This window comes from Amycolatopsis pretoriensis, assembly GCF_900107925.1.
Taxonomy (GTDB): Bacteria; Actinomycetota; Actinomycetes; order Mycobacteriales; family Pseudonocardiaceae; genus Amycolatopsis; species Amycolatopsis pretoriensis.
The window spans coordinates 224897-680696 of sequence record NZ_FNUJ01000002.1 but is presented as its reverse complement, the minus strand read 5'-3'; the positions used below and the strand labels follow the sequence as shown (position 1 = coordinate 680696).

The window sequence follows — 455800 nt, the reverse complement described above, 5'->3', positions numbered from 1 at the left end:
GAACGACCCACGTGATCGAGGTCGCCGGCGAGGTCGACGCGGCCACGGCACCCGAACTGGGGCGGGCGGCCGGACCCGAGTTCGTGGATCCGGCGGTCGCGGGGCTCGTCGTCGACCTGACCGGAGTCGGGTTCATCGATTCCGCCGGGTTGACCATGCTCGCCCGCCTGCACAGCCGGACGCGGGAACGCGGCGCCGCCTTCACGGTCGTGGCCGCCACGCACGCGGTCAAGCGCGCCCTGCGCATCACCGGGCTGGACGAGCTCTTCACCGTCGCGTCCGAACTCGACGGGGACCTGCGCCCCGAATGAGCCGATGACTCCAGCAACCGACCGATCGGAGGCGCGTTGAATCCCGGCAACGGCGGCTCACCGCTGTCCTTCGACCTGCACGGCACGGACTCCACGCACCTCGCCGCCATCCGCGGGTGGGCCGCCGGGATCCTCGGCGACCTCGGTGCCCCGCACCGCGAAGACGTGTTGCTCGTGCTGACCGAGATCGCGCAGAACGCCTACCAGCACGGCGGCGGCGCGCGCACGTTGCTGCTGACGCGCCTGGCGGCGCCGTGCGAGGTGCGGATCGACGTGGAGGACAACTCCGTCGTCCCACCCCGGATGCGAACGCCCGAACCGACCACGTTCGGCGGCCGCGGCCTGTTCCTCGTGGACACCCTTTCCGCCGCTTGGGGTTCGCGGGACGACCTGCCCGCCAACAGCAAGACGGTGTGGGCGCGGGTCCGGTGCGACCTCGAGCACCAGGAGCCGTGCCGCCGGCCCTGAGCCCGGCCGGTGGTGATCCCTACTGCGGGAGGTCGCCGGTGTTGGCGAACTCGAGGCGTTTGGCGACCGAAACGGCTTGGTCGGCGAAGCGTTCGTAGAAGCGGGTGGTCAACGCGGCGGTGACGGCGGCTCGCTGGTCGTGTTCCCAGTTCCGGCCGGTGATGTCGGCGAGGAGGTCGGCGTGCAGGGTGTCGACGGCCTCGTCGGCTTGGCGGAGTTCGTGGAAGCCGTCGGTTCCGGTCCGGATCTGGGTGGCGACCCGTTCGGCGATTTCGGCGTCCAGCCGGCCCATCCGCTCGAACGTTGGCGCGATTCCGGCCGGGACGGCGGGGGCGGGGTGGGCGAAGCGGGCAGTGTCGGCGATGTGCGCGGCCAGGTCCCCCATGCGTTCGATCTTCTCGGCGCAGTAGACGACGGCGAGGACCCGGCGCAGGTCACCGGCCACGGGCGCCTGCAAGGCCAGCAGGGCGTAGGCGTCTTCTTCACACTGAGCCCGCTGCGCGTCGAGGTCGTCGTCGGCGGCGATGACCTGCTGGGCGAGCACGAGATCGGCGTCGATCAGGGCACTGGTGGCATCCCGGACGGCGACGGCGGCCGCGTCGCACATGTCGGCGAGCCGGGTGGTGAGGCGGTGCAGATCGTCCTGGAAACCTTCGCGCATAGCCGGTCATCTTAACGGGGACGCGCTTTTGCTCCCGCGGCCGATTCCCTTTCGAAGCCACCGAAGTCTTCCTGTCGACCGGATGGCTCTGCGGAGCGGCTGTCCGAGAAGGAGACGGTAGCCGTGAGCGTTCCCACCACCATGCGCGCCCTGCAGCAGACCTCCCTGGGCGGGCCACAAGACCTGCGGTTGATCACCGACGCGCCGGTGCCGGTCCCCGGCCGGGGCGAGGTGCTGGTCCGGGTCGCCGCCGCGGGGGTCAACTTCGCCGACCTCTCCCGGGCCTGGGGCACGTTCCGGGACGGTCCGCGGCCACCGTACGTGGCCGGGTTCGAAGCGGCGGGCGAGGTCGTGGCGGTGGGGGAGGCGGTGACCGGCCCGCGACCGGGGACGCGCGTCGTCGGCGTGGGGGACGGGGCTTTCGCCGAGTACGTGGTCCTGCCCGCCGCGGCGGCGCTGCCGGTGCCGGCCGGCTGGAGCGCGGAGCAGGCGCTGGGCCTCGTCGTGAACTGGCCGGCCGCGCTCGCCGCGCTCAAGCCGCTCGGCCGGGTCACGGCCGGCGACACCGTGGTGGTCCACGCCGCCGCGGGCGCTACCGGCCAGGCCGCCGTGACCCTGGCCAAGCACTACGGCGCGACCGTCGTCGGGACCGCCTCGGCGGGCAAGCACGAGACCGTGCGCGCGCGGGGAGCCGACCACGTCCTGGACTCCCGTGCGGACGACCTCGCCGCCGAACTCCGGCGCCTGACCGGCGGCGCCGACCTGGTGCTGGAGTCGGCGGGTGGCGGCACCTTCGCCGCGAGCCTGGCCGCGGCCAAGCCGGTCACCGGCCGGGTCGTCGTCTACGGCCTGGCGGGCGGCGAAGCCGCGCTCACCAACTGGGAGCTGGTCTACCGGTACCCGGTGCAGGTCATCGGCCTCAACCTCGGCACGCTGATCCGGGCCGCGCCGGGGATCTTCGGCGAGGTCGCGGGCGAGCTGGCCGCTCTCGTCGCCGCCGGGGTGGTCCGCCCCGCCGACCCCGTCATCCACGACCTGGCCGAGGGCCCGGAGGTCCTCGCGGACCTGGCCGGCCGGGCGACCGTCGGCAAGCTGGCGTTGCGGCCCCGCTGACCTGCGGTTCGATTCCTTTCCCGCGGGCAGCCGGTCGTACCGGGCGACAATGTCGACCGGCCGGGACGAGGAGCGACACATGGTGAACGGGCAGGCTGCGGAGGCGACCGCACGGGAGACGGCGGACCGCGACCGGTTCGCCGCCGAGACCGGCGGATTCCGCCGTGAGCTGCTGGCGCACTGCTACCGCATGGCCGGCTCGGCGCACGACGCCGAAGACCTGGTGCAGGAGACCTACCTCCGGGCGTGGCGGGCCTACGCCGGCTTCGAGGGCCGTTCGTCGATCCGTTCGTGGCTGTATGCGATCGCCACCAACGTCTGCCTGACCGCGTTGCAGCCGCGCCGGAACCGGGTGCTGCCCTCGGGGCTGACCGGTCCCCACGACGAACCGGATCGGCCGCCGGCCCAGGTCGCGCCGGGTGAGGTGTCCTGGCTGGAACCGTTGCCGGACCGCTGGGTGGCCGATCCGGCGGCGGTCGTGGTGGCGCGTGAGTCCCTCCGGCTGGCGCTCGTCGTCAGCTTGCAGCACCTGCCGGCGCGGCAGCGCGCGATCCTGATCCTGCGGGAGGTGCTGGCGTTCACCGCACCCGAAACGGCACGGATCCTCGGCACCACCACGGCGGCGGTGAAGAGCGGCCTGCAGCGCGCGCGGGCCCGGCTGGACGACCTCGAGGCACCGCCCGAGGACCTGCTCGAACCGGCCGACCAGCGGGCGCGGGCGTTGCTCGAGGGCTACATCGCCGCGTTCGAACGCTCCGACGCCGGTCTGCTGGAACGGGTGCTGCGCACGGACGCCACGTTGGAGGCGACGCCGTTCCGGCAGTGGTATTCCGGCCGGGTGAACTGCCTCCACGTGCTGGCGGCCTTCGTGCTGGGCGCACCGGGCGACTGGCGGATGACCGCGACGACCGCCAACGACCAGCCGGCGGCCGCCGTGTACCACCGGGACACCGGCGGCACCTACCGCGCGCACGGCATCGTGGTGCTGACCGCGACGGCCACCGGTGTCTCCCGCGTGGTCGAGTTCCACGACCCGGCGCTGGTCTCGACGTTCGGCTTCCCGGAGGTGTTGGCGGCTCGGTGATCCGGCTGACCACGACCGTCTCCGGCGCCCGGGTGCTCACCGGGCGCGGCAGGTCCTGAGGTAGCTGAGGAACGAGGACTGCAGGCCGGTCACGTGCGTTTCGCGCAGGACCGCGCTGGTGACGGCTCCGCCGCGGGCGGTCAGGCGGTGCAGGACCGTGGCCGCGTTCTTCGTGAGGTTCTGGTACACGGCCAGGTCTCCGAGGAGCTCTTGATCGTTGATGGTCAGGTGGAGCTTGGCGGCCGGCAGGTCGTCGCCGATTTCCTCGAGCCGCTTGAAGACCTGGCTGTCTTCGCCGACGACACCGGGGCTGCCCGCTCCGATGCTCTCGAAGAGCGTGGTGCCGCTGAGCCAGGTGTAGAGGCTGAAGAGCCCGCCGTAGGAGTAGCCGAAGAGGCCGTGACCGCTCGCGGCGGTGCCGTAGTCCCGTTCGATCCGCGGGTGCAGTTCCGTGGTGAGGAAGCTCAGGAACGCGTCGGCGTGGGTTTCCTTCAGTTCGGCGAGGTAGGCGTCGGCTTCCTCGCGGGTCATCGCGCCCGTTCGGATTCCCGTCTCCACCGCGTCGACGAACTCCGGGGCGATGGGCTCGCCGGGCGGCACCAGGTCCCGGTTGCGCAGCCGCGCCCAGTGCTGCGCGTCCTCGCCCGCGTAGCCGACGCTGACCTGGATGTACGGCCGGATCTGCTGCATCGGGTCTTTCTGGGTGACGATCAGCGGAGCCGTCATGCCCACGGCCCAGTTGCCGTCGAGCACGTACACGGCAGGCGCCTGCGTCGTGGCGGGGTCGTAGCCCGGTGGCGTGGTGACCCAGACGCCGTAGTCGTGTCCGCCGGCGGAGCGCAGCTCGAAGTAGTCGGTGTCGGCGAGGCAGCCCTGCCACATGGTGCTCATCGGAGGTCCTTCACGATTCGGCCGGCCGGGGTCGCCAGACTCTTTTCCAATGGATAAACTGTGGGCGTGATCCTGTCAAGCGCGGAACGCACCGGCGACGCACGCGAACGTCTCCTGGCCCACCTCCTCGACGCCTTCGGCGATGGCCTTCCTTCGCCGGAGGTGTCGCTGCGTGAGATCGCCGCCCGGGCCGAGACCAGCCACGCCCTCTTGCGCTACCACTTCGGGTCGCTCCCGGGCGTCTTGGCGGCCATGCTCAAGGCACAGCGAGCTCGTGACAACGCGGCACTGCTCAAGGCCGCCCGGCAGGGCACGTTCGACGACCTCGTCGTGGCGATCTGGCGGGCCTACACGAGCCCGGGGCAGCTGTCGCGGGTCCGCGGCTTCTTCCACGTCGTAGGACTGGCCGCGTACCGGCCGGAGGACTTCCGCGAGTTCATCGACTCGCTAGGCGACCTGACCGAGGTGCTGGCCTCGCTCGCGGAACGCGAAGGGCTCGGTACCGCGGAAGCGAAAACCTTGGCCACCGTCACCATCGCCGCGCTACGCGGCTTGCTCTTGCAGGAGGTTCTTGCTCCGACAGCCGACTCGGCGGACGCGGTCGCCTTGATCCTGCGCATGAGCCGTTCCACGGACACGCCCGGGGCGCTGAGCGGATAGCCGCCGTACCGACCAGTTTCCGGCCCCCGCCGTGTCCATCCCTTCGACCGGGACCACGGAAGACAAGGAGCCGCCATGCGAAGGAGCGGAGACAGCGAAGCCCCGGCCGGGAGCTCGCTGACGGCGCGGGCGCGCGACGGCGACGGCGAGGCGTTCCGGCAGCTCGTCGAGCCGCACCGGCGCGAACTGCAAGTGCACTGCTACCGCATCCTCGGCTCGGTCCAGGACGCCGAGGACGTCCTGCAGGAGACGCTGCTCGCGGCGTGGCGCGGCATCGGTGGCTACGAAGAGCGCGCGTCGGTCCGGACGTGGCTCTACCGGATCGCGACCAACCGCTGTCTCAACGTCCTGCGAGCCGGTGCGCGCCGGGCACCCGGCCGAGTGGCCTACCGGCCGGAGGTCTCGTTGCCCGAGCCGACGCACCGCCGAGCGGAACCCAGCTGGCTCGAGCCCTACCCCGACGCGCTGCTCGAGGAGATCGCCACCCGGGTGCCGGGGCCCGAGGCGCGGTACGAGCTGCGGGAGTCGGTGTCGCTGGCTTTCCTGACCGCCCTGCAGGAGCTGCCGCCGCGGCAACGGGTGGTCTTGGTGCTGCGAGACGTGCTGGGCTTCCGCGCGGCCGAAGCCGCGAAGATCCTCGAAACCAGCGAAAACGCGGTGAACGGCACCTTGAAACGAGCTCGCGCCACCCTCGCGCGTGCATTGCCCGGTGCCGGCCGGGAAAGCGCGCCGCTGCCGAAGTCGCCGGCCGAACGCCGGGTCGTGGCCGAGTTCGGCCGCGCGTTCGAAGCCGGCGACGTGGACGCCATCGTGGCGCTGCTGACCGAGGACGCGTCGCTGACCATGCCCCCGCTGCCGCTGGAGTACCACGGCCCGGCGGCGGTCCGGACGCTCCTGAGCACCGCCGCGATGAGTGGCGGCCGACAGCACGTGCTGATCCCGACCCGGGCCAACGGCCAGCCCGCGTTCGGTTGCTACATCCGGGATCCGCGGACGCCGATCCTGCACGCGCACGGCGTGCTGGTGCTGACCCTCGCCGGCCCGCGGATCACCGGTATCACCCGCTTCGTCGACAACGCGCTGCTGACGGTCTTCGGGCTTCCGCGGTCCCTCCGCGACTGATCTCCCCATGTTAGGAGCTGGAAAAATGCTGCTCGAAAACAAGAACGCCGTCGTCCACGGGGCCGGCGGAGCCGTCGGTGCCGCGGTCGCGCGGGCCTTCGCCGCGGAGGGCGCGCGCGTGTTCCTCGCCGGGCGCACCGGCTCGGCGCTGGAGGCGGTGGCCGGAAAGATCCGGGCCGCGGGCGGCGTCGCCGAGGTTGCCACGCTCGACGCGCTGGACGAAGACGCCGTCGAAGCCCACGCCGACGCGGTCAGCCGGACCGCCGGGTCGCTGGACGTCTCCTTCACCGCGGTCAGCCTGCCGCAGACCGGGATCCAGGGCTCCCGGCTCGTCGACCTGCCGCCCGCGGGGTTCGACCTGCCCATCGCCACCTATACGCGGGCGAACTTCCTCACCACCCGGGCCGCCGCGCGGCGCATGACAGCGCAGGGCTCGGGCGTGATCCTGACGATCACGGCCAGCCCGTCGCGCACGGCCGTGCCGCTGATGGGCGGCATGGCCCCGGCCTGGGCGGCGGTGGAAGCGCTTTCCCGCGGTCTCGCCGCCGAGGCCGGTCCGCACGGCGTCCGGGTGGTGTGCCTGAACGCGGCGGGCATGGCGGACACCCCGCAGATCGCGGAGGTGTACGGCCTGCACGCCGACGCCCGCGGCATCAGCCGGGACGCGTTCCAGGCCCGGATGGCGGATCTCACGCTGCGCAAGCAGTTGCCGACCGTCGCGGAGATCGCCGACGTGGCCACGTTCGTCGCGTCGGACCGGGCGCGGGGGATGACCGGGGCGATCGCCAACCTCACCGGCGGCCTGATCGCCGACTGAGCCGCCTTCGACGTCGGTGAAAAACTCAACGCTGCGCGCCGACGGGCTGACACCGCCGACGTCAGAAGATCGCCTGGGGGTTCACCGGCACGCCGGTGGCCCCGCGCAGCCGGGGCGGTGCGATGGAAAGCAGGAACGCGTACCGGCCGAGCTCCGCGCAGACCTCCGCCAGTTCCTCGACTTCGGCGCCGTCGATGAGCGGCATGCCGAGGCGGGCCAGCCCGATCATGTGCAGTGGCAGCGGGACCTGCGGGTCGACCGATGGGTGCGCGTCACCGATGTCGCCGGCGTAGACGGAGATGTCGCGTTGCCGCATCCAGGCGACGGCGTCGACGGTCATGCCGGGCATGGGGTTCGCCGGGTCGCGGGAGAAGTTCCAGCCGCCGCGCACCACCAAGGCGTCTCCGGGCTCGAGGCGGTGCCCGCTGCGTTGTTCCGCGGCGTCGAGGTCGGCGCCGGTGACCGGGTACGCCGGCGGCAGCCGGTCCCCGGGAGCGAGATCGAGCAGGACGCCCCGGGTGAGCACGCCGTCGGCGAAGGCGGTCGTCGACCCGTGCCGCACGCCGGTCGGGGTGACGGCTTCGGCCAGGGGGCGCCCGGGGTAGACGTGCCCGTCGACCGGGATGTGCACGAGCGCGTCCAGGTGGGTCAGCCCGGGGTTGTGCGGGGTGACGACCAGGACCTCGGCCAGGCCCATCGGCGGGGTACCGGTGTAGAGCATGGCCTGCTGCACCGGCGGGGACGGCGGGCCGGGTGGGGCGAACGGCCCGCCCATCATCGACGCCGGTTCGATGGGCTTGGCCAGCGACACGCACCGCCCGGTACGGGCCTCCGCCAGAGCCCGCGCGCAGGTCTCGTCGGTGATCAGGTTCAGGGTGCCGCGCTCGTCGTCGGGACCCCACCGGCCCCAGTTGCCGAGGCGGTCGACGGTGTCGGTCACGATGTCTCCTGTTCTGTCCGCGTGGGCAGCCCGGTCAGGGCGGCGCGCAGACTGGTGCTTCCGGTGCCTCGCGCGCTGAGGTAGCCGTCGGGACGGACGAGGATCCACTGCCCCTCGGTCAGGGCCAGCGTGTCCTGGACCCGCCCGTCGGGGTCCCACACGCCCTGGTCCGGCCGGCACCGGCTGATCGTGATCGTCTCCACCCACGCCGGCAGCGCCCGGCCGGCCGGGTGGGTGCCGCCGGCGAGGACGAGCAGGTGCCAGGCCGGGGTCCTGAGCAACGCGCGCAGTGCGGTCCACCCGGGTGATTGCGCATCGGCCGCGGAGATCTCGGTGAGTCGCCGGCCGGGCCGGGGACCCTCCTCCGGCTCCTGGCCGGGCACCGTGAGCGGGCTGTCGGGGTAGGCGATGCCCAACCCCGACATGCTCCGGATGAGCTGGCGCATGAAGCCGTGATCGGAGTCCCGGGTGTCCGCGGCGCCGGTGTCGACCATGGCCGTGTTCATGACCTCGCCGGTGGAGGCGAGCAGCGCCTGGCCGATGGGAACGCGCTCGGCGTCGTAGGTGTCGAGCAGCACGGGATCGGCGTGACCGCGGACGACCATGGCCAGCTTCCACGCCAGGTTGTACGCGTCCTGGATGCCGGTGTTGAGGCCTTGCCCGGACGCGGGGGAGTGGACGTGGGCGGCGTCGCCGGAGACGAAGCACCGCCCGAAGTGCATGGCGGGTACCGCGCGCTGCTGGATGGTGAACTTCGACGCCCAGCTCGAGTGCTCCACGACGGTGTCGCGCCCCAGGGCCTGGGACAGCTTGGTGCCGAACTGCCGGGCGATCCGCTCGGGGTGGTCGGGCTCTCCTTCGCCGGTGGTGTCCAGCAGCCGCCACTTGCGGGAGTCCGGGAACGGGAACATCATCAGCGCGCCGCCGGCCGGGAACAGCCAGTGCACACCGTCGCGGTCCAGGTCGGTGTGCACGATCGCGTCGGCGATCAGCCAGGTGTGGGCGGCTTCCCCGGCCAGGGGCAGCTCCAGGGCTTTGCGGACGGTCGAGTGCCCGCCGTCGCAGCCCCACAGGTAGCGGGCGCGCACCGTCTCCTGCCCGTCGCCGCGGCGCACCGTCGCCGTGACGACGTCTTCGTCTTGCTCGAACGATTCCAGCGCGGTGTTCCACTCCACCTCGACCCCGGCCGAGCCGGCGTGCCCGCGCAGCACGCGCTCGGTGATCACCTGATCGACGTTGAACATGTACGGGAACCGGGTCGTCAGGTCGCCGAAGTCGAAGTCGACCCGGCTCGCGCGGCCGGCCTGGTGACGGACGAACGCGTTGACCCTCGTGCCGTGCGGGGCGATGTCGCCGAGGATCCCGAGCTGGTCGTAGATCTCCAGGCTGCGGGCGTGGGTGCCGAGCGCGCGGCTGGTCGTGGCCGGACCGGGCGCGGCGTCCACCACGCGCACCGGGACACCCCACCGGGCCAGCTGCAGCGCCGCCGTGAGTCCGACCGGGCCCGCTCCCGCGACGAGGACGTCCACGTCATAGCCTGTCATGCCCTTGTCCCCCACCTGTGTCACCTACCCTGACACTGGGAGCGTATCCCACGAGCAGAAGGAGCGCGAGCAATGAGCCGGGAAAGTCGCGACGAGGTGGACCTGCCCCTGCTCGCCCTCCTCCAGCGCGGTGTCCGGTGGTTCTCCGAGGAGCTGGTGGAGCGCCTGGCCGCCGCGGGCGTCGCCCCCATCACCCCGGCGCACGCGGCCGTGCTCGCGCACCTGGACCCGGGCGCCCCGGTGAACGTCGCCGAGCTCGCCCGCCGGGCCGGGGTCACCCGCCAGACCATGCACCGCGCGGTCACCCAGCTCGTCGACGAAGGCCTGCTGACCAGTGCGCCGGGGCCGGGGTTCCCGCGCAGCACCCTCATCGGGCTCACGCCCGCGGGGTGCCGGCGTCGTGACGTCGCGTCGGGAATCCTCCGTGACCTGGAACAGGAACTCGAGAGCCGGCTGGGCCCCGGGAAGCTCACCGGGTTGCGCGACAGCCTCACGCGAGCGTGGCCGCGGTGAGAACTACCGCCGGAACCAGCGCCGTCGCTTCGGTGGGTTTTCCGCGGGATCGGTGGGCTGTAGTCCCAGTCTTCCGGTCAGGAAGAAGGTCCCGCTCACGACGTTGCCGCGTGCGGGTGGCTGCTCGAGGTCGGTGGCGGCGATCGCGACCTCGAGTTCGATCGCGGCGATGGTGCGGACCCGGATCCGGTGGAATGCCGTACCGGTCACGGTGTTCACGGGAGTCTCGACGTCGATGACCTCGCCGGCGAACAGCGCGTGGGCTGAAGGAGTCCAGTCCGGCGAGGGTTCTGCGAGCGCGAAGGTGCCGGAGGGGATGAAGTGGTCGGCGCCGAACTTCGGCTTGTCGTCGTCTTGAGAGGCGAAGTACGCCTCGGCGTCGGCGTGCACGGTGACGTCTTCGGCCAGCGCCGCCAGTACCAGGGATCCGCTTTCGAGCCGCCCGCCGTGGTGGGCGAGGACCGCTCGGTCTTCCAGTTCCACGGCGACGGGGCAGATCAGCTGCCGGTCGACGTCGTCGAGGAGGTCGAGCATCGCGGTTTCGTCGTCGACGAGACGGACGTCGCGCACCGGTATCGCGGGAGTCGTGCCGGCCAGGCTCGGCAGGAGGAACTCGATCTCGCCGTTGCGGACCTGCGCGACCAGCCGGGCGCCGGAGGGATCGGTCCAGATGTGCTCGCTCGTCTTCGCCGAGATCTGCCGCGCGGTGCCCGCGCTGATCAAGGAGACCACTCGCTCCCCGAACTCGTGCTGGCTGGTGACGCCGATCCCGATTGCCTCGAAGTGGCTGGCCACGATCACTCCCCCTGTTTCACCGTCCACTGGAGACTAGTGCCAGACGGGACCAAGGTCATCCCGGTTTACGGCGGTGGCTCGGCCCGCCCGACGGGACGACAGCGGGGCGCCACCGATCAGCGGCGACCGAAGCGGCGATCGCCTCGTCAACCACCCAGCGCGACGTGGAAGATCCTTTCGTTGCTGTTGTCGGGGATGCTGTCCTTGTCGCCGTTGTTGGTCGTGGTCAGCCACAGGCCGCCGTCGGGGGCGGGTTCCACCGTGCGCAGGCGTCCGTACGTGCCGTTGAAGTACGCCTGGACGTCGGTCAGGTCGCTGCCGCTGATCACCTCCCGGTACATCCGCGTTCCGCGTTCGCAGGCGACGTAGAGCACGTCGCGGACGATGGCGATGCCGGAACAGGAGCCGTCGGCTGTCGAGTACGTCCGCTTCGGGGCGATGAAACCCGCGGTGCCGCACGTCCCGGACGTGCCTTCGCACGCCGGCCAGCCGTAGTTGCCGCCCTTGGTGATCAGGTTGGTCTCGTCCATCACGGCGTTGCCGAACTCCTGCTCCCACAACCGGCCCTGGGAGTCGAACGCCAGCCCCTGCGGGTTGCGGTGGCCGTAGCTCCACACCGCGTTGCCGAACGGGTTGTCCGACGGCACGCTGCCGTCCGGGTTCAGGCGCAGGATCTTGCCGTTGAGACTGGCCTTGTTCTGCGCGTTGTCACCGTTCTGGGCGTCGCCGGTGCTCGCGTACAGCTTGCCGTCGGGGCCGAAGCGCAGCCGGCCGCCGTTGTGGAACTTGTTGCGCAGCAAGCCGGTGAGCAGGACCTGCTCGGTGCCGAGCTGCTCGTTCTCCAGCTTGATCCGCACGATCCGGTTGTCGGTCGGCGAGGTGTGCATGACGTACAGCCAGTGGTCACTGGAGAACCCGGCCGAGATGGCAAGGCCCAGCAGTCCGCCTTCGCCGTCGGTGTTGTCCACCCCGGGAACCGTGCCCACCGACGTCTTCGTGCCGGTGGCCGGGTTCAGGTGGACGATGTCGTGGGCGTCGCGCCGGCTGTAGAGGATCGTGCCGTCCGGCAGGGTCACCAGGCCCCACGGGATGTCGGTGTCGGTGGCGATCTGCGTCACCGCGCACACGGAGTCGCCGCAGGCCGCGCCGGTGGTCACGGTCGTGGCGGCGCTGGGCGGCGACACGTTCGCCTGCGCGTCCCGCGCGACGACGTAGTACGAGTAGGTGGTGTTCGGGGCCAGCCCGCTGTCGACGAAGGTGGTCGCGGGCGGCGCGGTGGCCGTCCCGGTGACCGCGCCGACCTTGGCGCCACCGCGGTAGACGTCGTAGGCGCGGACGCCGATGTTGTCCGTGGCCGCGGCCCAGTTCAGGGTCACCGTGGTGCCGGACGCGCGGCCGGTCAGGTTCGCCGGCGCGCTCGGCGCCTGCGTGTCCGGCTGGCACTGCGGCGGCGTGACCGGCACCGTCGCACTGGCCTGCGAGACGTTGCCCGCCGCGTCCCGCGCGTTTACGTACAACCCCCAGGTCACGCCCCCGACCACGGTCAGGCTGGTCGACAGCGTGTTCACCGACTTCATCAGCTGACCGTCGTGGTAGACGTCGTAGAACGCGACGCCCACGTTGTCGATGGCGGCGTCCCACGAGAACGTCACGGCGTCGCAGACCAGGTCGGTCACCCGGGGGTTGCCCGGCACGCTCGGCGGCTGGGTGTCGCCGAGGGCGGTCCGCCACTTCTGGTTGGCGCCGCCGTTGCACGTGTACAAGCCGACCAGGGTGCTGTTCGCGGTGCCCGCCCCGGTGACGTCTAGGCAGAGTCCCGACTGCACGCCGGTGATGGTGCCGTCGGCGTTGATCCGCCACTTCTGGTTGGCGCCGCCGTTGCACGGGTAGATCTGCGCGTCGGCCGGGGAAGACGTGCTCGCGCCGGCGACGTCGAGGCACATCGCGCCGTCGTACACCCGCAGCTCGCCGGCCGCCGTGAACGTCCACGCCTGGTTGGCCTGCCCGACGCAGTCGTAGATGTTGACGCGCGTCTTCGCCGCGGTGCTGTTGCCGACGACGTCCAGGCACCGCCCGGAAGCCACGCCGACCACGGTCGAACCGGTGGCGGCGGTCGCCGCCGCGGGCGTGACGAGCGCGGCGGCGGCGAGCACCGCGGTCAGGACGGCGAGGCGCAGTCGCCGGCGGACGTTGGAGGAGGGCATGCTCCTATTTCGTCGCCTGGCGACCGGTACGTCAAGACTTGTCCGGTTGCTTGTCCGCCCCGTGAGCGGCTCCCGTTGTACGGTGTGTCATATATCAGATCGGATCTTGGGGAGGCCCGGTGGAACTCACCCGACGGCACGCGCTCGCGATCGGTGCGGCCGGGTTCGCCGCCGCGGGACTGCCGGCGGCCGCTTCGGCGGCCGGAGCTCCGCCGGTGACCGAGACGATGCTGCTCACCGGCGCCGACGCCGACCACACCGTCGACTGGGACTTCCGGGTCACGGCCGGCCGCCGCGCGGGGGAGTGGGCCACGATCCCGACGCCGTCCAACTGGGAGTGCCACGGGTTCGGCAGCTACCACTACGGCGGGGATCTCGTCCCGGCGGAGAAGGGCGACTACCGGCATTCGTTCACGCCACCGGCGTCCTGGGCCGGCCGCCGGATCTTCCTGGTGTTCGAGGCCGCCATGACCGACGCCGACGTGCGGGTCAACGGCGTCTCGGCCGGACCGGTGCACCAGGGCGGCTTCTACCGCTTCCGCCACGACGTGACGGCGTTGCTGCGCCTCGGCGAGCCGAACCTGCTCGAAGTGACCGTCAGCAAGGAATCGGCCGACAACTCCGTGAACGACGCCGAGCGCCGCGGCGACTTCTGGAACTTCGGCGGGATCTTCCGGCCGGTGTCGCTGGTGGCGTACCCGGCCGCCCGGATCGACCGCGTCGCGATCGACGCCCGCGCCGACGGGACTTTCGCCGCTCAGGTCACGCTCGCGGGCGTGACCGCGGCGGCCCGGCTGACCGCGCAGCTGCGCCGCCTCGACGGCACGGCCGTCGGCGGGACCTTTTCGGTCGCCGTGGCGAGCGGCGCGACCGGCGCGACGCTGACGACCACCGCGGCTCAGCCTCCTTTGTGGACGGCCGAGACGCCGAACCTCCACCAGGTCGAGCTGGCGCTCGCGAGTTCCGGTGGCGTTTCGTGGCACAGCACTGTCGAGCGTTTCGGTTTCCGCACGGTCGAAGTCCGGACCGGTGACGGCGTCTACGTCAACGGGAAGCGGATCGTCCTCAAAGGAGCGAACCGGCACACGTTCTGGCCGACGCTCGGCCGGGCGTCGAGCCCGCGGCTCGCCCGGCTGGACATCGGGCTGATGAAGGACATGAACATGAACGCCGTCCGGATGTCGCACTACCCGCCGGACGCGTACTTCCTCGACCTCTGCGACGAGCTCGGGCTCTACGTCCTGGACGAGCTGACCGGCTGGCAGCGCCGGTACGACGAAGGTGTCGGCGCCCCGCTGGTCAAGGCCCTGGTGGAGCGCGATGTCAACCACCCGTCGATCCTGTTCTGGGACAACGGGAACGAGGGCGGCTGGAACACCGCGCTGGACGACGACTTCGGGCAGTACGACCCGCAGCGGCGGGCGGTGCTGCACCCGTGGACGACGTTCAGCGGCGTCGACACGAGTCACTACCAGACCTACAGCAGCACCGCGAGCAAGGTCGCGGGCACCACGATCTTCATGCCCACCGAGTTCCTGCACGGGCTCTACGACGGCGGCGCCGGGGCCGGGCTGAACGACTACTGGAAGCTGATGGGCGGTTCGCAGCGGTCGGCGGGCGGGTTCATCTGGGCGCTGGTCGACGAAAGCGTCGCGCGCGACGGGGTCCTCGACACCCACGGCAGCCGGGCGCCGGACGGGATCCTCGGGCCGTACCGGGAGAAGGAAGGCAGCTTCTTCACGATCAAGGACATCTGGTCGCCGGTCCAGCCGGCCAACCCCGCTTACTACGACTCGGTTTTCCCGGCGTCGTTCGACAAGACCGTGAAACTCCTCAACCGGTACGACTTCACGAACCTGCGGACGTGCCGGTTCAGCTGGCAGCTGCTGGCGTTCCCGTTACCCGGTGGGAAGACCGAGGTGCTGTCCCAGGGCCAGGCCGGCGCACCGGACATCGCCCCGGGAGCCACCGGCGCGGTCACGCTCGGCCTGCCCGCCGACTGGACAGCGGCCGACGCGTTGCGGCTGAGCGTGACCGACCCGGCCGGCCGGGAGATCGCCGGGTGGACGTGGCGCATCCGCAAGGCCCCGGACTTCGCCGCGCGCCTGGTGAAGCCGGCGACCACGGGCAGCGTCACCGCGACCGAGACGGCCACCGAGGTGGTGCTCGTCGCCGGCGCCACGCGGGTCACGATCGCCAAAGCCGACGGCCGGCTGACCGGCGTGCGCCGGGGCAGTACGCCGGTGTCGCTGGCCAACGGCCCGGCGCCGGCCGGCGGCGCGGCGACGCTCACCGCGTTCAGCCACTTCCGCGACGGCACCGGCTGGGTGGTGCAGTGCGACTACAGCGGCGACCTGACGTCCGTGCGCTGGCGCCTGGACGCGAACGGCTGGCTGCGGCTGGAGTACCGCTACCACGCGACCGGCGACCACGACCACCTCGGCGTGAACTTCGACTACCCGGAGGGACGCGTCCGGGGTCTGACGTGGCTGGGGGACGGGCCGTACCGCGTGTACAAGAACCGGCTGCGCGGGGTGACGCCCGACGTCTGGACCAAGCCGTACAACGACACGGCGACCGGGGCGAGCGGGTTCGCGTACCCGGAGTTCAAGGGCTACCACGCGCGAACCTGCTGGGCGGTGCTGGAAACAACCGAGGGCGCGGTCACGGTGGTGGCGGCGGAGGAGGGTTTGTTCTTGAGGTTGTTCACCCCGGCGGTGGGACCGGACCCGCAGAACGCGGTGGTCACCTACCCGGGCGGCAACATCTCGCTGCTGGACGGCATCGCGCCGATCGGCAACAAGTTCCACGGAGTCGCGTCGCTGGGCCCGGAGAGCCGCCCGAACACCGCGACGGGGGACTACCACCGCACGGTGTATTTCCGTTTCGACGGGTGAGCTCAGCTGTCGGCGACGAGCGCGGCGGCCTCGGGGCTGTGGAGCCACTCCGCATAACTCGGCCCGAGGATGGTCGCGCCCGGCCCCGGCAGGAGGCCGTCTTCGGCGATGCCCGTCACCGTGTGCCGGTCGGCGCGCAACTCCAGCCGCAGGTCGAAGTGGTCGACGAACGCCCGGGCCAGGTCGAGCACTTCGGCCGGCTCCGGGCCCGCGATATCCGGTGTACGGCCCTGCGCGGGACCCTCGGCGACCTCGACGAGCGCCGCGGCAACCGTTGTCGCGGCCACCGTCTGCACGCGCAGGTCGAACACCGTCGCGTGGTCGTCCTCGCGGGTCCGGCCCACCAGCTGACCCGGGAACTCGTGGAAATGCGTCGCCCGCACGATTGTGGCCGGGACTTGCCCCGCGCTCGCCGCGCGCTCGTGGTCCACCTTGGCGCGGAAATAGCCGAAGCCCGTGTCGTCGATGCCCACGACCGACAGCGTCACGATGTGCCGCACCCCCCGCTCGGCGCCGACGCGCTGCAGGGTGGTCGCGGCACTGGTGAAGAACCGCCGGGCCGATTCTTCGTCCAGGGACGTGGAATTGCTGACGTCGACCACGACGTCGACACCCTCCAGCGCGGCTCTCAACCCGGTTTCGTCCGCGAGGCCGGCCAGCGGCACCACCGTGTGGCCGCGGGCACGAGCCGCCTCGGTGACGTGCGGGCCGGCCAGCTCGTCCGCTCCCGCCACGGCGATGCGCACATTCTCCCCCTGATCCCAGGCTGCCCGACCGACGTTAGACAGCGACACCGGACGGCGCAACCGCCGCCGGCGCTGCGGGAGCGCGGCCGGTCGTGCACCATGGGAACGAGACCGTCTGGGGGGACACATGGAACGCCTGCTCGACCTCTTCGCGGCCCGGGTCGCCGAGACCCCTAATGCCACCGCTCTCGTCTACGCGGGCGAGCGCCTGTCCTTCGCGCAGCTCGATCGCGAGGCCAACCGGGTCGCCCAGTACGTCGCCGGGCGGGGCCTGGGGCCCGAAGACCTGGTGGGTTTGCGGATGGACCGCGGGTTCGAGATGGCGGTCGGCGCGCTCGGCGTCCTCAAGTCGGGTGCGGCCTGCCTGCCGCTCGATCCCGTGTACCCCTCCGACCTCGTGGCGTGGATGGGCGAAGACGCCGGCGTCTCGCTCGTGCTCACCAACACGACGGAGATCACCGGCGACGTGCAGCTCGGCGACGCCGTGGCCGGACAACCCGGCCACGCCCCGGACGTCGAGCTCCGGCCCGAAAACCTCGCCTACGTCATGTACACCTCGGGCTCGTCGGGGAAACCCAAGCCGGTGAGCGTCGAGCACCGCCACCTCGCGCACGTCTTCGCGGCGTGGGACGAGCTGTTCCGGCTGCGCGCGGAACCGCTGACCTTCGTCACCGTCATCGGGATCGGGGTCGACCTCTTCTTCGCCGACCTGCTGCGCTCGGTGTTCGCGGGCGGGACGATGATCATCGCGACCCGTGAGGCCGTGGCCCGGCCGTCCGAACTGCTCGCCGAGTTCCGCCGTCACGGCGGCGACGCGACCGAACTCGTCCCCGCCCAGGCGAAAGCCCTCGGCCGCGCGGGGGAGCTGCCCGTCATGCGGCTGATGTCGGTCGGCTCGGAGGGGTGGCCCGCGGCCGACTTCCGCGAGCTCGCCGGGCGGCTGCGGCCGGGCTCGGTGGTGCTCAACGCCTACGGCCTCACCGAAACCACCGTGGACTCCCTCCTGCTGCGCCCGGACGTCGACGTGCTCGGGGACACCGCGATCGTGCCGCTCGGCTCGCCGATACCCCGCGTCCACGCCTACGTTCTCGACGACCGGCTCCGACCCGTCGAGCCGGGTGGGATCGGCGAGCTCTACATCGGCGGCGCGGGCGTGACCCGCGGGTACCGCGACCGGCCCGCGCTGACCGCGTCGCTGTTCGTCGCCGACCCGTTCGTCGCGGGGGCGCGGATGTACCGCACCGGCGACGTCGTGCGGACCCGCGCCGACGGCAACCTCGACTATCTCGGCCGCAGCAGCGACCAGATGGTGGAACTGGGCACGATCGAGGACGCGCTGCTGCGGGAGCCGGGAGTCGTCCGCGCCGCCGCCGCGCTGCGCGACGATCGGGTCATCGGCTACGTCGTGGGCCCCGCCGACACGGGCCACCTGCGGTCCGCGCTCGCCGGGCGGTTGCCCGCGCACCTGGTTCCGCATCGGGTGCTCGTCCTCGACCGGATGCCGTTGCTGCCCAACGGGAAGCTGAACCGCCGCGCGCTGCCCGCACCCGAGGGGTGACGCCGCTCAGTGCGTCTCCGGCTCCGAGCCGATCCGGTAGGACACCGGCTGCCCGTCCGCGTCGCGCACCGGAACCGGTCGGCCCTCGGCGTCCACGATCTTGCCGTCGACGACCTGGTCACCGTTCTCCAGCCGGGAAAGCACCTTCAGGTCGGAGTAGTCGATCACCCGGGTCGCCGTCGCGAACACCGACGGCTCACTGCCCGCCTTGCCCGGTTTCAGGTGGTTGAACACCAGGTTCAGCACGACGGCCAGGAGCGCGGCGGCGCTGATCCCCGAGTGGAAGATCGTGCCGACCCACGCGGGGAACTCGTCGTAGAAGCCCGGCACCGCGATCGGGACCATGCCCAGGCCGACGGAAGCCGCGACGATCACCAGGTTGAGGTTGCCGTTGTAGTCCACTTTGGACAGCGTCTTGATGCCGGACGCCGCGACCGTGCCGAACAGCACGAGACCGGCGCCGCCGAGGACCGGGTACGGGATGGCCGCGACCACCCGGCCCAGCACCGGGAGCATGCCGAGGACCACCAGGACCCCGCCGCCGGCGGTCACCACGAACCGGCTCCGGACCCCGGTGATCGCGACGAGGCCGACGTTCTGGGCGAAGGCGCTCTGGATGAAGCCGTTGAAGATCGGCGCGATCGCCGAGGACGCCATGTCGGCCCGCAGGCCGTCGCCGATCCGGCGCTTGCCGACCCGCGTGTCGACGATCTCGCCCACCGCGAGGATGTCGGCCGTGGTCTCGGTGAGGGTCACCAGGATGACGATGAACATCGACACGATCGCGGCGACGTCGAACGTCGGCGCGCCGAAGCCGAACGGGGTCGGCACCGCGAAGATCGGACCGTTCCCCACCTGCGAGAAGTCGGCCTTGCCGAGCACCGCGGCCAGCACGGTGCCCACCACGATCGACAGCAGGATCGAGAGCCGGGAAATCGCCGGCACGGCGACCTTGCTCAGCAGCAGCACGATCGCCAGCGTCAGCGCGGCCAGCCCGATGTTCGAGACCGAGCCGAAGCCGGCGGCCTTCGCGTCGTTGCCCATCGCCCACTTGGCCGCGACCGGCATCAGGCTGAGCCCGATCACCGTGATCACCGTCCCGGTGACGACCGGCGGGAAGTACTTCACGAGCCGGGAGAACAGCGGCGTGATGAGCAGGCCGAGCACCGCCGACGCGATCACCGAGCCGAACACGGCCGGGAGCCCGCCGTCGGCCACGATCGCGGTCATCGTCGCCACGCCGGCGAAGGAGGTGCCCTGCACCAGCGGCAGCTTGGAGCCGAAGAAGGGCACGCCGTAGGACTGCAGGATGGTCGCCAGCCCGCCGATGAACAGGCACGACGCCACGAGCAGGCCGATTTCCGCAGGTGAGACGCCCGCGGCGCCCCCGATGATCAGCGGCGGCGCGATGATCCCGCCGTACATCGTCAAGACGTGCTGGACGCCGTAGGCGAGGCTCTTGCCGATCCCGAGCCGTTCGTCCTCGGGCCTGCTCGCCGCGTCACCCTTCGCCATCGAACCTCCCGCAGTTTCGTTCTGCGGAGGTTAACTTCCACATAGCAGAACAAGCAACAGTCGGGGCCGATGTATTCAGCCGCCGTGCGGCGGCTCCACGGTCCACGGCAGCGCCACGTCGAGGCCGGCGGCGAGGGTGACGATCGCGTCGAGGACGGTCACCACCTCCTTGCGCGGCTCGGAGCGGGTGGTGCGGTGGCGGGCGACGAGGGTGCGCGTCCCGAGGCCGGGCAGGGACACCGCCTTCACGCCGTCGGGCACGGCTTCGCGCACCGCGAGCGCGGGCACGAGCGCGATGCCCAGGCCGCCCGCGACCATCGACAGCGCGACGTTGTAGTCGTAGTAGCTGTGCCCGGGCGCGGGCGTCCCGCCGCGGGTGCGTTCGGTGGCCGCGTGGGCCGCGGTCTCGGAGTCGACGCCGAGCCAGGTGTGGTGCTCCAGGTCGGCCGTGCTCACCGGATCCGCCATCCCCGTGGGCAGGACGACCAGCCAGGGCTCTTCGAGCACCGGGACGTCCCGGGTGCCGCGTGCCGGTTTCCCCTGGCTCGCCGGGCTTTCCGCTTCGAGGATGAGCAGGTCGACCGCCCCCGACCGCAGGGATTGCAGCGCCTTCCTGGTTTCCATCTCGCGGATCACCACCTCCAGCGCGGGGAACTGCTCCCGCAGCTGGCGCAGCAGCGGGATCAGCAGCGTCCGGATGACCGACTGGAAGGCGGCGATGACGACCGTGCCGGTGACGTCTTCGGCGAGCGCCGCAAGGGCTTTGCGCGCGTCGATCAGCTCGGCCTCGATGTGTTCGGCGGCTTCGGCGAGCACCCGCCCGGCGGGGGTCAGGACGGCGCCGGTGGGCTGGCGGTCCAGCACCGCCACGCCGATCGTCTCCTCGAGGCGGGCGATCTGCTGGGACACCGCCGACGGCGTCAGGTGCAAGAGGTCGCCGGCGGCGAGCACGCCACCGGCGCGGTGCACGGCAAGCAGGACGGCGAGCCGGCGCGGATCGATCTGCATTCAGCAGAGCTTAACCCCCGGAGCAGATAACTTCGATTGCGCTGCACCCCCGGCGCCGGTCACGATGGCGGCATGGAGGAAATGATGTCCCTGGCCGCCGCCGCGGCCGGGTGGGTGGGCGCGCTGGGCACCGCGGCGGCGTACGGCCTGGTTTCGCGCCGCGTGATCGAGCCGGACTCGGCCCTGTTCCAGACGCTCAACCTGTCGGGCGCCGCCCTGCTGGGTGTTTCGGCCGCCGCCAACGGCGCGTGGCCCGCCGTCGCGGCGAACTTCGTGTGGGTCCTGATCAGCGTCATGGCGTTGTTCAGCGCCCGCGGCGTCCTGGACGCGGTGCGCAGGCGCCTGCGCGGCCCCCGGACGGGCGCGGTGGGGGAGCCCGCGACCGAGCCGGTCGGCTGACCTCGGCGGGCCGGCGTCACAGGAGGAGGCGAAACCGCCCTTCATCCCGGAAGGGCGCACGCGATGACGATCGTCATCGAGTACCCGCCGGGCGGCGACGTCATCCACTACCAGGACGGCAACAACCGGGCCAAGGGGTGGTCGAGGAGGTAACCCGCGCCCGACGGTGTCCGCCGCCGGCTCAGCCCGCGGCGGGCACCGCCTTGTTCTTCCCGGGGTTGACCAGCCACAGCACTTGGTCGATCCCCTCGGCGGTGGCGCTGACCGTGAGCAGGCCGTACGCGGAGCCGTTCTGCCGCAGCACCGCGGCGGTCCGCCCGTTGGCCTGCACCCAGGCCACGTCGATGTCGTCCCAGAACCAGGCCGAGATCGCCAGCAGGAACTTCGCCACCCGGCCGGCCCCGACGACCGGCCGGCGGGCGACGCCCTTGCGGCCGTTGCCGTCGGAGATGCTGGTCACGTCCGGGGTGAAGAGCCGCTCCAGCTCGGCCATGTCGCCGGTCCGCGCGGCGGTGAGGAACGTGGTGAGCAGCTCCCGTTGCTCGGCCGCGGGCACCGACGCGTGCCGTTCGCTCGTCAGGTGCTTGCGCGCCCGGCTGACGAGCTGGCGCACCGCGGCTTCGGTCGCCGACAGGATGCCGGCGATTTCGGTGTAGGTGTAGTCGAAGGCTTCCCGCAGCACGTAGGCGGCGCGTTCGGCGGCGGTGAGCTTCTCCATCAGCAGCAGGGTCGCGAATTCCAGCGCTTCACCGCGTTCGGCACCCAGGTACGGGTCCGCGCCGGTGTCGACCGGCTCGGGCAGCCACGGCCCGACGTAGGTCTCCCGCCGTTTCCGCGCCGACTGGAGGACGTTGATGGCCAGCCGGGTGGTCGTCGTCGCCAGGAACGCCTCCGGACTGACCACAGTGGACCGGTCGTAGGCCTGCCAGCGCAGCCAGACGTCCTGCACCAGGTCCTCGGCCTCGGTGGCGCTGCCGAGCATCCGGTAGGCGATCCCGAACAGGCGCGGCCGCACCCGGGTGAACGCGGCGGTGGCCGCGTCGAGGTCGTCCACTTCGGAATCCGGCACCCCACGCCCCTCGTCGTCCGACGATCTCCCGCCACTCTACGAGATCGGCACCGGGAGACGCGGGTGCCGCGCTTCTCGGGCGGCACCCGCGTCCCCGCGACGGCGTCAGGAAAGCCCGGCCACCTCCGCGTCCGTCAACGCCGTGCCGGCCACGCTGACGTCGTCGACCGCGCCGCTCCAGAAGTCGACGTTGCGGCCGTCGTACTTGGCGCGCCCGACCGTGAACGCGCCCGTGCTGAGCAGCGCCGGTCCGGCCGGGGCCGTCGCGACCTTCACGCCGTCCACGTAGAGCCGGATCTCGTTGCCGGCCCGCACGCCCGTGAGCTGGTACCAGCGGCCGAGCTCCGGCACGACCTCGTACCGGGCCCGGTTGCCGCCGGGCGTGCTGAACGCGAACGCGCCCTGGCCGTACTGCAGGTAGAACGGGCTTTCCCGGTCCCGGCCGTCCTGGCTCACCGCCGTCGCGTAGTTGCCGGGCAGCTGGTCGAGCCGGACCTTCGCGGACACCGTGTAGTCACCGGTCGTGTCGACGACCGGGCCGTAGGTGTCGGCGGAGCCGCCGGTGAACTGCAGCGCGCCGTCCTTGAAGGCCGCACCGGCCGGGGTGAGCGTCAGCGGGTTCTTGCCGCCGCTCGCGTCCTTCGCGGTCGTTCCTCCGCGCTCGTCGAGGTTCCACGAGCCCTTGCCCGCGTACGGGTACGGCTTGCCGGCGTCGGCACCGGCTTCGATCACGCGCCGGTTGATCTCGCGGACCGGACCGGGGTCGACCTTGATCCGCTTGCGGTCGTAGGTCCAGAGCCCGTTCAGCTCGCCTTCCAGGTCGGTGACCTGCGTGTAGACCGACGCCGACAGCTCGGCCCGCGCCTGCCCGAGGTAGAACGTGCGGGTGTTGTCGACGTACTTCGCCGTCAGCGCCGCCTTGTCCTGCACGCCGCTGTAGATCGCGATCGGCGCACCCGGCCACTGGTGACCGGGCGTGCGCAGCGTGAAGCCGCCGTGCTCGCCGTCCATCGCGACGCGCTTGCCGTCGGAGGCCGCCGGGTCGGTGTTGTTGTAGTCGTGGTGGTCGATGACGTCACCCGCGCCCGAGTCACCCTTGGAGGCACAGCAGTTCACCCCGCTGTGGGCGTTGACGATCCGGCTCGGGTCGGCGGCCTTGACCTGGTCGGTGATCCGGCCGGTCGCGGCCTTGTCCCACTCGCCCCAGCCCTCGTTGAACACGATCCAGGCGTAGACGGACGGGTAGTTCTGCAGCTGGTGCATCTCTTCCAGGCCCTGGCTGAGCCACGCCTGCTGCGCCCCGGCGTTGTTGCCGTCGTCGAGGGACACGAAGTCCTGCCACACCAGCAGTCCCAGCTGGTCCGCGTGGTAGTACCAGCGGGCCGGCTCGACCTTGATGTGCTTGCGGACCGCGTTGAAGCCGAGGTCCTTCTGCGCCTTCAGGTCGAAGACGAGGGCGTCGTCGCTCGGCGCGGTGTTCAGGCCGTCCGGGTAGAAGCCCTGGTCCAGCTGCATCAGCGAAAAGAACGGCTTGCCGTTGAGCGTCAGCTTCGGGACGCCGTTGACATTGGTGATGCCGGTGGACCGCATGCCGAAGTAGCTCTTGACCTTGTCGCCGCCCAGCCTGATCTCCAGCTGGTACAGGTACGGGTCGTCCGGCGTCCACAGGTGCGGGTTCGGCACCGCCAGCTTCAGGTTCGCGTTCGCCGGTCCGGAGACCGTGCCGACCTGCCGGCCGCGCGCGTCCTTGGCGACCGCCGTGACGGTGGCGTTGCCCGCGGACTTGACGGTGAGCGCCAGCGAATTGGTGGTGAGGTCCGGCGTCGTCTTGATCTCGTCGATGCCCTTGTCGGCCACCGGTTCCAGCCACACCGTCTGCCAGATGCCCGACGACGGCGTGTAGAAGATCCCGCCGGGGTTGGGGGACTGCTTGCCCTTGGGCTGGTACGGGCCGGTCGTGTCGGTGACCGCGACGACGATCTCCTGCTCGTCGCCGCGCTTGAGCGCGTCGGTGATGTCGGCGTCGAACGCCGTGTAGCCGCCGGTGTGCTCCGCGACGAGCTTGCCGTTCACCCACACCTTGGCCTGGTAGTCGACCGCGCCGAAGTTGAGCTTGAGGCGCTGCCCGCCGCCGATCTTCCAGTCACGCGGGACGCTGACCGTGCGGCGGTAGAACATGTGGTCCTCGTGCCGTTCGAGCCCGGAGAGCTGCGACTCGATCGGGTAGGGCACGATCACCTTCTCGGGCAGCCGCTTGCCGAACGTCGGCTGCTGGCCGTCCTTGGCGGCCGCGAACTCCCACGGGCCGTTGAGGTTGACCCACTTCTCGCGCTCGAGCTGCGGCCGCGGGTACTCCGGCAACGGGTGGCGCGTGTCGACGTTCTCGCCCCACGGCGTCCGGAGGCGTTCGGTCGAAGCGTTCGCGACGAGGCGCCCGGCCTTGCCGACCTTCGTGCCGTCCACCGCGAGCGCGCCCGCGCCGTCGTAGTAGAGCGTGATCCGCTGGCCCTTCAGGACTTCTTCGGCCAGCCGGATCGTCGCCCGGGTGCGGGACGTCGCGATGGACGCGATCGGCATCGGCGTCGCGTCGACCTCGATGCGCAGGTGGTCCTGCAGGTCGTTCGTCCCCGAGACCCGGCCGCCGAAGTCGGCCGTGAGCGTGCGGCCGTCCCGGGACACGTCCGCCGTGCGCGGCACGACCGCGAAGTCGGCGGGTGGTGTGAACGCCGAAAGCGGCACGATCTGCTTCGCGATGGTGGCGCTCGACCAGCGCAGGAACATGTTCGCGCCGCCGGTGTCCTGGAACATCTCCAGCTTGAAGTCGTACTGCTTGCCGGCGGTCAGCGTGACGGGGGCGCTGGTCTGCTCCTTGTCCCAGTCGCCGACCCAGTGGTCGATCACCGGCGCGCCGTCGAGGAACAGCCGGAACCCGTTGTCACCGATGGCGTAGAAGGTGTAGTCGCCGGTCTGCGGCACGGCGAGCCGCCCGCTCCACCGGGCGGTCGTGTCCTCGGTGCGCCCGGCGACCAGTCCGAAGACCGAGGTCAGGTCCGCGTGGTCGACCTCCCCGTCGAGCGCGGTACCGGCCAGGTTCGCGAAGTCGTGCGCGCCGGGAGCCGACGGGGTGAAGTACTCGGCCTTCAGGCCGTGCACGGCCTCGGCGGCACCTGCGGGCGGCGTTCCCGACGCCACGCCCAGCCCCACCAGCAGGGCGAGGAGGACGGAAGCGGCTCTTCTCATCGGCGGTACCCTTCATTTTTACAACGTTGTAAAACACGTTCTGGGGGATCCAAGCAGATAATTCGGACATGCAAGTACCGCCGAAAGTGGGTATCTACCGGACAAGGCTTGTCATCGGGCGGGGTGCACATGACGCATACGGCCCCTTACTTTTCGTAGCAGATTCCCGGTTGCCGGCAGCCGTACGGGACCCGTTCACTGCCTGCCACGCTGCCCGAAAGGGCACCCGACGCCCCGGCCGCCTGGTGGAGACTGGGGTGGTGCTCGACGAAGGCGACCGCCGGTGCAGCACGAGCAACGCTCCGCCGCGCTGAGGTGCGCGTCCAAGCAGGGGCCGGCCGAACGCCGGGCCCGGACGCCGCACACCGTGCTGCCCTCGCGGCCGCTCGTGCTCGGTTCGGCCGCGGTCGTCGGGCTGCAGCGGTCCGTGGGGAACGCGGTCGTGTCCCGGATGATCAGCGGGCCACCGGCCGACCTGCAGCGTGCGTGCGGGCCGGGGTGTACCGACTGTTCGTCCTGTGTGGAGGAAGCCGAACAGCGCGACGAAGACAAGCCGTCCGCGCAGCGCGTACCGGAGCTCCAGCGCGACGATGAAGCGTCGGAAGGGGATCCTTCGCTGGTCGCGAAGCTCGAGCGCGAGATCGAGGCGGTGACGCGGAACGCCGAGCAGGACGGCGACCTCGGCTTGCGGGCCAACGCCAACCGCGCTTCGCTGTTGCTGCGGTTTCGGGCGCACCCGAGGTTCGAGACGCAGGCGCAGGTCGACGAATTCATCGACCGGGCGCGTCAGCTGGCCAGAACCGAAATGGACACGCTCACCGCGCTGGGGCCCGCCGGCGCCGAACTGGCCATGGCGACGACGCCGAAGGGCTTTCCGCTCACCTGGTCGGGCCGGGTCCACGCCGCGCTCACCCTCGGCATCGAGCCGGCCGCCGTCGTCGCCGAGCTGCAGCCGAAGCTCGCGGCACTCATCGCCCAGGCGAACGAGCTGCCGCCACGGCTGGTGGACAAGGGACTCCCGGTTCCGCTGGCGGAACTGGCCGGGTTGAGCCGCTTCGCGCTGCGCCTGGCGCACACCCAGCTGCCCGCGGGCGACGCCGTCGGCGACTTCGCCCGCGCCACGGCCCGCTGGGCGCAGATGCGGTTCTACGGGAACTTCGCCCTCACGTGGGAAGGCGTTGTGAACCAGGTGGCCGAGGCGGTCGCCGATGGCACGTACGTCCCGAAGTTCCACGAGTACCAGGACTTCGTCCAGAACAAGCAGCGGATCCTCCGTGACCTGCCGGCGCGGTCCGCCGAGCGGCTCGCGATGTCGGAGGCCGAGCTGCTGGCCATCCAGACCGAGTCGCTGGGACTGGCGGACGCGGCGCTGGTCGCCGGCATGGGCGGCGGCCTGTCGGGGCTGCTCGGCATTCTCAGCGGCTGGTCGCAGGGCTCGGACCAGTTCGACACGGCGTTGGCCGCCACGGACGCGCGGATCGGCGGAGCGGGCGACGGCGAGCGGGTCGCGATGGCGTTCCGCTGGTTGCTGGCCGCCGGGTACGCGGGCGGCGCGCTGGGTGAGGTCCTGGACGGGCTGATCGCGAACGGCCCGGAGATCCTCAAGGAACTCGCCGTCATCGTCGTGCTGCAGATGATTCCGTTCGTCGATGTCGCGGTAGACGTCTACCTGATGGTGAAGCTCGGTGCGGACGTGCTGAGCCAGCTCGTCGAGCTGGGCGACGCGTTCCGCGACGTGCTGGCCGCGCGCACCGCCGTCGCGATGCAGCACGCGGCCGGCCGGATGGCCAGGGTGCTCGCCGCGGGTGGGTCCCAGATCCTCCTCCAGCTGACCACGATGGGGGTGGCGAGAGGCGTCCGCGCGCTGCGCGTCCGCGCGGAGCGGATCCGGGCCGCCAACCGCGCGTTGAGCGAGGAACAGGCCATGCGGCAAGCGATGCGCGAAGCTCCCAAGGCCGAGCGGGCGCCGCTGGAGGCGACGCTGAGCCCGTGGGAGCAGTCCCTCAACGAAGAGACGCAGACGCTGCTCCGGGAGCGCCCCGATCTGCGCCGTCAGTTCCGGGAGATGGATCCGCGGGTGCGCGACGTCCTGACCCGGTGCGCGAGTCCGTGTATCCCGACGACGGCCACGACTGCGCAGGTGCAAACCATCCAGACCCTGCTCGGACGGCTGCGCAACCTCGGCGCCACCGACGAGCTGCTGCTTAAGGAGCACTTCCACGCCGGGCGGGCCGACCTCGACACCGCGATCTCGCGGGTGTCCGGGGCCAGTAACGCGGCTCACCTGCGCAAGCTGCTTCGCGACTCGGCGGTCGCCCGGTCCGAAGTGCCCAAGGTGCTCGCTCCGCTGACCGACGTCCCGGGGCACGGTTTCCCGGGCCGGTGGGGCGATCCGGCGTCACCCTCCTACGGGCACTCCTATCGCGAACACGGTGCCCACCTCGACAGCAACGACTTCCGGAACCGGGCCATGAGCGTGCGCAAGAGCGGCCGCCGGGTACCGGACGGCCAGTTCTACGACAACGCCCTGATCGTCGAAGCGGAGCGGCGCGCACCGGTGGCTCCCGGCGCCCACGACGTCGAAATGTTCCGCCCGGTGGGCCGGGTCTTCCAGCCGGACGGCAGCGTGGTCAGCGACGTGCAACGCGTCCGGGTCGTGCGCTTGGCCGACGGGTCGGTCGAGTCCAGCTTCCCGATACCGTGATCCCGATGGTGCCGTTCTCGATCACCGCCGGCTGGGAGCGACGTGGGACGCCACGCGCGTACAACGAAGACGACGTCGCGCTGTGGAGCGAAGAAATGCGCGCGCTGTTCCGGTTCGTGGCGGAGTACGAAGGGCCGCTGACACTCCACTTCGGTGACCTCGTGATCCGGCTCGACCTGGACGACCTTCCGTATCCCTACCCGCACTTGGACGAGGTGTTCACCGCGCTGGGCGTCGAGGGAGGGGAAGCCGACCTGTACTTCGCCGCGCAGGGCACGGAACTCCGCCTGGCGCTGCGCCGAACGGGAGACACCGTGACGGTCCGGTTCCATCCCGGCCACACCGCGCCGGCCGAATTCGCCCCGTTGGCCGGCCGGGTGGAGACCGTCGACCTCGGCAGTTTCATCAGCGCCTGGAACGACCTTCGCGTCCGAGTACGTGCCGCGGCGAAGCGCTGAGGTCTCAGCGGGCCGCGAGCACCCGGCGCACCTCATCCGCTCCCAGCACCACAGGGGAGCGCAACGACCCCACCTCGTCGATCTCGATCTCGACCACGTCTCCCGGCCGCAGCCCCTGGTCCAGTCCCGGCACCACGGACGTGCCCGTCGAAAGGACCGCGCCGTCGGGGAAGTCGTTGTCCCGCCACAGGTACTCGACCAGCCCCGCCGGTTCGCGGTTCAGCTGTGCGGTACTGGCCTCGCCGGCGAACACCTCCCCGCCGTCGCGCAGGATGCGCATGCGGAGGCCGAGGGACAGCGGATCCGGTACCTCCCACGCCGGCCGCACACGTGCCGAGATCGCGCACGATCCCGTGTAGATCTTGGCCTGCGGGAGGTACAACGGGTTCTCGCCTTCGATGCTGCGGGAGCTCACGTCGTCGACCACCACGTACCCGGCGATCTCCCCGGTGCCGGTCAACAGCAGGCCGAGTTCCGGCTCCGGCACGTTGTTGGCGGAATCGGCGCGGACGGCGATCGGCTCGTCGTCGGTGACCACGCGCCACGCCGGTGACTTGAAGAACAGCTCCGGCCGCTCCGCGCGGTACACCCGCGCGTACACGTCCTCGTCGGCGCTCTCCTCGCGGCGGGCCTCCTCCGACCGCAGGTACGTCACCCCCGCGGCCCACACCTCCATCCGCCCGTCCAGCGGCGGCAGCAGGCGTGTCCCCGTCGTGGACACCGGGTCCCCGGCAGCCTCGGCCAGCTCGCGGATCTCCGCCACCGGCCGGCGCAGCAGGTCGCTCATCGACGCCACCGGGAGCGGCCGCAGGCGCTCCTCGGCGAGCAGGCCGACCCGGACGGTGCCGGTTCCGTCCGCGAAACGCACCAGGTGACTCAACCCCGACCTCCTCGTTCCGTGTCGAACCTACGGAGTGCCGAGCGCGGCGGTCAACGCACGTTCCCGATAACGTGCCCGGCATGCCCATCAAACTCGAGAACGTCGGCATCGCCGTCCGCGACCTCGAAGCGACGATCGCTTTCTTCACCGACCTGGGTCTCACGGTCATCGGCCGCGACACGGTCAGCGGTGAGTGGACCGAAACCGCCGTCGGCCTGGATGGCAACCACGCCAAGATCGCCATGCTCCAGACGCCGGACGGGAACGGCCGCCTCGAGCTCTTCGAGTACATCCACCCCGAGGCGATCGAGTCGGAGCCCACCCGCCCCAACGCGATCGGCATGCACCGCGTCGCCTTTTCCGTCGACGACCTCGACAAGGCGCTCGAGATCGCCGCGAAGCACGGCTGCCACCCGCTTCGCGGGGTGGCGAACTACGAGGACATCTACCGGCTCACGTACGTCCGGGGTCCCAGCGGCATCATCGTGATGCTCGCCGAGGAGCTCTAGGCGATCTTGCGGCGGTGGACGGCGGCCCGCCGAACTCGGACGTGTCGGTCGCGCTGGTGGTCGTCAGATCTTGCGGTAGCGGCTCTCGAGCAACGCGAACGCGCCGAAGACGGCGATGCCGGCCGCCAGTGTCAGCAGCAGTGCTTGCCCGTACGGCTGGAGCGCGAGCGTCTTGAGCGCGGGGTCCAGGCCGCCGGCCTTGGCGGGGTCGTAGTCGACCGCGGCGACGATGAACATCGCACCCACCGTGCCGTAGGTGACCGCCATGGCGCACCAGCCCACCTGGCCCAAGCGCTCCGTCGACCGCCGCAGAGTGCGGGACGTGCCGTCGAAGTCGAGGTCGTGGACGAACTTCTTCCGGACTCCGCGGTAGCCGAGGAACGCCGCGACCGCGATGACGATGCCGCCGGCCGCGATCACCGCGGCGGGTCCCCAGGGCTCGGCCAGGACCGTGGCCACCACCGACCCCGCCTTGCCGGAACCGCCGGTCGCGATCTTGCCGGCGCTGTAGGCGACGAGTCCGTACAGGACGACCTCGACCCCGCTGGTCGCGCGGCGCACCCACCGCCGGCGCGGTGCGGCGTGCCGGTGGCCCGTGATCGCCTCGGTGAGCTGCCACAGCGCGAGCAGCCCGGTGCCGGCGGCGATCAGCCAGAGCAGCCACGCTCCGCCACCGGCGGCGACGATCTGCAAGGCGCCGGCCTTGTCGGCCTTCTCGTTGTCACCGAGGGCCACCTGCGCCGCCAGCCACGCGACGACCAGGTGCACGGCGGCGTAGCAAGTCAGGCCGATCCGGGCGATCAGGGCGAAACCTCTGAAGTCGGGCACGGGAGGATCCTGAACCATTCCGGCCCGCTTGACCAGACACCGCCGCGACTTCGCCGACCGCCGGCGGGGGCGCGCCGGCGGGGGGTTCGAGCGTCGGGGGAGCACCGGTCGACGGCTGGACCGACTGTCGCTGGACGGTGACGCTCTCGCGACCATCGGGAGTGCCGCCCGACCGGGTGTGGTCCGCGGGCGCCCGGGGCAGTCGTGGACCGGCTTTCCCGAGCGAACTCCATGGCTGCCAGAGAACCCGTCGGCACCCGTCACAGCGCTGATCCGGCCCTTGCGGGCGACCGCCGCTAGGGGTGTTCCCGATTCCCGCCGGCACCTACCGTGGATCCGGAAAATCACGCCGCCGGAACACTGTGGGGAATTCATGCGCCCAGCCACGACGCGCACCATCGACGTCAAAGAATTCGCCGATATCAAGCACACCGTCGCAATTCGGTCACAGGCCCGCAAGAGCGTTCTCGCCGATCCGCTGTACGCGACTCCGTTGCCGCGTGAGGTTTGCCTGCAGCTGACCTACCGCTGCAACCTGCGGTGCAGTCACTGCTACCAGTGGAGCGAACAGGGCTTCTTCCGGGACTTCAGCCCGCAGCGGCAGAAGACGGAACTCGGGGTGGAGATCGTCGAAAACCTGCTGCGCACCACCGCGGAGACCCGGTCGAAACTGTTCCTCTGGGGCGGTGAACCGCTGATGCACACGCGGTTCCGGGAAATCACCGACCTGCTCGTCCGGTATCCGCGGACGGTGACCATGTGTACGAACGGCCTGTTGTTCAAGCGCCACCTCGACGATCTTCTGCGCATCGGGGAAAACCTCAACCTGCTCGTCAGCCTGGACGGGCTCGGCGCGGAGCACGAGGCGTTGCGCGGCAAGGGCACTTTCCGGCGGACGGAGGAGAACATCCGGCGGATGCTCGATCTGAAACGAGCCGGCGAATTCGGCGGTGAAGTGTCGCTCAACTGCATGATTTCGCACCAGAGCGTCGGCCGGATGACCGAATTCATGGAATGGGCCGAAGAGCTCGGCGTCAACACGGTCTACTTCCAGTTCCCGTGGTACATCAGCCCCGAGGTCGCCGCGGCGATGGACCGGGTCTACGCCGAGTCGTTCGCCTGGCTGCGGCCCGAAACCGGGACGAAGAAGCCGACCTGGCACTCCTACACCTACCGGCTGCCGGAGGAGTGCCTGCCGGTGCTCCGGGAGTCCATGCGGCAGCTCGCGAGCCGGACGTGGCGGGTCCGCGTCCGCTACCAGCCGCAGCTCGCCGACGACGAGGTCGACGACTTCATCCGCGGCACCTCACGCCCGGCGCAGCGGCGCAGCCGGTGCCTCGCGGTGTCCAACCGGCTGGAGGTGCACGCCGACGGCAGCGTCAGCTCCTGCAAGTTCTTCCCCGAGTTCGTGGTGGGCAACCTCTACGACACCGAGCTCGGCGAACTGTGGCAGAGCCCGGCGTTCCGGGAGGTCCGGCGGGTCCTGTCCGCCACCGGGATGATGCCCGTCTGCTCGAAGTGCATCCTCCTCTACCTGAACGGGGTGTGAGCCGTGTCCGATGTGGAGTTCCGGATCAAGCACGTGCTGGCCGGAGTGCTGGAGAACGGGATGTCGGCCGCCGAGATCGGCTCCGCCGCCGACCTCGTCGAGGAGTACGGCCTCGACTCGTTGCAGATGATCGCGTTCCTGCTCGGCATCGAAGACGAATTCGGCCTCGAGCTGGACTACGAAAACCTGGAACTGGACCACCTGCGCGCGGTCCGGCAGTTCGCCGCCTACCTCGAACCGCTGATGGCGGTGACGTCGAGTTGACCGCCGGGCGGATCGCGCGGCTCGGCACCTTCGACGCCGAGCGGTGGTGGCGTCCGGCCGGCCTCGCCGAGCTCCCGGCCGCCGGTCGCGACCACGCCGCCGTCGACGCCATGGACGAGCTGGTGGCGGCGTTCTGCGCACCGGGCGACCTGCTCGTCACCCGGCGGCCGGTCGCCGCGGCGGTGCGGGAAAGCCTGGCGGGCTGCGGGATCGAGTTCGACCACTGTCCGCTCCCCGGAGCGCCGGCCGTCCCGCTGGAGCGGCTCGTGCCGGCCGACCCGCGGGCGCTCGCCCGGGTCGGCGCCTGCGCGGGCCTGGACCCCTACGCGGTCCTCGACGACACGGTCCGGCTCGCCGCCCGGTGCGGGTGGGCCGGTTCGCTCCCCGCCGCGGACGTCGTCGCCGAGGTCAACTCCAAGTCGTGGTCGAACGAGCTGGTGCGGCGGCTCGGCCTGCCCGGCGCCGGCCGGGTCGTGCGGTCCGCCGACGAGCTGGCGGCCGCCGTCGCCGCTGTCCCGGGGGTGGCGGTCGTCAAGGACCCGTTCGGGGTGTCCGGCCGGGCGATGCTGGAGGTGCGCACGGAGGGGGTGCTCCGGGCGGTCCTGCGGACGGTGCGGGCGCAGGTCGCCCGCGGCCGCCGGGTGGAGTTCGTCGTGCAGCCGAAGTTCGCCAAGCTGCGCGACCTCTCCGGGCACGTCCTGATCGAGCCGGGCGGCCGGTGGCGGCCGCTGGGCGTGCGGGTGATGACGAACCGCGGGTTCCGCCACCTCGGATCCGCCCCCGCCGAGCCGGCGTTGGTGACGTCGTTGCGCGCGCGAGGCTACTTCGACGTGCTGGGCACGGTCGCGGAAGCCTTGGCGCGGGCGGGGTACTGGGGTCCGGTGGGGGTGGACTCGATGCTCCTGCGCGACGGGAGCCTGGTGCCCGTGCTCGAGATCAACGCCCGGCGGTCGCTGGGACTGCTCGCGCTGACCCTCGACCGGCGGACGCGCGAGCACGGCCTGCGGTGCCACCTGTGGGAGGTGACGGTGACGGCGGCACCCGGCACGCGCATCGCCGCGCTGGCAGGGGCCCTCCGACGCGAGGGGCTCCTCTACCAGGGCGGCGCCCGCCCGGGAGTCGCCCTGGTGAGCGGCAGCGGTCTCGCGGCTCCCGGCGGGCGGGTGCACTGCGCGCTGATGTGCGTCCCCGGGGACGTCACGGCGATGCGGCGACGGCTGCTCGGCGCGGTGATCGCCGCCGGCCTGAGACCGCACGGAGCAGCCGATGCCGCGTGACGCCGGCCTGCGCGACCACGTCCTGAAGGCGGCCGGGGTGGCACCCGCGGCGGTGGAGTCCTGGACGCGCCTGGGCACCGCCACCTTCAACACCGCCTACCGGGTCCGGCTGACCGGCGGCGCGGGACTGGTCGTCAAGGTCGCGCCCGAGCCCGGCGCACCGGCGCTGACCTACGAACACGACCTGCTCCGGGCCGAGGCCCTGTTCTACCGGGCGGTCGGCCACGCGGCCCCGGTGCCCCGGGTGGTGGCGGCCGACTTCTCGCGGCGGGCGCTCGGCCGGGACTTCCTGGTGCTGAGCGAACTTCCCGGCGAAAGCTGGCACGACCGGCCACCCGGCGCGAGTGACGGGCTGCGGCACCAGCTGGGTGGCATCGTGGCGCGGCTGCACCGGTGCACCGGGTCGCGGTTCGGCTACCCGCGGGGCGAACCGGCCGGGAGCTGGCGAGCCGCGTTCCCGGCCATGGTGGAGTCCGTGCTCGGTGACGCGGAGCGGTTCGGCGTCGCCCTGCCGCGCCCGGCCGGCCGGTTCCGCGACGTGCTCGCCGAGCACGCCGGCGTACTCGACCAGGTGACCACGCCGGTGCTCGTCCACTTCGACCTGTGGCCGGGCAACATCCTTATCCGGGCCGGGCGGATCACCGGGATCATCGACGCCGAACGCGCCTTCTGGGGCGACCCGCTGGCCGACCTGGCCTCGCTGACCCTGTTCGGCGACCTCGATGACGCCTTCCGCGCGGGATACCGAGCGGCTGGCGGCGTCGTGCCCGCCGACGACGCCGCGACCGCGCGGATCGCCATGTACCGCTGCTACCTCTACCTGATCATGCTCGTCGAGATGGTCCCGCGCGGGCACGTCGGCCGCGAGCACCGGGCGATGACCCTGCTCGTCGGCCGGCACCTGCTCCGGGCCCTGGCGGCCCTCGAACGAAGGACGACGTCATGATCGAGATCCTCACCTCGGGCGTGGCCCTCGGGGTGCACGTCCCGGGGCTGCTGCTCGCCGATCGATTGCGGGAGAAGGGATGCCGGGCCGAGGTCAACGTGATCGAACGGCTGCTGCCGGCCGCCAAGCGCGCCACGGCCGCGGACATGAAGTGGGCGTTCCACCGCGACTTCCGGCTGGCCAAGACCGGGCACCGGATCGCCACCGACCCCGCCGAGGTCGCCGACGACGGCGCCGTGCGGGAGCTGATGGCGAAGTGGGCGGCGGACGGCGTCCGGACGTTCGTCGTCTGGTCGGGGTTCTGGCTGCCGATCGTGCGCCGCTATCTGTCCACACAGGACGCTTCGGTGCGGGTCGTCGTCTGCCACATCGATTCGCAGGCCTCGCCGTCGTTCCGGAAGGCCGGCGCCGCGGACGTGCCCGCCGAGCACGTGTTCATGATCGACGCCGCGCGGCGGTCGGTGCCGTGCAGCGTCCCGGTCAGTCCGCTGCCGCCGGTCGCCTGGGCGGACCGTGAACGGCTGTACGCGCACGGCGGCGGCTGGGGCATGGGCACCTACCGGGAGCCGGTCGACGACCTGGCCGCGCACGGGTTCGAGCTCGACGTCCTCGCCTACGAAGCCGGCGACGTCGCCGGCCGGCCCGGCGCGCGGTACTTCATGATGGACCCGGCCTGGCACCCGTGGCACGACGACGGGTACCCGCCGTTCGGCGAGGTCCGCCGGGACGGCACCGTCCGGTACACCCGTGGGGTGGGCTGCCCGGGCTCCTTCGAGCTGACCAGGTCCGCGATGGCGATGGTGAGCAAGCCCGGCGGCGGCACGCTGCTCGACTCGCTGTGGGCGGCCACCCCGGTCGTGCTGCTGGAGCCGCTGGGCGCGGCCGAACGCGCGAACGCCGGGCTGTGGCAGGAGCTGGGGTTCGGCGTGCCGTACGAGGACTGGCGGGCGACCGGGTACTCACCCGGCGTCCTGGAAGCGTTGCACCGCAACCTGGTGCGGGCCCTGCCGGATGTCCCGGACTATTCGTCGGTATTGGCGGCCGCGTGATGCCGGGGGAGGCGATCTGGCCGGCGTCGAACTTCCAGCGCTGGGTGATGGCCGCCGCGCGGGACCGGCCGTGGCTGGCGGGGCCGTGGTTCACGATGAACGCCGAGGTCCTGCTCAGCGGGCCGGTCGACCGCCGCGTGCTCGGCACGGCGCTGGCCGAGCTGCTGCGCCGGCACGAGGTGCTGCGCACCAGGGTGGTCGACGACGACGCCGGACCGCTGCAGGTGGTGTCGGGGAAGGCGGTCGCCGTCGTCGAGGACACCGACGGCGACGAATCACTGCACGTGCCGGTGGACAGCGCGTCGCCGCTGGTGGTCCGGGTGGCGCGGCGGGGGCCGCGGGAGCACGTGTTGTTCCTGCACCTGCACCACATGATCGCCGACCCGGAGACCGTGTGGGGCGTGCTGACCGAGCTGGGTGCGCTGTACTCGGCGTATTCGGGCGGTGGCGCGCCGCCGGCCGCGCCGGGCGCCCAGTACGGGCAGTACGCGGCCTTCGAGGAGGACCGACGCCGGTCGGGCCGGCAGGCGGCGCGGCAGTGGTGGGCCGACACCGTCGGCGACCACGGTTTCGTCCGCGCGCACGGCGGCCGTGCGCCGTACGCCTACCGGGACGTGCTGCTGGAGCCCGACGAGCTCGCGACGGCCCACCGGCTGGCGAAGACGCACCGCGCCACCATCCTGACCACCTTGTTCGCCGCGCTGGCCTGCGCGGTGCGGCCGCGGTTCGGCGCCGGCCGGGTCATGTTCACGACGGTGTTCGGCCAGCGGGACCGCCCGGAGTGGCGGCGGGTGCTCGGACCGTGCATCGTGCCCGCTTTCGTGCCGCTGCCGGCACCGCCGGAGCGGTTGGACGCCGAGTACGCGCGGGCCGTCCGCGACACGGTGCTCGGCTGCCGGCGGCACTGCCGGCCCGAGCCGCATTCCGGTGCGGTGCCGGCAGGTCCGGTGCCGTTCTTCGAGTACGTCCCGGACCGCTGGCCGACGGCGGTCCGCTTCGGCGCGGCGACCGGCCGGGTGGTGAACGCGGCGGGCCCGAAGGACTTCGGCGGGGCCCGCGGGTTCGCCGTCCGCGCCCGGGTGGACCACCGCGGCGCGTTGACCGCCCACGTCAGCGGCGACGTCTGGAGCGACGTCGTCGCCCGGGAAGTCCTGGGTGGACTGGCGGCCCAGATCCGCCGCCGAGTAACGGAAGTCGATTTCCGACGTCTGACTACCAGGTGACGGGCAGGCTCGTGACCCCGCGCAGCAAGCCACCTCGGCGCCATTCGAGGTGGTCCGCGGGGATCGCGAGGCGCAGGCCCGGCAGGCGGTGGACGAGCGTCGAGAGCAGGACGCGCAGTTCCAGCCGGGCCAGTGGTGCGCCGAGGCAGTGGTGCACGCCGAAGCCGAACGCGACGTGGTGGTTGACCGCGCGGCCGAAGTCCAGGTGCCCGGCCGAAGCGAACACGGATTCGTCGCGGTTGGCCGAGTCCAGCTGGACCAGCACCGCGTCGCCGGCCCGGATCGGCTGACCGCCGATCTCGAGGTCCTCCTTCGCGATCCGCGCGAGGTCGGCGACCGTCGCGAGCGGCACGAACCGCAGCAGCTCCTCGACCGCCGAAGGAATCAGCTCGGGCCGGGCGACGAGCGCCGTCCACCGTGCGCGGTCGGACAGCAGTTCCACCAGGAAGCTGCCGGTCAGGTTCGCGGTGGTTTCGTGGCCGCCGGCCAGCAGTGCCACGCCCAGCATGAGCAGTTCGTTGTCCGTCAGGCGGTCGTCCTCGTCGCGGGCGGCGACGAGCGCGGTCAGCAGGTCGTCCGCGGGCTCGGCCCGGCGCTGCGCGATCAACGTGGTCAGCGCGGCGGCCAGCCTTCCGCGTGCTTCCGTGACGTCCGCGGGTGTCACGGTCCCGCCGGACGCGACCAGCGTTTCGGTGCACTCGCGCACCATCCGGCGCTGCTCGGGCGGCACGCCGAGCAGCTCGCTGATCACCTGCACGGGCAGCTCCCACGTCACCGCCGCGGCGAAGTCCACGGGCGGGCTGACGCCGTCGAGGAGCGTGTCGGCGATTTCCCGGACCCGGGGCCGCAGCAGCTCCACGCGGCGGACGGTGAACGCCTTGGCCACCAGCGCCCGGATCCGGTTGTGCTCGGGTGGGTCCATCGCCAGCAGGTTGCCGGCCGGTTCGAAGCCGGGCCGCCCGCGCGGCACGTCCGCCCCGGCCGCGGCGGCGCGCGAGAACCGCGGGTCGGACAGCACGAACCGCGTCTGCTCGTAGCGCGTCACCAGCCAGGCGTCGCCGCCGTAGGGCATCGTGACGCGCACCGGCGCTGCGGATTCGCGCAGCTCGGCGAACCGCGGGTGGAGCCGAAGCGCTTCGACGTCCCCGAAGGGGTAGGGAGCGGGCTGGACCTCCATCGCCCCATCGTGGGGCACGCTCGCGCCGTCGCGTACCGCCCAACGGTGGCCGGGCAAAACCCGTGGCGGGCGTGGTCGGATGCTGCGATCATCGCGTGGTCTCCTCAACAGGCGTCGCCGGGGCGCCCGAGGTCCGTGTGACCGAACCGGTGGGAGTAAGAGGGGATGCGGGAGGCAGTCCCACGCGTGGCGCGCGTTCGGCGTCCTGAGCAGTCCCCACCGGGCCCGGCTCCACCGTTGTTCCGGCCCGGCCGCAGGTGCTATACCGGCAGCTGCCCGGTGTCGCGACGACGCGACGCCACGAGCGAGCGGAGCGTCCGGTGGCAAACCGTGCTTTCGTCGTGGCCGCCCTGACCGCACCGGTTCTCCTGCTGGGGACCGCGACCGCCGTGGCCGGCACGCCACCCGGGCGGCAGCTGACGATCGAGACGGTGTCCAACCCGCGACCGGCGCTCGTCAGCGGGGGACAGGTCCTGGTCAAGGTCGCCGCCCCACCCCGGACGCGGGTCTACGTCCGCGCCAACGGCCACGACGTCACGGCCGGTTTCCACGCCCAGCCGGACGGCAGCCTGCTCGGCCTGGTCACCGGCCTGCGCGACGGCGCCAACGACCTGAGCGCCCGGACGAGCGGGCCCGGCCGGGACCGGCGGGCGGACCTGCGCGTCACCAACCACCCGATCACCGGGCCCGTGTTCTCCGGCGCGCAGCAGCGCCCGTTCTACTGCGAGACCCAGGCGTTCGGCCTGCCGCCGGCGACCCAGCCGCTCTGCAGCGCGCCGACCCAGGTGAGCTACCAGTACAAGACCACCGCCGGGGCGTTCGCGCCCCTGGCGGACCCGGCGACCCGGCCCGCGGACCTCGCGACGGCCACCGTCGGCGGGCACGCGGTGCCGTACGTGGTCCGCGTCGAGCGCGGCACGATCGACCGTGCCGTCTACGAGATCGCGGCGCTCTACGACGGGACGCCGTCGCCCGTCACGCCGGAGGCCGGCTGGAACGGGGAGCTGGTCTACACCTTCGGCGGCGGCTGCAACGCGGGCTACCACCAGGGCGGCTCGACCGGCGGGGTCGTCAACGACCTGTTCCTGGCCCAGGGCTACGCGGTCGCGTCGTCGAGCCTGAACGTGCTGGACAACAACTGCAGCCCGATCATCTCCGCCGAGGCGGCGATGATGGTCAAGGAACACTTCGTCGAGACCTACGGCCCGGTCGCCCACACCATCGGCTGGGGTGGCTCGGGCGGCGCGATCCAGCAGTACGACATCGCGGAGAACTACCCCGGCATCGTCGACGGCATCATCCCCGGCGTCTCGTTCCCGGACCCCCTGAGCACGGGCGGCCCGGTTTCGGACTGCCGCTTGCTGGAGCGGTACTTCGCCGGGCCGGGCGCGTCGTTCACCGCGGCGCAGAAGCAGGCCGTCGCGGGCTTCGCCAGCTACGACACGTGCGTCTCCTGGGACAAGACCTTCGCCAGCCGCGCGACGGCGACCGGCAGCTGCAACGCGGCCATCCCGGTCGCGGCGCGGTGGGACCCGGTCACGAACCCGCGCGGGGTGAAGTGCAACTCGAACGAGCAGCTGGTCAACCAGCTCGGCCGGGACCCGAAGACCGGGTTCGTGCGCAGCCCCCTGGACACGACCGGCGTGCAGTACGGCTTGGCCGCGCTGAAGGCGGGCACGATCACCGCGGCCCAGTTCGCCGACCTCAACGCGACCATCGGCGGCCTCGACTACACCGGAACGCCCGTGCCGCAGCGGATCGCGGCCGACCCGAAGGCGCTCGACGCGGTGTACGCCGAGGACATCGTGAACTCCGCGTCGCAGGGCTTGCGCGAGACGCCGATCATCGACCAGCGGACCGATCTCGACCTCGCCGGGTTCGGCAACGACATCCACACCACCGAGTGGTCTTATGTTCTGCGGCAACGGCTTCTGCGGGCCAACGGCACGGCGGGCAACCAGGTGATCATCGAAAACCACCCCACCGCGGGCGAAGCGGCCGCCGCCGGCGTTTACGAGCTGGACGCCATGGACCGCTGGCTCACCGCGATCGACGCCGACGGTTCCCACCGGAGCCACCAGCAGAAGGTGCTGGCGAACCGCCCGCGCGACCTCGGCGACGGGTGCTACCTGTCCCCGGCGGCGCGGATCACGGAGAAGCTGACGTACCCGGCGAGCGGCCAGTGCGGCGCGCAGTACCCGGTGGCGGCCAACACGCGGATGGTCGCGGGGGAGAGCTTGGCCCTGGACGTGCTGAAGTGCCGGCTCAAGCCGCTGGACTTCCGGGACTACCCGGTGGCTTTCACGGCGACGGACCGGCAACGGCTGCGCGAGACGTTCCCCGGTGGCGTGTGCGACTACAGCCGGCCGGGTGTGGGGCAACGTGCGCCGATCGGGACGTGGCTGAGCTACGGCGACGAACGGACCGGCACGACCCCGCCGACGAAACCGCGGTGACGCAAAGGGTTCCGCGCCCGGCGGCCGCCGAGCGCGGGTTCGACGTCCGCTGAGCAGCCGAGCGCAGCGGAAACCGACCCGGCCGGCAACCCCGACCGCGCCCTCCGCCGCACCGGCTCTAGCCCAACCGCGGCCGCTTCGCCGGCGGACCCGTGGGCGAAGCCGGCGGCGTGTGCACCGGCGGCAAGCCCGACCCCGGCCGTTCGGTGGTCGGCGCGTGCGGGATCGGCGTGCCGTCGGGCAGGACGCCCTGGGAGCCCGGCGGCAACCCATTCGGCGCCTGGGGGTAGGACGACCACGGACCGCCCGTGTAGTTCGGCGCCGCCGGGTTCGTGTACGTCGAGCTCGAACCGCGGTCGGGGCGCGGGGGGATGTACTTGTCCTCGTGGGAGCCCGTGCCCGACGAGCTCTTCGAGTACTCCACCTGACCGTAGCTGGACGGCTGCCGGTTGTAGTGCTTGTTGGCGTCGATGGGCAGCTTGTGCCCGGTCTCGTTGAAGTAGGTGCCCGCCGACTTGTTGTGCCCCATGATGGCGTTCTTCTTGGGGACGATCTGGTCCGGCGTGCCGTCCTGTTTCAGGGTCTGGAACTTGCCCTTCGTCTTCATCCACTGGTTCTTCTGCTCGTTGGTGAGACCCGCCGGCATCTCGTGCTTGTTGGTCAGGGCGTTCTCGAACATCGGCCGGATGTTCGAGTGCGTCCAGTCGGGGTTGGCCATCCCGGCCGCGGGCCGGTTCTTCTTGCCCTTGTTCGGCCCCGCCGGCGCCGACTCCTTGTACCAGTTGCCGCCCGGGGACTGGCTGTACTTGCCCCCACCCGGCGACTGCATGATCGGGTTGTTGCCGATGTTCGTGTCGAGCGTCAGCTTGGGCTTGCCGCAGGACTGCGGGGCGAGGCCCAGCGGGTCGATCTGCCCGAACGGGTTGCCCACGTAGGCGTACGGGTTCGGGCCCGGCTCCAGGCCGAGCGGGTCGGGGCTCAGGTAGCGCGCGGTCACCGGGTCGTAGTAGCGCTGGGCGTTGTAGTGCAACCCGGTCTCGGCGTCGAAGTACTGCCCGGGGAACCGCAGCGGCGTCGCCGAAGGACCACCCACTCCGAACGCGCTCGTGCGCGCGCACCAGGTGATCCGGCCGTGGTCGTCGACCAGCTCCGCGGGACTGCCCACGAGGTCGGCGACGATGGCGTCGAACCGGGTGTCCACCCACGCCTGGCCCGGCCGGGCCACCCGGCCGCGCTGCGCGAGCGGGCGGTAGTCGCCGGGCTCGTAGTCCCACACCGTGGCCTGGACGCCGTCGGGCGTGTGCCGGGCCTCCTCGACCAGCAGCTGCCCGTCCCAGGTGAACTCGACGCGTTCGAGCGCGGTCCGGCCGTCGGCGGCCAGGTGCTCCTTGGCGACCCGGCGGCCCAGCGCGTCGTAGGTGTAGCGCCAGGTGCTGCCGTCGGGGACCGCGGCCGCGACGAGCCGGTCGTCGCCGTCCCAGGTGAACCGCCAGGCCAGCTTGGCGCCGCCGGGCATCGTGCGTTCCCGGAGCACGACCCGCCCGCGCCGGTCGTGCCCGTAACGCGTCCCGCCGGCGGCGGTGACCAGCGGGCCGACGAACGTCCGGCGGCCCGCCAGGTCCGGCTCGGCCGTGGGCCACGACGCGTCCGTGACGTTCCCGGCTTCGTCGTAGCGGTAGGACTCCGGTCCGTGCGGCGAACGCACTTCGGTGATCCGGCCGAGCGGGTCGAGGGTGAACTCGCGCGGGCCGCTCGCCTGGTCGAGCAGCGAGACCAGCTCGCCGTCGGCCCGGTAGCGGTAGGACCGCTGCTGGCGGGTGGCCTTCGCGCCGTCGGTGATCACCTGGGACGCCAGCAGCGAGTTCGGGGTCCACGTCTGCGTCAGGGTGGCGCCGGTGCCGAGGGTGCGGCGCACCTCGCGGCCCGCGGCGTCGTGGGTGAACCGCAGTTCCCGGCCGGCGAGCCGGGCCGCCGCCGGCAGCCCGGCGGGGTCGTACTCCCACGCGCTTTCCGCGCCGGACGGGGTGAGCCGGCTGACCCGGCGGCCCTCGGCGTCGTAGGCGGAGCGCACCGTGCGGCCGTTGACCGTCTCGGCGAGGACGCGGCCCACCGCGTCGCGCTCGTAGCTGATCCGCGTGGTGCCGTCGTCGGCCGACATCAGCTGCCCGGTGGCGCTGACCTCGAAGCGCGTGGTGCGGTTCCCGTCGTTCTGCTCGACCAGGTGGCCGGCCAGGTCGTAGCGGAACGTCGTGCGCTGCCCGTCCGGGCGGACGCGTTCGACGAGCTGTCCGGCCGCGTCGTAGCCGAGAGTCGTCACGCCGCCGGCGAAGTCGGTTTCGCGGACCACGTTCCCGGTCGCGTCCCGTTCGTAGCGCCACACCCGGCCCTGCTGGTTGGTCACCGTCGCGATCCGCAGCTCGCCGTCGTAGGTGACCGAGATCCGGTCGCCGGTCGCGAGGATCTGCGCCGTGACCTGGTCGAAGCCGCCGTATTCGTACCGGGTGACGCCGCCGGACGCACCGGTGTGCACCCGGTCGTTGCCCTCGCCGTCGAGCACCCACCGGTTCTCGTTGCCGTCGGCGTCCTGGTGCCGGACGAGGTTCCCGTCGACGGAGTAGGCGACGCGCTCCACCCCGCCGGCGGCGTCGGCGATCGCGACGATCCGCCCGAACTCGTCGCGTTCGTACCGGGTGACGACGCCGCGCTGGTCGGTCACCTCGACCGGCAGGCCGGCCGCGTCGTTGACGACGGTGGCCGTGGCCCCGGTCGCGTCCGTGACCGCGACGACGACACCCCGCTCGTCGTGCTGGTACCTGGTGATCGCGCCGTCCGGGGCCACGACCGTGACGAGGTTGCCGCGCTCGTCGAACTCGTTGCGCGTCGCGACGCCGGGGGCGTCGTGCCGCACCAGCGAGCGCCCGTCCGCGGCGCGCTCCCAGGTGCGTTCGGCGCCGTCCGGGCGGATCTGGGCGAGGAGGTTGCCGAGCTCGTCGTAGCGGTAGCGCGTGGTGCGCCCCAGCGGGTCGGTCGAGCTCAGCAGGTTGTCGCGGGCGTCCCACTCCGAGAGCGTCACCCGCCCGAGCGGGTCGACCTCGCGGACCACCTGGCCGGCTTCGTTGTAGTGGAACTCGGAGGTGTGACCGAGTGCGTCGGTGGTCCGGGTGACGCGGTTGTCCGGGTCGTACTCGAGCACGCAGTCCAGGAAGCCGCCCGAGCCTTCGGTGCGGACGACGCGGCCGGCGTGGTCGTAGTGGTAGCGGAACCATTCGTCGTTGCGGTCGGTCCAGCCCACGATGCGCCCCGCGCGGTCGTAGGTGTAGGTCATCGGCTGCCCCGACGGATTCGTGACCGTGACGAGGTTCCGGCGGTCGTACCCGTAGCGCACCAACTCGACTTCGCCGTCGCCGGTGACCGCGAACAGCGCGGTGATCAGCCCGCCGACGGTTTCGAAGCGGACGCGGTGCCCGGCGGTGTGCCGGATCTCCAGCGGCCGGCCGTCTTCGGCGCGCACGATTTCGAAGGCGTTGTCGTTGCGGTCGGTCACCGAGGTGAGCAACGCCCGGCCCGCGCCCGGCGCGAAGTAGAGCAGCCGGCCCAGCTCCTGGTCGTCGACGAGGTAGCCGCCGTCCGGCGCGCGCTTCAACGGGCGCAGCGGGCCGCTCTCGGCGACGACCCAGTCGTCCGTGCCCGGCCTCGGGTAGCGCAGCAGGGTGCCGTCTTCGGCGGCGAAGCTGACGCCGAGCTCGTCGGCCTCGATCCGCTGGTCCACAGTGGACACCCAGCTGCCGCCGAGGAAGAGCCCGGCCCGGTAACCGGAGAAGTGTGTCCGCCGGAACACCAGGGGGAGCACGCCGAGAAGACTGGCGTCGACCTCTTCCATCACCATCTGCCCGGTCGAGACGGCGACCGGGTCGGTCACGCAGACCTCGTTGCCGAGCGAGCGGTTGTTCTCGCCCTGGCCGCGGATCCCCTGCGGCTTGGTGTCGTCGGGGTTGCCCCGCGACCCGTTGCCGCCCCGACCCGAGTTGTCCGGGCCCTTGTTGGGCGCGCCGGCGGGGCCGGTGGAGTCGCCGTTGCCCGGCGAGCCGTTGCCCTTGTCTCCGGTGCTGCCGGGAGGATCGTTCTTGTGGCCGTTCGGGGAACCCCCGCTGTGGTCCCCGGTGGTGCTGGTGGAGTCGCCGCCCTTGCCCTTGGGCCCGTCGAGGCCCTTGGGGCTGCCGTTGATGTCGGCGTGCTTCGGCGTCGGAGCGGCCTTGCCCGGCTTGATGTTCTTCAGCGCCTTCGCCGCATCGCCGAACAGGTCACCGGCGCGCTTCAGCAGCGGGATCAGCGCTTTGAGCGCCGTGACCAAGCGCTTCATCAGATCCGCGAGCTTCGACGCGGTCTTCGCCACGGCCCCGACCACCTGCGGGACGACCCAGGTCAGGCCGATGCCGAGGGTGAACACCACCTGCAGCGCCCAGGAAATCAGGTGACCGACGAGTTCGGCGATGATGTCGCGCACCAGGGCGCGGACCGCCGCGACGACCTCGCCCGCGGTCTTCACCCCGCTCGACGCGCCTTCGCAGCCCTTCTGCGCGGTTTCCAGCAGCGTGACGGTGTCCTGCGCGCGCTGGCGGTAGGTGTCCCCGGCGTTCCCCGTCCACGACGTGGTGTCCGCTTTGACCATCCCGGTCAGGTCTTCCCCGACGCTGCCCAGCTCTTTGGCGACGTTCGTCCAGGTCTCCGACTGCGCGGCGATCTCGTCGGCGTTGCCGGTGAGCGCGTTGAGGGCTTCCTTCAGCGGGCCGACGTGCTCGATCAGCCACCCGACCCCGGCGGCGAGGATGGCACCGAACGGGTCCATGGCCATCGACAACGCGTCGAGCGCGGTCCCCACCGCGCCCATCGCCACGGACGCCCAGTCGCCGCTTTCGATCGCCGACTTCAGGTCCGCCGCCGACTCCAGCAACGACACACCCGAGTAGGCCGTCGTCGAATCCTTCACCGGCGCAACCAGCGGATTACTCACCGCGCGGGGCCCCCTGCCGCAGAGTTCACGAACACGTCGTCGAAGTGACCGACACTAGCGAACCGCACGTCCGCCCGTGGCAACCTTGCCCCAACGGGCAACAAGGAGGGACCACAGATGCAACCGCCGATCGGGTCGACCGGAAGACGGCGGCCGCCGGACGGGGCAGGATGGCGGGCATGACGTTGCCTGCGCTCCCCGAGGAGTCCTTCCGCCGCGTGCTCTGCGTCGTCGCGCACCCGGACGACATGGAGTACGGCACGTCCGCGGCCGTCGCCCGGTGGACCGCGCGCGGCATCGAGGTCGGCTACCTGCTGCTCACCCGCGGCGAGGCCGGCATGCCGAACCCGCCCGAGGAGACGGCCCGGCTGCGGGTCGCCGAGCAGCGGGCCGCCTGCGACGCCGTCGGCGTCGCGCACCTGACCGTGCTCGAGCACCCGGACGGGGTGCTCGTCCACGGCCTGGACCTGCGGCGGGACATCTGCCGGGAGATCCGCCGCTTCAAGCCCGACGTCGTGTTCGGCAGCGCGTTCGAGGTCGAGACGCCCTACGGCTTCGACCAGGCCGACCACCGCGCGGCCGGGCTCGCGACGCTCGACGCCATCCGCGACGCCGGCAACCGGTGGGTGTTCCCGGAGCAGGTCGACGACGAGGGTCTCGAGCCGCACTCCGCGCGCTGGTACCTCACCTCGGGCATGACCGACGCGACCCACGGCGTCGACGTCACCGGTGAGCCGCTGCGCCGCGGGGTCGCCTCGCTCGAAGCGCACGCCGCGTACCTGGCCGCGCTGCCGGACCACCCCGCTCCCGCGGAGTTCATCCCGCAGTTCGCCGCGATGAGCGGCAAGGCCATGGGTGTCGAGCACGCGGTCCTGTTCCGCGCCCACGACCTGCAGGCGCCGCCGGAGATCTGACGAACGAAGCCGGGGTCAGCTGACCGGGATGATGTAGAGCGGGTATTGGCGGTCGACCACGCAGAGCGCGTTGGTGGCCCACATCGCCAGTGAACTGCCCACGCACCGCACGCCCGGGGTGGGTTCCGCCTGCGCGGAAGCCGGCCCGGTCGCCCCGAGGAGGACTCCGGTCGTCAAAGCCAAGGCGCCGAGGGTGGCGGTGATGCGTCGCATGGCGGTTCTCCTGTCGTGGAGGCGGATCTTGCCGTCCGGGGGTTGCCCCGTGATCGGCGCCGGCGAACGGATCCGCGGCCCATGGCACCGGCTCGGGTGACACCCACTGGAGCCCCACCAGCCACCGTCGGCGCCCGCTGCGCCCCTCCTCGCCTGGTCGATCGACGCTTCGGACCACGCCCCGGTCGAGATCGTTTCGCTCGCCGGGGCGCCGGAGGACCCGGCGCGGAAGCCGCGTGAGCGGCGACATCTCCGCCGGCGATCACGCGCATTGCGGCCGGCCGGGGCAGCTGCGCAGGAATCGCACCACCGGCGCTTCCGGGATGACCTGGTCCACGCCCGGCAACCCCCGCGGCCACTCGATCGACACGGCCACCGACGAGGAGTTGTTGCGGTAGTTCGTCTCCGCCAGCGTCCGGTCGCTGTTCACGGTGTTGACCAGGTCGTACTTCCCCGCCGGCACGCGGGTGATGTCCAGCCACTGGAAGTCGACGTCGAGCTTGTAGTCGTCGCCGGAGCCGACCGAAATGCCCTCGAGCACGTCGAGCGCCGCCGGTTCGTGGTGGCGGCAGTTGTTGGCGCGCAGGCGTTCCGCGAGCTCGGCGTCGGCGCCGCTCGCGCCCGGCACGTGGGCGAGGCCGCCCGCGTCGGCCACGGGGTAGCGGTCGCCGAGGCAGAAGCCGTTCTTCCGGTCGGTGACGATCGTGCGGCCCTGCGGGGAAACCAGCGCGAAGTTCTCGAAGTTCATCAGGTGCCAGTGCTGGTGGGCGAGCGCGGGTTCGTAGTAGGTGTACCCGCGGGTGGCGCGTTGCGCGGCACCGTAGTCACCGGGGATCGAGCCGTCGCCGCCGTTGCGCAATGCCTGGCGCACCGTCATCTTCTCCTGCTTGGCGTTGTCCCGGCGCCCGTACAGCAGCAGTGGCCCGTCACCGACGTTCTCCTCGGAACTGGTGAAGCGCAGCCGGACGGCCTTCGCGACACCGGCCGGGACGCAGCGGCCGTTGGGGGCCGCGGGGTCGATCACCGGGCAGACGTCCCAGGCCCCGCAGAGCGCGAGGTCGGCCGAGTAGCCGCCGGTGCACCCCGGCGGGACCTGACGGAGGTCGGGGAGCAGGAGATCGGGGGCCGCGTCGGCGCGCGGTGCGGACGCCGGGGTCACGGCGAGGATCGCCGCCAGTACCAGAGCCGCGTACTTCTTGGACATCGGGGTTCACGCTCCTCGGGGTCGTGGCTCGCCCGCGTCACACGATGGGCTGAGCCGGGTCGCTTGTGGACGGCGAATCAGTAGCGTGCGGGCGAACCGTCGCCGGAGAAAAGGAAACGCATGCCGACCACCGCCGATTTCCGGGCCACCGCCGAGAGTTCTCCCGAGGTGGTCCTCGCGGCCGTCGGGGGCGCGACCCTGGTCTGCGGGACCCGCCCCGAACTCATCAAGCTGGCGCCGCTGATGCGCCTGTTCGGCGACGAGTGCTCGATCGTCTACACGGGACAGCACTACGACGGGCCGCTCTACTCCCGCATCCGGGCGGACCTCCCGCCGTCGGACCGATTCCTCGAGCTCGGGGTCGGCGGCGGCCGCCGCGGTGACCAGCTGGGCCGGACGATCAGCGCGGTCGACGAAGTCCTCGCCACCCACCCGGGCCGGGTCGTGCTCGTGCAGGGCGACACGACGTCCGCACTCGCCGGCGCGCTGGCGGCCAACGCGCACGGCCTCCCGCTGGTGCACGTCGAAGCCGGGCTGCGCAGCCACGACCGGGCGATGCCGGAAGAGCACAACCGGGTCCTGATCGACCACCTGGCCGACCTCTGCTGCGCGCCGACCGAGCTCAACCGGAGCAACCTGCTCGCCGAAAACGTGCCCGCGGAACGAATCGCCGTCACCGGCAACACCGTCGTGGAGGCGCTGGAAACCGCGCTGCCGCCGGCCGGGGACCGCGCGGACGTCCTCGCCGCGCACGGGCTGACGCGCGACCGGTACGTGCTGGCCACCGTCCACCGGCCGGAGAACGTCGACGACCGGGCGCGGCTGGCGGTCGTCCTCGGCGAGCTGGGCCGGCTGCCGGTCCCCGTCGTGTTCCCGCTGCACCCCCGCACGGCCAAGAGCATCGACCGGTTCGGGCTGCGCGGGCTGCTGGCGCCGCTCGTCGTGCTGGAACCCCAGGCGTACCCGGCGTTCCTCGCGCTCGCCGCGGAAGCCGCCGTGCTCGTCTCCGATTCCGGGGGTATCCAAGAAGAAGCGAGTGTCCTCAAGCGACCGGTGGTCGTCGTGCGGCGCAGCACCGAGCGGCCCGAGATCGCGGGGACGTTCGGCGTGCGCGTCCCCGCCGGGCCGCGGATCGGCGAGGAAACCGCGCGGTGGCTGGACGACGTGGCCGGCCACCGCGAGCGGCTCCGGTGCCTGCCGTCGCCCTACGGTGACGGGTCGGCCTCGGCGCGGATCGTGGCCGCGCTCGGCTCGGCGCTCGTTCACCGGGCCGGTTCCGCGATCGCGGGCTGATCGCGGCCGGCCGGGATCCGGTCGGTGACGTCGTTCGCGAGCGCGACGCTCGAGTTCCAGCTCGTCACTTCCGGGTAGACGTGCGCGGTCGTGGCCAGGAGCAGGTTCGTGTCCTCGACCGCCACTGCGGGCCGCTGGGAAAGGTAACCCAGCGGGTACACCGGTTCCACGAACGGCGCCTTGAACACCCGCACCCGCGCGATGTCGTCCGGCCCGAGCTCCGGGTACAGCCCCCGGAGCTGGGCCGCCCACCGCGCGGCGATCGCGGCGTCGTCGTCGAGGTACAGCTGCGAGTCGCGGTCGGTGTAGCGCATGACGTAGACGAGGTGGTGGCCGCCGTTGGCTTCGGTCCCGGCGAGCTCGGACATCGCGACGACGCCGTCGAACTCGGTGCCCGAGTGCAGCACCGGCGTCCAGTAGTGCTCGGTGATCGCCCGGCGCAGGAAGAACACGCCGGTCACGACACCCTGGTAGGGCAGGTCGGTGCGGGGGAGCCGGGCGACGAGGGCTTCGTCGGAAATGCGCCGCAGCAGGGGAAGCGGCAAGGTCGACACGACATGGTCCGCGCCGAGCACCTCGCCACCGGTCAGGGTGAGGATCGCGCTGTCACCGGCGCTGTGCAGCCGCCGGACCGGAGCCGACGTCCGCACGGTGCCCCCGGCCCGCTCGATCGACGCCCGCAGCGCGTCGATGACCGTCTTGTAGCCGCCCGCCGGGTAGCCGCGGGTGGCGACGTTGCGCTCCCGGCCGAGCCGCTGCCACAGGTACAGCGCGGGCACGTCGCCGAAGGCCGCGCCGAACTTCGAGCCGAACATCGGCGCGAAGAGCCGTTCCCACACGACGTCGCCGTAGAGCCCGCGCAGCCAGTCCTCGGTGCGCAGGTGGTCGAGGTCGCGTCCCCGGCCCAACCGCCGCAGCAGCAGCGAAACCACGCCGAAGCGCACCCGGTCGTGCGGGCGCAGCGCGGAGAACCGCAGCAGGTCGAGCGCGGAGTTGAACGGGTGCCGGCGCCCGTCGACGACCATGCCCATCGTGGTTTCCCGCCACCCGACCGAGTCCCGCAGGCCCAGTTCGCCGAGCAGGCCGAGCAGGGCGTCGTCGGTGGGCATGACGCAGTGGTAGAACCGCTCCACCCAGTGGTCGTCGTGGCGGAAGAAGGTCCCGAGGCCGCCGAGCTGGTCGCCGGCTTCGAGCAGGGTGACCCGCACGCCGCGGTGGGCGAGGCGGTGGGCGGCGGCGAGGCCGCAGATGCCGCCGCCGATCACGGCGACGTGCGGGGCGGTGGTCGAGTCGGACACCGGTGGCATCACAGCTTCCGGAAGGGCGCCGGGCTCAGCCGGTCGCGCGCGAGGAGTTTCAGGTACTGCGCCATGGTGCGGCGCAGCTTCAGTTTGCTCGGCCCCCGCTTCCGGTCGTACTGCAGGGCCAGCGGGACCTCGGTGATCACCGGACGGCAGTGGCGGAGCTTGAGCAGCAGTTCCACCATGCAGGCGAACCCCTGCTCCTCGATGAGCCGCTCGCCCCAGTGCGCGGACGCCCGCCTCAGCAGGGAAACGCGGTAGGCCCGGTAGCCGCTGGTGAAGTCGCGGACACCGTCGACGTCGAGCGCCCGGTGGAACAGCTTCGCCGCGCCGCGCGAAAGCAGCCGGCGCCCGAGCGGGGCGGTCCGGTCGTCGCCGCCGGGCACGAACCGCGAGCAGATCGCGACGTCCGCCCCGCCGGCGATTTCCGCCTGCAGCGCGCGGATCAGCACCGGGTCGTGCGTGTCGTCGGCGTCCATCACGACGACGGAGTCGTCGGGCCCGGCTTCCTCCAGCGCCGCCCGGAGACCCGAGAGCACCGCCCGGCCGAGCCCGAGGTTCACCGCGTGGCGCACGACCCGCACGTCGAGCCCGGCGCACCCGGCCTCGGCCACCGCCGCCGTGGCGTCGGCGGACCCGTCGTCGACGACCCAGACGGTGATCCGCTCGGTCCGCGCCACTTCGGCGAGCCGCCGCAGCAGGGGCGGCAACGACGCTTCTTCGTTGAACGCGGGCAGCACGACGTGTGCCCGCCCGCCGCTCGCCGGCGCGGCGGGTTCCGGATCCGCCAGCGTGGCCAGAGTTGATTCTTCGCGCACCACGTTCCTTTGTTCGATCGGGTTGTCACTCGACCGGCATCGCTCTCCGAGCGGTCGACGGGACGTATTCGGCTATGTTGTTGGGTTTCTTTAGTGGCCTGAAAAGTCCCCCGAAAGGATGGGCGTCATCGGAACTACTCGCTGTTTCCTCCGGTCACCGGTTCGGGTTTTCCTCGTTGCCCGAACGGGTGGGAAATCGTGAAGGAAGACGATGAAATGGCCGTCCCCGACAACCGTTTCGACCGAGGCAGACACCAGTGACTGAACTGAGAGACGCGATCTTCACCGAAGCGCTGCCGCTGCAGCGCCGCGTCCGGCCGCGCGGCGGGCCGAACAAGCGAGCGCGATCTCGCCCATTGCTGACGCGGGTCAACGCGGTGGCGTCGCTGCTGATCGCCGTCGACGTCGCCGCCTGGACCACCGCGGTGCTGCGGACCGGACCGGGCCCGGTGGGCGCGGCGGTGACCGGCGTCGCGCTGCTGTTCGCCCGGACGGCCGGGCGGGTCCACCGCCGCCGCCTGTGGCTTTCGTGGCTGCAGGACCTCCCGCGCTCGGTCACCGCCACCGCGCTGGCGTTCGCGCTCGTCACCGGGGCCGGGCTGGTGTCCGGGATGGACGGTGCGAGCACCGCGCGGCTGCAGGAGGTCGTCCTGGTGTTCGCGGTGCTCGGCGAAGCGTCGCGGCCGCTGGTCTTCGCCTTCGGCCGATGGGGGCGCCGCCGGCTGCGCCGGTGCGACCGCGCCGTCGTCGTCGGCTCCGGCCGGATCGGCGCCGAACTGGTCCGCACCATGCTCGAACACCCCGAGTTCGGGCTGCTGCCGGTCGGTCTCGCGGCCTCCGGGCCGGCGCCGGCCGGGCTCCCGGTGGAGCCGATCGACGACGACCTCGCCGAGGCCCTCACGCGGCTGCGCGCGGGCACCGTGGTCCTCGCACCCGCCGGCGACGGCGAGGGTGACGGCGGGATCGTCGACGCCGCCATCAGCGCCCACCGGCTCGGCTGCGTGACGCTGGTGCTGCCGCACCTGTTCGAGCTCTGCGCCGACGGACCGGGCGTCGACCGGCTCCGCAGCTACCCGCTGGTGTGGCTGGGCGGCGCGCCGACCCGGCGGCCCGGCTGGTGGGTCAAGCGCGTCGTCGAGACGGCGCTGGCCGCGGTCGCGCTCGTGGTCCTCTCGCCGGTGATCGCGTGCTGCGCGCTGGCCGTCGCGATCGAGAGCGGCTTCCCGGTCTTCTTCCGGCAGGTGCGCGTCGGCATGGACGGGCGCACCTTCCTGCTGTACAAGCTGCGCAGCGTCCGGCAGTCCGATGTGGACGATTCCCAGGTACGCTGGTCCGTGGTGGGCGACAGCCGGGTCGGGCCGGTCGGCCGGCTCCTGCGCCGGACGTCGCTGGACGAGCTGCCGCAGCTGTGGAACGTCGTGCGCGGCGACATGGCGCTGGTCGGCCCGCGCCCGGAGCGGCCGGTGTTCGTGCACGAGTTCTCCACCGTGCACGACCTCTACTGGGCGCGGCACCGGGTGCCGACCGGGCTGACCGGCCTGGCCCAGGTGCACGGCCTGCGCGGGGACACCTCCATCGCGGACCGGGCGCGCTACGACAACTACTACATCGCGAACTGGTCGCTGTGGCTGGACGTGAAGATCGTCATCCTGACCGTGGGAGAGCTCCTGTGCCGAAGGCAACGCTGATGCGCCGTTTCCGGGCCGCTGCGGCCCTGCTGGTCCTGGTGGCGGGCAGCCTCTCCGGCTGCTCGACTAGCTCGGCGCAGGAGACGTCGGTGCCGCCGCCGAAGCCGCTGGCGCCGTGCGCGTGGTGGTACGGGATCGGGCAGCCGCCGACGGCGAAGGAGATCGAGCTGGCGGCCAAGCGGTACCAGGTCGTCGTGCTCAACGCCGACCAGGGCGCGGCCATGCGCCGGCTGCACGAGCTCAACCCGCGGGTGAAGGTGCTGGTGTACAAGGACTTGTCCAGCACCCGCAACTACCCGGGCGCGGTCGACGGCGGCCGGGACGCGGCGTTCCTGCCCAGCGGCATCGGGTACGTGGCCGCGCAGGACGCCCACCCGGGCTGGTTCGCGGTGGACGACCGCGGCCGCCGCATCGAGTGGCAGGGCTATCCGAAGCACTGGCAGATGACGGTCTGGGACCCGGCCTACCAGCAGGCGTGGACGGACGCGGTCGTCGCGGAGACGACCAAAGAGGGCTGGGACGGGGTGCTGGCGGACAACGACTTCAACTCGCTGAGCCACTATTCGCCCGCGGTGCTCGCGGGCACGGCGAACGTGGCCGAGACCGACCGCAAGCTCCGCGACGGCCTCGACGCGTTCCTGTCCAAAGTGGGCGACGCCTTCACCAAGGCGGGAAAATTGCTGGTGCCCAACGTGTCCGAGACGCACCTGGTGCCCGGACGGTGGACCGCGCACTCGCGGTTCGGCGGCGCGATGGAGGAGAACTTCGGCTTCCGCGAGGACGGCGGCACCGGCGGCCTGCTGACCTTCCGCGGCAACGAGTTCCAGGAACTGCGGGCGCAGGCGGCGCTGGGGGAGTCTTTGCTGCTGCTGGTGACGCGGACGAGGAACGCGCAGCAGGAGCGGGCGGGGTACGCGAGCGCGGCGCTCCTGGCCGGCCCCCGCACGTGCTGGACCCGCGCGACGACCGACGACTACCGCGACCCGGAGTGGTCGGCGTTGCAGGACAGCAGGCTGGGCGAGGCGGTGGACGCGGCGGGCCGCCTGCCGAACGGCGTCTGGACGCGCACGTTCACCAACGGGTGGGTCGCGGTGAACACGACCGCGGCGACGCAGACGGTGACCCCGCCGGAGGGATTGGCCGAGCCGGGTTCGCCGTCGGCGGCGGTCGCGGAGCCGCCGGAGCCGGTGTCACTGGAGGCCGCGGACGGGCTGGTGCTGGTTCGGCCGCCGAAGCCCGCCCGGGCTGTCGGGTGTGCGGGGGCGGGTTCGGGGCCGTTGGTGGTGGCTTGCCGGTAGGGGTTGTCGGTCACGACCGGTCGCTCGCGGGGAGCCGGGCCGAGATCGGCCCGGCAGGCCGCGCGCCGCCGACAGCCGCGCGGCCCGCGCCGAAGCCCGTCCGGGCCACCGGGGCGATTCGAGGCCCCCGGCGGCCGGCCGGGCGAGTCATGCCCGGCCGGCCGCCGGCGTCCTCGCCCGAACCAGCCGCTCGTACAGCGCAAGATGCCGTCGCGCACAGGCATCCGGGTGGTAGAGCCGCTGAGCCCGCTCGGCCAACCGCCGCCCGATCCGGCCCGGGTCCGGCTCCGCGAACAGCGCCCGCAGCCCGCCGGCGAGCGCCTCGACATCACCCGGCGGCACCAGGAACGACTCGTCACCCACCATTTCGGGCACCCCACCCACCGCCGTCGCCAGCACGGGCTTCCCGGCCGCCATCGCCTCGGCCACCACGAGCGGCTGCTGCTCCATCGACGACGGCAGCACGAGCGCGTCCGCGGTGGCCAGCAGCGCCGGGACGTCCGGGCGGAAACCGAGGAACGTCACCCGCCCGGCGAGCGCCCGCGCGGCCCGCTCCGCCTCGGCGCGCTGCGGGCCGTCACCGATGACCGTCAACCGGGCGTCCGGCGGCAGCACCCCCGGGCGGCCCAGTGCGGCCAGCAGGTCGAGGATCCCCTTGCGGTCCACCAGGAGCCCGGCGAAGACGAGGTGCCGCACCGGCCCGCGCGGCGGATCGGGCAGAGCCGGCTCGACGCAGTTGCCGACCGGCACGACCCGCGTCGCGGGCACCTTCAGCCGCCGGCGCAGGAACTCGCCCATCGCTTCGGCCGGCACGATCGTCCGGTCGAGCAGCCGCGCGACGACCGCGTCGGCCGTGAGCACGGTCCGCGTGTACGCGGACGGCCCGGCCGCGCGGCGGTCGCCGCGGAACCACGGCTCGGCGACGTCGTCGGGCACCCCGTGGTAGGTCTGCACCCGCGCAAGGCCGCGCAGCCCGGCGATCACCAGTCCGGCGCGCCGGTCCTGGGCGTGCACGACGTCGGGGCGCCACGCCCGGATCACGGCCCGCGCGCGGTTCGCCGCACCGAAGTCTTCCTTGCCGGCGACCTGCAAACCGTGGTGCAGGCCGTCGATCAGGCCGGCGCCGCGTGCGGGTTCGGGCCCGAAGACGCGCACCTCGGCGCCGCCTCGGGCGAGCGTGGCGGCCAGCCGGACGGTGACGTCGACGGGTCCGCCGCGGTCCTGGGTGAGCAGGTACGCGATCCGGGTCACGAGGCACGCTCCGATGCGGTGAGTTTTTCCACGAGGACGGCGATCTGGTCGGTCATGCGGCCGCGGTCGAAGGACAGCTCCACCCGCCGGCGTCCGCGATTCCCCTCGCGGGCCGCCGAAGCCGGGTCGGCGAGCCGGGCCGCGACCGCGTCGGCGAGGCCGGCGAGGTCACCCGGCGGCAGCACCGCGCCCGCATCGGCCACGCTCTGGCGGACACCGCCGACGTCGAACGCCACCACCGGCCGCGCGCACGCCATCGCTTCCAGGGGCACCAGTGCCATGCCTTCCGCGCGGGAGGGGAGGACCACCACGTCCGCGGCGGTGTACCAGGCCGCGGGGTCGTCCGTGTGCCCTTCCCAGCGCACCGACGAACCCGGGTAGCGCGCCCGCCACGAGGCGCCCATCGGCCCGTCGCCGGCGAGGACGAGGTGCGCGTCCGGGACGCGCCGCAGCACCTCGGGCCACGCCGCCAGCAACTGGTCCTGGCCCTTCAGCTCGGCGAGCCGTCCGACGCAGACCGCCAGCGGAACGTCCTCCGGCACGCCGAGCCGCCGCCGCGCCGCGGACTTGCCGCCGGGGAAGAACCGGGTCGTGTCGACGCCGTTGCAGACCACCTCCGCCGGGGCCGTCACCCCGGCGGACCGGCCGGCGGCGAGTTCGTCGTCGCTCACACAGACGACGAGGTCGGTCCACCGCGAGGCGAACCGCTCCCACACCGTCGTCGCCGGCCGCAACGAGCCGTTCGCGGTCTCGAAGGACCACAGGTGCGGCTGGAAGACCGTCGGACGGGCGCCCCGCGAAGCCAGCCGTCCCGCCAAGCCGGCCTTCGAACTGTGCAGGTGCACGACGTCCGGCGACAGCTCGTTCAGGAGCCGGCGAAGCCGGACCGTCTCGGTGAGCGTCGAAGGACCGGGGGAGCGGCTCGCGGCCCACCCGCGGACGTCGACGCCGAGTTCCCGGGCGCGCGCGGGCAACCAGCCGGACGGCGGGCAGACCACGGTCACCGCCCAGCCCCGATCCCGTTGCGCCACCGCGAGTTCCAGCACGACCGCGGCCACCCCGGCCGTCACCGGCTGGGAAACGTGCACGACCTTCACCGGAGGCGCAGTTCCGCGACGGCTTCGCGCTGCAACAGGAGCGTCGCACCGACGTACCCGGCGACGAAGACGGCGGCCTGGGTGACGGCACCCAACCAGGTGGCCGCGTAAGGGAACACGAGCGCGGGTACCACCCCGGCGACGCAGGCGAGCAGGACGCGCAGGCCCATCCCGGCCGGCCGCGACCGCACGCCGACGCCCGCCAGCACGCGCCAGGCGAGCGGCACCACGAGCCACGCGGCGGCGAGCTGGACCGCGGCGACGGCTTCGATCCCGGCGTGGGCGAACAGCACGAGCCCGGTGGCGAGCAGCACGAGGTGCGTCGTCTCGAGGGCCAGGTACCGCCGGACGTGCCCGGTCGCTTTCACCGCCTGGTACCAGATCTGCAGGAGGCAGATGCCCAGTCCGTAGCCGGACAGCAGTACGAGCGGGCCCGCCGCGTCCGCCCAGCGGGCGCCCAGCAGCACGACGCGGTCGGCGAGGACGGCGAGCCCGGCGTACAGCCCGCCGGTGACCACGAGCACCGCGCGCGTGAACCGGACGACGGCCGGGGTCAGCGACCGGCCATCGCGGCGCAACCGCGTGAACACCGGGAACGCGACGGCGCCGAGCACGACCGCCACCATGATGTAGGGCACCCACGCGAGCCGGTAGGCCAGCGAGTAGACACCGACCGCGGCCGGCCCGAGGCTGTGGCCGACCGCCAGGTAGTCGAGGTTGACCAGCAACGCGCCCACGACGGCGGCCGGGCCGACCACCGCCACCCAGCGCAGGGCTTCGGCGGCCGCGCCGGTGTCCCAGCACGGCCGGACCCCGCCGCGCACCAGCACGCCCAGCAGCGGCTGCGCGACCGCCGTGGCCAGCAGGCCGAGGACCAGCGAGACCGGACCGGCGCCGCAGAGCGCGAGCACCACCGTCAGCACGGCGCCGAGCACCGCACCGCCGCCGTCGGGCAGGAGCCGGCGGCGGAAGTCCAGCTCCCGGTGCATCAGGCCCAGCTGGACACCGCCCGCGGCCGAGAACGGCAGGCCGAGCGCGGCCAGCCGGACGAGCCCGGCGGCGTCCGGGGTGCCGAGCAGGACGGTGAGCGGGCCGGCGGCGGCCACCAGCCCGGCGGCCAGCACCAGCCCGGCGCCGACGCTCAGCGTCAGCACGGTGCCCGCCATCCGGCGCGGGTCCCGCGCGGTGCGGCCGATGACGTCGTAGACGCCGATCGACTGCACCACCTGGCCGAGGTTGACCAGCGCGACGGCCAGGGCCACGGCGCCGAGCTGGCCTTCGGTCAGCAGGGCGGCCAGCACCAGCGTCACGAGCATCTGGCTGCTCTTGCTGACGAGGTTGACCGCGCCGAGCCACAGCGATCCCCGGACCGCACGGGTCCCGAGCGTCATCCGGCCACCACCGGCCGGGCGGCCCGGATCCGCGTCGACCGCAGGACCAGCAGGCACCACGCGACGACGACCGCAACCCCGTCCACCGTGACCGCCGCCCGGGGCCCGAACGCCGAGACCACGGCGGAGTCCACTGTGTACAGATGGGCGAACGGGACGGCCAGCGCCACCACGGCGGCGGCCACCAGTCTTTCGCGCCACCAGCAGAGCGTCACCAGCGCGGGCACGGCCAGCAGCACGTCGCCGGGCTGGTGCACCACGCAGACCACGACGGCCAGGCACGTCAGCAGGTCGGCGACCGGGGTCTCGCCGTCCCGGTCGAGCCGCCGGACCAGCCAGACGCTCGTCGCCAGCACCACGGCCAGCACCACCAGCTCGATGCCGGAAGGCGCCCAGCCGGTGACGCGGAACAGGACGGCGGCGACGTCGATCCGTTGTGCCGTCGGGGAATCCACCGCGCCGTAGTCGGTGGCGCGGGCGTGGGTGAGGTTCGCGGCGACGACGTCGAGGAACGGGCCGAACCCGCCGCCACGCACCACCAGCAGCGCCACGACCGGCAGGCTCGCGGCGGCCGCGATGGCGGTGCCCGTCAGCGCCACCCGCCGCGACCCGCGGGCGAACAGCAGGACGGCCAGCGGGAACCCGTACTGCGGCTTCAGCCACGCGAGCGCCAGCGCGACCGCGGCCCAGCCCGGCCGGTCGCGCCGGGCCAGCAGCGCGCCCGCCGCGCCGAGCGCGATCAGCGGGTTGACCTGGCCGACGTAGAGCTGAGCCTTCCCGACCTGGCTGGTCACCAGCAGCGCCGCGACGACGGCCGTGGTGACCGCGAAGGGCGCGAACCGCCGGACCGCGTGGGCCGCCAGCGCCGCGAGCGCGACGAGCAGCAGCAGCGAGCACACCGAGAACGCGATCGCGCCGGCCCGGTAGCCCAGCAGCGCGAACGGCGCGTGCAGCAGCAGGTGGTAGGGCTGGTAGAGGTTGAAGTCCTGGCGCACCGGCCACCGCGTGAACATCGCGGCGGGATCGTAGGGGTTGCCACCGGCGAGGAACTCCCGGATCGGGAAGTAGAGCGCGTCGCGGAAGTCCTGGAGCCGTTCTTCGGGCCGGTTGGCCCAGGTCGGCAGCGGGACCTGCCACGACGGCGCGAGCGCGTGCCAGGCGCTCACCCCGCCGACGAGGACGGCCACGGCGAACACCACGCGCTGCCGCGGGGTCATGCCAGGACCACCGCCACGAGCACGGCGCCGGTGGGCAGCACGCCGACGGCGGCGGTGAGCTCGTCCTGACGGCGCCCGGCGGTCACCGCGACCACGGACACGCCGTCGTCGTCGCCTTCCGGCAGGCCGGCCGCCAGCTTCGCCGCGGTCTCGGCGAGGTCCGGCCGCACCGGCAGCACCCGGACCGGACGGCCGCCCGCTTCACCGAGCACGGCCAGCCGGTCGGCCACCGCGGGGTCGTCGGCGCGCAGGACCGCGACCGGGCGGTGGATCCCCGCGGCGGCCAGCGCCCGGCGCACCGGTCCCGGCCCGCCGCCCGGGGTCAGCCGGCGGACCGCCGCGGTCGCGAGCCCGGCCGCGACCGCGGCGACCAGCGCCAGCCCGAGCACCAGCGCGGTGTCCGGCGCGACCGCGACGACCTCGGGCCGCGGGTCGAGCGTCCGCAGCTTTCCGGCCGGGGCCAGCAGATCCGCGTCGATCATCGCCTTGCCCAGCGCGGTGGCCGCGGCACCGGCCTGCTCCGCCGAGGCCGCCCGCACCGACAGGCGAGCGAGCCCGGACGCCGGGACCAGCTCGACGGACACGTGCTCGCCGAGCTCGTCCGGGGCGTAGCCGGACACCGGCGCGGCCGCCCGCAGCACCGATGGGCTGCGAGCCAGCTCGACCAGGGCGGGCAAGGTGAGTGAGACGACTTCGCCGTACTGGGCGGTGTCGCCGGCGGGGGTGGCCAGCAGGCTGACGCGGCCTTGGTATTCGTCGCCGCGGGCCAGCCCGACGACGAGCACGAGCGCCCCGGTCAGCAGCGCGACGGCCACGCTGAGCGCGGCGGTGCGGGACACCAGTTCCTTCACCGGACACCTCGGAGCAGTTCGTCGTAGGACTTCAGCAAGGGATGCGGGTCGTAGTCCCGCTGGACGGTCCGCAGCCCCGCGGCGGCCGCGGACTCGCGCACGGGCTCGTCGAACAGCAGCGTGGTCAGGGCGGCGGCCGTCGCCGCCGGGTCGCCCGGTGGCACCACCGACCCGCCGCCGTCCGCCAGGACGTCGCCGACCCCGCCGACGTCCGTCGCGACCACCGGACGCCCCGCCGCCAGGGACTCCAGCACCGCCAGCGGCAGGCCTTCCCAGTCGCTGGTGAGGACCGTGACGTCGGCGGCGGCGAGCAGGTCGGCGACGTCGGTGCGGGTGCCGAGGAACTCGACCCGGCGTCCCAGCGCTTCCGCGCGGCGTTCCAGCTCGGCGCGCAGGCTGCCGTCGCCGGCCAGCCACAGCACCGCGTCGCCGTCGACCGCCGCCCACGCGTCGAGGAGGACGTCGTGGCGCTTCTGCGGCTCCAGCCGGGCGAGGCAGAGCGCGACCGGCGTCCCCGCCGGGACCCCGAGCGACGCGCGCACCTCGGCGCGGCCGAACACCGGCGGCCGCGCGAACACGGCGTTGCGGATCACCGCCGGCCGGGGAAGACCGGCACCGGCGAGCTGGTCGGCGGTCGCGGGGGAGACCGCGACGACGTGGCGGGACGTGCGCCGCAGGATGCGGACGGCGGGCGGGACGTCGGCGTCGGCGACGCCGTGGAAGACGGTCACCACCGGGCGCCGGGTGGCGAGCCGGGCGACCAGGCTCGCGCCGACGTTGTGCGCGAGCACGACGTCGGGCCGGAACCGCGTCACCGCGCGGCGGACCGCCCACGCCGCCTTCAGCACGCCCGCCTTGCTCCGGCGGGCGAGCGGGACGGGGAACGTGGGTATGCCGGCCGCCGCGAGTTCGCGGGCGCGGAAGCCGCCGCCACTGGCGACCGCGGACTCCCAGCCGTACTCCCCGCCGTGGGCGGCCATCCCGGCCACGAGCGTCTCCGCCCCGCCGGCGCCCAGCTCACTGATGACGTGCAGCACCCGCATCGGCGCCTCCCTCTCCTTCTCGGCGAAGCCGGGTCTCGGCCGCGACGGCGAGCGCGGCCAGCGACCACAGCGGCAGGTAGTACTGCTCGGACAGGAACGTCGAGGTGACCAGCACCGCGAGCAGGGACGCCTGGATGGCCACCGCCTCGGTCCGCCGCGGGCCCGGACCAGCGCGCCGGACGGTCCGTTCGCTCGCCACCGCGGCGACGCCGATCACCCCGGCGAACAGCGCGAACCCGGGCAGGCCGAGCTCGGCGGCGACTTCGAGGTACATGTCGTGCGCCACCGGGGTCTGCTCGTCGATCTCCGCGTTGTGCGACTCGGCGGCGTACTGCTCGCGGAAGCCGCCCGGGCCCACCCCGAGCACCGGGTGCGCGGTCACCATCCGCGCCGCCGCCTGCCAGCGCAGCTCCCGGGTGTCCACATTGGACGCGGCGATGAAGCTCTTCTCCTGCACCGCCCGGGCCAGGTGCGGACCGGCGGCCAGCAGCGTTGCGACGCCGAGCACGGCGACCGCGGCGGCCGTCGCGGCGACGAGCCGCCACGGCAGCACCCGCCGGGCGAGCAGCCAGCCGGCCGCGGCGGCCAGGCCGAGCGCGCCGCCGCGCGAGAACGTCGCCGCGGCTCCCGCCACCAGGACCACGCCCGCGATCGCCGTCGCGACGGTCCGGGCGCGGGTCGCCACGAGCAGGGGGACGGCCGCGACGAGGAAGTACGCGAGGTCGTTGGGATCCGGCTGCGGACCGCTCGCCCGGGCCTGGCCGTCGGCGACCAGGCTGTAGAGGGCCCCGGCCCCGGCGACGGTGGCCCCCGCGGCGGCGGCCAGCAGCAGCCACCGGATCGGCACCTCCCGGCCCGCGACGTCCGCGAGCACGACGGTGACCACCAGGAACGGCAGCCACCGCACGGTGTACTCCGCGGTGAACGGCCCGGCGGAGTGCCACGCCGCCGTCGCGGCCAGCACCACGGCGAGCAGCGCCAGCACGGCGTGCAGCGGCGTCGGCCGGGGCCACGTGCGCTGCCCGATGCGCTTGGCCAGCCAGGCCACCGTCAGCAGCGCCGGGGCGAGCTTGCCGAGCTGGCCCTGTACGGCCGTCAGGTAGCCCTCGACCGGCGCCAGCGCGACGGTGGCGCAGGCGAGCACCGGCAGCAGCGCCGGCGCCCGGGTCGCGGGCCGGGTGAGCGCGAACGCGGTCATCTCCCGCCGTCCAGCCGCGTGACCGGCCGGGTGCGCCGCACGTCGGACCGCCGGACGTACTCGCCGGTGCCGACGACGTCGAAGTACTCGCGCAACGCGGCGAGCACCCAGTCCAGCCACGCCACCTTCCGCGTGCCGGGGGCCGCCATGCCGGGGAAGAACTCCATCCCGGGTGCCTCGGCGCCGCCGAGGACGTCGGTGGGGTGCAGCAGGAGGGAGGGCGCGACGCCGCGGGCGCGGCAGAGCCGCAGCGCCGTCCGGAAGTACGCGCGCGCCAGCCGGGGCGAAGCCTCGTGCAGCTGGAGCAGGTACGAGCCGTGGATCGGGGTGCGCAGCAGCGGCATCGTCGTCACCGGGAGTTCCACGAGCGCGCTGCTCCCGCACGTCCGCCAGCGGTAGGCGTGCACCGGCGCCAGGACGCGGGAGAAGCCGCCGAACAGCTCGCCGAGGCCCTCGCCGCCGGCGCCCGCGCGCACGGTCCGGTTGTGGTAGGCCCGGGCCAGTGGGCCGATCCAGGTCGGCAACGTGCTGGCGTCGTAGGCGTAACCGCGTTCGGCGAGCAGTTCGACCAGGTCCCGCGTGACGCTGTAGCCGGGCCCGCGGAAGCCGGTCGGCCGCGGCACGCCGGCGGCGGTGATCGCCTCCTCGGTCCGGCTCAGCTCCTCTTCGAGCCGGTCGCGGGAGTACCGGTGCAGCCAGGGTTCGTGGCCGAACGAGTGGTTCGCGACCTCGTGCCCCGCGGCGGCGATCGCGGCGACCGCCTTGGCGCCGTCTTCGCGGACCGCGTCGGCGCCGACCACGAAGAACGTGAGCCGCCGGCCGTCGAGGACCTCGAGCAGCCGGGGCACCGCGGTGTCCAGGTAGCTCGGGTGGTCCCGCCAGGCGGGGTCGCCGTGGGTCTTGAGGTAGGCCCAGAGGTTGTCCAGGTCGACCGACACGCTGGCGAGGGGCCGCGTGCTCACGCGGCCTCCCGGACGACGGCGGTGGCGGTCCGCGACCGCGCGCCGAGCAGCAGCACGCCGGACACGACGACGGCGAGGCCCGCGGCGGCCCACGGCCCCTGCCCGTCGGCGACGCGGTCGCCGAGGACGGTGAGACCGGCGACCGAAGCGAGCACGATCGTGGTGGCGTCCGCCGTCGCCACGACGGCGGGGGCCCGGCCGCGCTGGAGGGCCACCGCCATCGACGCCTGGCCGAGCACGGCGGCGACCACCATCAGCCACGTCAGCGGCTTGCCCGGCAGCGCGGCCAGGTCGAGGTGGGCCAGCGTGCGGCTCGCGACCGCCACGACGGCGAACGCGACGCCGGAGAGCACCGCGGCGGGCAGGAACGTGCCCGCCCGGCGGGCGAAGACCATGCCCAGCCCGATCCCGAGCACCACGACGGCCAGCGCGGCCACGCCCGCCGCCGGGAGGTCGGTGGCGACGGAGGCGGACGACGAGCCGGCGAGGACGACGAGCCCGGCCGCCAGCAGCACCAGGGTCAGCGCTTCCCCCGCGCGGATCTCCCACCCGAGCACGGCCACGCCGAACACGGTGGCCAGGCCGATCGCCGACGACGAAGCCGTCTGGACGAGGTACAGCGGCAGCGACGCCCGGGCGGCGAACGCGAGCGCGAAACCGCCGGCCTGACCGGCGAACCCCAGGAGGTACACCGGGTCGGTGGTCAGCCGGGCCAGCAGGCCCAGCCCGGCTCCGCCCCGGTCGCCGGCCCGCCGGGCGGCGACGCTCTGCGCGACGATGCCCACGGCGTAGAGCACCGCGGACGCGGCGAGCACTGCGTAATCCATCGTGGGCAATCCTTCGGTCGGGGGTGACGCGAAGCCTAGGAAAGCGCCGGCGTTTCCCGTTCGGAGGACCGAATTGGCGTTCGGGTTACGGAATGGAGTGCGATCGGCTTCCGGAGTTACCCGGAAGCGTGATGCACCAGGAGTTTTCCGCCGCGAGGGCACGGTGCGTGACGGATTTCCGGGAAATCGTCGAGGAGAACCGGGTTCCGTCTCCGGGGCGCGGGGGTTCGCGGTCCGGAACGTGCACCTTTTCGGGTTAGGGGTGCGGCGGTCGGTCGTTCGCGCGTGTCACACGATCGGAGGTCGGGCTGGACACGATCGTCCGCGTCTCACTCGGGCGTTTCGGCGGTGGCCGTCAAGGCCGCGCGACCGAGGGTGTGGCCCGCCATCGTGAAGCCGAGAACGGCCGGCGTGGCGTCGGCGGGAACACCGATCGAATCCGGGCCACGCGGGCGTCGTTGGGCGACGGGAACGCGCCGTCGGGCAGACCGGCCCCGGTGTCGTGGACGATGACGGCGTAGCTCCTGGTGCCGTCCGGCGCGCCGCTCCAGGACAGCTACGGGAGCGGTCCCGGCCGCCTTTCCGTCGAGCGCGGCGACGTCGACTGGGAAGCCCGCGTCCGCGCGGAGCCGTACGCGCCGGGCGAGGGCGAGTACTACAGCGCCGCGTGGTCCGAAGCGCACCGGGCCTTCCACCGCACCCTGCTGGAAGGGCACCTCACGCTGACCGCGGGGCCTGGAGGGGGCGGGCGCAAGACCGCGCCGGCGGTGCGGGCGGTCGTCGAGACGGTGCGGGGTCGGCTGGCCGGGCTGGGTGCTTCGGCCGGGCGTGGCCGTCCGGCTTGAGGTGTGCGCGTCGGAGACCGGATGCGCCGGCCGCGCGGGCCCTTCGACCGGGCGCCGCGCCCGTCCGAGGCGTTCTGGCGTGTCCGGCCCCGGCTGCTCCGACCGGGGGTACGGCCGTGTCAGACTGCCTGGCGATGCACACCCCAGCCGATCTCGCCGACCTGCTCGAATGCGAACACCGCAGCGTCCTGAACCAGGCGTCGGCCGCGGGCCTGCCGGGTGCGCCGCGGCCCGTCGCCGACCCCGCCGCCGGCCGGCGTGGGCGGGCCGCCGCCCAAGCCATGCTCGCCCGGCTGCGCGGCGAAGGCCACGACGTCTTCGAGATCGACACCACCGACCGCGTCGCCGCCGCCGAGACCACCGCGGCGGCCCTGTGGTCGGGCGCGGCGGTGATCCACCGGGCCGTCCTCCACGACGAGGACTTCTCGGGTGTGGCGGACTTCCTGATCCAGGACGGCGAAGGCCGCTACGAGGTCTACGACGCGGAACCGGCCCGGCAGGCGAAACCCGCCGCGGTGGTCCGGCTGGTCGCGTTCGCGGACGCGCTGCGCCGGGCCGGCTGGCCGACCGGCCCGCACGTGCACCTGCGCCTGGGCGACGGCGCCACCCGGAGCCTGCGCGTCGAGGACTTCCGGCCCCTGGTGGACCGGCTGGGTGCCCGGCTGCGCGGCCGCGAGCCGATGCTGCCGACGCCGTTGTGGGCCGACGAGCGTCCGGCCTGCGCCGGCTGCGGGTACGCGCGGCACTGCGCGTCGGCCCGCGAAGCCGACCGCGACCTGCTGCTCGTCGCCGGAATGCGCGGCGACCAGCGTCGCAAGCTGACCGCCGCCGGGCTGGGTTCCATCGACGCGCTCGCGGCGGCGACACCGGGCGACCGGCCGCGGGACCTGTCCGCCACCGCGTTCACGACCCTGCGCGCGCAGGCCGCGCTGCAGGTGCGGCAGGACGCCACCGGCGAGGTCAGCTACGAGGTCGTCGACCCCGATGCCCTCGCGGCACTGCCGGAGCCCGCCGAGGGTGACGTCTTCGCCGATCTCGCGGGCGATCCGCACGCGCTGGCGGGCGAAGGGCTGGAGTTCCTCTTCGGGGCCCTCACCCCGGGCGGCGAGCAGCGGTTCACCCCGTTCTGGGCGCACAGCCGCGCCCAGGAGAAGCGCGCCTTCGAGGAGTTCGTCGACTTCGCCGCCGCGCGGGTCGCCGAGCACCCCGGCTCGCACGTCTACCACTACGGGCCGTACGAGGTCACCGCGATCAAGCGGCTCGCCGCCGTGCACGGGACGCGCGAAGAGACCGTCGACCAGCTGCTGCGCGGGGGCGCGGTGGTCGACCTGCACACCGTGGTGCGCAAAGCTTTGCGCGTTTCGCAGCGGGCCTACGGGCTCCGGCAGCTCGAGCCGCTCTACCGGCCCGGCACGCGCGAAGGTGATGCGAAGACCGCGTTGTCGGACGTCGAGGCGTACGAGGAGTACCTCCTGCTCGCCCGGTCGGCCGAGCCGGGTCGCGCGGACGAGTTCCTGCGCGGTATCGCCGGCGACAGCGAAGAGGACTGCGTCTCGGCGCTGCGGTTGTTCGAGTTCCTGCACCAGGTCCGCACGGACTCCGGCATCGAGCTGGTGACGTCGCCGGAGGAGTCGCCCGAGGACGCGCTGCTGCGCGCGGCGGAGGAGGACGTCGCCGCCGAGCGCCGCGCCGAACGCGCCGCGCGGCTGGCCGCGCTGGTCGACCCGCTGCTCGACGGGCTGCCGGACGACCCGGCCGAGTTCACCGGCGACGAGCGGGCCCGCGCGCTGCTGGCGGCGGCCGTCGGCTACCACCGCCGGGAGACCAACCCCGCGTGGTGGGAGTACTTCCGCCAGCTCGCCGCGCCGCTCGGCGACCTCGAGGTCGACACGTCGTGCACCGTGCCGGTGGCCCTCGAAGCGGGGGAGTGGGTCCCGCCGGCCGGGCGCGTCCGCACCGCGAAGCGGACCCTCGTCATGGCGTGCGACCCGGACCGGCCGCACCCGTTCGCGCCCGGTGACGAGGTGCGGCTGCGCTACGACGGGAGCACCCGCGACGCCAAGGTTTCGGCCGCGTCGGCGGTGGAGCTGACGCTGGAGGAGAGCTGCCCGCCGGATGCCACCACCGCCGACCGGCCGTCCGCGGTGCTGCCGGGCAGCCCGGTGCGGCCCTCGCCCAAGGACGAGGCGGTCGCCGACCTCGCGCAGCTGGTCGTCGACGCGCTTCCGGTGCTGCCGCGCCACCCCGGCGTCGACCTGCTCCGGCGGACCCCGCCGCGACTGCGGGGCGGCGCCTTGCCCGGGCCGGGCCCGGATCTGGTCGCCACCGTGATCGAGGCGGTCGAGGCCCTCGACGGCTCGACGCTCGCGGTGCAGGGCCCGCCGGGCGCGGGCAAGACGTTCCTGGCGGGGAAGCTGATCGCGCGGCTCGTGCGGGCCGGGCGCACCGTCGCCGTCACGTCGACGAGCCACAAGGCCGTGGAGAACGTGTTGAGCGCGGCGAAGAAGAGCGCGCCGGAGCTGCCGTGCGCCAAGCGCGCGAAGCGGACCCCGGACCCGGAAGCGCCGTGGGAGCAGCCGAAGAGCAACCCCGCGCTGGTGAAGTGGCGGGCCGAGCACGACACCGGGCACCTCGTCGGCGGCACGGCGTGGACGTTCGCCAACGCGGCGATCCGCGACGAGCCGTTCGACCTGCTGATCATCGACGAGGCGGGCCAGTTCGCCCTGGCCGACGCGCTGGCGGTGTCGATGTGCGCGAAGAACGTGGTGCTGCTGGGCGATCCGCAGCAGCTTCCGCAGGTGGTGCAGGGGACGCACCCGGCGGGCGCGGAGGCGTCGGCGCTGGGCCACCTGATCGGCTCGGCCGACATCATGCCGGCGGAGCTGGGTTACTTCCTCGACGAGACGCGCCGCATGCACCCGGCGGTGTGCGAACCGGTGTCGAAGCTGTCCTACGCGGGCCGCCTGCGCGCCCACCCGTCGGCCGCCTCGCGGGAGCTCGAGGACGTCCCCGCCGGGCTGTACCTCGCCGAAGTCGACCACCACGGCAACACGACCCGTTCGGTGGAGGAAGCCGCGGCGGTCGTCGACGTCGTGGCGGAGCTGGTCGGTCGCACGTGGACGGACCACGGCCCGGCCCGTCCGCTGGTGGACACGGACATCGTCGTGGTGGCGCCCTACAACCTGCAGGCCCGAACGGTGACGCGGGCGCTCTCGGACGCCGGTTTCCCGGGTGTACGCGTCGGCACGGTGGATCGCTTCCAGGGCCAGGAGGCCCCGGTGGTGATCACGACGATGACGTCGTCCTCGGCGGTCGACCTGCCCCGCGGGTTGGACTTCTTGTTGTCCCGCAACCGGTTGAACGTGGCTTTGTCGCGGGCGCAGGTGGTGGCGGTCCTGGTGTGCTCGGCCAAGCTGGTGGAGGCGGACATCCGCACGGTCGACCAGATGCGGCTGGTGGCGGGCATGATCGGCTTGCTGGGCGAAGCCCGCCCCTGGCCGCCGGTCACGGCCACAGCAACGGGAACGCCTTGACCAGCGCCCAGACGATCAACGCGAGCCAGCCGGCGATCCAGACGAAGCCGGGGACGTGGGTCTTCGCCGCAAGGCTGGCGGCATCGTCGATGGCGGACACTTCGCCGTTCCAGCGGGCGGCGAAGAGGTGGGCGACACCGGAGAGCTCGCTGGTGAGCAGGAGCCACGTCTCGAGGTAGGCGATCGTCGTCCGCGTCCACGGCGGAGCCCAGGCCAGCGCCGCGAAGGCGACCAGCCCGATGCCGGCGACGATGGCGAAGGTGAGCAGGTCGGCGGACAGGAACAGCAGCAGGCCGGCGGCGACCACGGTGAGGGTCAGCACGGCGGCGACGTGCCCGCGCTGCAGCTGCACGGCCGCCCCGAGCCCGGCGAGCGACGGCATCGCGTACCCGGCCGCCGAGGTGAGGATCGAGGACAACCGCGACGGGTACCAGGTCCACGTCACGCCGGACTCCGGGCTGGAGATCCCGAGCCGGTACACCCCGCCGCCGGTCAGCACGCTCATCAGTGCGTGGCCGCCTTCGTGCACGAAGGTCCCGAGCACGTTGAACCGGGTCAGCAGCCGGCCCTGCCCGGTCAGCAGCGCGGAGACCGAAGCCAGCGCCACGACGACGGCGGCCAGCCCGGTCACGGCGACCAGCCACCAGCCGGGCGCGGGGGCGGTCGCGTTCACGATCTCGTCGAGCTTCGCGCGCTTCACCCGTCAAGCTCAGCAGCCGGCCGGCGGGTGCGGAACCGCCGGCCCGACGTTGTCCCGAAGCTGTCAGGCCCGCACCGGCCGAGCCCGCAGTGCACGGACCACCGAACGCCCCACCATCCCACCGGCGTCCCACGGCGACGGCGTCCCCGCTGGTCCGCCCGGGTGGGATCGTCCCGGCATCCCGAATCGGGCCGCAACCGGTGATCGGCGGAGGCGGGCGCTGCCAACCTCCTCGCCATGCAAAGATTCGCTCTGGCCCTCGCGGTGCTGCTCGTGGTTCCCGCCGCCGCGGCGACCGCGTCCGCGGCCGAACCGGCCGTCGAAGCCGTCGAAGCCGTCGCCGTCTGCGGGCACACCACCGCCCAGCCAACCCTGGCCCAAGGGGCGACCGGTGCCCCGGTCGCCGAAGCCCAGTGCGAACTGAACCTCGCGACCAAGGCGAGCCGGTACTCGCCCATCGGTGCCGACGGCGAGTTCGGCCCGGCGACCGACGCCCGCGTGCGCGTCTTCCAGAAGTGCGCCGCCTTGAGCGTCGACGGCCAGATCGGGCCGAACACCTGGGCCGCGCTGAACTCGTGGGCCGCGCGGCCGCGCAAGTGCGCCACCCAGGGCACCGCCGGCACCGCGCAGAGCGTGGTGTGCGGCCACTCCACCGCCCGCCCGACCCTGCAGAGCGGCTCGACCGGCACCGACGTCAAGGAACTCCAGTGCCGGCTGAACCTCGCCATGGAGCCGGGGCACTACCCGCCGCTGACGATCGACGGCCAGTTCGGGGACGGCACCCGCACCCGCGTCATCCAGTTCCAGCACTGCGTCAACGCCAGTGCCGACGGCGTCGCCGGGCCCACCACCTGGGCGAAGGTCGCCGACTGGTCCAGCCGCAACACCTACTGCGTGCCGCCGAAGCCCGCCGGGCACCCGATCGACGGCGTCGACACCGCGAAGTACCAGCACCCCGGGGGCGCGCCGATCAACTGGGGCGCGGTGAAGGCGTCCGGCGTCGAGTTCGCGACCGTCAAGGCGACCCGCGGCCTGAACGTCACCGACGACTACCTGGCCACTGACCTGCCCGCCGCGCGCAACGCCGGCTTGGCCGTCGGGCCGTACCACTTCTACACGGGCACGGCGGCCGGTACCGGCGGTGCGCAGGCCGACCGGTTCATCGCCGCGGTGAAGGCCACCGGGTACACCGGCAAGCGCGCCGGTGACCTGCCGCCCGTGTTCGACCTGGAGTGGAAGGACGACGGCTCCGGCGGCTGCCCGCCGTACGTCACCGTCGCCGACGTCAAGGCGTGGCTGGACAAGGTCCAGACGGCGTTCGGCCGCACCCCGATCATCTACACCCAGAAGTCGTTCCTGGACGCCTGCCTCGGCGGCACCACGGCGCTGTCGGGGTATCCGATGCAGCTCGCCGACTACCGCCAGTCCGTCACGCAGCCGGCGCTGCCCGCCGGGTCGAAGACCTGGCTGATGTGGCAGTACACCGACGCGGCCATCCCCGACGGCATCCCCGCGCCGGCCACCGGCGACGTCTTCAACGGCACCCAGGCCGACCTCGACCAGCTCGCCAACCGCTGAAATCCCCGTCAGGAAAGGACGAGAATGACCCTCCCCCTCAGCCGCCGCACGGTGCTCCGCGGCGCGGTGGTGCTCGGCGCGACCGCGGCGGTCAGCCCGCTGCTGCTGGCCGGCACCGCCCAGGCGTACCCCTGGTCCCGCACGCTCACGCAGGGCGCCACCGGCGCCGACGTCACCGAACTCCAGATCCGCGTCGCGGGCTGGGCGGCCGACTCGCCCAGCCACAGCCGGGTCTCGATCGACGGCGAATTCGGCCCCGGCACCGCGGCGGCGGTCCGCAGATTCCAGGCGGCCTACGGCCTCGGCGCGGACGGCCAGGTCGGCCCGGCCACCCAGTCCGCCCTCAACGCGCTGGAGCAGAGCGACGGGTCCACCGCGCACTTCAACTTCAGCGAGTTCACCGACCGGGTGAGCGGCACCTTCAACGGCGGCAAGGTCAGCGCGGCCACCGCCAAGGAGAACGCCCGCCGCTGCATGTACAAGCTCGAAGCGGTGCGCAAGAAGCTCGGGAACAAGCCGATCACGGTGAACTCCGGGTTCCGCAGCATCGCGCACAACGCCGAGATCGGCGGCGCCAGCGACAGCATGCACATGTACGGCACCGCCGCCGACCTGGACGTGCCGGGCGTGGCCAACAAGACCGTCTACCAGAAGGCCGAGACCAGCGGGTTCTCCGGCCTGGAGACGTACAACACCGACCACCAGCACGTGGACAGCCGGGCCGACCTCGGCCGCGCGTGGTGGTGGGAGAACGGCACAGTCTGATCCGGCGACTGGGGGTCTGACGCCGGAAACCCCGCTGCTGCCACCGCGGGGTTTCCGGCGTCAGCGTGCCGCGAAGCCCGCGCCCTCCAGGCCTCTCCCAGGGGCCGCCCCTCGCGGAGGGCGCGGGCTTCGCCCTTGTCCGGGCTCAGTGCGGTTGCGGGGTCTGCAGCGCCGCCGAGCAGGACGGCCAGTCGTGGAAGTCGCGGCGCACGCTCCACAGGCGGTGCGCCGCCTCGATGTTCCAGCCCGGGTCGAACGCCTGCCGCGGCGTGCCGCCGAGGTCCAGCAGGCGGGCGTCGGAGATCTGGAAGATCCCCCAGTTGCGGCTGCCGTTCGTGTTCGGCAGCACCCACAGCGGGTCGAGGAACGAAGCACAACGGGCGATCGCGACGGCGGTGTCCGGCGTCTCGGTGAACACGGCTCGCACCCGCTGTTCCACCATCGCCGGCGACCAGCCGGCCAGGCTGGTCCGGTGGTCGTAGAGCGCGTTCTTGGTCGCGTCGTCGACCACACCGCGCGCGGGCAGGCCGGCCAGCACCTGGAACGCGGTGACCCGGCGCAGGGTCTCCGGGCCGAACGAGCCGTCGACCGAGAGCCGGCCCTGGGCCGAGACCAGCAGGTTCTGCACCTCGGTGACGCACTCGTCGTGCTGGCCCATGCTCACCGGCGGCTGGCAGCCCGGGGAGAACAGCACCCGGTCGGCGTACCGGCCCGGGGGTGCGCCCGACCCGTCGGCGGTCACCCAGAACAGGCCGCCCGCGAGGAGGACGACGGCCGCGATGGCCACGGCCGCGTACCACCGCCGGCGCCGCGGTGCGGGGGCCTCGACGCGCTCGGCCGGCACCTCCTCGACCCGGCCGGCGTCGGCCAGGGCCCACAGCTGGTGCAGTTCGCGCAGTTCCTCGGCGGACGCGCCGCAGACCTTGGCGAAGGAGTGGACGACGCGGTAGTCGGCGGGGACGCTCTTGCCCGAGCAGTACCGGTGCAGGCTGGAACCACTGGCGCCGGCGAGCCGGCCGAGCCGCTCGTAGCCCTGGCCGCTGCGGTCCTTCAACATGCGCAGGTAGGCGGCGAACTTGTCCGTGTGCACGGTCACGGTGACGGGAACCACCTCGCTCGGGGCAGCGGATGACGGACGGAAGTTAACACCGTCGTGTCGCGGACCGGGCGGAAATTGGCGGATTGGGCCACTTGGCGGACCGGGGGAATGACCCGGCCACAACCGGTACGCGGGGCGAGAACGCTCCAGTCCGGTCAAAGGTTGCCGTACCGGTCCAGCGGAATGTTCCGCCCTCCCCGGACACGGCGGCCGGTCCTAGATTTCCCCTACAACCCAAAAGGGGGAACGAAACCATGCCCATCGGCAGATTCACGCGGTCAGCGTCCGTGCTGGCCGCGGGACTTCTCCTGACCGGGATGGCCGGCGCGCCCGCGTCGGCCGCTTCCGGTCCGAACCTCAAGGTCACCGCCGTCGCCCAGCAGGGGCACTGGCTCCTGGGCGAGTACGTCGGGCTCGACGTGACCGTGAGCAACATCGGGGACTCCGTCGTCTCCGGCGCCTTCGGGACCGCCTACTCGGAGTCCGGGACGGCCTTCTGGGTCGACCAGCACCAGTGGGGCGACCTCGACGACAGCGGCACCGGCGCGACCATCGCGCAGGGGGAGACCCGGACCCTCCACCTCACCGGGCAGCTCGGGTCGACGTACTACGGCGACTCGGTCGTGCACGTCGAGGTGTACGGCGCGGGCGACACCGACTACAGCGACAACGTCCAGCGGGTCACCGTGCCGCTCGCGACGGGCACCGAGCGGGTCGCCGGCGTGCTGTACGGGGACACCAACGGGGACGGCAAGCCGTCGCCCGGCGAAGCCCTGGCCGGGGCCCGGGTGCGCTTCTTCGGCGTCGGCACGACGCTGGAGATGTACACCACCACCGACGCGACCGGCCACTTCGCCTACGACGGCCTCCCGCTGAGCCGGATCGCCTACCTCAGCTTCGACCGGCTGCCCGGCGGCTGGATCGGCCCGGACCTTCCGGACCTGCGGCTGGACGGCCGGGGCGCCTACACGGCGCTGGAGGTCGCGGCCACCCGTCCGCTGTCCGACGTGCTGCACGAGACGCTCACGCTGGACAAGGCGAGCTACGCCGCCGGCGACACCGGCAAGGCGACGGTCACGCTCACCAACTCCGGCACCAAGCCGCTGACCGGCCTGTTCCTCAACTGCGACGCGGGCGGCTTCGGCTCCGAGCTGACCGTGACCGACGACCAGTGGGGCGCGTTCGGCTACCAGCGCAAGGAAGGCACGCTGGCCGCGGGCCAGCGGATCGTGCTGACGGCGACCGGCAAGGTACCCGACAAGGCGGCCTACACCGGCGTCACCGGGCTCGACTGCTCCGCCCAGGACGGCCACACCGGCGGCGCGCCGTACGTTTCGGCCACCGCCAAGGTGCCCGGCAAGGTGGCCGACTCCCGCGGTCAGGTCTGGCTCGACAAGGACGGCGACAACGCGCCGGACGCCGGCGAGGGCATGGCGTACCGGAACCTGGTGCTGCTCGAGAACGGCGCCATCCGCGCGTACGCCCGGACCGACACAGGCGGCTACGCGACGTTCAAGGGCGTGCCGGTCGGCAACTACGAGCTGCGGGTGCTCGGCCCGTGGAAGGCGGCGGTCCCGGACGGTGGCGCGCTGAACGTCTCCGCGCCGCCGTACGGTGGCGGCGAGTGGCTCGTGCAGTTCGTCGCGAACTGAGCGCCGGGGTGTCCCGGACGGTGCGAGCCGCCCGGGACACCGCCGCGCGGCAGCCCGGGTTCGGTGGGAAGCTCGGAGCGGGAACCGAAGTCCGAGGAGCCGCCCGTGGATGCCGCCGAACAGGCCATTGTGGACACCGTCCGCGACTTCGTCGACCGTGACGTCCGGCCGGTCGTGCGCGAACTCGAACACGCGAACACCTACCCCGAAGAGCTCATCGAGCAGATGAAGCGGCTCGGCGTCTACGGCTTGGCCATTCCCGAGCCCTACGGCGATGTGCGGGTTTCCACCGAGTGCTACGCGCTGGTGACCGAGGAACTCGCGCGCGGCTGGATGAGCCTCGCCGGCGCGATGGGCGGCCACACAGTCGTCGCGAAACTGATCCTGACCTTCGGCACCGAGGAGCAGAAGCAGCGGTACCTGCCGCGCCTGGCGACCGGCGAGCTGCGCGCGACCATGGCGTTGACCGAGCCCGGCGGCGGGTCGGACCTGCAGGCCCTGCGCACGACCGCGCGCAAGGAGGGCGGCGGGTACGTCGTCGACGGCACCAAGACGTGGATCAGCAACGCCCGCCGGTCCGGCCTGATCGCGCTGCTGTGCAAGACCGACCCGGACGCCCGGCCCGCGCACCGCGGCATCAGCATCCTGCTGGTGGAGAAGGGGCCCGGGTTCACCGTCTCCAAGGACCTGCCCAAGCTCGGTTACAAGGGCGTCGAGAGCTGCGAGATCACCTTCGACGACTGCCACGTGCCGGCGGCGGCGCTGCTCGGCGGAATCGAGGGCGAGGGGTTCGCGCAGATGATGCGGGGACTGGAGATCGGCCGCATCCAGGTCGCCGCGCGCGCCACCGGGGTCGCGCGCGCCGCGTTCGACGACGCCCTGAAGTACGCCCAGCAGCGCGAGTCGTTCGGCAAGCCGATCTGGCGGCACCAGGCGGTCGGCAACCACCTCGCGACGATGGCGACCAAGCTGACCGCCGCCCGCCAGCTGCTGCTGCACGCCGCGCGCCGGTACGACTCGGGGGAGCGCGCCGACCTCGAAGCCGGGATGGCGAAGCTGTTCTGCTCGGAGACGGCGATGGAGGTCGCGCTCGCCGCGATCCGCGTCCACGGCGGGTACGGCTACTCCACCGAGTTCGACGTCGAGCGGTACTTCCGGGACGCACCGCTGATGATCGTCGGGGAAGGGACCAACGAGATCCAGCAGAACGTCATCGTCGGCCAGCTCGTCGCCCGCGGTGGCCTCGGATGAACCTCCGGGACGCGGTCGCCGGCTGGCGGCCCGCCGCCGTCGAGACGTCCGAGGTGATCGGCGACTGGCCGGCGAAAGCGTTTTCGGCGCTGCTCGACCTGCCCGCGCCGGCCGGGCCGCTGCCGCCGCTGTGGCACTGGTTCCACTTCCTCGAGCCGACCCCGCAGGCCGCGCTCGGCGACGACGGCCACCCGGCGGAAGGGCGGTTCCTGCCGCCGGTCCCGGATCGGCGGCGGATGATCGCCGGGGGCCGGCTGGCCGTCCACGCGCCGATCTTCACCGGTGACCGGATCGACCGCCGCAGCGAACTGGCCGAGGTCGTCGTGAAAGAGGGCCGGAGCGGGGAAATGGCGTTCGTGACCGTCCGCCACGACTACCGGCGGGGCGGCGAGCTGCTGCTCACCGAGCACCAGGACGTCGTCTACCGCTCCCAGCCCGCCGGGCAGCGACGGCAGCTCGCCGAGCCGGCGCCGGCCGCGGAACCGCCGCACGAGTGGAAGATCAGCACGCCGACCGGGCCCCAGCTGCTGTTCCGGTTCAGCGCGCTGACCTACAACACCCACCGCATCCACTACGACCAGCCGTACGTGACCGGTGTCGAGGGCTATCCCGGGCTCGTCGTGCACGGTCCGCTGCTCGCCTTGCTGCTGCTGGAGATCCCGCGCCGGCACGGTGACCGGCCGGTGACGTCGTTCGAGTACCGGTTGTCCAGCCCGGTGTTCGCCGGCGCGACGGTGCTGACCCACGGGCGGCCCGAGGGCGGCGGGTTCGCGCTGTCCGGGATGGTCGAGGGCGGCGCGACGGCGATCACCGGCACCGCGCGTTAACGTCGCCGGCGGGCCATCCACTGCCAGACGTGCGTGCCGCGGTCGCTCGGGTCGTTGCGGGCCACGTAGATCCACGACCAGTGGCCGGGGAACTGGTGGCCGTTCCGGACGACGTGGTCGTAGAGCGTCAAGGTGGACCGCGGGATGAGGTCGTGCGCGTGGACGGAGTTGGCCCGCGGGTCCACCGTGTCGTCGTCCGCGGAGGCGACCAGCCAGGTCGGCGTGCGGATCGCGGTCAGCTCGGCGTCGGGGATCAGCGGTGGGTCACCGGCTTTCCGGCCCGCGACGACGCCGCAGATCGGGACGGACGCCGCGAAGGTGCCCGGGTAGACCGTGGTCATCTTCAGGCTCATGTAACCGCCGTTGCTGCAGCCGACGACGTGGATCCGGTCCGGATCGACGGCCCGGGTGCGGACGACGTCCCGGACGATTTCCCGGATGAGCGGGGCGAACCGGGGGCCGTCGTCCATCCAGGCGGCCGTGCACTGCGGGGCGACGACGTAGGCGCCGCCGAAGATCTTCTGCGCTTCCGGCGTGGCGAAGCCGAGTGCGCCGCGGTTGGCGCGCAACGTGGTTTCGTTGTCGTAGTAGCCGTCGGGCAGGGACGCGCCTTCGCCGCCGCCGTGCAGCCAGACGATCAACGGACGGCGGCCGCGTCCCGTCGCGGGGGAGTAGAGGCGGTACTTCACGCCGGACTGCGAGACGTGGTAGGTGAAGGCGTCGACCTCGGGGTTGGCGAGCCGGCCCTGGGTGAACCGGGTCAGGGTGACCGGGCCTCGCGGTCCTCGGAGCGGGGCGGTTTGCGTGATGGTGTAGACCAGGTTCAGGCGGACGTTGCGGCCCTTGCCGTTGATGTAGCCGAGGGTGCCACCGCCGGTCTGGCCTTCGCCGTGGCTCAGTTCGAGCACGATGTTCCCGCGCCGGTCGAGCCGCGCGGCCGTGACGGGCCGGTCGAGGTCGTAGCCGATGTCCTGCCCGCCGGTGTCGATCGGGCTGGTGGCCTGGGCGTGCACGCTGAACGTGGTGGTGGTCAGGCTCGCCGGGTCGATCGGCCCGAGGCGGGCGGTGCCGAGGGTGAGCGAGGTGATCTGTTCGCCACCGTCGAGGGTTTCGGCGTCGAGGGTGAAGCCGACGCCCCGGGCTGCGGCGGCGCGGGCGACGCCCGGCAGCGCGAGGCCGGCGGCGGCGCCCGCCCCGGTGACCAGAACACTGCGGCGGCTGAACGCGGTGACCATGCGAACTCCTTTGTCCGTAGGCGGAGCAGGGTGGAGCGGTGCCGGTCAGGGCACGTGAGTCTATCGCGGGGAAAGCGATTTCTCGACGCGCCGACGGTTCCGGAAGAGGCTCACGCAAGTGTCGAGCGGGATCCGCGATGGGGGAATCCCGTAGGCTGCCGGCCGTGACGACGTCCGCGGTCTTGGTCGTGCTCGGCGGGCTGCCGGGCACCGGCAAGACCACGATCGCCCGGCCGCTGGCCCGCTCCCTCGGGGCGGCGTACCTGCGGATCGACACGATCGAGCAGGCCCTGGTGGCCTCCGGCGAGCTGGCCGCGCCACCACGGGCCGCCGGGTACCTCGCCGGCTACGCGCTGACCCGCGACCAGCTCGCCAACGGCGTCGACGTCGTCGCCGAGTGCGTGAACCCCTTGCGGCTCACCAGGAACGCGTGGCAGGCGGTCGGCTCCCGGGTGCTCGAAGTGGAGCTGGTCTGCTCCGATCCGCGCGAACACCGCGCCCGGGTGGAAGGGCGGGTGGCCGACATCCCCGGCTTGACGCTGCCGACGTGGCGGGACGTCGTCGAGCGGGAGTACGAGCCGTGGGATCGCGACCACCTCATCGTCGACACCGCGGTGGCGACCGCGGCCGAGTGCGTCGACCTGATTCTGCGGCGCCTCAAAGAAAACTGACCCCCTCAGTCCAACGCGGCCACCTTCCGCAGCAGCACCGAGCGTTCCCGCTGGTTGGCGCACAGCCGGGCCGCCAGCTCCAGCTCGGCCCGCGCCTCCGGCAACCGGCCGAGCCGGGTCAACAGCTCACCCCGGACCGTCGGGACCAGGTGCGATCCCGGCAACCGGTCGGTCGCCACCAGCTCGTCCACGAGCGCCAAGCCCTCCTCCGGGCCCGACGCCATCGACACCGCGACCGCCCGGTTCAGCTCCACCACCGGCGACGGCGCGACCCGCCCCAATGCCTCGTACAGCACCACGATCCGGTCCCAGTCGGTCGCCTCGACCGACGCTGCCGACGCGTGTGTCGCCGCGATCGCCGCCTGCAAGCCGTACGGGCCCAGGCCGCGGGCCGAGGCCTTCGCCAGCTCCGCCAGCCCGCGGCGGATCGCCGAGAAGTCCCACCTGCGCCGGTCCTGGTCCGCCAGCAGGACCGGTACCCCTTCCGCGTCCGTGCGGGCCGGGAAGCGCGCGGCCGTCAGCTCGCACAACGCGAGCAGGCCGTGCACCTCCGGCTCGTCCGGCAGCAGCGCCGCCAACGTGCGGGCCAGCCGGATCGCCTCGTACGCGACGTCCGGGCGCAGCAGCTCCTCGCCCGACGTCGCCGTCGAACCCTCGGTGAAGATCACGTACACCACGCTGAGCACGCCGCCGAGCCGCTCCCGGCGCTCGGCCGGCGGCGGCAGCTCGAACGGCACCCCCGCGGCCGCGATCGTCTTCTTGCCGCGGGTGATGCGGGCCTGCACGGTCGGCACCGGGACCAGGAACGCGCGGGCGATCTCCTCGCTGGTCAGGCCGCCGACCACGCGCAAGGTCAGCGCCACCCGGGCTTCGGGGGAGAGCACCGGGTGGCAGCTGATGAACATCAGCGCGAGGACGTCGTCGTCGATCCGGTCGGGGTCGACCGCCTCGTCCGTTTCCGGGTCGGCCGCCAGCAGGGCGTACCGGTCCCGCAGGGCCGCCCGGCGGCGGATCGCGTCGATCGCGCGCCGCCGGGCGGTGGCCCGCAACCAGCCGGCCGGGTTGGCCGGCGGGTCGAGCGGCCACGACACCAGCGCCTCGGCGACCGCCTCCTGGGCGGCGTCCTCGGCCAGCCCGAAGTCGCCGGTGAACCGGGTCAGCGCGGCGACGATCCGCGCCGACTCGATCCGCCAGACGGCCTCGACGTCGGCCGGGCCCATCAGTTCCGGCCGTCGGGGGTTTCGTCGCTGCCCGGCACCCGCCGGACCTCGACTTTGGCCCCGGGCGCCGCCGGCACCCGCTTTGCCCACTCGACCGCCTCCTGCTTCGAGGCGACGTCGATCAGGAAGAAGCCGCCGAACAGCTCCTTGGTCTCGCCGTACGGCCCGTCGGTGACCACGGGGGTGTCACCGCTGAAGTCGACGACGACACCCTGGGCGGGGTCGTCCAGCCCTTCGGCCGCGACGTAGACGCCGGCCTTGAACAGGTCCTCGATGAACTGGCGGCTGGTGGCCATCATCTCGTCGATGTTCGCCATCATGGCGGCGTTCGACTCGTCGGTGCCCCGCATGATCAGCATGTACTGCGACATCGCGCTTCTCCTCGTCCGCGGGGCCGCCTCTCGGCCCTCGCCCCCTCTTGTCGAACGGGCGGCCCGCGGATCAACACGGCCCCGGAAAAACTTTCCGGCGCCCGGTCCGGGAGGAGGATCGTATAGCCGCGAGGAGAAGCCGGCACCGGGTCATCTCCCGGCTTGCGGTCCGATCATCGAGTTCACGTCGATCGGCTTCGGGATGGCGCCGAGCTGCAGCAACAGGTCCGGCACCCGCTGCAGGCGCCGCGCGTCCAGGATCGAGCCGTAGCCGGGCAGGGTGAGCAGCTTCGCGGTGTCCTCGTCGATCTTGGCGAACCGCACCAGCAGCGGCTCGACCTTGGCGCGGTCGATCAGGGCCTCGTGGGTGGCCTTCTGCATCGCGCGCTGGAACGCGGCCAGCGTCTTCGGGTTCTCCCGGACCCACTTCCGCGTCGCTCCGTAACCGGTCAGGGGGAAGTCCTGGGTCGCGCCGGTGTTGATGTCGATCACCGGAATCGCGCCGGCGGTCTTGGCGGCCTGGGTGATGTACGGTTCCGGCAGGTAGGCGGCGTCGGCCTCGCCCTGCTGCAGCGCGGCGGCGATGTTCGGCAGCGGGATCAGCACCCATTTGACCTTGCCGAAATCGACGTTGTGGTCCTGCATCACCGAGCGGGTGAGCAGATCGGAAGCGGTGTTCTTGGCGGTGATGGCGATCTTCCGGCCGGCCAGGTCGTTGATTGTTTTCACCGGCGAATTCGGCACCGTGACGATCGCATTGCTCTTGGCGTTGACCGACGTCGCGTCGGCGACCAGCTGCATGTCGGCGGCGCCGGTGCCGGTCGCGGTGAAGAACGGCGGGTAGGTCGAGAACGCGATGTCGGCCTCGCCCGAGATCGCCTTCGTCAGCGAGGCCTGGCCGCTGGCGGCGATGACGGAGTCGACGGAGAGGCCCTCCGCCTGGAAGAAGCCCTCGTCCTGGGCCAGCCAGAACGGCCCGAGGTCGGTGGTGGGCAAGATCGAGACCTTCAGCGTCGTCTTTTCCAGTTCACTGCCCGCCGCGGCGTTCGGGTCGGCCGAACCCAGTGCACCGCAGCCGGTGAGCATCGTGGCGGCCGCGAGGGCGAGCACGGTGTGGCGAGCACGAGCCCGGCCACTGCTCCTGACGATTCCAAACAAGGCCTGCTCCTCGAAGGAGGGTGAGTTGATGTACCGAATCCAGGGGATTCGTGTGAAATATTCCCCGGCGTCAGGCAGGTCACTGTAGGAGCCGTGACATCACTTGACAACGCGGGATGCGGGCAAGAACGGGATTTCACCAGAATGGCGGCACCAATTCTTGATCGACGATCTTGTTTTTGCGACCGGGTGCTGCCCGGATACTACGAATCAATGCGGCGGAAAGACGAAGGGGCCGCTGAATTCCCGGGCGGAGGGCTGCCGGACGCGGGAATCCGGCGATTTCCGGATCGGCCATTCGGCAGCCGCCGCGGCCGGCTCCCGATTGCGGACAGTGACATCGGCGCGGCCGGCCAGGTCCGTTCGGTGATCTTCGGTGGCGACGTCAATCGGCCGCTCGCCGTTTACCGGCGGAGTGCGGAAAACGTGGCCCGGGGACGTCGTTCGACGCGGAAAACAACAGGTCGGCGGCGCCTGGCGACGGCGAAACCCGGCGTGTTCACTTTTCGGAAACCGGCCGCCGCGCACCGGCGCCGGTGCGGGTGTTCGGCGGCGTCGTGATATTCGCGAGCGCGCGCGGGGAAAGATCGTGCGACGGAGTGTGGTCGCGTCGAAATCTTCGAATGGTGAGCGCGGCCGAGCCGGCTCGGCCGCGGCTGATAAACCACGGAGCTGGTGTCCGGTCGGCGGATCTACGCTCGATCGTCGGGGGAAACGCCGTTTTGCCTGGGTTCCTGCGGATTTTACGCGGTTTGCCGCCGAGGGCGTACACTGCGCAGGAACCCGGGACGCCCACTGTGAGAATGGTCGACGACGCATCATTCCCCGACGGCGCTCCGGCGGTTGGTGATCCCTTGCCGCCGAGCTGGGAGAATCACGCTCGGATCACGACTCGGGGAATTTCCCGAAATCGATGTTTAGCGGCGCGGAACCCCTGGTGATCGGGGTTGCCCCGATATACCTCTTGTTGGGGAACAACTTTTACTTCTATTATTCCGGTGTGCGGCCGCTCACGGACGGTACCGAACTGCTGGTCGGCCGGGACGGTGAGCTGTCCTGGCTGGTCGGCTGGATCCGTGATGTCGCCGCGGGTCGCGGCCACGCCGTGCTGGTGGACGGCGAGCCGGGCATCGGCAAGTCCGCGCTGGTGCGGGCCGCCTGCGCCGCCGCCGCGGCCGCGGAGTGCCAGGTGTTCTGGGGAGCCGGTGACGAGCTCGGGCAGGCCCTGCCGCTGCTCCCGCTCCTCGACGCGCTGGAGATCACCCCGGGCTCGCGGGATCCCCGGCGGGAAGCCATCTCCAAGCTGCTGCGGGGCGGCGCCGTCGCGGGCCAGGGGACCGATCTCGCGGCCGCCGCTTCCGAACAGCTGATCGCGCTGGTGGACGAGCTCTGCGAGGACCGCCCGGCCGTGCTGGTCGTCGACGAGCTGCAGTGGGCCGACCGCACGACGGTCGCGGTGTGGAGCCGGCTCGCCCGGTCGGTCCGGCAGCTCCCGCTGCTGCTGATCGGCGTGCTGCGCCCGGTGCCGCGCCGCGACGACCTGCGGTCGCTCTTCCGGCTCGTCGGGGCCGCCGAACGGCTGCGGCTGGGCCGGCTGGCCGACCCGGCGGTGCTCGAGCTGGTGGCCGCCCTGGCCGGCGGCAAACCGGGCGAGGAACTGGCGCAGCTGGCCGACGGCGCCGCCGGGAACCCGTTGTACCTCACCGAACTCGTCGACGCGCTGAGCCGCAGCTCGTGCCTGGCGGTCGACACCGCGGGCGTCGTCGAACTGACCGGCGCGGCCACCCCGGACTCGCTGCCGGAGGCGATCGCCGACCGGCTGGGGTTCCTCCCGGAGCAGGCGCAGGGCGTGCTGCGCGCGGCGGCGCTGCTCGGCGTCGGCTTCTCGGTCGCGGACCTGGTGACGGTGACCGACACCCCGCTCGCCGAGCTGCTGCCCGCCCTCGACGAGGCCCGTGCCGCCGGGGTGCTGGTGGCGGCGGGCGACGACCTCGCGTTCCGGCACCCGCTGATCCGCGAGGCGCTCTACGACGAGATGCCGACGGCGGTCCGGGTCGCCTGGCACCAGGCCGCCGCGTGGGCGCTGGCCGAGGCGAGCGCGCCGGTCGAGCGGGTCGCGCGCCAGCTGCTGCCCATGGTGTCCACCACCGACAGCCGCGTACCGGTGCCCGCCTGGGCCGTGCGGTGGCTGCTGAAGGTGGCCACGCTGCTCATCGGCCAGGCACCCGTGGTCGCCGTCGCGCTGCTGCGCCGGGCGGTGCGGGACGCCCCGCTCGACGACGCCGTGACCGGCGCGCTGGCCTGCCGGCTCGCCGACGCCTACTACCGCGTCGACAACATCGCCCAGGCCGAGCGGATCGCCAGCCGCGCCCTGGACCGCGTCCGCGACCCCGACGTGCGCGTCGACCTGCACACGACGGTCGTCCAGTGCCGCGGCTCGACCGGCCGCGCCGCCGAGTCCCTCGACGCGCTCGACGAAGCGCTGACGCAGCCGGGGCTGGAGCCCCGGCACCGGGCGAAGCTGCTGGTGCTGATCGCGCGGACGCACCGCGACCTCGGGGACGTGGCGACCGCGGGCGAGGTGGCCACGGCCGCGCTGGTGGAGCTCGGCCCGGCCGAAGACCGCTGGGCGACCGGGTGGGCGCTGCACCTGCTGAGCCTGGCCGCGATGTCGCGGGGTGACTGGGACGGCGCGCTGCCGCTGTTCGAACGCGCGATGGCGATCGTGCGCGGCGATCCCGCGCTGATCGACCTCACCCTGCTGCTGCGCATCAACCAGTCGGTCACGCTGGGGGCGCTCGACCGCCTCACCGAAGCGCTCGCCGCCGCCGCGCAGGCGCGCGAGCTGGCCGACCGCACCGGCAGCGCCGTGCGGCTGGCCCAGGCCCAGGGCACGATCGGGCAGGTCCTGCTGGGGGCCGGCCGGTGGGACGACGCGCTGACCGAGGTCGACGTCGTCCCGGACGACCGCAAGGAGCCGGCCGTGGCGTGCGGCGACCACGGGGTCGCGGCGATCATCCACTTCCACCGCGGGGAGACGGCCGACGCCCACCGCCGCCTCGACCTCGCGGCGCTGCACGCGGAACGCCTCGGCGACCGGGTCGTGGACCCGCTGGCGCGGGCCCGTGGCCTCGCGTTCGAGCACGCGGGCGCGCCGGACCGGGCGCTGGCCGTGCTGACCGCCGCGATGACCGGTGAAGACGTGAGCCAGGAACTGCTGGCCGAGGCCGCCCGGCTCGCCGCGGCGGCCGGGGACAAGCAGATCGTGGTGGAGATCGAAGCCCGGGTGAGCGCGCTCGCGGCCGAGTCGCCGATCCCGCACCGCAGCGCCCTGGCGTTGTACTGCCGGGGCTTGCTGGAGCAGGACGGCACGATGCTGCTGCGAGCCGCCGACGGCTACCGCGACGCGGGCCGGCCGCTGTCCCGGGCGAGGGCCCTGGAAGCGGCCGCGGTCGCCTTCGCCCAGGACCGGGACGACGACCGCGGATCGGCTCGGACCGCGTTCACCCACGCGACCGACGTCTACGCGGAGCTGGAAGCGCAGTGGGACGTGGCGCGGCTGAGGGCGATGTTCCGGGCGTTCGGCATCCGGCGCGGCCCGACGGTGAAGCACCGCCAGGCCACGCACGGCTGGGACAGCCTCACCCCGACCGAAGGCCGGATCGCCGCGCTGGTGGTCGAAGGCATGTCGAACCCGCAGATCGCGGCGCGGCTGTACCTGTCCCCGCGGACGGTCGGCACGCACGTGTCGCACATCCTGACCAAGCTGGGCGTGCACTCGCGCATCGACATCGCCCGGGAAGCGGCCCGGCACCAGTCCTAGCCGGGCCGACGGGCGGTTCCGGCGAGGCGGGTCCGGCCGGCCGGCGGCGGCGGGGCCGGGCTTTGCCGGGTACCGGTGGCGGCTTGCCGCGCCCCGACGGGAAGCCCGTGCTCACACCCCCACCTCCGGCGCGTTGCCCTTGGTCTGCACCGCGAGGGTGCGCGCCACCCGCGTCTTGGCGGTCCGGCGCAGGGCGAGGGTGCGCACCACCCGCGTCGTGACGGTCCGGCGCGTGACGGCGAGGTGCCCGCTCACGACCTGGCCCAGCAGGATCGCCAGGACCAGCACCAGCGGGGTCTGCCAGGTCCCGGTGCGCGTGTGCAGCCAGCCGCACAGCAGCACGCCGAAGCCGGCGATGACGTACCCCACGCCTTGGACCACGGCGGACAGCGAGAGCGAGCTGCCCTTGCTGCGCAACGAGATGGTCGTCAGCGCGAAGGCGAGCGACCCCATGCCCGCGCCGGTCGCCACGGCCCACAGCCAGGGTGCCGCCGCCGGAGCGAGGAGCAGTCCCGTCACGCCGATGACGTTGGGGGTGGCCAGGACGACGACGAGCAGGGTTTGGTTGCGCCACTTGCGGGTCCAGCCCGGGACCAGCAGCATCATCGGCAGTCCCATGGCCATCGACACCGCGAGGCACGTTCCCGCGGTCGTCGGCGCGACCCCGGCGTCCCGCAGGATGCCGGGGAGCCAGCCCATGACCAGGAACGTCACCGTCGAGATGAGTCCGAAGTGGATGGTCAGCGCGCCGGCCGGCGTCGTCCCGGTGGCTCGCTGGGGAGCCACGAGCGACTCGTCGGGGGTGCGTTGCCACAGCTGCATGGCCAGCAGCGCCACGATCGCCCACAGACCGAGGGCGTACCGCCACGAGGACGACATGACGACGGCCGGCGTGACGAGCGCGCCGGCCGTGCTGCCCAGTCCGAGCCCGAAGGTGAAGGCGGCGGATCCCTTGGCCAGCAGTGGCAGCATGGTGCCGAGCACGGCGATGGACAGGCACGCCAGCGCCGTCCCGACCAACAGCTGTGCCGAACCCCCGAGGACCCGGCCGGCCAGCGAAAGCACCAGCCCGGCGAGACCGACGGAGACGGTCCGGTGGGTCCCCACGCGGCTGCACAGCCACGGCGTCGCCCAGCCGCCCAGTCCGATGGCCCACAGGGGCAACGCGACGAGTACCGCGGCGACGAGGTTCCCGGCGACGGAGATGTCCGGCAGTGCCGCACCCAGGCTCGTCACGGCGGGCCGCAGGTTGATGGCCAGAAGGAAGATCACCACGGTGGAGGCGGTGGTGGTAGCACGAGACATCGCTCCTCCTCGGATTCGAGGTCGGAGCGGCGGGCCCCGTGGACCAATGCTTCACTTCGGGGCCCGGATCAGACATCCGTCACCTGACGGATGGGCGGAAGGATCGTTGCGTCTCAACGGTTCTACGTCTTTCCGCCGGAACTGCGAATGGGCGTGCATCGGCACGGACGGACCGCCGCGCCGTCACGCTGGGGAGCCATCGCGCCGGTGAGCGCGCCGGCGTCGGCCATCCGGGTGAGGGTGGACCGCCCGAGTGGCCTCAGTGGGTCAGCCGGTCGATTACCAGCGCGAGCGGCGGCCAGGCGGCTCGTCCCCGCCGGGTGCACGCGAACGCCCGCTGCCGGACGGCCGGATCGGCCAGCGGCACCAGGGCGACGCCGGGGTGGGTCGGCCGCCCCGTGGGGAGCAGGCCGACGCCGCGGCCGGAGGCGGTGATGAGGTCTTCGACGAGGTCGAGGCTGTCCGCGCGGTGGGTGACCCGGGGCGTGAACCCGGCCAGGGACGCGAGCGTGCGGACGACGTCCTCGTCGGCGGTGTTGCGGGAGTTGCCGATCCAGTCGTGGTCGCGGAAGGCGTCGAACACGGCGAGGGTTCCCTCGCCGCGCACCCGGCGCGCGTCGGCCGCGGGGACGCCGAGACCCCACGTGCTCGTCCACAGTGGACTCATGGCGAGCGCAGGATCCGTCGTGGCGGGCGCGAGGTCGTAGTCGTAGACCAGCGCGAGGTCGAGGTCGTCCGCCAGCAGTGCGGCCAGGGCTTCGGCGGGCTCGTACTCGCTGACGTGCACCTGGACGCCGGGGTGGTGGCGGGCGAGGTGGGCCACGGCGGGCAGCACCGAGCGCCGGACCGCGGTGGCGAACCCGGCGACGCGGACGGTGCCCGCCGGTTCGGCGTGCGGGTCGAGGTCGGCGTGCGCGGCCTCGACGGCGGCCAGGATCGTCACGGCGTGGTCGGCCAGCCGTCGCCCGGCCGGGGTCAGGCGCACGCGGCGGCCGTCGGGTTCGAGCAGCGGCGTGCCGACCTCCCGGGTCAGCACGGCGATCTGCTGGGAGACCGTGGACGTCGTGGTGCCGAGCACATCCGCCACGGCCCGCATCGCCCCGTGCCGCGACAGCTCCAGCAGGTACCGCAGCCGGCGCGTGTCCATGCGGCTGATTGTCCACGAATCCCGAATGGACTGTCCAGTATCGGCAAGTGGACGCGAACGGTGTCCGGGGTATTTCCTGGACGGCGTGCTCCCCGTGACCCGATCCGGCGCGACCCTCGCGGTCGCGGCCATGCTGTGCGTCCAGCTCGGTCTGGCCGTGTCCGTCGGCTTGTTCGACCGCGTCGGCCCCGAAGGAGCCGCGTGGCTGCGGCTCGCGTGGGCCGGCGTGCTGCTCGTGGTGGTGGTGCGGCCGCGGCCGTCGTCGTTCCGCCGGGCGGCGTTCGCGGCCTGCGTGGCGCTGGGCGTGGTGACGGCGGGGATGACGATGCTGTTCATGGAGGCGGTGGCGCGGCTGCCCCTGGGCACGGCGAGCGCGCTGGAGTTCCTCGGGCCGCTGACGGTGGCGATCACCCGCGGCCACGGCGGCCGGAAGCGGTGGCCGGTGCTGGCGGCGATCGGCGTGGTGCTGCTGACCCAGCCGTGGCGCGGCGGCGCGGACCTGGCGGGAGTGGGGTTCGCCCTGGCGGCGGCGGTGTGCTGGGCCGGCTACATCCTGCTGACGCAGCGGGTCGGCGACGAGGTGGCGGGCGTGCGCGGGCTGGCGGTGTCGATGCCGGTGGCCGGCATCGTGGCGACGCTGGTGTACGGGCCTTCGGTGCTCGGGCACCTGACTTGGCAGCTCTTGCTGATCGGGCTGGGGCTGGCGGTGCTGCTGCCGGTGGTGCCGTTCAGCTTGGAGATGCTCGCCCTGCGCCGGTTGACGACGTCGGCGTTCGGGACGCTGATGAGCCTGGAGCCGGCGATCGCGCTGGTGATCGGGCTGGTGGTGCTGCACCAGGTGCCGGACGTGGCCGCGGTGGCCGGGGTGGCGTTCGTCGTGGTGGCGGGGGTGGGTGCCGAACGGACTGGTGCCCGGGAGCCGGTCGCGGCAGGTCCTTAACCGCCTGCCACCTCGGCCGCCGTCAGTACCCGGTTCCACACCACGACACCGTCGACACTGCCGGGCCAGAAATCACTCTGCCGACCCCCTGACACCGCCCGCCCGATCGCGAGCGGACCGGGCGCCGCGTCCCCCGTGGCCTGGGTCCACGTCTTGGCCTGCGCCACACCGTCGACGTACAGCACATACGTCCCCGCGTCGGCGTCGTGCACGCCCACCAAGTGGTACCACCGGCCCACCTCCGGAGCCGCGTCCGACAACGCGCGCCCCGAACTCGTCGAGAACGCCAACCGGTTGTCCGCCGCCGAATACTGCAGGTAGAACCCGCTGCTCGGATCCCCGTCCTGGCTGACCGCCGTCGCCCACGACCCCGTGCGGTCCAGCCGGACCCACGCACTGACCGAATAGTTGCCGGTGGTGTCCAGGACAGGCCCGCTCGTCTGCGCGTACTGGCCCGAACCGTCGAACCGCACCGCCGTGCCGGTCACCCCGGGCACCCACGAACCGGTCAGCGTGGCGTCGTGCGACCCGGCGGTGTCGTGGGCGATCGTGCCGCTGCCCTCGTCGAACTGCCATGCGCCAACCGGATCGTGCCGGCCCGCCGCATGGGCAACCTGGACGTTCCGGCGCTGGTGCGTGGCCGAAGGACCGCCGGGACCCTGGTAGGACGCGGTCGCCGTCAACGTCGCCGCGCTGCCCGGCTCGACGTCCGCCGGGGGCGTCAGCGTGTACCGCCACGTCCGCGACGCGCCAGGCGGAATCGCAGCGGCCGACGTCCCGATCGGCACCACCGACCACCCGGCGGGCACGGCGACATCCACCCGCGGTGAGACGAGCGGGCTCCGCGTCGTGTTCCGCACCGTCACGGTCACCGGCGTGCTCCCCTTGACCGTCCCGGCTCCGACGTCGATCCGCGCGTCCGGGCTCGACGGCGTCCACGACTCGAACTCCGTGACCCCGACGAACGCGCCCGGCGGGTTGGTGAACACGAGCCGGACCTTGCTCGTCGTCACGCTCGGGAACGTGATGCGGTTGACGCCGTTGCCCACCGGCGTCACCGGTGCGCGGACCTGGCCGGGAACCTCCTGCCACGCCGAGCCCGTCCAGTACTGCAGGCTGTACGCCGCGGCCGGCTTGACCCCGCCGCCGTCGTCGTAACCGTGCCAGCGGATGTCGGAAACCCGGGTGGGAGCACCGAAATCGACGCCGTAGAAGTCGTTCGCGTTCGGCGACGAATAGTTGGTCCAGCGCGTGTTCTCCGGCACCTCGGCGTACCAGACCTTGCCGTCCAGGGCGTTCCACGCATTGTCGTAAGACCACGTGTACGACGTGATCGGCCGGGGATAGCCGGTGCGCAACGGATTAGCGGCGTCGTTCACCAGGTCGTCGGACCGCGGGAGCACCGTGGCGCCGACGTCGATCGTGGTGTTCCGCAGCGTCGCCGAACGCTGGACGAGCCGCCCGTCGACGTAGAGCCGCATCCCGGCGCCCTGTCCGTAGTGCCGGCCGTCGCGGTCCCACAGCACCGTCACGTTATGCCCGTGGTACGGCACGTTCTCAGCGGCGAAGTGGTCCCATGTGGACGGTGTCAGCGGCCGGACGTCCAGGGTGGTCCCGGCTTTCGGGCGCAGCCCCAGCAGCCCGGACAGCACGAGATCGGTGTAGGTCGAGTGGTTGTAGTCCTCACTGTGGTTCTGCCCGTCGTAGATCCACGCGTCCCGGTCCGGGTCGTGCGCCTCGGCGACGTACGGCTTGCCGTTCTTGGTCTGGGTGCGGGCGTACGTGGCCAGTGCCGCCGCGTAGTCCTCTTTGGACACAGTGGTCGAAGCCGGGTGGTCGGCCAGGAGGTTCGCCATGCCGGTCAACGTCTGCGAAGTGGCGAACGGCCAGCTCGGCCCGTCCCAGCGGCAGCAGCCGCCGGCGTCCTTCATGAAGAACGGGCTGCGACGCTCCGCCGTGGTCGGGCCGTAGGCGCTCGCGAACCCGTTCGGGTCCAGCAGCTGGGACCACGCCGCGCTGTCGGCGGGCTGCGCCGCGCCGAACATCCACGGGACGAACCCGATCTGCTCGCGGCTGCCGGACAGCCGGTGGTCCGGGTTGTCGTCGCGGGCCATCGCGTAGTAGAAGCCGCGAGCCGGGTCCCACAGCCACTTCTGCAGCGCGGCCTTCAGTCCGGCGGCGCGCTGCGCGTATTCGGCGGCGAGCCGGTGGTCGCCGGCGGAGTCCGCGATGTGGCTGATCGCGACGGCGTCGCCGTACTGGTAGGAGTTCAGCGTCGGGCGGTACCCGGCACCGCCGTGGTACGGCTCGGGCGACTCGTAGGAGGACGCGGAGAACTCCATGGCGTCCCAGACCGGCACCGACCAGTAGAGGCCCAGCTCGGCGTTGAACTGCTTGTCCCAGCCGCGGTACTGGCGCACGAGGGCGGGCAGCAGTTCGCGCAGGGGCGCGAAGTCGCCGGTCACCTGGGCCTGGCCGTAGGCGGACGTGGCCAGCCAGACGCTGTACTCGTGCGCCCAGTCGGTGGTGTCGGCGTTGACGTCGTCGGTGGCCGGCTTCGGCCCGGCGCCGGGACCGGTGAGCCAGAACCGCAGGTAGTCCTGGGCGTAGCCGGGGTCGCGCAGCCAGCGCCCTTCGGTCAGCTGGTGCCCGGCGGCGGCGTTGATCGCCTGGTAGGGCGCGGCGTACCCGCAGCAGTCGAGGAACTCCGTGGAGATCCAGCCGTTCGCGGTGTCGGTGTAGCGCAGGTGCTCCTTCCAGACGCGCCACCGGTAGTAGTAGACGCTCTGCATCGTGGCGTCCGGCAGGTCGACGAACGGGATGTTGGCTTCGTACCAGGCGGGATCGGCGTAGCCGGCGTCGATCATCTACGGCGTCGCCGGCGCCGTCGACGCGCTGACGTTCTACCCCGCCGGCAAGGTCATGGACCGCCACGGCCGGCGCTGGGTCGCCGTGCCCTCGACCCTCGTGCTCGGCACGGCCTTCCTCGTCATGCCGCTCACCGACGGCGCGGTCCTGCTGACGGTCGCGGCCATGGTGATGGGCTTCGGCAACGGCATCGGCTCGGGCATCGTGATGACGCTCGGTGCCGACGTGTCGCCGGCGGTGGGCCGGCCGACGCACCTCGGGATCTGGAACGAGCTCGCGGACATCGGCACCGGCGTGGGCCCGCTGGTCCTCTCGGCGGTGACCGCGCTGGCGGGTCTCGGCGCGGGGATCGTGGCCAGCGGCTTGGTCGGTTTCCTGGCGGCGGGGGCGTTGTGGCGGTGGATCCCGCGCCCCGGCCGGTCCCGGGCGTGACGCTCCCGGGACCGGGGGACCGGTCCCGGGAGCGCCCGGCCCTCAGGCGCCGGGCCGGTTGCCGGTCGGGATCGTGATGGGCGTGGTCGTCGGCGAGGAAACCTTGTTCAGGAACAGCATCGCGATCGCGCGGATGAACTGGTCGAACAGGTAGAACCCGGCCGGCGCGATCGGCAGCAGCCCCTCGCGGAACGCGATGTAGGCCGGCCACCCGGTGCGGACCAGCGCGGCCGCCGCGTAGTCGCGGGGCAGACCGAGCCAGTCGCCGACCGCGTCGCTCAGCACGTACCGCACGAACTCGTTGAGGAACCCGCGCGTGACGCCCAGGTCGATCTGCGCGGTCAGCCCGAGCAGGTCCTGGGCCAGCTCCTTGCCCTCGGTCGTCGGGGAGAGCAGCGGGGTCAGCACCCGCGTCGACTGCGCGTCCGCCTCCGCCCACGTCTTGGGGATGAACTCGTCCCGCACGCCGAGCAGGTGGATGGCGACCTGCCACTGGTGCAGGAAGGCCTCTTCGTCCGCGGCCGACATCGGGACGCGCCATTCGAGCAGCTTCCGGTGGACGTAGGTGCCGAGGCTGTGGAAGGTCACCAGGATGTCGCCGTTGCTGATCGGGATCTGCTCGTCGGCGACCGCCCGCCAGTGCGGCGACTGCGGCAGCAGGTGGCGCACGGCGGCGTGCACCAGCCGCGTCTTGTTGGCCGTGACCACGAACTGGCCCGAAGGCTGGAACGCGTTGAGGTCGCTCAGGTCGTAGCCGAAGGTGAACGTCTTGGCCGCGCGGTCCTGCATGTTGGCCCCGCCCGCGGACCAGTAGACCGACTTGGCCTCCCGCGGGATGACCGTGCTCATGATCCCGCTGCCGAGGCCGTAGAGCATGAACAGGTAGGTGTCCTTGCGCCGGTTGAAGTCCGCGGCGCGGCGCAGCTTGACCGGGTCGGCCCAGGAGGGCAGCCGGTTGTTCTGCTGCAGGTACGCCGCGAGATCGGTGGGCAGGCCGGTGGGCAGCGGGTCGCCGTTGTTCACCCACGGCCGCAGCGCGGTGTTGACGGCGGGCACCCCGCCGGTGTCGAGGACGCCCGCCATCAGGCGGTCGACCTCGTCGTCCCAGACCCACCACGGGTCGGTGCCCGCAGCGGCCTGAGCGCCGGTCGAAGCCCAGGCCGGGACGACGCCGGCCGCGCTCGCCAAGCCCAGCGCGACGCCGAGCGAAAGGACGTTCCTCCTGCTGAGATTGCTCATTAACTTACCTAGCTTCCTTGGTAGGCATCCGCCGCGTCGAGCCGGGACTCGGCGGGGCGGATCACTCATGAGCCGCGCACGTCTGTAGGAGAGATTCTCCATTAACATAGCGAGCCGTGTCGCCGGTCGGCAAGAGCGTGCGCAGGGCGTTCGGGGCCCGTCGTGGTTGACTGGCACGCATGGCTCCGTTCGCGCGCACCCCCGCCCGGAAGCCGCGGTGACCGCCGAGCCGGCCGCGGCCGTCCGGCCGCGCAACCGCAAGCAGCTCATCGTCGAAGCGGGGGCCACCGTCTTCAGCGAGCGCGGCTACCACGCGGCGTCCATGGAAGAGATCGCGGCCGGGGTCGGGATCACCGCGGCGGCGCTGTACCGGCACTTCCCGAACAAGTACGCGTTGTTCGCCGAATGCGCGAACGTCATGGCCGACCGGCTCGTCGCGGCGCTCGACGAGGTGCCGCCGGACGCGGCGACGGCGGACGTGCTCGCCGCGGTCACCCGGGTCACCGTCGCCCACCGGGCGGCCGGTGGCGTGTACCGGTGGGAGGCCCGCTACCTCGACCGCGACGACCGCCGGCTGCTGAAGGGCAAGTTCGCCCACGTCGTCGGGCGGGTGGCGGACGTGGTGCGGCGCGAGTACCCGCGGCCCGGCGAGCACCTGCGTGCCGTGGCGGCCCTGGGGGCGATCGGGTCGATCACCATGCACCACAACTCGATCGGCCGGCGGCGGGTCGAGGACCTGCTGCAGGCGTCCGCGCTGCGCGTGGTCGCGACCGACGGCTCGGCGGGGAGGGTCGCCGGCGTCGTCGAACTACCCGCCCGGCCGGTGCCGCGCACCCGGCGCTCGGAGATCCTCGCGGCCGCGATCCCGCTGTTCGAGCGGGACGGGTTCGCCGCCGTCACCAACGGCATGCTCGCCGAGGCGGTGGGGCTGGTGCCGTCCGGGCTCTACCGGTACTTCCCGGGCAAGGCCGACATCCTCGCCGCGGCGTGCCTGCAGGCCGCGGACCTGCTCGCCCAAGCGGTCGAACACAACCTGCGCGGGGCGACCGACCCGCTGGCCGCGCTGACCGCGACCTACGTGGCCTACAGCTTCGAACACAGCGCGCTCAACAGCGTGGCGAACGCCGAGGTCGTCGGCTTGCCCGCCGGCCTGCGCCGCCCGCTGGTCGCCGCGCAGCGCGAGCACATCGCGGTGTGGGAGGAGCACCTGCGCCAGGCCCGGCCGGACCTCGACGCGCGCCAGGCCCGGGTGCTGGTCCACGCCGGCTTCGGCGTGGTCGTCGAAGCCGGGCGCTACCTGCACTGGCAGGACAGCCCCGAGCACCGGGCGGCCGTCGCGGCGCTGCTCATGAGTGCCTTGGGCCGCTGACCTCAGCGGTTGCGCCAGACCGGCCGCCGCTTCTGGGCGAAGGCCGTGATGCCCTCGATCGTGTCCTCGCTGACGAGGAGGTCGTCGAACGCCGGGGACGGGTGCTCGACCGCGTCGACGGGGTCCGGGATGCCCTGCGTCTCGGCCATGATCCGCAGTGAGGCCCGGACCGCGGTGGGGGAGCCGTCGAGGATCCGCGCGGCCAGTTCGCGGGCGCCTTCGAGGGCCTTCCCGGCTTCGGTGACGCGGTTGACCAGCCCGTAGGCCAGCGCCTCCGCCGCGTCGAGCCGGCGTCCGGCGAGGATCATCTCGGTGGCGACCGCGGGCGGGACCGTGCGGGGGAGGCGGACCAGGCCACCGGCCCCGGCGACCAGGCCGACCTTCACCTCCGGCAGGCCGAACCGGGCCGTCGCATCCGCGACGACGAGGTGGCAGGCCAGGGCGATCTCGCAGCCGCCACCCAGGGCGTAGCCGTTGACCGCCGCGATCACCGGCTTGTCCATGTCGCGACGGCTGGTGAGGCCGGCGAAGCCGTTCTTGGGCACCCACAACGGTTTTCCGGACGCGGAGTGCACGAGGTCGTTGCCGGCCGAAAAGGACTTCCCGCCCGCGCCGGTGAGGATCGCGACCCACAGGTCCGGGTCGGCGAAGTAGGCGTCGAAGACCTCGTCGAGCTCCTCGTTGGCCGCGGGGTGCAGGCTGTTGCGGGACTCCGGGCGGTTGATCGTGACTTCCAGGAGGTGGCCGTCGCGGCGGACGAGGACGTGCTCGTAGTTCTCGCGCAGCACCTTCGGCCGCGGCGGGAACAGCTCCGCCATCCGGGCCGCGGTGGTGGTGACCCGGTTGCCGAACCCGAAGGACCGCACGAACACCCGGCGCCCGATGGGTTCCCCGGTGGACAGCAGGTCGAGCGCGTCGGTGTCGCCGTCGTGGGTCAGGGCGATGAAGCGGCGGTCGTCGGCTTCGAGCCGGCCGATGACGATGCCGGTGCGGTCGCCGCCCCGGCCGTGCTTCACGGTGTAGGTCTCGACGGTGGCCCAGCCGTCGGCTCGCCGGGCCTCCGGCTGGGCCTGCCAGGAGTCGATTTCCGCTTGCAGCGCGGCGCTGTCGCCGGCGCGCCACGCGACCGGTGTCGTCGAGTAGACGGCGGCGGAGTACTTGCTCATCAGGCCGCCGTTGGCGCCGACGAACCCGAACGTGCCGGGCTCGGCGCGCAGGCGACGGACGGTCTCGGCGATGGCGTGCATCGAGTAGTTGTTGCCCGCCCCGCCGAAGAACGGCAGCCCGCCGGTGACGGTGAGGTCGCGCAGGTCGCCGAGCCCTTCGCGCACCGTGAAGACGGCCACCGGGAAGCAGCTGTAGAGGTCCACTGTGGACAGATCGGCGGCCTCGATGCCGGCGACGTCGAGGGCGTGCCGGGCCGCCATGACCGACGCGGGGCCGGTGCTGAGGTCCGCGCGCTCCATGAGATCGCGTTCGCGCAGGTCCGCGTGCCCGTGCAGGAAAACCCGCTTCCCGTGGGGAATCCCGAGCCGGTCGGCGGCCGCGACGGACATGACGACGACCGCGGCACCCTGGTTCACCTTTTCCCGCGCGACCAGGTAGCGGGTGTAGGGATCGGCGATCGGCCGGTTCGCCTCGGACGGCGTCGCGAGTTCTTCGGCGGTGCGTTCGACGGGTGCGGCGGCGTAGGGGTTCTCTGCGGCGATCTTGCTGAACGGCGCGAGCAGTTCGCCCATCGCGGCGGCGTACTCCTCGCGCGACAGCCCGAGGCGGGCCCGCCGGGCGTTCTCGAACAGCGCGTACTGGCTCGGGGCGTCGGCGAGTCCGTGCATGACCTGGTGGCGGGAGGCGAGTCCTTTGAGGCCGTAGCCGCGGTCTTCGAGGGTGCCCTCGACGTGCTCGGTGAAGTCGGGTTTGCCGGCGGTCCCGGCCAGGTGCTGGACGGTGGAGATGGCTTCGGAACCGAAGGCCAGCGCGACTTCCACCTCGCCCGCGGCGATGGCGGCGGCGAACTCGGTGACGAGGTGCTGCGGGCTCTGCCCACCGGCGACGTCGAGGATCGCCCGGGCCGGCGCCGCCCCGACGCGCGCGGCGACCGAGCGGGGGTAGTTGTCCGACCGGCCCAGCGGCGCGGAGGCGACCGGGGTGGAGTTCTCGAACTGGCGGATGCCGCCGACGGTATCGACGGCGGCGGCGACGGTGGCCGGGTCGGCACCGGTGTCGGCCAGCGCGGCCCGGACGGCTTCGGCCGCGAGGTCCACCGCGGACAGCCGTCGATAGCCGGGATCGTCGAGCCGTTCGGCGAACTGTCCGGCACCGACGAGGACCGGAGTGCGCGGGTCGAGGTCGCTCACGGGGTGCTCCGGGTGACTCGCGCGGGGGTCGCCCCATAGCCCGGCCACCCAAGACGGCCCTGTCCGGCCAGATACTCGATGTGTGCGACGGTCTCGGCCACCGCCGACAGCCGCATGAACCCGATCTCCGCCCACGGCCGCGACCACGTCAGCCGCGTCGCGATCTCCCACGGCGTCGGCTGCCCGAGCCCGGTCACCACGTCGACGATCTCCGCGCACCGCTGCTCGTGGTGCTCGCGCAACAGCTCACTCCGCGCGGCGAGACCGCGGAACCGGTACTCATGCGCCGGCAACGCGTCGTGGTCGTCGAACGTCGCCGTCTGCTCCAACGACCGGAGGAACTGCCCCAACGGCGGCTCCGCGGCCCCCGGCCACGAACCGATCGCCGGGGTGATCCGGGGCAGGACGTGGTCGCCGGTCAGCAGCAGCTGCGCGTCCGGCTCCTGCAGGCACAGGTGCCCCGGGGTGTGCCCCGGCGTCCACACCGCCCGCAACCGGCGCCCGCGCATCGGGACGAGGTCGCCGTCCTCCAGCAGGACGTCCGGTTCGGGGAGCTCGGCGGCCGGCCGCGGGGCGGCGTCGAGCGCGCCGAGCAGGTCCGCGATCTCCGCATCCGGCGCGCCGCAGCCGCGCAGCCACGTCGTGATCTCGGTGCGGGTGTCGCCGTGCTCGTCGCGGCGGCGCTGGGGGAGCGTGGCGCGTTCGGCCGGGTGCATGCCGATCCACGCGCCGGACTCCGCGCGCAGCCGGGCGGACAGGCCGTGGTGATCGGGGTGGACGTGGGTCGTCACGATCCCGGCCACGTCGGTCGTCGACGCGCCGGCGGTGGCGAGGCCGTCGAGCAGGGCCGTCCAGCCCTCGTCGGTGTCCCAGCCGGGGTCGACGACGACCAGGCCGTCATCGGCCGGGACGAGGTAGGACAGCGTGTAGCGCAGCGGGTTGTCCGGGATCGGCACCGGCACCGACCACAGCCCGCCCGGCAGTTTCTCGACCGGCGGCCGCCGCCGCGCCCGCCACGCCGCCTGCTGCTCGGTGCCGAGCACCTCGATTCCCGGCATGTGTGCACCTTCCCCGCGAGATACTGAACAAGGTGCGTCCAGTAATGCCCCCACTCTATAGTGGTCGGATTCCGTGCGGCAATGACCCCGATCACGGGGCGAGGTGAGGCGCATGACGGGCGAGGCCGGACGGCCCCGCGACCCCGAGGTCGACCGGCGGGTGCTGAGCGCGGCCGCGGAGGTCTTCGGCGAAGACGGCTGGGGCCGGTTCACGGTCGACTCCGTGGCCCGGCGCGCCGGGGTCGGCAAGGCGTCGATCTACCTGCGCTGGCCGAACAAGAAGGAGCTGCTGGCCAGCTGCCTCGAAGCGCGGATCACCCCGGTCGCCGACATCGACACCGGCTCGGTGCGCGAGGACCTGGTCCGCCTCGCCGAGCAGATGCTGACGGCGTTCTTCGGCGAGTCGGGCCGCGCGACGACGAGGCTGCTGCTGGAGGCCGACCGCATCCCCGGCGTGGCGGAGCGGGTGGCCCAGCTGCGCCAGGCCCAGGTGCTGGCGGCCCGTGCGATCGTCCGGCGCGGCATCGCCCGCGGCGAGCTGCACGGCGGAACGAGCGTGACGCTCCTGCTGGACGCGATCGTGGGTGGCTGCCTCAACCACGCGCTGGCCGCGCCGGCCCACCTGCGGCCCCAGGTGGCGGCGGGGTTGACGGACTACGCCGGCGAGCTGGTCGACTTCGTCCTCGGCGCGGTGACCGCCGGTTAGCCGTAGACCTCGAACCGGGCCAGCTGACCGGCCGGCCACCCGGTGTTGCCGGTGCAGGTCACGCGCAGGAACCGCCGGGCACCACCGGGAACGGCGATCGTGACGCTGTTGCCCCGCGCCGGATCGAACACGTACCCCGTCGCCGGGACCAGGGTGTCGAACGTGGTGCCGTCGGCCGATCCGGACACGGCCAGGGTCTGCGTCCGGGTGCCCCACGCGCTCGACGGCGGGACCGCGAGCACGATCCGCGTCACCGCGGCCGCCGAGCCGAGGTCGGCCTGCAGCCACTGGGGGAACGCGTTGTTCGCGCTTTCCCAGTAGGTGTCCGGGTTTCCGTCGACCGCGTTGCCCGCGCCGTAGTTCTGCGTGTGGCTGCTTTCGCTCGTGCCGCGGCCGCGCGCGAGGTCGGTCGAGCCACCGGTGGTGAGCGTGGGCCGGGTCGGGCGGACCGCCGTCAGCGGGATTTCGCCCTTGAGCATGCGGCCGCCGTCGGCGGTCAGCCGCAGGTAGTAGTCCGACGAACAGGCCGTCCCGTCTTCGTCGAGCGCGAGCAGTCCGGAGCCGACCGGGGTCATCGACGCGTTCTCGGCCGTCTTCGCGATCTGGTTGCCTTCGCCGTACTCGTCGAACATCGAGATGTAGATGCCCGCGACGCCGGCGCGCACCACGTTGTAGAACTGGCGCCACATGAAGTCGCCGTGGGCGCGCTGCCGCCCGGAGACGTCGCCGGGCAGGACGCACGGCTGGTAGTCGATGCCGTGGGCGGCGCAGTCGGCCTGGTCGGGCACGGTCAGGTTCTGGTACGCCCAGTCCGAGCCCGCCGCGTCGCCGATCGCACCGACCATCCACGGCGAGATCATGTGGAACGAGCGGTAGACGTCCCCGAAGCCGGGCCGCGACCCGCCGTCGCTCGTGCGCCATTCCCGCGGCACCCCGCCGATCACGTAGCAACCCTGCGCTTTGAACCAGTTCACGACGTCGAGGCAGGTCCCGGCGTCCCACGGGTGGTTGCCGTCGTTGTACCCGAAGCCCCAGATGCAGACGACCGGCTTGCCGTTCTGACGCGCGTACGCCGGCGACGCGGTGTGCGCGGACATCTTGGCCGCCCAGTCGGCCTTCATCTCCGTCTGCATGGCGGCCCAGCCGGTGGCGTCGTACATGATGTAGAACTTCCGCCCCTGCGCCTCGGCGGCGGCGCGGACCTTGGCCGCCATCGCGTCACGCGTGGGCCCTTCGCTGCTGTTGGGGTTGAAGCGCTGCAGCGCGGCCGTGTCGCAGCCGTTCTCCCGCATCCACCGGAAGTGCGTGTCGACGGTCTGCTGGTCGTAGGACGAGAAAAGCGTTGCCGCCTGGCCGTTCCCGAGGTTGCCGTAGGCCGTGGGGTAGGTGCGCGCGTACTCGCGCTGGTCCGGCCAGGCCTTGATGACGTTGTTGCCCGGCGACGGCGTCCGGCCCCAGTCCTGGCTCCAGTGCCACCAGCCGCCGATCGGCGCGCCGTCACCGGCGCAGGCGAACCAGCCCTGGTAGCCCACGGTGATCTTGCCGACGACGTCCCCGGGCGGACTGGCCGCGGCGGCACCCGGCGCACCGATGGCGCCGAGCGCGCCCAAGGCCGCGGCCGAACCGAGGAAAACCCTGCGCGAGATCGCCATGCCAGTTCCTCTCGCCACGCTGCTCGAGTCCGTGACCGGACTGTAGGCGGCGCGACAGGAACTGGCAATAGTCGAACCGATTGCGGAAATTTTCGTACCGATGCCCGCAAGAAATGACGTCAGTCGACGTCCATCTGGTTCGCCAGGCCTTCCTGCTGACGTGCCCACAGCGGATCGTGGTGGGCCTTGAACTTCGCCGCCGCGTCCGAGATCTGCGCGTCCGTCGGGTCCGGCATGTTCTTGATCTGCGGCGGGTCGAGCTCGCCGCGCTCGAGCTTGGCCCAGTCCTCGGCCGTCGGGTTCTTGTAGAAGCCGCCGTAGCCCGGCCACTCGCCCGTGCGCGCGCCGTCGCGGGCGCCGTGCATCTCGGCCGCGTCCCACTTGTCGATCGGCTTCGTGGTCACCGTGCCGTGGTCCGCCGTGTGCCCGCCGGCCGGAACCGCCTGGCCCGCCTGCGGGTTGTACCGCATGCCCTCGCCGCTCGAGCGCATGTCGTCGATCATCTTGTGGTACGAGTCGTCCGCGATGGCCATCCGCTTCTGCTCGTCCTCCCAGGCCTTGCGGTCCGGGTGGTTCGGGTCGTTCTTGACGGCGTCGCGCCGGTCCTGCTCCGCCTTCGCCGCGTCCGCCTTGTCCTTGTCGTACAGCGGGTGGTCTTCGTGGTGGACGTGGTTCTTGTCGTTGCCGTGGTAGACCTGGTCGGAGAAGGTGTCGTTGCCCGTCTTGCCGAAACCCTGCTGGTGGCCGTAGCCGAGCTGGTTGAGCTGGACCGCCGTGCTCGGGTCGTTGCCCTCGATGGCGCTGCGCTGGGCGTGCCGGTACGAACCGAGGCGGTCGTCGTACTTGAGGTTCGCGTCCGGCGAGGTGTTCGGATCGTTGCGGACGTCGCCCTTGGTGAACCCGGACTCGTGGTTCGCGCCGCCCTTGCCCGTGCCGGGGTGGTAGCGGTGGTTGGCGTGGTCCTCGTAGTAGGCGTACGCGTTGTTCTCCAGCGGCTTGTTGTCCTTGTCCTTCCGCAAGCCCTTCGCGCCGCCGTTGTCGCTCAGGATGTCGTACCCGGCGGCGTGCTCGTTCTGGTGCGTCTTGTCCCCGTCGATCTTGTAGTCGTACTTCTCGTTCAGGCGCTTGCGCTCGGCGTTCCGGTCGCCGTAGGTGCTTTCCGGGTACTTGCGGTTGCTCGTCGACGGTCCGTCGTTCCCGCGGGCGTAGGGGTGGGCCTGGGCCCGGGCGGCCGCCGCCGCGCACGGCGTGGTCCGCTGCGGGCCCAGCCCGAGCGGGTCGGTCATGGCCGTCGGGTTGTCCACATAGGACATCGAGTCCGGCGCCGGGGTCAGGCCCAGCGGGTCGTGCGAAAGGAATCGCCCGGTCTCGGGGTCGTAGAAGCGGTGGCGGTTGTAGTGCAGCCCGGTCTCCGGGTCGTGGTACTGGCCGGGGAACCGCAGCGGGGTGCTCGCCGTGCCGCCGGCCGAGACGGCCGGGCCCCACAGCGCCGTGTGCAGGTGGCCGGCCAGCGCACCGGTGTCGTCGACCAGCTCCGCGGGCGCGCCGACGAGGTCGGCCACGATGGCGTGGAACCGGTCCCCGCCGGCACCGAGGACGCGCTCGGTCTGGGTGAGCGGAAGCGGCGAGCCGGGCGCGTACTCCCACACCGTCGCGACCGGCGGCCGGCCCGGTCCACTGTGGACCTGCTCGGCCGGGACCTGGCCGTCCCAGGCGAACTCGACCTGCTCGGCCACGGCGCCGCTGCCGTCGAGGCGCTGCTTGGCGATCCGGCGGCCGAACGGGTCGTAGCGGTACCGCCACGTCGTGCCGTCCGGCGTGCGCACGCCGGTCAGCCGGTTTTCCGCGCTCCACTCGTAGGTCCACCGCTGCCCGTGGCGTTCGCGGGCGACGACCCGGCCTTCGCCGTCGTGGCTGTAGCGCGTCGGGCCGGCCGAGGTGAGCAGGGTGCCGGTGTAGGATCGGGGCCCGCCGGCCTGCGGCCCGCCGGACCAGCCCGCCCCGGTGACGGCGCCGCTCGCGTCGTACTCGTAGTCCTCCTGCCAGCGGGGACCGCGCACGCTGCGGACCCGGCCACGGGGGTCGACGTCGAGGGTGCGCTGCCCGGAGATCAGGTCGGTCACCCCGGCGAGGTAGCCGTCGGGCAGGTAGCCGTACTCGCGCCGCTGCAGCGTGTCCGGGCCGCGCAGCACCGTCTGCGCGGACAGCTGCCCGGTGGGTGTCCAGTCCTGCCGCAGCTGCGCCACCGGCCCGGTGCGGGTGACCAGTTCGCGCACGGTTTCCCGGCCCGCGGCGTTGTACCCGAACCGCAGCGTGCGCCCGGCGGTCGTCAGCGCGACCGGGCGTGCGACGGCGTCGTAGCCGACGACCGACTCCGCACCCGAGGGCGTCCGGCGGGCCACGCGGCGGCCGAGGGCGTCGTAGCGGTAGGCCACGGTCCGGCCGTTGATCGACTCCGCCAGCACGCGGCCGAGCGCGTCGTAGGTGTACCGGACCTCGCTGTGCGCGTTGGCCGCCGACACCATCCGGCCGGCCTCGTCGTAGGTGAACACGGCGACCTCGTCGGCGCTGCTTCGCCGCACGACCCGGCCGACCGCGTCGCGTTCGAGGGTGATGGTCTGGCCGGCGCCGTTGGTGCGCGACACGAGCCGGCCGGCGGCGTCGTAGCCGTAGCGCAGGACGCGGCCGTTGTAGTCGGTTTCCCCGACCTTCCGGCCCGCGGCGTCGTACTCGTAGCGCCACACCAGGCCGCGCTCGTTGGTGACCGAGGTGAGCCGCAGTTCGGTGTCGTAGCCGTACTTCAGCGTGCCGCCGTCCGCGTCGCGCTCGCTGACCGGCAGGTCGAACTGGGCGTACTCGATGCGGGTGACGCCGCCGCGCGGGTCCGTCCGCTCCTCGAAGCTGCCCCGCGCCGTCGCCGCGAACCGCTCGACCGCGCCGTCGGCGTCACGCCGCTGCACGAGCTGGCCGGCGGCGTCGCTGACGAACGTCGTGGTGTGGCCCAGCGGGTCGGTCTCGCTGGTCGTGTTGCCGAGCGCGTCGTAGCCGTAGCGCCACACGGCACCGTCCGGCGCCGTGACGAGCAGGGGGAGCCCGGCGGCGTTGGCCTGGATCCGGGTGACCCCGCCGAGGGCGTCGGTCACCGAATCCACGGTGCCGGTGAAGGGGTCGTAGGTGTACGAAGTCGCGGCGCCGGTCGGGTCGACGGTCCGGGCCAGGCTGCCGTCGGCGTCGTACTCGTAGCGCCACACGGCGCCGTCCGGCCCGGTCACCGCGACCGGCCGGTGCCGGTCGTCGTGGCCGACGACCAGCCGGCTGCCGTCGGGCCGCGTCACGGCGGTCGGGTTGCCGGCCTCGTCGTAGTCCCAGCGCGTGACGTTGCCGAGCTCGTCGGTCTCGGCGACCACGCGCCCGAAGCGGTCCCGCTCGGCGCTCGTGGTGTTCCCGAGCGGGTCGGTCTGCCCGATCACGCGCAGCCGCTCGTCGAGCCGGTAGCGGGTGACGGCGCCGAGCGAGTCGGTGACGGTCGTGACGCCCGGCTCGAAGGCGAGCGTCGTGTCCAGGTAGCCGTCGGTGCCCTGGGCGCGCACGCAGCGGCCCTGGCTGTCGTAGCCGTAGCGGTACCAGCGGCCGTTGACGTCTTCCCAACGCGTCAGCCGGCCGTCGGCGTCGTAGGTGAACTCCTGCGGGGTGCCCACGGCGTCGACGACCCGGACGAGCCGGCGCGCGGCGTCGTAGGTGTACTCGGCCAGCGGAACCGGCGAACCCGCCGCGCGCACCGCCGTGACCAGGCCGCCGGCGCTGTCGATCTCGACGCGGTAGCCGCCGGAGTGCTCGACCGCCACCGGCACGCCGTCGCGGTAGCGGAAGACGATCCGGTTTCGCGTCCCGTCCACGATCGCGCGCAGCGGCAGCGTGGTGTCGCCGGCACGGCCGGCGAAGTAGCGCATGCGGTCGGACTGCGGGTCGCCGACGACGAACCCGTGCCGGACCCGCCGCAGCGCCAGGTACGGGCCGCTGTCCGGGACGACCGCCTCCACGCCGGCCGGGACCGGGAAGCGCAGCAGGGTGCCGTCGGCCAGCGCCAGGTGCAGCCCGTCCGGCTCGACCTCGAGGCGCTCGTCCAGCGTCGAGGCCCAGGTGGGGCCGAACAGCCGGCCCGCCCGGTAGGACGACAGGTGCGTGCGCTCGACCACCAGCGGCAGGGCGCCGGGCAGCGAAACGTCTTCCTGCACGAGCATCACGGCCCCGGTCGCAACGTCGATCGGGTCGCCGCAGTCGGTCTTGTCCTTCGTCTGCGTGGTGTGCTCGTCCGGCTTCGGGTTGTTGTCCTTGATCCGCCCGCCGTCGCCCTTGGGGTCGCCCTTCGGGGTGCTCGACGGCGTGGTGTCCGCGCCCTTGGCAGCCGGCGGCGGCGTCGGGTCCGGGCTCTTGGGCGTCTCGTCGGGGCCCTTCGACGCGGGGGGCGGGTCGCTCTTCGGCGGGGGCGGGGTGTGGTCGCCGGACGGCGTCGTCGAGTCGCCCTTGGCTCCCGACGGCGTCGTGTTCCCGTCGCCGCCCTTCGGCGTGGGCGGCGGGTCGGTCTTCGGCGGGGGAGCGTCCGGCCCGCCCTTGCCCTTCGGCCCGTCCAGGCCCTTCGGGTTGCCGTTGATGTCGGCGTGCTTCGGCGCCGGGCCGGCTTTGCCCGGTTTGATGTTCTTCAGCGCCTTGGCGGCGTCGGAGAACAGGTCGCCGGCGCGCTTGAGCAGCGGGATGAGCGCCTGCAGGGCTTTGACGAGCCGCTTGGTCAGGTCGGCGATCTTCGACGCCGTCTTCGCCACGGCGTTGATGACCTGGGGGACGACCCACGTCAGCCCGATGCCGAGGGTGAACACGACCTGCAGCGCCCAGCTGATCAGGTGACCGACGAGCTCGGCGATGATGTCCCGGACGAGCGCCCGGACCGCGGCGACGACCTCACCGGCGGTCTTGACGCCGCTGGAGGCGCCTTCGCAGCCCTTTTGCGCGGTTTCCAGCAGGGTGACCGTGTCCTGGGCGCGCTGCCGGTAGGTGTCGCCGGCGTTGCCCGTCCACGACGCCGTGTCGGCCTTGACCATGCCGGTCAGGTCTTCGCCGACGCTGCCGAGTTCGGTGGCGACGTTCTTCCAGGTCTCGGACTGGGCGGCGATTTCGTCGGCGTTGCCGGTCAGCGCGTTGAGGGCCTCCTTGAGCGGGCCGACGTGTTCGATCAGCCAGCCGACACCGGCGGCGAGGATCGCGCCGAACGGGTCCATCGCCATGGAAAGGGCGTCGAGGGCGGTACCGACGGCGCCGAGCGCGACCGACGCCCAGTCACCGCTTTCGATCGCCGACTTCAGGTCGTTCGCCGACTCCAGCAGCGAAATGCCGGAATACGCCTTCGTCGAATCCTGCGTCTGCGCGATCAACGGGTTGCTCACTTACGGCCCTTCTCCTCCACCGGCCTGGCGGCCTTCAGTGAAGTTAACAAGTGGTGGCGGCCAGAAGACCAAGAACCCCTCCGAATGCCCGTTGAACCAGCCGATCGTGCCCGCGTTGCGGGGACCGGTGTTCACACCTGTGAATCGGCCGGCCGTTGCTGTCCGAAGTGGACATTCGGTCGTGGGTGGCGCCCGTCACACCGCCGCGGTGTCACAGGGTTCGCGCACCCGGTGTCTCGATGTCGTTCACCTGCCACGACACGAGTGAGGACGAAGCCATGGAACCCCGCATCGACCTGTTCACCACCGAGACCGGCGCCCGGCTCGGCAAGCGGTTCGCGAACCTCGGCCAGGTGGTCTCCCGGTCGCCGCTGCCGCAGGCCACCCAGGAGCTGGTGAGCCTGCGGGCCAGCCAGATCAACGGGTGCGGCTGGTGCATCGACATGCACACCAAGGAAGCCGCGGCCGCCGGCGAGACCGCCGTCCGGTTGCACCTCGTCGCCGCCTGGCGGGAGGCGACCGTGTTCACCGACGCCGAGCGGGCCGCGCTCGCGCTGGCCGAGGAGGGCACCCGGCTCGCGGACCACCACGACGGCGTCTCCGACGCGACCTGGGCCCGGGTGCGCGAGCACTACGACGACGAACAGGTCGCCGCCCTCGTCGCGCTGGTCGCCCTGATCAACGCCGCCAACCGGCTCGCCGTCATCGTGCACCAGCGAGGCGGTTCCTACGAAGCCGGGATGTTCGAGGCGGCGCTCGGCTGACGGCGCAGCAGGCCGGCGAGGACGGCGCCGAGCACGACCACCGGGGTGATCGCCAGGAAGGCCCCGCCGAGCGTGTGTGCGACGTCCTCGCCGAGCAGGCTGCCGAACACCGCCACCCCGAACGCCGCGCCGATCGAGCGGGCGAAGGTGACCACCGCGCTCGCCGCGCCGATGTCGGTCGCGGGCACCGCGTTCTGCGCCGCCGTCAGCGCCACCATCGGGACCATGCCGATGCCGACGCCGGCGACCAGGAAGTACGCGACCAGGGCGAGCTGGGCCGTCCCCGGGGCCAGGGTGCTCAGCAGCAGGAGCCCGGCGACGTTCAGCGCCATGCCGGTCACCAGGACCACCCGCAGGCGCGCGGGGTTCGCGACCCAGCGGCCGGCCAGCGACTGGCTGACGACCAGCCCGATCACCAGCGGCAGCATGTGCACGCCGGACAGCGTCGCCGACACCCCGTCGGCGACCTGCAGGAACGTCGGCAGGTAGACGAGCACGCTGAACATCGCGACGTTGGCGATGAACCCGACGAGCGAGGCGATGACGACCGTGCGCGAGGCGAACATCGACAGCGGCAGCACCGGCGCGGCGGCCCGGCGTTCGACCGGGATCACCAGCAGGGCCAGCACGACGGCCGCGGCCGCGAGCCCGAGGGTGCCCGGGGACGTCCAGCCCCAGCGCGGCCCGAACGAGGTGATCAGGACCAGTGCGGTGGCCGCGCCGGCCAGCAGCAGCGCACCGGGGTAGTCGATGCGCGCGGCCGGCCTGCGGACCGGGGCCGGCAGGGCGCGCGCCGCGAGGATGACCGCGACCAGCCCGACGGGCACGTTGACCAGGAACGCCCACCGCCACGACAGGTGGTCGGTGAACAGGCCGCCGAGCAGTGGCCCGGCGATGCTGGCGACGCCGTACACCGAGCCGAACCGGCCCTGGTACCGCCCGCGTTCGGCGGGTTCGACGATGTCACCGACCAGGGCGAACGTCAGGACGATCATCCCGCCGCCGGCCAGGCCCTGGACGGCACGGGCGGCGATCAGCTGGGGGAGGTCCTGGGCGAGCCCGCAGAGCGCGGACGCGACCAGGAACGCGGTGGTGGCGACGAGGTATAGGCGCTTGCGCCCGAGCATGTCGCCGAGCTTGCCCCACAGCGGGGTGGCGGCGGTCGAGGCGAGCAGATAGGACGCGGTGATCCAGGCGATGTCGCGGAACCCGCCGAGGTCGGCGGCGATCTTCGGCAGCGCCGTGGAAACGATGGTCTGGTCCAGCGCGGCCAGCAGGACGGCGAGGATCAGCGCCGTCATCGCCAGGCGCACCGCGGGTCTCGCGGGGGTGTCGAGGGTCATCGGTCGTTCGCTTCCGGGATCGTGATGGTCTGGTATTCGGTGTAGGTGCCGAGGCCGACGGCGCCGTATTCGCGGCCGAGGCCGCTGGCCTTGAAGCCGCCGAACGGGCCGTCGAAGCCGATCGGCGCGCCGTTGACGGTGACGGTGCCGGTCCGCACGCGGCGGGCGACGGCCAGCGCGTGCGCCGGGTCCGCCGACCACACGCCGCCGGAGAGGCCGTACTCGGAGTCGTTGGCGATGCGGACGGCGTCGTCCTCGTCGTCGTAGGCGATGACGACCAGGACCGGGCCGAAGATCTCCTCCTGGGCGATGCGCATCCCGTTGTCGACGTCGGCGAACAGCGTCGGCGTGACGTAGTTGCCCTTTTCCAGTCCCACCGGGACTTCCGGGCCGCCGGTGACGAGCCGCGCGCCCTCGGAAACGCCGATGCGGATGTAGTCGAGGACGCGCTCCTGCTGGTCGCGGCGGATCATCGGGCCGATGAAGGTCGCGTCGTCGGCCGGGTCACCGACGCCGAGGGACTCGATCAGCGCCTTCAGCCCGGCGACGACCTCCTCGTAGCGGCTGCGCGGCGCCAGGATCCGGGTCTGGGCGATGCACGACTCGGCGTTGTTGAGCAGGGAGCCGAACTTGAGGCCCTGGACCGCCGCGGCGACGTCGGCGTCGGGCAGGATGATCGCGGCGGACTTGCCGCCCAGTTCGAGGCTGACCCGCTTGAGCTGTTCCCCGGCCAGCGACGCGATGCGGCGCCCGGCGCGGGTCGAGCCGGTGAAGGCGATCTTGTCCACGCCCGGGTGCTTGACGAGGTACTCGCTCGTCTCGCGGTCCGCCGGCAGGACGCTGATGACGCCCTCGGGCAGCCCGGTCTCCACCAGCAGGTCGGCGAGCAGGCTCATGCTCAGCGTGTTCTCGGGCGAGACCTTGAGGACGACGGTGTTGCCGGCGAGCAGCGCGGGAATGATCTTGGCCAGGGCCGAGGAGAACGGCGAGTTCCACGGGATGATCGCGGCGACCACGCCGATCGCCTCCCGGCGCACGACCGACCGGAACGGCAGGGCCGGGTCCGACGGCTCGAGGGTCTTCTCCCAGTCGAACTCTTCGGCCGCCTTGAGGTAGGCGTTGGCCTGCCGGCCGAGGCCGGGCTGCCCGGCCTGGGTGAACCACAGCGCAGAGCCGTTCTCCGCGGAGATGAGCGCGGCGATCTCGTCCGCGCGCTTCTCGCGCAGGGCGGCGAGCCGGCGGAGCACGGCGATCCGTTCCGCGGGTGTGGTGTGCGGCCACGGGCCTTCGTCGAAGGCCTGCCGGGCCGCCTCGACCGCGCGGTCGACGTCGGCGGGCAGCGCCTGCGCGGCGCGCCCGATGACCGCGTTGTCGTGCGGGGAAACGATGTCCAGCGGTTCGGCGCTGCTCGGGCTGGTCCACGCGCCGCCGATGAAGAGCTGGTTCCGGGTGATCACTGGGTGCCTCCTGGTCTGTCTCGATCTGCCACATGAATGTAGCACTTATGGCTAGTAAGGCGCGCACTTGTGAGGCGGTGCACAGCGGCGCGAAGCTTGACTTACACGCACTGCGTCGCGTGACGCTCGCGATCTCGGCGAGCAGGGTGGGCAGAGAACGACCGTGTTGTGCTTCGGGGCGAGGTCGGGAATTTTGGTTCGGCGGTAAGGGTTTCGCGAGGTCTCCGGCTGGACTGTCCACTTCGGACTAGGCCCGACCTCCGCCGAGGCTGCCGGCGTTGTTCCGCGGCAGTTGTCGCCCCGGCTCACCCGCCCGGCGCGCCCCGCATCGCCTGCCCGGGCCCGCCCGTCGCGCCTCTCAACCGCCGCACTCGCGAGGCACTTTCCTGTCTCCGCCGTCACACCAAGTCGCACTTAATGCCACTTCATGCTCCAATTGGCACATCGATGAGTCACTTACACAGGAGCAAGCGATGAGCAAGACCTGGTTGATCACCGGAGCATCCCGAGGCTTCGGCCGCAGCCTCACCGAAGCGGTCCTGGCGGCCGGCGACTCCGTCCTCGCCACCGCACGCCAACCCGGCCAGTTAACCGACCTCACAGCCCGCTACGGCGACCGCATCCGCCCCTTCGCCCTCGACGTCACCGACGCCAACGCGGCCGCGACCGCCGTCAAAGAAGCCATCGACACCTTCGGCCGCCTCGACGTGGTCGTCAACAACGCCGGCTACGCCAACAGCGCGCCCATCGAAGAGATGGCCGAGGACGACTTCCGCGCGCAGATCGAGACCAACCTCTTCGGGGTCGTGAACGTCACGCGGGCCGCGCTGCCGGTCTTCCGGGTGCAGCGGTCCGGTACCTTCGTGCAGTTCTCCTCGATCGGCGGCCGCGTCGGCGGCACCCCCGGGATGGGTGCCTACCAGACCGCGAAGTTCGCCGTGGAAGGCTTTTCCGAGGTGCTCGCGAGCGAGACGGCTCCCTTCGGCGTGAAGGTGATCATCGTCGAGCCCGGGGCGTTCCGGACCGACTGGCAGGGCTCCTCCATGACCCGGCACACCGTCGGCGCCGACTACGAGACGACCGTCGGCGCCATCCACCGCTACCGGGACGAGCACGACGGCAACCAGCCGGGCGACCCGGCCCGCGGCGCGAAGGTCGTCGTCGATGTCGTCGGCGAGGTCGACCCGCCCCGGCGGCTCATTCTCGGTGGTGACGCCGTCGTCGCCGCGTTGAAGGCCGGCGAGGAGCGGGCCGCCGAGACCGAGCGGTGGGCCGAGGCGAGCCGCGCGGCCGACTTCCCGGTCGGGGACCGCGGGTAGGTTGAGACCGTGAGAGCCGATGCCGCGCGCAATCTCGAACTGCTGCTGACGACGGGCGCCCGCATGCTCGCCGACGACCCGGCCACGAGCATCGCGGCGATCGCGGCCGAGGCCGGGGTGGACCGCCGGACCGTCTACCGCCGGTTCACCGGGCGCGAGGAACTGCTGACGGCGGTGTACCAGGCCCGGCTCGACGCGATCGAGGCGGCGATCGAGGCGGCCCGCCTCCGCGAAGCGCCGGTGCCGGTGGCCCTGCACCGCTACGTCGAGGAGATCGTCGGGGTCAACCGCAAGTGGCCGACCGAGGTCAGCCGCATGCGCTCGGACCCGGAGATCTGGGCCCGGCGCCTGCGCGCGATCGACGAGGTCGACACCTTCCTCCAGCGCGCCACCGACGAAGGCTTCCTCCGGTCCGGGCTGCCGGATCGCTGGCCGGGCAACGTGCTCGGCCAGCTGGTGCACCTGTCCACAAAGGACCTGCCCGGCTTGAGCGACGCGCAGGCGGCCGACGTCATCGTCGACACGTTCCTGCGAGCCTTCGGCGCGAAGTGACGCCCTAAGCTCCCCACTCGGCGAAAACGGCCTCACCGTCCGCGCCCGGCCGGGGCGGCGGAGCCGGGTGTCCCGTGGCCGTGCGGGAAAAGCGCGGTGCCGGGGCCGCCTGCTCGACGCCGTCGACCTCGATGATCGTCTCGCGCGCCGCGAGGTGCGGGTGGGCCGCGACCTCCTCGGGGGCCAGCACCGGCGTCACGCACGCGTCCGTGCCGGCGAACACTTCGGCCCACTCGTCCCGCGTTCGGGTGAGGAAGACCTCGGCGAACCGGGCACGCAGACGCGGCCAGCCGGTGCGGTCGCGCTGCTCGGGGAGGGTCGCGGGATCGACGTCCAGGCCGTCGAGGAGCGCGCGGTAGAACTGCGGCTCGATCGCCCCGACCGCGACCCAGCGGCCGTCCCGGCAGACGTAGGTGTCGTAGAACGGGGCGCCGCCGTCGAGGAGGTTCGCGCCGCGCTCGCCCGACCAGGTGCCCTGACCCCGCATCGTCCACAGCATCTGCAGGAGCACGCTGGTGCCGTCGACCATCGCCGCGTCGACGACCTGACCCTCGCCGGACCGCTCGCGTTCCCACAGGGCCGCGAGGACGCCGGTGACGAGGAACATCGAGCCGCCGCCGAAGTCGCCGACCAGGTTCAGCGGCGGGACCGGGCGCTCGCCGGCGCGGCCGATCGCGTGCAGCGCGCCGGTGAGCCCGATGTAGTTGATGTCGTGGCCGGCGCGCGCGGCCAGCGGGCCGTCCTGGCCCCAGCCGGTCATCCGCCCGTAGACGAGCCGCGGGTTCAGCTCCCGGCACGCGTCCGGGCCGACGCCGAGGCGTTCGGCGACGCCCGGCCTGAAGCCTTCGAGCAGCACGTCGGCCCGCGCGATCAGCCGCCGCACCAGGTCCGATCCTTCGGGGGACTTGAGGTCCGCCGCCACGGACCGCCGGCCGCGCAGCAGGTGGTCGGGCTTGCCGCCGGTCAGGTCGAGGGTGCCCAGGGGACGTTCGACGCGCACGACGTCGGCGCCGAGGTCGGCGAGGATCATGGCCGCGTGCGGGCCGGGCCCGATGCCGGCCAGCTCGACGACGCGCAGCCCGGCGAGGGGTCCTGTCATGGTTCGTCCTCCGTCAGCGGAACTTCGGCGGCCGCTTGCCCGGGAAGGCCGCGACTCCTTCGCGGCCGTCCGGACCGGCGGCCCGGGCCCGGATGGACACGCTCTCACGCCGCGGCGCGGCTTCCGCCGCGGGGATGGCCGTCTCGCGCGGCAGGTGTTTGGTCGCCACCTGGGCGACCGGCCCGAGCCGGTGCGCTTCCTCGGCGGTGACGACGGGGTTCAGGCGGTGTCCTCGGGCGCGCGTCGTCGGACCGGGTCCGGCGCACGGCCAGCCGGAGCTCGTTCACAGTGGACTGGTCGAGCGGGTTGCCGCGCGGGTGCCCCGATCGTACGGTCGAGCCGACCATCCGATCGGCGTTGTTCAGGAGTTTCCCGTGGTGGCTTACGACCTTCCCGCCCCCTCCGCGCGTGCCCGCGAGCTCCACGAACGGATGCTCGCGTTCGTGCGCGACCAGGTGCTGCCGGCCGAAGCCGAGTACCTGGCGCACCGCCGCGCCGCGGGCCCGGACGACCACGTCGTCCCGCCGGTCGTCGAGCGGCTGAAGACGGCGGCGAAGGCCGAAGAGCTGTGGAACCTCTTCCTGCCGGCCGAATCGGGGCTGACACAGCTGGAGTACGCGCCGATCGCGGAGCTGTCGGGCTGGAGCCTCGACCTGGCGCCCGAGGCCATCAACGGGCAGGCGCCCGACACCGGGAACATGGAGCTGCTGCACCTGCTCGGCAGCGAGGACCAGCGGCGGGAGTGGCTCGCGCCGCTGCTGGCGGGGGAGATCCGGTCGGCGTTCGCGATGACCGAGCCGGACGTCGCCAGCAGCGACGCCACGAACATCGCCACGCGGATCGTGCGCGACGGCGACACGTACGTCATCACCGGCCGGAAGTGGTGGACGAGCGGGGCGATGGACCCGCGGTGCGCGTTCTTCATCGTGATGGGCAAGACCGACCCCGAGGCGGCGACGCACCGGCAGCAGACCATGGTGCTGGTGCCGCGCGACACGCCGGGCGTGACGGTCGTGCGCGACCTGCCGGTGTTCGGCCACCACGACCAGCACGGCCACGCCGAGGTCCGCTTCGACGACGTCCGCGTGCCGGTGGAGAACGTGATCGGCGAGGAGGGCGGCGGGTTCGCGGCCGCGCAGGCCCGGCTCGGCCCGGGCCGCATCCACCACTGCATGCGCGCTTTGGGGGCCGCCGAACGCGCGTTGGCGCTCCTCGTGGCCCGGGCGCGCGACCGGGTGGCGTTCGGCGGGCCGCTGGCCGACCAGGGGGTGGTGCAGCAGCAGATCGCCGAGTCCCGGCTGGAGATCGAGCAGGCGCGGATGCTCTGCCAGCGGGCGAGTCACGTGATCGACATCGCGGGCAACAAGGCGGCCCGCGACCTGGTGGCGATGGCGAAGGTGGCGGTGCCCCGCGCGGCGACCCGGGTGATCGACCGGGCGATCCAGGTCCACGGCGGCGCGGGTGTCACGGACGTGACGCCGCTGGCGGCGATGTACGCGTGGCACCGCGCGATGCGGCTGTTCGACGGCCCGGACGAGGTGCACCTGCGGTCCATCGCGAAAGCCGAGCTGCGGCGGGAGCCGGTGCTGCCGCCGGCCTGACCTCGCGGCACGTCACGCGACTTGGCGGATCGGCAGGACCAGAACCGCACCGAGCAGCCCCGCGACCGCACCGAAGACGAACAGCGCCGCGAAGTTCTGCGGGGCCTCCGGCGTCGCGCCCAGCGCCAGGATCGCCGGGGCGACCGCGGGCACCAAGGAGCTGGGCAGGGTGTTCGCGATGTTCATCAGGCCCAGGTCCTTGGCCGGGTTCGCCGGGTCGGGCACGAGCTGGGTGACGAGCGCGATGTCCACGCTCAGGTACACGCCCTGGCCGAGCCCGACGACGCCGACCGCGGTCAGGAACGCCGGGAACGAGTGGGCGAACGCCGCCATGACCAGGCCGGCCGCGAAGATCAGCGCCGCGGCCACCACGAACGGCTTGCGGCGGCGGACGCGGTCGGACAGCTTGCCCGCGATCGGGGCGAAGACCACCGCCGCCGCCGTCAGGACCAAAGTGGACAGGAACACCGCGCTCGCCACCTCGGCCGGCGGGAAGTGCAGGACCAGGATGAGGTAGAACGTCTGGTACGCCTGGATCGCCGCGACGCCGAGGAACACCAGCAACCGGCTCGCCCACGCCCACGCGAAATCGGGACGGCGGCGGGGGTTCACCCAGAACGTCCGGGCCAGCTCGCGCGCGTCGAACGGGGGACGTTCCGTGATCGGCGCGTCCCGGAGGAACGCGAACAACGCGAGCGTGCCGGCGATCGCCGCGGCGGCGGGCAGGAGGATCATCGCGGCCAGGTGCGGGGCGACCAGCTGGGCGCCGAACAGGCCGAGGACGGCACCCAGCGGCAGGCTCAGCCCGAGCACCGCGGACGCCGGCCCGCGCCGGTGCGGCGGAACCTGGTCGGCGAGCACCGCCGTGCACGCGACCGTCACCGAGCTGAACCCGGTGAACGTCGCGACCGCGGCCAGCGTCAGCACCGGCGTGCTTCCGGCCACGAGCATGATGACCGCGCCGACGGCGAACAGTGCCGCGCCCAGCAGGAGGAACGGGCGGCGCCGGCCCAGGCGGCTCGTCGTGCGGTCGCTGAGCCGGCCGAGCAGGGGGAAGGCGATGAGCGAGGCCAGCGCGCCGACGCCGGTGACCACCGAGACCGTGGTCGTCGCGCGGGCGGCGTCCAGTTCGGTGGCCTTGAGGGACAACGTCAGCACGGCGGGGACCAGGTTCGCCATCGCGGCGCCGACCGCCGCGAGGCCGAGGAACAGCAGGAAGCCCCGGCGGGGGACGGCCGGACCGGGTCTGGCCGGGGTGGTTTCGACGGAAGCACTCATCGTTGGGCACCTTTCGCCACGGTTGCCCGGAAGGATGACCAGCGGCTTCGGGTACGGTCACCGGTTGTGCCAACCAATGGAAAGCGTGGCCGCCGCCCGGCGCACGGCGAGCCGGTCGTCGACCGCGCGCTGGCGCTGCTGGCCGCGTTCGACGCCGACCACCGCACGCTCTCGCTGGCGGAGCTGAGCCGCCGCTGCGAGATGCCGCCGAGCTCGGCGCTGCGGCTGGCGAACCGCCTGCGCGAGTGGGGCGCGCTCGAGCGCGACGACGCCGGGCGCTTCTGCGTCGGCCTGCGCCTGCTGGAGGTCGCGACGCTCGCCCCGCGCGGGCACGGGCTGCGGCAGGTGGCGCTGCCGTTCATGAACGACCTCGCCGAGGTCACCCACCAGCACGTCCAGCTGGCGGTCCGCGACGGCATGCAGGCACTGCTGGTCGAGCGGCTGTCCGGGCACCAGGCGGCACCGGTGGACTACCGCACCGGCGGGCGGCTGCCGCTGCACTCGACCGGCGTCGGCCTGGCGCTGCTGGCGTTCGCGCCGCGGGAGGTGCAGGAAGAGCTGCTGGCCAAGCCGGTGTACAGCGAGCCGGACAACCGGTTGATCCCGGCGGACAAGCTGCGCCGGACACTGGCCGAGGTGCGGAGGGAGCGGCTGGCGATCTTCCGCCGCCAGGACGAGACGGTGGCGATCGTGTCGGTGGCGGCGCCGATCTTCGGGCGCGGTGAGGTGCTGGCGGGGGTGCTGGGGGTGCTGGTGCCGAAGCGGGTGGCGCAGCCGAGGCATTTGGGGCTGGCGGTGCAGACGGCGGCGCGGGGCATCTCGCGGGAGTTGGGCGCGTGGTGAGGCGCTGGGCTTCGGGTGGGGCAGGTTGCGGGAGTTGGGCGCGTGGTGAGGCGCTGGGCTTCGGGTGGGGCAGGTTGCGGGAGTTGGGCGCGCGGTGTGGCGTTGGCCTTCGGGTGGGGCAGGTTGCGGGAGCTGGGGCTCGCGTTGTGGCGCCGGCCTCGGCCCGGGCTGCTCGCCGCGGAGCCGGGCACGCGATGAAGTACCCGTAGCCGCACCACTTGCCATTCAATGGCACCTCGATGGGCTCCACCCGAACCGGTCGGCATGCTCGGCCGCATGTTCCCCTACCAGGACCCGGCGCGACCGGTCGGCGACCGCGTCCGCGACCTCCTCGGCCGGATGACCGTGCCGGAGAAGGCCGGGCTGCTCTTCCACGCCCCCGTCGCCGTCCGCCCCGATGGTGGGTTCGTCGAAGACCCGGCCGGCCCCCTGCCCACCGCGCCGACGACGGAAGTCCTGCGGGACAAAAACCTCCGCTGCCTCTCACTGATGGCGCCGGTGTCGGCCGGCCCGTTGTCCCGCTGGCACAACGAAATCCAGCGGCTCGCGGCCCACAGCCGGCTGGGCATCCCGGTGCTCGTCTCGTCGGATCCGCGGCACTCGGCGAACGACAACCCGCTCACGTCGGTAGCGTCCGGCGGCTGCTCGCGCTGGCCCGAACCGCTCGGCTTCGGCGCGCTCGCCGACGAACACGCCGTGCGGGCCTTCGCCGAAACCGTTCGCGCCGAGTACGCGGCGGTCGGGATCCGGCTGGCGCTGCACCCGATGGCCGACCTCGCGACCGAACCACGCTGGTGTCGCACCTCGGGCACCTTCGGCGCCGACCCGGACGTCGTCGCCCGGCTGGCCGCCGCGTACGTGGAAGGCCTGCAGGGCAACGAACTCGGCCCGGACTCGGTCGCGGCGATGGTCAAGCACTGGCCGGGCGCCGGTCCGCAGGCCGGCGGCGAGGACGCGCACTTCGCGTCCGGCAAGGACCAGGTCTACCCCGACGGGCGCTACGACGAGCACCGGGCCGTCTTCCGCCCGGCACTGGCAGCCGGCGCGGCCGCGGTGATGCCGTACTACGGCCGCCCGGTCGACGTACCCGGCCTCGCCGGGGTCGGGTTCGCCTTCGACCGCGAGGTGATCGCCGGCCAGCTGCGCCGCGACGAGGGCTTCGACGGCCTGGTCTGCACCGACTTCGGGCTGCTCACCGACGTGACGCTGCCGGACGGCTCGGTCTGGCCCGCCCGCGCGTGGGGCGCGGAAGACCTCGACGTCGCCGGGCGCGTGCTCCGGCTGCTCGACGCGGGCGTCGACCAGTTCGGCGGCGAGTGGTGCCCGGACGTCCTCGTCGGCCTCGTCGAGGCGGGCAGCGTGCCCGAGACGCGGCTCGACGAGTCCGCCGGGCGCGTCCTGGCGCTGATGTTCCGGCTGGGACTGTTCGAGAATCCGTACGTCGACGAGACGCACGCGGTCGCCACCGTCGGCCGGCCCGACTTCACCGCCGCCGGAGCCGACGCGCAACGCCGGTCGATGGTCCTGCTCTCCGGCTCCCTGCCGCTGCACCGCGGAATACGGTTGTACGTCGAGGGAATCGACCCCGCGGTCGCCGCCCGCTACACGTCCATTGTGGACTCTCCGGCCGAAGCTGATGCCGCGGTCGTGCGGATCGACGCACCGTACGAACCGAGGCCCCGGCTCCCGGAGGCGTTCTTCCACCAGGGGCGGCTCGACCTGCCCCGGGAGGCGAGCGATCGTCTGCGCGCGCTCATGACCACCGTCCCGACGGTCGTCGACGTCTTCCTGGACCGGGCGGCCGTCGTGCCCGAACTCGCCGAGCACGCCGCCGCGTTGCTGGCCGACTTCGGCGCGGCCGACGACGCCGTCCTCGACGTCGTTTTCGGTCACGCGAAAGCCGAGGGCCGGTTGCCGATCGAGCTGCCGTCGTCCATGGCGGCCGTCGAAGCCCACCCGGAGGACCGGCCGGGCGGCACCGCGGACCCGCTGTTCCCGCTCGGGCACGTCAGCGGGTCAGTGCGGCCCGCAGGAACTTGACGGAGGTGGCGACGACGGCCGCCGGATCGGCGCCGATCCAGCGGTGCCGGGCGCCGGGGACCAGGTGCAGCTCCACCGGCGCGCCCGCGTCGCGCAGGGCGCCGGCGAGCCGGACGCTCTGCGACGCGGGCACCAGGTCGTCGTCCGAACCGTGCATCAGCAGGACCGGCGGCGCGCCGGCGTGGGCGTGCGTCACCGGACTCGCCGCCCGCGCGAGGTCCGGTACCGAATCCGGCGGTGCCCCCAGCAGCGACGTCTCGCGCGAGACGTCGCCGGTCAGGCCGAGCAGGTCGGTCGGCGGGAACCACGCCACCACGGCGTCCACTGTGGACCCGGTGAGCGCGGCCAGCAGGCCGAGGTGCGCGCCGGCCGACTCGCCCCAGACGAAGACGGGCTTGCCGTCGCGGACGGACTCGATCGCCGCCCGGACGTCGTCCAGCGGCGCGGGAAAGGTCGCCTCGCCGCTGAGCCGGTAGTCGGCCGCGGCGACCCGGAACCCGTGCGCCACCAGCTCGTCGGTCAGGTGCTCGAAGCCCGGCAACGAATGAAGCCGGGAGCCGCGCCGCCAGCCGCCGCCGTGCAGGTACACGATCGTCGCGACCGGGTCGTCCGGTCCGGACAGTTCCAGTTCCAGCGGCCGGAACCCCGGCACCTCGCGGTAGATCACGTGGCCGCCTTGTGGAACCGCCCGCCCTGCATGATCACTTCGAGGTTGGCCGGGTCCTGCAGCAGCGTGACGTCCGCGGTCGGATCGCCGCGGACGACGAGGACGTCCGCGAAGTAGCCCTCGGTGAGCAGCCCGACCGGCAGGTTCATCACCTGTCCACCGTGGAACGTCGTGGCGCGCAACGCTTCGGCGGGGGAGTAGCCGAAGAGCCGGACGAACAGCTCCAGGTCCCGCGCGTTGCGTCCGATGGGGTTGTTCGGGAACCCGTAGTCGCCGCCGGGCAGTACCCGCAGGCCGCGCTTGCGCAGCTCCGGGTACAGCTGTTCCATCGCGGCCAGTGACCTCACCGAGCCGGTCTTCTCCGCGTCGATGCCGAACTCCGCGCCCTCGTGGACGTTGGCCCACATGATGCCGACGGCGGGGGACAGGAAGATCGAATCCTTGTGCTGCTCCAGCAGATCGATGGCTTCGGGGTCGGCGTAGGAGCAGTGGTAGATCGAGCGGAATCCGGCCCGCACGGCCAGTTTGATCGACTCGGGTGACTGGGCGTGGCAGTTGAGCCAGACGCCGGACTCGCGTGCCTGCTCGCCGGCCGCGTTCGCCTCTTCCGCGCTGTACTGGGTGACCATCGAGCCGCCTTCGAAGAAGACGTCGTCGTTGCTCATCAGCAGTTTCACGCTGTCGAAGCCGAGTTCGGCCTGCTCCCGCACGAACGCGCGCACGGCGTCCGGGCCGGTTTCCTGCGGGGCCGGGCCGTCCGGGCCCAGCCGCACCGGGTTGTTGTCCCGTTCGAACGACGCCGCCCGCAGCCGGGGCCCGGCGGCCAGTCCGGCGGCGATGCGGTCGCGCAGCCGGACTTCGGTGGGCACCGGTGTCAACGACCCCGCGGAGTAGGCGCTGGTGAAGCCGTGGTCGAGGAGGATCCGGGCGTTGCGCTCGGCGAGCGCGAGGTGCTCGTCCGGGCTCGGCAGGTGGTGGAAGAAGCTCACGTCGACCGGCGGGTTGAACGACGGGTCGAGGTGCCCGACCGCCGAGGGGAACGTCAGGTGGCAGTGCGACTCGACCAGCCCGGGCATGACCGTCGCGCCGCGGCAGTCGACCACCCGGTCGTCCGGCGCGGGCTCGATGCCGGTGCCCACGTGCTCGATCCGGTCGCCGCGGACGACGACGTCGGCGGGGACCGCCGGGGAGCCGCTGCCGTCGAAGACGCGGCCGCCGGTGAAGACCACTCGGGCGGCCATCACGCCCCCAGCATGGTGTAGCCGCCGTCGGCGACCAGGAACCCGCCGGTGATGTGCCCGGCGTCCTCGGTGGCAAGGAACAGCGCCGCCCCGGCCAGTTCTTCGGGCTTCGGGATGCGGCCCATCGGCGTCGCGTCCCGCAGCTTCTCCGCGCGGCCGCTCCGCCAGTCCTCGCGGCCGAGCGTGGCTTCGGTCTCGATGAACCCGGGCGCGAACACGTTCACCCGCACGGTGGGGGCGAAGGCGTGCGCGTAGGACTTGGTCAGGCCGATGATCCCGGCCTTCGCCGCCGCGTACTGCGGGGCGCGGGCGCTGCCGCGCGCGACGACGGTCGAGCCGATGTTCACGATCGCGCCGCCGCCCTGGGTCAGCATCCGGTCGCCGAACTCGTGCGTGCACAGGAGCGTGCCCTTGATGTCGACGGCCAGGACGTGGTCGACGGACTCCTCGGTGAGGTCCCGCCACGACATCTGGTCGCGGGCGACGTCGCCGACGTTGTTGATCGCCACGTCGACCCGGCCGAAGTGGCTCCACGCCTCGTCGGCCAGCCGCCGGATCTGCGCGTGCTCGGAGATGTCCGCCTGGACGAGGAACGCCTTGCGCCCCAGCTCTTCCACGCGGGCCGCGGTGCGCTCGGCGCCGGCGCGCGAGCCGCGGTAGTGCACGGCGACGTCGGCGCCCTCGCGGGCGGCGCGCACGGCGATCTCGGCACCGAACCCGGTGCCGGCGCCGGTGACGAGGACGGTCTTGCCGGTGAAACGCACGAAGGACTCCTTCAGACGAGGGTGCGGCCGCCGTCGGCGTACAGGACGTGTCCCGTGACGAAGGCGGCTTGGTCGGAACAGAGGAACAGGATCGGGCCGGTCAGGTCTTCGGGCGTGCCGAGCCGGCCGGCCGGGACGAGCGCGGTGAGGCCGTCGCGCACACCGGGTCTCTCGAGGTGGTCGCGGGTCAGGCCGGTTTCGGTGTAGCCGGGCGCGACGGCGTTGACCGTGACGCCGGACGCGGCCCACTCGCGGGCCATCACCCGGCAGAGCTGGTCGACGGCGCCCTTGCTGGCCGCGTAGGGCGCGTGGTGCGGGTGGGCGAGCAGGCCGGACACCGAGGACAGGTAGACGATCCGGCCGTACCCGCGGGTGACCATCAGCTCGCCCGCGGCCCGGCCGGTCCAGAACGCGCTGTCGGCGTTGACCGAGAGGATCCGGCGCCAGACGTCGTCGGGCGTGTCGAGGACCGGGCGCCGGTCGTTGACGCCGACCGCGTGGACGAAGATGTCGAGCCGGCCCAGCAGTTCGTCGGCGCGGGTGACGCAGTCCCGGGCGCCGCCGGCGTCGGTGAGGTCGGCTTCGAGGGTGCGCAGGCCCAGGTCGGCGAGCCGCCGGGGGTCGCGGTCGGCGACGACCACGTCGGCCCCGGCGTCGGCGAGCGCGCGGGCGGCCGCGGCGCCGATCCCGCCCGCGCCCGCGACCAGCGCGCCCTTGCCCCGAAGACCCAGCCAGTCCACTCCCGCTCCCTGCTCCCGATGTGACGGCGACGCTAAGCGCCGCTGTCGCCGACCGGGAACGGACGTTCCATTCAATGGCAGACCGGCGCTCGTCCTGGTGGGGCACTGCTGGGATCGGGGACATGACGAGACTGCCGCGGCTGACTCCGGCTTCCCTGACCGACGACCAGCGCGAGCTCTACGACGCCATCGCCGGCGGACCCCGCGCGGGCGGCCCGTTCCCCCTCACCGACGCCGAGGGGGCGCTGACCGGGCCGTTCAACGCGATGCTGTTCGCCCCGCCGGCCGGGCAAGCCCTGCAACGGCTCGGTGCGGCCGTCCGGTACGAGACCGCGCTGGGCGACCGGGTGCGGGAGCTGGCGATCCTGGCCGTCGCGGCGCACTGGGACTGCGCGTTCGAGCGGTACGCGCACGAGCCCGCCGCGCGCGCCGTCGGCGTCACGGATGCCCAGCTCGCGGCGGGGACGCTGCCGGACGACCTCTCCGCCGTCGAAGCGGCGGCCCTGCGGTTCGTGGACGCACTGCTGGAGGGTGATGTCGACGACGTGACCTACGCCGAGACCGTGCCAACCATTGGCAACCGCGTGGCCGTCGAGCTGACCACGCTGGTGGGCTACTACGCGACGCTGGCGCTGCAGCTGCGCGTCTTCCGAGTCACCGTCCCCGTGGAGCAGCCGTGAAGCTCGTGACCTTCGACGACGGCCTGGTCGGCCGTCTCGCCGACGACCTCGTCCTGGAACTCGACACCGCGTCGGCGCGCGAGTTCTTCGAACGCGGCGGGAGCGTGCCCGAGACCGGGCGCCGCTTCCGGGCGTCCGAGGTGCGCCTGCGCGCCCCGATCGTGCCGAAGAAGTTCTTCCACACGGCGGGGAACTTCCGGGAGCACCACGACGACCTCGCCCGCGTCAACTGGTCGCACCCGGTGAACAAGGGCATCGTGTTCTTCCAGAACGTCGACGCGATCATCGGCCCCGGCGACCCGGTCGTGTACCCGGCGCACCTGACGAACGAGCTGGACTACGAGCTCGAAATGGCCGTCGTGATCGGGAAGCCGGGCAAGTTCTTCGGCGCCGAACAGGCGGCCGAGCACATCGCCGGGTACCTGATCTTCAACGACATCACCGCCCGCGACATCCAGCGCCGCGAGATGGAGTCGGGGGTGTTCTCGTTCTCGAAGGCGATCGACACGTTCTGCCCGATCGGCCCGTACATCGTCACCGCGGACGAGGTCGGCGACCCGCACGACCTGGACATGGAGCTGCGGGTGAACGGCCAGGTGCGGCAGAAGTCGAACACCGCGAAGATGTCCGTGACGATCCCGGAGCTGGTCGCGTACCACTCGCCGCAGGTCTACAGCGCGGGCGACCTGATCACGACCGGCACGGTGGCCGGCGTCGCGGCGAGCACCGACGACCCGTTCGCGCACTACCTGAAGCCCGGGGACGTGGTCGAGGCCGAGATCGAGAAGCTCGGGGTGCTGCGCAACCGGGTCGTCTCGTGGGAAGACGCGTACGGCGCGCCGTGGGCGGAGTGATGCGGCTGGCCAACCTCGACGGCCGCGCCGCGTTGATCTTCGGCGACCGCGCGTTGGACGTCTTCGAGGCGGGTGGTTTCGGCCCTGATCCGATGGACGTCCTGGCGGACTGGCCGGCGTTCTCGGCGTGGGCGCGGTCGGTGACCCCGGCGGGCAGCCCGTACGACCCGGCGCTGGTGGGGCCGCCGGTGCCGCGGCCCCGGCAGGTCTTCGCGGTGGCGCTCAACTACCCGCCGCACGCGGCCGAAGCCGGGTACGAGCCGCCCGCGGACCCGTTGGTGTTCACCAAGTTCCCGACGTGCATCGCGGGTCCGGACGAGACGGTCGAGCTGCCGGGCGACCGCGTCGACTGGGAAGCCGAACTGGTGGCGGTGATCGGCCGCGGCGGCCACCGGATTCGCTCGGAGCAGGCGCTTTCGCACGTCGCGGGGTACACGGTCGGACAGGACTTGTCGGAGCGGCGGGTCCAGGCGCTGGGGAAGCCGCCGCAGTTCTCGCTGGCGAAGTCGTTCCCGGGGTTCGGCCCGACCGGCCCGCACCTGGTCAGCGAGCTCGCCGCGGACGCCGAGATTTCGTGCCTGCTGGGGGACGAGGTGGTCCAGAAGGCGTCGATCGCGGACATGATCTTCGGAGTCCCGGAGCTGGTGGCGCGGTTGTCGGCGGTGTGCCCGCTTCTGCCGGGTGACTTGATCTTCACGGGCACGCCGGCGGGGGTGGGCAACCGCCGGACGCCCCCGCGGTACTTGACCGCGGACGACGTGCTGACCACCCGCATCGACGGCCTCGGGGAGCTGCGGACCCGCTTCCGCTGACGCGTGGCTACCCCGCGGTCACGCCCAACGTGCCCCGGACGTACCGCACGTCGGCCATCCGCAAGGCGTCCTGCTCGAGCGGCGGCAGGCCGTACTCCGCCAACAGCTCCCGAACCGTCCGCCCCGCGACCTCCCAGCCGAGTCCCACCAAGTACGGCGCGGCCTCGTTGCGCTCGCCGAAGTAGCGCAGCTTGGCCATGTCCGGGTCGAAGTTCGCCGACCGGAAGAGTTCCGAAATGCGGTTCAAGCTCTGCTTCGTCCGGTCCTCCTCACCCGGGCGCGGGGTGGGCCGGCTCTCGGTGGCCACCCGGCTGCCCGGCGCGCTCAGCTCGGTGATCGTGTCCAGCAACCGGTCCTGCGCCTCCGGCGGCAGGTAACCCAGCAGTCCCTCCGCACTCCACGCCGTCGGCCGCGCCGGGTCGAACCCCGCCGCGCGCAGGGACGTCGGCCAGTCGTCGCGCAGGTCGGCCGCCACCACGCGCCTTTCCGCGGTCGGCTCGGCGCCGAGCCCGGCCAGCGTGCGCGTCTTGAACTCGACGACCTCGGGCCGGTCCAGCTCGTACACCACCGTCCCGGCCGGCCAGCGCAACCGGTACGCGCGGGAATCCAGCCCCGAAGCCAAGATCACCACCTGCGCGAGGCCGGCGTCGAGGAAGAACCCGTCGTAGAACCGGGTGCGCACCGCGGCGCCGTCGATCGCGGCCCGTCCGACCAGCTCGCCGGGTGGCTCGTCGCCCGTCGCCAGCCGGGTGAGCAGATCGATGCCGACCGCGCGGACGAGCGGTTCGGCGAACGGGTCGGCGAGGAGTGCGTCGCGGGTCGCGATCGCCCGGGTCATCGCGGCCAGGGTCGCGGTCGCGCCGACACTGGACGCCAGGTCCCACGTGTCGCCGTCACGGCGAGGGGAAGTCATGGTGCGATCATGCCCCGGATCCACCCCCGGCTCTCTCGGAGGACATCGATGACCACACCGGCTCGCGACGCGCTCGTAGCGGTGGCCACCCTGCTGGCCCCGGACGTCCCGGAGGTCGCCACCCGCGCGGCCGCCGCCCACGACGACCCGGACGCCTACGTCTCCGAGCACGCCGACCGGCTCGACAACCGCGGCATCGACGAGCCCTTCCCCTTGCTCGCCTGGATCGCGCTCGTGGACTCCCTGGACGACCACGGCCTGCTGGCCGAGGTCGACTGGAAGGAAGCCCCCGGCGAGATCGCCGGTCAGCTGCGCGTGTTGCGGTCCGCACCGGCGGCGGACGAGCTGTGGACGTCGCTGGCGGCAAGCGAACTGCCGACGTACGAGTTCCTCGAGACGGCGGGGGAGCGCTTGCTCGGCACGGGAACCGCGCTCGCCGTCCTCGACATCGAGTCCGACTGCTACCCGCTCGTGCTGCTCCCGGCCGCCCGCGCGGACGAGCTCGTGACGTCCGCCAAGACGGCGGGGTTCGCGGCCGAGGTGTTCGGGCGCTAGCCCGGTGGAGGGCGCGACCCCCAACGACGCGCCCGCCACCGGGTCGCCCCGGCATTCCCCCTCTTTCGCCGTGCCCCTAGGGTTCCCGACGCCGTCCTCGTTTCGTCCTCGCGCCGGCATCCGGGGTGCGACCTGCGCGTTTCGGGGCCGAGGCGGGCGGTGCCGGCCTTGCGGGACAAGGGGGATGCGATGAGGTTCCGGGTGCTCGGGACGCTGGAAGTGCGCGTGTCCGGGGAACGGGTCACCCTGGCGAGCCCGCGCCAGCAGCGCGCGCTCGCCGCGCTGCTGCTCAGCCCGAACTCCGTCGTCCCGGTGGAGCGCCTGATCGACGCGCTCTGGGAGGACGAGCCGCCCGCGACCGCCGTGAAGCAGGTGCGCAACTGCGTTTCCGCGCTGCGGGCCCGGCTCGGCGAGGACGGCGCGGCGATCGTCACCGACGGCCCCGGGTACCGCCTGCAGGCCGACGCCGACGACCTCGACTCCCTCCGCTTCCGCCGGCACGTCGCCGCCGCGCGCGGGCTGGCCGGGCAGGCGAAATTCGCCGACGCCGTCGACGAAATCGGGGCGGCGCTCGCGTTGTGGCGCGGCCCGGCGCTCGACGGGCTGCGGACGACGACGCTGGCCGGCCGGGCCGCGGTGCTCGACGAGCAGCGTGCCGACGCCGTGGAGCTCTGCGCCGAATGGCGGCTGCGGCTCGGCGAAACGGGCGAGGTCGTCCGCGAGCTGACCGAGTTCTGCGGCGAGCACCCGATGCGCGAGCTGTCCCACCTGCTCCTGATGCGCGCGCTCGCGAAGGAGGGGCGGTACGCCGAAGCGTCGACGTTGTTCCACGGCCTGCGCCGGCGGCTGGCCGACGAGCTCGGCGTCGACCCGAATCCCGAGCTGCGGCGGCTGCACGAGCAGATTCTCACCGAAGCCACCGCCGATGAACCCGAACCGGCGCCGGAACACCATTCCTTCGACCGGGCGGTCACCGAGCTGGCCGAAGCCGTCACGTGGCAGTGGCGCGCGGAAGCCGAGCTGCGGTCGCTGCACCGGCCGCAGCCGATCGTCCTGCGCTGGTCGGCCCGGCGCGGAAACCCGCGCGGCGAGCTCGACGACATCGCGGAGACCTTCACGGCGTTGCCCGTGCCGCAGCTGGTCGTCCTCGGCGAACCCGGCTCCGGGAAGTCGGTGCTCGCCCTGATGCTGACGCTGGACCTGCTGCGTGCCCGCGCGGCGGGCGGTCCCGTGCCGGTCCTGCTTTCGCTGGCGTCCTGGGATCCGCGCCGCGACCACTTGGACCGGTGGCTCGCGACCCGGCTCGCCGACGACCACCCGGCCCTGCTCAACACGCGCGAGTACGGGCGCGACGCCCCCACCCGGCTCGTCCTCGGCGGGCACGTCCTCCCGGTGCTCGACGGCCTCGACGAGATGCCGGCCGACCTGCGCGTCGCGGCGCTCGACGCCTTGGACCAGACCATGGGCGCGGGCCGCGCGCTGGTGCTGACGTGCCGCTCCGCCGAGTACGACCAGGTCGTGCGCGAGGCCGGCGCGGTGCTGGGCGCGGCCACGGTCGTGCGGCTCGAACCGGTCGCCCGGCAGGAGGCGATCACGTACCTGTCCGCGCGGGACGGCCGGGACCGCTGGGGCCCGGTGGCCGAGCGGCTGCGCCGCGAGCCGGACGCGGCCCTGGCCCGGGTGCTGCGGACGCCGTTGATGGTCGACCTCGCGCGGATCGGCTACGGCCGGCCCGGCGCGGATCCCGCGGAGCTGCTCGGCGCTTCGGACGTCGAGGCGCTCGAAGGGCAGCTGCTCGATTCGTTCGTCCCCAACGCCTACGCGCAGGTGCCGCAGCCGCCGGGCCGGAACCCGCAGACGAGCCCGTCCGGGCGGTACACCGCGGCGCAGGCGACGCGCTGGCTGGGTTTCCTGGCGCGGCACCTCGAACGGACGCGCAGCCGCGACCTGGCGTGGTGGCAGCTGTACCGGGCGGTGCCGGCGTGGACCCGGTCCGGGCTGGCCGGCGTGCTGGTCGCGGTGTTCTTCGTCGTCACCGGCTGGGTCGACGACGGTCCGGCGCTGGCCGCGATCTACGGCGTCTCGTTCGGGGGCGCCGCGTACCTGACGCACCGCTTCGGACGCGCGCCCGAGCCGTTGCGCACCGAGGTGCGGTTCGCCGGAGCCGCCCGGAAGTTCGCCGGCCGGTTCGCGATCGGGGCCGTCGTGGGGGTGCTGCTCGGCCTGGGCTGGTCGCTGGCCACCGGGCTGGTCGTGTTCCTGGCGCTGGTGTTCGGCCTGGTGTTCGCGGTGCACGTGTGGCTCGCCAAGCCGGTCGACGCCAGCCGCGTGTCGAGCCCGCGGACGATCCTGCGCAACGAGCGCACCGGCGCGATCGCGTTGTCGGTGTCCTTCCTGGTGTCGCTGGGGTTGTTCGACGGGATGGCGTTCGCGTTCACCGCGAACACGCGGTTCCTGCCGGTGCTGGACGGCCGGTACGACCTGGCGCTGGCCGTCGCCGGCGGGCTGGCGGGCGCGTCGTTCGGCTGGTTCATGGCCCGCGGCGTCGCGGCGGTGAGCTACGGCCTGGCGGGCGCGATCGCGGGTGGCCAGGTGTTCCCGCCCGCGACGAACCCGGTGCTGCCGTTCGTGGCCGGCGTGTGCTTCGGTACGGGCATCGGCCTGGCGGTGCTGGTGACGCGGGCGTGGGGCAACTACTTCGTCCACCACGTCTGGCTCGCGGCGACCGGCAGGGTGCCGTGGCGCCTGATGCACTTCCTCGACGACGCCCACCGCCGCGGCGTGCTCCGCCAGGCGGGCGGGGTGTACCAGTTCCGCCACGCCCGCGTCCAGGAGCGGCTGGCCGAGGCCGACCAGGAGGAGAAGCCATGACCGGCGAGGAAATCGTGCTGGGCCCGCTGCCGAAGGGGATCACGCCGGCGGGGGAGGGCAAGGTGTGGAACGTGCTCGGCCACCGGTACTCCCTGAAGGCGGCGAGCGAGTCGAGCTTCGCGTTCGAGACGTACGACCCACCGGGCACCGGTGTCCCGCCGCACGTGCACCCGACCCAGGACGAGCACATCCACGTCCTCGAAGGCGTGTTCACCCTTTACCTCGACGGCCAGTGGGAGACCGCGGGGCCGGGGGACACCGTGCGGATGCCGAAGGGCCTCCCGCACGCCTACTACAACCGCGGCGAGGGCATCACGCGCGGCTTGTTCTGGGTGAGCCCGGCCGGGCGGCTGGCGCAGCTGTTCGACCGGCTGCACGACCTCACGGACCCGGCCGAGGTGGTCCGGCTGTCGGCCTTGCACGACGTCGAGTTCCTGCCGCCGGGTGCGGTGGAGGGCGCTTGAGGGGTCAGCTCTCGTGGGGGACCAGGGTCGCCGCGGCGTCGACGAACGCCTCGGCCGCAACGTCTGTGGACAAGCGCCACTTTCACGTGAAAGTGGCGCTTGTCCACAGAAGGTCAGAGGGTGCCGGCCGATCAGCCGTCGTGAGGGACTAGGGTCGCCGCGGCTTCGACGAACGCCTCGATCGACCGTGAGCGCCGCGAGGCCAGCCAGGCCAGGCGCACGGTGTTCGGTGCGTTGTCGGGCAGGTGTTCCGCCACGCGCGGGTCCGGGAGCGGCTGGCCGCGGCGAGTGCGGGTCGGTCAGCTCTCGTGGGGGATCAGGGTCGCCGCGGCTTCGACGAACGCCTCGATCGACCCTGAGCGCCGCGAGGCGAGCCACGCCAAGCACACCCGGTTCGGCGCGATGTCCGCCACCGGGACGGCCACCACGTCCGGCCGGGTGTAGAACGCCGCCGTCGACGCGGGGATGATGCTGATCCCCGCCTCGGCCGCCACCAGCTCCAGCTTCTCCTCGACGCTGTGGATCGGCGGGACCTCGGCCCGCTCGGCGCCGCGCAGCTCGACGGCGATGTCCCGCCACTCGGGGACGGCGTCGGGGTCCTGCAGCAGGTGCTCGTCGGCGAGTTCGGTGACCGACACGGATTCCTTGCCCGCCAGGCGGTGCCCGGCCGGCACGGTGACGACGCGCGGTTCCTCGAACAGCGGCCGGACGGTCAGCCCGCGCCGGTCGAACGGCAGCCGCACGACGCCGACGTCCACCCGGCCGTCGTGCAGGACCTCGACCTGGTCGTGCCAGCTGGTGCGCAGCAGCCGGACGGTGAGGTCCGGCTCCCGCCGGGCCAGCACCCGCACCGCCGGGGTGACGACGATGCCCGGCATGAAACCGACGGTGAGCACGGGCTTGGCCGCCGCGGCGAGCCGCCGTCGGACCGCGTCGGCGGCGGAGAGCAGGCCGCGGGCGTCGTCGAGGAGCTGTTCGCCCGCCGGGGTCAGGACCGTGCCGCGGCGGTCCCGGAGGAACAGGACGGTCTTCAGCTCGTCTTCGAGGGCCCGGATCTGGCGGGAGAGGGCGGGCTGGGCGATGTGCAGCCGCGCGGCGGCGCGCCCGAAGTGCAGCTCTTCGGCCACGGCGACGAAGTACCGCAGCTTTCGCAGGTCGAGATCCACGCCGGCGTGCCACCTCCTGTCTCGCTCCGATCATCGCAGGTCCTCGGTGATGCCGCGCGGGCATCACTGCGCGCGCAACGGGTCTTGGACGCGCCCGACCGCCGCGGGACACGCTGGAAAGCGCAGACACCGCAACGAAAGGACAGCGATGAAGGTCTTCCTCACCGGTGGCTCCGGTTACATCGGCCGCGCGACGATCGCCGAACTCGTCCGGCTCGGGCACACCGTCGAGGCGCTCGCGCGCAGCGACCGCGCCGAGCGGACCGTGGCCGCCGCCGGGGCGACGGCCGTCCGGGGCGGCCTGGCCGACCTCGACGTGCTCAACCACGCCGCCGCCCGCGCGCAAGCCGTGATCCACCTGGCCCAGGCCACCAGCGGCGAAGAGGACCTCGCCGCGGCCACCGCCCTGCAGGACGGCGTCGGCGGCGGCACCTATGTGCACACCGGCGGCAGCTGGGTCTACGGCGACACCGACGGCGTCCAGGACGAGACGGCCGCCTGGAACCCGCCGCCCGTCGTGGCCTGGCGCAAGGCCGTCGAAGACGCCGTGCTGGCCCGCGCCGAGAGCGGTGGACGGCCGGTCGTCGTCCAGCCCGGCCTCCTCTACGGCGGCGACAACCGCCTGATCGACGTCTTCTTCGTCCAGCCGGGCAAGGAAAGCGGCGCGATCCCGTACCTCGGCGACGGCGCCAACCACTGGGCCCTGATCCACCTCGACGACCTGGCCCGGCTCTACGCGGCCGCGCTGTCGGCGCCGGCCGGCTCGGTCTACCTCGGCGTCGGCGGCGTCGACCCGACGGCCAAGGACGTCGCCGAGGCGTGCGCCCGCGCCGCGGGACTGGCCGGCAAGACCGTCTCCATCACGCTGGACGAGGCCCGCGAGCGGATGGGCCCGATCGCCGACGCCTTCGCCCTCGACCAGCAGTTGACGTCGGCCAAGGCGCGGCGCGAGCTGGGCTGGACCCCGGAGCACCTCGATCCGCTGAGTGACCTGGCGGGAGGGGCCTGAGTCTACTGTGGAGTGTTGCGCGCGTACTCGGTCAACGCGCTGCGGTTCTCCAAATTGGACTTCGCCATCAGGCTCGCCACGTGCTTTTCCACCGTGCGCGGGGAAATGTGCAGCCGCCGGGCGATGTCCTTGTTGCCCATGTTGTCGGCCAGCAGCTGCAGCACCTCGTACTCGCGGACCGTCACGCCCGCCGAGCGCAGCTCCGCCGGGAGGCGGTCCGAGCCCGTGCGGCGCTGGCCGACCGGGGCGCCGATCTTGCGCAGCAGCCCGCGGCACGCGCTCGCCACCGCGCTCACCTCGGCCTGGTGGAAGAACTCCTCGGCCTCCTTGAGCCACGTCACCGGGTTGCCCCAGCCGTCGGCCGCGGCGGACTCGGCCACCATGCGCAGTCCCAGGTGGCGGCTCACCGGGAACGGGGCCGCCGTCTCGATCGCCGCGGCCACGGCCTGATCGGCGAGGTCCACCGATCCCGCGCGGCCGTGGCGGACCGCGTCGCCCAGCAGCACGAACTGGCGGTTCCAGCGCATGCCGCTCACGGCCGCCGGGGGCCGGTCCGGCGGCGGTGTGCCGTCGAGTGCCTCCACCAGCAGCCGCAGGCCGTGCTGGCCCGCAAGGTGGAAGCGGCTCGGCTGACGCTCTTCCAACGCCAGCACCTGCGCCAGCTCGCGGCGGGCGCGTTCGGCGTCCTCCTCCAGCAGGGAACAGAACACCTGGGCCAGCCCGACGCTCAGCACGAGCTCCTGCGCCGTCGCGCCGCCTTCGGCGCGGAATTCCTCGAGCGCGCGCTCCATCCGCGGCCGGTCAGCCTGGTGCGCGGCCACCATCGCGCGCGTCATGTGCGTGTACTGCAGCAGCGCGACCAGCCGGAGCCGGCCGAGCACCGCGAGGTTCTCGTCCAGGATGCGGTCGGCCTGCGCGAAGTCGCTCCGCATCACCGCGTGCACCGCGAGGCTCGCGTCGACCGCGCAGGTCAGCGTGATCGCGCCGGTGCGCTGGGCCTCCGCGCGGGCCAGGTCGAACGTCCGGATGTCGCCCTCGGCGAGCATCCGGTGCCCGCCGAGGCGGACCAGCACCTGGGTGCGCAGGTGCGTCAGCTGGTGGCGCTCGGCCAGCCGCCGCGCCAGCTGCAGGCACCGCTCGGCCTCGGCCAGGTCCGACTCCAGCGCCACCATGCCGAGCACCTGCAGCGCCTGGCACGACACGAACGGCACGCCGGCGCGTTCGGCGACCTCCCACGCCTGCTCGGCCAGCTTCCGGGCCCGCTCGGTGTGCGCCGGGCCGGGGATGTCGAGCCACAGCGTCGCTTCGACGGCGTCGAGACCCGCCTTCTGCTCTTCGGTCATCTCGCCGCCGAGGGGGGCGCGGGCCTGCTCGATCTGGTTGAGGCACTCGTCGTGGCGGCCGCCGATGTAGGCCGCCCACGCCAGCTGGATGTGCAGGTCGACGGCCCGTTCGAGCCGGCCGATCTCGGCGAACCGGGCGGAGAACTCGACGGCCCGGTCGAACTGCCCGGTCTGGCCGAGCGCGTGCAGCAGGGACTCCAGGGCGTCCGCCCGGTCGTCGGGACTCGCCGTGGCCAGCAGTTCGACGGCGCGGGTCAGCATCGTCACCGCCGTGTCGGCCGCGCCGCCGTCGAGCGCGCGCCGGCCGGCCTCGGCGAACAGCCGCCCGGCGCCGGGGTGGTCCATCGCCGTCAGCCGCAGCGCCGCGGCCAGCGCGCACAGCTCGCCGGGCAGGCCGGGGTGCAGCTGCTCGACGGCGTCGGCGGCCCGGCGCGCGAGGTTCGCCTTCGTCGACGGCACCAGCCGGGCCAGCAGCGCCTCGGCGGTCAGCGGGTGGCGGAAGGCGTACCAGCCGGGCGTGGTCTCGTCGGTGGTGACCAGGTGCGCGGCGACGCTCGCGCTGATGTGGTTGTGCAGCATGCGGTCGTCCATGTCGGTCACCGCCTGCACGACCGACAGCGGGAATCGCCGGCCGAGCACGGCGGCGACCGACAGCAGCGTCTCGCCGTCTTCGCCGAGCGCGTCGACGCGGGCGGCGATGCTGCTGATCAGCGCCTCCGGCACGCGGGCCTGCAGCTCGCCGACGACCTGCCAGCCGCCCGGCCCGCCGACGAGCAGGCCGTCGCCGAGCATGCCGTGCAGCAGCTCCTCGACGACGAACGGCACGCCCTCGCTGTTCTGCCACAACAGGTTCGCGACGGCGGCGGGTACCGAGGCCGGCTCGGTTTCCAGGCAGGCGGCCGCGAACTCACGGGTGCGTTCGGCGTCCAGCCGGGACAGTTCGAAGGTGTGGCTGGACGAGCGTTGCGCCGCGGCCGAGGCCAGCCGCAGCGCCTCGCCCGGTTCGCCGCGCAGGGTGCCGATCAGCATCACGCGGCTGGACGCGAGGTTGTCCACTAGGTACTCGACGATGAACAGCGTCTCCGCGTCGGCGTTGTGGAGGTCCTCCAGCACGATCAGGCAGCCGCCGTCGCGCCCGGCGACCGACAGCAGCCGGAACACCGCTTCGGCCAGGACCAGGAGGTTGCCGTTGTCGTGTGGACGGTCGCCGCGGTACCAGTCGGGCACGAGCCGCGCGAGCACCGGCACGAGCGGGTCGAGTTCGGGCGCGGCGGGCGGCAGGCCGCCGCGGAAGTGCGACAACAGGGCTTCGGCGAGGGGACGGAACGGCACCATCGGGCCGATCGAGCTGGCTCGTCCGCGTAGCACCGGGAGCCCGGTCGCCAACGCCCGCGAGGCGACGTCGGCGGCGAGCCGGGACTTCCCGATCCCGCCTTCACCGACAAGGAAGAAGGCCCCACCGTGGTCGGTGCGGGCCTTCTCCAGAGCCTGGGACAGCGCGCCGAGCTCCCTGTCGCGCCCGATCAGGCGCGTCGATCGGATGCCCATCGCGGTCACTATAACCGGACTGGCCACCTCCGGACGTAGGTCGAATTACCGACGCCGGGATGTCTCACTGTTCGGTGAAACCGCCCGTGACGACCGTGATGTCCATCGTGGTCAGGGAGTTCTGGCTGACCCGCGCCGCCCGGCCGGACAGAGCGTGGTTGCGGGCGCCCGTGCGGGCCGACGTCGGGAGGGTCAAGTCGCCGATCGGGTTGTCCGTGCCGGCGAAGTCGTGCTCGGTCATGCTGGTGGCTCCACTCTCGGTAGTGCTGGGTCGGGCAGGGTTATTCGGCGAAACCGATGCTGACGGTGAAGACGGGCGTGATGTCGAGGGTGTCGGCGCCGTGGTGGCTCAGCCGCGCGGTCCGGCCGGCGAGAGCGCGGTTGCGGGCGCCGGTCCGGGTCGGCGCCGGGAGGGTGGGGTCGCCGACGGGGTTGTCCGTGCCGGTGAAGTCGTGCTCGCTCATGGCGTGTTCTCCGCTTTCGGTCGCGATCGGGGGAGGGGGAGGGGACGTCAGAGGGCGAAGGTGCCGTTGGTGACCACGGTGGGGCCACCGAGCGTGTCGAGGGTCGACCCGGAGACCCGGGGCCGGGTGCCGGCCAGCGCCTGGTTGCGGGCGCCGGCGCGGTTCGCGCGGGGGAGCACCAGGGCACCGATGGTGGCTTCGACGGTCTCGGCGGTGGTTTCGCGCATCGTTTCGTTCTCTCCTCGGGTGGGGACTGATCAGCGGGTCGGGGGTTGCAAGAGCAGGGCGGACGGGACGCGCCGGCCGAAGCCGAGGCGCAGCAGGCCGTAGCCGATGCCGGCCAGGCCGGTCAGCAGGCCGGGGGAGGCGACGCCGTCGGGCGTGCCGCAGCGGGCGCCGTCCTGTTCGACGGCGGTGAGCAGCTGCCCGGTGCGGGTGGCGACCGCGGCAGCGGCACCCTCGTGGCCGGCTTCGGCGAGGAAGCCGAGGACGTCGGTGATGCCGGTTTCGCCGTGGCACAGGCTCAGGTCGCGCAGCGGGTCCTGGCCGGCCAGCGCCGCGACCTGCTCGTCGAGGCCCAGCACGGCGGGGTCGCCGGAGTAGGCGAGCACCTGGCCGGCCAGGCCGGAGCACCAGCCGTGCCCGGTCGCGGTCTTCGCCGGCGGCAGGGTCGCGGTTTCGCGCGGGTAGCCGGCCAGGGCCCAGTCGACGCCGGCCGCGCCGTGCGCGAACCCGGGGTCGGCGAGGTCGGGGTCGATCGAGCGGACGGCGAGCTCGGCCGCGTAGGCGTCGGCCAGCAGGGTGGCGGTGGCGAGGCCGGTCTGGGTGGCGACCGAGCGCAGCGCGACGAGCCCGCCGGCCAGCCCGGTGGTGTAGCGCGGGGACGTCTCGGGCGTCGGGGCCGGCATCACGGCAACGGTGCGGGCACTCAGGTCCAGCAGGTCGGGCCGGTCGAGCAGCCGCGAAAGCCGCGCCGCCGCGTAGGCGACGCCGCCGAGACCGAGCAGCCCGCCGGGACCGGCCGCCGCGGCCAGGTCCGGGTCGGCCTCCAGCGCGGAGACGAGCCCGGGCAGCCCGGAAAGCGCCTTCCCGGCCAGTTCGCGGTAGCGGTCGATGCCGGTCAGCTCGGCCAGCTGGGCCAGGAACAGCGCGACCCCGGTGTAGCCCTCGCCGAGCCCGGCGCCCATCGGCAGCACGGTCCAGTACTTCTCGTCGACGAGCTCCAGCCCGACCCAGTTGACGCGCCCGCCGCCGGAGGCCGCGCGGGCGACGATCGCGTCGGCGATGCCGCAGGCGGCCGAGAGCAGGTGCGCCGGTTCGGGGCTCTTGCTCGGCAGGACGGGGTCGGTGACCCCGGTGCCGGTGTGGGTCTCGGCGGCGGGCCGGGTGGCCAGCGCGGCGGAGATCAGCCACTCCTGGTCCCGGCGGTCGATCGTGGTCATCCCGGCGACCTTCGCGCGGACCGTCTCCAGCGGCGGTTCGGCCAGCAGCCCGGGCAGCTGGGTGCCTTCGGCGTCCCAGAGGTCCGTGCTGCCGGGCCGGCCGGTGAACATCGGGACGTCGCCCGCCCACAGGTCGGTCAGCTCGGCGGCGACCAGCCCGCGGCGGACGTCGTCGGTGCTGTCGTCGTGCAGCAGCCCGAAAGCGTCGTCGCGCGCGGCCGCGTCGGCCAGCAGCGACGGGTGCGTGGTCTCGTCGAGCAGCCGCGTGTAGAAGCTGGTCGGGCGGACCAGGACGCGGATCCCGGCGTCGGCGCAGCGGTCGAGCAGCGACCCGAACTCGGCCGCGCCGGCGGCGATGGCGTCGTACCCGGCGCGGAACCCGGCCAGCAGCGCGGCGCCGTGCTCGGCCGGTTCGACGTCGACGCCGCCGAGGGTGGGCCGGTTGACGCCGGTGCCGACACCGCCGGGCACCCGGGTCAGCCGCATCCGGTCGGTGCCGGCGTCGAGCCAGTCGACGCGGGTGAGCGCCGGGGCCGCCGCGCGGCCGCCGCCGAGGCCGGAGATGTCGACCGCGCCGTGCTCGCCGACGATCATCTGCGGCAGCAGCATGGTCCGGTGCACCGACCGGGCGAGCAGCTCGGCCGCGGGGTCGACGTCGCTCGCGTCGGCGGGCAGCACCGGCTGGAAGAGCGTCTCGATGTCGATCAGGACGGGCTGGTCGCCGGCGGCGATGATGTTCTCGAAGTGCACGTCGGTGCCGTCGAGGGCGTGCAGCAGGGCGAGCAGCACACCCTGGCGGCGGTAGAACCGGTCGACCTCGGTGAGGTCGGCGCACGGCCGGTGCTCGACGAACCGCAGCCAGCCGTAGCCGGGGCGCACCAGGACGTCGACCGTGCTCAGCTCGAGGCCGGGCACGCGCGGGTTGAGCCACTCGACCAGGCCGGTGAACGCCGCGTGCAGATCGAGCGGGCGCGGCTTGTAGATCACCCGCGCGCCGCCGGCGAACCGCAGCTCCCGGACCGAGCGGCCGCGCTGGTGCGCGTCGCCGGTGCCGCCGCTGATCTCCACCAGCGGGCCGGGCTCCGGACCGGTGAACGCGGTGAGCGCGGCGCGGTCGGCGTCGAAGCGGCCGAGCAGCTCGGTGACGGCCGCGATCGCGTACAGCGACGCCTGCGCGGCGAGCCGGGCGAGCACGGGGTAGCGGTGCAGCAGCTCGGTGAGCCCGGCCGGGGTGCCGGTCCGCCGCACGAAGTCGGCGAACCGCTCTTCCGCGCTGTCTCCGGCCAGGATCCCCGCGCGCCGGGCCCGCCCCAGCTCGAGCACCAGGCTGCGGGCGGCGAGCCCGGCGAGCTGGTGGCCCAGCCGCGTCGCGCACCCGTCGGCGACCGCGGCGGCGTCGACGGCGGGCGAAGCCGCTGCGGCGCCGGCGATCGCGGCGCGGGCCGCGTCGGTGAAGGGACGGAACACCGCGGCGAAGGCGGTGCGCCAGTGCGAGCTTTCACGTGAAAGCTCCAAGTCGGCACTTTCCCGTGAAAGTGCCGCTTCCGCGAAGTCGACCCACGCGGGACGGGCGCCGCCGGGGCGGCGTTCCTGCGTGGTCAGCGCCGCCGCCCACCAGGTGGGCGGGAGCGTCGTGGTCGCCGGGTTCGGCTGCGGGGGAATCACGGGTTCGAGCATGCCAGCGGGTGACGTGGGTTACATGGGGGTGCTACGCCCGCATTCCGGCGCGGCATGGGGGCTTTCTAGGGGTTCATGGGGGCATCGCCGGGGAAACGCCTGGTCGCGGACTGGGTGGTTGCGCCGTTCGGACGTGGCGGTTGGTCCACTCGGCGGGCGGGCCCGGCCGGGGTTGACGAGGGTGCGGGCACCGCCGATCCCCCGTGCGGGGCACCCCGCCCCCACCTGACTCCGCGGTCGCGCGCGCGACCGCGTCACCCGCGCGCGAGGCGGACCGGGGGCCGGGTGCGGCGCCGGAATGCGGGTCCGTCGCACCCATGTGCGCGGGCCGTCCGCCGATGACGATTCGTCGTGAGAAGTTCGCGGCTCGCCCCGCGGACGTTCCCCGAACGCACAGGGAGCGACGCACGATGACCACGTTCCAGATCGAGCAGACCCCCGACGGGCCCGGCGTGGCCGCCGGGTCCCCGCTCAAGTTCGTCCTGTCCAGCGTCCAGTCCGACTCGCACATGTGGAACCTCGTCGCCCTCCAGCTGATCATGGAGGAGATGGGCCACGAGGTCGTCAACCTCGGCGCCTGCGTGCCGGTGGAGCGGCTGCTCGCCGCCTGCCGGGACGAGCGCCCCGACTGCCTGGTGATCAGCACCATCAACGGCCACGGCCACGTCGACGGCGCCCGGGTGATCTCCGCCCTGCGCGCCGACCCCGCGCTGGCCGGCCTGCCCGCCGTCATCGGCGGCAAGCTGGGCGTGCGGGGCGACGCCGACGCCGAGCTGGAGACCGAGCTGCTGGCCCTGGGCTACGACGCGGTCTTCCACGTCGGCGCCGGCGACTCCGGCCAGGCGATCGAGTCGTTCCGCGAGTTCGTCGCCGCGAACGTCCGGACCTTGCGGTGACCGCTGCCCGGTCGGTGTTCAGCAGCTTCGTGGCCGAGCACCGGCGCCGCCGGACGCTGGTCGTGCAGCCGCGGATGGGGTTCTCCGACCCCGTCGTGATGCGCCGCGGGCTGCGCGCGGTGGCCGCGGCCGGCGTGCCGGCCGTGGGCACCGTGACCCTGGACAGCTACACCCGCACCGGGCAGCACGACCTCGCCGCCATGTCGATCGCCTCGGGCGTCCCGCTCAACGGCTACCCGCTGGTGGCCCTCGGTCCGGCCGCCACCGCCGAGCTGGTGGCGGGCCTGCCCGGCTTTCCCGTCCAGGTGCGGCACGGTTCGGCCCAGCCGGAAGACATCTTCGCCGCGATGCTCGAAGCCGGGCTCGACGCCTCCGAGGGCGGGCCGGTGTCCTACTGCCTGCCCTACAGCAGCGTCCCGCTGCGGACGGCGGCGAAGTCGTGGTCGCGGTCGGCGTCGCTGCTCGCCGGCCAGACCGTCGACTGCCACCTCGAGAGCTTCGGCGGCTGCATGCTCGGGCAGCTGTGCCCACCGGGGCTGCTGGTCGCGCTGTCGGTGCTGGAGTGCCTGTTCTTCGCCGAACACGGCGTGCGCAGCGTGTCGGCCAGCTACGCGCAGCAGACCAGCCCGGAGCAGGACGCCGAAGCGCTGTGGGCGATGCGGCGGCTGTGCGCCGAAGAGCTGGCGGGCGTGGACCACCACGTCGTGCTCTACACCTACATGGGCCTGTTCCCGGAGTCCGCGGCCGGGGCGCGGGAACTGGTCGCCGAGAGCGTCCGGCTGGCCGTGCGCACCGGCACCGAGCGGCTGATCGTCAAGACCACCGCGGAGGCGCACCGGATCCCGACCGTCGAGGAGAACGTCGAGGCGCTGCGGCTGGCGCACACGACGGCGCTGGACCAGCCGCCGCCGGTTTCGCCGCCGCCGGGGGACACCGAGGTGTACCTGCAGGCCCGGCTGCTCGTCGACGAGGTGCGCTCGCTCGCGCCGACGCTCGCCGAGGCGCTGCCGGCGGCGTTCGAGCGCGGCCTGCTCGACGTCCCGTACTGCCTGCACCCCGACAACGGCGGCGAAACCCGGTGCGTGCTCGACGACGACGGCCGCCTGCAGTGGTGGCACACCGGGCGGATGCCGCTGCCCGCCGCGCTCGGCGGCCGCCGCGGCCACGACCGGGTCACCGCGACCCGGCTGCTCGCCGACCTGTCCTACCACCGCCGAAGGCTCGACCCGGTCCTGTCCTGATCCGCACCGACCAGCTTGGGAGTGAGAACGCCATGGAGTACACCGATCCGCCGGACCCGCGTACGCACCTGACCTCGGAGACCACGCGGCACGTGCTGGGCCTGCAGCACCGCATGCTCGCCGAGGCGCGCGCGTTCCTCGCCGCCCGCGGCTTCACCGAGCTGCTGCCCCCGGTGATCGGCCCGGTCACCGACCCCGGCGGCCGCGGCGCGAAGCAGGTCGACGTCGACTTCTACGGCCACCGGTACAAGCTGATGACCAGCGCGATCCTGTACAAGCAGGCGTCGCTGCTGGGATTCTCGAAGATCTTCTACGTCGCGCCGAACGTGCGGCTGGAACCCTTGGAGACGGCGAACACGAGCCGGCACCTGGCCGAGTTCCACCAGCTCGACGTCGAGGTCGCCGGCGCGTCCCGCGACGACGTGCTCGACCTGCTGCAGGACCTGGTCGCGCACGTGGTCCGCCGGGTCGTCGAGGACGCGGGCGACGTGCTGGAGGCGCTCGGCCGCGACTCGGGCGCGTTCGCCGACCTGCTCGGCGGGGCGTTCGGCCGGCTGTCGCACGCCACCGCCGTCGAGACGCTGCGCGAGCTCGGGCACCCGCAGAGCGCGGACGCCGAGATCGACTGGGCGGGCGAGGCGATCCTGTCGGAGAAGCACGCGCGGCCGTTCTTCCTGGTCGACTACCCGAAGGGCTCGCGCGGGTTCTACGACCGGGAAAGCGTTTCCACGCCGGGTGTTCTGCGCAACTTCGACCTGATCGCCCCCGAGGGGTACGGCGAGCTGTGCAGCGGCAGCGAGCGCGAGCACGACTACGGCCGGATCGTCACGCGGATGCGCGAGACGGGGGAGAACCCGGCGAAGTACGCGTGGTACCTGGACCTGGTCCGCACGGGCATCCCCGCCAGCGCCGGGTTCGGGCTGGGCGTCCAGCGGTTCACGCGGTACGTGGCCGGGCTGGACGCGGTGTGGCAGGCGACGGCGTTCCCGAAGCTGCCGGGGGTGGTCTCGCCGTGACCGCGTTGCAGGCTTCGGGCTTCCCCGCCGATCTCGTCCGGGAGCGCGCTTTGCATGGCGCTTCGGCGGTGTTCCCGCCCGCTTCTTCCTATGGGACTTCCTTGTTCGGCGGGTCTCCGGTCGACTCCGCGGATCTGCTGGAGCAGGCGCGGCTGGTGCCGCCGGTGTTCGTGCCGCGGCGGCTGGAGAAGCTGATCGAGCTGGGCCGGGAACCGTTGTACGGCGACGTTGCGCTGTCGACGTCGATCGGCGGGTTTTCCTCGGCTCTGCCGCTGTACCTGTCGGCGTTCGGATCGACGCAGGTGGCGGGCCGCGGGCTCGGCGCGGCGGCGTCGGCTCAGGCCGCGCGGCTCGGCATCCCGATGGTGATCGGCGAGAACGTCGTCCCGATGCACGGCCACGGCCGCGTGGACGGCGCGTCGGCGGGGACGCTCCTGGAGCGCCTGCGGGCGTACGCGGACGCGGCGCCCGACGGGCTCGGCGGCGTGGTCGTCCAGCAGAGCACGGAGGACGCGGACGCCGAGGTGTGGAACCTGGTGTATTCGGACCCGTCGGCGTTGCCGCTGCTGGAGTCCGGACGGCTGGCGTTCGAGCTGAAGGTCGGCCAGGGCGCGAAGCCGGGGCTCGGTGGGATGACGCTGGTTTCTCCTGCCGACGCCGCTTCGCTTTCGGATTTGTACACAGTGGACGCTTCGCTGGGTGCGCGGGTGCTGCGGAGCAGTTCGCCGGGAACGTTCACCGACGAGATCCTCCGGCAGCAGATCCGCTTGATGCGCAACAACTTCCCGCGCGCCGGGGTGTGGGTGAAGCTCCCACCCGGGCGTGACGTCGGTGTCGCGGCTTCGGTGGCTTGGTCGGCCGGTGCTTCGGCGGTCACCGTGGACGGTGCCGAGGGCGGGTCGGGCTGGGCGCCGTTGTCGTTCGGTTCGGTCGGGCTGCCGTTGGCGGAGTGCTTGTCCCGCATCGGAACCCCGGCCGGCTGCCTGCTGGCATCGGGCCGGATGTGGGAGGGGACGCGGGTCGCGAAGGTGCTGGCACTGGGGGCGCGTGCGGCGGGCTTGGGCCGGGCGGCGTTGCTGGCGGTGGACACGGACCCTTCGGACGGGCTGGTCCGGTTCGTGGAGGCGCTGGCGTTGGAGTTGCGGCTGTTGCTGAGCGCGCTGGGCCAGTACCGCGCGGACGCGCTCACCCCGGACGACGTGTGGTTCCCGGGCCGCGCGGAGCAGGTCCGCGAGCAGGTGCTGTCATGACGGCCGGTCCGAAGGTCGCGAATGACTCATTCGGGTCTTCAGAAGTCCCGAATGAGTCATTCGCGACGCTCGACACGACGGCGGCCGGTAAGGGGCTTCCCGCTCCCTTCCTCGGGCTCGTCCTCGCCATGGGCCTCTCCTCCTTCGGGGATGCCGTCTGGCTGATCGCTCTCTCCGTCACCCTCGTCGGCACCGCCGGTCCGACCCTCGCCGGTCTCGTCCTTGCCCTCGGGTCGCTGCCCAAGGTCCTCACCCTCCTCGTCGGCGGCGCCGTCGCCGATCGGGCCGGGCCGCGGCGGGTCCTCGTCACCACCGATCTCATCCGGGCCGGGGCCATGCTCGCCGGGGCCGCCGGGGTCCTGCTCGTCGGCCCCGAACTGCCCCTGCTCACCGCCCTCATCGTCGTCATGGCCGTGGCCAGTGCCTTCTTCATCCCGGCCTCCGACGCCCTCCGGCCGAACCTCCTGCCGCCCGAACACCTCGTGCGCGGCAACGCCGTCTACCTCGCCGCCGTGCGAGGTGGCCAAGCTGCCGGGGGCGCTCTGGGAAGCTGGCTGGCCGGGCTCGGCGGGCTCGTCACCGTCGCCGTCGTCAACGGGGTCAGCTTCGGCATCTCCGCCATCGCCGCCGGCAATACCAAGACCCTCACCAGCAAAGAACCCCGGCAGCGCGTCAAACTCCGGGAACTGGGCAGGGAAATAGCGGAAGGCGCCCGGTACGTCGCGCAACGGCCCGCCCTGCGGACCGCCATGATCGTCACCGGCCTGCTCGAACTCAGCGGTGCCGGCCCGATCAACCTCGGCCTGGTCCTGCTGGGCGGTACGGCCGGCGCCGGCTGGCTGCTCACCGCCATGACGCTCGGCGCGTCCCTCGCCTTCGTCGTCTCCGTCAAGTGGCCGCCGCGCGAAAAGGCCGGGCGGCTCGCGACGGCGGGGCTCGCCGCGCAGGTCGGCTGCCTCGCCCTGCTCGCCACCGGGAACCTCGTCGTCGGCATCGCCGCCTTCTTCACCCTCGGCCTCGTCGCCGGGCTCACCGCGCTCGTGCTCGTGAGCCTCGCCCAGCGGTGGTCGACGAAAGAGATGCGCGGCCGCGTGATGTCGATCCTCGCCCTCTTCACCCTCGCCGCCACCCCGATCGGCAACCTGCTGATCGGCGTGCTGGTCGAGACGCTCGGTGTCCCGCTCACCATGTTCGCCCACGCCGCGGTCGCGCTCGTCGCGCTCGCCCTGCTCGTCGCCACCCCGGCACTCGGCCGGGCCGCACTCACAGAGGAGAAGCAGTCATGACCAACCCCTTCGAAGACGAGAACGGCACCTTCCTGGTCCTGGTCAACGCCGAGAACCAGCACTCGCTCTGGCCGTCCACCGTGGACGTCCCGGCCGGCTGGACGAAGGTCCACGGCGAGGACACCCGCGCCGCGTGCCTGGAGTACGTCGAGCAGAACTGGACCGACCTGCGCCCGGCGAGCCTCATCGCCGCGATGCGCTGACCCTTCCCCGCCGGCAGTGAACGAACTGGAGCTGATCACCGTGAACCACGACGCCCGGCAGCTGCTGGCGGCCTGGAACGACACCACCACCGACGTCCCGGAGGCGGGCCGCACGCTCACCCGGCTGCTCGCCGAGCAGGCGGCCCGCACCCCGGACGCGACGGCGCTGGTGTTCGAAGGCGAGTCCCTGACCTACCGCGAACTCCACCGGCGGGCCGACGGGCTCGCGAATCTCCTGGTCGAGCGGGGCGTGGGCCCCGGTGTCCTCACCGGCGTCTGTGCCGACCGCAGCCTTGAACTGGTGATCGCCCTGCTGGGGGTGCTCAAGGCCGGCGGCGCCTACGTCCCGCTCGACCCGGACTACCCGGCCGACCGGCTGGCCTACATGGTCGCCGACAGCGCCGCGCCGGTCGTCCTCACCCAGACCCACCTCGCCGGCAGAATCGACGCCGAGACCATCCTCCTCGACGCCGTGGACTTCGCTGCCCGCCCGGCCCCGGAACCAACGACGTCCACCAAGGACCTCGCGTACGCCATCTACACCTCCGGCTCCACCGGCCGCCCCAAGGGTGTCCTGGTCCCGCACGAGGGCGTCGTCAACCGTCTCATGTGGACACAGGCGGAATACGGCCTCACCGCCGGCGACCGCGTCCTGCAGAAGACGCCGTCCAGTTTCGACGTCTCCGTCTGGGAGTTCTTCTGGCCGCTGCTGACCGGCGCCACGCTCGTCGTCGCCCGCCCCGGCGGGCACCGCGATCCGGCTTACCTGGCCGAGCTCATCCGCGCCGAGCGGATCACGACCGTCCACTTCGTCCCGTCGATGCTGCAGGCGTTCCTGCTCGACCCCGCCGCCGCGACCTGCACCGGCCTCCGCCGCGTCCTGTGCAGCGGCGAAGCCCTGCCCGCCGAGCTGCAGGCCAGGTTCTTCGCCACGCTTCCCGGCGTCGAACTGCACAACCTGTACGGCCCCACGGAAGCCTCGGTCGACGTCACGTACTGGGCGTGCCGGCCCGAGGAGACGTCCGTCCCCATCGGACGTCCGGTGTGGAACACCCGCACCTATGTCCTCGACGCCGAGTTGAAGCCGGTCGCACCGGGTGTCGCCGGCGAGCTGTACCTCGCCGGGATCCAGCTGGCCCGCGGCTACCACGGCCGGCCCGGCCTGACGTCCGAGCGGTTCGTGGCGAGCCCGTTCGCGCCGGGGGAGCGGATGTACCGCACCGGTGACCTCGCCCGCTGGTCCGACGAAGGAGCCCTGCACTACCTCGGCCGCACCGACCACCAGGTCAAGATCCGCGGCCTGCGCGTCGAGCTCGGTGAGATCGAGGCCGTCCTCGACCGCCAGCCCGGCGTCGGCGGCTCCTGCGTCCTGGCCCGTGAGGACCGCGAAGGCGACCAGCGCCTGGTCGGTTACGTCGTCCCGGACGGCGCCGCACCCGACGTCGACGCCCTGCGTGCGGCTCTGGCCGAAAACCTGCCGGAGTACATGGTCCCGGCCGCGTTCGTCGTGCTGGAAGACCTGCCGCTGACCCCGAGCGGCAAGCTCGACCGCAAGGCCCTCCCCGCACCGGACTGGTCCGCCGCCCGCACCGGTCGCGCCCCACGCACCCCGCGTGAGGCCGCGTTGTGCGAGCTGTTCTCCGAAATCCTCGGTGTCGACGGCGTCGGCATCGACGACGGCTTCCTCGCCCTCGGCGGCCACTCCCTCCTGGCCGCCAAGCTCGTCTCCCGGATCCGCGCGACGCTCGGCGTCGAGGCCGGCATCGGCGACGTCTTCCGCGCGCCGACCCCGGCCGGCCTGGCCGAACTGCTCGAAGACGCGCCCGCGGCCCGCCCGGCCCTGACCCCGCGCCGCCGTCCCGAGCCGATGCCGCTGTCGTTCGCGCAGCGCCGGCTGTGGTTCCTCGACCAGGCCGACACCCGGAACGCGAGCTACCACGTCCCGCAGGCCGTCCGCCTCGACGGCCCGATCGACGCCGACGTGCTGCGGCTGGCCGTCGGGGACGTCGTGGCCCGCCACGAAGCCCTCCGCACGATCTTCACCCGCGACGGCGACGAGCCGGTCCAGCACATCCTGTCTTCCGGCGAAGTCCCACTGGTGATCAAATGGTCCACTGAGGACACCTTGGCCACCGACCTGACCGCGGCCACCGAGGCCGGCTTCGACCTCGCCCGTGACCTGCCGATCCGCGCGACGCTGTTCACCCTGCCCGGCGACACCGCCGTGCTGCTGCTGGTCGTGCACCACATCGCGAGCGACGGCTGGTCCTTCGCCCCGCTCCTGCGCGACCTGTCCACCGCCTACACCGCCCGCGTCACCGGCAACCCTCCGAAGTGGACGCCCCTGCCGGTCCAGTACGCGGACTACACGCTGTGGCAACAGGAACTCCCCGTCGAGCGCGACCTCGCGTACTGGCGGGACGCCCTGGCCGGGCTGCCCGAAGAACTGCCGCTGCCCGCCGACCGCCCGCGCCCGGCGGTCGCGAGCCACCGCGGCGGTGTCGTGCCGATGGACGTCCCCGCCGACGTCCACCGCAAGCTGGCCGACCTCGCCGCGGCCGAAGGCGCGACGCTGTTCATGGTCCTGCAGGCCGCGTTCGCCGCCCTGCTCACCCGCCTCGGCGCGGGCGACGACGTCCCGGTCGGCTCGCCGGTCGCCGGCCGCACGGACGCCGCCCTCGACGACCTCGTCGGGTTCTTCGTCAACACCGTCGTACTGCGCTCGGCCACCGGCGGCGATCCGACGTTCCGCGAGCTCCTGGACCGCGCCCGCGAGACGTGCCTGGCCGCGTTCGAGCACTCCGAGGTGCCGTTCGAGCGGGTCGTCGAGGACCTCAATCCGGCTCGCTCGCTCGGCCGGCACCCGCTGTTCCAGGTGCTGCTCGTCCTGCAGAACAACCTCGCCGCCGAACTGAACCTCGACGGCGTCCGCGCCACCGGCGAACGCGTCGACATCGGCTACGCGAAGTTCGACCTGGCCGCGATCTTCGAGGAGCGCGACGGCGAGCTGACCGGCCTGCTGGAGTTCGCGAGCGACCTGTTCGACCGCGCCACCGCCGCCACGCTGGCCGGCCGCCTCCTGCGTGTCCTGGCCGCCGTCGCCGCGAACCCGGACACCCGCATCGGCGACCTCGACCTCCTCGACCCGGCCGAGCGGCACCAGGCCGAGACGGGCGGCATGCTCGCGCCCGCCGCCCCGGCCGTCACGCTGCACGAAGTCATCGAGGGCCACGCCCGGCGCACGCCGGACCGCACCGCGCTGCTGTTCGAGGACCAGGTCGTCACCTACGCCGAGCTGGACACCCGCGCCAACGGCGTCGCCGCGCTGCTGACCGGCGTCGAGCCCGGCCGGATCATCGCGATCTGCCTCGACCGCGGCCCGGACCTGGTCACCGCGATCCTCGGCGTGCTCAAGGCCGGGTGCGGGTACACACTCCTGGACCCGTCGTTCCCCGCCGAACGCCGGCAGCTGCTGGCCGAGCAGGTCGACGCGCCCATCGTGCTCGACGACCTGTCTTTCGCGAAGCCCACGTCGGCGGCCCCGCGACGCACGGTGTCCCCGGCCGGGCCCGCCTGCGTCATGTTCACCTCCGGCTCCACGGGCACGCCCAAGGGCGTCGTCGCGTCGCACGAAGCCGTCGCGACCACGATCCTCGGCCAGGGCTACGGCGGCGACGTCTGGCTGCAGACCGCGCCGGTCTCCTGGGACGCCTTCGCGTTCGAGCTGTTCGGCGCCCTGCTCACCGGTGCCGCCTGCGTCCTGCAGCCCGGGCCGAAGCCCGAGCCCGCGCTCATCGCCGACCTTGTCGAGCGGCACGGCGTCACGACGATGTTCGTCTCCGCCAGCCTGCTCAACTTCCTCCTCGACGAGTACCCGGTCGTCTTCACGCGGGTCGGCAACGTCTACACCGGCGGCGAGGTCGCCTCGGTCACGCACCTGGCCAAGGCCTTGGACAGCTTCCCGGACGTGACGTTCACCAACGCCTACGGCCCGGTCGAGAACATGATCTTCGTCAGCTCGCACCGCGTCACACGAGCCGACCTCGGCGCGCCCATCCCGATCGGCGTGCCGCTGAACGGCAAGCGCGCGTACGTTCTGGATGAGCGGCTGCGGCCGGTCGCCCCCGGCGTCGTCGGCGAGCTGTACGCCGCGGGCGGCGGCATCGCGGACGGCTACGTCGGCCGCCCCGGCTTGACCGCCGAGCGGTTCGTCGCCTCGCCGTTCGCGGCGGGGGAGCGGATGTACCGCACCGGCGACCTGGTGCGCCGCCGCGCCGACGGCGTCCTCGAGTACGTCGGCCGCGCCGATGACCAGGTCAAGATCCGCGGGTTCCGCGTCGAACCGGGCGAAGTCCGGACCGCGCTGGGCACCCACCCGGCGGTCACCGAGTCCGCGGTCGTCGTCCGCGAAGACCGGCCGGGTCAGAAGCTCCTGGTCGCCTACGTCGTCGGCGAGCCCGCCGACTTCCGGGCGTATCTCGCCGAACGGCTGCCGGAACACCTGGTGCCGAGCGCGTTCGTCCGGCTCGACGCGCTTCCGTTGACCCCCAACGGCAAGCTCGACCACCGGGCCCTGCCCGTGCCCGAGCGCACCAGCACGACCCGCGCGCCGCGCACCCCGCGTGAAGAAGTCCTCTGTGGACTCTTCGCCGACGTCCTCGGTGTCGAGACGGTCGGCGTCGAAGACGGGTTCTTCGCCCTCGGCGGGCACTCGCTGCTCGCCGCCCGGCTCGTCGCCCGCATCGGTTCGGTGCTGGGGGCCCGGATCGGCGTCGCCGACGTCTTCCGCGCGCCGACCGTCGCCGGCCTGGCCGCCGTCCTGGACAGCGCCCGGGCCGCCCGGCCCGCCGTCGTGGCCCGGCCGCGCCCGGACGTCCTGCCGCTGTCGTCGGCGCAGCGCAGCCTGTGGTTCGTCGAGCAGCTCGACCGGGCCGGCGCGACCTACAACGTGCCGCGCGCGTTGCGGCTGACCGGCACCCTCGACGTCACGGCGCTGCGCCAAGCGTTCGCCGACGTGATCGAGCGCCACGAGGCCCTGCGGACGGTGTTCCCGGACACCGACGGCGTGCCGCGCCAGGAGGTCCGGCCGCTCACCGAGCTGCCGTGGACCGAAGAAGCAGTGGACGTCGCCGAGTTCGCCGCGCGCGAGTTCGACCTGGCCACCGACCTGCCGATCCGCGCGGCGCTGCGGCGCGAGGGCGACGACCATGTCCTCGTGATCGTCACCCACCACATCGCCAGCGACGGCTGGTCCTTCGCCCCGCTGCTGCGTGACCTGTCGACGGCCTACGCCGCCCGCGTCACCGGTGAGACTCCGAAGTGGACTCCGCTGCCGGTCCAGTACGCGGACTACGCGCTGTGGCAACAGGAGCTGACCGACGACTCCCTCGGCTACTGGGCCGAAGCGCTCGCCGGGCTGCCCGACGAGATCAGCCTGCCCTTCGACCACCCGCGCCCGCCGGTCGCGAGCCACCGCGGCGCCACGCTGCCGGTGCGCCTCGACGCGGACCTGCACGCGCGGCTGCTCGACCTCGCCCGCGGTGAGCACGCGACACTGTTCATGGTGCTGCAGGCCGGGTTCGCCGCGTTGCTCTCGCGCCTCGGCGCCGGGGACGACGTCGCCGTCGGCACCCCCTCGGCCGGCCGTCCCGACGCCGCACTCGACGACCTCGTCGGCTTCTTCGTCACGACGCTCGTCCTGCGCACGGACCTCAGCGGCGACCCCACCTTCACCGAGCTCGTGCGGCGGGTCCGCGAGACCGCGCTGACCGCGTTCGACCACGCCGACGTCCCGTTCGAGCGGGTCGTCGAACAGCTCAACCCGGCGCGCTCGACCGCGCGGCACCCGCTGTTCCAGGTCATGCTGGCGCTGCAGAACAACGTCGCGACCAACCTGACCCTGCCCGGCCTGGCCGCGGCGGACGTGCCGGTGACGACCGAGACGGCCAAGTTCGACCTCACCCTCAACCTGGAGGAGAACACCGGCGCCGACGGCCGGCCGGCCGGCATCGGCGGGTACCTGGAGTACGCGACCGACCTTCTGGACGACGGCACCGCGGCCGACCTCGCAGACCGGTTCGTCCGGCTGCTCGAGGCCGCCGTCGACGCGCCCGGAACCGCCTTGTCCACAGTGGACCTGTTGTCGGACGGTGAGCGCACCGCGATCGACTCAGCCAACCGCGAGACGGCGCGGTCGCTGCCGGACACGTCGGTCATCGAGCTGTTCGAGGCCCGGGCCGCGGCCACGCCGGACGCTCCGGCGCTGGAGTTCGGCGCGACGACGCTGACCTACGCCGAGCTGAACACCCGGGCCAACCGGCTCGCCCACCACCTGGCCGCCCGCGGTGCCGGGCCCGAGCGGTACGTCGCCCTGGCGCTGCCGCGCGACGAGCAGCTGATCGTCGCGATGCTCGCCGTGCTCAAGACCGGCGCCGGCTACCTCGCGCTCGACCTGGAGTACCCGGCCGACCGCCTGGCGATGATGCTGGAGGACGCCGACCCGGCCCTGGTGCTCCACAGCGACGACCTCGTCTTCGCCGACGAGACCGGCAACCTCGACCACACCGCGTCGCCGGACAGCCCGGCGTACGTGATCTTCACGTCCGGCTCGACCGGCCGCCCCAAGGGTGTCGTCGTCCCTCGGCGGCCGCTGCTGAACTTCCTCCTCGACATGGTGGACCGGTTCGGGATGACCGCCGGCGACCGGCTCCTCGCGGTCACGACCGTCGGCTTCGACATCGCCGGCCTGGAGATCTTCGCCCCCCTGCTCGCCGGGGCCACGGTCGTGCTCGCGAGCCGCGAGGACGTGCGCGACACGCGCGCCCTGGCCGCGCTCGCCGAGGACGTCACGCTCCTGCAGGCCACGCCGAGCCTGTTCCACGCCCTGCTGGCCGAGCCCGTCGACCTCTCGGACGTGCACGTCCTGGTCGGCGGCGAAGCCCTGCCCGACGACCTCGCCGTCGCGCTGCGAGCGCGGGCCGCGTCGGTCACCAACATGTACGGCCCGACCGAGACGACGATCTGGTCGACGACCGCTCGCGTCGGCGAAGGCTCGCCGACCATCGGCACGGCGATCGCGAACACGCAGGTCCACGTGCTCGACCGCGCGCTGCGGCCGGTGCCGCCGGGGGTCCCGGGTGAGCTGTACCTCGCGGGCGACGGCGTCGTGCGCGGCTACCTCGGCCGGCCCGACCTGACCGCGGACCGGTTCGTCGCCTCGCCGTTCGCGGCCGGGGAGCGGATGTACCGCACGGGCGACCTGGTCGCCCGCCGCCGCGACGGCGAGATCCGGTTCCTCGGCCGCGTCGACCACCAGGTCAAGATCCGCGGCTTCCGCATCGAGCTGGGCGAGATCGAGACCGTGCTGGCCGCGCACCCGGCCGTGGCGCTGCGCGCGGTCGTCGTCCGCGAGGACCGGCCCGGCGACAAGCGCCTGGTCGCCTACGTCGTGCCCAGCGAGCCGGTCGACGTCGAAGAGCTGCGCCGCCACCTCGCGGCCGCGCTGCCGGGGTACATGGTCCCGTCGGCGTTCGTGTTGCTCGACGAGCTGCCGCGGACCCCGAACGGCAAGCTCGACCGCAAGGCCCTGCCCGCCCCGGCCCTGGAGAGCGGCGCCGGCCGGGTGCCGCGCACCGCGCGTGAGCACGCGCTGTGCGAGCTGTTCGCCGAGGTCCTCGGGGTGCCCGAGGTCGGTATCGACGACGGCTTCTTCGACCTGGGCGGGCACTCGTTGCTGGCCACCCGGCTGGCCGGGCGGATCCGCGCGGTGCTCGGCCTCGACGTCACCGTGCGGGCGCTGTTCGCGACCCCGACGGTCGCCGGGCTCAGTGAGAGCCTCGGGGACGCCGTCGCGGCGCGCCCGGCCGTCACGCGGCGCCCGCGGCCGGACCGCCTGCCCTTGGCGCCCGGTCAGGAGCGGCTGTGGTTCCTGGCCCGGATGGATAATGAGGACACCGCGTACCACATGCCGATCGCGTTGCGGCTGCGCGGCGACGTCGACGCTTCCGCGCTGGCGGCCGCACTGTCCGATGTGGCCGGTCGCCACGAAGCCCTGCGCACGTACTACGCCGAGGACGAGTCCGGGCCGTACCAGGTGATCCTGGACTCCTTCGAGGTCCCGTTCGAGATCGGCACCGGCTCGGTCGCCGAGGCCGCGCGGACGCCGTTCGACCTGGCCGCCGCCCCGCCCGTGCGGTCGTGGCTGTTCGGCGAGGGGAACGAGCACGTCCTGCTCGTGCTGACCCACCACATCGCCGGGGACGGCTGGTCGATCCCGGTCCTGCTGAGCGACCTGGCCGACGCGTACGCCGCCCGGCTCGACGGCCACGCTCCCGAGTGGACACCGTTGCCGGTCCAGTACGCGGATTACACGCTGTGGCAACGGGAACTCGACAGCGACGTCGCCTACTGGGCGGAGGCCCTCGCCGGCCTGCCCGAGGAACTGGCGCTGCCTTACGACCGCGTCCGGCCCGCCACCGCGGACCACGCCGGCGGGTCCGCGGCCGTCGAGATCCCGGCCGAGCTGCACACCCGGCTCCTCGAACTGGCGGCCGGGCAGCGCGCGACCCTCTTCATGGTCCTGCAGGCCGCGCTCGCGACGCTGCTGGCGCGGTTCGGCGCCGGCGACGACGTCCCGATCGGCACCCCGGTCGCCGGGCGGCCCGACCCGGTCCTCGACGACCTCGTCGGCTTCTTCGTCAACACCGTCGTCCTGCGCACCGACGTCAGCGGCGCCCCGGCGTTCACCGAGCTGCTGGACCGCGTCCGCGAAGCCGACCTGAGCGCGTTCGAGCACGACGACGTCCCGTTCGAGCGCCTGGTCGAGGAGCTGAACCCGGCGCGGTCGGCCGCGCGGCACCCGCTGTTCCAGGTTATGCTCGTGCTGCAGCAGGACAATCCGCCCATCGCACTGTCCGGAGTGGACACCGAGCCGTACGAGGTGGCCCGCGCGGTCGCCAAGTTCGACCTCACCGCCGCGCTGGAGGAGCGCGCCGACGGTGGCGGGATCACCGGTGCCTTCGAGTACGCCACGGCGCTGTTCGACGCCGCCACCGCCGAGCGGCTGGCGACGGCGTTCGTCCGGCTGCTGGCGCAGATCGCCGACGCACCCACGACGTCGGTCGCGGCCTTCGACGTCCTCACCACGGCCGAACGTGACCTGGTCCTCGAGGCGGGCCACGCGCTTTCCCTCGCGCCGACGCCGCGGGACTGCCTGCACACGATCGTCGAGCGGCAGGACCCCGACGCCGTCGCGATCCTGTTCGAGGGCGAGTCGCTGACCTACGGCGAGCTGAACGCCCGGGCCAACGAGGTCGCCCACCACCTCATCGCCGACGGCGTCCGGCGCGGCGAAGTGGTCGGTGTCCTGATGGAGCGCGGCTTCGACTTCGCGATCGCGGTGCTCGGCGTGCTCAAGTCCGGTGCCGCCTACACCCTCCTGGACCCGAGCTACCCGGCCGAGCGCCTGGCCGCGGTCACCGAGCAGGCGGGCGTCCAGCGGGTGCTGAAGTCCCTGCCGAGCCACCCCGACCGCACGAACCCCGGCGTCGAGCTGACCCCGGCCGACCTGGCGTGCGTCATGTTCACCTCCGGCTCGACCGGCGTTCCCAAGGGCGTCGCGACGTCGCACCGCGGGGTCGTCGCGACCATGGGCCAGGGCTACGCGACCTTCGACGCCGGCCAGGTGTGGCTGCAGTGCGCGCCGGTCTCGTGGGACGGCTTCGCGCTCCAGCTGTTCGGCGCCCTGCTCTACGGCGGCCGGACGGTCCTGCAGCCCGGCCAGAACCCCGAGCCGGAGCGGATCGCCGCGCTGGTCGTCGAACACGGCGTCACCGTGCTGCACGCGTCGGCCAGCCTGTTCAACTACCTCCTCGACCAGGAACCGCGGGTCTTCACCGTGCTGCGCCGGGCGATGACCGGCGGCGAGCCGGCGTCCGTCGAGCACGTCACCAAGGCGCTGCGCGAGTACCCGGACGTCCGGCTGATCAACGGATACGGCCCGGCCGAGAGCATGGGTTACACGACGTTCCACCTGATCACCGCCGCGGACCTCGGCGGCACGGCCATCCCGATCGGCCGGCCCGTGGCGAGCAAGTGCGCGTACGTCCTCGACGCGCACCTCGCGCTGGTGGCACCCGGTGTCACGGGCGAGCTGTACCTCGCGGGCCACGGGCTCGCCGACGGCTACCGCGGCCTGCCCGCCGCGACGGCCGAGCGGTTCGTGGCGTCGCCGTTCGCCCCGGGGGAGCGGATGTACCGCACCGGCGACCTCGTCCGCTGGCGTGCCGACGGCGTCCTCGAGTACGTCGGCCGCGCCGACGACCAGGTCAAGGTCCGCGGCTTCCGCGTCGAGCCCGGCGAGGTGCGGGCGGTGCTGGCGCGCCACGACGGTGTCGAGCAGGCGGCGGTCGTCGTCCGCGACGGCCGGCTGATCGGCTACGTCGTCGGCTCGGCCGAGCCCACGGCGCTGCGCACCTACCTGGCCGACCGGCTGCCGGACTACCTCGTGCCGTCGGCGATCGTGCCGCTGCCCGAGCTGCCCCGGACCGCGAACGGCAAGCTCGACCGCCGCGCGCTGCCCGCGCCGGACTTCGCGGCGGCGTCCCGGCGGCGGCCGCGGACCGTCACCGAGAACGTCCTGTGTGGACTGTTCGCCGAAGTGCTCGGCCTGCCCGAGGTGGGTTTGGACGACGGGTTCTTCGAGCTGGGCGGGCATTCGCTGCTGGCCGCCCGGCTGATCGGCCGCGTCCGCGCGGTGCTCGGCGTCGAGCTGGGCATCCGGGACCTGTTCCGCACGCCGGCTGTCGCCGGGCTCGCCGAGGTGCTCGGCGACGCGGCCCCGGCGCGGCCGCCGGTGACCCGCCGGGAGCGGCCGGACCGGCTGCCGCTGTCGTTCGCGCAGCAGCGGCTGTGGTTCGTCGACCAGGCCGAGGAGGCGAACGCGGGCTACGACGTTCCGCGAGCCCTCCGCCTCCGCGGCGCCCTCGACGTGGCCGCGCTGCAAGCGGCGCTGGCCGACGTCGTCGGACGGCACGAGTCGCTGCGGACGGTGTTCCCGTCCCGCGAAGGCGAGCCGTGGCAGGAGATCCTGACCGCTTTCGAGGTGCCGTGGACCGTGACGGAGTCCACTGAGGACGCACTGCCCGACGTCCTCGCGGAGGCCGCCGCGCACGTCTTCGACCTGCGTGCCGAGCTGCCGATCCGGGCGCACCTGGTCTCGGTGGCCGCCGACGACCACGTGCTGCTGCTGGTGCTGCACCACATCGCGTCCGACGGCTGGTCCGCCGCGCCGCTGTGGCGCGACCTGGCCACCGCCTACGCGGCCCGCCTCGACGGGCACGCGCCGGACTGGACGCCGTTGCCGGTGCAGTACGCGGACTACACGCTGTGGCAGCGTGAAGTCCTCGACGAGCCGGAGCTCGCCGGCCAGCTGGCCTTCTGGCGCGACACCCTCGCCGGCGCACCCGAGGAGCTGGCGCTGCCCGCCGCCCGGGTCCGCCCGGCCGTCGCGAGCCACCGCGGTGGCTCGGTGGAGTTCGCGCTCGGCGCGGACGTCCACAAGGGACTGAACGACCTGGCCCGGGGGAGCGGCGCGACGCTGTTCATGACGCTGCAAGCCGGGTTCGCGGCCCTGCTGTCCCGGCTCGGCGCCGGGGACGACGTGCCGCTGGGCACCGCGGTCGCGGGCCGCGGCGACACCGCGTTGGACGACCTCGCCGGGTTCTTCGTCAACACCCTGGTCCTGCGCACCGACGTGTCCGGGCAGCCGACGTTCCGGCAGCTCCTGACCCGCGTCCGGGACGCCGGGCTGGCCGCGCTGGCGCACGCCGACGTCCCGTTCGAGCGGGTCGTCGAGGAACTGAACCCCGCGCGCTCGGCGGCCCGGCATCCGCTGTTCCAGGTGATGCTGGTGCTGCAGAACAACGCGACCGCGCAGGTCAGCCTGCCCGGGCTGGTCACCGAGGGGGTCACGGTCCGCCGGGACGTCGCCAAGTTCGACCTCACCGCGGGCATCGAGGAGAACCACGCCGCCGACGGCACGCCGGCCGGGCTGACCGGCCGGCTGGAGTACGCGACCGACCTGTTCGACGCTCGGACCGCGGAGTCGATCGCGGCCCGGTTCGCCCGGTTCCTGACCGCGGCCGTCGCCACGCCGGATGTGTCCGTTGTAGACCTGGACGTCCTCGGTGCCGGCGAGCGAGCCGAATTGCGGGCTTTCGGCTCGACCCGGATGACTGCGCCGGCCCTGCGGCTGCACGAGCTGGTCGAGCGGCAGGCGGCCTGGGCGCCGGACGCCGCCGCGCTGATCTTCGAGGGCTCGACGCTCACCTACGGGCAGCTCGACACCGAGGCCAACCGGCTCGCCCGGCACCTGGTGGCGGAGGGGGTCCGGCCCGGCGACCTCGTCGGTGTCCACATCGGACGCTCGCCGCGGCTGGCCGTCGCGCTGCTCGCCGTCCTCAAGGCCGGCGCCGCGTACACCGTGCTCGACACGGACTTCCCGGCCGACCGGCTGGTCGCGGCGCTCCGGCGGACGTCGGCCGCGGTCGTCCTCACCGACGGGCGCACGTTGCCGTGGCGGCGGATCGACGTCGTCGAAGACGCGGCCGCGATCGCCGTCCGCGACGGCGGTGTCCTCGGCCTGCCCGGCAGCCCGGACGACCTCGCCGTCGTCATGTTCACCTCCGGCTCGACCGGCGTCCCGAAGGCGGTCGCGGCCCCGCACCGCGCGGTCGTCGGCACGCTGACCGGCCAGGACTACGCCGGGTTCGGCCCGGACGACGTCTGGCTGCAGTGCGCGCCGGTGTCGTGGGACGCGTTCGGCACGCAGCTGCTCGGCCCGCTGCTTTCCGGCGGCACGGTCGTGCTCCAGCCCGGCCAGCGGCCGGAGCCGGCGCTGATCGAAGACCTGGTCGTGACGCACGGCGTCACGGTCCTGGACGTCTCGGCGAGCCTGTTCGACTTCCTGGTCGACGAGCACCCGGCGGTGTTCGCGATGGTCCACCGCGCGATGACCGGCGGCGAGGCGGCCTCGCCCGCGCACCTGGCGAAGGTGCTGCGGGAGTACCCGCACGTCGCGGTGGTCAACGGGTACGGCCCGGCCGAGACGATGGGCTTCAGCACGTTCCACGAGGTCACGGCGGTCGACGGGCCGGTACCGATCGGGCGGCCGCTGACCGGCAAGCACGCGTACGTCCTGGACGCGCGGCTGCGGCCGGTGCCGGCCGGGGTCGTCGGCGAGCTGTACCTGTCCGGCGTCGGCACGGCGCTGGGGTACCTCGGGGCGCCGGGTGCGACGGCCGAGCGGTTCGTCGCCGCACCGTTCCTGTCCGGTGAGCGGATGTACCGGACGGGCGACCTCGCCCGGTGGACCACCGACGGTGTCCTCGAGTACGCCGGCCGGGCGGACGACCAGGTCAAGATCCGCGGGTTCCGCGTCGAGCCGGGCGAGGTGCAGGCCGTGCTGGCCGGCCACGACGGCGTCACGCAGGCCGCGGTCGTCGTCCGGGACGGCTCGCTGGTGGCCTACGTCGTCGGGACGGTCGATCCGGCGGTGCTGGCGGAGTTCGCCGCGGCGCGGTTGCCGGAGTACCTGGTGCCGTCGGCGATCGTGCCCTTGGCGGAGCTGCCGCGGACCGCGAACGGCAAGCTGGACCGGGCCGCGTTGCCCGCGCCGCAGCGGGTCGTCGCCGGGCACGTGGCTCCGCGGAACGCGGTGGAGACCGCGCTCGCCGCGATCTGGGCCGACGTGCTCGGGATCCCGTCACCGGGGGTGGAGGACAACTTCTTCGCGCTGGGCGGGCACTCGCTGCTGGCGGCGAAGGTGACCGGCCGGATGCGCACGGAGTTCGGCGTGCGGCTGGGCGTGCGGGCGCTGTTCGAGGCCCCGACGATCGCCGCGTTGGCCCGGCTCGCGCCGGAGGCGTCCACTGTGGACTTCACGCCGATCCCGGTCCGCTCGCGCGGAACGCGGACGCCGCTTTCGCCGGTGCAGCGCGGGTTGTGGTTCGCCGAGCGGCTCGCGCCGGGTTCGGCGGAGTACCTGGTGCCGCTCGTGTTGCGCATCGGGGGCGACCTCGACGTGGCGGCCTTGGCGGGTGCGTTGTCGGCGGTGGTGGCGCGGCACGAGGTGCTGCGCAGCCGGTTCGTCGAGGTGGAGGGGGAGCCGGTCCAGGTGGTGGACCCGGTGCGGCCGGTGCCGCTGCCGGTGACCGAGGTGACGGACATCGACGCCTTCGTGCGGTCGCAGCTCGAGATCCCGCTCGACCTCGAGCACGGCCCCGTCTTCCGGGCCGCGCTGGGGCGCGGGTCGGAACGCGACCACGTCCTCGTTCTGCTGCTGCACCACATCGTCGCCGACGGGTGGTCCATGGGCGTCCTCGCCACTGAGCTTCGCGACCACTACGCCGGCGTGAAACCCACTGCCCTTCCGGTGCAGTTCGGCGATGTCGCCGCCTGGCAAGCCGCCGCTGACGACCGGGCCGGGCTCGACTTCTGGCGCCACGCACTCGACGGCATGCCGCACGTCGCCGAGCTGCCCGCCGATCGGCCGCGGCCGCTCACCCGGGACATCGCCGGCGCCAAGACGCCGGTCCACATCCCCGCCGAGGTCGTCGACCGCCTGCAGAAACTCGGCGCGAAGCAGGGCGCGAGCCTCTTCATGACCGTCCTGGCCGCCTTCGAAGTCCTGATCAGCCGCTACACCGCCATGCGGGACTTCGCGATCGGCACTCCGGTGTCCGGCCGCAACCACCCGCAGACCGAGCCGCTGATCGGGCACTTCGTCAACACCGTGCCCCTGCGCGCGGACCTGACCGGCGACCCGGCCTTCACCGAACTGCTGCACAGGGTCCGCACGAGCACCCTCGCCGCGTTCGACCACGACGACGTCCCCTTCGACCGGATCGTCGAACTCCTCCGCCCGCAGCGCGACCTCACCCGCACGCCCCTCGTGCAGATCGTGTTCGCCCTGCAGAACAACGAAGAAGCCGGCTGGGCGCTGCCGGACCTGACCGTCGAGAAGCTCGCCGTCGACACCCAGGTGAGCAAGTTCGACCTCGAACTCGCCCTCGCCCAGGACGCCGACGGCGCCCTGACCGGCATCTTCGAGTACCCGACCGCCCTGTTCGACACCACCACCATCCAGCGGCTGGCCGGTCACTTCACGACCCTCCTGCACCGGATCGCCGAGGCACCGGAAACCCCCGTCGGCGAACTGGACCTCCTCGGCGAGGCCGAGCGGAACCACCTCGTCCACGGCGTCAACGACACGAAGATCGCCTACGACGAGAACGTCTGCCTCCACCACCTCATCACCGAGCAAGCGGAAAAGACTCCGGACGCGATCGCCGTCGAATACCTCGATGACCACATCGATTACGCCGGGCTGGAACGCCGTGCGGGCGTGCTCGCCGCCCGCCTGGCCGAGCACGGCGTCGGCCCGGACGTCCCGGTCGGGCTGCGGATGGACCGCTCGATCGACCTGATCGTCGGCTTGGTCGCCATCCTCAAGGCCGGCGGCGCGTTCGTCCCGATCGAGACCGACGCGCCCGAACCGCGCGTACTCGGCATCCTCGGCGACGCGCACTCGCCGGTCTGCCTGGTCAACGAGGGTGCGAAGACCCCGGCAGGGAGTCAAGTCACCTTCCTCGAAGTGTCCGATTTGGACGGTGAAGCGAAACCGGCGAAGGACACCACCCACCCGGACAACCTGGTCTCGATCTACTACACCTCCGGCTCCACCGGCAAGCCGAAGGGCGTCGCGAGCACCCACCGCGGCTGGGTCAACCGGCTGCGCTGGCACCAGGACACCTACCGGCTCCAGCCGGGCGAAGGCGTCCTGCAGAAGACGACCCTCGTCTTCGACGACGCCGCCGTGGAATGCCTCTGGCCGCTCATCGTCGGCGGCCGTGTCGCGCTGATCCCGCCGGGCCTGCACCGCGACCCGGCCGCCATCCTGGAAGGCGCGATCAAGCACCGGGTCGCCAACCTGCAGTTCGTCCCGAGCATGCTGACGCTGTTCCTGGAGCAGCTGACCCCGGCCGACCGCGCCGCGCTCAAGACGGTCCGCAACGTCATCACCAGCGGCGAAGCCCTCCAGCCGGAACTGCTGAAGCTGTTCTTCGACCGCCTCGGCGACACCGCCACCCTGCACAACCAGTGGGGTGCCACCGAGGTCTCGATCGACTCGACCATGCGCGAATGCGTACCGGCGGACTTGCGAGGCGCGGGCTCGGTGAGCGTCGGCTCGCCGATCGCCAACAACCAGATCCACGTCCTCGACGAGCACCTGCGGCCGGTCCCGGTCGGCGTCCCCGGCGACCTGTTCATCGGCGGCGTCGGCATCGCGCGGTGCTATCTGGGCGACGCGCGCAAGACGGCGTCGGCGTTCCTCGCCAGCCCGTTCGAGCCGGGGGAGCGGCTCTACCGCACCGGCGACCGCGGCCTGCGCACCCCCGACGGCGCGCTGACCTTCCTCGGCCGCCAGGACTCGCAGGTCAAGATCCGCGGCATCCGCGTCGAGCCCGGCGAGGTCGAGCAGGTCCTCCTGGAATTGCCCGGGGTGCGCGAAGCCGCGGTCACGGTGTGGCAGCCGGTGCCGGGCGACAAGCGGCTCGCCGGGTACGTCACCCCGCAGGCCGGTGTCACGCTCACCGAAGTCGAGATCCGCGAGCAGCTGCGCGACCGGCTGCCCGTCTACCTCGTGCCGACGGCGCTGAGCGTGCTGCCCGAGTTCCCGACGACGACCAGCGGCAAGATCGACCGCAAGGCGCTGCCCGCGCCCGCCGCGGCCGGCGCCGAGTACCGCGCTCCGGAAGGCCCGGTCGCGGAACTGGTCGCCGAAGTGCTGCAGAACGTCCTCGGCGTCGAGCGGGTCGGCGCCGACGACAACTTCTTCGACCTGGGCGGACACTCCCTGCTGGGCGTGCGGGTGGTCGCCGAGCTGCGCAAACGGCTCTCGGCGGACATCCCGATCCGGCTGATCTTCGACTCGCCCACGGTCGCGGAACTCGCCGACGCCGTCGCCCGCGCCACCAAGCGCGAGTTCGAGGCCATCCCGAAGCGGGCGAGTGGCCCGGCGCCCCTGGCCGGGGTCCAGGTCGGCATGTGGCTGGCCGACCGGATGGCACCGTCGAGCGCGGAGTACCTGGTACCCAACGCGGTCCGCCTCCGCGGGCCCCTCGACGTCGACGCCCTCTCCGCCGCGCTGACCAAGCTGGTCGAGCGGCACGAGATCCTGCGGACCCGGTTCGTCGAAATCGACGGCGAGCCGCGGCAGGTCGTCGACCCGGCCGGCCCGGTCCCGCTGCCGGTCACCGACATCGACGCGATCGAGCCGTTCCTTGAGCTGCGCGGCATCGATCTCGCCACCGGGCCGGTGTTCGCCGCGGCCCTCGGCCGGCTCACCGACGACGACCACGTCCTGGTCCTCTCGGCGCACCACATCGTCCTGGACGGCTGGTCCGAAGGCATCCTCGCCGAGGAACTGCGCGACCTCTACGCGGGCGCCGACCTGCCGCCGCTGCCGGTGCAGTACGCCGACGTCGCGGCCTGGTCCCAGCCGAGCGAAGCGGACGTCGAGTTCTGGCGGACGCAGCTCGCGGGAGTACCGCAGGTGGTGCGACTGCCGACGGACCGTCCGCGGCCGCCGGTGCGTGACCCGCGCGGGGCGCGGTACGAGTTCACCGTGCCCGAGGCGCTGGCGACCCGCCTCGGCGAAGTCGGTGCGGAAGCCCGGGCGAGCCTGTTCATGACGCTGCTCGCCGGGTTCCAGGTGCTCGTCGCGCGGCACACCGGGCTGCGCGAGTTCGCGATCGGCAGCCCGGTCGCCGGCCGCGACCACCCGGACACCGAGCGGCTGATCGGCCAGTTCGTCAACACCCTCGCCCTGCGCGCCGACCTGACCGGCTCGCCCGGCTTCACCGAACTCCTGGACCGGGTCCGCGAGACGGCGCTGAACTCCTTCAGCCACCAGGAAGTCCCGTTCGACCGGGTCGTCGCCGAGCTTCGGCCGGACCGCGACCCGAGCCGGAACCCCCTGGTCCAGCTGATGTTCGCGCTGCAGACGGTCTCCCAGGGTGGCTGGGAGTTCGCCGGCCTGGACTGCGAACCGGTCGGGGTCGAAACCGGCGCGGCGAAGTTCGACCTCGCCATGGTGCTGCGCGAGCAGGCCGACGGCACGGTCGGCGGCGTCCTCGAGTACCCGGTCGCGCTGTTCGACGAGGACACGGTCGCCGCGTTCGCCGAGCGCTACCTGCGTCTCCTCGCCGGGTTCGCGGCCGACCCGCGGCGACCGGTCGACCGCGTCCCGATGTTGGACGCGGCCGAGCTCGCGCCCCTGGCCGGCACCGCCCCCGGCGGGACGTTCGCCGGGCTGATCGAAGCCCAGGCCCGGCGGACCCCGGACGCCCCGGCCGTCGTGGCCGGGCCGGATTCGCTCACCTACGCCGAACTGGACGCGGCCGCCAACCGCGTGGCCCGCCTCCTGCGTGAGCGCGGCGCCGCACCGGAAACGGTGGTCGCGCTGCTGCTGCCGCGTTCGGCCGACCTGGTCGTGGCGCAGCTCGCGGTGGTCAAGACCGGCGCGGCGTTCCTGCCGATCGACCCCGGCTATCCGGCCGAGCGCGTCCGGTACATGATCGACGACGCGAACCCCGTGCTCACGCTGGAAGAGCTGCCTGCGTCCACAATGGACGACGCTCCGCTGGACGTCGAAGTGAAACCGGAGAACGCGGCGTACGTGATCTACACGTCGGGGTCGACGGGACGGCCGAAGGGTGTCGTCGTCAGCCACGCCGGCCTCGGCACCCTGGTGGCGAACACCATCGCCGCTTACCAGGTCGGGCCGGGCGACCGGGTGCTGCAGTACGTGTCGCCGAGCTTCGACGCCTCGATCCTGGAGCTGTGCGCGTCGCTGATGACCGGGGCCGCGCTGGTCGTCACCCCGCCCGGCCCGCTGCTGGGCGACCAGCTGCGGGACGTCCTCGCCGAGGGCCGCGTGACGCACGCGCTGATCCCGCCCGCGGCCCTGGCCACCGTCGAGGACACGAACCTGCCGGACTTCCGGACGGTCGTGGTCGGCGGCGACGTCTGCCCGCCCGAGCTGGTCGCGAAGTGGGCGCCGGGCCGCCGGATGCTCAACATGTACGGCCCGACCGAAGCCACGGTCGTCTCGACGGTGTCCGAACCCCTGGTGGTGGGCGCCCCGGTGACCATCGGCAGCGCGTTGAAGCACACGCTGGCGTACGTCCTGGACGACCGGCTCCAGCCGGTGCCTCCGGGCGTGGCGGGCGAGCTGTACGTGGCGAGCCCGGGCCTGGCCCGCGGCTACCTCGGCCGGCCGGGGCTGACGGCCTTGAGGTTCGTGGCGAACCCGGCCGGCGGGCGGATGTACCGCACCGGCGACCTCGTCCGCCGCACCCGCGCCGGCGACCTGGAGTTCCTCGGCCGGACCGACGACCAGGTCAAGATCCGCGGCTTCCGCATCGAACTCGGCGAAGTCGAGTCCGCGCTGCGGGCGCACCCGGCGCTCACCGCGGCGGTCGTGCTCGCCAAGCCCGACCCGGCCGGGCAGAAACGCCTGGTCGCCTACGTCGCGGGCGACGTCACGGCCGCCGAGCTGCGGACGTTCCTCGGCCGGCGGCTGCCCGAGCACCTGGTGCCGAGCGCGTTCGTCGTGCTCGACGCGCTGCCGGTCACCACGAGCGGCAAGCTCGACCGGGCCGCGCTGCCCGAACCGGCCGAGGAGGCGGCGGACTACGTCGCTCCGAGCAGCCCGGAGGAGCAGCTGATCGCCGACATCTGGGCCGAGGTCCTGGGCGTGCCCCGCGTCGGGCTCGGCGACGACTTCTTCGCCCTCGGCGGGCATTCCGTGCTCGCCGCCAAGGTCCGCATGCGGCTGCAGGCCGCGTTCGGCGTGGACCTGCCCCTGCCCGTGCTGTTCCAGACCACCACGGTCGCCGCGCTCGCCGCCGTGGTCCACACCGAGATCGAGGCCGAGCTCGCCGGCATGTCCGAGCAGGAGCTCCTCGACTCCCTTTCCGAGGAGGCCAGCGCATGACCACGTTCGACATCCGCCCCGCCGCCGAGCCGGCCGACGCCGAGCGCGCCGCGCGGCTGCGGGCCGCGGTGCTCGCGAAGCGGTTGCGCGGCCGGGCGGCCACCACGCCGGTCCGCGCGTTCGGCCGGGCCGACCGCGACGCGCCGCTGCCGCTGTCGGCGGGACAGCAGCGCCTGTGGTTCCTCGACCGCCTCGACCCGGACAGCGCCGAGTACGCCGTGCCGTTGCTCCTGCGGCTCGAAGGAGCACTCGACGTCGGCGCGCTCCGGCGGTCCCTCGATGCCTTGGTGGCGCGACACGAGATCCTGCGCACGACGTACACCGCGGAGAACAACCGGCCGCGCCAGGTGATCGGGGCCGCGGCGCCGGTCGGCCTCCCGGTGGTCGAAGGTGACCTGGACGCGGTGCTGACCGAGTACGTGAGCCGCCCGTTCGACCTGGCGGCCGGGCCGGTGTTCCGGGCGCTGCTGGTCCGCGAGGCGCCGGAGCGGCACGTGCTGGCGCTGAACGTCCACCACATCGCCTGCGACGGCTGGTCCCTGCCGATCCTCATGGACGACCTCCGCAAGCTCTACACCGGCGCGGACCTGCCGCCGATCGAACTGTCCTATGCGGACTTCGCGGCCTGGGAACAGTCCCGGGTGGACGCCCACACCGCCGGCCTCGCGTACTGGCGGGAGCGGCTCGCCGGGCTGGAGACCCTGGAGCTGCCAGCGGACCGCCCGCGGCCGGCCCAGCGCGACCACCACGGCGCGTCGGTCCGCTTCACCATCCCCGCGGCCGCCGCCGAAGCGGTGCTCGAGCAGAGGAAGAAGACGGGCGCGACGCCGTTCATGACCTTGCTCGCCGCCGCGTACGTCGTGCTCGGGCGGCACACCGGACGCGAGGACATCGCCGTCGGCACCCCCGTCGCCGGGCGAGGACGGGCCGAGCTGGAGCACATGGTCGGGTTCTTCGTGAACACCGTCGTCGCCCGCGGCGACCTGTCCGGCGACCCGGACTTCGCCACCCTCGCCGACCGCGTCCGGGTGGCCCGGCTGGCCGACCAAGCGCACGAGGACCTGCCGTTCGAGGCCCTGGTCAAGGAGCTGGCGCCGGAACGCGACCTCGCGCACACGCCGGTCGTCCAGGTCATGTTCGCCGTCTACGACGCTTCCGAAGGCGAAGGCGCGCTCGGCGACCTGAAGGTGTCGAGCGTGGACCTGCCGTCGAGCACGGCGAAGTTCGACCTCATGATCTCCTTCGTCCGCCAGGCCGACGGTTCGGTGGAAGGTGTGCTGGAGTACGCGACCGCGTTGTTCGACGAGGTCCGGATGGCCCGGATGGGCGAGCACTTCGTCCGGCTGTTCACCGAGCTGGCCGCGCGGCCCGGCGTCCGGCTGTCCGAAGTGGACGTCCTCGGCGCCGACGAGCGCAAGCTGCTGCTCGAGACCTGGAACGCCACCGCCGAGCCCTACCTGCGCGGCACGCTGCACGGCCGGATCGCCGCGCAGGCCTTGTCCACTCCGGACACCATCGCCGTCCGCTGTGGACAGACCGAGCTGACCTACGCCGAGCTGGACGACCGGGCCACCCGGCTGGCCCAGCGGCTGCGAGCGCACGGCATCGGCGTCGAAACCCCGGTCGGCGTGCTCTGCGAACGCGGTCCGCTGCTGCTGCCCGTGCTGCTGGCCATCCTCAAGACCGGCGGCCACTACATCCCTCTGGATCCCGCGTACCCGCAGGACCGCAAGGAGTACATGCTCCGCCAGGCCGGCGCCCGCGTCCTCGTCACGACCCGCCGCTACGCCGGTGAGAACCTCGGCGACGTCGTGGTCCTGGCCGACGAGCCGGTCGCCGACGACCCGGTGCCGTGGCAGGATCCGGTCGTCGACCCGGAGAACCTCGCCTACATCATCTACACCTCCGGCTCCACCGGCCGCCCCAAGGGCGTGATGATCAGCCACCGCGGAGTGCTGCACTACCTGGACTGGTGCCGCCAGGCCTACCGCGCCGACGAGGGCGACGGCGCCCCGGTGCACTCGTCGCTCGCCTTCGACCTCACCGTCACCGGGCTGTTCCTGCCGCTGCTGTGCGGCACGACCGTCACGCTGGTGCCCGAGGACGAACACCCGGTGGCGGGCCTCGCGGACGTGCTGTCGAGCGGCCGGAAGTTCAGCTTCGTCAAGCTGACCCCGGCCCACCTCGAACCACTGCGCCGCTGCCTGACGCCGGAAGCCGCCGACGCGGCCGCGCACCTGGTCGTCGGCGGCGAGCAGCTCACGGCGGAGGCGCTGGAGTTCTGGCGGGAGCACGCCCCGGACGTCGTGGTGGCCAACGAGTACGGCCACACCGAGACCTCCGTGGCCAACGTGATCAACCTGCTCCCCGCCGACGAGTGCGTCACCACGCCGATCCCGGTCGGCCGGCCGATCTGGAACACCGAGGTCTACCTGCTCGACCAGCACCTGCGGCCGGTCCCGGCCGGCGTCACCGGCGAGCTGTACGCGGGCGGCGCCGGAGTCGCGCGCGGCTTCGCCGGCAACCCCGGCCTGACCGCGGCGAAGTACGTGCCGAACCCGTTCGGCCCCGGCCGGCTCTACCGCAGCGGCGACCTGGCCCGATACCTGCCGGACGGGCGCCTGGAGTTCGTCGGCCGCACCGACCACCAGGTCAAGGTCCGCGGCTACCGGATCGAACTGGGCGAGATCGAGGCCGCGCTGGTCGGCGGCCCCGGCGTCACCGAGGCGGTCGCCGTCGTCCGCGACGGCGCGCTCGCCGGGTACGTCGCCCCGTCCACTGTGGACGCCGACGCGCTGCGGGCGCACCTCTCCGAGCGGTTGCCCGAGTACATGGTCCCGGCGACGCTGACCACTTTGGACACCCTGCCGCTGACGTCGAACGGCAAGATCGACCGCGTCGCGCTGCCGGCCCCGGACGCGGCACCCGTGTCGACGTCCGGAGTGCTGCCGCGTGACGAACTGGAGATGGCCCTGGCCAAACTGTGGGAGGACCTGCTCGGCCGCCGCGTCGGCGTCACCGACGGCTTCTTCGACGTCGGCGGCCACTCGCTCCTGGCGGTCGTGCTGGTCGACCGGATCAAGGCCGAACTGGGCGCGACCGTCGGCCTGGCCGAGGTGTTCCGCGCGCCGACGATCCGCGCGCTGGCCGACCTCATCCGCGGCGGGGACCACGGCGGGGGACTGGTTGTGCCGCTGTCGCCGGGCCGGGCGGGTGTCGCGCCGCTGTTCCTGCTGCCGCCCACTGCCGGAAGCCCGTTCCCGTACCTGCAGCTGGTCGCCGAACTGGACCCGGCACTGCCGGTGTTCGGCCTGCAGGCCCCCGGCTTCGCCCCCGGCGAAGACCCGGTGCACACCATCGAAGAGCTGGCCGCGGCGTTCGTCGCGGACTTGCTCCCGGTCGTGGGGGAGCGGCCGATCCGACTCGCGGGCTGGTCCCAGGGCGGGTCGGTGGCGTTCGAAATGGCCGCCCAGCTGGAAAAAGCCGGCCGGGCCGTCGAGCACCTGTGCGTCATCGACGCGACCGTCCTGGGCGTCGACGACTACGGCAACCCGCTGCCGGAGGCCGACACCAGCGACCCCCTGGCCTGGTTCGGCGAGGCCGTGCTGAAGCTGGCCCCAGGAGCGACCGACACCCTCGACGAGATGCTCGCCGAGGCCCGCGACCGCGGCATGGTCTCCGAAGTCGCGGGCAACGCCGTCGTCGAGCAGATGGCCCGGGTCTACCTGGCCGGCAAGGACGCCGTCGAGGCCTACCGCTGCCGGGCGGTCGTCGACACCGGCATCCACCTCATCACCTCCACCGGCACCCACCCGGTGAAGGGCCGCCCGGAGGTGCGGCCGGAGAGCTGGCGCGCCCGCACGCGCGGCGAGCTCACGGTGACGCCGGTGCCGGGCCACCACTGGGACATGGTCGAACCGCCGCACGTGGCGGAGCTGGCCCGGGCCGTGCTGGCCGGGCTCGCCGTGACCGCCGACGAGTGAAGGAGAACGCCATGACCGAAGACCTCGCGGTCGCCGCCCCGGCCCCGGCCACCGTCACCGACCCGCGGGCGGGGAGCTTCCGCGTCGACGCCCACCACGGCGAGATCCTGCAAGGGGTCTTCGTCGCCGGCGGCCGGCTGCGCCGCGGCCTGGTCACCCTGCCGTGCCCGCTCTACAGCACCCGCGCCACCTTCCTGCCCACCGAGGACACCGGCACGACCGTGCGGCCGGCGTGGCGCAGCAAGGCCCGCCGCGCCGCCGATCTGACGCTGGCGCGGCTCGGCCACCCGGTGCCGGGCGGCCTGCTCGACCTCACCAGCGACATCCCGCTGTGCCGCGGGTTCGGATCGTCGACCGCGGACGTGACGTCGGCGATCGGCGCGGTCCTCGCCGCGACCGGCCGCGGTCTTTCGCCCGCCGAGGTCGGCGCGCTGGCCGTCGAGGCCGAAACCGCGTCCGACTCGCTGATGTACGGCGGCCGGGCCGTGGTCTTCGCCCACCGCGAAGGCGAGCCGATCGAGGACCTCGGCGAGCTGATGCCGTTGTCCGTGCTGGGTTTCGGCACCAGCCCGGGCGGCCGCGGCGTCGACACCCTCGAACTCACGCCCGCGCGCTACACGTCGTGGGAGATCGAGGCGTTCCGCCCGCTGCGCGGCCTGCTGCGCCGGGCCGTGGCCGATCGCGACGCGGGCCTGCTCGGCCGCGTCGCCACCGCGAGCACCCTGCTCAACCAGCGGCACCTGCCCATCCCCGGCCTGGAGGACATCCTCGCCGTCGCCCGCGCTTCGGGGGCCGCCGGTGTGCAGGTCGCCCACAGCGGCGACGTCGCCGGCCTGCTCTTCGACGCGACCGACGCCGAGACCCCGGCGCGGCTGGAGTTCGCCGCGACCCGGCTCGACGTGACCGAAACCTGGCAGTTCGAAACCGAGAGGTGAGTCCGATGACCCTTGCCGCCCCCGTCAGCCGGTCCGTCGTGGAGGCGACCGAGCTGCCCCGGATCATCCGGATCCGGCCGAACTTCCACGTCGCCGCCTTCGGCCTGATGAAGCTGCTGCCCGCCCGGTTCATGCTCGACCGCGCCGAGGAACGCGGCGAAGTCGGTCCCGGCACGACCGTGCTCGAGACGTCGTCGGGCACGTTCGGCCTCGGTCTCGCGATGGTCTGCCGGCTGCGGGGCTACCCGCTCACGATCGTCGGCGACCCGGCGATCGACGCGCCGCTGAAACGGCGTCTCGAGCACCTCGGCGCCCGCGTCGAGATCTGCCCGAAGCCCAGCCCGGTCGGCGGGTACCAGCGCGCGCGCCTGGACCGCCTCGAAGAACTGCGCGCCGAGTACCCGAACCACTGGGTGCCCGGCCAGTACCGCAATCCCGACAACCCGCGGTCGTACGCGCTGGTGGCCGAGCAGCTCGCCGAGACCATCGGCGTGCCGGACTGCCTGGTCGGCGCGGTCGGCTCCGGTGGGTCGACGTCCGGCACGAGTTCCTTCCTGCGGATGCTCGTCCCGGAGATGACGCTGATCGGCGTCGACACCCAGCGCAGCGCCATCTTCGGCCAGCCGGACGGGCCGCGGGTGCTGCGCGGGCTCGGCAACAGCCTGGTGCCGCCGAACGTCGACCACTCGAGCTACGACCAGGTGCACTGGATCGGCGCGGCCGAGGCGTTCGCCGCGACGCGGGAGCTGTACGCGCGGCACTGCCTGTTCATGGGCCCGACCAGCGGCGCGTCGTTCAAGGTCGCCGACTGGTTCGCCCGCCGCAACCCCGACGCCACGGTCGTCGCGCTGCTCCCGGACGAGGGCTACCGCTACCAGGACACGGTCTACTCCGATGAGTGGCTGCACGCGCAGGGGCTGGCGCACGCGGGCGCGGCCGAGCCGTACGAAGTCGTCGCGCCGACCGAGCCCGGCGGGTCGTGGACGTGGCTGAACTGGGGCCGGCGCTCGCTGGCCGACGCGTCATGACGCGCACGCTGCTGCTCGTCGAGAGCAACACGACCGGCACCGGGCGGCTGTTCGCGCGGCAGGCCCGGGCGCTCGGGTACGAGCCGGTGCTGGCCGCGGCCGACCCGTCCCGGTACCCGTACACGGCCGAGGACGGCGTGCGCGTGGTCCGGTGCGACACGGCGGACGCGTGCGCGGTGCTGGAGGCGGAGATCGGTGAGCCCGCCGGGGTGACGAGCAGTTCGGAGTACTTCATCCCCGTGGCGGCGCGGATCGCGGCGAAACTGGGGCTGCCCGGACCGGACCCGGTCGCCGTGGCGGACTGCCGGAACAAGGCCCACCAGCGGTCGGTCCTCGGGGCGCCCTGCACGGTGGCGACGTCGGTTTCCGAGGCCGTCGCGGCGGCGGTCGAGTTCCCGGTGGTGCTCAAGCCGGCCGAGGGGTCGGGCAGCGTCGGCGTGCTGCGGTGCGAGACGCCGGAGGCGGTGGCCACCCAGGCGGCGGCGCTGCTTTCGGTGACGCACAACGAACGCGGGCTGCCGGTGCCGGCGCAGGTGCTGGTCGAGCCGTACGCGAGCGGGCCGGAGTACTCGGTCGAGCTGTTCGGCGACGTCGTGGTCGCGGTGGTGCGCAAGCACCTCGGCCCGGCGCCGTTCTTCGTCGAGGTCGGCCACGACGTCCCGGCCGCGTTGCCCCCGCTCGACGAGACGGCGCTGATCGACACGGCCCGCGCGGCGGTGACCGCGCTGGGGCTGGGCTTCGGCGCGGCGCACGTCGAGATCCGGCTGACGCCGTCCGGGCCACGGTTGATGGAGGTGAACCCGCGGCCGGCCGGCGGCATGATCCCCGAGCTGGTCCGCGCGGCGACCGGCGTCGACCTGGTCGCGGCGCAGGTGGCCGCGGTCCTGGGGCTTCCTCCGGACCTTCGCGCCACTCGGCGGGCTTGTGCGTCGCTGCGGTTCCTGACGGCGACGTCGTCGTCGGTGGTCGCGGCCGGGGACGCGGTCGCGAAGGCGTCGTGCGTGCCGGGAGTGGCCGAGGCCCGGCTGTCCCGCCCCGACGGCACGCTCGTCCGGCCTGCCCGCGACTACCGCGACCGGGCCGGGCACGTGCTGGCCGTTTCGGACCGTCCCCGCGGCGCCCGCGCGGCCGCGGTGACGGGCCTGGACCGGCTCCGCGCGGCCCTGATCCCGGAAGGAGCCCGCCGGTGACCCTGCGGTTCCTCATCACCACGGTCGCCCAGACCGCCCGCACCACCCGCCCGGCGGACGTCATGAACGACTCTTTCATGTCGTCCGACGCGATGAACGAGTCGTTCATGACCTCCGGGCGAGCCACCGCACCCCACCCGGACACCCCGGAAGGAGCACCCCGATGACCATCGCCCCAGGCGGGACCGGCCGGCTCACCAGCCCCATCTCCGCCGCGGCCCGCGAAATCCTCTTCGACCGCGACACCGCCCCCGCCCCCGATCCCGTCGCCGCCGAACTCGGGCTGATCAGCCAGGTCGACCGCGCCCACGTCGTCATGCTCGCCGAACGCGGCATCGTCGAACCTGGGCCCGCGGCCGAGCTCCTGCGCGGCATCGAAACCCTGCGGGCGCACCGGTTCGCGCCGCTGCACGACGTCCCCGCCCCGCGCGGCCGCTACCTCGCCTACGAGTCCCACCTCATCGACACCCTCGGCGCCGGGATCGGCGGCATCCTCCACAGTGGACGATCGCGCAACGACCTCAACGCCACGGTCGTCCGGCTGCGGCTGCGCGATCCGCACGAACGCCTGCTCGCCGAGTCCGACGCGCTCGGCCGCGCCCTGCTCGACCGGGCACGGCGCTGGGCGGACGTCACCATGCCCGCCTACACCCACCACCAGCCCGCCGTCCCGATCACCTACGGCCACTACCTCGCCGGGGTGGCGAGCGCGCTCGTCCGGGACGTCGAAAGCCTCTGGCAGGCCGGCGCGGAGATCGACCAGAACCCGCTCGGTGCCGGCGCGGTCGGCGGGACGTCGCTGCCGGTCGACCAGCACCGCACCACCGCGCTGCTCGGCTTCGCCACGCCGATCCCGAACTCGCTGCACGCCGTCGCGTCGCGGGACCTGGTGCTGCGCCAGCTTTCCGCGGCCACCGTCCTCGGCGTCCTGCTCTGCCGCGTCGCCCACGACTTCCAGGCGTGGACCAGCGCCGAGGCCGGGCTGCTGCGGCTGGCCGACGACGTGGTCGGGTCCAGCTCGATGATGCCGCAGAAGCGCAACCCGTTCCTGCTGGAGCACGTCCAGGGCCGGGCGCTCGCCCCGCTCGGCGCGTTCACCGCGTCGGCGAGCGCGATGGCCACCGCGCGGTTCACCAACGCGATCGCCGTCGGCACCGAGGCCGTCGCCCCGGCGTGGTCGGCCCTGGAGGCGGCGACCGACGCCGTCGTCCTGCTGCGGCTGGTCGTCGAGGGGGCCGAACCGGTGCCGGAGCGGATGTACGAACGGGCCGTCGACGGCCAGACCGCGGCCACCCACCTCGCCGAACGGCTCGTCGCCGCCGGCGTCCCGTTCCGGCAGGCCCACCACGACGTCGGCGCCATCGCGAAGGAAGCGCTGGCGGCAGGGGTGCCGCTGCACGAGGTCGCCCGGGCCCGGCTCGGCGGGCAGCTCGAGCACGCGCTCGACCCGGCCGAGGTCGCCCAGCACGCGGCCCACGGCGGCGGGCCGGCGCGGGAGTCCGTGCTCGCCGCCGTCACCGAAGCCGAAACCGCGTTCGCCCGGATCCGCGGCGCCGCCGAAGAACGCCGCTGGCGCTGGAGCCAGGCCGAAATCGGCCTCGACGACGCCGTCCGAACCCTCATCCGCTGACCGCCAAGGAGCCTCCGATGACCACCTTCGCCGACGACCTCGCGACCCTCCGCCCGGAGACCGCGTCCACTCAGGACACTTACGTCGAGCTGCGCAGCGACACGTTCACCCTCCCGACGCCCACGATGCTGGAAGCTGCCGCGCGCGCCCCGCTCGGCGACGACGTCTACGGCGAGGACCCGACCGTGGACCGGCTGGAGCAGCTCGCCGCCGAGCTGCTCGGCAAGCAGGCCGGCTGCCTGATGCCGAGCGGCACCATGGCCAACCTGACCGCGTTGCTCGCGCACTGCCCGCGCGGCGGCAAGGCGATCGTCGGGCACGAGTCCGATGTGTACGTCTACGAAGCGGGCGGCGCGTCGCTGTGCGGCGGCATCGTCTACGACCCGCTGCCCAACCTGCCCGACGGCACGATCGACCCGGCGGCGATCGCCGAGGCGTGCGCGGTCGACCGCAGCGACCCGCAGATCGCGCCGCCGGCGGTGCTCAGCCTGGAGACCCCGCAGAACCGCTGCGGCGGGCTGCCGCTGCAGCTGGACTACCTCAGCGAGGTGTCGCGGCTGATCCGCTCGCACGGCATCGCCCTGCACCTCGACGGTGCCCGGCTGTTCAACGCGGCGGTGGCGCTCGGCGTCAGCGCGGCCGAGGTCGCCAAGCACGCGGACACCGTGCAGATCTGCCTGTCGAAGGGGCTGTGCGCGCCGATCGGCTCGGTGCTGGTCGGCGACCGTGTGACGATCGCAGCGGCGCGGCGCATGCGCAAGATGCTCGGCGGTGGCATGCGCCAGGCGGGGATGATCGCGGCGTGCGGCATCGTGGCGCTGACGGACATGACCGAGCGCCTGGCCGAGGACCACGCCCGCGCGGCCCGGCTGGCGCGCGGCCTGTCGCGCATCCCGGGCGTCCGGCTGGACCCGGGCCCGCCGTTGACGAACATGGTGTTCTTCAAGGTCCGCGACGACCGCTACACGACCCGCACCCTGATCGAGGCGGCCCGCCGCCGCGGGATCCGGGTGGAGGAACTCGGTACCGACCGCATCCGCGCGGTGACCCACGCGGGCGTCGACGACGACGCGGTCGACCGCGCGGTGTCGGTGTTCGGGGACCTCCTGGGCCACGACGCGATGGTCCGGTGACCCTGGCGGCCCGGGGCCGGGTGCGGGCCCCGGGCCGTCTAGGGTGCTCGGATGGGGACGATCAGGCAGGTACAGATCACGTTCGACTGCGCGGAACCCGAGCGGGTGGCCCGGTTCTGGTGCGAGGTGCTGGGGTACGAAGTCCCGCCGGCGCCGACGGGGTTCGCTACCTGGGCGGAGTTCGACGCGTCGTTGCCCGCCGATCGCCAGGGGGCGGCGTTCGCCTGTGCCGACCCGTCCGGTGTGGGGCCGCGGTTGTTCTTCCAGCGGGTGCCCGAGGGCAAGGTCGTGAAGAACCGGGTCCACGTGGACGTGCGGGTGGGCACGGGGTTGGCCGGCCAGGAGCGGCTCGCGGCGCTGGAGGCCGAGCGCGACCGGTTGATCGCGCTGGGGGCGAGCCACTTCCAGACGCTCTACGCCGACGAGTACAACGAGTCGTGCATCGTCATGCAGGACGTCGAGGGCAACGAGTTCTGCCTGGACTGAGGTGCCTCAGCACAGCCTCCCGGTGTAGTAGGCGCCGCGGTAGATGAGCGCGGGCCCGAGGTGCGTCTCGCCCGGGCCGACGCACCGGTTCTTGTCGGGCTCGCCCACCAGGTCCATGCGGATCTGGATGTGGGAGCCGTCCGAGGTGCAGTGGCCGTAGTACGCCTCGATGCCGCGGATGAAGTAGCCGCAGTCCGCCGTCGTGGTCGCCACCGCGGGCGTGGCCAGCAGCGCGGCCGTGGCCGCCGCCGCGCCGAGCGCCGCGGTGATGCGGGTGAACGTCATGGGTCCCTCCTCGGGGTGGCGGCGTCCGGCCGGTCCGGCTTGCCGCCGACCTGCCCACGCCCCGAACGCGGACCCGGTTGATCACGAACCGCCGACGTCACCCGGATGGCCGTGCGCGCGTGCCCGGCGTCCCGGTCACCGGTTCAGACCAATTTCGGCCTCGCTGAATCGAGCAAGTGCCCGCGGCCCTATCAAATACTCTCGATCACCGGTGATCCTTCCTGAGGTTCCCCGTTCCGCCGGGACCGCACTCGACGAAGGGTGGGGTCGTGAGGTTCGCCCGGTTCGCCGCCGCTTTGTTCCTGCTCGCCACGATGATCGCCGCCGGTCCACCCGCCCAGGCCGGCCAAACCTCCCTCAAAGCCGCCGACCCCAGCGTCCTGCGGGTCGGCTCCACCTACGTCGCCGTCCAGTCGTCCGGCGGCGGCATCGTCGTCCGGCAAGCCACCTCTCCCGACGGCCTCGCGGGCGCCACCGCGAAGCGGATCTGGTCGGACACCCGCGGCCGAGGGGAAGTCTGGGCGCCGGAGATCGTCACCGACGGCGGCCGCTTCTACGTCTACTTCACCGCCGGTACCGGGGCCGCGCACCGGATGTACGTCATCAGCTCGACCGTCGCCGACAGCGGGTACACCGCCGAAACCCAGCTCGCGCTGCCCGATGGCAAGTGGGCCATCGACGGGACCCTCTTCACCTTCAACGGCCAGCGTTGGTTCGTCTGGTCCGGGTGGGCCGGGGACACCAACGTCGAGCAGAACCTCTACATCGCCCGGATGAGCAGCCCCACCACCCCGACCGGCGCGCGGTACATCATCTCGCAGCCGCGGGAAAGCTGGGAACGGGTCGTCGGCAACCCGTACATCAACGAGGCCCCCGAGGCCATCAAGGATCCCAACGGGCAGCTGCACATCGTCTACTCGGCCAACGGCAGCTGGAGCGACCAGTACTGCCTCGCCGAACTCCGCCTGCGCGCCGGCGGGGATCCGACGTACGTCTGGGACTGGTACAAGTCGAACGGGTGCCTCTTCGGCTCGAACCGCGCCACCATGATGACCGGCTGGGACCCGACGCTCTACGTCAACGGCCCCGGCCACAACACGTTCGTCCTGCTGAACGGCGACATCGCGACCAGCCCGCCCGCCGGCCCGAAGTTCCCGCTGATGTTCCACGCCGTCCCGAAGGGGACGCCGTACTCCTGGGCGAACCGCTCCTGGTACACCGGCTCGTTCTGCTGGTGGGGCTCGACGACCTACCGCCGCGCGAACGTCCCGGGCGCGACCACCGACACCGGGTTCAGCCTGAAGTTCTTCGAGTGAGGGGGCCGGCGGGCCGGGGCACGACCCGCCGGCCGGTCCGTCACACCAGCGACGCCGTCAACCCGCCGTCGAGGACGTAGTGGCTGCCGGTGATCCAGGTCGCGCGGTCGGACGCCAGGAACGCCGCCACCTCCGCGATGTCCTGCGGGGTGCCCAGCCGGCCCTGCTTCGCCGCGACGAGGTCGCCGAACGGGACCTGGGTCGCCGCCTCGAAGTCGGGGACCAGGCGCTCGACCATGGCCGTGTCCGCGAAGCCCGGGCACACCGCGTTGACGCGGATCCCCGCCGGCCGCATCTCGACCGCCGCGACGCGCGTCAGCTGGATGACCGCCGCCTTCGTCGCGCAGTAGGAGCCGAGCAGCGGGCTGCCGCCGACGCCCGCGATCGACGCGATGTTGACGATGTTGCCCTTGGACTCCACCAGGTGCGGGGTCGCCGCCTTCATCGTCACGAACGTGCCGCGCACGTTGACCGCGAAGATCTTGTCGAAGCTCTCCGTCGACTGCTGCAGCAGCGGCGACGACACCTCGATGCCGGCGTTGTTGACCAGGACGTCGAGCCCGCCGAGGAGGTCGACGGCCTGCTGGATGGCCGCCTGGACCTGGCCTTCGTCGGTGACGTCGCAGTTGGCGACACCGGCCGCCCCGATCTCGTCGGCCGCCTGCTTGGCCGCGTCGGCGTTCATGTCGCTGATCACCACGCGAGCGCCGCGTTCGGTGAACAGCGCCGCGATCGCCTTGCCGATGCCCGCGCCGGAGCCGGTGACGAAGACGCGCTTTCCCTCGAGTTCGGACATGCTGGTTCCTCTCACATCGCTTCGATCTTGGGCAGGATCTCTTCCTTGAGACGCTTCATGTCGTCGAGCGTCTTCGCAACCGGGACGTCCTGGAACGGCGGCCACAGGAACGGCATCGTCAGCCCGGCTTCGCGGTACCGCTTGAGCTGGTCGGTGATCTGCGCTTCCGAGCCGACCAGCAGGTTCGTGCCCTTGCCCAGGAACGACTGGTCCATGTCCTGGTCGGTGATGACGAACCAGATCATGCTCGAGATCTCCAGGTCGTCGACCGACCGCGGCGTGTCGAGGGCGTCCAGCTCGCGCTGGATCTCGGTGCGCCACCGCGCGATGTCGTCCGGCGAGTCCTGGATGCCGATCCAGCCCGACAGGCCGTACTTCGCGATGCGCGCGGCCGAGCGCTTGGCGTCCTTGAGGCCGCTGAAGAAGATCGGCGGGTGCGGCTTCTGCACCGGCTTCGCGCCGAACCCGCTGCGCTGGAAGTCGGCGAACTCGCCGTGGTACTCGAACAGGTCGTTGGTCCAGATGCCCTGCATGATCTCCAGGGTTTCGCGGACGTGCTTGTGCCGCTTCGGGAAGATGTGCGACGCGCTCGCGGCGGCGAACTCCTCGGGCATCCAGCCGGACCCGACGGCGACGTTGAGCCGGCCGCCCGAGAGGTGGTCGATGGTGGCCAGCTCCGCGGCGAGGACGCCGGGGGAGCGGTAGGGCGTGTCGATGATGCTCATCCCGATCCGCACCTTCGACGTCTTGGCGGCGAGCCACGGGATGAGCGGCATGCCCTGCAGGAACTCGCCCCGCGAGCTCACCGGCAGGCCCTTCGGGAACCCCTCGATCATGCCGAAGGCGTACTGCATCTCCTCGGTGTCCGACGTCTCCGGCACGATGATCCGGTCGAGCGTCCAGACGGAGTCGAAGTCGAGGTCCTCGGCCAGCGCGGTCAGGTCCTCCAGTTCCCGCACGGTCACCTTGTCGCGGAAGTTCGGCAGGTAGAGGGCGAGTTTCATGGTGTTCCTTCCAGCTGGGTGGTGAGGGTCGTGCGGATCTCGGCCTTGAGGACCTTGCCGACGGTCGAGCGGGGGAGTTCCGGCCAGACTTCGATCTGCTTGGGTGCCTTGACGCTGCCGACGCGGTCCTTGACGAACGCGATCAGCTCGCCGGCGTCCAGTTCGGCACCGGGTCTCAGCTGGACGACGGCGGTCACGCGCTCGCCCCACTTGTCGTCGGGCAGGCCGATCACGGCGCAGTCGCGGACGGCGTCGTGGGCCAGCACGGCCTGCTCGACTTCGGCGGAGTACACGTTGAACCCGCCGGTGATGACCATGTCCTTGGCGCGGTCGACGATGTGGAGGAAGCCTTCGCCGTCGAGGAAGCCGATGTCGCCGGTGTGGTGCCAGCCGTGGGCGGACGCTTCCGCCGTCGCCTCGGGGTTGCGGTAGTAGCCGGCCATCACCAGTGAGCCGCGCACGCAGATCTCGCCGCGTTCCCCTTGCGGGACCGGGTTTCCGTCGTCGTCCAGGATCGCCACGGTGACCAGCGGCGACGGGCGGCCCGCCGACGACAGCCGTCCCGGGTGGACAGTCCCATCGGGACGCCGGTGCTCGGCCGGCGACATCGTCGAGATCATCATCGGGGCCTCGGACTGGCCGAAGAGCTGGGCCATCGGGCCGATCCGGTCGAGGGCTTCGGTCAGCCGGGTCGTCGACATCGGCGCCGCGCCGTACCAGAAGCACCGCAGCGACGAGAGATCCGTGGTGTCCAGGGTTTCGTGGCCGAGGACCAGGTAGATGAGCGTCGGCGGCAGGAACGTGTGGGTGACGCGGTGGCGTTCGATCAGCTCCAGGAAGCGGCCGACGTCGGGCTTGGGCATGATCACGACCTCGCCGCCGCGGGCGAGGACCGGGAAGCAGAGGACGCCGGCCGCGTGGGTCAGCGGCGCCAGCGCCAGGTAAACCGGCCGTCCCTCGAAGGGGTAGCTCATCAGCGTGATCGCCGACATCACCTCGAGGTTGCGGTCGGTGAGCATGACGCCCTTCGGCCGGCCGGTGGTGCCGCCGGTGCCGACGAGGGCGACGACGTCGTCGGGCTGCGTGGCCGCGGCGGAGGGGTCGTCTGCCGCTCGGCCGAGCCAGTCTTCGAACCCGGGCGCGAAGTCGTCGCCCTCGCCGAGCCGCACGAGCGTGGTCAGCTTCGGCAGGTTCGGGGCGATCTTGCGGACCAGGTCCTCGAAGGCGGGCTGGAAGAGCAAGGTGCCGCAGTCGAACAGGTCGAGGAGCTCGGCGTTCTCGCCGGCGGCGTTGCGCGGGTTGATCGGGCACCAGACCGCGCCGGCCCGGGAGATGCCGAAGACGCAGGTGAACGCGGTCGGGTCGTTGGCCGAGAGGATGCCGACCTTGTCGCCGGGCGCGACCCCCGATCGGCGCAGGGCGCGGGCGACGGCTTCGGCGAGCTCGACCACTTCGCCGTAGGAGCGGGAGACCCCGTCGAGGGTGAGGCAGGGCGCCCCGGGGTCCAGGGAGGCGCCTTTTTCCAGGTAGAAGTACAGAGACATCGTCGTCCCTTCCCGACTGCGCGGCGGCTGGTGACGACCTTGGCCGCCGTTTGGACGAATGTCAAGATTTTCTTGGACGATTGGTCAGAGAAGTGCTCGATGGTATGTTCGGCCGGTGACCAGCGCAGCCGCCGTGAGGCGCCGAGTCGACAAGTTCGAGGACCGCCGCCGGGAACTGGCCGACGCGGCGTTGCTAGCCCTGGCCGACCTCGGCTACGCCCGCACGAGCCTGCGCACGATCGCCGAGCACACGAAGTTCTCGCACGGCCTGCTGCACTACTACTTCGCCGACAAGGTCGAGCTGATCACCTACTGCGTGCGCCGTTACAAGGAAGCGTGCGTGCAGCGGTACGAGGGCGGCGTCGGGGCCGCCGACACACCTGAGGACCTCGCCGCGGCCTGCGCGGACGGGCTGGCGGCGGCGCTCGAAGAAGCCCCGCTCATGCACCGGCTCTGGTACGACCTGCGCACGCAGTCGATGTTCGAGGAGGCGTTCCGCGCCGACGTCGCCGAAATCGACGAGGGCCTGCAGGACATGATCTGGCGCAACGTCTCGGCGTACGCCGAACTCGCGGGCGCGTCGCCGAACTGCTCGCCGTCGGAGGCGTACGCGCTGTTCGACGGGCTGTTCCAGCAAGCTCTGCTGCGCCACCTCTCGGACACCGCCGAGGCGCTGGACGACTTCCGCCGCGGCGTCCGCGACCTGTTTCCCCGTCTGCTGCGCTGAAGGGCACCTTCCGCTCGTCACATGCGAGGAAGGTGCCCTTCAGCACGCCGGGGCCGCCGGGGTCAGGTGCGGAGCAGCCTGGTCAGCTCGGTGAGGTCACCCAGCTCCGCGAGTCCGTAGGTCAGCTCCGTGATCCGCGTGCTGACGTCCGCCGGCAGCACCCGCGCCGCGTTCAGGCGGAACTTCGTCGCCAGTTCGTCCGCCGACAGCGGGTTCTCCGGCCCGCCGCGGTTCGCGTCGACGCGCTCCTCCAGCTCACGGCCGTCCCGCAGCCGCACCCGCAGGACCGCCGGGAACTGGTGCGGGAAGATCTCGTCGCACCGGGCGTCCGGGACGCAGTGCACCTTGGCCGCCAACGCCAGCCGCGCGGGGTCCGCGGCGGCTTCGTCGGTGAAGTCGTCGTGGAAGACGCCGAGGCCACCGCCGCCCAGCAGTCCGGCCGCCACGGTGTACGGCCCGGAAAACGCCGCGTGGTAACCCGACTGCGGCCGGATCTTCGACTCGCGCGGCTCGCCGATCGTGCGCAGCACCGCCGTCGGCGCCCCCAGCTCGAGGTGTTCGATCTCCGCCGGGTCGACGCCCTGTGCCCGCAGCCGCCGGGCCGCGTCGATGCCCGCGTGGGTGAAGTGGTTGCAGGGGTAGGGCTTGAAGAAGATCCCGGGCAGTTCCCAGCGCTCGCCGAGGCCGTCGACGATCGCGTCCACATCGGACTGGTCGCCGCAGAACGCCTGAAGCAGCCCGAACCGGCCCTCCAGCACCGTGGGCGGGCCGGTGATGCCGTGGCGTGCCATGCCCGCCGCCGTCACCGCGGCGTGCGCCGCCCAGCCGCAGTGGACGCGCTTGACCGTGCCGCCGGTGCGGTTGGCTTCGAGGAGTCCGGAGCCCATGCTGGCCGCGATGCCGAGCGCGTCGGCGATCCCGAATTCGTCCACATCGGACAGCATTGCGGCGGCGGCCGCCGCGCCGAGCGCGCCGCAGATCGCCGTCGCGTGCAGGCCGCGTTCGAAGAACACCGAGTTGCCGAGTTCCTCGTCGTAGCCCGCCATGCCGAGCCGCACGGTGATCTCGACGCCGACACCGATCGCGTCCAGGAGCTGAGCGCCGGTCGCGCCGCGGGCTTCCGCCACCGCCAGCGCGGCCGGGACCACCGACGCCGACGGGTGCAGCACCGATGGCAGGTGCGTGTCGTCGAAGTCGAGCGAGTGCGCGAGGGTGCCGTTGAGCAGGGCCGCGCTCGGCTCGGGCAGCCGGTCGCCGGTGCCGATCGCCGTCGCCCGGCCTTCGCCACCCCACTCGCGCACCAGCGCGCCGACGGCCGCGGCCGGCTTTTCGGCGGTGGCGGCCAGGCTGTTGCCGAGCACGTCGAGGACGCGCCGGGCGGCGTCGTCCCGCAGCTGCGGCGGCAAGCCCTTCGCCCGCACCGACGTGGCGAACGCGGCCAGCTGCTGCACGATCGTCGCGGTCATGCGCTCACCGCCGCGAGGGGACGCACGGGCGAGCCGGTCCCGCCGACGATCCGCAGCGGCGCCAGCACGAACGCGAACTCGTGGACGCCTTCGGCCGCGACGGCTTCCAGGTTCAGGTGCTCCATGATGAAGATCCCCGACTCCACCAGCAGGATCCGGTGCACCGGCAGCACGGCGTGCCCGGCGCCGGCCGGGATCTGCTCGTAGGCCGTGGTGTCCGCGCCGGTCGCGACGACTTCGCGGGCCGCCAGCCACTCCGCCGCCGACTCCGTGGCGCCTGGGACGCCGGTTTCCTTGCCCATGTAGGAAACAGCGTCGTCGAAGTTGCGTGCCCAGCCGGTGCGGATCAACGCGACGTCCCCGCGCCCGGGCTCGGCGCCGGCCCGCTTCGCCGCCGCGTCCAGGTCGTCGGCCGTGACGCCGTAGCCCGGTTCCAGGGTGTCGACGCCGTGCACCGCGGCCACGTCCAGCAGCACCGCCCGCCGCAGCAGGCCGGGCAGGTTTTCCGCGCCGTGCGTGCGGAACACGCCACCCTGCTGGGCCTCGGCGGCGTCGACGTCACCGTGCAGCTTGCCGTCGTGGCTGACGTGCGAAAGCGCGTCGATGTGGGTGCCCACGTGCCCGCCGGTCACGATGATCTCGTTGGCGGCCGACCCGCCGTCCGGGCGGCGCATGTCGCCGTGGCGGCGGATCAGGGTCATCCGGAACCCGGGGTGGTTCGGCGAGCAGGGCATGCCGGTGAAGAACGGCTGCCCGAGCTCGATCAGCCGGACCCCGCCGGCGATCGCCGACAGCAACCGGTCCTGGGGACGTGTCATGAGTGCTGGCCTTCCTTTTCTGCCGCGAGCGCGAGCACCCAGCGGGCGCGGGCCACGATCGCGGCGTCGACGAACTGTCCGTGGTGGTCGATCCAGGCCGCCGACCCGGTGGTTTCCAGGTGGTCGAGCAGGTCGCTCGCCCAGGCGGTTTCCGCGGGATCGGGGGCGCAAACCTCGTGCACCACGGGAATCTGGGCGGGGTGGATCACCGACCGGCCGAAGAACCCGGCCGCCCGGCCGGCTTCGGTGCTGGCGCGCAGGCCGTCTAGGTCGCGCACCGCGGTCCAGACGCTCTGCACCGGGCTCGGCAGCCCGGCCGCCCGCGCGGCCACGACCACCCGCGAACGCGGCCAGGTCAGCGCGTCGCCGCCGGCGACCCGCAGGTCCGCGGCGAGGTCGGCCTCGCCGAGGGAGATCCCGGCGACGAGCGGGTGTGCGGTGGCGATCGCGAGGGCGTTTTCCACCCCCAGCGCGGATTCCAGCACCGGGTACACCGGCACGCCGAGCGCGTCGGCGACCCGCCGCACCTCGCCCGGGTCCTCACACTTCGGCACCCGGACGCCCACGGCCCCGGTCAGGGCCTTGATGTCGGCCTCACCGGCCTCGGTGCCGGGCGCGTTGATCCGGACGAAGGCCTTCGCGCCTTCGTCCAAAGCGGACAGTGCGTTGCGCCGGGCCTCGTCTTTCGCCGCCGCGGCGACGGCGTCTTCGAGGTCGATGATCACGGCGTCGGCCGGGCCGTCGAGTGCCTTCTTGATCCGGTCCGGCCGGTCGGCGGGCACGTAGAGCCAGCTGCGCAGGACGGTGCTCACTTGATCACGCCTTTGTCGCGCAGGGCGGCGAGTTCCGGCTCGCCGAGGCCGAGGCGGCCGAGCACCTCGGCGGTGTGCGCGCCGAGCGGCGCGCCGGCCGACGTGATCTTCCCGGGCGTCTCGGACAGCCGGAACAGCACGTTCTGCATCTTCACCGGTCCCAGTTCCTCGTCGTCGACGGTCGTGATGCTGTCGAGGGCGGCGAACTGCGGGTCGGTCATGACGTCGGCGGCGGTGTAGATCGGCGCGACGGCGGCCTGGGCCTCCTCGAACGCCTTCACGACGTCGTCGCGGTCGCGGTCGGCGATCCACGAGCCGACGGCGTCGTCGAGCAGGTCGGCGTGCTGCGCGCGCTCGGCACCGCTGGCGAACCACGGCTCGTCGATCAGCTCGGGGCGGCCGACCAGCCGCATCACGCGTTCGGCGATGGACTGGGCGCTGGTGGAGATGGCGACCCAGCTGCCGTCGCGGGTGCGGTAGGTGTTGCGCGGCGCGTTGTTCGTGGACCGGTTCCCGGTGCGCGGCTGTAGCGTGCCGAGCTGGTCGTAGGCGATGATCTGCGGCCCGAGCAGCGTCAGGATCGGCTCGATGATGGCCAGGTCGACGACCTGTCCGCGCCCGGTCTGCTCGCGGGCCCGCAGCGCGGTCATCACGGCGTAGGCCGTGGTCAGCGCGGCGATCCCGTCGGCGAGGCCGAACGGCGGCAGCGTCGGCGGGCCGTCGGGTTCGCCGGTGATCGCGGCGAACCCGCTCATCGCCTCGGCGAGCGTGCCGAAGCCGGGGCGCTTGGCGTACGGGCCGATCTGGCCGAACCCGGTGACGCGGGTGAGCACCAGTCCGGGGTTGATTTCCCGGAGGACGTCGTATCCCAGGCCCCAGCGTTCGAGGGTGCCCGGGCGGAAGTTCTCGACGACGACGTCGGCATCAGCAACCAGGTTCTTGAAGATTTCCTGGCCCTCGGGGGAGCCGAGGTAGAGGGTGATCGCCTTCTTGCCGCGGCCGAGCATCTTCCACCAGAGGCCGACGCCGTCGCGTTGGGCGCCGTGGCTGCGGACGGGGTCGCCGTTGGGGTGCTCGATCTTGATCACCTCGGCGCCGTAGTCGCCCAGCAGGGTCGCGGCCAGCGGGCCGGCGAACAGGGTCGCGGTGTCGAGCACCCGGATCCCGGACAAAGCGCCCGTCATGGGGCGTACCTGCCTTTCTCATCCGGCGACCGGAAGTTCCGTACCGTTTCGCCGGGGGGAACACTTGCGAACGTCATGTTTCGTAGTGATGTCTCTCCGTGTTTCCCAAGTTCGCACTGATCGCACGTGTCCGTCAAGTTATGCGCAGATGTTGACCCGACGTCGGCCCGGGTGTCACGATGACCGGTAACAAACCTGGCGTTTCGCTAAGCGGAACGACAGCCCTTCCAGTGGGAAGAGGTGACATGTCCGCACGAAAGCTCGTCGCGGGACTCGGGGCGGTGGCCCTGCTCGTGACCGGGTGCGGGGGATCGGCCCCGATGGGGGCCGGGGGCGCCGCCGCGGGGCGGGACGAGGGCCCGGTCAAGATCGGGGCACTGCACCCGGTCAGCGGCTCGAACGCGGTCGACGGCCTGCAGATGCGCCGTGGCGCGCAGCTGGCTGTCGACGCGATCAACGCGGCCGGTGGCATCAAGTCGCTCGGCGGCCGCAAGGTCGAGCTGGTCACGGGGGACACGCAGGGCAAGGCCGACATCGGGCAGAGCGAGGCCCAGCGGCTGATCTCGGCCGGCGCGGTCAGCCTGGTCGGCACGTACCAGAGCGCGGTGTCCACCAACGTCGCCGTCGTGGCCGAGCGCAACCGGGTCCCGTTCGTGATGGACGTGACCGCGTCCGACGCGATCTTTTCCCACGGCTACAAGTACTCCTTCCGCGTGCAGCCGGGCAGCAAGGCGATCGCGACGGCCGCCGCCCAGTACCTGAAGGCGGTGTCCGAACAGGCCGGGAAGCCGGTCCGGAAGGTCGCGTTCCTGCACGAGCAGAGCGACTTCGGCAGCGGCGCCGCCGACGCCTTCACCGCGGCGGCCAAGCAGCTCGGCATCGAGGTCGGCCCGAACATCAGCTACGACGCCACCACCGTCAGCGACCTGACCGCCCAGGTCACGCAGGTCAAGGCGGCCGGCGCGGACGTGCTGGCGGTCGCCGGCTACTACCGCGACAGCCTGCTGGCGGCCAAGGCGATCGCTTCGGTCAAGCCGGACCTCAGCGCGGTCTGGGGCGTCTCGAACGGCGCGTACGACCAGCCGAAGTTCGTCACCGACGCGGCCGCCGTCGGCAACCTCTACTTCAGCACCAACTACCACTACGACGCGACCAACCCCGCGACCGTGGCGCTGCGCGCGAAGTACCAGCAGCTCTACGGCGACCCGATGCGCACCGGCGCGGTCCTGTCCTACGACGCGGTCCAGGTGATCGCGCACGGCGTCGAACAGGCCGCGAGCACCGACCCGGAGAAGGTGCGCGACGCGATCGCCGCCGCGCAGGTGTCCCCGTTGACCGTCGGACGCGGGCAGATCCAGTTCGCCCCGAACGGCGACAACCGCAACGCCTTCCCGGTGCTGATGCAGGTCCGGGACGGGCGGGTCCAGCAGGTGTATCCCCCCGAAAAAGCCGAATCCCGGCCCGACTACAGGGTGGCGTGGCGACCATGACCGAACTCGACACCGGGGCGCCCGTCGTCCCCGAAACCGCCCCGCCCGACCGGAAAGCCCGGGCGGACAAGGGGTTCCTGAGCCGCGCGGGCATCGTGGCCGCCGTCCTCGTCGTCGCGATCGTGCTCGCGCTGGTGCAGTCCGGCAGCGGCCTGGTGGTCTGGCAGTCGGTCGTCACCGGCATCCTGACCGGCGGGCTCTACGGCCTGATCGCGATGGGCCTGACGCTGATCTTCGGCGTGCTCGACATCGTCAACTTCGCGCATGGCGCGTTCCTCACGGTGGCGATGTTCCTGTCGTTCGGCATGATCCAGGCGACCGGGCTCCACCCGTACCTGACGCTCGTCATCGCGGTCCCCGCGCTGTTCCTGCTCGGCGCGGCCGTCCACCGTGGACTGCTGTCGGGCGCCGGCGGCGGGTCGCTGGAAAACCAGCTGCTCATCACCCTGGGTTTGTCCTTGCTCTTGGAGAACGGGCTGCTGATGTTCTTCGGCGCCGAGCCCAAGACCATCGACCTGCCCGGCGACTTCCAGTTCCCGTTGCTGGGCGCGGTGGTCGCGGGCTCGCGGCTGTACGCGTTCCTCGGCGCCATCGTGCTCGGCGGCCTCCTGTACTGGCTGCTGCGGCGCACCAGGCTCGGCACGGCGATCCGCGCGGTCGCCGCGAACGCGCCGGGTGCGTCGCTGGTCGGCATCAACGTCCGCCGCATGCACACGCTGACCTTCGCCATCGGCACGGCGTGCGCCGGGGCCGCCGCGGTCCTCGCCGGCCCGCTCGTCACGGTGACCCCGACGCTGGGGGAGCAGTTCAACATCACGGCGTTCGTGGTCGTGGTGCTCGGCGGCATGGGCAACGTCGTCGGCGCGCTGGTCGGCGGCCTGCTGATCGGGCTGGTCGAGCAGCTCACCACGATCTACCTCGGTGGCCAGAGTTCCCTGCTCGGCGTGTTCGTGGTGTTCGTGCTGGTGCTGTTCCTCCGCCCGCAGGGCCTGTTCGGGAGGCGTGCATGAACATCACGATCGAGGCGCCCGCGGGTTCCGCGGAGGCCGTCAAGGCGCCGCCGCTGCGCCCGCAGAACAAGCAGCTCGCGATCCTCGCGATTCTCGTGCTGGTCGCGATCCCGCTGCCGCTGATCCTGCCCGCCGCCCAAGGCGCGGTCGCCGTCCGGATCCTGATCTTCCTGCTGATGGCCGTCGGCTGGAACATCATGAGCGGCTTCGGCGGGATGTTCAGCTTCGGCCACGCCGCCTACTTCGGTCTCGGCGCCTACACCAGTGCGTACCTGCTGGTGAAGCACAACGTGTCGCCGTGGATCGGGATGCTGGCCGGGATGGCGGTGGCCGCCGCGGTCGCCGTGGTCATCGGCTACTTTTCCTTCCGCTACAAGCTGCAAGGCGCGTACTTCGCGCTGGCGACGTTCGCCTTCGCGGAGATGCTGAGGCTGATCGTCACGAGCAGCGCGTTCGCCAACAAGTCCATCGGCTTCAGCGTTCCGCTGATCCAGGACTCCTCGCTGTGGCTGATCCAGTTCCCGGCCGACTCGCCCGCGTACTTCTGGGTGGCCCTCGCCCTGGCCGGGGCGGCGGTCGCGATCAGCATCGTCTTCCTGCACTCCCGCGCCGGCCGGTACGTCACGGCGATCCGCGACGACGAGCTGGCGGCCGCGTCCCTGGGCGCGCCCGTGCTGCGGCACAAGCTCTTGACGGTCGCGCTGTCCGCGGCCATCACCGCCGTCGCGGGCGCCTTCTACACGCAGTACTACCTGTTCGTGAACCCCGACCTCGGGTTCGGCTCGGCCATCTCGATCCAGGCCATCGTGCCCGTGGTCATCGGCGGCATCGGCACGGTCTGGGGCCCGGTGGTCGGCGCGATCATCATCGGCTCGCTCACCGACGTCACGGCGACCCTCCTGCGCACCCCACCGGAGTTCTTGAGCTTCCTGCAGGGGCGCAGCGGACTCGACGTCGTGCTGTACGCGGTCCTGGTGATCCTGATCGTGCGGTTGCTGCCCAAGGGAATCGTCGGAACCCTCGCCGCGAGGAGGCGTCGATGAGCATCGTCGAGGTGAGCGGCGTCGGGAAGGCGTTCCGCGGTGTGCACGCACTGTCCGATGTGGACTTGTCGGTCGCGGAGGGGGAGATCCTCGGCGTGATCGGGCCCAACGGCGCGGGCAAGACCACGCTGTTCAACGTCATCTCCGGCGCGCTGAACCCGGACACCGGCCGCGTGCGGCTGGCGGGCGACGACGTCACCGGGCGCGCGCCCGACCGCATCGCGCGGGCCGGCATGGTCCGCACGTTCCAGCTGATGCGGCCGTTCGCGAGCATGACGGTGGCGCAGAACGTCAGCCTCGCCGCCCAGCACCACCGCCTGAGCGCGAAGAAGCTGCGTGAACACGCGCTCGACGTCGTCGAGCGCGTCGGCCTCGGACCGTGGGCCCACCGCACCGCGACCGACCTGCCGACCGCCGGGCTCAAGCGCCTGGAACTGGCCCGCGCGCTGGCCACCCGGCCCAAGGTGCTGCTGCTCGACGAGGTGCTGGCCGGGCTCGTCCCGGCCGAGCGCGAACCGGTGCTCGACCTGCTCGCCACGCTGCGCGAGCAGGAGGGCGTCACGCTGGTGTTCATCGAGCACATCATGGCCGCCGTGATGCGGCTGGCCGACCGCGTCCTCGTGCTCGACCAGGGCCGCGTCCTGGCCGTCGGCGCCCCCGCCGAGGTGACCAGCGACCCGCGGGTCATCGACGCCTACCTCGGTGAGGAGCCGACCCATGCTGACGCTTGAGAAGGTGTGCGCCGGGTACGGGCGGATGCGGATCCTGCACGACGTCGACCTGCACCTCGACGCCGGCGAGATCGTCGCGCTGGTCGGCGCCAACGGGGCCGGCAAGACCACGACGCTGCGCAGCATCTGCGGCCAGCTCAAGCCGTCGTCGGGCCGCGTCACCCTGGACGGCACGCCGACCGCCGGCCGCCGCCCGGACCAGCTGGTGCGCGACGGCTTGGTGCACGTCCCCGAGGACCGGGCGCTGTTCGGCACGCTCACGGTCGAGGAGAACCTGCGGATGGGCGCGTGGACCCGCACGCCCACGCAGGCCGCGGCGTCCTTGGACGAGGTCTACGCGCTGTTCCCGGTGCTCGCCGAGCGCCGGGGCCAGCTCGCCCAGACGTTCAGCGGCGGCCAGCAGCAGATGCTCGCCATCGCCCGCGCGCTGATGGCCGGGCCGCGGCTGCTGATGCTCGACGAGCCGTCGACCGGGCTTTCGCCGAAACTGACCTGGACGGTGCTGGAAGCGGTCCAGCGCATCCGGGACAACGGCGTGGCGGTGCTGCTGGTCGAGCAGAACGCGAAACAGGCGCTGGCCATCGCCGACCGGGCGTACGTGCTGGAGAGCGGGTCGACGGTCCTGCAGGGCACGGGCGCCGAGCTCGCCGGCGACCAGCGCGTCAGGAAGGCGTACTTGGGACTGTGAACCGCGAACAAGCCGCTACCGCGGACCTCGGTGCCTGGGTGGCCGAACTGGACGTCCCGGACGGGGTGGCGGACCGGCTTTCCCTCGTGCTGTTCGACGTCGTCGGCGTCACGGCTTTGGGTGCTTCGCTGCCGGAGCAGCGTTCCCTGGCCGAGGCCTGGCGCGCGCCCGCCGGTCCGGCGCCGCTGATCGGTGGCGGGCGCTGCGTGACGACCGACGCGGCGGCGTGGCTCAACGGCGTCGCTCTGGTTTCGCTGGAGCTGGACGAGGGCCACAAGTACGCCAAGGGCCACCCCGCCGCGCACGGCTTCCCGGCGGTGCTGGCGCTGGCCGCCGAGCTGGACAGCACGGGTGCGGACACCGCGGCGGCGCTGCTGGCCGCCTACGAGGTCGCGGCGCGGTTCGGCCGCGCGACCACCCTGCGTCCGGGCGCGCACCCGCACGGCAGCTGGGGCGTCCCCGGCGCGGCGGCGGGCTGCGCGCGGCTGCTGGGTCTCCCGCCCGGGGCGACCGCGGCCGCCATCGACACCGCGGCCGGCCTGGTGATCGCGGGGCACTTCGACTCGGCGACCCAGGGCAACCCGGTGCGCAACGCGTGGCTGGGCGCGTCGGCGACGTCGGGACTGGCCGCCGCCCGGATGGCGGCGGCCGGGATGGCCCGCAACACCGGCACGGCCGCGCTCTCCCTCGGCACGCTGCTGGGTTCGCTGGACGCCGGGCAGCTGACCGCGGAGCTGGGCACCCGCTGGGACATCACGCGCGGCTACTTCAAGCGGCACGCGTCCTGCTCCTTCACCCACCCGGCCGCCGACGCGGTCCTCGAGCTCCGGTCCCACCCGGGGTTCCGGGCCGAGGGCATCACGACCATCCTGGTGGAGAGCCACGTCCTGGGCGCCGGACTGTCCTCCGTGGACTGGTCCAACCGGCTCTCGGCGATGTTCTCGACACCGTTCGTGGTGGCGACCGCCGCCCGGTCCGGCGAGATCGGCCCGGAGAGCCCGCTCGACGACGCCGGTGTGCGGGCGCTGGCGAGCCGCGTACGGCTGGTCGAGGCCCCGGACCTCACGACGCGCCTGCCGGCCGAGCGCGCGGCCCGCGTGACGATCGCGTTCGACGACGGCACGTCGCTGGTCCGCGAGGTACCCAACCCGGTCGGCGACGCCGACCACCACCCGCTGACCGAGCCGGACGTGGCCGGCCTGCTCGGGAAGTGGCTGCCCAAGCCGTTCGTGGACCGCGCCGCGGCGCTGGCCCGCGACCTGGCGAGCCTGCCCCGCGTCGGCGCCGCGCTGCGCGAGCTGGCCGGAACCGAAGAGAAGGAGCCGAACTGATGCGTGCCCTCGCGGTGACGCCCATCCACCTGCCGCCCGAGGAAATCCGGCGGCGGCAGGAGCGCTACGACCGGCTCGCCCCGCCCGGCTTGACCATCGCACTGCGCGATGTCGGCCCGGCCGCCCCGAAGACCCTTGACACCGGCGAGTCCGTGCGCGCGTCCGAGCGCGAGGTCGCCGCAGCCCTCGCCGCCGCCGGTGACGGCTGGGACCTGGCCTTCCCGGACTGCGTGCTGGACCCGTCCGTCCCCGACGCCGTCGCCGAACCTTCGTTGCCGGTGCACGGCCTGCTCAAGCTCTCGGCCGGCTACCTCGCCGCGAAAGGTGTCCGGTTCGGCGCGGTCGTGCGCAACGACGCCATCGCCGAGGAGTTCGCCAAGCGCATCGCCGCCTACCGGCTGACCGAGTACTTCGTCGGCGTCCGCGTGCTGGACCTGCCGTTCTCCGCGATCGCCGAGACGGAGACCTGGAACGCGGCGCTGGGCACGGCCGTCGGCGAGCTGGCCGCGTCGGGTGCCACGGCGGTGCTCAACGGCTGCTCGGCCGTCGACGTCGAGCCCGCCGACCTGCCCGCGCGCATCGTCGACCCGACCGAACTGGCCTTGCGGCTGCTGGCTGTGGAGGAGCGGTGACCGACGGACCCGATCTGGTCGTCGCCGGTGCGGGCGGCGGGCTCGCCGGTGCCCTGCGCGCGGCCGAACTGGGACTGAGCGTCCTGGTCGTCGAGGCGAGCGAGCACTTCCGGCGCGGCAACAACACGTCGATGTCCACGGCGATGTTCCCCGGCGCCGGCTCCCGCTGGCAGCGCGACGAGGGCGTCGACGACTCGCCCGAGCGGTTCGTCGCCGACATCATGGCCAAGACGCGGGGGCAGGCCGACCCGCGCCTGGCCCGCACCCTGGCCGAGGTCAGCGCGCCGCTCGTCGAGTGGCTCGCGGACTCGGCCGGGCTGCCGTTGTCGCTGGTCACCGACTTCAACTACCCCGGCCACTCCGTGCTCCGGTGCCACACGATCCCGGGCCGGCACGGCTCCGGCGTCGTCGACCACCTCGCCCGGCGCGTGGCCGAGCACGAGAACATCGAGCTGCTCGCGCCCGCCCGGCTGATCGACGTGTTGTCCGAAGAGGACACTGTGGACGGTGTGCGCGCGGCCGTGGTCCGGTACCCCGACGGCACCGAGGAAGAGATCCCCACTCGCGCGGTCCTGCTGGCCACCAACGGTTTCGGCGCCGACGCCGACCTGGTCGCGAAGCACCTGCCGGAAATCTCCCAGGCGCTGTACCAGGGGAGTGACCAGTCACTTGGTGACGCGTTGCGCATCGGCGAGAAACTCGGCGCCGCCACCGGGTTCCTCGACGCCTACCAAGGCCACGGCGCGGTGTCCGCGAGCGCCGGCACGCTCGTCGGCTGGGCGACGATCATCCACGGCGCGTTCCTCGTCGACCTCGAAGGCCGCCGCTTCGGCAACGAGACCCGCGGCTACTCCGAGTACGCCGCCGAGCTGGCCGCGCGGCCCGGTTCGACCGGCTGGATCGTCCTCGACGAGACGATCTTCGAGCAGTGCCAGCCGTTCCAGGACTTCCGGGACGTCGTGTCGGCCGGTGCACTGGTCTGGGCCGACGACGCCGCCGGGCTCGCGGCCGCCACCGGCCTCCCGGCGGCCGCCCTCGAAGCCGAACTCGCCACCACCCAGGCGATCGCGCGCGGCTCACAAGCCGACGAACACGGCCGCACCCACTGGGAACGCGCGCTCTCCGGCCGGCTCGCCGCGGTACGCGTGGTGCCCGCGCTGTTCCACACCCAAGGTGGCCTGCTGGTCGACGAGCACGCCGCCGTCGTCGACCACGACGACCGCCCGATCCCCGGGCTGTACGCCGCCGGTGGCGCCGCGGCGAGCATCTCCGGCCACGGCGCCGCCGGCTACCTGCCCGGCAACGGACTCCTGCCCGCCTTCGGGCTGGCCTACCTGGCCGCCGGCGACGTCGCCCGGCGCCTGAACTCGAACACCGCAAGCTGAGGAGAGAAATGGCAACGACGGAACTGCTCGTGAAGAACGTCCGGGTCGTCCGGCCCGACGACGCCGACGGATCCGAGCCGGAACTGCTGGACATCGCCGTCAACGACGGCACGATCACGCGCGTGGCGCCGAACCTGCCGGCCGACGACGTCGCGCAGGTCGTCGACGGCCGCGGCCTGCTCGCCTTCCCCGGCGTGGTCGACGCGCACCAGCACTGGGGCATCTACAACGAGCTGGCCACCGACACCCGGACCGAAAGCCGCGCGAGCGCCCAGGGCGGCGTCACGACGTCGCTGACGTACATGCGGACCGGCCAGTACTACCTGAACAAGGGCGGCAGCTACCGCGATTTCTTCCCGGAGGTGCTCAGCGCGTCGGAGGGCAACGCCTACGTCGACTACGCCTTCCACCTCGCGCCGATGAGCTCGCAGCACATCTCCGAGATCCCTTACCTGGTCGAGGAATTCGGCGTCACGTCGTTCAAGATCTTCATGTTCTACGGCAGTCACGGCCTGCACGGGCGCTCGACCAGCCAGAGCGACTTCCTGATGATCCCGCCGGACGAGCGCTACGACATCGCGCACTTCGAGTTCGTCATGCGCGGGGTCCAGCAGGCGCGCGAGATCCTGACCGAGTACGCGCCGCACCTGTCGCTCTCGCTGCACTGTGAGACGGCGGAAATCATGACGGCGTACACGAAACTGGTCGAGCAGGACGGCTCGCTGTCCGGCCTGCGGGCCTACAGCGCGTCGCGGCCGCCGCACTCCGAAGGCCTGGCCGTCACCATCGCGTCCTACCTGGCGCACGAGACCGGGCTGCCGAACATCAACCTGCTGCACCTGTCGTCGGAGAAGGCGCTGTCGGCCGCGTTGACGATGGCGAAGGCGTTCCCGCACATCGACTTCCGGCGCGAGGTGACGATCGGGCACCTGCTGGCCGATGTGGACACAGCGTCGGGCATCGGCGGCAAGGTCAACCCGCCGCTGCGCGAGCGCGACGACGTCGAGGCGCTCTGGCGGCACGTGCTCGCCGGTGAGGTCGACTGGGTGGTCAGCGACCACGCGTGCTGCCGCGACGAGCTGAAGTTCGGCTCGGATCGCGACGACGTCTTCCTGGCGAAGTCCGGCTTCGGGGGTGCCGAGTACCTGCTGCCCGGGCTGGTCGGCGAGGGCACGAAGCGCGGGCTGTCGCTGCAGCGGATCGCGCAGCTGACATCGCAGAACCCGGCCCGCCGCTACGGGTTGCTCAAGAAGGGCACGATCGCCGAGGGCTTCGACGCCGACTTCGCGCTGGTCGACCCGGACGTCCGGTGGACCGTGCGGGCGGCGGAGTCGGAGTCGACGCAGGAGTACACGCCGTTCGAGGGCTTCGACATGACGGCGAAGGTGACCGACACGTTCGTGCGCGGCCACCACGTGTTCGCCGACGGCAAGATCACCGGCGACCCGGTGGGCCGCTACCTCAAGCGCGGCAAGTGAAGCCCGGGCGGCCGGTGCCTCACCGGCCGCCCGGCTCCTGTAGCCAGGCCCAGCTCTGCCGGATCTCGGCCGCGGCCTCGCGCACGAGATCGCGGTAGCGGCCGACGGCCTCGGGCGTGAAGCGGTACTGCGGACCGCAGATGCTGATCGAGCCGTGCACGTCACCGTCCGGCCCGAACAGGGGAGCGGCGACGGACCCCGCGCCGGGCTGCCGTTCCCCGAGCGACACGGCGACGCCGTCGCGGGCCACCTCGGCGAGGGCCTCGCGCAGCCGTTCGGCGGTGGTGATCGTGTGCTCGGTGAGGGCGGGGAGTTCCCGGTGCAGCACGGCTTCCCGGCGGTCTTCGGGCAGCGACGCGAGGATCACCTTGCCGGACGAACCGGCGTGCAGCGGGAACCGGCGGCCGAGCTCGACGGTCATCTTGATCTCGCGCGGGCTCTCGAACTGGTCGAGGTACACGCGTTCGTCGCCGACCAGGCCGGACAGGGTCGTGGTCTCCCCGGTCTCCTCCCGCAGCCGGCGCAGGACGGGCGTGGCGGCGACGCGGGCGTCGAACCGCCGCAGGGCGCTCGCCCCCAGCGCCACGGCCGCGGGCCCGAGCCGGTAACCGGCGACGCCGGGGTCGGTGGCCAGCACCTCGCGCGAAACGAGCGACTGCAGGATCCGGTAGACGACGGCCTTGGACAGGTCGAGTTCCCGGCTGATCGTGCTGACGCCCAGGTACCGGGGGCCACCGGTGAAGAGCAGCAGCACGTCGGCCACCCGGGCGGCGGCCTCGGTGCCGGCGTTGTCCGACGGCGTGGCGGGCTTGCGCCCGGCGGTACTGTTGACGGCCAAGCTCGTGGTCCTCAATCGTTTCGCTGACGGGAACAAATTCGCGGTCATCGTAACACTTGACCGTGTTATCTCGGATAGCTCGTTCCGGTGGGCGATACGCTCGCCTTCGCTTCGAACTCGGCGCCAAGGGCGGCGAACTGGTTCGCGGCCTCCTCGAACAGCCCGGCGTCCCCGGTGCGACGGGCCCGGGCGCGGGTCAGGACCGCTGCCGTCCAGCGGTTGTGTTCCGCGTGGCGTTCGGCGCGGACGAGGTGCCGGTCGGCATCCGGCCGGTCGAGGACGACGGCGAGTTCGGCGGCCAGACCGGCGGCGTACCCGTCGAAGCGACCGGGGGCGAAGTCCGCGCTGACGTCGGGGAACACGTCGGCGAGACCGGTCCCGGTGTGCAAGGCGACCCGGGCGCGCACGAAGGCGTCCAGCGGTGCGAGGTTGGCGGACCCGGCGGGCGTGGCCACCCCCGCGACGGCGGCGGCGCGCGTCCGCCAGCGATTTCCGTCGGACTCGTCGCCGGACAGGCCGGCGGCCAGCGCCGCGGCCAGCAACGGGACGCCGAGGGTGGCGTTGCGCGGCGTGCCGTCGGTGGCTTGCCACATCCGTTCGGCGAGTTCGCGGGCTTCGGCGAAGCGGCCGGTCAGCGCGAGGGTGGTGACGAGACCGCCGGCGCCCCAGTAGGGGTGGCCGGCCAGCGCCGGATCGCCGGCCGCGCGCCGGCTCACCCGGGCCGCGTCGGCGAGCGCGCCGGTCGCGATGGCGTAGGTGATCGCGGACCGGAAGGCGTCGAGCACTTCGAGAGCCGCGCGCGGATCGGTGCGATCGGCGGCGGTGACGAGGTCGAGGCGTTCCCGGGTGGTGCGGTGCGCCAGATCCGGCCGGCGGGCGAGGGCTTGGGCGGTGCACCGGGCATCGAGCGCGGCGCTGAGCAGCAGGGGATCCCGGGCCGCGGCGGCGACGGCGAGATCGGCCGCTTCGATGGTGACGGTTTGCGGGCCGGGGCCGGACCGCCAGGCGTTGGCAACGGCGACATGCGCTTGGGCGCCGGGGTGGCCGGCGGCGAGGGCGGTGGCTTCGGCGAGCATGCGGTCGAGGTCGGCATCGGGGACGGGATCGGTGATGAAGCCGGCACCCCGGAACCGTTCGGCGAGGACGACGGCGGAGGCGAGGCAGGTCGCCCGGCTCGCGGAATCGCCGGCCGCGCGCTCGGCTGCCTCCAGCAGCACCTCGTAGTGATCCCGCGCGTGGCTGAGCAGATGCGCGCAACTACCCGCCCGCGCCAGATCCTCGGCCGCGACCGCCGCCGTCGGGGCCGAGTTTGCCGCCGTGCGCCAATGAACCGCCGCTTCCGCCACGAACCCCCGCGCGTAAGCCAGCCGCGCCAAATCGACAGCCAAATCGTGGTCCGCTCCCGCACACGCCCGCAAGTCATCGGCCAGCCGGTCGAACTCGTCGCGCCAGTCGCCGCCCAACCGGCCGACCAGCTCCCGCGCCCGCCGGGCCGCCCACTCCCGGTACCGCTCCGTCACCACCTCGTCCAGCTGCTCACGCGCGAACCCGGCCACTCCGTCGGCGAGGGTCCACCGCCCCGACGCCGCCGTCACCAGCGACTTGTCCACCAACCGTCCGAGCACGTCGGACACCGCGCCGACCGACAGATCCGGGGACAACGCCGCCACGCCGTCCAGGTCGAAGCCGTGCCGGAACCGGGACACCCGGGCCAGCACCGTCTTCTCCTCCTCGGTCAGCAGGCGGTGGCTCCACTCCAGCACCGACCGCAGCGACCGGTGCCGCGCCTCCCCGCGGCCGGCGGCCAGCACCCGCAACGGGTCGTCGGCCAGGCCGGCTCGCAGCCCGTCGATCCCCAGCGACGCCACCCGCGCCGCGGCCAGCTCGATCGTCAGCGGCGAGCCGCCCAGCGCCCGGCACAGCTCGGCGACCTGCGCCGGGTCGGCGTCGAACGCCGGGTCCACGGCTTTCGCCCGGTCCGTGAACAGCGTTACCGCGTCGCCGGCCAGCGGCCCGAGCTGCAGCACCGTCTCGCCGGGCACGCCGAGCCGTTCCCGGCTGGTCGTCAGCACGCTCAGCTCCGGGTTCGCCGCGGTCAGCGCGGTGATCACGGCGGCGACGTCGTCGGCCACGTGCTCGCAGTTGTCCAGCACCAGCAGCGCCCGGCCGGTCAGCGCTCCGGCGACGGCGTCCGCCAAGGGCTGCTGCGGCCGCGGCACGACGCCGAGCCCGGCCGCCACCGACTCGAGCACCGAACCCGGCCGGCTCGGCACGAGGTTGACGAAGGTCGCCGGGAAGCCGGCCGCCTCGGTCGCCACCACGGCCAGCCGCGTCTTCCCGGCGCCGCCCGGCCCGAGGATCGTCGTCACCCGGCTTTCGGCCACCAGCCGCACCACGGCGTCGCGCTCGGCCGTCCGCCCGACGAAGCTGGTCAACGGCCGCGGCGCGCCGACCACCGGCCCCGGCGCGGCCGCCGAAACCGGGGCTCGCGTGGCCAGCTCACGCCGGTCTCGGGCGTCGAGCTTGCGCAGCAACGCGGACACGTGGCTCTCGACGGTCCGCACCGACACGTAGAGCCGCTCGGCGATCTCGGCGTTGGTCAGCCGGTCCGCGACGGCCAGCAGGACCTCGCGTTCGCGCGGCGAGATCGTCGGCATGCCACGGAGTATGCCGCACCGCCTTCTCCGTGGCGGAATCCGTGGTCACCACGGATGCCCCGGTACCGCCCCCGGCCCGAGGATTGCCACCACACCCCGAAAGGAGCTTTCCCATGGTGGTCATCGCGAAGGAAGACGACCTGCGCATCGGCAGCGGCCGCACCGCTCGGTTCGAAGGCGAGCCCTACGGCTCGGGCGTCTCGTTCTTCCACGTCCACAACACCGAGGGCCAGGGCCCGAGCGCCCACGTCCACCCGTACTCCGAGACCTGGGTGGTGCTGGCGGGCGAAGCGCTCATCCGCACCGCCGACGGCGAGGCGACGGCCTGCCGGGGCGACGTCGTGGTCGTCGGCGCGGGCACCGCGCACGCGTTCCGCGCGGTCGGCCCCGAGCCACTGCGGATGATGTGCATCCACGCCTCGCCCCGCATCGAGCAGGACTTCCTCGACGACGCCACGGCCGCCCAGGCCGGCGTCACCTTCTGAAAGGACCGCAAGTCATGACCGCCACCCTCACCCGCCCCGCCGCCACGACGTCCGCACGCCTGACCTGCCTGGCCGTCGCGGCTCCACTGTGGACGACCGTCTCGCTGGTCCAGGCCGCCACCCGCGAGGGCTTCGACCTGACGCGCCACCCGCTGAGCTCACTCAGCACCGGCTCGCTCGGCTGGCTGCAGATCGCCAACTTCGTGCTCGCGGGCGTGCTCATCCTGATCGGCGCGGGCCGCTTCGGGTCCGGCAAAGTGGTGCCGCGACTGCTCGGCGTCTACGGCGTCGGCATGATCGCCGCCGGCCTGTTCCCGCCGGACGCGGGCAACGGCTTCCCCGCCGGCACCCCCGCGGGCCCGCCGGCGACGGTGTCCTGGCACGCGATCGGCCACATGGCGGCGGGCAGCGTCTCGTTCTTCGCCCTGATCGCCGCGTGCTACGTGCTGGCCCGCCACTTCGCGCGCGCCGGACGCCGCGGCGACGCGACGCTGTCGGTGATCGCCGGAACGGCGCTCCTGCTCGGCGACGGCTGGGCGATGTCGGGCGGACCGGCCGGTTCCCTCACGCTCGCCGTCGGGGCGATCGCCGCCATGCTGTGGATTTCGGTCACCGCGATCAGTGGTTGATCTTGGCCCCGGTCTTGGCCTGGACCTCGTCGAACTCGACGTCGGGAGCGAGTTCGACCAGCTCGAGCCCGTCGGCGGTGACGTCGAGGACGCACAGGTCGGTGATGATCCGCTGGACGACGCGGCGGCCGGTGTAGGGCAGCGTGCACTCGTCGAGGATCTTGGGCGAGCCGTCGCGGGCGACGTGCTCCATCAGGACGATGACCTTCTTCGCGCCGTGGACCAGGTCCATCGCGCCGCCCATGCCCTTGACCATCTTGCCGGGGATCATCCAGTTCGAGAGGTCGCCGGCGGCGGAGACCTGCATCGCGCCGAGGACGGCGGCGTCGATCTTGCCGCCGCGGATCATCCCGAACGACGTCGCCGAGTCGAAGAACGACGCGCCCTTCCGGACGGTGACGGTCTCCTTGCCCGCGTTGATCAGGTCGGCGTCGACCTCGTCCTCGGCCGGGTAGGGGCCGACGCCGAGGATGCCGTTCTCCGACTGCAGGACGAGCTCGACGTCGTCGGGGACGTAGTTGGGCACCAGGGTCGGCAGGCCGATCCCGAGGTTGACGTAGTCGCCGTCACGCAGCTCCGCGGCGGCGCGGGCGGCCATCCGGTTGCGGGTCCAGGCCATCTCAGGCGCCCTCCTCGGCGATGCGCACGGTGCGCTTTTCGATCGGCTTGTCCGCGGCCTGCTCGGGCGTCAGCGCGACGACGCGGTGGACGAACGCGCCGGGCAGGTGGACGTCGTTCGGGTTCAGCTCGCCGGGTTCGACCAGCTCTTCGACCTCGGCGACGGTGACCCGGCCGGCCATCGCGGCCAGCGGGTTGAAGTTGCGGGCCGCGTCCTTGAAGACGAGGTTGCCGTGCCGGTCGCCGCGCCAGGCGCGGACCAGCCCGAAGTCGGCGACGATCGCGCGTTCGAGGACGTACTCGTGGTCGTCGAAGGTCTGCTTCTGCTTCGCCGGGCTCGACTTGGCGACGGTGCCGTCGGCGGCGTACTTCCACGGCAGGCCGCCGTCGGCGACCTGGGTGCCGACGCCGGTCGCGGTGAAGAAGGCGGGGATCCCGGAGCCGCCGGCGCGCAGCCGCTCGGCGAGCGTGCCCTGCGGCGTCAGCTCGACCTCGAGCTCACCGGACAGGTACTGGCGCGCGAACTCCTTGTTTTCGCCGACGTAGGAGGCGACCACACGGCGAAGGCGGCCCGCGGCGAGCAGGATCCCGAGGCCCCAGCCGTCCACGCCGGCGTTGTTCGAGACGACTTCGAGGTTCGTGGTCCCGGCTTCGAAGAGCGCTTGGACGAGCACGGCGGGGACCCCGCACATCCCGAACCCGCCGACGGCCAGCGTGGCGCCGTCGGGGACGTCGGCGATGGCTTCCCCGGCTGAAGCGAACACTTTGTCCATGCCGGTCATCAGACTTCGATGGGTTGGTTGTGGTCAACCAGTGAACGCGTTCCACCTGGGGATTGTTCGTCTGGTGGTCGGTTTCGGTGGGGTAGTGTCCGGTGAGTGGACGCTCCTGTGGATCTGGTCGGACGGACTCATCGCGCTCTGCGCGCGGTGGCCGCGCACGAGCCCGGTGGGGCTACGACGACCGCTGTGGCCAGGGAGGCCGGGTTGCCTCGGCCGACTGTGCACCGGTTGCTGACGTCGCTGCAGGGGGTCGGGTTGGTGGAGCGTCTGCCTGATACCGACCGGTGGGTTCTCGGACCGGAGTTGTACTTCCTCGGGGTCGCTGCCGCTCGGCGGTACGACGTCACCGAGGCCGCTTTGCCGGTGGTGCGGCGGTTGGCTTTGGCCACCGGGGAGAGTGCTTTCTTTTCCGCGCGGCGGGGGGAGGAGACCATTTGTTTGATCCGGGAGGATGGGGCTTTTCCGATTCGGAGCCATGTTCTTTTCGAGGGGGCTCGGTTTCCGTTGGGGGTGGTTTCGGCGGGGATGGTTGTTTTGGCTCATCTGCCGGATCGGGAGGTTGACGAGTATCTCGCCCGGGTGGATCTGGTGGGGGGTTTTGGGGCGCAGCATTCTGTCGAGGAGATTCGGCGGCACATCGCTTTGACCCGGCAGCAGGGGTATTCGGTCAATCCTGGGTTGGTGGTGGAGGGAAGTTGGGGGTTGGCTGCCGCCGTGTTCGACCAGGCCGGGTCGCCGCGGTGGGCGTTGACTTTGACCGGGGTTGAGCACCGGTTCGCGGGGGATCGGATTTCGCAGTTGGGGGCTTTGTTGTTGCGGGAGGCTCATGCGCTTTCGGAGACTTTGGCCCGTGGCCGGTCGTGAGTGGCGATTGGGGTTCTAAGCCGAATTGCCACTCACGACTGGTCGGTTGGTGGGGGTGGGGGCGGCCTTCGGCGCTCCTGGGCCTGGCTGCCCCGCGGCCGTGATTCTGGCCTCGGGTCTGCTGTGGTCGTTCTTGGGCCGCCTCGATCCCTCCTCGGGCTGGCCTTCGGTCGTCCTCGATCCCTCCTTCGGGTCGGCCTTCGGCCGTCCTCGGGTCGGCCTTGGCCCTCCTCGGCCCCTCCGGGGCGCCTTCGGCGGGCATCTGCGATGCCCCCTTGGGTCGGCCTTGGTCCTCCTCGGCCCCCGGGCCGCCTTCGGCGGGCATCTGCGATGCCCCTTTCTTCTTCGCAACCCCGAAGCGCCATTGTGACTACGGCCGGCAGCACCGCGTCAAGGCGGGAAAGATGCCTTGACCCGGCGCTGCCGGCCGTGTTCTGGCTTCGGATCGGGGTTGCGGGGGGCCTGGGTTTCGAGGGGGCTGGGTTCTCGGGCCGTCGTGCTCTTTCGGGGTCTTGCTCTTCTTGTGGGGCCTTGGTTTGCGGGGCGGGCTGCGGTTCAGCTCAGCTGGTGCCGTACTGGGCGATGGCCTCGAAGGTGCTGTCGAAGGAGCACACGGCGGTCGGGCTGGCGGCGACGGACACCGACGTCACGGTCGGGCTGTACTCCCGATCGGCTGCCTGGTGTCTCGGCGATCATGCTCACGTTCCTCAAGGTGCCACGCGAGCGAAACCAGTTTCGAGTTTGACCAGTTGTTAGGCTGCGGTCATGGAGGCGGAGCTGGACTTCTGGTCGTTCGTCGAGCTGGCCAACCGCCGGCTCGCGACGGAGTACGGCTTCCGCCACCAGCTGGCCACCGAGGTGCTGCTGACGCTGAACCGGGCGTCGGACCTGGTCACCTACGACCTGGAGGCCGCGGTGCACCGGCCGCGCGGCCGGTCGTGGTCGGGCTTCCGGCTGCTCTTCGTGGTCTGGCTGGCCGGGCCCCTCGACCCGACGGCCGCGGCCCGGCTCACCGGGATGAGCCGGGCGGCGGTGTCGAACCTGGTCAAGACGCTGGTGGCGGACGGCCTGCTCGACCGCGTCCCGGACGAGCGCGACGGCCGTTCGGTCCGTCTGTCGCTGACGGACGCGGGCCATGCGGAGATGGTTTCGGTGTTCCGCGAGCACAACGAGCGCGAGTTCGGCTGGACGGACGCGTTGACCGAGGAAGAGCAGCGGATCCTGGTGCTGCTGCTGGGCAAGCTGATCACCAGCCGGGCGGCGGCCGACACCCGCCGCCGCCGCTAGCCACCCGCGGTGCCGCGAATGACTCATTCGCGGCGTCGGAGGTCCCGAATGAGTCATTCGCGACCTCGTCCGGTCGGGGAGAGTCCCCGCAGCGTGGCCCTTCCGGCGGGCTGGGCAGGGCGTTAGGCTGCCCTCAAGGTAGTAAAAGTCTGAACTAAATCGGCCGATCGGTCAGGAGGCGACCATGGCGTACTACCGCCGAGCGGGGACCATCCCGCCGAAGCGGCACACCCAGCACCGCACACCCGAAGGCGGGCTGTACTACGAGGAGCTGATGGGCGAGGAAGGCTTCTCGTCCGACTCCTCGCTGCTCTACCACCGCGGCGTGCCCTCGGCGATCGTCGACGCGACGCCGTGGGAGCTGCCGGACCAGTCGCTCACCGAGAACCGCCCGCTCGTGCCGCGCCACCTCAAGCTGCACGAGCTGTTCCCCGGCAACGACCACAAGAGCGCCGACGTCGTCACCGGCCGGCGCCTGGTGCTCGGCAACGGGGACGTGCGCATCTCCTACGTCGCCGCGGGGGAGGCGTCCCCGCTCTACCGCAACGCCGTCGGCGACGAATGCGTGTACGTCGAGTCCGGCGAGGCACGCGTCGAGACCGTGTTCGGCCTGCTCGAAGCCCGGCAAGGCGACTACGTCGTCCTGCCGCGCGCGACCACGCACCGCTGGGTGCCGACCGGGGACGAGCCGCTGCGCGCGTACGTCGTCGAGGCGAACTCGCACATCACCCCGCCGAAGCGGTACCTCTCCAAGTTCGGGCAGCTGCTGGAGCACGCGCCCTACTGCGAGCGCGACCTGCACGGGCCCGAGGAGCCGCTGCTCGCCGAGGGCGAGGACGTCGAGGTGCTGGTCAAGCACCGCGGCTCGCGCGGCATCACCGGCACCCGGTACGTCTACCCGGCGCACCCCTTCGACGTCGTCGGCTGGGACGGGTTCCTCTACCCCTACACCTTCAACATCGCCGACTTCGAGCCGATCACCGGCCGCGTGCACCAGCCGCCGCCCGTGCACCAGGTGTTCGAGGGCCACAACTTCGTCATCTGCAACTTCGTCCCGCGCAAGGTCGACTACCACCCCCTAGCCGTGCCGGTGCCGTATTACCACTCCAATGTGGACTCCGACGAGGTCATGTTCTACTGCGGCGGGAACTACGAGGCCCGCAAGGGATCCGGGATCGCGCAGGGCTCGATCAGCCTGCACCCGGGCGGGCACAGCCACGGCCCGCAGCCCGGCGCGGTCGAGCGGTCGCTCGGCGCGGAGTTCTTCGACGAGCTGGCCGTCATGGTCGACACGTTCCGCCCGCTCGAGCTCGGCGAAGGCGGCCTGGCGAGCGAAGACCCCGGCTACGCGTGGACCTGGTCCGGACGGGGGCCGGTGGCGTGATCCCTCCGCTCTTCGCCGGCCTGTGCGACGACGCCGCGGTCTTCCCACCCGGCCTGGCGCCCCTGCCGGACGCCGTCGCCGCGCACGACTCGTACACGAAGGCCTGGTACGCCGGCCTCGTCGGCCCGCTGGTGCTCGCCGCCCCGGCCCTCGACGCGCTGGATGACCTGCTCGGGCCGCGCGAATACCCGCTGCCGGTCTCGGTGACGCTGCCCGGCGGCCCCGCGCAGCTGCCCGGCGTGCTCGCCGCCGTGCCGAACCTCCCGGTGGACCTCCAAGCCCTGGAGATCGCCGTGCCGGACGGCATGGGACCGGACGAAGTCCTCGACGCCGTGTCGGCCGCGACCGTCCCCGTGTACGTCGAGATCCCGCGCGACGACCGGCGCGGCCCGCTGCTGCGGGCGCTCGCCGGGACCGGCCACCGGGCCAAGTTCCGGACCGGCGGGGTGCGCGCCGACCTGTACCCGTCCGAGGCCGAGCTGGCCGCCACGATCTGCGCCGCCGTCGACGCCGACGTCCCGTTCAAGGCGACCGCGGGGCTGCACCACGCGCTGCGCAACACCGACCCCGGAACCGGGTTCGAGCAGCACGGGTTCCTCAACCTGCTGCTCGCGGCCGGCGACCCCGACCACGCCGAAGCGCACCTGGCCGAGCGGGACGGCGCGGCGGTCGCCGCGCTGGTGCGGGACCTGGACGACGGCGTCCGCACGCGGTTCACCTCGTTCGGCACCTGCAGCATCAGCGACCCCCTGACCGAGCTGGCCGGCCTCGGCCTGCTGCCCCGAGGAGAGGCATGACCACGATCGACATCCCCGCCGGTTCCCCGTTCGGCACCGCGAACCTGCCCTACGGCGTGTTCTCGGTGGGCGGCGACGCCCCGCGCGTCGGCGTCCGGGTCGGGGACTCGGTGCTCGACCTGGCCCGCGCGCTGGGCGACGACGTCTTCGCCGCGCCCTCGCTGAACCCGTTCATGGCCCAGGGGTACGACCGCTGGGTGGCCGTCCGCGCCCAGGTGACCGACCTAGTAGCCGGCGACGTCCCGGACGACGCCGTGCACGCGGTCGCCGACGTCACCCTGCACCTGCCGATCGAGGTCGCGGACTACGTCGACTTCTACGCGTCCGAACACCACGCGTCGAACGTCGGGCGGCTGTTCCGGCCGGACGCGGAACCGTTGCTGCCCAACTGGAAGCACCTGCCGGTCGGCTACCACGGGCGGTCCGGCACCGTGCTGGTCTCGGGCACGGACATCGTCCGCCCGAGCGGCCAGCGCAAGGGCGACCCGGCGCCGGTGTTCGGGCCGAGCACGCGCCTGGACATCGAAGCGGAACTGGGCTTCATCGTCGGTACCGGCACGCCGCTGAACACCCCGATCGCCCCGGACGACTTCCCGCGGCACGTGTTCGGCGCGGTGCTGCTCAACGACTGGTCCGCCCGCGACATCCAGGCTTGGGAGTACGTCCCGCTGGGCCCGAACCTGGGCAAGAGCTTCGCGACGTCGATCTCGGCGTGGGTCGTGCCGGTCCTGGCACTGGAGGCCGCGCGGACCCCGCTGCCCGGCCAGGACCCGGAACCGCTGCCCTACCTGCGGGAAAGCCGGTCGTGGGGCTTGGACGTCGAGCTGGCCGTCGAGTGGAACGGCCAGGAGGTCAGCCGCCCGCCGTACCGCGAGATGTACTGGTCGCCGGCCCAGATGCTGGCCCACCTGACGGTCAACGGCGCGTCCGCCCGCACCGGCGACCTCTACGGGTCGGGCACGATCTCGGGCCCGGAGAAGCACCAGCGCGGCGCGTTCCTCGAACTGAGCTGGGGCGGCCGGGAGCCGCTGACGGTCAAGGGCGAGCAGCGCAGCTTCCTGGAGGACGGCGACGAGGTGGTGATCACCGCGACGGCCCCGGGCGCGAACGGCGAGCGCATCGCGTTCGGCGAGGTCCGCGGCCGCGTCCTCCCGGCCGGCTGAACCGGACGGTGGACAAGAGCCCGGTGGTCGTGTTGGGCTGGGCGGTGAATCACCGACGGCGAGGAGTGCGGCACTGAGCCTCTGGGAGTACCTCCGCGAAAACTGGATCGACGTCGTCAACGACGCGATCCTCCACGTGGACCTCACCCTCGCCGCCGTGGCGCTGGCCGTGCTCGTCGGCATGGCGCTCGGCCTGCTCACCTACCGGCGGCGGTGGCTCGGCGAGCTCGCGACCACGACCACCGCCGCGTTCCTGACCATCCCGTCGATCGCGCTGCTCGGCATCCTGATCGGCCCGTTCGGGCTCGGCCTCACCAACGTCCTGTTCGCGCTCGTGCTCTACGCGCTCCTGCCGATCACGCGCAACACGATCGTCGGGCTGCGGGGCGTCGACCCGGCCGTCGTGGACGCCGCCCGCGGCATGGGGCTCGGCCGCGCGCGGGTGCTGTGGCGCGTGCGGCTGCCGCTGGCCTGGCCGGTCGTCCTCTCCGGCATCCGCGTCTCGACGCAGATCACCATCGGGATCGCGGCGATCGGCGCCTACGTCAAGGGGCCCGGGCTCGGCAACGAGATCTTCGACGGCCTCGGCCGGTTCGGCGCGGTCAACTCCCTGAACCAGGTGCTGACCGGGACGCTCGGGATCATGCTGCTGGCGCTGCTGTTCGACCTCGCCTTCGTCGTGGTCGGCAAGCTCACGACCTGGCGGCGGCCGCGGCCCCTCGGCGAGGTCGAGCCGGAGCGGAGCAACGGCACCGCCGGCGAGACGATCGAACTCGAGAACCTGCGCAAGCACTACCCGGGACAGGCGGCGCCCGCCGTCGAGGACCTCACGATGCGGATCCCGGCCGGCGAGATCGTCGTGCTGACGGGCCCGTCGGGGTGCGGCAAGACGACGACCATGCGGATGATCAACCGGCTCGTCGAACCCACGTCCGGGGTCGTCACGGTCGGCGGCACCGACGTGGCGGCGCTCGACCTCGACGAGCACCGGCGGCACACCGGGTACGTCATCCAGCAGGTCGGGCTCTTCCCGCACCTGCGGGTGGCGGCCAACATCGGCGTCGTGCCGCGGGTGCTCGGCTGGACGCGGCGGCGGATCGCCGGGCGCGTGCGCGAGCTGCTCGACGTCGTCGGCCTGACCCGCGACCACGGCGACCGGTACCCGCACGAGCTTTCCGGCGGCCAGCGGCAGCGCGTCGGCGTCGCGCGGGCGATGGCCGCGGACCCGCCGGTCATGCTGATGGACGAGCCGTTCGGCTCCACCGACCCGATCACGCGCGCCCGGCTGCAGGACGAATTCCTGCGCCTGCAACGGGAAGTGCGCAAGACGATCGTGTTCGTCACGCACGACTTCGACGAAGCTCTCAAGCTCGGCGACCGGATCGCCGTGCTGCGCCCGCGTTCGGTCCTCGCGCAGTACGACACGCCCCAGGCGATCCTCGCCGCGCCGGCCGACGACTACGTCGCGTCCTTCGCCGGCTCGAAGCGGAACCTGAAGCGGCTGGCGCTGATTCCGGTCGCGGACCTCGACCTCGGGCCGGCGGCCGGTGGGCTGCCGTCGATCCCGCGCGAGGCCACGTTGCGGGACGCCCTGGACACGATGGTGCGCACCGGAAGCACGTCGGTCTCGGTCGACGGGCGGACGCTCGACGTCCCGCGGCTGCTCGCGGCCCTCCAGCCCACGGTGGAAACACCGCCGGCGGTCGCGGAAACCGTGCGGGCGAAGGCATCAACGTCGACCCGGCCGCGCCGGCGCCGGCTCGGCCTGCTGGTCCGCCCGGTGCTGCTCGCCGTCGCGCTGCTGGCGCTGTTCCTGATCGTGCGCGCGTACCCGCTCGACTCGATCGAACAGCGCTACCTCAACGCCGGCGAGATCTTCGCCGAGCTCGGCGCGCACCTGCGGCTGACGCTGATCTCCACGGTCTGCACCATCGCCATCGCCCTGCCGCTGGGCGTCCTGCTCACCCGCGCGGGGGCCCGGTGGGCCCGCCCGATCGGGCTCGGGCTGGGCAACCTCGGCCAGGCGATCCCGTCGATCGGGCTCGTCGTGCTGCTCGCGCTCTGGGTCGGCACGGGCACCGCGACGGCGGTGGCGGCGCTGGTCGTCTACGCGACGTTGCCGGTGCTGCGCAACACGATGGTCGGGCTCGACGGCGTCGACCCGACGCTCGTCGACGCCGCGCGCGGCATGGGCATGACGAAGACGGCGATCCTGTGGCGGATCGAACTGCCCCTCGCCGTCCCGGTGATCCTCGCCGGGATCCGGACGGCGCTGGTGCTCACTGTCGCGAGCGCGACGCTGGCGACGTTCATCGACGGCGGCGGTCTCGGCGGCGGGCTCGTCGCCGGGATCGGGCTGTACCGCCCGATCCTGAGCCTGACGTTCGGCATCGTCGTCGCCGCGCTGGCGCTCTTCGCCGACTGGCTGGGCCTGGTGGCCGAGGAGGTCCTGCACCCGCGCGGACTGTGAGAACCCAAGGAGGACAAGCCATGCGACGCACGACAGCCGTCGTTCTCGCCTTCGTCACGGCGCTCGCCGCCGGGTGCACGATCGGCAAGGACCAGCCCGGCGCCGGAGTGGGCGAGGGGTCCATCAAGAAGATCGACGCGCTGAGCGGCACGCAGATCCGGGTCGGTTCCAAGGAGTTCGACGAACAGCTGCTGCTCGGCCAGATCGCGCTCGTCGCGCTGCAGGCGGCCGGGGCGAGCCCGCAGGACAAGACCAACATCACCGGGTCGAGCAACGTGCGCCAGGCCCTCACGAGCGGCGCGATCGACCTGTACTGGGAGTACACGGGCACGGCGTGGATCAGCTACCTCCACGAGACGAAGCCGATCGCCGACGCGCAGGCGCAGTACGACGCGGTCAAGAAGGCGGACGTGGCCGGCGGCGTCACGTGGTGGGCGCGGTCGCCGGCCAACGACACGTACGCGATCGCGGGCAACGCGGGAACGGTGGCTCGCACCGGTGTGAAGACGATCTCGGACTACGCGGCGCTGGTGAAGCGCGACCCGGCGGCGGCGTCGACCTGCATGGGCCCGGAGTTCAAGAGCCGCGACGACGGTTTTCCGGGGCTGGCGAAGGCGTACGGGTTCGCGTTGCCCGAGCCGCAGGTCCACCTGCTCAACGACGCCGTGGTGTACCCGAGCGTCGGCAAGGGCGACCCGTGCGGGTTCGGTTCGGTCGCGTCGACGGACGGACGGGTGGCCGGCCAGAAGCTGACGGTGCTGGAGGACGACAAGCACTTCTTCCCGACGTACAACCCGGCCATCTCGATCGCGGCGGGGGTCGCGCAGAAGTACCCGCAGCTGGAGCAGGTGTTCACGCCGATCGCCGAGAAGCTCGACACGGCGACGCTGACGGACTTGAACAAGAAGGTGAGCGTGGACGGCCAGAAGCCGGCCACGGTGGCGCACGACTGGCTCAAGGCGGCGGGGTTCATCGGCTGATCTACGCAATCCGCCGAAATGCCGCGGGGAGGCGCCGGATCTGTCATGCTCCGGCCAAGCCCAGTACCGCGAAGGAAGTGACGATGTCGGCCGAGATGGATCAGCTGATCGCCCAGTTCGAGACCTTCCAGGCCAAGGTGCGCCAGGCCGAGGCCCGGTTCGCCGAGGTCGGGGACATGCAGGAGCGGATCGCCCAGGTGGAAACCTCGGTGACCTCACCCGACGGCACCGTCACCGTCGTCGCCGGGGCCGGGGGCACCGTCACCGACCTGCGGCTCACCGCCGGGGCGATGCACCTCGAAGCGGGCCAGCTCGCCCAGCGGATCATGGCCACCCTGCGCCAGGCCGTGGCCGGGGCCGCGCGGCAGCAGGCCGGGATCGTCGACGAGGCCTTCGGCGACCAGCTCGGCTTCGACGTCAGCGGGCAGGTCCGGCAGGCGCAGGCCGAAGCGTTCGGAACCGCGGCGCCCGAACCCGCGTCGGAGCCGCAGGCGCCGCGCCCGCGGCGCCGGCCCGATCCCGGGGACGACGACGACTTCGACCAAGGCCCGATCCTCCGCCGCTCCTGATCCGACCGAGGGAACTCTCCGCGATGCCAGACGGAATCCAGACGAACATCGACGCGATCTCCGGATACGCGCGCCAGCTGCCCTTCTACGAGGGGGAAGCGGACAAGTTCGGGGCCAAGATCGACGCCGCCGACGTGACCGACACGGCCTGGGGCGTCGTCGGGATCTGGGCGAAGCAGGGCTACACCGACCGTCTCGGCGAGCTGCGGTCGCTGCTCGGCGAGCTGAAGGACGGCGTCGACGGGCTCACCACCAAGATGACCAAGGCCGCCGAGATGTACCGCGGCACCGAAGAAGCCGGCGTGATCGCGTTCGGCCGGTACGAGGCGGAGATCGACGCGATCGGGGGACAGGGCAAGTGACCGAGCCCAAGCGGAGCATCGCGGACGCCCTCGACGTCCAGCCGTACGACGAGAGCATGAGCGCGAACCTCGACCGCGCCGCCGAAGCCACTCCAGTGGTCGGCACCGTGTACAAGTCCGGCAAGTCGATCGCCGAGCACGCCCAGCAGGCCGCGGAGGCCGACAGCGCGGGCGAGCTGGCGTCGGCCGGCAAGGCGCTGGTCGGTGACGGCGCGGGGTTCGTCGCCGGCGCCGCGACCGACATGGTCACCTTCGCGATGGACCCGATCGGCTGGCTGGTCAGCCACGGGCTGAACATGCTGCTCGAGCTGGTCCAGCCGCTGCAGGACGCGCTGCACGCCGTCACCGGCGACGGGCCGGCCATCGGGCACGCGTCGGAGAACTTCGCGACGATCGCGCACGGTTTCGTCGCGCTCGCCGAGGACTTCGAGAAGACCGGCGACACTGCGCTGGCCGAGTGGGTCGACGAAGCGGGCAAGGCGGCCAAGGAGGCGCTCGGCGACTTCTCGTCGGGCATCCGCGGCGTCGGCTCGGCGGCCGGGTCGGTCGCCGAGGTGCTGCAGATGTGGTCGATGGTCATGCAGGTCATCGAAGAGGTGATCAAGGCGATCATCACCGAACTGGTGTCCTGGCTGATCACCATCTGGCTGCCCGCGCTGGCCGCGTCGGTGATCAGCTTCGGCAGCTCGGTCGCCGCCGCGATGACGGCGTCCATCGCCAAGGCCGCGAGCGTGCTGCAGAAGGTCACGCGCTACCTCGGCAAGTTCGGCAAGCTGCTCGACACGTTCATCGAGTTCCTCGCGAAGTACTCGACGAAGGTCGTGGAGATGACCCGGAAGTTCCGGCTCGGCCGGTACGCCGGGGAGTCGAGGTTCGGCCTGGACACGCTGGAGAACACCGCGCGCGTGCCGTTCACGCCCGGGAACCGGATGCTCACCACGATGTTCGGCACGTCGGTCGGGGCCAGTCCGCTGGTCGCGGGCGCGAGCGTCAAGGCCGGGATCGCCGCGGGCAAGACGGCGTTCGGCGAAGGCAAGGAAGCCGTTACTCCCGAGGAGGACGAGCCGTGGTTCGACAAGAGCGAGATCGGCGGGGACCGGAGTCCGGAGGAGACCCGGCGGAACTTGGACATCTAGAGCGGAAGGCCGTCGAGTTCGGCGACCGCATGGAGTCCGTGAAGGACGCCGCGCTGGTTCGCCCGGGTTTTCGCGAGCGCGTCGACGCGGTGATGCGCGACCGCTGGCGGGAGCCGGTGATCGTGCTGCGCCTGGGGGACACGGACCTGCGGTTCGCGGTCCCCGGCCGGCGCCCGGACGGCTCGGTCGAGGGCGAAGGCAAGGTGCGGCAGGGTTTCCTGACCGTCGCGCGCGGGATCGGCGCGGCGGTCGGGTTCGTCGCGTACCTGGCGAGCGCGGCAGGTAGCGGTGGGGGCAAGGGCGAGCGGGCGATCCACGTGACCGGTCCGGCGGACGCCCAAGCCCTCGAACCCATCGACCGGCTGCGGCGGGCGAAGGGGCCGTGGCTGGTGTGCTCGCCGACGTCGGTCGCGTTCGTGGACACCGGATCGACGTACCTGGACCCGGCCGACGCGCCCGACCCGGCCGTCGTGTGGGAGGCGCGGGGGAGCACGGCGCCGGAGGTCAGCTTCCGAAAGCGCACGCTGACCTGGGCGGACGGCTCCCGCTTCGAGTTCCCGCTGCAGAGCCGCACCGAGGACCGGCACCTGCGGCAGTTCCACTCGTACCCGGACGAGGTGCGCTGGCCGGAGTGACCGGGTTGCGTTCGTGTGGCCCAGCACACCCGCACTGCACGGATCGGCGATGTGGCCGTCTTTCTTCGTGAGAGCGCTTCCGGTGAAAAGATCACCAGAAGACGGAGGGAGATCTCATGAAGCGCATCGCCACCCTGGCCGGTCTGACCGCCGCGCTGGGCATCGCCGCCGCCGTGCCCGCGCTCGCCGCGCCGGTCGCCGGCCCGGTCACCGCCGTCGCCGACCTGAACGGCGACGGGGATCCGGAGACCGTGACCGCCCGGCTGACCGCCGACGACGACCAGCTGATCTCGGCCGCCGTGCACGGCACCTACACCTCGATCCACCTGCCGGCCGACAGCCGGTTCGGCCTCGCCGCCCCGCGCGTGACCGACCTCAACGGCGACGGCCGGGCCGAGCTGGTCGTCACGCGGTCCGTCGGCGCGAACACGACGTTCTTCAGCGTGCTGCACTTCGACGGCCGCAACCTGAGTGAGGTCGTCGGCCCGGACGACCAGCCGTTCTCGGTCGCCGAGGGCGGCGGGGTCGCCGCGCACCTGGGCTACGGCTGCACGCCGTTCGAAGGCGGCCGCGCGTTCGTGAGCGTCGCGGCCGAGTCCGACGACGTCGGGGCCGACCAGCTCACCTATTCGGGCACGCGCACGGTCTACACGCTGCGCGACGGCGCGCTGAGCGTCCAGGAGCCGACGCCGTTCAGCGCCCGGCCCGTGACCGATCCGGTGCTCGCCACGGATTCCGGCACGTGCGCCTGACCACCGGGGACGCACTACGCTGAACCGAATGAGCGCGGTATCCACCCCGGAGCAGTCGATGGTCGAGACCCGGCACCAGACCCGGTTGCTGACCCTGCTGCGGGACGAGGGCCCGATGTCGCGGGTCGAGCTGGGGGAGCGGCTCGAGCTGCCGCGGGCGCGGGTGGGCGCCGAGGTGACCCGGCTCGGGGAGGTCGGGCTGATCGAGACGGCGGGACCGTCGGCCAGCCGCGGCGGCCGGCGGTCCACGCTCGTCCGGCTCGCGGGCGACCTGCGGGTGCTCGCGGTGGACGTCGGGGCGACGTCGGTCGGGCTGGCCGTCACCGACGCTTCGTGCGAGGTGCTCGCGCACGCCGTCGAAGACTGCGACGTCCGGCAGGGGCCGCACCCGGTGCTGCGCCGGGTCGCCGAGCTCGCGGCGAAGGTACGCGAGGAGGCGCCCGGCCGGCTGGTGGCCGCGGGCATCGGCCTGCCCGGGCCGGTCAGCTTCGCCGAGGGGATGGCGGTGGCGCCGCCGATCATGCCGGGCTGGGACCGGTTCAACGTGCGCGACCACCTCGGCGGGCTGTGGGGCTGCCCGGTCGCGGTGGACAACGACGTCAACGCGATGGCGCTCGGCGAGCGGCACGCGGGGGTCGCGCGATCGACCGACGACCTGATGTTCGTCAAGATCGGCACGGGGATCGGCTGCGGGATCGTGCTGGGCGGCAAGGTGTACCGCGGGGTCGCGGGCACGGCGGGCGACATCGGGCACATCCGCCTGGACGACTACGGCCCGACGTGCGCGTGCGGCGAGGTCGGCTGCCTGGAAGCGTACTTCGGCGGCGCGGCGCTGGCCCGCGACGGGCTGGCCCTGGCCCGCAGCGGCCGGTCGGCGCACTTGGCGGAGGTGGCGGCGGACGGCGGCGCGGTGACGGCCCGCGACGTCGGCCGAGCGGCGGCGGCGGGCGACTTCGGCGCGGTGAACCTGATCCGCGACGGCGGGCGCCGGCTCGGTCAGGTGATCGCTTCGCTGGTGTGCTTCATCAACCCGGGGATGGTCGTGATCGGCGGCGGGGTGGCCCAGCTGGGGCACCAGCTGCTGGCCGAGGTGCGGAGCGCGGTGTACCGGCGGTCGCTGCCGCTGGCGACGGGGAATCTGCCGATCGTGCTGTCTGAGCTGGGGGAGACGGCCGGGGTGATCGGGGCCGCTTGGTCGGCTACCGATCGGGCCTTCACGCTGAGCAGCTGAGGTCCGGGCGCGGGGCGGCTGAACCGGGGCTCGGTGCGGCCCGCGGGCGCCGGCTGAGCGCCCGGCCGCGGCAAGCGCGCCGACTTCGGTCGAGGTCGGCGAGGTCGCGAATGCCGGCCGGGCGCCGGAGCGTGGCCACCGGCGCGCGGAGGCCGCTGCCGCTCGGTTCCGCAACTGCCGCTTCGCGCGGTGGGCGCTCGAGGCGCGAGGGCGAGTGCCGGCCGAGCGCTCGCCGCGGCAGCCGGCGGTGCGGTGGTCGCGGCGCGGCAGTCGGCCGCGCGGTGGGCGCCCGAGGCGCGAGGGCGAGTGCCGGCCGAGCGCTCGCCGCGGCAACCGGCCGCGCGGAGGTCGCGGCGCGGCCGCCGATCTCGTTGCCCCGCGCGAGGGGCGCCCGGGGCCAAGCTTCCGGCCGAGGGCGGATTCGCCGGTTGCCTCGGCTGGGCGCACCCGGCCGAGCCACCCGGCGCGCGGGCTCCCGGGTGGCCGAAACGCCACCCCCAAGACCCCCGCCGAGCGACTTCCCCGCCACCGCCGCCGCGCCATCAAATGTCAAAATCAGACAGACTTTCGCACTTTCAAACCGAAAGTCTGTCCGGTTTCGCACGTCTATCCGGGTGAAAACCGGCCAAACCCCAACTCCATCACCTTGACGAGTGATGCGCGCCACCCTACTTTCGCTGCCTGAGCGACAAAGTCCGCTCGCTACACGACACAAGTGGGGGCACCGTGGCCGAGACCAGGCGAGCCGACCCGGCGAGCCCGCGGACGGCCAACCTCGCCTCCGTCCTCCGCGCCCTCCGTGCCGGCCCCCTCTCGCGGACCCAGCTCGCCGCCCGGTGCGGGATCGCGAAGTCGGCCCTTCCCGGGCTGCTCGCCGATCTCGCCGGACGCGGGCTCGTCCGGGCCGCCGGGGTCCGGGCCGGCAACGGGCGGCCGAGCCGGCTCGTCGAACTCCACGGCGAAGACGCCTACGCCCTCGCCCTGAGCATCGAGGCCGACCGGCTGTCCGCCGTCGTCACCGATCTCGGGGGCCGGATGGTCGCCGAACGAGCCGAGGTCGTCGACGTCGCCGCGCTCGGGCTGCCCCGGTGCATGGACGAACTCGCCCACCTCGCCCGCCGGGTGCTGCCCGGCACCCCCGTCGGGGTCGCCGTCTCCGTGCCCGGGCTGGTCGACTCGGCCGCCGCCGTGCTGCGGCTCGCTCCCGCCCTTCGCTGGCGGGACGCCGAGATCGCCGGCCTGATGGCCGCCCGGCTGGGGCTGCCCGCCGAGGCCGTCGCCGTCGACAACGACGCCAACCTCGGGGCCCTCGCCGAAGCCGTCGACGGCGTGGGGAGCGAGCTCTTCTACCTCAGCGGCGGCACCGCCGTCGGCGGCGGGCTCGTCTCCGGCGGCACGATCCTGCGCGGTGCGCGCGGCTTCGCGGGCGAGGTCGGGCACATCGCCGTCGACCCGTCCGGCGAACGCTGCTCCTGCGGCCGGACCGGCTGCCTGCAGACGAAGGCGAACCTGGCCGCCGTCCTGCGCGCGGCCGCCGCGCCCGGCGACCCGCTGCACGATCCCGCCCTCGGCGTCGGCGGCCGCGTCGCCCTGCTCAAGCAGCGCGTCCGGCTCGGCGACCAGCGCGCGGCCACCGCGGTCCACGAACTCGGCGTCGCCCTCGGCGTCGCACTGTCCACTGTGGTCGACGTGCTCGACCCGGACGTCGTCGTGCTCGGCGGGTACTTCGCCGAGCTCGGCGACTGGCTGGTGGAACCGATCCGCGTCGAGCTCGCCGCCCGGCCGCTCGGTCACGCCCGGATCGTGCCGTCCCGGCTCGGCCTGGGCGCCCCGCTGCGGGGTGCCGCGCACCTGGCCGCCGAGCGGCTGTTCGCGAACCCGACTCTCGTCGAGGAGGCTTCGGTATGAGTCTGCTGTCCGTCCGCGGGATCGTGAAGACGTTCCCCGGCGTCCGCGCCCTCGACGGCGTCGACCTCGACGTCGAACCGGGCGAGGTGCACTGCCTGCTCGGCCAGAACGGCGCGGGCAAGTCGACGCTCATCAAGGTCCTCGCCGGCGCGCACCAGCCCGACACCGGCGAGATCACCTGGCGGGGCGAACCCGTGACGCTCGGCTCGCCGGTCGACGCCCTGCGCCTGGGCATCGCCACCATGTACCAGGAACTCGACCTGGTGCCCGGGCTTTCGGTGGCGGACAACATCTTCCTCGGCCACGAACGCGCCCGCTTCGGCTTCACGCGCATCTCGCAGGCCCGCGACGAGGCCGCCCGCCTGATGGCGCGGCTCGGCCACCCCGACATCCGGCCCTCGACCGAGGTCGGCAAGCTCTCGGCCGCCGGGCAGCAGCTCGTCTCGATGGCCCGCGCGCTCGCCCACGACGCCCGGCTGCTCGTGATGGACGAACCGACCGCCGCGCTCGCCGGCGAGGAGGTCGACAACCTCTTCCGGATCGTCGGCGAGCTGACCGCCGACGGTGTCGCGGTCGTCTACATCTCCCACCGCCTGGAGGAACTGCGCCGGATCGGGCACCGGGTGACCGTGCTCAAAGACGGCCGGACCGTCGGTACCGGACTCGACGCCCGCGAGACGCCGACCGCCGACCTGGTCGCCCTGATGGCCGGGCGCAAGGTCGAGACCGTCTTCGGCCCGCGCCACGAGGGCCACGCCAAGACCACCCCGGTGCTCGAAGTCGCCGACCTGACCCGCAATGGCGAGTTCGAAGACGTCAGCTTCACCGTCCACGCGGGCGAGGTCGTCGGCATCGCCGGGCTGGTCGGTTCGGGCCGCAGCGAGATCCTCGAAACGATCTTCGGCGCGCGCAAGGCCGACCGCGGAACCGTTGCCGTGCAGGGAAAACCGCTCGGCACCGGCAACGTCCGCGCCGCCGTCAAGGCCGGCATCGGCCTCGCGCCCGAGGAGCGCAAGAGCCAGGGCCTGCTGCTGGACCTGCCGGTGGTGCACAACGTGACCCTGGCGAGCCTCGGCCGCTACGCGAAGTTCGGCTTCTCCGAGCGCGGCCGCGAACTCGACGACGCCGGCGCGAGCCTGCGCCGCCTCGACCTGCGGCCCGCCGACCCGCGGCGGATCGTGCGCACCTTGTCCGGCGGCAACCAGCAGAAGGCCGTGCTCGCGCGGTGGCTGGTCCGCGGGTGCCGGGTGCTGCTGCTCGACGAGCCGACGCGCGGTGTCGACGTCGGCGCCCGGGCCGAGTTGTACCGGCTGATCGACGAGCTGGCCGCGACCGGGGTCGCGATCGTGCTGGTGTCCAGTGAAATCCCCGAGGTGCTCGGGCTGTCCGACCGGGTGCTGGTGCTGCGCGAGGGCCGTGTCCTCGCCGACCGGCCGTCGGCCGGGCTGACCGAGGCCGAGGTGCTCGACGTGATTCTCGAGGGGAGCGCGGCATGACCGAAACGCAAGCACCGCCACAGGAAGCGCTTCCCGTCGAACGGAAACGCTTCTCCTTCTCCGCCGACCCGAGGCTGCTCGGCCTGGCCGGCGTGCTCGTCGTCCTGTGCCTGGTCGGGCAGTTCACCCGGCCGGAGCTGTTCTTCACCGAAAGCAACATCTCGACGATCCTGCGGCTGGCCGCCGCGATCGGCGTGGTCAGCGTCGGGATGACGTTCGTGATCATCAGCGGCGGCATCGACCTGTCCGTCGGGTCGATGGTCGGCCTGGCCGGGGTCTGGCTGACGACCCTGGCGACGCAGTCCTACGGGCCGTTCGTGATGGTGATCTGCGGCCTCGCGGTCGGCCTCGGCTGCGGGCTGGTCAACGGCGTCCTCGTCGCCTACGGCAAGGTCGTGCCGTTCATCGCGACGCTCGCGATGTACGTCTCGGCCCGCGGGCTCGCCGAACGCATCAGCGGCCGGCGCACCCAGGTCGTCGCCGACCAGGGCTTCCTCGCGTTCTTCCGGGGCAGCTTCCTCGGCATCCCGACGCTGATCTGGCTGTTCGCGCTGGTGTTCGCGGTCGGCTGGGTCGTGCTCAACCGCACCACCTTCGGCCGCCGGACGTACGCGGTCGGCGGCAACGCCGAGGCGTCGCGGCTGGCCGGGATCAACGTCAAGCGCCACCTCGCGCTCGTCTACGGGGTCGCCGGGCTGTGCTGCGGGATCGCCGCGCTCATGGTCGTCGCGCGGACGACGGCGGGCGCGTCGACCAACGGCATGTTCTACGAGCTCGACGCGATCGCGGCGGTGGTCATCGGCGGCACGCTGCTGACCGGCGGCCGCGGCTCGCTCATCGGCACCCTCATCGGCGTGCTGATCTTCACGGTGCTGTCGAACATCTTCACGCTGAACAACCTGGACACCGACATCCAGAACATCGCCAAGGGCGTGATCATCGTGCTCGCCGTGCTCTTGCAGTTCCGGGCCCGGAAAGCCAGGACCGGTAGTTAGTCACCACCGATGGAGGTTCACCATGGCCGAACAACCCTTCCTCGGCCGCCGGGGATTCCTGCTGGGCGGGGCCGCCGTCGGCGCCGGCGCGCTGCTGGCCGGCTGCACGTCGAACACGCCCGCGAACTCGGAGTCCAACGCGCCGGTCGCCAACGCGGGCAACAACGCCCAGCCCGGAAAACCGGTCACGATCGGCTTCTCCGCGCCGGCCGCCGACCACGGCTGGATCGCGGCGATCACCAAGAACGCCAAGGCCCAGGCGCAGAAGTTCAGTGAGGTGAAGTTCAACGCCACCGAGGGCACCAACGACGTCAACCAGCAGATCTCCCAGGTGGAGACGCTGATCAACGCCAAGGTCGACGTCCTGGTGATCCTGCCGTTCGACGGCAAGGCGCTCACCGCGGTCGGCCAGCAGGCGATGGACGCCGGCATCCCGGTGATCAACCTGGACCGCGTCTTCGACACGCCGCTCGCGTATAGAACGTGGATCGGCGGCGACAACTACCGGATGGGCGTCAACGCGGGCAACTACCTCGCCGCGGAGCTCAAGAAGAAGAACGTCGCGAACCCGATCATCGGCGAGGTCGCCGGGATCGATTCGCTGCCGCTGACCCAGGAACGCAGCAAGGGCTTCTCGGACGCGTTGGGGCGCGCCGGGTTCAAGGTCGGTCCGCGCGTCTCGGCGCAGTTCACGTCGGAGTCCGGGGAGCAGCAGACGGCGAACCTGCTCCAGGGCGCGCCCAAGCTGGACGCCCTCTGGAACCACGACGACGACCAGGGCATCGGGGTCAACGCCGCGATCGACACCGCGGGCCGCAAGGAGTTCATCATGGTCGGCGGCGCCGGCTCGAAGAACATGATGAACCTGATCAAGGCGGACTCGTCGCCGATCAAGGCGACCGTGCTCTACAGCCCGTCGATGGCGTCGACGGCCGTCGCGCTGGCCCGCTTGCTGGGGCAGGGCAAGGGGATCGGCGACCTGGCCGAGCACGACATCCCGGCCGAGATCACGACGTATTCGGCGGTCGTGACGAAGGAGAACGTCGACCAGTACCTCGACGTCGGCTTCGACTCCTGACCGGACTTCCGCAGGCACAGCAAGAAGGAGGGGTATGAGCCCGGCACGGGAAACCATCGGGATCGGGATGGTGGGCCACGCGTTCATGGGTGCGGTGCACTCGCACGCGTGGCGCAGCGTCCACCGGTTCTTCGACCCGCCGCTGGTACCGAGGCTCGCCGTGCTCGCCGGCCGGGACGAGTCCCGGGCCGGCGACGCGGCGGCCCGGTTCGGGTGGGAGGCCGTCGAGACCGACTGGCGGAAGCTGATCGCCCGGGACGACGTCGACCTGGTCGACGTCTGCACGCCGGGCGACAGCCACGCCGAGATCGCGATCGCCGCGCTGGACGCCGGCAAGCACGTGCTGTGCGAGAAGCCCCTGGCCAACTCGGTCGCGGAGGCCGAAGCGATGGCCGAGGCGGCGCGGCGGGCCCGCGAACGCGGGGTGCGGGCCATGGTCGCGTTCAACTACCGCCGGGTGCCCGCGCTCGCGCACGCCAGGAAACTGGTCGAGAGCGGGGCGCTCGGGGAGATCCGGCACGTCCGGTCGGTCTACCTGCAGGACTGGCTCTCCGACCCGCAGGCGCCGATGACCTGGCGGCTGCGGAAGGAGACCGCCGGGTCGGGCGCGCTGGGCGACCTCGGCGCGCACATCGTCGACGCCGCCCAGTTCGTCACCGGTGAGCTGGTCACCGGGGTTTCGGCGCTGACGAACACCTTCGTGAAGGAACGCCCGGCCGAAACCGGCGGGACCGACGACGTGACGGTCGACGACACCGCGCTGTTCCTGGCGCGGCTGTCCGGGGGAGCGGTGGCGAGCTTCGAGGCCACGCGGTTCGCGCTCGGCCGCAAGAACGCGATGCGGCTGGAGGTCAACGGCTCGAAGGCGAGCCTGGCGTTCGACTTCGAGTCGATGAACGAGCTGCAGTGGTACGAGGGCACCGGCACCGAAGCGGGTTTCCGCCGCATCCTCGTCACCGAGCCCGACCACCCGTATGTCGGGGTGTGGTGGCCGCCGGGGCACCTGCTCGGCTACGAGCACACGTTCACCAACGAGGTCGCCGACCTCCTGGAAGCCATCGGTGCCGGCACGGACCCCACGCCGAGCTTCGACGACGGCCTGCGCGTCCAGCGCGTGCTGGCCGCCGTCGAGGAAAGCGCTGCCGCCGAAGCGAAGTGGACCGCGGTGGAGGAGGAGAAATGAGCCGTCCGGTCACGCTGTTCACCGGCCAGTGGGCGGACCTGCCGTTCACCGAGGTCTGCAAGCTCGCCGCCGACTGGGGCTACGACGGCCTGGAAATCGCCTGCTCGGGCGACCACTTCGAGGTCGATCGCGCACTGTCCGAAGAGGACTACGTGCCGGGCCGCTTGGCGCTGCTCGCTGAGCACGGGCTCAAAGTGTGGGCGATCTCGAACCACCTCGTCGGCCAGGCCGTCTGCGACGACCCGATCGACGCCCGGCACAAAGCCATTCTCCCGGCCCGGGTGTGGGGTGACGGTGAGCCCGAGGGCGTCCGGCAGCGGGCGGCGGCCGAAATGGCCGACACCGCGCGGGCCGCGGCGAGGCTCGGCGTCGACACGGTAATCGGTTTCACGGGGTCGAAGATCTGGAAGTACGTGGCGATGTTCCCGCCGGTCTCGCGCGATGACATCGATGACGGTTACGCGGACTTCGCTCGCCGGTGGCACCCGATCCTCGATGTGTTCGACGAGGTGGGCGTCCGATTCGCGCACGAAGTTCACCCGTCGGAGATCGCGTACGACTACTGGACGACCAAGCGCGCGCTGGAGGCCGTCGACCACCGGCCGGCGTTCGGGCTGAACTGGGACCCGTCGCACTTCGTCTGGCAGGACCTCGACCCGGTCGGGTTCATCCTCGACTTCGCCGACCGGATCTACCACGTCGACTGCAAGGACACCCGCAAGCGCTTCGACGGCCGCAACGGGCGGCTCGGGTCGCACCTGGCCTGGGCGGACCCGCGGCGGGGCTGGGACTTCGTGTCCGTCGGCCACGGCGACGTCCCGTGGGAGGACTGCTTCCGGGCGCTGAACTCGATCGGCTACACCGGCCCGATCTCGGTGGAGTGGGAAGACGCCGGGATGGACCGGCTCCGGGGCGCGGCGGAGGCGGTGAAGTACCTGCGCGAGCACCTGTTCGACCAGCCGTCGGCGGCTTTCGACGCGGCTTTCAGCAACCAGAGATGAGGGAGTTCCATGTGCGGTGACCTGCCAGAGCAGCAACACTCCCGACGAACGTTCCTGAACGTGGCGACAGCGGCCCTCACGGTGGGGGCCGCGGCGGTGGCCCTGCCCGGCACCGCGAGCGCGGCGGCGGCCCGGCAACGGGTCCCGGTCGACAAGATCAGCATCCAGCTCTACTCCCTGCGTTCCCTGCTCCAGAACGACCCCGAAGGCACGCTTTCCGCGCTGGCCGACATCGGCTACCGGAAGGTCGAGCTGGCCGGGACCTACGGCCGCAGCGCGACCGAGTTCCGCGCCATCCTCGACCGCAACCACATCAAGGCCTCCTCGACGCACGTGGGCATCGACGGCGACCTGAACCAGGTCATCGCCGACGCGAAGGTCCTCGGCAACCGCTCGGTCGTGGTGCCGTACGCGAATTTCGGCACCATCGCCGAGTGGGAGGCCTTCGCGGGCCGCATGAACACCGCCGCGGTCGCCTTCAAGAAGGCCGGGCTCGCGCTCGGCTACCACAACCACGACCACGAGTTCGCCCCGATCGGCGGCGTGGTTCCCTACGACGTCCTCACCGCGAAGACGGACAAGCGGCTCGTGCACCTGGAGATCGACCTGTTCTGGGCGGTGAACGGCGGCGCGGACCCGGTCGAGCTGTTCCGGCGCAACTACCCGCGCGTCACGCAGTACCACGTCAAGGACCGGACCGCGGACGGGCAGATGGTCGACCCCGGCGCCGGGGTGATCAACTTCCCGCGCATCTTCGCCGCGTCCTGCCACAACATCGGCGAGTACATCGTCGAGCACGACCAGCCGGCCGACCCGCTGAACACCGCCAAGGTCGGCTTCGAGTACCTCCGCACCGTGCGTTTTTGAGACCCCGGGGGAATTTCGCATGCGAGTGTCACGTCGGTCGATGCTGGCCGGAACCGCCGCGGGCGTCCTCGTGCCCGCGGTCGGGATGGCCGATTCGGCCTACGCGGCGGGCCTGAACCGCCAGATCACCATCTACGCCGAAGCCCTGCCCGGCGGCCTCTACGGCTACGGCCTCGAGCCGGGCAAGGCCACGATCCCGGGGCCGCTGCTGGAGATCTACGAGGGCGACACCCTCGAGATCGAACTGGTCAACCGGACCGACCAGCGGCTGTCGATCCACCCGCACGGCGTCAACTACGACACCGGGTCCGACGGGGCGCCGCTCAACGCGTCGTTCAACAAGCCGGGCGAGACGCGGACCTACACCTGGAAGACGCGGGCCCGGTACGACGCCGGCGGCGGGTTCTGGATGCCGGGCAACGCCGGCTACTGGCACTACCACGACCACGCGATGGGCACCGACCACGGCACCGCGGGTCTCGCGCGCGGGCTCTACGGCGGGCTGATCGTGCGCAAGCGCGGCGACCTGCTGCCGAGCAGGCAGTACACCGTCGTGTTCAACGAAATGATGATCAACCACAAGATGGCGCCCGACACGCCGATCCTCGAGGCGCGGCTGGGCGAGCGCGTCGAATGGGTGTGCGTCGGGTACGGCAGCCTGCCGCACACGTTCCACCTGCACGCCCACCGCTGGGCCGACACCCGCACCGGGATGCTGAGCGGTGCGAGCGACAACGCCCAGACCGTCGACAACAAGAACCTCGACCCGGGCAGCTCGTTCGGCTTCCAGGTGATCGCCGGCGAGGGCGTCGGGCCGGGGGTGTGGATGTACCACTGCCACGTCCAGACCCACTCCGACGGCGGGATGGTGGGCCTGTTCCTGGTCCGCAACGCCGACGGCAGCCTCCCCGACGGGGCACAGGAAGCGATCGACCGGTTCAAGCTGCATGACCACTCCGGGCACGACATGAACCCGGACGGACGGACGCACGCATGAGGACGGGAGCTATGAGAAAACGGTGGTTCGGAAGGCGCGGGGCGCTCGTGCTCGCCATCGGCTCGGTCCTGGCGGCCGGGGCCCCGCTGATCACGATGCCGGTGGCGCAGGCCGCGCCCGCCGCGGTGAACGTGCCCGTCAACGTGCTGGTCTTCCACGGCGCGGCGGCGGACCAGAAGGACCCGGTGCTGCGCGCGGCCGACGCGATCGCGCGGCTGGGCACGGACAACGGCATCACGGTGACGGCGTCCTCGGACCCCGCCGTGTTCAGCACCGCCAACCTCGCGAAGTACCGCGGGGTCGTCTACCTGTCCGCGCAGGGCGTGACGCTCAGCCGTGACCAGGAAGGCGCGCTGCAGGCGTACATGAAGGCCGGCGGCGGGTTCCTCGGCATCTCCGACGCGGCCCGCGCGCAGGACTCGTCCCAGTGGTTCAGCGGCCTGATCGGGGCCCGCCCGGTCGGGGCCCGCCCGACGCCCGAAGCGGTGGCGTCGGTGACCGCGAGCGCGGAGAACCCGCCGAACGAGACCAAGGAAAAACTGGCCGACAACAACGAAAACACCAAGTGGCTGACGTTCGCGACCACCGGCTGGGCGGCCTACAAGATGGCCGCCCCGGTCGCGGTCAGCAGCTACTCCCTGGTATCGGCCAACGACTTCCCCGGCCGCGACCCGAAGAACTGGACCCTGCAGGGTTCGGCGGACGGGAGCACCTGGGTCGACCTGGACACGCGCACCAACGAGGTCTTCCAGGAACGGTTCCAGACCCGGACCTTCACCTTCGCCAACACGACGGTGTACCCGAACTACCGGCTGAACATCACCGCGAACTCGGGTGAGCCCCTCATCCAGCTCGCCGACCTCAAGCTGTTCAAGGACACCTCGACGACCCCGCCGCCGCCCGAGCCGGCGCCGCAGCAGGCCGTCATCGACGTCCTCGACGCGCAGCACCCGGCCACCGCCGGGCTGCCGCAGAACTGGACGCGCACCGACCGTTGGCTCAACTGGGAGACCAACCCGGTCGGGACCGTCCACACGGTCGCGCAGGTCGAGGAGAAGGGCTACCAGCCGGGCGTCGGCGCGAACGGCGCGTTCCACCCGATCTCCTGGTGCCGCGACTACGACGGCGGCCGCTCCTTCTACACCGGCATGGGCCGCACCGAGGGGTCCTACGGCGAAGACCAGTTCCGCAAGCACCTGCTCGGCGCGTTGCGCTGGACGACCGGCATGGTCCGCGGTGACTGCCAGGCCGGCATCGCCGCGAACTACAAGGTCGAGAAGCTGACCGGCAAGAACGCCGCCGGGCAGCTCGACCAGATCGGCGAGCCGCACGGGCTGACCATCGCCCCGGACGGCAAGGTGTTCTACATCGGCAAGGCGGCCTGCCCGACCGGGCCGGTCGTGAGCTGGGACGACCCGAACGTCGGCCTCGGCTGCGGCACGATCCACCAGTGGGACCCGGTCACCAAGAAGCCCAAGCTGCTCACGACGTTGCGCGTGATGGGCAACCGGGGCAGCGGTGACGAGCTCGTCAAGAACGAAGAGGGCCTGCTCGGGCTGACGCTGGACCCGAAGTTCGCCGAGAACGGCTACATGTACGCCTACTGGATGCCGCACGAGTCGATCGACCGCGACAAGCGGATCGGCAAGCGCACGGTCTCGCGGTTCACCTACAACCTGACCGCGCAGACCCTCGACCAGGCCACCCGCAAGGACCTGCTGTCCTGGGACGTGCAGATCCACAGCTGCTGCCACGCCGGCGGCGGCATGGCGTTCGACAAGGACGGCAACCTCTACATCGGGTCCGGGGACAACAACTCCTCGGGCGGCTCGAACGGCTACTCCGGCAACAACTGGACGCTCGACTACAAGGGCATCTCGTTCCAGGACGCGCGCCGCACGGCGGGCAACACGAACGACCTGGACGGCAAGATCCTGCGCATCCACCCGGAGGCGAACGGGACCTACACGATCCCGCAGGGCAACCTCTTCCCGAACGGGCCGGCGGACAAGACGCGCCCGGAGATCTACGTGATGGGCGTCCGCAACATCTCGCGGCTGCAGATCGACCCGGTGCACAACTGGATGACCGCGGGCTGGGTCGGCCCTGACGCGTCCTCGCCGAGCCCGGAACTCGGCCCGGCGAAGTACGAGACGGCGACCATCATCACCGAGGCGGGCAACCACGGCTGGCCGTACTGCATGGGCAACCGGCAGCCCTACCGCGACCGCAGCAGCACCAACGCCGCGGAGCTGACCGGCTGGTACGACTGCGACAACCCGGTCAACACCTCGCCGCGCAACACGGGCCTGGTGAACCTGCCGCCGATCAAGGACAACATGATCTGGTACTCGCCGGACGGCGGCGGCCCGGTCTTCCCGAAGCGGCCGGGCTCGTCGATCCCGACGTACAACGCGGCGGACGCCACCTACACCCAGCCGTACCTGCGGGGCGGCGGGCAGGCGGTCATGTCCGGGCCGACGTACCACCGTTCGCTGGTCAACACGAACAGCGGCGTCGCGTGGCCGGCGTACTGGGACAACAAGTGGTTCATCGGCGACGAGTCCAACGCGCAGAACCGCGTCGCGGTGACCGTCGACCCGGCGGGCGTGCCGACGCACCAGCCGCCGGTGTTCGCCGAGACGTTCCGCCAGATCATCCCGGGCGGGGCCGGCGACACCCGGGTGCAGAGCTGGATGGACGCCAAGTTCGGGCCGGACGGCGCGCTGTACGTCCTGGACTACGGCAACGGGTTCTTCTCCCTCGACGCCAACCAGAAGCTGCTGAAGATCAGCTACACGGGCGGCGCGCCGACCCCCGCTCCGGCGGCGGCGTCGACGATGGTGCAGAACAAGGCGCTGACGGCGGCGTTCACCGGCTCGAAGTCCGGTGGTGTGTCCTACCGCTGGGAGTTCGGCGACGGCTCGGTGTCGACGCAGGCCGACCCGCGCCACACCTACCCGCGCACCGGCCTCTTCACCGCCAAGCTGACCGTCACCTACGCGGACGGTGAGGCGGTGACCACCCGGACCGCGGTGAACGTCGGGTGTGCGGTGGCCGATCCGAGCCCGGTGGTGACGTTGGGCGACAGCATCACGAAGGTGGTCAACCGCAACGCCGGCGGTGGCTGCACGGTCGACGACTTCATCGACGACGAAGGCGTGTGGACCACCCACGCGGCGTTCGTCAACCACGTCGAGCAGGCCACCGAGACGCTCGACGACCTCGGGGTGCTCAACTCCGACGAGGTCGCCGAGCTGAACGCGGCGGCCGAAGCGTCGCCGATCGGGAAGCCGGGCACCACGGGCTACGAGGCGCTGTTCGACGGCACGGCCGCGTCGCTGCGGGCGTGGGAGCAAGCACCATCGGGTCAGTTCACGTTGCAACCCGACGGGTCGATCCGCTCGGCCGGCGGCCTGGGCATGCTGTGGTACGCCCAGCGGCAGTTCGGGAACTTCTCGGTGAAGGTGCAGTTCAAGGACATCGCTCCGGACCCGAACCGGGCCAACAGCGGCGTGTTCGTCCGCTTCCCGGATCCGCGGACACCGCTCGACCAGCGGCCGCCGGGCAGCTGCGGGACGGTCGGCTCGGCGCGGACGTCGCAGGCGTGGGTGGCCATCTACTGCGGTCACGAAATCCAGATCTACGACGGCGACAGCGGCGAGCCGCAGAAGACCGGGTCGGTCTACAACTTCGACCCGCGCACGCTGGACCAGGCGGGCGCGCGGCCGAAGGGGACCTGGAACGAGTACGAGATCAAGGTCGTCGGGCAGCACTACACGATGATCCGCAACGGCGTGGTGATCAACGAGTTCGATAACACGCCGGGCCAGCAGTCGTCGCGCGCGGGTGACCCGCCGACCGACCTGCGGCAGTTCGTCAGCGGGTTCATCGGGCTGCAGAACCACAGCGACAACGACCTGACCGAGTTCCGCAACATCCGGGTGCGGCAGCTGTAGCGCGATGGGGGGCCGGGTACGCCCGGCCCCCCATCCTTCTCCCAGGAAGGGTTCCCCGCGATGTCCCCACGACCGATAGCCGTGCTGCTGACGGCTCTTCTGGCGGTGCTCGGGCTGGCTACCCCGGCGGCGGCGCTGGCGGCGCCGGTCCAGACGCTGACCTGGACCGGGAACAACAGCACCACCGAATACGCGTCCGCGCCCAGTGGCGCGCTGCCGGGCGAGACCACGATCGTCTTCGAGAACAGCGAAGCCACCGGCAACACGACCGGGATGTCGCACACCCTGACGTTCGACACCTCGACGCCGGGCTACAACCACGACGTCTCGCTGAACATCCTGGCCAACCCCTTCGACCCGCAGAACGGGCGGCACGAAGCCGTCGTGACGCTCACGCCGGGCAAGTACCGGTACTTCTGCACGATCCCGGGCCACACTTCGATGGTGGGGGAGTTCGTCGTCTCCGACGGTGGCGGCGACACCACCGCGCCGACGGTGACGGCTTTGGTGGCGGGTAACCGCGACTCGTCCGGCAACTACATCGAGTCGGCCACGGTTTCGCTCTCGGCGACCGACGCGGGCTCCGGCGTGGCCTCGGTCGAGTACCAGCTCGACGGCGGCTCGTGGACCACGTACGCGGCGCCGGTGGTGGTGTCCGCGGTGGGCATGCACATGCTGCACTACCGGGCCACCGACGTCGCCGGGAACACGTCTCCGGAAGGGATGGAGCACTTCACGGTCGTCGAGGGGCAGGGCGACACGACCCCGCCCACGGTGACCGCGTCCCTCTCCGGTGACCGGGATTCGGCGGGCAACTACCTCGACGTCGCCACGGTCACCCTGACGGCGACCGACGCGGACTCCACGGTCGCTTCGGTGGAGTACCAGCTGGACGGGGGCGCGTGGACGGCGTACTCGGCACCGGTCGCGGTGACCGGGGCGGGGGCGCACATGGTCCACTTCCGGGCGACCGATGCCGCCGGCAACACGTCCCCGGAGGGCATGTCGAGCTTCACGGTGGTCAAGCGCGACACGACGGCGCCGACGGTTTCCGCCGCGGTGACCGGAACCCAGGACGCGGACGGCAACTACGTCGGCAAGGCCGTGGTGACGGTGACGGCTTCGGACGCCGGGTCCGGCGTCGCCGCGGTGGAGTACAAAGTGGACGGTGGAGCGTGGGCGGCCTATTCCGCGCCGGTCCAGGTCACTTCGGCCGGGGCGCACACGGTGGGTTACCGCGCCCGGGATGTCACCGGGAACGCGTCTCCCGAGGGGAGTGTGGCGTTCACGGTGGTCGCGGGCGGGGACACGACCGCACCGGTGATCTCCATGGGGGTGACGGGCGACCAGGACGGCAACTGGGACTTCGTCGGCCGGGCGACCGTGACGCTGACCGCCGTCGACCCGGAGTCCGGCGTGGCTTCGATCGAGTACACAGTGGACGGTGGAGCGTGGACGCGGTACGCCACGCCGGTGGTGATCACCGCGCTGGGCGAGCACACGGTACGGGCACGGGCCACCGACGTCGCCGGCAACGTCTCGGCGGAGGCGCCGGGGACGTTCACGGTGGTCGCGGCCCCGCCGCCGCCGGACGCGTGCCCGGTCTCCGACACCCGCGAGACCGTGGTGATCGGCGAGATCGACAGCCAGGTCGTGAACATCGACATCGGCAACGGCTGCACGCTCAACGACGTCATCGACGCGAACGCGGAGTACGCGTCGCACGACCGGTTCGTCAAGCACGTGAAGGCGGTGACCCAGGAGCTGGTCGGCAGCGGGGTGCTGTCCTCGGGTGACCGCAACCGCATCGTGACGGCGGCGATCGAGTCGGACATCGGCGGCGCTCCCACCGCCGGTGCCCGGGCCAACGACGTCAGGAAGCTGCTGTAGCGGCCCGGACCTGGTGCAGGGCTTGGCGGACGGCCTCGCCGAAGGCGGTTTCTTCGGCGGGGCCGCACCAGCGTTCGTAGGCGAGCGCCATGACGAGCGCGCCGAGCTGGGCGGCCACGCGTGAGGCTGGATCGGGGACACCGCGCTCTTCGAGGGCTTCGGCCATCGCCGCGGTGAGCCCGAGCCCTTTCAGGGCTTCGCGTTCCCGCAGTTCCGGGTTGGCGGCGATGACGACCCGCCGCCGGGCGCTGAACTCGCGGCGCTCGGCGGTGAAGGCTTCCCGGCCGACGACGTCGAGGGCGTGGGCCACGGCTTCGAGCGGAGTGGCGGTGGCGGGCGCGTCGGCGATGCCGCCGGCGAGCAGGCCGGCCATCGCGTCGCCGCCGAAGAGCACCTCGCGCTTGTCCGGGAAGTGCCGGAAGAAGGTGCTCTTCGTCAGCCCGGCGCGTTCGGCAATCTCGATCACGGTGGTGCTTTCGTAGCCGCGTTCCTCGAACAGGTCGAGCGCGGCGACGACGAGCCGCTCCGGGGCGTGAGGCTGCCAACGGGCCATGCTCCCGAGTGTACGGGACTTGGTCCCGTCAGCTCGTGTACGGTGATGGGACCAAGTCTTATCACTCTGGAGGTGGCTCAGTGAGCCGTGCGGTCGTTTACGAGGAGTTCGGCGGTCCGGAAGTCCTGCAAGTGCGCGAGGTGCCGGAGCCGCACGCGGGGCCGGGCGAGATCCGCGTCCGGGTGGCGGCGGCCGGCCTGAACCCGATGGACTGGGGCCTGGCGGCGCACGCGAACCTGGCGGCGCAGTTCGGCGTGACGGTGCCGTCGGGGTTCGGCTACGACTTGGCGGGGATGGTCGACGAGGTCGGCGACGGTGCCACGGGCTTTTCGGTGGGGCAGCGCGTGTTCGGCGGGGCGATGGCCCGGGCGGCGGCGGACTTCGCGGTGGTGCCGACGCCGGCCTCGACGCTCTGGCCGACACCGTCCGGGATTTCCGACGTCGTGGCGGCCACGCTCCCGGTGGCGGGCCTGACGGCGGCAGCGGCGCTGGCGGCGATCGGCTTGAAGCGCGGCGACACGGTCCTGATCGGCGGCGCGGCGGGCGGGGTGGGGGTGTTCGCGGTCCAGCTGGCGCGCTTGGCGGGCGCGCGGGTGATCGGCACGGCTTCCGCGGAGACGTTCGACTTCCTGCGGGAGCTGGGTGCTTCACCGGTTGCGTACGGTCCGGGGTTGGCGGACCGGGTCAGGTCGTTCTCGCCGACCGCGGCAACGGACTTGTTCGGCACGGAAACGGCCTCGGCGGCGCTGTCGCTCGGCATCCCGCCGGAGCGGATCTCGACGATCGCGGCGGGTCCCAATCCGCCAGGCGGGGTTCGCGCCACGGGTGGCGTCGACGCGGGGCCGGCCGAGCTGAAGCGGATCACGGACGCGATCCTGTCGGGCGACCTGGTGGTGCCGATCGCGGCGACGTTCGCGCTCGAACGGGTGCGCGAGGCGGTGGAACTGCAGGCGAGCCGCCACGTCCACGGCAAGGTGGTGCTGACCTTGTGAGGACGGTCGTAACGGTCGCCCTGCCGTCGGCGACTGCGGAAGGCAGACGAACCGACAGGAGATCACCGCGATGGCCGAAACACTCGCGCAGCTCGGCATCATGGCCGCCCACGAGGTGCGGCCCGGCACGGAAATGGATCAGGTCGTCAGCCGGATCCTCGAGGCGGACGATGCCGACGAAGCCGACCTCCAGATGAAGTACGAGACATTGGTGGCCGTCTACAAGCTGAAGCGGCTGCTGACCTGGACCTTGGTGGTCATCCCGCTGATCCTGCTCGGTCTCGGGGTCGTCCTCTACCTCGGCGCCGCGCGGTAGCCCGGCGAGCCGCGGGGGGTCACGAGTACGTCCAGTGGCCGAGCCACGACTCGCGCCACGCGACCGTCAACTCGCTCACCCCGTCCACCCCCGACCGGTCCACCTGTGCCTTCCACGCCTCCTCCAGCGACGCGCACAGCTTGGACGCCGGCAGCTCGACACCACCCGAAGCGAACTGCTTCAACACCGACTTGGGCACCGCCAGCTTCGCCTTGCCCCGGACCACCGACTGCTCCGTCGCGCGGCAGATCAGGTACTCGACCGTGGCCGAATCCCCGGCCGAGGCCACCTGGGCCAGCGCCCGGTACAGGCACTCCAGCGGCGCCGCCAAACCCCGGTGCTGGCGGGCGATCTCCCACGACACCCACACCGCCATGCTCTCCGGCATCTGGTACGGGCGGTACGGCAGCGCCGGGCCCGCGAACGTCTGGTAGTCCGCCGTCGGGTCGGCGAACGACCCGCCTGCCTCCTCCGGGTCCGGGGGCAGGCCCAGCCGCTTGAACAGCTCGCGCAGCAGCTTCTGCGGCCGGGCCGGGGTCGAGGACTCGCCGAGGAGCTTGGTCAGGATGCGGTTGAGCCGGTCGGCCGCCACGCCCTGGACCGACAGCTGCAGGTGGACGAACGCCACGTCCGACAGCGTCGTGCCCGCGCAGCCGACCACCCCGACCTGCGGGTAGCGCTGCAGGAACGACACGATCGCGTGCGTCGAGCCGATCCGCGCCGGGCCGACGAACGTCACCGGCAGGCACGTGCCGATGCGCTGGCGGGACCGGAGATCTCCCTTGTACAGCGGGGAAAACTCGCCGTCAGCGTGGTAGACCTCGAACCAGTTGCCCTGCCGGTGCCCCGGCCGCGTGTCGGCGAGCCAGAAGCTGAACCCGTGCTTCTCGCACAGCTCCCGGAACCGGTCGGCCAGCTCGAACCGCGCCGCCGCGGACACGTCGCGCAGCGCGATCGCGAACCGGACCGCCAGCGACGCGCAGGGCGGCGCCACCTCCTTGCGCGTGCGCAGGTCGTGGTTGCGGGTCTTCACGATCGTCGGCAGCTGGGCCGGGCACTGCAGCGACAGCAGCGGCGCGTCGATCAGCCCCGCCGCCGCGTCGGCGATCTCCCGCACCAGGTCGCGGACGGCCAGGCCGTGCCACTCGCAGACCTCGCGCGCACCCGGGTCGACCGCGATCAGGCCCTCGAACGTCTGCGCGGACTCGTAGATGAACGTCGGGTTCGGGGACGTCGTCTGGTGGAAGACCCAGCCACCCGCGTTCTCCTCCGGGCGTTCCGCCGGCTGCCGGCCGTCGCTGTGCTCGACGGCTTCGGTGCCGTCCAAGGGTTTCCGAGTGCGGGTGCCGATCACGACACCGGCGCCGTTCGTGGCCGAGCACAGCGTCTCGAGGAACACCGCGCCGTCGGTGTCCGCCGACACGAGGTCGCGCAGGTAGCCGTGGCGGGCCAGCGCGTGGTGCACCTCGAAGTCCACCTTGGTCACCGGCTGCCGCGCGATTTCGAAGCCGGCCCGCGCGAGGTCGGCCACGTTCCGCACGGAGACGCGCTGGCTGCGCACCTTCACCACCCCCCGGACGAGTCGAACCGGACGTCGGCCTCGAGGGGCTTGCGGCGGTCCCACGCGCCGGTGCCCGCCCACCGCGGCGCCCCGATGCGGGACAACGGGATCGCCGACTCGCGCCACGACGCCTGGCCGAACAGCACCAGCGCGGCGAGCACCGGCAGCGCCACCGCGACGGTCAGCGTGGTCTGCACGACTTCGCCGCGGCTCTGCGTCGCGACGGCCGCGGCGAACGCGGCGACGGCCGCGATGCTCAGCTGGACGAGCGCCTGCGGCAACGTCCCGAGGTAGCCGAGCACGGTCCGGCGGGGCGGCAGCGACAGGCGGCTGTAGAGGAAACCCGGCAACAGCAGCAGCATCGTGATCACGGACTGGCCGTCGCCGATGTGGCCGAGCGCGTCGGTGGCGGCCCGGCCGTAGGGCCACGGGCTGCCCACGAGCATCCAGCCGAGCACGAACGAGACCGCCGCGACGGCGAGGGCGTAGAACGTCACGTTGAGCGGGCCGGACTTCGTGGAGTCCTTGAGCACGAGCGTCGCGCGCACCCGGACGTGGTCGCCGCGCGGGTCGCGGCCGCCGGAGCGGCGCCAGTACGCTCGCGCCTCGTTGTCCGCGATGCCGTTGACCAGCACGAGGTCCTGCCCGAACTCCCGGTCGGTCAGTTCGCGCGCGGCCTCGCGCAGGTTCGCGGCGGTGAACTCCGGGTGCCGCCGCAGCGAGTTGTCCAGTTCGTTGGTGCCGGTCCGGACCGCCTCGCCGGTGGTGGCCGCGGCGGCGAGCCGGTGGCAGGCGGGCAGGCTGCGCGGGGACAGCTCGACCCCGGACTGGCCGGCCTCCCACTTGCGGCGCCGCAGCAGGTCGGCCAGGCGCCGCAGCACGGTCTGCGCCTGCAGCTCGAGGATCTTGTGCCGCGCGCCGTCGGCTTCCTGCAACGGAGCGGCGTCCTGCCGTTCGGCCAGCGAGACCAGGTCGTCGGCGAGACCGTCGACCAGGTGGGAGTCGGCGTCGGTGGACAGGTACATCCGCGAGATCTCCGCCTCCGGCGCGGTGCCGGCCACCAGGTGGTAGGACTTCAGCGTCGCCGGGATCGTCGTCTCGTAGCTCACGACGTACCCGCGGCGGCTGGAGGCGAGCCGCCGCCACTGCTCCTGCGCGGCGGGCCGCCGCGCGTCGACGTGCAACGGCGTTTCGTAGCTGAGCCGGTGTTCCTCCACCGAGTCGTCGAGGGCGACCACCAGCATGTAGTCGCGGACCGCGACGTTGAGCAGGTACGCGTATTCGACCAGCAGGTCGGAACAGCCGGCGAGGATGTCCAGCGCCAGTTCGCGGCACTGGCGGCCGTAGCCGGGGACCGTGCCGCCGGTCGGGGCCAGCGTGAACTCCTCGTCCGGGTGGTTCCGTTCGGTGAGCAGCGTCAGCAGCGCCTGCTGGATGAGCCAGCGGGGTTCGTGCACCTGGAACAGGAAGGTGTTGAGCTCGTGCTTGGCGGTCTGGGCGTTCTCGTCCCCGGCGAGGATCCCGCGCAGCAGCCGGTAAAGCCCGGCGGCGACGAGCCGGGACGCCTCGTGCTGGGTGAGCCGCGGCAGCTTCTGGCCGGAGCTGTCGAAGACGTCGACGGGGGAGACGTCCCGCCGCGGCAGCCGGGCGAGCGGCACCCACAGCGACCGCTGCCGCGCGGGCCGCGAGGCGGCGCGCTCGCCGTGTTCGCGGCCGATGAGGTCCTGCAGCTGCGCGGTCGCCTGCCGCTGGCCTTCGTCGAGCAGCTTGAGGCTGACGTCGACCTCGGTGCTGCGCCGGGCGGTCCCGTGCTCGACGACGGTGAGCCGTTCGGTGAGCCGGCGCACGTGGTTGAGCCGCAACGAGGTGTCGAGCAGGGCCAGCCCGACCGCGGCGCCCTGCCGCGACAGGCGGGGCGGGGCGCCGGGGATGGGAATGGTCTCGATGGCGTGCCGGAGACTGTCGATGCCGTCCACTCCTGTGAGAGTAGGAGGTACGGGTGCCCGATACGAGAAAACGCGGAATTCCTACCGGGCTGCCCGGCGGGCGTGTCGCGTGCGGAGCCGCAAGTCGGGGAGCTTCCGCGCGAGTTCGACCGCGCGGATCGGGCGTCGCCCGCGAACCGGGTCCCACCGGCCTAGCACCGGCCGCACCGGCCGTCACCCCACGCGGGTGCCGCCTGCGGAGTGCCGCACCCGGCGCCTGGATCTCCTCCGCGCACGAAGGCCGGCGGCGATCGGCTCTACCGGGCTGCCGCTTCGACGAGGCCGGCGGTCGCGTCCCACAGGCGGCGGGCCAGGGCCGCGTCGAGGCCGGCCTTGCCCGCCCGGCGCACCGCCGGCCCGCCGCGCAGGCCGCCCGGTCCGGCCGGCCCGACGTAGGCGTTGCCGGGGACGTCCGCGGTGGCGGCGTACAGCACCGACAGCGCGCCCTGTTCCGGTGAGTTGGTCAGGAACCTGAAGCGGTTGACGACGTTCGACCGCGAATGCGCGGCCAGCGCGGTGCGGGCGATCCCCGGGCTGGCCAGCACCGAGCGGACCGGGCTGCCCGCCGCGTCCAGCCGCCGCTGCAGCTCGAGGGAGAACAGGACCACCGCCAGCTTCGACGCCTGGTAGGCGGCCATCCCGTGGTAGGCCCGGGTCCGCCAGTCCAGGTCGCCGAGGTCGAGCTCGCCTCGGCGGTGCAGCTGGCTGGTGACGTGCACGACCCGGTCGGTGACGTGCCCGAGCAGCAGGTTCGTCAGCAGGAACGGGCCGGTGTGGTTGGTGGTGGTCTGCCGGTCGAGCCCGTCGGCCGTCCGCGCGGCGGGCACGTCCATCACACCGGCGTTGTTGACCAGGACGTCGAGCGGGCCGGACCACGAGCCCGCGAACGCCCGCACCGACGCCAGGTCCGCGACGTCGAGCGGCCGGACGTCGAAGGTGCCCGGCAGCCCGGCGACCGCGGCGCGGGCCTTGCCGACGTCCCGCACGCCCAGCACGACCCGGGCGCCGGCGCGGGCGAGCTCCCGCGCCGTGATCAGCCCGAGGCCGCGGCCCGCCCCGGTGACCACCACCGTCCGCCCGGTCAGGTCCGGCAGGTCGTCCGTCGTCCACTTCGCCATTTCCGCTCCTCGCTCGTCGGTCGATCGCCCGGCCAGTGAATCCACCGGCCACGGGTGGAGGAAGGACCCGCTCAGCCACTGACTCGCAGACCGTGGCCGAACCGGGCGCGGGCGTCGACGATGGTGACCATGAACCAGACTTCCGACCGCGCGGCCCTGGGCGAGTTCCTGCGCACCCGGCGCGCGGCGCTGCAACCGGCGGACGTCGGGCTGCGGCACGGGCACCGCCGGCGCACGCCGGGCCTGCGGCGCGAGGAGGTGGCGGAGCTGTGCGCGGTGTCCGCCGACTACTTCGCCCGGCTGGAGCGCGGCACCGGCCCCCGGCCGTCGGAGCCGATGATCGCGGCGCTCGCCCGCGGCCTGCGGCTGACCCCGGAGGAGCGCGATCACCTGTTCCTGCTCGCCGGCTACCGCACCGCCCGGCGCGACCTGCGGTCCCGGCACGTCGGCCCCGGGCTGATGCGGATCGTGGACGGCCTGGCGGGTGCCACCGCCCAGGTGATGGGCCCGCTGGGCGAGACGCTGCTGCAGACGCCGTCCGCGGTGGCACTGCTGGGCGACGAGACGCGGTACACGGGGAACGCCCGCTGCGCGGCGTACCGCTGGTTCACCGATCCGGCGGCCCGCGAGCGGTACGACCCGGCCGAGCACGAGAAGAACAGCCGGATCACCGTGGCGCAGCTGCGCGGGGCGGTGACCCGCGACGGACCGGGCTCGCCGGCGGCGGAGCTGGCCGACGTCCTGCGGCGGGCCAGTGACGAGTTCGCCGGGCTGTGGGAACGCCACGAAGTGGGCCTGCGGTGGAGCGAAACCAAGCGGTTCGCGCACCCGCAGGTCGGTCGGCTCGAGCTCTATTGCCAGGTGCTGCTGGAGCCGGACGAGGGCCAGTCACTGCTCGTCTTCACCGCGACGCCGGGGACGGAGAGCCACGAGAAGCTCGCCCTGCTCGGGGTGCTCGGTACGGAGAGCTTCGCCGCGGAGTGAAGTCCGGTCGCGACTCCACAGTGGACGTCCACTGTGGAGTCGCTCAGTTCGGCTCACCCTCGCCGATCCGGAGCACCGTCGCCGCGCGGGCGTTCGGGACGGCATTCTGCCGCCGCGTGGCGGCCGCGGGCGTCCAGCAGCGGCAGCCTGCCCGGCTGGCGCCGTCGGCTTCGACGAGTCCTACACCGGAAACCACCTCGACCCGGAGGGTTCGACAGTGCGGGCAACCGCAACTACGCCCAGTTCATCGAGGTAATAGACGCGAAGATCACCGCGCTCGGCTCGTCGGGCGGCTCGGTGCGTCGACGTGATCGGTGCGATGCTGGGGTATGCCCGAGCAGCCGGGACCACGGCGTGAACTGCAGCGGATCCGCGACGGCGGCGGTCCCGGCGCGGCCGAGGCCCGCACGGCGCTGACGGCGTCCGCCCCACCCGATCGGCTCCGGGCCGCGATCCTGGCCCTGGCGACGGCGCGCGGGGCACAGAGCAGCACGTGCCCTTCGGACGCGGCGCGGGCGGTCGCCGATGACTGGCGTCCGCTGCTGGACCAGGCCCGCGAGCTGGCCCGCGCCCTGGCGAAGGCCGGCGCGGTCCGGCTCACCCAGCGCGGCCGCCCGCTCGACCCGGACGGCGACTGGTCCGGTCCGATCCGGATTTCGGTGGTTTTGACGTAAAATCGGGCCGTGATCGAGCTGGTGCTGGGAACGCTCGACCTGGCGAAGGTGCGGTTCGCGCGGTCGCCGATGGAGGAGCTGCGCAACAGCGTCTACGTGCTGGCGGGCCGCCGCGGCGCGGACCTGCACCGCCCGTGGATCGCCATGGCCCGGCCCCGGCTGGCCGGCCTGGATCTGAGCGTGCTCTTCACGCTGCTGTCGCTCGAGCACGGTTTCCCCGGCTTCCTGAACCCTATGACCGAGCCCGGCGAGACCTTCGCCGACCAGCTCGACCGCGTGCGCGCGACCGACGACGCCGGCGTCCGGTGCTACTTCGACGAAGGCTGGGCGCCCGGCGAGGTCCCGGCGATCCTGCGCCCGCTGTACGACGACCCCGCGCGCGAGCTCGGCCCGTTCTGCGACCTGCTCGCCGCGTACTGGCGCGCGGCGATCGAGCCGGTCTGGCCACGGCTGTGCGCGCTGCACGAAGCCGACTTCGCCCACCGGTCCACCACGCTGACCGGCGGCGGTCTCGCCAGTCTCTTCGACGACCTCCACCCGCGGATCGAGTACGCCGGCGACGTGCTGCGGGTGTTGCTGCCCCACCACGAAGTCCGGCACACGGTGAACGGCGTGGGCGTCCTGCTCAAGCCGAGCGCGTTCATCTGGCCCCGGCTCAGTGTCTGCGACGGCCACGACCAGGTGTCGATCGGCTACCCGGTCCGCGGTGTCGGCCGGTTGTGGGAGGAGGCCCCGGTACCGCGGGCGCCGCTGGCCGAGCTGGTCGGCCGCAGCCGGGCGGCGCTGCTCGCGCTGCTCGATCTGCCCCGGTCGACGACGGAGCTGGCGCAGCACTTGGGAGTCACACCGGCGACGGTGAGCGAGCACCTCGCGGTGTTGAGGGTGAATCACCTGGTGCGGTCCCGGCGGAGCGGCCGGGTGGTGCTGTACGAGCGCACCGAGCGCGGCGCGGGGTTGTTGAGCGACGATTCGGTATCGCCTTAGGCGGCGCGCTCGCCGGGTGGTACTTGCGCGGGGCGCCGGCCTGCTGCGCGGCTGTTCGGTGCCGCCTCAGGCCCGTGCCCGCCGACCTGCGCGCTCGCCACGTGCGCCGGGCGGCGATTCGGGGCTGCCTTGCGCGGCGCGCCTGCTGTGGCGGCCGGCGCGTCCTGGCGAGCGCCCCTCACGGCGATTCGGTGCAGCCTTGGGGCCGTGCCTGCCTCAGCCCCGTGCTCGCCCCACGAGGATTCGGTGCTGCCCTAATCGTCGCGCCGCCCTCGCCTGCCCGCTCACCATGGGCTCACACCGAGGGCGGGGAGGGCCGGGATGCGCAGGGCCGAGGTGGCGGACGCGGTGGTGCGGATCATCGCGCGGGAGGGACTGGCGGCGGTCACCGCCTCCGCCGTCGCCGCCGAGGCCCGGCGTCCGGCGGAATGGGCGGTGCACCAAGCCGCCGCCGAAGAGCTGTTGCTGCGCCTCACCCTCACCAACACCGTCGACGCCGTCGACCGCCGGATCGCCGCCGCGTGGCACGAGCCCGGCCTGCTCGGCACCCTGGCCGGGCAGCCCACACCGGATCTGGCCGCGCACCGGCCGTGGCTGGGCCTGCTCGTCCGCTCGGCCGCGGGCCCGGACCTCGCCGACCCCGTGCGCCTGCGCTTCGGTGCCCTCCACCGGGAGCTCCGCACGCGCCCCGCCGAACCGGTGCCCGGCACCGAAACCCGCGCGGCTTCGGCGCTGGTGGACGGCCTCACCGCGCACGTGCTCATCGGCGCGTGCACGCCCCGGGAGGCGGCCGACACCCTGGCCGCCCACCGGCACCGGTGTTGAACGCTCAGGGGAAGTCCGGCAGCGTCAGGGCCGTGTGCTCGGGCCGCGGGCTGCCCGACGGCGACTTCGCCAGCTGCCGGAGGGCCGTGTTGCGGCGTCGCAGGTCCTCCGCGGTCGCGGGGAAGAGCGTCGACTTGCCTTCCGACACCGTGGCCTGGTTGCGTTCGACGAAGTCCCGCGACCGGCTTTCGTAGGCCGCGAAAGCCGCGGTGTGGTCCGGGATCGTGGCCAGGGCGTGCCCGAGCACGTACGCGCCGACGAGGGCGAGGCTGGTGCCCTGCCCGGTCAGGAAGGACGGCGCGTGGGCGGCGTCGCCGACGAGCGCGACGCGGCCGTCCGTCCACCGTGGCATGTGGATCTGGCTGACGACGTCGAAGAAGAGGTCGTCGGCCGCGCGCATCGCCTCGACCATGCGCGCGGTTTCCCAGCCCTCGCCCGCGAACGTTTCGGCGACCAGGTCGCGCTGCGCCTCGGGGTCGCGGAACGCCTCGATCGGCGGATCCTGCCGCGCGAACACCAGGAAGCCGTGGACCGCTTCGCCGTCGAGGACCGAGTAGAGCGCCGCGCCCTTGCCCGGCGTGCTCCACGCGAGGCCCTCGCGGTGGAGGCCGAGGACGTTGGGCATGGTGAACCCGGCGAAGCTGTAGCCGAGGTAGCGGTGGAACTGCTTTTCTTCGCCGAAGACCAGCGCGCGGGTCTGCGAATGCAGACCGTCGGCGCCGAAGACGAGGTCGTAGGTCTCCTGCCGGCCGCCGCGGAAGGTGACGTCGACGCCGCCCGCGTGCTGCGCCAGGGTTTCGACGCTGTCGCCGAAGCGGATGTCGGTGTCGTCGCGGATCAGGTCGTACAGCGTGCGGGTCAGGTCGCCGCGGCGGACTTCGACGTCCTCGCCGTCGGTGCCGCCGGCGATCGCGTTCGGGTCGAGCGCCGCGATCTCGCTGCCGTCGGTGTCGAGGAAGACCAGCCGGCGGGTGGCGACGTGCAGGTCCCGCAGGCGGGGGAGGATCCCCATCCGCCGGGCGGCGTCCAGGGCCGTGCCGCGGACGTCGATGGGGTAGCCGCCGTCGCGCAGGACGGGTGCTTTCTCGACGACGGTGACCGCGAAGCCGGCCCGCCGCAGCCAGTGGGCGAGCGCGGGACCGGCGATGCTCGCGCCGGAGATGAGTACGGTCTTCATGAGAACCCCCGATAGCTAAGTTAGGTATCTATTTCGTGGGTGCGACAATGCCGCGAGAGCGCTGCGGCATGACGCAACTATATACCTAAGTTAGCTATCTAAGGGAGTGTGATGGCCGACACCAACGCCGGCGACGGGTCCGACCTGCGGTCCGTGCTGCCCCGGCTCATGCAGCTGGGCACGGTGCTGAACCGCAGCGGCCTGGGGGAGCGGGCGATGAAGCGGGTCGGCGCGGACCTCGACCGACCCGGGTTGTCGATCATCATCGCGCTGCACATGTCGGGGAAGGCGATGCGCGTCGGCGAGATCGCCGACCGGATGCAGGTCGCCGGGCCGCACGTCACGCGTCACCTGCACGTGCTCGAGCGACGTCGCCTGGTGCGCGGGCTGGCCGATCCGGACGACCGCCGCGCGCGCCTGGTCGAGCTGACCCCGGATGGCGCCGAGCTCGCCGACCGGTACGTCACCACGCTGCTCGGCTGGTTCGGTGAGGCGCTGTCGGAGTGGTCGGCGAAGGATCGCCAGACGTTCTACGACTTGCTGCTCAGGTTCACCGACGACCTGGCGGCGTTTCTCTCGGCGACGGCCGAAGAGGACTGAGCAAGTCTTCTTCGCTGTGGGCGAACCGGTGTAACGCATTCCGTGCACGGACGAGCGATGCCTTTTTCTGATATCCTTGCCGTGTTCGAACCATCGGTTCCGGTGAATTCCCGCCCCGTCGATTGTTCTGCCCGGCGAGTGCCCTCGACCTGACCCGGCTGCCGTTTCCGGCGCCTTCGCTTTTTCGGTGCGACACCAGAAGCCGCTGCTCCACGCGAGCCTGCGCGTGGGCCGATGTGAAGGGGAACGTCCATGAACGACGCTGTTTTGGCGCAAACCACCAACATCAACCCCGGCCTCGCCGCCATCGGCTACGGACTGGGCGCGATCGGCCCGGGAATCGGCGTGGGCCTCATCTTCGCGGCCGTCATCAACAGTACCGCACGGCAGCCGGAAATGCGAGGGAAATTGCAGACGATGGGGTATTCGACGTTCGTGCTGAGTGAAGTGCTCGCGTTGATCGGCATCGTCGTGTACTTCATCGCGTCGACCAAGTGAGCCCGGCGCCCGCGCGCGGAGCCGTCCGCGCGCGGGCGCCGCTGTCCGCGTTAGATAGGTTACAGTATTTGACTGTAACGAAACGCGAGGTTAGCTTCGGTTGCAGGTTGGTTCGGCGACGGAGCCGCGGGAAGGTGGTTCGCGGGCACCGGGTCGTCGCGATACTCGAGAAGGAAAGGCAAACGTCATGACGGAAGTCATCGCGGGAGTGGACGTCCCCGGGACGGCGGCGGTCGCCGAAGCGGCGCGGCTCGTCCGGGGGACCACCAGCCCGCTCGTCTACCACCACTCGCGCCGGGTGTACTTCTTCGCCCGGCTGCACGCCGAACGGCTCGGCGCCGACCCCGATCCCGAGCTGCTCTACCTGGCCGCGCTCTTCCACGACACCGGCCTCGCGACGCCGTTCTCCGACGTCGAACAGCGCTTCGAGGTCGACGGGGCCGACCACGGGCGCCGGTTCCTGCTGGAGCACGGCTTCTCCGCCGCGGCCGCGGAAACCGTGTGGACGGCGATCGCGCTGCACACCACGCCCGGCATCCCCGGCCGCATGGGCCCGGAGATCGCCGCGACGCACTTCGGCGTGCTGACCGACGTCGTCGGGTTCGGCCTCGGCGAGCTGGACCCCGGCCGGGTGGCGGAGATCGTCGCCGCCCACCCGCGGGGCGACTTCAAGCACGAGTTCCTGACCGCCTACTTCGAGGGGCAGAAGGACCGCCCGGAGACGACCAACGGCACCGTGAACGCCGACGTCATCGAGCACTTCCTCCCCGGCTTCAAGCGCCCGACGACCGTCGAGCGCGTCCTCGGCTCCGCTTGGGAGAGCTGACATGCGTGCCATCACCGCGAGCGACCGGGAAGCGGGCCTCGGCGGGCTCGCCCTGACCGAGCTGCCCCACCCGCACGCCGCCGAGAACGACGTCGTCGTCCGGGTCCACGCCGCCGGCTTCACGCCCGGCGAGCTGACCTGGCCGGCCACCTGGACCGACCGCGCCGGCCACGACCGCGCGCCCAGCGTCCCCGGCCACGAGCTCTCCGGCGTCGTCACCGAGCTGGGCTACGGGACGACCGGCCTGACCGTCGGCCAGCGCGTGTTCGGGTTCGCCGACTGGGCGCGTGACGGCTCCCTGGCCGAGTACACGGCGGTGGAGGCGCGCAACCTCGCGCCGCTGCCCGCCGACCTCGACCACACCGTCGCCGCGGCGCTGCCGATCTCGGGACTGACCGCGTGGCAGGGACTGTTCGACCACGCCGGGCTGAGCACCGGCCAGACGGTGCTGATCCACGGCGCCGCCGGCGGCGTGGGGTCCCTCGCCGTCCAGCTCGCCCGGGAGGCGGGCGCCCGCGTGATCGGCACCGGCCGGGCCCGCGACCGCGACCTCGTGCTCGGCCTGGGCGCCGACGCCTTCGCGGACCCGGCCACCTGGGACGAGCCCGTCGACGTCGTGTTCGACGTCCTCGGCGGCGACGTCCTCGCGCGCTCGGCGGCGCTGGTCCGCCCCGGCGGCACCCTCGTGACGATCGCCGAGCCGCCCACGGTGTGGCCGGAGCACGGCCGCGCGGTGTTCTTCGTGGTCGAGCCGGACCGGGTGCGGCTCGCGGAGCTGGCCCAGCGGGTGCGCGACGGCCGGTTGAAGCCCCTCGTCGGCGAGGTGCTCCCGCTCACCGAGGCGGCGGAGGCGTTCGGCCGTCCCCGGCGGGGCCCGGGCAAGACGATCATCCGCGTGGCGGACTGACGGCGGGGCGGTGCGGCGAGCACCCCTGCCCGCCGCACAGCCCCATACCCCGTCAGGTGGTCTCCGCCGCGCAGGCCAGATCCCGCGCCGGGCGCGACCCGGTCCCCAGGAACTCCGTCACCGCGGTGTTCCCGCACCGGTTCGGCCCGAAGAGGTACGCGCCGTGCCCGCCCTGGTCGACGGTCACCATCCGCGCCCGGTCGCCGAACGCCGCGCGCAGCTTGCGGGCACCCGCCAACGGCGTCCCCGGGTCACGCTCGTTCTGCACCAGCAGCACGTTCGCCGGCCCCCGGCCGGTGATCCGCACCTTCGGCTCCACCGGCGCCGACGGCCAGAACGCGCACGCCGCGATGTTCGCCGTCGCCGCGCCGATCAGCGGGTAGCGGATCCGGTCCACCGCGACGTCGAGCTGGTAGCCGGCCACCGACCGCGGCCACGCCGAGTCGCCGCAGAGCACCGCGAACCGGGCCGCGAAGAGGTTCTGCACCGACGTCGACACCGACCCGCCCGGCGGCTTCGGCGCCCGGCCCTGGTCCAGCGCCTGCCAGTCCTCGGCCAGCCGGGTCAGGTTCGTGGCGTAGAGCCCCTCGAACGTCAAGCCCCGGAAGGCCGATCCTGTGACCCAGTCGACCGGTGTCTTGTCCAGCCGGGCGGCCAGCTCGTGGAACTTCGCCGTCACCCGCGCCGGCGTCGTGCCCAGCCCGTACTCCGGGTGCGCCGCGGCGAACTTCGCGAAGTCCGGGAAGCGGTCCTCCATGCCCCGGCCGAAGTTGCGCATCGCGTCGATGTCGTAGCCGCCCGGCCCGAGGTTGCTGTCCAGGACGAACCGGTCGCTGCGCTCGGGGAACATCGTCGTGTACACCGCGCCCAGGTACGTGCCGTAGGACGCGCCCAGGTAGGACACCGCGGGCTCGCCGAGCGCCTGGCGGATGCGGTCCATGTCCCGCGCGGTGTTCGCCGTCGTGACGTACGGCAGCATCGACGCCGTCGAGGCGGCCGTGCACTCCTTCGCCTCCGCCTTCGCGACCGCCGCCTGCTTCACGACGTCGGCCGGGCCGTTCGCGTACGGCAGGTTCCCGATCGCCAGCTGCTCGTCGGTCAGGTCGCACGTCACCGGGGTGCTGTGCCCGACGCCGCGCGGGTCGAAGCCGATGATGTCGTAGGAGTCGAGGACGTCCTGCGGCAGCTTGACGAGCTTCAGCAGCTGCGGGTAGTCCAGGCCCTCGCCGCCGGGCCCGCCCGGGTTCGTCAGCAGCACGCCGCGCCGCTTCTCCGGGTGCTTGCTCGGCAGCCGCGAGACCGCGATGTCGATCTTGCGGCCGTCCGGGTTGCGGTAGTCCAGGGGGACCTTCAGCGTGGTGCACTGCAGGTCCGGCGTGGGGAATGCTCCGGCCGGGCAGGGGCCCCAGGCCGGTTCGCTCGCGGACGCGGAAGCCGGTGTCACGACGGTCGCGCCGAGCACGGCGACGGCCAGCAGGGTCTTGCGCATCGGTGATCCTTTCTCGGTGTGCCGCATCAGCGGCGCGGTTCCCAGCGGAAGAGCCGCGACGCCAACGCGACGGCGATGACGACCCAGGCCAGCGTCGGTCCGAACAGGACCAGCGAATCGGTCAGCGGCTTGCCGCCGTTCCAGGCGTTCAGCACCAGCTCGGTCGCCGACCCGCCGGGCAGCAGGCGCTTGAGCAGTGTCAGCTCGCCGGTGCCGGTCAGGCCGACCCAGCCGGCCACGCCGATCACCCCGAGGCTGACCGGCAGCGTCGTGACCTGCGCGTGCTCGGGGGAGTTGGTCAGCCCGGCCGTCGCCAGCCCGAGCGCGAGCATCATGGCCACGGTCGCGACGACGGCCGCCACCAGCAGCACCGGGTCCGCCGGCTTCCCGGCGACCGCGGCCAGCGCGCCGAGGATGACGGCGATCTGGGCCACCGACAGCACGGTGATCGGCAGCAGCAGCCCGCCGAGGATCCCGCTGTCGCGGGCCGCGGTGGAGCGCAGGCGCTTGAGGAAAAGGTTCTGGCGGCGGGACGCCAGCGTGGTCACCGACGTCGTGTAGAGCCCGATGCCCGCCACGAAGAACAGGGCGAGCGTCGCGATGTAGCCGAGGCTGCCCACTTGCGCGAACAGGTCGTGCCGGAACACGAAGAACGCGCTGAGCCCGGCCGGCAGCACGAGGGCGGTGACCAGTACCAAGCGGTTGCGGAAGATCTGGATCAGCTCGCCGCGAGCGATCGTCCACATGGGAGTGTCCTCTTTTCAGGAGTGTTCGATGGCGCGGAAGACGTCGTCGAGCCGGGTCGGCCCGGCGCGCAGGTCGTGCAGTTCCACGGCGTGGTCCTGCGCCCAGCCGAGCAGCGTGTGCAGGTCCTTCTGCAGGCCGAAGGTCTCGACGAGGAAGTGGCCGTCGGGTTGGCGGGTGGCGTGCAGCGGGGGCGCGGGCGCGCGTGGCGGCAGGCCGAAGTGGATGGTCGCGGGCAGGGTGCGCGTCAGCTCGGCGACGGTCCCTTCCCGGTGGAACGCGCCCTGGTGCATCAGCCCGATGCGGTCGGCGCGCTGCTGGGCCTCTTCGAGGTAGTGCGTGGTGAGGACGACCGTGGCGCCGTCCTCGCGCAGCCGGTCGACCGCGTCCCAGAGCGCGTCGCGGGACTGGATGTCGAGGCCGGTGGTCGGTTCGTCGAGGAAGACCAGTTCGGGCGTGCCGAATACGGCGGTGGCGAAGTCCAGCCGCCGCTTCTCACCGCCGGAGAGCTGCCCGACCTTGGTGGTGGCCTTGGGACTGAGCCCGGCGACGCCGAGCACGCGCCCGACGTCGTCGGCGCGTTCGGTGAGCTGCCCGATCAGCCGGACGGTCTCGCGCACGGTCAGGTCCGGGGAGAACCCGCTTTCCTGCAGCATGATCCCCATCCGCGGCCGGACGGCGGCGCGGTCGCGCGGATCCTTCCCGAACACGCGCACGGCGCCCGAGGTCGGCGCGCGGTGGCCTTCGACGGTCTCCAGCGTCGAGGTCTTCCCGGCGCCGTTGGTGCCGAGCAGCGCGTACAGCTCTCCGCGTTCCACTTGGAACGAAAGGTCCTTCACGGCGGGGAAGCCGCCGTAGGTGAGGGTGAGGCGGTCGACGTCGATGACGGGTGTCGTGGACATGCTCCGATTCCAGCGGGATCGGCGCGGGCCGGGCAGTGCGGTGACGTCACCCCGAGATGTGACGCGGTGTCACTGGTGCGCCGCGCCGGGGCCGATACGCTCGGACCCGTGGAGGTACCGACGATCGCGCGCAGGAGCTCCTGGACCGGCGGGGCGGTCCAGCAGCGGCTGCGCCGGCTCAACCTGATCACGACGGTTCCGCCGCTCGCGGTCGTCGGCGTGCTGCTGCTCCTGCTGACCGCCCGGACCTGGTGGCACGTCGTCATCCAGGTGATCGGGCTGATCGCGGCGCTGGCGACCGCCGAACGCTGGACGGCGGGGGACTACCTGCGCGTCGCGCGGCCCAGCCTCGCCGTCGCCGCGGCGGTCTGGCTGGCCGGGGCGCTGACCGACGACCCGTCCGCGTTCTTCGGCGTGTCGGTGGTGGGGTCGTTCCTCATCCCGCCGCTGCCGCGCCGGCGGTTCGCGGCGCTGGCCGGGTTCACCGCGCTGGTCGCGGTCCTGGGCGCGGCCAACGTGCTGGTCCACGACGACCGCGTCGGTCCCCGGCTGATCCAGTACGCCGCGATCCCCGCGGTCGCGGTGCTGGTCTCGACCGGGTTCATGTTCGTCAGCCAGCGGTTCTTCGACCTGATCGCCGAGCTGGAGCAGTCGCGCGAGCGGGAGGCGGAGCTGGCCGTGACCCGGGAACGCGTGCGCTTCGCCGGCGACCTGCACGACATCCAGGGGCACACGCTGCACGTGGTGAAGCTGAAGGTCGCGCTGGCCGAGAAGCTGCTGGACAGCGACCTCGACCGGGCGCGCGCGGAGCTGGCGGAGGTGCGCAGCCTGGTCGGCGACACGATCGTCCAGACCAAGGAGCTCGCCCACGCCCAGCGGCGGCTGAACCTGTCCGCCGAGCTGGAGAACGCGAAGAACCTCTTCGAGGCGGCGGGCATCCACGTGCGCGTCGAGCGGGAGTCCGAAGTGGACGCCCGCGCGGGCGAGCTGCTCGGCCAGGTCCTGCGCGAGACGACGACCAACATCCTGCGGCACGCCCAGGCCCGGCAGGTGCGGATCACCCTGTCGCGCTCGGGCATCGAGATCCTCAACGACGGCGCGGCCGAGGACGGCGAGCCGTCGTTGGGCGGGCTCGCGATGTTGCGCGAGCGGCTGGCCGAGCACGGCGGCGAGTTGCGGGTGTCGCGCACCGACGGCCGCTTCCTCACCGCGGCGGCCTTTCCCGGGCAGGAGAGCCGATGACCACCGTGGTGCTCGCCGACGACGAAGCCCTGCTGCGCAAGGCATTGGCGGCGCTGTTGCCGCTCGAGGGCGAGATCACCGTGCTCGCCGAGGCCGAAGACGGCGAACAGGCGGTGGCCGCGACGCTGCGGCACCGCCCGGACGTGCTCGTCATCGACCTCGAGATGCCCACTGTGGACGGTCTCGGCGCGGTGGCCGAGATCCGGCGCGTGCGGCCGGAGCAGGTGATCCTGATGCTGACCCGGCACGCCCGGCCGGGGGTGCTGCGGAAGGCGCTGAAGCTGGGCGTGCAGGGGTTCGTGAGCAAGGCGGCGGAGCCGGCGCACATCACGTCGGTGATCCGGACGCTGCACGCGGGCAAGCGCTGGATCGACCCGGACGTCTCGGCGCTGGCGGTGGTGGACGACTGCCCGCTGACCGACCGCGAGATCGACGTCCTGCGCGCGACGCGGGAGGGGTTTTCGGTGGCGGAGATCGCGGGCCGGCTGCACCTGGCCGAGGGCACGGTCCGCAACTACCTGTCCAACGCGATGCAGAAGACCCAGACCCGAACCCGCCACGAAGCGGCCCGCTACGCCCGTGAGCACGACTGGCTCTAGCCGACCGGGAACTTGACCCCGGTCAGCTCCTCCGAGACCGTCCACAGGCGACGCTGGATGCCCGCGTCGTACGACTGCGGTGTGGACGCCACCACTTCCGGCCGCCCGCGGTAGCCCCCCAGGCCCGCCGGGCCGTAGTACTGGCCGCCCAGGGCCGCCGGGTCCGTCGCCGCGCGCAGGATGGGGAGCGCGCCGGCCTCCGAGCTCTGCGTGAACAGCGGGGCCACCACCGGGAACAGCGCGCGGGCGATGGCGGGGGAGTTGCGCATCAGCTCCGTGCGGGCCACGCCCGGGTGGGCGGCGAGCGAGGCCGTCGTGCCGTGCGGGGCGAGCCGGCGCTGCAGCTCGTAGGCGAACATCAGGTTGGCCAGCTTGGCCTGCCCGTAGGCCGCGACGCGGTCGTAGGAGTTCTCCCACTGCAGGTCGTCGAAGTGGATCGCCGCGCGGATGCGGTGGGCGATGCTCGCGACCGTCACCACGCGCGAACCCCCGACCGGCAGCAGCAGGTCCAGCAGCAGGCCGGTGAACGCGAAGTGCCCGAGGTGGTTGGTGCCGAACTGCAGCTCGAAGCCGTCCCGGGTGGTCTGGCGCGGCGGGTACATCACACCCGCGTTGTTGACCAGCAGGTCGATCTTCGGCAGCGAGCCGTGCAGCTCCGCCGCGGCCGCACGGACCGACTCCAGCGACGACAGGTCCAGCTCCTGCACGGTGACGTCGGCGGCCGAGCCGAGCCGCGCGGCGGCCTGCTTGCCCTTCGCGACGTCGCGGACGGCCAGCACCACCGTCGCGCCCTTCTCGGCCAGCGTCTTCGCGGTGTCGAAGCCGAGGCCCGTGTTGGCGCCGGTGATGACGGCGACCCGGCCCTGCTGGCTCGGCACGTCGCGGTCGGTCCAGTTCTCGCCCATGGCGTTCCCTCCGTGGCGGCCCTTTCGGACCGGCGGTCTGTTATGTCTCCGACGCTAAGGAACCGACGGTCTGTTGTCAAGAGACTGCCGGTCTTCAATTTCGCGCGCCGGGCGTTACGCTGGGTGGCATGACGTTCCAGCGAGCCCGCAGTGCCGAGCAGCGGGAGGAGCGGCGCCGCACGATCCTCGACACGGCGCTGGCGATGCTCGACGAGATGCCGGTGGCCGACGTGAGCCTCAACGAGCTCAGCCGCCGGGTCGGCCTGGCGAAGTCGAACGTGCTGCGCTACTTCGAATCCCGCGAAGCCGTGCTGCTCGAACTGCTCGACCGGGCGCTGCGGGATTGGCTGGGCGAAGTGGCGGGCGAACTCGCCGAGGGCGTCGACGTGAACCTGCCGGCGGGGGAGCGGGCCGAGCGGTTCTCCACCGTCGTCGCCCACTCGCTGGCCCGCCGCACGGTGCTGTGCGACCTCATCGGCGCGCAGGCGGGTGTCCTCGAACACAACGTGTCGACCGACGCGGTCGTGCGCTTCAAGCGGTCCGCGCTCGCCGGGCTGGACGCGATGGCGGACCTGATGCGCCAGTACGTGCCGGAGGCGGGCGAGCAGGCGGCGTCGATCTGCCTGCTGGCCATGATCCTGACCGGCGGGCTGTGGACGCACTGCCGGCCGTCACCGAGTGCTCTCGCGGCCTACGAGGCGGACCCGGCGCTGGCGGCGCTCCACCTCGACCTGGCGCCCGCCCTGGCGCACGGGCTGAAGCTGCTGATCTCGGGCGCGATGTCCACCGCTTGAGCGGCCGGAAGCCGATCGCGGACGTGCGTCCTGGTGGGCCGGCTTGCTCATTTGCTAGCATGTGGGCATGCCAGCCGACGCGAAGCGGCAGTTCAGCGTCTACCTGCCGCCCGACCTCATCCGGCGGGTGAAGCACGCCTCCGTCGATGCCGACGAGTCCCTCTCCGCCTACGTCGAACGCGTTCTCGAGGACCACCTGCGACGCACCGAGGAGCGCCCATGATGCGAGTGCTGCCCATCCGCTACACCTCGGACGTCGAAGCCCTGACGCGCTTCTACACCACCCTGGGCCTCCACAAAGGACCCGCTTCCCGGCCCGGTGGCTGGGTCGAACTCCCGGCCGGCAGCGGCACCCTGGCCGTCCACAAGGGAGCGGACACCGGCCGCTGCGAACTCGCCTTCGAGACCGACGAACCGCTCGAAGCCGTGGCCACGCGCCTGCGCGAAGCCGGCTACGAACCAGGACCCGTGATCGACGAAGGCTTCGGCCGGTCGCTCCGGGTCGACGACCCCGACGGCGTCGCCGTGCAGATCAACGCCTACGACCGCGACCTCTACACGTGACCCGGGCCGGGCCGCGGTCCCTCGCCGCCGGGATCGTCGCGCTCGAGTTCGCCGCCGCCGTCACCAGTTTCGTCGCCTCCACCCTGCTGCCGCTCGTCGCCCGCGACCTGAACGCCGAGGACCGGCTCGGGCTCCTCATCGCCGGCTCGACGCTCGGGTTGTTCGTCGCCCTGCCGCTCGCGAGCCGGGTCCTGGCGAGGCTCGGCGCGCGCGGCACCCTCGCCGCCGGGATGGCCGCCTACCTCGGCGGGCTCGTCGTGTCCGCCACCTCGCACAGCGCCGCCGTTTTCGCCTGGGGGCAGCTCGCCACCGGGCTCGCCAGCGGCCTGCTCGCGGTGTTCGGCGTCAGTTCCGCGATCCGCCACCTCGACGACCGGCTGCGCGTCAAGGTCGTCGCGGCGTCGTCGGCGATGTGGATCCTGCCCGCCCTCGCCGGTCCGGCCGCGACGCTCGGCCTCGCGCACCTCGTCGGCTGGCGCTGGACGCTGCTCCTGCCCGTTCCGTTCGTCCTCTTCGGACGGTTGTTCGTCGTGCGGGCCGCCCGCGACGAGCCGGAGCCGGCGCCGCGGCCGCTCGGCCGGACGCTGCTGGTGCCCCTCGGCGCGGCCGGCGTCGTCCTGAGCGAGGGGCGGTGGCCGCTCGCGCTCACCGGCGCGGTGGTCGCCGGGGCCGGCATGGTCGCGATCCTCCCGGCGGGAACCGCACGCCTGCGCCGGGGGACGCCGTCGGCGCTCGCCGCGCTGGTGCTGTTCGCGGTCGGCTACTTCGGCGCCGACAGCCTCATCACCGTGCTGCTCACGACCGGCTACGGACAGGGCCTCGGCCAGGCGGCGATCGTCCTGAGCGCGGCCCCGCTCGCCTGGGCGGTGACGAGTCTCCTGGCTCGCCGGCACTTCCCGGCGACGGGCTTGGGCCTGACCGCGGCCGGCACGGCCGTCCTGGCGATCGGCGGCCCGTTCCCCGTGGCGCTCGCCGCGTGGACGGCGGCCGGGATCGGCGTCGGGCTCGCCTACCCCGCCCTTTACGTCCGGGCGAGCACCGCCGGGTCGAGCGGGCTCACCGCGACGGAGCTGGCCACCGCGGTGATCACCGCCGAGTGCGTCGGGCAGCTGCTCGGCCGGGCGGTCGGCGGCGCCCTGAGCTCCGCGGGCGGGTTGTTCGCCTCCTACGCGGTCTTCGCGGTCGCGCTGGCCGCCGCGGCCGCGGTCAGCCGAAGGTGACCCACTCCGACAACGAGGGGTCCGGCCGAATCGCGCGCGTCTCGCGCCGCAACCGCCGCCCGGCTACGGCGTCCGGAACGCCCGCCGGTAGGCGCCCGGCGTCGTGCCGACCTGGGCGCGAAACCGGCGGCGCAGGTTGACCGCCGACGTCAGGCCGACCCGGGCCGCGATCGCTTCGACCGGGAGGTCCGTGTCCTCCAGCAGGGCACGGGCCTCGGTCACCCGGCGGGCCAGCAGCCACGCGCCGGGGCTGGTGCCGAGCTGGTCGGCGAAGCGCCGGGCGAGCGTTCGCGGGGAGACACCGGCGTGCGCGGCGAGGTCGGTCACCGACAGTGTCCCGAGCCGGTCGCCCGCCCAGCCGAGGAGCCCGTCGAGTGCGTCCGGCGGCGGGGGAGGCGGGGCGAACTGCACCTGGCCGCCCTCGCGGTGGGGCGGCAGCACCATGTGCCGGGCGACGAGGGCGGCGTGCGCGGCGCCGTGGTCCTTGCGGACGAGGTGCAGGCACAGGTCGATCCCCGCGCCGGCCCCGGCGCTCGTGGCGACGTCGCCGTGGTCGACGTACAGCACGTCCGGCTCGACGCGCACCCGCGGGAACTCGCGCCGCAGCTGCTCGGCGCGGCCCCAGTGGGTCGTGGCCGACCGGCCGTCGAGCAAGCCCGTGCGGGCGAGGGCGAAGACGCCGGAGCAGATGGTGACCAGGCGCGCGCCCCGCGCGTGGGCCCGCAGCAGCGCGCGGCGCACGCGCGGGGCAGCGGCGCCTCGACCGGGGCCCAGCCCGGGATGATGACGGTGTCCGCGGTGTCGAGCGCCGACAGGCCGCGCGGGACGGCCATCGCGTACCCGGCGGTCGTCGGCACCGGGCCGGGCGTCTCGGCGCAGACGTCGAATTCGTAGTGCTCCGGGATGCCGTCGCGGGGCGTGCCGAAGACTTCGGCGGCGCAGCCGAGTTCGAACGTCGACTGCACCGGCCGCACGAGGGCCACCACGCGATGCATGGCAGAAAAGTACCCCAGGGTGTCTTCCCGGACACTGGCCGAGCCTTCTCGACGGCGGCATCGTCGTGTCATGCACCCCGAAATCCTCGACCAGCCGGGCTACACCTCCGCCACCGTCCGGGAAGCACCCGTGCGCGAGCTGTTCCCCGGCATCCGCATCCGTCCACTGTGGACTGGACCGGGTGGCGCGCACGCGGGCGTCCTCGAGATGGACGCCGGCACGTCGTGGCCGCGCCGGGACGTCCACGAACCGGGGCCGGAGGAGGTGTTCGTCGTCGAAGGCACGTTCAACGACGGCGCGCGTGACCACCCCGCGGGTACGTTCCTGCACGCGCCGGCCGGTTCGTGGCACGTGCCCGCCAGCGCCACCGGCTGCACGTTGTTCCTGTTCTACCCGGAGGGCTGAACGCCCCAGCGCCAGTCCGTCTGCCGGCGGTGGCCGGGCAGGTCGCCGCGCCCGGTCGCCCAGAGCAGCGTCGCCCACGGGTCGGTGTCCGTGGGCGAGCCGGGGAAGAAGCGGGCGAGCAGCCGGGCGCAGAGATCGGCCTGCGGAGTCCACGGGAGGCCGAGCCCGGTGGTGACGTCGTGCATGTGCACCAGCGTTTCGCCGATCGCCATCGCGGCGAAGCCTTCGGTGTCCAGCACGCCGTCGTCGTGGTGGGAGCGGACGTCCGGCGGCGTGGTCCGCACCATGGCCGCGAGCAGGGCGCCGCACGCGTCGACGCACCGCAGCAGACCGGCCGGACCCGCGTCCCGGTCGGCGTAGAGGACGAGGCCGGGACCGCCTGGCCGGCGTTGGGCCCAGGCGAACGGCACGGAGCTTCCGGTGCCGGCGACGCGAGGGCCGAGCTGGGCGGCGTAGAAGAAGAAGTTGTCGGCGATGTGCTCGACGGTTTCCCAGCACGACCAGTCCATCGCGCCGGCCGGGTCGTCCCAAGCGGCGTCTCGCGCTTCGGCGAGGGTCGCGGTGGTCGCCCGCACGGTGTCTTCGACGTCGGCCGCGGTGATCGGCATCGGGCGAGCCTATCGGGTAGCGACCCTGGTGCCGAGCGGTTTACTGCGGTAGAACCGGAGTGTGGCCGGGCATGCCGCGGTGGAGCGGGACGTGCTGGTGCGGTACCTCGACGCGTGGACGGCGAAGGCACTGCGATCCCAGCGCGGCGGCACCTACGTCGAGTGCGGCGGCTTCGCGGCCGACGCGCTCCGGGTGTTCGGCGAGTTCGCCGACCGGTTGGACGGGCACCACCTGGAGCTGGTGGTCGTCGGTTCGTCCGCCCCGGCCGGGGCGCCGGAAGGGCTTTCCGTACAGGTGATTCCGTCTCTGGATGAGCTGGTTTCGGACGGGCCGGTACTAACCCATTTGGACGGTCCGGAGGCGTGGCCGCAGTTCGCTTCGCTGGCCCGGGGCAAGGGTCACGAGGTGATCGTCACCGCACCGGCGGGGGACCCCCGGGTTTCGGAGGGGTGCGCGGTGGAGCTGGTGGCCGAGGACGGCGAAGCGCGACTGCTGCTGTTCGCCACGGCGGACGTGAAACACCTGGCGACGTTCAAGAGCGAGCTGTGGGCGGTGGACGAGTTCGCGGGCATCCGCTACCACGACCCACACGACCCGGAGCGGACTTTGGTCGACATTTCGCTGACGCCGCAGCTGCTGCCGTTGCGCCGGGCGTTGCTGGCGGAGTTGGGGAAGCGGGGGAGGTGTTCGGTGGCGGAGCTGCAGCGCTTCACGTTGCTGGCGACGATCTACCGCCCGGAGGACGCAATCGGCGCGGTGGGCTCGGCGGTGGCGGCGGGGGAGGTGGTGAGGGAGCCGGAGAAGGGGCGGTTGACGCCGAAGGTGGTGGTGGGGCTTCCGTAGCGGACGGTGCAGGGCGGCCGGCCTCGCGGTGCGGCGACCCCGACGCGGCTCGGTCGGCCTGGCTCGGCCCACTCGGCCCGGCCCGGCCCGGCGGACTCGGCCTGGCTCGGCGCGGTCGGCGGAGCCCGGCGCGGCGCGGCGCAGCCCGGTCCGGCCCGGCGCGGCTGGGCTCGACTCGGTCCGGCTCACCCGCTTGGCCTCGCTCGCTCCGCTCGGCCCAGCCCGACTCGGCCTTGCGCCGCCCCCGCTCCCGCCCCTGCCGCGCTCCGGCCCGGCCGCCCTCGCTCGGCTCGGCCGCCCGTCCCGGTCGCCTCCGGCTCGGCCCGCCCCGGCCTGCCCCGGTTGGCTCGCTCGGTCCGTCCCGGGCCATCAGCCGCCTCGGTCGACTCGCCCGGCTCGCTCGGCCCAGCCCGGCTCGGCCTCGCGCCGCCCCCGCTCCCGCCCCTGCCGCGCTCCGGCCCGGCCGCCCTCGCTCGGCTCGGCCGCCCGCCCCGGTCGCCTCCGGCTCGGCCCGCCCCGGCCTGCCCCGGTTGGCTCGCTCGGCCCACCCCGGCCACCAGCCGCCCCGGCCCGCTCGGCCGGGCCCGGCGCGGCCACCCGCCCGCCCGCCCCAGCCGACTCCGGCTCGGTTTGCCCGGCTCCGGCCCCCGATCCGCCCCGGTCGGCTCGCCTGCCCTGGCCCCGGCCCGCCCAGAGCGGCTCGCCGGCCAGGCCTCACCCGGTCGATCCGCTCCGGCTTGACCCGCGTCCGGCTTGATCGGCTCGTGGCTGCGCCGGCGCCCCGAAATCGCAAGCGCGCGTAAAAGACCGCACGGCCGTCACGCGCTGACGGCGGCGTCGCGCAAGGCCGCGGCGACGCGCTCGGCCGCGTCGGACAGCGGCCGCGGCAGGTGTGCGAGCAGGACGCGCCGCTGCTCTCCGGGACCGCCGCGCACCGCCAGCACCCGGACCTCCGGCGGCACCACGGCGTCGAGCGAGCCCGGCACGGTCGTGATCCCGCAGCCGGCCGCGACGAGCCGCAGCTTCGCCAGCCAGTCGCGGGCCGTGTGGACGATCTCCGGCCGTTCGTCCAGCCCGGGCCACACACCCATCACGCGGTCGTCGCCCGATCCGGCGATCCACTGCTGCCCCCGCAGATCGGCGACGTCGACGTAGTCCCCGCGCGCCAGCGGGTGGGTCGCGGGCACGGCCACGCACAGGCCGCGCTCGGTCATCACCCGCACGGCCAGCGCCGGCGTTTCGGTGTCCGGCGGGCGGAACGGCGGCGCCGAGGCGACCAGCGCGAGGTCGAGCGTGCCGGCCCGCAGCGCGCGGACCAGCGCCGGCGTCCCGCCTTCCCGGCTGAGCACGGTGATGGCCGGGTACGTCCGCCGCAGCGCGGCGAGGGCCCGGGGGAGCAGGTCGGCGCCGGCGGTCGGGAACCAGCCCAGCCGGACCGTGCCCTGCTCGCCGGGCAGCCCGGCCAGCTCGCGCGCGGTGGCGTCGAGCGCGTCGATCACCCCGGCGGCCCGCCGCACCACGATCTGCCCGGCCGAGGTGAGCCGCACGCCGTCGTGGCGCCGTTCCAGCAACGGCGCCCCCGCGGCGCGTTCCAGCGACGCGATCTGCCGCGAGACCGCCGACTGGGTGTAGCCGAGCGCGGCGGCCGCGGCGGTGAGCGTGCCCCGCTCGGCCACCTCGCGGAAGACCCGCAAGGCGGTCAGGGAGGCATCGGAGAAGGCCATGACATCTACGCATACCAGGTCTGCGGTTCTTTCGCTTTCCGCATGACCTCGGCGGTCCTAGCGTGAAGTCATGAACTCCCCGAAAGTCGCCCTCGTCACCGGTGCCACCCAAGGCCTCGGCCTCGCCCTGGTCGAAGGGCTCGCCCAGCGTCTGTCCACTGAGGACACCGTTTACCTGACCGGTCGCGACGCCGGGAGGGTCGCCCAAGCCGTCGAAGCCATGCCCGCCGGCGGTGCCGAGGTCCGCGGCGAGGTCCTCGACGTCGCCGAGCCCGCGGCGTCCGGCCGCCTCGCCGCGAAGCTGGCCGAGCGGCACGGCGGCATCGACGTCGTGCTCGGCAACGCCGTCATGCGCGTCGGTCCCGACGACGACCCGCGCGCGATCGTCCACGACTACGCCGAGGTCAACAACTTCGGCACCACCCGCCTGCTCCGCGCCTTCGCGCCGCTGCTGCGCGACGGTGGCCGGTTCCTCGTCGTCGCCAGCTCGTTCGGCACGCTGCGGCACCTGGCCCCCGCACTGCACGACCGCTTCGACACACTGTCCTCATTGGACGAAGTGGACAAGCAGGTGGCCGCCTGGCGCGACGCGGTCGCGGACGGCAGCGCCCGCGCGGGCGACTGGCCGGGCTTCGTCAACATCCCGTCCAAGATCGGCCAGGTCGCGGCCGTCCGCACGCTCGCCGCGCGGCGCCGCGACGACGACCTGGCGCGCGGGATCCTGCTCGCCGCCGTCTGCCCCGGGATGATGAACACGCCGACGTCCGCGCTGTGGTGGGACGTCAGCACCGCGCCGAGCCCCGCCGAAGCGGCGAACACTGTGCTGGAGCTCGTGTTCCGGCCCGTGGACCCGGCGCAGTACGGCGAGCTCGTCCGCGACGGGGCCGTCCTGCCCTGGCGGTGACGGGTCACCCGAGCGAGGCGTCCAGGGACCGCGTCGGGACGGCGTCCAGGGCGGCCAGGGTGTCCGCGTCCAGCTCGAGGTCGCCGGCGGCGAGGTTGGCCTCCAGGTGCTCGACGCTCGCGGTGCCGGGGATGAGGTGGACGTTCGGCGCGTGGTGCAGCAGCCACGCCAGGCCGACCTGCGCCGGCGTGCGGCCGAGGTCCCGCGCGACGGTCTGGACCGCCGGCTCGTCGGTCACCTTCGGCAGGCCGGGGAAGGCGCCGCCGAGCGGGAAGAACGGCACCCACGCGATGTCCTCGGCGACGCAGAGCTCGACCATGTCCTCGTCGTCGCGCCCGACCAGGCTGTACGCGTTCTGGACGCACGCGATGCCGGCCGGCAGGGCCCGGCGCAGGGTGTCGAGGGTGACGCTGCTGAGCCCGATCGCGCCGATCTTGCCCTCGTCGCGCAGGGCCGTCATGACCGCGAGCTGGTCGTCGAGGCCGACCACCTGGTCGCCCTCGGCGAGCACGCCGGGCCGCCGGTCCGCGCGGCGCAGGTTGACCAGCGGGATCCGGTCGAGCCCGAGCGCGCGGAGGTTGTCCTCGACGCTCGCGCGCAGCTCTTCCGGGCGTTGCGCGAGCCGCAGCGGGATCGGGCCGCCGGGGTCGGGGTCGGCGCCGACCTTGCTGACGACCAGGACGTCGTCCCCGGGCCGCACGGCCTCGCGGATGACCTCGTTGACGAAGCCGTTGCCGTAGAACTGCGCGGTGTCGACGTGGTCGACGCCCAGGTCGAACGCCCGCCGCAGCAGCGCGACGGCCTGGTCGCGGTCGGCGTGGAGGCGTTCGAGCTGCATCGCGCCGTAGCCGACGCGGGAGACGGTGCGGCCGGCGAGCCGGGCACTCTTCGTGGAAGGCATGCGTGATCCCGTCCTCGTGCGATGATGGTGAAGCGGAGGAACCTCCGCTAAGCCGACCGTAGCACAACCGGAGGTGCCTCCGCTTTGCCTTCGCCGGAACCTGACCGGCCGGTGCGCTCCGACGCGCGCCGCAACCGGGAGAAACTCGTCGCCGTCGCACGGGCCGCCTTCGCGGCCGCCGACGGGACCGTCGCGCTGGAAGCGATCGCCCGCGAGGCCGGCGTCGGGATCGGCACGCTCTACCGCCACTTCCCGACCCGCGAGGCGCTCGTGGAAGCGGTCTACGCGGCCGAGCTCGACGACGTCACCGCGAGCGCGCCGGCATTGCTGGGGGAGTTGCCGCCCGAGGCCGCCCTGCGCGCGTGGATGGACCGGTACGCGGCGTTCGTCGAGACCAAACGCGGGATGGCCGACGTGCTCCGCGCGAGCCTGGCGTCGGGCCGCATCGCGACCCCGGTGACGCGGCGGCGCATCACCGAGGCGATCGGCGCGATCCTCGACGCGGGGGCGGGCGAAGGGGTGTTCCGCGTCGGTGTCGACCCCGAGGACGTCACGCTCATGGTGCTCGGCGCGTTCCTGTCGACGTCGGGCGACCAGGACCCGAAGCGGATCGGCCGGCTGCTCGACCTCGTCGTCGACGCACTGCGGCCGTTGTAACACGTGCTACATTCGACCTTGTGACGAACTGTTGCTGGTCGGTGCTCGTGGTGCGGGTGCCCGCCGAGCCGAGCCGCCACCGCGTCGCCGTCTGGCGCGAGCTGCGGCGGGCCGGGGCGCTGTCGCTGGGGCAGGGCGTCTGGGCGGTGCCGGACGCGCCGGTGTTCGCCGACGGCGTCGCGCGCGTGATCGAGCTGGCCGGCCGCGGCGACGGCGAGGTGCTGGTGCTGGACGCCGCGGGGCGCGCGGAGCCGGACGCCGCGCGGCTGGAAGCGTTGTTCACCGCGGAACGCACCGACGAGTGGGCGGAATTCCTGGCCGACTGCGGCAAGTTCGACGCCGAAATCGACAAGGAGATCCGCGTCGGCAAGTTCACGATGGCCGAGCTCGAAGAGGAAGAGCAGAGCCTGGAACGCCTGCGCCGGTGGCACCGCGACATCAAGGCCCGCGACGTCTTCGGCGCCCCCGCCTCGGCCGACGCCGACGAGCGCCTGGAGCACTGTGCCGGCCGGCTGGCCGAGTACACCGACCGGGTTTTCCGTGCCCTGCACCAGATGTGACGCGGGATGACCAGACAGCTCGCACCCGTCTACGCGGCGGGCTTCGTCACGGCCTTCGGCGCCCACAGCATCGCCGCCGGGCTCGGTGGTTACACCGAAGCCGAACACGCGTCGCTGCTGACACTGGGTTTGCTCCTGGCCGTCTATGACGGGGCTGAGGTCGTGCTGAAGCCGGTGTTCGGCGCGCTGGCCGACCGCGTCGGACCGCGTCCGGTGCTGCTCGGCGGACTGGTGGCCTTCGCCGTCGCGTCGGGAGCGTTCGTGCTCGCGGGCGACCCGGCGCTGGTCGGCCTGGCGCGGTTCGGACAGGGTGCCGCCGCGGCCGCGTTCTCCCCGGCGGCGGGCGCGCTCGTGGCCCGGCTGACGCCGGAAACGGGGCACGGCCGCGCGTTCGGCGGTTACGGCGCGTGGAAGGGCCTCGGCTACACGCTCGGCCCGGTCCTGGGCGGGGTCCTGATCACCCTGGGCGGCTACGCCCTCCTGTTCGCGACGCTCGGCGGGCTCGCGCTGGCGGTCGCCGGGTGGGCCGCGGTCGCGGTTCCGGTCGCACCGCCGTTGCCCCGCGCCCGCCAGACGGTCCTGGACCTGGTGCGCCGCCTGGCGAGCCGCGGATTCCTGCGGCCGACGGCGACGCTGGCGGCGGCGACGGGCGCGGTGGCGGTCGGCGTGGGCTTCCTGCCGGTGGCCGGCGCGCAGCTGGGCGCCCTGCCGACCGGAGCGGTGGTGTCCCTGCTGGCGGCCACGGGCGCGCTGGTCCAGCCGTGGGCGGGCCGGGCCCACGACGCGGGCCGCATCGGCGCGGCGGCGGGCATGGCGACGGGACTCGCGCTCGCCGCGGCGGGCCTGGCGACGGCGACGGTCCTGCCGGGAATCGCCGGGCTGCTGGTGGCGGCGGTGGCGATCGGCGCGGGAACGGGCCTGGCGACGCCGATCGCGTTCGCCCACCTGGCGGCGGCCACACCGAAGGAACGACTGGGCCAGACCATGGGAGCGGCCGAGGTAGGCCGCGAACTGGGCGACGCGGGCGGCCCGCTGTTCGTCGGCGCACTGGCCGCCGCGGGTTCGCTCACCCTCGGCTTGGGTGGGCTGGCGGGAGTGCTGGCGATTTTCGCGGCGGCGGTCGGAATCACCGCCCGCCGGTGAGCGACAACCCTCGTGGGTAGCTGACGGACAAGCCGAACCGGCCGCCCTCCGGAAACGCACAGTGTTCGGACCGGCGGGAATTGATCCGCCATGCGGCCGGTCACAAACCCGGTTTGTTGTTGCATGATGATTACTCCCCCCGATCGCGGGGCTCGTCGTGAGGGAGGACCTGACATGGGACAGGCGCGGGGCGAAGTCACCACCAGGATGGTCGATCTGTCCACTGTTTCCCTGGCCGATTTGCGCCTGAGCGACGACCCGGCGCTCCACAGCTCGCTGCGGCTGGTCGCCGGGCGGGCCGAGTGCAGCCGCACCGGCGTGCTGCAGAACCAGGCTCCGGACGCGCGTTGAACGGAGATTAGGGAACTCACGACCCGATGCTGGACACCCACCGGGTGTCATTGACCAACCTCGACGCGATGGCCGCGGGCCGGAGTGACGCGGCCATCGCCGGGCAGCTCAGGCAAGCCGACCGCAGCCGGCGGCTGACGCTGCTGCGAGCGGTCCTCGACGCCGCCGCCGAACTGAACCCCGCGATGTCCCCGTTGCCGCCGCTGGATGCGGCGTGGACGCTGCTGATCGAGGCGCAGCAACGGGATCCGGCCGCGACCGACCGCGTCCTCGCGCACCCGCACACGGGACTGTGGGCGGCGAACGTCCTGCAGCGGCTGGCGAAAGGCGGTGCCGGCGACCCGCCGCTGTGGGCCGATCTCGGCGGTCTCCACCGGCTGGCCACCGCCGCGGCGATCCGCGCCGGATCCGGCTTCCGGTCCCGGGTCCCGGTGTGGCGCGGCCGGCTGATGCTGCCGACCCTCGGCCTCGCCGACGTCCGCAGCCGCCGCGAGTGGGATTTCGCACAGGTGCACGCCGAGGGCGGGCACGTCCTCGTGCGCGGGCCGTCCGGCAGTGTGCAGCTGCCCGACGACAGCTCGGCCGACGGCCCGGGCTGGCTTGCCCTGCGCTCGCTGCCCATCGGGGACGACGAGCTCGTCCTCGACGACATCGACCCCTACCGCGAGTTCGACGGGCCTGTTCCACCGCAGCGGCTCGCGGCCGGCGAAGTGGCGCAGTGGGCGGAAGTCCTGGACGCCACCTGGCGGCTGCTGACCGAGCACCACGCCGAGATCGCGGCGGAACTCGCCGCGGGCCTCACCACCCTGGTGCCGAGGGCGGCGGTCGACCGGTTCACCCCCTACAGCGCGTCGCACAACGAGGTCTTCGGCTCACTGGTGCTGTCGCGGCCGCCGGACGCGACGACGTTCGCGGCCACCCTCGTCCACGAATTCCAGCACAGCAAGCTCGGCGTGCTGCTGGTGCTCGTCGACCTGCTCGATCCCACCGGGGACAACGACTCCGCCCGGCTCTACGCCCCGTGGCGCGACGACCCACGCCCGGCCATCGGGCTCCTGCACGGCGCCTATTCGTTCCTCGGCGTGACCGCGTTCTACCGCGGCCACTACCCGGTGACGGACGGATTGGTGGCCCGGGCCGCGCAGTTCGAGTTCGCCTACCGGCGCGAGCAGACGGCCCACGCCGTCGGCACGTTGCTCACCGAAGCGGAACCGTCGGCGCTGGGCCGCCGGTTCCTCGCCACGGCCCGGGACCGGCTGCGCGAATGGGGAACCGAGCCGCTGCCCGCCGACATCGCGCGCGCGGCCGGCCGCGCGAACCTCGACCACCGGCTGTCGTGGCGGCTGCGGCACCTGCGGGTCGCCGACCGGGTCGTGGCGGAGCTCGCCGAGGCCTGGCTGCGGAACCGGCCGTGCCCATTCGTCCCGGCCGCGCCGCCGGACCTGGTGCCAACCACCGGGTCCGCCGGGCAGGCGCGGCTCACGCTCACCCGGACGTGGCTCACGGACCCGGACCTCTACGACGTCTACCGCGCCGAGCCGGAACTGGCGATGGCGGAGATCGCGGGGGTGTCCGCCGCGGACCTGGCCCTCGTGGACGGCGACCCGATCGCGGCCGCCGAGCTTTACCGGCGACAGCTCGCGAGCACGCCCGACTCCCCGGCCGCCTGGGCAGGATTCGCGCTGGCCACCCGGCATCCAGTGCTCGTGAGCAGTCCGGAGCTGGTGGCGGCGGTGCACCGCGAGGTTCGGCATCGGCGGGGAGTGGCGCCCGACCCGGATCGGCTGGCGCGTTGGCTCGGCTGAACGCACGAAACCCCCGGCAGGTTCCCCGGCCGGGGGTTTCGCGAAGTGAAACGTGGGTTCAGATCTGCATCGGGTCGATGTCGCAGTTGGCGCGGTGGTTGAACTGGGCGTCCGCCGTCGCCGGGTGCTCCGAACCGAGCACCTGACGCAGCCGCTGGACGGCGTTCAGCTGAAGGCCGTCCGCTTCTTCGCCACGGCCGAGCCCGCGCAGATCGAGCGCCTGGTTGACCAGCAGCGCCAACGTCGACGGGTGATCCGCGCCGAGCACGCGCTCGGAACGTTCGAGCGTCTTCACGTCGAGCCGGTACGCCGCTTCGTAGTCACCCGATTCGGCCAGGTCACTCGCGTGGTTCGTCGCGCAGACCAAGGTGAACGGGTGATCCTCGCCCAGCGCCTCGGTCATGTCGGCCAGTGCGCGTTCCCCGAGTTCCCGCGCCTGCTCGACCGAACCGAGCAGGCGCAACGTGACCGCGAGGTTGGTCGCGGCGGCCACGCTGAACGGGTGCTTCTGGCCCCAGCTCGCCTCGTATAGGTTCTTGACGTGGTCCCCGAGCCGCCGGGCTTCGGCGAGATTGCCGTCCTGGCGGTGCTCGATCGACAGGTCCATCGTCGCGGACATCGCGTCCGGGTGGGATTCCCCGTACTTGGTGACCAGCCCGTCGGTGGCCTCCATGGCCAGCGTGAGCGCCTTCTTGTCGCGGTGTAGACCCGCTTTGCGGTAGGCGATCGCGAGGTTCTTGATGGCCGAGAGGGTCATCGGGTGCCGGCCGCCGAGCTGCGCCCGCATGCGGCGGACGGTGTCCTCCTGCTCGGTCCGCGCCCGCAGGTAGTCACCCGTTTCGCGCAGGTCGACCGACCAGTTGTCCAGCGTCAGCAGCGTGTGCCGGTGATCCGCGCCCAGCACGGTCTGCTTGCGCTGCGCCGTCCGCTCGTCCAGGTCGCGTGCTCCGGCGAAGTCGCCGACCAGCCGCAGGCTCAGCGCATAGTTGTTCGCCGCGGCGAGCGTGTCCGGATCTTCGTCGCCGAACCGGTCCAGTGCGCTGAGGTACGCGAACTCGTTCATCTGGCGCGCCCGCTCGAAGTCGCCCTTGGCTCGCAGGTCCGAAGCGACGCCGTGCATGGTGAGCAGTGTTTCTTCGTGCGTTTCGCCGAGCGTTTCCTGCATCAGCGCGAGCGTCCGCTCCGCGACGATGCGGCCTTCCTCGAAATGGCCGAGCGCCCGGAGCATGCGACCCCACCAGCGCGAAACGACGAGCGTGTCGGCGTGTTTCTCGCCGAGCTTCTCGTTCCAGAACTGCGCATAGTCCTGAGCCATCTCGAGCGCGCCCGCAGGGTCACCGAAGGCGAAGAGGTAGTTGACCGCGTTGATCGCCATCCGGCGTACCCAGCGGTCGGTGCAGTTGCGGGCGTCGACGGCCCGGATGTGCGGCAGCATTTCCGCGTAGCGCGACCAGTAGTCGACCGAGTCGGGCTGCTTGGGGTCGCGGTTGGCGAGCAGCAGGTGCGCGGTGTGGCGCACCCGCTCCTGGTCCTCCGGCCCGAGTTTGTTGCGCAGCACCAGCTGAACGAGCCGGTGCAGCTGGAGCGTGTCGCTGCGGTGGTCGATCTTGGCGAGGCTGTAGCGGTTGATCTCGCGGATCGCGCGGCTCAGCTGGATGGGGTCGCCGAGGGTCTGCTCGAGCGCTTCCGACGTCGGGACGTTGCGGACACCGCTGAACATCGCCCGCGGAATCGGCTCGGGGGAGAAAAACGCGCACACTTCGAGAAGTTCCAGCGCGCCGGGGTTCTCGTCGCGCAGCCTGTCCAGCGACACGTTCCACGCGGCTTCGACCGCGACGTCGTAGTCCGCGGGCGGGCGCGACTGGAGCAGTTCGGTCCGCTTGTTCTCGAACAGTTCCAGGTACTCGTCGGTCGCCATGCCGGTTTCGGCGCGCCACGCCGCGGCCTGCTCGACCGCCAGCGGCAGGTCGCCCAGCACGGTGGCCAGCCGGTCGGCGTCGTCGTCGGCGAGGTCGTGGTTGCGGCGCTGCAGCAGTTCGCGGCTTTCCGACCGCCGGAAGACGTCGACCTCGACCGCCTGCGAAACCTCGGACCACTGCGGGTTCCGGGACGTCACGAGGATGTGGCCCTCACCGCGTCGCGGCCAGAACCGGCGGACGTCCTCGGGCCGGTCGGCGTTGTCGAACACCAGCAGCCAGCGGCGATAGGGCTCGCCGCTGCCCAGCGCTTCGAGCACGGCGGGCACCGCGGTGTCGACGGACTGCTCCACGGGAAGGTCGAGGCGCTTCGCCAGTTTAACCAGCGACGCCTGGATTTCCGACGGGTTCTCCGAAGGGATCCACCAGATCAGGTCGTATTCTTCGGCATGGCGGTATACGTATTCGACCGCGATCTGGGATTTGCCGATGCCGCCCATCCCGTGCAGCGCGCCGGGCAGTACAGCTGTACGGGTGGATTTGGAAAGTTCACCGTGCAATGCCCGCAGGATGTCCCCGCGACCGATGAAGTTGACATTGCGCAGCGGAACGCCGCCCCAGACGGCGGGCTGCTGGCCGGAGTGGCGGACCTCGGTGCCCGGCTCCGATCTCGTGGTAGTCACAGAGATCCCTCGAGGGTTGATCGGTTCAGCTTGCGGGCTGGACCCTACCGGATGTGGACCTGGAGATGCCCCTAGGCCTTCCGGTGTCCTAGTCGCGCGCGCGCCACCGTCGTTACGGGACCCCCTAAACCGTTCCAAGGCATCACCCAATCGGTTAGCTCGACGTGTGTAAGGCCCCGACAGTGCTCTTAGAACGTCACGTTGGACAGTCAACAACGGTTCACTGCGCGACGTAACCACCGGTAGAGTGGCGTCGTCGGGAGCCTCGAGCGCATTGCGCAGATTCGCGACCGCCGGCTCCTGCGGACCGAGGACGTCCTGGACCACCCGCTGCACCCGCGCGGTGTCCGCGCGCGAAACCAAGGCCAGCAGCCGCCGGCGCAGTCCCGGCGCGAAATCGTACTCGACCGGGCTTTCCTCGTCCGCCGGCACGCGGTGCAGCAATCGGCCCAGCTGGATTTCGGCCAGGTGCGCGGGTCGTGCCTGCGGCATCAGGGTGCCGTGCACCGCCTGCATCACGCGCAGGGTGAGCGGGGCCGCCGCGAGCAGCCCGGCCAGGCGAATGGCGGGCGAAGTGCCGGTGGCGAGGAACTGGTCAAGCCGTTCCGTGGGCGACGGGGGTTCTTCGGTCTCCGCCACGTCGTCCGCGAGGTTTTCCTCCGCCGGGGGAACCAGCACCGGGAGCTGCACGGCCGGGGTGCCCGAAATCAGCTCGGCCCAGCGCCGCACGTGCCTGGGGTCGAGTTCCAGCACCGGGATCGGGTTCGCGGTACCGGGGCGGACCCTGTGCAACGCCTGTGACACCACGCGTACGCCTGTCCAGCTCCACCGTTCGGCGGGCAGGAGGTGGAACAGGCTGACCTGACAAGTCTTGGCCCACAACGACAGCACTTCGAACATCGACCCGCTGCGCCACGCGGGGCCGACGCCGTCGCTGAGCACGACGATGACGCGCCGCCCGGTCGGATCCGCCAGCTGCGCCGGTTCGCAGCCGGTACCCGGTGCGGTTTCCACGAATCGGACGTCCGGTTCGTCGGTGTCCACCGAAACCGTTTTGACGTCGGAAAACGCGCCCTGCCTTTCCAGCAGGGCGCGAAAAGCGCGGGAAGTGCGTTCCCAAAACACCATCGAGGAACCGCGGTCGACGACCAGCACGATCTCGAACGGGTGACCTCGGGAAGCCCGGTGCACGGGCAGCCACACTTTCGTCTCCGCCGCCGCGACCGCCGTTTCCTCCTCGTCCAATTCGGTCCGGTGCTTCAGCCGGACCAGGCGGTTCAAGGGCCTGAGCGCCTTCGCCAGGCCTCGGGGCAGGCTCGGCGGCACCGTGCGGATCGGCCGTGGCGCGGCGGATCTGCGCGCTCGCGGCCGCACCGGGACCGGTTCGAGGGGAACGGGAGCCGGTTCCGGGTGCTCGCCGGGCCGGCCCGGGTCCGGGCGGCCCGGCAGCACGTGGTCGACGCGGGACTTCGCCACCGGCGGTGGCTCGGATTCCGGTTCCGGTGCCGACGGAGGTGGCGGTGGGGGTGGTGGGGGATCGGGGCGCGGATCCGCTCGCGCGCGCGGCGGTTCGCTCGCCGCGATCCGGGCGGCGAGCCAGACCGCGTCGGCGATCTCGTCGGCGTTGAGCGCCTCGGTGGGGAGGCGGTCGACCGGGTCGGCCATGGGCTCAGTCCGTTCCCTGGACGTTGAGCCGCCGCCACAGGGTGCCGCGCAGCACCTCCCAGTTCGCGTCGTGCTGGTGCGCCCCTGAGGTCGTCAGATGCAGGGCGTTGAGCAGCTGGTCGTTGGCGAGGCCGCCCTCCTGGCCGCTGTTGGCGAGGAACTCGTGGATCAGGTCGTCGCTGCGGGGCGGGACGTCGCGGAAGTGCGCCGCGACCATGCTCACGAGCTGTTCGAAGCCGGGCTGCGGCATGTCGAGCCGCAGGCAGCGGCGCAGGAACGCGGGCGGGAAGTCCCGTTCGCCGTTGCTCGTCACCACGACCACCGGGAACGCGCGGCACCGCACGTGCCCGTCGCGCACGGTCGCCCGGCCGCCGCGGTCGTGGGTGAAGACGGTGACCTCGGGCTGGGTGGCGGCGATCCGGGCCAGCGGCTGGATCTCGAAGTCGCCGTCCTCGAACACCGCCAGCAGATCGTTGGGCAGGTCGATGTCCGATTTGTCCAGCTCGTCGATCAAAAGCACGCGTGGCCGGTCGTAGGGCAGCAGCGCGGTGCCGAGCGGGCCGAGGCGGACGAACCCGCCGATGCCGGCGCCCTCCTCGGTCGCGGCGGCCTGGACGCGGCCGATGGCGTCGTAGTCGTACATCCCGTCGCGGGACGTCGTGCGGCTGCTGATCGGCCAGCGCAGCACCGGTCCCAGCCCCAGTTCGCGCGCGATCTTGTAGGCCAGGCTGGACTTGCCGGTGCCGGGGTTGCCGGTGATCAGCAGCGGGCGCCGCAGGTACAGCGCCGCGTTCACGGTCAGCACCTCTTCGAGCGTCGCGTCCCGCGCCGAGGCCACGGCCGGCACGCCCAGCCGGCGGACGAACTCGGCGTCGGACGCCGCCGGGACGGGCACCGCCGGGCCGCCGTCGAACCTGCGCCAGCTCGGCGGCGCGGGCAGCTCGGGCGCGTCCTCGCCGGCGGACGGCGGCAGGCCGTGCCCGCGGTAGACGCACCAGGGCGGGATCTCGGCACCGCTCATCGCGCGGGCACCTCCTCGATCGGGGCCGCGGGCGGATCCTGCGGCTCGACGGGCCTGTCCGGGTCGTCCCACAGCAGCGAAACCCGGCTCCCGACGTGGGAGTCCGGCCGGGCGGCCTGACGGGCCCGGCTGCGCAGGAGGCGTAGGTGCTCGACCAGTTCGGGCAGGAAGTCGCGCAGGGACTTGATCTCCGCTTCGAACGCCGAGCGGGCGGCCTCGGTGCGGTGCCAGATCATCACCGGGATGCCGGTCCGGACGCCGACGAGCACCTCACCGGGGTCCGTGCTGTCCGGCACCGAACGCAGGACCAGCGACAGGACCTTCTTCTGGGCGGCCAGTTTCGCGTCGAGCGCGGTCAGGTGCCGCCGTTTCGAGCCGTCGCTCCACAGCCAGTGCTCTTCCGGCGTCGTCAGTCCGGCGGGCACCTTCTTGAGCAGGTCCCAGCGCCGCCGCCATTCCCGGTGCCAGCGCGGCGAACGCGCGCGGTCGAGGCTGCGCACGACGACCGGGTAGTGCAGGCCGAGCGGGCGCGGCAGGGAGCTGCCCGCCTCCAGGTCCCACTGGTCGACAGGCAGGTTCAGCAGCGCATAGGGGAGCAGGAACTCGATCCGGATCGCGGTGGCGTTCTGCGCCCAGCCGGTTTCGGCCTCGGCGACCAGCGCGGCCACGTGCGTGCGGACGGCGTCGAGATCGCCGGTGAACGGCTCGCTCCGCCGCGGCCGCCATCCGCTCGGATCGTTGTGCCGCCAGTGCACGACGACGAGCAGCCCGGTGTCGAGCAGATCGGGCTCGATGCGCACGACGAGGTAGGCGACGACTTCTTCGGGCGTGCTGGGTTCGGTGGCGCGCGCCAGCCGGACGGCGCCGATCTGCTCGGTCACGCCCAACCGGGCGGCCTGGCGGTCGTTCCAGTCCCGCAACCCTTCGGCGCGCTGCTCGTCGGCGGCGGCCGCGAGGTATTCGACGAACAGCAGCAGGGGAGGAATCCCGTCGGGCTGGGCGTTCATCCGTTCCAGGGTGGCGAGCGCGTCCGCAGGCCGGTGATCGGCCGAGGTCAGTTCGGCGGCGGGCCCGGCGGCCGCCCGCACGAGCTCGGCCAGCCGGCTGCTCGGGTTCTCCCCGAGCAGGTTCAGCAGTTCCTGGCGGTCGTACTCGGTGACGAGGTCGAGGGTGGCCATGTCTTCGACGGCGGACCGCGCCCGCTGCACGGGAATCGACCCGGGCTCCATCTGTTCGACGGCATCGACGAAGGCGGACAGCGCCCGCGGGTGCTGCCGCCGGCAGGCCTGCACGATGCCGATCAGGCTGGCCCGCGTGGTCGGCAGGTCCTCGACGACCAGTGGCATGCCGAGGTGATCGGCGAGAAGTTCCAGGCAGAGGCGCCGGCTACCGGGATCCCGCAGCGACGGGATCTGCTCCAGGCAGTCGATGAGGAAGCCCAGGGAGCTCGGGTAGTCAGACCCGTTCCACGACGTCACCCCGCCCCTCCCTCGCCCTCCGGAGTTAAGGGGATATCCCAGCATGACCCACCGGGACAACCGCTCGGGTGCGATCTCAACCGGACGGCCTATCGACGGCGGCCGGACGGACCGGCCCGGACAACGTTCGGTGACCGAGGCGAGGAGCCGATGACAGCGCGACCGCGCGCAAGGCGGTCACCGCGTCCAAGGTCATCCAGACCGGCAGGTCCCCGTTGCCCCACGCCCACAGCCCGCGGCGAGGCTCGTACCGGCTCCACAAAGCCTCCACCGCGCCCTGCAGCCGGCCCGGCGTTTCGGGGAGTGCCATGAGCACCCATGCCGGCGTGAAATGCCGGATGAACGCTCTCGTCAAGCCTTGTCCGTCCTGCCGGCGCCGCGTGATTTCTTCCGCCGCCCCGTCGTAGGCCCAATTCGTGTCGAGCAGCCACGGTGTCGACTGGTCTATGGCTTCGCGGACATCGGCGCGGTGGTCGGCGTGGGCGGCTCGAAGGGCGGCCACCGCCAGCGCGGTATGGGCGGCCGATGGCCGGGGCGAGGCGAGGCCGGGTTCGACCTTTTCCGGCCACAGCGCCATCCCGTCGAAGTTCAGCCGGGCGGCCAGCAAGTCGTTGACGAGCCTGGTGGCCAGCGGAGCGTCCGGGCGGAGCCGTGCCACAGTCCGGAGAACCGTCGCGAGCAGGAACGGCCGGGTGGCGGTGAAGGCGTCGACCGAACGTTCGATGAGCGCGAGCGCGGAGTCGACCGGCATCGGCGTTCCCACGCGGAACAGCGCGTCCAGCACCGTCGCGGTGACTTCCGGCCGCACCGCCGAGGAAGGTCCGACCCAGGCGCCCGACGACGTCCGCATCCGCAGCAGACTGTGGGTCACCGCCCCGAGGTCGACGTACGGCTCCTCGACCACGAGCATCGTCTTCAGGCCGTATGCCGTGCTGAGAGCCGTCGCGGCGTGGTTCTTCGTCAGGTCCTGGCACCAGCCGACCGGATCGCCGTTCTCGTCGTGGATGAGCCGTCGCGCCAGTTCCACACCGACCCGGCGGAAGATCGTGGGTACCGACACGGTGTCATCGGTTCGGTCTTGCCGGGGAGCCGGCGATTCGCTGCCGATTTCCGCGACCGCGTGCGTGGCCCGGATCCCGTCGCGCCGGGGGCCGGCCAAGGCTCGCTGCAGAACCGCCCACCGTTCCCGCCAGTCCTGTTCGTCGATGGTGTCGGCCGGCAACGGCCGGCCCAGGGATTCCGCGTGCTCGACGCACGCCTTGACCAGCGCGAGCACGTGTTCGAGCTTCGGCGTGGTGTGGCCACTGAGCTTGTCCTGGATGGTCGAGCGCGTCATCTCCATCCTTCTGCCTTGCCGCCGGGTCAAGGCGACCAGCCGGCTGACGGACGGTTCGCCCGCCCGGAGCCGCAGTTCGCGCAACCGTGCCGCGAACTGGTCGACGGGGTCCTGCTCGGTCGGCTCGGCCACCGCATCGTCCTCCCGCGAGGATCGTCCGGAAACGTCCGGACGGATGCCGACTCTAACCCCGGTCGCCCGGATCTTTCCGGGAATCTCGCCGGACGGCCGCCGGATGGGGCGTCATTGACCTACCAGGTCGTCCGGCCCCCAGGAGGAACCGTGCTTTCGACCGCGATGATCGTGCTGGAAGCCTTGACCGGCACCCTTTATCCGGTGACCGTTGCGACGATCGCGTCGGTAGCCGCTTTCGCCCGCGGCAAAGAGCGCCGCGAGGCGGCACGGGAAGTGCTCGTCATTCTGCTTCTGCGGAAATCGGCCGCCGGAAAACGACCCGGGCCACCACACGAGCGGTCTCCGGAAAGCTAACGGGCCCGGCCGAAGATCGGCCGGGCCCGTTAGCTCCAAAAAGGATCAGACCAGGTCGAACCGGTCCAGCTCCATGACCTTCGTCCACGCCGCCACGAAGTCCGACACGAACTTCTCGCGCGCGTCGTCGCTTGCGTACACCTCGGCCAACGCTCGCAGCTGGCTGTTCGCGCCGAAGACCAGGTCGACCGCCGTGGCCGTCCACTTCAGCTTCTCCGTCGTCACGTCGAGGATCTCGTACACGTTCTCCTCGGACTCCGACGCCTTCCACTTCGTGCCCGGGGCGAGCAGGTTGGCGAAGAAGTCGTTCGTCAGCACGCCCGGCTGGTCGGTCAGGACGCCGTGCCCGCCGTCGGACAGGGCTCGCATGCCGCCCACCAGGACCGTCATCTCCGGGGCCGTCAGGTTCAGCAGGTACGCGCGGTCGACCAGGAGCGTCTCCGGCTGGAGCTTCTCGCCCGCCCGCAGGTAGTTGCGGAATCCGTCCGCGCGCGGCTCGAGGACCTTGAACGAGTCGACGTCCGTCTGCTCCTGCGTCGCGTCCGTGCGGCCGGGGTGGAACGGCACCGTGGTCTCGACGCCGGCGTCGCGCGCCGCCTTCTCGACCGCCGCCGAGCCCGCCAGCACGATCAGGTCGGCCAGGGAGATCTGCGCGCCGCCCGCCTCGTTGAACTCGCGCTGGATGCCCTCCAAGGCGGAGAGCACCGGCTCCACGCCCTCGTTGACGGCCCAGCTGCGCTGCGGCTCCAGGCGGATGCGAGCGCCGTTCGCGCCACCGCGCTTGTCGGTCGAGCGGAAGCTCGCGGCCGACGCCCACGCGGTCGAAACCAGCTGCGAAACCGTGAGACCGGAGTCCAGCACCTTCGCCTTGAGGGCGGTGATGTCGGCGTCGCCCACGAGGTCGCCCTCGACGGCCGGCACCGGGTCCTGCCACAGCTGCGGCTCGGCCACCCACGGGCCCAGGAAGCGGCTGACCGGGCCCATGTCACGGTGCAGCAGCTTGTACCAGGCCTTGGCGAACGCCAGCGCGAACTCGTCCGGGTTCTCCAGGAACCGGCGCGAGATCGGGCCGTACACCGGGTCGAAGCGCAGCGACAGGTCCGTCGTCAGCATCGTCGGCTTGTGCTTCTTGTTCGGGTCGTAGGCGTCCGGGATGATCTCCGGCGCGTCCTTGGCGACGTACTGCTTGCCGCCGCCCGGGCTCGTCGTGAGCTCCCACTCGTAGCCGAACAGGATCTCGAAGAAGCGGTTGCTCCACTCGGTCGGCTTGTCGGTCCACGTCACCTCGAGGCCACTGGTGATCGCGTCCGCGCCCTTGCCGCTGCCGTGGGTGCTCAGCCAGCCGAGGCCCTGGGTCTCCAGCTGCGCGCCCTCGGGCTCCGGGCCGACGTGGTCGTCCGCGACACCGGCGCCGTGGGTCTTGCCGAAGGTGTGGCCGCCGGCGATGAGGGCGACGGTCTCCTCGTCGTTCATCGCCATCCGGGCGAAGGTCTCGCGGATGAAGTGCGCCGCCGCCTCGAAGTCCGCGCTGCCGCGGGGACCCTCGGGGTTGACGTAGATGAGGCCCATCTCGGTCGCCCCGACCTCGGGCGCCATCTCCGAGTCGCTGACGTAGCGCTCGTCACCCAGCCAGTCGTCTTCGGGGCCCCAGAAGATCTCTTCCGGCTCCCAGGTGTCGACGCGGCCGAAGCCGAAGCCGAAGGTCTTGAAGCCCATCGACTCCAGGGCGACGTTGCCGGCCAGCACCAGCAGGTCGGCCCAGGAGATCTTCTGGCCGTACTTCTGCTTGACCGGCCACAGCAGGCGGCGCGCCTTGTCGAGGTTGGCGTTGTCCGGCCAGCTGTTCAGCGGGGCGAAGCGCTGGCCGCCGTCACCGGCGCCGCCGCGGCCGTCGTGGATGCGGTAGGTGCCCGCCGCGTGCCAGCTCATCCGGATCATCAGGCCGCCGTAGTGGCCGAAGTCCGCCGGCCACCAGTCCTGCGAGGTGGTGAGGACGTCGCTGATGTCGCTCTTGAGGGCCTCGACGTCGAGCTTCGCGAACTCCTTGGCGTAGGCGAAGTTCTCGCCCAGCGGGTTGCTCTTCGACGAGTGCGCGTGCAGCACCGTCAGGTCGAGCTGGTTGGGCCACCAGTCCTTGTTGGTGCGCGGACGGCCACCCGTCTTCGGCTGCGGCGAATCGATCGCCGGGTTCTCGCTCTCACTGCCGTGCGCGGTCACCGAGTCGTGCGCGACCGGGCAGCCGGCCGCCGCCTTCTGGTCCACACCCTGTGCGCTCGAGGGGGTGTTGTCCTGGGTGTTGCTCATCTACTTCCTTCCGGAGCCGGCGATCATTCGGGAGTTCGGGTGGCCGCGCAGTCGGGGCAGGTGCCCCAGTACACGACCTCCGCCTGGTCGATAACGAAACCGTGGTCGTCCGAGGCGGTCAGGCACGGGGTGTGGCCGACGGCGCAGTCGACGTCCGCGATCGCGCCGCAGGTGCGGCACACGACGTGGTGGTGGTTGTCCCCGACCCGGGACTCGTACCGGGCGGTCGCGCCCGCGGGTTGGATGCGCCGCACCAGGCCGGTGTCGGTGAGCGCCCGCAGGACGTCGTAGATCGTCTGGTGCGACACCGTCGGGTGCTCGGCCCGCACCAGCTCGATCACCGTCTCGGTGTCCACGTGCGGGTGGTCCCGCAACGCGGTGAGCACGGCCAGCCTCGGCCGCGTCACCCGCAACGAGACCGCCCGCAGCTGCGCCTCGAAGTCGGTCATCACGTCGGCCACCTTAGGGGCCTTCTCTGGAATGAGTCAAGTTATGACGGGATGAATTTTCATGATCGTGTCACCCAGGGTGACGAGATCGACGTCAGCTGTCACCGGGACGGCGCACTGTACCGCGGGCCCCGGTGGTCCGCACGGCGGCACCGGGGCTGGGGAGGGAATGAGGCAGACCCGAATGCCCCGATGGGCAACACGCGCGCCCATCCGCCGAATCCGTCGTACTTTCGAGGTGGAAGATCTTTTCGATTTCCTGGAAAGGGAAACACAATGGCGCGCGAATGGACCAGAACAGTCATGACGGCGGCGGCCGCGGCGGCGAGCGTGAGCCTGCTCGGCGCCGTTCCGGCGGTGGCCGCGACGACGACCCGGCACTGCGTGCTGAATTCGGAGACCGGGGTGCAGAAATGCAGCACGGGCACCGCCCGCGCGGCGCTGGAGACGCAGGAAGCCGGCCAGGTCGTGCAGGGCACGTTCTTCGACGGTCCCGACTACACCGGGAACTCGCTGACCATCACCGGACCCGAACTGTGCAAGAAGGACGGCTGGGTCAACTGGCAGTTCGACCTCGGCGACGACTGGAAGAACAAGATCTCGTCCGTGCAGCCGTGGGGTGACTGCTGGGTCTGGCTCTACCCGGAGCCGAACCTCGGCGGCGACCGGGACGGCCCGTTCAAGGAGAACACCGGCAACGTCGGGTCGTTCATGAACGACCGCACGCAGTCCATCGGGTTCAGCTGAGCGAAGGAGCGACCATGACCAGCAAGCGCAACGCGTGGACGGCGGCGGGCCTCGGCCTGCTGACCGCCGCCGGCCTCGTGCTGACGGCTCCGGGCGCGTCGGCCGACGGCGGCCCGACCGCGCGCGAACTGCTCGACAAGTGTGACAACGGCACGGATTCCTGCGTGTTCCACCCGGCCGGTCCGCCGGAAGAGCACACCGGGGCCGGTCACCAGGTCGGCGAAGCGGCTTTCAACTGCACCGGTGATCTGCAGCGCAGCACGGTGAACTGGTCGGACACGACGGGGGAGTCGAACAGCTTCGGCGTTTCCCTTTCGGCCGAATACGGGTTCTCGGAAGTGTTCAAGGTGTCGATCGAAACGTCCTACCAGCACACGTGGGAGTCTTCGCACACCGAAGGGCAGGCGACCAACGTCGACGTCCGGCCCGGTGAAAAGGGCTGGGTGGAACGCGCGCCGAAGATGCAGAAGGTGCACGGCACCTACGAAATGCATTTCCCGGACAAGTTCTACGACCACTACATCTGGTACCAGGACTTCGACGCGGACGGCCCGGTGCCCGGCTCGACCGGGGACATCACGCAGCACACCGCGCCGATGACCGACCAGGAGAAGTCCGAGCACTGCGGCTGAGTGCCCCGGCCGCACCCCGCGCGCGGGGTGCGGCGGCGGTCGGCCCGCTCACACCGGGGAATCAAACCCGGCCCCCGGACGCTGAACCGGGCGTGAAAAAGATCGGCTTCCTCTCGTTCGGCCACTGGTCGCCGAGCCCGCACTCCGAGACGCGCTCCGCCGCCGACTTCCTGCACCAGTCGATCGACCTGGCGGTCGCGGCCGAGGAGCTCGGCGTCGACGGCGCGTACTTCCGGGTGCACCACTTCGCGCGGCAGGCGGCGAGCCCGTTCCCGCTGCTCTCGGCGATCGGCGCGCGCACGTCGAAGATCGAGATCGGCACCGGCGTGATCGACATGCGCTACGAGAACCCGCTGTACATGATCGAGGACGCCGGCGCGGCCGACCTGATCTCCGAGGGCCGGCTCCAGCTCGGCATCAGCCGGGGATCCCCCGAGCAGGTCATCGAGGGCTGGCGCTACTTCGGCTACGCTCCGGCCGACGGCGAGACCGACGCCGACATGGCCCGTCAGCACACCGAGGTCTTCCTCAAGTTGCTCGAGGGCGAGGGTTTCGCGCAGCCGAACCCGCGGCCGATGTTCGCCAACCCGCCCGGGCTCCTGCGGCTCGAACCGCACTCCGCGGGCCTGCGCGACCGCATCTGGTGGGGGTCGAGCTCCAACGCGACGAGCGTCTGGGCCGCCAAGCTGGGCATGAACCTGCAGAGCTCCACGCTCAAGGACGACGAGACGGGTGAGCCGCTGCACGTCCAGCAGCGCAAGCAGATCGAGGCCTACCGCGAGGCGTGGCATGAGGCCGGCCACGAGCGCGAGCCGCGCGTGTCGGTCAGCCGCAGCATCTTCGCGCTGACGAACGACACCGACCGCGCGTACTTCGGCCGCGACCGCAACTCGCGTGATCAGGTCGGCATGATCGACGAGAACACCCGCGCGATTTTCGGCCGGTCGTACGCCGCGGAGCCGGACGAGCTGGTGCGCGAGCTCAAGGAGGACGAGGCCGTCCAGGCCGCGGACACCCTGCTGCTGACGATCCCGAACCAGCTGGGCGTCGACTACAACGCGCACGTGCTGGAGAGCATCCTGACCCACGTGGCCCCGGAGCTCGGCTGGCGCTGACGGTGGTCCCGGTCCGGGCCCGCTGAGGGTAGCAGATTTCGGCCGTACCATAAGTACGAGGATCGGCATGCTGGGCGCTCCCAGTTACGGTGGAGGCCACCGATAGCATGGGCAGGGCACGGTCAGGTAGACAGTCGGAATCGGTGAGGCACCATGACTAATCTCGAGTCGGAGCTCGAAGCGGCGAGGCGAACTATCTCGACGGACAGCTATCCGATGAGCGTGGGTGAGCTCACGAATATGTACATGGGAGGCGACCTGATCATCAGGCCGCCGTTTCAGCGTCTCTTCCGCTGGGACGACGATCAGAAGTCACGCCTTGTCGAGAGCATCCTTATTGGGATCCCGCTCCCGTCGATCTTTGTTGCGCAAGACAAGGACGGACGCTGGGAGCTGGTCGATGGCCTCCAGAGGATCAGTACTCTGCTGCAGCTCCAGGGTCTACTCGATCAGGATGCGTTTCCCGCCTTGACACTTACTGGAACAAAATACCTGCCCTCGCTTGGCGGACTCGTCTGGGATCACGAAGACGATGAGAAAGCCTTGACTCCGGCCCAGCGGCGAGATGTCAAGCGAGCGAAGATTGATCTCAAGATTGTCCAGAGAGAGTCTGACCCCAAGACGAAGTTCGACCTATTTCAGCGCCTTAACTCCTTCGGCTCGAAACTCTCAAGTCAAGAGATTCGCAATGCTCAACTTGTGGGCGTGAATCCGGATTTCGTAGAATGGTTGACCGGCCTTGCGTCACATGAAGCCTTCGGGACGTTGATCCGCCTTCCGGAGAACGATATCAAGCGCAAATATGACGAAGAGCTCGTGCTTCGGTTCCTATATCTTCATGAGAAATCAGATGATGAGATTCGTAGTATTCGGAACTTTCAGGATGGTCTTGAAGAATTCTCGATCAACCTTGCGATCAACTTCGACTACGATTACAGGGTAGCTGCGGAGCGTGTTTTTCGAGATACCTTCGACCGCTTGGTTGCTGCTGATGAGAAAATCCTTGGGCGGTGGGATGGTGCGAAGCAGGACTTCAAAGGTGGATTTCTGAACTCCTCCTTCGAAGCGCTAGCAGTCAGTCTTGGCTACCTGATTCGTAACAGTATAGACGCGCGCACTGACCTCCGGGAGTGTGCGATTGAGTTCTGGAGCTTGGATGCGATGACTGCACGGTTTGCTACTGGGAAGTCAACCGAAGCTCGGCTCAGCATGATGGTCCCTGCCGGTCGCGAGATTATCGGTGCCTGATGGCGAAGATTCGCACCGTCGAAGCTCTCGATCAGGAGATTGATGCCGAGATATCTTGGCGCAAGCAAGAGTTGACGACTGCGTTCAAGCTGGTGCAGCAGGCATCTGGGCCTGCCCGGAAGGCAAATCTACGATCCGGTGTGCTCATTCTCTATGCCCACTGGGAGGGATGGGTTAAGGCGATCGCGCAGCTCTACATCAGGTATGTCAACACGAGGTCTATTGCCTACGAGTCGCTCAGTGAGGCATTCCTTGGTAATGCACTGAAAACCAAGATGGCGGCTGTTGATGAAGCGACGACGCCGATGGTTCACAACAAGTTCGCTACATTTATTCGGACTGAGATGTCGAAGGGTGCGACCTTGTCTGAGGACCTAGTTCGAACTGAGAGCAACTTGTCTTCTAGTGTGCTCTTCGAAATCCTTGACCGGCTTGGCCTGGAGCGTCGTCCGCAATACCTACTGCGCGCCAGCATGATCGACAATGATCTTGTGCACAGGCGAAACACCATTGCTCACGGCCAGTATCTCGATCTGACGCTAGAAGACTTCAAGACGCTGCGAGTGGACACTATGGACCTCTTGGAGCTCTTCACGGATGATGTACGTAATGCCGCTTCGACTGGACGCCACCTCGCTGCACCCTCCCCTCAGTGCTAGCAGAATGCTCGGTCGGGCATATGCCATTTTTGGTCGTTCAAAGGTGTCTAGATTGTGTGTGGCCCCGGAGCTCGGTTGACTTAATTTATCGAGGGCTTTCCTCTCGTAAAACGCTGGAAGGGAAAACGGGCCCGGTGGTGGCGGCCACCGGTGCCCGGTCTCAGCCGTGCGAAACGGTCAACCCGTAGAACGCGACCCGCGCGCCCTTGGTCGTGCTGTCCGAAGAGGACTGGTTGTACGACCCCGCCTTGAAGTACTGCTTGTACGCCTTGAACGACGACGGGATCGAGTAGTGCGTCGTGCTGCCGTTGACCGTCAGGTCGATGGTGTTCCCGCCGGAGATCCCGATCGAGTACGTCCAGGTCTTGCCGATCGACACGTGGCCCACGGTGTGCGGCGTCTGGCCGCCGTCGGGGGAGTTCTCCGTGCCCAGCACGATGTCACCGCTCGAACGGTAGTACAGCTCCAGCAACGGTTTCGTCGACGAGCCGCCCGTGCCGAGGTGGACCTGGCCCACGCACACGTTCGACGTCACCGACACCACGCGCAGCGTCGCGCTCAGCTTGTGCGACCCGCTCAGCGACCAGTTCGCCGCCGACCCGTCGCGGTTCATCTCGCGCAGCTCGGACCGCGCGTAGTTCGAGTTCGGCGTGGTGACACCCTTTTCCGGCGCCCAGAAGGTCATCGCGCCGTCACGGGTGTCGGTGTAGAAGTAGCTGTCCTGGAAGCCGTTCGGGCCCTTGAGCCGGGACGAGGAGATGGTGGTCGGCGAGCCGGGGGAGCCGACCGGCTCCTGCAGCTGCCAGATCCCGAGGTCGAAGTTGCCGCCCGGGGCCACGGTCGGGTCGGCCGCTTGCGCGGGCGCCGCGGTGGCGACCAGTGCCGGCACGGCCAGCAGGACGAGCAGGGAACGAAGGCGCATCGAGGTGTCCTCTCACGAAGATAAATGGTCTGGACAACCCGGCGGCGTGACAGAACGTTAGAACCGCGCTGGCTTCTTGTCAAGGATTGACGAGCCGGCGTGCGGGGTCGGTGCTCGCGCCGGTCAGCGGGAAAGCGCTTGCCCGAACAGCACGAAATGCCCACACGGCTGCCTCGACACGTGTCGGTCTTCAGCCGACCGTAGGACGCCGAGGGCCGGACCACAAGCCTTCCCCGGCGGGGAAAATCGAACCGGCCGGCCGCGTCGAGCGTGCTTATGCTGGCGGCCTTCGTTCTCTCGCGAAAGGGTCCCCGCCATGGAACAACCCGAGAGTCACGCGGCCACCGACGGCGTCAACCGGCGCAGCCTGCTCGCCGGCGTCGGCGGTCTCCTCGCCGCCGGGGGAGCCGCTTCGGCGCTCGCCCCGCCCGCGGCCGCGGACCCCGCCGCCCGGCCCGAACGGAACCCGCGGGTCGAGGACCTGCTCGGGCGGATGACCCTCGCCGAGAAGCTCGGGCAGCTGCAGCTGGTCGGCACCGAAGACCTCGCCCGGACGGCGCTGGCGACCGGGCAGCTCGGCGGCGTGTTCTCCGTTGTCGGCGCCGCGAAGCTCAACGCGCTGCAGAAGATCGCCGTCGAGCGGACGCGGTTGCGCATCCCGCTCATCTTCGGCCTCGACGTGATCCACGGCTACACCACGAACTTCCCGATCCCGCTGGCCCAGGGCGCGAGCTTCGACCCCGGCGTGCCGGCCGCCGACGCGACGGTGTCGGCGAAGGAAGCCCGGCGCAGCGGCATCCACTGGACGTACGCGCCGATGATGGACGTCACCCACGAGCCGCGCTGGGGGCGCATCGCCGAGGGCAACGGTGAAGATCCTTACCTGGCCTCGCGGATGGCCGTGGCGAAGGTCCGTGGCTACCAGGGTGACGACTACTCTTCGCCCGATCGCCTCGCCGCCTGCGCCAAGCACTTCGTCGCCTACGGCGGTGCGGAAGGCGGCCGCGACTACAACACCGTCGACGTCTCGCTCCAGCGGCTGCACAACCTCTACCTGCCGCCGTTCAAGGCGAGCGTCGAGGCGGGTGTGGCGACCGTGATGGCCAGCTTCAACACCATCAGCGGCGTCCCCGCGCACGGCAACGGCTACGTCCTGCACGACGTCCTCAAGGGCGCCTACGGGTTCCGCGGCTTCGTCGTCAGCGACTACACCGGCATCGAAGAGCTGATCAACCACGGCCTCGCGGGCGACGGCGCGGACGCCGCGGCGGCCGCCCTGCCCGCCGGCGTCGACATGGAAATGGTCAGCACCAACTACGTCACCCACGGGCAGCAGCTGCTGGCCCAGCGCCGGATCACCCGCGACCAGCTCGACGACGCCGTCCGCCGGATCCTGCTGGTCAAGGTCAAGTTGGGGCTCTTCGAACGGCCATACGTCGACGAAGCCGGCGAGGTGAAGGCGCCTTCGCCGGCCGCGCTGGCCGCGTCGCGGCAGGCCGCCGGCCGGTGCATGGTGCTGCTCAAGAACGACGGGCCGGTGCTGCCGCTGGCGAAGTCCGTGGGCTCGGTGGCCGTCGTCGGCCCGCTGGGCACCGCGACCTACGACCTCAACGGCACCTGGGCGGGCCTGGGCACCGGCGCGGGCACGACCCCGCCGGTGACCGTGGTGGACGGGATCAAGGCTGCCGCGCCCGGCGCCAACGTCACCTACACGGCGGGCTGCACGGTCGACGGCACCGACACCAGCGGGTTCGCCGCCGCGCAGCAGGCCGCCCGCGCGGCCGACGTCACCGTCGTCGTGGTCGGCGAGACCGCCGCGATGAGCGGCGAAGCGGCCGCGCGCAGCACCATCGACCTGCCCGGCGTCCAGCAGCAGCTCGTCGCCGCGATCAAGGAGACCGGCAAGCCGTTCGTCGTGGTGCTGGTCAACGGCCGGCCGCTGACGATCCCGTACCTGCACGACAACGCACCCGCGATCCTCGAGGCGTGGGCCCCGGGCGTGCAGGGCGGCCACGCCGTCGCGGACGTCCTGTTCGGCACGGTCAACCCGGGCGGCAAGCTGCCGGTGAGCTTCCCGCGCGCGGTCGGGCAGATCCCGATCTACTACAACCACGAGAACACCGGCCGCCCGGCCGATCCGAACAACAAGTACACGTCGAAGTACCTCGACCTGGAGACCGGCCCGCTCTACGAGTTCGGCTTCGGCCTGTCGTACACGACGTTCCGCGTCGACGGCCTGCGCCTGTCGAGCACCCGGCTGCCGATCCGCGGCGGCCGCGTCCAGGTGAGCGCGACCGTCACCAACACCGGCACCCGCGCGGGCGACGAGGTCGTCCAGCTCTACCTGCGCGATCCCGTCGCGAGCATCGTCCAGCCGGTCCGGCGGCTGCGCGGGTTCGAGCGGGTGACCCTGAACGCGGGCGCGTCGCGGACGGTCTCGTTCACGCTCACCCCGGACGACGTCGGCTTCTACGACAACGCCGCGAAGTTCCGGGTCGAGCCGGGCAAGATCGAGGTCTACGTCGGCACCAGCTCCGCGGCCACGCTCACCGCGAGCTTCACCGTGGGGTGACGACCACTCCCGCCCGCTTCACGGTTTCGGTGATCGGCGCCGTCTCCACCGCGATCAGCCCGGGCAGGCTCGCGACCGGCCCGGTCAGGTACCGGTGCAGGTCGCGGTTGCCGGTGCAGTTGACGGCGGCGTAGAGGTTCGTCGGGCCGGTGGTGGCGGCCGCGAACGACACCTCGGGGTGCCCGGCCAGCGCCCGGCCGGCCTCGGTCAGGCCGGCCGGGCCCACGCTGAGCCACAGCATCGCGAGCTTCGTCCGGCCGAGGATCCGCGGATCGTGGTCGACGTCGAAGTAGAGCACGCCGTGGCGGCGCAGCTCGGTCAGCCGCCGCTGGGCGGTCGAGACCGAGCACCCGGCCGCCCGGGCCAGGTCCGGGTACCCGGCCCGGCCGTCCTGGGCGAGCACGGCCGTCAATGCGCGGTCGGTTTCAGAGAGCGGGCAGCCGTCGGTACCGGCCGCGAACCGCAGCGCGGCGACCTGGGCGTCGTCCAGCGGGCCGGTCTTGGTGACGACGCTGAACTCGCCGCCGTAGAAGGTGTGGAGGAGGCAGTGCGCGCTGATCTGGGTCACCCGCGGCGTGTTCGGCAGCGCCCGCAGCAGGCCTGGCCCGGTCTCGGCGCCGGCGCGGGCGACGCACATGATCTCGGTGCCGCCGGAAGCGACGTGCACCCACGACGTCTCGGCGTGCCGGGCGAGCGCCCGCGCGACCGACCCGGTGCGGTCCGGGGCGCACCGGACGCGCACGAGCCACTCCTCGTCGCCGACGGCTTCGGGCCGGACCTGGCCGACGACCCGCAGCCCGGCCTCGGCGCGCAGCCGGCTGTAGCGGCGGTGCACGGTTTGCGGGGAGACGCCGAGGACTTCGGCGACGCGCTGGACCGGCGCCCGGCCGTCGACCATCAGCGCGTGGAGGATCTTCCGGTCCAGGACGTCGAAGTCATCGGAATCAGTCATTTCACGGGCTCTCCAGGAGGATGTTCCCATCCTAGAGCCGGGAGTGGCCCGCCGGGCCGTGGCGGCGCGATCGTGGGGTCATGACCGATTCACTGATCATCCGCGGCGCGCGGGTCCTCACGATGGCACCCGGACGCACCGCCCCGGAGCGCGCGGACATCCTGGTCGAAGCCGGCCGGATCGCCGCGATCGGCCCGGACCTGGTGACCACCGCGCCGGAGCTCGACGGGGCGGGCTGCCTCGCGCTGCCCGGCTTCGCCGACACGCACCGGCACATGTGGCAGGCGGCCCTGCGCGGCAGCGCGCCGCACCACACCCTCGCCGAGTACTTCGCGACCGTGCTCGAGCGCGTCGGCCCGGCCTTGACCCCCGACGACCTCTACCTGGGCAACCTCTTGTCGGCCTACGCGGCGCTGGACGCGGGCATCACGACCGTGCGGGACATCTCCAACATCCAGGACAGCCCGGCCGCGACCGACGCACTGGTCCAAGCGCTCACGGACAGTGGCATCCGCGCGGTTTTCGCCTACGGCAACAGCTATCCCCGCGCGAAGAGCCACGGCGCCGCGCTCGACGACGACGTCCGCCGCGTCCGGGCCGAGCTCCTCTCCGACGACGACGCCCTGGTCACCCTCGCGCTGGTCACCGAGCCCGGTGACGAGGACGCCGAACGCCACAACGCCCGCCTGGCCGACGACCTCGGCGTCCGCACGGCCCGGCACGTCGTGCACCGGCGCCACGGCGAAGGGCCGATCTCCCGGCTGCGCGCGCTCGGCGTGCTGCGGCCCGGCACGACGTTCATCCACGGCACCGGCCTCGACGACGGCGAGCTCCGTCTGATCGCCGAAAGCGGCGGCTCGCTGTCGATCGCGCCGGCGGTGGAAATGCTGATGGGCCACGGGTATCCGCCGTTCACCGCCGCCGCGCGCGCCGGGGTTCCGGTCAGCCTCAGCACCGATGTCGAGGTCACCGCGGCCGCGGACATGTTCACCCAGATGCGGGCGGCCTACCAGGCGGCGCGGTACGGCGAACTGTCCGCGGGGGAGCCGGTGACGAGCGTGCGGGACGTGCTGCGCGCGGCCACCGACGGCGCAACGCTGGCGCCGGGCCGGCCGGCGGACGTCGTGCTGCTGCGGGCCGACGGCATCGGCGTCGCGCCGGTGTTCGATGCCTGCAGCACGGTGACGCTGCAGATGGACCGCGCGCACGTCGACACGGTCCTGGTCGCGGGCCGGGTCGTGAAGCGCCACGGGCGGCTGTTCGCCGACGTCGGCGAGCACCTCGCGGCCGCGGAACGCCTGCGGGAGCGGCTGGTCAGCGCGGGCTGACGCCGAGGACGCACGCGACCGGTGGGTCGAGCTCGAGGGTCTCCACCCGCAGTTCGGTGAACCCCGCCTCGGTGAGCAGGTCCCGCAGTTCCCGCGCGGCCCGGGCCGTGGTGCCGCGGTCGGCGCCGGGACACCGCGGCTGCGAGGCGAGCGCGATGCGTCCACCCGGGCGCAGCAGGCCGCGCAGTTCGCGAAGCCGTGCCGGCGGATCGGGCCAGAAACCCGCGTTGTTGACGGCGAGGACGGCGTCGAGCGGTGCGCCGAACGACGGCAGCCGGTCCACCGAGGTGTGCACCAGCTCGATCCGCCCGGCCGCGGCCCGGTTGCGCCGGCTCGCCCGCTCCACCATGACCGCGGAGTGGTCGACGCCGTAGACGCGGCCCCGGGTCGCGCGGGCGGCCAGCTCGCCGATCGCGATCCCGGGGCCGAACCCGACTTCGAGCACCCGCTCGTCCGGTCGGACGTCGAGGAGGGAGACCACCCAGACGTTGCGCCGCCGGTTCGAGCCGCGGTGGGCCATCACCCACCCCGCCACCCGCCCGCCGAGGCCGCGGGGGTGGTGGAACTGCCCGATCATCCGCTGCTTGAGACCTGTCTTCGCCATGCCGCGAGTGAACGGCTTCAAGTACGCTCGAAGTCAAATGCCCGAGGAACAGCTGACGATCGGCGAGCTGGCCCGCCGCACCGGCGTGGCCACTTCGGCGCTGCGCTACTGGGAGGACCAGGGCCTGCTCACCGCGCCCGAGCGGGTCGCCGGCCAGCGCCGTTATCCGCCTTCGGCCGTCATGCGGGTGGGGGAGATCCTGATCCTGCGCGACGTCGGGTTCACCGTCCGCGAACTCAAGACGCTGATCGCCCTGCGCACGTCCGCCGCGCCGGCCTGGCGTGAGCTGCAGCAGCGCAAGCTCGCCGAACTGGACGCCCGGATCGCCCGCGCCCAGGCCGCGCGCACGGCGATCGCGCACGGCCTGGACTGCCCGCACGAGGACGTCCACGACTGCCCGAACTTCCGCCGTGGCGTGGCGGCCCGGCTGGCCGGGGCGACGCTGGAAGAAGCCCACTCACACTGAGCTGCGCGTGCCGGCGCCCAGGGCACGGGAGAACGTCTCCGGGATCCGGACGTCGTCGCGGGTCAGGTCGTGGACGCTGCGGTGGCCGAGCGCCAGCAGCGTCGAGTCGATGCCATTGCGCAGCACGTCGAGGACGTTTTCCACGCCCGCTTGGCCGTTCGCCGCCAGGCCCCACAGGTACGCGCGGCCGATGAGGACCGCCGTGGCGCCGAGGGCGAGCGCCTTCACGACATCGCTGCCGCGGCGGACACCGCCGTCCAGCAGGACTTCCACCTGATCGCCGACCGCGTCGGCGATCGCCGGGAGCGCCCGGATCGTGGCCGGGGTGCCGTCGAGGTTGTTGCCGCCGTGGTTGGACACGGAGATCGCGCTGACGCCGGCGTCGACCGCGCGGCGGGCCTCGTCGACGCGGATGACGCCCTTGAGCAGGAACGGCCCGTCCCACTGCGACCGCAGCCAGGCCACGTCGTCCCACGACGGCGGGGGTGTCTGCATCCACTGGCCGTAGGCGCCGAAGAACGTCGGGACCGGGGTGCCGGGTTCGGCCATGTTCGGGACGCCGAGGTCGGGCAGCCGGCGGGTTTTCGCGTAGTCCAGCAGCCAGCGCGGGCGCGTCAGGCCTTCGGGTGCGAAGCGCAGGAGCTCGCGGAAGGTGAGCTTTTCGGGGATGTGCGGGCTGCCCCAGTCGCGGCTGTGGGAGAACGACCAGTCGAGGGTGAGGATGAGCCCGGCGGCGCCGGCGCGGCGGGCGCGGTCGAGGCGGGCGAGGATGTCGTCGCGGCCGCCGGTCCAGTAGATCTGGAAGAAGGTGTTCGGGTTGGCGGCGACGACGTCCTCGATCGGCTTGCTGGCGAAGGAACTGAGGCCGATCGCGGTGCCGCGGGCGGCGGCCGCGCGGGCGACGGCGACCTCGCCGTCCGGGTGGACGGCTTGCACGCCGGTGGGGGAGATGACGACCGGCAGGGCGATGTCGAGCCCGAGGACGGTGGTGGCGAGCGCGCGTTCGCCGGACTGCCCGGCGGTGCGCGGGGCGAAGGTCAGCTCGTCGAAAGCGTCGAGGTTGTCCTTGAGCGTCAAGCCCTTTTCGGAGCCGGCGACGAGTGCCGAGTAGACGGACGCGGGCAGGCGTTTCTTCGCGCGTCGCTGGGCTTCGGCGATCGATTCGAACCAGGCGTTGCTCATGCGGGGCCTCGCTTTTCCTTGCGGTCGACGCGCAGTGGGCGCCAGACGATCTCGGGCCGGACCGGCGCGGCGGTCCGGTGGGTCAGGCAGCCGGCCCAGACGCCGGCGCCGTAGGCGATGTCGTCGGCGAGGGCGGCCGCGGTGTAGCGGACGGGGTCGAGTTCGGGACGGCGTTCCGCCCACGCGGTCAGCGGCGGGCCGAGCACCAGCGACGCGACGGCGGCGCGCCGTCCCCAGCCGCGAGGGACGAGCAGGGCGGCGAGGACGGGTGCGGCGTACTGCGTCCCGTAGCGGCCGGCGCCGAGCCAGGTCTGGTGGACGGCGGTGCCCATCGCGCGGACCACGCCTTCGGTGGGGATGTCGTTCTTCTTCAATGTTTCGAGCATGCTCAGGACGGCGCCGGTGAAGCCGCCGGCCGCGAGCAGGGGCCGCCGGGCGAGCAGCGCGGCGACGGTGAGGGCGGGCCACGGGTGCAGCGCGAGCGGCGCGAGGTTCCCGGGATGGCGCCGGGCGAGCGGGGCGGCGGAGGTGCCGTACTTCGCGCGGCGTCCGAGGAGGGCGCGCCAGGTTTCGGGTTCGTGGTGGCCGACGTGGACATCGGGGGCGTACCGGACGCGGTACCCGGCGGCGTGGAGCCGCCAGCCGAGGTCGACGTCCTCGCCGACGCGGAGGTCGGGATCGAATCCGCCGATTTCTTGGAGAGCGGCCCGGCGGGCGACGAGCGCGGCGGTGGGGACGTAGGAGGTCCGGGTCCGGGGAGCGACGCGCGCGGGCCGGTCCCCGAGATCGAGACTGCCGGCGGCTTTGGTGTACCGGCCGGCTGTGGTGTTTCTTGCCAGCGCGCGGACGCGGGGAGCGATGGCGGCGAGGAGGGGGTCGGAGAAGTGGGCGGCGAGGGCGTCGGCCCAGTCGCCGGGGGCGGTGCAGTCACTGTCCACGAAGGCTACGAGGTCGGTGGTGACGTGGTGCAGGGCGGTGTTCCTGGCCGCGGCGGGGCCACCGTTTTCGTCTCGGCGGACGAGCTCGGCCCCGTGCGCGGTGGCTATTTTCGCGATCGCTTGGGGGTCTTTGGAGCCATCGTCGACGACGAGTAGCGGGTGTTTTTGGCTCAGGGAAGCCAGGCAGCGGGCGAGGGGGCCGGGGCGGTCGAGAACGGGGACGACGAAGGTGAGGTCGGGCGGGCCGGTGGGTTCGGGCGGGACGGGGTGGGCGAAGCCGGTGTCGGTCAGCCGCCGAGCCAGCGTGCCCCCGCCCGGCGTGATGACGGGCCCCTCGGCGAGTTCCCGCCACGCCCTGCGCCCGGCGGCGGTTAGCCGAAGCACGCGGGCGGGGGAGCCGCCGAACCAGAGGTCATCGCGGAGGTGCTTGGTGTCGGGGTCGAGCACGACCCGGAAGCCGGTGGGCAGGGGAGTGGTCATCGGGCCGGCCCTCCGCTCAGGGAGGCGGCGCCGGTGGTCGCGCGGCGGGCGCCTTCCGCTGGCTCCAGCAGCCGCTCGACCGATCGCGGCCCGGCGAAGTCCCGCGCAGCGGGCAGAAGGCCGGCAATAGCGCCAGCCCTCCGTCGTCCGGCACTGCCTTGCCGGTGGTGGTGTCGCTTTCCAGGGCGGCCAGGAATGCCGGCATTCCGCGCGATCTCGGCCGGCTTCGGCAGCCGCTCGACCGGTTGCGGCCCGGCGAGGTCCCGCGCGGCGGGCAGGTGACTCCTCACAGCGCCAAGCCCCCGTCCACCGGCACCACCGCACCGGTCGTCGCGCCGCTGTCCGGATCCGCCAGGAACGTCAGCACGCGCGCGATCTCGGCCGGCTCCAGCAGCCACCCGGCCGATCGCGGCCCGGCGAAGGCCTGCGCCGAGGGCAGGTGACTCCTCACAGCGCCAAACCCCCGTCCACCGGTACCACCGCACCGGTCGTCGCACCGCTGTCCGGATCCGCCAGGAACGCCAGCACCCGCGCGATCTCATCCGGCTCCAGCAACCGCCCCACCGGCTGCTGCCCAGCGAACTCCGCCGCCCCCGGCAACCCGTACAACCGGGCACTCTCCGCAAGAATCGGCGTATCAGTCGACCCGGGGCTGACCGCGTTGGCCGTCACCCCCGTGCCACCCAGCTCGGCACCCAGCGCGCGCACGAAACCCGCCACCCCCGCCTTCGCCGCGCAGTAAGCCGCCAGCATCGGCAACCCCCGCGTTGCCGCGGCGGAAGCCACCGCCAGGAACCGTCCCGACCTCGGCGCCGGCCGCCGCAACAGCGCCGGGATCGCCGCGCGCGCCAGGTTCAGCACTCCGCGCAGGTCCACGTCGAGCACCGCCTCCTCCTGCTCCAGCGGCACCTCCCACTGCGGCACGCCCCCGGCGATCACCCCCGCGGCCGCGATCGCCACGTCGAGGCCACCCCACCGCCGCTCGGCCACCGCCACCGCCGCGGCCAGTGCCGCGGGGTCCCGCACGTCGGCCACGAACACCTCGGCGCCGGTCCGGGCGGCGACGGCCGCCAGCTCCGCCGAGCTCCCCAGCCCGTACGGCAGCGCCGGGTCGTCGGCCGCCACATCGACCGCGAGCACCGCGTACCCCAGCTCCGCCAACCGGACGACGGTCGCCGCGCCGATGCCCCGGGCCGCGCCGGTGACGAGCGCGGTCCTCATGCCCAACCGTCCACATGGGACACCAGCTGCGCGGTCAGCGCGTCCAGCAACGTCCGGCCGTCGGCCGCCGTCGCGGTGGTCGGGTCGCCGAGCACACCCGTCGGCGTCACCGCGCGCATCCCGCCTTCCCGCAACACAGCCAAAATCTCGCCCAGGGGACGCCGATCGCCCGCCACCGCCCGGTCCATCCGGACCCCGGCAGGCCGCAAAGCCAGCTGCAGCGCCGTTTCCGGACGTCCGGCGTGCGGATCGCCGTCCCACCGCGGCTGGAACACCTCGACGTCCCGCGACTCCGCCCGCAGGCGCGCGACGGCCCGGGCGACCGGCGCCGCGTTGCCGCCGTGCGCGGACACGAACAACAGCCGCGGGAACGTGTCCGAAGCCGACCGGCCCAGTTCCACCAAGAGCAGCTCGGTCGCCTCCTGCCCGATCGACAGCGTCCCGGCGAACCCGGCGTGCTCACCGCTGGACCCGTAGGCCACCGGTGGCGCCACCAGCACGTCGGGGCGCGCGACCGCCAGCCGATCGCACAACGCGAGCGCGATGTCCGTGTCGGTCGACAGCGGCAGGTGCGGCCCGTGCTGTTCGGTCGCGCCCACCGGCACGGCCAGGATCGCCGCCCGCGCGGCGACGTCCGGCCAGGACAGGTCCGCCAGCCGCACGATCAGCGCCCGAACCCGGCGAGGGGGTTCTCGTCGCACGCGCTCTCCGGCGGGCGGCGCATCCCGATGGTGACCGGGACCGGACGCCGCCGGTGCGAGTGGTCGAGCGACGGTTTCGGGACGCTCGTGACGCCCGCGAGCGCCGGTTCGCCGTGGCCGCGCACGCACTCGGGGTCCGGGCCGTCCAGGGGCAGGCCGGTGAAGAACTTCGCGGCCATGCAGCCGCCGCGGCAGGCGTCGAACGCCGAACACGACTCGCAGGCGCCCCCGCTCTGCGGCGAACGCAACGACGTGAACAGCTCCGACTCCCGCCAAACCCGCGTGAAGCCGGCGGCGCGGACGTTGCCGGCGAGGAAAGTCTCGTGGATGGCGAACGGGCACGCGTAGACGTCGCCGACCGGGTCGACCAGGCACACGACCCGGCCGGCGCCGCAGAGGTTCAGCCCGGGCAGGGCGCCGTCGCCGTAGCCGGCGAGGTGGAAGAACGAGTCGCCGGTCAACACGCCTTCGCCGTGGAGCACCAGCCAGTCGTACAGTTCCCGTTGCTGGGCGGCGGTCGGGTGCAGCTCGTCCCAGGTGTCGGCGCCGCGGCCGGACGGGCGCAGCCGCGTGATCCGCAGCTGGGCGCCGTAGCGGTCGGCGATCGCCTTGAACGCGTCGAGCTGGCCGACGTTGTGGCGGGTCATCACCACGGAGATCTTGAAGTTCTCGAAGCCCGCGTCGGAAAGGTGCCGCATGGCGCGGATCGCGGTGGCGTAGGAGCCGGGGCCGCGGACGTGGTCGTTGACCTCGGCGGTGGCGCCGTCGAGGGAGATCTGGACGTCGACGTAGTCGCTCGCGGCCAACCGGCGAGCCACCTCCGGCGTGATCTTGATGCCGTTCGTCGAGAACTTCACGCCGACGTGGTGCTCGGTGGCGTAGTCGACGAGCTCCCAGAAGTCCGGGCGGACGGTCGGTTCGCCGCCGCCGATGTTGACGTAGAAGACCTGCATGCGCTCGAACTCGTCGATCAGCGCCTTGCACTCCACTGTGGACAGTTCGCGCGGATCTCGCCGTCCGGAGGAGGAAAGGCAGTGGACGCAGGACAGGTTGCAGGCGTAGGTCAGTTCCCAGGTGAGGCAGATCGGGGCGTCGAGCCCGTACTGGAATTCGTCCACAAGGGACATCAGGGACTCCTCGGCTGGATCATGCGCGAGTCGGCGAGGGCGGCCAGCGCCGCGCGGTACCGCGGCAGCTCGCCGGGTCCGACGCCGGCTTCCGCGCACGCGGCCCGGGCGTCGGGGTGCGTGGCGAGGCCGCGGACGACGGCCAGCAGCGTCGGGTTCTTCAGGAAGGAGAGCCGGCGGGTGCCGAAGTGGTACAGCAGGGCGCCGAACCGCTCGGGCCGGATCGACACGCGGTCGTCCAGGCGCCACGCGGCGTCGAGGTCGAAATCCGCCGGCGCGTCCTCAGTAGACACCGCACATGCCGTCGATGGAAACCTCTTCGACCAGCAGTTCTTCGGTGACGGGTTCGTCGGTCTCGGGCGTGGTCTGGTTCTCGCTCATCCTGGCTCCTTCGGCAGTGATGATTTTCGGCACGCGGTGACGAATAGGGGGAGAGTAATGTCACCGCGTGTCGATAATCAAGGCTCCCGAAGGAACGGCACCCGGATGACCGATGACGTGCTCGCCCGCCCCGCGCCCCGCCGGGGCCGGCCGCCGGGCACGAGCGCCCGCGAACTCGAGGTCGCCGCGCTGCGGTTGTTCGGCGAACAGGGCTTCCACGAGACGACCGTCGACCAGATCGCCGCGGCGGCCGGCGTCAGCAGGCGGACGTTCTTCCGCTACTACGACGCGAAGGCGGACGTCCTCTGGAACGAGTTCGACACCGAAGTCGAGACGATCCGGTCGCTGCTCGCCGGGATGCCGGCGGACCTGCCGGTGCTGGAGGCGGTGCGCCGGGCGGTGCTGGAGGCCAACCACTACCGCGCGGCCGACGTCCCCGAGCTGCGCAGGCGGATGACGCTGCTGAGCACGGTGCCGGACCTGGCCGCGAGCGCGGCGGTCCACTACGACGCGTGGGAGCGGGCCATCAGCGCCTTCGTCGCCCGCCGCTCGGGCCAGCCGGAGGAGTCGTTGTACCCGCTGGTGGTGGGGCGCGCGGTGCTGGCAGCCTGCCGGGCGGCGTACGACCGCTGGTCGGCCCGCGCGGACGCGGACTTGACGGTGTACCTGGACGCGGCGTTGCGCGCGCTCGCGGCGGGCCTGGCGGACGACGTGCTGGGGGCGGAGCCGGACCCGGTGGTGTAGGGGAGTGACTTGGCGATGACTGCTCGCTTGTTCTAGTATCTGTAGAACAATGCTGCTACGACTGGACGACCGGGACACCGCCCCGCTGCACGAGAAGATCGCCGCGGGGTTGCGGCGCGCGCTCGCCGCGGGGGATCTCGGTGTCGGTGAACGGCTGCCCTCGGCCCGGGAACTCGGCTCGTCCCTCGGCGTCAACATGCACACCGTGCTGCGCGCCTACGCGCAGCTCGCCGACGAAGGCCTGGTCTCCATGCGACGCGGGCGCGGGGTGACCGTGCTGGCCGCGGGACCGGACCGGGCCGAACTGCACCACCGGATCCGCGCGCTGGTCGACGAGGCGCGGCGGCTCGGGATCGAGCACGAAGAACTGGTCGTCATGATCGAGGAGGCCCGATGAGGTCCGCCGTCCTGCGGTACGGGATACCGGCCGTGGTCCTGCTCGGCATCGTCGTGCCGGCGCTCGTCCTCGCGCCGCGGCTGCCCGATCCCATCGCCGTGCACTGGTCGTGGACCGGTGTCCCCGACGGCCACGCCGCGTGGTGGCTCGTGACCGCGGGCGCGGCCGCGGTCTGGTGCGTGGCGTGGGTGGCCGTGGCCCGGACGACGTCGGCGGCACCTGGCGTCTACGGCCTCGGCGGCATCCTCGTGGCCGCGCATTCGGCGGGGCTGTGGGCGAACGCCGGCGTGCCGTCGTGGACGCAGGCCCGGCCGGTCGACTGGGCGATCGCGCTCGGCGTCCTCGGCGTGGGCTTGGTGGCGATCGCCGCCGGCTGGTGGCTGGCGCCCGCGAAACCGGCCGAGACGACGGCGTCGGGCCCGGTGCCTTCGGCCGGTCTCGGGGCCGGCGAACAAGCGGTCTGGTCGGGAACCGCGCACAACCTCGCCCTGGTCGCGATCGCGCCGCTCGCGGCCGGCCTCGCCGCGGTGCTGGGGAGCACGCACTTGTGGCTCGCCGGGCTGCTGGTCGCGGTGGTGGCGCTGGTGTTCTCGTCGGTGCGGGTGCTCGTCGGACCGGCCGGCGTGCGCGTGCGCATCGGGTTGCTCGGCCGGCCGCGCCGCACCCTGGCCTACGACGAAATCGCCGAAGCGCGCGCCGACCGGATCGTGCCGCTGGCCTACGGCGGCTGGGGCTGGCGGCGGCGCCCCGGCCGGTCCGCGGTCGTGATCCGGGGCGGCGACGGCCTCGTGCTGCGCCTGCGTTCCGGCGGCGCGTTCGTGGTCACCGTCGACGACGCGCACACGGCCGCCGGGCTCGTCAACGACTACGTCGCCCGGCATCGCTCGCCGGCCGGCTGACCGCTACCAGCCCGAGTCGGCGAGGACGCCCGGCAGCCCCTCGGTGAGCATCCGGCGCCGGACGCGGTGCAGCAGCCGGCTCATGAAGAACCCGCCGACGCCCTGGAAGCCCGTGTGCCGGTAGGTGAGGCGCGTGCCGTCGGGGGTCTCGTCGAGGTGACACGTCACGGTGCTCGGCGCGTCGGACTCCTGGTTGCGCCAGCTGTAGCTCAGCAGCTCGGGTGCGTCGGCCGCGAGGACCTCACACCGGACGACGCCGTCCCAGCCGGGCACCGGCCGCCCGACGAACCGGAACCGCGTGCCCACTTCCGGCGCGAACCCTTCGGGACGGCCGCCCTGGCCGGTCGACGTCCACCGCGGCACCAGGGCCGGATCCGTGAGGGCCCGCCAGACGCGGGTCCGGGCCTGGGGGTACTCGCGGACGATCTCGAACTCGCTCATGTCGTCTCTCCGTTCATTACAGTCACTGTAAATAGTACTCCTGCTGTATGATCGGGTGGTGGCTGAGACGTTGCGGGACCGGCGCAAGCGCGAGCTGCGCCGCCAGTTGTCGGACACCGCGACGCGGATGTTCCTGGAGCGGGGGTTCGACGCGGTCCGGGTCGCGGACGTCGCGCGGGCTTGTGGCGTCACGGAGAAGACGGTCTTCAACCACTTCGGGAGCAAAGAGGCCTTGCTCGCCGACCGCTGGGACACGCAGCTGGACGCGCTGCGCGCCCGCCTCGCGGACGCGGCGCCCCTGGACGCGGCGCTCGAGGTGCTGGGGGAGGAACTGGACTTCCTGGTGGCATCGGCGCGCCGGCACGGCTGGGACGAGGTCCGCAGGTTCGGCGAGCTGGTCCGCTCGACCCCGGCCCTGGTGGCGCACCACCGCGAGGCGCGCGACCGGTTGACGGAGGCGGTGGCGGAGCACCTGGCGGCGCGCACGGGGGTGCCGGAAGCCGACCCGGTCCCGCACATCACGGCGGCGGCGGTGGCCGGGCTGTGGACGGTCTTCGCGCTCAGCTTGCAGCGGCACCAGGCGAAGGGGGCGACGAGGATGGCTCGCGAGGTGCGCGCGGATCTGGCGCGGGCGGCCGATGCGCTACGCCGGGGGCTGTGACGGGCTTCGGTGGTGGTTCGCGGGGGCGCGCGGATTCGGCGCCGGCGGCCGGGCGGGGATCAAGGCGCGGTCGGCTCCGGCCCTGACTCGGGCCGGCCGGCTGATTCGCGCCGGTGAAAGTGTCCCGCGGCGGCACCGACCCGCGCTGGTCCGCGCGGTCGATCAATGCCCACCAGGCTTGTCACTCGACCGAGTGACTGCTTACAGTTTTCCTCCGGTTTCCAGGGGAGGAAGCATGCACGCCAGAAGGCGGACCATCCGCTTCAGCGGCAAGGAAGTCACGATCAGCGCGGCGGTCAAGGACGGCGTCTTCGGCAACGACCGCAAGCACACCTTCAGCGTCACCAAGATCAAGAAGATCAGCAACGACCCACCCGGGTTCTCCCGCCCCGGGCGGCTGACGTTCACCGTCGAGGGCGCGTCCACCGACGTCGTCGAGAACCCCGCCAGTGGCGGCGACCAGGTGGACATGAACACGTTCTGTTACGGCAGCCTGGACACCGGCCGCGTCCGGAAGCTGGTCGCGGAGATCGAGAGGGCCATGAACGGCTCCTAGGCGTCCCCGTTGCGCTCCGAGGCGGCGACGCTATACCGTGAGCAAACTAGAACAGGTTATAGTTTGCCTGCGGGCGGGACCGAGGAGCGGACATGGCGAACAGGGCGCCGCGCGGCGACGAGGCCGACTACGTCGTCGTCGGGTCGGGGAGCTCGGGGGCGGCGATCGCGGGCCGGTTGGCGCAGTCCGGGGCCAGCGTGATCGTGCTCGAAGCCGGCAAGAGCGACGAACGGCTGCTGATCAAGAAACCGGGCCTGGTCGGCCCGATGCACGCCGTCCCGCAGCTCAAGAAGCCGTTCGACTGGGGCTTCTACGGCGTTCCGCAGAAACACGTTCTCGATCGCCGGATGCCGGTGCCGCGCGGCAAGGTCGTCGGCGGCTCCAGCTCCATCAACGGCATGGTCTACGTCCGCGGCAACCGCGCCAACTTCGACTCCTGGGCCGCCGAGGGCAACACCGGCTGGGACGCCGACAGCGTCAACGCCGCCTACAAGCGGATGGAGGACTTCGAGGACGGCGAGAACGCGTTCCGCGGCGCGGGCGGGCCCATCCGGGTCACCCGCGCCAGGAACCCCCAAGAGGGCTCGCTGCAGTTCGTCGACGCCACCGCCGACGCGCTCGGCTGCAAGGTCCTCGACGACTACAACGCCGAATCCCAGGAAGGCGTCAGCCGGATGCAGCAGAACGCTGCCGACGGCCTCCGCTACAGCGCCTCCCGCGGCTACCTCCACCACCTCGCCCCGCCGACGCTGCAGCTCCAGTCCGGCGTGCTCGTCAAGAAGATCCTCTTCGACAACGGCCGCGCGGTCGGCGTCGAAGTCGTCGACCGCGGCCGGCAGCGCACCGTCCGCGCCGGCCGGGAAGTCATCCTCTCGGCCGGGTTCGCCGGCTCCGCGCAGCTGCTCATGCTCTCCGGGATCGGCCACGCCGAGCACCTGAAGGAACACGGCATCGACGTGCTCGCCGACCTGCCGGTCGGGGACAACATGCACGACCACATGTTCCACGCGCTGACGTTCCACGTGTCGTCCAGCAAGAACAAGGGCTCGGCGCCGTACTTCGCCCGCGGCCTGGCCCGGGAGCTGCTGAAGCCCGGCAGCACGTTCCTGGCCAACTCCGTCTTCGAGGCGGTCGCGTTCCTCAAGACGTCCCAGGCCGACGCGGTCCCCGACCTCCAGCTGCACCTCCTGCCGTGGGCGTACGTTTCGCCCAACCAGGACGCGCCGATCCGCCACGACGTCGACAAGCGCCCGGCGCTCACGGTCCTCTCGACGCTGATCTACCCGAAGAGCCGCGGCACGCTGCGGCTCGCCTCGGCCGATCCGACCGCCGCGCCGCTGATCGACTTCCAGTACCTCTCCGAGGCGGCCGACCTCGAAGTGCTCGCCGAAGGTTCGGAGATGGTCCGCGAGATCTTCGCGTCGAAGGCGTTCAAGGGCGCGGTGAAGGAAGAGATCCACCCCGGCAAGGACCTGCGCGGCCAGGAACTGCGGGACGCGATCCTCAACCGCGCGACGTCGGTCTACCACGGCGTCGGCACCTGCCGGATGGGCGTCGACGAGCTCGCCGTCGTCGGCCCCGACCTCAAGGTGCGCGGTGTCGAAGGCCTGCGGGTCTGCGACGCCTCGATCATGCCGTCCATCACCGGCGGCAACACCAACGCGCCCGCCATCATGATCGGCGAAATGGGCGCGAACCTCGTCCTCGGGAGCGGATCGTGACCGTGACCCCGCTGCAGCTCACCCGCCCGGCGTCGGTGACCGACGACTTCCTGCGGCAGCTCGTCGCCCGCGTGCCCGGCTCGGCCGGCGAGACCTGGAAGCTCACCGAGGTCTACACCGGCGACCCGCTCGTCGATCTGCCGCAGTCCACGCCGGCCGACATCGAGCAGGCGTTCGCCACCGCCCGTGCGGCGCAACGGAAGTGGGCGGCCACGCCGCTCAAGCAGCGGCTGGCGGTGTTCCGGCGGGCGCACGCGCTCTTCGTCGACCGCGCGCGGGCCGTCGCCGACCTCATCCAGGTCGAGAGCGGCAAGAACCGGCGGATGGCGATCGAAGAGACCTGTGACCCCGCCATGGTGATGAGCCACTACCTGCGGCGGGCGGCCAAGCTGCTGGCGCCGGTCAAACGCGGCGGCCCGGTGCCGCTGCTGACGACCTCGACCGAGGTCCGGCAGCCCAAGGGGGTCGTCGGGATCATCGCGCCGTGGAACTTCCCGTTCGCCACCGGCATTTCCGACGCGATCCCGGCGTTGATGGCCGGCAACGCGGTGGTCCTGAAGCCGGACAACAAGACCGCGCTCTCGCCGCTGTACGGCATCCGGATGCTGGAGGAAGCCGGCCTGCCCGAGGGCCTGTTCCAGGTCGTCTGCGGCGAAGGCCCGGATGTCGGCCCGACGCTCATCGACCAGGCCGACTACGTGATGTTCACCGGCTCGACGGCGACCGGCCGGGTGATCGGCGAACGGGCCGGGCGCAACCTCATCGGCTGCTGCCTGGAGCTGGGCGGCAAGAACCCGATGATCGTCCTCGACGACGCCGACATCGCCGAAGCCGTGCGGGGCGCGATCTTCGGCGCCTTCGGCAACACCGGCCAGATCTGCATGCACATCGAGCGGATCTACCTGCCGGAGTCCCGCTACGCCGAGTTCAAGGACGCGTTCGTGAAGGCCACGAGCGCGCTGGACGTCCGTGCGGCCTACGACTTCGGGCCCGACATGGGTTCGCTCGTCTCGCCCGACCACCTGCGCCGCGTCAAAGAGCACGTCGACGACGCCGTCGCGAAAGGCGCGACCGTGCTGTGCGGCGGCAAACCGCGCCCCGACCTCGGCCCGGCCTTCTTCGAGCCGACGATCCTCGAAGGCGTCACGAAGGACATGCTCTGCGGCGTCACGGAAACCTTCGGCCCGGTGATCGCGCTGCACTCCTACCGCTCGGTCGACGAAGCCGTCGAGCTGGCCAACGACACCGACTACGGCCTCAACGCCTCGGTCTGGAGCCGGGACGTCGGGGCCGCGCGGGCCGTGGCCGCCCGCCTGGAATCCGGCAACGTCAACATCAACGACATCCTCGCGACGGCCTTCGCCGCCAAGGGGACGCCGTCCGGCGGGGTCAAGAGCTCCGGCGTCGGCGCCCGCCACGGCGACCAGGGCCTGCTCAAGTACACCGACGGGCAGAACCTGGCCGTGCTGAAGAAGCAGGTGATGGGCCCGCGGCCCGGACAGGGCTACGACAAGTACGTCGAAAGCATGCTGTCCGGGCTCAAGCTCATGCGGAAGCTGCGGATCCGCTGATCAGTTGAGCTTGCGGGTGCCTTCGGGCAGGCCGCCGCCGGCGTAGACGTCTTCGGCGAGCCTGGCCAGCGCGGTCAGGGCGACGTTCTGGCTCCACGGCCCGTAGGACACGCGGGAGACGCCGAGTTCCTGCGCGCGCTTCAGCGGGATCGAGCCGGGGATGCCGATGAGGTTGACCTTGCGCTCGCCCAGTTCGCCGACGAGCCGCGCGACCTGGTCCTCGTCGAGCTTGCCGGGCACGAAGAAGTTGGACGCGCCCGCGTCGAGGTAGGCGCGGCCGCGGGTGATCGCCTCTTCCAGCGCGGTTTCGGGGTCGGTCTTGAGGAAGGCGTCGGTGCGGGCGTTGAGCACGAAGTCGACGCCGGCCTTCTGCGCGGCCGCGACGGCGGCCTCGACGGCCTTCACGGCGTCCGGCAGCGGCTTCATCTGGTCTTCGAGGTTCGCGCCGACCGCGCCGGCGTCGATGGCCCGGGCGATCGTGCCGCCGGGGTCGCCGTAGCCGGCCTCGAGGTCGGCGGTGACGGGCAGGTCGCCCGCCGTCCGCACGATCAGCGCGACCTCGGCGATCATCTCGTCGCGCGGGATCTTTTCGCCGTCCGGGTAGCCGCGCGAGGCGGCGATACCGTGGCTGGGGGTCGCGAGGGCCTGGGTGCCGGGCGTCTCGGCGACCACCTTGGCGGTGATGGCGTCCCAGACGTTGACGACGAGCAGCAGCTCGGGCGCGGCGTGCAGCTCTTGCAGCCGGGTGGCCTTCTCGGCGGTGGAAGTCATGCCGCCCAATCTAGAGCGGGCGGGCGATCTTCGCTTCAGCCGTCGACGAGGAGTCCACGCAGTGGGCCCTGCAGCCGGCCCGACCGCCGCGAGACGCCGGGGAGCAGCACCAGCCGGTGCGTGCGGTGTTCACCGCGGCGCTCCCGTTCCGCCTGCTCCTCGGCCAGCGGCCGCCAGAGGTGGTCGACGACGTCCGCCGGGTCGCCGTCGACCTCCGGGACGTCCCGGCCGAGGTGCTCGGCCCACAGCCGCAGCCGGGTCGTCCGGGCCAGTTCGCGGTCGTCGGTCGCGATGTTGACCTCGGTGTCGTTGAACAGCGAGTGCTCGTTGAGGTTCGCCGACCCGACGGTCAGCCACTCGTCGTCGACGATGCCGAGCTTCGCGTGCACGTAGACCGGCGCGGCGGACTCCCCGTCGTGCGCGCTGATCGTCGCCGCGAGCAGCCGGCCGTGGCCGTCGTCGGCGTCGAGGAGCCGGCCCAGCTGGCCGCGGGTGGTGTCGGAGCCGTTGCTCGGCTTGCGCGGCAGCAGCAGGACCATGCGGAAGCGGTCTTCGGGTGGGTTGCGCAGCTTGTCGATGAGCACTTCGGCGATCTCCGGCGACCACAGGAACTGGTTCTCCAGGTAGACCAGCCGGCGCGCGGACCGCAGGGCCCGCAGGTAGCCGTCGAGGATCGTGAACTCGCCCTTCGGCGCGAAATCGTAGGTGCTGTTCGGGACCGTGCGCAGCAGCTGGACGCGGGTGCCGCCGGCCGGTCCGGGCACCTTCGGCGCCGGCAGGTCCTCGTCGGCGACCTCCGTCCACCGCCGCCGGAAGTGGTCGGCGACGTCGGCGACGACCGGTCCTTCGAGCCGGGACGCCAGGTCGTGCCAGCCGATCGGCCGCGGCGGGTGGTCCGGGCTGTCGTGGCGATCGCCCTCCAGCGCCGTGAAGTCGACGCCGCCGACGAACGCGACCTCGTCGTCGACCACCACGAGCTTTTCGTGGTGGCAGTGCATGGTCCGCTCGCGGGAGTCCAGCACGCACCGCACGGCCGAGCCGTCGGTGAACTTGCGCTGCTCGCCGCGTGCGCGGCCCCGCGTCGGCTGGAACGCCGGCACGGGCGGCCCGGCCCACAGCAGCACTCGCACCTCGACACCCCGGTCGGCGGTCTCGGCGAGCAGTTCTCGCAGGCTGAGGGAGCCGGGCTCGCGCGTCAGCCGGAAGTCCGCGCTCGCGTGCCAGTTCGCGATGTGCACGTGGGACTTCGCGCCCCGGATCGCTTTTTCGATCGCCGGCAGCGTCTCTTCGCCGTCGATCAGCACCTCGACGCGGTTGCCGTCCCGGACCGCGGCCCGCCCGCCGAGGCGGTCGTCCGCGCCGCCCGGCTCGAGCACGTCACCCCACCCCAGCGCGCGCAGCCGCCGCCGGTGGTGGGCGCACAGGACGTGCTCGAGCCCGTCGCCGAGCCGGTCGTCCACCTTGTCCACGAAAGAGTGAAAAGAGCTCACCCGTCCTATAGCACTACAGATCGGCCGGGTTCGCCGATCAGCGGCTGCCGCGCAGGGTCGCGCGACCGGCGTAGCGCGCCTCCGAGCCCAGCTCCTCCTCGATGCGGATGAGCTGGTTGTACTTGGCGGTGCGGTCGGACCGGGACAGCGAACCCGTCTTGATCTGGCCGCAGCCGGTGGCGACGGCGAGGTCGGCGATCGTGGTGTCCTCGGTCTCGCCGGAGCGGTGCGACATCACCGCGGAGTAGCCGGCCTTGTGCGCGGTGTCGACGGTCAGCAGCGTTTCGGTCAGCGTGCCGATCTGGTTGACCTTGATCAGGATCGAGTTCCCGATCCCGCGGTCGATGCCGTCCTGGAGCAGCTTGACGTTGGTGCAGAAGACGTCGTCGCCGACGAGCTGCACGCGGTCGCCGATCCGGTCGGTCAGCTGCTTCCAGCCGTCGTAGTCGTCCTGGGCGAGGCCGTCCTCGATGGAGACGATCGGGAAGCGCGTGGTCAGCTCGTCGAGGTAGGCGACGTGCTCCTCGACGCTGCGCTTGATGCCTTCGCCGCGGTAGTCGTAGACGCCGTTGTCGTAGAACTCCGACGCGGCTGGGTCGAGCAGCAGCGCGATGTCCTCGCCGGGGGTGTAGCCGCTTTCCTCGATCGCGCGGACGACGAACTCCAGGGCTTCGTCGGCCGAGGCGAGGTTCGGCGCGAAGCCGCCTTCGTCACCGACGTTGGTGCCGTGCCCGGCCTTCTTCAGCGACGCGCGCAGGGTGTGGAAGACCTCCGAGCCCATCCGCACGGCCTCGGCGAAGGTTTCGGCGCCGACCGGGCCGATCATGAACTCCTGGAAGTCGATCGGGTTGTCGGCGTGCGCACCGCCGTTGACGATGTTCATCATCGGCATCGGCAGCTGGTGGGCGAAGACCCCGCCGACGTACCGGTACAGCGGCAGCGTGTTCGCCGCCGCGGCGGCCTTCGCGACGGCCAGCGAGATCCCGAGCGTCGCGTTGGCGCCGACGCGGGCCTTGTTCGGCGTCCCGTCCGCGGCGATCAGCGCGGCGTCGACCTCCGACTGGGCCTCGGCGTTCAGCCCGACGACCGCCTCGGCCAGCTCGGTGTTGACCGCGGTGACGGCCTTGCGGACGCCCTTGCCGTGGTAGCGCGCCTGGTCCCCGTCGCGCAGCTCGACGGCCTCCCGCGTGCCGGTCGAGGCACCCGAGGGAACCGCGGCGCGGCCCACCGAGCCGTCCTCCAGCACGACGTCGACCTCGACGGTCGGGTTGCCCCGGCTGTCGAGCACCTCACGACCACGGACACGGGCGATTGCCGTCATTCCATCTCCTCGGAGTCGATCCCCAGGGTGCCGGCCGGAGCCGTCCCGCGACGCAGGCTAGCAGAGGATCTCTGAATCGATAAGGGGCTCTTCACCAGGGTGAGGACGAGAACGAGCACCAGGACACCCGCGCCCGCCCACATCGATTGGCGCCATCCATCCACAAAGGACTCCCGGGCCGCGCCGGCCACCGCGGGACCGGCGGCGACGGCGTTCGCGACGCCCCGGAGCGCCACCTCGGCGGGTGCCCCGGCCAGCCGGGACTCGACGGCTCCGCGGTAACCGGCGGTCAGGATCGTGCCCAGCAACGCGACCCCGAGGGCCGTGCCCAGCTCCCGCGTGACGTCGTTGAGCGCGGACGCCACGCCCTGCTGTGCGCGGGGCAGCGAACCGGTGATGGCCTCGGTGGCCGGGGTCATCGTCAGGCCCATTCCCAGTCCCATGAGCACCATCCCGGGCAGGATCGAGGGGTAGCCGCCGTCGACGGACACGAACGCGGCCATCAGCCCCAGTCCCGTCGCGCTCACGACGAGGCCGGCCGCCATGGCCGGACGGCCGCCGATCCTGGCGGCCACCTTCGGGGCGAGGCCGGACGCGGCCATCATCAGCAGTGCCGTCGGCATCAGCGCGAGGGTGGCGCGGAAGCCGGACCAGCCGAGCACCGCCTGCAGGTAGGGGAAGAGGACCACGAAGATCCCCGCTTGGACGCCGAAGACGGCCAGCAGGGTCACCGAACCGCCGGTCAGGCCGCGTTCGCGGAAGAGCCGGATGTCGAGCAGCGGTGCCGGGTGGCGCAGTTCCCATGTCACGAACCCGGCGACGCCGAGGACCCCGGCGGCCAGGCTCAGCAGGGTCACCGGCGCGGTCCACCCGCGGTCCGGTCCTTCGTGCAGCACGAAGACCCAGCCGACGACGGCGACCGACGAGAGGGCCGCGCCGACGGCGTCGAACCGGTCCCGGTTCTCCGAGCGGGAGTCCGGCACCGACCGCAGGGTCACGACGGCGGCCGCCGCGGCGAGCGCGATCGGCAGCACGAACAGCCACCGCCAGCTCGCCAGGTCGACCAGGACCGCGGACAGGAACATGCCGAGGATCCCGCCGCCGCCGGCGACACCCGTCCACACGCCGATCGCGCGGGACCGGTCTTCGGCGGGGAACGTCGAGGTGATGACGGCGAGCGTGACCGGCATGATCATCGCCGCGCTCGCGCCGGCCAGGAGCCGGGCCGCCAGAAGGAAGCCGGCGGACGGCGCCAGGGCCGCCGCGAGGTTCGCGATGACGAAGAGCGTCAACCCGCTGAGCAGCACGGGTTTCCGGCCGAGGTGGTCACCTGCCGCGCCCAGGGGGAGGAGCAGCGCGGCCAGGGTGACGGCGTAGCCGTTCACGATCCACAGGACGGTGTCCTGCGCCGCGCCGAGCTCGACCGCCAGCTGCGGCTGGGCGACGTTCAGGCCGGAGACGGACGCGACCACCGCCATCAGGGCGAGGCAGACGCCGAGCAGGATCGCGCGGCGCCGGCGCGGGTCGTCGACGAGGGCGGTCACGCCGTCCTCCTCGCCCGCACGACGACGTCGTGGCCGTGGTCGCCGGCCGTGACGATCTCCCAGCCGTCGAGGAACGCCGTGATGTCGCCGGCCGTGGCCGCCGCCTCGGCGACGTGGTGGCCGTGCGCGTGGCCGACGACGAGCAGCGTGCCGCCGGGCGCGACCCACTCGGAAATGCGTTCGTAGAAGGCGAGCTGCGGCATCGCCGGGTGGGCGTAGTGGGTGGTGACCAGGTCGAACCGCGTGCCGGGCGTCCAGGTCGTCAGGTCCGCCCGCACCCAGGCCACGGTGTTCGCGGCGGCCTGGGTGAAGGCTTCGACGGAGATGTCCACCGCCGTGACGGCCCAGCCGCGGGCGGCGAGCCAGCCGGCTTCGGCGCCGCGGCCACAGCCGGCGTCCAGGGCGGTGCCCGGCCTGAGGCCGGCGACCTCGCGGACGAGGTGGGGGTTCGGTGCGGTGCCGTGGTGGCGGGCGCGGCGCCAGTGCTGGTCCCAGTAGGGCTGGTCGAAGTCGTTCACGCCGACCACCGTGCTCGCCCGTACGTCGGATTGGCAAAGCTTCTTGCCGATTGGCAAAATGACGGCATGGACGACTCGATCGACCGGGCTCTCGACGCCGTCGGGCCGCGGCTGAAGCGCCTCCGGCAACAGCGGGAAACCACGCTCACCGCGTTGGCCGAGCAGACGGGGATTTCGGCGAGCACGCTGTCGCGGCTCGAGGCGGGCCTGCGCCGCCCGACGCTGGAGCAGCTCCTGCCGCTCGCGCGGGCCTACGGCGTGACGCTCGACGAGCTGGTCGACGCGCCGCCGACCGGCGACCCGCGCGTCACCCTGCGGCCGCTGGCCTGCCGGGACGGGTCGACGATCATCCCGCTGACCCGGCGGCCGGGCGGGATCCAGGCGTACAAGTTCGTGCTGCCGGCCGGGGAGGCCGAGCCCGAGCCGCGCACGCACGAGGGGCACGACTGGGTGTACGTGCTGAACGGGACGCTGCGGCTGGTGCTCGGCGAGCACGACCTGGTCCTGCGGCCGGGGGAGGCGGCGGAGTTCGACACGCGCACGCCGCACTGGTTCGGTGCCACGAGCGCGGGTCCGGTCGAGTTCCTCAGCCTCGTCGGGCGGCAGGGCGAGCGGGCGCACGTCCGCGTGACAAGTAGTCCAGAACCATGATAGTCATAAATGTGGACCAACTTAAGGGGAGCGCATGGCCGTCATCGAGCTGACCACGTTCACCGTCCGGCCCGAGCGGACTTCGGCGATGCTCGCGGCCCGGCCGGGGATGCTGGCCGCGTTCCGCGAGGGGCGGCGCGGGTTCGTCTCGGCGAAGCTGGTGCGCCTGGACGCCGGGACGTGGCTGGACGTCGTCGAGTGGATCGACGACACGGCGTGGGACGAGTCGAAGGCCAAGGGCGGCGACGACCCGCGGATCGCGGAGTTCTTCGGCACGATCGACGCGCTGGTGAGCTCGCGGCGCGGCGCCCGTTACGACGATCCGCCGGGGCCGGTGCGCACGGTCGCGTACGGCCCGCACCCGGCGCAGGTGGGGGAGCTGTACCGGCCGGCGGGCGAGGGGCCGTTCCCGGTGGTGGTGCTGCTGCACGGCGGCTACTGGACGGCGATGTTCGACCGCCGCACGGCCACCCCGCTGGCCGACGAACTCCTCGCCCGCGGCTACGCGGTGTGGAACGTGGACTACCGCCGCCTCGGCGACGACGGCGGCTGGCCGTCGACGTTCGAGGACGTCGCGACGGCGATCGACGTGGTCGCGGACCTGGATCCGGCTCTCGACGTGGCTCGGGTCGCGGTGATCGGCCACTCGGCGGGGGGCCAGCTGGCGGCTTGGGCCGCGCACCGGCCGGCGTTGGCCGCGGGTGCGGTGGGGGCGGACCCGAAGGTGGTGCCGGTGGCGGTGGTTTCGCTGGCCGGGGTCCTGGATCTGGTGGAAGCCGACCGGACGCGGTTCGGCACGGTGCTGGCCGACGGGCAGGCGGCGCGGCCGGCCGCAGCGCCGGAGCCGGCGTACCCGGAGTTCTGGCCGGCGGTCGCGGAGGGGGTCGGCGAGGGCGTGGTGAACCTGTTGCTGGGCGGGCATGTCGGCGAAGTGCCCGACCGGTACGCGACTGCTTCGCCGAGTGAGATGGGCGGGGCGGGGGTGCCGGTGCTGGCGTTGCACGGCGACGCGGACGACGTGGTGCCGCCGGCGTTCAGCCGGACGTACGCCTCGCGGGTGGCGGAGGCGGAGTACGTGGAAGTGCCGGGCGCGGACCACTTCCAGGTGATGGACCCGACGCACGAAAGCTGGCAGCGAGTGATCGAGTGGCTCACGCCCCGACTGCACTGAGCGTGCGCGACCTGCCGAGCTCGTGCGGGCAGACCCGGAAGCCGGGGGTCAGTCCTCGGTGGGTGTGCCCGCTTGCCTGCGCTGGTGGTCCGTGATGTCCGCCAGCATCCCCTTGAACCGCACGTATTCCTCGCGCCCCAGGCGGTCCGCGTGGCGGCGCTGGATGTCCTCCATGATCGCGTCCGCCGCGCGCATCTGGGCCATGCCTCTCTCCGTCGGGCAGATCAGCTTCGCGCGCCGGTCGCTCGGGTCCGGCCGCCGCTCGACGTACCCCAGCGCCGCCAGCTCGTCGATCAACGTTCCGATGATCTGCTTGTACTGCCCCGAAAGCCGGGACAGCTCCGTCGCCCGCACACCGTCCGGATCCAGGTACGCCAGCACCGCGCCGTGCCGGTGCTTCAGGTCGTCGAAACCCCGCGACGCCAACGTCGCGAACAGTTCACGCTGCACCGCGAACAGCAGCCGTCCCGAAAGGACACCCAGGTCCGGGTCCGTCGCGTTCCGTTCCGCGCGGGTGACCATCGGCTGCCCTCCTCACCGTCGGCCCCCCACCTTAACCAGTGGTGGGCAGGAACGCGGGAGCCCGGCGCGCCGGGGCCGCCCGCTCGAACGCCGCCGCGAACGCCAGTACCCGCGCGTCGGCCCAGCGGCCGGCGAAGAACGACACCCCGATCGGCAGCGGGCCCGCGAACCCGGCCGGAACCGACACGTTCGGGTAGCCCGCGACCGCCGCCGGGGTGGACGAACCGAGGACGAACGCGTCGCCCGCCGCGTAGTCCGTCTTCCACGCCGGGCTGTTGGTCGGCGCGACGATCGCGTCCAGGTGCAGCCGGGACAGCGTCTCGTCGATCGACCGCCGCGCCAGCGAAGTGGCCGTCGCCCGCTGCTGCCGGTACGTCGGATCGCTCGGCGCCGGCGCGGCCGCGGCCTGCTCGAACAGCTCCTGACCGAACTTCGACAGCTCCACCGGGTCCCGCCGGTTGAACGCGATCAGCTCGTCGAGCGTCGCGGGGTGCCCGGGCCGGTGCTTGAGGTAGGAGTTCAAGTCGCGCTTGAACTCCGTCAGCAGCGCCGGCGTCTCCGCCGCCCCGATCTGGTCCTGATAAGGAAGATCGACGTCGACGACCTTCGCGCCCCGAGCCGTCAACGTCCGCACGGCGTCCCCGACCACCCGGTCGACGTCGGCGTCCAGACCGGCCAGCCGCCAGACGCCGATCCGCGCCCCGCGCAGGGCGTCCGGACGCAGGTACGCCGCGTAGTCCCGCGGCTGCCCCGCCGGGATCGCCGCCGTCGCGGGGTCGGCCGGGTCGCGCCCCTGCAGCACCGACAGCGTGACGGCGGCGTCGACGACGTGCCGCGCCATCGGCCCGGCGGTGTCCTGCTCCGCGGAGATCGGCACGACGCCGGTCCGGCTGACCAGCCCGAGCGTCGGCTTCTCGCCGACGACGTCGTTCGCGCCCGCCGGGCAGACGATCGAGCCGTCGGTCTCGGTGCCGATCGCCACCTGGGCCAGCGTGGCCGCGACGGCGGCGCCGGAGCCCGACGACGAGCCGCACGGGTTGCGGTCGAGGACGTACGGGTTGTTCGTCTGCCCACCGATCCCGGACCAGCCCGACGTCGAATGCGTCGAGCGGAAGTTGGCCCACTCCGACAGGTTCGTCTTGCCCAGGATCACCGCGCCCCCGCGCTGCAGCCGGTCCACCAGCGCCGCGTCGGCGGCCGGACGGCTGCGCGGCAACGCCCGCGACCCCGCGGTCGCCGGTTGCGCGCGCGTGTCGATGTTGTCCTTCAGCAGCACGGGGATCCCGTCCAGCTGCCCGAGGCGGTGACCCGCGCGGCGGCGGGCGTCGCTGGCGGCGGCCGCCCGGAGCGCGCCCGGGTCGACGGCGACCACGGAGTGGATCTTCCCGTCGAGCGTGTCGATGCGGTGGAGGTAGGCGGTGGTCAGCCGCACGGCGGTGAGGCCGCCGTGGTCCATCCGCTGCTGGAGTTCGGGGATGGTGGCCGCGTCGAGGTCGAACCCCAGCGCGGGGGCGGCGGTGGCGGTGGCCGGCACCAGGAGGGAACCGGCGAGGGCGGCGAGCACGGCGGCCGAGCGCAGACGATTCACGGCGTCCATGCCACTCCGGAACCGGCCGCCGGTCAACCCCCCGATGGTCGGGCGCCGCGTCCGTCCACAAGGGACTCGATGCCGGGCGGGAGGTTCGCCCGGTCGGCCACGAACCCGACGAGCGCGGTGCGCAGCGCGCGGACGGCCCGGGTCGGCCCCACTTCCTTGCGGTGGGCCAGCTGCACGATCCGGGTCATGCCCGCTTCCGGCGCGAACCGCGTCATCCGGAACCGGTCGCCGGCCACGGTGCTCGGCACGACCGCGGACCCCACGCCGGCACGCACCAGCTCCAGCACGGCGTCCATCTCGCCGCCTTCGATCGCGAACGACGGCTCGAACCCGGCCGCGCGGCAGGCGTTGACCGTCGCCTCCCGGACGTCGTAGCCGCGGCGGAACATGACCAGCGGGACGTCGGCCAGCTCGCGGACGTCGAGCCGGGTCTTCCGCAGCGGCGCGTCGGCGGGGGAGATGACGACCAGTTCCTCCAGCAGCAACGGGGTCGCCGCCAGGTGCGGGTCGGTCGGCGCGGCCGCCAGCAGGGCCAGGTCCAGCGCGCCTTCGGACAACCGCTGACGCAGGTCGCGTGAGCCGCTTTCCTGCAGTTCCAGCTGGATGCCGGGGTAGCGGCGGCGGAACGCCGACAGCATCGCGGGCAGCAGGCCCGTGCACAGGCTCGGCGGGGCGCCGAGCCGGACGCGGCCGCGGTCGAGCTCGTCCAGCTCCCGGATCGCGAGCCGCGCGGTTTCGGCGTCGGCCAGGATCCGCCGCGCGATCGGCAGCAGCACTTCGCCGGCTTCGGTGAGGGAGACGTTGCCGCGGATCCGGTGGAACAGCGGCGCGCCGAGGTCGTGTTCGAGCGTGCGGATCTGCTGGGACAACGAGGGCTGCGCGACCCGCACCTGATCGGCCGCGCGGGTGAAGTGGCGGTGCTCGGCGACGGCGACGAAGTAGGCGAGCTGGTGCAGCTGCATACGTCGACCATAGCTGTTGCCTATCGAGAGTAGAGTTATCATGTCTTTGACCTCTGGTCGACGCGCTCTTACCGTCGATCGGGTGGTGAACGACCTCGCGACCCGGCGCCCCGTCCGGCAGTTCTGGGCCTCGACGATCGGCAAGAAGATCGTCATGGCGGTGACCGGCGCGCTGCTGCTCGCGTTCGTCTTCGCGCACATGATCGGCAACCTGAAGACGTTCCTCGGGGCCGACGACCTCAACCACTACGCCCACTGGCTGCGGACGATCGGCGAGCCGGTCCTGCCCTACGCGTGGTTCCTCTGGATCCAGCGCGTGGTCCTGCTCGTCGCGCTCGTCCTGCACGTCACCGCCGCGGTCCAGCTGGTGCGGCGCGACCGGAAAGCCCGCCCGGTCCCGTACGTCCACCGGCGGCCGGTGCGCGCGACCTTCGCCGTGCGCACGATGCGCTGGGGCGGGGCGACGCTGGCGCTGTTCGTCGTCTGGCACATCCTCGACTTCACCGTCGGCACGGTGAACCGCGACTTCGTGCCGGGCGACCCGTACCACAACCTCGTGGCGGACTTCCGGGTCTGGTGGGTCAACCTGATCTACCTGGCCGCGCTGGCCATGCTCGGCCTGCACATCCAGCACGGCTTCGCCAGCGCCGCGCGCACGCTGGGGGTCACCAGCGCGCGGCGGGAACGGGCGATCAAGCTCCTCGGCAACGCGACGGCGGTCGTGATCGCGGGCGGCTACGCGCTCGTCCCGGTCGCGATCATGACGGGACTGGTGGACTGATGGGCGACTACCTGACCGGCGACCCCATCGCCGATACGAAGATCCCGGCCGTCCCGCTGGAAAAGCGCTGGGACGAACGGAAGTTCGCCGCCAAGCTGGTGAACCCGGCCAACCGGCGCAAGCACCGCGTGATCGTGGTGGGCACCGGGCTGGCCGGCGGTTCGGCCGGGGCGACCCTGGCCGAACAGGGCTACCACGTCGTCCAGTTCTGCTTCCAGGACTCGCCCCGGCGGGCGCACTCGGTCGCCGCGCAGGGCGGGATCAACGCGGCGAAGAACTACCGCAACGACGGCGACTCCGTGTACCGCCTGTTCTACGACACGGTGAAGGGTGGCGACTTCCGGTCCCGGGAGTCCAATGTGTACCGCCTGGCCCAGGTGTCGGCGCAGATCATCGACCAGGCCGTGGCGCAGGGCGTGCCGTTCGCCCGCGAGTACGGCGGCCTGCTCGACACGCGCTCGTTCGGCGGGGTGCAGGTGCAGCGCACGTTCTACGCGCGCGGCCAGACCGGCCAGCAGTTGCTGATCGGCGCCTACCAGGCGTTGTCCCGGCAGATCGACGCCGGGAACGTCGAGCTGCACCCGCGCACGGAGATGCTCGACCTGGTCGTCGTCGACGGCCGGGCCCGCGGCATCGTCGCCCGCGACCTGGTCACCGGCGAGATCGAGACGCACCTGGCCGACGCCGTCGTCCTCGCGACCGGCGGCTACGGCAACGTCTTCTACCTGTCCACCAACGCGAAGGGCTCGAACGCGACCGCGATCTGGCGGGCGCACAAGCGCGGTGCCTACTTCGCGAACCCGTGCTTCACCCAGATCCACCCGACGTGCATCCCGCGGTCGGGGGAGCACCAGTCGAAGCTGACGCTGATGAGCGAGTCGCTGCGCAACGACGGCCGGATCTGGGTGCCGAAGCGGAAGGGCGACACGCGGCCGCCGGCGGAGATCCCCGAAGACGAGCGCGACTACTACCTCGAACGGCTGTACCCGAGCTTCGGCAACCTGGTCCCGCGCGACATCGCGTCGCGGGCGGCGAAGAACGTCTGCGACGCCGGGCTCGGCGTCGGCCCCGGCGGGCTGGGCGTCTACCTCGACTTCGCCGACGCGATCGAGCGCATGGGCCGCCCGGCGATCGAGGCCCGCTACGGCAACCTCTTCGACATGTACCAGCGCATCACGGCGGAGGACCCGTACCGGGTGCCGATGCGGATCTACCCGGCCATCCACTACACGATGGGCGGACTGTGGGTCGACTACGACCTGCAGAGCACGATCCCCGGGCTGTTCGTCATCGGCGAGGCCAACTTCTCCGACCACGGCGCCAACCGGCTCGGCGCGTCGGCGTTGATGCAGGGCCTCGCCGACGGCTACTTCGTGCTCCCGGCCACCTTGACCGACTACCTCGGCGGAAACCGCTTCGGCGACGTCTCACCGGACGCGGTCGCACAGGTCGAAACCGAGGTGCGCGACCGGATCACGCGACTGCTGGCGGTCCAGGGCACGCGGTCGGTCGACTCGTTCCACCGCGAGCTGGGCCTGCTGATGTGGGACCACTGCGGCATGTCCCGCAGCCGAGAGGGCTTGCGCAAGGCCCTGGACCGCGTGCCCGAGCTGCGCGCGGAGTTCTGGCGAGACGTCCGCATCCCCGGCAACGCGGCGGAGCTCAACCAGGAGCTCGAAAAGGCCAACCGGGTCGCGGACTTCCTGGAACTGGCCGAATTGCTGCTGGTCGACGCGCTCGCCCGGGAAGAGTCCTGCGGCGGCCACTTCCGCGAAGAACACCAAACCCCCGAAGGCGAGGCCCGGCGCGACGACGAGCGGTTCTCGCACGTCGCCGCGTGGGAGTACGGCGGGCCGGACGGCCTGCCCGTGCTGCACCGCGAGGACCTCACCTTCGAGCACGTCCACCCCACCCAGCGGAGCTACACGTGAACCTCACCGTCCGCATCTGGCGGCAGGCCGGCCCGGCGACCGAGGGCAGGCTGGTGTCCTACCCGGTCGAGGACGTCAGCCCCGACATGTCCTTCCTCGAACTGCTGGACGTCCTCAACCAGGAGCTCATCGAGAACGGCGAGGAACCGGTCGCCTTCGACCACGACTGCCGCGAAGGCATCTGCGGCTCCTGCGGCGTCGTGATCAACGGCCGGGCGCACGGGCCGGAGCGCACGACGTCGTGCCAGCTGCACCTGCGTTCGTTCCGCGACGGCGAGGTCATCGACGTGGAACCGTGGCGCGCCAAGGGTTTCCCGGTGATCAAGGACCTGGTCGTCGACCGCTCGGCGCTGGACCGGATCGTCCAGGCCGGCGGTTACGTCAGCGCCCCGACCGGCAGCGCCCCGGACGCCCACGCGACCCCCGTCCCGAAGCCGGACGCGGACCTGGCGTTCGACAACGCGACGTGCATCGGCTGCGGCGCCTGCGTGGCGGCGTGCCCGAACGGCTCGGCGACGCTGTTCACCGCCGCGAAGGTGACGCACCTTTCGCTGCTCCCGCAGGGACAACCCGAGCGGGCGCAGCGGGTGCTCGACATGGTCGACACGATGGACGCCGAGGGCTTCGGCGGCTGCACCAACACCGGTGAGTGCGTCGCAGCCTGCCCGAAGGGGATTCCCTTCGCGAGCATCGCCGGGCTGAACCGGGAGTTCCGCAAGGCGAGCCGCTCGGGCCGCCGCTAGCGCTTCAGCTTGGCGTACACGATGACGTTGTCGAGGTAGTTCCGGTTCGCCGCGTCGTACTTGCCGCCGCAGGTGATCAGCCGCAGCTCGGGGTCGGTCGTGTTGCCGTACACGGCTTCGGTCGGGAACTCCTTCTTCGCGATCTGGTCGACCTTCGTGACCTCGAAGGTCAGCTGTCCGCCGTCGGCGCGGTCGACGTGCACCGGGTCGCCGGGCTTCAGCTCGTGCAGCCGCCAGAAGATCCCCTTGCGGTGGTCGCCGTCGATGTGGCCGAGGATCACCGCCGGCCCGACCTCGCCGGGCGTCGGGCCGTACTCGTACCAGCCGGCCTGCAGCGGCTGGTCGACCGGCGGGACCTCGACCGTGCGGTCGGCGTTCAGCCCGAGTGACACCAGCGTCGACTTCGCGTCGATCGCGGGGACGTCGAGCGCGGTGGGCAGGGACCGGGTCAGGTTCGCGGCGGCCGGCGCGGGAGGTGGGGCGGCGGCCGGGGTCGCCGTCGCGCCGCAGCCGGCGAGCAGCACCGCGGAGACGGCGATCAGGAGTGCGCGACGCAGCATCGGCTCAGCCCTCGGCCAGGCTGCCGTCGCCGGTCTGCGGCGCACCGGCGGGGATGACGACGACCTGGCCCGGCCCGCGCGGCGGCGCCTCGGGCGCGCGTTCCTTCGACGGGCCGCAGGTGACGGACGCGAGCTTGACGTCGCCGCTGCCGAGGGCGCCGGTGGTCTTGCCGCCGAGCAGCTTGATGTGCAGCGCCGTCACTTCGAGGGCGCCGTCGTAGCGCTGGAGCTGCTCGTTGACGGTCACTTCGGCGACGCCGGGGATGCCGAGCTTCTGGTTCGGCGACGTCGCGGCCGGGAGCGTGCCGAGCCGGCCGAGGTTGACGCCGGCGAGGTCGCTGCTGCCGGTGACGTGCCCGTCGGCGGACCCGCAGCGGGCGCTGATCAGCCGGATCGACGGCACCCGCCCGGCAGCCGCGGCGAGCAGCGGCAGCGTCACTTCCGCGACGCTCGCCTTGGCGGCCACGGAACCGGCACCGTCGACGACGGAACTGCTGATGGCCTTGGCGGTGACGAGCCCCTTGAGCGGCACGTCGGCGACGCTCGCCTCGGCCGGCCCGTCGCTGCCCGACCGGGCCAGCTGACCGGTTTCGACGGTGCCGCCCTTGCTGTCGGTGAGCACCCCGGGCAGCAGCGAGACGGTCGCCGAAGCGCCGTAGGCGGACCCGGTGACGGTGTCGTCCGCGGTGGCGACACCGGTGGAGCCGGCGAGCACGGCGACGGTCACCCCGGCCAGGCTCCCGGCTCGGAGCAGGGTCGTGCGCATGGGGAAAGTCCTTTCGCCGGAACGGAAAACGGGGAGAAGCCGCGGCGGGGTCGTGCCCCGGCGGCGAGGGAAGCCCGGCCACGCTATCAAAATCGCTACGCGGGGCAAGGATCCGTTGCGGCGCCGTCGATCCCGGCGGAACGCGAAAAGTGATCTCCGGCCGCGCGAGCAACTCGAAGCGGTCACGCGGCGGCGGCGAATTCCGCGATCGGCCGACGGGGAGTAGTGCGCGTTGCGGCATTCGAGGCGGTTCAGTACCCGATCGCACACGGAAGAGTGATTACCTGGACGGGCGGCCTTGAACACGCAGCGTCATGTGACCACCACGGCCGTTTCAGCCCAGCCGCCGCCGGATCAGCTGGTCGAGCCGGCGCCAGGCCGGCGACTCGGCGTTGATCGCACCCTGGATGAGCCCGGGGATCTCGGAGCCGGCGTCCGGACCGGGCAGCTCGCCGTCCCCGTACCGGTTCCGCGTGGCGGTCACGATCCGCTCCGCCAGGTCGTCGAGCGCGGGATCGGCGGGGTCCAGGTCGTGGGCGCGGTCGTACTCCAGGTACAGGCTCAGCAGCTCGGGCCGGGTGAGCGACTCCGCCTGGTCGTGGAAGAGGGCGGGCGCGATGTCCGGCCGGGTGGCGAACACCAGGATCCACAGATCGGTCTCCATGGCGGTCCAGCGCCCGGTGAAGCCGAGGCGGGGCAGGGCTTCGAGGTGCGCGGTCACCTCGGCCGGGAGGTCGTGCCGGCTTTCGAGGCGGCGCAGGCGGTCCCGCGTCTCCCGCAGCCGGCGGATCCGGGTGGTCAGGTCGAGCTCGACCTGCTCGAGCGTCCGCCGGAACTCTTCGGGCGAGGCCTCGGCGAGGGTCTTGATCCGGGCGAGCGGGACGCCGGCTTCGGCGAGGGTCCGGATCTTGATCAGCTCGACGGCGTGCCACGCGGTGTAGCGCCGGTAGCCCGAAGCGTCGCGCTCGGGTTCGGGCAGCAGGCCCTTGCCGTGGTAGACGCGGACGGTCTTGGTGGACACGCCGACGTGCCGCGCGAGCTGGCCGATGGTGAGCACGGCAGCCATCTTCACTTGACCCCGCCCCAGGGGCAACGTCGCAGAATGCGGCCATGGCGGACTTCACGCTCGACCCGGCGACCCTGCGCGACCTGGCCGACGAAGGCAATGAACAGGCCCTGGACCGGCTGGCGGACCTCGCCGACGCCCGCGGCGACGTCGACGAGCTGAGCGAACTGCTCGACGAGGGCAGCACGCACGCCGGCCGGCTGCTGACCCGGCGCGCGGTCGAAGCACGTGACCTGCGGGAGCTGCAGCGGGTGTCCGACGCGGGGTACGAGCCGGCCGGCGACGAGCTGGCGCGCTTGCTCGCCGGGGAGTCCTAAACCCGGTAGGGCCCGTGGTTGCCGAGGTCCGGACTCACCCGCGGGGACCGCCCGCTCTGCCCCGGGACCGGGGTGACGGTCGTCTGCTCGAGCGCCGGCTCCGGTACCGGCTGGACGTACGCCTCGGAAGGCCGCTCGGTCGCCGGTTGGATGTACACCTCGGGCTGCCGATCGCTTTCCTGGTAGTGCGTCTCGACCACGGCGTCCTGCCGGCGGCGGCCCAGCACCGCCAGCGTCAGCGCGTGGGCGACCGCGAGCAGCAGGAGGAACACACCCAGCCGGCCGACCAGCGCCGCCGTCGTGCCCGACCAGCCGGGGCCCACCACCGACAGCAGCGCCAGCACGCCGAACGCGACCAGGTGGAACACCGTCACCACCATCCAGGCCATCGAGCCGGTGCCTTCGCCGCCGTCCGGGCCGCTGAGGTAGCGGCGGCCGCCGCGGTAGAGGACCTGGCCGTCGGCCACCACGAAGATCAGGCCGATGATCAGGAACCCCGGGAGTTCGTTGTCGGGCATCGTCTCCTCCTCCTTTCCGGCGGGGTACCCGGGGACGACGGCGCGACGAGGTGGTTCACCGGATCGAGCGACCTGCGTGCGGGGCCCCACCTGGAGGAACTCCGGGTTTACGATCACGATCATGCGATTCGCCATCAAGACCTCGCCCCAGGACACGGCCTGGGCGGACATGCTCGCGGTGTGGCAGGCCGCCGACGAGATCGAGCTGTTCGAGTCCGGCTGGACGTTCGACCACTTCTACCCGATCTTCTCCGACTCGACCGGCCCGTGCCTCGAAGGCTGGGTCACGCTCACCGCGCTCGCGCAGGCCACGAAGCGGCTCCGGGTCGGCACGCTGGTCAGCGGGATCCACTACCGCCACCCGGCGCTGCTCGCGAACATGGCCGCGACCCTCGACATCGTCTCCGGCGGCCGGCTGGAGATCGGCATCGGCGCGGGCTGGAACGAAGAGGAATCCGGCGCGTACGGCATGCGGCTCGGCCCGGTCAAGGAGCGCAGCGACCGCTTCGAGGAAGCGTGCGAAGTGCTCATCGGCCTGCTGACCCAGGAGACGACGACCTTCCAGGGCGAGCACTACCAGCTCACCGACGCCCGCTGCGAGCCGAAGGCGGTGCAGACACCGCACCCGCCGATCTGCATCGGCGGCAGCGGCGAGAAGCGCACCCTGCGCACCGCCGCGAAGTACGCCCAGCACTGGAACTTCGTCGGCGGCACGCCCGAGGAGTTCGCCCACAAGCGCGACGTCCTGCACCGCCACTGCGCGGACATCGGCCGCGACCCGGCCGAGATCATGCTGTCCTCGCACGTCCGGCTGGGCCCGGACGGCGACTACGCCAAGGTCGCCGCCGAAGCCGAGGCGCTCGGCGAAGCCGGTCTCGACCTCGCGATCGTGTACCTGCCGCCGCCGCACACCCCGGCCGTGCTGGAGCCGCTGGCGAAGGCGCTCGAGCCGTTGCGCTGACGCGGCCGGGGCGGCTTCACCCGGGCGTGCGGAGCCGGTCACCCGGCCGGTTACCGCGAATTGCGCGACCCCGGACCCGGTGGGAGCGTCGGGAATCCGAACTGTTTCCCACCACGGAATCCGGGAGTCGCGCATGACCACCACCGAAATGCCCGCCGTGCACGAGTGCACCGTCAGCGGCTGTTCCTACAACCACGACGGCTGTCACGCCTTCGCGATCACCGTCGGCGGGGACAACGGGTCCGCCGACTGCGGCACGTTCGTCCCGCTGAACACCAAGGGCGGCCTCGACCGCGTCGTGGCCCAGGTCGGCGCCTGCTCCCGGGCCGACTGCCGGCACAACTCCTCGCTGGAGTGCACGGCGTCGAGCGTGCGCGTCGGCCCGGGCGAGGGCGGTCACTCCGCCAACTGCCTGACCTTCACGAAGTAGCGGGCGCCGCCGTGGCGCGCCGCCGGGCGAAGTGCAGCCCGGCGGCCGCCGCGGCCCCGGCCGCGGCGACGATGCCGGTCGCCACCGGGCTCAGGGATTTCGACAGGCTCGGCGCCGTGGCCGGCCCGAGCAGCCAGACCGACAGCGGGACGACGTAGGCCGTCGTCATCAGCGCGCTCCACCAGCGCGCCGCCGGCGAACGCAGGGTGCGCGCGAGCACGATCGCGGCCGGGATGCCGGCGAGCAACGCGAACTGGCCGAGCACCATGACGGGGAACGCCCAGGCGGCCACGAGAACGCCGCGAGTGGGTGCGGTCATCGTCTTCTCCTTTTCAGCGCTTCAGCAAGCGGCTTCGGCGGCGGTCTTGAGGTCGGCCAGCCAGCGGTCGAGGCCCGGCGCGAGGTACTTGACGGCCGTCGCGGGGTCGGCTTCGATCTGCGCGCCCGTCCAGCTCTCTTCGGTGCGGACGACGACGCCGCCCCGGGCCGGCGTGAACGTCCAGACGTGGACGCCCCGGTCGATGCGCAGGCCCTCGCCGATCGCGGGGCCGCTCCAGCGGACGCAGTGGTCGCGCTGGACCTGGTGGACCGTCGACGTGATGACGAGCGTGGTGGCGGGGGAGGACGGCGTCGCCGGCACGGGCGTCGTCCAGCGGAACCGCGCGGCGGGGTGCAGGGGGCCCGGATCCAGCCGCTTCGCGCTGGTGACCGCGGACTGCCAGGCCGGCCACCCCTCGATCCGCGTCTGCACCTTCCAGACGGTGTCCAGCGGCGCCTTGACGAACGTTTCGGCGCCGTAGTGCAGCTGCGCGGCGGGGTCGATGCCCTGACCGCGGCAGGTCAGCGGACTCGCGGTGACCGCTTCCGCCGGCGCGGCGACGAAAAGGGCCGCGGCGGCCAGCGGGACGGCGAACAAGGCGTTGAGCATGGCGTTTCTCCTCGGATTGTTAGTGGCTCTTGCTGTAGTTAGATGCTATAACTACAGCGTGCTTAGTGTCAATAAGAAAAGTGATAGCCTCTAACGCGCCAGGAAGGAGCCGCCATGACGGATGCAGGACCGACTTCGCGCGAGCGGTACCGGGCGCAGGTGCGCGCCGAGATCAAGCAGCACGCGTGGGAGCAGATCGCGGCGGCGGGCGTGCCGGCGTTGTCGCTGAACGCGATCGCCAAGCAGCTGGGCATGAGCGGCCCGGCGCTCTACCGGTACTTCGCGAGCCGGGACGAGCTGATCACCGCGCTCATCCGGGACGCCTACCGGAGCATCGCCGACACGGTCCGGGCGGCCTACGACGACGGCGCGGACCTCGCCGGGCTGGCGCACGTCATCCGGGACTGGGCCCGCGGCGACCCCCAGCGCTACTTCCTCATCTACGGCACGCCCGTCCCCGGCTACCACGCCCCCGACGACACGACCGCGATCTCGTTCGAGGTGATGTCGGTGCTCATCGAAGCGTGCGGTGCGTTGGGCGAAGGCGGATCGGCGACGCCGTTCGACGCCCACCTCGACGACCACCGGGCGTGGGCGGGCGGCCATCCCGCGCCGCCGGCGGTGCTGCACCGGGCGCTGTCGTTCTGGACGCGCCTGCACGGTGTGCTTTCGCTGGAGCTGGCCGGGCACTTCGCGGGGATGCTGTTCGACCCCGATCCGCTGATCGACGAGGAGATCGCCGGTTTGACGCCGGACGGGCGGGGGTAGCCGAGCCGGCATGCCCGGACGCGAAGACCTGCCCAGCACGTTGCTGCGATCGCCGCGCAAGGCGCAGGACACGTGGGTGGCGGCGCACGATTCGGCGCTGCGCACCTACGGCCCCGGCCGCCGCGCCCAGCAGACGGCGTACTCGGCGCTGAAGCATTCGTTCGAGAAGGTCGGCGACCATTGGGAGCCGAAGCCCGAACGAGGTCCGTCGGACGAGCAGGCGGCCCGCGGCGCGGGGCAACCGGCCAAGCCGACGCGCGGCGGCGTCAACGCGACGGCGAGCCGGCAGCACCTGTACGAACGGGCCAAGCAGCTCGGCATCCCCGGGCGCTCGCGGATGTCCAAAGAGGACTTGGTCGCGGCGCTGGAGAAGGAGAACCGGCGACGCACGGACCGGGCCCGCCGGGGAAAGTGAAGCCGGGCCGCGGGCACCCGGCGGCCGCTCAGCGGCGAGCCGGCTGCTTCGCGGGCTTCAGCTCATACAACGCGTAAGCCTTCCGGATCACCGGCTGGGCCACGTTCCGCACCCGCACGCCACCCGGCGTCACCCCTTGCTCGCACCCGAAGTGGGCGTGCCCGTGCAGGGCCAGGTCGGCGCCGGCCTCGTCGATCGGCTCGCACAGCAGGTACGACCCCAGGAACGGGTGGATCTCCGGCGGTTCCCCGTGCAGCGTCCCGGGAATCGGCGCGTAGTGCGTCAACGCCACGACCACGTCCGTCTCCAGCGACGCCAGCGCCGTCCGCAGCGAATCCGCCGACGCGATCGTCGTCTCGACGAACGCCTTCATCTCACGCTCGCCGAAGCGGCTGGCGCACTTGCCCGCGAACCCGCCGCCGAAGCCCTTCACGCCGGCGACGCCCAGGGAGCCGTCCGGCAGGTCGAACCGTGCGGCGGTGCCCTCCAGCATCGTCACGCCGGCCTCGCCCAGCAGGTCCGTGATCCCGTCGGCCTCGTCGCTGTGGTGGTCGTGGTTGCCGAGCACCGCGGCGACCGGCACGCCCAGCCCGGTGAGCTCGTCGGCCACCACGCGGGCTTCGGCGCAGGTGCCGTGCCGGGTCAGGTCGCCGGCCAGCAGCAGGACGTCCGCGGTGCCGGCCAGGTGGTCCAGCGCGGGGCGCAGCAGGCCCCGCGAATCCTCTCCGAGGTGCACGTCCCCGACGGCGGCGATCCTCATCGGCTGATCTCCTCCGCGCTCGACGGTTCCCGGACGTCGGCGACCCGGACGTCGTTGTGCACCAGTTCCCCGGTCAGGTACTCGGCGACGACGGCGTCCACCTCCGCCTTCCGGGCCGGGCAGGTGACCTCCCCGGTCAGGTGCACGTGCTCGCCGCGCACGGTCACGTGCACGCCGAGTTCGGCGGTGCGGGCGTCTTCGGCGAGCGCCCGGCTCAGGCGGGCGACGAGGTACTGCGGCGGTTCGGGCACGAGAGCCTCCTTCGGATCGATCACGGACAGGTCGCCGAGCAGGCCCAGGAAGGCCCGCGCGTACGGCGAAGCCGACACCTGGACGGCGACGTCGGCCCAGTTCACCTGCTCGCGCAGATCGCGCGCGATCCGCAGCAGCGGCTCGAAGTCGCAGCGGTGCGGATCGAGCACGAGCAGCTTGTCCACGAGCAGATCGGTACCGGACAGCACGGGCGCGGCGGTCGGGCCGACCCGCATGAGCGCGGCCCGGTCGAGCAGTTCGTCGGTCACCGGCCGGTGGTTGGGCCGGTGGATGAGGTCGACGAGGACATCGCCGTCGTAGACCTTGGTGAGCCAGTCCTCGGGCGGGTGCGCCCGCCGCAGCCCGGCGGCGGTGAGCACCTCGGCCGCGCGTTCGGTGTCGCCGGGCTTGAGGAAGAGATCGACATCGTGGTCCGACGGCGGTCCACCACGGGCGTAAACGGCCAGCCCACCGGCGACGGCGAAGCGGATCCCGGTCCCGTCCAGGGCGGTCACCACGCGCGTCAGGCTCTGGAGAAGGGCATCCGGTCCCATGGGCCACGATTACCCGCTGCGCGGCGGCTCAATCCGAGCGGTCGGCCCTCGTGCGGAACTCCGTCGACGGCGCGACGAGGCCGCCCAAGCCGAGGCGCGTGAACTTCCCTTCCACGGCTGCCGACGCCGCGACGATCACCCGGCAGCCCGCCCCCTTCAGTTGCGGGATGAGCACCGCGACCGCTTCCGTCGTGAAGTGGTCCACCCCCGTCAAATCCAGCAGCACCGTCGACGCCCCCGTGGTCGCGCCGGCCAGGGCTGCCGCGAGGTCCGCCGCCTCCGGGGCACCCTGGGCGCGGACCGTCGCCGTCCCGTCGGCCGGGCCGGTGACCTCGATCGTGCTCACTGGGCGAAACAACTCAGCGGCGGCAACGTGGGCGCCGAGCTGCCGGACAGTTCCACCAGCCACACGAGCTGGTGGATCACGACCCCGATGACGTCGTCCGGCTCGCCCCGGGCGGCCAGCTCCAGCTGGATGTCGCGGCTCTCGGCATCCCCGCCGAGGTCCGCCAGCAGCGCGCGCAGGGCGGCCAGCGGCCCCGGCGGCAGCCGGTCCACCTCGACCGGCCTCGCCCGCTCGTCGGTCACGGCCACGGTGAAGACCGCCCCGGGGTCGGCCGGCTGGCGGGCGCGGACCACCGACGCGCAGCGGCCGGCCAGCTCCGCGACGATCTCGCCCGAGATCCGGTTCGAGCCGGCGCGGGCGAGCAGGCCCAACGCGTCGGCCACGTCCTCGTAGTCCCCGTCCATCGCCGCGCCGACGAGCTCGGCGGTGAACTGCCGGACCGACGCGCCGGCGTCTCGGTTCTCCGTCATCCCGGCCAGGTACCCGGCCGGCCCCGGACTAACCAGGCAGCGCGAACAGCGGGTGCTGGGCGGGGTCGTCCGGTTCGCCGCCGAGGCGCAGGCACTTGCGGCAGGTCACCGGCTGGTCGGTCGGCGTGATCTCACCCGCCGCGCCGAGCCCGGACCACCCCTGGTGGCAGGCGGGCGAGGGCAGGGTCAGGTCGTCGAGCCACGGCACCCACGCGACGCGGTGCGCGATGCCGGACCGGCCGATCCGCAGCCGCATCCCGGTGAAGAGGCGGTGCTGCGCGGCCGCGAACCGCGCGGGATCGACGCGCGCGACGGGGAACAGCGGGATCGGTTCGCTCACCGCTCCAGTATGCGGCGCCGGGGGAGGTGTGCGCGGTGGCCGGCCGGTCGGGGGGCGTGCCGCCCGGCCACCGCGACGAACAACGAGAGGGGCTCTCCGGCCCGGCTGTGACGGCCGGGCCGGGAGTTCACCGGTTCGGGTGACGCCTCAGCCGGCGGCCAGCCAGTCGAGGTTGATCGAGCCGGTGTCGCCGGCCGCGTAGGACAGCGTGACCACCGGGTCCCGGCCGCTGACCGGGACGTCGGCGAAGGTCACCGTGCCCCAGGCGTCCCAGCTGTCGGACACCTTCGGGAAGCTCACCTGCCGCAGCCGCTGCTCGTCGACGGACAGCGTCATCGTGCGGGTGTCGCTGTTGGCGTTGGCGTAGCGCACGGTGAGCGCGGTCGTCGCCGGGTCGCCCGACGCGCGGTGCAGCGTGAACGACGAAGCCGCGCCCTGAGCCCACAGCCCGTCGAGGAACGCCCGGCCGGAGTAGCCGGAGTGGTTCACGTTCGTCTTCACCCCGCCGGTGTTGAGCGCGTCCTCGGCCTCGAGGTGGCTCGGGGCCGGGCACCCGCCGACGGTGCCCGCGGTGTCGGCGCAGCGGTCGGCCGCGTCGGACACACCGTCGCCGTCGCGATCGCCCGCGGCCGCGCCGGTGAGGGTGACCGCGACGGTGTGGTCGCCGGTCAGCGTGGCCGGGACGACGTTGCCGGGTGCGGGCCGGCCGTCGATCGTGAACGAGCCGACCCTGGTGCCCGCGCCGCGCAGCGCGATCGTCAGGGTGGAGTCGCGGTAGTGGAGGTTCCGGAGGGTGACGTCACCCCAGCCCGCCGGGAGGTCGGGGGTGAACACCAGGCCGCGGTCGGTGAACGTCAGCCCGAACAGGCCGGTGTGGATCATGTCGAGGAACGCGGTGGCCGACCAGGTCTGGTCGGGTTCGGAGCCCCAGTGGAACTTCACGGTGTCGCCGAGCCGCTGATAGCCGCCGTCGACGACGCCGGTGGTGCCGTTGTAGATCTCCCAGTACCCGCTGTTGCCGCCCGCCAGCTTCGCCAGGCGCGCCACCTCCGAGGCGAACGCGCTCTGGTTTCCCTGCCCCGCCAGGGCTTTCGCCCACAAGCCCTGGACCAGCGGCCAGACGATCGCGTTGTGGCGGCCCGGCTGCGCGTCCGAATACCGGGCCCAGTTCGGGAACGTATCGGGCATGCCCCACGTCATTTCCCGGGCGTGGGCGACGATCGACCGGGCCTGCGCCGGGTTCGCGACGCCGAAGAGCAGGGCGAACGCGAGCCCGGTGCCTTCCTGGTAGGCGCCGCGAGTGCCGTCGGCGAGGAGCTGGTAGTCGTACAGGCCGGTCTTCGCGTTCCAGAAGTGGTCGTTGATCGCGGCTTTCAGCGCGTTCGCCTTGCTCCGGTAGCCGGCGACCTCCGCGCCCGGCCGGCCCAGCTTCTCCGCCATGTTCGCGGCGTTGACGTAGGCGGCGTAGTAGACCTCGTTGGTGCTCAAGAACATCCCGCTCGCGACACCCGGCCACGGCATGCTGCCGGTGCTGACCGACTCGGTCGCGTCGGCGGGCGGCGCCGGGTAGCCGGCGATGCCGTCGTTGAAGAACGACGCGCCGGTGAACAGCCCGTACTTCGCGTTGAACCCGGCCGTGGTGGCGTGTTCGCGGATGTTCAGCGTGTTCGCCGTCGTGCGGTAGGCGTCGCCGAGGAACGCCGTGTCGCCGGTGACGAGGTAGTGGTGCCACGCGGCCGTCGCCCAGACGACCTGGTCCCACTGCTGGTCGTCCTGCTGCACCCGCAAAGCGCCGCCGGCGTCCTTGTCGACGACCGCCCACAGCGTGTTCCGGGCGAGCCCGGGGGAGAGCAGGCTCGTCGCGTTCCAGCTGTTGATCGACGCGTCGCGCGTCCACGGCTGGTTGTAGCCACCGCCCGCGCGGACGATACCGGTGGCCGGGTCGAGCAGGCCGCTCTTGTCGTACTTGGAGTCGTAGCCGATGGTGTTGGTGCGCAGCAGGTTGTCCAGCGCCTCCTGGTAAGCGGTGCCGAACAGGGCCTGGCTGGCGGGGTTCGCGAACTCGATGCCCGGCGGCCCCGCGGCGGCGGCCGCCGGGGTGGCGATCAAGCCGCACGCGACCACCGTCGCGAAGAGTGCCGAACGGACCCGTTTCCTCATGCGCGTACCTCTTCCGGCGCCGGGGGACCGCTGACAGTCCACCACGGAATGCGGGTTTTTCCCCGCCCGTCGCGGGAATCTGTCCGTTCTTGTCGGGCCGTCACGGTCCGGTAACCGCCGTTGTGCCTGGTAGCACCGTGTGATCAGGTGTCGGAACGCGTGATCGCTTTCGGTGAGGAGGACCGGTGTCGTTCTTCCTCTCGCGGCTGTTCGCACGCTGGGTCCTCCCGCGCGGCTGGATCCTGCCGGCCGCGGTCGTGGTGGTCGTGTTCGCGACGAGCTGGCCGCTGATGGCGCTGGCCGAGCCGGCCGGCAGCGAGCTGGTCCGGCCCGGCAACTACTGGTGGTACTTCGTCGTCACGACGACCACGGTCGGGTACGGCGACTACTCGCCCGGGACCGCCGCCGGGCACGTCGTGGGCGCCTACGTCATCGCCGGCGGGCTCGCCACGCTGACGACGGTGTTCACGAGGCTCGCGGCGCTGCTGGAGCAGGTGAAGGGACGGCGGATGCAGGGGACGGAGGCGGTGCGGCGGAGCGGGCACACGGTGCTGATCGGGTACGCGGCGGGGCGGACCGAGCGGATCGTGGCCCAGCTGGTGGCCGACGGCGTGAGCGGGCTGGTCCTCTGCGCGGAGGTGCCGGTGCACCCGATGCCGGGGGAGCCGGTGGAGTTCGTCCGCGGCGACCCCACGGCCGCGGACGTCCTGGCGCGCGCCGGACTCGTCCGCGCGGCGGCGGTCCTGGTCGACGTCGCCGACGACAACGACGCGCTGGCGGTCGCGGTGACGGTGGACCACGCGAGCCCGGCGGCGCACGTGGTCGTCACGCTGCGTGACCTCGAGCGGGCCGAGCTGGTGCGGTACGTGAACCCGCGGATCCGCTGCGTCCAGTGGCACACGCCGCGGATGGTGACGGAGGAGCTGACGTCCCCGGGGATCGCGGAGGTGTACGCGGAGCTGATGACGGCCGGGGGAGCGGACACGTTCTCGGTGACGCTCCCGGAGTCCCTCGGCCGCCTGCCGGCGTCCCGCTGCCACGTGGCGCTGGGACGCGCGTACGGCGCGACGGTGCTGGCAGCGCGCACGGGTGAAGGCCTGGTGGTGAACCCGGCGTGGGACGCGGAGCTGGCGGCCGGGGCGGTGCTGTACTACGTCGGCCCCCGCCGGTTGACGGGCTCGGAGGTCGAGAACGCGCTGCGCGATCCTGCGTGATCGGCCGCTTTGTCCGGTTTTTGCGGGCGGACGGTGGCCGCGAGGGGCTCGGGGTTGCATACTGCGACCATGGCGCGAGGGAAAGCGGAGGTCGCGCGGTGAGTCCCCGGGAGGGGCCGTCCCGCCCGAAGTTCGGCAGGATCGACCCGTACTGCCTGATGGCGGTGCTGCCGGTGCTGCTGGTGGCCGGCATCATCGGCTCGCTGGTCAACGTGGCACTGGGGTTGGGCTGCGCGGTGTTCGCCGGCTTGATCGTGCTGTTCGACTCGTGGGCGAACCGGCCGTCCCGGGCCCCGGCGCAGCCGGCGGAGGACCGAGCCTCACGCCCGGCGGCAGCCAGGCCCCCGGTGCGGCGAGCGGGGCCACCACCGGCGGTTCGGACGCAGGTCGCGCGGGCTCAGGCGCCGCGGGCTCAGGCGCCACGGGGACAGGCACCCCGGGCGCAGGTACCCCGGGCGCAGGCACCGCGTGGGCAGGCGCCCCGGGCGCGACAGGCGCCGGGTGGGGCCCCTTACCGCTGAACGGCGCCGGCTGCCGTGACTTGAGCCTTGATCCCGGCGATCACTCCCGGTAGCCGCTCGCGGCCACCTGGACGAAGCCGCGGACCAGCGGGCCGCGGGCGGTCTTCGGCCACGCCACCACGAGGTCGCTCGGCGGCCGGTCCGCCAGCGGCACGACGACCAGGCCCGCCGGCAGCGGCTGGTCGACCGGGGCGAGCGCCGCGGTTCCGTTCCACAGCACCGCCTGCAGGCACTCCTGGACGGTCCGCAGCACCGGTGCCCCGTCGCCGGGGGCGCCGCCGGTCCAATAGGCCGTCCACAGTGGATCGGTCCCGTCGGGCAGCCGGACCCACCGGCGGCCCGTCAGGTCGCGGGCCGGCACCGAGGGGCGGCGGGCGAGCGGGTCGTCGTCGCGCACCACCACCCCGACCGGTACCGAGCGCAGCACGTGCGTGCCGATTCCCGTGGTGTCGAAGGGGGTTCGCGTCAGCGCGACGTCGACGAGGCCGGTGCGCAGGCCCGCCGTCGGATCGCCGAGGCCGGCCTCGTGGACGCGGACGTCGACGTGCGGGTGGCGTTCCCGGAACAGTGGGACGAGCCGGGTGCCGACGTGCTCGGCCGCGTCGGCCAGGGTGCCGACGGTCAGGCTCGCCGCACCCGCCGCCGCGGTGACCCGGCCGCGGATCCGGTCGGCCTGCTTCAGGAGCGCGTCGGCGTCGCTGTAGAGCGCCGCGCCGGCGGGCGTGAGGGTGACGCCCTTGGGGGTGCGCTCGAACAAGGCGGCGCCGAGCTCGTCCTCCAGCTGCCGGATCGCCCGGCTGAGCGGCGGCTGCGTCATGTGCAGCCGGTTCGCGGCCCGGCCGACGTGTCGCTCGTCGGCGACCGCCACGAAGTACCGGAGCGCACGCAGGTCCACCGCGACACGATACCCGTGCGGTATCGAGTGGTCCGAGCCGGACTTGGACGCGCGGGGTGCCGCCGGCGAACGATCGCCGGTATGACTCTCACGATCGGGTGCTACCGGTACGACACGACACAGCCGCTCTTCGACCGGAGCGACGTCACGGTGAAAACGGCGGACACGCTGCCGGAGATCTTCGAACGGACGATCCGCGGCCACGAGTTCGACGTCGCCGAACTCGGGCTGACGTTCTACTTGCGGCTGCTGGAGTCCGGCCTGCCTTACGTCGCGCTGCCGATCTTCCCCAACCGCGTGTTCCGGCACTCGTGCGTCTTCGTCAACCGGCGCTCCGGGATCACCAGGCCGGCCGATCTCGTGGACCGGACGATCGGCGAGTTCGGCACGTACGGGCAGGACTCCGGCGTGTGGGCCAAGGGGATCCTGATGGACGAGCACGGTTTCGAGCCCGCGCGCAACCGGTGGGTGGTCGGCGGGCTGGACCGGCCGGCGGCGCCGTTCGGGTTCATCCCGCACCCGCACCCGGCCGGCGTGCCGGTGACGGCGTCCGGCCGGGCACTCGGCGACCTGCTGGCCACGGGCGAGATCGATGCCTTGTTCTCGGCGAACGTCCCGCAGTGCGTGCTGGACGGCGCCCCGGACGTGGTCCGCCTCTTCCCCGATTTCGAGCCGATCGAGCGGGACTACCACCGGCGCACGGGGATCTTCCCGATCATGCACGCGGTGGTGATCCGCCGCGAGCTGCTGGACCGCGCGGACGAGGTCTACCGGCTGTTCTCGGCGGCGGCGGCGTCGGCCGCGGACCGCTACCGGCGCGACCGCCGGCTCTACCAGGTGCCGACGATGGTGCCGTGGGTGAACGCACTGGTCGAGCGCAACGAGGCCCAGTTCGGCGCGGAGTGGTGGCCGTACGGGATTTCAGCCAATCGTGTCGTTTTGGAGACGTACTTGCGGTACCACCACGAACAAGGCCTGTCCCCACGTCGGTATTCGGTGGAAGAGGTCTTCGCGCTGCCGGAGACGTGAGTTTGCTGTCGGTGGTGCCGGGTAGCTTCCCCGATATGGCACTTTCGGCGGAAGAGCGCGAGAAGTTTTTGGCCGAGCCCCACATCGGGGCGTTGTCGGTGGTGGAGCGTCCGGACCGGGCCCCGCTGACGGTACCGCTGTGGTACCAGTACACCCCGGGCGGCGAGCTGTGGATCCGGACCTCGCCGCGGTCGCGGAAGATGAAGGCGATCGAGGAGGCGGGGCGGTTCAGCCTGCTGGCGCAGCGCAGCACGCCGACGGTTCGGTACGTGTCGGTGGAGGGAACGGTGCCGCGGACCGAGCCGGACAGTCCCGCGCGGGCCCGGGAGATGGCAAGCCGGTACTTGCCGGCGGAGAAGGTGGACGAGTACCTGGAGTTCGAGCGGAACCAGGTCGGCGAGCACATCGTGGTGTTCCTGCGGCCGGAGCACTGGCTGTCGCTGGACATGGGCACGGTCTGAGCGTCCACTGTGGACTGACCGCCGGTCCCCGGTGCGGAACCGCCCGCACCGGGGACGCCAAGCTGACTGGCAGGCTTCGCAGTCCGGGTCGTCGATCCGGCAGGCCGCACCGTCGGTGAGGTCGAAGTCGAAGTCGTCGAGCACCGGGACCACCGGCGTTTCGGCCGGCGTGGTGGTGGCGGACATGGCCCTCCTCTGGGGTTGGATCGGTTCCTACCCCTGTGTAGCGCCCAAGATCGGCGCGCATTCCGTGACACAGCACACATCCGGTGTGCTAGCTTCCCCGCATGCGCCTCGCCTTCGCCCGGACGCTCGCGGTCATCGCATCCCTCCTCCTGTTTTCGCTGGTCACCCCCGTCGCGAACGCGTCACCACCCGCGAATTGCGAGTGCTCGACGCCGTCGATCGACCGGTACCAGCAGTGGCTCGCCAGCGGTGAGGGCACCACCGTCCCGGCCACCGGGAACCTTCTTGTCCGCGAAGGACACCGGTACACGGCGAAGATCGACTTCCGGAACGCCGAGTGGCACGTGGCCGTGCTGTGGCTCGGGAACCAGTTCGAGGCGCAGGCCGACCTCTCGCGTTCGGCGGGCTTCCGGCTGACCTACCGCGCGTCCGACGACCTCTACGTCCAGCTGCGTCCCGCTTCGCACTGGAGCGGCGGCGACAAGTGGCTCACCCTCGTGCCGTCCACCCACGGGAAACTCGTCACGAGGTTCTTCAGCTTCCGGCCCCGGGCGTGGACGTCACTGCCCGAACTCGGGACGCCCACGTATTCCTTCGCGTCGGCGCTCACCGAGGCCCGCGGCCTCGTCTTCGTCGGCAAGACCCCGAACCGGCTCGAGTTCCGCGGCCTGCGCGTCGACGGCTACCGGCCGCCCTGCCTCTGACGGATGGCCTCCTCGGCCGTCGCGTAGGTCGGGAAGAAGTCCGACAACCCCGTCAGCGCGAACGTCCTGGTGAGCCGGGCCGGCACGGCGACCAGGGCGATCGACGCCTCGGCCGCCTCGGCGGCGTTGCGCGCCGCGATCAGCGCCGAGATCCCGCTGGAGTCGCAGAACGTCACCCCGGCCAGGTCGACCACGAGCAGCTGCCCGGCCGCCAGCACCAGGTCCCCGATCCCGGTGCGCAGCCGCGGGGCGGTCGCGACGTCGAGTTCGCCCCGGACGGTCAGGATCGGGCCCGTCTCCGCGGGTTCGGTCGAGGTCGAGAACGGGCTCGTCATGGCTGATCGCCTCCGGGCAGGGGGATGCTGAACGCCAGCAGGGCGGTGTCGTCGTCGACGCCGTCGCCGAAGCCGGCCAGCAGGGTGGTGACCGCCTCGACCACCGCCGGGGCGGTCGTCGGGGCCAGGCCGGTCAGGTCCTCGCGAAGCCGTTCTTCGCTGTAGCGGGTACGGCCGTTCGTGCGGGCTTCGGTCAGCCCGTCGGTGTAGAGCAGCAGCGTGTCGCCGGGCGCCAGGTGCACGTCGGCCGAGACGAACCGCGCGCCGGGCAGGGCGCCGACCAGCTGGCCGCCCCGCAGCGGCAGGAACCGCGCGGGCCCGGCGGCCGGGATCAGCAACGCCGGTGGGTGGCCCCCGCCGGCCAGGGTGACCGCCGCGTGGTCGCCGTCCGGCCGGATGCGGCCGTTGACCACCGTGCAGTAGCGTGGATCGGTGCTGTGGAACTGCTGCTGCAGCACCGTGTTGAGGGTGTCGAGCGCGACGGTGGGGTCCGGGTCGTGGACCGCGGCCGCCCGGAGCGTGTAGCGCGCCAGCGACGTCACCACCGCGGCCGGGGCGCCCTTGCCCGAGACGTCGCCGAGGAAGAACCCCCACGTGTCGCCGGTGATCGGGAACAGGTCGTAGAAGTCGCCGCCGACCTGGTCGGCCGACGCCGGGTGGTAGTACGCCGCCACCTGCATGCCCGGCACCTCGGCCGGCGCCGGCGGCAGCAGCGTCTGCTGCAGCGTCCGCGCCAGCCGCTGCACGCGGTCGCGTTCCCGCTCGGCTTCGTCGCGCGCCCGCAGCAGCTCCTGTTCGTAGGCGCGCCGGTCGCGCGCGTCGAACACCGTGGTGCGGATGAGCTGGGCCTCGCCGTCGGAGCCGGTCTTGACCGTGGAGGTGACCAGCACCGGCAGCCGGGCGCCGCTCGCCGTCTTCAGCTCGAAGGCGACGCCGCCGAGCTCGCCCTGCATGCGCAGCAGCGGCGCGAAGTGCGTTTCGTGGTAGAGCCGGCCGCCGACGGTCAGCAGGTCGGAGAACCGCCGCCGCCCGACGATCTCCTCGCGCTCGTGGCCGAGCCAGTCCAGCAGGGTCGCGTTGATCTTCGCGATGGTGCCGTCGAGCATCGTCGAAAGGTAGCCGCAGGGGGCGTTCTCGTAGAGGTCCTCCGCACTGTCCTCCAGCAGTGCGGAAAACGCCGGGTCCGCGTCCTCCCGGCCGTTCGCGCCGGCGCCGCACATCATGGGCCGCTCACGAACGCCGTGATCGCGGCCGCGGTGGCCCCGGGGGCGCTGAGCTGCGGGCAGTGCCCGATCGCGTCGAGCGTCACCAGCCGGCTGCCGGCGATCCGGTCGTGGGTGAACTGCCCGACCTCGGGCGGCGCGATGGCGTCCTGCGCGCACTGGACGACCAGCGTCGGCACGGAGACCTCGGCGAGGTCGGCGCGGTTGTCGGAAAGGAAGGTGGCGCGCGCGAAGACCCGCGCGATGGCGGGATCGGTGCGGCAGAAGCTGTTCGTCAGCTCTTCGCCCAGCTCCGGGCGGTCCGGGTTGCCCATGATCACCGGCGCCATCGCCGCCGACCAGCCGAGGTAGTTCGACTCCAGCGCTTCGAGCAGTTCGTCGATGTCCTCGCGGCTGAACCCGCCGCGGTAGCCGTCGTCGTCGAGGTAGCGCGGCGACGGCGTGAGCAGCACCAGCTTGGCGAACCGCGCCGGCTCGCGGTTGGCGGCCAGGACGGCGATCATCGCGCTGACCGAGTGCCCCACGAGCACGACGTCGGTCAGGTCGAGTTCGCGGCACAGGGCGAGGACGTCGTCGGCGTAGCCGTCGAGGGTGCCGTAGCGCTCCGGGGTCCAGGCGGACAGGTCCGAGCGCCCGGCGCCGGTGTGGTCGAACAGCACGACGCGGTAGTGCTCGGCGAGGGCGGGAACGACGAGGCGCCACAGGTTCTGGTCGCAGCCGAACCCGTGGGCGAGCAGCACGACCGGCCCGTCTTCGCGCCCGGTCTCGACGACGTTGTTCCTGGTCCGCATGCTCACCGGCCACATCCTGCCACCCGGGTCCCGGCGGCGTGGGCGGAGCCGTCCCTTGTTTGAGCGCACTCGAAAGTGGGTACTGAGCAGGGTTGCGCCCGCGTGGGCTGCGGCGGCCCCGGCGCCCGGCTACCGTTCCGCGCATGGGTTTGAGCATCCGCAACCAGCTCGACGGGACGGTCTCGGCCGTCACCCCGGGCGAGGCGATGGCGACCGTGAAGGCGCGCCTGTCCGGCGGGCAGGAGATCACCGCCGCCGTCACGCGGGAGGCCGTCGAGGACCTCGCCCTCGCCGAAGGGACGGTGGTGCGCGCGCTGGTCAAGTCGACCGAGGTGTCGCTGGCCACCGGACCGGTCACCGGCATCAGCATCCGCAACCAGCTGCCCGGCCGGGTCACCGCCGTCACGGCCGGAGGCGCGATGGCCACCGTCAAGGTCGCCGTCGACGGCGGTGAGCTCACCGCGTCGATCACCCGGGAAGCCGTCGCCGAGCTGGGCCTCGAAGCGGGCACCGCGGTGGTCGCGCTGATCAAGTCGACGGAGATCTCGCTCGCCACCGGCTGATCGGCCCGAAACCGCCGCTTTTGCGGATCTCCCTCGAGCCGCGGACTCCGCCACCGGCCGTTACGTGCGCGGACTGGCCGAACTCTGCCTGTTCAGCGTCGGCGACCCGGTGAACGCCAGCAGTGCCCCGGCGGTCGCCGCCGGGTCTTCGAGGATCGGGGAGTGGCCGACGCCGGCCAGCGGCACGACCCGCGCGCCCGGCACGGCCCGGTAGGCCGCGAGAGACGTCGAAGGCCGCCAGCGCCGGTCGTCCTCGCCGAAGAGCACCAGCACCGGCTTGCCCAGCGCCGTCAGCCGCTCCGGGACCGGTTGCCGCATCAGAAATTCGACGGCTCCGCGTTGGGCCGCGGTGAACCCCTCGAAGGTCATCCCGCGCACGTCCGCCACGAGCGTCGCCGGGGCGACGTAGCCGGGCCTGAACGCGGAACTCATAGCGTCGCGGACCTGCTCGTCGGTCAGCGCCGCCCACTGCCGCGGTCCGAACGCCGTCTGCGGGCCGATGTAGGTGTCCATGGCCGGTCCCGTGTTCACCAGCACGAGCCCGGTCACCAGGCCGGGCCGCTCCTCGGCCAGCGCGGTCGCGACCAGCCCGCCGGTGGAGTGGCCGGCGACGACGGCGTGCCCGATGCCGAGCCGGTCCAGCTCGGCCCCGGCCCGGTGGGCCTGCTCGGGGACGCCGTAGCCGGCGTCGGCCGGCTTGGCCGAGGAGCCGTGCCCGAGCAGGTCGACCCGGACCACGCGGTGGTGCTCGGTGAGCAGGGGCAGCAGGGCGTCCCAGGACCGGACCGACGAGGCGGATCCGTGGACGAGGAGGAGGGGCGGGGCGTCGCGGGGACCGTCGTCGGTCACGTGCAGGTTCGTCATGCGCCGAGCCTGCCCGGGCGGCCGGGCCGCCGGCTTGGACGAATGTTCCGCGTAGCTTGGAGCCATGGCCGAGGCGCTGTGGGACATCGCCCGTCCGGTGCGCCCCGGCCGGGTCGCCGGGGCGGCGATGGCGGGCTTCCGCGACCGCGGCCGCACCCCGGCCGGCCTCCGGCTGATCCCGCCCCCGGCCGTGACACTGGCCGTGATCTTCGGGACCGGGAGCGTCGCTGTGGCCGACGCCGCCGGCCGCCGGCAGCGGGGGAGCGTCGTCGCCGGGCTCGGTTTCGGCACGACGCGCATCACGCACGCGGCGGACTTCGCCTGCGTGCAGGTCCGCCTGCCGCCGGTGGCCGCGGGCGCGGTCCTCGGCGTCCGCCCCGGCGAGCTGGCCGGGTTCGTGACCCTGGACGACCTGTGGGGCCGGGAAGCGGCCCGGCTCGCCGAGCGGCTGAGCGAGATTTCGTCGTGGGACGAGCGGTTCGCGTTGACCGACGCGCTGCTCGCCCGCCGCGGCGAGACCGGCCCGGAAGCCGACCGCGAGGTCGCGTGGGCCTGGCACCGGATGGTCCGCACCCGCGGCCGGGTCCGCGTCGACGAGCTGGCCGCCGAGGTCGGCTGGAGCCGCAAGCGCCTGTGGTCCCGGTTCCAGGCGCAGACCGGGCTGCCGCCGAAGCGCGCGGCGCGGCTCGTCCGTTTCGACGACGCCGTCCACCGCCTGGTCGCGGGCGGGGACCCGGCCCGCGTCGCGGCCGACGCCGGCTACGCCGACCAGTCCCACCTGCACCGGGACGTCCGGGCGTTCACCGGGATCACCCCGGCGGTCGTGGCCGGTGAGCCCTTCTTGACGATCGACGACATCGCTTGGCCGTCGCCGCCAAGGGGTTGAGCCGCCGGTCTGTCGCAAGTGGACGGTCGAGCGGACCGCGGTGGGGCACTGGTCCGCTTCGCTGCCGGGTTACTGTGCGGGCTCGAGTGGAAGTCCGAAATGCCCGGTACCTATCTTTTGTCCTGTACGACGAAAGTCGGTACCGCGGGCAGTGCCACGGGATCACGCTCGGGCGCACCGGATCACCCGACCCCACCGGCGCGGCCATCCCTCGTGCCGGTCTCCCCGTGAAAGCGAGTACCGGCATGCGCACAAGACACTTGCTCGCCCGCAGCGCCACCGCGCTGGTGGCCACCGCCGCGGTCGCCGGCTTCCTGACGAGCCCGGCCGGCGCGGTCACCATCGACGGCTACTCACCCGACGTCCAGCGCGACGCCGTCGCGTCCCTCGCCGCGGAGGCCGGCGTCAGCGAGTCCGCCGCGGTCGCGCTGCTGCGAACGCAGTCCGCGAGCGTCGAAACCCTGCACCAGGTCACCGCCGCGCTCGGCGCGCAGGCGGTCGACGGCTACCTCGACGCCGCCGCGAAGCCCGTGGTGAACGTGCTCGACCAGGCCGCCGCCGACCGGGTCACCGCGTCGGGCGCGCAGGCCCGGGTCGTCAAGCACTCGAGCGCGGCGCTCGCGGGCGCGCAGAACGCCCTGCAGGCGCTGCCCGCGGTCGCGCACACCTCGGTCGGGCTCGACCCGAAGTCCAACCAGGTCGTGCTGACGGTCGCGGACGCGGCCAAGGGCACCGACTCGCTGCTGACGGCGGCCGCGTCGCTCGGCGACCGTGTCCGGGTCGAACGGGTCGCGGGCGAGATGCACACCGCGATCTACAACGGCGAGGCCATCACCGGCGGCGGCACGCGCTGCTCGGTCGGCTTCAACACCAACCGCGGCGGCCAGAACTACATCCTCGACGCCGGGCACTGCACTCGTGCGGTGTCGCAGTGGAACGTCGGCCCGTCGCAGGGGTCGAGCTTCCCGGGCAACGACTACGGCCTGATCCGCAACACCACCGGCAGCGCCCCCGGCGCGGTCACCCTGTGGAACGGCTCGACGCAGCGGATCAGCTCGGCCGGCACCGCGACGGTCGGCCAGCGGATCAGCAAGAGCGGCAGCACCACGCACCTGACGTCGGGCTCGGTCACGCGCACGAACGTGACCGTGAACTACGCCGAGGGCTCGGTGTCCCAGCTGATCCAGACCGACGCGCTGGTCAACCCGGGCGACTCGGGCGGCTGCCTGTTCGCCGGCAGCGTCGGCCTCGGCATCACGTCCGGCAAGGGCACCGGGACGTCGTTCTTCCAGCCGGTCGGCGAGGCGATGAGCGCCTACGGCGTGAGCCTGAACTGAGGCTCGGCTAGTCGCGGCGGCTGCGGCCGAAGGCCATCCGGTAGATCACCAGGATGATCAGCGCGCCGAGGATCGCCAGGCCCCACGTGCGGAGATCGAAGAACGTGCCGAGATCCGTGTGGAAGAGGGTCTTGCCGACCCAGCCGCCGACGAACGCGCCGCCGATGCCGAGCAGGATCGTGATGATGCAGCCACCCGGGTCCTTGCCCGGCATGAGGGCCTTCGCGATCAACCCCGCGATGAGCCCGAGCACGATCCAGCTGATGATGCCCACGGGTGCCTCCGTCCGCCTGTCTTCCTGACCGCAAGAGGATGGCAGGCGGACGGCCCCGCGGCGCGGTGAGCCACGCCGACGTGATCGGATTCTCAGCCGGCGAGCGGCCGGTAGCCGGAGCAGAGGACGCGCAGCCAGCCGATTTCGCCGTTTCGCACGGTGTAGTACGCCTGCTGCTCGACGAGGTGGTCGGCGCCGTCGCGCTCGACCCGCAGCCGGTAGGTGACGCGCTCGCAGTCGGCCACCCGGCCGGTGGTGACCGAGCACAGCTCGTGGATCGTCCGGTCGGGGCCGAACCAGCGGCCGAAGATCACGTCGTCGACGATCTCCGCGGGATCGGTGGCGTTCCAGTGGCGGCCCGGGGTCAGCGCGGCGAAGTCGACTTCACCGGCCAGGACCGCGTGCAGCCCGGCGGAGTCTCGGGCCGCGAGGGCGTGGGCGAACTTCTCGCCTGCGGTGGTCATGGCGTCAGTAGCTGAACGTCGTGACGGGTTCGTCGCCGATCCACTCCCACATCGGCACGGTGCCGCCGAGGGAGGCGTTGGCGACCAGGCCGTCGTCGGCGAGGTGGCGGGCGGTGAAGCAGATCGGGCAGACCAGGAACCGGCCGCCCGCGGCTTCGTAGCGCTTGACGAGGTCGGCCAGCGGCGGGCAGCCCTCGCAGGCCGTCGCCCGGGCGAACCCGTCGAGGGCGAGGCGGACCGCCTCCTTGGTGAGGAACATCAGGGTCTCGCGGTGCTGTTCGGCGGCGCCGACCGCGACGAGGAACGCGACGGTGACCTTCTCGGGGTCTTCGAGTCCGGTGGTGAGGCTGACGACGGCTCGGGTGGGCATGGCGGGCTCCTTTCGACGGGCCTCAGCCTCGTGTCCGCCCGCCCGTGCGCGCATGGGGCGGATGCCTCATCTTCCGGGCAGGCCGGCGATGCCGTGTTCGAGCGCGAACAGCCCGGCGCCGGTCCGGTTGGACACGCCGGCCTTCGCGTAGATGTGCTCGACGTGGTTGCGGACCGTCTTCTCGCTGATCGACAGCGTCCCCGCGATCTCCCGGTTCGACCCGCCGCCGGCGAGCAGCCGCAGCACCTCGACCTCACGGCTGGTCAGCCCGGCGGGGTGGGACGTCCGGCGGCGCGCGTGCCCGGCCGCGAGCAGCACGGCGTCGACGGCGTGAGCGTCCAATCGGGACTCCCGCGCCTGCTGCCGCAGGATCTCGGCCGCGTCGACGGCGTCGCGCGCCGGGCGGTGCGGCCGCGGTTCGCGCAGCGCGTGGTAGACGTCGGCGGCGGCGAGCAGCCGCGCGTGCGGCGTCAGTGCCGCGCCGGCCGCGCCGAGCGGGTAGCCGGAGCCGTCGAGCCGTTCGTGGTGCGCGGCGGCGACCGCGGCGACCTGCTCCAGCCCGGTGACCCGGCGCAGGATCCGGCCGGTCAGGTAGGGGTGCAGCCGGACGCGTTCCCGCTCGGCTTCGGTCAGCGGGCCGGGCTTCTCCCAGATGCTGTTGGGCACGCCCATCCGGCCGAGGTCGTGCACCAGCCCGGCCCGCCGCACGAGCCGGACGTCGGGCTCCGGGAGCCCACTGTGGCGCGCGGCTTCGGCGGCGAGGTCGGCGACCCCGCGCGAGTGCCCGATCGCGAAGGGGCACTTGAGGTCGGCGAAGTCGCCGATCGCGGTGAGCAGGTCGTCGAGCTCGTCGTCGGTGAGCGTCCGGTCGCGGTCGGGGGCCTGGTCGAGGGCGGCCGTCCAGACGTCGTCGTCGAGCAGTCCGTCCAGGATTTCGCTTGCGGCGCCGGTGAAGGCGGCGACGACGGCGGGGTCGAACTGGCGGCCGCTGCGGGCCCGCGCCATGGCTCGTGCCGCGGCGACGCCACCGCGACGCAGGTGGACCTCGGCGACCTCGGCGAGGTGCACGACCCGCACTTCGATCGGCAGCCGGTCACCGCGGGCGCCGGCGGGCAGGCCGCTGCCGTCCCAGCGTTCGAAGGTGCCGGCCAGCGCCCGGGCGACGGCCTCGTCGAGCCCCAGCCGGTCCGCGAGCCGCCCGGCGGAGGAGCAGTGCGAGTGGATGAGCTCGGCGAGCCGCCCGCGGGCGTGGAGGAGGAAGGCCGCCGCGACGATCCCGCGCGCGACGGGCGTCCGATCGCGGCCGGCGTGCGCGGCGAGCAGGCGCAGGAAGGGCAGCCCGGCCCAGTCGACGCGGTAGGTGGCGGACCGGAAGGCGATGTCGTCGCCGAACCAGGCGGCGAGTTCGTGCGAGTCGGCGTGACAGCCGATCCAGGCGACGAGGGTGGCGTAGTAGGTGGTGCCGCGCTGTTCGTCGTCGAGCCCGAGCCGATCGGCGAGCCGGGTGGCGATGAGCGCGGACCGCAGCATGTGCTCCATGGGCTGCCCGAGCCCGAGATCGATGGCGAGCGAAAGAGCGGCGAGCACCTCCGCCCGCCGCGGCCCCTTCGGCTGGATGGCCATGGCGACGCCTTTCGTTCCGCGGAAAGCGTGCCACCGGGGCGGGCTGGTGGCCAAGCTGCTCCGTCCGGGTGACCATCCGTAACGACCCAGTAGCTCTCGGAGACTGACTCTGCGGTGACCCGACGAAGAGGAGCCGTGGATGAAGATTGACCTGTTCAACGAGATCCAGAACCCGCGGCCCTGGCCCGAAGGGCACGAACAGCTGCGGTTCCGGCAAGCCATCGAACAGGCCGTCCTCGCCGACGAGCTGGGTTACGGGTGCTGGTGGCAGGTCGAGCACCACGGCGCGGGGGAGTTCAGCCTCTCCTCCGCGCCCGAACTGATGCTCGCCGCTCTCTCGCAGCGGACCAGCCGGATCCGGCTCGGGCACTCCGCCGTGCTCGCGCCCGGGCGGTTCAACCACCCCATCCGCGTCGCCGAGCGGGCCGCGACGCTCGACCACCTCAGCGGCGGGCGCGTCGAACTGGGGCTGACCCGGTCGACGATCCCCGAGTGGCGCCTGTTCGGCATCGAGCCCGACGACGCGCGCGCCCAGACGCAGCAGGCCTTCGAGATGGTGCCGAAGATGTGGACCTCCGAACGGTTCACCCACGAGAGCGACGCCTACCGCGTCGACGGCGTCGGGATCGGACCGAAGCCGCTGCAGAAGCCGCACCCGCCGCTCTGGCAGGCGGCGGCGAGCCCGGCGTCGTTCGAGGAGGCCGGCCGCCGCGGCGTGGGCGTGCTCGGGACGACCATGTGGGAGTCCCTCGAACGCGCGGGCCGCTTGGTCGGCCTGTACCGCGCGGCGGCCGCCGCGTGCACCGACCCGGTCGGGGCGTTCGTCAACGACCAGGTCGGCTTCTTCACGTTCGTCCACTGCGCGGACACCGACGATGAGGCCATGCGCAACGGCGCGGCGGCCGCGGCGGCGTGGTACACGGTGACGGCACTGACGTTCTTCGAAGCGGCCACGGAGTTCGTGCGCGCCAACGCCCGCAACGAAGAGCTGGTGAAGTCCCCGGGCCTGACGGGCGACTTCCTGCGCGGCGAGGCGGCGAACGCACCGTCGGAGGCGAACCTCCTCATCGCCCGGATCCTGCAGGGCGAGCAGGTCCCGGACGAGGAGGTGTTCGAGGTGCTGAGCGCGCAGGACTCGCTGATCGTGGGCAGCCCGGAGACGTGCCGCAAGAAGCTGCGCGCGTACGCCGAGCTGGGCATCGACCGGATGATGTGCCTCCAGCAGATCGGCGGCATCCCGCACGACAAGGTGCTGAAGAGCATCCGGCTGATCGGCGAGCTGATCCCCGACCTGGCCTGAAAGTCGTGAATGGCACATTGACGGACGCCAAGTCCCTCGATGTGCCATTCACGGACTTACGCCGTGAAGCCGCCGTCGACCGGGATGACCACTCCGCTCAAGTGGCTTGCCCGGTCGCTCAGCAGGAACGCCGCCGTCGAGCCCACCTCCGCCCCCGTGCCCGCTTTCCGCAACGGCGTCGCCGCGATCCGGGCTTCCACGCCGCCCGGGATCGTGCGGCGCAGCTCGTCCAGCATCGGGGTCTCCGTCGGGCCCGGGGCCAGCACGTTGACGCGGATGCCCAGTGGCCCGAAGTCGTGGGCGGCCGTGCGGGTCAGGCCGATCACCGCGTGCTTCGTCGCCTGGTACGCGCCCATGCCCGGGCTGCCGCGCAGGCCGCCGATGCTGCTCACGTTCACGATCGACCCCGACCCCTGCGCCTCCATCACCGCGACCTCCGACCGCAGGCACAGCCACGTGCCCTTGACGTTCACCGCCATGATCCGGTCGAAGTCCGCTTCGGACACCCGGTCGAGGCGCCCGCCGCCGCCCATCGCCGCGTTGTTGAACGCGCCGTCGAGGCGGCCGAAGCGGGAGACCGTCGCCGAAACGAATGCGTCCACATCGGACGCCGAGGTGATGTCACCCGTCGTGTAGGCGACGTCGTGGTCGGACAGCTCCGCGGCCAGTTTGGCCAAGGGCTCTTCGTTGCGCGCCACCAGCATCACCGAAGCGCCGTCCGCGGCGAACACCCGCGCGGCTTCCGCGCCGATGCCCGAACTGGCCCCGACGACCAGGACCACCTTGCCCGTCAGCAAGCTCATGCCGCTCCTCCTCGCAGTGCCAGCATCGCGCGCGCGTCGGCCGGCGTGGCGATCGGCTTCCCGAGATCCTCCACCACCGCCCGGATCTTCCGGACCTGCTGGGCGTTGCTCTCCGCGAGCTTGCCCTTGCCGATCCACAGGCTGTCCTCCAGGCCGACCCGCACGTGCCCGCCGAGCCACGCGCTGTGCGTGCCGAACCCCAGCTGGTCGCGCCCGGCGGCGAACGCCGAAAAGCAGTAGTCGTCGCCGAACAGCTTGTCCGCGATCCGCACCATGTGCTCCAGGTTCGCGTGGTCGGCGCCGATCCCGCCCAGGACGCCGAACACGCCCTGGATCAGCAACGGCGGTTTCGCCAAGCCCAGCTCGGCGAAGTACGCCAGCGAATACAGGTGCCCGATGTCGTAGCACTCGTACTCGAACCGCGTCCCGGACTCGCCGAGCGTCCGCAGCGTGTGCTCGATCTTGTCGAAGGTGTTCACGAACGGCTTCGAGTACGTGTTGAGCACGTACGGCTTTTCCCAGTCGTGCTTCCACTCGGTCACCTTGTCGGCGATGCCGGAGTAGACGAAGTTCATCGACCCCATGTTCATCGACGCGAGCTCCGGCCGCAGCCGGTAGGCGGCCGCGAGCCGTTCGTCCATCGTCATCGAGGACGCGCCGCCCGTCGTGATGTTGATGACGGCATCGGATTCCGCGGTGATCCGCCCGACGATCTTCTCGAAGACGTCGGGATCGGGCGTCGGCCGGCCGTCCGGCTCGCGGGCGTGCAGGTGGACGATCGCCGACCCCGCCTCGATCGCCTCCAGCGCGGCGTCGGCGACCTCGTCGGCGGACAGGGGCAGGTGCGGGCTCTGCGACGGGATGTTCACCGAGCCCGTGATCGCGGTGGTGATGATGACTTTTTCGGCCGTGCGCATCAGTTCTCCTCCCAAGCGAGTGCGCGGTAGGCATCGAGCTTGACGTCGTCGAGCGGGCCGACCAGCGTCAACGCGACCTGGGTGGCGCCCGCGTCGTACTGCGCCCGCACCGCTTCGCGCACCTGGTCGGGGGTGCCGTAGGCGACGAGCGCGTCGAGCAGCCGGTCGGAGCCCGGCGGCGCGAGGTCGGCGTCGGTGAAGCCGAGGCGTTTGAGCTTCGCGAGCTGGTGGGGGAGCGTCAGGTAGTAGGCGAGCCGGTCCCGGGCGACCTCGCGGGCGGCGGCGCGCGACCGGCCCACCACCGCCCACTGGACGACGGACAGGAACAGGTCGCCGATCGTTTCGCGCGCCCACCGGGTGTGTTCCGGCGTGACGAGGAACGTGATCAGCCCGTCGGCCCGCTCGGCGGCCAGCCGCGTGATCCCCGCCGAGTACGCGCCGAGCACCTTCGGCACCCCGGACGCCACCTTGTCGACGCCGTCGAGGTACTCCCGCAGGAACGGCAGCGGTCCGACCCCTCGTTCGCGGACCGCGCCGCTGACCCCGAGCCCCAGCACGTACCGCCCGGGATACCCGGCGGCGAGGTCCCGCGCCGCCGAGCCCGCCGACTTGGGCACGCGCTCGAGGGCCCGCGCGACGCCGTTGCCGACGATCACCCGCTCGGTGGCGGACAGGACCAGCGCCGCCGTCGTGAACGCCTCGCGCCCGGTGACCTCGGGGATCCAGACCATCCGGTGGCCGTACTCCTCGAGCGTCCGCACGAACCGGATCACACCGTCGTGATCGAGGCCGTCCAGTTCCGAGATCGACAACGCCGTGCGTGGCAGCGAAAGCGTCATGAATCCGCTTCCCGGAAGGCCGTGACCAGGCTGCGAGCGGCCTCGGCCAGCATCGTCGTGTCGTTGCTGAGCAGGACGAAGTCGCACCCGTCCCGCACGGCCCGCGCGGCTTTGTCCGGAACGCCGCCGAACGCGAGCCCGCACTTCTTCCCGGCGTCGTGCGCGGCCGAGATCGCCGAGGCGATCAGGTCGAGCACGTCCGGCGACGTGGGTGTCGAGCCCATCGACATCGACAGGTCCGCCGCCCCGACGAACACCGCGTCCACCGTGTCCAGCGCGAGCATCTCCGGCGCGGCCTTGATCGCTTCGACGCTTTCCAGCTGCGGGATGCACAGGACGTCGTCGTTGCCGGCGGTCAGGTATTCCGCGTTCGGCTTCAGCCCCCACGAACCGGCCCGGCTGGTGCCCCCGGCGCCGCGGACGCCGTGCGGCGGGAACCGGCACGCCCGCCCGACGGCCGCCGCCTCTTCGACGGTGTCGACGTGCGGCACCAGGATGCCCATCGCACCCGCGTCCAGGATCTTCTGGATCGTCGACAGCGTCTTGTCCGGCACCCGCACGATCGGCGTCATCCCCAGCGCGGCGGCGGTGTTGATCAGCCGGTACGCCGTCACCAGGTCCAGGGGCGCGTGCTCGAGGTCGACGACGACGAAGTCGAACCCGGCGAACGCCATGATCTCGGCCGGCTCGGTCGAGGCGATCTTCAGCCAGGTGCCGACGGGGGTGTGCGGGCGCGTGAACAGCCCGCCTCCGGTACGGCCGCTCACGGCATCGGGTAATCGTCGGCGTTCAACACCCAGCCCGGTTTCTCCGAGAAGTCCACCCGCGGCGGGCTGAAGATGTCGATCAGCTGGTTCACGCCCGGGTCGCTCGCCGCGGACGTGTGCACGGTCGGCGGCGGGATGACCGTGACCGACGGGCTGCCGATCCGCACGTGCTCGTCCTCGCGCCAGGTCGTGCTGTCGGGCAGCCACGGCGTCCGGATGTGGTGCACGTATTCCCCTTGCACGGCCAGGGAAAGCTGCTCGAAGTCGTCGTGGTGGTGCGGCGAGAGCTTGCGCGGGTCGCGCGGGCCGTCCTGCAGCGGCAGGAAGTTGACCATGAACGACCGCGTCCGGAAGATCCGCCCGAACCGCTTCGGGTCGTCCGGGACCTCCGACAGCGGGTAGAAGCGGACGCGCTCCTCGGCGGGCGCCGGCCAGCGCTCCAGCAGCGTGACGCGCGGGTGGTCCTGGGCGTAGGCCCCGGCGTTGGCGACGCGGTCCCGCCACGCGGGTTCGGTGGCTTCGACCAGCCGCACCAGCGGCCCGTCACCGTGGACGCTGATCCGCGACGCGCCGGGCGGGACCACGACGAGCCCGGGGGAGTCCACTTTGGTCGCGCCCTCGGAAGTGAGCACGGTGAACGCGGGGGAGGCGTCGGTGACGACGATGGCCAGCTCGCCCTCGAGGGTCCCGTTGTCGAGATCGTCGCCGTCGCGGGCGTCGGTGTGGACAAGGATGATGTTCTGCGCGCGGACCACCGGGGTTTCCCGCAGGTCGAGGTACTGCGCGGCGGTGATCGTGGCGCCGCTGTCGGGCCGGGCCGCGGTGGCCAGGGCCGAGCGGGGATCGTCCTTTTCGTACACGAGCGGGTCCTTTCAGGCGTCGAGGTTCAGCAGGTATGTCGGGTTGTCGCGGACCATCCGCCGCAGGTCCTTCTCCGGCAGGCCGAGGTCGAGCAGTGCCTCGCCGACGCGCAGCCACGCGTCGACCGGTTTCGGGTTGGCCTTCTGGCCGAAGTCCGACGCGAGCACCGTGTGCTCCGGGCCGAGCGCCTCGATCCAGGTCAGCAGGTTCTTCGGGTCCCACTTCTGCGTGCCCTCGGGGTCGTACATACCGACCTCGTGCTCGATGAACGCGCCGAGCTCGATCAGCTCGCGGCACAGCGCCGGGTCGGCGCCGATCACGAAGTCCGGGTGGCTGACGACCATCCGCTTCATGCCGCGCTCGTGCGCCTCCTGGAACAGCGTCTTGATGTACTCGGGGTACATGTGGCCGCCGTTGAGGACGGCCTGCTGCTCCTTGATCTCGTCGAGGATCTCGAGCGCCTCGGGCTTGAGCGCGCCTTCGCCGTCGACGATGTCGATGCGCTCCAGCGTCAGCGGGACGGTCGTGGTCGGGAAGGCGCCGTCCTCGGGGTGGCAGTCGATGTGCCGGCCGGAGGAGATGGTCGGGAACCAGACGACCTTGCCGCCCATCCGCAGGGTCATCCGCACCGCGTGCACGTTGAGCCCGCCGACGGTGCTGTTCAGCGCGATCCCGCCGAAGGCCTGCGCCTTGACCTCGGCGAGGCGGCCCTTCATCGCGAGGACGTCCATCTGGGTGTTGTGGTGGTGGGACTTCGCGACCATGGCGCGCATCCCGATGCGCGCGCCGTCCTGCGCGGCCTCGACGTGGTCGAAGCGGCGGGGGAACGGGCTCGGGCCGGAGTGGACGTGCATGTCGACCAGGCCGTCCAGGACGGCGGCGATGGCGGGGCTCATCAGCGTGCCTCTCGTTCGCATTATGAAGTCAAAGTTCACTATAAGACCGTCTGTCAACCCTGTGACCGCTCTTGTGTTCACGGTTGGCGGTATTTAGAGTGTCTGACGTTCGCTTCGTGAACACTAGGTTCGAAAACGGAGGACGCCGATGTCCACACCGCCCGACGCCGCGGAGGCGGCCGTTCGCCCCGGCACCCCGCACGGCCCGGACCCCGCGAAGGTGCGCGCCGCGGTCCGCGGCGGAACGCTCGCCTACTTCGTCGACCAGTTCGACATCTACCTGCCGATCGTCGTGCTGGCGCCGGCGACCGTGTACTTCCAGGCCGCGAACCTCAGTGCGAGCACGACGGCCCTGCTGGCGTCCCTGGTGTTCGCCTCGACGCTGATCGGCCGCCCGCTCGGCGCGATCATCTTCGGCCACTTCGCCGACACGGTCGGGCGCAAGCGCACGACGCTGGTCGCGGTCGGCGGCTTCGGCGTCATCACGCTGCTGACCGCGTGCCTGCCCGGGCACGAGACGATCGGGACGTGGTCCGTCGGCATTCTCATCGCGCTGCGGTTCGTCGACGGCATCTTCCTCGGCGGTGAGTACACGACGGCCGTCCCGCTGGCGATGGAGTGGAGCCCGAAGCACAAACGCGGTCTCTACGCTTCGATCATCACGTCGACCTCGCCCGCCGCGTACGCGGTGATCGCCGCGATCACGCTGCTGATGCTGCAGCTGCTGCCCGCCGCCGGCCTGCACAGCGCGTACGTCCAGTGGGGCTGGCGGATCCCGTTCTTCGTCGGCGCGCTGCTGGCCGCGGTGCTGTTCCGCTACTACCTCAAGCAGGTCCACGAACCTCCGGTCCAGCTGACCGGCGAGAAGCACAAGCTCCCGTTCCTCCGGCTGCTGAAGAAGTACCCGCGGGCGCTGGGCCAGGTCTTCATCCTGATGACCGGCACGTGGCTCGCGACCAACATGGAAGCGGCCGTGACGCCGGCGCAGCTGAAGGCGCACCTGGAGCTGTCCAGCAAAGAGGTCACGCTGACGATGCTGGTGATCAACGCGTCCGCGGCGCTTTCGTACCCGCTGTTCGGCATGCTGTCCCAGCGCATCGGGCGACGGCGGTTCTACATCGGCTACGGCCTGGCGATGGTCGTGCTCGGCGCGGGTTCGTACACGCTGCTGATGGCTTCGGACGGCGGCTTCGGCGCGGCGCTCGGGTTCGGCGTGCTGATCGGCGTGTTCACCGTCGGCACGTTCGGCCCGATCGCGGCCTACCTGACCGAGCGGTTCCCGGCGAGCATCCGGTCGACCGGCTACGGCGTCGGCTACAGCCTCGCGCTCATCGCCCCGGCGTTCTACCAGTTCTACCTGCAGCGGTTCGACGGGTTCATGCCGGCGCACCTGGCCCCGGGTGTCCTGATCGTCCTCGCCGGCCTGCTGATCAGCCTCGGCGGCTTCCTCGGCCCGGAGACCAAGGACGTCGACATGTCCGACGACAGCACGATCCCGAAACTGTCCTGAGTGGACGGTGTGGAAGTCGGGGGACTGGTCACCGCCAACCCGGTGTGGGTCGGCTCGTCCGAGCTGACCATGACCCTGGAAGGGATCACCGCGTGCGTCGACGCGGGCGCCGGGGCGGTGGTGGCCAAGTCCGTGAACGAAAGCGCGGCGGCCCGCGAGCAGCTGGCCATCGCCGACTACGCCTTCGTTTCGGCGGCCGGCGAGGTGCGGCCGCCGGGGGTGGCCCGGGCCGGGGACGGACTGCTCAACCGGTCCGGGCTCGCGGCCGTCGAGCTCGACGACTGGCTGGCGATGCTGGCCGCGGCGGTCGCGTACGGCACGTCCCGGGGGTGCCCGGTGGTCGGCAGCATCACCCTGGGCGACCCGGCCGCGGCCGCGCGGATCGGCCGGGCGCTGGCGTCGGTGGTCCCGGCGGTCGAGCTGAACATCGGTGCCCCGCACGGCCGTGAGGCCCGCGCGGTGCGGCAACTGACCGAAGCGGACGGCGTGGCCGACGCGGTGCGCACCGTGCGGGCCGCCGTCGGCGTCCCGTTGTTCGTGAAGCTGCCGGGCCAGGCATCGGACGTCGTCGCGCTGGCCCGCGCGGCCCGCTCGGCCGGTGCCGACGCCGTCGGCCTGGTCGGCCGCTATCCGGGCTTCCTGCCCGACCTCGACGGCGGTGCGGTGCTCGGGTCGTGGGGCGCGTGGAGCTCACCGGGGTGCCTGCCGATGAGCCTTTACTGGGTGGGCAAGGCTTTCCAGCGGCTCGACGTGCCCTTGATCGGGACGAACGGCGCCCGCACGCCCGCCGACGTCCTGCGGTTCCTCGCCGCCGGCGCCCGCGCGGTCGAAGTCGTGACGGCGTTGTGGACCGGCGGTCCCGCCGTCCTCCGGGAGCTGGTCGACGGCGTCTCCGGTGTCACCGAGGACTTCATCGGCCGCGCGCTGGCCGGGACGCGCGAGTACGCGGACGTCGCGCCGCTGCCGGCGCTGGCGTGGCTGCCCTACACCGCGCGCTGGAGGTCGTCGGGCCGGTAGTGCCCGCCCAGCTCGTGGGTGAGTTCGCGCGCGGTGTCGACCACGACCCGCAGCTCGGGCGTGTCGTCGCCCATCGACAGCGTGTTGTCCGGGCCCACGATCGCGATCGTCGCGCAGATGCCGTACTCGTCGAAGACCGGCGCCGCCACGGCCACGATCCCCGGCGTGCTCATCGCCGAGCAGTGCCCGGCCTCGCGGACCCGGTCGACGTCGGCGCGCAGCTCGTCGCGCGCGGTGCCGGACAGGTTGCCGATCAGGCGTTCCATCGACAGCTGGTCGGCGTGGTAGGCGAGGAAGACCTTGCTCTGCGCGGTGTCCAGCGGCAGGTGGCTGCCCACCCGCACGGACACGATGACGATCGTCGAGGCGTTCTCCTCGACCCGCGAGACCACCGGGCCGGTGAGGCCCCACAGGCTGAGCACGACGCTGGTCTGCGTGGCGCGGGAGAGCGCCTGCATGTGCCGCGGCGCGAGGTTGACCACCCGGCGGTGCCCGATGGCGAACGCGCCGAGCTGCAGCAGCAGCCCGCCCGGCACGTACCCGCCCTCGTTGCTGCGCTCGAGCAGGCCGGCCGCGACGAGGGACGTGCAGTACCGGTAGGCCGTCGTGCGGTTGAGGCCGAGCCGTTCGGCGACCTCGCCGGCGGTGACTTCGGGCGTGGCCGGCTCGAACAGCGACAGGATCTGGCTGACCCGGCTCACCGCCTGGATGTCCGCCTGGTCGGCGCGGGTGTCCGGGGACCGCGTCGGTTTGGTCACGAGGGCCTCCGCCGAAAGTCTGGTACCGCTGTTCGAATGGTGAACACAGGCTACCGGACGTCGATCGGGTTACCGCTCCACGACATTCGTTGTCACTTCGTCAGGTCTAGACATCCGATGGCTGACCGACTTAGTCTGGCGAGCGTCCACCCCGTCTCGCCGCCGCCGGGTTCGTGGCCGCGGTCCGCCACGAGGGAGCACCATGCCGATCCGCGCTCTCGTCTTCGTCGCCGTCGCCGCCCTTTCGGTGGCGCTACCTGCAAGTTCTCCGGCCGCCGCGGCCGACGCGTGCAGCGGGCCGATCCGGCCCGCGACCATCATGACCGTCCGGACGTGCGACAGCCCGAGCCGGATCGTCGCCAAGGCCGCCGCCGTCGTTCCGCGGAAAGGTCAGCTCGCCTGGCAGCAGCGGCCGGTCACGGCGTTCACGCACTTCGGGATGAACACCTTCACCGACCGCGAATGGGGTTCCGGTGCGGAGAAGGAGGCGGTGTTCGACCCGCCGGTCGTCGACACCGCCCAGTGGATGCGCTCGCTGAAGGCCGCCGGCGTCACGCAGGTGATGCTCACCGCCAAGCACCACGACGGTTTCGTGCTCTACCCGACCCGCTACACCAACCACTCCGTCGTCGCGAGCCCGTGGTGCGCGGCGCCGGCCCGGGACACGGCCGAGGCCGACCGCGCGCAGGACCCCTCCGCGTACTGGCAGACGCGGGCCGAGTGCGTCAACCCGCGTACCGACGTCCTGCGTGACTACGTCGAGTCGGCGCGCGCGGCCGGGCTCAAGGTCGGCGTCTACCTGTCGCCCGCCGACGGCGCCGAGCTGCCGAAACAGTTCTTCGCCGACGAGGTGCGGCGGATCGAGGCCAAGGTCGCGGCCGGGCAGCCGCTCAGCATCGAAGAACAGGCCACCTACGAAGACCGCGCGAGCGCGCCGCAGGGCCAAGGCCGCTACGGCACCGGCAGTGCCGTGACCCGCCGGACCATCCCGACGCTGGTGCCGCACGACGACCGCGCGGCCGCGCTCGCCGCCGGGAAGCTGCCGGAGTTCACGGTCGACGAAGACGACTACAACGCCTACTACCTCAACCAGCTCTACGAACTCTTCACCCAGTACGGCCCGATCGACGAGCTGTGGCTCGACGGGGCGAACCCGTGGCGCGACCACGGGATCAGCGAAACCTACGACTTCACCACGTGGTTCGAGCTGATCCACGCGCTGTCGCCGGACACCGTCACCTTCGCCGGGCCCGCGGGCGTGCGCTGGGTCGGCAACGAGGCCGGGCAGGCGCGCGAGACCGAGTGGAGCCCGCTGCCGACGACCGGCGACCCGAACACCGCGCACAACGAAGAGCTGTTCCTCGGTGGCGCGACCGCGGCCGATCTGGGCTCCCGCGAGAAGCTCGCGGACCCGTCGGTGCGGTACCTGCAGTGGGCGCCCGCCGAGTCCGACGTCTCGATCCGGCCCGGCTGGTTCTTCCACCCTTCCGAACAGCCGAAGTCCGCGGCGCAGCTCGTCGACCTCTACCGGCGCACGGTCGGGCGGAACTCGTCGCTGCTGCTCAACGTCCCACCCGGCCCGGACGGCCGGATCGCGCCCGCCGACACCGCCGCGCTGGCCGGCTTCGGCGGCGCGATCGCCCGCACCGAGGCCCGCAACCTCGCCGTCGGCGCTCCCCGCGCGGTCACGGACTCCTCGCTGACCACGGCGGAACGCCTGGACCGCCCGCTCGACGTGCGGCTGCCCCGGCCGGTGACGTTCGACCAGATCCGCCTCGGCGAGGACATCACACGCGGCCAGCACGTCGAAGGCGCGTACGTCCAGGCCGAGATCGGCGGCACCTGGCAGACCCTCGCCACGGTGACCACGATCGGCTACACCCGCCTGGTCACGCTGCCCGCGCCGGTGACCGCTTCGCACTTCCGCGTCGTCGTCACCCAGTCCCGCGCCACGCCGTACCTGGCCACCTTCGCGCTGTACCGCACCGCCGTCTGAAAGGGAGCCATGATCCGAGCCCTGTTCGCCGCCGTCGTCACGGTGTCCGCCACCCTCACCGTCACCGGATCCGCTGCCGCAACCGGCGCGCTCCCCGTCGTCTCACCCACCCCGCAGCAGATCAGCCGGACGTCCGCGGACGTGCCGCTGCCGTCGTCGGTCGTGCTCGCCACGGACGCCACCACCGATCCGGCGGCTGCGGATCTGCTGACAGCTTCGCTGCACGACCACGGCGTCACCACCGGCCGCCACGGGCTGGTCATCCGCCTCGGCGGTGCCGGTCGCGACGTCCCGGAGCAGGCCGAGGGGTACGCGCTGAGCGTGTCCCGTTCGGGCATCACGATCGCCGGCCGCGACGGCGCCGGTCAGTACTACGGCGTGCAGACGCTGCGGCAGCTGTTCGTCCGCCAGGGGCACGGCTGGGCGGTGCGCGGCGCGTCCGTGCGCGACTGGCCGAACATGGCCCTGCGTGGGGCGATCGAGGGCTTCTACGGTCCACCGTGGACGACCGCGGACCGGCTGCGGCAGATCGCGTTCCTCGGCGAGGTCAAGGCCAACACCTACATCTACAGCGCCAAGGACGACACCTACTTGCGCGCCCGGTGGCGTGACCCGTATCCCGCCGACGAGCTGGGCACGCTCGGGCAGCTCGTCCGGTCGGCCGCGGCGCACCACGTCGAGTTCACCTACGCGCTGTCGCCCGGCGTCTCGATCTGCTTCTCGTCGCCGGCCGACGTCGCCGCGGTCGAGGCGAAGTTCCAGTCGGTGTACGACCTCGGCGTGCGATCGTTCTCGCTGCCGTTCGACGACATCTCGTACACGAAGTGGAACTGCGAGGCTGACCGGACGGCGTTCGGCGCCCCCGGCCAAGCCGCGGCGGGCAAGGCCCAGGTGTCGCTGCTCAACACGATCACCGAGCGGTTCGCGAAGACCCACGAGGGCGTCCGTCCACTGCAGACCGTGCCCACCGAGTACAGCGACTTGAAGGACTCGCCGTACAAGACCGAGCTGCGCGAGCACCTCGACCCGTCGGTGGTCGTGCAGTGGACCGGGACCGACGTCGTCCCGCCGAGCGTCACCACCGGCGAAGCCGCGCAGGTGTCCACTGTGTACGGCCGGAAGGTGTTCCTCTGGGACAACTACCCGGTCAACGACTACGGCCAGTCCGCCGGACGCCTGCTGCTCGCGCCCTACGCCCAGCGTGAAGCCGGGCTGTCGAAGTACCTGAACGGAATCGTCTCGAACCCGATGAACCAGGAGGCGGCCAGCGAGGTGGCCGAGTTCGGCGCGGCGGACTTCGCGTGGAACGACGCCGGCTACTCGCCTGCGCGGTCGTGGCCGAAGGCACTGGCGCGGCTGGCCGGCGGTGACGCCCGCGCGACGGCGGCGTTGACGGTGTTCGCCGATCTGGAGCACCTGGCGCCGACGTTCGGGCCCACGCCGTGGCAGCCGCAGGCCCCGGTCCTGGCCGCGAAGGCCGCGTCCTTCTGGCAGCGCTGGAACGCGGGGGACCACCGCGCGCTGTACGACCTGCGCGCCTACGCGGTCCGGATCCGCGACGCCGCCGGCGTCATCCGCGCCGGCCGCGTGCAGAGCGCGTTCGTCACCGACGCGGGCCCGTGGCTGGACGCGACCGCGCTGTGGGGCGACGCGATGGTGACCCGTCTCGACGCCCTCGCAGCCGCTGCCCGGGGTGAGCACGCTCGCGCTTCGCGGCTCACCGAGGCCGCCGACACCCTGGTCACGCGGGCGACGGCGGTCAAGACCGGCAACACCAACCGCTGGGGCATCCACCAGGCGCTGGTGGGCGACGGCGTCCTCGACACCCTGCTGGTCCAGCTTCGGGAGCGGTCATGACCTCGGTGAGCAGGCGGACCTTCCTCGGCGGCGCGGCGGCGATCACGGCGGGCGCGGTCCTCGCCGGCCCGGCGGGCGCGGCCGGCCGGCGCGGCCTGAGCGTGTCCGGCGAGCAGTTCTTGCTCGACGGCAATCCGTTCCAGATCGTGTCGGGCGCGATCCACTACTTCCGCATCCACCCGGACCAGTGGCGTGACCGCCTGTCGCGGCTGAAGGCGCTGGGGCTGAACACGATCGAGACGTACGTGCCGTGGAACTTCCACCAGCCCCGGCCCGGCCGCGCGGACTTCACCGGGTGGCGCGACCTGCCCGCGTTCATCCGGCTCGCGGGTGAGCTCGGGTTCCCGGTGATCGTCCGGCCCAGCCCGTACATCTGCGCGGAGTGGGAGTTCGGCGGCCTGCCCGCGTGGCTGCTGGCGGACCGGAACCTGGAGCTGCGCTGCGCGGACCCGGCGTACCTGAAGGCCGTCGACGCGTGGTACGACCAGCTGATCCCGCGTCTGGTGCCCTTGGAGGCCCAGCACGGCGGCCCGATCGTGGCGGCGCAGATCGAGAACGAGTACGGCAGCTACGGCGACGACACGAGCTACCTCGCCCACCTGCGCGACGGCCTGCGCGGCCGGGGCATGACGAGCCTGCTGTTCGCGGCGGACGGCGCGTCCGAGTTCTTCATGCGCTTCGGCTCCCTGCCGGGGACTTTGGAGGTAGGAACGGGCGACGGCGACCCCGCGCCCAGCGTGGCGGCGATGAAGAAGTTCCAGCCGGGCAAGCCGGTCATGATGGCGGAGTACTGGGACGGCTGGTTCGACCACTGGGGCGAGCGGCACAACACCCGCGACCCGGCGCAGATGGCGTCCTATGTGGACACATTGTTGGCCACGGGAGCGTCGGTGAACCTGTACATGGCTTGCGGCGGAACGAACTTCGGCTTCACCGCGGGCGCGAACACGTCGGGAACGACGTACCAGCCGACGGTGACGAGCTACGACTACGACTCCCCGGTCGGCGAGGCCGGCGATCTGGGCGCGAAGTTCACGGCGTTGCAGCCGGTCCTGCGGAAGTACACGAAGGTGCGAGCCCCGGCGCCGCCCCGGTCCCCGCGGCTGTCCCCGCAGACCGTGACGGTGCCGGAAGCGGTGTCGTTGCTGGACTCGCTGCCGGCGCTGTCGTCACCGGTCCGCTCGGCCCAGCCGCTCCCGATGGAGCGGGTCGGGCAGTCGACGGGGCTGATCCACTACCGCACGACGGTCCGCGGCCCGCATTCAGGACCGTTGAGCATTCACGGCCTGGCCGACCGGGCGTCGGTGTTCGTGGACGGGAAGTTCCTGGGGGTCCTGGACCGCAACCAGCCCTCGGGGACGGTGGACCTCAGCCTGTCCGAGCCGACAACGCAGCTGGACATCCTGGTCGACGCGATGGGCCGGGTGAACTACGGCCCGTACCTGGCAGACCGCAAGGGTATCGACGGCTGGGTGGCGATGAGCACGCAGCAGAAGCTGTTCGGCTGGGAGATCCGCCCGCTGCCGCTGGACGATCTGTCGGGGCTGCGGTTCACGGGCGTGCGGGCCGAGGGGCCGACGTTCCACCGGGCCACGGCGGTGGTGGGGGAGCCCGCGGATGGGTTCATCGCGTTGCCGGGGTGGGAGAAGGGGGTTGTCTGGCTCAACGGGTTCAACCTCGGTCGCTACTGGGAGGTCGGACCACAGCGGACGTTGTACGCGCCGAAGCCGTTGTGGCGCCGGGGAACGAACTCGATCGTCGTCCTCGAGCTGCACCAGCCCGGGACGACGATCGAGCTCCGCCCGGAGGCCGACCTGGGCTAGCCGGCGAAACCCACGTACAGGAACGCCAGCACCGAGCCCGGACCGACGAGCAGGCAGATGCCCAGTCCGCCGAGCAACGGCTCGTCGTCCCGGTACATCTTCACCATCAATCCGACGGCCACGGCGACAGCGGCGAGAAGCAGGATCAACATGACAACGGACAAGGGGGGTTTCCTTCGCACAGCAGTGAACACGGCGCCGGACAAGGCGTCGTGGAACGGAGTCAGCTCGCGAAGGCAGGCGGAGCGCGGGTTGACCGCGAGGTCGGGAGTGCGACGGTCCGGAGTGCCACGTCGGGGCGTTCGGCGCGCCACCACCTCGGTGCGGAGGCGGCCGTCGACGAGGCCGGGGTGAGCGCCCACGGGACCGGGGTGGTCGCGGGGCCGCGCGGGACCGCGGGCCGGACCGAAACGACGTCGTGCGGCTGGGCGGCGGCGACCGCGGGGCCGTCGGGTGACGGCGACCACTCCTGGACCGCCGGTGTCCCGCCGAGGAACAGCAGAACGGCAAGCAGCAACCCGAGGCGGCGCCACCGCCCCGGGTTGCCGGGTTGTCCGAATCGTCCGATGTGGTCAGGCTACCTCAGCCACCGCCGTAGGTGGCCTGGGTGACCGCGAAGACGTTGCGGTTGCCCGCGCCCTCCTGCAGCGACCACAGCAGGTCGGCGGCCGTGTCGTCCTCCCAGTAGGACAGGCTCTCGCCGCTGCCCACCCACGCGAACGTCGACGAGCCGGCCGTCGGCGTCCAGTAGTACAGCTGCTTCGAGCCGGACGAGTTGAACCACCAGCGCCCGTTGTGGGACGCGACGCCGTTCAGCTTGTACCACGGCAGCTGCAGCGCCTGGCTCGCCGTCGTCGTGGCGGCGAACGTGCCGGAAGACGCGAACGGGTAGCGGATCGCCCGCGGTGCGCGGTTCGGGTAGTCCGTGCAGCCGGACGAGCACGTGTACTCCGTCATCACGATCGACTTGCTCACCCGGTCGAGGGAGATCGACGACCACGCGAGGTTCGTGCCGGACGTCGTCTTCGACGTGATCGTGCCCACCTGCGGCAGGACGTACGCGTAGTTGTGGGCGTAGTAGGTGCTGCCGCTCTGGTGCCCGATCTGGTCGGCCGTGCCGCCGGTGTTCGTCTTCAGGATCTTGCGCATGTCGAAGACCCGCATGCCCTTGCCCCTGTCGGCGACGTACAGGTAGTCGCCGTACCAGGAGACGCCGCCGGCGTGGATCGGGATGTCCTTGAAGTCCGGGGCCGCCGCCGTGCCGGTCGGCTCGACCAGCAGCACCTTGCGGTACTTGTTCGGGTAGGTGGCGTCCCAGTCCGCGAGGGTGATCCGGCTGCGGGTCTGGCCGCCGTCGCAGCCGTCCTTGGTGTACCAGCTGACCAGGACGAGCTGGTGCCCGTCGTAGTTGCCGCTGTTGGCCGTGCCGACCGCGTCCCGGCTGGTCGTGATGCCCTGCGGGTAGTTGGTGCAGTCGGAGTTGTCGCCGCTGTCGAACCGGAACCCGGTCGACAGGCCGGCGACGGAGAACGACGACGGCAGCGCGGTGCGGTCGTGGTTCGCGTTGTCCATGACCGTGTGCACGGCCGCGGTGCCGAGCGTCGAGACGAGCGCCGAATTGACGGCGTCGAACTGGTTGTAGTTCGCGGTCAGGGTGTACTGCGACGCGGGCAGCGTGGCCGGCCCGGCCGCGGCGACGGCCGCCGGCGGCGCGGCGACCAGGCTCGCGAGGACGCCCGCCCCGACGGCGGCGTTCACTAGTCGGTGGCGCAATGACATGAGACCCCCAGTAGTCCGATCAATGCCCGGAACACGGTAGAACCGGGCGGGGTGAATGGGCAACAGCTTCTCGGTGAAAAAGGGAAGATCTTTTCGCGACGTCTCACATTGAGACCTGCGGGGTCCGGGCGCCGTGCTGTGATCACAGCCATGGAGCCCGAACCCGAACCCGGACCCGGCGAGCACCGCGTGTGCTTCGAGCGCGCCCTGGTGCCCGCCGGGTGGCAGATCGACTTCGAGGACGCCGGCGCTACCAGCTCGACGGCACGTAAGCCCAGCCGAGGTAGTCGGAGCGCTGCGCGTACGTGCTCGTCTGGTACACCGACGGGCCGGTGCTGATCGCGACGCCGCCGCCGAGCGCGAGCATGATGTGCCCGTTGCTGGTCGTGCTGGTGAAGAACACGGCCGTGCCGGCCGGGGCGACCGAACCGGTGTGGATGCGGCCGTTGGCCTTCTGCCACTGGTAGTGCGTGGTGGCCGAAGCGAACCGGCCGCTGGTGCCGAAGGAGCGTTCGACGAACAGCTCGCACTGGTTGTTCCAGTCGGTGTGGCCCAGGCGCGCCTTGGCGAACGCGATCGCGCTGTCGGCGCGCGAGTCCGCGGGGTACGCCGTGCCGCCCGCCTTGAGGCCGTCGGTGTCGCAGTGCGGGACGCCGCTGACGAACCCGTCGGTCCCGGTCTTCACCATGGCGTCCGGCACCCACAGGTTGTCGCCGGTGAAGTCCCAGATCTCGTCCGACGCCGTGGCCTGGCAGACCACCGGCACCGAGGCACCGGTCAGGTACTTGTCCGCCACGCTGCCCGCCGCGTCCGCGGCGTCGCCCTTCTTCGCGCGGCCGTTGAGATCGGCCTTGGCGGGATAGGAGTGCGGGGTGGTGCACTGCGGGGCGACCATCGACGTCGAGCCGGTCTTGACGTAGGCGTCCGGCACCCACAGGCCGTCGGTGGTCAGGTCCCAGATGCTGCTGCCGCCGTACTCCGGGCCGGTGTCCTGGCACGCCAGCGTCACCGAAGTGCCGGCCGGGTACATGTTCGCGATGCGCTGCTTGCCCACCGCGACGGCGGGATCCTTGACGGTCCGACCGTCCACTGTGGTCGTGACGGGATAGGTCGACGCGGCCTGCGCCGCGGGCGCGGCCAACCCGGTCAGCGCGACGCCCAGGCCGATCGTGGCCACCGCCGCCTTGAGTGTGGTTTTCACTGTTCCTCCATCGGAATGTCCGGTGCGATCGTCGGCGGCCGCCGTACAAGAGCCGTACAAGCCCGCCGGGCGGCCTAGTACTTTCCGCCTATCCCGGACTCCCCGAAGATCGGATGTGCGGGCGCGCGCGATCGGCGATCTTGGATGCGAGAGACCGACGTGAGGAGACAACCCATGCATCCGGCCGCCCTGATCGAAGGCCACGAACAGACCTGGTCGTGGCTCGTGCTCGGCCTGACCGGCGCCGTCCTGCTGGCCTTCGCCGTGCTGTTCCTCGCCGCGCTGGTCAGCATCCTCGGCTCGCGCCTGACCGGCGGAATGAAGCTCGTCTGGGTGATCTTCGCCTTCTGCGCGCCGTTCCTGGGCAGTCTGCTGTGGTTCGCGATCGGCCGTCGCGACGCCTACCTCCCGGCGCGCCGGTGATCGTCGCGGACGGGCTCGCGAAGACCTACCGCGGCGGCGCCGGCGTCGAGGACCTGTCCTTCACCGTCCGCCCCGGCGTGGTGACCGGATTCCTCGGGCCCAACGGCGCCGGCAAGTCGACGACCATCCGGCTGATGCTCGGCCTGACCCGCGGCCGCGGCCGCACCACCTTCGGCGGCCGGGAGTACGCGGGCGTCCCGGGTCCACTGCGGACGGTCGGCGTGCTCACCGACGCCGCCGCCGTGCACCCGGCCCGGCCGGCCGCCGCGCACCTGCGGATGGTCGCCGCGGGCGGCGGCCTGCCGGCGAAGCGGGTGCGCGAGGTCCTCGCGACCGTCGGCCTCGAGTCCGTCGCGCGGAAACCCGCGGGCCGGTTCAGCCTCGGCATGAAGCAGCGGCTCGGCCTGGCCACCGCGCTGCTGGGCGACCCGGAGTACCTGATCCTCGACGAGCCGGCCACCGGGCTCGACCCCGAAGGCGTGCGGTGGATCCGGGACCTCCTGCGGCGGCTGGCGGGGGAGGGGCGCACGATCCTCGCGTCGTCGCACCTGCTGGCCGAGATGGCGCTGCTCGCCGACGACCTCATCGTGATCGGCGCCGGCCGGCTCGTCTCGGCCGGGCCCCTGGAGGAGTTCGTCCGGCAGCACGCGCACGCCGACGTCGTGGTGCGCGCCGACCGGCCCAGCGCGCTGCTGGTCGCGCTGGCCCGCGACGGGCTGCGCGTGCGGCAGGAGGCCGCGGAACTGGTCGTCGAGACCGCCGACACCGAGCGGGTGGCGGCGGTCGCCGGCCGCGCGGACGTCGTGGTGCGAGAGCTGTTCGTGCGGCGAAGCGGGCTGGAGGACGCCTTCCTCGCCGCGACCGCGGCCGCCGTCCGGCACCGGGCTGAGCTGCCGTGAAGCACGCGCTGGCCTACGAATGGGTCCGCGCCCGCTCGCTGCGGTCGACGTGGCTGCTGCTGGCCGGCGCGGGGGTGCTGCAGTTCGCGTCCGGCCTGTACTGGGGCCTCAACCGCGACCTCGGCACGCTCGACGCGCTCACCTCGGCGTTCGGCCTGGTCGACCGGCTCGGCGCGCTGCTGATCGCGGCGATCGGGATCGCCGCGTTCGGGCTCGACCACCAGCACGGCACCCTCGCGACCACCCGGCTGGTGCTGCGCTCGCCGGCCCGGATCGTCGCCGCGCGGGCCCTGGTCACCGCCGGGCTCGCGCTGCTGGGCGGGGTGCTGATGGTGGTGCTGACCGCCGCCGGGGTGCTGACCGGCGGAGGCGCCCTGCCTGCCGGCGCGGGGGCGGCAGGCAGGGCGGGGGCGGCGGTGCTGCCGCTGACCGTCCTTTCCGGACTCGCCGGCGTCGCGCTCGGCGGGCTGCTGCGGCACACCGGGCTCGCCGTCGGCGTGTTCGCGGCGTGGACGTTCGTGGCCGAGACGGCCCTGGCGGCGCTCGGCCGGGTGCCGGTGACCGCGCTGCCCTTCAGCGGCACGGCGCTCTTCGCGCTGCCGGGGATGGCGGTGTTCGCCGTCCTGGTCGTCCTCGCCCTGGGCGCGGCCGTGTTCACCCTGGCTCGCCGTGACGGCTGACCCGGCGCGCCCTAACCTGGACGCGATGAAGCGATGGCTGAGCTGGTGGGACGGGCGCGTCGTCCTGCTCACGCTCGACGTCGCGGTGGCCGCGGCGGTGATCGCGGTGACGCTGACCGGCGGCGACCCGCGGGACCCGCACCCGGCGCTCTACGTGCCCGCGGTGGTCGTGTCCGGGCTCGCGCTGCTGGCGCGGCGCCGGTGGCCGTTCCTGGTGCTGGTGGTCGCGGTGGCGTGCCTGCCGGCCGGCGTGACGCTGCTGCCGCTGATGGTGGCGCAGTACTCCGTCGCGGCGCGGCACGGCGTCAGCTGGCGGACCGGGCTCGGGGTCGTCGTCGCCGTGGTCGCCGGGAAGGTGGTGCCGGCGCTGAGCGCGCCGGAAAGCTTCACCCAGGTCGTGCTCGTGCTGGGGTTCTTCGTGCTCGGCCCGGTGCTGGCCGGGCTGTGGATGCACCAGCGCGCGGCGCTGCTGGCCGTGCTGCGCGACCGCGCCGAGGAAGCCGAGCGGACCCGGACGCTGCTGGCCGACCAGGCCGTCTTCGCCGAACGGCGGCGGATCGCCCGCGAGATGCACGACGTCGTCGCCCACCGCGTGACCGCGGTCGCGTTGCAGGCGGGCGCGCTGTCGCTGCGGGCGCCGGACGAGCGGACCGAGCAGGCCGCCGAGACGATCCGGGCCACCAGCGCGACCGCGCTCGACGAACTGCGCGGCATCCTGCGCGTGCTGCGTGACGACGCCCCGGACCCGGGTCCCGGTGTGCTCGCGTCGCTGGAAGACCTGGTCGCGGAGGTTGCGGCGACCGGGGCGCGGGTCGAGCTGACCCTGCCGGACCCGCTGCCCGCGGTGCCCGGCCCGGTCGGCCGGGCCGTCTACCGGGTGGTGCAGGAGTCGCTGACCAACGCGGGGAAGCACGCGCCGCACGCGGCCGTCGACGTCCGGCTCGCCGTCACCGGGGAGCGGCTGGCGGTCGAGGTGACCAACCGGCTGACCCCGCACGGCAGCGCCGTCCCGGGGTCCGGCTACGGGCTGGTGGGCATGCGCGAACGCGTCGAGCTGGCCGGGGGCGACCTGCGCGCCGGCCCGACGGGTGACGGGCGCTTTCAGGTGTCGGCGAGGTTCGCGGTCGGGGAGGGCGAGTGACGGTCAAGGTCGTGCTGCTGGAGGACGAGGAGCTGGTCCGGAGCGGCATCCGGATGATCCTCGAGTCGGCCGGCGACGTCGAGGTGGTCGCCGAGGACACGAACGGCGCGCGGGCGGTCGAGCTGACCGACCGGTTCCGCCCAGACGTCGTGCTGACCGACGTCCAGATGCCGAAGGTGGACGGCATCGAGGTGGTCCGCCGGCTCGCCACGCACCCGGCGGCGCCGGCGGTGGTGGTCCTGACGACGTTCGACGTGGACGAGTACGTCTACGCGGCTTTGCGCCACGGCGCGGCGGGTTTCCTGCTGAAGGACACACCGCCGCGTGAGCTGGTCAACGCGGTGCGCATCGCGGCCCGAGGCGAGGCGATGCTGTCGCCGAAGATCACGAAGCGGTTGCTGACGGATTTCGCGTCCGGGGGAGGGAGTGCGCGGGCGAAGGCGCGGCTGGCGGAGCTGACGCCCCGGGAGCACGACGTGGCCGTCCACATCGGACAGGGGCTGAGCAACGCGGAGATCGCTCGCGCGCTGGTCGTGAGCGAGTCGACCGTGAAGGTCCACATCGGACACATCATGGCCAAGCTGGACGCGGCGAACCGCACCCAGGTGGCGCTCGTGGTCCACGACGCCGGCCTGAGCTAGCGCGCCGCTACTTGCCCGCGTGCCGCCGCCGCGCGACGGTGAGGAAGGCCGTTCCGGCGCGAACGCGACCCCGAAGACCGACCGGAAGCCGTCGGCGAACGCGGTCCACCGGAGCCGCCCGAGCACGCGGTGACCGCCCGCCGCCACAACGCGAGGACGGCCGCGACCAGCGCGGCCGCTACCCGTCCGGCCTGTCCGATGCGAAACCGTGACGCCGTTCGAGGACCTTCAGCGACTGCTCGCACCAGCGGAGGTTCTCCCGCTCGAACGCCAGCCCGCGCATCAGCGTCAGGTACGGTCCCACCCGCTCGGCCCCGGCCAGGTACTCGTCCTCGAAGCGGCCGTCGAGCAACCCCGCCCGCAGCCGTTCGTAGCGGGCGATCTTCGCCTCCGCGCGGGTCATCCGTTCCGCCAGCGCCCGGCGGACCGCCGCCGCGTCGCCGGCGTCGACCGCCTGGACCTGGACGAGCAGCTCGTCGCGGATCACGCCCGGGCGCGGGGCACGTGCCGTGAACTCGCGCAGGGCGGCGAACCCCGCGTCCGTCAAGGAGAACAGCCGCTTGTCCGGGCGCTTCTCCTGGTGGACCACGCGGGCGCGGACCAGGCCGGCCGCCGCCATCGCGTCCAGTTCGCGGTAGAGCTGCTGGGGTGTCGCCGGCCAGAAGTTCGCCACCGACGCGTCGAACACCTTCGCCAGGTCGTACCCCGAGGCCTCGCCCTCCAGCAGCGCCGCCATCAGCGCGTGGCGCAGCGACCTACTCACTTATGCGAGTGCTTCGCGCTGGATCTGCTCGAACTGCGCGGCCATCGCCTCCGCCAGCGCCTGCGCCGCCGACAGGGGCCGGACCATCACGGTGAACTCGTCGATCAGCCCGTCGTCGTCGAAGTGCAGGAAGTCGCAGCCCTCGACGCGCGCGTCGCCGATCCGGGCCTCGAAGACGAGGGCGTGGTCCCGGCCTTCGTCGCCGCTGAGCTCGCGCACGTACCGGAAATCCTCGAACACCCGGAGCACGCCGCGCAGGATCGCGGCGGTGATCGCCTTGCCCGGGTAGGGCTTGAACGCCACCGGGCTCCGGAACACGACGTTCTCCGCGAGGGTCGCGGCCATGGCGTCGGGGTCACGGGCCTCGACGGCCTTCCGGAAGCTGGTCATGCCACACCTCACCTAGTCAAAAAGTTCAGTATGAGCGTACCCCGTCCGTGACCGTTCGGCGACCCACAGCCTCACCACAGCCGGAGCACAGGCCCGGCCGCCACCTTGGGTCAAGGCCGGCTCAGGTCCCCGTCAACCGGCCTTTACCCCCGAACCGACCGTGGAAGGACACGCATGGAACACGACCACGAAGGACAACGGGTGAGCCGGCGCCGGCTGCTCGCCGGGGTGAGCTCGGTCGGCCTGGGCGCGCTGGTCACGGCGTGCGCGGGCAAGAGTCCCGTCACCACCTCCACCGGCGAAACGGTCGCCCTGCAGGCGGTCACCGACGCGGACCTCACCGCGTTGTTCACCGGCGCGCGGACGTGCACCCTCACCGCCACCACCACCCAGGGCCCGTACTACTTCGACGCGGACAAGATCCGCAGCGACGTCCGCGAGGACAAGCAGGGCGCGAAGCTGAGGCTCGCCCTGCAGGTGCAGGACAGCGAGACGTGCAAGCCGATCCCGCACGCCGTCGTCGAGATCTGGCACTGCGACGCGGGCGGCCTGTACTCCGGCGCGGAGGCGGCGTCCGGTGGCGGTGGCACCCCGCCGACCGGACCGCCGCCGACCGGGACCCCGCCCACCGGCGGCCCGCCGCCCGGCGGCGACCAGGACCTGGAGCCGACCGACGACAAGCGCTACCTGCGCGGCGCCCAGGTCACCAACCAGCGCGGGACCGTCGAGTTCACCACGATCTGGCCGGGCTGGTACCGCGGCCGCACGGTCCACGTCCACGTGATGGTCCACGTGGGCAACGAAAAGACGCTCACCACGCAGCTGATGTTCGATGAAGCGCTGAACACCGAGGTGCTGGCGACCCAGCCGTACGCGCAGCGCACCGGGCGGGACACGTTCAACGACAACGACTCCATCTACCAGCCGAGCATGCTGCTGAAGGTCACGAAGGCACGCGACGGGTACGTCGGCTGCATCGTGCTCAACGCCGACCCGGACCACGACGGCGTCTAGCGCGCGGGCCGCACGGGTGGCGCGACGGCCACCCGTGCGGCCGTGTCACGACCGCGCCGGCCAGTCGGCCAGCTTGGTCTCCACGAACTCGAAGAGCTGCGTCGCGTGCACGATCGAGAACGGCAGCCCCGATTCGGTGATCAGCTGCTCGTGCGCGACCTTCGCACGGAGGTAGCCGACGTCGGAAGGGAAAAACACAGATGGCGGACACCGGTCTCGGTGACGCGGCCGTCTAAAGGTGACTTGTCGACATTGGCGGAGCTGTTCGCGGCGCTGATGGTGACCGCCTCGGCCGAAGGCATCGACCAGGCGCTCTGGATGATGAACCCCGGCAAGCTCACGGCGGCCACCGCCGTATAACGCCCTACACGCTCGCTCGCCGGGGCTCGTACGTCGCCCGCAGCGCCTTCTTGTCCGGCTTCCCGAGCCCGGTCATCGGCAGCGACCCGGCGATGATCACCTGCTTCGGCACGTGCACCGGGCCCTTCCGCTCCCGCACCGACGCCTGGATCTCACCCGTCAGCTTCTCGATCGCCGCGTCGTCGGCGGCCGCGTCCGGGCGCAGGACCACCACCGCGGTCACCGCTTCGCCCCACTTCTCGTCCGGGGTGCCGATCACGCCGACCTGCGCGATCGCCGGGTGCTCGGCCACCACGTCCTCGACCTCGCGGGGGAACACGTTGAACCCGCCCGTGACGATCATGTCCTTGACGCGGTCGACGATGAACCAGAAGCCGTCCTCGTCCTCGCGGGCGACGTCGCCGGTGTGCAGCCAGCCGTCGCGGAACGTCTCGGCCGTCACCTCGGGCAGGTTCCAGTAGCCGCCCGCCAGCAGCGGGCCGGCCACGCAGATCTCGCCGGGCTCGCCGGGGGCGACCGGGTTGCCGTCGGCGTCGAGCAACGCCGTGCGCAGGAACGCCGACGGGCGCCCGCACGAGGACAGCCGCGCGTCGTCGTGGTCGCCCTTGGCGAGGTAGCTGATCGCCATCGGCGCCTCGGACTGGCCGTAGTACTGCGCGAAGATCGGCCCGAACCGGTCGATCGCCTCGCGCAGCCGCACCGGGTTGATCGACGCGGCGCCGTAGTACACCGTCTGCAGCGACGACAGGTCGCGCGTGCGCGAGTCGGGGTGGTCCATCAGGGCGTAGAGCATCGTCGGCACCAGCATGGTGGCCGTGATCCGCTCCTCCTCGATGATCCGCAGGACGTCGGCGGGATCGAACTTCGGCACGACGACGAGTGAGCCGCCCTTCAGCAGCGTCGGCGCGAAGAACGCCGCGCCGGCGTGGGAAAGCGGTGTGCAGATGAGGAACTTCGGCGCCTCCGGCCACTCCCACTCGGCGAGCTGGATCTGCGTCATCGTGGCCATCGCCTGCGCGGTGCCCATGACACCCTTGGGCTTGCCGGTCGTCCCGCCGGTGTAGGTGATGGAGACGACCTGGTCCGGCGGCAGGGCGGCGGGTTCGAGCGGGCCGGGCTCGAACTTCGCGGCGGCCGCGGTGAGGTCGTGCCCGACGTGGGCCAGCGGCTCGGGCACCGGCCCGATGGTGAGCACCCGCATCAGGCCGGGGACCTTCTCGAGCAGCCCGAGCGCCCGCTCGACGAACATCGGCACCGGGTCGATGATCAGCGTGGTGATGCCCGCGTCACCGAGGATGTAGGCGTGGTCGTCGAGCGAGCCCAGCGGGTGCAGCGCCGTCCGCCGCGAGCCCTGCAGCTGGCCGGCCGCGATGATCAGCAGGACCTCGGGGCGGTTCAGCGACAGCAGTGCCACCGCCGCGCCCGTGCCGGCCCCGAGCTCCTCGAAGGCCTGGGCGTACTGGCTGACCTGGGCGGCGGTCCCGGCCCCGGTCATCGTGGTCTCGCCCAGCACCATCACCGGCGCGTCCCGGTGGCGCTTCAGGGCGGAGACGACCAGATGCCCGAGGTGGTTCGGATACCGCATCGCCTGCTCGTCCATCGGAGTCCCTTCCCCGCCGTCGAACTAGAACACGTTATAGTTCTAGGCCCTGGGCCGCCTTGACGCAAGGGCGGGTCACGGGATCGGCGCCGTCCGCGCGCGGGCCACGGCTTCGTCGCGGTCGGCCGGGAGCAGGTACCCGGCCCGCAGCGCCCGATCCGCCGCGGCGGTGAACTTCGCGACGTACGCGGCGTGATCCGGGTAGAGCTGCCGGATCCGGGCCGCCGCCAACGGTGTCGTCGTCCCGAGCAACAGGCACGCCCCCGGCACGTTGCCGCCGCTGTTGTTGGGGGAGTAGGCGGCGACCGGGGCGTCGAAGTCGGGCAGGCGGATGCCGCCCACCGCGTTCTGGTCGCCGTCACGAACGATGAACAGGCCCAGCAGCAACGAAATCGGCGGTGCCACCGGCGGGGCCGCGCCGCCGCGGGCCCAGCGGTCGAGGTGCGCGAACGCCGCGTTCTCCGAGTACCGGAACGTCATGCTGTTCACGGGTTTGTCGCAGGTCGTGGGCGCGCCGTCGTTGATCGACCGGTCCCGGGCGTTGGCCGCGTTGTAGAGATCGAGCCCGTACTGGTCGGCGTGCGCCGTGCCGGCGACCTCCCAGGTGCGGACCCGCGCGGTGTCCTGCCGGACGGAGTTCGAGGCGACGACGTCGGTCTCCGACTGCAGCACGAACACCGGCACGGTCAAGTCGGTGCGGATGTGCGCGGACAGCGGGCCGAGGACGCCGTCGCCGATCGGGGCCGCGAGGGCCGCCCGGCCGTGGATCATCAGGCCGTCGTAGGCCCCGCGCACTGGTTGAACAGCGTTCGCATAGGTGGTCAGGCGCAACGCGGACTGCGAGTGCCCGGTGCCGAGGACGACCGCCGGGCCGCGGCCGCCGAGCAGTTCCGGATGCGTCCGGACCGCCTGTGCGGCCTGCGAAAACACGTCGTAGGAGAGCGCGTCGGAGCTGAGGTCCACGGCGGCGTACCGGGCCGGGTCGAGGCTCTTCAGCTTGTCGGCCCCGGCTTTCTGCGTCGTCACACCGATGTACGTGTAGCCCTCGCGGACGAAGTGCTCGTACGACTGGGAGAAGTCGACCGGGATGTCGACGCCGAAGCTGACGTTCAGCCACTCGATCACCACCGTGCCGTTGAACCGCGCCGGGTTGTCCGGCCGCACGACGACCATCCGCGTGGTGTACGGGTTTCCGGTGGTGGCGACGTGCGTTGCCCATCGGCCGTCGTCGGTCCACAGGCCGTCCTGCGCGTAGGTGTCGGCCTGCCCGGACAGCAGGTATTCCTGTTCGACGTACCCGCGGGCGGCGAGGTCGAGGACGCCTTGGGCGCCGCTGACCGGCCAGCCCTTGCCGGCGTTCGCGGGCACCGGCGTGACGGTGGGCGCGGGAGCGGCCGCGGCCACGCCGGTAGCGACGACGGCGGGGAGGAGCAAGGCCAGCAGCAGGCAGACGGCTCTGCGCATTTCGGAGACCCTCCTGGTGGTGGACGACGACCGTCCACAGTGGACGAGGATGCGGTGGCCACCGCCCTTCGTCTCTACCGGGGCGGCGGCGCCGGGGCAACGATGGGCGAGCGGGCCGGGACGAACCGGCGCCGGAGTGCTCAGTCACCTGACAAGACGGGGGTGCGGGACACTCACCGCGGAAGAAAATGGGCTTTCGGCGCCAAAACCTTGCGCCGGGCCTCTCGTTGGACGACTATCGCGGGACGTTCTGCACGTGCAAGCGCACGGGCGAGGGGGTGTGGGTGACCGAGGTGGCACCGGCGGTGGCCGGGACGACGGACGTCCCGAGCGACGCGGTCTTGATCCAGGCGGTGCGCAACGGGGATCTCGCCGCGTACGGCCGGCTCTACGACCGGCACCTGGTCGCGGCCCGCCGGGTGGCGGCCGCGATCGCGTCCGGCGAAGCGGAGCGGGACGACCTCATCGCCGAAGGGTTCACCCGCGTACTGCGGATCCTGCGTGCCGGCGAGGGCCCGGACGAAGAATTCCGGCCCTACCTGCTGACGACGATCCGGAACACGATGATCAGCTGGCGCCGGCGCGATTCCGCGGTGTCGCTGGTCGCCGAGGTCCCGGACGTCCTGCCGAGTGAGGGCAGCGACGAGCCCGTGGACAGCCGGCTGCACGGCAGCGTCGCCGCGGGCGCGTTCGCGAGCCTGCCGGAGCGGTGGCGGACCGTGCTGTGGCGCACCGAAATCGAGGGCGAGTCGCCCTCCCGGATCGCCGAAGACCTCGGCATGACGCCCAACAGCGTCGCCGCGCTGGCCTACCGCGCCCGCGAAGGCTTGCGGCAGGCCTACCTGGACCAGCACGTCCCCGAGGCCCGGCGCCGCAACTGCCGGGTCATCTCCGGCCAGCTCGCGCGGTGGGTGCGTGACGGCGTCGGCGACCACAAGGGCCACCGGATCGCCAGCCACCTGGACCGCTGCGCGGACTGCCGGAAGCTCGCCACCGGCCTCAAAGAGCTCAACGCCGAGCTGCCCGCGACCGTCGCCCCGCTCATCCTCGGCATCCCGGTCGTGACGCACTGGCTGACCGCGACCGCGACCGGTGCGTCGTCGGGCGCCGCCGCCGGCACCGGCGCGTCCGTCCTTTCGTGGGCCACCGCGGCGAAGGTGGCCGCCGCGAGCGCGGCGCTGGTGACCACGGTGACCATCGGCGCCAGCACGTCCGACGTCGCGCCGCCGTCGTCGTCGGCTCCCCGCGCGGAAGGCACGACGACGCAACCGGTTCCGGGCCGGCCCGCGGCGGGCGTACCGGCCGGCGGCGACCGGGGGACCACCTCCGGGGCGCAGCTCACGTCGGTGCCGCCCACGGCGGAGTCGTCCGCGGAGGCGGCCGGCGGATCGGCCGAAACGACCGGATCCGACGGTTCGGTCACCGACGACAAGCAGGCGGCGAAAGAGGCGAAGCAGGCTTCGAAGTCGGCTGCGAAGGAGTCGAAGCAGGCTTCGAAGTCGGCCGCGAAAGAGTCGAAGAAGGCGGAGAAGACGAAGGAGCCCGAGGGCTGACCCGGCCCCGCGACGGGGCCGGGTCGACCGCTCAGCAGGGCTGCAGCAGCCAGCAGAGCCGGTACTTCGCCTGGTAGGTCGCGGAAGTCGACGGCGCGACGATGTTCTGCGTCCGCGCCCCGCCGTGCGCCCAGCTCGAGAAGGCGTACTTGAGGTTGAGCGGCGGCAGGTTCTGCGGGCTGTCCGCGCTGATCGAATTCGTCGAACCGGCGATCACCGTCCGGGAGAACGGTGTCCGCTGCTGCGTCCCGCCCACCGTCAGCAGCGCCTGGTTGGGGCTGGACGTGAAGTTCAGCGTGACCGTCTTCGGCTGCAGGTCGATCGTCTTGGACCCGGTGCGGCCCGTCGAGTCCGTCGCCGTCACCGTGAGCTGCAGGTACGACGGGTACTCGTGGTCCGGGGCGACGAACGTGCCCGCCGCGACGCCCGGGAAGTCCTGGACGTTGTGCGTGTGGCAGGTGCCGTTGGCCGCGCAGTGTCGGATCGCGAGCCGCCACGACAGCGCCGAAGGCGGCAGGTCGCCGTCCTGGGCGTCGATCGCGCGGCCGGAGAACGCGATGGTCTGGCCCACCGACCAGGTCAGCGCCGCGGCGGGCGTGTCGATGACCGGGACCGGGTCGAGCCCGGCCGGGGTCCCGACGGTCACGCGGACCGTCGTGGTCGCGGTCGCGCCGTGGGAGTCGGTCACCCGCAGCCCGGCGTCGACCGCGGCCGCCGCGGTGTAGGTCCACGTGGGCTGGGCGGCCGAGGAGTCGTCGTACGCGCCGTCGGCGTCGAGGTCCCAGGCGTAGGACAGCACGTCCCCGGCGTCCGGATCGGTGGATCCGGTGCCGTCGAAGTGCACGGTCAGCGGGGCCGGACCGCTCGACGGCGTCGCCGTGGCCGCGGCGACCGGCGGCCGGTTGGTGCCGCCCGGGTAGGTCACGCGCCGCAGCTCGCCGCTGCCCAGCGCGACGTAGAAGAGGTCGCCGCCGGGTCCGGTGAGCACCTGCACCGGCGTGCTCGCGCCGGTCACGAACGGCACCAGGCGGCTCGGGCTGGGCTGGCCGTTCGCCGTCTGCATCGCCCAGATGCACCCGCGCGACGAGTCGGCGAAGAACAGCGCGCCGGCGTACGCGGCGGGGTAGTTGCTGCCCGACTCGAAGGCGATCCCGCTGATCGACGAGCCGCCGGTCGGGCACGGGTCGCCCGCGACGACCTTGGCGTTGTGGTTGTAGGCGTAGAACGGCGCGGTCTGCCCGCCGGCGGTGTACAGGGATTCGCAGCGGTCCAGGTTGGCGCCGTCGTAGCCGGCTTGGCGCGCGGTGCCTTCGAAGCACGGCCAGCCGAAGTTCTCGGCCACCGCGTCCCCGGCGTTCGGGACGCGGTTGATCTCCTCCCAGGTGTTCCAGCCGACGTCGCCGGCCCACAGCTCGCCGGTCCCCGGCCGGAACCCGAACCGGAACTGGTTGCGGGCGCCGTAGGCGATCACGCGGCGGGCGTTGGCGTCGGAGCTGCTCGCGAAGGGGTTGCCGGGCAGGCCGTCGCCGGTGTCGGGGTCGATGCGCAGCAGCGTGCCGTTGAGGAGCACGGGCTGCCCGGCCGCGCGGCGGGGGACTGCGACCGCAGCGCGCCGCCCTCGGCGTTGGGCGGGGCGAGGTTCGTCCCGGCGGGGGACGGCGGGTCGGCGCAGGGGTTGCCGGTCTGGCCGTAGTCGGCGTAGTTGAAGCTGGCGCCGTCGCCGCCGCCCGCGTACAGCGCGCCGTCCGGCCCGAAGGCCAGCGCGCCCACCGAGTGGCTCGGGAACTGCTGGCACCAGCCGGTGACCAGGGGTTTCTCGTTGGCGGCGGTGCCGTCCGGGCCCATGGTGAGCCGGGAGACCCGGCCGGTGACGACGCAGCCCTGGTCGGTCGCGCCCGGCGGGGTCGGGCACGTGTCGCCCCACCGCGGCGCAGTGCCGCCGGGTGCGGCGTCGAGCGTGTAGGAGACGTAGACGTACGGCCGCGCGGGGAACGCGGGGTCGACGGCGAGGCCGAGCAGGCCGCGATCCCAGAAGTCCTGGGTCGGCGTCCGCAGGTCGGCGAACACCGTCGCCGTCGGGTCGGCGAGGGAGTCGAAGACCTTGACCAGGCCGCTCTTCTCGGCCACGAACACCCGGCCGTCGGGCGCGAACGCCGCGGCGGTCGGCGAGGTCAGGCCGCCGATCGCGACGGTGTCGGCGAAGCCGGTGGGAACGGCGGCGGCGGGTGGCGCGAGGGCCACCGCCAACGCCGCGGTGACCGGCACGACGACCGCCGCGGCCAGCGTGCGGCGCGATCTTCGGGGGAACGGGAAAGGCATCATGCGGACTCCTGGTGCGCGGGGACCGGACCGTCCCCTATGGCGCCGGAAGTCCGATAGTTGTTACATCGAGACGGAAAATGCACACGAACCGCTCAGCCGCGGTCGAGCCACTCCCGGAGCAGTGCGCGCTCGGCGCCGGTGAGCATCGGCAGCTCCGGCGGGCCGGCGGACGGGGCCGGCGCGTCGGTCAGGATCCGGGCCGCGACGGCCTCGTACAGGGCGTCGGCGAGGCCGTCGGCAGGCCGCGTGAGCAGGGTGAGCACGGCGCCGGTGCCCGCGGCGTGGATCAGCTCGACCGCGAGGGCTTCGGGGACGCGGAGCCGGCCGGTCTCCGCGACCCGGTGCACCCGGGCACGCAGGACCGCGAGGCCGGCCTCGGCCGCCGGGGACGTCCGGCCCGGCGTCACGAGCAGGCCGAACAGGGCCGGATTGGCCAGGCCGAAGCCGATGTGCGCGAGCCAGCCCGCCCGGAGGTCGTCGACCGGGTCGCCGTCCTCGTCGGCGGTCTTCGTGCTGACGTAGGCGGCGAAGACGTGCTCGGCGACGGCGTCGAGCAGCGCGTCCTTGTCCTCGAAGAACCGGTAGAGCGCGGGGGCCTGCAGGCCGGCGGCCTGGGCGACCGCGCGGATGGTGAGCGCGGCCGCGCCTTTGTCGTGCAGGAGCCGCGCGGCGGTCTCGAGGAGGTGGATCCGCGTCTCACTCCGGTCTTTCGTCATGGTTTCGATGGTAACTCACACTTGCTATCAGTGGTACTAACGTGGTTAGTATCATCGGTAACCAACTCGAGGAGCTGACCATGATCGTGATCACCGGGGGAACCGGCAAGCTGGGCTCGCAGGTCGTCGAGGAACTGCTTCGGCGCGTGCCGGCCGACCAAGTCGGCGTCAGCGTGCGAGAGCCCGGCCGGGCCGCCGGCCTCGCCGAACGCGGCGTGCGGGTCCGGCGCGGCGACTTCGCCGATCCGGAGTCGCTGGCTCACGCGTTCGAAGGCGCTTCGCAGGTCCTCGTCGTCTCGACGGACGAAACGGGGGAGACGGCCGTTCGCCGTCATGCCGCGGCGATCGACGCCGCGCGGGACGCGGGTGCCAAGCGCGTCCTCTACACGAGTCACCAAGCGGCGGCCGAAGACTCGCTGTTCGCGCCGATGCCCGACCACGCGGCGACCGAGCGGCACCTGGCCGCGGGGGTGTACACCGCGCTGCGCAACGGTTTCTACGCGAGCACCGTTCCGCTGCTGATCGGCCGGGCGCGGGAAACCGGGGAGCTGGTCGCGCCCGCGGACGGGCCCGTGTCGTGGACCGCGCACGCCGATCTCGCGGAGGTCGCGGCGGTCATCCTGGCGGACGAGGGCCGGTTCGACGGCCCGACGCCGCCGTTGACCGCGCCGGTCGCGCACGACCTCGCCGACGTCGCGGACCTGCTGGGCGAGGTCACCGGGCGCACGATCCGCCGGGTGGTCGCCGAGGACGAGGAGTGGGTGGCCGGCCTGGTCGCGCACGGCGTCCCGGCGGACCGGGCCACGCTGCTGCTCGGCATGTTCCGCGCCGCCCGCCGGGGCGAGTTCGCTGTCACTTCTCCGGACCTCGAAGACCTGCTCGGACGGCCCGTGACGCCGCTGCGCACCCTGATCGGGTGAGCACTATGCACTCCGGCTATACACCTCGTGTACAGTTCGGTACATGTCGATCGGACACACCCTGCTCGGGTTGCTGGAGAACGGGCCGCGCCACGGCTACGACCTGAAGCGCGCCTACGACGACCGGTTCGGCCACGACCGGCGCGTCCACTACGGCCAGGTCTATTCGACCCTGGCCCGGCTGCTGAAGCAGGGGCTCGTGGAGGCCGACGGCACCGAGGCGGGCGGCGGGCCGGAGCGGAAGCGGTACGCGATCACCGAGGCCGGGGTCGCCGACGTCGGCACGTGGCTGGCGACCCCGGAGAAACCCGAGGCGTACCTGCAGAACACGCTCTACACGAAGGTGGTGCTCGCGCTGCTGTCCGGGCGGCCGGCCGCCGACGTCCTCGACGTCCAGCGCACGGCCCACCTCGACGCGATGCGCGAGCTGACCCGTCGCAAGACCGGCGGCGACCTCGTCGACCAGCTGGTCTGCGACCACGCGCTGTTCCACCTGGAGGCCGACCTCCGCTGGCTGGAGCTGACCACGGCCCGGCTCGACCGGCTGGCGGAGGAGATCGCGTGAGCACCGTGCTGCTGGAGGCGGCCGGCGTCCGGAAGGCGTACGGGCCCACGGACGCGTTGACGGCGGCGAGCCTGCGGGTGTGCGCGGGCGAGGTCGTGGCGCTGATGGGCCCGTCGGGGGCGGGCAAGTCGACGCTGCTGCACTGCCTGGCCGGAATCGTCCGGCCGGACGACGGCACGGTCCGCTACCAGGGCGAGGACCTCGCGGTGCTGACGGACCGCGCGCGATCGGCGTTGCGCCGCACCGACTTCGGCTTCGTGTTCCAGTTCGGCCAGCTCGTTCCGGAGCTGACGTGCCTGGAGAACGTGGCACTGCCCCTGCGCTTGAACGGCGAGCGCGGCCGGGCGTCCGCCAAGCGGGCGCGGGAGATGCTGGCGGAGCTGGGGCTGGCCGACATCGCCGGGCGCCGCCCGGGCGAGGTGTCGGGCGGGCAGGGCCAGCGGGTCGCGGTGGCCCGGGCGCTGGTGACGAGCCCCCGGGTGGTGTTCGCCGACGAGCCGACGGGCGCGCTCGATTCGCTGAACGGCGAGCAGGTGATGCAGCTGCTGACAACGGTGGCCCGAGAGCGCGGGACGGCAGTGGTCCTGGTGACGCACGAACCCCGTGTGGCGGCGTACTCGGATCGCGAGGTCGTGGTCCGCGACGGGCGGACCCGCGAGCTGGAGGTGATCCGGTGACGGGATCGCTGAGCGCCGGGCGGGGCGCGGGGCTGGCGTCGCGAAAGTCCGGCGGCGGTCGGTCTCCGCGGCGAGGCCCGGCAACCGTCGTGGCCCGTCGCGTGCCCGGGTCCGCCCCGCGCTCCGATCGCGAGACCGCTGCTCGTGCCGGCCGGATGAACTCGCGCCTTGCGGCTCGCAAGATCGCCTCGTGTGGCGACCAGGCCCGGGTACCAGGTCCGGCGGTCGCCGTGGCCTCGCCCGAACGCCGCGCGGCCGCGTGCGGCGGCAGCCCCTTGGCGGTGGCCCGGTGATCCGCCGCTGGACCGCCGATCTCCTCCTCGGCATGCGCCTCGCCCTCGGCGGCGGTGGTGCGCGCACCGCCCTCGTGCGCCTCGTCCTCACCGCCGCCGGGGTCGGCTTCGGCGTGGTCGTCCTGCTCACCGCCACCTCCGTCCCCCACCTCATCGCCGCCCGGGACGACCGGGCCGCCGGCCGCGCGCTCGACCTCGCCGCCACCTCTCCCGGCGTCGACCCCGTCTACACCCTCGGCCGCGCCGACGAATACCGCGGCCGCGGCCTGAGCGGCTACCTGGTGCAGCCCACCGGACCGCACCAGCCCGCCGCGCCCGGCGTCGACCGGCTGCCCGGTCCCGGGGAAGCCGTCCTGTCCCCGGCGCTGGTGGACCTCCTGCGGTCGCCGGAAGGCGAACTGCTGCGCCCGCGGTTCCCCCAGCACGTCGTCGGCACCATCGGCGACGCCGGGCTGACCGGCCCGCACGAGCTCTACTTCTACGTCGGCTCGGCCACCGTCGCCCAGCTGCCCGACGCCGAGCCGGTGAGCCGGTTCGGCGCGGAGCCGCACCGGCGTGCCCTCACCTCGCTCGAACTGCTGCTCGTCGTGGTCGGCGCGACCACCTGCCTCGTCCCGGTGTTCGTCTTCGTCGTCACCAGCACCCGGCTCGCCGCGGCGGCCCGGGACCGGCGGCTCGCCGCGCTGCGCCTGATCGGCGCCGACCGCGGGCAGGTGCACCGGATCGCGGCCGGCGAGGCCCTGCTCGGCTCGTTCGCCGGCCTGCTCGCCGGGCTGGCGCTGTTCCAGCTCGTTCGCGTGCTCGTCCCGCGGATCACCGTGACCGCCTTCCGCGGCGGTCTCTTCGGCACCGACGTCGTCCCCGACTGGCGGCTCGGCGTCCCGGCCCTGCTGGTGCTGCCGGTGCTCGCCTGCGCGGCGGCGGTGTTCGCGCTGCGGATGGTCGTCATCGAGCCACTCGGCGTCGTCCGGCGCGGGACGCGGGTCCGGCGCCGGCTCTGGTGGCGCCTCCTGCCCGCGGCCGCCGGCTGGGCGCTGCTGTTCACGGATGCCGACGGCGCCGAAAGCCCCGGCGTCATCGCGGGCATCGTCCTCATCCTCTCCGCCGTGCCGCTCGTGCTGCCGTGGATCGTCGAGCGGGTCGCCGGCCTGCTGCGCGGCGGGTCGCCGGCCTGGCTGCTGGCCGTCCGCCGGCTCCAGCTGGACAGCGCGACCGCCGCTCGCCTGGTCAGCGGCGTCGCCGTCGTGCTGGCCGGATCCATTGCGCTGCAAGGGGTCTACGCACGCACCGAGAGCGACCGGCCCGCGCCGCAAGAGGTCAAGGTGCTCGCGAACTACTCCGCCACCAGCTACGCCGACGCCCAGGCGTTCACCGCCGCCTTCCGCGCGCTGCCGGGGCAGCGCGACGCGCCGTTGCGCGCTCGCGGCCTGATCGAAAACGCCGCGGGGGAGCGGGCCTCGATCGCCGTCGGGACGTGCGCGGACCTGCGTACCCGGGCCGGGCTCGCAGACTGCCGCGACGGCGACGTCTACGCCACCGGGGCCGGGCACTACCAACCCGCGGCCGGCGAGCGCGTGTGGTTCTTCCGGGCCGGCGCGGATCCGCGGAAAGTTCCACAGTGGACGGTCCCGGCGCTCCACCGCACCGCCGGGGCCGACGGCGAGACGGCGGCGCTGCTCGTCACCCCGGCCGCCCTGGCGACCGCGACCGGTGTCGGGCTGGCCGTGGACGCGGACGTCCCCACCGCCGACCCGGACCTGGTCGAGCGCGTCCGCAACACGGTGGGCTGGAACGGAACCGTGTACTCGCTCGGCACCGAGCACGACGGCACGTACGCGCTCATCACCCGCGCGTTGTCGGTCGGCTCGGTGCTGGTGCTGCTGTTCGTCGCGGGCAGCCTGCTCGTCGCCGCGTGGGAACAGCTGCGCGAACGGCGCCGCAGCCTCGCCGCGCTGATGGCGAACGGTGTCGGACGCGGGGTGCTGGCGCGGTCGCTGGTGTGGCAGCTGGCGATCCCGGTGGCGGTCGCGGTGGCCGTCGCCGTGCCGGTCGGGCTCGCCCTCGACTGGCTGGTTTTGGCCCTCGTGGTGCACCGGCCGATGGTCGTCGACGGGCCGGCCATCGCGATTCTGACGGCGACGGCTATTGCGGCGGTACTGCTCGTAACCGCGCTGACACTGCCCGCGTTGTGGCGCACGACGAGCCTGGAGAATCTGCGGGAGGAATGAGCGGACAGGATGGCCGGTCCGGTTGTTTCCGGATCGGCCGCCCGGCCAAAAAGCCTTTTCGGGCAAGCAGATCCTGCCCGAAAAGGCGCCCCATTCGCCCTGGCGCCGTTTTCCGTTTTCCGTCATCCTGAATACGCCGATATTCGCCGATCCACGATTCCGAGGCGATCCGATGCGTATAATGTACGACGCGGTCACCGCGCGAAACATCTTGAAGAAGGACCGGCGGCCCGCGCTCGTGGCCGGGTACATCGACCGGATCAAGCTCGCGCCGTGGAGCGCCGCGGACTGGGACATGTTCCCGGACGCGCTGAAGGTGCGGATCGTCAAGAAGGCGTCGACCAACGACGGGCACGTCCTCGACGTCGAGCCGGGCGACGCCACGCCCGCCGAGGCGCCGGGCTGGGCCCGGATGCGGCGCAAGTCCGGGTTCGCGCACCCGGTCATCTACTGCAACCGGTCGACCTGGCCGAAGGTCAAGGCGGCGTTCGCGAACCAGGGCGTCGAGCCGCCGCTGTACTGGATCGCCACCGCCACCGGCAAAGCCGAAATCCCCGCCGGCGCGATCGCCGCGCAGTACCTGCTCGACGTCGCGCCCGGCATCGACGTCTCCGTCGTCGCGGACTACTGGCCCGGCGTGGACTCGCCGGCGTCGCTGACCACCGAACCGGAAGTGGAGCTCATGGAACGCATCACCGTCACCCCGCCCAACGCCGGGCAGAACACCGTGCGGCTCAACCTGTCCGGCAGCGCCGGCGCCGCCATCGTCGTCCGCCCCCGGATCAACCGGGACGGCGTGTCGAAGCCGATGTGGGTCGGCAACATCTTCGCGTGGGGCTCCGACAAGACGGGAGTGGGCCACAACCCGAAGACCGACCCGAACTACGACGACCGGCTGACGTCCCACCGCCGCTTCGCCCTGCCGGGCGCGGTGTGGGCCGACCTCGAGTACAGCGCCGCGGAGGCGTTCGAGATCGACGTCGTCGGCTAGCCGGAACCGCTCAGGTGGTTGCGCAGGAACGCGATTCCCGCGTCGGTCACCTGCTCGAGCTTTCGCTCGCCGTAGAAGTGGCCCGCGCCGTCCAGGCGGATCAAGTCGGCGTCGGCGCCGGCGCGCCAGTAGGCGGCGACCAGTGCTTCGCTGTGGGCGATCGGGATCCCGGCGTCGTCGGTGCCGTGGGCCAGCAACAGCGGCGCCGCGGTCGCCGACGCGTGCAGCAGCGGGCTCGCAGTCGGGCCGGGGAGCCAGTCGTGGGGGTCGTGACCGCTGCTGTGCAGCAGTGAGCCCGCCGCCGGGGGCGGGATGCGCGTGAAGTCCGTCGGCGGGCTCCACGCGATCGCCGCGCCGACGCGGCTCGACGGGCCGGTGATGCCCAGGTCTCCTTCGAAGCCGGGATCGTCGGCGGTCACCGCGAGCATGGCGGCGAGGTAGGCACCCGCCGAATGTCCCCACGCCGCAACGCGGCCGGCGTCGAGTTCCAGTTCGGCGGCGTGGTGGCGAACCCAGCGGACCGCGGCTTTGACGTCGTGAACCTGAGCGGGGAAGGGGGCCTCCCGCCCGTGCCGGTACTGAGCCCGCGCGACGCCGAACCCGGCCGCCACCAACCGGTCCGTGACGCGATCGCCCAGCCGGCTGTGCTTGTGCGACCCGGCCGCCGGCGCGCCGCCGTAGAGGTAGACGACGACCGGGTGAATCCCGCCCCCGGCCGGGACGACGAGGTCCAGCAGCAGCGGCCGGTACCCGGGCAGGGGAGCCACGAGCGCATCCCGATAGGACACTCGCGTCTCGCTCCGTTCGGCCCGGGGCAGGGTGAGCGGGGCACGGGAAGTGAGCACCCGACCACTATCGGGGCATACCGGTCATCGCGGCCAGCCGTATCAGGATGCGGGAGAGGGCGCCGCGAACGACTCCGGGGAGCGGCCGGCGCAACCTCCCGGAGGCCGACTTCGCGCGCGAGCCGGGCACCCCGTCCCGCGCTGCCGCTCCGGCTTGCCACGTATCCGGCCGTCCGGCGTCGTGCACCCCGCGCTGCTGCTCGGCCGCGCCGGTTGACTGGCCGTGCCACGCTTCCGCCGCCCTGGCCGTCCCGCGTAATCACCCGCGCGCTCTCCGTGCCGTGTTGACACGTGCGTCGACCCGGTGTCAGTATCAGGATTAATCCGATTGGAAACGTTTCCAACACCGTCTTCCGCACCTGGAAACGTTTCCAAAACCGCACCCCGAGGTAGCCGATGACGTCAACACGGGCCACGCTGCTCCAGGTCGCCGAGCGGGCCGGGGTCTCCCTGGCCTCGACCTCGCGCGCCCTGCACGGCACTGGTGCCAGTCCGGCCATGGTCGAGCGCGTTCGCGCTGCCGCCGTCGCGCTCGGCTACAGCGTCGATGCCATCGGGCGGTCGCTGCGGCTCAAGAAGACCTTTCAGGTCGCCTTTGCCGTCGCCGACATCGGGAACCCCGTCTACGTCGAAATGATGCGGGCCATCCACGAAGTCCTCGCGCCGCACGGGTACCGGGTCGTCGTCATGTCCACCGGGGACACCGCCACCTCGACCACCGAGCTCGTCCGCAGCCTCAACAGCGGCTTCGTCGACGGCATGATCGTCAGCCCGCTGCGCACCGACGACCGGCTCATCGAAGAGATCCAGCAGGCCCCCGTCCCCGTTGTCGTCATCGGGCGGGCGCTGGACGACCGGGGCATCAGCTCCGTCTCCACGGACTCCGCCGGCGGGATCGGCGCGGCCGTCCGCCACCTGCACGACCTCGGCCGACGGCGGGTCGGGTTCCTCAACGGGCCGCTCGACACCACGCCCGGCGCCGCCCGCCAGCGCGGGTTCGACGCCGCCACCGAAACCATCGCCTTCGAGCGGACCGACCAGGAGGTCGCCGCCGACTTCACCGTCACCGCCGGGCTCGACGCCGCGCGCGAACTGCTCGCCCGCGGCCGGCTCGACGCGCTCGTCGCCGCCAACGACCTGCTCGCCATCGGGGCCATCCGGGCCGTGCGGGAACAGGGCCTGTCGGTGCCCGGCGACGTTGCGATCACCGGCATGGACGACACCGAGCTCGGCCGGGTCTTCCAGCCCAGCCTGACCAGCGTGTCCCTCGGCTCGACCGAACGCGGGCGCGCCGCGGCCCGGATCATGCTCCGGCTCGCCGACGACCCGGACGACGCCGCGCAGCAGATCGCCGTCGGCCCGGAGCTGATGGTGCGCGAGTCGACCGGAGGTGCGCCGTGACGGCGACCCTGACCCGCCCGGCGCCCCCGGCCGGGAAGAAGAAGCCCGTGCTGGCCCGCACGCGGCGGCGAGAAGCGATCGCGCTCGTGTTGCCGTCGCTGATCCCGATCCTCGTGCTCAGCGTCGCCCCGCTGGTCGTCGGGATCTTCCTCGCCTTCACCGACGCGCGGCTCGTGCGGCACCCGGACTACGGCTTCGCCGGCGTCGACAACTTCACCAAGCTCGTCGGCAACGACCTGTTCTGGGATTCGCTGCGGATCGGCATGATCTGGACCGTCGGCGTGACGCTGCTGCAGCTGGCCGCCGCGATGGGCCTCGCGCTGCTGCTCAACTCCGGTCTGCGGCTGCAGGGTTTGACGCGGGTGCTCGCGCTCGTGCCGTGGGCGATGCCGCCGGTCGTCGTGGCGATCATGTGGCAGATGATCTACTCCGCCAACGGCGGCCCGCTCAACGCCTTCCTCGGCAGCGTCGGCCTGCCCGACGACATCAACTGGCTCGGCGACTTCTCGGTCGCGCTGCCCGCGGTGATCGTCGTCGGCGTCTGGGTCGGCATGCCGCAGACGACCGTGACACTCCTGGCCGGCCTGCAGCAGATCCCGGCCGAACTGCACGAAGCGGCCTCTGTGGACGGTGCCGGCGCGTGGCGGCGGTTCACCGCGGTCACCTGGCCGAGCCTGCGCCCGATCGTCACGTCGATCACGTCGCTGAACTTCATCTGGAACTTCAACTCGTTCTCGCTGGTCTACGTGCTCACCGCGGGCGGACCGGGCGGCAAGACGATGGTGCCGGTGCTGTTCATCTACCTCGAAGCCTTCAAGAACCGCGAGATCGGCTACGCCGCCGCGATGGGCCTGGTGCTCGTCGTCGTGGTCGTGCTCATCCTCGCCGTCTACCTGCGGTCGCAGTTCCGCGACGACCGCACCGCCGGGAAGGGGCGCTGATGCGGGTTCTCGTGCGCCCGGCCCAGTACGTGGCCCTCGCGCTCTACATCCTGTTCCTCGGCTTTCCGTTGCTGTGGCTGATTTCCGCGTCGGTCAAGTCGTCGGGCGAGCTGAATTCGCTGACGGTCAGCCTGCTGCCGAGCGAGTGGCACTGGGACAACTACACCGAGGCGCTGAACAAGCAGGGCCTGGTCCGGTCCGCGGCCAACAGCCTGATCGTCGCGCTCGCCTCGACCGCGCTGTCGGTCGTGGTCGCCGTGCCCGCGGCCTACGTCCTCGCGCGGCTCAAGGGGAAGGTGCGCGCCGCCGGCGTCGGCTGGATCCTGGTCAGCCAGGTGTTCCCGGTCGTGCTGATCATCCTGCCGCTGTTCCTGATCCTGCGGACGCTCGGCTTGGCCGACAACCTCGTCGGCCTGACGCTCGTGCACACGACGTACATGCTGCCGTTCGCCCTGTGGATGCTGCAGGGTTACGTCTCCGCGATCCCGGTGGAGCTCGAGGAAGCCGGGGCGATGGACGGCGCGAGCCGGCTGACAGTGCTGCGCTCGATCGTCTTCCCGCTGCTCGCTCCCGGCGTCGTCGCGACCGCGATGTTCAGCTTCGTCTCGTCGTGGAACGAATTCTTCTTCGCGCTGGTGCTGTTGCAGTCACCGGAGAACTACACCCTGCCCATCACGCTCAACATGTTCGTCGGCGGCGAGGGCAAGGTCGCCCTCGGCCCGCTCGCCGCGGGCGCCGTGCTCGCCGCCATCCCCAGCATCGTCTTCTTCGGCATCCTGCGCCGGAAGCTCACCAGCGGCCTGATGGCCGGGGCGGTGAAGGGATGAACCCACCAAGGAACACTCGAAAGGTCGGTCGATGAAGACACGACGCATGATCGCCGCCGCCGCACTGACGGTGGCCGGCCTGCTGCTCACCGCGTGCGGGAGCGGCGGAAGCGGGGACGGCGGGAACGGGCCCGTCACCCTGACCTTCCAGTCCCTTTCGGACCAGCCCGCCGCCATCGCCGCGACGCAGAAGATCGTCGGCGACTGGAACAAGGCCCACCCGGACACGCAGGTCAAGATCGTCCAGGCGGGCTGGGACGGCGTCTACGACAAGCTGATCACCCAGTTCAACGCGGGCAGCGCGCCGGACATCGTGCACTACGAAGCCGCCGGCATCGCGCCCTTCGCCACCGACGGCTACCTCGCGGACCTCTCGCAGTACCTGCCGGAGGCCAAGCGCGCGGACATCCCGAAGGGCGTCCTGGACTCGGTGACGGTCGACGGCAAGGTGATCGCCGTCCCCACCGAGCTGCAGTCCTATGTGGTCTTCGCGAACAAGACTCAGCTGCAGCAGGCCGGCGTCACGATCCCGACCGGTGCCACGATGTCCTGGGACCAGCTGCGCGACATCGCGAAGGCGACCACGAAGGACGGCAAGTTCGGCCTCGGCTGGGGCCTGTCGAGCCCGACGGCGGCGTTCGTCGCGCTGGCCCCCGGCTTCGGCGGCAAGTACTTCGAAGGCACCGGGGACAAGGCGCAGCTCAGCGTCGGCCCGGGCGAGCAGGCGCTGCCGCAGCTCGTCGACGCGATGGCGCACCAGGACCACTCGATCCTCCCGGTCACGCTGACCCAGTCCGGCACCAAGGCGCTCGCGCCGTTCTACGCGGGACAGATCGCGATGACCGTGCAGGGTTCGTACCAGGCCGCCAACATCGCGAAGGACGCGCCGAAGGGCTTCGACTGGGTCGTGCTGCCGCCGCTGGCCGGCTCGGCCGGGCCGGCGCAGGCCGCCAACCCGCAGACGCTGTCGGTCAACAAGGATTCGGGCCACGTCAAGGAGGCAGCCGAGTTCGTCGACTTCTTCACCAGCACCGAAAACCTCGCGGCGATCAACGAGGCCGACGCGCTGATCCCGCCGACGACGTCCGCGCGGCAGGCGCTGACCACCAAGCTCGGCGGGAAGAACGGCTGGCGGGAAATCCTCGCGTCGGGGGAGTACCTGACCTCGGCCCCCTACCTGTTCGCCGGCAAGTACGCGCAGTGGAAGGACACCGTCGCGACCCCGGCGTACCAGCAGTTCCTCGGGCAGAAGATCGACGCCGGCGGCCTCGCGAAGCAGCTCGAGGACGGCTGGAAGAGCGTCAGCAAGTGACAGGAGCGGATTGGTGACCTGGCTTCAAGACCGGGCCGTCGCGGTGATCACCGGTGCGGCCGTCGGGGACGCCCTCGGCGGCGCCACCGAAGGGTGGACCCCGGAGCAGATCGAAGAGCGCCACGGCGGCCGGGTGACCGGTGTCGTCGGGCCGTGGTACCCGGACTGGCGGACCGCGCGGCCGATCGCGCCGTACCACAAGGGCGACGGGCACATCACCGACGACACGCTCATGACGCGGGCGCTCGTCGAGGTGTACGCGAAGCGCCGCGCGCACCTCGACGCGTACGCGATGGCCGAGGACCTGGTGCCGCTGATGATCGGCGAGCCGCGCTGGGTGCCGGAGCTGGAGTCGACCGCGTTGCTGCTGCAGCGGGTCTTCCTGGCCGAGAAGTGGATCGTCGCGAGACTCCACTATGGACACGTCGATCCGCGCGAAGCCGGCGTGGGCAACGTGGTCAACTGCGGCGCGGCGATGTACGTCGCCCCGGTGGGCGTCGTCAACGCGGGCGACCCGCGGGCGGCCTACGCCGAGGCGATCGACCTCACCGGCGCGCACCAGTCCAGCTACGGCCGGGAGGCGGCGGGCGTGCTCGCCGCGATGGTGGCGGCCAGTGTCGCCCCGGGCGCGTCGCTCGACGACGTCGTCCGGGCCGCGCTGGACGTGGCCCACGACGGGACCGCGGCAGCCCTGCGCGCGGTCGTGGAAACGTTCGGTGGCCGGTCCGTTCCCCCGGCCACCGACGGGGAAGAACGCGCGTTGGCGGCTCTCGTCCGCGAGACCGTCGCGCCGTTCGACTCGGTCGGGCCGCACTACCGGGAGATGTCGATGGACGCGCGGCGCCCGTCGCGGACCAAGTCCATCGAGGAGCTGCCGGCCGCGCTGGCGTTCGTGCTCGCGCACCGGGGCGACTTCCGGGGCGCGGTGCTCGCCGCCGTCAACTACGGCCGGGACGCGGACTCGATCGCCGTGATGGCGGGCGCGGTGTGCGCCGGCCTCGGCGGGACGGCGGTCGTGCCGGCCGAGTGGGTCGACGAGATCGGCGACGCCAGCCGGATGGACCTGCGGGAGACCGGGCACCTGCTGGCCTCGGCGGCCGCGGACATCCTGAAGGCCGACCGGGAGCGGGCCGCGGCGCGGGCCGAGTTCCTGGAGGCGACGGCGTGAGGCTGACCTGGGCCCAGCCGGAGGACCTGCTGCCGCACGAGCTGGTGCAGTCCGCCGCCGAAGGCACGGACGTCACGGCGGTGCGGGAGCGGTGGATCGCGGCGGGCGGCTCGCCGGTGCCGGCGGTGAGCGGCGCGGGTCCCGCCATGCCCGCACTGCGTTCTCTCGCGCGGGAACTGCTGGACTCGCTGGGCGCGCCTCCCGCCGATCCCTCGTGGGACGCGCTGGAGCTGCCCGCGGCGGCGTCGCTGCCGCGCGGGTCGCGGGGGCGTGAGCTGGACGCGTGGACCGGCCGGGCTGCCGGATGCCTGCTCGGCAAGCCCGTGGAGAAGATCCCGCGCGAGGGCATCGAGGAGATCCTGCGGGCGACCGGGCGGTGGCCGCTCGACCGGTGGTTCACCGCGGCCGGGCTGCCGGCCGACGTCGCCGCGCGGTGGCCGTGGAACCGCCGGTCGGCGCCGACGTCGCTGGAAGAGAACATCGACGGGATGCCCGAGGACGACGACCTCAACTACCCCATGCTGGCGTTGTCGTTGCTGGAGGCGCACGGCCGGGCGTTCACGACGGAGGACGTCGGTCAGCTGTGGCTGGACAACCTGCCGGCCGGACGGGTGTTCACGGCGGAGCGCGCGGCGTACCGCAACCTCCTGGACGCGCGTCCCGGCACGGCGACCCACCACAACCCGTTCCGCGAGTGGATCGGCGCGTTGATCCGGGCGGACGTGTTCGGCTGGGTGTCCCCGGGCGACGTGGTTTCGGCGGCCCGGCTGGCGTGGACGGACGCGCGGCTGAGCCACACGCGCAACGGCGTGTACGGCGCGATGTGGGCGGCGGCGCTGGCGTCGGCGGCGATGGTGTGCGACACGGTGGACGAGGTGCTCGACGCGGCTTCGACGGTGCTCCCGGCCGGCTGTGACTTGGCGAAGGCGGTCCATTTCGGACGCTCGGTGGCTTCGTCGGGGGATGTCGCGAGTGGACTCGACCGGGTGCACGAGGCCTATGGGCACCTGCATTGGGTGCACGTGCTGAACAACGCGGCGGTGATCGCGTACGCGCTCGCGGCGGGCGCGGGAGATTTCGGGCGGAGTATCTCGATCGCGGTGACGGCGGGGTGGGACACGGACTCCGCGGCCGCGACGGTCGGCGGAGTGGTCGGCGCGTTGGGTGGCGTGGACGAGTACTGGGCCAAGCCCCTGGACGGGCGGATCGCGACCTCGCTGCCGGGCGGGGAGAGGCGGATCGCGGAGCTGGCGGCCCGCACGGCGGCGCTGGCGGAGGGTGGACGATGACCGGCCGCCCAGTACCCGACCCCACCGCCTCCGGGCGCGTCGTGGTCGTCGGCTCGGCCAACGTCGACCTCGCCGTCGATGTCCCGAGGCCGCCCAAAGCCGGGGAAACCATCCTCGGCCACCATCTCCGCCGTAGCCCCGGCGGCAAAGGCGCCAACCAAGCCGTCGCCGCCGCCTTGGCCGGCGGTGCCGACACCACCTTCGTCGGCGCCCTCGGCGAGGACGAAGGCGCCGATCTCCTCCTCGTCTCCCTCGGCGGCGCCGGCGTCCGGACCGACCTCGTCGAACGGGCCGAAGCGCCCACCGGGACCGCCTTCATCACCGTCGCTCCCGACGGGGAGAACGCCATCGTCGTCGCGCCCGGGGCGAACGACCACGTCAAGATCGGCCCGGCGCAAGCCGACCGCATCGCCGAAGCCGATGTCGTGCTCGCCCAGCTCGAAATCCCTCTCGACGTCGTCGCGGCCGCCGCCGCGGCCAAGCGGCCCGAGGCCACCATGATCCTCAACGCCGCACCGGCCCGCGAGCTACCCGGATCGCTCTGGGAGGTCCTCGACCTGCTCGTCGTCAACGAACACGAGGCCGCCGATCTCGCCGGCGAACCCGAAAAGCTGCTCGCGCGCGTGCCCGCGGTCGTCGTCACCCTCGGCGGCGAAGGCTGCGTGGTGCTCCGCCGCGACCGCGAACCCGTGCGGATCCCCGGCATCCGCGTCGACGTCGTCGACACCACCGGGGCCGGCGACACCTTCTGCGGCGTCCTCGCGGCCGCGCTCGCACAGGGCGAAGACCTTCCCGCGGCCGCGACGAGGGCGACGGTCGCCGGCGCGCTCGCCGTCACGAAACCCGGCGCCCAAGCCGCCGTGCCCACCGCCGCCGAGGTCGCCGGGAGGACGTCATGACCTACCAGTTCGACCCGCTCGTCCCGCGCCCGATCGACCGGCCCACCGAGGTCCGCGGCCCGCTCGCCGACCTCGACGACGCGAAGATCTTCGCCGCCCCCGCCGACCCGTCGGACCGTCCGGCGTGGCGTGCGAAACTCCGTGAGTGGCGCGAGGATGCCCGACGCCGCCACGGCTACACCGGCGCGGCGTACGACCGTCCTCAATCGACTTGGGCCGCGACCTGCTACGCCGTCGCCCAGGTCTGGCTCTGGGACGAACTCCTCTACTCCTTCGAAGACCGCGCGTTCACCCCGGACCGCTTCCTCGCCGACGCCCGCGAGCGCTTCGGCGGCCTCGACGCCGTCGTGCTCTGGCACGCCTACCCGGTCATCGGCCTCGACGACCGCAACCAGTGGGACTTCTACCGCGACGTCCCCGGGCTCACCGACCTCGTCGAAACCCTGCACGACGCGGGCCTGCACGTCTTCGTCGACTACAACCCCTGGGACGTCGGCACCCGCCGCGGCGGCGACGACCTGACCGAGCTGGCCGCCCTCGTCAAGGACCTGAAGGCGGACGGCGTCTTCCTCGACACGCTCAAGAAAGCCGAGCCGGACTTCGTCGACCGCCTGGAAGCCGCCCGGCCCGGCATCGTCCTCGAAGGCGAGTCCAAGCTCCCGGTCGAGCGCATCGAGGACCACCCGGCGTCGTGGGCCCAGTTCTTCGCCGACTCGCCCGTGCCCGGCGTCCTGCGCGCCCACTGGTACGAGCGCCGGCACATGCAGCACCACGTCCGCCGCTGGCACCGCGACCACAGCGAAGAACTCCAGTCCGCGTGGCTGAACGGCGTCGGCGTCATGGTCTGGGAGGTCGTCTTCGGCGTGTGGGTCGGCTGGTCGCCGCGCGACGCCGCGACCGTCCGCCGGATGGTCACGCTCCAGCGGGCGGCGAAAGACCTGCTCCTCGACGGCGAATGGACGCCCCTCACCGAGCTCCCGGACGAGGCCGCCGGTGTCTACGCGTCCAAGTGGGAGCTGGCCGGCCGGACACTGTGGACACTCGTCAACCGCGGCGACACCGACTACCACGGCCCGCTGCCCGGCACGGACCTCTTCGGCGGAGTACCGGCTCGCGGCATCGGCGCCGCCGTCGAGGGGTGGCTGCCGGACCTCCCGCCGTTGCCCCACGACCCGGATGCCCGGTTCCCGCACCGGATCGCGCGGCGAGTGAGTACACAAAGGACAACAGGTGAGCCCGACGATGACGCCGTGACCGTCCCCAAGGGACCGTATGTGCTGACCGTCCGGTACCGCGCCCGCGAGACCGGCATGTACCAGGGGGCGCCCTATGTGGACGAATGGAAACCGCTTCCGCCGCGCCTGCACGACGCCCGCACCCTGCAACGCGAAGGCGAACTGACCACCGCGGTGGCGGTGGCGGCCACCGAAGTGACCAACGCGCAGTTCGCGGAGTTCGCGGCCGCCACCGGCCACGACTGGACGCCGCAGGGCGCCCCGGACGAGCCCGTCACCCACGTCGACCTCGACGACGCCCGCGCGTACTGCGCCTGGCGCGGCGGCCGCCTGCCCACCGAGGACGAATGGCAGCTGGCGGGCGACCGGCTCCGCCGCGGCACCCCGGCCGTGTGGAACTGGACCGAGAGCGAACACTCCGACGGCCGCACGCGGTTCGTGATGCTCAAGGGTGGCAGCGACTACCGCGCCGAAGGCTCCGAGTGGTACGTCGAAGGCGGGGTCAAGGACCCGGACTACACCGTGAAGCTCCTCCTGCCCGGCCTGGGTCTCGCGCGCAGCGCGACGGTCGGCTTCCGCTGCGCGTGGGAGGTGCCGTCGTGACCGTCTCGCGGGACCCCGCCGCCGGGGCGCTGGCCGGGCTGCGCGTGGTCGACGCGTCCACGCTCTTCGCCGGCCCGATGGCCGCGATGCACCTGGGTGACATGGGCGCCGACGTGATCAAGGTCGAGCACCCGCGCAAACCCGACCCGTCGCGCACCCACGGCGCCGCGAAGGACGGCGTCAACCTGTGGTGGAAGACGCTGGGCCGCAACAAGCGCACGATCACCGCCGACCTCGGCAGCGAAGGCGGCCGCGAGGTGTTCCTCGCGCTCGCCACCACGGCCGACGTCGTGATCGAGAACTTCCGCCCGGGCACCCTCGAACGCTGGGGGCTCGGCTACGACGAACTGGCGAGCTGGAACCCGAAACTCGTCCTCGCCCGCGTCACCGGCTTCGGACAGCTCGGCCCCTACCGCTCGCGGCCCGGCTTCGGCACGCTCGCCGAGGCGATGAGCGGCTTCGCGGCGACCACCGGGGAACCGGACGGGCCGCCGACGCTGCCGCCGTTCGGGCTCGCCGACGGCATCGCGTCGCTGGCCACCGCGTACGCGATCATGGTCGCGCTCGCCGCGCGCGCGAACACCGGGCGCGGCCAGGTCGTCGACACCGCGATCATCGAGCCGATGCTGGCCATGCTCGGCCCGCAGATCACACGCTGGGACCAGCTGCGCACCGTCCAGCCGCGCACCGGCAACCGGTCGATCAACAACGCGCCGCGCAACACCTACCGGACCGCCGACGGCCAGTGGGTCGCGGTGTCCACTTCGGCCCAGTCGATCGCCGAGCGCGTGGTCCGGATGGTCGGCCGCCCGGACCTGGCCGACGAGCCGTGGTTCGCCAGCGGTGCCGAGCGGGCCCGGCACGCCGACGAGCTCGACGAAGCCGTCGGCAAGTGGATCGGTCAACGCACGCGCGACGACGTCGTGGCCGCGTTCGAAGAGGCGCAGGCGGCGGTCGCGCCGATCTACGACGCCGCCGACATCGTCGAAGACCCGCAGTTCCGGGCGCTCGGCACGATCCACGAGATCGAGGACGCCGACCTCGGCCCGATGCTGATGCAGGGGCCGCTGTTCCGGCTGTCCGGTCACGACGGCGTCATCGGCTTCACCGGCCGTCCGCACGGCGCGGACACCGACGCCGTCCTGACCGAGCTGGGGTTCTCCGCCGAGCGGGTCGCCGAACTGCGCGAGCGGGGTGCGGTGTGAGCCCGGCGCTGACGTACCTCTACACCCCGGCCGACCGTCCGGACCGGGTCGCCAAGGCCCTCGCCTCGGCGGCCGACGTCGTGCTCGTCGACCTCGAAGACGCCGTCGCCCCGGCCCGCAAGGACGAGGCCCGGGACAACGTCGTGAAGCTGCTGGCCGACGTGACGCGGCCGGTGCAGGTCCGCGTCAACCACCCGAGCACGCCGTGGCACGACGCCGACCTCGCGGCGGTCGCGCGCCTGCCGCTGCCGGCCGGCGTGCGGCTGCCGAAGGTCGAGACACCCGAAGAGGTCCTGGCGGTCGAGGCCGTGCTGCCGGGCCGGGCCCTGCACCCGCTGATCGAGTCCGCCCTCGGCGTCGAACGGGCCCTGGCGATCGCGACGGCGTCGCCGCGGATCGCGTCGATCGGGCTCGGCGAGGCCGACCTGCGTTCGGACCTCGGGGTGGCCGACGACGCCGGGCTGACGTGGGCGCGCAGCCGCGTGATCGTCGCGGCGCGGGCGGCCCGGCTCGCGCCGCCCGCGATGTCCGCGTACCCGAACGTCCGCGACCTCGACGGCCTCGCGGCGTCGTGCCGGGCCGGCCGCGCGCTCGGCTTCCGCGGCCGCACCGCGATCCACCCGGCCCAGCTCGCCACGATCCGGGCCGCGTTCCTGCCGACGCCGCAGGAGGTTTCGCGGGCGCGCGAGGTCATCGAGCGGGTGGCCGGCGCGACGGCGGCCGGCGTCGGCGCGATCGCGTTGCCCGACGGCACCTTCCTCGACGTCGCCATGGTGGAGCAGGCACGGACGGTCCTTTCCCTGGCCGACTAGTACGGGCGTTGTACGAATTTTGGACCCGCGTCTGGCGCACTGGCGCCCATGCGAATCCGAAAAGCCCTCCTCCTCGCGCTGGCCGTGGCGGCCGGCGCGCTGGCGCTGCCCGGGACGGCGAGCGCCGCCTACAGCGACCCGCTGACCACGACGACCAAGCAGAACCTCGTCTGGCACGCGACGCCGGCCGCCGCGCTCACGGCGCTGGACAACGCGCTGCCGAACGTCAGCCTCAACACCGTCGTCAACGACCCGAGCTACGCGATGACCGGCTGCACCACCGCCGAGAAGGCCGCGCTGCCCAAGGCGCCGGTGGCCACGAAATCGCTGTGCTGGGACGCCGAACGCGCGGGCAGCACGAGCTGGGTCCCGCAGGGCATCACGACCTCCGGGGACGCCGACGACGACGGCAGGTGGGGCGCGGACAAGATCATCCTGTCCGGCTGGCACGGCACCGACGCACTGGGCCGCTACAACGACGCGCGGATCCAGGCGATCAACTACAACGACCCCTCTTCGGCCGCGCACCGGATGATGTACCTCGCCGTGCCGAACAGCACCGGCAGCAGCTTCTCCGCCGCGCAGGCGCACATGGGCGGGATGGCCTGGTACGGCGACAAGATCTACGTCACGGCCGAGGGCAACACGTCCACCGCGATCCGGGTGTTCAGCACCAAGCACATCCTGCAGCTGACCGACACGACGTCCAACGCGATCGGCAAGACCTCGGGCGGGTATGCGGCGTACACGTACAAGTACGCGATGATGCAGGTCGGCTACTACACCTACGCCGGCGGCACGTGCAGCATGGCCTCCGACACGGGGGTGCCGTGCTTCTCGTCGCTGTCGCTGGACCGCAGCACGACCCCGGCGTCGATCGTGACGACGGAGTACTTCTCCGACCAGAGCCTCCACGGCCGCCTCTACCGCTTCCCGATGGGCTCGGACTACCTGCTGACCGGGACCGCGTCCGAGGCGTTCCGCAGCTACGTCGGCAACATGCAGGGCGTGCTGTCCCACGACGGCAAGTGGTACGTGGCCCACAGCTCGGCGACGATCAACGGCCAGCTCTGGGCCCAGACGACGGCCGCGAGCACGTCGGCGACCTGCGGCTCGACGGCCGCCTGCTGGGCGGTCCACCCGGAGGCGCTCACCTACGACTGGGCGACGGGGCTGGTGTGGTCGCAGTCGGAGTGGTCGACCGCGGACTGCAAGGCGCAGAACCAGGTCTGCGGCCGGTCGGTGTTCGCGGTGCCGCTGACTTCGCTGGGTTAGTCGTCGAGGAGGGACGTTCCGAGCGCCGTGGTCAGGTACAGCACCCGGCGCCCGGAGCGTTCCCGCTCCACCAGGCCGTTTTCGCGCAGCACGGCCAAGTGCTGCGACACCGCGCTGGGCGTCACGCCCAGCGCGCGGGCCAGCTCGGTCGTCGTGGCGGGGGAGCGCAGGGCTTCGAGGAGCCCGGCCCGGGCCCGGCCGAGCAGCCGGACGGTGCCGCCCGGCGGGGGCCGCGTCCCCGCCGTCCACAGGGCACCGCGGCCGCGGGCGGGGTAGCGGACCGTCGTCTGCGTGGACGTGTTCCGCTTGACCATCACGTGCGGCGGGCCGAGCACGACGGGGATGAGGACCAGCCCGCCGGGACCGCGGTTCACCGGGCGGTCGCCGGTCAGCAGCAGCTCGCCGTCGCGCCAGCGCAGGTCCGGGTGCAGGCCGTCGAACAGCTTCGCGGCGCCGCCCGTGGCGAGCGCCCGGGCGCGGTGGGCGACGTCGGCGTCGAGGACGGCCCGGATCCGCGGCCAGTGCGGGGCGATCAGGCGCTCGTGCGCCTCGCGCAGTTCGCCGGCGATCGCCTTCAGCCCCGCCGCCGGCCGCGCGGGGAGCTCGGCGGTCGTCCCGCTCGGTTCCGCGCCGAAGACCCGGCCGAGACTGCGCCGGACCTGCCGCGCGGTGGTCCGCCGGAGCGCCGCCAGATCGTCCTCTATGGACGGACCTGAGCCGCGGGGCGCGGGCACCAGGAACTCCGGCCAGTTCGGCCGGTCGCTCACGATCAGCGGCCACGTCCACGGCAGTGCCAGTGGTACGCGGGCGAGCTCCTCCTCCGCCCACCGCAGCCACGGCAGCGCGCTCGGCTGCCGTTCGCGGCCTCCGAGCTGCCGCAGGCACTCGACGGTCTCCGACAGCGGGGAGATCGCGACGCGCGTCGCCGCCAGCTCCGCGACGCCGAGGTCGATCGTCAGGGCCATGCCGCCGAGTATGTAGCATGGCGCTAAATGCTGTCCGGTCCGCGCCGGGGCCAGCAGGATTTCCGGCCATGACCCTGCCGAAGGCGTTCCGGCGGCTCTGGTGGGCCGCCGGCGTCGACAACCTCGGCACCGGCGCGTTCACCGCGGCGGTGCCGCTGCTGACCGTCACGGTGACCCACGACCCGAGGCTCGTGTCGCTCGTCTCGGCCGCGGCCTACCTGCCGTGGCTGGTGCTGTCCCTGCCGGCCGGGGCGCTGGCCGACCGCCACGACCGGGCCGGCCTGATGTGGCGCGCGCAGGCGGTGCAGGCCGCGCTCGTCGCCGTGACCGCGGTCCTCGCCGCCTGCGGCGCGGCCGGGGTGCCGATCCTCGTCGTCACGGCTTTCGGGCTGGGCGCGGGGGAGGTCGTCTTCACCACCGCGGCCCAGGCGATCCTGCCGGACCTGGTGGCGCCGGCGTTGCTGCCGCGGGCCAACGGCCGTCAGCAGGCGGTCACGACGGTCACCGAGCAGTTCGCCGGCCCACCGCTGGGCGGCCTGCTGTTCGGCGTCGCGGCGGCGCTGCCGTTCGCGCTCGACGCCGTTTCGTTCGCGTTTTCCGCGGTGCTGGTGGCGAAGCTGCCCCGGCGGGCACACGTCGTCCGGACGCGCGCGGGCGTCCGGGAGGGGCTGCGGTGGCTCTGGCGGCACCGGCTGCTGCGCACGCTGGCGATCCTGGTGGGCGTCAACACCTTCTGCGGCCGGCTGGCCGCCGCGACGCTGGTCCTGCTCGCCACCCAGGTCGTGCACCTCGACGCGCGCGGCTACGGCCTGCTGCTCGCCGGGGCGGCACTCGGGAGCGTGCTCGGCGGCCTGGTCAACGCGCGCGTCGTGAACCGGATCGGGGCCCGGGCGGCGCTGCTGGCCTCCCTCGCGGGCAACGTCGGCGCGTTCGCGGGCGTCGGCCTGAGCCGCGATCCGGTCGTGCTCGGCGGGTTCCTCGCCGTGACCGGGTTCGTGACGACGCTGTGGAACATCGTCACCGTCGGCCTGCGCCAGCAGTTCGTCCCGGCCGAGCTGCTGGGCCGCGTCACGAGCGCGTACCGCCTGCTGGGCTGGGGCCTGATCCCGGTGGGCACCCTGGCCGGCGGGCTGGTGGCCCAGCAGCTGGGTCCGCGGGCGCCGTACCTCGTGGCGGCGGTGGTGCGCGGGGTCGCGCTGGTCGTCGCGCTGCCCGTGCTGGTCGGTCCTCTGTGGACCCGTCAGCGGCGCGTGTAGATCAGGCCCAGCTGGTCGACCTCGTCGCCCGCGCGGCCGTGGAAGCCCGCGATCTGCCAGCCGTCCGGCGCGGTCGCCGTGGTGCAGTCCGACGTCGTCGTGCCGCCGACCAGGGTGCCGCCCCGGTTCGTCGTGAGGCGTGCGGAAAAGATCCGCGTGTGGCCGCCGTAGCTGCCGCGGCACCACTCGGCGGACACGGCGTACTCGCCGTCGGCCAGTGGGTAGGACCGCGGGGTGCCGCCCGTTCCGCCGTGGCTGACCGTCGTGCCGCCCGCCAGGGTCAAGCCGATCCGGTCGACGCGGCTGCCCGCGCTCAAGGTCAGCGTCGTCGCGCGGGCGGCCGGCGGGACGCGGTCCAGGTCGGTGAACGACGTCCCGTGCGGGCCGCCGAAGCGGTCGCTCAGCCGGAGCGCGGGATCGGCCGACCAGCCGAACCGCACGGTCACCGGGTCGTGGTCGGACAGCATCGCGCCCGAGGCGTCGAGGAAGGCGTCGTGCTCGTTGTTGTAGTACGTCGCGTCCAGGGAGATCTGCTTGTTGCCGCGGTAGAGCACCTTGTCCACGACTTCGCAGGCGTTCGTGACCGCGCTTTCGTCGCACACCAGCGGATCGCTGCCCGCCGTCGGGGGGACGCCGCCGCGTTCCAGCCGGACCCAGGCGTCCGTCAGGCCGTTGTCCGCGGCGAACACCCGGATCGTGTCGGCGGCCCGCGTGTACCGCGTGTTGGTGTCGCCCATGACGACGACCGCGTTGCCCGCCGAATGCGTGGCGATGTAGGCCGTGAGCTGCTTGAGGTTGGCCGCGCGCGACGCGAGGTCGCCGGCGTTCGTGCCCGCGTTCGTGTGGATGTTGTACGCGTCGACGTAGACGCCTTCGGCGAGCCGCAGCCGGGTGAACGTGAAGCCCTTCGGCGTCAGGCAGTCGCCGGAGTCGAACTGGCACGAGGTCCAGCGGACGCGGTCCAGTTCGTCGAACGGCAGGGACGACAGGCTGTTCAGGCCGCTCCCGATGCCGGCGCCGCCGCTGGTCGGGGTTCGGTACGGGTGCGTGTCGGCCGCGTAGAGGTTGGCGTGGTAGTTGAAGTCCTCTTGGACGTGCACGACGTCGTACGGGCCGAGGCGCTGCCCGATCGCGGTCGTGCTCGGCGCGCGCGGGGTGGGCGCGCTCGAGATGCCTTCGGGCAGCCCGGCGACGTTGTAGGTGAGCACGCCGAACGTGCCACCGGTGGCGGCGGGGAGCGTGGTGGCGGCGAGCCCGGAGGCGGCCAGCAGGGCCGTCGCGAAGGCGGTGAACACTCTGCGCAAGGCGGTGTTCCTTCCGTGGCGGGGGAGCGGGAACAGCCGGCAGGTACGTGAAGGATTCTCACGTTAACCGGTTGTTCGCGCTCACACAACCGCCCTTCAGCCCCCGGGGTGCCCGCACGCGTAGACCGGCGCCGAGGCCAGCCGGACGCAGGCCGGGCACTGGTTCACGGGCCGGTCGCGGCGCCCGTAGTACGGGTGCCGGGCGCCGCACAGCGCGATGAGCACTTCGCCCGGTCGCGGGTCGGGGTGGCACCGCGGGCAGAAGGCGTGCGCGGCGCGTTCGACGTCGGTGCTCATGCTTCCTCGGGTACCCGCGGCTTCGGCGCGCCAACCCGCCACACCGACCGGCCGCCGGTGAAGCACCAGATCGCGATCACCGGGTCGCAGATCGCGCAGCCGAACGACGAGTCGTGCGCGAACGGCAGGATCGGCTGGCCTTTGAGGTGGTGGACGACGTCCCAGCCGGTGTGCAGCAGCCAGCCGATGCCGATGAACGTCCAGGAGTCGAGCCCGCGGTAGGCGACGTAGGTCAGGACCGCGCAGAAGAGCAGCTCCCACGGCCCGAGCGCGCCGCCGGAGAGGTAGGCCGCGCCCGCGCCGCCGACCACGACGGCGTTGAACCTGCGGCGGTGCGGCTCGGCGATGAGGGAGCTGAGCACGACGTAGAGGAGGCCGATCAGGATCGGCGCGAGCACTGCGATCATGATCGATGACGCTAGGAACGCACCACCCGGACGGCCAGTGGCTGTTCTGCCACGCTCCGCCGATTTCTCGCCAGCGCGGCCGCTCCGTAAGGTGGGGGCCGGAGTGGATGATCAGGTGGTTGCGAAATGAACGTGAAGGCGGCCCGCGCGAGTGCGACGCGGGAAAGCATCCTCGTGACGGCGGAGCGGCTGTTCGCCGAGCACGGGGTGCAGGTGGTGTCCAACCGGCACATCAGCGAGGCCGCCGGGCAGGGCAACAACGCGGCCGTCAACTACCACTTCGGCACGAAGGTCGACCTGGTGCGCGCGATCGTCCGCCGGCACGCGGAGCGCATGGAGCGGCTGCGCGCGGAGCTCGTCGAGGCGATCGACGGCGACGGCGACCTGCGCGACTGGGTGGCCTGCCTGGTCCTCCCGAGCACGACGTACCTGCGCGAGCTGGGCGCCCCGACGTGGTTCGCCCGGTTCAGCGCCCAGGTGATGACCGACCCGGCGCTGCGGGAGATCATCGCGGAGGAGTCCCTGTCCTCCCCGGCGCTGGCCCGCGCGGTCGAGGGGCTGAACCGCTGTCTGGACGGGCTACCCGCGGACGTCCGCGCGGAGCGCGGCGACATGGCCCGCCAGCTGATGATCCACATGGTGGCGGAGCGCGAGCGCGCGCTGTCGGAGGGAACACCGACACCACGCGCGACGTGGGACGACGCGGGGACGGGTCTGATCGACGCGATCACCGGGCTGCTGCTGGCCCCGGTGACGCCGGTTCGTCCGGGCGACTGAATCCCGCCGCCCCGATTCGTCGCCGCCGACGAACGGCCCCGGCGGAAATGCTCCTAACGTCAGCCCGATGCGGACACTCTTGCGGGGCGGCCGGGTCATCGACCCCGGCAGCGGCTTCGACGGCATCGCCGACGTCCTCCTCGACGACAGCCGGGTCGAAGCCGTCGGCCCGGACCTCGAAGCGCCCGAGGCCACCGAAGTCGACGTCACCAACCTCGTCGTCGGGCCCGGGTTCGTCGACCTGCACAGCCACGTGCACTCCGTCGCCGGGCAGCGGCTGCAGGCCATGGACGGCGTCACCACCGCCCTCGACCTCGAAGCCGGCCTGATGCCCATCGAGCGCGCCTACGCCGAAGCCGCGAAAGCCGGGCGGCCGCTGCACTACGGCTTCTCCGCCTCCTGGGGCGCCGCCCGGGCGCAGGTCCTCGCGAACATCGCGCCCGATGCGAGCATCGACAGCGGGCTCGCCGTCCTCGGGAACCCGCGGTGGCAACGGAGTTCGTCCAAAAAGGAACTCGCGGCGTGGCTCTCGCTGCTCGAAGGCGAACTGGCGCAGGGCGCCCTCGGCATCGGCATCCTCATGGGCTACGCGCCCGCCACCGACCCCGGTGAGTTCATGGCCGTCGCGCACCTCGCCGCGAAGGCCGGCGTGCCGACCTACACCCACGTCCGCGAGCTGGTCGAGGTCGACCCCGCCATCCCGGTCGACGGCTCCGTGGAAATCGTCGCCGCCGCGGGGGAGACCGGGGCCGCGATGCACCACTGCCACGTCAACAGCACCTCCGGCCACCACATCGACCGCGTGCTCGCCACCCTCGAAACCGCTCGGAGCGAAGGGTCCCGCGTCACCGTCGAGGCCTACCCCTACGGCGCGGGCAGCACGGCCGTCGGTGCCGCCTTCATCGAGCCGGACCGCTTGCGGCTCAAGGGGTTGAAGCCGTCGAGCGTCGTCATCCTCGAGACGGGGGAGCGGGTGCGCGACGAAGGACGTCTCCGCGAACTACGACAACAAGACCCCGGTGCGCCCTGCCTGCTCGAGTTCCTCGACGAGACCGACCCCCGCGAACGCGGGCTGCTGCACCAGGCGCTGGCCTTCCCCGACGCCGTCGTCGCCAGCGACGCGATGCCCGTCTACTGGAAGGACGGCCGCACCGAGAGCACCGAGTGGCCGCTGCCCCCGGGCGGCATGACGCACCCGCGGACCGCGGGCACCTTCGCGAAGACCCTGCGCCTGATGGTCCGCGAAACCGGCGCGTGGAGCTGGCTCGAAGCGTTCCGCCGCTGCTCCTACCTCCCTTCGCGGCTCCTCGACGACGTCGCCCCCGCCGCGCGCGGCAAGGGCCACCTCGGGGCCGGTGCCGACGCCGACCTCGTGGTCCTCGACCCCGCCGCGATCACCGACGCCGCCACCTACACCGACCCGACCCGCCCGTCGACCGGCGTCCGGCACCTCTACGTCGCCGGGGTCCCGGTGGTCAGCGACGGAAACCTGAACACCGGCGCGCTGCCCGGCCGGCCGCTGCGGGGTGAGCCGCGGTGATCGACGACATCGAGACGCTCGTCCGCTGCGAGTCGCCGTCGCACGACCACGAAGCCGTCGCCCGCAGCGCCGAAGCCGTCGCCGGAATCGGCCGCCGCCTGCTCGGCGTCGAGCCCGAACGGATCGTCACCGACGGCTGCACGCACCTGCGCTGGCGGTTCGGCGACGGCGAGCCGCGGGTCCTGCTGCTCGGCCACCACGACACCGTGTGGCCACTGGGTTCCCTGCGCACCCACCCGTTCGAGGTCCGCGACGGGATCCTGCGCGGGCCCGGCTGCTTCGACATGAAAGCCGGGGTCGTGATGGCGCTCCACGCGGCGGCCGCGCTGCCCGATCGCGACGGCCTTTCGATCCTCATCACCGGCGACGAAGAGATCGGCTCACCGCGGTCGCGCACCCTGATCGAAGAGGAAGCCAAGAGCTGCGACGCGGTCTTCGTGCTCGAAGCCTCCGCCGACGGCGGTGCGCTGAAGACCCGCCGCAAAGGCGTTTCCCTGTACCGCGTCGAGGTCGAGGGCCGCGCCGCGCACGCCGGGCTCGAACCGGAAAAGGGCGTCAACGCTGGGATCGAGGTCGCCCACCGGATCCTCGCGATCGCCGCGCTCGCCGACCCGGCGAAGGGCACCACCGTCGTGCCGACCGCGCTGACGGCCGGGACGACGACGAACACCGTGCCCGCCAAGGCGAGCGTCGCCGTCGATGTGCGGGTGTGGGACGCGGCCGAACAAGAACGCGTCGACCACGCGATGAGGAATGCGGCGCCGGTACTCGACGGCGCCCGGATCCACCTCACGGGCGGCATCAACCGCGCGCCCCTGGACGCGGGAGCGTCGGCGGAGCTGTTCGTGCTCGCGAACGAACTCGCCGGCGGGACGCTCACCGAGGCCGCGGTCGGCGGTGCGTCCGACGGCAATTTCACCGCGGGGCTGGGCATTCCGACGCTCGACGGCCTCGGCGCGGTCGGCGGCGGGGCCCACGCCGACGACGAGCACGTCGTCGTCGCGGAGCTGCCGCGACGCACCGCGCTGCTGGTCGCGCTCACCGAAACCGTGCTGGCGCAACGAAGTTCGTCCGCGCCGACGAACACGCGGGGCGAAACCGGTGCGGGACAACGGTGACCCGCGCGGCTTCTCCGGCCAGGATCGGAGTGTGACTGAAGTCGTGACGAACACAGCCCCGCCGCTGCGGGACGAGGCGGCCGCCGCGGCGACCGCCGCCGCCACGGCCTCGGGGGTCGAAGTCCGGACCCTGGCCGAGGTCGCCGACCTGACCGCCGTGACCCGGCTCTTCGAGTCGATCTGGCGCCCGGCACCGGGAAACCAGCCGGTGACGTCCGAACTGCTGCGGGCCATGGTCTCGGCGGGCAACTACGTCGCCGGCGCCTTCGACGGGCCCGAGCTGCTCGGCGCCTGCTTCGGGTTCTTCGGCGGTCCCGCGAAGGGGGGACTGCACAGCCACATCGCCGGCGTCGCCACCGCCGGGCACGGCCGCGGCATCGGCTTCGCGCTCAAGCTGCACCAGCGCGCGTGGGCGCTGCGCCAGGACGTCCCGGTGATCTCGTGGACGTTCGACCCGCTGGTGCGCCGCAACGCCCACTTCAACCTGACCAAGCTCGCCGCCCTCCCGGAGCAGTACCTGCCGGACTTCTACGGCCCGATGAACGACGGCATCAACGGCGCCGGCGACACCGACCGGATCATGGCGGTCTGGCACCTGGCGAGCCCGGCCGTGCGGTCGGCCGCCGAAGGCGCGCCCGCGCCCTTCGACGCGGCGGCGCTGAGAGCCCGCGGTGCCGCGGTCGCGCTGGCGGCGGACGCCGGCGGCGGCCCGGTCACCGGACCGGCCGACGCGCCGGTCGTGCTCGTCGCGGTGCCGCCGGACATCGAGGCGCTCCGGCGCACCGACCCCGCGCAGGGTCGGGCGTGGCGGGTGGCGTTGCGGGAGGTGCTCGGCGGCCTGCTCGCCGGCGGCGCCTCGGTCATCGGATTCGATCGGGCCGGCTGGTACGTGGTGGCGAAGGAGCAGACGTCGTGAAACTCACCGGGGTGGAACTGCTGCGCGTCCGGATGCCTTTGGTGGCACCGTTCCGGACGTCGTTCGGCACGCAGGCCGAACGCGAACTCCTGCTGCTGCGCGCGGTGACGTCCGAAGGCGAGGGCTGGGGCGAGTGCGGGGCGATGGTCGACCCGCTCTACTCGTCGGAGTACGTCGACGGCGTCGAGCACGTCCTGCGGACCTTCCTCGTGCCCGCGTTGCTCGCCGCCGACGACCTCACCGCGAACAAGGTCGCGCCGCTGCTGGCGAAGTTCAAGGGCCACCGGATGGCCAAGGCCGCGCTGGAAATGGCGGTGCTCGACGCCGAACTGCGCGCCCACGGCGTGTCCTTCGCGACGGCCCTGGGGTCCACGAAGGACTCGGTGCCGTGCGGGGTGTCGGTCGGCATCATGGAGACGATCCCGCACCTGCTGGACGTCGTCGGCGGCTACCTCGACGCCGGGTACGTGCGGATCAAGCTGAAGATCGAGCCGGGCTGGGACGTCGAGCCGGTGCGCGCGGTCCGCGAGCGCTTCGGCGACGACATCCTCCTGCAGGTCGACGCGAACACCGCGTACACGCTCTCGGACGTGCCGCAGCTGCAGCGGCTCGACCCCTTCGAGCTGCTGCTGATCGAGCAGCCCCTCGAAGAGGAGGACGTGCTCGGCCACGCCGAACTCGCGAAGCACATCCGGACACCGATCTGCCTGGACGAGTCGGTCGTCTCCGCACGCTCGGCCGCCGACGCGATCACGCTCGGCGCCTGCCGGATCGTCAACATCAAGCCCAGCCGCGTCGGCGGCTACCTGGAGGCGCGGCGGGTGCACGACGTCTGCGCGGCGCACGGCGTCCCGGTGTGGTGCGGCGGGATGATCGAGACCGGGCTCGGCCGGGCGGCCAACGTCGCCCTCGCGTCGCTGCCCGGGTTCACGCTGCCGGGCGACACCTCGGCGTCGGACCGGTTCTACACCAGCGACATCACCGAGCCGTTCGTGCTGGAAGGCGGCCGGCTGCCGGTGCCGTCCGGCCCCGGCCTCGGCGTCACGCCCATCCCGGAGCGGCTCGCCGAGGTGACCACCGCGAAGGCGTGGCTGACGTCATGACCACAGTGGACGCGGTGGCCGCGCGGGTCCGGGAATACGCGCTCAAGGCGGTGGTGGCCACGTCGAAGGCGCGGGTCAGGGTCGCGGTGGTCTACGCGGCGGTGCGGGCTGCGCCCTCCCGGCGGTTTCGGCCGCGAGACCCGCGGTGATTCGTCCCCCGCGATGAAAGTTCCGCCGGGTCTCGTCGAATCCGACGAACCGGCCGCCCCGCTCGGAGTCCTAGCATCCCCGCAACGCCGGTTCCCCACCGTCGGACGAGAGGCAACCATGTCGAAACTCACCGAACTCTCCGCCTGGCTCGAGAGCCGGCTCCCCGCCGTCCTGGCCGAGCACGACGTGCCCGGCGCGGCCGTGGCCGTGTACGCCGGCGGCGAGATCATCGACCACGCGGCGGGGGTGCTCAACAAGGGCACCGGCGTCGAGGCCGACACCGACTCGCTGTTCCAGATCGGGTCGATCACCAAGATCTGGACGACCACGCTGGCCCTGCAGCTCGCCGACGAGGGCCTGCTCGACCTCGACCAGCCGGTGCGGAAGTACCTGCCCGAGTTCAAGATCGCCGACAATGTCGCAGCCGCCAATATCACCGTCCGGCAGCTGATGTGCCACACCTCCGGTTTCGAAGGCGACATCTTCACCGACACCGGCCGCGGCGCCGACTGCGTCGAGAAGTACGTCGCCACCCTCGGCGACGTCCCGCAGCTGTTCGCGCCGGGCGAGATGTTCTCCTACAACAACGCCGCCTTCTGCGTGCTCGGCCGGGTCGTGGAAGTGCTGCGCGGCAAGTCCTACAACGACTGCCTCGCCGACCACCTGTTCGTCCCCTTGGGACTGACGCACGCCGCGGCCAGCCCGTACGAGGCGATCCGCTTCCGCGCCGCGCTCGGCCACCTCACCCCCGAGCCGGGTGCCGACCCGCAGCCCGCCGGCGTCTGGGCGCTCGCGCCGTCCAACGCCCCGGCCGGCGCGATGCTCGCCATGCGCCCGCGCGACCTGGTGACCTTCGCCGGCATGCACCTGCGGGACGGCGAAGGCCCGGACGGCACCCGGGTGCTGAGCGCGGAAAGCGCCCGCGCCATGCGGGAACGCGTCGTGGAGCTGCCCGACCTCGGCCTGCTGGGCGACGCCTGGGGCCTCGGCTGGTCGCTGTCGGAAGGCGGCGCGGTCGTCGGCCACGACGGCGGCACGATCGGCCAGTCCGCCTTCCTGCGCCTCGCACCCGAGCACGGTGTCGCCGTGGCGCTGCTGACCAACGGCGGCAACCCGATGGCCGTCTACCACGAAGTCGTCGGCCACCTCCTGAAGGAGCTGACCGGCATCGAACTCAAGGCGGCGCCGGTGCCCGACCCGGCCGCGCCGCGGATCGACGCCACGCGGTACGTCGGCGAGTACTCCTCGTCCGTCGCGGACATCGTGGTCAGCCAGGACGACGACGGCCGCGTCTGGGTCGAGCGCGTCCCGAAGGGGATCTTCAAGGAGCTGATGGGCCCGCAGAAGAGCGAGCTGGTCGCGATGAACGGCGACACGCTCATCCTGCGCGAGCCGATGCAGGGCATGTACCTGCCGCACGCGTTCGTCGGCGACGACGGCTCCGGCCGCGCGCTGTACCTGCACACCGGCCGCGCCGACCGGAGGGTGAGCGCGTGAGCAAGGTCGAACAACGGATCTCGGACGCCTTCCTGGCGGCCGGCGCGCGGGGTTTCCTGCACGCGCGGGAGATCGGTGGCGGCGGGGGAGAGGTGGCGGTCGGCGCCGACGACCCGGTGGTGCTCGCGTCGGTGTTCAAGATCCCGGTCGCCGTCGCCTACGCCCGCGAGGTCGTCGCCGGCCGGCTGGACGAAACCGAACGCACCCGCGTCGGGCCGCGCTACCGCATCGGCGGGATCGGCACCGCGGGCTGCGCCGACGACGTCGAGCTGAGCTGGCGCGACCTCGCGCTGTTCATGCTGACCATGAGCGACAACGCGGCCACCGACGTCATCTACCACCGCGTCGGCCAGGAGGCGGTCGACCGCGTGCTGACCGACCTGGACCTGCACCGCACCCGGCTGATCGGCTGCTGCGAAGACCTCTTCGCCTCCGTGCTGGCCGACCTCGGCGCGGGCGAGGACGCCGACCTCGACGCCGTGTTCGCCGGCGCGACGCCCGAACAGACCTGGAAGCTCGCGGTGCTCGACCCGGAGCGGACGACGGCGTCGACGCCCCGGGAGATCACCACCCTGCTCGAAGCGATCTGGACCGACCGCGCCGGCGACGCCGCCGCGTGCGAGCGGGTCCGCACGATCATGGCGCAGCAGATCTGGCCGCACCGGATCTCCTCCGGTTTCGGCTCCGACGTACGGATCGCGGCCAAGACCGGGACGCTCCCGGCGGTCCGCAACGAAGCCGGCGTCCTGTCCTACCCGGACGGCCGCCGGTTCGCCGTCGCCGTCTTCACCCGCGCGGACTCCCTCGCCGAACGGCAGCCCGCCGTCGACGCCGCGATCGGCAAGGCCGCCCGCCTCGCCGTGGACCACCTCCGGAAGGAAACGCCATGACCAGGACTTCGACGGCGGGGGTCGTGCTCGGGGTGCTCGCGCTCACCGCGACCGCCTGCGGGGGATCGGGCGGCGGCGCCGCGACCGGGGACGGGACCCCGGTGGACGGCAAGTCGTTCAGCCTCGGCGTCGGCTCCGACCCCGGCAGCCTCGACCCGCACATGACGGTGCTGTCGGTGGCCATCCAGGTCGACCGGTTCCTCTACGACACGCTGCTGAACCTCGACGACAGCGGCAAGCCGGTCGCCGGGCTGGCCGCGAAGTGGGAGGCGTCGACGACGACGGCGTCCTTCACGCTGCGCCCGGGCCTCACCTGCGCGGACGGCAGCCCGCTGACCGCCGCCGACGTCGCGGCCAACATCAACTTCATCGGCGACCCGGCGAACAAGTCGCCCATCGCCGGCCTCTACATCGCCCCGGGCACCAAGGCGACCGCGGACGCGGCCGGCACGATCAGCGTCACCAGCGGGAAGCCGGACGCGTTCCTGGCCCGCAACGTCGGCGGGGTGCCGATCGCCTGCGCCAAGGGGCTCGCGGACCGCAAGCTGCTCGCCAAGGGCGAGGCCGGCACGGGGATGTTCACCGTCACCGAAGCCGTGCCCAACGACCACTACACGTTCACCCGCCGCAAGGACTACACGTGGGGCCCCGGCGACTGGAAGGCCGAAACGGGCCTGCCGGAAAAGGTCGTCGTGCGGGTCATCCCGAACACCACGACCGCCACCAACCTGCTGCTGTCCGGCGAGCTGAACGCGGCCCAGATCAACGGGCCGGACCGGCAGCGGCTGGAGGCGCGCAAGCTCTTCCACACCGACTTCACCGCGCCGATGGGCGAGGTGTTCTACAACCAGGCGGCCGGGCGGCCCGGGCAGGACGAAGCCGTCCGCCGCGCGCTCACCCAGGCCCTCGACCTGCCGCAGCTCGGCAAGGTGCTGACCGCCGGCGCCGGCAAGCCGTCGAAGGGCATGATCACGAACGAGCCCGAGGTGTGCCCCGGCGACACCGTGACCGGCAACCTGCCGGCCCACGACCCGGCCGCGGCGGCGTCCTCTTTGGACGCGGCGGGCTGGAAGAAGGGCGCCGACGGCGTCCGCGCGAAGGACGGCAAGAAGCTCGCGCTGACCGTCCTCTACGGCACGCAGCTCGGCCCGACGATGGCGCCGACCGCGGAGCTGGTCCAGCAGCAGTGGAAGTCGCTCGGCGCCGACGTGACGCTCAAGGCGGTCGGCAGCCCCGGCCTCAGCCAGGTCCTGTTCGGCACCGGCGAGTGGGAGGTCTCCCTCGGCCCGGTCGGGTTCTCGCTGCCGAGCCAGCTGGTGCCGTTCGTCTCCGGCCCGGCCGCGCCCGACGGGACGAACTTCGCCCACGTCGCCAACCCCGGCTACGACCAGGCGGCGCAGCAGGCGGCCACCAAGCCCGGCGACGCCAGCTGCGCGGACTGGAACGCGGCGGAGACCGCGCTGATCAAGCGGGTGGACGCGGTGCCGTACTTCGACTCCGTCGTGCCGACCTACGCCAGCGGGGCGAAGTTCACCATCAGCCAGGGCAGCCTGACGCCGTCCTCGATCCGGATGTTCGCGAAGTGACCACGGCGGCGGCGCCCGCCGGCCTGCGGGGCAACCCGTGGCCGGCGTTCGCCGCGCGGCGGCTGGCCCGGTTCGCCGTCTCGCTGTGGGCACTGCTCACCGCGGCGTTCCTGATGATCCACCTGGTCCCCGGCGACCCGGTGCGCGCTTCGCTCGGCCTGACCGCGCCCGCCGCCCTGGTGGCCGCGAAGCGGGCCGAGCTGGGCCTGGACGACCCGTTGTGGGTGCAGTACGGGCACTACGTGCGGAACCTGTTCACCGGCGACTTCGGGACGTCGATGGCGAGCGGGCAGCCGGTGGCGCAGGTGATCGGCGACCGGCTGCCCTCGACGGTGCAGCTGGCGGTGCTCGCCTTCGCGGTCGTGGTGGCCGTCGCGGTCCCGCTCGGCGTCTGCTTCGCGGTGCTCACGCGCGGTGGCCGCCGCCGGGGCGCGGAACTGGGCTTCACGTCGGTGAGCGTGTTCGTCGCCGCGATCCCCGAGTTCCTGATCGGGGTCGGGCTGGTGGCGCTGCTCGCCGTCGGGCTCGGCTGGTTCCCGGTGGCGGGCACCGGCGACGCGAGCTCCTACGTCCTGCCCGTGGCGGCGCTGGCGATCGGGCCGGCGGCCGTGCTGGCCCGGATCATCCGCGTCGAGCTGCTTTCCGTGCTGGGCGCCGACTTCGTCCGCACCGCGCGCGCGAAGCGGCTGCCCGCGCGGCTGGTCTACGTCCGGCACGCGCTGCCGAACGCCCTCACCGCGACGCTCACCCTGGGCGGACTGATGCTGACCTCGATGGTCGCGGGCACCGTCCTGGTGGAGAACGTGTTCGCCTGGCCCGGCCTCGGCTCGACGATCGTGCAGTCGATCGTGACGAAGGACTACCCGCTGGTGCAGGGGATCGTGCTCGTGTACGGCGTCGGCGTGCTGCTGGTCAACCTGCTGGTCGACGTCGTGCTCGGGCTGCTCGACCCCCGCTCGGCGATTCGGGAGGCCTGATGATGGCGCGACGACGTGGATCCGCGTGGGCCGCGGCGCTGCGCACGCCGGTGGGCGCGTGCTCGGCGGTGCTGCTGGCCGTGGTGGTCCTGCTGGCGGTGCTCGCCCCGCTCGTGTGGGGCGACGGCGCCGCGGCGATCGACACGGACGCGATCGGCCAGGGCCCGTCCGGGGCGCACCCGTTCGGCACCGACTCCCTCGGTCGCGACCTGCTGCTCCGCACGCTGGTCGCGACCCGGCTCTCGATCGGGCTCGCCCTCCTCGCGACCGCGATCGGCGTCGGGGCCGGGGTCGTGCTCGGGACGCTGCCGTCGGTGCTGCCGCGGTGGGCCGGCCGGCTGCTCGTCGCGGCCGTCGACATCGCGGTCGCGTTCCCCGGCCTGCTGCTGGCACTGTTCTTCGCGGTGATCTTCGGCGTCGGCACCCAAGGCGCGGTGCTCGCGATCGCGTTCGCGATGGCGCCGGGGTTCGCCCGGCTCGTGCAGACGCTGTCGGCGTCGGTGAGCGGGCGCGACTTCATCGCCGCGGCCCGGATCTCCGGCGTCGGCCGGATCCGCCTGCTGGTGCGGCACGTGCTGCCCAACATCGGCGAGCCCCTCGTCGTCAACGCGACGATCGGGGCCGGCTCGTCGCTGCTCGCGTTCGCCGGGCTGTCGTTCCTCGGGATCGGCGTGCAGGCCCCGGACTTCGACTGGGGCCGGCTGCTGCGCGAAGGCCTGGACGGCATCTACGTCAGCCCGGTGGCCGCGCTCGCGCCTGCCGCGGCGGTGGTGCTCGCCGGGCTCGCGTTCAACCTGGTCGGCGAGACGGTGGCCGGCGTGGTCGGGGTCCGGACGCGCGCGTCACGGCGGTCCGCGGGACCGCTGCCGGCCGTGGCCCCGGCGACGGCGGCCGAACCCGCCGCCGACGCCGTGCTGGTCGTCGAGAACCTCCGGGTCGCGTTCCCGGGACCGGGCGGGTGGACCGTGCCGGTGCGCGGGGTGAGCTTCAGCGTCCGCCCGGGCGAGGCGATCGGTGTCGTCGGCGAATCCGGCTCGGGCAAGAGCCTGACCGCGCTGGCGGTGTCGCGCCTGATCGAAACCCCCGGCGTGGTCACCGCGGACCGCCTCGACTTCGACGGCAAGCCCGTCGAGAAGGCCTCGGACCGGGAGCTCGGGACGTCGCTCGCGATGGTGTTCCAGGACCCGATGACGTCGTTCAACCCGGCCCGCCGGGTCGGGCGGCAGCTCGCCGAGGTGTCCGAACAGCACCACGGCCTCTCGCGGCGGGCGGCGTTCGCCCGCGCGGTCGAGAAGCTCGCCGCCGTGCGGGTCCCGGCCGCGGCCCGGCGGGCCCGGCAGTACCCGCACGAGTTCTCCGGCGGCATGCGGCAGCGCGCGATGATCGGGATGGGCCTGATGGGGCAGCCGAAGCTCGTCATCGCCGACGAGCCGACGACCGCGCTCGACGTCACCGTGCAGCGGCAGGTCCTGCGCCTGCTCGCCCGCACGCGGGAAGCCGAAGGCGCGGCGATCCTGCTCATCAGCCACGACATCGCCGTCGTTTCCCAGACGTGCGAACGGATGCTGGTGATGTACGCCGGGCGCGTGGTGGAGGACCTGCCGACCGGGAGCCCGGCCCAGCACCCGTACACGCGGGCGCTGCTGGCCACGACGGTCGACCTCGGCACCGACCGCGACGAGCCCCTGGCCGTCATCCCCGGCCGCCCGCCGGAGCCGGACCAGGTACCGGACGGCTGCGCGTTCGCCGCCCGCTGCCCGCTGGCGACCGAGCGCTGCCGGGACGAGGATCCGGCACTGGAAGCGACCGCCGACGGGCACCGGGTCGCCTGCTGGCACCCGCAGGTGAGTGTCCTTTCCGGACAGTCGCACGAGGAAGGGGCGGCATGAGTTCGCTGGAGTTCGAAGGGGTGAGCGTCCGGTACGGCAAGCTGACCGCCGTCGACGGCGTGAACCTGACCGTCCCTTCCGGACAGGTCGTCGGCCTGGTCGGCGAGTCCGGCTCGGGCAAGTCCACGCTCGCCAAGGCCGCGGTCGGGCTCGCGCCGGTGAGCGCCGGCCGGGTGCTGCTCGACGGCGTGGACGTGCGGCGGCTGCCCCGGCGGCGTCCGCTGCAGATGGTGTTCCAGGACCCGTACTCGTCACTGGACCCGCGGATGGCGATCGGCGAGTCGATCACCGAGGCCATGCCCCGTGGCACGGCCCGAGGAGCCCGGCGAGCCGAGGTGGCCCGGCTGCTCGAACTGGTCCACCTCGATCCGGACCGCGCCGGGATGCTGCCCGGCCAGCTGTCGGGCGGGCAACGCCAGCGCGTCGCGCTCGCCCGGGCGCTGGCCGGGCAGCCGGAGGTGCTGATCGCCGACGAGATCACCTCGGCGCTCGACGTCTCGGTGCAGGGCGCGGTGCTCAACCTCGTCCGCGACGTCCAGCGGCGGCTGGCGCTGTCGATGCTGTTCATCTCGCACAACCTCGCCGTCGTGCGGTACGTCAGCGACGTCGTCGCCGTGATGTACCTCGGGCGGATCGTCGAGGCCGGGCCGGCCGAGCAGGTGCTCACCGACCCGCGGCACCCGTACACGCGGGATCTGCTCGCCTCGGCGCCGTCGGCGCACCGCAGCCTGCTCGCCGACACCGACGACCCGCTGGCCGACACCGAACCCGCCGACCCGCACCACCCGCCCGCCGGGTGCCGCTACCACCCGCGCTGCCCGATCGGCCCGCTCGTGCACACCGACCGCACGCTGTGCACCGAAGCCGATCCGGCCGACGACGCCGCCCACCGGCCGCACCGCGCGGCCTGCCACTTCGCCGCGTGAAACCGTTTCCCACAAGGAGATCCCGCATGACCCGACGTCTGGGCACCGACGACCTGTACGCCCTGGAGTTCCCCGGAGAGCCGGCGATCTCGCCCGACGGCGCCCGGATCGTCTACTCCGTGCGCACCGCCGACCGCGAGAAGGACACCGACACCCGCTCGCTCTGGCAGGTCGCCACCGAGGGCGGCGAGGCCCGCCGGCTGACGCGCGGCCGGGCCGACGCGACCCCGGTGTTCTCGCCCGACGGCACGCGGATCGCGTTCCTGCGCGCCCAGGACGGCCCGGCGCAGCTGTGGCTGCTGCCCGCCGACGGCGGCGAACCCGAGCAGGTCACCACGCTGCCGCTCGGCGCGGGCACGCCGGTCTGGCGGCCCGACGGCGCCGAGATCGCCTTCAGCGCCCCGATCGACCTCAACGCCGAAGCAGGCGAGGACGACGGCGCGCAGGGCCGCCGCGCGAGCGCCCCGGTCGTGGCCGACCGCCTCGACTTCAAGGCCGACGGCGCCGGGCTGCTGCGCACGCTGCGCAAGCACGTCCACGTCCTCGACGTCGCCACCGGCGAGGTCCGCCGCGTCACGGCGGGGGACTGGCACGCGGGCGACCCCGCCTGGTCGCCGGACGGCACCCGGCTGGCCTTCCCGGCCGCGCGCGACGCCGACGCCGACCTCACCTTCCGGTCCGGCGTCCACGTTCTCGACGCCGGTGACCGCACCGCCGAACCGCGACCGGTGGGCTCGGCCGAGGGCATGGCCGGGGCCGTCACCTGGACCGCGGACGGCGAAGCCCTGCTCGTCATCGGCCGCCTCGACACCGCGCCGGGTCACCTCGGCCTGCTGCGGGTGCCGCTGGACGGCGGCGAAACCGTCAACCTCGCCGCGTCGCTCGACCGCAACGTCATGCCGGGCGGCCCGGGCTACCCCGGCGCGCTCCCGCAGCTCGCCGGCGACGGTTCGACGGTCCTGTTCTGCGTCCGCGACCGCGGCTGCACACACCTCTACGCCGTCGATGTCACGGGCGGGGAGCCACGGCTCGTCCTCGGCGAAGCCGGGTCGGCCGTCGACGGGCTGACCGTCGCCGGGACCACCGCGGCGGTCGTGCTGACCACGCCGACGTCCTTCGGCGAGGTCGCGACGGTCGACGTCACCGGGGGAGCGCCGCGGGTGCACACCACCCACGGCCCGGACGAAATCGAGCTGTTCACCCGTGAGGAGCGGGAGTTCACCGTCTCCGACGGCACGGTCGTCCAGGGCTGGCTGCTGCGCGACCCGGCCCGCACCGGTCCGCTCCCGCTGCTGCTCGACATCCACGGCGGCCCGCACAACGCGTGGAACGGCACCGCCGACGCCGTGCACGTCCACCACCAGGAGCTCGCCGCCCGCGGCTGGGCGGTGCTGCTGCTCAACCCGCGCGGCAGCGACGGCTACGGCGAAGCGTTCCTGACCGCCGCGGTCGGCGCCTGGGGGGTGGCCGACGCCAAGGACTTCCTCGAGCCGCTCGACACCCTCGTCGCCGAAGGGGTGGCGGACCCGCGCCGGCTCGCGGTGACCGGCTACAGCTACGGCGGCTACATGACCTGCTACCTCACCAGCCGCGACGACCGGTTCGCCGCCGCGATCGCGGGCGGGGTGGTCAGCGACCCGGTGAGCATGGCGGGCACCTCCGACAGCGGGCACTACCTCGGCGTCGCCGAACTCGGCGCCGTCCCGTCGGAGAACCGCGCGCACTACGCGGCGCTTTCCCCGCTGGCGCAGGTGGAAAAGGTGCGCACGCCGACGCTGGTCGTGCACGGCGCCGACGACGACCGGTGCCCGGCGGGCCAGGCCGAACAGTGGTTCACCGCGCTGCGCGAGCAGGGCGTGCCCACCCGGCTGGTGCTCTACCCGGGCGCGTCGCACCTGTTCATCCTCGAAGGCAAGCCGTCGCACCGCGTCGACTTCAACCGCCGCGTCGTCGACTGGGTCGAGCAGTACGCGGGGGAGCCGGGCAAGCCGGCGCGGGTGCCGCTCGACACCGCGCACTGGCGCCGGCGCCTCGCCGAGCTCGCGCGCAAGCACCGCGTCCCCGGGGCGGCGCTGGGCATCCTGCGCGGCGACGACCAGGTGCTCACGAGTTTCGGCGTGCTGAACAAGGCGACCGGCGTCGAGGTCACCGACGACTCGGTGTTCCAGATCGGCTCGATCACCAAGGTGTGGACGGCGACCGTCGCGATGCAGCTGGTCGACGAGGGGCTGCTGACGCTGGACGCGCCGATCGCCGACGTCCTGCCCGAGCTGAAGCTCGCCGACCCCGACGTCACGAAGAAGGTGACGCTGCGGCACCTGCTCACCCACACCAGCGGCATCGACGGCGACGTCTTCACCGACACCGGCCGCGGCGACGACTGCCTCGAGAAGTACGTCGCGATCCTCGACCAGGCCGCGCAGACCCACCCCCTCGGCGCCACGCTGTCCTACTGCAACTCCGGCTTCGTCCTCATCGGCCGGGTGATCGAGAAGCTGACCGGCAAGACCTGGGACGCGGCCCTGCGCGAGCGGCTGTTCACCCCGCTGGCCCTCAAGCGCACGAGCACGCTGCCGGAGGAGGCGCTCCTGCAGCGCGCGGCGATGGGCCACGTCGCGGCCGGCGACGCCGACCCGGAACCGGCGCCGGTGTGGGGCCTGCAGCGCTCGGCGGGCCCGGCCGGGCTCATCACGGCGTCGACCGACGACGTCCTGGCGTTCGCCCGCCTGCACCTGACCGGCGGCCTCGGCCCGGACGGCTCCCGCGTGCTCTCGGCCGAGTCCGCCCAGGCGATGACCGAAGAGCAGTTCGAGATGCCGGACAAGGACACCCTCGGCGACTCGTGGGGCCTGGGCTGGATCCGCTTCGGCTGGGACGGTCACCGCGTGTACGGCCACGACGGCAACACGATCGGGCAGGCGGCGTTCCTGCGGATCCTCCCCGGACACGGCCTGGCGGTCACGTTGCTCACCAACGGCGGCAGCACCCACGACCTGTACGAAGAGCTCTACCGCGAGATCTTCGCCGAGCTGGCCGGGGTCGCGATGCCGCAGCCGCTCGAACCGGCCGTGCCGGCTCCCGATGTCGACGCAGCGGAGTTCCTCGGCGTCTACGAGCGGGAGTCGGTCCGCACCGAAGTCCTCGAGCGGGACGGGAAGCTGTGGATCCGGCAGACCGTCACCGGGCCGCTCGCCGAGCTGATGCCGGAGCCGACGACCGAGGACGAGCTGGTGCCGGTCGGCCCGGCGCACTTCGCCTACAGCCCGGCGGGCATGCGCGGCTGGGTGTCGGTGACGTTCTACGAGCTGCCGACGGGGGAGCGGTACCTGCACTCCGGCGTGCGGGCGACGCCGAAGGTCAAGGAGTGACGACGACGCGCTGAGTGGTCCCGGTGTCCCGCCAGGCGTGGTCGACGTCCTGGAGGGGCACCGGGTGCGCGTCGATCCGGAAGCTCCGGATTTCGCTGATGAGCCCGCCCAGCTCGGCGACGATGTCCCTGGTGGGCACCGAGCCCTGCCCGCTGCCGACGAGCTGCAGGCGCGCCGCCCGGAGCGCGGCCGAGGGGAGTTCGATCGTCGGCCCGGCGATCGAGCCGATCTCGATCCACGTCAGCGGGCGGCCCCGGTCGGCGCGCTCGGTGACGATCGTGCGCAGGGCTTCGGTGGTCGGCGGGCCCCAGACGTAGTCGAGGACGACGTCGACGTCGGCGGCTTTGCCCAGTTCGTCGAAGGTTCGGGTGTCGTCCGCCTCGACCTCGGCGAGCTTTTCGGGGTCGCGGCCGGCGGCGATCACCCGGCCCGCGCCGAGGTGCTTCGCGACCTGCACGGCGAGCCGGCCGGCGTTCCCGGTCGCGCCGAGCACGAGGACGTCCTGCCCGGCGGCGAACTCGATCCGCCGGCGCAGGGCGATCCACGCGGACATCGCCGGGTTCATGCCGGCGGCCACGGTGACGGGGTCGGCGTCCGCGGGCAGGACGACGCTGCGTCGGGTGTCGATGACCGTCCGTTCGGCCATCGAGCCCAGCGAGGTGTCGGGGAGGACGAAGTACCGCAGGGTGCCGTCGGGGGCCCGGCCGACGCCGTCGATGCCGGGGACGAGCGGAAGTTCACCCTTTCCGGTGTAGTGCGTGCCGCCGGCTTGGGAGCGGACGCGGGGGTGCAGCCCGGCGGCGAGGACGTCGACGACGACCTCGTCTTCGGTGCGGGGCCGGGGATCGGGGAAGTCCCGGCAGGTGGGCGGAGTACCGAACTCGATGACGACAGCTGCGCGCACGACGACTCCTTTTAGTTGGTAATGCCCACTACTTTAGATGGCATTGCCAACTAGTTCAAGGTAGTCTCGACGGCATGACCGAACCCGACGAGGTGCTCGACAACCTCGCCCAGGTGTCTTTCGCGGTGATGGCGCACCTGAGCCAGGTGGCGGCGGCGCACGAGCTTTCCCTGACGCAGCTGCGGGTCCTGGGCATCCTGCGCGACCGCACGCCGAAGATGGCGGAGCTGGCGACGCACCTGGGCCTGGACCGGTCGTCGGTGAGCGGGTTGGTCGACCGGGCGGTCCGCCGGGGCCTGGTGCTCCGGGAAGCCAGCCGGGACGACGGGCGTTCGGTCCGCGTCAGCTTGACCCCGGCGGGGGTGGAGCTGGCCCGCGAACTGACGGCGGAGGCGGCGCGGGCGATGGCCCCGCTGACGTCCGGGCTGAGCGCGGCGGACCGCAACCGGCTCGGTGTGCTGCTGGGGCGGATGCTGGCATGAGCCCGGTCACGTCGGGAACACCTGCGCGGGTGGGGCGTTGTACCGGGTGTCGGTACGGAGGAGTCCCCGGGCCTCACCCAATGCCTTCACGGAGTGCCAGTCCGGCTGGAGCCGTGTAGCGCCACTCGCCGCGAGGCGACCCCCGTACCGGCCTCGAACTCCCGCTTCCGCTCGCAGGTCTCCCCCCAGCCTTCGCTGAGCGGAAGCGGGACTTTTGTCCTCAGTGGACGGCCCCCGACCGTCAGTGGTGCGAAGCCGCCTTCGTTCCCGGCGCCGACTTCCGGATGAACCAGGTCCCCGCGAAGGCCAGCAACCCGACCACCCCGGCCACCACGAACGCGGCCCGCAGCCCCGAAGCGTCCGGCCCGGTGGCCGCCGCGTCCGCACTCCACACCGTCGCCACGCTCACGAACACCGCCGTCCCCAAGGCGCCCGCCACCTGCTGCAGCGTCGACAGGATCGCGCTCCCGTGCGAGTACAGGTGGTCCGGCAGCACACCCAGCGACTCCGTGAACAGCGGCGTCATCATCAGCCCCAGCCCGGCCATCAGCAGCACGTGGATCCCGATCACCGCGATCAGCGGCGAAGCCGGCCCCAGCGTCGTGAACAGCCACAGCGACACCGCCATCGCCGCCGCGCCCGGGATCACCAGCGGGCGCGCGCCGACCTTGTCGAACAGCGCCCCCACCGGCCGGCCCAGCAGCCCCAGCACCAGCCCGCCCGGCAGCACCGCCAGGCCGCTCACGAACGTGCTCGTGTGCAGCACCGTCTGCAGGTACAACGGCAGCAGGATCGCCGCCGCGCCGATCAGGCACACGAACAGCAGCGCCGTCAGCACCAGCGCCACCACGAAACTCCGGTGCGTGAACGGCCGCAGGTCCAGCAGCGCCCGGTCACGCCGCTGCAGCCGCAGCTGCCGCCACGTGAACACCACCAGCGCGACCACGCCCACCACGATCGGCACCCACGCCGGCACCGGCGGCTCCGCCCCGGCCTGCTCGCCGCTCGACGACAACCCGTACAGCACCCCGCCGAACCCGACCGCCGACAGCAGCACCGACGGCACGTCCAGCGGCACCCGCCGCGTCTCGCTGTCCAGCCGCAGCTGCAACGCGCCGGTCACCAGCGCCGCCACCGACAGCGGCAGCACGATCCAGAACATCCACCGCCAGCCCAGCCCCGACAGCACCGCGCCACCGATCGTCGGCCCGATCGCCGGCGCCACCGCGATGACGATCGTGATCGTCCCCATCGTCGCGCCGCGCCGCTCCGGCGGCACCAGCCGCATCACCGTCGTCATCAGCAACGGCAGCATCACCGCCGTGCCGCACGCCTGCACCACGCGCCCCGCCATCAACATCCCGAAACCGGGCGCGAGCGCGCACAGCAACGTCCCCAGGCTGAACGCCGACAGCGAGAACAGGAACACCTGCCGCGGCGAGAACCGCTCCAGCAGGAACCCCGTCGTCGGGATGACCACGGCCATCGTCAGCAGGAACCCGCTGGTCAGCCACTGCACGGTCGTCGTCGGCACCCGCAGGTCGACGGTCAGGTCACGCAGCGCGACGCTCAGGATCGTCTCGTTCAGGATCATCACGAACGCGGACAGCACCAAGACCCCGATGAGGAGCCCCGGGCGCACCGGAGCGCGATCCAGGTCGGCGGGCGGAGTGGACACGGTGTCGGTCATCGGGGCGAGAGCTCTCCTGATCGGGGCGCGGCCGCAGGCGTCGGCGAGCGGTCTCCTTGCAGTCTGCCCGTTCCGTCGCCTTCGTGTCACGGCGGTTTCCGGCGTGCGCGCCGTCACAGGGGACCCCCTGCTGACGCTCCGAAACCGTCCGATATGCTTCAGCAAGTACGGAGTTCCGCAGCGCGCGATTAGCTCAGCGGGAGAGCGCTTCCCTGACACGGAAGAGGTCACTGGTTCAATCCCAGTATCGCGCACCACGAGCCCACCCCCGGGACCTCGTGGAAGTTCGTACACACGGGCGATTAGCTCAGGGGGAGAGCGCTTCGTTCACACCGAAGAGGTCACTGGTTCGATCCCAGTATCGCCCATTCGATCGGGGGAGCCCCTGTTCGCGGAACACGCGAACGGGGGCTCTCTCATTCTGTGTCTTGTGGGGGCCGAGCCCCCACACCCCCGCCGGGGGCAAGCCCCCGGACCCCCGCTTGTGGTCCGGTTCTCTTTCCGGCTGGCTGTTTGTCCTTAGTGGACTTCTAAAGAAGTCTTCGTTGTACTGCGTCTGCTGTCACTGTGCTCACCAGTTTTTCGAGCTCTGCTGGGTCTGGGAGTGTGTGCTTCTTGCGGCCTGCGAACAGTAGGTGGCTTGCTCCGATCAGGGACAGGGCAAGGGAATCCACGTTTGCGTCTGCTGCTATGCGGCCTTGCGCTCGCTCTGCCTTGAGGTAGGTCGACAGCATCTCCCTTGCCTCGGTCAGGAACGGGAGGTCGTCTCCTTGGCTGCGTAGGCGTGTCCTCAGCTCGTCGCGGAAGAAGATCAGGCTTGTCAGGGCTATTGAGACCGGGTCGAACAGCTCGGTCAGCGCGTCCGTCAGGTTTGACGTCACTGTTTGGGTGCCTGCTGAGGCCTCCAGGATCGCTGACTGGTCTGTCAGGCGGGCTATTCGCTCCTTCACCAGCTCTGCCAGGAACTCGTCGAAGTCTGTGAAGTGGCGGTGTAGTACGCCTTTTGCCACGTCTGCTTCCGCCGTCACCGCTCGGCTTGTCAGGGCGTTCGGGCCCTCGCGGAGCAAGACTCGCTCCGCTGCCTGGAACAGCTGCGTGCGTACGTCGCGCAAGTGGACCCCGGTCGGCATGGCTTCATTCTCCGTTACGCCCGGCGCGAACGCTCGGGCGGTTGTCCTAGTGGGCGCTTGCCCATTAGACTGGGCGCATGCCCACTCAGCCTCATGAAGCCCGTCACTTCGCTGAATCCTTTGGTGTCGACGCCGTGCGCTATGACCGCGCACGGCCTGAGTATCCCGCTGAACTCGTTGCTCGCGTTGTCGCCGAAAGCCCTGGTCATGACTTCCTGGACGTCGGTTGTGGCACCGGGATCGAGGCTCGGCAGTTCCGGGCCGCCGGCTGTCGGGTGCTCGGTGTCGATCCCGATCCGCGGATGGCCGCGTTCGCTCGCGACACCGGTGTCGACGTCGAGGTCGCGAAGTTCGAGGATTGGGACAGTGCGGGGCGGACCTTCGACGCTGTCGTCGCGGGGCAGGCCTGGCACTGGGTCGACCCCGTCGCCGGTGCGGTCAAGGCGGCCGGCGTGCTGCGGCCCGGCGGCCTGCTTGCCGTGTTCGCGCACGTGTTCCAGCCGCCGGCCCCGGTCGCGGACGCCCTCGCCGCCGGCATCCGGCGAGTGCTGCCCGACTCGCCGTTCGCGGGGGAGTCGAGGACCGCTGCCGAGCTCTACGACGTCATGTTCGCCAAGTTCGCCGACGGCATCCGGGACTCGGGTGGCTTCGGTGCGCCCGAGCGGTGGTCGTTCGCGTGGGAACGGACCTACACCCGCGACGAGTGGCTCGACCTCCTGCCGACGACCGGCGGCCTGACTCGCCTTCCGCCGGACGCGCTGGCCGACGTCCTCGCCGGGGTCGGTGCGGCCATCGACGCTCTCGGTGGTGGTTTCACGCTGTCGTACACGACGTTAGCAGTGGCTGCCTCGAAGGCTTGACAAGAAAAGTTGTCGGTGACATCTTGGTGCCAAGCACAAGATGCCGAAGAAGCTTCGGTTCGAACTGGGAGTCACCTATGTCTTTTCAGGCCTACCTCGACAACGCCGAGCAGCAGACCGGCATCACCCCGCGCGCCTTCCTCGACCTCGCGGCGGAGAAGAACCTCACGAAGCACGGCGACGTGGTCGCGTGGCTGAAGACCGAGCACAGCCTCGGCCACGGCCACGCGACGGCGATCGCCCGCTTGGTGACCAAGGGGCCCGAGTTCGTCGCCGCGCACCACACCGAGGGAGTGCTGCACCTCGACGGGGTGGCCGCCCGCTCCTGACGGGCCACGATCGCGCCGCCGGCCCGGCTTCAACCAGCAAGCGGGCGCCTTGCCACCGAACCGCCCGAGTGGCCGCCCGACCCCGACCTCGGCCAACAAGGAGGCGGCTTGCCGCCGAGCCATCCACCGCGCACCCCGGCCGCCCCCGCCTTACCCGATCGGCCCCAAATACGTCCCACCCGAAACGTCGAGCGTCCGGCCGGTGATCCACCGCCCGTCCGGTCCCGCCAAGAACCCGACCACCCCCGCCACGTCCTCCGGCTCGCCGATCCGGCCCAGCGCCGTCATCGCGGTCAGTCCGGCCGCCGCCTCGGGGATCGCCAGCAGCTGCTCGGTCAAGTCGGTCCGGATCGGCCCCGGCGCGACCGTGTTGACCGTGATCCCGCGGTGCCCCAGCTCGTTGGCCAGCGTCGGCGCGAGCGCCTCGACCGCCGCTTTGCTCACCGTGTAAGCGATCTGGCTCTGCACCGCGATCCGCGACGCCATCGAACCCACCGTGATGACCCGGCCGCCGTCGTTCAGCGCCGGCAGCAGCCGCTGGATCAGCAGCATCGGCGTCTTGACGTTGATCGCCAGCAGCCGGTCCAGTTCCTCCTCGGTCACCTCGCCGATGCGGCTGTGCGAACCGATGCCCGCGTTGCTGACCAGCACGTCCAGGCCGTCGAACGCCGAGGTGACCGCGTCGGCCAGCCGGTCGACGGCGCCGTCCGAGCCGAACCGGGCGTACACCGGGAACGCCTGGCCGCCGGCCGCCTCGATCAGGGCCACCGTCTCCTTGGCCGCGACCTCGTTGCCGCCGTGGTGCACCGCGACCACGGCGCCGTCGGCGGCCAGCCGCAGCGCGATCGCGCGGCCGATCCCGCGCGAAGCCCCCGTCACCAAAGCGTTCTTCGTCATGTCCGGCTCCTCCGGGTCGGTGCCGGGCCGTCGTGGCTCGGCGCTGACCCGAACGTTCGCGCGCGGCGCTGACCGGACGCGCACCGCGCGCGAACCGCCCGTCCGGGCGATGGTCAGCGGCCGGCCGCGACGGGTTCCGGACTTGCCGCCACCGGCGAGCGCCGCGGCAGGAAGGCGGCGACGGCCAGCGCGATGAGCGCCGCGGCCGAGCCCATGCCCAGCACGAGCCGGAACCCGTTCTGCGACGGCAGTTCCACCGGTCCGAACCGGATGGTCAGCCGCGCGAGGATCAACCCGGCCGTCGCGCTGGACACCGACGTCCCGATCGAGCGCATCAGCGTGTTGAGGCTGTTCGCCGCCGCGGTCTCCGACACCGGCACCGCGCCCATCACCAGCGACGGCATCGCGCCGTAGGCGAGCCCGATGCCGGCGCCGATGATGCTCGACACCAGCACCAGGTGCCAGGTCGCGCTCATCAGCACGATGCCGAGCGCGTACCCGGCGGCGACGACCACCGCGCCGAGCATCAGCGTCGTCTTCGGGCCGCGCGTGGCCGTGATCCGCGCGGACACCGGCGCCAGCGCCATCATCACCAGCCCCGACGGCGCCATCACCAGGCCCACCACCAGCATCGACTTCCCGAGGCCGTATCCGGTGGCCGCCGGCAGCTGCAGCAGCTGGGGGAGCACCAGCGACATCGCGAACATCGCGAAGCCGAACACCGCCGAGGCGATGTTCGTCAGCAGGACCTGGCGCCGCGCGCTCGTCCGCAGGTCGACCAGCGGCCGCGGCGTGCGCAGCTCCCACCGGCCCCACAGCAGCAGGACGACGACCGCCGCCGCGACCAGCCCGAGCGTGGCGCCGCTGCCCCAGCCCCAGTCGGCGCCCTTCGAAATGGCCAGCAGCAAGCACACCAGGGCGACCGACAGCCCGACCGCGCCGAGGACGTCGAACCGGCCGCCGGTGCGCACCGGCGACTCCGGCACGAGCGCGACGACCAGCGCGGTGACGACCAGGCCGAGGCCGGCCGCGGTCCAGAAGAGCACGTGCCAGTCGGCGTTCTCGGCCAGCAGCGCCGCCGCGGGCAGGCCGAGCGCGCCGCCGACGCCGAGCGACGCGCTCATCAGCGCCGTGGCCGAACCGAGCCGTTCGGCGGGCAGCTCGTCGCGCATGATGCTGATGCCGAGCGGGATGACGCCGGCGGCCAGGCCCTGCAGCGTCCGGCCGGCGACCATCGGCACGAGCGTGTCGGACAGCGCCCCGATGGCCGAGCCCACGACGAGCGCGCCGAGGCTGACCAGCAGCATTCGCCGCTTGCCGTACATGTCGCCGAGCCGGCCCATGGTCGGCGTCGCGACCGCGCCCGCGAGCAGGGTGGCGGTGATCGCCCAGGTGGCGTCGGACGCGGAGGCGTGCAGCAGCCCGGGCAGGGCGGGGATCAGCGGGATGACCAGCGTCTGCATCAGCGAGACGGTGATGCCCGCGAGCGCGAGGACCCCGACGACGAGGTTCGCGCGCGGCGACGCCTCTCTTGCGGGCGTGGATGGGTCGGGCACGAGGAGTCCTCCGTGGGGATGTCCGAATTAAATCAGTCGCTTGACTTAGCGTAGCAGTCTTCGGTTGACTGATCACGAACTGACGGCCACCGCGGAGGAACGATGACGAGCACCGCCGAAATCCCCGAGTTCCCGATGACGCGCGCCGCCGGTTGCCCGTTCGACCCGCCGCCCGCGGCCCGCGTGCTGCAGGCGGAGGCACCGCTCGCGCGCGTCCGGCTGTGGGACGGCAGCACGCCGTGGCTCGTGACGCGCTACGCCGAGCAGCGGTCGCTGCTGGCCGATCCCCGCGTGAGCGCCGACGTCACCCGGCCCGGCTACCCGAGCCCGGCGCCGCTGCCCAAGGGCGGCACCGGCATCAGCTTCATCCTGATGGACAACCCGGAACACGCGCGGCTGCGCAAGATGGTCACCGCGCCGTTCACGATCCGGCGCACGGCCGCGCTGCGCCCCGCCGTGCAGCAGATCGTCGACGAGCAGCTCGACCGGCTGCTGGCCGGCCCGAAGCCGGTCGACCTCGTCGAGGCGTTCGCGCTGCCGGTGCCGTCACTGGTGATCTGCGAGCTGCTCGGCGTCCCGTACGCCGACCACGACTTCTTCCAGGAGAACAGCAAGCTCATCATCCGCCGCGACGCGAAGCCCGAGGAGCGCGCGGCCGGGCACCAGGCGCTCGTCGGCTACCTCGACCGGCTGATGGGGGAGAAGCTGGCGGCGCCCGCCGACGACCTGCTGTCCGGCCTCGCCACCCGCGTCCACGCGGGGGAGCTGTCCCGGACCGAGGCGGCGCAGATGGGCGTGCTGCTGCTCATCGCCGGGCACGAGACGACGGCGAACATGATCGCGCTCGGCACCCTGGCCCTGCTGGAGCACCCGGACCAGCTGGCGCTGCTGCGGGAGTCCGACGACCCGGCCCTGGTCGCGTCGGCGGTCGAGGAACTGCTGCGGTACCTGAACATCACGCACAACGGCCGTCGCCGCCTCGCGCTCGAGGACATCGAAATCGCCGGGGAGACCATCCGCGCGGGCGAGGGCCTGATCATGGCCAACGACGTCGCCAACCGCGACCCGGCGGTCTTCCCCGACGGCGACCGGCTCGACCTCACCCGCGACGCGCACCGGCACGTCGCGTTCGGCTTCGGCGTCCACCAGTGCCTCGGCCAGCCGCTGGCCCGGCTCGAACTGCAGGTCGTCTACAGCACGCTGTACCGCCGGATCCCGACGCTGGCGCTGGCGACCGAGGTCGAGCGCGTCCCGTTCAAGCACGACGGGTCGGTGTACGGCGTCTACGAGCTGCCGGTGACCTGGTGAAGCGGGTCAGACGCTCCGCAGCACCGAGACGACCACGCCCAGGATCGCCGCCCGGTCGCCGTCGATGACGGCGTAGGCGGGGTTGCGGGGCTCGAGGTACACGTGGCCGTCGCGGCGGCGGTACACCTTGACCGTCGCCTCCTCGTCGAGCATCGCCGCGACGATCTGGCCGGAGTGGGCCTCGGTCTGCTGCTTCACCACGACGATGTCGCCGTCGCAGATGGCCGCGTCGATCATCGAGTCGCCGCGCACGCGCAGGCCGAAGACGGTGCCGCGCCCGGTGAGGTCGCGGGGCAGCTTGAGGACGTCGTCGACGTGCTCGACAGCCGAGATCGGCGTGCCGGCGGCGATGTCGCCGACGACCGGGACGGGCACGGAGTCGGCGTCCTCGGCGGGTGCGCTGCCCTGCAGGAACGCGCGCACGTCCATCGGGCGCGACACCGTGGCCCCGCGACGCAGGAAACCCTTGTCCTCCAGGCTCGCCAGGTGCTTCGACACCGACGACGTCGACTGCAGGCCGACGGCCTCGCCGATCTCGCGGGTGCTGGGGGAGTAGCCGTGGCGGACCACCCAGTCGCGGATCACGACCAGGATCTTCTGCTGCCGCTCCGGCAGGGCCGAGGCGTCGAGGTGCTCGAACGTGTCGTCGTAGGTGGTCACCGGCGGAATCCTAGAGGCAGGGCCGGTGCGCGGTGCGGCCTGGTCGCCTCGGCAAGTCCCGCTGACCGGAACATCGGGTGACAGTTGGCGTCTTACCAACATGAACCTCAACTTTGCCATCTGTTGACCTGGTGTCCGATTCGACGTATGGTCTAGACCACAATTTTCCTTCGCTCGAACCCCTTTCCCGGGCGCGGTGGGCATCCCCGCCGCGAGTTCGTCGTACCCGGGGAACGAGCCTGTCCCCGAAGGAGCTGGTATGAACCGCAAACTGGTCGCGGCCGCGGCGGGTGCACTCCTGGCACCGGTCCTGGTGGTGGTGAGCCCCGCCGGCATCGCGAGCGCGCACGGCTACGTCAACTCCCCCGCGAGCCGCCAGGCCCAGTGCGCACAGGGCACGGTGGCCTGCGGAAACATCAAGTACGAGCCCCAGAGCGTCGAAGGTCCGAAGGGCCTGAAGTCCTGCAACGGCGGTAATTCCCAGTTCGCCGAGCTGAACGACAACAGCAAGGGCTGGAAGGCTTCCCCGGTCGGCCGCACGGCGACGTTCACGTGGACCTTCACCGCGCGCCACAGCACGGCGAACTACCAGTACTGGATCGGCAACGACAAGGTCGCCGAGATCAGCGGCAACAACCAGCAGCCGCCGCAGACCGTGTCGCACCAGGTGAACCTGGGCAACCACACGGGACGCCAGACCGTGCTGGCGGTGTGGAACATCGCGGACACGACGAACGCGTTCTACAGCTGCATCGACCTGCAGGTGAGCTGAGGTCTCCGGCCACCCGGGAGCGCGCGGCTCCCGGGTGGCCGGTTCTCGTGGTGCGGCCGCCGCTTGACCTTGACACAGTGACAAGGTCTTCACTGGCGGCAGGAGGTACTCGCGATGAACCACAACTCGGACCCGCGCCTGCTCGCCGCGCTCGCCGCCGGCGACTCGTCCACCCGCCTGGAAGCCGCGCTCGCCGCCGGCACGCACGCCGACCCCGGGCTCGCCGACGCGCTCGTCGGCCGGTGCGCGGTCGAGCCGGACTTCTTCGTGCGCGACATGCTCACCTGGGCCTTGACCCGCCTGCCCGCCGCGACCGTGGTCCCGCTGCTGCTCGTGGAGGTCCGGTCGGAGCACGCGCAGGCCAGGAGCCAGGCGCTGCACACGCTGTCGAAGATCGGCGACCGGGCCGCGTGGCCCGCGATCACGCCGGCGCTGCTCGACGACGCCGATGAGGAGGTCAAGCGCAGCGCCTGGCGTGCCGCGGTCATCCTCGTGCCCGACGGCGACCGCGAGGAGCTGGCGGCGTTGCTGGCCGCCCAGCTCGGTCGCGGCGACCGGGACACGCGCCTGAGCCTCAGCCGGGCCCTGGCCGCGCTCGGGGACGTGATCGAGCCGGTCCTGCGGGCGGCCCTGGCCGCCGCCGACCCGGCGGTGCGTGCGCACGCCCGCGCCACGGAGCAGCTCCTGCACGACCCGGACGCCGGGTTCGACCTGGCCGTCGACCAGGCGAAGCGGGTCGCGGCACTCGGCCCGGAGCGCGCGTGCTGATCGGCGAGGTGGCCCGCCGGTCCGGGGTGAGCACGCGGATGCTGCGGCACTACGACTCCCTCGGGCTGGTGCGGCCGACCGGCCGCACCGTCGGCGGCTACCGCGAATACTCCGAAGAGGACATCCGCCGGATCTTCCACGTGGAAGGCCTGCGGTCCCTCGGGTTGTCGCTGCGGCAGATCGGCATCGCCCTGGCGGACGCGGACTTCCCACCGTCCGTTCTGGTCGGTGACCTGATCCGGCGGACGGAAGACCGGCTGAAGCGGGAGCAGGAGCTGCTCGAACGGCTCCGGGCCATCGACGCCTCGGCGCCCGACGGCTGGCCCGACGTCCTGCGCGTCGTCGAACTGCTGCACGGGCTCGACTCACCCCATCCGGCACACCGGCAGCAGGCCGTCCTCGCGCCGGCCGAGGACGGCCCGGTGCCCGCCGACGTCCTGGCCAAAGCGCTCCTGGCCGAGTCCGACCCGAACGTCGCCGGCGCGCTCCGGTGGGCGCTCGCCCGGGCCGGCGGCGACGGCGTGGCGAGCCTGGCCGCCGGCCTGCGCTCGCCCGAAGCCGGCATCCGGCGGCGCGCGGTGCTGGCGATCGCCGAGCTGCCGGGCGACGAGGCGACCGCGGCCCTCGTGGACGCGCTCGGCGACCCGGACCCGGCGGTGCGCCGGCCCGCCGCGCTGGCCGCGGGCGGCCGGGGCGGGAGCGCGGCCGTGCCCGTCCTCGCCGGCATGGTGGTCGAGGGGACCAACGACGTCGAGGCGGCCGAGGTCCTGAGCTCGCTGGCCACCGGCCACGGGCGCGCGGACGAAGTGCTGAGCGCGCTCACCGGCGAGCTGGCGGGCACCCGGGACCCGGCGGTGCGGATCCGCCTGACCCAGGCGCTGGCCGAGCTGCCGGCGCCCCTCGCAGACGACGTCCTGCGGCAACTGGCCCACGACGACGACCCGACCGTCGCCCGCGTCGCCGCCGCCCTCGTTTCCCTCCGGTGACCACCGCCCTGACACGCGTCAGACCAGTTGCTCGACGATCAGCAGCGCGCCGATCCCGACCATCGCGGCGCCCGATACGCGGCTGACCACCCGGGCTGCGGCGGGCCGTGCCCGCAGGACCGTCCGGGCGCCGGTGCCGACCCCGGTGTAGACGGCCGGGCAGCTGGTGGTGTGCACCAAACCGAGCACGACGATCTGCGCGGTCACCGGCCATGCCCCGCCGGCGTGGGCGAACTGCGGCAGCAGGGCGAGGAACAGCAGGAACACCTTCGGGTTCAGCCCGCTGGTGCCGGTGCCACCGCGGGCACCACGGTCCGGTACCGCAGCCCGGCCGACCGTCCCAGCATCGACGCGTTCGAGAGCGCGGTCGCCGAGGTCCCGCACGTCCTGCAGGCGCAACGCCTGTTCGGCGACCCGGATTACCTGCTGCGTGTGGTGGCTCGCGACCAGACGGCGTTCCAGGAACTCTACGACGAGAGCTTGGCAACGCTCCCCGGCGTGCAACGGCTGACCTCGACCTTGGTCATGAAGTTCGTGGTGACCGACCGGCCGCTGCCGCTGTAGCCGGCCGGCCTCCGCTTATCCGTGGTTCACCCTTTCGGCCAGCTTGCGCGCATGGGCGTAGGCCGGGCCGGTGATTCCGACGGCTGCATACTCGCTGTCGAGCCAGGTCAGGTACTTGACCATTTGTTTGTTGTGAAGGACCCTGCTGGCCTCGAACCTGATGATGGGAAGCTCTCCTTCTTCGATGACGCCGGTTTCGGTGTAGTAGCCGATGAGGTCGTACACGAACAGCAAGTGATCGATGGCGGGCTCGTCTTCGCTCAACGGGAAGTTGAACGCGTCAAATTTCCACTTTCAGTAGTCGAGGCGATAGAACATGTCTCGCAGAGACTTGTCGTCGAGGTACCACTTAAGGATGTCGAACAAGAATCTTGCTCTGTTTGTTCGAGCGGTCTCGGCCAACTGTTTCCGCACGTTCTCGATGTTGACTTTGGCGATTCGTAGCTGGCGGTAGGCGAAGGTCGCCGTGGTGGTTGCAAGCACGATAGCCACAGCGGCGACGATGTCGGAGGTCTTCAGCTCGCTGTTCCAGGTCCATGCTAGTCCGAGATCCATAGCCCTATCATCTTGTAGTGGTGCCTGACCGCTACAGCGGGAAAACCGCCCGGAAGGCAGCCGAGATCGGCGCGAGGCCGGCGATCAGACAGCCGAGCTCCTCGGGACTCAACGCGTCGTACGGCGCCTCCGCGAGGCGATCGGTCGTGGCCTCGACGCGCTCTTTCGTGGCCCGGCCGGCGGCCGTCAGCCAGCCGTCGGTTCCGACGAGACCGCGGGCGCGCATGCCGTCGATGACCGCCGTCAGCTGCGCCGCCGGAAGGTGCCACACGCGGCCGAACTTCTCGGCCGGCAGGTCGATCGACAACGCGTGGAGCACGTGAGCCTCCGTCCCGCCGATACCCTCGGTCAGCAGCGCGACGGTGTGGCCGTCACCGCGGTGCTCGCGCAGCAGCGTCGCCGCGTGCCACAGCCGGGCGACGGGCTCCTGCGGCACCGGAAGCGCGCGCAAAGCGGCGTACAGGGGCCGTCCCTCCACCGGTGCGCTCGTCGCCGCCTTCAGCAGGAGGTCACCGACGCGCGTGACGGCGGGGTCGTCGGCGAGGTCGCCGAGGATTCGCCGCATCCCCGCGACGCAGCCCCGTTCGCGAGCCGCCAGCGCCGCTTCGGGCGTGGTCAGGTCCCAGACGCGCGGGACGTGCCGGGCCACCTCGCCGGGGGCGAAGTTGTAGAAGATCGCGTGGACGACGTCGGCCGGCACGTCGCGGCCGAGCGGCGCGGCCCGTCCGGCGAAGTAGGCGTCCCACGGGTTGCGCAGGCCCAGCGCCATCAGGGCCTCGTCCGACTCGTCGGCGAAGTAGGGCACCAGGCCGATCGGCTCGACCAGGTCGTACATGCGGCGGGCTACGGGTTCCGGGTGCGACATCTCGTCTCCTGCGGTTCTGGCGGTGTGCCGTCGTGGCGGCCGCTCACCCACTCCACGAACGGCCGGCACCGGATCCGACAGCCCGGGCCGGCGGAATTTCAGCGGCGGCCGGACAGCGTCCGGGTGACGCCCCGGGCCGCCGCCAGCAGGGCGGGGATCCCGGCGTGGGCGTGGTCGTCGTTGGGGACGATGATCGAGAGCGCGGCGACGACGTCGTTGAGCGCGTCGCGGACCGGGACCGCGATGCCGGTCGCGTCCTCGTGGACGTGTCCGGGCAGCAGCGCGTAGCCCTGCCGTCGGACGGCCGCCCACGCCCGCTCCAGCCCGTCCGGGGTCGTGATCGTCGCCGCGGTGCTGCGCCGCATCGGCCGCCGCAGCACGCGCTCGCGGGCCTCGGCCGGCGCGTAGGCCAGCAGCACGTGCCCGCTCGAGGACAGGTGCACCGGCAGCCGGCCGGCGATCTGGGAGTAGTTGATCACCGCGTCGCGGGCCGACAGCCGTTCCACGAACAGGACGTCGTCGCCGTCCAGGACGCTGAGCTGGGCGTGGTGGCCGACGACCGCGTGCAGGTCCTCCAGGTACGGCATCGCCGCGTCCCGCAGCGACGTCGTGGGGGAGGCCCGGGCGGCGAGCTCCCACAGCCGGACGCCGACGCGGACCTCGCGCACGGGGCCGCGGGCGAGCAGGCCGTGCGTGGTCAGCTCGGCGATCAGCCGGGACGCGGTGGCGATGTGCAGGCCGGTGCGCCGGGCGATCTCGGTGACGGTCAGCGAGGTCTCGCCGGCGGTGAAGGCGGCGATGATCCGCGCCGCGCGGGCGATGGACGACTCGCCGGTGGGGGCCCGGGCCATGGAGCCGAGTATCGCCGCCGCGGCTTCTCTCGTCCATTGAGAGTTCGTTTCGTGGAAGGCACGAGGACCGGTGATGGTCGTCCGATGAACGCTCCCCTGCGGGTCCGCCGCAAGACCGTGGTGGCCGACGGCGTGGTGACCCTCGAGCTGGCCGGCGGCGGCCGGGTGAAGGACTGGACGCCCGGCTCGCACCTCGACCTCGTCCTGCCTACCGGGCTGACCCGGCAGTACTCGCTCTGCGGGGATCGCTGGGACTCCGGGCACTACCGGATCGGGGTCCTGCGCGAGCCCGGCGGCCGGGGCGGCTCGGCGTACGTGCACGACGAGCTGGACGTCGGCGACGAGGTCGGCGTGGGCGGGCCGCGGAACAACTTCCCGCTGGTGCCGTCGCCGGAGTACCTGTTCGTCGCCGGCGGCATCGGGATCACGCCGCTGCTGCCGATGGTGCACCAGGCCGAGCTGCTCGGCGCGCGGTGGCGGCTGTTGTACGGCGGGCGGCACCGCGCGTCGATGGCGTTCCTCGACGACCTCGAAGCCCACGGCGACCGCGTCCTGGTCCGGCCGCAGGACGAGCACGGCCTGCTCGACCTCGCCGGGTTCCTCGGCGAACCGCGGCCGGACGTGAAGATCTACGCCTGCGGCCCCGCGCCGCTGCTGGACGCGATCGAGCGCGTCTGCGCGCCGTGGCCGCCGTACACCTTGCGCACCGAACGGTTCGTCGCCGACGCGGGAGAACCGGCGCGCAGCACGCCGTTCGAGGTCGAACTGGTCCGAAGTGGACTCCGCGTGACCGTGCCGCCGTCGGCCAGCGTGCTCGACGCGGTCGCCGAAGCCGGCGTCGAGGTCCTGTCCTCCTGCCGCCAGGGCACCTGCGGCACGTGCGAAACCGCGGTGCTCGCGGGACGTCCCGAGCACCGGGACGCGATCCTCGAGGACCACGAACGCGCGGCCGCCGACCGCATGTTCGTCTGCGTGTCCCGCTCACTGTCCGACCGGCTCGTCCTGGACTTGTGAGGTGCCATGACCATCGATCCGTTCAGCCACGCCGTCCTGGAGAACCCGCTGCCGCTGCACGCCGAGCTCCGCGACGCCGGCCCGGCCGTGTACTTGCCTCGCTACGACGTCTACGCCGTCGCCCGGTACGAGCAGGTGCACGCCGCGCTCACCGACTGGCAACGGTTCCAGTCCGCGGCCGGCGTCGGCTTGACGAACTTCCGGACCGGGAAGCCGTGGCGGCCGCCGAGCCTGCTGCTGGAGGCCGACCCACCCCGCCACGACGCGCCTCGCCGCGTGCTGAGCAAGGTGCTCGGTCCGCGCGCGCTCCGGCGGCTGCGTACACAGTGGACGGTCGACGCGGAAGAACTCGTCGACCAGGTGCTGGCCCGCGGCCCGCGGTTCGACGCCGCCGCCGACTTGGCGCACGTGTTCCCGCTGCGAGTGTTCCCCGACGCCGTCGGGCTTCCGGCCGAGGGCCGGGAAAACCTGCTGCCGTACGGCGACCACGCGTTCAACGCCTTCGGCGCGGACAACGACCTCGTCGCCCGGGGTGCGCCCCGGGTGGCGGAGCTGTCGGACTGGGTCGGCAGCCGGTGCCGGCGCGAAGTGCTTGCCCCAGAGGGGTTCGGCGCCGACATCTGGGCCGCGGCCGACCGCGGCGACATCACGCCGGAGCAGGCACCGCTGATCGTGCGGTCGCTGCTGACCGCCGGCGTCGACACCACCGTGCACGCGCTTTCCGCGCTGCTGCACGCCTTCGCCACGCACCCGGACCAGTGGCAGCGCCTCCGTGACAACCCGGCTCTCGCCCGGGTGGCTTTCGACGAGGCGGTGCGCTGGGAGTCCCCGGTCCAGACGTTCTTCCGCACGACGACCGCGGACGTGCGCATCGGCGACGTGCTCGTGCCCGCAGGCCGCAAGATCCTGATGTTCCTGGCCGCGGCCAACCGCGATCCCCGCCGCTGGGCCGACCCGGCCGCGTTCGACATCACCCGCGACCCCTCCGGCCACGTCGGCTTCGGCATGGGACTGCACCAGTGCGTCGGCCAGCACGTGGCCCGGCTGGAGGCGGAAGCTTTGCTCAGTGCCCTCGTCTCGCGGGTCCGCAAGATCGAGCCGGCCGGCGTGCCCGAACGGCACCTCAACAACACCCTGCGGGCGTGGAAGTCGCTGCCGGTCAGCGTGTCGGGCTGAGCCCGCGAAGTCAGCGCGGGGCCGCCGTGGTGCGCCGGGGGACCAGCTTGGGCGACAGCTTGATCTGGGCCGCCGGCCGGGCCGACCTGGTCAGCGAAATCGGGCCAAGAGTGGCGAAACTCGTGTTGTCGTAGTCGGCGAGGGAGAATGCTTCGGGAACGGACAGCCCGCTTCGCTGAGCGCGGTCAACACGCCCATCGCGACGATGTCGGCCTAGGGCAGCCTCCCGGCGCTGCCGGACACGGGGTTCAAACCGGACCCGTCGCTGACCGAGCTGTCGACGTACATCGGCCAGAACAGGACGGTCCCGTTCATGGACCAGCTGTGGCCGAACCCCGAAGGCCCGGCAGACGATGCTCACCGGGATTCAGGAGGTGTTCAGCAAGCAGTCGACCCCGGAGAAGGTCCTGGCTTCGATGGACGCGGACTACAAGTCCGGCGCGTGAAGGGTTGCCGGGTTTCGGCGTGTCCAGGCGGCCCTTTGGGGGATTTCCTTCGCGAAGCTAAACGTTAGTCTGTCGGCATGATCAAGCGCACGGTTCTGGACGCCACTCGCGAATTGCTCCGCGAACTCGGCCTCACCACGATTTTCGGCAACCCCGGCACCACCGAAGTCCCCTTCCTGACCGATTGGCCGGACGACTTCACCTACGTCCTCGGCTTGCAGGAGGCCGCCGTCGTGGCGATGGCCGATGGCTATGCCCAAGCCACTCGCGAGGCCGTCCTGGTGAACCTGCACTCCGCCGGCGGGGTCGGGCACGGGCTCGGCAACCTCTTCAACGCCTACCGCAACCGGACTCCGCTGATCGTCGTCGCGGGACAGCAGACCCGGTCGCTCCTGCCGCACGATCCCTTCCTCGGCGCCGTCGACGCGCCGGGTTTCCCCAAGCCCTACGTGAAGTGGTCGATCGAGCCCGCCACCGCCGAGGACGTCCCCGCCGCGCTGGCGCGGGCCTACCACGTCGCGACGCAGGCGCCGACCGGTCCCGTCTTCGTCTCCGTTCCCGCCGATGACTGGACCGCGACCACCGAGCGGCCCATCATCTCCCGGCCCCGGATCCGGGGCTACGCACCGGATCCCGAGTCCATCGGCGAACTCGCCGCCGCTCTCGCCGCCGCCGAACGGCCGGCGATCGTCGTCGGGGGAGCGGTCGACCAGGATCGCGCCGTCGGGGAGACCGTCGCGCTGGCCGAACGGCTCAACGCCGGCGTGTGGGTCGCGCCGATGTCGTTCCGCAGCTCGTTCCCCGAGAACCACCCGCTGTTCCAAGGGTTCCTGGACCCGGAACGCGGCGTGGTCGCCGACAAGCTCGCCGCGCACGACCTCGTCCTCGTGCTCGGTGCGCCCGCGTTCACCTACCACGTCGACCGCGGGCGCGGGGAAACCCCGCTGCCGCCGCTGTTCATCATGAGCGACGACGAGCAGCTCCTCGCGCGTGCCTTCGAAGGCACCGGCATCCGGGCGACGTCCAAACTGGGCGTTCGCGCCCTGCTCGACGCGGTCGGCGAGACCACGCGTCCCGCTCCGGCGCCGCTCGCGCGGCCCGCGAAGCCGGCCGGCGACGCACTCACCGCGGAGTACGCCTACTCGACCCTCGCGAACCTGTTGCCGGACAACGCCATCGTCGTCGAGGAGGCACCCAGCCACCGCGGCGCCCTGCACGACCACTTCCCGATCACCTCGACCGACACCGGCTTCCTGACCACGGGCAGCGGCTCCCTCGGCTACGGCGTGCCGGCCGTGGTCGGCGCGGCGCTCGCGCGGCCGGATCGCCAGGTCGTCGGGGTGATCGGCGACGGGTCGAGCATGTACGGCATCCAGGCACTGTGGACCGCGGCGAAGCACAACCTGCCGGTGACCATCGTGATCCTCGACAACTCGCAGTACGCGGCGGTCCGCCTCTTCGGCGACTCGATCGGCGGTGGCAAGCTGCCCGGCACCGAGCTCGGTGGCATCGACTTCGCGGCGCTGGCGTCGAGCATGGGCTGTCAGGGCGTGACGATCTCGGAACCGTCGGGCCTGGTCCCCGGTCTCACCGCGGCTCTCCAGGACTCGCGCCCGACGCTGGTGCACGTCCGCGTGATCTCGGCGGAGGAATCGCCTTACTGAGTCCGCAAACGACTTCGTCCGGGGTGCGGTCCACAGTGGACCGCACCCCGGACGAAGTCCGGACTACAAGAATTAGTCGGTCTGCGGGGCGATCATCTGCGTGGCGTCCACCGGCGAGGTGATCGCGCCCATCTGCAGCATCAGATCGGGCACGCGCTGGATGCGCCGCGGGTCGAGCTTGACGCCGAAGCTGGGCAGGCCGAGCAGCTTGGCGGAGTCTTCGTCGATCTTCGCGTACTTGACCAGCAGCGGCTCGATCTTGGACCGGTCCTTGTTCATTTCACTGGTGGCCTTCTGCAGGGCGCGCTGGAAGGCCGCGAGGGTCTTCGGGTTCGCCTGCACCCACTTGCGGGTCGAGCCGTAGCCCGACAGCGGGAAGTCCTGCGTGGCACCGGTGTTGACGTCGATCACCGGGATGGCGCCGGCGGTTTTCGCCGTCTGCGTGAGGAAGGGCTCGGGCAGCAGGGCCGCGTCGACCTGACCCGACTGCAGGGCCGCCCCGACGTTCGGGAAGGGCATCTGGACCCAGGTCACCTTGTTGATGTCGACGCCGTGGTCCTTCATCAGGGACTTGGCCAGCAGGTCGCTCGCCGTGTTCTTGGCCGTCATCGCGATCCGCTTGTTGCCCAGGTCGGTGACCGTCTTCACCGGCGAGTTCGGCACCGTGACGATCGCGACCGACTTCGGGCTGACCGAGGTCGCGTCCGCGACCAGCTGGAGGTCCGCCGCACCAGTGGCTTTCGCGACGAAGAAAGGCATGTAGCTCGAGATCGAGATGTCGGTTTCGCCGGAAACCGCTTTCGTCATCGCCGCCTGGCCGCTCGCGGCCACGATGGCCTCCACCTCCAGGCCTTCGGCCTTGAAGTAGCCGGCGTCTTGCGCCAGCCACAGCGGCGCGGTGTCGACCGTGGGCAAGATCGCGACCTTGATCTTCGGCTTCTCGAGGTTGCCGCCGCCGTTCGATGCGCCGTCCGAGCTGTCAGAACCGAGCGCGCTGCAGCCGCTGAGGGCGGTGACGGCGGCGACGGTGAAGGCGAGCCCGAGCGCGGCGCGGCGAGTGCGAACCCGGCGACGGCTCATGGCATTTCCAAGCAAGACCTGCTCCTAGGTGGAGGATGTGGCAATCGGCAGACCGACGCCAAGGGAGGTGTGTGACTCATTCGGTGGAATCACGCGGGCCACTGTAGAGGCGGTGACTGTTCGCTCACAACGGGTGGGATCATCAATCATCAGAGTGATCTGCGTCACTCTCCCGGCCTATGGTCTAAGTCCGCTGCTCCACACGCCGTAATCGCTCACCGAGCGTCAGATCAAGATCCGGAATACGGGAAGAAAGCTGTGAGGACGAGCGTCCCGTGTGGAGTGATCCGCACGAGGTGTTCCCTTGGGATGTCCCGAATTCTGTTGTGATCGCACAGGAATCGCCGCGTCGAAATCGTCGATCATGAGCAAGGAAGTGACACCTGAGGCTTGCCCGTCGCAGAATGGCCGGCCGATCGACGGGCCCTGGCAGCGGATCTCGGGGCATGACTAAGGTATCGGCGTTCGCTCGATTCCGGTGCGTTGACGGTTCGGACTAGGTCGAGAGTGGACACCCAGGGGCGGCCTCTTCCACCGAGGAGGCCGCCCCGCCTAGCCTCGAAGGTATGAGAATCGGCGAACTGGCCAAGCGCACGGGCGTGAGTTCGCGCTCGCTGCGTTACTACGAAGCTCAGGGCCTGCTGACCAGCGTGCGTTCCGAAGCCGGGCAGCGGCACTATTCCGACGCCGAAGTCGAGCGCGTGTCGCTCATCCGGCAGCTGTTCGACGCGGGGATGTCCAGCCGGGTGATCGCGGCCGTGCTGCCGTGCGTCGAGACCCCGGGCGACCCGGACGTCGTCGAATCGGCGTTCGCGACGATGGCGCGCGAGCGCGATCGGATCGACGCCGACATCGCCCGTCTGATGGCGGCGCGGAACGCACTCGACGTCGTGATGGCGGCCAACCGGCGGCACCAGGAGGAGCTGGTGGCCGGGCCTGCCTGACGCTGTGACCCGTGCCTCAGCGGGTTGCCCCTGACACCGGTGTGAACGGTGAAGATGGCCGCGGGGCCCGGAAACGCCGGGCCGGTCACCCGGGAGGCAGCGGAAAATGGGACAGGCATGGGGTTTCGGCCGGCACGGCGGACCCGAGGTGCAGGAGTTCTTCGATCGCCCCGATCCCGCCCCCGCGGCCGGCGAGGTGCTGATCCGGGTCGACGTCGCCGGGGTCAACCCCCTCGACCACCTCCTGCGCGCGGGCCTGGTCCCCGGGCTCGACGGCGGGCGTCCGTTCCCCCGCGTGCTCGGCATGGAGGCCGCGGGGACCGTGCTCGCGCTGGGAGAGGACGTCGACGGGCTCGACGTCGGCGACGCGGTCTTCGGCTTCGCGCTCACCGGCGGCGGCACCTACGCCGAGACGACGCTGCTCTCGGCCCCGAACACCGCTCGCGTCCCGGCGGGCCTGTCGGCCACCGCGGCGGCGACGCTGCCGGTCGCGGGGACGACCGCGGTGGACGCGCTCGACCAGCTCGGCCTGCCGGCCGGCGCCACGATCCTGGTCAACGGAGTCGGCGGCGGGGTCGGCCTCGCGGTCGCCCGCTTGGCCGCCGCGCGCGGGTTGCGGGTGCTCGGCACCGGCAGTGCGGCCAAGCGCGAGCACGCCGAAGCCGCCGGGGCGCGGTTCCTGGACTACACCGCCGAGGACGTCGTCGCCGCGGCTCGTGACCTGGTTCCGGGCGGCTTCGACGGGATCGTCGACCTGGTCGGTGGCGCGTCCGTGCGGGCGGTCGCCCCGCTGGCGCGCGAGCCGCACACCGTCATCGCCGTGGGGGACCCGTCGGTGACCGAAGTCGGTGGCCGGTCTGTCGAGCGGCGCCTCGACCGCGCCAACCTGGAGCGTGCCGCCCGGCTGGCGCTCGACGGGGTGCTCGCCCCGGTGATCACCGCGGTCCACCCGTTGTCCGATGCCCCGGCCGCGCTCGCGACGGTCGAGAACGGACACCCCGCGGGCAAGGTCGTCATCAAGGTGACTTGAGCCGCGCGCCGGGGTCCTCGTGGAGGGAGAGGTAGACGGCGCGGACCGCCAGGGTGCGTTCGATCTCGTCGATGATCGGCGCGAAGAACTGCTTGCGGTGCTCGGTGTCGCTCATCGACGTGACCGCGAAGTACATGCTGCCGAACCCGGCGAGCAGGGTGGCGTTGCGCAGCAGGGCGACCGGAACGCCGGGCAGCAGCGGCGAGATCGCCGGCTTCGCGCCGATCCACTGCTCGGCCGCGGCCGGCGTCACGATGATCACGCCGAGCAGGACGAAGAAGGCGAACAGGGCGAGGCCGATGACCGCGGCTTGGACGAGCTGGCGGGTGGCGAGCATGAGCAGCAGGTTGCGCTTCTGCCGCCCGTTGAGGCTGACCGCGCGGACGGGTGCGTCGATGGTGACGGCGGCCAGCGGCGTGCCGGCGCACGCGGCGGTCAGCATCGGCGGACTGAAGTCCTGTTCGACGCGGCCGATCTCCTCGCGCAGGCGAGCGGCCGCGGCCAGGACCGTGACCGCGCCGAAGAGGGCGACGACCAGGGCGAGGCGCCACCAGGCGAGCTGGTTCATCAGCTGCCACAGCTCGCCGGTGAAGAAGAGGAACAGGGTGACGAACAACAGCACCGGCAGCGCCCGGCCGAGCACCTGGACGCTGTTGCGGAGGTCGGTGATCGCCTGCCGGATGGCTTGGCGCAGCAGCGTGCCGAAGCCGTAGGTGGTGGCGAGGTAGGTGGCCGCGAAGACGGCGGCGAAGAACACGAGGAACGCGAGAACGCCCAGCGCGCGGGCACCCGGCAGGGTGATGTCCCCGTCGACGGCGAGCTGCAGCAGCGGCACGGCGATCGGCATCACGGCGTAGGCGGCCAGGATGGCGATGGTCGCGGGCCGCGAGAAGCGGGGGAGACGCCGCACGAACAGCGAGATCGTCACCCAGGCGGCGATCGTCACGGCGACGACGACGCCGAGCAGCACCCACCGCCCCGAGCCGGCGGTCTTCAGCGGGACGAGCCACGCGAGGCTGGCAAGCATGACGAAGGCGAGAGCGGGCAGCATCCGGGGCAGGACGTGCTCGGCGAAGCCGTACCCGGCGATCATCGTCGGGGTCCCGCGCCGCAGGAACCAGCGTTCGGTCCGCTGGACCCGAGCCCGGGGCGAGGAGGTCGGCATGGACAGATGATCCCCGGCGGTTCCGGTCCGCGTTCGCTCGGCCCGGCCGGCTCGGGCCGCTACCGGTGACCGGGTCGGTGAACCCCTTTCACCGCAACGAATTCAGGAAATCCGCGCCGAAGTCGTGGTCGTCGTCATCGTCGTCGTCCGGGGGCGGCTGCGACAGGTCGAGCGCCGCGAGTGCGGCGATCTCCGCCCGCGTCCTGCCTTCGGCCTCTTCGACGGCCGCCTGCCGGTCGGCTTCGGGGAGGGCGTTCCACGCGTCGATCTCCGCGTGTGCCGTGTGGAGGGTCTTCTCGCTCAGGTACGACCGGTAGAGCAGGTCCTCCGGCTTCGCCCGGCCGGCCAGCACGTCACGGGCGAAGTCGGCCAGGTCGCCGTCGCCGCGCGCCAGCAGGGCCAGCTGGTTGTGCCTCGCACGCCGGCCCTGCTCGGTGCGCCACGGTGAGATTTCCACGTCAGACCCCCGGGTGCTTGTAGGGCTCGCCGGGCCAGGCCTGGGCGGCGATTTCGCCGTTGCCCGCCACCAGCTCGGACACCGACGCGACCGTGTGCGCCAGCGTGGTGAGCGTGTCGATGGCGGCGCGCAACGGGCTGGCCTCGGCCAGGATGCCGGCGATGGCCTGGCGCACGGACTCGCCGTCGCTGAGGCCGACGATGCCGAGCAGCGCCAGCTCCAGCGCCTTCCCGATCTTCAGCACCTTGCTGAGCGCCGAGTCCAACAAGGACTCGAGGGCGAAGTCGAGTGCCTGCATGGCGTCGTAGGCCGCGCGGGCGAAGTTCTTGATCTTCCAGCCGGCTTCGGTGCAGAACTTGGCGTGCGCGGCGCAGGCGTACGAGAAGTCCGTGAGCCAGGCGCGCGCCGCTTCCCCGGCGTGCCCGGTCCAGCGGTCCTGGATGCCGAGCCGGCCGCGGTCGACGTTCTGCTTGATCTTGCCGAACGCGAGCCCGGTGTCCTCGAACACCATGCCCTGGCGCAGCAGCAGGTCCCAGTCGCCGGTCACCAGCTTCTCGACCACCGTCAGCAGGTCGGTTCCGATGATCTTCGTCAGCAGCCCGCGCACCGGCCCGGAGATCGCCGCCCCGCCCGCGATCTTGTCCGCGATGCGCTGGAGCTCGATGTTCCAGCCGCCGAACGCGTCCTCGGCCGGGTTGAGCGACCCCGGGTACGGCTCGAGGGTCCGGGGGTTGAGGGACGCGTTGTCGAAGTCGGTGAAGGCTGCGGCGGTTTCCGGGGAGACGACGTCGTCGGCGGCGATCCGCTCGGAGTGCGCGTCCGGATAGGACCGGTCGGCCTTCGCCGCGGCCTCGTGGTCGGTCTCGCGGTACAGCTTGGCCACGGCGACGAGCGCGGTGTCGAAGGCGTCGGCCAGCGACTCGGCCTTGCGGTCGTTGGCGAGGCAGAGCGCCTGCCACTGGTCGAGCGGCTGGGCGAGGAGGTTGACCAGCAGCCCTTCGCCCAGCTCGTTCGGGCCATCGGTGGCCGCGGCCGCGTAGAGGCCGGCCGCGGAGCCCACCCGCCCGGCGAGCGCGCCGAGCTTCCGGATCGCGTCCGGGTCGGCCTGGAAATCGGTGCTGATGGTCGTTCCTCCGGGTCGCGTGTTCGGGCGGGGGTGCACGCTCGAGTGGCTGGGGCGGTTTAGTGCCGGTGCCCGTCCTCGGACGCCGACCGCCTCCGCCGCAGCAGACTCGCCGCGGCGGCTGCCGCCGACGCCGCACCCAGCCCGCCGAACGCGACGATCACCGTCACCGTGCCACCGGTCAGCTGCGGCGGATCGCAGGTGAGCTGTCCGACACGCTCGTACGCGCACCAGGACAATCCACCTCGGGGCGAGGAGACGACTTCCGGCGCCGCGCCCAGCGCGCGCTCGGCCGACCACCACACCAGGCCCGCCGCTGCCATCAGCACCACGCCCGACACCGCGAGAAACACCCGCAGCCACCCGCGCACGCACTCACCCCCTGGACGATGACACCGTGCATCCTATCTGACACGGAGGGTCATGCTCGGCCCGCAGCTCGCCGGTCAGCGGGTGGTGGCCGGGTGGTGGACGCTGAGCTCGCCGTAGGCCGGCAGCGCCCGGGTCAGGTCGGTGGAGGCACCTCGGAGAACGGTGTCCAGGAAGGCGAGAGTGGCCGCGGCGACGACCCGCGGGCTCTCGGTGCGGCCCAGCGACCCGACGATCGAAGGCACCGGTGGCAGGTACAGCGGGCCGTCGGTGAACGTGAGGTGGGCCGCGCCGGGGATGGTGAGCCGGTAGCCCGGCGCGGTGCCGCGGTCGAGGACCTCGGTGAGGCGGGGCAGGTAGCGCGGGTCGGTCGCCGGGGTGATGGCCTGGGTGAGCACGAGCGCCGGCCGGTCGAGGGCGGGCGACACCGGGCCGTGCGGGTAGCCGTCCAGGTCGATGACGGCCGCGAACCGGTGGTCCCGCCGGACGGCCTGCAGGGCGGCCGCGCCACCCAGGGAGTGCCCGGTCGCGGCGACCCGGGCGGTGTCCAAGCGTCCGGTCAGCGGGTCGTCACCCCGGTCCAGCTCCGTCAGCCGGGTGAGGACGAAGCCGAGGTCGGCAGCGCGGACCGCGGTCCAGCCGGCCGCCAGCTCCTCGTCCTTGTCCCGGTCGCCGCTGGAGACGGTCTCGGTGGTGATCGTCCGGCCGTCGGCGAGGACGACGGCGGCCGAGTCGTACGGGTGGTCGAGGGCGGCGACCACGTAGCCATGGCTGGCCAGTTCCTCCGCCCACGCGGTGTTCTGGGTGCGCACTCCGCCGGACCCGGGGGAGAACAAGACGATCGGAAACCTTCCGCGGGCCACCGGGGCGTCGAAGACCGACCGGCTGCGAGCGCGCGGGACGTCGTCCAGCAGGAACCCCGGCAGGCCGGTTCCGGCGGCGAGGGCTTCGGAGACGGTGCGTGCTTCGCCCTCCGTACGCCCGAGGTAGGGCGCCCGCGGTGCGTCCGCGGGGCTGCTCTGCGCGGGGTACCAGAGCTGGACCACGACCGTGCGCCGGTCGTCGGGATCGGCGGTGAAGGTCTCGGGGCGCAGCGGGTCGGTCCACTGCAGCACGCGGGTGCCCACCGCGAAGGTGCCCGAGGGTTCGGGGAACACGGGAACGGGGAAGGCCCAGGCGGCCACGGCACCCGTGGTGATCAGCCCGGCGCAGGCCACCGTTCCCGGCAACGCGAGCCACCAGCGGGCCCGTCGGCCGGGACGACGTCGCAGCACCGGGGCGAAAACGAACGGCGCGGCGAGGGCGGCACCCGCCAGTACCGGCAGCAGCTGCCAGCGGAGCCCCGTCACCGACAGCACGATCGCGGACGCCAGGAGAACGGCCCCCGCCGCGATCGTGGCGCGTGAGCGGGCGGCGGGCGGGAGCCAGCGCGCCGCCACCAGCGCGACGGCGCCGAGCAACGCCAGGATTTCCAGGAGGGACAGGTTCAGCCCCGTGATGATCTCGGTCACCCGGCCATCCTCGGCGCGGGGGAGGCCCGGCCACATCGCTCCGCGGTCGGCTTCCCGGTGCGACGGCGGTGGCAACCGAGCCGGCCGGATCGGCGGCCGGGTTGCGACCGTGGGAGGTGGTGGAACTCCTCCTCAGGTCGCATCCCGGCCGGACGCGATCAGACGCCGGGCTCATGTGCGGGGCGGTGCCCACGGCCTAGCATGGCGAGACCGGGTACACGCCGTGTCCCCGGCTCCGGGGCTGGAACGGCAGGAACGTGCGATGACCGAGGTGGCGGCCGGCGGACCGGTTCTGAAACGGTTGGCGCGCAAGGCTTTCCGGCTGCCGCCGGTCGTGCGGGGTGCGCTGCTGCCGGCGCTCCTGCTGCTCAACGTCGTGACCACCCGGCCGCCGCGCGAACTGCCGGTGGCCGTGCTCTTCACCGTCGCCCTCGTGCTGCCCCTGGTGTGGCGGCACCGCGCCCCGCGCACGGTGTTCGGCGCCGTGGCGGCGGTGGCCTTGGTCCACTGGCTGCTGGACGTCCAGCTGCCGGCCGACATCGCCTTGCTGGTGGCGCTCTACACGGTGGCCGTGCACGCGGGCCTGCGTGACACCCTGGTCGCCGGGGCCGTCCTCGAGACCGGAGGCCTGCTGGCCTGCCTGCGCTGGGCCACCGACGGCGCGTTCCTCACCCCGTTCGTCGCCGTCACCGCGATGATCGTCGCCGTCGGCGTCCTCGGCGTGCACGTGCGGACCCACCGCGCCTACCTCGCGGTCGTCGAGGACCGGGCCGTGCGCCTGGAGCGGGAACAAGACCAGCAGGCGCGGGTGGCCGTCGCCGAAGAGCGGACGCGGATCACCCGGGAGATGCACGACATCGTCACCCACAACCTGTCCGTCATGGTCGCGCTCACCGACGCCGCCGTCTACGCGCAGCACCGCTCGCCCGGCAAGGCCACCACCGCGATGCTGCGGACCGCCGAGACGGGCCGCCAGGCCCTGACCGACATGCGGCGGTCCCTGGGTGTCCTGCGCACCGGCGAACCGGACGCGCTGCGCCACCCGCTGCCCGGGATCGCCCAGCTGAGCACCCTCGCCGACCGGATGCGCGCCGCCGGGCTGCCGACCCGGATCGAGGTCCGCGGCGGCCACACCCACGTACCCGCCACCGCGCAGCTGACCGTCCACCGCCTGGTCCAGGAAGCCTTGACCAACACGCTCAAGCACACCCCGGCCGGCACCCGCGCCGAGGTCCGGGTCGAGTGCACGACCGGGACCGTCACCGTGGACGTCACCGACAGCGGCCCTCGCCCGCCTGCCCCCGGGTCCGGCCACGGCATCACCGGCATGCGCGAGCGCGCTGCCGCCTATGGGGGGACAGTGCGGGCCGGACCGCTGCCGGGCGGCGGCTGGGGCGTCCACACCCGCCTGTTCCTCGCCGGCGGCGGAGTTGTGCCCGCATGACGATCCGCGTCCTGATCGCCGACGACGAAGCGCTGCTGCGCATGGCTTTCGGCACGGTTCTGGAGGCCCAGCCCGACATGGCACCGGTCGGCGAAGCCGAAGACGGCGCCCAGGCCGTCCGCCTCGCCCGGGAACTGCGCCCCGACGTCGTCCTCATGGACGTCCGGATGCCCGGGACCGACGGGATCGAGGCGACCCGGCAGGTCATCGGGACCTGCCCGCAGACCCGGGTGCTCATCCTCACCACCTTCGACCTGGACGAATACGCCTTCGCCGGGCTCAAGGCCGGAGCCTCGGGGTTCCTGCTGAAGAACACCAGGCCCGAGGAACTGCTCGCCGCGATCCGCCACGTGGCCGCGGGGGACGCGGTGGTCTCCCCGCGGATCACCCGCCGGCTGCTGGAGACGTTCCGCCCGCACCTGCCCGACGGCAGCGCCGGACACGACGAGCGGCTGAGCCGGCTCAGCGCGCGTGAGCACGAGGTGCTCGTCCAGGTGGGCGCCGGCCTGTCCAACTCCGAGATCGCGGCCACCCTGTACCTCGCGGAGGCGACCGTGAAGTCGCACCTGGGGCGGATCCTGCAGAAACTCGAGCTCCGCGACCGGATCCAGGCCGTGATCTTCGCCTACGAGAGCCGCCTCATCCACCCGGCGTGACCCGGCAGAAGACGTCGTGCGCCGGGCGGTGACCGGTGGCGAGGTAATCGCTCACGGCGTCGTTGCCGCACTGGTTCGAGCCGTTGAGGTAGGCGACGTGACCACCCTGGTCGGCCGTCACGAGCCGGGCGCGGTCGCCGAACGCCGCGCGCAGGCGGAGGGCTCCGGGCATCGGCGTGGCCGGGTCGCGGAGGTTCTGCAGCATCAGCACGTTCGCCGGGCCGCGGCCGGTGATCCGCACCGGCGGCTCGACGGGGGACGGCCAGAACGCGCACGGCCGGATGTTGGCCGCGTAAGGCCCGTACATGGGGTAGCGGACGCGATCGACCGCGACGGTGCGCTGGTAGGTCGCCACCGCTTGCGGCCACCGGGAATCGCCGCACACCACGGCGAGGTAGCCGGCCGCGAAGTTGTCGGAGCCCGCGTCGGTGCCGGCAGCCGCGGCCACCGGCTCGCCGACGTCGAGCTGGTGCCACAGCTTCGCGAGGGCGGGCAGGGCGACGTCCGCGCGGAGGAGCGCCGCGGTGATGGTGCGGAACGTCGTGCCGTCGTAACCCTGCGCCGGAACCCGGTCCAGCCGCTCGGCCAGCTCGAAGTACTTCGCCCGTACCGCCGCCGGAGTGGCGCCCAGGCCGTACCGCGCCGGGTCGGCCGCGGCCAGCTTCGCGAAGTCGGGGAACCGGATTTCGAAGCCCAGACCCTGGCTGCGCAACGCCTCGGCGTCGTAGCCCTCCGGTCCGAGGCTGCTGTCCAGCACGATCCGGTCGCTGCGCTGCGGGAAGAGCGTCGTGTACACCGCGCCGAGGTAGGTCCCGTAGGAATCACCGTAGTACGACAGCTTCGGCTCGCCCAGGGCCACCCGGATCCGGTCCATGTCGCGTGCGGTGTTCGCGGTGGTGATGAACGGCAGCGCCGACGCCGTCTTCGACGTCAGGCACTGCTGCGCGACGGTCTTCGCGGCCTCGGCCGCCTTCGTCACGTCCGCCGGCCGGTACGGGAAGGGCGGGTTCACGCTCTCCACGGTCTGCTTCGGCGTCAGGTCACACGTCACCGGGGCGCTGTGGCCGATCCCGCGCGGGTCGAACCCGATCACGTCGTAGGCGTCACGCACCGGCTGCGGCAGTCCCGCCTCCACCAGCGACGCCGGGAAGCCGAGGCCGGTCAGGCCCGGGCCGCCCTGGTTGACCAGCAGGACGCCGCGGCGCTGCGCCGGCTTCGCGCTCGCCAGCCGAGACAGCGCGACGCTGATCTTCGGCCCGTCCGGGTGGCGGTAGTCCAGCGGTACGTCGAGCGTCGAGCACCGCAGGCCGGGCTTGGCGACGTCGGCCGGGCACGGTCCCCAGGTCACCGGTGTCCCCTCGGTGGCGTCCGCCGCGGACACTCCCGACACCATCGCCGCCGCGGCGAGCGCCGCCGGCAAGATCCTCTTCATCGGTTCCATGGCATTCACCGCACCACCGGCGCGCCGGGACGACCCCTGCCATCTGTCATGGGGCGGCTCGCGCACCCCGTGCCTAAGGTGAGCTGGTGAGCGAGCGTGATCCCAGCCGGTTCTCCGTCCGGCAGTGGCCGGACTGGAGCTTCTGGGAAAACCGCCGGCGCCGGGTGGCGCCGATCGTCGTCAACGGCCTCGCGCTGCTGGTCCTGCTGCCCCGGATCACCACGATCGGCCACGGCGGGCACGGCACCGCCCTCACGGTCGTCGCCCTCACGGCCATCGGCCTCTACGCGGGCTGTTACCTCTTCGCGCTGTGGTTCGCGCCGCCCGCGCCCCGGCGGCAGCGGGTGGTCATCGTGGCGGCGTTGTTCGCCTTCGGCGTCACGCCGGCGCTTCTGTTCGGCTCGCCGGACTACCTGACCGATCTGACCTTCGCGATCGCGATCGGGCTGATGCTGCTGCCGCTGCGCTACTCCGTCCCGCTCGGGTTCGCCACGGCCGCCGGGCAGCTCGCGTGGATGAAGGCCGGCACCGGGCACGTGAGCTGGAGCCAGGTGGCCGCGCTCGGCGGCGTCACCGCGGCGGTGGGGGTCGTCTTCGCGTTGACGTTCACCGTCGGGCACCTGGAGGCCGCCCGTGCCCAGATCCGGCGGATGGCCGTGGACGCCGAACGCGAACGGGTCGCCCGCGAGCTCCACGACATCCTCGGCCACAACCTTTCGACGATGGCCGTCAAGCTCGGGCTCGCCCGGCGGGTCCTGGAGTCGGCCGCGGACCCCGGCCTCGCCCTGGCCGAGGTCCGCGACCTGGAAACCCTGTGCCACCAGTCGCTTTCCGACGTCCGCGCCACCGTTTCGGGGTACCGCGAGGTGTCGCTGGCGACGGAGCTTTCGGGTGCCCGGCTGGCGTTGCGCGCCGCGGGGGTCCAGGTCGAGCTGCCGGCTTCGGTGGACGAGGTCGAACCCGGGTTGCAGGGCGTTTTCGGTTACGTCGTCAGGGAAGCGGTGACCAACGTGCTCCGGCACTCCGACGCGGGCCAGTGCCGGGTCCGCGTCGGTCCCGGCTGGGTGGAGGTCACCGACGACGGGACGGTCACCGGCGAACCGGCGCCGGGGCACGGCCTGACCGGACTGGCCGAGCGGCTGGCCGCGGTCTCGGGCCGTCTTGAGCACGGCCGCGGCCCCCGCGGCGGCTACCGGGTGTTCGCGCGCGCCGAGGCGGTCCCGGCGTGATCCGCGTCCTGCTGGCCGACGACCAGGCCCTCGTCCGCGGCGCGCTGGCGTCGATGCTGCGCCTCGAAGCCGACATGGACGTCGTGGCCGAGGTCGGGTCGGGCCTCGACGTCGGTCCGGCGGCCCGGCGGACGAACCCCGACGTCGCGCTCCTGGACGTGCAGATGCCCGGCCGCGACGGACTGGCCGTCACCGCGGAACTGCGGCACGCGCTGCCGGAGTGCCGCGTGCTGATCTGCACGACGTTCAGCCGCCCCGGCTACCTCGCCCGCGCGATGTCCGCGGGCGCGGCCGGGTTCGTGGTCAAGGATTCCCGGCCCGAGCAGCTGCTCAACGCGATCCGCCGGGTCCACGCGGGACTGCGGTTCATCGACCCGGCCCTGGCGGCGGAGTCCCTGGCGACGGGCACCAGCCCGCTGACCGACCGCGAAGCCGACGTACTCCGCGCGGCGGCCGAAGGCGGCACGGTCGCCGACATCGCGCGGGCCCTCGACCTGACCTCGGGAACGGTGCGCAACCACTTGTCCTCGGCCATCGGCAAGACCGAAGCCCGCACCCGCGCGGAGGCGGCCCGTCTCGCGGAAACCAACGGCTGGCTTTGAGCCTCAGCTCGCCGTCGAGCGGATCCGGTCGTTGCGCGCCGTGATGTCGGCCCACGTCGCGGGCACCACGAGGTCCGCGTGCCCACTTCCGCGGGCAGGTCCGCGATCGCGGCGTGGACGCCGAGGTGCCGGGTGAACCGCGCCTCCGGACCGAATGTCGCCGCCGGACCGCGGAATGGAGCCAGTCCGCGCCGACCTGGTGGAGTTCTGCCGGCGCTGGCGGCCGAAGCGGCCACCCCCCCCGCCGGACGCGCTCGCCGCCGAGCAGGGCGAGGGGGTCTCGCGGTACCTGTATCGCCAGGGGCTCCCAGACGTCCTGAAGGCCTGTCAACCTTTTCGAGTCGGCTCCCGGCTACAAAAGAGACGAAGGCCAATGGCGGAAAACCAGTTCACCACCCACGCGGACCTTTTCGATCTGAGGGGGAAGTACGCACTTGTCACCGGTGGTACCAAGGGAATCGGGATGATGATCGCGCGCGGCTTGCTGCAGGCGGGTGCCCGCGTCGTCATCAGCTCACGCGACGCGGACACGTGCGCGCAGGCACAGCGATCGCTGGCCGGATTCGGCGACGTCCGGGCGATTCCCGCCGACCTGTCCAGCTACGACGAATGTCAGCGCCTCGCAGATCTGGTCAAAGCCGGCTCGGAACGCCTCGACATCCTCGTCAACAATGCGGGAGCGATGTGGCGCGAGCCGCTGGAGACGTTCCCGGAAGAGGCGTGGGACACGGTGCTCGACCTCAACCTCAAGGCACCGTTCCGGCTGGTGCAGGCGCTGCTCCCGGCACTTCGCCGGGCGGGCACCGCCGACGATCCGGCGCGGATCATCAACATCGGCAGCATCGCCGCCATCCACGTCGCCGAGTCGCCCAACTATTCCTACGCCGGCAGCAAAGCGGCACTCCACCAGCTCACCAGGGTGCTCGCCCGGGAACTGGGCCCCCAGCACGTCACGGTGAACGCGGTGGCTCCGGGACCGTTCCCGTCTCAGATGATGGCGGCCACGCTCGAGGCCGTCGGCGACACGATCGCGGCGAAGGCACCCCTGCGCCGGCTCGGCCGCGACGACGACATGGCGGGCATCGCCGTGTTCCTCGCCAGCCGGGCCGGGTCCTACCTCACGGGCACCATCATCCCGAGCGACGGCGGCATCGCCACCACGGCAACCGGCACCTAGGCGTCGGGGGTACGCGCAGTACCTCCCTCCGCCCGCGGACAGGACCTAGGGTGAGGGGGTGACCAAGATCGATCCGCGCACCGAGATCAAGGAATTCCTGAGCTCGCGTCGCGCGCGGATCACGCCCGAGCGGGCCGGGCTGCCCGCCTACGGCGGCAACCGCCGGGTCAAAGGTCTGCGTCGCGAAGAGGTGGCTCTGCTGGCGGGGGTATCGGTCGACTACTACGTCCGGATGGAGCGCGGCAGCCTCGCCGGCGCCTCCGACGGGGTGCTCGACGCGGTGGCCTCCGCCTTGCACCTCGACGAGGCCGAGCGCGAGCACCTGTTCCAGCTCGCGCGGCGGTCCAGGGCACCCGGCGGTCCACGCCGCCGCCGACCCGCCGCGACGGTGCGTCCGGCGCTGCGGCAGGTGCTCGACGCCATCACCGACGCGCCGGCGTGGATCTGCAACGGCCGTTATGACGTGCTGGCCATGAATCACCTCGCCCGCGCGCTGTATTCCCCGGTGCTCGCCGACCCGCGACGGCCGGCGAACACCGCGCGGTTCGTCTATTTGGAACCCGAAGCGGCAAGAACGTTCTTCGTCGACTACGACCGGATCGCCCGCGATGTGGCCGCGAAGCTGCGCATGGAAGCGGGCCGCAATCCCCACGACGAGGATTTGATCGCCCTGGTCGGGGAACTGTCGACCCGCAGTGAACTGTTCCGGCAGCGGTGGGCGTCCCAGGACGTCCGGCTCCACCGGTCCGGACGCAAGCGGGTGCACCATCCGGTGGTGGGCCGGCTCGACCTGGACGTCGAGTCGATGGAACTGCCCGCCGAGCCCGGCCTGCTCCTGAACGTCTACACCGCACCGGCCGGCACGGCGGCCGCGGACGGTCTGGCCGTGTTGGCGTCGTGGGCGACCGAGACGACCGGCTCGGAGCTGCGTCCCTGATCGGCCGCCCTCGGTCAGTCGATGCCTTCGACGATGCGGAAGTCGCGCTCGACGCCGTCGCCGAGGACGGCCAGCGCCTCCTGGTAGGCCGCGCTCTCGCGTGCCGCGACGGCCTGCTCGAAGCTGTCGAACTCGATCAGGATCGTTCGCTCGGCGATTCCGGCGTCATACGCCTCGACCCGACCGCCGCGGACGAAGGTCCGGCCGCCTCCGGCCTTGACGGCCGGACCGGCCAGCTTGTTGTACGCGGCCAGCTTCCCGGGGTCGGAAATGGTGCGGTAGACGCTGACCCAGTAGCCCTTGGGCATGGAACCTCCAGTGTTGTGCCGACTTACGGGGTGGTCTCGGACGTGTGCCGGCGGGCGAGCGCGAGGCTGGTCAGCGTCGTGATCGCCATGGCGCCGATGCCGGCCAGCGCCGCGGTGGTGTAGGCGCTGTCGTCGGGGAAGAGGTGGCCCGGGGCGGTGCCCGTGGCGAGGATCAGGCCGCCGAGGGCGCTGCCGAGGGAGTACCCGACGCTGCGGACGACGTAGTTGAAGCTCATGGCGCTCGACGTCTCGCTCTTGGGGGTGACGGCCAGGATGACACCGGGCATCGCGGCCGAGAAGCCGCCGACGCCGAAGCCGAGCACGCCCATCGCGACGAACAGTTCGGCCAGGTCCGACCGCCTCGCCGCGAACAAGCCGAACCCGCCGCCGACCACGACGGCGCTGCCGGCCAGGAGCAGGGGAGCGGAGACCCGCGCCCGGACCCGCGGTGTCAGCTTGCCGGCGACGAACCCCAGCACCGAGAACGGGATGAGGACCAGCCCGGCGACGAAGGTCGTCAGCCCGAAGCCGTAGCCGGCGCCGGGCGGCGTCTGCGCGTACCGGGTGATGAGCGTGAGCAGCAGGTACATGCCGATCCCGCCGGCGAACATGGCGAGGTTCGCCCCCGCGACCGCCGGGTGCCGCACCGCCCGCACGTCGACCAGCGGCGTCGCGCTGCGCAGCTCGATGACGGCCCAGACGCAGAGCAGCACCACCGCGACGACGGCGAGGCCCACGGCCACGGCGAGGTGCCGGCTCCACAGCTCCCGTTCACCGGCGAGGAACAGCACCAGGAGCAGCGCGGCGGCCAGGACGACCGCCCCTGCCACGTCCACGCGGGCCGAGCGGCCTTCGGGAGCTTCGGGCATGGAGCGCCACGCGGTCAGCAGGGCGGCGGCGGTGACGACCAGGCCGAGGCCGTAGGCGGCCCGTACCCCGCCGAGCTCGGCGAGCAGTGCGGCCAGCGGGTAGCCGACACCGGCCCCGATGATCGAGACCACCGAGATCAGGGCGATCACGGCCGCGCCGCGTTCCTCGGGGAGGTGGTCCCGGGCCACGCCCATCATCAGCGCCGTCAGCCCGAGCCCGACGCCCTGGGCCGCCCGGCCGGCCAGCAGCCACGCGAACGGCAGCGGCAGCACGGTGAGCGCACTGCCGGCGACGACGATCGCCAGCGTGGCGAGGATCGTGGCCCGCCGGTGCGGTCCGGCGCCGAGCCGGCCCAGGACCGGCGTGGCGACGGCGCCGCTGAGCAGCGCGACGGTCAGCGTCCACTGCGCGCTGCCGAGGGAGACGTGGAACGAGGTCGCGACGCTGGTGATCAGCGGCGTCCCGAGGCTGGCGACCGCCGCGACGACCAGAGCGATGAAGATGAGGGCGGGGACCAGTCCCGTTGTCCGGCTGCCGGTCACCGATTGGGCCCTTCGCGGTCCTGGCTTTCGAGCTCGGCCAGATGCTTCAGCGCCGGAAGGGCCGCCACCAGCGCCTCGACCTCGTCGCCGGTGAGTTCGCCGATCAGCCGCTCGAACGCGTGGACGCCCGCCTGGCGCCGCGTCCGGACGTAGGAGGCGCCGGCCTCGGTCAGGCACACGAGCGTGACGCGTTTGTCGGACGTGTCGCCCCGCCGCTCGACCAGGCCGGACTGCTCCATCACCCGGACCAGGGTGGTCATCGCGGGCTGGGTGACGCCCTCGACCGCGGCCAGATCGGTGATGCGCCGCGGGCCGGTCCGGTCCAGGGTGGCCAGGGTGGCGGCGGAGGTCAGGCTCATGTCCCGGGGCAGGCGTCTGGTGGCCCTGGTGGCCAGGCCGTAGAGGGCGGCCCCGATGGCGGCGGACGCTTCAGGGGCGGTGTCTCGACGGCTCACGCTCAAAGCATAGCAAATTTATATTCATCGTCTATGGAAGCTGTCGCGGTTCGGCAGAGTGACCAACGGGTAATCGAACGCCACGGAACCGCAGTCTGGGGAGTGATGCTCGTGTACCGGATCAAGCCGTCCAAACCCTCCGCCGTGTTCGGCGCGATCGTCGGACTCGCGATGATCGTCGTTGTCCTGGTGCGGTTTCCGCTGCGTGAGCCGTTCGTGTGGCTCTGGCTGGCGGTCGCGGTGGGCGTTGTGGGCTTCAGCCTATGGGCGGCGTTCGCCAAGCGCGGCGCCGAGAAAGTGGTCGTCGAGGACCGTCCGCCGTCGGGGTCGTGAGAGAACCTCCCGCGGTTGTCCTTGGCGGGTGCCGTGCTTCCGGCGGGAGGGCGCGGGCGCGGCTGCCCGCCTTGACGGCGTCGCGGATCGGTGCGGTCTGCTTGCTGCGGCACCCGCTTGCGCGTAACGGGAGGCAGCGCATCGGCGACTGGGCTAGTAGCGCGGCGTGACCCCGCACGCCGTGCTCGTTCGAAGGTGGTTGCCGATGGGCTCGTCATCGCTCTATCGCGCCTTGCCCGTTCGTGTCGGGCCCCGGCCCTTCGCGCCCCCCGCGATCTTGGCCGCCTCGGGCACGCTGCTGCTGGCCTGGTCGATGTCTCCTGCCACCGGAATCGCCGGTACCGCGGTGATCGCGCTGGTCGGGACCGCGAGAGCGGCGCTGCGACGCGCCGATCGCCAGTGCGGTGCGATCCTTCGGGAAGAGCTGACCACCCCTCCGACCCGGCAGCCGAGGGCTGAGGGTTAGAAAAACCCCTCGCGGCCGGTGCCGGGCACGGCTCGGTGCCCTAGGTCGGCGCTGATCCGCGCGGCCGTCCGGACCACCAGCGGCGCGATCTCCTGGCGCAGCTTCCCGACGTCCGAGCGCCCGCTCGACGTCGATGACGCGAGCGCGGCCACCACCGACCCGCTCGCGTCGCGCACCGGCGCCGACACCGAAAGCAGACCTTCCTCGAGCTCCTCGGCGACGAGTGACCAGCCTTGGTCCTGCACCGTCCGCAGCGCCTTCCGGAAGTCGCCTTCGTCGGTGATCGTCCGCGCCGTGAACCGGGGCAGCCCGGCCGCGACGACTTCGTCGACCAAAGCCGTCGGGGCCCAGGCCAGCAGCACCCGGCCCATCGACGTCGCGTGCGCCGGCACGCGCGTGCCGATCGAGACGTTGATGCTCATGATCCGCCGCACCGGTACGCGGGCGACGTAGACGACTTCGGAGCCGTCGAGCGCGGCCAGCGACGCCGACTCGCCCGTCTCCTCGGCGAGGCTCAGCAGCCGCGGCTGGGCGGTCTCGATCATGCCGTGCGACGCCGAGTAGTGCTGGCCGATGCTCAGCACCCGCGGGGTCAGCGTCCACCGCGGGCCGTCGCCGCGGACGTACCCGAGCCGTTGCAGCGTCAGGAGGATCCGCCGGACGGCCGGGCGCGACAGGCCGGTCGCGGACGCCAGCTCGGCGAGCGTCGGGTTCGCGCGCTCGGCGTCGAACGCCATCAGTACGGCGAAGCCCCGCTCGATGCTCTGGATGAAGTCGCGGTCGGTCTCCATCCGGACATCCTCCCGTACCCCGTCGGGCGGCTCCGCCTTGACAATGCCGACCCGCCGGGGGACTCTCCTTAGCGTGTCCGCATAGCGTTCATGTTGTACGCACAGCGTACAGGAGGTGGGAGCAATGTCGCTCGACCAACGCCAAGTCCGCACCGCCTTCGGCCGCTTCGCCACCGGCGTCACGGTGGTGACCTGCCGCAACCACGACGGTGAGCCCCACGGCGCGACGGTGAACGCCTTCACCGCCGTCTCGCTCGAACCGGCGCTGTGCCAGGTCACGCTGACCCGGCGGTCGAAGGCCTGCGGCTACCTCGACGGCGCGCCGTTCGCCGTCAACGTCCTCGCGGCGGATCAGCTCGACACGGCCTGGCACTTCGCCGGCCGCCCCCAGGACCGGGCGCCGGAGTGGGCCGAAGGCGCCACCGCCCCGGTGCTGACCGGCACCGCGGCCACCATTTCCTGCCGCCCGTGGCGGATCTACGACGGCGGTGACCACCTCATCGTCGTCGGCGAGGTCGAGCACCTCGAAACCAGCGACGCCGACCCGTTGCTGTTCTTCGCCGGCGGGTTCCGCGAACTCGGCCCGCGCGGCCACGCCCACTGGTCGGCCTCGGTCGACTGCCCCGACCTCGGCTGGTTCGGCTCCGCCGACTTCGCCCCGCTCAACGCCGCTTCTTAGCAACCGACGAAGGGTTTGCCCGATGACCATCCAAGAGCACGACGCGCCGGCGAAGGTGCGCACGACCCGGCCGATGACCGGCGACGAGTACGTCGAGTCCATTCGCGACGGCCGGGAGGTCTTCATCTACGGGGACAAGGTCGACGACGTCACCACGCACCCCGCCTTCCGCAATTCGGTCCGGATGACCGCGCGGCTCTACGACGCGCTGCACGACCCCGACCGGCAGTCCGTGCTCACGGCGCCGACCGACACCGGCAGCAGCGGCTTCACCCACCCGTTCTTCCGCACCCCGAAGTCCAAAGAGGACTTGTTCGCCGACCGCGACGCGATCGTCGCCTGGGCGCGGATGACCTACGGCTGGATGGGCCGCAGCCCGGACTACAAGGCCGCGTTCCTCGGCACCCTCGGCGCGAACTCCGACTTCTACGAACCTTTCGCCGACAACGCCCGGCGCTGGTACGCCGAGTCGCAGGAAAAGGTCCTGTACTGGAACCACGCGATCATCAACCCGCCGGTGGACCGCGACCGCAACCCCGACGACGTCAAGGACCTGTTCATCCACGTCGAAGAGGAGCGCGACGACGGCCTGATCGTCTCCGGCGCCAAGGTCGTCGCGACCGGCTCGGCCATCACCAACTACAACTTCATCGCCCACTACGGCCTGCCGATCAAGAAGCGCGAGTTCGCGCTCGTCTGCACGGTGCCGATGGGCGCGCCCGGCATGAAGCTGATCTGCCGCAACTCCTATTCGAACGTCGCGGACAAGACGGCGAGCCCGTTCGACTACCCGCTCTCGAGCCGGTTCGACGAGAACGACACGATCTTCATCCTCGACAAGGTGAAGATCCCCTGGGAGAACGTCTTCATCTACGGTGACGCCGAAAAGGCGAGCACCTTCTTCCCGGGCTCGGGCTTCCTGCACCGCTTCACCTTCCACGGCGTCGCGCGGCTGGCCGTCAAGCTCGACTTCATCGCCGGGCTGTTGATGAAGGGCGTGGAAGTCACCGGCACCAAGGACTTCCGCGGCATCCAGACCCGCGTCGGCGAGGTCATCGGCTGGCGCAACCTCTTCTGGGCGCTCTCGGACGCGATGGCCGCCAACCCGGACGAGTGGAAGAACGGCGCCGTGCTGCCGCACCTGGACTACGGCCTCGCCTACCGCTGGTTCATGACGCTCGGCTACCCGCGCATCCGCGAAATCATCATGCAGGACCTGGGTTCCGCGCTGATCTACCTGCCGTCGTCGGCGAAGGACTTCGGCTCGCCGGAGATCCGGCCCTACCTCGACCAGTACGTCCGCGGCTCCAACGGGTACGACTCCGTCGAGCGCGTGAAGCTGATGAAGCTGATCTGGGACTCGATCGGCAGCGAGTTCGGCGGCCGCCACGAGCTCTACGAGCGCAACTACTCCGGCAACCACGAAGGCGTGCGCGCCGAGCTGCTCTTCGCCGCCCAGCAGTCCGGCTCGGCCGAGGCGATGAAGGGCTTCGCCGAGCAGTGCATGGCGGAGTACGACCTCGACGGCTGGACCGTGCCCGACCTCTACAACCCCGGCGCCACCTCCCTTTCCCGCTGACGAAGGAAACGCACGATGACCACCACCGAACACGCACCGACCGCCGCCGGTTCCGGCAGCTCCGCCAGTGAAGCCTTCCGGGCCGCCACCCGGGAGACGGCGAGCGTGCCGCCCGAGCGCGTCGACGAGGTCGCCCGCGCCGTCCTGCTCGGCGTGCACCAGGCCATCCGCGAGCACGACGTCACCTATCCGGAGTTCCAGGCCGCGAAGCAGTGGCTGATGGACGTCGGCGAGGGCGGCGAATGGCCGCTGTTCCTCGACGTCTTCGTCGAGCACGTCGTCGAAGAGGTCGCCGCCCGGACCCAGGACGGGACGAAGGGCAGCATCCAGGGTCCGTACTACCTGCCGGACCAGGAAACCCTGCCGTGGCAGACGAAGCTGCCGATGCGGCCCGGCGAAAAGGGCACGCCGCTGGTGTTCGCCGGCCAGGTCCGCGACCTCGACGGCAGCCCCGTCGCCGGTGCGGAGCTCGATATCTGGCACGCCGACGACGACGGCTACTACTCGGGCTTCGCGCCGGACATCCCGGCCGGCAACCTGCGCGGCGTCGTCGTGACCGACGGGCAGGGCCGGTTCGAGATCACGACCGTGCAGCCCGCGCCGTACCAGATCCCGACCGACGGGCCGACCGGCAAGCTGATCGCGGCGGCCGCCTGGCACGCGTGGCGGCCCGCCCACCTGCACCTGATGGTGCGCGCGCCCGGCCACCGCACGATCACCACGCAGCTGTACTTCCAGGGCGGGGAGTGGCTCGACAGCGACGTCGCCGAGGCCACCAAGCCGGAGCTGGTGCTCGACCCGGGCCCGCGGGCGGACGGCCGGCTCGGTGTGACCTACGACTTCGTGCTCGAACGCGCCTGACGTCCCGCTTCCCCCACCACCGAAACGAGGATTCATGACCGACCTGGGGATCGAGCGCGTCGAGACGGTCCTGCTGGACGTCCCGTTGCGCCGTCCGCACCGCTTCGCCCGCGCCGGCATGGACGCGCAGCCGGTGTTGCTGGTGTTCGTGCACACCCGCGGCGGCGCCGTCGGCGTCGGCGAGGGCGTGGTGCCGGGCGGTCCGTGGTGGGGCGGCGAGTCCGTGGAGACCATGCGGCTCGTCGTGGAGCGGTACTTCACGCCGGTCCTGCTCGGCCGCCGGGTGGACGACGTCGCCGGGATCCTGCGCGATCTCGGCGACGTCGTCGCGGCCAACCTCTACGCCAAGGCTGCGGTCGAGGTGGCCCTGCACGACGCCTGGGCCCGCGCGCTCGGCGTGCCGGTCCACACGCTGCTGGGCGGCCTCGCCCGGCGGTCGGTGCCGGTGACCTGGGCGCTGGGCACCGAACCGGCACCCGTCGTGGCCGATGAAGCGCTCGCGAAGCTGGACGCCGGCCACCGCAGCTTCAAGCTCAAGATGGGTGCCCTCGACCCGGTCGAAGACGTCGCGCGGGTGTGCGCGGTGGCGGAGAAGCTCGTCGGGGTGGCGAGCGTGCGGGTGGACCTCAACGCGCGCTGGGACCTGCTGACGTCGCTGAAGCACCTGCCGCGGCTGGCGGACGCGGGTGTCGACCTCGTCGAGCAGCCGGTGCCGGGCGCGGAGGTCGAGGCCCTCGCGGAGATCAACCGAGCGCTGCCCATCCCGGTGATGGCCGACGAAAGCCTCCGCACCCCGGGCGACGCGCTCCGGCTGGCCAAGGCCCGCGCGGCCGACGTGTTCTCCCTGAAGACGACGAAGTCCGGCGGGCTGCGCGCGACCCGGGCGATCGCGGAGGTCGCCGCCGCGGCCGGGATCCCGTGCCACGCGGGCACGTCGATCGAAAGCCCGATCGGCACGGCGGCGTCGCTCCAGCTGGCCTGCACCACCCCGGCGGTGACGTGGGGGAGTGAACTGTTCGGGCCGCTGCTGATGAGCGAAGAGCTGTTGACGACGCCGTTGCGCTACGCCGAGGGTGAGCTGCACCTGCCGGAGGGCCCAGGTCTGGGCGTCGACCTCGACCGGGCGGCCGTGCGCCGCTGGGAAAGGCGCTGACCGTGCTGTTCCACGTACGGATGGACGTCGTCGTGCCGCCCGGCCTGGACGTCACCGACCGGGTGGCCGCCGAGAAGGCCCGCGCGCTGGAGCTCCAGCGCGCGGGCGTGTGGGTGCACCTGTGGCGGATCGTGGGGCGCTACAGCAACTTCAGCGTCTTCGACGTCGCTTCGAACGACGAGCTGCACGGGATCCTGTCGGGCCTGCCGCTGTACCCGTTCATGACGATCGACGTCACGCCGCTGGCCACGCACCCTTCGGACTTGGCCGCCCAGTAGGCTCCGCTGCTCGCCCTCGGTGGCATGGTCCAGCGTGATCATCGGTGTCCGGCCGAGGCGTCTGCCGGGAGTGCTCTTGGCCACTGTTCAAAGCGCCGGCGCCGGGGTATTCGCGAGACTGGAAGCAGTCGAAAGGACCGACGTGAACGAGAACCCCACGCCCCGGCTCGTCGCGAACCCGAACCGCATCCAGGTGCGGACCGAAGCGGACCTGCGTCGCGGGGCGCCGCCCGCGGAGCCCGAGGTCGAAGCGGTGCCCGAGCGGCTCTGAACCCGGTCCGGTGTGGAGTGTCCACACCGGACCGGCTCCGCTCACGGGGCCCAGGGGGCCGCGACGGTCCAGCTGCTGTCCGCCGTCACCGTCTGGGGACGGTCGGAACCCGTTCCGCCACCGGAAGCGATGTAGACGGCGGAATCGAAGTGGCGCAGGAACGCGCCCGGGATGTTGAGCGACTCGAACGTCACGCCGGTTCCGCTCAGCCCTGGCCGCGTGCAGAACGTCGCGTCCGCGTGCATCAGGGCCGATCCGTCGTTGACCGAGTTGCGGACGCGCCCGTCCTGGTGCCGCAGGAACTGCCCGGGGTAGTTCACCGACTCGAACGAGTAGCACGACGACTCGCCGAGCCCGCGCCGCACCGTGTACGTCGCGTCCTGCTTGAGCAACGCGCTGCTGCCGCTGTTCACGACCTCGGTGTAGGCGAGGCCGCCCGCGTGCCGCAGGTAGCGGTCGGTGTAGCCCCACGTCGTCACCCGCAGCGACTGCCGCGCGTTCACCGCCAGGGGCACCGAACTGCGCCACAGCGCCGGCGCCGAGACGTCCCAGGTCGCGTCGGCGGCGAAGCTCGTCGCGGTGTCCCACGGGTTCGGGCCGCCGCTCACGGCCAGGTACACGGTTTCGTCGTAGTGCCGAAGGTACCGGCCCGGCAGGTTCAGCGACTCGAAGGACGTCCCGCCGGCGGCGAGGCCCGGCCGGTCGCACCAGGTGGCGTCGGCGGCGAACGTGCCGCCGGTGTCGCTGTCGATGCGGACGCGGTTGTCGGCGTGCCGTAGGAACTTCCCGGGGAAGTTGACCGATTCGAACGAGAAGCACCGCGGGTTCGCGAGGCCCGCGACGGTCCGGAACGAGCCGTCCTGCCGCGGCCCGTCGGCGCTGCCCGTGGTCAGCACGTCGGTGCGGGCGAACGAGTCCGCGTGCCGCAGGTACCGGTCGGTGTACCCGGGCGTGGTCACCCGGAACGACCGGATGTGCCCGAGCGTCAGCGGCACCGCGGCGTTCAGGTTCTTCGAGGCGTTGATCAGGTCGGTGTGTGCCGCGCGGACCTGCGCGGTGTCGACCTTCTGCACCCGCCGGTCGTAGGTGAGCAGCCCGTTGTACTCGCCTTCGACGTCGGTGATCTCGGTGTAGACGAACGCCGACAGGCCCTTGGTGGTCATCAGCTGACGCGCGTCCCGGACCATGCCGGTGTAGCGGTCGTTCAGCTGCGCCGCGCTCGCCATCTGCTCGTAGGCGAAGAACTTTCCGGTGGGGCTGTACTCGTGCCCGGGGTTGCGCAGGCCGAGCCCGCCGAACTCGCCCAGCACCGACACCCGCGCCCCGGCCGGCCGGGGCGCGTCGGGCCCGGTGTACACGTGCCAGTCGATGATGTCCCCGGTGCCCGGATCGCCCTTCGACACGCAGCAGTTGAACCCGCTGTGCGCGTCGACCAGCCGCGTCGGGTCCTGGTTCTTGATGTTCGTGGTGACGCGCCTGGTCTCGGCGAGGTTCCACTCGCCCCAGCCTTCGTTGAACGGCACGTAGGTGATGACGGCGGGGGAGAAGCGGTGCTCGTCGACGATCTCGCGTGCTTCGGTCTCGAACTCGGCGATCTGCGCTGGTGTGCGGTCGGCGTTCGCGTTCGTGGTCGACGGTATGTCCTGCCACACCAGCAGCCCCAGCTTGTCGGCCCAGTAGTACCAGCGGGCCGGCTCGACCTTGATGTGCTTGCGGACCATGTTGAAGCCCAGGTCCTTGTGCTTCTGCAGGTCCGAGGCCAGTGCGGCGTCGGTCGGCGCGGTGTACAGGCCGTCGGGCCAGAAGCCCTGGTCCAGCGTGCCGACCTGGAACACGAACTCGCCGTTGAGCGTCGGGCGCAGCACGCCGTTGACGTTCTTCGTGCCGACCTCGCGCATGCCGAAGTAGCTGACGACCTGGTCGACCGTCGTGCCCGCGGCGTCGCGCAGCGACACGCGCAGGTCGTAGAGGAAGGGGTCGTCGGGTGACCACCGCCGCGCGTTCGGCACCGGCACCGAGAACTCGGTGAAGCCGCCGGTCGCGCTGCCGGCGACGGCGCCACCGGTCACCGCCTCGGCGAGCACGGAGTAGCCGCTGACGTCTCCGCGGCCGAACACCCGCACGCGTGCGGTGTTGTCGGCCAGGTTCGGGCGGATGTCGACGGAGTAGATCGACGTCGGCGCGGTCGGCTCGAGCCAGACGGTCTGCCAGATGCCCGAAGTCGGTGTGTAGAAGATGTCCGACGGGGTGGTGGCCTGCTTGCCGACCGGCTGCTTCTCGTCGCGGCCGTTGGTCGGGTCGTAGACGCGCACGACGATCTCGTTCGCGCCGCCGTTCAGCCGGGCGGTGATGTCGGCTTCGAACCGGTCGTAGCCGCCCTTGTGCGAAGCGACCTGGACACCGTTGACCCACACGGTGGCTTCGTAGTCGACGGCGCCGAAGTGCAGCTGCACGTGCCGCCCGGCCCAGGCCGCCGGCACGGTGAAGGTGCGGCGGTAGAACATCAGGTCGCGGTTGTCGTTGCGCATGATGCCCGACAACGCGGATTCGACCGGGTAGGGGACCAGGATGCGCTCGGGCAGGGTCTGCCCGAGCGGCGGCGCGGCGTAGCGGTCGACGCTGCCGTTCGCGCCGGTGGCGGGGTTGAGGAACTCCCACTCACCGTTGAGCGACTGCCAGTCGGGCCGCGTCAGCTGTGGCCGCGGGTACTCGGGCAGCGGGTTCGTGGTGCTGACCTGCGAGGTCCACGGCGTGGACAACGGCGGTGGCTTGGGTGCGACGGCGGCGTCGGCCGCGGGCACCACGGGAACGATCGTGCACAGCAGTGCGAAAACCAGGACGAAGAGACGGCGCATCGGACTCCCCTTCGGACGCGCACGGAACCGCGCACCGGCCTGGCGGGGACGGCGAAGCACTCCGGGCGGGCAGGCACGCCGAGCCCGGAGCACTACCGCGGGCCCGTCAACCGAACGTAACACGGAACACGGACAAACGGAACAGATCAGAATTCACCAGACAATCACCATGTGACGGCCTGGCTGCTCCCTTCACGCACGAAGCCCGCCGGCGGTTGAGTCCAGGCGTCGATCCGGCGGAACCTGTGGGTGAACCCGCGTGACGGCGAGACCCAGTTCGAGGACTTCGCCGAGCAGTGGCTCGGCGCGGTGGCTCCGCGCGATCTTCAACGGGTATGTCGAGATCGAGCGGTGGCTGTCGGAGCTGCATGAG

The 455800-nt window shown here is 72.3% G+C and carries 402 protein-coding genes, 2 tRNA genes and 2 pseudogenes (1 of these 406 only partly in view); 230 read left to right on the top strand and 176 right to left on the bottom strand.

What is annotated here, in order from left to right; all coding sequences use genetic code 11:
• Together BLV96_RS09945 and BLV96_RS09940 are read left to right on the top strand one after the other, a co-directional pair.
• Window positions 1-311, top strand: the 3' portion of a protein-coding gene (locus tag BLV96_RS09945) for an STAS domain-containing protein (protein WP_086674822.1). Its footprint begins 58 nt before the window's first position; the window shows 311 of its 369 coding nt (coding positions 59-369); the start codon falls outside the window, past its left edge; it ends in the stop codon at window positions 309-311.
• Between the two features lie 36 nt (window positions 312-347).
• Window positions 348-779: an ATP-binding protein gene (locus BLV96_RS09940; RefSeq protein WP_086674823.1), complete on the top strand. Its 432-nt coding sequence runs from the start codon at window positions 348-350 to the stop codon at window positions 777-779.
• A 19-nt stretch (window positions 780-798) separates the two neighbouring features.
• Here the strand turns inward: BLV96_RS09940 and phoU are convergent, their stop codons facing one another.
• Window positions 799-1440, bottom strand: a complete 642-nt coding sequence (gene phoU, locus BLV96_RS09935; RefSeq protein WP_091389009.1) for a phosphate signaling complex protein PhoU — start codon at window positions 1438-1440, stop codon at window positions 799-801.
• A gap of 123 nt (window positions 1441-1563) precedes the next feature.
• On the opposite strand from phoU, the gene BLV96_RS09930 reads away from it, so the two are divergent.
• Complete coding sequence (locus BLV96_RS09930) at window positions 1564-2553, top strand: zinc-binding dehydrogenase (protein WP_091389006.1); 990 nt, start codon at window positions 1564-1566, stop codon at window positions 2551-2553.
• A gap of 79 nt (window positions 2554-2632) precedes the next feature.
• Window positions 2633-3637: an RNA polymerase subunit sigma-70 gene (locus BLV96_RS09925; RefSeq protein WP_086675758.1), complete on the top strand. Its 1005-nt coding sequence runs from the start codon at window positions 2633-2635 to the stop codon at window positions 3635-3637.
• Between the two features lie 36 nt (window positions 3638-3673).
• Here the strand turns inward: BLV96_RS09925 and BLV96_RS09920 are convergent, their stop codons facing one another.
• A complete protein-coding gene (locus BLV96_RS09920) occupies window positions 3674-4528 on the bottom strand; it encodes an alpha/beta hydrolase (protein WP_086675757.1) in 855 nt (284 codons plus the stop codon).
• 66 nt (window positions 4529-4594) lie between these two features.
• Between BLV96_RS09920 and BLV96_RS49745 the strand changes: the two genes are divergently transcribed.
• The 3 genes from BLV96_RS49745 to BLV96_RS09905 all read left to right on the top strand — a co-directional run bounded on the left by BLV96_RS49745 (window position 4595) and on the right by BLV96_RS09905 (window position 7127).
• Window positions 4595-5188, top strand: coding sequence for a TetR/AcrR family transcriptional regulator (locus BLV96_RS49745; RefSeq protein WP_208608186.1), 594 nt, complete (start codon window positions 4595-4597; stop codon window positions 5186-5188).
• A 75-nt stretch (window positions 5189-5263) separates the two neighbouring features.
• A complete protein-coding gene (locus BLV96_RS09910; RefSeq protein WP_086675756.1) occupies window positions 5264-6310 on the top strand; it encodes a sigma-70 family RNA polymerase sigma factor in 1047 nt (348 codons plus the stop codon).
• A gap of 25 nt (window positions 6311-6335) precedes the next feature.
• On the top strand, window positions 6336-7127 hold the full coding sequence (locus BLV96_RS09905) for an SDR family NAD(P)-dependent oxidoreductase (protein ID WP_086675755.1): 792 nt from the start codon (window positions 6336-6338) through the stop codon (window positions 7125-7127).
• A 61-nt stretch (window positions 7128-7188) separates the two neighbouring features.
• On the opposite strand, the gene BLV96_RS09900 is transcribed toward BLV96_RS09905, so the two are convergent.
• Together BLV96_RS09900 and BLV96_RS09895 are read right to left on the bottom strand one after the other, a co-directional pair.
• On the bottom strand, window positions 7189-8067 hold the full coding sequence (locus BLV96_RS09900; protein WP_086675754.1) for a cyclase family protein: 879 nt from the start codon (window positions 8065-8067) through the stop codon (window positions 7189-7191).
• A complete protein-coding gene (locus tag BLV96_RS09895; protein ID WP_086675753.1) occupies window positions 8064-9611 on the bottom strand; it encodes an FAD-dependent oxidoreductase in 1548 nt (515 codons plus the stop codon). The genes BLV96_RS09900 and BLV96_RS09895 overlap by 4 nt, the downstream gene beginning before the upstream one ends.
• Before the next feature lie 72 nt (window positions 9612-9683).
• On the opposite strand from BLV96_RS09895, the gene BLV96_RS09890 reads away from it, so the two are divergent.
• Window positions 9684-10124, top strand: coding sequence for a MarR family winged helix-turn-helix transcriptional regulator (locus BLV96_RS09890; RefSeq protein WP_086675752.1), 441 nt, complete (start codon window positions 9684-9686; stop codon window positions 10122-10124).
• Window positions 10125-10127: 3 nt separating this feature from the next.
• Here BLV96_RS09890 and BLV96_RS09885 read toward each other — a convergent pair whose 3' ends face one another.
• Window positions 10128-10919, bottom strand: a complete 792-nt coding sequence (locus BLV96_RS09885; protein ID WP_086675763.1) for a hypothetical protein — start codon at window positions 10917-10919, stop codon at window positions 10128-10130.
• Window positions 10920-11065: 146 nt separating this feature from the next.
• Window positions 11066-13123 (bottom strand): PQQ-dependent sugar dehydrogenase, encoded by a 2058-nt coding sequence (locus BLV96_RS09880; RefSeq protein WP_086675751.1) that lies wholly within the window; start codon window positions 13121-13123, stop codon window positions 11066-11068.
• A gap of 119 nt (window positions 13124-13242) precedes the next feature.
• Here BLV96_RS09880 and BLV96_RS09875 point away from each other — a divergent pair, with 119 nt between their 5' ends.
• On the top strand, window positions 13243-16020 hold the full coding sequence (locus tag BLV96_RS09875; RefSeq protein ID WP_167379571.1) for a glycoside hydrolase family 2 TIM barrel-domain containing protein: 2778 nt from the start codon (window positions 13243-13245) through the stop codon (window positions 16018-16020).
• 2 nt (window positions 16021-16022) lie between these two features.
• Here BLV96_RS09875 and BLV96_RS09870 read toward each other — a convergent pair whose 3' ends face one another.
• Window positions 16023-16766, bottom strand: a complete 744-nt coding sequence (locus BLV96_RS09870; RefSeq protein ID WP_158104127.1) for an SDR family oxidoreductase — start codon at window positions 16764-16766, stop codon at window positions 16023-16025.
• Window positions 16767-16893: 127 nt separating this feature from the next.
• Here BLV96_RS09870 and BLV96_RS09865 point away from each other — a divergent pair, with 127 nt between their 5' ends.
• Window positions 16894-18324 carry an amino acid adenylation domain-containing protein gene (locus tag BLV96_RS09865; protein WP_086675749.1) on the top strand — a complete coding sequence of 477 codons (1431 nt, stop codon included), beginning with the start codon at window positions 16894-16896 and terminating at the stop codon, window positions 18322-18324.
• A gap of 6 nt (window positions 18325-18330) precedes the next feature.
• On the opposite strand, the gene BLV96_RS09860 is transcribed toward BLV96_RS09865, so the two are convergent.
• Both BLV96_RS09860 and BLV96_RS09855 read right to left on the bottom strand, forming a co-directional pair.
• Window positions 18331-19839, bottom strand: coding sequence for a nucleobase:cation symporter-2 family protein (locus BLV96_RS09860; RefSeq protein ID WP_086675748.1), 1509 nt, complete (start codon window positions 19837-19839; stop codon window positions 18331-18333).
• 75 nt (window positions 19840-19914) lie between these two features.
• Window positions 19915-20847 carry a LysR family transcriptional regulator gene (locus BLV96_RS09855; RefSeq protein ID WP_086675747.1) on the bottom strand — a complete coding sequence of 311 codons (933 nt, stop codon included), beginning with the start codon at window positions 20845-20847 and terminating at the stop codon, window positions 19915-19917.
• Between the two features lie 72 nt (window positions 20848-20919).
• Here BLV96_RS09855 and BLV96_RS09850 point away from each other — a divergent pair, with 72 nt between their 5' ends.
• Window positions 20920-21246 (top strand): CBU_0592 family membrane protein, encoded by a 327-nt coding sequence (locus BLV96_RS09850; RefSeq protein ID WP_086675746.1) that lies wholly within the window; start codon window positions 20920-20922, stop codon window positions 21244-21246.
• A 181-nt stretch (window positions 21247-21427) separates the two neighbouring features.
• Here the strand turns inward: BLV96_RS09850 and BLV96_RS09845 are convergent, their stop codons facing one another.
• Both BLV96_RS09845 and BLV96_RS09840 read right to left on the bottom strand, forming a co-directional pair.
• Window positions 21428-22315, bottom strand: a complete 888-nt coding sequence (locus BLV96_RS09845) for an RNA polymerase sigma-70 factor (protein ID WP_244180131.1) — start codon at window positions 22313-22315, stop codon at window positions 21428-21430.
• A gap of 105 nt (window positions 22316-22420) precedes the next feature.
• Window positions 22421-25555 carry a LamG-like jellyroll fold domain-containing protein gene (locus BLV96_RS09840; RefSeq protein ID WP_086675745.1) on the bottom strand — a complete coding sequence of 1045 codons (3135 nt, stop codon included), beginning with the start codon at window positions 25553-25555 and terminating at the stop codon, window positions 22421-22423.
• A 283-nt stretch (window positions 25556-25838) separates the two neighbouring features.
• Between BLV96_RS09840 and BLV96_RS09835 the strand changes: the two genes are divergently transcribed.
• Window positions 25839-28259, top strand: coding sequence for a hypothetical protein (locus BLV96_RS09835; protein ID WP_086675744.1), 2421 nt, complete (start codon window positions 25839-25841; stop codon window positions 28257-28259).
• A gap of 5 nt (window positions 28260-28264) precedes the next feature.
• Window positions 28265-28717 (top strand): hypothetical protein, encoded by a 453-nt coding sequence (locus tag BLV96_RS09830; protein ID WP_143050934.1) that lies wholly within the window; start codon window positions 28265-28267, stop codon window positions 28715-28717.
• Between the two features lie 4 nt (window positions 28718-28721).
• On the opposite strand, the gene BLV96_RS09825 is transcribed toward BLV96_RS09830, so the two are convergent.
• The gene (locus BLV96_RS09825) at window positions 28722-29585 is read right to left on the bottom strand and encodes a fumarylacetoacetate hydrolase family protein (RefSeq protein WP_244180130.1); all 864 of its coding nucleotides are present in this window, start codon (window positions 29583-29585) and stop codon (window positions 28722-28724) included.
• 92 nt (window positions 29586-29677) lie between these two features.
• On the opposite strand from BLV96_RS09825, the gene BLV96_RS09820 reads away from it, so the two are divergent.
• Entirely contained in the window at window positions 29678-30106 is a 429-nt protein-coding gene (locus BLV96_RS09820) for a VOC family protein (protein ID WP_086675741.1), read from the top strand.
• Window positions 30107-30169: 63 nt separating this feature from the next.
• Here BLV96_RS09820 and BLV96_RS09815 read toward each other — a convergent pair whose 3' ends face one another.
• Complete coding sequence (locus BLV96_RS09815; RefSeq protein ID WP_086675740.1) at window positions 30170-30934, bottom strand: DUF1206 domain-containing protein; 765 nt, start codon at window positions 30932-30934, stop codon at window positions 30170-30172.
• A 373-nt stretch (window positions 30935-31307) separates the two neighbouring features.
• Here BLV96_RS09815 and BLV96_RS09810 point away from each other — a divergent pair, with 373 nt between their 5' ends.
• Genes BLV96_RS09810 through BLV96_RS09785 form a run of 6 tightly spaced genes read left to right on the top strand, consistent with a single transcriptional unit; the run spans window position 31308 to window position 37242 of the window.
• Window positions 31308-32483 carry a radical SAM protein gene (locus BLV96_RS09810; protein ID WP_086675739.1) on the top strand — a complete coding sequence of 392 codons (1176 nt, stop codon included), beginning with the start codon at window positions 31308-31310 and terminating at the stop codon, window positions 32481-32483.
• 3 nt (window positions 32484-32486) lie between these two features.
• Window positions 32487-32747 (top strand): acyl carrier protein, encoded by a 261-nt coding sequence (locus tag BLV96_RS09805; RefSeq protein WP_086675738.1) that lies wholly within the window; start codon window positions 32487-32489, stop codon window positions 32745-32747.
• On the top strand, window positions 32744-34024 hold the full coding sequence (locus BLV96_RS09800; RefSeq protein WP_086675737.1) for a peptide ligase PGM1-related protein: 1281 nt from the start codon (window positions 32744-32746) through the stop codon (window positions 34022-34024). Before BLV96_RS09805 ends, BLV96_RS09800 begins: the two co-directional genes overlap by 4 nt.
• Complete coding sequence (locus BLV96_RS09795) at window positions 34014-34970, top strand: phosphotransferase family protein (RefSeq protein ID WP_086675736.1); 957 nt, start codon at window positions 34014-34016, stop codon at window positions 34968-34970. The genes BLV96_RS09800 and BLV96_RS09795 overlap by 11 nt, the downstream gene beginning before the upstream one ends.
• Window positions 34967-36019 carry a glycosyltransferase family protein gene (locus BLV96_RS09790; protein WP_086675735.1) on the top strand — a complete coding sequence of 351 codons (1053 nt, stop codon included), beginning with the start codon at window positions 34967-34969 and terminating at the stop codon, window positions 36017-36019. The genes BLV96_RS09795 and BLV96_RS09790 overlap by 4 nt, the downstream gene beginning before the upstream one ends.
• Entirely contained in the window at window positions 36019-37242 is a 1224-nt protein-coding gene (locus BLV96_RS09785) for a condensation domain-containing protein (RefSeq protein ID WP_244180188.1), read from the top strand. Before BLV96_RS09790 ends, BLV96_RS09785 begins: the two co-directional genes overlap by 1 nt.
• Here the strand turns inward: BLV96_RS09785 and BLV96_RS09780 are convergent.
• On the bottom strand, window positions 37232-38419 hold the full coding sequence (locus tag BLV96_RS09780; protein ID WP_086675733.1) for a cytochrome P450: 1188 nt from the start codon (window positions 38417-38419) through the stop codon (window positions 37232-37234). The genes BLV96_RS09785 and BLV96_RS09780 overlap by 11 nt on opposite strands.
• Before the next feature lie 320 nt (window positions 38420-38739).
• On the opposite strand from BLV96_RS09780, the gene BLV96_RS09775 reads away from it, so the two are divergent.
• Window positions 38740-40875, top strand: a complete 2136-nt coding sequence (locus BLV96_RS09775; protein WP_086675732.1) for a DUF6351 family protein — start codon at window positions 38740-38742, stop codon at window positions 40873-40875.
• 118 nt (window positions 40876-40993) lie between these two features.
• Here the strand turns inward: BLV96_RS09775 and BLV96_RS09770 are convergent, their stop codons facing one another.
• Window positions 40994-45862 (bottom strand): RHS repeat-associated core domain-containing protein, encoded by a 4869-nt coding sequence (locus BLV96_RS09770; protein WP_244180129.1) that lies wholly within the window; start codon window positions 45860-45862, stop codon window positions 40994-40996.
• A 194-nt stretch (window positions 45863-46056) separates the two neighbouring features.
• Here BLV96_RS09770 and BLV96_RS09765 point away from each other — a divergent pair, with 194 nt between their 5' ends.
• Window positions 46057-46800 (top strand): PIG-L deacetylase family protein, encoded by a 744-nt coding sequence (locus BLV96_RS09765; RefSeq protein WP_086675730.1) that lies wholly within the window; start codon window positions 46057-46059, stop codon window positions 46798-46800.
• A gap of 15 nt (window positions 46801-46815) precedes the next feature.
• Here the strand turns inward: BLV96_RS09765 and BLV96_RS49740 are convergent, their stop codons facing one another.
• Both BLV96_RS49740 and BLV96_RS09755 read right to left on the bottom strand, forming a co-directional pair.
• On the bottom strand, window positions 46816-47013 hold the full coding sequence (locus tag BLV96_RS49740; protein ID WP_158104126.1) for a hypothetical protein: 198 nt from the start codon (window positions 47011-47013) through the stop codon (window positions 46816-46818).
• Window positions 47014-47275: 262 nt separating this feature from the next.
• Window positions 47276-48217: a lysyl oxidase family protein gene (locus BLV96_RS09755; RefSeq protein WP_086675729.1), complete on the bottom strand. Its 942-nt coding sequence runs from the start codon at window positions 48215-48217 to the stop codon at window positions 47276-47278.
• Between the two features lie 120 nt (window positions 48218-48337).
• Here BLV96_RS09755 and wecB point away from each other — a divergent pair, with 120 nt between their 5' ends.
• On the top strand, window positions 48338-49510 hold the full coding sequence (wecB, locus tag BLV96_RS09750; RefSeq protein WP_086675728.1) for a non-hydrolyzing UDP-N-acetylglucosamine 2-epimerase: 1173 nt from the start codon (window positions 48338-48340) through the stop codon (window positions 49508-49510).
• Here the strand turns inward: wecB and BLV96_RS09745 are convergent.
• Together BLV96_RS09745 and BLV96_RS09740 are read right to left on the bottom strand one after the other, a co-directional pair.
• Window positions 49480-50808, bottom strand: coding sequence for an FAD-dependent oxidoreductase (locus BLV96_RS09745; RefSeq protein WP_244180128.1), 1329 nt, complete (start codon window positions 50806-50808; stop codon window positions 49480-49482). The genes wecB and BLV96_RS09745 overlap by 31 nt on opposite strands.
• 8 nt (window positions 50809-50816) lie before the next feature.
• Window positions 50817-51629 (bottom strand): glycosyltransferase, encoded by an 813-nt coding sequence (locus tag BLV96_RS09740; protein WP_244180127.1) that lies wholly within the window; start codon window positions 51627-51629, stop codon window positions 50817-50819.
• Between the two features lie 257 nt (window positions 51630-51886).
• On the opposite strand from BLV96_RS09740, the gene BLV96_RS09735 reads away from it, so the two are divergent.
• On the top strand, window positions 51887-53317 hold the full coding sequence (locus tag BLV96_RS09735; RefSeq protein WP_086675725.1) for an exopolysaccharide biosynthesis polyprenyl glycosylphosphotransferase: 1431 nt from the start codon (window positions 51887-51889) through the stop codon (window positions 53315-53317).
• Window positions 53317-54615 carry a putative glycoside hydrolase family 15 protein gene (locus BLV96_RS09730; protein ID WP_244180126.1) on the top strand — a complete coding sequence of 433 codons (1299 nt, stop codon included), beginning with the start codon at window positions 53317-53319 and terminating at the stop codon, window positions 54613-54615. The genes BLV96_RS09735 and BLV96_RS09730 overlap by 1 nt, the downstream gene beginning before the upstream one ends.
• A gap of 147 nt (window positions 54616-54762) precedes the next feature.
• Here the strand turns inward: BLV96_RS09730 and BLV96_RS09725 are convergent, their stop codons facing one another.
• Genes BLV96_RS09725 through BLV96_RS09685 form a run of 9 tightly spaced genes read right to left on the bottom strand, consistent with a single transcriptional unit; the run spans window position 54763 to window position 64452 of the window.
• Window positions 54763-55866, bottom strand: coding sequence for a glycosyltransferase family 4 protein (locus BLV96_RS09725; protein ID WP_086675723.1), 1104 nt, complete (start codon window positions 55864-55866; stop codon window positions 54763-54765).
• On the bottom strand, window positions 55863-56954 hold the full coding sequence (locus tag BLV96_RS09720) for a glycosyltransferase (protein WP_244180125.1): 1092 nt from the start codon (window positions 56952-56954) through the stop codon (window positions 55863-55865). The genes BLV96_RS09725 and BLV96_RS09720 overlap by 4 nt, the downstream gene beginning before the upstream one ends.
• A 5-nt stretch (window positions 56955-56959) precedes the next feature.
• Window positions 56960-58354, bottom strand: coding sequence for an oligosaccharide flippase family protein (locus BLV96_RS09715; protein ID WP_086675721.1), 1395 nt, complete (start codon window positions 58352-58354; stop codon window positions 56960-56962).
• Entirely contained in the window at window positions 58351-59571 is a 1221-nt protein-coding gene (locus BLV96_RS09710) for a glycosyltransferase family 87 protein (RefSeq protein WP_086675720.1), read from the bottom strand. The genes BLV96_RS09715 and BLV96_RS09710 overlap by 4 nt, the downstream gene beginning before the upstream one ends.
• Window positions 59568-60422, bottom strand: coding sequence for a hypothetical protein (locus BLV96_RS09705; protein ID WP_244180124.1), 855 nt, complete (start codon window positions 60420-60422; stop codon window positions 59568-59570). The genes BLV96_RS09710 and BLV96_RS09705 overlap by 4 nt, the downstream gene beginning before the upstream one ends.
• A complete protein-coding gene (locus BLV96_RS09700) occupies window positions 60419-61465 on the bottom strand; it encodes a glycosyltransferase (RefSeq protein ID WP_086675719.1) in 1047 nt (348 codons plus the stop codon). Before BLV96_RS09700 ends, BLV96_RS09705 begins: the two co-directional genes overlap by 4 nt.
• Complete coding sequence (locus BLV96_RS09695) at window positions 61440-62663, bottom strand: O-antigen ligase family protein (protein WP_086675718.1); 1224 nt, start codon at window positions 62661-62663, stop codon at window positions 61440-61442. The genes BLV96_RS09700 and BLV96_RS09695 overlap by 26 nt, the downstream gene beginning before the upstream one ends.
• Window positions 62660-63625: a polysaccharide deacetylase family protein gene (locus BLV96_RS09690; protein ID WP_086675717.1), complete on the bottom strand. Its 966-nt coding sequence runs from the start codon at window positions 63623-63625 to the stop codon at window positions 62660-62662. Before BLV96_RS09690 ends, BLV96_RS09695 begins: the two co-directional genes overlap by 4 nt.
• The gene (locus tag BLV96_RS09685; protein WP_086675716.1) at window positions 63622-64452 is read right to left on the bottom strand and encodes a hypothetical protein; all 831 of its coding nucleotides are present in this window, start codon (window positions 64450-64452) and stop codon (window positions 63622-63624) included. Before BLV96_RS09685 ends, BLV96_RS09690 begins: the two co-directional genes overlap by 4 nt.
• 575 nt (window positions 64453-65027) lie before the next feature.
• On the opposite strand from BLV96_RS09685, the pseudogene BLV96_RS09675 reads away from it, so the two are divergent.
• A pseudogene (locus tag BLV96_RS09675) lies at window positions 65028-65165 on the top strand (GntR family transcriptional regulator); the annotation flags it as partial.
• 266 nt (window positions 65166-65431) lie between these two features.
• Window positions 65432-68830: a TM0106 family RecB-like putative nuclease gene (locus BLV96_RS09670; RefSeq protein WP_091389001.1), complete on the top strand. Its 3399-nt coding sequence runs from the start codon at window positions 65432-65434 to the stop codon at window positions 68828-68830.
• Here the strand turns inward: BLV96_RS09670 and BLV96_RS09665 are convergent.
• Window positions 68802-69530, bottom strand: coding sequence for a M50 family metallopeptidase (locus BLV96_RS09665; protein WP_244180123.1), 729 nt, complete (start codon window positions 69528-69530; stop codon window positions 68802-68804). The two genes, BLV96_RS09670 and BLV96_RS09665, sit on opposite strands and share 29 nt — an antisense overlap.
• Window positions 69531-69767: 237 nt before the next feature.
• On the opposite strand from BLV96_RS09665, the gene BLV96_RS09660 reads away from it, so the two are divergent.
• Window positions 69768-71108, top strand: coding sequence for a GH25 family lysozyme (locus BLV96_RS09660; protein WP_244180122.1), 1341 nt, complete (start codon window positions 69768-69770; stop codon window positions 71106-71108).
• A gap of 24 nt (window positions 71109-71132) precedes the next feature.
• Entirely contained in the window at window positions 71133-71873 is a 741-nt protein-coding gene (locus BLV96_RS09655) for a D-Ala-D-Ala carboxypeptidase family metallohydrolase (RefSeq protein ID WP_091388998.1), read from the top strand.
• A 145-nt stretch (window positions 71874-72018) separates the two neighbouring features.
• Here the strand turns inward: BLV96_RS09655 and BLV96_RS09650 are convergent, their stop codons facing one another.
• Window positions 72019-72969: a helix-turn-helix domain-containing protein gene (locus tag BLV96_RS09650; protein ID WP_086676736.1), complete on the bottom strand. Its 951-nt coding sequence runs from the start codon at window positions 72967-72969 to the stop codon at window positions 72019-72021.
• Between the two features lie 257 nt (window positions 72970-73226).
• Here BLV96_RS09650 and BLV96_RS09645 point away from each other — a divergent pair, with 257 nt between their 5' ends.
• The 3 genes from BLV96_RS09645 (at window position 73227) to BLV96_RS09635 (ending at window position 76702) form a co-directional block, all read left to right on the top strand.
• Complete coding sequence (locus BLV96_RS09645) at window positions 73227-74624, top strand: carboxypeptidase-like regulatory domain-containing protein (RefSeq protein ID WP_244180121.1); 1398 nt, start codon at window positions 73227-73229, stop codon at window positions 74622-74624.
• A gap of 105 nt (window positions 74625-74729) precedes the next feature.
• Window positions 74730-75875, top strand: coding sequence for an acyl-CoA dehydrogenase family protein (locus BLV96_RS09640; protein WP_086676733.1), 1146 nt, complete (start codon window positions 74730-74732; stop codon window positions 75873-75875).
• Complete coding sequence (locus BLV96_RS09635; protein WP_086676732.1) at window positions 75872-76702, top strand: HTD2 family dehydratase; 831 nt, start codon at window positions 75872-75874, stop codon at window positions 76700-76702. Before BLV96_RS09640 ends, BLV96_RS09635 begins: the two co-directional genes overlap by 4 nt.
• On the opposite strand, the gene BLV96_RS09630 is transcribed toward BLV96_RS09635, so the two are convergent.
• The gene (locus BLV96_RS09630) at window positions 76699-77937 is read right to left on the bottom strand and encodes a prolyl oligopeptidase family serine peptidase (RefSeq protein ID WP_086676731.1); all 1239 of its coding nucleotides are present in this window, start codon (window positions 77935-77937) and stop codon (window positions 76699-76701) included. The two genes, BLV96_RS09635 and BLV96_RS09630, sit on opposite strands and share 4 nt — an antisense overlap.
• A 164-nt stretch (window positions 77938-78101) precedes the next feature.
• On the opposite strand from BLV96_RS09630, the gene BLV96_RS09625 reads away from it, so the two are divergent.
• On the top strand, window positions 78102-78608 hold the full coding sequence (locus BLV96_RS09625) for a P-loop nucleotide/nucleoside kinase family protein (protein ID WP_244180120.1): 507 nt from the start codon (window positions 78102-78104) through the stop codon (window positions 78606-78608).
• A gap of 5 nt (window positions 78609-78613) precedes the next feature.
• On the opposite strand, the gene BLV96_RS09620 is transcribed toward BLV96_RS09625, so the two are convergent.
• The 3 genes from BLV96_RS09620 to BLV96_RS09610 form a co-directional block, all read right to left on the bottom strand.
• Entirely contained in the window at window positions 78614-79828 is a 1215-nt protein-coding gene (locus BLV96_RS09620) for an RNA polymerase sigma factor (RefSeq protein ID WP_086676729.1), read from the bottom strand.
• Window positions 79828-80199, bottom strand: coding sequence for a YciI family protein (locus BLV96_RS09615; RefSeq protein WP_086676728.1), 372 nt, complete (start codon window positions 80197-80199; stop codon window positions 79828-79830). The genes BLV96_RS09620 and BLV96_RS09615 overlap by 1 nt, the downstream gene beginning before the upstream one ends.
• 150 nt (window positions 80200-80349) lie before the next feature.
• Window positions 80350-81357 (bottom strand): ABC transporter substrate-binding protein, encoded by a 1008-nt coding sequence (locus BLV96_RS09610; RefSeq protein ID WP_086676727.1) that lies wholly within the window; start codon window positions 81355-81357, stop codon window positions 80350-80352.
• A 1000-nt stretch (window positions 81358-82357) separates the two neighbouring features.
• Here BLV96_RS09610 and BLV96_RS09605 point away from each other — a divergent pair.
• Window positions 82358-85180 carry a helix-turn-helix transcriptional regulator gene (locus BLV96_RS09605; protein WP_086676726.1) on the top strand — a complete coding sequence of 941 codons (2823 nt, stop codon included), beginning with the start codon at window positions 82358-82360 and terminating at the stop codon, window positions 85178-85180.
• A 111-nt stretch (window positions 85181-85291) separates the two neighbouring features.
• On the opposite strand, the gene BLV96_RS09600 is transcribed toward BLV96_RS09605, so the two are convergent.
• A complete protein-coding gene (locus BLV96_RS09600; protein WP_244180119.1) occupies window positions 85292-86485 on the bottom strand; it encodes an MFS transporter in 1194 nt (397 codons plus the stop codon).
• 259 nt (window positions 86486-86744) lie between these two features.
• Window positions 86745-87632, bottom strand: coding sequence for a LysR family transcriptional regulator (locus BLV96_RS09595; RefSeq protein ID WP_086676725.1), 888 nt, complete (start codon window positions 87630-87632; stop codon window positions 86745-86747).
• Between the two features lie 85 nt (window positions 87633-87717).
• Here BLV96_RS09595 and BLV96_RS09590 point away from each other — a divergent pair, with 85 nt between their 5' ends.
• The gene (locus BLV96_RS09590) at window positions 87718-88572 is read left to right on the top strand and encodes an EamA family transporter (RefSeq protein WP_244180118.1); all 855 of its coding nucleotides are present in this window, start codon (window positions 87718-87720) and stop codon (window positions 88570-88572) included.
• On the opposite strand, the gene BLV96_RS09585 is transcribed toward BLV96_RS09590, so the two are convergent.
• The gene (locus BLV96_RS09585; RefSeq protein WP_086676724.1) at window positions 88569-91439 is read right to left on the bottom strand and encodes an MGH1-like glycoside hydrolase domain-containing protein; all 2871 of its coding nucleotides are present in this window, start codon (window positions 91437-91439) and stop codon (window positions 88569-88571) included. The two genes, BLV96_RS09590 and BLV96_RS09585, sit on opposite strands and share 4 nt — an antisense overlap.
• Between BLV96_RS09585 and BLV96_RS09580 the strand changes: the two genes are divergently transcribed.
• A complete protein-coding gene (locus BLV96_RS09580; protein WP_086676723.1) occupies window positions 91435-91872 on the top strand; it encodes an MFS transporter in 438 nt (145 codons plus the stop codon). The genes BLV96_RS09585 and BLV96_RS09580 overlap by 5 nt on opposite strands.
• 42 nt (window positions 91873-91914) lie before the next feature.
• On the opposite strand, the gene BLV96_RS09575 is transcribed toward BLV96_RS09580, so the two are convergent.
• A complete protein-coding gene (locus BLV96_RS09575; protein ID WP_086676722.1) occupies window positions 91915-93111 on the bottom strand; it encodes an oxygenase MpaB family protein in 1197 nt (398 codons plus the stop codon).
• A gap of 217 nt (window positions 93112-93328) precedes the next feature.
• Here BLV96_RS09575 and BLV96_RS09570 point away from each other — a divergent pair, with 217 nt between their 5' ends.
• Window positions 93329-94480, top strand: a complete 1152-nt coding sequence (locus BLV96_RS09570; RefSeq protein WP_086676721.1) for a TetR/AcrR family transcriptional regulator — start codon at window positions 93329-93331, stop codon at window positions 94478-94480.
• A 2-nt stretch (window positions 94481-94482) separates the two neighbouring features.
• Here BLV96_RS09570 and BLV96_RS09565 read toward each other — a convergent pair whose 3' ends face one another.
• Together BLV96_RS09565 and BLV96_RS09560 are read right to left on the bottom strand one after the other, a co-directional pair.
• The gene (locus BLV96_RS09565) at window positions 94483-96837 is read right to left on the bottom strand and encodes an acetyl-CoA acetyltransferase (protein ID WP_086676720.1); all 2355 of its coding nucleotides are present in this window, start codon (window positions 96835-96837) and stop codon (window positions 94483-94485) included.
• Window positions 96834-97895: an MBL fold metallo-hydrolase gene (locus BLV96_RS09560; protein ID WP_086676719.1), complete on the bottom strand. Its 1062-nt coding sequence runs from the start codon at window positions 97893-97895 to the stop codon at window positions 96834-96836. The genes BLV96_RS09565 and BLV96_RS09560 overlap by 4 nt, the downstream gene beginning before the upstream one ends.
• 112 nt (window positions 97896-98007) lie before the next feature.
• On the opposite strand from BLV96_RS09560, the gene BLV96_RS09555 reads away from it, so the two are divergent.
• The gene (locus BLV96_RS09555) at window positions 98008-98601 is read left to right on the top strand and encodes a TetR/AcrR family transcriptional regulator (protein WP_091388995.1); all 594 of its coding nucleotides are present in this window, start codon (window positions 98008-98010) and stop codon (window positions 98599-98601) included.
• Here the strand turns inward: BLV96_RS09555 and BLV96_RS09550 are convergent.
• Window positions 98598-100253, bottom strand: coding sequence for a glycoside hydrolase family 99 protein (locus BLV96_RS09550; protein WP_091388992.1), 1656 nt, complete (start codon window positions 100251-100253; stop codon window positions 98598-98600). The two genes, BLV96_RS09555 and BLV96_RS09550, sit on opposite strands and share 4 nt — an antisense overlap.
• Window positions 100254-100372: 119 nt before the next feature.
• Window positions 100373-105691, bottom strand: coding sequence for an RHS repeat-associated core domain-containing protein (locus tag BLV96_RS09545; RefSeq protein WP_091388989.1), 5319 nt, complete (start codon window positions 105689-105691; stop codon window positions 100373-100375).
• A 278-nt stretch (window positions 105692-105969) separates the two neighbouring features.
• Between BLV96_RS09545 and BLV96_RS09540 the strand changes: the two genes are divergently transcribed.
• The gene (locus tag BLV96_RS09540) at window positions 105970-106455 is read left to right on the top strand and encodes a carboxymuconolactone decarboxylase family protein (protein ID WP_086684518.1); all 486 of its coding nucleotides are present in this window, start codon (window positions 105970-105972) and stop codon (window positions 106453-106455) included.
• Here the strand turns inward: BLV96_RS09540 and BLV96_RS09535 are convergent.
• Both BLV96_RS09535 and BLV96_RS09530 read right to left on the bottom strand, forming a co-directional pair.
• A complete protein-coding gene (locus BLV96_RS09535) occupies window positions 106419-107798 on the bottom strand; it encodes an MDR family MFS transporter (RefSeq protein ID WP_086684503.1) in 1380 nt (459 codons plus the stop codon). The genes BLV96_RS09540 and BLV96_RS09535 overlap by 37 nt on opposite strands.
• On the bottom strand, window positions 107795-109255 hold the full coding sequence (locus tag BLV96_RS09530; RefSeq protein ID WP_086684506.1) for an aldehyde dehydrogenase: 1461 nt from the start codon (window positions 109253-109255) through the stop codon (window positions 107795-107797). Before BLV96_RS09530 ends, BLV96_RS09535 begins: the two co-directional genes overlap by 4 nt.
• A 473-nt stretch (window positions 109256-109728) precedes the next feature.
• On the opposite strand from BLV96_RS09530, the gene BLV96_RS09525 reads away from it, so the two are divergent.
• Together BLV96_RS09525 and BLV96_RS09520 are read left to right on the top strand one after the other, a co-directional pair.
• Window positions 109729-110574, top strand: a complete 846-nt coding sequence (locus BLV96_RS09525) for an oxidoreductase (protein ID WP_086684509.1) — start codon at window positions 109729-109731, stop codon at window positions 110572-110574.
• 9 nt (window positions 110575-110583) lie between these two features.
• Entirely contained in the window at window positions 110584-111126 is a 543-nt protein-coding gene (locus BLV96_RS09520) for a TetR/AcrR family transcriptional regulator (protein ID WP_086684512.1), read from the top strand.
• A gap of 4 nt (window positions 111127-111130) precedes the next feature.
• Here the strand turns inward: BLV96_RS09520 and BLV96_RS09515 are convergent, their stop codons facing one another.
• Together BLV96_RS09515 and BLV96_RS49735 are read right to left on the bottom strand one after the other, a co-directional pair.
• The gene (locus BLV96_RS09515) at window positions 111131-112225 is read right to left on the bottom strand and encodes a CaiB/BaiF CoA transferase family protein (RefSeq protein ID WP_091388986.1); all 1095 of its coding nucleotides are present in this window, start codon (window positions 112223-112225) and stop codon (window positions 111131-111133) included.
• Between the two features lie 13 nt (window positions 112226-112238).
• Window positions 112239-112394, bottom strand: a complete 156-nt coding sequence (locus BLV96_RS49735; RefSeq protein ID WP_158104236.1) for a hypothetical protein — start codon at window positions 112392-112394, stop codon at window positions 112239-112241.
• Between the two features lie 262 nt (window positions 112395-112656).
• On the opposite strand from BLV96_RS49735, the gene BLV96_RS09510 reads away from it, so the two are divergent.
• Complete coding sequence (locus tag BLV96_RS09510) at window positions 112657-113826, top strand: acyl-CoA dehydrogenase family protein (protein ID WP_244180187.1); 1170 nt, start codon at window positions 112657-112659, stop codon at window positions 113824-113826.
• 12 nt (window positions 113827-113838) lie between these two features.
• Here the strand turns inward: BLV96_RS09510 and BLV96_RS09505 are convergent, their stop codons facing one another.
• Window positions 113839-115104, bottom strand: coding sequence for an MFS transporter (locus BLV96_RS09505; RefSeq protein ID WP_086684441.1), 1266 nt, complete (start codon window positions 115102-115104; stop codon window positions 113839-113841).
• A gap of 66 nt (window positions 115105-115170) precedes the next feature.
• On the opposite strand from BLV96_RS09505, the gene BLV96_RS09500 reads away from it, so the two are divergent.
• Entirely contained in the window at window positions 115171-115947 is a 777-nt protein-coding gene (locus BLV96_RS09500) for an IclR family transcriptional regulator (protein ID WP_086684438.1), read from the top strand.
• A 276-nt stretch (window positions 115948-116223) separates the two neighbouring features.
• Complete coding sequence (locus BLV96_RS09495; RefSeq protein WP_086678271.1) at window positions 116224-117987, top strand: glycoside hydrolase family 3 protein; 1764 nt, start codon at window positions 116224-116226, stop codon at window positions 117985-117987.
• Here the strand turns inward: BLV96_RS09495 and BLV96_RS09490 are convergent.
• Genes BLV96_RS09490 through BLV96_RS09475 form a run of 4 tightly spaced genes read right to left on the bottom strand, consistent with a single transcriptional unit; the run spans window position 117956 to window position 121399 of the window.
• On the bottom strand, window positions 117956-118654 hold the full coding sequence (locus BLV96_RS09490; RefSeq protein WP_086678269.1) for an alpha/beta hydrolase: 699 nt from the start codon (window positions 118652-118654) through the stop codon (window positions 117956-117958). The two genes, BLV96_RS09495 and BLV96_RS09490, sit on opposite strands and share 32 nt — an antisense overlap.
• Window positions 118651-119895: an amidohydrolase family protein gene (locus tag BLV96_RS09485; RefSeq protein ID WP_086678268.1), complete on the bottom strand. Its 1245-nt coding sequence runs from the start codon at window positions 119893-119895 to the stop codon at window positions 118651-118653. Before BLV96_RS09485 ends, BLV96_RS09490 begins: the two co-directional genes overlap by 4 nt.
• The gene (locus BLV96_RS09480; RefSeq protein WP_208608183.1) at window positions 119895-120659 is read right to left on the bottom strand and encodes an SDR family NAD(P)-dependent oxidoreductase; all 765 of its coding nucleotides are present in this window, start codon (window positions 120657-120659) and stop codon (window positions 119895-119897) included. The genes BLV96_RS09485 and BLV96_RS09480 overlap by 1 nt, the downstream gene beginning before the upstream one ends.
• 11 nt (window positions 120660-120670) lie before the next feature.
• The gene (locus BLV96_RS09475) at window positions 120671-121399 is read right to left on the bottom strand and encodes an SDR family NAD(P)-dependent oxidoreductase (protein WP_086678267.1); all 729 of its coding nucleotides are present in this window, start codon (window positions 121397-121399) and stop codon (window positions 120671-120673) included.
• A 122-nt stretch (window positions 121400-121521) separates the two neighbouring features.
• Here BLV96_RS09475 and BLV96_RS09470 point away from each other — a divergent pair, with 122 nt between their 5' ends.
• Genes BLV96_RS09470 through BLV96_RS09460 form a run of 3 tightly spaced genes read left to right on the top strand, consistent with a single transcriptional unit; the run spans window position 121522 to window position 123745 of the window.
• Window positions 121522-122079: a carboxymuconolactone decarboxylase family protein gene (locus BLV96_RS09470; protein WP_086678266.1), complete on the top strand. Its 558-nt coding sequence runs from the start codon at window positions 121522-121524 to the stop codon at window positions 122077-122079.
• Window positions 122076-122933, top strand: a complete 858-nt coding sequence (locus tag BLV96_RS09465; protein WP_086678265.1) for a fumarylacetoacetate hydrolase family protein — start codon at window positions 122076-122078, stop codon at window positions 122931-122933. Before BLV96_RS09470 ends, BLV96_RS09465 begins: the two co-directional genes overlap by 4 nt.
• On the top strand, window positions 122933-123745 hold the full coding sequence (locus BLV96_RS09460; RefSeq protein ID WP_086678264.1) for a fumarylacetoacetate hydrolase family protein: 813 nt from the start codon (window positions 122933-122935) through the stop codon (window positions 123743-123745). The genes BLV96_RS09465 and BLV96_RS09460 overlap by 1 nt, the downstream gene beginning before the upstream one ends.
• A gap of 7 nt (window positions 123746-123752) precedes the next feature.
• Here the strand turns inward: BLV96_RS09460 and BLV96_RS09455 are convergent, their stop codons facing one another.
• The gene (locus BLV96_RS09455) at window positions 123753-124658 is read right to left on the bottom strand and encodes an SAM-dependent methyltransferase (protein ID WP_086678263.1); all 906 of its coding nucleotides are present in this window, start codon (window positions 124656-124658) and stop codon (window positions 123753-123755) included.
• A 48-nt stretch (window positions 124659-124706) separates the two neighbouring features.
• Between BLV96_RS09455 and BLV96_RS09450 the strand changes: the two genes are divergently transcribed.
• The 3 genes from BLV96_RS09450 (at window position 124707) to BLV96_RS09440 (ending at window position 128548) form a co-directional block, all read left to right on the top strand.
• The gene (locus BLV96_RS09450) at window positions 124707-125213 is read left to right on the top strand and encodes a DUF6630 family protein (RefSeq protein ID WP_086678262.1); all 507 of its coding nucleotides are present in this window, start codon (window positions 124707-124709) and stop codon (window positions 125211-125213) included.
• A 189-nt stretch (window positions 125214-125402) separates the two neighbouring features.
• Window positions 125403-128084 carry a BTAD domain-containing putative transcriptional regulator gene (locus BLV96_RS09445; protein ID WP_086678261.1) on the top strand — a complete coding sequence of 894 codons (2682 nt, stop codon included), beginning with the start codon at window positions 125403-125405 and terminating at the stop codon, window positions 128082-128084.
• The gene (locus BLV96_RS09440) at window positions 128081-128548 is read left to right on the top strand and encodes a cupin domain-containing protein (protein WP_086678260.1); all 468 of its coding nucleotides are present in this window, start codon (window positions 128081-128083) and stop codon (window positions 128546-128548) included. The genes BLV96_RS09445 and BLV96_RS09440 overlap by 4 nt, the downstream gene beginning before the upstream one ends.
• A 299-nt stretch (window positions 128549-128847) precedes the next feature.
• Here BLV96_RS09440 and BLV96_RS09435 read toward each other — a convergent pair whose 3' ends face one another.
• On the bottom strand, window positions 128848-129714 hold the full coding sequence (locus BLV96_RS09435) for a LysR family transcriptional regulator (RefSeq protein WP_086678259.1): 867 nt from the start codon (window positions 129712-129714) through the stop codon (window positions 128848-128850).
• A gap of 148 nt (window positions 129715-129862) precedes the next feature.
• Here BLV96_RS09435 and BLV96_RS09430 point away from each other — a divergent pair, with 148 nt between their 5' ends.
• A complete protein-coding gene (locus tag BLV96_RS09430) occupies window positions 129863-130723 on the top strand; it encodes an NAD-dependent epimerase/dehydratase family protein (protein ID WP_086678258.1) in 861 nt (286 codons plus the stop codon).
• A gap of 2 nt (window positions 130724-130725) precedes the next feature.
• On the opposite strand, the gene BLV96_RS09425 is transcribed toward BLV96_RS09430, so the two are convergent.
• The 5 genes from BLV96_RS09425 to BLV96_RS09410 all read right to left on the bottom strand — a co-directional run bounded on the left by BLV96_RS09425 (window position 130726) and on the right by BLV96_RS09410 (window position 137185).
• A complete protein-coding gene (locus BLV96_RS09425; RefSeq protein WP_086678257.1) occupies window positions 130726-133614 on the bottom strand; it encodes a helix-turn-helix transcriptional regulator in 2889 nt (962 codons plus the stop codon).
• A gap of 64 nt (window positions 133615-133678) precedes the next feature.
• Window positions 133679-133855, bottom strand: coding sequence for a hypothetical protein (locus tag BLV96_RS49730; protein WP_158104171.1), 177 nt, complete (start codon window positions 133853-133855; stop codon window positions 133679-133681).
• 40 nt (window positions 133856-133895) lie between these two features.
• On the bottom strand, window positions 133896-134078 hold the full coding sequence (locus tag BLV96_RS09420) for a hypothetical protein (RefSeq protein WP_086678256.1): 183 nt from the start codon (window positions 134076-134078) through the stop codon (window positions 133896-133898).
• A 47-nt stretch (window positions 134079-134125) separates the two neighbouring features.
• Window positions 134126-134305, bottom strand: coding sequence for a hypothetical protein (locus BLV96_RS09415; protein WP_086678255.1), 180 nt, complete (start codon window positions 134303-134305; stop codon window positions 134126-134128).
• Window positions 134306-134335: 30 nt separating this feature from the next.
• A complete protein-coding gene (locus BLV96_RS09410; protein ID WP_244180116.1) occupies window positions 134336-137185 on the bottom strand; it encodes a type 2 lanthipeptide synthetase LanM family protein in 2850 nt (949 codons plus the stop codon).
• Window positions 137186-137607: 422 nt separating this feature from the next.
• Here BLV96_RS09410 and BLV96_RS09405 point away from each other — a divergent pair, with 422 nt between their 5' ends.
• The 15 genes from BLV96_RS09405 (at window position 137608) to BLV96_RS09340 (ending at window position 173533) form a co-directional block, all read left to right on the top strand.
• Window positions 137608-138093: a cobalamin B12-binding domain-containing protein gene (locus BLV96_RS09405; protein WP_086683938.1), complete on the top strand. Its 486-nt coding sequence runs from the start codon at window positions 137608-137610 to the stop codon at window positions 138091-138093.
• Complete coding sequence (locus BLV96_RS09400) at window positions 138090-139334, top strand: methylaspartate mutase (RefSeq protein WP_086683935.1); 1245 nt, start codon at window positions 138090-138092, stop codon at window positions 139332-139334. Before BLV96_RS09405 ends, BLV96_RS09400 begins: the two co-directional genes overlap by 4 nt.
• A gap of 32 nt (window positions 139335-139366) precedes the next feature.
• Window positions 139367-140350: an asparagine synthetase A gene (locus BLV96_RS09395; protein ID WP_086683932.1), complete on the top strand. Its 984-nt coding sequence runs from the start codon at window positions 139367-139369 to the stop codon at window positions 140348-140350.
• On the top strand, window positions 140347-141600 hold the full coding sequence (locus BLV96_RS09390) for a glutamate synthase-related protein (protein WP_086683929.1): 1254 nt from the start codon (window positions 140347-140349) through the stop codon (window positions 141598-141600). Before BLV96_RS09395 ends, BLV96_RS09390 begins: the two co-directional genes overlap by 4 nt.
• Window positions 141601-141728: 128 nt before the next feature.
• Window positions 141729-142886, top strand: a complete 1158-nt coding sequence (locus BLV96_RS09385) for an MFS transporter (RefSeq protein WP_158104233.1) — start codon at window positions 141729-141731, stop codon at window positions 142884-142886.
• Complete coding sequence (locus BLV96_RS09380; RefSeq protein WP_086683923.1) at window positions 142883-143089, top strand: MbtH family protein; 207 nt, start codon at window positions 142883-142885, stop codon at window positions 143087-143089. The genes BLV96_RS09385 and BLV96_RS09380 overlap by 4 nt, the downstream gene beginning before the upstream one ends.
• A 16-nt stretch (window positions 143090-143105) precedes the next feature.
• Window positions 143106-163148 carry a non-ribosomal peptide synthetase gene (locus BLV96_RS09375; RefSeq protein ID WP_091388984.1) on the top strand — a complete coding sequence of 6681 codons (20043 nt, stop codon included), beginning with the start codon at window positions 143106-143108 and terminating at the stop codon, window positions 163146-163148.
• Entirely contained in the window at window positions 163145-167131 is a 3987-nt protein-coding gene (locus BLV96_RS09370) for a non-ribosomal peptide synthetase (RefSeq protein WP_086679145.1), read from the top strand. The genes BLV96_RS09375 and BLV96_RS09370 overlap by 4 nt, the downstream gene beginning before the upstream one ends.
• A gap of 11 nt (window positions 167132-167142) precedes the next feature.
• On the top strand, window positions 167143-168066 hold the full coding sequence (locus tag BLV96_RS09365; RefSeq protein ID WP_086679146.1) for a GHMP family kinase ATP-binding protein: 924 nt from the start codon (window positions 167143-167145) through the stop codon (window positions 168064-168066).
• Between the two features lie 5 nt (window positions 168067-168071).
• A complete protein-coding gene (locus BLV96_RS09360) occupies window positions 168072-169094 on the top strand; it encodes a pyridoxal-phosphate dependent enzyme (RefSeq protein ID WP_086679147.1) in 1023 nt (340 codons plus the stop codon).
• A complete protein-coding gene (locus BLV96_RS09355; RefSeq protein ID WP_086679148.1) occupies window positions 169091-170284 on the top strand; it encodes an ATP-grasp domain-containing protein in 1194 nt (397 codons plus the stop codon). Before BLV96_RS09360 ends, BLV96_RS09355 begins: the two co-directional genes overlap by 4 nt.
• Window positions 170281-170451 (top strand): hypothetical protein, encoded by a 171-nt coding sequence (locus BLV96_RS49725; RefSeq protein WP_158104193.1) that lies wholly within the window; start codon window positions 170281-170283, stop codon window positions 170449-170451. The genes BLV96_RS09355 and BLV96_RS49725 overlap by 4 nt, the downstream gene beginning before the upstream one ends.
• A complete protein-coding gene (locus tag BLV96_RS09350; protein ID WP_086679149.1) occupies window positions 170448-171914 on the top strand; it encodes an argininosuccinate lyase in 1467 nt (488 codons plus the stop codon). The genes BLV96_RS49725 and BLV96_RS09350 overlap by 4 nt, the downstream gene beginning before the upstream one ends.
• A gap of 17 nt (window positions 171915-171931) precedes the next feature.
• On the top strand, window positions 171932-173047 hold the full coding sequence (locus tag BLV96_RS09345) for a GntG family PLP-dependent aldolase (RefSeq protein ID WP_086679150.1): 1116 nt from the start codon (window positions 171932-171934) through the stop codon (window positions 173045-173047).
• 51 nt (window positions 173048-173098) lie between these two features.
• Entirely contained in the window at window positions 173099-173533 is a 435-nt protein-coding gene (locus BLV96_RS09340) for a VOC family protein (RefSeq protein ID WP_086679151.1), read from the top strand.
• Between the two features lie 6 nt (window positions 173534-173539).
• Here BLV96_RS09340 and BLV96_RS09335 read toward each other — a convergent pair whose 3' ends face one another.
• Window positions 173540-173818 (bottom strand): DUF6355 family natural product biosynthesis protein, encoded by a 279-nt coding sequence (locus tag BLV96_RS09335; RefSeq protein ID WP_086679152.1) that lies wholly within the window; start codon window positions 173816-173818, stop codon window positions 173540-173542.
• Window positions 173819-174087: 269 nt separating this feature from the next.
• On the opposite strand from BLV96_RS09335, the gene BLV96_RS09330 reads away from it, so the two are divergent.
• Window positions 174088-175134, top strand: a complete 1047-nt coding sequence (locus BLV96_RS09330; protein WP_208608182.1) for a glycoside hydrolase family 43 protein — start codon at window positions 174088-174090, stop codon at window positions 175132-175134.
• 40 nt (window positions 175135-175174) lie between these two features.
• Here the strand turns inward: BLV96_RS09330 and BLV96_RS09325 are convergent, their stop codons facing one another.
• The 3 genes from BLV96_RS09325 to BLV96_RS09315 are packed head-to-tail and all read right to left on the bottom strand — an operon-like array spanning window position 175175 to window position 178478.
• A complete protein-coding gene (locus BLV96_RS09325; RefSeq protein ID WP_086679153.1) occupies window positions 175175-175930 on the bottom strand; it encodes an SDR family NAD(P)-dependent oxidoreductase in 756 nt (251 codons plus the stop codon).
• Window positions 175931-175941: 11 nt separating this feature from the next.
• Entirely contained in the window at window positions 175942-176934 is a 993-nt protein-coding gene (locus BLV96_RS09320) for an LLM class flavin-dependent oxidoreductase (protein ID WP_086679154.1), read from the bottom strand.
• Window positions 176931-178478, bottom strand: coding sequence for an acyl-CoA synthetase (locus BLV96_RS09315; RefSeq protein WP_086679155.1), 1548 nt, complete (start codon window positions 178476-178478; stop codon window positions 176931-176933). The genes BLV96_RS09320 and BLV96_RS09315 overlap by 4 nt, the downstream gene beginning before the upstream one ends.
• Before the next feature lie 115 nt (window positions 178479-178593).
• Between BLV96_RS09315 and BLV96_RS09310 the strand changes: the two genes are divergently transcribed.
• A complete protein-coding gene (locus BLV96_RS09310; RefSeq protein WP_086679156.1) occupies window positions 178594-179205 on the top strand; it encodes a TetR/AcrR family transcriptional regulator in 612 nt (203 codons plus the stop codon).
• Window positions 179206-179267: 62 nt separating this feature from the next.
• Here the strand turns inward: BLV96_RS09310 and BLV96_RS09305 are convergent, their stop codons facing one another.
• The 4 genes from BLV96_RS09305 to BLV96_RS09290 are packed head-to-tail and all read right to left on the bottom strand — an operon-like array spanning window position 179268 to window position 183485.
• A complete protein-coding gene (locus tag BLV96_RS09305; protein ID WP_208608181.1) occupies window positions 179268-180671 on the bottom strand; it encodes an MmgE/PrpD family protein in 1404 nt (467 codons plus the stop codon).
• Window positions 180668-181489: a cyclase family protein gene (locus BLV96_RS09300; protein ID WP_086679157.1), complete on the bottom strand. Its 822-nt coding sequence runs from the start codon at window positions 181487-181489 to the stop codon at window positions 180668-180670. Before BLV96_RS09300 ends, BLV96_RS09305 begins: the two co-directional genes overlap by 4 nt.
• Window positions 181486-182301 (bottom strand): HpcH/HpaI aldolase/citrate lyase family protein, encoded by an 816-nt coding sequence (locus tag BLV96_RS09295; RefSeq protein WP_086679158.1) that lies wholly within the window; start codon window positions 182299-182301, stop codon window positions 181486-181488. The genes BLV96_RS09300 and BLV96_RS09295 overlap by 4 nt, the downstream gene beginning before the upstream one ends.
• Entirely contained in the window at window positions 182298-183485 is a 1188-nt protein-coding gene (locus tag BLV96_RS09290) for a CaiB/BaiF CoA transferase family protein (protein WP_091388978.1), read from the bottom strand. The genes BLV96_RS09295 and BLV96_RS09290 overlap by 4 nt, the downstream gene beginning before the upstream one ends.
• A 245-nt stretch (window positions 183486-183730) precedes the next feature.
• Here BLV96_RS09290 and BLV96_RS09285 point away from each other — a divergent pair, with 245 nt between their 5' ends.
• Genes BLV96_RS09285 through BLV96_RS09245 form a run of 9 tightly spaced genes read left to right on the top strand, consistent with a single transcriptional unit; the run spans window position 183731 to window position 193273 of the window.
• Window positions 183731-184975 carry an ABC transporter substrate-binding protein gene (locus tag BLV96_RS09285; protein WP_091388975.1) on the top strand — a complete coding sequence of 415 codons (1245 nt, stop codon included), beginning with the start codon at window positions 183731-183733 and terminating at the stop codon, window positions 184973-184975.
• Window positions 184972-185985, top strand: coding sequence for a branched-chain amino acid ABC transporter permease (locus BLV96_RS09280; protein ID WP_208608180.1), 1014 nt, complete (start codon window positions 184972-184974; stop codon window positions 185983-185985). The genes BLV96_RS09285 and BLV96_RS09280 overlap by 4 nt, the downstream gene beginning before the upstream one ends.
• A complete protein-coding gene (locus BLV96_RS09275) occupies window positions 185982-187028 on the top strand; it encodes a branched-chain amino acid ABC transporter permease (RefSeq protein ID WP_086678669.1) in 1047 nt (348 codons plus the stop codon). The genes BLV96_RS09280 and BLV96_RS09275 overlap by 4 nt, the downstream gene beginning before the upstream one ends.
• Window positions 187025-187759: an ABC transporter ATP-binding protein gene (locus BLV96_RS09270; protein WP_086678668.1), complete on the top strand. Its 735-nt coding sequence runs from the start codon at window positions 187025-187027 to the stop codon at window positions 187757-187759. The genes BLV96_RS09275 and BLV96_RS09270 overlap by 4 nt, the downstream gene beginning before the upstream one ends.
• A complete protein-coding gene (locus BLV96_RS09265; protein WP_086678667.1) occupies window positions 187746-188447 on the top strand; it encodes an ABC transporter ATP-binding protein in 702 nt (233 codons plus the stop codon). Before BLV96_RS09270 ends, BLV96_RS09265 begins: the two co-directional genes overlap by 14 nt.
• The gene (locus tag BLV96_RS09260) at window positions 188444-189778 is read left to right on the top strand and encodes an MmgE/PrpD family protein (RefSeq protein ID WP_244180115.1); all 1335 of its coding nucleotides are present in this window, start codon (window positions 188444-188446) and stop codon (window positions 189776-189778) included. Before BLV96_RS09265 ends, BLV96_RS09260 begins: the two co-directional genes overlap by 4 nt.
• A complete protein-coding gene (locus BLV96_RS09255; protein WP_086678666.1) occupies window positions 189778-190410 on the top strand; it encodes an aspartate/glutamate racemase family protein in 633 nt (210 codons plus the stop codon). The genes BLV96_RS09260 and BLV96_RS09255 overlap by 1 nt, the downstream gene beginning before the upstream one ends.
• On the top strand, window positions 190407-191795 hold the full coding sequence (locus BLV96_RS09250) for an FAD-dependent oxidoreductase (RefSeq protein WP_086678665.1): 1389 nt from the start codon (window positions 190407-190409) through the stop codon (window positions 191793-191795). Before BLV96_RS09255 ends, BLV96_RS09250 begins: the two co-directional genes overlap by 4 nt.
• A gap of 8 nt (window positions 191796-191803) precedes the next feature.
• Window positions 191804-193273 (top strand): dihydroorotase, encoded by a 1470-nt coding sequence (locus BLV96_RS09245; RefSeq protein ID WP_086678664.1) that lies wholly within the window; start codon window positions 191804-191806, stop codon window positions 193271-193273.
• Between the two features lie 19 nt (window positions 193274-193292).
• Here the strand turns inward: BLV96_RS09245 and BLV96_RS09240 are convergent, their stop codons facing one another.
• Together BLV96_RS09240 and BLV96_RS09235 are read right to left on the bottom strand one after the other, a co-directional pair.
• Complete coding sequence (locus BLV96_RS09240) at window positions 193293-194111, bottom strand: IclR family transcriptional regulator (protein WP_086678663.1); 819 nt, start codon at window positions 194109-194111, stop codon at window positions 193293-193295.
• Between the two features lie 65 nt (window positions 194112-194176).
• Window positions 194177-196768 (bottom strand): ATP-binding protein, encoded by a 2592-nt coding sequence (locus BLV96_RS09235; protein ID WP_086678662.1) that lies wholly within the window; start codon window positions 196766-196768, stop codon window positions 194177-194179.
• A 113-nt stretch (window positions 196769-196881) separates the two neighbouring features.
• On the opposite strand from BLV96_RS09235, the gene BLV96_RS09230 reads away from it, so the two are divergent.
• Entirely contained in the window at window positions 196882-197253 is a 372-nt protein-coding gene (locus tag BLV96_RS09230) for a cupin domain-containing protein (RefSeq protein ID WP_086678661.1), read from the top strand.
• Between the two features lie 14 nt (window positions 197254-197267).
• Window positions 197268-197882, top strand: a complete 615-nt coding sequence (locus BLV96_RS09225) for a DUF998 domain-containing protein (protein ID WP_086678660.1) — start codon at window positions 197268-197270, stop codon at window positions 197880-197882.
• On the opposite strand, the gene BLV96_RS09220 is transcribed toward BLV96_RS09225, so the two are convergent.
• Window positions 197872-198501, bottom strand: a complete 630-nt coding sequence (locus BLV96_RS09220) for a 3-oxoacid CoA-transferase subunit B (protein ID WP_086678659.1) — start codon at window positions 198499-198501, stop codon at window positions 197872-197874. The genes BLV96_RS09225 and BLV96_RS09220 overlap by 11 nt on opposite strands.
• A 1-nt stretch (window position 198502) precedes the next feature.
• Window positions 198503-199273 (bottom strand): CoA transferase subunit A, encoded by a 771-nt coding sequence (locus BLV96_RS09215; RefSeq protein ID WP_086678672.1) that lies wholly within the window; start codon window positions 199271-199273, stop codon window positions 198503-198505.
• 105 nt (window positions 199274-199378) lie between these two features.
• Here BLV96_RS09215 and BLV96_RS09210 point away from each other — a divergent pair, with 105 nt between their 5' ends.
• The 23 genes from BLV96_RS09210 to BLV96_RS09095 all read left to right on the top strand — a co-directional run bounded on the left by BLV96_RS09210 (window position 199379) and on the right by BLV96_RS09095 (window position 228286).
• On the top strand, window positions 199379-200146 hold the full coding sequence (locus BLV96_RS09210; protein ID WP_341866079.1) for an IclR family transcriptional regulator: 768 nt from the start codon (window positions 199379-199381) through the stop codon (window positions 200144-200146).
• A gap of 765 nt (window positions 200147-200911) precedes the next feature.
• Window positions 200912-201433, top strand: coding sequence for a MarR family winged helix-turn-helix transcriptional regulator (locus BLV96_RS09200; protein WP_086682405.1), 522 nt, complete (start codon window positions 200912-200914; stop codon window positions 201431-201433).
• 184 nt (window positions 201434-201617) lie between these two features.
• Complete coding sequence (locus tag BLV96_RS09195) at window positions 201618-202817, top strand: homogentisate 1,2-dioxygenase (protein ID WP_086682407.1); 1200 nt, start codon at window positions 201618-201620, stop codon at window positions 202815-202817.
• Entirely contained in the window at window positions 202814-203614 is an 801-nt protein-coding gene (locus tag BLV96_RS09190; protein ID WP_244180114.1) for a hypothetical protein, read from the top strand. Before BLV96_RS09195 ends, BLV96_RS09190 begins: the two co-directional genes overlap by 4 nt.
• Window positions 203611-204777, top strand: a complete 1167-nt coding sequence (gene fahA / locus BLV96_RS09185) for a fumarylacetoacetase (protein WP_086682410.1) — start codon at window positions 203611-203613, stop codon at window positions 204775-204777. The genes BLV96_RS09190 and fahA overlap by 4 nt, the downstream gene beginning before the upstream one ends.
• A gap of 136 nt (window positions 204778-204913) precedes the next feature.
• Window positions 204914-207247, top strand: coding sequence for an ABC transporter permease subunit (locus tag BLV96_RS09180; RefSeq protein WP_244180113.1), 2334 nt, complete (start codon window positions 204914-204916; stop codon window positions 207245-207247).
• Between the two features lie 20 nt (window positions 207248-207267).
• A complete protein-coding gene (locus BLV96_RS09175; RefSeq protein ID WP_091388972.1) occupies window positions 207268-208227 on the top strand; it encodes a glycine betaine ABC transporter substrate-binding protein in 960 nt (319 codons plus the stop codon).
• A gap of 83 nt (window positions 208228-208310) precedes the next feature.
• The gene (locus tag BLV96_RS09170) at window positions 208311-208796 is read left to right on the top strand and encodes a YbaB/EbfC family nucleoid-associated protein (protein WP_086672063.1); all 486 of its coding nucleotides are present in this window, start codon (window positions 208311-208313) and stop codon (window positions 208794-208796) included.
• A 23-nt stretch (window positions 208797-208819) separates the two neighbouring features.
• A complete protein-coding gene (locus BLV96_RS09165; RefSeq protein ID WP_086672065.1) occupies window positions 208820-209158 on the top strand; it encodes a hypothetical protein in 339 nt (112 codons plus the stop codon).
• Window positions 209155-210294, top strand: a complete 1140-nt coding sequence (locus BLV96_RS09160; RefSeq protein WP_086672067.1) for a hypothetical protein — start codon at window positions 209155-209157, stop codon at window positions 210292-210294. The genes BLV96_RS09165 and BLV96_RS09160 overlap by 4 nt, the downstream gene beginning before the upstream one ends.
• 29 nt (window positions 210295-210323) lie before the next feature.
• On the top strand, window positions 210324-210929 hold the full coding sequence (locus tag BLV96_RS09155) for a hypothetical protein (protein WP_086672069.1): 606 nt from the start codon (window positions 210324-210326) through the stop codon (window positions 210927-210929).
• Between the two features lie 116 nt (window positions 210930-211045).
• Window positions 211046-211681, top strand: a complete 636-nt coding sequence (locus BLV96_RS09150; RefSeq protein WP_086672071.1) for a hypothetical protein — start codon at window positions 211046-211048, stop codon at window positions 211679-211681.
• A 58-nt stretch (window positions 211682-211739) separates the two neighbouring features.
• The gene (locus BLV96_RS09145) at window positions 211740-212912 is read left to right on the top strand and encodes an ROK family transcriptional regulator (RefSeq protein WP_167379592.1); all 1173 of its coding nucleotides are present in this window, start codon (window positions 211740-211742) and stop codon (window positions 212910-212912) included.
• Between the two features lie 726 nt (window positions 212913-213638).
• On the top strand, window positions 213639-214820 hold the full coding sequence (locus BLV96_RS09140) for an ROK family transcriptional regulator (protein WP_086675107.1): 1182 nt from the start codon (window positions 213639-213641) through the stop codon (window positions 214818-214820).
• A complete protein-coding gene (locus BLV96_RS09135; RefSeq protein WP_086675106.1) occupies window positions 214817-216316 on the top strand; it encodes a sugar ABC transporter ATP-binding protein in 1500 nt (499 codons plus the stop codon). The genes BLV96_RS09140 and BLV96_RS09135 overlap by 4 nt, the downstream gene beginning before the upstream one ends.
• Complete coding sequence (locus BLV96_RS09130; protein ID WP_086675105.1) at window positions 216313-217311, top strand: ABC transporter permease; 999 nt, start codon at window positions 216313-216315, stop codon at window positions 217309-217311. The genes BLV96_RS09135 and BLV96_RS09130 overlap by 4 nt, the downstream gene beginning before the upstream one ends.
• A gap of 22 nt (window positions 217312-217333) precedes the next feature.
• Window positions 217334-218389, top strand: a complete 1056-nt coding sequence (locus BLV96_RS09125) for a substrate-binding domain-containing protein (protein WP_086675104.1) — start codon at window positions 217334-217336, stop codon at window positions 218387-218389.
• A gap of 34 nt (window positions 218390-218423) precedes the next feature.
• A complete protein-coding gene (locus tag BLV96_RS09120; protein ID WP_086675103.1) occupies window positions 218424-219572 on the top strand; it encodes a Gfo/Idh/MocA family protein in 1149 nt (382 codons plus the stop codon).
• Complete coding sequence (locus BLV96_RS09115) at window positions 219569-220573, top strand: sugar phosphate isomerase/epimerase family protein (protein WP_086675102.1); 1005 nt, start codon at window positions 219569-219571, stop codon at window positions 220571-220573. Before BLV96_RS09120 ends, BLV96_RS09115 begins: the two co-directional genes overlap by 4 nt.
• A 9-nt stretch (window positions 220574-220582) precedes the next feature.
• Window positions 220583-221440 carry a TIM barrel protein gene (locus BLV96_RS09110; RefSeq protein ID WP_086675101.1) on the top strand — a complete coding sequence of 286 codons (858 nt, stop codon included), beginning with the start codon at window positions 220583-220585 and terminating at the stop codon, window positions 221438-221440.
• A 19-nt stretch (window positions 221441-221459) separates the two neighbouring features.
• Window positions 221460-222437 (top strand): multicopper oxidase domain-containing protein, encoded by a 978-nt coding sequence (locus BLV96_RS09105; RefSeq protein ID WP_167379570.1) that lies wholly within the window; start codon window positions 221460-221462, stop codon window positions 222435-222437.
• An 11-nt stretch (window positions 222438-222448) separates the two neighbouring features.
• The gene (locus BLV96_RS09100) at window positions 222449-226396 is read left to right on the top strand and encodes a ThuA domain-containing protein (protein ID WP_086675099.1); all 3948 of its coding nucleotides are present in this window, start codon (window positions 222449-222451) and stop codon (window positions 226394-226396) included.
• Between the two features lie 60 nt (window positions 226397-226456).
• Window positions 226457-228286, top strand: a complete 1830-nt coding sequence (locus BLV96_RS09095; RefSeq protein ID WP_086675098.1) for an OmpL47-type beta-barrel domain-containing protein — start codon at window positions 226457-226459, stop codon at window positions 228284-228286.
• On the opposite strand, the gene BLV96_RS09090 is transcribed toward BLV96_RS09095, so the two are convergent.
• Window positions 228270-228839, bottom strand: coding sequence for a TetR/AcrR family transcriptional regulator (locus BLV96_RS09090; RefSeq protein WP_086675097.1), 570 nt, complete (start codon window positions 228837-228839; stop codon window positions 228270-228272). The two genes, BLV96_RS09095 and BLV96_RS09090, sit on opposite strands and share 17 nt — an antisense overlap.
• 80 nt (window positions 228840-228919) lie before the next feature.
• On the opposite strand from BLV96_RS09090, the gene BLV96_RS09085 reads away from it, so the two are divergent.
• Together BLV96_RS09085 and BLV96_RS09080 are read left to right on the top strand one after the other, a co-directional pair.
• A complete protein-coding gene (locus BLV96_RS09085; protein WP_086675096.1) occupies window positions 228920-229831 on the top strand; it encodes an NADP-dependent oxidoreductase in 912 nt (303 codons plus the stop codon).
• Window positions 229832-229901: 70 nt separating this feature from the next.
• Window positions 229902-230147, top strand: a complete 246-nt coding sequence (locus BLV96_RS09080) for a hypothetical protein (RefSeq protein ID WP_086675095.1) — start codon at window positions 229902-229904, stop codon at window positions 230145-230147.
• Window positions 230148-230166: 19 nt separating this feature from the next.
• Here the strand turns inward: BLV96_RS09080 and BLV96_RS09075 are convergent, their stop codons facing one another.
• The 3 genes from BLV96_RS09075 to BLV96_RS09065 form a co-directional block, all read right to left on the bottom strand.
• Window positions 230167-231708 carry a hypothetical protein gene (locus BLV96_RS09075; RefSeq protein ID WP_244180112.1) on the bottom strand — a complete coding sequence of 514 codons (1542 nt, stop codon included), beginning with the start codon at window positions 231706-231708 and terminating at the stop codon, window positions 230167-230169.
• 2 nt (window positions 231709-231710) lie between these two features.
• Window positions 231711-233684, bottom strand: coding sequence for a hypothetical protein (locus BLV96_RS09070; RefSeq protein ID WP_086675094.1), 1974 nt, complete (start codon window positions 233682-233684; stop codon window positions 231711-231713).
• 266 nt (window positions 233685-233950) lie between these two features.
• A complete protein-coding gene (locus BLV96_RS09065) occupies window positions 233951-234811 on the bottom strand; it encodes an SDR family NAD(P)-dependent oxidoreductase (RefSeq protein ID WP_086675093.1) in 861 nt (286 codons plus the stop codon).
• A gap of 129 nt (window positions 234812-234940) precedes the next feature.
• On the opposite strand from BLV96_RS09065, the gene BLV96_RS09060 reads away from it, so the two are divergent.
• The 4 genes from BLV96_RS09060 to BLV96_RS09045 all read left to right on the top strand — a co-directional run bounded on the left by BLV96_RS09060 (window position 234941) and on the right by BLV96_RS09045 (window position 238278).
• Window positions 234941-235795 (top strand): helix-turn-helix transcriptional regulator, encoded by an 855-nt coding sequence (locus BLV96_RS09060; protein ID WP_086675092.1) that lies wholly within the window; start codon window positions 234941-234943, stop codon window positions 235793-235795.
• A gap of 329 nt (window positions 235796-236124) precedes the next feature.
• Window positions 236125-236469 carry a DUF3253 domain-containing protein gene (locus BLV96_RS09055; RefSeq protein WP_086675091.1) on the top strand — a complete coding sequence of 115 codons (345 nt, stop codon included), beginning with the start codon at window positions 236125-236127 and terminating at the stop codon, window positions 236467-236469.
• A 9-nt stretch (window positions 236470-236478) separates the two neighbouring features.
• Complete coding sequence (locus BLV96_RS09050; protein ID WP_086675090.1) at window positions 236479-237453, top strand: ArsR/SmtB family transcription factor; 975 nt, start codon at window positions 236479-236481, stop codon at window positions 237451-237453.
• A gap of 321 nt (window positions 237454-237774) precedes the next feature.
• The gene (locus BLV96_RS09045; RefSeq protein WP_091388971.1) at window positions 237775-238278 is read left to right on the top strand and encodes a hypothetical protein; all 504 of its coding nucleotides are present in this window, start codon (window positions 237775-237777) and stop codon (window positions 238276-238278) included.
• 4 nt (window positions 238279-238282) lie between these two features.
• Here BLV96_RS09045 and BLV96_RS09040 read toward each other — a convergent pair whose 3' ends face one another.
• Window positions 238283-239455: an FAD-dependent monooxygenase gene (locus BLV96_RS09040; RefSeq protein WP_086681686.1), complete on the bottom strand. Its 1173-nt coding sequence runs from the start codon at window positions 239453-239455 to the stop codon at window positions 238283-238285.
• Between the two features lie 111 nt (window positions 239456-239566).
• Between BLV96_RS09040 and BLV96_RS09035 the strand changes: the two genes are divergently transcribed.
• The 4 genes from BLV96_RS09035 to BLV96_RS09020 all read left to right on the top strand — a co-directional run bounded on the left by BLV96_RS09035 (window position 239567) and on the right by BLV96_RS09020 (window position 242286).
• Window positions 239567-240055 (top strand): MarR family winged helix-turn-helix transcriptional regulator, encoded by a 489-nt coding sequence (locus BLV96_RS09035; RefSeq protein ID WP_086681688.1) that lies wholly within the window; start codon window positions 239567-239569, stop codon window positions 240053-240055.
• Between the two features lie 252 nt (window positions 240056-240307).
• Complete coding sequence (locus BLV96_RS09030; RefSeq protein WP_086681691.1) at window positions 240308-240553, top strand: ATP synthase subunit c family protein; 246 nt, start codon at window positions 240308-240310, stop codon at window positions 240551-240553.
• A gap of 187 nt (window positions 240554-240740) precedes the next feature.
• A complete protein-coding gene (locus tag BLV96_RS09025) occupies window positions 240741-241379 on the top strand; it encodes an HD domain-containing protein (protein WP_086681694.1) in 639 nt (212 codons plus the stop codon).
• Window position 241380: 1 nt separating this feature from the next.
• A complete protein-coding gene (locus BLV96_RS09020; protein ID WP_086681697.1) occupies window positions 241381-242286 on the top strand; it encodes an NADP-dependent oxidoreductase in 906 nt (301 codons plus the stop codon).
• Window positions 242287-242338: 52 nt separating this feature from the next.
• Here the strand turns inward: BLV96_RS09020 and BLV96_RS09015 are convergent, their stop codons facing one another.
• The 3 genes from BLV96_RS09015 to BLV96_RS09005 are packed head-to-tail and all read right to left on the bottom strand — an operon-like array spanning window position 242339 to window position 245421.
• Entirely contained in the window at window positions 242339-243775 is a 1437-nt protein-coding gene (locus tag BLV96_RS09015; RefSeq protein ID WP_086681700.1) for an alpha/beta hydrolase, read from the bottom strand.
• Between the two features lie 26 nt (window positions 243776-243801).
• Window positions 243802-244521, bottom strand: a complete 720-nt coding sequence (locus BLV96_RS09010; RefSeq protein ID WP_086681703.1) for a pilus assembly protein — start codon at window positions 244519-244521, stop codon at window positions 243802-243804.
• 15 nt (window positions 244522-244536) lie between these two features.
• Window positions 244537-245421, bottom strand: coding sequence for an ABC transporter ATP-binding protein (locus tag BLV96_RS09005; RefSeq protein WP_086681705.1), 885 nt, complete (start codon window positions 245419-245421; stop codon window positions 244537-244539).
• A 108-nt stretch (window positions 245422-245529) separates the two neighbouring features.
• Here BLV96_RS09005 and BLV96_RS09000 point away from each other — a divergent pair, with 108 nt between their 5' ends.
• Window positions 245530-246663 carry a sensor histidine kinase gene (locus tag BLV96_RS09000; RefSeq protein WP_086681708.1) on the top strand — a complete coding sequence of 378 codons (1134 nt, stop codon included), beginning with the start codon at window positions 245530-245532 and terminating at the stop codon, window positions 246661-246663.
• Entirely contained in the window at window positions 246660-247262 is a 603-nt protein-coding gene (locus BLV96_RS08995) for a response regulator transcription factor (RefSeq protein WP_086681711.1), read from the top strand. The genes BLV96_RS09000 and BLV96_RS08995 overlap by 4 nt, the downstream gene beginning before the upstream one ends.
• Here the strand turns inward: BLV96_RS08995 and BLV96_RS08990 are convergent.
• Complete coding sequence (locus BLV96_RS08990; RefSeq protein WP_086681714.1) at window positions 247259-248167, bottom strand: SDR family NAD(P)-dependent oxidoreductase; 909 nt, start codon at window positions 248165-248167, stop codon at window positions 247259-247261. The genes BLV96_RS08995 and BLV96_RS08990 overlap by 4 nt on opposite strands.
• Window positions 248168-248295: 128 nt before the next feature.
• Between BLV96_RS08990 and BLV96_RS08985 the strand changes: the two genes are divergently transcribed.
• The 4 genes from BLV96_RS08985 (at window position 248296) to BLV96_RS08970 (ending at window position 250745) form a co-directional block, all read left to right on the top strand.
• Window positions 248296-248961, top strand: coding sequence for a TetR/AcrR family transcriptional regulator (locus BLV96_RS08985; protein ID WP_086681717.1), 666 nt, complete (start codon window positions 248296-248298; stop codon window positions 248959-248961).
• 67 nt (window positions 248962-249028) lie between these two features.
• Window positions 249029-249184: a CopG family transcriptional regulator gene (locus BLV96_RS08980; RefSeq protein ID WP_086681720.1), complete on the top strand. Its 156-nt coding sequence runs from the start codon at window positions 249029-249031 to the stop codon at window positions 249182-249184.
• The gene (locus tag BLV96_RS08975) at window positions 249181-249525 is read left to right on the top strand and encodes a VOC family protein (RefSeq protein WP_244180111.1); all 345 of its coding nucleotides are present in this window, start codon (window positions 249181-249183) and stop codon (window positions 249523-249525) included. The genes BLV96_RS08980 and BLV96_RS08975 overlap by 4 nt, the downstream gene beginning before the upstream one ends.
• On the top strand, window positions 249522-250745 hold the full coding sequence (locus tag BLV96_RS08970) for an MFS transporter (protein WP_086681723.1): 1224 nt from the start codon (window positions 249522-249524) through the stop codon (window positions 250743-250745). The genes BLV96_RS08975 and BLV96_RS08970 overlap by 4 nt, the downstream gene beginning before the upstream one ends.
• A gap of 63 nt (window positions 250746-250808) precedes the next feature.
• Here BLV96_RS08970 and BLV96_RS08965 read toward each other — a convergent pair.
• A pseudogene (locus BLV96_RS08965) lies at window positions 250809-251740 on the bottom strand (GlxA family transcriptional regulator).
• A gap of 70 nt (window positions 251741-251810) precedes the next feature.
• Between BLV96_RS08965 and BLV96_RS08960 the strand changes: the two are divergent.
• On the top strand, window positions 251811-252146 hold the full coding sequence (locus BLV96_RS08960; protein WP_086681726.1) for a cupin domain-containing protein: 336 nt from the start codon (window positions 251811-251813) through the stop codon (window positions 252144-252146).
• Here BLV96_RS08960 and BLV96_RS08955 read toward each other — a convergent pair.
• Window positions 252131-252754 carry a maleylpyruvate isomerase N-terminal domain-containing protein gene (locus BLV96_RS08955; protein WP_086681729.1) on the bottom strand — a complete coding sequence of 208 codons (624 nt, stop codon included), beginning with the start codon at window positions 252752-252754 and terminating at the stop codon, window positions 252131-252133. The genes BLV96_RS08960 and BLV96_RS08955 overlap by 16 nt on opposite strands.
• A 61-nt stretch (window positions 252755-252815) precedes the next feature.
• On the opposite strand from BLV96_RS08955, the gene BLV96_RS08950 reads away from it, so the two are divergent.
• The gene (locus BLV96_RS08950) at window positions 252816-253598 is read left to right on the top strand and encodes a hypothetical protein (protein WP_167379569.1); all 783 of its coding nucleotides are present in this window, start codon (window positions 252816-252818) and stop codon (window positions 253596-253598) included.
• A gap of 818 nt (window positions 253599-254416) precedes the next feature.
• Here BLV96_RS08950 and BLV96_RS08945 read toward each other — a convergent pair.
• Window positions 254417-255322, bottom strand: a complete 906-nt coding sequence (locus BLV96_RS08945; protein WP_091388969.1) for a LysR family transcriptional regulator — start codon at window positions 255320-255322, stop codon at window positions 254417-254419.
• Window positions 255323-255392: 70 nt separating this feature from the next.
• On the opposite strand from BLV96_RS08945, the gene BLV96_RS08940 reads away from it, so the two are divergent.
• Entirely contained in the window at window positions 255393-256226 is an 834-nt protein-coding gene (locus BLV96_RS08940; protein WP_086680206.1) for an SDR family NAD(P)-dependent oxidoreductase, read from the top strand.
• Between the two features lie 4 nt (window positions 256227-256230).
• On the opposite strand, the gene BLV96_RS08935 is transcribed toward BLV96_RS08940, so the two are convergent.
• Window positions 256231-257127: an aldo/keto reductase gene (locus tag BLV96_RS08935; protein ID WP_086680208.1), complete on the bottom strand. Its 897-nt coding sequence runs from the start codon at window positions 257125-257127 to the stop codon at window positions 256231-256233.
• A gap of 84 nt (window positions 257128-257211) precedes the next feature.
• On the opposite strand from BLV96_RS08935, the gene BLV96_RS08930 reads away from it, so the two are divergent.
• From BLV96_RS08930 to BLV96_RS08915, 5 genes are all read left to right on the top strand, one after another.
• The gene (locus tag BLV96_RS08930) at window positions 257212-257784 is read left to right on the top strand and encodes a TetR/AcrR family transcriptional regulator (RefSeq protein WP_086680210.1); all 573 of its coding nucleotides are present in this window, start codon (window positions 257212-257214) and stop codon (window positions 257782-257784) included.
• 20 nt (window positions 257785-257804) lie between these two features.
• Window positions 257805-258344, top strand: coding sequence for a Chromate resistance protein ChrB (locus tag BLV96_RS08925; protein ID WP_167379568.1), 540 nt, complete (start codon window positions 257805-257807; stop codon window positions 258342-258344).
• 6 nt (window positions 258345-258350) lie between these two features.
• Complete coding sequence (locus BLV96_RS08920) at window positions 258351-259487, top strand: MFS transporter (protein WP_086676881.1); 1137 nt, start codon at window positions 258351-258353, stop codon at window positions 259485-259487.
• Between the two features lie 174 nt (window positions 259488-259661).
• Window positions 259662-259838: a hypothetical protein gene (locus tag BLV96_RS49720; RefSeq protein ID WP_158104140.1), complete on the top strand. Its 177-nt coding sequence runs from the start codon at window positions 259662-259664 to the stop codon at window positions 259836-259838.
• Window positions 259839-259864: 26 nt separating this feature from the next.
• Window positions 259865-261643, top strand: coding sequence for an HEXXH motif domain-containing protein (locus BLV96_RS08915; protein WP_086676882.1), 1779 nt, complete (start codon window positions 259865-259867; stop codon window positions 261641-261643).
• A gap of 58 nt (window positions 261644-261701) precedes the next feature.
• Here BLV96_RS08915 and fxsT read toward each other — a convergent pair whose 3' ends face one another.
• The 4 genes from fxsT to BLV96_RS08895 form a co-directional block, all read right to left on the bottom strand.
• The gene (fxsT, locus tag BLV96_RS08910; protein WP_091388964.1) at window positions 261702-265907 is read right to left on the bottom strand and encodes an FxSxx-COOH system tetratricopeptide repeat protein; all 4206 of its coding nucleotides are present in this window, start codon (window positions 265905-265907) and stop codon (window positions 261702-261704) included.
• 4 nt (window positions 265908-265911) lie between these two features.
• Window positions 265912-266928, bottom strand: a complete 1017-nt coding sequence (locus tag BLV96_RS08905) for an AAA family ATPase (protein ID WP_091388961.1) — start codon at window positions 266926-266928, stop codon at window positions 265912-265914.
• Complete coding sequence (locus BLV96_RS08900) at window positions 266925-268406, bottom strand: VMAP-C domain-containing protein (protein WP_091388959.1); 1482 nt, start codon at window positions 268404-268406, stop codon at window positions 266925-266927. Before BLV96_RS08900 ends, BLV96_RS08905 begins: the two co-directional genes overlap by 4 nt.
• Window positions 268407-268482: 76 nt before the next feature.
• Window positions 268483-269874, bottom strand: coding sequence for a helix-turn-helix domain-containing protein (locus BLV96_RS08895; RefSeq protein WP_086682239.1), 1392 nt, complete (start codon window positions 269872-269874; stop codon window positions 268483-268485).
• Window positions 269875-270024: 150 nt separating this feature from the next.
• Between BLV96_RS08895 and BLV96_RS08890 the strand changes: the two genes are divergently transcribed.
• On the top strand, window positions 270025-270231 hold the full coding sequence (locus BLV96_RS08890) for a hypothetical protein (protein ID WP_091388957.1): 207 nt from the start codon (window positions 270025-270027) through the stop codon (window positions 270229-270231).
• 45 nt (window positions 270232-270276) lie between these two features.
• Here the strand turns inward: BLV96_RS08890 and katG are convergent, their stop codons facing one another.
• Together katG and BLV96_RS08880 are read right to left on the bottom strand one after the other, a co-directional pair.
• Entirely contained in the window at window positions 270277-272535 is a 2259-nt protein-coding gene (katG, locus tag BLV96_RS08885) for a catalase/peroxidase HPI (protein ID WP_086682242.1), read from the bottom strand.
• A 23-nt stretch (window positions 272536-272558) separates the two neighbouring features.
• The gene (locus BLV96_RS08880; RefSeq protein ID WP_086682245.1) at window positions 272559-272984 is read right to left on the bottom strand and encodes a Fur family transcriptional regulator; all 426 of its coding nucleotides are present in this window, start codon (window positions 272982-272984) and stop codon (window positions 272559-272561) included.
• 303 nt (window positions 272985-273287) lie between these two features.
• On the opposite strand from BLV96_RS08880, the gene BLV96_RS08875 reads away from it, so the two are divergent.
• From BLV96_RS08875 to BLV96_RS08855, 5 genes are all read left to right on the top strand, one after another.
• Window positions 273288-273731, top strand: a complete 444-nt coding sequence (locus tag BLV96_RS08875; RefSeq protein WP_086682248.1) for a hypothetical protein — start codon at window positions 273288-273290, stop codon at window positions 273729-273731.
• 14 nt (window positions 273732-273745) lie between these two features.
• Window positions 273746-274363 (top strand): hypothetical protein, encoded by a 618-nt coding sequence (locus tag BLV96_RS08870; protein WP_208608179.1) that lies wholly within the window; start codon window positions 273746-273748, stop codon window positions 274361-274363.
• Between the two features lie 92 nt (window positions 274364-274455).
• On the top strand, window positions 274456-275478 hold the full coding sequence (locus BLV96_RS08865) for an LLM class flavin-dependent oxidoreductase (RefSeq protein ID WP_086682251.1): 1023 nt from the start codon (window positions 274456-274458) through the stop codon (window positions 275476-275478).
• A 153-nt stretch (window positions 275479-275631) separates the two neighbouring features.
• Window positions 275632-276726 (top strand): DUF262 domain-containing protein, encoded by a 1095-nt coding sequence (locus BLV96_RS08860; RefSeq protein WP_086682254.1) that lies wholly within the window; start codon window positions 275632-275634, stop codon window positions 276724-276726.
• Window positions 276726-277385: an MAE_28990/MAE_18760 family HEPN-like nuclease gene (locus BLV96_RS08855; protein ID WP_086682257.1), complete on the top strand. Its 660-nt coding sequence runs from the start codon at window positions 276726-276728 to the stop codon at window positions 277383-277385. Before BLV96_RS08860 ends, BLV96_RS08855 begins: the two co-directional genes overlap by 1 nt.
• A gap of 160 nt (window positions 277386-277545) precedes the next feature.
• Here BLV96_RS08855 and BLV96_RS08850 read toward each other — a convergent pair whose 3' ends face one another.
• Window positions 277546-278307 carry a polysaccharide lyase family 7 protein gene (locus BLV96_RS08850; protein ID WP_086682260.1) on the bottom strand — a complete coding sequence of 254 codons (762 nt, stop codon included), beginning with the start codon at window positions 278305-278307 and terminating at the stop codon, window positions 277546-277548.
• A 316-nt stretch (window positions 278308-278623) separates the two neighbouring features.
• Here BLV96_RS08850 and bglX point away from each other — a divergent pair, with 316 nt between their 5' ends.
• Window positions 278624-280879 (top strand): beta-glucosidase BglX, encoded by a 2256-nt coding sequence (gene bglX, locus BLV96_RS08845; protein ID WP_086682263.1) that lies wholly within the window; start codon window positions 278624-278626, stop codon window positions 280877-280879.
• Here bglX and BLV96_RS08840 read toward each other — a convergent pair.
• Window positions 280866-281831 carry an Lrp/AsnC family transcriptional regulator gene (locus tag BLV96_RS08840; protein WP_086682266.1) on the bottom strand — a complete coding sequence of 322 codons (966 nt, stop codon included), beginning with the start codon at window positions 281829-281831 and terminating at the stop codon, window positions 280866-280868. The genes bglX and BLV96_RS08840 overlap by 14 nt on opposite strands.
• 80 nt (window positions 281832-281911) lie before the next feature.
• Between BLV96_RS08840 and BLV96_RS08835 the strand changes: the two genes are divergently transcribed.
• Window positions 281912-283159 carry an amidohydrolase family protein gene (locus BLV96_RS08835; RefSeq protein ID WP_086682269.1) on the top strand — a complete coding sequence of 416 codons (1248 nt, stop codon included), beginning with the start codon at window positions 281912-281914 and terminating at the stop codon, window positions 283157-283159.
• On the opposite strand, the gene BLV96_RS08830 is transcribed toward BLV96_RS08835, so the two are convergent.
• Window positions 283146-283763, bottom strand: coding sequence for a class I SAM-dependent methyltransferase (locus BLV96_RS08830; RefSeq protein ID WP_208608178.1), 618 nt, complete (start codon window positions 283761-283763; stop codon window positions 283146-283148). The two genes, BLV96_RS08835 and BLV96_RS08830, sit on opposite strands and share 14 nt — an antisense overlap.
• 37 nt (window positions 283764-283800) lie before the next feature.
• Between BLV96_RS08830 and BLV96_RS08825 the strand changes: the two genes are divergently transcribed.
• Window positions 283801-284229: a MerR family transcriptional regulator gene (locus BLV96_RS08825; protein WP_086682272.1), complete on the top strand. Its 429-nt coding sequence runs from the start codon at window positions 283801-283803 to the stop codon at window positions 284227-284229.
• Here the strand turns inward: BLV96_RS08825 and mftD are convergent.
• From mftD to mftA, 8 genes are all read right to left on the bottom strand, one after another.
• Window positions 284221-285411, bottom strand: coding sequence for a pre-mycofactocin synthase MftD (gene mftD / locus BLV96_RS08820; RefSeq protein ID WP_086682275.1), 1191 nt, complete (start codon window positions 285409-285411; stop codon window positions 284221-284223). The two genes, BLV96_RS08825 and mftD, sit on opposite strands and share 9 nt — an antisense overlap.
• A complete protein-coding gene (mftF, locus tag BLV96_RS08815) occupies window positions 285408-286829 on the bottom strand; it encodes a mycofactocin biosynthesis glycosyltransferase MftF (RefSeq protein WP_091388953.1) in 1422 nt (473 codons plus the stop codon). Before mftF ends, mftD begins: the two co-directional genes overlap by 4 nt.
• A 286-nt stretch (window positions 286830-287115) precedes the next feature.
• Entirely contained in the window at window positions 287116-287280 is a 165-nt protein-coding gene (locus tag BLV96_RS49060; RefSeq protein WP_143050932.1) for an SDR family oxidoreductase, read from the bottom strand.
• Entirely contained in the window at window positions 287277-288050 is a 774-nt protein-coding gene (locus BLV96_RS08810) for a mycofactocin-coupled SDR family oxidoreductase (RefSeq protein ID WP_086681985.1), read from the bottom strand. Before BLV96_RS08810 ends, BLV96_RS49060 begins: the two co-directional genes overlap by 4 nt.
• Window positions 288047-288751, bottom strand: coding sequence for a mycofactocin biosynthesis peptidyl-dipeptidase MftE (gene mftE / locus BLV96_RS08805; protein ID WP_341866078.1), 705 nt, complete (start codon window positions 288749-288751; stop codon window positions 288047-288049). The genes BLV96_RS08810 and mftE overlap by 4 nt, the downstream gene beginning before the upstream one ends.
• Window positions 288715-289878, bottom strand: a complete 1164-nt coding sequence (gene mftC / locus BLV96_RS08800; RefSeq protein ID WP_086681991.1) for a mycofactocin radical SAM maturase — start codon at window positions 289876-289878, stop codon at window positions 288715-288717. The genes mftE and mftC overlap by 37 nt, the downstream gene beginning before the upstream one ends.
• The gene (gene mftB / locus BLV96_RS08795; RefSeq protein WP_086681994.1) at window positions 289878-290171 is read right to left on the bottom strand and encodes a mycofactocin biosynthesis chaperone MftB; all 294 of its coding nucleotides are present in this window, start codon (window positions 290169-290171) and stop codon (window positions 289878-289880) included. Before mftB ends, mftC begins: the two co-directional genes overlap by 1 nt.
• Window positions 290161-290259: a mycofactocin precursor MftA gene (gene mftA / locus BLV96_RS08790; RefSeq protein WP_086681996.1), complete on the bottom strand. Its 99-nt coding sequence runs from the start codon at window positions 290257-290259 to the stop codon at window positions 290161-290163. The genes mftB and mftA overlap by 11 nt, the downstream gene beginning before the upstream one ends.
• Window positions 290260-290364: 105 nt before the next feature.
• Here mftA and mftR point away from each other — a divergent pair, with 105 nt between their 5' ends.
• Genes mftR through BLV96_RS08775 form a run of 3 tightly spaced genes read left to right on the top strand, consistent with a single transcriptional unit; the run spans window position 290365 to window position 292299 of the window.
• A complete protein-coding gene (mftR, locus tag BLV96_RS08785; RefSeq protein WP_086681999.1) occupies window positions 290365-291003 on the top strand; it encodes a mycofactocin system transcriptional regulator in 639 nt (212 codons plus the stop codon).
• 49 nt (window positions 291004-291052) lie between these two features.
• Window positions 291053-291400: a GntR family transcriptional regulator gene (locus BLV96_RS08780; RefSeq protein WP_086682001.1), complete on the top strand. Its 348-nt coding sequence runs from the start codon at window positions 291053-291055 to the stop codon at window positions 291398-291400.
• A complete protein-coding gene (locus BLV96_RS08775; RefSeq protein ID WP_086682004.1) occupies window positions 291397-292299 on the top strand; it encodes a DUF1648 domain-containing protein in 903 nt (300 codons plus the stop codon). The genes BLV96_RS08780 and BLV96_RS08775 overlap by 4 nt, the downstream gene beginning before the upstream one ends.
• 3 nt (window positions 292300-292302) lie before the next feature.
• Here BLV96_RS08775 and BLV96_RS08770 read toward each other — a convergent pair whose 3' ends face one another.
• Window positions 292303-292740 carry an SRPBCC family protein gene (locus BLV96_RS08770; RefSeq protein WP_086682008.1) on the bottom strand — a complete coding sequence of 146 codons (438 nt, stop codon included), beginning with the start codon at window positions 292738-292740 and terminating at the stop codon, window positions 292303-292305.
• 58 nt (window positions 292741-292798) lie between these two features.
• Between BLV96_RS08770 and BLV96_RS08765 the strand changes: the two genes are divergently transcribed.
• From BLV96_RS08765 to BLV96_RS08750, 4 genes are all read left to right on the top strand, one after another.
• Window positions 292799-293401, top strand: a complete 603-nt coding sequence (locus BLV96_RS08765) for a TetR/AcrR family transcriptional regulator (RefSeq protein WP_244180110.1) — start codon at window positions 292799-292801, stop codon at window positions 293399-293401.
• 235 nt (window positions 293402-293636) lie between these two features.
• Window positions 293637-293957: a hypothetical protein gene (locus tag BLV96_RS08760; RefSeq protein ID WP_086682011.1), complete on the top strand. Its 321-nt coding sequence runs from the start codon at window positions 293637-293639 to the stop codon at window positions 293955-293957.
• A gap of 92 nt (window positions 293958-294049) precedes the next feature.
• Complete coding sequence (locus BLV96_RS08755) at window positions 294050-295678, top strand: GMC family oxidoreductase (RefSeq protein ID WP_086682013.1); 1629 nt, start codon at window positions 294050-294052, stop codon at window positions 295676-295678.
• Complete coding sequence (locus BLV96_RS08750; RefSeq protein ID WP_086682016.1) at window positions 295675-297249, top strand: succinic semialdehyde dehydrogenase; 1575 nt, start codon at window positions 295675-295677, stop codon at window positions 297247-297249. The genes BLV96_RS08755 and BLV96_RS08750 overlap by 4 nt, the downstream gene beginning before the upstream one ends.
• Here the strand turns inward: BLV96_RS08750 and BLV96_RS08745 are convergent, their stop codons facing one another.
• Genes BLV96_RS08745 through BLV96_RS08725 form a run of 5 tightly spaced genes read right to left on the bottom strand, consistent with a single transcriptional unit; the run spans window position 297250 to window position 302893 of the window.
• Entirely contained in the window at window positions 297250-298020 is a 771-nt protein-coding gene (locus BLV96_RS08745; RefSeq protein WP_086682019.1) for an isocitrate lyase/PEP mutase family protein, read from the bottom strand.
• Window positions 298021-298055: 35 nt separating this feature from the next.
• Window positions 298056-299510 (bottom strand): phospholipase D-like domain-containing protein, encoded by a 1455-nt coding sequence (locus tag BLV96_RS08740; protein ID WP_086682022.1) that lies wholly within the window; start codon window positions 299508-299510, stop codon window positions 298056-298058.
• Window positions 299511-299547: 37 nt separating this feature from the next.
• The gene (eno, locus tag BLV96_RS08735; protein ID WP_086682025.1) at window positions 299548-300831 is read right to left on the bottom strand and encodes a phosphopyruvate hydratase; all 1284 of its coding nucleotides are present in this window, start codon (window positions 300829-300831) and stop codon (window positions 299548-299550) included.
• Window positions 300828-302375, bottom strand: a complete 1548-nt coding sequence (locus BLV96_RS08730) for an MFS transporter (protein ID WP_244180108.1) — start codon at window positions 302373-302375, stop codon at window positions 300828-300830. The genes eno and BLV96_RS08730 overlap by 4 nt, the downstream gene beginning before the upstream one ends.
• On the bottom strand, window positions 302372-302893 hold the full coding sequence (locus tag BLV96_RS08725) for a class I SAM-dependent methyltransferase (RefSeq protein ID WP_091389093.1): 522 nt from the start codon (window positions 302891-302893) through the stop codon (window positions 302372-302374). The genes BLV96_RS08730 and BLV96_RS08725 overlap by 4 nt, the downstream gene beginning before the upstream one ends.
• A gap of 66 nt (window positions 302894-302959) precedes the next feature.
• On the opposite strand from BLV96_RS08725, the gene BLV96_RS08720 reads away from it, so the two are divergent.
• Window positions 302960-303544, top strand: a complete 585-nt coding sequence (locus tag BLV96_RS08720; protein WP_086684102.1) for a helix-turn-helix domain-containing protein — start codon at window positions 302960-302962, stop codon at window positions 303542-303544.
• Window positions 303545-303578: 34 nt separating this feature from the next.
• Window positions 303579-304715, top strand: coding sequence for an alpha/beta hydrolase family protein (locus BLV96_RS08715; RefSeq protein WP_244180107.1), 1137 nt, complete (start codon window positions 303579-303581; stop codon window positions 304713-304715).
• A gap of 48 nt (window positions 304716-304763) precedes the next feature.
• Here BLV96_RS08715 and BLV96_RS08710 read toward each other — a convergent pair whose 3' ends face one another.
• From BLV96_RS08710 to BLV96_RS08700, 3 genes are read right to left on the bottom strand one after another with little or no spacing between them, the layout of a single operon-like run.
• Window positions 304764-305237, bottom strand: a complete 474-nt coding sequence (locus BLV96_RS08710; RefSeq protein ID WP_086684105.1) for a MarR family winged helix-turn-helix transcriptional regulator — start codon at window positions 305235-305237, stop codon at window positions 304764-304766.
• Between the two features lie 31 nt (window positions 305238-305268).
• Complete coding sequence (locus BLV96_RS08705; protein WP_091388951.1) at window positions 305269-306834, bottom strand: amidase; 1566 nt, start codon at window positions 306832-306834, stop codon at window positions 305269-305271.
• A 23-nt stretch (window positions 306835-306857) separates the two neighbouring features.
• A complete protein-coding gene (locus tag BLV96_RS08700) occupies window positions 306858-307796 on the bottom strand; it encodes a LysR family transcriptional regulator (protein WP_086673650.1) in 939 nt (312 codons plus the stop codon).
• A gap of 82 nt (window positions 307797-307878) precedes the next feature.
• Between BLV96_RS08700 and BLV96_RS08695 the strand changes: the two genes are divergently transcribed.
• The 3 genes from BLV96_RS08695 to BLV96_RS08685 are packed head-to-tail and all read left to right on the top strand — an operon-like array spanning window position 307879 to window position 311251.
• Window positions 307879-308577: a succinate dehydrogenase cytochrome b subunit gene (locus BLV96_RS08695; protein ID WP_086673652.1), complete on the top strand. Its 699-nt coding sequence runs from the start codon at window positions 307879-307881 to the stop codon at window positions 308575-308577.
• Complete coding sequence (locus BLV96_RS08690; protein WP_086673654.1) at window positions 308577-310508, top strand: fumarate reductase/succinate dehydrogenase flavoprotein subunit; 1932 nt, start codon at window positions 308577-308579, stop codon at window positions 310506-310508. Before BLV96_RS08695 ends, BLV96_RS08690 begins: the two co-directional genes overlap by 1 nt.
• Entirely contained in the window at window positions 310505-311251 is a 747-nt protein-coding gene (locus tag BLV96_RS08685; protein WP_086673656.1) for a succinate dehydrogenase/fumarate reductase iron-sulfur subunit, read from the top strand. Before BLV96_RS08690 ends, BLV96_RS08685 begins: the two co-directional genes overlap by 4 nt.
• Here BLV96_RS08685 and BLV96_RS08680 read toward each other — a convergent pair.
• From BLV96_RS08680 to BLV96_RS08670, 3 genes are all read right to left on the bottom strand, one after another.
• Entirely contained in the window at window positions 311248-311811 is a 564-nt protein-coding gene (locus BLV96_RS08680; protein WP_086673658.1) for a class F sortase, read from the bottom strand. The two genes, BLV96_RS08685 and BLV96_RS08680, sit on opposite strands and share 4 nt — an antisense overlap.
• A gap of 4 nt (window positions 311812-311815) precedes the next feature.
• Window positions 311816-312577 (bottom strand): choice-of-anchor P family protein, encoded by a 762-nt coding sequence (locus tag BLV96_RS08675; protein WP_086673659.1) that lies wholly within the window; start codon window positions 312575-312577, stop codon window positions 311816-311818.
• A gap of 334 nt (window positions 312578-312911) precedes the next feature.
• On the bottom strand, window positions 312912-313643 hold the full coding sequence (locus tag BLV96_RS08670; protein WP_244180106.1) for a MerR family transcriptional regulator: 732 nt from the start codon (window positions 313641-313643) through the stop codon (window positions 312912-312914).
• A gap of 44 nt (window positions 313644-313687) precedes the next feature.
• Between BLV96_RS08670 and BLV96_RS08665 the strand changes: the two genes are divergently transcribed.
• A complete protein-coding gene (locus BLV96_RS08665) occupies window positions 313688-313960 on the top strand; it encodes a hypothetical protein (protein WP_086673662.1) in 273 nt (90 codons plus the stop codon).
• On the opposite strand, the gene BLV96_RS08660 is transcribed toward BLV96_RS08665, so the two are convergent.
• Entirely contained in the window at window positions 313957-314478 is a 522-nt protein-coding gene (locus tag BLV96_RS08660; protein ID WP_086673664.1) for a hypothetical protein, read from the bottom strand. The genes BLV96_RS08665 and BLV96_RS08660 overlap by 4 nt on opposite strands.
• A gap of 121 nt (window positions 314479-314599) precedes the next feature.
• Between BLV96_RS08660 and BLV96_RS08655 the strand changes: the two genes are divergently transcribed.
• Window positions 314600-315439 (top strand): LLM class F420-dependent oxidoreductase, encoded by an 840-nt coding sequence (locus tag BLV96_RS08655; RefSeq protein WP_167379566.1) that lies wholly within the window; start codon window positions 314600-314602, stop codon window positions 315437-315439.
• A 133-nt stretch (window positions 315440-315572) separates the two neighbouring features.
• Window positions 315573-315869, top strand: a complete 297-nt coding sequence (locus BLV96_RS08650) for a DUF1540 domain-containing protein (protein WP_086673666.1) — start codon at window positions 315573-315575, stop codon at window positions 315867-315869.
• Here BLV96_RS08650 and BLV96_RS08645 read toward each other — a convergent pair.
• Together BLV96_RS08645 and BLV96_RS08640 are read right to left on the bottom strand one after the other, a co-directional pair.
• Window positions 315859-316188 carry a hypothetical protein gene (locus BLV96_RS08645; RefSeq protein WP_086673668.1) on the bottom strand — a complete coding sequence of 110 codons (330 nt, stop codon included), beginning with the start codon at window positions 316186-316188 and terminating at the stop codon, window positions 315859-315861. The two genes, BLV96_RS08650 and BLV96_RS08645, sit on opposite strands and share 11 nt — an antisense overlap.
• Window positions 316189-316209: 21 nt before the next feature.
• Window positions 316210-316797 carry an SRPBCC family protein gene (locus BLV96_RS08640; RefSeq protein WP_086673670.1) on the bottom strand — a complete coding sequence of 196 codons (588 nt, stop codon included), beginning with the start codon at window positions 316795-316797 and terminating at the stop codon, window positions 316210-316212.
• Window positions 316798-316911: 114 nt separating this feature from the next.
• Between BLV96_RS08640 and BLV96_RS08635 the strand changes: the two genes are divergently transcribed.
• Window positions 316912-317565: a TetR/AcrR family transcriptional regulator gene (locus BLV96_RS08635; RefSeq protein ID WP_086673672.1), complete on the top strand. Its 654-nt coding sequence runs from the start codon at window positions 316912-316914 to the stop codon at window positions 317563-317565.
• A 10-nt stretch (window positions 317566-317575) separates the two neighbouring features.
• Complete coding sequence (locus tag BLV96_RS08630; protein ID WP_086673674.1) at window positions 317576-317980, top strand: ChaB family protein; 405 nt, start codon at window positions 317576-317578, stop codon at window positions 317978-317980.
• A gap of 28 nt (window positions 317981-318008) precedes the next feature.
• On the opposite strand, the gene BLV96_RS08625 is transcribed toward BLV96_RS08630, so the two are convergent.
• The 6 genes from BLV96_RS08625 to BLV96_RS08600 form a co-directional block, all read right to left on the bottom strand.
• A complete protein-coding gene (locus BLV96_RS08625; protein WP_086673676.1) occupies window positions 318009-318740 on the bottom strand; it encodes a metallophosphoesterase family protein in 732 nt (243 codons plus the stop codon).
• Complete coding sequence (locus BLV96_RS08620; RefSeq protein WP_086673678.1) at window positions 318737-319546, bottom strand: nucleotidyltransferase family protein; 810 nt, start codon at window positions 319544-319546, stop codon at window positions 318737-318739. The genes BLV96_RS08625 and BLV96_RS08620 overlap by 4 nt, the downstream gene beginning before the upstream one ends.
• Window positions 319547-319574: 28 nt before the next feature.
• Entirely contained in the window at window positions 319575-319892 is a 318-nt protein-coding gene (locus tag BLV96_RS08615; protein WP_086673680.1) for a hypothetical protein, read from the bottom strand.
• A complete protein-coding gene (locus tag BLV96_RS08610) occupies window positions 319889-320362 on the bottom strand; it encodes a hypothetical protein (RefSeq protein WP_086673682.1) in 474 nt (157 codons plus the stop codon). Before BLV96_RS08610 ends, BLV96_RS08615 begins: the two co-directional genes overlap by 4 nt.
• Window positions 320363-320390: 28 nt before the next feature.
• Window positions 320391-320702, bottom strand: a complete 312-nt coding sequence (locus BLV96_RS08605) for a hypothetical protein (protein WP_244180104.1) — start codon at window positions 320700-320702, stop codon at window positions 320391-320393.
• Window positions 320703-320849: 147 nt separating this feature from the next.
• A complete protein-coding gene (locus tag BLV96_RS08600) occupies window positions 320850-322862 on the bottom strand; it encodes an MGH1-like glycoside hydrolase domain-containing protein (protein ID WP_086681381.1) in 2013 nt (670 codons plus the stop codon).
• Window positions 322863-323047: 185 nt separating this feature from the next.
• Between BLV96_RS08600 and BLV96_RS08595 the strand changes: the two genes are divergently transcribed.
• A complete protein-coding gene (locus BLV96_RS08595) occupies window positions 323048-324076 on the top strand; it encodes an ion channel (RefSeq protein ID WP_086681384.1) in 1029 nt (342 codons plus the stop codon).
• 561 nt (window positions 324077-324637) lie between these two features.
• Here BLV96_RS08595 and BLV96_RS08590 read toward each other — a convergent pair.
• On the bottom strand, window positions 324638-325492 hold the full coding sequence (locus BLV96_RS08590; RefSeq protein WP_086681387.1) for a LysR family transcriptional regulator: 855 nt from the start codon (window positions 325490-325492) through the stop codon (window positions 324638-324640).
• A gap of 81 nt (window positions 325493-325573) precedes the next feature.
• Between BLV96_RS08590 and BLV96_RS08585 the strand changes: the two genes are divergently transcribed.
• The 3 genes from BLV96_RS08585 (at window position 325574) to BLV96_RS08575 (ending at window position 327872) form a co-directional block, all read left to right on the top strand.
• Window positions 325574-326521 carry a substrate-binding domain-containing protein gene (locus BLV96_RS08585; protein WP_244180103.1) on the top strand — a complete coding sequence of 316 codons (948 nt, stop codon included), beginning with the start codon at window positions 325574-325576 and terminating at the stop codon, window positions 326519-326521.
• A 35-nt stretch (window positions 326522-326556) separates the two neighbouring features.
• Window positions 326557-326982 carry a pyridoxamine 5'-phosphate oxidase family protein gene (locus BLV96_RS08580; protein WP_086681389.1) on the top strand — a complete coding sequence of 142 codons (426 nt, stop codon included), beginning with the start codon at window positions 326557-326559 and terminating at the stop codon, window positions 326980-326982.
• 287 nt (window positions 326983-327269) lie between these two features.
• Window positions 327270-327872: a hypothetical protein gene (locus BLV96_RS08575; protein ID WP_208608176.1), complete on the top strand. Its 603-nt coding sequence runs from the start codon at window positions 327270-327272 to the stop codon at window positions 327870-327872.
• Here BLV96_RS08575 and BLV96_RS08570 read toward each other — a convergent pair.
• Genes BLV96_RS08570 through BLV96_RS08560 form a run of 3 tightly spaced genes read right to left on the bottom strand, consistent with a single transcriptional unit; the run spans window position 327851 to window position 330227 of the window.
• Window positions 327851-328207, bottom strand: coding sequence for an STAS domain-containing protein (locus BLV96_RS08570; RefSeq protein WP_086681392.1), 357 nt, complete (start codon window positions 328205-328207; stop codon window positions 327851-327853). The two genes, BLV96_RS08575 and BLV96_RS08570, sit on opposite strands and share 22 nt — an antisense overlap.
• Window positions 328204-329430 (bottom strand): PP2C family protein-serine/threonine phosphatase, encoded by a 1227-nt coding sequence (locus tag BLV96_RS08565; RefSeq protein WP_244180102.1) that lies wholly within the window; start codon window positions 329428-329430, stop codon window positions 328204-328206. The genes BLV96_RS08570 and BLV96_RS08565 overlap by 4 nt, the downstream gene beginning before the upstream one ends.
• A complete protein-coding gene (locus BLV96_RS08560) occupies window positions 329427-330227 on the bottom strand; it encodes an alpha/beta fold hydrolase (RefSeq protein WP_086681395.1) in 801 nt (266 codons plus the stop codon). Before BLV96_RS08560 ends, BLV96_RS08565 begins: the two co-directional genes overlap by 4 nt.
• A gap of 137 nt (window positions 330228-330364) precedes the next feature.
• On the opposite strand from BLV96_RS08560, the gene BLV96_RS08555 reads away from it, so the two are divergent.
• Window positions 330365-330784, top strand: coding sequence for a TOBE domain-containing protein (locus BLV96_RS08555; protein ID WP_086681398.1), 420 nt, complete (start codon window positions 330365-330367; stop codon window positions 330782-330784).
• A 60-nt stretch (window positions 330785-330844) separates the two neighbouring features.
• Here BLV96_RS08555 and BLV96_RS08550 read toward each other — a convergent pair whose 3' ends face one another.
• Window positions 330845-331648: an alpha/beta fold hydrolase gene (locus tag BLV96_RS08550; RefSeq protein ID WP_086681401.1), complete on the bottom strand. Its 804-nt coding sequence runs from the start codon at window positions 331646-331648 to the stop codon at window positions 330845-330847.
• A gap of 64 nt (window positions 331649-331712) precedes the next feature.
• Here BLV96_RS08550 and BLV96_RS08545 point away from each other — a divergent pair, with 64 nt between their 5' ends.
• Together BLV96_RS08545 and BLV96_RS08540 are read left to right on the top strand one after the other, a co-directional pair.
• Window positions 331713-332534: a helix-turn-helix domain-containing protein gene (locus BLV96_RS08545; RefSeq protein ID WP_208608175.1), complete on the top strand. Its 822-nt coding sequence runs from the start codon at window positions 331713-331715 to the stop codon at window positions 332532-332534.
• Window positions 332535-332779: 245 nt separating this feature from the next.
• The gene (locus tag BLV96_RS08540) at window positions 332780-333871 is read left to right on the top strand and encodes a S1 family peptidase (RefSeq protein WP_086681404.1); all 1092 of its coding nucleotides are present in this window, start codon (window positions 332780-332782) and stop codon (window positions 333869-333871) included.
• A gap of 7 nt (window positions 333872-333878) precedes the next feature.
• Here BLV96_RS08540 and BLV96_RS08535 read toward each other — a convergent pair whose 3' ends face one another.
• From BLV96_RS08535 to BLV96_RS08520, 4 genes are all read right to left on the bottom strand, one after another.
• Complete coding sequence (locus BLV96_RS08535; RefSeq protein WP_086681407.1) at window positions 333879-334145, bottom strand: GlsB/YeaQ/YmgE family stress response membrane protein; 267 nt, start codon at window positions 334143-334145, stop codon at window positions 333879-333881.
• A 92-nt stretch (window positions 334146-334237) separates the two neighbouring features.
• On the bottom strand, window positions 334238-334609 hold the full coding sequence (locus tag BLV96_RS08530; protein ID WP_086681409.1) for a hypothetical protein: 372 nt from the start codon (window positions 334607-334609) through the stop codon (window positions 334238-334240).
• Between the two features lie 4 nt (window positions 334610-334613).
• Window positions 334614-334979, bottom strand: a complete 366-nt coding sequence (locus BLV96_RS08525) for a DsrE family protein (protein WP_086681412.1) — start codon at window positions 334977-334979, stop codon at window positions 334614-334616.
• Between the two features lie 66 nt (window positions 334980-335045).
• Entirely contained in the window at window positions 335046-336602 is a 1557-nt protein-coding gene (locus BLV96_RS08520) for an HD domain-containing phosphohydrolase (protein ID WP_086681414.1), read from the bottom strand.
• A gap of 139 nt (window positions 336603-336741) precedes the next feature.
• On the opposite strand from BLV96_RS08520, the gene BLV96_RS08515 reads away from it, so the two are divergent.
• A complete protein-coding gene (locus tag BLV96_RS08515; RefSeq protein WP_086681417.1) occupies window positions 336742-337902 on the top strand; it encodes an LLM class flavin-dependent oxidoreductase in 1161 nt (386 codons plus the stop codon).
• A 56-nt stretch (window positions 337903-337958) separates the two neighbouring features.
• On the opposite strand, the gene BLV96_RS08510 is transcribed toward BLV96_RS08515, so the two are convergent.
• Genes BLV96_RS08510 through BLV96_RS08485 form a run of 6 tightly spaced genes read right to left on the bottom strand, consistent with a single transcriptional unit; the run spans window position 337959 to window position 342985 of the window.
• Complete coding sequence (locus BLV96_RS08510) at window positions 337959-338705, bottom strand: SDR family NAD(P)-dependent oxidoreductase (RefSeq protein WP_086681420.1); 747 nt, start codon at window positions 338703-338705, stop codon at window positions 337959-337961.
• Window positions 338702-339622, bottom strand: a complete 921-nt coding sequence (gene kce, locus BLV96_RS08505; RefSeq protein ID WP_086681423.1) for a 3,5-dioxohexanoate:acetyl-CoA acetone transferase — start codon at window positions 339620-339622, stop codon at window positions 338702-338704. Before kce ends, BLV96_RS08510 begins: the two co-directional genes overlap by 4 nt.
• Entirely contained in the window at window positions 339622-340461 is an 840-nt protein-coding gene (locus tag BLV96_RS08500) for an LLM class flavin-dependent oxidoreductase (protein WP_086681426.1), read from the bottom strand. The genes kce and BLV96_RS08500 overlap by 1 nt, the downstream gene beginning before the upstream one ends.
• Window positions 340458-341228, bottom strand: a complete 771-nt coding sequence (locus BLV96_RS08495) for an HpcH/HpaI aldolase family protein (protein ID WP_086681429.1) — start codon at window positions 341226-341228, stop codon at window positions 340458-340460. Before BLV96_RS08495 ends, BLV96_RS08500 begins: the two co-directional genes overlap by 4 nt.
• Window positions 341225-342088, bottom strand: coding sequence for a cupin domain-containing protein (locus BLV96_RS08490; RefSeq protein WP_086681432.1), 864 nt, complete (start codon window positions 342086-342088; stop codon window positions 341225-341227). Before BLV96_RS08490 ends, BLV96_RS08495 begins: the two co-directional genes overlap by 4 nt.
• A 12-nt stretch (window positions 342089-342100) precedes the next feature.
• Window positions 342101-342985, bottom strand: coding sequence for a DUF6282 family protein (locus BLV96_RS08485; RefSeq protein ID WP_086681435.1), 885 nt, complete (start codon window positions 342983-342985; stop codon window positions 342101-342103).
• Between the two features lie 148 nt (window positions 342986-343133).
• On the opposite strand from BLV96_RS08485, the gene BLV96_RS08480 reads away from it, so the two are divergent.
• Together BLV96_RS08480 and BLV96_RS08475 are read left to right on the top strand one after the other, a co-directional pair.
• Entirely contained in the window at window positions 343134-344495 is a 1362-nt protein-coding gene (locus tag BLV96_RS08480; RefSeq protein ID WP_091388948.1) for an MFS transporter, read from the top strand.
• Window positions 344496-345512, top strand: coding sequence for a dihydroorotate dehydrogenase (locus BLV96_RS08475; protein WP_086682232.1), 1017 nt, complete (start codon window positions 344496-344498; stop codon window positions 345510-345512). It begins immediately after the preceding gene.
• On the opposite strand, the gene BLV96_RS08470 is transcribed toward BLV96_RS08475, so the two are convergent.
• Window positions 345479-346270: an IclR family transcriptional regulator gene (locus BLV96_RS08470; RefSeq protein WP_086682234.1), complete on the bottom strand. Its 792-nt coding sequence runs from the start codon at window positions 346268-346270 to the stop codon at window positions 345479-345481. The two genes, BLV96_RS08475 and BLV96_RS08470, sit on opposite strands and share 34 nt — an antisense overlap.
• 202 nt (window positions 346271-346472) lie before the next feature.
• Between BLV96_RS08470 and BLV96_RS08465 the strand changes: the two genes are divergently transcribed.
• The 3 genes from BLV96_RS08465 to BLV96_RS08455 are packed head-to-tail and all read left to right on the top strand — an operon-like array spanning window position 346473 to window position 351946.
• Complete coding sequence (locus BLV96_RS08465; protein WP_091388946.1) at window positions 346473-348266, top strand: alpha-L-fucosidase; 1794 nt, start codon at window positions 346473-346475, stop codon at window positions 348264-348266.
• Window positions 348267-348275: 9 nt separating this feature from the next.
• Complete coding sequence (locus BLV96_RS08460) at window positions 348276-350123, top strand: glycoside hydrolase family 84 protein (RefSeq protein ID WP_086681982.1); 1848 nt, start codon at window positions 348276-348278, stop codon at window positions 350121-350123.
• On the top strand, window positions 350120-351946 hold the full coding sequence (locus BLV96_RS08455) for a glycoside hydrolase family 35 protein (RefSeq protein WP_086681979.1): 1827 nt from the start codon (window positions 350120-350122) through the stop codon (window positions 351944-351946). Before BLV96_RS08460 ends, BLV96_RS08455 begins: the two co-directional genes overlap by 4 nt.
• On the opposite strand, the gene BLV96_RS49715 is transcribed toward BLV96_RS08455, so the two are convergent.
• From BLV96_RS49715 to BLV96_RS08440, 3 genes are all read right to left on the bottom strand, one after another.
• Window positions 351943-352110, bottom strand: a complete 168-nt coding sequence (locus BLV96_RS49715; protein ID WP_158104218.1) for a hypothetical protein — start codon at window positions 352108-352110, stop codon at window positions 351943-351945. The genes BLV96_RS08455 and BLV96_RS49715 overlap by 4 nt on opposite strands.
• A gap of 418 nt (window positions 352111-352528) precedes the next feature.
• On the bottom strand, window positions 352529-353725 hold the full coding sequence (locus BLV96_RS08445) for a hypothetical protein (protein WP_086681973.1): 1197 nt from the start codon (window positions 353723-353725) through the stop codon (window positions 352529-352531).
• Window positions 353726-353975: 250 nt separating this feature from the next.
• Window positions 353976-354926: a hypothetical protein gene (locus BLV96_RS08440; protein ID WP_086681970.1), complete on the bottom strand. Its 951-nt coding sequence runs from the start codon at window positions 354924-354926 to the stop codon at window positions 353976-353978.
• 174 nt (window positions 354927-355100) lie between these two features.
• Here BLV96_RS08440 and BLV96_RS08435 point away from each other — a divergent pair, with 174 nt between their 5' ends.
• Genes BLV96_RS08435 through BLV96_RS08415 form a run of 5 tightly spaced genes read left to right on the top strand, consistent with a single transcriptional unit; the run spans window position 355101 to window position 358710 of the window.
• Complete coding sequence (locus BLV96_RS08435) at window positions 355101-355349, top strand: PLD nuclease N-terminal domain-containing protein (RefSeq protein WP_086681968.1); 249 nt, start codon at window positions 355101-355103, stop codon at window positions 355347-355349.
• Complete coding sequence (locus BLV96_RS08430; RefSeq protein WP_086681965.1) at window positions 355346-356248, top strand: ATP-binding cassette domain-containing protein; 903 nt, start codon at window positions 355346-355348, stop codon at window positions 356246-356248. Before BLV96_RS08435 ends, BLV96_RS08430 begins: the two co-directional genes overlap by 4 nt.
• Window positions 356245-356928: a hypothetical protein gene (locus tag BLV96_RS08425; protein ID WP_091388943.1), complete on the top strand. Its 684-nt coding sequence runs from the start codon at window positions 356245-356247 to the stop codon at window positions 356926-356928. Before BLV96_RS08430 ends, BLV96_RS08425 begins: the two co-directional genes overlap by 4 nt.
• Before the next feature lie 25 nt (window positions 356929-356953).
• Window positions 356954-358069 (top strand): sensor histidine kinase, encoded by a 1116-nt coding sequence (locus BLV96_RS08420; protein WP_086674642.1) that lies wholly within the window; start codon window positions 356954-356956, stop codon window positions 358067-358069.
• Window positions 358066-358710 carry a response regulator gene (locus BLV96_RS08415; protein ID WP_086674643.1) on the top strand — a complete coding sequence of 215 codons (645 nt, stop codon included), beginning with the start codon at window positions 358066-358068 and terminating at the stop codon, window positions 358708-358710. Before BLV96_RS08420 ends, BLV96_RS08415 begins: the two co-directional genes overlap by 4 nt.
• A gap of 178 nt (window positions 358711-358888) precedes the next feature.
• Here BLV96_RS08415 and BLV96_RS08410 read toward each other — a convergent pair whose 3' ends face one another.
• Window positions 358889-359446 carry a PadR family transcriptional regulator gene (locus tag BLV96_RS08410; RefSeq protein WP_086674644.1) on the bottom strand — a complete coding sequence of 186 codons (558 nt, stop codon included), beginning with the start codon at window positions 359444-359446 and terminating at the stop codon, window positions 358889-358891.
• A gap of 27 nt (window positions 359447-359473) precedes the next feature.
• Window positions 359474-359863 (bottom strand): nuclear transport factor 2 family protein, encoded by a 390-nt coding sequence (locus BLV96_RS08405; RefSeq protein WP_086674645.1) that lies wholly within the window; start codon window positions 359861-359863, stop codon window positions 359474-359476.
• Window positions 359864-360037: 174 nt separating this feature from the next.
• Between BLV96_RS08405 and BLV96_RS08400 the strand changes: the two genes are divergently transcribed.
• Window positions 360038-360877, top strand: a complete 840-nt coding sequence (locus BLV96_RS08400) for a peptidase associated/transthyretin-like domain-containing protein (RefSeq protein ID WP_086674646.1) — start codon at window positions 360038-360040, stop codon at window positions 360875-360877.
• Between the two features lie 45 nt (window positions 360878-360922).
• Here BLV96_RS08400 and BLV96_RS50535 read toward each other — a convergent pair whose 3' ends face one another.
• The 3 genes from BLV96_RS50535 to BLV96_RS08390 all read right to left on the bottom strand — a co-directional run bounded on the left by BLV96_RS50535 (window position 360923) and on the right by BLV96_RS08390 (window position 364301).
• The gene (locus BLV96_RS50535; protein ID WP_244180101.1) at window positions 360923-361075 is read right to left on the bottom strand and encodes a hypothetical protein; all 153 of its coding nucleotides are present in this window, start codon (window positions 361073-361075) and stop codon (window positions 360923-360925) included.
• A 166-nt stretch (window positions 361076-361241) separates the two neighbouring features.
• On the bottom strand, window positions 361242-362837 hold the full coding sequence (fadD8, locus tag BLV96_RS08395) for a fatty-acid--CoA ligase FadD8 (protein ID WP_086674647.1): 1596 nt from the start codon (window positions 362835-362837) through the stop codon (window positions 361242-361244).
• 75 nt (window positions 362838-362912) lie between these two features.
• Window positions 362913-364301 (bottom strand): alpha/beta hydrolase domain-containing protein, encoded by a 1389-nt coding sequence (locus BLV96_RS08390; RefSeq protein ID WP_086674648.1) that lies wholly within the window; start codon window positions 364299-364301, stop codon window positions 362913-362915.
• A 284-nt stretch (window positions 364302-364585) separates the two neighbouring features.
• Between BLV96_RS08390 and BLV96_RS08385 the strand changes: the two genes are divergently transcribed.
• Window positions 364586-365854: a sigma-70 family RNA polymerase sigma factor gene (locus tag BLV96_RS08385; protein WP_244180100.1), complete on the top strand. Its 1269-nt coding sequence runs from the start codon at window positions 364586-364588 to the stop codon at window positions 365852-365854.
• Between the two features lie 31 nt (window positions 365855-365885).
• On the opposite strand, the gene BLV96_RS50530 is transcribed toward BLV96_RS08385, so the two are convergent.
• The 3 genes from BLV96_RS50530 to BLV96_RS08375 form a co-directional block, all read right to left on the bottom strand.
• Window positions 365886-367424 carry a PQQ-dependent sugar dehydrogenase gene (locus BLV96_RS50530; protein ID WP_279627529.1) on the bottom strand — a complete coding sequence of 513 codons (1539 nt, stop codon included), beginning with the start codon at window positions 367422-367424 and terminating at the stop codon, window positions 365886-365888.
• Window positions 367322-368176, bottom strand: a complete 855-nt coding sequence (locus BLV96_RS50525; RefSeq protein WP_279627528.1) for a PQQ-dependent sugar dehydrogenase — start codon at window positions 368174-368176, stop codon at window positions 367322-367324. The genes BLV96_RS50530 and BLV96_RS50525 overlap by 103 nt, the downstream gene beginning before the upstream one ends.
• 92 nt (window positions 368177-368268) lie before the next feature.
• Entirely contained in the window at window positions 368269-368892 is a 624-nt protein-coding gene (locus tag BLV96_RS08375; protein WP_086674650.1) for a TetR/AcrR family transcriptional regulator, read from the bottom strand.
• A gap of 80 nt (window positions 368893-368972) precedes the next feature.
• Between BLV96_RS08375 and BLV96_RS08370 the strand changes: the two genes are divergently transcribed.
• From BLV96_RS08370 to BLV96_RS08350, 5 genes are all read left to right on the top strand, one after another.
• On the top strand, window positions 368973-369812 hold the full coding sequence (locus tag BLV96_RS08370) for an NmrA family NAD(P)-binding protein (RefSeq protein ID WP_086674651.1): 840 nt from the start codon (window positions 368973-368975) through the stop codon (window positions 369810-369812).
• Window positions 369813-369855: 43 nt separating this feature from the next.
• On the top strand, window positions 369856-370377 hold the full coding sequence (locus tag BLV96_RS08365) for a PadR family transcriptional regulator (RefSeq protein ID WP_086674652.1): 522 nt from the start codon (window positions 369856-369858) through the stop codon (window positions 370375-370377).
• The gene (locus tag BLV96_RS08360) at window positions 370374-371054 is read left to right on the top strand and encodes an ABC transporter ATP-binding protein (RefSeq protein WP_086674653.1); all 681 of its coding nucleotides are present in this window, start codon (window positions 370374-370376) and stop codon (window positions 371052-371054) included. Before BLV96_RS08365 ends, BLV96_RS08360 begins: the two co-directional genes overlap by 4 nt.
• 289 nt (window positions 371055-371343) lie before the next feature.
• Window positions 371344-373575, top strand: a complete 2232-nt coding sequence (locus BLV96_RS08355) for an FtsX-like permease family protein (protein ID WP_091388940.1) — start codon at window positions 371344-371346, stop codon at window positions 373573-373575.
• Window positions 373576-373756: 181 nt separating this feature from the next.
• Window positions 373757-374566: a hypothetical protein gene (locus BLV96_RS08350; RefSeq protein ID WP_425266171.1), complete on the top strand. Its 810-nt coding sequence runs from the start codon at window positions 373757-373759 to the stop codon at window positions 374564-374566.
• Here the strand turns inward: BLV96_RS08350 and BLV96_RS08345 are convergent.
• Window positions 374563-375411: an alpha/beta hydrolase gene (locus BLV96_RS08345; RefSeq protein ID WP_086675447.1), complete on the bottom strand. Its 849-nt coding sequence runs from the start codon at window positions 375409-375411 to the stop codon at window positions 374563-374565. The genes BLV96_RS08350 and BLV96_RS08345 overlap by 4 nt on opposite strands.
• A 396-nt stretch (window positions 375412-375807) precedes the next feature.
• Here BLV96_RS08345 and BLV96_RS08340 point away from each other — a divergent pair, with 396 nt between their 5' ends.
• The 11 genes from BLV96_RS08340 to BLV96_RS08290 are packed head-to-tail and all read left to right on the top strand — an operon-like array spanning window position 375808 to window position 388378.
• Window positions 375808-376812 (top strand): LacI family DNA-binding transcriptional regulator, encoded by a 1005-nt coding sequence (locus BLV96_RS08340; RefSeq protein ID WP_086675446.1) that lies wholly within the window; start codon window positions 375808-375810, stop codon window positions 376810-376812.
• On the top strand, window positions 376809-377753 hold the full coding sequence (locus BLV96_RS08335) for a carbohydrate ABC transporter permease (protein ID WP_086675445.1): 945 nt from the start codon (window positions 376809-376811) through the stop codon (window positions 377751-377753). The genes BLV96_RS08340 and BLV96_RS08335 overlap by 4 nt, the downstream gene beginning before the upstream one ends.
• Complete coding sequence (locus BLV96_RS08330) at window positions 377753-378580, top strand: carbohydrate ABC transporter permease (protein WP_086675444.1); 828 nt, start codon at window positions 377753-377755, stop codon at window positions 378578-378580. Before BLV96_RS08335 ends, BLV96_RS08330 begins: the two co-directional genes overlap by 1 nt.
• Before the next feature lie 31 nt (window positions 378581-378611).
• Window positions 378612-379892 (top strand): ABC transporter substrate-binding protein, encoded by a 1281-nt coding sequence (locus tag BLV96_RS08325; protein WP_208608174.1) that lies wholly within the window; start codon window positions 378612-378614, stop codon window positions 379890-379892.
• Window positions 379893-379905: 13 nt separating this feature from the next.
• Window positions 379906-381060 carry an ADP-ribosylglycohydrolase family protein gene (locus tag BLV96_RS08320; protein ID WP_086675442.1) on the top strand — a complete coding sequence of 385 codons (1155 nt, stop codon included), beginning with the start codon at window positions 379906-379908 and terminating at the stop codon, window positions 381058-381060.
• Window positions 381057-382349 carry an ADP-ribosylglycohydrolase family protein gene (locus BLV96_RS08315; protein WP_086675441.1) on the top strand — a complete coding sequence of 431 codons (1293 nt, stop codon included), beginning with the start codon at window positions 381057-381059 and terminating at the stop codon, window positions 382347-382349. Before BLV96_RS08320 ends, BLV96_RS08315 begins: the two co-directional genes overlap by 4 nt.
• A complete protein-coding gene (locus BLV96_RS08310; protein ID WP_086675440.1) occupies window positions 382346-383248 on the top strand; it encodes a ribokinase in 903 nt (300 codons plus the stop codon). Before BLV96_RS08315 ends, BLV96_RS08310 begins: the two co-directional genes overlap by 4 nt.
• Window positions 383245-385086 carry a formylglycine-generating enzyme family protein gene (locus tag BLV96_RS08305; RefSeq protein ID WP_086675439.1) on the top strand — a complete coding sequence of 614 codons (1842 nt, stop codon included), beginning with the start codon at window positions 383245-383247 and terminating at the stop codon, window positions 385084-385086. The genes BLV96_RS08310 and BLV96_RS08305 overlap by 4 nt, the downstream gene beginning before the upstream one ends.
• Window positions 385083-386291: a CaiB/BaiF CoA transferase family protein gene (locus BLV96_RS08300; RefSeq protein ID WP_086675438.1), complete on the top strand. Its 1209-nt coding sequence runs from the start codon at window positions 385083-385085 to the stop codon at window positions 386289-386291. Before BLV96_RS08305 ends, BLV96_RS08300 begins: the two co-directional genes overlap by 4 nt.
• Window positions 386288-387103: an HpcH/HpaI aldolase/citrate lyase family protein gene (locus tag BLV96_RS08295; RefSeq protein ID WP_086675437.1), complete on the top strand. Its 816-nt coding sequence runs from the start codon at window positions 386288-386290 to the stop codon at window positions 387101-387103. Before BLV96_RS08300 ends, BLV96_RS08295 begins: the two co-directional genes overlap by 4 nt.
• Window positions 387104-387151: 48 nt before the next feature.
• Complete coding sequence (locus BLV96_RS08290) at window positions 387152-388378, top strand: hypothetical protein (RefSeq protein ID WP_086675436.1); 1227 nt, start codon at window positions 387152-387154, stop codon at window positions 388376-388378.
• On the opposite strand, the gene BLV96_RS08285 is transcribed toward BLV96_RS08290, so the two are convergent.
• The gene (locus tag BLV96_RS08285; RefSeq protein ID WP_244180099.1) at window positions 388375-389343 is read right to left on the bottom strand and encodes an ArsR/SmtB family transcription factor; all 969 of its coding nucleotides are present in this window, start codon (window positions 389341-389343) and stop codon (window positions 388375-388377) included. The genes BLV96_RS08290 and BLV96_RS08285 overlap by 4 nt on opposite strands.
• Window positions 389344-389411: 68 nt before the next feature.
• On the opposite strand from BLV96_RS08285, the gene BLV96_RS08280 reads away from it, so the two are divergent.
• On the top strand, window positions 389412-390599 hold the full coding sequence (locus tag BLV96_RS08280; protein WP_086675435.1) for an MFS transporter: 1188 nt from the start codon (window positions 389412-389414) through the stop codon (window positions 390597-390599).
• Here the strand turns inward: BLV96_RS08280 and BLV96_RS08275 are convergent.
• The 3 genes from BLV96_RS08275 to BLV96_RS08265 all read right to left on the bottom strand — a co-directional run bounded on the left by BLV96_RS08275 (window position 390584) and on the right by BLV96_RS08265 (window position 392607).
• Window positions 390584-391894, bottom strand: a complete 1311-nt coding sequence (locus tag BLV96_RS08275) for a jacalin-like lectin (RefSeq protein WP_244180184.1) — start codon at window positions 391892-391894, stop codon at window positions 390584-390586. The two genes, BLV96_RS08280 and BLV96_RS08275, sit on opposite strands and share 16 nt — an antisense overlap.
• Window positions 391895-391999: 105 nt before the next feature.
• The gene (locus BLV96_RS08270; RefSeq protein ID WP_086675434.1) at window positions 392000-392200 is read right to left on the bottom strand and encodes a hypothetical protein; all 201 of its coding nucleotides are present in this window, start codon (window positions 392198-392200) and stop codon (window positions 392000-392002) included.
• Window positions 392197-392607: a DUF6010 family protein gene (locus BLV96_RS08265; protein WP_086675433.1), complete on the bottom strand. Its 411-nt coding sequence runs from the start codon at window positions 392605-392607 to the stop codon at window positions 392197-392199. Before BLV96_RS08265 ends, BLV96_RS08270 begins: the two co-directional genes overlap by 4 nt.
• Before the next feature lie 126 nt (window positions 392608-392733).
• On the opposite strand from BLV96_RS08265, the gene BLV96_RS08260 reads away from it, so the two are divergent.
• From BLV96_RS08260 to BLV96_RS08205, 13 genes are all read left to right on the top strand, one after another.
• The gene (locus BLV96_RS08260) at window positions 392734-393384 is read left to right on the top strand and encodes a TetR/AcrR family transcriptional regulator (protein WP_086675432.1); all 651 of its coding nucleotides are present in this window, start codon (window positions 392734-392736) and stop codon (window positions 393382-393384) included.
• A gap of 67 nt (window positions 393385-393451) precedes the next feature.
• Window positions 393452-394924, top strand: a complete 1473-nt coding sequence (locus BLV96_RS08255; protein WP_086675431.1) for an amidohydrolase family protein — start codon at window positions 393452-393454, stop codon at window positions 394922-394924.
• Window positions 394921-396042 carry a M20 family metallopeptidase gene (locus tag BLV96_RS08250; RefSeq protein ID WP_086675430.1) on the top strand — a complete coding sequence of 374 codons (1122 nt, stop codon included), beginning with the start codon at window positions 394921-394923 and terminating at the stop codon, window positions 396040-396042. The genes BLV96_RS08255 and BLV96_RS08250 overlap by 4 nt, the downstream gene beginning before the upstream one ends.
• 31 nt (window positions 396043-396073) lie before the next feature.
• Complete coding sequence (locus BLV96_RS08245) at window positions 396074-396958, top strand: GNAT family N-acetyltransferase (RefSeq protein WP_086675452.1); 885 nt, start codon at window positions 396074-396076, stop codon at window positions 396956-396958.
• Window positions 396955-398061, top strand: a complete 1107-nt coding sequence (menC, locus tag BLV96_RS08240; RefSeq protein WP_086675429.1) for an o-succinylbenzoate synthase — start codon at window positions 396955-396957, stop codon at window positions 398059-398061. Before BLV96_RS08245 ends, menC begins: the two co-directional genes overlap by 4 nt.
• Window positions 398046-398210, top strand: a complete 165-nt coding sequence (locus BLV96_RS49710; protein WP_158104124.1) for a hypothetical protein — start codon at window positions 398046-398048, stop codon at window positions 398208-398210. The genes menC and BLV96_RS49710 overlap by 16 nt, the downstream gene beginning before the upstream one ends.
• A 118-nt stretch (window positions 398211-398328) precedes the next feature.
• Window positions 398329-399708: a serine hydrolase domain-containing protein gene (locus tag BLV96_RS08235; protein WP_086675428.1), complete on the top strand. Its 1380-nt coding sequence runs from the start codon at window positions 398329-398331 to the stop codon at window positions 399706-399708.
• Window positions 399705-400598 carry a serine hydrolase gene (locus BLV96_RS08230; RefSeq protein ID WP_167379565.1) on the top strand — a complete coding sequence of 298 codons (894 nt, stop codon included), beginning with the start codon at window positions 399705-399707 and terminating at the stop codon, window positions 400596-400598. Before BLV96_RS08235 ends, BLV96_RS08230 begins: the two co-directional genes overlap by 4 nt.
• Window positions 400595-402184 (top strand): ABC transporter substrate-binding protein, encoded by a 1590-nt coding sequence (locus BLV96_RS08225; RefSeq protein ID WP_086675427.1) that lies wholly within the window; start codon window positions 400595-400597, stop codon window positions 402182-402184. The genes BLV96_RS08230 and BLV96_RS08225 overlap by 4 nt, the downstream gene beginning before the upstream one ends.
• Window positions 402181-403161: an ABC transporter permease gene (locus BLV96_RS08220; protein ID WP_086675426.1), complete on the top strand. Its 981-nt coding sequence runs from the start codon at window positions 402181-402183 to the stop codon at window positions 403159-403161. Before BLV96_RS08225 ends, BLV96_RS08220 begins: the two co-directional genes overlap by 4 nt.
• A gap of 2 nt (window positions 403162-403163) precedes the next feature.
• Complete coding sequence (locus BLV96_RS08215; RefSeq protein WP_086675450.1) at window positions 403164-405050, top strand: dipeptide/oligopeptide/nickel ABC transporter permease/ATP-binding protein; 1887 nt, start codon at window positions 403164-403166, stop codon at window positions 405048-405050.
• On the top strand, window positions 405047-405976 hold the full coding sequence (locus BLV96_RS08210; RefSeq protein WP_086675425.1) for an ABC transporter ATP-binding protein: 930 nt from the start codon (window positions 405047-405049) through the stop codon (window positions 405974-405976). Before BLV96_RS08215 ends, BLV96_RS08210 begins: the two co-directional genes overlap by 4 nt.
• A gap of 26 nt (window positions 405977-406002) precedes the next feature.
• Window positions 406003-409344 (top strand): serine hydrolase, encoded by a 3342-nt coding sequence (locus BLV96_RS08205; RefSeq protein WP_086675424.1) that lies wholly within the window; start codon window positions 406003-406005, stop codon window positions 409342-409344.
• Here BLV96_RS08205 and BLV96_RS08200 read toward each other — a convergent pair.
• Entirely contained in the window at window positions 409334-410248 is a 915-nt protein-coding gene (locus tag BLV96_RS08200) for a quinone oxidoreductase family protein (protein ID WP_091388935.1), read from the bottom strand. The two genes, BLV96_RS08205 and BLV96_RS08200, sit on opposite strands and share 11 nt — an antisense overlap.
• 74 nt (window positions 410249-410322) lie before the next feature.
• Here BLV96_RS08200 and BLV96_RS08195 point away from each other — a divergent pair, with 74 nt between their 5' ends.
• The gene (locus tag BLV96_RS08195) at window positions 410323-410730 is read left to right on the top strand and encodes a MarR family winged helix-turn-helix transcriptional regulator (protein WP_086674259.1); all 408 of its coding nucleotides are present in this window, start codon (window positions 410323-410325) and stop codon (window positions 410728-410730) included.
• A 241-nt stretch (window positions 410731-410971) separates the two neighbouring features.
• Here the strand turns inward: BLV96_RS08195 and BLV96_RS08190 are convergent, their stop codons facing one another.
• Window positions 410972-412420 carry a DHA2 family efflux MFS transporter permease subunit gene (locus tag BLV96_RS08190; protein ID WP_086674258.1) on the bottom strand — a complete coding sequence of 483 codons (1449 nt, stop codon included), beginning with the start codon at window positions 412418-412420 and terminating at the stop codon, window positions 410972-410974.
• 182 nt (window positions 412421-412602) lie between these two features.
• Here BLV96_RS08190 and BLV96_RS08185 point away from each other — a divergent pair.
• A tRNA-Val gene (locus BLV96_RS08185) sits at window positions 412603-412677 on the top strand.
• Between the two features lie 39 nt (window positions 412678-412716).
• Window positions 412717-412788: transfer RNA gene (locus BLV96_RS08180), tRNA-Val, on the top strand.
• Between the two features lie 162 nt (window positions 412789-412950).
• On the opposite strand, the gene BLV96_RS08175 is transcribed toward BLV96_RS08180, so the two are convergent.
• Window positions 412951-413550 (bottom strand): TetR/AcrR family transcriptional regulator, encoded by a 600-nt coding sequence (locus BLV96_RS08175; RefSeq protein ID WP_086674257.1) that lies wholly within the window; start codon window positions 413548-413550, stop codon window positions 412951-412953.
• A 77-nt stretch (window positions 413551-413627) separates the two neighbouring features.
• On the opposite strand from BLV96_RS08175, the gene BLV96_RS08170 reads away from it, so the two are divergent.
• Together BLV96_RS08170 and BLV96_RS08165 are read left to right on the top strand one after the other, a co-directional pair.
• On the top strand, window positions 413628-414410 hold the full coding sequence (locus BLV96_RS08170; RefSeq protein ID WP_086674256.1) for a class I SAM-dependent methyltransferase: 783 nt from the start codon (window positions 413628-413630) through the stop codon (window positions 414408-414410).
• 77 nt (window positions 414411-414487) lie between these two features.
• The gene (locus BLV96_RS08165) at window positions 414488-414739 is read left to right on the top strand and encodes a DUF4287 domain-containing protein (RefSeq protein WP_086674255.1); all 252 of its coding nucleotides are present in this window, start codon (window positions 414488-414490) and stop codon (window positions 414737-414739) included.
• Between the two features lie 150 nt (window positions 414740-414889).
• Here BLV96_RS08165 and BLV96_RS08160 read toward each other — a convergent pair whose 3' ends face one another.
• Together BLV96_RS08160 and BLV96_RS08155 are read right to left on the bottom strand one after the other, a co-directional pair.
• Window positions 414890-415636 (bottom strand): SDR family NAD(P)-dependent oxidoreductase, encoded by a 747-nt coding sequence (locus tag BLV96_RS08160; protein ID WP_086674254.1) that lies wholly within the window; start codon window positions 415634-415636, stop codon window positions 414890-414892.
• Window positions 415637-415749: 113 nt separating this feature from the next.
• The gene (locus BLV96_RS08155; RefSeq protein ID WP_086674253.1) at window positions 415750-417192 is read right to left on the bottom strand and encodes an MFS transporter; all 1443 of its coding nucleotides are present in this window, start codon (window positions 417190-417192) and stop codon (window positions 415750-415752) included.
• Window positions 417193-417294: 102 nt separating this feature from the next.
• Between BLV96_RS08155 and BLV96_RS08150 the strand changes: the two genes are divergently transcribed.
• Window positions 417295-418500 (top strand): cytochrome P450, encoded by a 1206-nt coding sequence (locus BLV96_RS08150; RefSeq protein WP_086674252.1) that lies wholly within the window; start codon window positions 417295-417297, stop codon window positions 418498-418500.
• Window positions 418501-418506: 6 nt separating this feature from the next.
• Here the strand turns inward: BLV96_RS08150 and lexA are convergent, their stop codons facing one another.
• Entirely contained in the window at window positions 418507-419160 is a 654-nt protein-coding gene (gene lexA / locus BLV96_RS08145; protein ID WP_091388932.1) for a transcriptional repressor LexA, read from the bottom strand.
• A gap of 259 nt (window positions 419161-419419) precedes the next feature.
• On the opposite strand from lexA, the gene BLV96_RS08140 reads away from it, so the two are divergent.
• The 3 genes from BLV96_RS08140 (at window position 419420) to BLV96_RS08130 (ending at window position 421686) form a co-directional block, all read left to right on the top strand.
• Complete coding sequence (locus BLV96_RS08140) at window positions 419420-419932, top strand: lytic polysaccharide monooxygenase auxiliary activity family 9 protein (protein WP_086674251.1); 513 nt, start codon at window positions 419420-419422, stop codon at window positions 419930-419932.
• Between the two features lie 114 nt (window positions 419933-420046).
• The gene (locus BLV96_RS08135) at window positions 420047-420700 is read left to right on the top strand and encodes a HEAT repeat domain-containing protein (protein WP_086674250.1); all 654 of its coding nucleotides are present in this window, start codon (window positions 420047-420049) and stop codon (window positions 420698-420700) included.
• Window positions 420694-421686 carry a HEAT repeat domain-containing protein gene (locus BLV96_RS08130; protein WP_086674249.1) on the top strand — a complete coding sequence of 331 codons (993 nt, stop codon included), beginning with the start codon at window positions 420694-420696 and terminating at the stop codon, window positions 421684-421686. Before BLV96_RS08135 ends, BLV96_RS08130 begins: the two co-directional genes overlap by 7 nt.
• A gap of 18 nt (window positions 421687-421704) precedes the next feature.
• On the opposite strand, the gene BLV96_RS08125 is transcribed toward BLV96_RS08130, so the two are convergent.
• On the bottom strand, window positions 421705-421953 hold the full coding sequence (locus BLV96_RS08125; protein ID WP_244180098.1) for a hypothetical protein: 249 nt from the start codon (window positions 421951-421953) through the stop codon (window positions 421705-421707).
• On the opposite strand from BLV96_RS08125, the gene BLV96_RS08120 reads away from it, so the two are divergent.
• The gene (locus tag BLV96_RS08120) at window positions 421912-422250 is read left to right on the top strand and encodes an Lrp/AsnC ligand binding domain-containing protein (protein WP_208608212.1); all 339 of its coding nucleotides are present in this window, start codon (window positions 421912-421914) and stop codon (window positions 422248-422250) included. The two genes, BLV96_RS08125 and BLV96_RS08120, sit on opposite strands and share 42 nt — an antisense overlap.
• A 15-nt stretch (window positions 422251-422265) precedes the next feature.
• On the opposite strand, the gene BLV96_RS08115 is transcribed toward BLV96_RS08120, so the two are convergent.
• The 4 genes from BLV96_RS08115 to BLV96_RS08100 all read right to left on the bottom strand — a co-directional run bounded on the left by BLV96_RS08115 (window position 422266) and on the right by BLV96_RS08100 (window position 424521).
• The gene (locus BLV96_RS08115) at window positions 422266-422514 is read right to left on the bottom strand and encodes a hypothetical protein (protein WP_086674247.1); all 249 of its coding nucleotides are present in this window, start codon (window positions 422512-422514) and stop codon (window positions 422266-422268) included.
• Between the two features lie 30 nt (window positions 422515-422544).
• Complete coding sequence (locus tag BLV96_RS08110) at window positions 422545-422805, bottom strand: hypothetical protein (RefSeq protein WP_086674246.1); 261 nt, start codon at window positions 422803-422805, stop codon at window positions 422545-422547.
• 31 nt (window positions 422806-422836) lie between these two features.
• The gene (locus BLV96_RS08105) at window positions 422837-423670 is read right to left on the bottom strand and encodes an SCO6745 family protein (protein ID WP_086674245.1); all 834 of its coding nucleotides are present in this window, start codon (window positions 423668-423670) and stop codon (window positions 422837-422839) included.
• Between the two features lie 98 nt (window positions 423671-423768).
• Window positions 423769-424521, bottom strand: a complete 753-nt coding sequence (locus BLV96_RS08100; protein WP_086674244.1) for an IclR family transcriptional regulator — start codon at window positions 424519-424521, stop codon at window positions 423769-423771.
• 84 nt (window positions 424522-424605) lie between these two features.
• Between BLV96_RS08100 and BLV96_RS08095 the strand changes: the two genes are divergently transcribed.
• The 3 genes from BLV96_RS08095 to mdlC all read left to right on the top strand — a co-directional run bounded on the left by BLV96_RS08095 (window position 424606) and on the right by mdlC (window position 428821).
• Window positions 424606-425535 carry a PDR/VanB family oxidoreductase gene (locus tag BLV96_RS08095; protein WP_086674243.1) on the top strand — a complete coding sequence of 310 codons (930 nt, stop codon included), beginning with the start codon at window positions 424606-424608 and terminating at the stop codon, window positions 425533-425535.
• A gap of 6 nt (window positions 425536-425541) precedes the next feature.
• A complete protein-coding gene (locus BLV96_RS08090) occupies window positions 425542-426711 on the top strand; it encodes a cytochrome P450 (RefSeq protein ID WP_086674242.1) in 1170 nt (389 codons plus the stop codon).
• Between the two features lie 523 nt (window positions 426712-427234).
• Window positions 427235-428821, top strand: coding sequence for a benzoylformate decarboxylase (mdlC, locus tag BLV96_RS08075; RefSeq protein WP_086674241.1), 1587 nt, complete (start codon window positions 427235-427237; stop codon window positions 428819-428821).
• A 72-nt stretch (window positions 428822-428893) separates the two neighbouring features.
• Here mdlC and BLV96_RS08070 read toward each other — a convergent pair whose 3' ends face one another.
• Window positions 428894-429901, bottom strand: a complete 1008-nt coding sequence (locus tag BLV96_RS08070; protein WP_086674240.1) for an ABC transporter substrate-binding protein — start codon at window positions 429899-429901, stop codon at window positions 428894-428896.
• 566 nt (window positions 429902-430467) lie between these two features.
• On the opposite strand from BLV96_RS08070, the gene BLV96_RS08065 reads away from it, so the two are divergent.
• Window positions 430468-430845 (top strand): MerR family transcriptional regulator, encoded by a 378-nt coding sequence (locus BLV96_RS08065; RefSeq protein WP_086674239.1) that lies wholly within the window; start codon window positions 430468-430470, stop codon window positions 430843-430845.
• A gap of 106 nt (window positions 430846-430951) precedes the next feature.
• Window positions 430952-431875 carry a quinone oxidoreductase family protein gene (locus BLV96_RS08060; protein ID WP_086674238.1) on the top strand — a complete coding sequence of 308 codons (924 nt, stop codon included), beginning with the start codon at window positions 430952-430954 and terminating at the stop codon, window positions 431873-431875.
• On the opposite strand, the gene BLV96_RS08055 is transcribed toward BLV96_RS08060, so the two are convergent.
• The 5 genes from BLV96_RS08055 to BLV96_RS08035 form a co-directional block, all read right to left on the bottom strand.
• Window positions 431862-433040: a hypothetical protein gene (locus tag BLV96_RS08055; RefSeq protein WP_086674237.1), complete on the bottom strand. Its 1179-nt coding sequence runs from the start codon at window positions 433038-433040 to the stop codon at window positions 431862-431864. The two genes, BLV96_RS08060 and BLV96_RS08055, sit on opposite strands and share 14 nt — an antisense overlap.
• A gap of 88 nt (window positions 433041-433128) precedes the next feature.
• Entirely contained in the window at window positions 433129-433497 is a 369-nt protein-coding gene (locus BLV96_RS08050) for a hypothetical protein (RefSeq protein ID WP_086674236.1), read from the bottom strand.
• A 1-nt stretch (window position 433498) separates the two neighbouring features.
• On the bottom strand, window positions 433499-434659 hold the full coding sequence (locus BLV96_RS08045) for a hypothetical protein (protein ID WP_086674235.1): 1161 nt from the start codon (window positions 434657-434659) through the stop codon (window positions 433499-433501).
• Between the two features lie 20 nt (window positions 434660-434679).
• Entirely contained in the window at window positions 434680-434991 is a 312-nt protein-coding gene (locus tag BLV96_RS08040; RefSeq protein WP_086674234.1) for a hypothetical protein, read from the bottom strand.
• 75 nt (window positions 434992-435066) lie between these two features.
• Complete coding sequence (locus BLV96_RS08035) at window positions 435067-436500, bottom strand: alpha/beta hydrolase family protein (RefSeq protein WP_244180097.1); 1434 nt, start codon at window positions 436498-436500, stop codon at window positions 435067-435069.
• Window positions 436501-436762: 262 nt separating this feature from the next.
• Between BLV96_RS08035 and BLV96_RS08030 the strand changes: the two genes are divergently transcribed.
• Both BLV96_RS08030 and BLV96_RS08025 read left to right on the top strand, forming a co-directional pair.
• Entirely contained in the window at window positions 436763-437944 is a 1182-nt protein-coding gene (locus BLV96_RS08030; RefSeq protein WP_086674232.1) for a sensor histidine kinase, read from the top strand.
• Entirely contained in the window at window positions 437941-438600 is a 660-nt protein-coding gene (locus BLV96_RS08025) for a response regulator transcription factor (protein WP_086674231.1), read from the top strand. Before BLV96_RS08030 ends, BLV96_RS08025 begins: the two co-directional genes overlap by 4 nt.
• Here the strand turns inward: BLV96_RS08025 and BLV96_RS08020 are convergent.
• Entirely contained in the window at window positions 438584-440032 is a 1449-nt protein-coding gene (locus BLV96_RS08020; RefSeq protein ID WP_086674261.1) for an alpha/beta hydrolase, read from the bottom strand. The genes BLV96_RS08025 and BLV96_RS08020 overlap by 17 nt on opposite strands.
• A 95-nt stretch (window positions 440033-440127) precedes the next feature.
• Between BLV96_RS08020 and BLV96_RS08015 the strand changes: the two genes are divergently transcribed.
• The 4 genes from BLV96_RS08015 (at window position 440128) to BLV96_RS08000 (ending at window position 443986) form a co-directional block, all read left to right on the top strand.
• Window positions 440128-441270: a sensor histidine kinase gene (locus BLV96_RS08015; RefSeq protein WP_086674230.1), complete on the top strand. Its 1143-nt coding sequence runs from the start codon at window positions 440128-440130 to the stop codon at window positions 441268-441270.
• Complete coding sequence (locus BLV96_RS08010; RefSeq protein ID WP_086674229.1) at window positions 441267-441872, top strand: response regulator transcription factor; 606 nt, start codon at window positions 441267-441269, stop codon at window positions 441870-441872. Before BLV96_RS08015 ends, BLV96_RS08010 begins: the two co-directional genes overlap by 4 nt.
• Before the next feature lie 373 nt (window positions 441873-442245).
• Window positions 442246-443049: an SDR family oxidoreductase gene (locus tag BLV96_RS08005; protein WP_086674228.1), complete on the top strand. Its 804-nt coding sequence runs from the start codon at window positions 442246-442248 to the stop codon at window positions 443047-443049.
• A gap of 58 nt (window positions 443050-443107) precedes the next feature.
• Window positions 443108-443986 (top strand): helix-turn-helix transcriptional regulator, encoded by an 879-nt coding sequence (locus BLV96_RS08000; RefSeq protein ID WP_086674227.1) that lies wholly within the window; start codon window positions 443108-443110, stop codon window positions 443984-443986.
• 14 nt (window positions 443987-444000) lie between these two features.
• Here the strand turns inward: BLV96_RS08000 and BLV96_RS07995 are convergent, their stop codons facing one another.
• From BLV96_RS07995 to BLV96_RS07985, 3 genes are read right to left on the bottom strand one after another with little or no spacing between them, the layout of a single operon-like run.
• The gene (locus tag BLV96_RS07995; RefSeq protein WP_086674226.1) at window positions 444001-444294 is read right to left on the bottom strand and encodes a DUF1330 domain-containing protein; all 294 of its coding nucleotides are present in this window, start codon (window positions 444292-444294) and stop codon (window positions 444001-444003) included.
• A gap of 23 nt (window positions 444295-444317) precedes the next feature.
• Window positions 444318-445706, bottom strand: a complete 1389-nt coding sequence (locus BLV96_RS07990) for an MFS transporter (protein WP_086674225.1) — start codon at window positions 445704-445706, stop codon at window positions 444318-444320.
• Complete coding sequence (locus BLV96_RS07985; protein WP_244180096.1) at window positions 445703-446161, bottom strand: MarR family winged helix-turn-helix transcriptional regulator; 459 nt, start codon at window positions 446159-446161, stop codon at window positions 445703-445705. The genes BLV96_RS07990 and BLV96_RS07985 overlap by 4 nt, the downstream gene beginning before the upstream one ends.
• A 33-nt stretch (window positions 446162-446194) precedes the next feature.
• Between BLV96_RS07985 and BLV96_RS07980 the strand changes: the two genes are divergently transcribed.
• On the top strand, window positions 446195-446494 hold the full coding sequence (locus BLV96_RS07980; protein ID WP_244180095.1) for a hypothetical protein: 300 nt from the start codon (window positions 446195-446197) through the stop codon (window positions 446492-446494).
• Window positions 446495-446956: 462 nt separating this feature from the next.
• Here the strand turns inward: BLV96_RS07980 and BLV96_RS07970 are convergent, their stop codons facing one another.
• The gene (locus BLV96_RS07970; protein ID WP_086674221.1) at window positions 446957-447751 is read right to left on the bottom strand and encodes an IclR family transcriptional regulator domain-containing protein; all 795 of its coding nucleotides are present in this window, start codon (window positions 447749-447751) and stop codon (window positions 446957-446959) included.
• A 124-nt stretch (window positions 447752-447875) separates the two neighbouring features.
• Here BLV96_RS07970 and BLV96_RS07965 point away from each other — a divergent pair, with 124 nt between their 5' ends.
• The 6 genes from BLV96_RS07965 to BLV96_RS51190 all read left to right on the top strand — a co-directional run bounded on the left by BLV96_RS07965 (window position 447876) and on the right by BLV96_RS51190 (window position 452572).
• Window positions 447876-448430 carry a flavin reductase family protein gene (locus BLV96_RS07965; protein WP_086674220.1) on the top strand — a complete coding sequence of 185 codons (555 nt, stop codon included), beginning with the start codon at window positions 447876-447878 and terminating at the stop codon, window positions 448428-448430.
• Window positions 448431-448452: 22 nt separating this feature from the next.
• Window positions 448453-450009 carry a 4-hydroxyphenylacetate 3-hydroxylase family protein gene (locus BLV96_RS07960; RefSeq protein ID WP_086674219.1) on the top strand — a complete coding sequence of 519 codons (1557 nt, stop codon included), beginning with the start codon at window positions 448453-448455 and terminating at the stop codon, window positions 450007-450009.
• A 15-nt stretch (window positions 450010-450024) separates the two neighbouring features.
• A complete protein-coding gene (gene catA / locus BLV96_RS07955; RefSeq protein ID WP_086674218.1) occupies window positions 450025-450870 on the top strand; it encodes a catechol 1,2-dioxygenase in 846 nt (281 codons plus the stop codon).
• 34 nt (window positions 450871-450904) lie between these two features.
• Window positions 450905-452023 (top strand): muconate/chloromuconate family cycloisomerase, encoded by a 1119-nt coding sequence (locus BLV96_RS07950; RefSeq protein WP_086674217.1) that lies wholly within the window; start codon window positions 450905-450907, stop codon window positions 452021-452023.
• A gap of 2 nt (window positions 452024-452025) precedes the next feature.
• A complete protein-coding gene (locus tag BLV96_RS07945) occupies window positions 452026-452301 on the top strand; it encodes a muconolactone Delta-isomerase (protein WP_086674216.1) in 276 nt (91 codons plus the stop codon).
• A gap of 142 nt (window positions 452302-452443) precedes the next feature.
• Entirely contained in the window at window positions 452444-452572 is a 129-nt protein-coding gene (locus tag BLV96_RS51190; protein WP_279627527.1) for a hypothetical protein, read from the top strand.
• Window positions 452573-452613: 41 nt separating this feature from the next.
• On the opposite strand, the gene BLV96_RS07940 is transcribed toward BLV96_RS51190, so the two are convergent.
• Window positions 452614-455427 (bottom strand): AbfB domain-containing protein, encoded by a 2814-nt coding sequence (locus BLV96_RS07940; protein WP_086674215.1) that lies wholly within the window; start codon window positions 455425-455427, stop codon window positions 452614-452616.
• Between the last annotated feature and the right edge of the window lie 373 nt (window positions 455428-455800).

Coding starts and splice junctions, on each gene's coding strand:
- phoU (WP_091389009.1), bottom strand. CDS start 1,440: ATGCGCGAAGGTTTCCAGGACGATCTGCACCGCCTCACCACCCGGCTC.
- BLV96_RS09925 (WP_086675758.1), top strand. CDS start 2,633: ATGGTGAACGGGCAGGCTGCGGAGGCGACCGCACGGGAGACGGCGGAC.
- BLV96_RS09920 (WP_086675757.1), bottom strand. CDS start 4,528: ATGAGCACCATGTGGCAGGGCTGCCTCGCCGACACCGACTACTTCGAG.
- BLV96_RS09910 (WP_086675756.1), top strand. CDS start 5,264: ATGCGAAGGAGCGGAGACAGCGAAGCCCCGGCCGGGAGCTCGCTGACG.
- BLV96_RS09905 (WP_086675755.1), top strand. CDS start 6,336: ATGCTGCTCGAAAACAAGAACGCCGTCGTCCACGGGGCCGGCGGAGCC.
- BLV96_RS09895 (WP_086675753.1), bottom strand. CDS start 9,611: ATGACAGGCTATGACGTGGACGTCCTCGTCGCGGGAGCGGGCCCGGTC.
- BLV96_RS09890 (WP_086675752.1), top strand. CDS start 9,684: ATGAGCCGGGAAAGTCGCGACGAGGTGGACCTGCCCCTGCTCGCCCTC.
- BLV96_RS09880 (WP_086675751.1), bottom strand. CDS start 13,123: ATGCCCTCCTCCAACGTCCGCCGGCGACTGCGCCTCGCCGTCCTGACC.
- BLV96_RS09865 (WP_086675749.1), top strand. CDS start 16,894: ATGGAACGCCTGCTCGACCTCTTCGCGGCCCGGGTCGCCGAGACCCCT.
- BLV96_RS09860 (WP_086675748.1), bottom strand. CDS start 19,839: ATGGCGAAGGGTGACGCGGCGAGCAGGCCCGAGGACGAACGGCTCGGG.
- BLV96_RS09855 (WP_086675747.1), bottom strand. CDS start 20,847: ATGCAGATCGATCCGCGCCGGCTCGCCGTCCTGCTTGCCGTGCACCGC.
- BLV96_RS09850 (WP_086675746.1), top strand. CDS start 20,920: ATGGAGGAAATGATGTCCCTGGCCGCCGCCGCGGCCGGGTGGGTGGGC.
- BLV96_RS09840 (WP_086675745.1), bottom strand. CDS start 25,555: ATGAGAAGAGCCGCTTCCGTCCTCCTCGCCCTGCTGGTGGGGCTGGGC.
- BLV96_RS09830 (WP_143050934.1), top strand. CDS start 28,265: ATGGTGCCGTTCTCGATCACCGCCGGCTGGGAGCGACGTGGGACGCCA.
- BLV96_RS09820 (WP_086675741.1), top strand. CDS start 29,678: ATGCCCATCAAACTCGAGAACGTCGGCATCGCCGTCCGCGACCTCGAA.
- BLV96_RS09810 (WP_086675739.1), top strand. CDS start 31,308: ATGCGCCCAGCCACGACGCGCACCATCGACGTCAAAGAATTCGCCGAT.
- BLV96_RS09795 (WP_086675736.1), top strand. CDS start 34,014: ATGCCGCGTGACGCCGGCCTGCGCGACCACGTCCTGAAGGCGGCCGGG.
- BLV96_RS09790 (WP_086675735.1), top strand. CDS start 34,967: ATGATCGAGATCCTCACCTCGGGCGTGGCCCTCGGGGTGCACGTCCCG.
- BLV96_RS09785 (WP_244180188.1), top strand. CDS start 36,019: ATGCCGGGGGAGGCGATCTGGCCGGCGTCGAACTTCCAGCGCTGGGTG.
- BLV96_RS09780 (WP_086675733.1), bottom strand. CDS start 38,419: ATGGAGGTCCAGCCCGCTCCCTACCCCTTCGGGGACGTCGAAGCGCTT.
- BLV96_RS09765 (WP_086675730.1), top strand. CDS start 46,057: ATGGCGGGCATGACGTTGCCTGCGCTCCCCGAGGAGTCCTTCCGCCGC.
- BLV96_RS49740 (WP_158104126.1), bottom strand. CDS start 47,013: ATGCGACGCATCACCGCCACCCTCGGCGCCTTGGCTTTGACGACCGGA.
- BLV96_RS09755 (WP_086675729.1), bottom strand. CDS start 48,217: ATGTCCAAGAAGTACGCGGCTCTGGTACTGGCGGCGATCCTCGCCGTG.
- wecB (WP_086675728.1), top strand. CDS start 48,338: ATGCCGACCACCGCCGATTTCCGGGCCACCGCCGAGAGTTCTCCCGAG.
- BLV96_RS09730 (WP_244180126.1), top strand. CDS start 53,317: ATGCGCCGTTTCCGGGCCGCTGCGGCCCTGCTGGTCCTGGTGGCGGGC.
- BLV96_RS09715 (WP_086675721.1), bottom strand. CDS start 58,354: ATGACGCTCGGGACCCGTGCGGTCCGGGGATCGCTGTGGCTCGGCGCG.
- BLV96_RS09710 (WP_086675720.1), bottom strand. CDS start 59,571: ATGACCCCGCGGCAGCGCGTGGTGTTCGCCGTGGCCGTCCTCGTCGGC.
- BLV96_RS09700 (WP_086675719.1), bottom strand. CDS start 61,465: ATGCGGGTGCTGCACGTCATCAGTGAGCTGGGCGCCGGCGGGGCGGAG.
- BLV96_RS09695 (WP_086675718.1), bottom strand. CDS start 62,663: ATGACCGCGTTCGCGCTCACCCGGCCCGCGACCCGGGCGCCGGCGCTG.
- BLV96_RS09685 (WP_086675716.1), bottom strand. CDS start 64,452: ATGGATTACGCAGTGCTCGCCGCGTCCGCGGTGCTCTACGCCGTGGGC.
- BLV96_RS09670 (WP_091389001.1), top strand. CDS start 65,432: ATGCACACCCCAGCCGATCTCGCCGACCTGCTCGAATGCGAACACCGC.
- BLV96_RS09660 (WP_244180122.1), top strand. CDS start 69,768: ATGCAAAGATTCGCTCTGGCCCTCGCGGTGCTGCTCGTGGTTCCCGCC.
- BLV96_RS09655 (WP_091388998.1), top strand. CDS start 71,133: ATGACCCTCCCCCTCAGCCGCCGCACGGTGCTCCGCGGCGCGGTGGTG.
- BLV96_RS09645 (WP_244180121.1), top strand. CDS start 73,227: ATGCCCATCGGCAGATTCACGCGGTCAGCGTCCGTGCTGGCCGCGGGA.
- BLV96_RS09635 (WP_086676732.1), top strand. CDS start 75,872: ATGAACCTCCGGGACGCGGTCGCCGGCTGGCGGCCCGCCGCCGTCGAG.
- BLV96_RS09630 (WP_086676731.1), bottom strand. CDS start 77,937: ATGGTCACCGCGTTCAGCCGCCGCAGTGTTCTGGTCACCGGGGCGGGC.
- BLV96_RS09620 (WP_086676729.1), bottom strand. CDS start 79,828: ATGGGCCCGGCCGACGTCGAGGCCGTCTGGCGGATCGAGTCGGCGCGG.
- BLV96_RS09615 (WP_086676728.1), bottom strand. CDS start 80,199: ATGTCGCAGTACATGCTGATCATGCGGGGCACCGACGAGTCGAACGCC.
- BLV96_RS09600 (WP_244180119.1), bottom strand. CDS start 86,485: ATGTCTCGTGCTACCACCACCGCCTCCACCGTGGTGATCTTCCTTCTG.
- BLV96_RS09595 (WP_086676725.1), bottom strand. CDS start 87,632: ATGGACACGCGCCGGCTGCGGTACCTGCTGGAGCTGTCGCGGCACGGG.
- BLV96_RS09585 (WP_086676724.1), bottom strand. CDS start 91,439: ATGATCGACGCCGGCTACGCCGATCCCGCCTGGTACGAAGCCAACATC.
- BLV96_RS09575 (WP_086676722.1), bottom strand. CDS start 93,111: ATGAGCAATCTCAGCAGGAGGAACGTCCTTTCGCTCGGCGTCGCGCTG.
- BLV96_RS09560 (WP_086676719.1), bottom strand. CDS start 97,895: ATGCCGGGAATCGAGGTGCTCGGCACCGAGCAGCAGGCGGCGTGGCGG.
- BLV96_RS09555 (WP_091388995.1), top strand. CDS start 98,008: ATGACGGGCGAGGCCGGACGGCCCCGCGACCCCGAGGTCGACCGGCGG.
- BLV96_RS09550 (WP_091388992.1), bottom strand. CDS start 100,253: ATGGCGATCTCGCGCAGGGTTTTCCTCGGTTCGGCCGCGGCCTTGGGC.
- BLV96_RS09540 (WP_086684518.1), top strand. CDS start 105,970: ATGGAACCCCGCATCGACCTGTTCACCACCGAGACCGGCGCCCGGCTC.
- BLV96_RS09535 (WP_086684503.1), bottom strand. CDS start 107,798: ATGACCCTCGACACCCCCGCGAGACCCGCGGTGCGCCTGGCGATGACG.
- BLV96_RS09525 (WP_086684509.1), top strand. CDS start 109,729: ATGAGCAAGACCTGGTTGATCACCGGAGCATCCCGAGGCTTCGGCCGC.
- BLV96_RS09515 (WP_091388986.1), bottom strand. CDS start 112,225: ATGACAGGACCCCTCGCCGGGCTGCGCGTCGTCGAGCTGGCCGGCATC.
- BLV96_RS09510 (WP_244180187.1), top strand. CDS start 112,657: ATGCTCGCGTTCGTGCGCGACCAGGTGCTGCCGGCCGAAGCCGAGTAC.
- BLV96_RS09505 (WP_086684441.1), bottom strand. CDS start 115,104: ATGAGTGCTTCCGTCGAAACCACCCCGGCCAGACCCGGTCCGGCCGTC.
- BLV96_RS09495 (WP_086678271.1), top strand. CDS start 116,224: ATGTTCCCCTACCAGGACCCGGCGCGACCGGTCGGCGACCGCGTCCGC.
- BLV96_RS09485 (WP_086678268.1), bottom strand. CDS start 119,895: ATGGCCGCCCGAGTGGTCTTCACCGGCGGCCGCGTCTTCGACGGCAGC.
- BLV96_RS09470 (WP_086678266.1), top strand. CDS start 121,522: ATGACGAGACTGCCGCGGCTGACTCCGGCTTCCCTGACCGACGACCAG.
- BLV96_RS09460 (WP_086678264.1), top strand. CDS start 122,933: ATGCGGCTGGCCAACCTCGACGGCCGCGCCGCGTTGATCTTCGGCGAC.
- BLV96_RS09455 (WP_086678263.1), bottom strand. CDS start 124,658: ATGACTTCCCCTCGCCGTGACGGCGACACGTGGGACCTGGCGTCCAGT.
- BLV96_RS09450 (WP_086678262.1), top strand. CDS start 124,707: ATGACCACACCGGCTCGCGACGCGCTCGTAGCGGTGGCCACCCTGCTG.
- BLV96_RS09445 (WP_086678261.1), top strand. CDS start 125,403: ATGAGGTTCCGGGTGCTCGGGACGCTGGAAGTGCGCGTGTCCGGGGAA.
- BLV96_RS09440 (WP_086678260.1), top strand. CDS start 128,081: ATGACCGGCGAGGAAATCGTGCTGGGCCCGCTGCCGAAGGGGATCACG.
- BLV96_RS09430 (WP_086678258.1), top strand. CDS start 129,863: ATGAAGGTCTTCCTCACCGGTGGCTCCGGTTACATCGGCCGCGCGACG.
- BLV96_RS09425 (WP_086678257.1), bottom strand. CDS start 133,614: ATGGGCATCCGATCGACGCGCCTGATCGGGCGCGACAGGGAGCTCGGC.
- BLV96_RS49730 (WP_158104171.1), bottom strand. CDS start 133,855: ATGACCGAGCACGACTTCGCCGGCACGGACAACCCGATCGGCGACTTG.
- BLV96_RS09420 (WP_086678256.1), bottom strand. CDS start 134,078: ATGAGCGAGCACGACTTCACCGGCACGGACAACCCCGTCGGCGACCCC.
- BLV96_RS09415 (WP_086678255.1), bottom strand. CDS start 134,305: ATGCGCGAAACCACCGCCGAGACCGTCGAAGCCACCATCGGTGCCCTG.
- BLV96_RS09405 (WP_086683938.1), top strand. CDS start 137,608: ATGACCACGTTCCAGATCGAGCAGACCCCCGACGGGCCCGGCGTGGCC.
- BLV96_RS09395 (WP_086683932.1), top strand. CDS start 139,367: ATGGAGTACACCGATCCGCCGGACCCGCGTACGCACCTGACCTCGGAG.
- BLV96_RS09385 (WP_158104233.1), top strand. CDS start 141,729: ATGGGCCTCTCCTCCTTCGGGGATGCCGTCTGGCTGATCGCTCTCTCC.
- BLV96_RS09380 (WP_086683923.1), top strand. CDS start 142,883: ATGACCAACCCCTTCGAAGACGAGAACGGCACCTTCCTGGTCCTGGTC.
- BLV96_RS09370 (WP_086679145.1), top strand. CDS start 163,145: ATGACCACGTTCGACATCCGCCCCGCCGCCGAGCCGGCCGACGCCGAG.
- BLV96_RS09365 (WP_086679146.1), top strand. CDS start 167,143: ATGACCGAAGACCTCGCGGTCGCCGCCCCGGCCCCGGCCACCGTCACC.
- BLV96_RS09360 (WP_086679147.1), top strand. CDS start 168,072: ATGACCCTTGCCGCCCCCGTCAGCCGGTCCGTCGTGGAGGCGACCGAG.
- BLV96_RS09355 (WP_086679148.1), top strand. CDS start 169,091: ATGACGCGCACGCTGCTGCTCGTCGAGAGCAACACGACCGGCACCGGG.
- BLV96_RS09350 (WP_086679149.1), top strand. CDS start 170,448: ATGACCATCGCCCCAGGCGGGACCGGCCGGCTCACCAGCCCCATCTCC.
- BLV96_RS09345 (WP_086679150.1), top strand. CDS start 171,932: ATGACCACCTTCGCCGACGACCTCGCGACCCTCCGCCCGGAGACCGCG.
- BLV96_RS09340 (WP_086679151.1), top strand. CDS start 173,099: ATGGGGACGATCAGGCAGGTACAGATCACGTTCGACTGCGCGGAACCC.
- BLV96_RS09335 (WP_086679152.1), bottom strand. CDS start 173,818: ATGACGTTCACCCGCATCACCGCGGCGCTCGGCGCGGCGGCGGCCACG.
- BLV96_RS09325 (WP_086679153.1), bottom strand. CDS start 175,930: ATGTCCGAACTCGAGGGAAAGCGCGTCTTCGTCACCGGCTCCGGCGCG.
- BLV96_RS09320 (WP_086679154.1), bottom strand. CDS start 176,934: ATGAAACTCGCCCTCTACCTGCCGAACTTCCGCGACAAGGTGACCGTG.
- BLV96_RS09315 (WP_086679155.1), bottom strand. CDS start 178,478: ATGTCTCTGTACTTCTACCTGGAAAAAGGCGCCTCCCTGGACCCCGGG.
- BLV96_RS09305 (WP_208608181.1), bottom strand. CDS start 180,671: ATGACCGCGACGATCGTGCAGCAGCTGGCCGCGTTCGCCACGTCGGTG.
- BLV96_RS09300 (WP_086679157.1), bottom strand. CDS start 181,489: ATGACACGTCCCCAGGACCGGTTGCTGTCGGCGATCGCCGGCGGGGTC.
- BLV96_RS09290 (WP_091388978.1), bottom strand. CDS start 183,485: ATGACGGGCGCTTTGTCCGGGATCCGGGTGCTCGACACCGCGACCCTG.
- BLV96_RS09285 (WP_091388975.1), top strand. CDS start 183,731: ATGTCCGCACGAAAGCTCGTCGCGGGACTCGGGGCGGTGGCCCTGCTC.
- BLV96_RS09280 (WP_208608180.1), top strand. CDS start 184,972: ATGACCGAACTCGACACCGGGGCGCCCGTCGTCCCCGAAACCGCCCCG.
- BLV96_RS09275 (WP_086678669.1), top strand. CDS start 185,982: ATGAACATCACGATCGAGGCGCCCGCGGGTTCCGCGGAGGCCGTCAAG.
- BLV96_RS09270 (WP_086678668.1), top strand. CDS start 187,025: ATGAGCATCGTCGAGGTGAGCGGCGTCGGGAAGGCGTTCCGCGGTGTG.
- BLV96_RS09265 (WP_086678667.1), top strand. CDS start 187,746: ATGCTGACGCTTGAGAAGGTGTGCGCCGGGTACGGGCGGATGCGGATC.
- BLV96_RS09255 (WP_086678666.1), top strand. CDS start 189,778: ATGCGTGCCCTCGCGGTGACGCCCATCCACCTGCCGCCCGAGGAAATC.
- BLV96_RS09245 (WP_086678664.1), top strand. CDS start 191,804: ATGGCAACGACGGAACTGCTCGTGAAGAACGTCCGGGTCGTCCGGCCC.
- BLV96_RS09235 (WP_086678662.1), bottom strand. CDS start 196,768: ATGCCGACGATCTCGCCGCGCGAACGCGAGGTCCTGCTGGCCGTCGCG.
- BLV96_RS09230 (WP_086678661.1), top strand. CDS start 196,882: ATGGTGGTCATCGCGAAGGAAGACGACCTGCGCATCGGCAGCGGCCGC.
- BLV96_RS09225 (WP_086678660.1), top strand. CDS start 197,268: ATGACCGCCACCCTCACCCGCCCCGCCGCCACGACGTCCGCACGCCTG.
- BLV96_RS09220 (WP_086678659.1), bottom strand. CDS start 198,501: ATGGCCTGGACCCGCAACCGGATGGCCGCCCGCGCCGCCGCGGAGCTG.
- BLV96_RS09215 (WP_086678672.1), bottom strand. CDS start 199,273: ATGGACAAAGTGTTCGCTTCAGCCGGGGAAGCCATCGCCGACGTCCCC.
- BLV96_RS09200 (WP_086682405.1), top strand. CDS start 200,912: ATGGAGGCGGAGCTGGACTTCTGGTCGTTCGTCGAGCTGGCCAACCGC.
- BLV96_RS09195 (WP_086682407.1), top strand. CDS start 201,618: ATGGCGTACTACCGCCGAGCGGGGACCATCCCGCCGAAGCGGCACACC.
- fahA (WP_086682410.1), top strand. CDS start 203,611: ATGACCACGATCGACATCCCCGCCGGTTCCCCGTTCGGCACCGCGAAC.
- BLV96_RS09175 (WP_091388972.1), top strand. CDS start 207,268: ATGCGACGCACGACAGCCGTCGTTCTCGCCTTCGTCACGGCGCTCGCC.
- BLV96_RS09170 (WP_086672063.1), top strand. CDS start 208,311: ATGTCGGCCGAGATGGATCAGCTGATCGCCCAGTTCGAGACCTTCCAG.
- BLV96_RS09165 (WP_086672065.1), top strand. CDS start 208,820: ATGCCAGACGGAATCCAGACGAACATCGACGCGATCTCCGGATACGCG.
- BLV96_RS09155 (WP_086672069.1), top strand. CDS start 210,324: ATGGAGTCCGTGAAGGACGCCGCGCTGGTTCGCCCGGGTTTTCGCGAG.
- BLV96_RS09150 (WP_086672071.1), top strand. CDS start 211,046: ATGAAGCGCATCGCCACCCTGGCCGGTCTGACCGCCGCGCTGGGCATC.
- BLV96_RS09145 (WP_167379592.1), top strand. CDS start 211,740: ATGGTCGAGACCCGGCACCAGACCCGGTTGCTGACCCTGCTGCGGGAC.
- BLV96_RS09135 (WP_086675106.1), top strand. CDS start 214,817: ATGAGTCTGCTGTCCGTCCGCGGGATCGTGAAGACGTTCCCCGGCGTC.
- BLV96_RS09130 (WP_086675105.1), top strand. CDS start 216,313: ATGACCGAAACGCAAGCACCGCCACAGGAAGCGCTTCCCGTCGAACGG.
- BLV96_RS09125 (WP_086675104.1), top strand. CDS start 217,334: ATGGCCGAACAACCCTTCCTCGGCCGCCGGGGATTCCTGCTGGGCGGG.
- BLV96_RS09120 (WP_086675103.1), top strand. CDS start 218,424: ATGAGCCCGGCACGGGAAACCATCGGGATCGGGATGGTGGGCCACGCG.
- BLV96_RS09115 (WP_086675102.1), top strand. CDS start 219,569: ATGAGCCGTCCGGTCACGCTGTTCACCGGCCAGTGGGCGGACCTGCCG.
- BLV96_RS09110 (WP_086675101.1), top strand. CDS start 220,583: ATGTGCGGTGACCTGCCAGAGCAGCAACACTCCCGACGAACGTTCCTG.
- BLV96_RS09105 (WP_167379570.1), top strand. CDS start 221,460: ATGCGAGTGTCACGTCGGTCGATGCTGGCCGGAACCGCCGCGGGCGTC.
- BLV96_RS09100 (WP_086675099.1), top strand. CDS start 222,449: ATGAGAAAACGGTGGTTCGGAAGGCGCGGGGCGCTCGTGCTCGCCATC.
- BLV96_RS09095 (WP_086675098.1), top strand. CDS start 226,457: ATGTCCCCACGACCGATAGCCGTGCTGCTGACGGCTCTTCTGGCGGTG.
- BLV96_RS09090 (WP_086675097.1), bottom strand. CDS start 228,839: ATGGCCCGTTGGCAGCCTCACGCCCCGGAGCGGCTCGTCGTCGCCGCG.
- BLV96_RS09080 (WP_086675095.1), top strand. CDS start 229,902: ATGGCCGAAACACTCGCGCAGCTCGGCATCATGGCCGCCCACGAGGTG.
- BLV96_RS09065 (WP_086675093.1), bottom strand. CDS start 234,811: ATGGCGAAGTGGACGACGGACGACCTGCCGGACCTGACCGGGCGGACG.
- BLV96_RS09060 (WP_086675092.1), top strand. CDS start 234,941: ATGAACCAGACTTCCGACCGCGCGGCCCTGGGCGAGTTCCTGCGCACC.
- BLV96_RS09055 (WP_086675091.1), top strand. CDS start 236,125: ATGCCCGAGCAGCCGGGACCACGGCGTGAACTGCAGCGGATCCGCGAC.
- BLV96_RS09045 (WP_091388971.1), top strand. CDS start 237,775: ATGCGCAGGGCCGAGGTGGCGGACGCGGTGGTGCGGATCATCGCGCGG.
- BLV96_RS09040 (WP_086681686.1), bottom strand. CDS start 239,455: ATGAAGACCGTACTCATCTCCGGCGCGAGCATCGCCGGTCCCGCGCTC.
- BLV96_RS09035 (WP_086681688.1), top strand. CDS start 239,567: ATGGCCGACACCAACGCCGGCGACGGGTCCGACCTGCGGTCCGTGCTG.
- BLV96_RS09030 (WP_086681691.1), top strand. CDS start 240,308: ATGAACGACGCTGTTTTGGCGCAAACCACCAACATCAACCCCGGCCTC.
- BLV96_RS09025 (WP_086681694.1), top strand. CDS start 240,741: ATGACGGAAGTCATCGCGGGAGTGGACGTCCCCGGGACGGCGGCGGTC.
- BLV96_RS09020 (WP_086681697.1), top strand. CDS start 241,381: ATGCGTGCCATCACCGCGAGCGACCGGGAAGCGGGCCTCGGCGGGCTC.
- BLV96_RS09015 (WP_086681700.1), bottom strand. CDS start 243,775: ATGCGCAAGACCCTGCTGGCCGTCGCCGTGCTCGGCGCGACCGTCGTG.
- BLV96_RS09010 (WP_086681703.1), bottom strand. CDS start 244,521: ATGTGGACGATCGCTCGCGGCGAGCTGATCCAGATCTTCCGCAACCGC.
- BLV96_RS09005 (WP_086681705.1), bottom strand. CDS start 245,421: ATGTCCACGACACCCGTCATCGACGTCGACCGCCTCACCCTCACCTAC.
- BLV96_RS08995 (WP_086681711.1), top strand. CDS start 246,660: ATGACCACCGTGGTGCTCGCCGACGACGAAGCCCTGCTGCGCAAGGCA.
- BLV96_RS08990 (WP_086681714.1), bottom strand. CDS start 248,167: ATGGGCGAGAACTGGACCGACCGCGACGTGCCGAGCCAGCAGGGCCGG.
- BLV96_RS08985 (WP_086681717.1), top strand. CDS start 248,296: ATGACGTTCCAGCGAGCCCGCAGTGCCGAGCAGCGGGAGGAGCGGCGC.
- BLV96_RS08980 (WP_086681720.1), top strand. CDS start 249,029: ATGCCAGCCGACGCGAAGCGGCAGTTCAGCGTCTACCTGCCGCCCGAC.
- BLV96_RS08975 (WP_244180111.1), top strand. CDS start 249,181: ATGATGCGAGTGCTGCCCATCCGCTACACCTCGGACGTCGAAGCCCTG.
- BLV96_RS08960 (WP_086681726.1), top strand. CDS start 251,811: ATGCACCCCGAAATCCTCGACCAGCCGGGCTACACCTCCGCCACCGTC.
- BLV96_RS08955 (WP_086681729.1), bottom strand. CDS start 252,754: ATGCCGATCACCGCGGCCGACGTCGAAGACACCGTGCGGGCGACCACC.
- BLV96_RS08945 (WP_091388969.1), bottom strand. CDS start 255,322: ATGGCCTTCTCCGATGCCTCCCTGACCGCCTTGCGGGTCTTCCGCGAG.
- BLV96_RS08940 (WP_086680206.1), top strand. CDS start 255,393: ATGAACTCCCCGAAAGTCGCCCTCGTCACCGGTGCCACCCAAGGCCTC.
- BLV96_RS08935 (WP_086680208.1), bottom strand. CDS start 257,127: ATGCCTTCCACGAAGAGTGCCCGGCTCGCCGGCCGCACCGTCTCCCGC.
- BLV96_RS08920 (WP_086676881.1), top strand. CDS start 258,351: ATGACCAGACAGCTCGCACCCGTCTACGCGGCGGGCTTCGTCACGGCC.
- BLV96_RS49720 (WP_158104140.1), top strand. CDS start 259,662: ATGGGACAGGCGCGGGGCGAAGTCACCACCAGGATGGTCGATCTGTCC.
- BLV96_RS08915 (WP_086676882.1), top strand. CDS start 259,865: ATGCTGGACACCCACCGGGTGTCATTGACCAACCTCGACGCGATGGCC.
- fxsT (WP_091388964.1), bottom strand. CDS start 265,907: ATGGCCGACCCGGTCGACCGCCTCCCCACCGAGGCGCTCAACGCCGAC.
- BLV96_RS08905 (WP_091388961.1), bottom strand. CDS start 266,928: ATGAGCGGTGCCGAGATCCCGCCCTGGTGCGTCTACCGCGGGCACGGC.
- katG (WP_086682242.1), bottom strand. CDS start 272,535: ATGAGCAACACCCAGGACAACACCCCCTCGAGCGCACAGGGTGTGGAC.
- BLV96_RS08880 (WP_086682245.1), bottom strand. CDS start 272,984: ATGACCGACTTCGAGGCGCAGCTGCGGGCGGTCTCGTTGCGGGTGACG.
- BLV96_RS08875 (WP_086682248.1), top strand. CDS start 273,288: ATGACGGCGGCGGCCGCGGCGGCGAGCGTGAGCCTGCTCGGCGCCGTT.
- BLV96_RS08870 (WP_208608179.1), top strand. CDS start 273,746: ATGACCAGCAAGCGCAACGCGTGGACGGCGGCGGGCCTCGGCCTGCTG.
- BLV96_RS08860 (WP_086682254.1), top strand. CDS start 275,632: ATGACTAATCTCGAGTCGGAGCTCGAAGCGGCGAGGCGAACTATCTCG.
- BLV96_RS08855 (WP_086682257.1), top strand. CDS start 276,726: ATGGCGAAGATTCGCACCGTCGAAGCTCTCGATCAGGAGATTGATGCC.
- BLV96_RS08850 (WP_086682260.1), bottom strand. CDS start 278,307: ATGCGCCTTCGTTCCCTGCTCGTCCTGCTGGCCGTGCCGGCACTGGTC.
- bglX (WP_086682263.1), top strand. CDS start 278,624: ATGGAACAACCCGAGAGTCACGCGGCCACCGACGGCGTCAACCGGCGC.
- BLV96_RS08840 (WP_086682266.1), bottom strand. CDS start 281,831: ATGACTGATTCCGATGACTTCGACGTCCTGGACCGGAAGATCCTCCAC.
- BLV96_RS08835 (WP_086682269.1), top strand. CDS start 281,912: ATGACCGATTCACTGATCATCCGCGGCGCGCGGGTCCTCACGATGGCA.
- BLV96_RS08830 (WP_208608178.1), bottom strand. CDS start 283,763: ATGGCGAAGACAGGTCTCAAGCAGCGGATGATCGGGCAGTTCCACCAC.
- BLV96_RS08825 (WP_086682272.1), top strand. CDS start 283,801: ATGCCCGAGGAACAGCTGACGATCGGCGAGCTGGCCCGCCGCACCGGC.
- mftD (WP_086682275.1), bottom strand. CDS start 285,411: ATGAGCAACGCCTGGTTCGAATCGATCGCCGAAGCCCAGCGACGCGCG.
- mftF (WP_091388953.1), bottom strand. CDS start 286,829: ATGACCACTCCCCTGCCCACCGGCTTCCGGGTCGTGCTCGACCCCGAC.
- BLV96_RS08810 (WP_086681985.1), bottom strand. CDS start 288,050: ATGAGGACCGCGCTCGTCACCGGCGCGGCCCGGGGCATCGGCGCGGCG.
- mftC (WP_086681991.1), bottom strand. CDS start 289,878: ATGTCCCTTGTGGACGAATTCCAGTACGGGCTCGACGCCCCGATCTGC.
- mftA (WP_086681996.1), bottom strand. CDS start 290,259: ATGAGCGAGAACCAGACCACGCCCGAGACCGACGAACCCGTCACCGAA.
- mftR (WP_086681999.1), top strand. CDS start 290,365: ATGACCGATGACGTGCTCGCCCGCCCCGCGCCCCGCCGGGGCCGGCCG.
- BLV96_RS08780 (WP_086682001.1), top strand. CDS start 291,053: ATGCTGCTACGACTGGACGACCGGGACACCGCCCCGCTGCACGAGAAG.
- BLV96_RS08775 (WP_086682004.1), top strand. CDS start 291,397: ATGAGGTCCGCCGTCCTGCGGTACGGGATACCGGCCGTGGTCCTGCTC.
- BLV96_RS08770 (WP_086682008.1), bottom strand. CDS start 292,740: ATGAGCGAGTTCGAGATCGTCCGCGAGTACCCCCAGGCCCGGACCCGC.
- BLV96_RS08760 (WP_086682011.1), top strand. CDS start 293,637: ATGCACGCCAGAAGGCGGACCATCCGCTTCAGCGGCAAGGAAGTCACG.
- BLV96_RS08755 (WP_086682013.1), top strand. CDS start 294,050: ATGGCGAACAGGGCGCCGCGCGGCGACGAGGCCGACTACGTCGTCGTC.
- BLV96_RS08745 (WP_086682019.1), bottom strand. CDS start 298,020: ATGACTTCCACCGCCGAGAAGGCCACCCGGCTGCAAGAGCTGCACGCC.
- eno (WP_086682025.1), bottom strand. CDS start 300,831: ATGACGGCAATCGCCCGTGTCCGTGGTCGTGAGGTGCTCGACAGCCGG.
- BLV96_RS08720 (WP_086684102.1), top strand. CDS start 302,960: ATGGACGACTCGATCGACCGGGCTCTCGACGCCGTCGGGCCGCGGCTG.
- BLV96_RS08715 (WP_244180107.1), top strand. CDS start 303,579: ATGGCCGTCATCGAGCTGACCACGTTCACCGTCCGGCCCGAGCGGACT.
- BLV96_RS08710 (WP_086684105.1), bottom strand. CDS start 305,237: ATGGTCACCCGCGCGGAACGGAACGCGACGGACCCGGACCTGGGTGTC.
- BLV96_RS08705 (WP_091388951.1), bottom strand. CDS start 306,834: ATGGACGCCGTGAATCGTCTGCGCTCGGCCGCCGTGCTCGCCGCCCTC.
- BLV96_RS08700 (WP_086673650.1), bottom strand. CDS start 307,796: ATGCAGCTGCACCAGCTCGCCTACTTCGTCGCCGTCGCCGAGCACCGC.
- BLV96_RS08690 (WP_086673654.1), top strand. CDS start 308,577: ATGGGCGACTACCTGACCGGCGACCCCATCGCCGATACGAAGATCCCG.
- BLV96_RS08680 (WP_086673658.1), bottom strand. CDS start 311,811: ATGCTGCGTCGCGCACTCCTGATCGCCGTCTCCGCGGTGCTGCTCGCC.
- BLV96_RS08675 (WP_086673659.1), bottom strand. CDS start 312,577: ATGCGCACGACCCTGCTCCGAGCCGGGAGCCTGGCCGGGGTGACCGTC.
- BLV96_RS08670 (WP_244180106.1), bottom strand. CDS start 313,643: ATGGCTGCCGTGCTCACCATCGGCCAGCTCGCGCGGCACGTCGGCGTG.
- BLV96_RS08665 (WP_086673662.1), top strand. CDS start 313,688: ATGGCGGACTTCACGCTCGACCCGGCGACCCTGCGCGACCTGGCCGAC.
- BLV96_RS08660 (WP_086673664.1), bottom strand. CDS start 314,478: ATGCCCGACAACGAACTCCCGGGGTTCCTGATCATCGGCCTGATCTTC.
- BLV96_RS08655 (WP_167379566.1), top strand. CDS start 314,600: ATGCGATTCGCCATCAAGACCTCGCCCCAGGACACGGCCTGGGCGGAC.
- BLV96_RS08650 (WP_086673666.1), top strand. CDS start 315,573: ATGACCACCACCGAAATGCCCGCCGTGCACGAGTGCACCGTCAGCGGC.
- BLV96_RS08645 (WP_086673668.1), bottom strand. CDS start 316,188: ATGACCGCACCCACTCGCGGCGTTCTCGTGGCCGCCTGGGCGTTCCCC.
- BLV96_RS08640 (WP_086673670.1), bottom strand. CDS start 316,797: ATGCTCAACGCCTTGTTCGCCGTCCCGCTGGCCGCCGCGGCCCTTTTC.
- BLV96_RS08635 (WP_086673672.1), top strand. CDS start 316,912: ATGACGGATGCAGGACCGACTTCGCGCGAGCGGTACCGGGCGCAGGTG.
- BLV96_RS08630 (WP_086673674.1), top strand. CDS start 317,576: ATGCCCGGACGCGAAGACCTGCCCAGCACGTTGCTGCGATCGCCGCGC.
- BLV96_RS08625 (WP_086673676.1), bottom strand. CDS start 318,740: ATGAGGATCGCCGCCGTCGGGGACGTGCACCTCGGAGAGGATTCGCGG.
- BLV96_RS08620 (WP_086673678.1), bottom strand. CDS start 319,546: ATGGGACCGGATGCCCTTCTCCAGAGCCTGACGCGCGTGGTGACCGCC.
- BLV96_RS08610 (WP_086673682.1), bottom strand. CDS start 320,362: ATGACGGAGAACCGAGACGCCGGCGCGTCGGTCCGGCAGTTCACCGCC.
- BLV96_RS08600 (WP_086681381.1), bottom strand. CDS start 322,862: ATGAGGAAACGGGTCCGTTCGGCACTCTTCGCGACGGTGGTCGCGTGC.
- BLV96_RS08585 (WP_244180103.1), top strand. CDS start 325,574: ATGACTCTCACGATCGGGTGCTACCGGTACGACACGACACAGCCGCTC.
- BLV96_RS08580 (WP_086681389.1), top strand. CDS start 326,557: ATGGCACTTTCGGCGGAAGAGCGCGAGAAGTTTTTGGCCGAGCCCCAC.
- BLV96_RS08575 (WP_208608176.1), top strand. CDS start 327,270: ATGCGCCTCGCCTTCGCCCGGACGCTCGCGGTCATCGCATCCCTCCTC.
- BLV96_RS08570 (WP_086681392.1), bottom strand. CDS start 328,207: ATGACGAGCCCGTTCTCGACCTCGACCGAACCCGCGGAGACGGGCCCG.
- BLV96_RS08565 (WP_244180102.1), bottom strand. CDS start 329,430: ATGATGTGCGGCGCCGGCGCGAACGGCCGGGAGGACGCGGACCCGGCG.
- BLV96_RS08555 (WP_086681398.1), top strand. CDS start 330,365: ATGGGTTTGAGCATCCGCAACCAGCTCGACGGGACGGTCTCGGCCGTC.
- BLV96_RS08550 (WP_086681401.1), bottom strand. CDS start 331,648: ATGACGAACCTGCACGTGACCGACGACGGTCCCCGCGACGCCCCGCCC.
- BLV96_RS08545 (WP_208608175.1), top strand. CDS start 331,713: ATGGCCGAGGCGCTGTGGGACATCGCCCGTCCGGTGCGCCCCGGCCGG.
- BLV96_RS08540 (WP_086681404.1), top strand. CDS start 332,780: ATGCGCACAAGACACTTGCTCGCCCGCAGCGCCACCGCGCTGGTGGCC.
- BLV96_RS08530 (WP_086681409.1), bottom strand. CDS start 334,609: ATGACCACCGCAGGCGAGAAGTTCGCCCACGCCCTCGCGGCCCGAGAC.
- BLV96_RS08525 (WP_086681412.1), bottom strand. CDS start 334,979: ATGCCCACCCGAGCCGTCGTCAGCCTCACCACCGGACTCGAAGACCCC.
- BLV96_RS08520 (WP_086681414.1), bottom strand. CDS start 336,602: ATGGCCATCCAGCCGAAGGGGCCGCGGCGGGCGGAGGTGCTCGCCGCT.
- BLV96_RS08515 (WP_086681417.1), top strand. CDS start 336,742: ATGAAGATTGACCTGTTCAACGAGATCCAGAACCCGCGGCCCTGGCCC.
- BLV96_RS08510 (WP_086681420.1), bottom strand. CDS start 338,705: ATGAGCTTGCTGACGGGCAAGGTGGTCCTGGTCGTCGGGGCCAGTTCG.
- kce (WP_086681423.1), bottom strand. CDS start 339,622: ATGCGCACGGCCGAAAAAGTCATCATCACCACCGCGATCACGGGCTCG.
- BLV96_RS08500 (WP_086681426.1), bottom strand. CDS start 340,461: ATGACGCTTTCGCTGCCACGCACGGCGTTGTCGATCTCGGAACTGGAC.
- BLV96_RS08485 (WP_086681435.1), bottom strand. CDS start 342,985: ATGAGCCCCGCCATCGCCGCCGTCCTGGACGGCCTGGTCGACATGCAC.
- BLV96_RS08480 (WP_091388948.1), top strand. CDS start 343,134: ATGTCCACACCGCCCGACGCCGCGGAGGCGGCCGTTCGCCCCGGCACC.
- BLV96_RS08465 (WP_091388946.1), top strand. CDS start 346,473: ATGCCGATCCGCGCTCTCGTCTTCGTCGCCGTCGCCGCCCTTTCGGTG.
- BLV96_RS08460 (WP_086681982.1), top strand. CDS start 348,276: ATGATCCGAGCCCTGTTCGCCGCCGTCGTCACGGTGTCCGCCACCCTC.
- BLV96_RS08455 (WP_086681979.1), top strand. CDS start 350,120: ATGACCTCGGTGAGCAGGCGGACCTTCCTCGGCGGCGCGGCGGCGATC.
- BLV96_RS08445 (WP_086681973.1), bottom strand. CDS start 353,725: ATGTCATTGCGCCACCGACTAGTGAACGCCGCCGTCGGGGCGGGCGTC.
- BLV96_RS08435 (WP_086681968.1), top strand. CDS start 355,101: ATGCATCCGGCCGCCCTGATCGAAGGCCACGAACAGACCTGGTCGTGG.
- BLV96_RS08420 (WP_086674642.1), top strand. CDS start 356,954: ATGAAGCGATGGCTGAGCTGGTGGGACGGGCGCGTCGTCCTGCTCACG.
- BLV96_RS08410 (WP_086674644.1), bottom strand. CDS start 359,446: ATGGCGGCGCTGCTGGAGGGCGAGGCCTCGGGGTACGACCTGGCGAAG.
- BLV96_RS08405 (WP_086674645.1), bottom strand. CDS start 359,863: ATGACCAGCTTCCGGAAGGCCGTCGAGGCCCGTGACCCCGACGCCATG.
- BLV96_RS08400 (WP_086674646.1), top strand. CDS start 360,038: ATGGAACACGACCACGAAGGACAACGGGTGAGCCGGCGCCGGCTGCTC.
- fadD8 (WP_086674647.1), bottom strand. CDS start 362,837: ATGGACGAGCAGGCGATGCGGTATCCGAACCACCTCGGGCATCTGGTC.
- BLV96_RS08390 (WP_086674648.1), bottom strand. CDS start 364,301: ATGCGCAGAGCCGTCTGCCTGCTGCTGGCCTTGCTCCTCCCCGCCGTC.
- BLV96_RS50525 (WP_279627528.1), bottom strand. CDS start 368,176: ATGATGCCTTTCCCGTTCCCCCGAAGATCGCGCCGCACGCTGGCCGCG.
- BLV96_RS08375 (WP_086674650.1), bottom strand. CDS start 368,892: ATGACGAAAGACCGGAGTGAGACGCGGATCCACCTCCTCGAGACCGCC.
- BLV96_RS08370 (WP_086674651.1), top strand. CDS start 368,973: ATGATCGTGATCACCGGGGGAACCGGCAAGCTGGGCTCGCAGGTCGTC.
- BLV96_RS08365 (WP_086674652.1), top strand. CDS start 369,856: ATGTCGATCGGACACACCCTGCTCGGGTTGCTGGAGAACGGGCCGCGC.
- BLV96_RS08350 (WP_425266171.1), top strand. CDS start 373,757: ATGTACGACGCGGTCACCGCGCGAAACATCTTGAAGAAGGACCGGCGG.
- BLV96_RS08340 (WP_086675446.1), top strand. CDS start 375,808: ATGACGTCAACACGGGCCACGCTGCTCCAGGTCGCCGAGCGGGCCGGG.
- BLV96_RS08330 (WP_086675444.1), top strand. CDS start 377,753: ATGCGGGTTCTCGTGCGCCCGGCCCAGTACGTGGCCCTCGCGCTCTAC.
- BLV96_RS08325 (WP_208608174.1), top strand. CDS start 378,612: ATGAAGACACGACGCATGATCGCCGCCGCCGCACTGACGGTGGCCGGC.
- BLV96_RS08310 (WP_086675440.1), top strand. CDS start 382,346: ATGACCGGCCGCCCAGTACCCGACCCCACCGCCTCCGGGCGCGTCGTG.
- BLV96_RS08305 (WP_086675439.1), top strand. CDS start 383,245: ATGACCTACCAGTTCGACCCGCTCGTCCCGCGCCCGATCGACCGGCCC.
- BLV96_RS08290 (WP_086675436.1), top strand. CDS start 387,152: ATGCGAATCCGAAAAGCCCTCCTCCTCGCGCTGGCCGTGGCGGCCGGC.
- BLV96_RS08285 (WP_244180099.1), bottom strand. CDS start 389,343: ATGGCCCTGACGATCGACCTCGGCGTCGCGGAGCTGGCGGCGACGCGC.
- BLV96_RS08280 (WP_086675435.1), top strand. CDS start 389,412: ATGACCCTGCCGAAGGCGTTCCGGCGGCTCTGGTGGGCCGCCGGCGTC.
- BLV96_RS08270 (WP_086675434.1), bottom strand. CDS start 392,200: ATGAGCACCGACGTCGAACGCGCCGCGCACGCCTTCTGCCCGCGGTGC.
- BLV96_RS08265 (WP_086675433.1), bottom strand. CDS start 392,607: ATGATCGCAGTGCTCGCGCCGATCCTGATCGGCCTCCTCTACGTCGTG.
- BLV96_RS08260 (WP_086675432.1), top strand. CDS start 392,734: ATGAACGTGAAGGCGGCCCGCGCGAGTGCGACGCGGGAAAGCATCCTC.
- BLV96_RS08255 (WP_086675431.1), top strand. CDS start 393,452: ATGCGGACACTCTTGCGGGGCGGCCGGGTCATCGACCCCGGCAGCGGC.
- BLV96_RS08235 (WP_086675428.1), top strand. CDS start 398,329: ATGTCGAAACTCACCGAACTCTCCGCCTGGCTCGAGAGCCGGCTCCCC.
- BLV96_RS08225 (WP_086675427.1), top strand. CDS start 400,595: ATGACCAGGACTTCGACGGCGGGGGTCGTGCTCGGGGTGCTCGCGCTC.
- BLV96_RS08215 (WP_086675450.1), top strand. CDS start 403,164: ATGGCGCGACGACGTGGATCCGCGTGGGCCGCGGCGCTGCGCACGCCG.
- BLV96_RS08210 (WP_086675425.1), top strand. CDS start 405,047: ATGAGTTCGCTGGAGTTCGAAGGGGTGAGCGTCCGGTACGGCAAGCTG.
- BLV96_RS08205 (WP_086675424.1), top strand. CDS start 406,003: ATGACCCGACGTCTGGGCACCGACGACCTGTACGCCCTGGAGTTCCCC.
- BLV96_RS08195 (WP_086674259.1), top strand. CDS start 410,323: ATGACCGAACCCGACGAGGTGCTCGACAACCTCGCCCAGGTGTCTTTC.
- BLV96_RS08190 (WP_086674258.1), bottom strand. CDS start 412,420: ATGACCGACACCGTGTCCACTCCGCCCGCCGACCTGGATCGCGCTCCG.
- BLV96_RS08175 (WP_086674257.1), bottom strand. CDS start 413,550: ATGCCGACCGGGGTCCACTTGCGCGACGTACGCACGCAGCTGTTCCAG.
- BLV96_RS08170 (WP_086674256.1), top strand. CDS start 413,628: ATGCCCACTCAGCCTCATGAAGCCCGTCACTTCGCTGAATCCTTTGGT.
- BLV96_RS08165 (WP_086674255.1), top strand. CDS start 414,488: ATGTCTTTTCAGGCCTACCTCGACAACGCCGAGCAGCAGACCGGCATC.
- BLV96_RS08160 (WP_086674254.1), bottom strand. CDS start 415,636: ATGACGAAGAACGCTTTGGTGACGGGGGCTTCGCGCGGGATCGGCCGC.
- BLV96_RS08150 (WP_086674252.1), top strand. CDS start 417,295: ATGACGAGCACCGCCGAAATCCCCGAGTTCCCGATGACGCGCGCCGCC.
- BLV96_RS08140 (WP_086674251.1), top strand. CDS start 419,420: ATGAACCGCAAACTGGTCGCGGCCGCGGCGGGTGCACTCCTGGCACCG.
- BLV96_RS08135 (WP_086674250.1), top strand. CDS start 420,047: ATGAACCACAACTCGGACCCGCGCCTGCTCGCCGCGCTCGCCGCCGGC.
- BLV96_RS08110 (WP_086674246.1), bottom strand. CDS start 422,805: ATGGATCTCGGACTAGCATGGACCTGGAACAGCGAGCTGAAGACCTCC.
- BLV96_RS08105 (WP_086674245.1), bottom strand. CDS start 423,670: ATGTCGCACCCGGAACCCGTAGCCCGCCGCATGTACGACCTGGTCGAG.
- BLV96_RS08100 (WP_086674244.1), bottom strand. CDS start 424,521: ATGGCCCGGGCCCCCACCGGCGAGTCGTCCATCGCCCGCGCGGCGCGG.
- BLV96_RS08095 (WP_086674243.1), top strand. CDS start 424,606: ATGAACGCTCCCCTGCGGGTCCGCCGCAAGACCGTGGTGGCCGACGGC.
- BLV96_RS08090 (WP_086674242.1), top strand. CDS start 425,542: ATGACCATCGATCCGTTCAGCCACGCCGTCCTGGAGAACCCGCTGCCG.
- mdlC (WP_086674241.1), top strand. CDS start 427,235: ATGATCAAGCGCACGGTTCTGGACGCCACTCGCGAATTGCTCCGCGAA.
- BLV96_RS08070 (WP_086674240.1), bottom strand. CDS start 429,901: ATGAGCCGTCGCCGGGTTCGCACTCGCCGCGCCGCGCTCGGGCTCGCC.
- BLV96_RS08065 (WP_086674239.1), top strand. CDS start 430,468: ATGAGAATCGGCGAACTGGCCAAGCGCACGGGCGTGAGTTCGCGCTCG.
- BLV96_RS08060 (WP_086674238.1), top strand. CDS start 430,952: ATGGGACAGGCATGGGGTTTCGGCCGGCACGGCGGACCCGAGGTGCAG.
- BLV96_RS08055 (WP_086674237.1), bottom strand. CDS start 433,040: ATGCCGACCTCCTCGCCCCGGGCTCGGGTCCAGCGGACCGAACGCTGG.
- BLV96_RS08030 (WP_086674232.1), top strand. CDS start 436,763: ATGACCGAGGTGGCGGCCGGCGGACCGGTTCTGAAACGGTTGGCGCGC.
- BLV96_RS08025 (WP_086674231.1), top strand. CDS start 437,941: ATGACGATCCGCGTCCTGATCGCCGACGACGAAGCGCTGCTGCGCATG.
- BLV96_RS08020 (WP_086674261.1), bottom strand. CDS start 440,032: ATGAAGAGGATCTTGCCGGCGGCGCTCGCCGCGGCGGCGATGGTGTCG.
- BLV96_RS08005 (WP_086674228.1), top strand. CDS start 442,246: ATGGCGGAAAACCAGTTCACCACCCACGCGGACCTTTTCGATCTGAGG.
- BLV96_RS07995 (WP_086674226.1), bottom strand. CDS start 444,294: ATGCCCAAGGGCTACTGGGTCAGCGTCTACCGCACCATTTCCGACCCC.
- BLV96_RS07980 (WP_244180095.1), top strand. CDS start 446,195: ATGGAAGCTGTCGCGGTTCGGCAGAGTGACCAACGGGTAATCGAACGC.
- BLV96_RS07970 (WP_086674221.1), bottom strand. CDS start 447,751: ATGGAGACCGACCGCGACTTCATCCAGAGCATCGAGCGGGGCTTCGCC.
- BLV96_RS07965 (WP_086674220.1), top strand. CDS start 447,876: ATGTCGCTCGACCAACGCCAAGTCCGCACCGCCTTCGGCCGCTTCGCC.
- BLV96_RS07960 (WP_086674219.1), top strand. CDS start 448,453: ATGACCATCCAAGAGCACGACGCGCCGGCGAAGGTGCGCACGACCCGG.
- catA (WP_086674218.1), top strand. CDS start 450,025: ATGACCACCACCGAACACGCACCGACCGCCGCCGGTTCCGGCAGCTCC.
- BLV96_RS07950 (WP_086674217.1), top strand. CDS start 450,905: ATGACCGACCTGGGGATCGAGCGCGTCGAGACGGTCCTGCTGGACGTC.
- BLV96_RS07940 (WP_086674215.1), bottom strand. CDS start 455,427: ATGCGCCGTCTCTTCGTCCTGGTTTTCGCACTGCTGTGCACGATCGTT.